This window comes from Mesorhizobium ciceri biovar biserrulae (genome assembly GCF_001618845.1).
Lineage (GTDB): Bacteria > Pseudomonadota > Alphaproteobacteria > Rhizobiales > Rhizobiaceae > Mesorhizobium > Mesorhizobium ciceri.
Map to the genome: position 1 here is coordinate 4,470,616 of NZ_CP015064.1, position 453,500 is coordinate 4,924,115.

The following is a 453,500-nucleotide window of genomic DNA, read 5'->3' on the forward strand; positions in this document are numbered from 1 at the left end:
GTCCGCAGGGGCGGCGGCGCCATCGTCAACGTCGCTTCGGTGCAGGGCTTTGCCTGCCAGCAAAACGTCGCCGCCTATGCCACCACCAAGGGCGCCATCCACACGCTGACGCGTGCCCTGGCCCTCGACCATGCGCGCTCCGGCATCCGCGTCAATTCCGTCAGCCCCGGCTCGATCCGCACTCCGATCCTGGAGAAGGCCGCCCGCGGCGAGAACGGCACGGACGCCGATGTCGAGGCCGCCTACAAGCACTTCGGCGAAGCGCACCCCATCGGGCGCATCGGCGAGCCGGAGGAGGTGGCCGAACTTATCGCTTTCCTGTGTTCGTCGAAGGCCGGCTTCTGCACTGGCGCGGATTACAAGATCGATGGCGGCCTGACCGCCGGCATCGGCGTGAAGTAGATCGCGAATGGGGCTTGGCCTTTAGCGGGAGCGGCCGGCATCCGACAATTGGTTTGCCGAATTCTTGCAGATCAATGCTCAAGCAAATCGAACACCGCACGGGCCACGCCGAACACGAAAGGGGGCGGTGCGATCGATGAAATAATAGGCATTCTTGCCGATTGACAAAAACATCAACAGGCGACCAAGATCATATGACCATCAACGATATTGGTCCCGAGGTTGCCCCTCGGCATTGGCGTAAAGGAGAGCCAGATGCCCCTTCAGCAGAGAGTGACCCATCGTCCGAAACAACGTCCCGCCGCTCCCATCCTTGCCGCCGCACTGCTAGGCCTCGGCCTGATTACAGTGCCCGGCATCGGCCACGCCGAAGGGATCACGCTCAAGATTTTCGGCGGCTCGGCGCTCGACGAACTCGCGCCGCGTCAGCCGCCGGACGAGCAGAAGAAAATCCAGCAGCAGGTTATCGACGGCTTCCTCAAGGCCAACCCCGACGTCGCCGCGATCGAGTGGGATGCCCAGGGGCCACAAACCGATTCCATTCAGCGCGTGATGACCGCAAAACTTGCAAATCAGGAAATGGATCTGATCGCCTGCCCGGCCTTCTACACCAATGGTGCCTATGTCAGGCGCAAACTGGTGATGCCGATTACCGACAAGATCAAGTCGTTCCAGGACAGGATCGACGCCGCTGCACTTGGCGCCTTCACGGTCAACGGGCAAGTCTATGGCGTGCCGATCTCGACGCTGTCGACATCGACGATCTTCTACAATGTCGATCTCTTTCAGAAGCTCGCCATTCCTGTCCCGCCAACCTATGACGACCTGAAGGCAGCCGTGCCGAAGTTCAAGACCGCGGGCGTGATCCCTCTGCTGCATCAGGGCTCGAACACCGTGATGTGGCCGATGTGGTACTTCGAGACCTTTTCGCAGGCATCGGGCGACCCGGTCGGCAAGACGCAGAAGAACCTCGAGGGCACGGCGAAGTTCACCGACGCGCCCGATGTCGAGGGGTTCAAGCTGATCAAGCAATGGGTCGATGATGGCATCCTTTCCAAGGATTCGCTTTCCGTCGACCAGGACGGCATGCGTGCGGCCTTCGCCGCCGGCAAGAGCGCCATGTATTATGGCGGCACCTGGGAAATCCCGTCGCTCCAGTCGAGCGTCAAGGACTTCAAATGGGGCGTCTTCGCCTTTCCGAAAATGGACGGGACGCCGGGCGCGCCTGGCCATGGCGGCGGTGCCGACAACGGCATGTGCGTCGCCTCCTCGATCCCGCCCGAGAAGCTCGATGCCGCGGTCAAATTCATCGAATATCTGACACGGCCTGAAGTCGCGACGCTCTACCTCGCACCGGAACAGCCGATCGCGGCCTCGATCAAGGGCGTGCCGCAGGTCGACGATGCCTATGCCGTCGAACTGCGCAAGCAGGCCTTCCCGAACACGATCAAGTTCCTCGACTGGATCTGGCCATCGGAGGTCGCGAGCGCCACGGCTTCGGCAATCGCCGGCATCGTCGGCGGCACCACGACGCCCGAAGACGCCGCCGCATCGATCCAGACCATCTTCGACGACCTCAAGGCCCAGGGCAGTTGGCCGCCCAAATGAGCCCTTGCAAGTGAGCGCCCGCAAGCGAGCGCGCATCCAGCCGGGCTGATGCGCTAGGCAAGAAAAACAGAGGCTGCCTGCTTCGGGCAGCCTCGCCCATCGGAGAGAACACATGACGACACATCGCGCCGAACGGCAGCGCTTCTCGATCGGTTATCATCTGAACAGCTGGGACCTGACCGGCCTTCCGCTCAGGCCAGCCATCAAGTTTCTCGCCGACCAGGGCTTCGGCTGGTTCGAGATCCTCGCCTTCACCAGCCTGTCGGACCAGTACGCCCGCAAATACATGCAGCTCGGCAATCAGGCGCCGATGGGGGTGACCACCGACACCGACATCTTGCGGCGCTATGCGCTGCTGTCGGAAGGCCAGAGCGAATATGGTATCAAGCTCTCCTCCTTCTACGTCAATGCGATCTTCACCAACCCCGTCGCCTGGCCTTATGAACGTGACGTGCTCGTCGGGCTGACCAGGATGTTGAAGGGCTTTGGCTCACCGGTGCTGGTTCTCGGCGGCGGTCCCTCGGAAGCCGCTGCCGGGGCGCACACGGCCGACGACTACCGCGCCTTCTGCCGGGCGCTCGAGGATATCGGCAGGCGGACGAAGGACCTTGGCATCGAGACGGTCTATCACCCGCACCTCGACACCTTCATCGAGCGCCGCGACCAGCTCGATCGCATGATGGATGAATTGGATACCAACCTCGCCGGCCTGTGCATCGATCCGGCGCATCTCGCCCACACCAATTCCGATCCGGTCGACGCGGTCAAGACCTACATTTCGGCCGTGCGCTATATGCATTTCAAGGACACCAGGGTCGATCCGGCGCTGAAGGGCTATGACCGCTATGGCGCCTTTTGCGAGCTCGGCGCCGGGGTCGTCGATCTTGCCGGCATCGCCGACGCCCTGCTGGAGGCAAACTACGATGGCCTCGCCATCATCGAGCTGGATGCGTCCAAGAAGACAGCAGAGCAAAGCACGCTCGAGAGCATCGCCTATATCAGGGACACGCTCGGGCTGGTGCTGACCCCGCAAGGCGCGAAGGCCACATGAGCACGCGACCGCAAGAGGCGGCTCCTGTTTCGAGCCGATCCGGCACCTGGCGCTTCGACGCCGGGGACGGGGCTACGGCCTTCGTCATGATCCTGCCCGCCGCGATCCTCTTCGGTCTTTTCTACCTCTGGCCGTTCGTCAACGGCTTCTGGCTCAGCCTGCACAATTGGGACGGGTTTTCCGACCCGACATGGGCGGGCTTTTCCAACTACATGCGGCTGGCGCATGATCGCACCTTCCTCGGCGCGCTGCGCAACAATTTGATTTTCGTCGTTGCCGTCGTGGTCCTGAAAAACGCGCTCGGCCTCGGGCTGGCGCTGCTTCTGAACCGGGCGCTGCTTGGCCGCGCCTTCTTTCGCGCCGCCGCCTTCGTCCCGGTGACGATGTCCTTCGTCGCCGTCGGCCTGCTCTGGTCCTGGATCTACAATCCCGTCTTCGGCCTGCTCAACAGCGGGCTCGATCTCATCGGCCTCGCCGGGCTGAAACGATCATGGCTCGGCGACGCCGACATCGCGCTCTACTCGATCATCGTCGTCGATGTTTGGAAATGGCTCGGCTTCCATGCCGTCATCTATCTGGCCGGGCTGCAGACGATCCCCTCGGAGCTTTATGAATCGGCGAAGATGGACGGCGCCGGCCCCTTGCAGCGCTTCCGGCACGTCACCGTTCCGATGATGATGCCGATCATCTTCATCAACACCATCCTCGGCCTTTCCGGCGCCTTCGTGCGCAATTTCGACATCGTCTATGTCTTGACCAAGGGCGGCCCGAACCACGCCACCGAAGTGGTGCTCACCTACATGATGAGCAAGGCCTTCCAGGACGGCGCCATGAGCTACGCCGCTGCGATCGGCTATGTTCTCTTCATGATCGTCGGGCTGGCCAGCGTCGGCCTGCTGGCCCTGATGCGGCGGCAAAGGCTCGACGTCTGATGAGAGCCGCCAACCTTTCGCTGAACGATGGCGCCGCCGGCTCTCGCCGTCGCGGGCTCATGCAGCGCCTCGGCATGCGCGGCATCCTCGAACTTGGCGGCATCTATGCCGCGCTCATTCTCGTGCTCTTCGAGACCCTTTATCCGCTGCTTTGGGTGCTGTTCGGTTCGCTCAAGACCAAGCAGGAAATGCTCAGCAATGTCTGGGGTCCGCCATCGAGCCTGGTGCTGCAGAACTATGCCGATGCCTGGCGGATCGCCGGCATGGGATCGCGCATCGTCAACAGCATCTTCGTCACCGGCTCGGCATTGATCATCCTGGTGGCCGTCGCGACGCCGTGCGCCTATGCGGTGGCGCGTCTTCGTTTCCCCGGACGCGGTCTTGTGGTCGCAGTCGCGGTTGCGGCCATGCTGGTGCCGCCGCAGGTGATGGCCATTCCGCTGTTCCTGGTGGCGCGCGATCTCGGCCTGATAAACAGCCGGCTCGGCATTGCCTTCATCTATGCCGCGACCTCGCTGCCGCTTTCGGTCTTCATTCTGCGCAGCTTCTTCATCACGTTGCCGGCCGACCTCGAAGATGCCGCGCGCATCGATGGCGCCAGCCGGCTCGAGATCCTGATCCACATCATGCTGCCCCTGGTGCGGCCGGGCGTGGCGCTGATCCTCATCTTCGGCTTCATCGAGATCTGGAACGATTTCTTCCTGGCCTTCCTGCTGTTGCGCGACCCTTTGGTGCAGACCATCCCGCTTGGGCTGGTCAGCTTCTTCCAGCAATACGACTCGCTCTGGACGCTCTATTTCGCCGCGTTGACGATCACGACACTGCCGGTGATCGTCGTCTTCGTCGCCATGCAACGGCAGTTCATCGCCGGCCTGACGGCCGGCGCCGTGAAGGGTTGACATGCAGGATCGCGTTATTGGCGTCGGCGTCATCGGCTGCGGCGAGATCGCCCAGCTGATGCACTTGCCTTATCTCATGGAGTTGCCGGCGTTTCGCATCGCCGCCTTATGCGACATCTCTCCCGGCACGGTCGACAAGGTCGCGGAACATTATGGCGTCACTGCCAGATATACGGACCATCGCGCGCTGCTTGCCGATCCGAATGTCGATGCGGTCGTGATCTGCACCTACGATCATGGCGAGATGGTTGCCGATGCAATCCGCGCCGGCAAGCACCTGATCGTCGAGAAGCCGCTTGCCTTCACGCCCGAGGAGGCGCGCCCGCTGGTCGAGCAGGCCGAGCGGAGCGGCCTCGTCGCCCTTGTCGGCTACATGAAATTCTATGATCCCGGCTATGAGATCGGGCTGGAGCGCATCGCCGCCATCGGCCGGCCGAAATCGATCCATGTCCACGATTTCGCGGGCCGCTTCGACCGTTATGGCCAACTCTACACGCAGACCAGGGTCACCGACGTGCCGGCCGATGTGTTGGCGGCGGGACGCGAAACGGTCGCTCGGCGCATCGAGGCGGCGCTCGGTGTGGACCATGCCGGCTATCGCGATCTCTATCTTGTACTGCTCAGCCTCGCCAGCCACGACCTTGCCGTCATGCGCGGCGCTTTCGGCACGCCGGACTGCGTCGTGCATGCACAGCAGACCGGTCCCAACCAGCTGCTGGCCGTGCTCGATTATGGCGGCGTCCCTTGCCTCTTCGACATGGCACTTGCCCAGTATGAATGGTGGGACGAGTGGATCCACGTGCATGGCGAGCGCGACGAGGTGCGGATCGAATTCCAGAACCCCTATTTCCGCAATGCCTCGGCGACTGTCCGGCTACGTGAAACGACAGGCGAGGCTGCATCCGAACGCGTTCTGCCTGGCGTTCCGGATACGTCGTTCCGCCGCGAATGGCTGCATTTCGCTGATTGCATTCTTGCCGGCGTTAAGCCGCGCACGCCGCTTTCGGGCGGGCTCGCCGATCTCGATCTTGCCGTTCGGATCATCCAGGCAATGCCGCCGAAAAGACTTTAGCGAAATTTCGGAAACGCACCGCCATCAGGGGCGTTGGCCCAGCTCTGCAAGGTCTGGCCGCCGTCGATCAGCCAATCCACGCCTGTGACGTGCTTCGCCTCGTCCGAGGCCAGGAAAGCCACGGCGGCCGCGACATCGTCCGGCTGGCCGATGCGGCGCAATGGAATGCGGTCGGCGAAATGCTGGACGCTGCTCTTGAATTCGCCGTCACCGGAAGCCGGCACGCCAAGCGTCGTCTCGATCACGCCGGGGCAAATGGCATTGACGCGTATGCCGTAGGGCGCGGCATCGAGCGCCGCAACCCGCGTCAGGCCGACCACGCCGTGTTTGGAAGCGACATAGCCGGCACCGCCCGAAAGGACGTCCCAACCGGCCATGGATGAGCCCATGTTGACGATCGAGCCACCGGTCCCCGCCTTGATCATCGCCCGAAGCGATGCCTGCAGGACGAGGAAGATACCGCGCAGATTGATACGGATGATCGTATCCCAGTCCTCGACCGGCAGGTCGTGAACGGGAGCGACGACGCCGGAAATGCCGGCATTGTTGAACACCACGTCGAGGCCGCCGAACGTCTCGACGGTCGCCTCGACGGCGCGCCGCACATCCGCTTCATCGCTGACGTCGGCTTCGATGGCAATGGCGTTTTCACCCAGTGAGCGAGCCAGTTGCTGCGCCGCCGCGCCATTGCGATCGACAATGGCGACGCGCGCGCCTTCGTCAAGGAAACGCCGCACCGCCGCGCCGCCGATCGCGCCGGCGCCGCCAGTGACAAGGATCTTCTTCTGGTCGAATCGTTTCATCCCCCGGTCTCCGGCTTTGGATAGGAACGCCATGAATATTGTGGTTCGAAGCCGATCGTTTCGCGCGCATGGACCGTGTCGAGCACGGCGCCAAAGCCGGCGATCGGCCGCGATAGAGCGACATCGGGATAGACCCGGCGCACGAGCGCTTCGGTTTCCTCTTCCATGAAGGTGTCGGCGGCGCTGAGCAGGACGCGCAGATGGCCGTCGCCTTGCCATTCAAGCGCCCGCAGGAAGCCCTGCCCGGCGTCGCGCGCGTCGAGATAGGCCCACAGGTCGCGGGCACTGTCGGCCGTGGCGCGGCGCGGCCCGACGCCCTCGAAAAATGAACCCGGCGTCTGGATCCACGGCATGCGGATACTGACCGCCGAAAAGGCGCCGCGGCGCACCGCCGCGTCGACGATTTCCTCGCCCAGCCATTTCGACAGGCCGTACGGGTCCTGCGCGCCGACCGGGTGGTCCAGGTCGACCGGCAGATAGGGCGGCCGCACAGGTTTTTCGAAAAAGGGATAGCCGAAAACGCTGAAGGATGAGGCATAGATGAAGCGCCTAGCGCCGGCCATGGCGGCTGCCTCGACCACATTGTAGGCGGTCGCGATGTTGGTCTTGAACACCTCGCCGCCGGCCCGGCCGGTCGGCCGCGGAATGGCCGCGACATGCACAACGGCATCGCAATCGCGCACCAGCTGCAGTGTCGATCCCAGATCGGTCAAATCGGCGGTTGCGTGGCGCCATGCGACCTCACCCGGCACCACGGCATCGACACCAAGCACATCGTGGCCGGCCGCAACCAGAGCCTCGGCCACATGGCGGCCAAGCAGGCCGCTGGCTCCGGTGACGATGGTTTTCATATCTCGGCCTCGGCTCCGCAATTCAGCGGCTTGAATATCATTGATGGTCATACAAATCGAGCACATGCCTGACAAGCGTTGTCAAGGCCATTTCGCGATGGGCAAATAGCGCATACGCTTGTCGGAGCGCGGTGCGCAAGGCCGACCAGCACGCTTTGCGTCGAACGGGATTGACTTGGCATCCACTAGGGTTTTTTGTATGAGCATCAACGATCGGTCAAAGGAGCTCGCCATGTCCGTGGACAGTTTTTCCTCACATCGGCACGATGATGCGGTGCGCCTCGATCCACGCCGTGCAGCCGTTATCGTCATCGATATGGTCAATGAGTTCTGCAAGCCCGGCGGGGCCATGGTCCTGCCTGGGTACGAGACGCTGGTCGCGCCGCAACTGGCCGTGATCGAGGCCGCGCGCGCCGCCGGCGTGCCGGTGATCTGGGTCCATGACAGCCACCGGCCGGGCATGCGACGCGAGCGCGAATGGCTGAAGCGCACACCGCATTGCCTGGATGGAAGCTGGGGGCCGGAGATCATCGAGGATCTCGGCGCCCGCGATGATGAGATCCATGTCATCAAGCGGCGCTACTCGGCCTTCTTTCAAACCGACCTGGACCTGACGCTGAAAGACATGCAGGTCGATCAGTTGGTCATTTTCGGCGTGGTCACCAACATCTGCGTGCGCTCGACCGTCCATGATGCCTTTTTCCAGGGCTATGAGGTGGTGGTGCCAAGCGATTGCTGCGCGGCAACGGGACCACGCGAGCAGGAAAGCTCGCTCTACGACATAGCGACCCATTTCGGCGTGGTCAGCGATTCGGCTGATGTCGTCGCAGCCCTCCGCGACGGGACGTCGCTTCAACCAGCGGAGGTCGCGGCTTGAGCTTTTCCAAACCGGCGACATCCGAGACAGCGGCGATAGGAGTCCGGTGTGACGACTGAAAAGAAACCGCAATCCGAAAAAGGCGCGACCTCGAAAACGCCGAGCGGCGATGCACCCCCGAGCCGCGAGCAAGTGCTGCAGCAATACGCCGAGACCGGCTATGAACTGGACCGTCACCCGGCGCACGTCATCCGCCGGGCGCATCAGCGCGCGACACTGCGCTTCCAGCAGGTCATGGCCGGCGAAGACCTTTCGCCAACGCAATTCGCGGCGCTCGCCACGATCCTCAAGCATGGCGAAGTCTCGCAGAACCATCTCGGCCGGCTGACGGCGATGGACCCGTCGACCATCAGCATCGTCATGCGTAAACTGCTCAAACACGGGCTGATCACGCGCAGCGCCTCCGAAACCGACCAACGCCTGACGATGATCGCGCTGACCAGCAAAGGGACCGACTATACGCTGGAACGGCTCGAACGCAGCGTCGAGGTCGGGCGGCGGTTCCTGTCGCCGCTCTCCCCGGCTGAGCAGGCGACGCTGCTTCGCCTGCTCCAGCGCATCAATGACGACGACCCATCGAATGGCGACGGCGGCAAATAAGCCGCGTCCAGTCCTTTTTTCCATAACAGCAAAAGTGAGAACCGATGTCGTCCGACCTCCAGTCGTCTGCCAACACGCTCGTCGTCCGCAATATCGGTCTCATGCTGAGCGGCGATCTCGCACAACCGATCATCGACGCCGACACCATCGTCGTGAGCGATGGACGCATATCAGGCATTGGCAAGGCAGGCGACATTGATGGTGGCAGCGCGGCGACGATCATCGATGCGATGGGCTGTGCGGTCGCGCCGGGTCTTATCGACAACCACGCCCATCCGGTGGCCGGCGACTGGACGCCCCGGCAGAACCAGATCGGCTGGATGGATTCGACCGTGCATGGCGGCGTCACCACCATGATCTCGGCGGGGGAAGTCCACACGCCGGGCCGACCGCGCGATCTTGTCGGGCTGAAGGCGCTGGCGATCGCTGCCCAACGCACCTTCTCCAACTTCCGTCCTAACGGCATGAAGATCCTGGCCGGGGCACCGATCCTGGAACCCGGCCTTACCGAGGAAGACTTCCGCAGTCTCGCCGAGGCCGGCGTGACGCTTGTCGGCGAGGTCGGGCTTGGCGGCGTCAAGGATGGGCCGACCGGCCGGAAGATGATCGCCTGGGCGCGCAAATACGGCATGACTTCGATGACCCACACGGGCGGTCCGTCGCTGCCCGGCTCCGGCCGCATCGGCGCGGATGTCGTGCTGGAGGTCGACGCCGACATCGTCGCCCACGTCAATGGCGGGCCAACCGCCCTGCCCGACGCGGAAATACGGCAGATCTGCGAGAAGGGTTCGAGGGCGCTTGAGATCGTCCACAACGGCAATCTGCGCACCGGACTGTTCGTGCTCGACCTGGCAAGGCAGCGCGGCGAACTTTCGCGCGTCATCCTCGGCACGGACAGCCCGGCCGGATCCGGCGTGCAGCCGCTCGGTATCCTGCGGACCCTGACCATGCTGGCTTCGCTTGGTGGTATCGCGCCGGAAGTGGCGTTCTGTTTTGCCAGCGGCAACACGGTGCGCGTGCGCGGACTGGATGATCGCGGCATCATCGAGGTCGGGCGCGCCGCCGACCTGATCTTCATGGATCAAGCGATCGGCGGTGCCGGCGACGGGCTGCTCGACAGCGTGGCGCTCGGCAATCTTCCAGGCATTGGCATGGTCGTGATCGACGGCGAGGTGCGGACAGGCCGCAGCCGCAACACCCCGCCGGCGATACGGGTGCCGGAAATCGTCCCCAGTTGACGACGTTCAGGGTATGTTGAGGTTCAGGTCGCGACGAGCCGTTATATGCGCGAAGTTTTTGCTGCCTCGGCCAGCTCGGCCATCAGCTTGCTAGCGGAACGCAGTTTTTCTTTGCCCAAGCGACTGGACAGTTCCGCTTTAGCCAAGTTCCACAACGGGAGCGCATCGACGACAAGCTTGCGCCCAGATATCGTTAGGCCAATCTGCTTTCCCAAGCGGCCGCGTCCGCCCTTTGAATGAACCAAAAGTTGCCCTTCCAAGTTCTGAAGATTTCGGCTCAGGGTCGTCGGGTCGACTCCCGCGCTGTTCGCAAGATCGACGAGTGTCGTTCCCTCAACCGCTCCGATGCCCACGAGGAGGCTGAACTGCTCGGCCGTCAGCCCGAGCGGTTTGAAGCAGGCGTTGTAATAGCGCGTGACCGCACGCGCCGTCGCACGAGCCTGAAAGCCCGGACACTCCGCCGCGACGCCTTTCAACGTTTCCGGATCAAAACCGCTCACGTCCGCCCTCTAGACAATTTCATCCTCGGATAATAGTGTATATGCATTATTAGGAGAATTCCATGCCAGCGTACGTGCATATCAATCTGCGCATCATCGACGCCGCCAAACAGGCGGCTGTCGCTCCGCGCTTTCAAGCGGCTCTGCAAGAGGCCGGCGGGCGCATCTTACATTTCGGCCCTGTTGCGCAGGTTCTTGAGGGCGAGGACGCGCCGCTCCCGATGGCCGGCGTATTTGAATTTGCAACCCTCGCCCAAGCGCTGGCGTTCTACAATTCCGAGAGATACGCGCCGATCAAGGCCGAGCGTCGGGAAGCCCAAGAGGCACGGATGTTCATAGTCGAAACCGGCTAAGAACGCCCTCGTCGAGTTGCATCATTTCGGACGCCAAACAGAACTCATCCGACGGCTGGAAACTGAACTCCGGTTCTATTTCTTCGACTTTTTTGTGTGTCGCAAATATCTTTATTTCTCAGAACCGGAGCGCAGCGTACTTTCGGGTACGCGAGCACGGGAAGCGCAGGAAATCAACGTTTGCAGGCCGGCATCGCCTGAATGTCGGTTATCCTAGCTGACGCCGTCCTTGCCGACGACCTTGTCTTTGGTCAGTCCGCCGATGCGCGGGTGCGGTCTGCCGGAATCGGTGACGGCGATAGCGACGACGATCTCGTCGGCACGCGGTGCGTCGGGAATACGAACTTCCATACCGTCGAAATGGCTGCGCACCCGCGCCGCATCCTTGTGACCGAGCGGAATATCGAGCGGCACGCCGAGGCCGCCGCGCTTCTTCGATGAAGGAATGAGCGCGGCGCCCTTGCCGAGCACATCGCGGAACGGGGCGCCGAGCTTTGGATGAAGGATGGCGGCGGCATGTTCGAGCTCGCCATCGGCGCCGACGGCGGCCGCCTTGCCGAAGCTCTCGACCCGGTCGCCGGCAATGCCCAGAGCAGCGACGGCGCGCCTGGGCAAGATATCTCCCAACGCTTCGCCGATGGCGCTGAGTGCCGACAGATCCTCAACGTAGGTACCCGCATAGGGGTTGCGGATGACCGCAATGGCTGCGGCACGCCGCGTCGGCGGATCGACAGGCCGCCCGCCTTCGATCCGGGTTTCCTCGACGATGGTGATGATACGGCGGATTTCCGGGCTCATCGCAATCCGTCCTCGCCCTTGATGTCGGCGGCGGCAAGGCCGCCGACCCGTGCATGGACGCGTGCGCCGGTGGTCATCGCCAGGATGACCGCCATTTCGTCGCTGCGCGGTGCATCGGCAATGCCGATCTCGATCGCATCGAAATGGCTGCGCACATAGGAGGCGTTTATGTGCGTGATCGGGATGTCTATGCGCGTTCCGGGGCCGCCGACTTTCTTGGTCGAAGGCACGATCGCCTTGGCATTGCCGAGCAGTTCGCGCATCGCGTAGCCGCCCGGATTGTGCCAGAGCGCGCCATGTTCAAGCTCGCCGGCGGCGCCGACTATGGCACCCTTGCCATAACCTTCGATGGCCTGGCCGCCCTCACCAATGGAGTCGATCAGGCGCCGAGCCATATCGAGACCGAGCGGCTTCAGGTCTTCCATGAAGCCGGTGATCTCTTCGACATAGCGTCCGGCAAAAGGGTTGGCGATGACCGCGACGATCGCGCCTCGCTTGAGCGGGCGTGCCGCGTGGGGTCCGCCCTCATGGAATATCTCTTCGATCTGAACCAGAAATTTCCTGACCACCACAGCCGGCATTGTTCTCTTCCTTCATCCCGTCGTTCATAAAACTCGTTAGAGTATCAACAATTATGCCTATCGACATTTGTCAAGCACAGACGTCGAGCAAGCGGGCGAAGGGCCAAGAAAACTGCATCGGATGACGATTGACAGCCTGTTAAGCCGCTCCTAAACTCATATGACCATCAACGAACTCGCCGTTGTCCCGGCGATGTGTGGGGGATGGTCAAAGCGTGGCTTCAAAAGCTGAAAAAAGCTGAAGGGGAATGACATGAAAAGGGCGCTCAAGAGTTTATTCCTGGCCGGCACGATGCTTGCCATTTCGTTCGGACCGGCCGCCGCACAGGCCAAGGTTTCCGTGGCCGCGATCTCGGGATACTTTGCACAGGGTTTTGGCGTTTCGATCGTCAACGGCCTCAACAAGGCCAAGACCGATTTCGGCATCGATCTCAAGCTGGTCGACACCGGCAATCGCGCGCTCGACTACCAGCAGCAGTTCGAGAATCTTGCCAAGGGCAAACAGTACGACCTGATCTTCGTGATGGGCTGGGAGCTGGTGGACTCGCTGCAAAAGGTCAGCGCCGAATATCCTGACCAGCGCTTCGTGTTCATCGATGGCGTCCTCGACAACCCCAAGATGATCTACGCCAATTTCGCCGAGGAGCAGGGATCCTTCGTCGCCGGCGCGCTTGCCGGCATGATCGAAGCCAAGGGCACCGCCTTCGACAAGATCGGCGACGGCAAGGCCATCGGCTTTGTCGGCGGCCGCGATATCCCGGTGATCCGCAACTTCCTGGGCGGCTACGAGCAAGGCGCCAAATATGCCGCGCCCGACGTCAAGGTGAACTCCGTCTTCGCCGGAACCTTCGACGACCCGGCCAAGGGAAGCGAACTTGCCCAGGCGCTTTACGGCCAAGGCTCCGACATTGTCTACAACGTCGCCGGCCCGACGGGTGAAGGCGTGATGCAGGCAAGTGCCGCGGTCGACAAATATTCGATCGGCGTCGACATCGACATGTGCGGCTCGGCCCCCGGAAATGTGCTCGCCAGCATGCTGAAGCGCGGCGACATCGCCGTCTATACGCTGATCAAGGACGAGGTCGAGGGCCGCAAGATCACCGCCGGCACCCGCACTTTCGACCTCGCCTCGGGCGGTGTCGAAGTCAAGGTCTGCGATGACATCGCCGTCAAGATCCCGGCAGAGATGACCGCCAAGCTCGACGAGATCAAAAAGGGCATCGTCGACGGCAAGATCGTGATCGCCAAGGCGAAATAAGCCAACACCAGCGCCTCCCTCCCAAGAAAGCGCTAGACTGATCCGCCGCGGCTTGCCGCGGCGGATCAGTGTCCAATCTGCGAGAGCCATGTTGTCGAACACGCCGGGGTCGCCGACCCTCCACAGCAATGCCGCGATGGCCGTCGAGTTGACTGGCATCACCAAGCGTTTTGGCGCATTCGTCGCCAATGACGGCATCGACCTTGCGGTCCGCCGCGGCGAGATCCACGCCATCATCGGCGAGAACGGTGCCGGCAAGACGACGCTGATGAACATCCTGTTCGGCCTCTTGCAGCCGGACGAAGGCTCGATCCGGCTGAACGGTGAAGAGATCGTGATCGCCGATCCGTCCGTCGCGATAAAGGCCGGCCTCGGCATGGTTCACCAGCATTTCAAGCTGGTTCCCTCGCTTTCGGTTGCCGACAACGTCTTTCTCGGCATGGAAATCCGTCGCCATGGACTGATCGACCACGCCGCGCAGGTGGCGCGAACGCGCGACCTGTCGAAGCGCTTCGGCCTGCAGGTCGATCCGACCGAGCGCGTCGGGCTGCTCTCGGTCGGCATAGAGCAACGCATCGAAATCCTGAAGGTCCTGGTGCGCGGCGCGCGCACCATCATCCTCGACGAACCGACCGCGGTGCTGACGCCGCAGGAGAGCCGTGAACTGTTCCAGACGCTGCGCAGCTTCGTGGCCGAGGGCATGACGGTGATCTTCATTTCGCACCACCTGGAAGAGGTGATGGAAGTGTCCGACACGGTGACGGTGCTGCGCAACGGCAGGAAGGTGGCGACCCGGCCGACGGCCGAGCTCAGCAAGGACGAGTTGGTGCACATGATGGTCGGCCGCGAAGTGAGCTTCGACCGCCGGCCGCGCGCTTCGCTGCACGGCGACGTAGTGCTCGAAGTGAAGGATCTGTGGGCGCGCGACGATCGCCTGCTGCCGGCTCTTCGCGATGCCAGTTTCACGGTCCGCTCCGGCGAGGTGGTGGGAATCGCGGGTGTGGCCGGCAATGGACAGACGGAGCTGGCGGAAGTGCTTTCGGGCCTGCGGCCGGCAAGCCATGGCGGGGCCTGGCTGAAGGGCCAGAATCTCACCGATCTCTCGCCCGCCGCGATCCGCCAGGCAGGCCTCGCCCATGTTCCAGGCGACCGCATGGTACGCGGGGTCGATCGCAACGCTTCGATAGCGGCCAACACCCTGATGGGCCGCCAGCATCGCGCACCATGGAGTCGTGGCGGCATGCTCAACTGGAATGCCATAAATCAAAACGCCGAAACGCTGATCAAGAGCTTCGATATTCGCGCGCGCGGACCGAGCGATGCGGTCAAGCGGCTTTCGGGCGGAAACATTCAGAAGGTCGTTCTGGCACGCGAATTCACCAATGGCGCCGATTTCCTGCTGATCGACCAGCCGACGCGCGGCGTCGACATCGGCGCCCAGGAGGCCATTCATGACGAGATCATGCGCCAGCGCGCCGCCGGCCGCGCGATCCTGCTGATTTCCGTGCAACTCGACGAACTGGCCGCCCTTGCCGACCGCATCCTGGTGATGTTCAACGGGCGGATCATGGGCGAGCTCTCTGGCGATGACGCCGACGAGGAGCGCATCGGCATGATGATGGCAGGCGTGGCCGCGCCGGAATTCGCCGCGGAGACCGCATCATGAAAGACCATTTGCATGCCGTTTCCGGCCAGGTCATCGCCATCGGCGTGGCACTGCTGATGGGCGCGATCATCATCCTCATGGTCGGCGAAAGCCCGGTGCGTGTGTTCATGACACTGTTGCGCGGCGCCTTCGGCGATCAGGAGAAGATTGCCGGGACCTTGCTGCAGACGACGCCGATCCTGATCTGCGGTGTCGCTGCCTGCATCGGCTTGCGCGGCGGCATGTTCAACGTCGGCATCGAGGGCCAGCTGTTCCTCGGCGGCTTCGCCGCCGCCTGGGTCGGCTTTGCCATGCCCCTGCCCGCGGGCATTCACACGCTGGCAGCACTGGCGCTGGCGGTCGTGGCGGGCGCGGCCTGGGTCGCCATCCCCGCCTATTTCCGCGCCCGCTACAACACCAACGAGGTCGTCTCGACGATCCTGTCGAACTACGTGGCGGTGCTGCTCACATCCTATTTCACCATCTTCCTGTTCAAGCGGCCGGGCGGCTGGTCGGAGACGCCGCCGATCCTGGCGACATCCTATCTGCCGGAGATCTTCGCCTTCTCGCGGTTGAACTGGGGCCTGGTCATTGGCCTGGTGCTGGCGGTCGGCGCGGCCCTTGTCTTCCGCTACACCAAATGGGGTTACGGCGTCACGATGGTCGGCTCGGCGCCGAAATTCGCCGAATATGGCGGCGTCAACGTGAAACGGCAGGGCTTCCTGGTCCTGCTGCTTTCGGGGGCCGTCGGCGGGCTGGCCGGCGGCGTCGAGACGCTCGGCGTCCACCACCGCTTCATGGAAGGATTTGCTCCCGGTTTCGGCTTCGACGGGCTGATCGCCGCCCTGCTCGCCAATGGCTCGCCGGTCGCCACCATCTTCACCGCACTGTTCTTCGGCGCCCTGCGCAACGGATCGCTGCTGCTTGAGGTCGATACCAGCGCGTCGCGCGAAATCATCACCGTGATCCAGGCGCTGATCATCCTCAGCGTGTCGGCCCAGGTGCTGGTGAGAAAGCGCGGCGACAGCCAGGCAGGGGAGCGGCGATGGAAATTCTAGACAAGCTCATCAACGTCGCGCTGATCGCGGCGACGCTTCGCACCACCGCGCCCATCCTTCTGGTCGCGCTTGGCGGCTCGTTCACCACCAAGGCCGGCATCTTCAACATCGGCCTCGAGGGGCAGATGCTGGTCGGCGCCTTCTTCGCCGTCCTTGGTTCGATCTGGACCGGTTCCGCACTGGCGGGCGTCGCCTGCGGCGTTGCGGCGGCGCTCGTCTTCGCCCTGGTTTTTGCTGTCCTGGTGGTGAGCTTCAAGGCCAATGAAGTTGTCGTCGGGCTGGCGCTCAACATCCTGGCCGGCGGCATGACGATCTCGCTGATGAAAGCGATCTTCGGCACGCGCGGTTCGATCGTCGGTCATGGCATCGTCGGCCTGCCGAAAGTCCAGCTGCCCGGCGCCCGCGACCTTCTCGGCTCCTGGGCGCCGCTGATCTCCGGCTTCACGCCGCTCGTCTATGCCGCCTTCATCGCCGTGCCGCTGCTGGTCGTCTGCTACAACAGGACGCGGCTCGGCCTCTATATCCGCGTCGTCGGCGAAAAGCCGGAAGCCGCCGAGGCGCTTGGCATCTCGATCACCCGCGTCCGCTACATCGCATCCCTGCTGTGCGGATTGCTGGCGGGCCTCGCCGGCGCGCATCTGTCCCTCGGCTACATCACCATGTTCACCGAAAACATGTCGTCGGGCCGTGGTTTCATGGCGGTGGCGATCCTGATCTTTTCCAACGGCGATCCGCTGAAGGTGCTGGCCGGCTGCCTGCTGTTCGGCTTCGCCGATGCCTTTTCGTTGCGCCTGCAGACGTTTGGCTATCCGTCCTACCTGGTTCTCACCGTCCCCTATGTCGTTGCGCTGATCGCATTGTTCGCGCTGTCCTACCGGGCGCGTCCAAGGATCATCGCGGAGACGCTGGAATCGATGCGGAAACTGCTGTCGGTAGACAGGAACACCGAACCCGGCGGCAAAAATCCCCAGTGAAGGAAGCCTTTATGGAACGCATAATCCTCGACGTGGATTCAGCCGGCGACGATATTCTCGCCGTGCTGTTTGCAGCGGTCAATCCCAAACTCCGGCTCGAGGGCGTGACCACCGTGACCGGTGCGGCCGGCCCGATCGAACAGGTCACCAACGTCGTCCTCAACACGCTGACGCTCGCCGGGCGTGACGATATCCCGGTTCACGCCGGCGCGTGGCGGCCGATCGTCGGCAACGCCAAGGCCGACATGGAGGCGCCGGTGCATTTCGAAAAACGGCTTGTCGCCCGCTTCGGCGATCGCCTGAAGAAGTTCAACCCGCCGGCGCCGACGCCGGTGCGGCAGGCCACGTCGGGACATGCGGTCGATTTCATCATCGAGACGGTCATGGCCAATCCGGGCGAGATCACGCTGGTGACGACCGGCCCGCTGACCAACGCGGCGATGGCGCTGTTGCAGGAGCCGCGATTGACCGGTGCACTCAAGCGGCTGATCGTGCTCGGTGGCAATTTCCAGACGCCGGGCAACATCACACCCCTGTCGGAATACAACATCTGGGCCGATCCGGAGGCTTCGCGCATCGTGCTCAACGCCGATGTCGAGAAGATCCTCGTCCCCCTCGACATCTGCGAGGACAACCGCGTCGCCGACTCGATGCTGACGCGCGACGACATCGCCGACATGCAGGCCGTCGCCAAGGACAATCCCGTCCTTGAGATGATCGCCGACAGCTTCCCGATCTACATCGACATCTGGCGCGAATTCTTCGACCTCGTCGGGTTCCCGATGGATGACGTGATCACCGTGGCGCTGGCTTTCGATCCCGGCCTGGCGACGATGACCGAGCCGCTGTTCGCCGACGTCGTGCTCGACGGCAGGCTGGCGCGCGGCCAGACCGTCGCCTATCGCGGCCGGCAATTGCTGCCCGGCGGCGGGCCCAAGACCACCCGCATCTGCACCGGCCTGGACGGCCGGCGTTTCCTCGACGGCTTCAAGAAAACCATAGCGCGCTACGAGCGGGCGGCGTGAAAGACGACATGATGACCAAGCCAACTCCTATCCTGTTCGACTGCGACCCCGGCCACGACGACGCCATCGCGCTGGTCATGGCGCATCGCTCGCCGGCCATCGAACTCATCGGCGTCACCACGACCTGCGGCAATGCGGAAGTCGAGAAGACGACCGCCAATGCCTTGCGCATCCTGGAGTATATCGGCGCCGGCGACGTGCCTGTCGCGCAGGGCTGTCACCGCCCGCTGGCGCGCCCGCTGGTGCTCGGCACCGCCGATGGCCCGAGCGGGCTCGAGGGCTCGCCCTACCTGCCGCAGGCGACGATCAAGCCGGTTGACCAGCATGCCGTCGATTTCCTGGCCGACAGGCTGCGCGCCGCGCCCGAACCGATCCTGGTCGTTGCCACCGGCCCGCTCAGCAATATCGGCCTGATGATCCTCAAGCATCGCGACGTGCTGCCCAAGATCAAGGAACTGATCTGGATGGGCGGCGTGTTCTACCGCAAGAGCGAGATCATCACGCCGACCGAATTCAACGCGTTCTGCGATCCCGAAGCGCTGAAGATCGTGCTGGACAGCGGCGTGCCGATCCTGATGGTCGGCCTCGACGTCACCATGCAGGTGCTGATCGAGGCGCCGCAATATGCCGAACTCGCGACCATCGACACACCGCTCGGACGGCTCGTCAACGACTGGCTGCTGTTCTACGAGAAGCTGCACCGCAACTCGATGGGCGTCGGCGGCGCCATGCACGATCCGCTGGCGCTGGCGCTGGCCATCGACCCGACCTTGGTGCGCACGCGCCCTGCCCATATCGGCGTCGATCTGTCCGGCACCTACGCCTTCGGCGCGACGATCGCCGACTACTGGGGCGAGCGCGGTGAGAAGGACAATGCCCGCATCGCCCATGAGGTCGACGCGGACCGCTTCTTCAAGCTGATGTTCGATCTGCTGCGGGACTGACATCCAACAGACAAAGGGTTACGTGGCTAGCGGAACAGATATTTCGAGACTTCCGGGTTGCCGCGACGCCACATCACATTGTCCAGGAAGTAGTGGTGCACGTTGATGAATATCCACGCGATGAAGAGGAAAAGAGACGAGCCGAGCACCTGTTTGTCGTAGGGAACCAGGGCAGTCAGCGCCATCGGCACGAGCCAGAAACCGAGAGCGCCGAGAATTGTGCCGGCGACGATGAATATCAGCACCCGCACCCTGTACATCGGCCCAAGAATTGACAACACCTTGAATTCCGGATCCTTGGCGGCATCCGCGCGGTCGCGCTCGACATTGGTTTGATAACGCCAGACGACCGCCAGGTACTGCAGGGAATGGAGCGCCGGCACCACGAGCAGCCAAAGCGGATTTAGAGTCACGAACAGAATCCAAGCATAGAGCGACACGACGTAAGCGACGACGCCGTTATACGGCAGCGCGCCTCCATGTTTGCGCCAGCGATTGACGAACATCACGGCAGTGGCCGCCGAGGAGGCAGCCGCGACCGAGAGCGCGATGTTGAGGAGCCAGGGCGGGACGGCGAATGTGTAGTAATCCAGGCCCCAGAACTGCCTTTCGGTGATCACCGCGTTTGTCTGAAGCCAGGCGAACAGCCACACGGCATAACCGTTGAACAACAGCACTTTCTTGTCCTGATCGCTGAAGAATTTGCGCTTCAGCACAGCGTCCACCATAAGCATGCCGTAGCCTTGCTTGACGTAGTGCCAGCCGACGAAAAAGCCCATCGCGTTGGTGGCATAGCCCAGCAGGCGGGCGTTGCCAGTTACCGAGCCATAGGTAAAGAAAGCGACCATGATCAGCGGGACGGCAATGCCCGCGATAATGTAGCGGATCTGGAGATTCCTGTCATATCCGTCACCGCGCACCTTGTGTCCGAAGTCGCGATAGAAAATCTGGTAAGAATGGGCGAAATGTGGGTGATTTATCAGATTGGAGAGCAAAATCGTAGCCGCCGCGACAACACCTTCGTATTTGAGGGGCACGAGAAACAGGATCGGTAGGAGCAGGAAAGCGCTGCCACCAAGCATAAGAAAATCGATGAACGGACCAAACAGATATTTCTGTGGAGGCGCCGCGACTGCAACCGGGGCATTCGCCGGAAGGTGAAGTGTCATGCTGCCTTCTCCCGTGATCGTTTATTACCCATCAACCTGATTTCTCGACAAGTTCTTTGGTTACCGAACCCAGGCTCCGAACTTAGCTTCACAAATAGCTTGGCGGCAGCAAGTTCGGCGGCTGCGGCGGGCAGTACGATAGGAATTTTTTCTTGACTCCCTGCCCTCAGCTATGGTACATATTTGGCCATGGTGCTGATTTGCGCCAGTGACCCGCCGCACAGGCGATTTTTCGTTTGCTCCATCAACCAACGCGCCGGCGAAGCTCCGAACGGTGTCGATCGCAGCGCGTTCAGCCGCTCCAACTGTCGAGGTCAGTTGAGCTGATTGAGGATCCCGGAACTGCTCGCCAGGACCAAACTTTTGTAGATCAGGAACGCTAGCGTACAGATCGCGGCCAGCGAGATCGGCACGCCGAACGGCACCACGCCCTTGCGGTCCAGGTGCTGGACGATGAGCCGAAAAGCACCCGCGGGCAGCAGGAAGGGGTTCTTCACGATCGCCACGGTGGCCAAGGCGAAAACCAGGAGCAGCACCGAAAACATCGCGAAATCGCGTCCGCCAATCAGGAATGGCACCACCGCCAGCAGCTTGACATCACCTGCGCCGATCTTGCGCAAGACCCAGAAGGGCAAGAGCGCGACGAACAACAAAAGCCCTGCACCGGCGCTCAGTCCCATGTCCCACCACGAGCCGGACTGGAGCGACAGCAGCAACAAGCCCCCGGCGCCCAGGCAGAGCAGCAGCAGCACGTCGCGATTGGAAATCTTCTGGGTGGTAAAATCGACCCAGGCAATCCTTGCCAGCAAAGGGATGGCGAGCGCCTTCAGCAGCAGAGCTTCGACGAGCAGCATGCTAGCGCTCGACGTTCTGCACGCTTGACGACAAAAGCTTCAGATTGTTGGCGACGGTCGGGTCGTTGGGCGCCAGTTCGTAAGCCTTGAGGAAGTTCGAGCGCGCATCCTGCAGCTTGCCGCGCAGCAGGTAGGAATAGCCGACATTGTTGTAATATTCGGGCGTAGCGCCGACCAGCTTGAAGGCCCTGGCATAGGCCCGGTCGGACAGGTCGAAGCGGTGGATCCGGTCGGTGCAGGCGGCCAGCCCCATCCACGCGTTGCCATCATTGGGCGCCAGTTGCGTCGCCTTGAAGAACAGCGCGCCGGCATTGCCGTAATTTTCGGCGCGGAACTGGTTCTTGGCTTCGGCGACGGCCTGGTCCGAGGCGTAATACTCGACGTCGCTGACCGTTTTCAGCCCGTCGAAAGCATCGCCAAAAGACGTCACGTCGCCTTTCGACGGCTCGTTGGTGCGCACGACACCGTCGGTGGCGTCCGTCTGGCAGCCGGCAAGCACTGCCACGAGCAGACAGGCTGCGACCGCGATTACCCTCTTCATAGATGTGTCCCCTGGGGTCCCGACTCACATTAGGGCTAAATGATATATCAAACTAGAAGAAAATGCCCTTCATCCTGATGATAACGGGCAGCATCACGATCATCAGCACCACCGGAAAGATGCAGAGCCCCAACGGAATCATCATTTTTACCGGAAGTGCGTTGGCTTTTTCCTCTGCGGCCAGAATCCTCTGTCCGCGCATCTCGTCGCTGTAGACACGCAAGGCATCGGTGAGACTTGTGCCCAATTCTTCCGACTGGCGAAACAGGACAGCTAGTGCCCGCGCCTCGTCAAGGCCAATGCGATCAGCGAGTTCTCGCAACGCCTCACGCAACGGTTTCCCCGCGCGTAGTTGTAGTGTCATGATCGAGAGCTGGATGCCCAACCATTTATGGGTACCGGCCAACTCGGCGCCGACCCGCTCGACCGCTGCCTCCAAGCTCATTCCTGCGTCGGCGCATGTTATCATCATATCCATAAAATCGGGAAAGCTTCGACGATAGATTTGTTTTTGGGCGCTCTCGAAGCGATCCAGCATGATGCTCGGAATAACGATGCAGGCGAGGCCGAACAGGGCGGAGCCAGCAAAGGTTATAAAGCCGGGCAGTTGTGGCGGCAGGACCCGCGACAGCAGTGCATAAATGGCTAGGAAGCCAACGCAGACCGCGACCAGGCGCGAGAGCGTATAAATCAGCGGTGCGCTTGATTGATAGAAGCCGGCGCGAAACAGCTTCGCCTCTAGAGCGTTTGGCTCATCCCGTTCTTTCTCGATCGACTTAAAGTAGGCGTCGACAGGCCGCTGCGCCGAAATCTTTGCAATCTGATCTTGCCCAAGTATTGACCGGCGTCCGACGGCTCCTTCGCCCATCAAACTCTGCGCTACAAGCTTTCGCGTCTGCAGCGCCGGCAAGAAAATCAGGGCACCGAATAGAAAAAGCGCCATAGCTGCTATAAACACCGCAACCGACGCCATTAGACCAAGATATTGTACAGATAATAGCAATTCCAGCACTCACCTTTTAGAAGTCGAATGTTACCATCTTGTATATAATGAAATCACCAATCAAACCCCAAATACCAAAGGTTATAAACACCGGAGCCAGAAGCGGATTATCCCAAACCCCCCCGTAATACGTAGGAGAGACTATAAGCAGTATACAAAACATAACCACAGGAAATAGTGATATAATCCACGCCGACATCCTACCCTCTGCCGATAGAGACTTTATCTTCAAACGAAGCTTTTGCCTTTCACGCAATACTGAAGAAAGGTTGGATAGTATTCCGGTCAGATTACCGCCGGTCTTGGCCTGAATGGACAGAGACACCGAAAGCAGATGAAGGCCCTCGAATCCGACACGTTGAGAGAGCTTCCTGACGGCCTGTTCAAGGCTGAGGCCAAAGGTGATTTCATCGGAAACAATGCCGAATTCGGTGCCGAGCGGGTCTGCCATTTCGCGCGAGACCAGGCCAATTGCCACGGTAGTGGGATGACCAGCACGCAAAGAGCGCACGATCATATCGAGCGCATCCGGCAGTTGCTTAGCGAACTTTAGAATTCGCTTGTTACGAGCACGCCGAAGTATCAAAACCGGCAATACGAGCCCAATGGTCAGCGCGACAATGAAAGATGCCAAGATCGAAACATTTACAATGATGGTCAACAACAGGGCCATCGTAGATCCGGCGAGCAGGAATATAGAAGCAAAAGTGAGCGGATTCCCAGTAACGCCTGATTGCGTATAGAGCCTGTTTAGGGCGATCAATCCAAAGGCGAAATCGCCTGAGTTGGTGAGCCCTCGCTCGCGAAGTAAGCCCTGCAAGGTTTGTTCGGCGGGAACTTCATCGGCGAGCAACTTCAGTCGTCGATTGACGGCGCCGCGACGAGAGCGCCGACCGCTATACGTGACGTAGAAAGCCTCACCCGCGAGAATGAGCGAGGCCGCCGCCAGCACGTAAACGAAGTAAAGAGCAGTCTGACCGGTCAACATTAGAGAGGGGCCTGCGGGTTGAAAGCGTCCTTCGCAAAATGATGCCCTAATGTTGCCGCTTCCTGAGCAAACCGCGGACGGACCCCGGTCGCTCGAAAGTCGCCGACGATCTGGCCCTCGGGAGTCACGTCACGACGAACGAAATGATATATTTCCTGAAGTTGAACGACGTTGCCTTCCATGCCGGTGATTTCTGCAATGGAGGTGACACGACGCCCACCATCAGAGAGACGCTGCGTCTGCACGATGATGTCGATGGCCGAGGCGATCTGCGCCCGGATGGAATCGTTGCTCATCGGCATGCCGGCCATGCCGACCATCTGTTCCAGCCGCGAGATCGCATCGCGCGGCGTGTTGGCATGGATGGTCGTCATCGAGCCTTCATGGCCGGTGTTCATGGCCTGCAGCATGTCGAAGGCTTCCTCGCCGCGCACCTCGCCGACGATGATACGGTCCGGCCGCATGCGCAACGCGTTCTTCAATAATTCGCGCTGGCGCACTTCGCCCTTGCCCTCGACATTGGGCGGACGCGTCTCCAGACGGCCGACATGCGGCTGCTGCAATTGCAGTTCGGCCGCATCCTCGATGGTGATCAGCCGCTCCCTGGAGGGAATGTAGCTCGACAGCGCGTTGAGCAAGGTGGTCTTGCCGCTGCCGGTGCCGCCGGAAACCAGGATCGATTTGCGCGCCTGCACGGCGATCCGCAGCAGTTCGATCATCGGCGGCCGGATCGAATTGAATGCCATCAAGCGTTCGAGCGAATAGGGATTCTTGGAGAATTTGCGGATCGACACCAGCGGGCCGTCTACGGAGACCGGCCGCACCGCAATGTTGACGCGAGAACCGTCCGCCAGCCGTGCATCGACCATGGGCGAGGATTCATCGACACGCCTGCCTATTGCCGAGACGATCTTGTTGATGACGCGCAACAGATGCGCCTCGTCGCGAAATCGTATCGCCGTCTCCTCAATCACGCCACGCCGCTCGATAAAAACGCGCCTGTGAGTGTTGATCATTATGTCGGCGATCGAATCATCCTTGAGCAGGGGCTCGATTGGCCCCAATCCCAGCATCTCGTCGGCGGTGTCGCCGGTCAGTTGATCAAGCTCGCGTGCATTCAGTGGCACTGCACGAGCGCGAACGAACTCGCGCACGATTGGGCGGATTTCATTCAGGATCTCATCCTTGGAAGCGCTTTCAAGTGCGGTCAGATTGAACCGGTCAATCAAGTGGCGATGCAGGTCGACCTTGATCGTCAGGAAATCGTCACCATGCGCTTCGATCTCGACTGACGGAGATAATGCGGGAACAACAGCCAGCGCTGTGAACGGCTCGGCCTTTGCCTCGACCTTCGACTCGCTTGGCCCCTTGATGAACCGCCCCAGCATAATCGCCTATACTCCCCTTAGCCCCTCATTAGCGGAAACTAACTGTTAACCACGGGAGGCACAAGCGGCCAGTTGGTCGGCGTAGCCTCAATACTTTCTACATAGTTAAGATCAGGAGGTTGTAATAGCGTGCTTATTTGACATGGCTGCCGGTTCGCGGCCGCAGGGCCGATATCGCTTTCCGGGATCATCCAATTTCCCCGCGATGAACACCCGGCATTGGCAGCTAAACCCTTAGATATAAAGGAATATGCATTATTGCTAATGCCTTCTCATTCTGGCCACATCCGGGGCCAAATTGTGAACGAATGGTTAAGAAGCTTGAAAAATGAAAAGAATCAAGCTGTTGAGAAAATTCATGGCTGTAATATTCTTGCCGAATCATGTACATGAAAGTTAAGGAACCCTTAATCTCGTTTGACTCTGCGTTTTCTCGGGACCTAGGATCGAGATGACGGGGGATGCTTGGGTATGGATTTCATCCTTTGCTCTGTCTCGTCGGGTTCCAACCTCCAAAGGGAGAAATTGACATGAAGAAGCTCATGACGATGACCCGGCAGTTCCGCGACGATGAAAACGGCGCTGCCATGGTCGAGTATTCTATCCTGATCGGCATTATTACTGCGGCAGTGATCACGCTGATCGTTGCGGTCGGCGCGTGGGTCACCGGCGCGTGGACTGTCTTGAGCACGAACCTGGGCCCCGTGCCAACTTGATGTGATCCAGGGATGCTCCGGGCCAAGAGCCCGGAGCATCCTACCCTTAAACCCAACGGCAAAGTTGTAAGGCTATGCGCGCTAACACCGTCATCATGATCATCCTCGCTGGAGTGTTCGGCGTGCTGGCAGTGGTGCTTGCCAATATCTGGTTAGCCAATCAGCGCAGCGCCATGGCCCAAACGGGCGTCGTACAAGGCAGCACTGTCGTCGTAGCGGCAATGCCGCTGAAATTCGGCGATACGCTGAGTGCAGACAAATTGCGCGAAGTCGTATGGCCGGCGGGCGCGGTCCCAACGGGCGCCTTTAAGACAACGAAAGAGGCTCTGGCCGGAGAAGGCACCAGGCAGGCTCTTCAAACCATTAGCGCCAACGAACCTGTCCTCGCCAGCAAGATCACCGGGCCAGGCCAACGCGCCACACTTTCGGCGGTGCTTGGCGAAGGCATGAAAGCTGTTTCCATCAGGGTGAACGACGTGCTCGGCGTCGCCGGCTTCGTCTTCCCCGGTGACCGGGTCGATGTCTTGCTGACCCGAACGGTTCGCGGCGACGATGGTGCCGACAAGAGTTTTGTCGATGTGCTGCTGCAGAGCATGAAGGTGCTCGCCATCGACCAGGTGGCCGATGTGAGCAAGGAAAGCCCAACCGTGGTGAAGTCCGTGACTCTCGAGGCCAGCACCAGGGATGCGCAGAAGCTGACACTGGCTGCAGGCGCCGGCCAATTGTCGCTGGCGCTGCGTCAGGCAGCTGCCAACAAGGGCGAGACGACGGAACGGGTAACGCTTTCCGACCTGACCGGTGAAACGCCGGCCGATGTCGCCGCCAGGCAGGCGGAGCTCGACAAGAAGGCAGCGGCGGAAGCGGCAGCAGCAGCCGAGCGCAAGCGCGCCGAGGACAAGATTGCCGGGTTGACCCAGGCCGTGGAAAAAGTGGGAAGCCGTCTCGACGAGCTTGGCCGGGCCAAACCGGTTCCTGTCGCGGCACCGGCGACCAAGGAAGTGGTCAAATACGTGCAGCCTGAGCCGCCGGCACGGGCGACGGTCGGCGTATTCCGAGGTGTGAAGCTCGAAACATATGACGTGCCGCGACAACAATAAAGTGCGGCGAAACGGATGCCGCCAGTGGCAGCGAGTGGGGAGGCGGAGATGCGGGGATATTGGCTGGGGATAGCGACGGTTGCGTTGTCGTGTCTGACAGCGCTGTTGCCGTCGGGGGCCAATGCGGCCGACCGTTTCATCGACGTGTCGACCCCTGCCGTCCATCGTATTTTCCTGCCGATGTCGCAATCGGTAACGATCCAGGTGAGCGCCAATCTGGGCGATATCGTTGTCGGCGACGAGAAGATCGCCGATGCCCAGCCGATGACCGACCGCACGCTTTACGTCATTGGCAAGGGCGCGGGCACCACCACGGTCAATCTGTTTTCGACGGACAAGCGCTCGCTCGGCGCCCTCCAGATCGAGGTCGGCGTCGATGTCAGCGACATGGCGCAGGCAATCCGCCAGGTGGCGCCGAGGTCGCGCATCGAAATCGGCTCGGTCAATGGCAAGGTCAGGCTTGGCGGCCATGTGAAAGACGGCGCCACGCTGGCCTCGATCCTGGAGGTGGCGCAGCAATATGGTCCGGACGCTGTCATCAACTCCGTCATCGTCGACGACAGCCAGCAGGTCAATCTCGAAGTGCGCGTGCTGGAAGCGAAGCGCAACGCCGGGCGCGACCTTGGCGTGTCGATCAGAAGCACGAACGGCGATGGCACGACCAAAACCGGAACCGGCATTGCCGCTGTCGACAAGGACAAAGTCGTCCTAGGACCGGGAGCACTGCTTAGCAATCTGCTCACTAACTCCAGTCCTTTCGGAGCGCTGCTCACTCGCGTCATCGACAGCAACATCAAGGTGGATCTGTATATCGAGGCGCTCGAGGCCAAGGGGGTTGTGCGCACGCTCGCCAATCCAAATCTCACCACGCTGTCCGGCGAGCCAGCCAGCTTCAACGCCGGAGGCGAAGTCCCGATCCGCAGCATCGACAAGGATGGGCTGATCCAGATCGACTATAAGCAGTTCGGCGTCAATCTCGTGTTCACGCCGGTCGTGCTCGTTGACGATAAGATCCATATCAAGCTGGCGCCGGAGGTCAGCGACCTGACCGGCTTCACCACCGCCGGCGATCCTATCTTCACCAACCGCAAGTTGACGACCGTCGTCGAATTGCGCGACGGCCAGAGCTTCGCTGTCGGCGGGCTTCTATCCAGCAAGACCACCAAGCAGCAGGAGCAGGTGCCATGGCTCGGTCAGGTGCCTGTCATCGGCACGCTGTTCCGCAATTCGAGCAGCCAGAAGGAAGAGACCGAACTGGTGGTGATCGTAACGCCGCACATCGTGCGGCCGGTGAAACCCGGTGAGCAGCTGGCGACGCCGTTCGACAAGACGCGGCCCGCCAACGATCCCGAATTCTTCGTGCTCGGCCAGCTTGAAGTGACCAAGGACATGGTCCGCAAATATGAACTGGGCGAAGGCGTCACCGGCCCCTATGGCCACATGCTCGACTTCAAATCGAAGGACAAGATGCTCTATGTCAAGAAATAGCACCTTGATCCTCATCCTGTGCGCCAGCGCGCTGTCAGGCTGCGCTGCGGACTATCTGAACCACTACGATTCGGTGACCTTGGCCGCGGGCGACACGCAGAAATACAATTCGCTGCTGCAGACGGTCGATCCGCTCAATCCGAACTCAAGGAATACGAAGATCGAAGGCGACGGCGCGCGCGCTGCCGCTGTTGCCCAGGGCTACAAATATCCACCGCCACCGCCACCGCCGCCGGCCATCACGGTCAACGTTGGTGGGTCGGGCGCGACAACGCAGTGAACTGAACGGAAGGACGCGGAGGGCGCCGGGCATGCGAGGGGCTCTGGCGCAGGAAAGCAGAGAGTAAGGTCATGTTGGGGACCATTCGGGCCTTCTGGAACGATCAGCGCGGCATAGCGATGATCCTTGTTGCCATCATGCTGCCGGTGATTATCGGTTTTTCGCTGCTGGTCATCGATATGTCCCGTGCCAACAGCCTGCACAACGATCTTCAGAAAGGCGCCGATGCGTTTGCGCTCGCCGCGGCGGCTGAACTCGATGGCGGGACCGATGCGATAATTCGGGCGAATAGCGCTCTTGCCACTCTTGTCAACAATACATACCGCTTCTCCGATCAGGGCAACCAGCAAACATTGGCATCGAGCGGCACTACCTGGCGCTACCTAAGCAGCCTGCCGGCCAACGACAGCGACCCTATCACCAGCGCAAACGTGACCACGGATGCGACCCTCGCTCGCTTTATCGAAGTGACTGTAACGCCAACCGGTTTCGCGGCGATATTTCCTGCTTCGTTTCTTTCCGGGAATAGCGCCAGCAACAGCTTCACTGTCGGAGCCAGGGCCGTCGCCGGGTTCAACAGCGCTGTGTGTGATCTGACGCCCGTCTTCATGTGCAATCCGTATGAAATGGTCAATGGCACCAACGCTGCCGGGGGCATCACACTGCAGCAGGCGGTGACTGAGAGGCGATACCGGCGGCGGCTCATCCAATTGCGAACCGTGGGCGGAGGAGCTGCCTATTTCCCCGGCAATTTTGGCTTCCTGAGCACCGACGGGAACGGCGCGAAAGATCTGGCGACCGCACTTGCCTCGTCGAAACCGCAGGCTTGCTTCAGCAAACGTGGCGTAACCACGGAGACTGGTCAAAAGGCAGGCAAGGTCAAGGCTGCCATAAATCTGCGCTTCGGCATGGAGGAGCCGGGTACACCCAATGCCTTCAAGACTCCGGAATTTGGACCTGCATCAAATGTCCGCAAAGGTGGCTACCGAAATAACAGCGGCAACACTTGCCCGGGCTTGAGTGACTTCGATTTTGACGTAGCGGGCAAGACGCAAAGCCTCGGATTGGACAACTGCTTCGCTACAGGAAACTGTCCATATCTGGGTGGACGTATGGGAGATGGGACCTGGAATTTCACGACCTATTGGAACATCAATCACCGCATTGGAAACAGTGCCAATCCGAAGCCAATCCCTTCAGATATTGCGGGCACGGGAACCAATCTGCCTACCCGCTACGAGGTTTACCGTTCCGAAATCAGTCATAGTCTGATCGCCGACCCGTCTCCCAATCCTGCGAAAGAGACTGGTGTGCCCGAGAATAAATGCCAGCCTGCAGTGACAACAGTTGATCGCCGGCTCCTCTACGGAGCGATAATCAACTGCCAGGCATTGCAGGCGGATCCCAACGTCAACCTTAGCGGCAAGACGCCAAATCTTCCGGTTGAGGCGTTTGCCAGCTTCTTCCTCACACAGCCCATAAGAACCGATCGCTGCACCGGCAAAGGAACGACCTGTTTCGACTACGACGCGGACATATTCGTCGAATTGGTTGACGTCACCGGCCACGCCGGCCAAGGCACGCTAAACAATTTTCTCCGCGACGAACCGCAGCTCTACAGGTGATGTGATGCTGTCGGTATTGAGGTCATTGTTCCATAAGTTTGGTCGCGAGGAGCGCGGCGCGGTGCTTGTCGAAATGACGTTGATTACGCCCTTGATGATCAGTCTTTCGGCGGGCGTTTTCGAATTCGGAAATCTTCTCCACCAGAAGCTGCTGATCGAAGCTGGCCTCAACGATGGGGCACGCTATGCAGCACGTTGCAACCAGACGTTCAACACCGCGCTCAACTGCGTCACCTATGCAAAAAACATCGCTGCCACAGGATCATACAACTGCGGTGGAAATTGCGCGGTTGCAAGCCGGGTCGAGGGTTGGCTGCCGGCGGCCGTCACGGTCGATCTCAACCATCTCGTCATCGCGGTTACTGTCGACCCAAATACTGGCCTAGCGAACTACCACAGCGCGACCGCCAGCGTTCGTGTGGTCCGGCTCCAAACGTCTTTCACATACACCGGCGCGTCTTTGCTCAACTATCTCGGCCTAGGGCCGATCACCTTCTCTGCCGGCCACGAAGAACGATACACCGGGTGGTGAGATGCACAAACTAGCCCGGTTCAAGAAAGAGGAAGACGGCGCGGCTATGGTGGAAGCCGCCATCAGCATAACACTGCTGCTGATACTGACCCTTGGCTTCGTGGATTTTGGCTACGCCTGGTATCAATGGGGTGCCGCGACCAAAGCCGTGGAAATCGGGGCGCGTATGGCTTCGATCTCAGACCCAATCGCACCCCAAATCGCGGCGGCTGGACTGACGACAGTACCAGGCGATCCGATCCCTGTAGGCAGCTACGACTTTACCTGCAATGGCGCCACCAGCACTTGCAGTTGTGTCGGCACGGGATGCGCGGCAACATTCACCGCCGCCAATTTCAACAAGATCTTTCGCGGAGACGCGACGGGCACCGGCACCTGCCCGCCGCTCGCCGCAGGACAACGGCCGGGCATGTGCCATTTCTTTCCCATGCTCCAGCCCGCCAATGTGGTCGTCCGATATGTGGCCACGGGATTGGGTTATCAAACCCGTCCGGGCGGGGCGGTGCCAACAATTACCGTCAATTTGCAGGGCGTGACATTCCAGTTCTTCTTTCTCGGCGCCTTGCTCGATTTCAACAACCTCACAATGCCCTCCATGCTGAGCACGGTCACGGGCGAAGACCTGAAGAGCACCGCGCCATGAACGCCATCAACACCAAGGTTACGCCGACCAAGCGCAAGCAGGTGGCGCTGTTCTCGTCGGATCCGAATTTCAAGCGCGATGTGGCGACGCGGCTCGATGCGCTGGCGATCTATGATGTCAAGGTTTCCGAGACGAGCGACTTCCTCAAGGGTCCGCCGGCCGATACGCGCCCTGGCATCGTCATCCTCGATCTCGGCAATGGAGAGCTGCTCGGCAGGCCCGGCATCGTCGAGGCGCGCGCGCTGTGGGCCAGCGTGCCGCTGATCGCGGTTTCCGACGAGCTGAGCTCGGAGCAGACGCGCGTTTTGGTGCGCATGAACGCCTCGGACTGGCTGCACAAGCCGCTCGACGGCAAGGAGCTGCTCAATGCGGTGACCTTCCACGACACCGGCAACCAGGGAACCAAGAGCCGGATCATCACCTTCATCAGCGCCAGCGGCGGCGCCGGCGCCACGACGCTGGCGCTGTCGGCGGCCGAATTCCTGGCGTCGAAATCGGCTGAGCGCGCGGCGTCCACCTGTCTCGTCGACCTCGATTTCCAGAGCGCCAATTGCGGCGCCTATCTCAATTTGTTCAACCAGTTCGACCTTGCCGGCATCATCGGCCAGCCGGAGCGGCTCGATGTCGAGCTGATGGATGTCATCAAGCTGTCGCGCCCGTCCGGCCTCACCCTCTACGCGTTCGAGCGGCCGCAACTGCCGTTCGAGCCGCATGGCAGCGATTTCGTCTTCCGGCTGCTCGACCTCGTCGCCTACCGCTTCGACGACATCGTCATCGACCTGCCCAATCTGGAAACGCCCTGGCACAATTCCGTGCTGTCGACGAGCGACGAGATCTTCATCGTCTTCGAACTCAATGTCGCGTCGCTGCGGCAGGGCAAGCGGCTCTACAAGAAGATCCGCGAGCTGCGCGGCAATGCGGTCAGCATCACGCTGGTCGCCAACAAGCACAAGCGCAAATGGTTCGGGAACCATTTTTCGCGCAGCGAGCTCGAAAAGATCTTCAAGGCGCCGCACATCAAGTCGGTGGCGCTCGACAACGCGCTTCTGACCGACGCGCTGAACAGGGCCATCCCGCCTTCCGAAGTAGACGGGCGGGCGCGCTTCAACAAGGATCTGAAGCGGATGTTCAAAGAGCGGCTCGATGACGCTGCCCGATAGATACCGGATCGCCCCAAAGCGCGCCGGCGCCTGCGTGCTCGGCATGGCGCTGGCGCTGTTCGTCCACGACTTCGCCGAGGCGCGATCCGCACTTTCGGAGCGGCCGCCGCTGCCGGCGATGGGACCCAGCCTGCGCAAGGCCGTTGCCTTCGCAACCGCCGAGCAGCCGGGAACGATCATCATCCGCAAGGACGAGAAGGCGCTTTACCTGGTGACCCGCCAGGGCCAGGCGCTGCGCTACCAGATCAGCGTCGGGCGCGACGGGTTCGGCTGGACCGGCATCGTCAAGGTCGGGGCGAAGACCGAATGGCCGGAGTGGCGCCCGCCGCAGGAAATGCGCGCCCGCCAGCCCGAGCTGCCGAAAATGGTGCCCGCCGGCCCCTACAATCCGCTCGGCGCAAGGGCGCTTTACCTGTCGCGGGACGGGCGCGACACGCTCTACCGCATACACGGCACCAACGACCCGTCGGGTGTCGGCTTCGACGGGACATCGGGCTGTTTTCGTCTCACCAACACGGATGTGATCGATCTTTTCAAACGCGTCGCGGTCGGCGCAAAGGTGGTGGTCCAATGACGATGATCAGCGAACCGGACATGCCGGCGATCGATGTCGGAAACCAGGAACAGCGCGAACCGGCTGCCGCCGGGAAACCCAGCAAGGCAAAGACGATCGGCGTCATCGTCGCCGGTGGCGCGCTTCTGATCACCGCAGTCAACATGGCGGCCGCGGTTTATCTCTATCGGGGCATGAGCGACCTGCGTTTCGTCGAGGCGCGGCTGGAGCAACTCGGCGCGTTCGAGCAGCGGATCGCGGCCCGGCTCGACACGGTCAACAACGGTTTTCAGAGCCGGTTCGAGAAACTGGACAGCCAGTTGCAAGGCAGCTTCAACGAGATCGATGCCAGCATTGCCCGGCTGGGGCAGACTATGCCGGTCGCCGGCGGCGAGGCCATGCCGGGTGCGGAAGAGCCATCCGAGATCGCCACCAGCACGCTGGCGCAAGCGCCCGAAGCCCTCGACGGCGAGAGCGCGAGCGAGCCCGGCGTCATCGAAGCGCCCGCACCCAGGAGGAGAATCGCATCGGCGTCGCCCCCTGCCCCAAGCTCCAACTACCAGCGCATCCAGCAGCCCGACGGCAAGGTCTATTACCGCCGGATCAACTAGACCCAGCAGAGCCCGGATCGTGCAAGGTGTAAGTGGCGAATGATCTAGAGATCGCGCTGCAGCGCCAGGATGCGGATGGCCCGGACGGACCGCTCCCGCGCCTCGGTGAGAAAGGCGATGTGGCAGTAGGCACAGGCCACGAAGCCCGAAAGCAGCACCAGGCTGTTCTTGAAGGTGAAGTCGACGGCCAGCGAATAGGGAAGACCCTTGGGCGACGTGAATTCGGCAATCGTGCTCGCCGTTTCCGAATGGCTGCCGACCGCGATCATCAGCCCGGCGAAAATCAGGGCGATATGGTTGGCGAGGAAGAAGAAAGCCGACCGCTTGGCGTGGCACGCCATCCAGCAGACGATCGATGCGGCGGCAAGGATAGCGGCTTCGAAAGCCATGGAACCGCCCAGCCAGACATCCACCTGCTGCCAAAGCACCGTCGACAAGGGGCGCAGTTCAAGCCATAGCCACCATGCGGTGGGGCTGGCTGGATAGATGCCCAGCAACAAGGTCGCCATGCGCTCCCCTGCCAGGACCGCCAGAATGAGAAACGGAAAGGCGAAAAGCAGGAGCGGCTTGCGTTTCATGTTCCCTCGACAATCTGCAGGCCAGGATAGACCACATAGATTGCTCAAGGCTTAACAACCCTACTTCCGGCCCTCTCCCGATTGCGAGCGTTCCAGGACGGCGAAGAAGATCACGGTGAGCAGAAGCACGATCAGCAGCAGCACGAACGCGGCTGCCGCGCCTTCGTTGAGCGAAAGGCCGAGAAAGGCACGGCGATAGGCAAAGAAGCTCAGCACTTCGGTCGCGTTGCCCGGCCCGCCCTTGGTCAGGACATAGGGCAGATCGTAGGTCCGGAATTCGTTGATCAGCTGGATGATGATGGTGATCGCCGCGACCGGCCGAAGCATCGGAAGCGTGATGTAGAGGAATTGCTGCCAGCCGCGCGCGCCGTCCACTTCAGCCGCCTCATAGGGATCGCGCGGCAAAGCGGCGAGTCCCGCGGCGAGGATCAGCACGACGAAGGACATTTGCTGCCAGATGTCGATCGCCGCCATCGTCCAGAGCGCCATGCCTGGCGTGCCTAGCCAGTCGAGGCGCGGCAGGCCTGATATCTCCATGAGATGATTGGCGATGCCGAGATTGGGCTGGAGCAGCATGCGCCAGATCAGGGCGACGCTGATCGGCGACATCGCCATGGGAATGGTCAGAACCGCGAAATAGACCGGCTTCATCCGGACCGTCCGGTTGAGCATCAGGGCGATGCCGAGCCCGATCACGAATTCACCGACCACGGTCACCGCCGAATAGCGCACGGTGAGCCAGAGCGCGTTCCAGAACAGCTCATCGCCGATCATCGAAGCGAAATTCTTGAACCCGACAAGCGGCAGGAGCTGCGGCTTGATCAAGGTCATCGAGGAGATCGAGAGGATGCAGGCATAGGCCAGGGGAAAGCCCATCACGATCGCCAGCAGCAGCAGGCCGGGCAAGGCGAAGGCCCAGCCGGTCCGCCACTCGCGGCCACGGGCAGCCCATCCTTTTTTGATCGCATTGTGCATCGTGGCCGAGCCTTGGTGGGGGTGGCGTTGCTGATCTCGTCAAGATCCGGGGTCTGGAAAATCCGGCGCGGCTGACATCGCCGCGCCGGGTCTCCTTGCCGAGCCGGACCGCTATTTGTCGAGGAGCCCCTGCAGGCCGTCGGAAGCTGCCTTCAGCGCCGCGTCCGATGTCGCCTGGCCACCAGCCGCCAGCGAAAGCTGGGTACCGAGCAGATCCTCGTATTGCGCCGAATAGGTGAAGATCGGGAACGACTTGCCGGTCGCCACCACATCCTGGGCGGTCTTGTAGAAGGGATATTTCGCCAGCACCGCCGCATCGGCATAGACATCGCTGCGCACGGGCGCGTGGCCCTCGAGCGCGCGCTTCACCGAAACATCCTTGCTCTGCACCCACTGGATGAAGGTCCAGGCGGCTTCCTGCTCTTCCGGCGACGTGTTCTTGGGAATGCCCCAGCCCCAGCCGCCGCTCTCGCCATGGCCGCCCGGCATCACCGACAGGCCGACCTTGCCGGCGACCGTCGGACACTTCACGGCATCGTCCATCTGCGGCAGCATCCACCAATAGGTGACCATGCTGAAGGCGGAACCGCTGCACATCAGACGCATGGTGTCGTCGAGCGTCGCCGACACGGCACCTTGCTGGGCGCCGTGCTGGATATTGTCGACATAGAGATCGAGCGCCTTCTTGGCCTCTGCCGTGTCGAGGCTCGCCTTGCCGTCGGCATTGAGATAGCTGCCGCCGGCGGAGAACAGGTAGTTGGAGAATTCCATGCTGTTGGGATCGCCGCGCTGGCCCTGCATCGCGGCCCCGGCGACACCGGCATTGGCCTTCATGAATTTGGAAATCGCCACATAATCTTCGAGCGTCGTCGGCAAAGCGAGCTCCTTGCCGGTTGCCGTCTTGTAGGCGGCCTTGAGCTTCTCGTCGCCGATCAGGTCCTTCCGGTAGAGGAGGCCCATCGAGTAGTTGTACATGGGCACCAGGAACAGCTGGTCCTCGGTTCGGCCGAGCAGGTCAAGCGTCGAGGGAATGAAGGGGCTCAGATCGTATTTGGATTTCTCGACGAAGGGTTTCAGGTCGGCCAGCCAGCCGGCCGCCGGAAATTCGCCGGCCCACAGGAAGTCGACCTCGAGCACATTGTAGTAGCTCTGCGGCGCGGTCAGCTGCGACACCAGCTTGTCGTGCATGTCAGGATAGCCGATCTTCTCAAACTCGACCTTGATGCCGGTCTGCTTCTCGAATTCGGGCAACAGCGCTTCAATGATCTTGGTTTCCGGCACGTCCTCCATCAAGGCGTGCAAGGTGATGGGCTCAGCCGCCCTGGCCGGAAGCGATGCGCTGACAACAGCTGCCCCGCTCACGGCCGTCATCAGCATTTTGATCAAGGTCTGCTTGTTCCAAGTCATAACTCTCTACTCCTCTTTCCCTCTGGACGCGGCGGTGATCCCGCCACGATTTCATAACCGGCTAGCGAGCCATGTCGGCTCTCGGAGCGGCCGGCCTATTTCACGCTGCCGAACGTCAAGCCCTGGACGATGAAACGCTGGATGAAGCGGGAAGCCACGACCAGCGGCAGGATGGCAAGGACGACGCCGGCAGAAACCTTGGCGATCTGGACGCCGTTCGAGGTCTGCAACGCCGCAAGCGCAACCGGTATGGTTGCCGTCTTCGGCCCGCTCAAAACCAGGGCAAACAAAAACTCATTCCACGCCAGGATAAAGCCAAGCACGCCGGCGGCCGCGATACCGGGCATCGACACCGGCAGGACAATACGCCAGAAGGCGCCCCAGGCGGTCGCGCCGTCGGTCATCGCCGCCCATTCCAGATCCACTGGAATGCCCTCGAAGAAGCCCATCAGTATCCAGGTCAGGAAAGGCAGGTTGAGCGCGGCATAGACGATGATCAGCCCCGTCAGCGAATTGCTGAGCTCCAGGCTTCGGAACAGCGTGAAGGTCGGCAGCACCAGCGCCACGGGCGGCAACATCTGCGTCGCCAGAACGGCAAAACGCGCCCAACGACCGCCCGTGCGGAAGCGGGCGAAGGCATAGCCGGTCGTGGCGGCAAAAGGCAATGCGAGCAGAACCGAGCCGAGCGCGACGATCAGGCTGTTGAGGTAGGATTGACCGAAGCGGCTCGACAGCAGCGCCGAATAATTGTCCGTCGTAAAGGCCGGCATCAGCTCGTTGCTGTAGGACAACTGCTCGGGGACGAAGCTTGTCCGCAGCACCCAGAGCGGCGGCAGCAGCACGATGGCGCAGACGACAATCAGCCCGAAATGCAAGCCGAAGCGGCGACGAAAGGCCGGCCGTTCGTTTCTGTCCATGCTGGTCATCGCGTGGCCCCCATGAGGCTCGGCCGCGCGATGACCAGTTCGGTTTCGGGATCAAAGAGGTGCATCGGCAGCGGGTCGATGTAGAGTTCGACCATCGAGCCGACGGGCGCCGTGAAATAACGGCTGAGGCGGGCGGCGATCTCCAACGGCTTGTCGCCCCCCGCGGGGTGAGCATCATCCCTGCCGGTGGCGTGACCGGCAATCTGGCCGATCAGGACGTTCTCGGCGCCGAGAGCCTCGACGGCCACAACCCGTACGGCAATCTTCTGCCAGTCCGGCTTGTCGGGGCTTTCGTGGAAATCCTCGGCCCGCACGCCCAGAATGACGCGGCGCCCGGCACGCTCGCCATAAGCGTTGCGGTGGCGGGCGGGGACGGCAAGCACGGCACCGCTGTCGGTCAGGACGGAGAGCCCTTCGCCAGGTGCGGCCTGAAGCGTGGCCGGAATGAGGTTCATCGGCGGCGTCGCCAGGAAGCGTGCGACGAAGGTGTTGACCGGGTCGGCATAGACTTCAAGCGGCCGGCCGGCCTGAATCAGGCGACCATCGCGCATGATGCATATGCGGTCGCCCATGGTCATCGCCTCGACCTGGTCGTGGGTGACATGGACGATGGTGCGGCCGAGGCGCCGGTGCAGCTTCACGAGTTCGAGCCGCATCTCGGCACGCAGTTGCGCATCGAGATTGGACAGCGGTTCGTCAAGCAGGAAGGCCGCCGGTTCGCGAACGATCGCCCGGCCGAGCGCGACACGCTGCCGCTGGCCACCCGAAAGCGCTGCCGGCTTGCGGCCGAGAAGATTCTGCAGACCGAGCAGGTTAGCGGCGTCTGCAATCTTGGCATCGATGACCGCCGCGTCGGTGCCGCGCATCTTCAGCCCGAAGGCCATATTCTGCCGCACCGACATGTGCGGATAGAGCGCGTAGCTCTGGAACACCACGGCGACGTTTCGGTCGCGCGGCGCGACATTGGCGACGCTCTTGCCACCGATGCGAAGATCGCCGGAGGAGATACTCTCCAGACCGGCAATCATCCGCAGCGTCGTCGACTTGCCGCATCCCGACGGACCGAGAAAGATCACGAATTCACCATCGGGAATGGTGAGATCGACCTCATGCACCCCGTAATTGCCATTGCCGTAGAGCTTGGAAACGCGATCGAGCTCGATAGACGCCATAGACTTTCCTCATGAACCCGTCTGACCCGGCTGACGCCGAAGGCCGAAGTCGAGCGAACGGTCATCTTCTAGAACAAAATATAACATTAAAAGCCTAACTTCTGATCATATGTGTTCACTTTTTTGGATAGGCGCGTGCCCGCATCAGTATCCGGCTACAGCCGCCGAAAGCCGTCAGGTCATGTAGACGCCGCCGGTCACGTTGACGCCCTGGCCGGTCATGAAGCGGGCTTGATCCGAGCAGAGGAACACGACGACGTCGGCGACATCCTCCGGCAGCTCGAGCCGGCCGAGCGGCGTCTGCGCAATATAGTCGGCGACCACCCGTTCGGGCGTGACTTGCCGCAGATGCGCCTCCCATTCGACTTCGCGCGACTGCATGCCGGTCTTGACGAACCCCGGACAGACGGCATTGACGCGTATCCCCTTGGGCGCGAGCTCGCGGGCAAAGGCCTGCGTCCAGCCGAGCACGGCGAACTTGGATGCCGAATAATGCGCCAGGAGCGGCGCACCGACCTTCGCGGCAAGCGAGGCGGTGTTGACGATGCAGCCCGTGCCCTGCTTGACAAAATGCCGTCCAGCGATCTGATTTGCCAGGAATACACCGCGGGCATTGACCGAAAAGTTGAAGTCCCACTCTTCGTCGGTCAGATCGAGCGCGTGCTGCATGGTGGACACGCCGGCATTGGCGATCAGGATGTCGCAGCCGCCAAGCGCTTCCAGTACGGTGGAGAAGGCCGCCTCGACGGAATCGCGGCGGCGGACATCGACCGTGACGGCGGCGGCACCGCCACCAATTTCCTCAGCCGCCTGACGTGCCGCCTTGGGATCCAGATCGCCGATCGCCACGGCGACGCCCTGCCGCGTCAGGGCGGTCGCGATCGCCCGGCCGATCCCCGCGCCACCGCCCGTCACGAAGGCTCGCTTGCCCGCGAGTTCGGCAAGCACGGGAGGCGTGACGGAGACAGCCGGCATGGTCGTATTCTCTCTGCTTGATGGCGGAACGCATTTTGTTGATATCGAGATGCATACCAATAAAATCGAACACTGCAAACATATTTTTGTTTGAAAATGTTTGATCATGCGGTAGTGTGAAGATCAGCAGACCGCTTCGTCGGCGGCTTACCCACCGGATACATCGATGGCAGACGACACCACCCTTCCTGAGACATCGCCGCATGGCGCACCGCGCGACGCCGATCGTCAGCGCCTTCTCGCGCACGACCGGCAGGCACGCATCCTGGCTTTGCTGCGCCGGACGGGGTCGCTCACCGTCGCCGCGGCAGCGGCCGAACTTGCCGTTTCCGACATGACGATCCGCCGCGATCTCGTCGAACTGGAACGCGAGGGTAGGCTGGTCCGAATCCATGGCGGCGCGATCGAGGCCGACAACCCGCCGCTGGTCGCCATGGACAGCGAAGAGCCGAGTTTCGATTCGCGCTTGCGCCAGCGCCGCGACCCGAAGGCCGCGATTGCCGCGGCCGCGGCCGCGCTGGTTTCGGGATACCGCACGATCGCTTTGGATGTCGGCACCACCACCTATCTGATGGCCGAGCACCTCAGGGACCTTCCGCACGCCAAGGTGTTCACCAACAGCCTCAGGATCGCGGCGGCGCTGAATGGCGGTGTGCCCGAAGTCTATGTTGCCGGCGGCCGCGTACGGGCCGACGAGATGTCGACCGGCGGGCCTGCGGCCATCGCCCAGTTCGAGGCGCTGTGGTTCGATGTCGCCGTGATCGGCGTCTCCGGTATCACAGCGGACGGCCTCTTCGATTATTCCTTCGATGATACCGATATGAAGCGCGCCTATCTGAGGCGGTCAGGCACCAAGATCGTCCTGTGCGATTCCGCCAAATTCCTGCGCATGTCGCTGGTGCGGATAGCGCCACTGTCGGACATCGACATCCTCATCACCGATGCCGAGCCGCCGGCCAAGATCGTCGCGGCGCTCGCCGCGGCCAAGGTCGACCTGCGCATCGCGCCGCCACTGACGCGCGACTGAGGCGCGCCATTTTCACTTTATCCCCAAGGAGAAGACTCGATGGTATTTGAATTTTTCGGCGACAAGAAGAAGGCTGTCATCTCGATGGCACATATCGGTGCCCTGCCGGGAACGCCCCTCTATGATGCCGATGGCGGCCTCGACAAGCTGATCGATGGCGTACTCTCCGACATCCGCAAGCTGCAGAACGGCGGCGTCGATGCCATCATGTTCGGCAACGAGAACGACCGCCCCTATGTCTTCAAGGCGCCGCCCGAGGGCATTGCCGCCATGACTGCCATCGTCCAGGCGGTGAAGCCCGAGCTGAGAGTGCCGTTTGGCGTCAACTATCTCTGGGATCCGACTGCCAGCGTCGCGATCGGAGCTGCCACCGGAGCCCGTTTCGTGCGCGAGATCTTCACCGGCCTGTTCGCTTCCGATATGGGCTTGTGGGAGCCCGATTGCGCCGCCGCCTCGCGCCTGCGGCACAACCTTGGTCGCGACGACATGAAGCTTCTCTTCAACATCAATGCCGAGTTCGCACACTCGCTCGACCAGCGCCCGATTGAATTGCGTGCCAAGAGCGCGGTGTTCTCGTCGATGGCAGACGCGATCCTCGTCTCCGGTCCGATCACCGGCCAGCCGGCCGACCAGTCCCACCTGCGCAGCGTCTGCGAGACGATCAAGGACGTGCCGGTCTTCGCCAACACCGGCGTGAACATCGACAATGTCCGCGACGTCCTTTCGCTGGCGAGCGGCGTCGTGATCGGGACCCATTTCAAGATCGGTGGCAATACCTGGAACGCCGTCGACGGCGATCGGGTCAAGCGCTTCATGGATGTTGTCGCCACTTTGCGCTGAGGACGGCTTCCACGGCGATGCCGGCCATCGCGCCGGCTCGCGGTGATCATATCGATCGTTGCAGGCCGGCGTCCGGAATGATCGACTGGTATCGAGCAGTGCGACACAACGAGGCAGACAGGTTTCGCCTGCCTGCCCTTCCCAGCATTTCAATGGATTCGACATGGCGTTCGTTCTCGGTCTCGATATCGGCACCACCTCGACGATCGGCATCCTGATCCGGCTTCCCGATCAGGTGCTGGGCCTCGCCTCGCGCCCCGTCACGCTGCATTCCGAGCATGCGGGCTGGGCCGAGGAAGATCCCGCGCAATGGTGGACCAATGTCCGCGGCATCGTGCAGGAGTTGCTCAGGACCAGCGGCATCAAGGCCGAGGAAATCGTGGCGGTCGGCACCACCGGCATGCTGCCGGCGGTCGTTCTTCTGAACGAGAAGGGCGAAGTGCTGCGGCCGAGCATCCAGCAGAGCGACGGCCGCTGTGGCGCCGAAGTGGCCGAACTGCGGACCGAATGCGATGAGACGGCTTTCATCGCCAAGGCCGGCAACGGCATCAACCAACAGCTCGTCACCGCAAAGCTGCGCTGGATTGAGCGTCACGAGCCGGAGGTGTTCAGCCGCATCGCCACCGTTTTCGGCTCCTACGATTATATCAACTGGCGCCTCACCGGCGAACGTGCGGTCGAGCAGAACTGGGCGCTGGAGGCCGGCTTCGTCGATGTTTCGACGCACCGGATCGACGATGATCTGGTGGCGCTCGCGCACATACCGCGCTCGGCCGTGCCACGAAAGATCGCCTCGCATGAGATCCTCGGTTCCGTCTCGGCGAAGGCCGCCAATGAGACCGGCCTGATGGCGGGGACACCGGTCGTCGGCGGTGCAGCCGACATGATCGCCTCCGCGCTTGGCGCCGGCGTCGCCAAGCCGGGCGATGTCCTCCTGAAATTCGGCGGCTCGGTCGATATCCTGATCGCTACCGATCAGATCAAGCCCGATCCGCGCATGTATCTCGATTATCACCTGGTGCCGAGCCTGTTCATGCCCAATGGCTGCATGTCGACAGGCGGCTCCGCCCTCAACTGGTTCGTACGCAATTTCGCCGGCGGCGAGATGGCCGCGGCACAGGCCGAGGGTATTTCCGTACACCAGCGGCTCGATGCGCTGGCGGCAGAGCGTCCCGCCGGTGCCGACGGCCTCATCATCCTGCCCTATTTCCTTGGCGAGAAGACACCGATCCATGATCCAGCGGCCCGTGGCGTGATCGACGGTCTGACGCTGTCGCACGATATCGGCCATGTCTGGCGCGCTTTGCTCGAGGCCTATGCCTTTGCCATCGCGCATCATGTCGAGGTGCTCAACGACATGGGCCATCGGACCGAGCGCTATCTCGCCTCCGACGGCGGCTCAAGCAGCAAGGTCTGGATGCAGATTGTCGCGGATGTCTTGCAAAAGCCGGTCCAACGCCTGACCGGGCACCCCGGCTCCTGCATCGGCGCTGCCTGGACGGCGGCGATCGGCACCGGCCTGACCGACGACTGGTCGGGCGTTTCCGGTTTCGTCAGCTTCGCCGACCGGCTCGATCCCGACCCGCGCAAGGCCGACATCTACCGCGAGGGTTATCGCCGCTATCGCGATCTCTATGCACGCCTATCGGCTCCTGGCGCGACCAAAGCGGGATCGCCATCGTGATGTATCGCGCCGTCGCCTGGGACATCGACGGAACGCTGATCGACAGCGAGCCGTTGCATCATCAATCTCTCCTCGCCGGCTGCCGCAACTGGAACGTCGATCTTGACGACCTGCCCGACCAGGCCTTTCGCGGCATCCATATGGGCGACGTCTGGACAATGCTGCGTCCGCGCCTCCCAGTCGGGCTTGACCAGGCGGAGTGGCTCGCCGCCATCAATGCCCACTACGTCGCCAACCGGGCGGACGCCATCCCGATCCCCGAGGCGGTCGAGACGATCCGGACCCTGGCTGACCGCGGCGTCCCGCAGGTCTGCGTGTCAAATTCCGGCCGGCAAGTCGTCAATGCCAATCTCGATGCGCTCGGCGTGCTCGACCATATGAGGCTCACAATCAGCCTCGACGACGTTTCGGTCGGCAAACCCGACCCAACGCCCTATCGCGAGGCCTGCCGGCAGCTCGCCATAGCTCCGGGATCCGTCGTCGCTGTGGAAGACAGCCGCACCGGCACCAAGGCCGCACGGGCCGCCGGTCTGTTCGTGGTTGGCTATCTCCCCAGCGGCGGCCCGCTCAGCGACATCGATCTCAGTGCCAACCGTCTGTCGTCGATCCTGGACCTGTTTCCCGGCTGAGGGTTTGCGCGTCGCCGCGTCCGGGTGCGCGCTTGGGCAAGCCGGAGGATCGGGCGTCCGCCGGCTGGTCCCAAGCGAATGCCTTGGCAGGAACTGACGAACGTTGGACCGGGTTCCGCTCGTTCCGCATTCGCCTTGCGTCTCGCCGAGCGAGCGGTCCATGCCGCTCAGTCTGCGCAAGTGACGGGATATTTGTTGTCAAAAGCTGCATATCCCATTTCTCGCATGGGTCAGAGAAAATTTTTTCCCATCTCCATGATGCCTCTCAACTGTTTGTTTTCCAACTTTTTTTAATCCGGCATGATTGGCTCGCGCCGACCAATGCCAGAATTCCTCTTGCGCCGAAGCTGAATTTTAGGCATTCAGGATCAAGTTTGTATCTTTAACATGCAAACTTAATCATCGGAGGATCTGAATGCGGCGTCTTGGTATCCATTCATTTGTCTGGACAAACGGCCTGACCCAGGAGGGCCTGGAAATGGCACTCGCCAAGTCGGCGGATCATGGTTACCGGCTGATCGAGTTCGCTTATCTGCGGCCCGAGAAATTCGACCTCGACCGCCTGGCGAAGCAAGCCAAGGAACTGGACATCGAGATCGTGGTCACCATGGGCCTGTCGGCGGATGCGGACGTCTCGAGCGAGGACAAGGCCGTGGTCACCAAGGGAAAGGCGCTCTTGTCCGACGCGGTCAAGGCGGTCCGCGACATCGGCGGCATCCGATTGGGCGGCATTCTCTATTCGATGCACGGCAAGTATGACGGGCTGCCCACGCGAACCGGCTGGATGAACAGCGCCGACGCCATCGCCGCGACAGCCGAGGTGGCCAGGGATAGCGGCGTGCAGATCGTTCTGGAAGTGGTGAACCGCTTCGAGTCCAACCTCTTGAACACGACCGCGCAAGGCCTGAAGTTCATCAAGGACACCGGCCGTGACGACGTCTTCCTGCATCTCGACACGTTCCACATGAACATCGAAGAGGCGAGCCAGGCCGAGGCGATCCGTCTGGCTGGGGACAAGCTCGGTTATTTCCACTTCAACGAGAACTACCGCGGCTATCTCGGCACCGGTACGATCGATTTCGCGAGCATCTTTTCCGCGCTGGTGGACATTGGCTTCCACAATCGCGACGTCACCTTCGAGAGCTTCTCCAGCGCCATCGTCGATGAAGCCCTGTCGCGTGTGTGCGGCATCTGGCGCGACACCTGGACCGACAACAATCCGCTCGCCGCGCATGCCAAGGCTTTCATCGAAAGCCGTTGGGAAGAAGCCGTGCGCCGGGCCGAGATCAACAAGGCTGCCTGAAGACGAAAGGGCTGCGGGCCGACAAGCGCCCGCGCCATCTCATCCCGAGGAGGACGGGAAGATGACGCAGAACGAAGCTATCACCAACGAGAACGGCGCCACCGCGCCGCTTCTCCTCAGCGCCGAAAATGTCGCGAAGAGCTTTGCAGGCGTTCCCGCCCTGGTCGACGGGCGGATTCGGTTGCGCGCCGGGACGGTCAATGCCTTGTGCGGTGGCAACGGTGCCGGCAAGTCCACCTTCCTCGGCGTGTTGATGGGGATGCTGCGGCGCGACGCCGGATCCGTCACGGTGAAAGGCCGGGAGGTGAATTTCTCCTCCCCCGCCGAGGCGCTCGATGCCGGTATCGCCATCATCACCCAGGAGCTTAGCCCGTTCCTGGACATGACCGTCGCCGAGAACCTCTATCTCGGCCGCGAACAGCGGCGCGGCCGCTTCTTCGTCGACGACAAGTGCATGCTAAGCGACGCGGAGGCGATCCTGGCGCGGTTGAAATTCAACATCCCCGCTGGTGCGCGGTTGCGCGATCTTTCGATCGCGCAGGCCCAACTCGTCGAGATCACCAAGGCAATCAGCCGCCGCAGCGACATCCTGATCATGGACGAACCCACCTCGGCCATTGGCGAGCGCGAGGCGCAGATGCTGTTCGACGCGATCCGCACTCTGACCGCGGAGGGCGTAGGCATCATTTATGTCTCGCACCGCCTGACCGAGATCTTCGAGATCGCCGACGATTATACGGTCTTCCGCGACGGCCGTTTCGTAGGCGGCGGATCGATTTCCGAAATCGACCGCAAGGGCCTGATCCGGTCGATCGTCGGCCGCGACCTGTTGGACCATCATCGCGAACCGAAGGATACCGGCCCGCAGAAACCCTTGCTCGAAGCCCGCGGCTTTGCATCGAAGGGAAAGTTCGCCGACATCGACATGACCGTTCATGCGGGAGAGATCGTCGGTATATACGGGCTTCTTGGCTCCGGTCGCAGCGAGTTCGTGAATGCGCTCTACGGAAACGAGCCGCGGGATTCCGGCCAGGTGCTGATCGAGGGCAAGCCCATCGATCTCAAGACGCCCGCCGATTCCATCGGCGCCGGCATTTCGCTGGTCACGGAGGACCGCAAGCAGACGGGCCTGTCACTGACCGCGTCGGTCGCCCACAACATCACCGTGGCCAACCTGCCGCATTATGCGCGCAAGGGCTTCATGAACGGATCGGCGGAAGCCAGGAGCGTGGTCGAGCACATCAAGCGCTTCTCCATCAAGACGGCGTCGCCGGATCTCCCGGTGCAATCCCTTAGCGGCGGCAACCAGCAGAAGGTTGTCCTTGCGCGCTGTGTCGACACCAACCCCAGGATCCTGATCTGCGACGAGCCGACACGCGGCGTCGACGAAGGCGCCAAGCGCGAGATCTATGCCTTCCTCGGCAATTTCGTGAAGGCGGGAAACGCCGTGCTGATGATCTCGTCCGAGGTGCCCGAAATCCTCGCCAATGCGGATCGCATCGTTGTTTTTCGCCGGGGCCGCATCGCAGGCGAGGTCGCCGGACCCGAGGCCACCCAGGAAACCCTCGTTCATCTGGCTTCCTAGCCAGACGATCCATTTCGTGGAGAAGAATCCAATGGTATCCGCCAGTCAAAGCATGAGCGGCATGAGCCTGGGAAAGTTCATCGCCCGTTATGGCATCGTCATCTCGTTTATCCTGCTGTTCGTCATGTTGTCGCTGGCGTCGCCGAACTTCCTGTCCACCAACAATCTGCTGAACGTTCTGCGGCAGGTCTCCATGAACGGTGTGCTGGCTGTCGGCATGACCTTCGTGATCCTGACGGCCGGCATCGATCTCTCCATCGGTTCGCTCCTGGCGCTGGCCGGCGCCGTGGCGGCCAGCCTGGTCACCGGCGCGGATGCGTTCAATCCGCTCCTAGCAGTCGCGGCCGGCGTCGCCGTGGGCGCGCTTTGCGGCGCCGTCAATGGCGGGCTGATCGCCTACTTCAAGGTGCCGGCCTTCGTCGCCACGCTCGGAATGCTGAGCGTGGCGCGCGGCGCGACGCTGCTTTACAGCGGCGGCCGCCCGATTCCCAATCTCAGCCTCGAATTCCGCTGGCTCGGCCAGGGTCTCGTGCTCGGCATACCGGTACCGGTGATCATTTTCGCCGTCGTCTTCGCTGTCGCGGCGATCGTCCTGCGCTACTCCATTTACGGAAGACGGGTCTATGCGGTGGGCGGAAACCCGCGCAGCGCGAAGACGAGCGGCATCAACACCACCGGCATCATCTTTTCGGTTTACGTCATCATGGGCGCGCTGGCCGGTCTCGCGGGTGTCATGCTGACGGCCCGCACCACGTCCGCCCTGCCACAGGCGGGCATCGGCTATGAACTCGATGCCATCGCGGCGGTGGTCATCGGCGGAACAAGCCTCACCGGAGGTATCGGCCGCATCGGCTATACGCTGGTGGGCGTGCTGATCATCGGCATGATCAGCAACGGTCTCGATCTGATGGGGGTGTCCTCATACTACCAGCAGATCATCAAGGGTTCGATCATCGTCCTCGCGGTGCTGATCGACCGCTCCCGAGCCGGGAGAGAGTAACAGGCGCAAGCGGCGCGGCCGCACGCAACATGGAGGAAATGCACATGAAGACGACAAGACGCTTCCTGATGGGAGCAGCGGCCGGCCTTGCCCTTGCAGGCATGGTGTTCGGGGGGAGTTCGGCCGACGCCAAGACGTTGAAGATCGCGGCGATCGTCCAGAGCCTCAACACCGAGTACAATGTTCTGTGGGCCGATGCCGCCAAGGCGCACCCCGCGCTTGCGGACGGTACCGCCACGCTGACAGTTCTCGACGGTCGCCAGGACGTGCTGACGCAGTCGAACCTGTTCGACACAGCCATCACCGAAAAATACGACGCGATCATCTTCATCCCGGTCGACATCGACGCCGGCAACGAACCGATCGAGCGCGCGAAGGCAGCCGGCATCCCGGTGTTCGGCTCCAACACGATGGTTTCCAACACCGCGCTCTACGACGCCTACATCAATTCCAACGATGTCGAGGCCGGCGAAATGCTGGCCAAGGCGGTGATCGACAAGGCCGGCCCGCAGGCCAAGGTCGTGATCCTGGAAGGGATGCTGGGCCAGTCGGCCCAGGTACAGCGGCTTGAAGGGATCCAGAAGGTGCTGAAGGAAAATCCCGGAGTGACCATCCTGGAGCAGAACACCGCCAACTGGTCACGCGCCGAGGCCATCACGCTGATGGAGAATTTCCTGACCTCGCATGGCGATGCGATCCAGGGCGTCCTGGCCGAAAACGACGAGATGGCCGTCGGCGCCATCGAGGGCATCCGCAACCACGGCCTGGATCCCAAGACGGTTCCGGTCGCCGGCGTGGACGGCATCAAGGACGCGCTTGAAGCCGTCAAGCGTGGCGAACAGTCGATGTCCATCCTCCAGGATGCCAACGGACAGGCGCAAGGGGCGATCGACCTCGCGCTGCACAAGATCGTCGGCGACAGCTACAAGCCGCGCGCGGCTGTCTGGGACGTAAACGGCGGCAAGCTCGCCTGGAACGACGGCAAGGACCAGCATTACTACGTGCCGTGGCTGGCGGTGACCTCCGAGAATGTCGACAAGGTGCTTGTCGGCAATTGACGCTCCAACAGGAGGATGCCGCTCGCTCGCGGCATTCTCCTTCGCGTCCGGCGCAACGGGAATTGCTTGCTTCCGACATCAGGCGGTTCATTCTTTTGAGGACTTTGCGTTGCCGGAGGAAAAACAAGCTCGGGTGAAGTATAGGCTGGGAACGAACATGCGGAGTCCGCCATGAACCATGTAACCTTCGCCAGCAGCTCGCCTCGCAGGATCCGCCAGAGCAATTCGGTAGCGACGCTGAACGCGCTCCACCGCTTCGGCCCTTTGAGCCGGGCCGATCTCGCCAGGCATATGGGGGTCAACCGCTCGTCCGCCGGCAATATCGTCCTGGAGTTGGTCGAGGCCGGACTCGTTCGCGAAGTAGCGGAGAACGATATCGCGAATCCGGCGGGCCAGCCCAGGGCCGGAAGACCGGGTATCCTCGTGGAAATCGTGCCTGAAGCCGTTTTCTTCGCCGGCATAGAGATCGGTGTCGAACATATGACATGCGTCGAGATCGATCTCGCGGGCAAGATCGTTCGCAGCGCCATGACGCGCTTCGAAGGACACGACAGCGATCCGGAGGCCGCGGTCCACATGGCGATCGAACAGGTGTTTCTCGAGATGCGGAAGGATAGCCTGGCGCGATGTCAGGGCATCGGCATCGCGGTGCCCGGACAAATGAACCAGGATGGTTTCATCCACGTCGCACCGATCCTGGGGTGGCGCAATGTCGATCTCACAGGCCTTGCCCGCAGCCTTCTTCCGGCCGAGATCCCGGTATCCGCGGAAAATGACGGCAACGCATTCGGCATCGGCATCACATACAGCCAGCCGGAAGCGGCGAGCGGCGTCACCTTCTTCATGGTCATCGAGAACGGTGTCGGTGGCGGAATTGTGATCGACGGCAAGTTGTTCCGCGGCGGCAATGGCCTGGCCGGAGAAGTCGGCCACCTCAAGACACGGAACCCGACATACCGGAATCTGGAGCAGGCCTTCGGGCGCGACCGCATCCTGTCATCCTATCGCCAGTACAGGCCGGACGCCGACTTGGACTTGTTCCTGCGTGACGTCCGCGATCGTGTTCCTCAAGCGGTGCAGCTCGCCGAAGAATGGGCTGTCTTGTTCGCATTTGCAGTCGTGCAGATCTCGCGGCTGATCGACCCGAACCGCATCGTGCTGGGCGGGTCCGTCGCGGAATTGTATCCATTGGTCGCCGCACGGGTCGACGCGCATATCCGCGAGCTCCAGGCCGCGACCTTTCCTATCCCCGAGATCGTTTTCAACGAGAGCGCCATCTATGGAGCTGCCTTCGGAGCCGCTTGCATGATGCATCAACGCTTCATGTCGCTCGACAACCAGATGCTCAACAAGGACGCGGTTTCCGGTCCAGACGCCTCGGCGTCGTGAAACCGCAAACGACACCACACCCAGGATCGGACGCTTGATGAACGACCTCCCCCAAACGCTTGCACCGGACTCGCTCGGGCCAACCGTGACGATTGGAGAAATCCTGGTAGAGATCGTCGCGAGGCAGACAGGCACCGGTTTCCGGGAACCGATCGACCTCATTGGTCCCTTTCCGAGCGGCGCGCCCGCCATCTTCATCGATCAATGCGCGCGTATGGGCGGAGCGGCGGCAATGGTGGGCGTGGTGGGCGACGACGATTTCGGCGCGGTCAACATGGAGCGCCTGAAGCGAGACGGCGTAGACACTTCCGCCATCGCTGTTTCCGCGGATTATCCGACGGGCAGCGCCTTTGTCCGCTACCGCACGGACGGAAGCCGCGATTTCGTCTACAACATCGCCAAATCCGCCGCCGCTCGACTGGAATGGACCCCGCAGGTCGAGGCGCTGATCGCGCGTTGCGGGCATATCCACGTCATGGGAACGGTGTTCGCAAGCCCCGCGGCCTGGGCGATCACCGAACGCGCGATCCCGCTGATCAAGGCACGCGGCGGCACCATGTCGCTCGATCCGAACCTGCGCAAAGAATTGCTGGCGCACGGCCAGACCGAGGAGAAATTCGCGAGCCTGGTGGACAAAGCGGACCTGCTGCTGCCGTCGGGCAATGAATTGTTCCTGGCCGCCGGCATGGATGGCGAGGAACGCGCAATCGAGGCGCTGTTCAAACGAGGGGTCAAGGAGATCGCCGTGAAGCGTGGCGAACATGGCGCGTCAGCCCGTCAAAGCACGGGCGCCAGTGCCGATTGTCCCGGCCTCATCGTCGAGGAAACGGACCCCACCGGCGCCGGCGACTGTTTCGGCGGAGCCTATGTCGCATGCCGGCGGTTGGGGATGCCGCTGCGGACTTCGCTCGAATTCGCCAATGCGGCAGGGGCGCGCAACGTCACACGCCTCGGCCCCATGGAGGGAGCCGGCACGCGGGCCGAACTGGAAGATTTCATGGCAAGAACGGCGAGAAGAAGCTGATGCGTGTGGCGATCGAAGATGTGCCGGGCCTGCACAGGGAAGGAAAGAAAATCGGGGTGACCTCGGTGTGCTCGGCGCACCCCCTGGTGCTGAAAGCCGCACTGCGGCACGGCCGGGACACGGGCACCACCGTCCTGATCGAAGCGACGTGCAACCAGGTCAATCATCTGGGCGGCTATACGGGCATGACGCCGTCCGATTTCGCGGCGATGGTGAAAGCGCTCGCGGCAGTCGAGCAGTGCCCGACAGAGCTGATCGTGCTTGGCGGGGATCATCTCGGTCCCAATCCCTGGAAAGACCGGCCCGCCGAGGAGGCGATGGCGCAGGCCGGGACAATGGTCGATGCTTATGTCCGCGCCGGCTTCCGCAAGATCCATCTCGATGCATCGATGGGCTGCGCGGGTGATGAACCGGCGACGCTAGACGACCATACGGTGGCCGAGCGCGCAGCCAGAATGGCGGGCGTCGCGGAACAGGCGGCCGCGCAGAGCGGCGGGGCAAGCCCGGTCTACATCATCGGGACGGAGGTGCCGCCTCCCGGTGGCGCCGATCACGCTTTGGATGCGATCACCCCGACCAGTCCGGAGGCGGCTCGCCAGACACATGCCATTCACGCCAAAGCATTCCAGGCCGCCGGGCTTGAAAGCGCGTTTTCCCGCGTCATCGGGCTTGTCGTGCAGCCGGGCGTGGAGTTCGGCAACCAGAATGTGATTTTTTACGATCGGACCAAGGCCAGCGATCTGGCGGCAACTCTGAACACATTGCCGTCGCTCATTTTCGAAGCGCATTCGACGGACTACCAGGGTGAGAGGCCGCTGCGTGAACTCGTCGAGGACGGCTTCGCTATCCTCAAGGTCGGCCCCGAGCTGACCTTCAAACTGCGCGAGGCGCTTTACGCGCTCGATCTGATCGCTTCCGATCTGGTGCCTTTCTATGGCCAGCGGCCGCTTTACCACGCCATGGAAGAGCTGATGCAAGCCGCGCCCAAGAACTGGGCAAGCCACTATCATGGCAGCGACGCCGACAAGCGGACGCTGCGCCACTACTCCTATTCCGATCGCATCCGATATTATTGGGCGACCCCGCAAGCCCGTGCCGCCTGCGACCGGCTCTTCGACGCGTTGAAGGGCCGCAAGGTGCCGGTGACGCTGTTTCTCCAGCACCTGCCTTCGGCGCTCGCTTGGGCCGACCGAGCCTGCGACGTCGAAGAGATCGCGATCGATCACGTCCAGCGAAGCATCGAGATCTACGCCCGGGCATGCGGCACCTGAGCCCTCGTCCGGTTCTTCAAGGCCAGAGCGGATGGGCTGGCGGGCCGCAGAAATACTTACAGCGATGGTCCCAATCGGATCGGGCTGCCGTCGCTGAAACGGGATTGACGGAACCTGTGGAGATTGTGCCCGGTCTCGTTGCCCTGGATCAAATCGGACAGGATGCGGCCCATTCCGGGTCCTATGCCGAAGCCGTGGCCGCTCATCCCGGTCGCGACAACGAGGCCTGGGAACGCAGCGGCGCGATCGACGATGGGCACGACATCAGGCATCGCATCGATCATGCCCGCCCAGCTCGCCTTGAGCGGTACGGTCGTGAACTGAGGGAAAAGCTCCCTGAACCCGCCGTCGATGGCGCGGAGCGCCGACGTCTCGGGAGCCGGATTGAGGACGCGCATCCGTTCGAAAGGGCTTTCTTCATCCGCGTTCCATCTGCGCGGGGTCGACCAGCCGTCCGGGTAGCCTCGCGGCGCGGCCGGCAGGTAGCGTGTGCCGAACGGATTGGCCATCAGGGCGCTGACATATTTGCCTGCATGGCGAAATGCGTCCGGCCCTATGTAGAGTTGGCTGCTGCCTCCCGATGCGAGCGTGTACCCGCCATCCTGCCTGCGCCGGAAAGCGATGCGTTCGTCCGCGGCGGCACCGGCGTGGATTTCCGCCATCGGCGCTGTCGCAGCGACGGTCGCCCTGACGCTGAGCTGCGGAATCGAGATGCCGTGGGCGCGCAGGAACAGCGACGTCCACGCGCCGCTGGCGACGAGGACGCTCGAGGCCGCGATGAGCCCCTTCTCGGTCCAGACGCCACTGATGCGTCCCGCGGAGATGTCGAGCATACGTGCCGCGCAATTCTCGATGATCGTCGCGCCTTCGCGGGCCGCCAGGCGAGCAAGCGCGGGCACGGCGACCCAAGGTTCTGCCCGCATGTCCGATGGAGTGATCATTGCGCCTTTGAACAGTCGCGACATGGCCGGGATCAGGCTTGCCAGCTCACTCTGGTCGAGGAGACGCGTGTCGACGCCATGAGCCTGGGCGATCTTCAGGAATTTCGCGAAACCGGCCATCTCCTTGTCTGTTCGCGCAAGATAGGTAACGCCCGTCTGCTTCAGTCCTATGTCCTCGCCACATTCCTGCGCCAGTTGCCGCCAGAGGCGCTGCGCTTCGATGACGATCGGCAGTTCGTCGGCATCGCGGCCCTGCTGCCGGATCCAGCCCCAGTTGCGCGAGGATTGCTCGGCGGCGATGCGTCCCTTTTCCAGCAGCGTCACCGAGACGTTCCGCCGCGCCAGGAACAGTGCCGTGGTCACGCCAATGACCCCGCCGCCGATGATCACGACGTCCGAGGTCCTCGGCAGGGGCTGCTGGAACTGGATCGGGGTGGCTTCGGTGAAGGGCAAGATTGTCAAAGAGCACTATCCTTTGGTATTCCGCAGCGGCGTCCGGTCTACGCACTTGATATCAGGGCAGCGATATCTGGCCGCCGTGAGATGTCGATACCACGCGAGGAGATTGATCGTCAGCTGCTGCTTGCCGGGAACGACGAGGCCAGATCGCGGGTCTGGCAAATCCACGCTTCTGAAATCAATTTCCGGGCTCATGGCGCCGACCGGGGGGCACGCTTGCCTTCAACAGCGAGTCGATCGCCGGCCAGGCGCCGGAAAAGCTATGCCGGAAGGGCCTGGCACTGGTGCCGGAAGGCCGCAGTATCTTCCGGACACTGACGGTGCGGGAAAACCTGCTGCTCGGCGGCATGATCCGCAAGGACAAGGCCGAAGCGGCCGCCGATCTGGAACGGGTTCTGGAAATCTTCCGATCCTCAGGACCCGCTACCGCGGCGTTGCCGGCCACCTTTCCGGCGGCGAGCAGCAGCAGCTTGCCATCGCCCGCGCCATCCTGCAGCGCCCGTCGCTGATGATGGTCGATGAACCGTCGCTTGGCCTTGCGCCGCTGGTGATCGACCAGGTCTACGAAAGCCTCCGCCAGCTTAACGCCAGCGGGCTGACCCTGCTCGTCGTCGAACGGTCCACCGCTCGCATTCTCGACCTCGCTTCCCGCGTCTACGTGCCGCGCAACGGCCATAACGCGCTGGAGGGTTCGGCAAGCGAGCTTGCCGACGGGCATGCGCTGGAAGAGGCCTATTTCGGCTATGGCGATCGTCAGACGGCGCACGCATAATCGGGCAGGCAAGGGCTACAACAATGATTTTCGACTACTGCGTCATCGGCGGCGGCATCGTCGGCCTGGCGACGGCCATGCGGCTGCTGGAAACATATCCCGGCTGCAGCCTGATCCTGTTGGAAAAAGAGGAGGCTCTCGGCAAGCACCAGACCGGCCACAACAGTGGTGTCATCCATGCCGGCATCTACTATCCGCCAGGCAGCCTGAAGGCCGAGCTCTGCCGCAAGGGCGCGGATGCCACCAAGGCCTTCTGCCAGGAGAACGGCATCCGCTTCGATGTCTGCGGCAAACTGCTCGTCGCCACCTCCGCACTCGAAGTGCAGCGCATGGAGGCGCTCCACGAACGCTCGAAGCAGAACACGATCGAAGTCCGGCGCGTCAGCGAGGGTGAATTGAAGGAGCGGGAACCGAACATCCGCGGTCTCGGCGCGCTTTTCGTGGCCTCGACCGGCATCGTCAGCTATGCCGATGTCTGCCAAGCCATGGGGCGGCGCATCAGGGCGCTTGGCGGCGAGATCCGCCTGTCGACGCGCGTCACCGGCATTCGCGAAGTCATCGATTCCGTCGATATCGCGTCGGCCGGCGAAAACTGGCAGGCGAAAAAACTGGTGGTCTGCGGCGGTCTCCAATCAGACCGGCTGGCCGTGCTCGCCGGGCTTTCGATCGAGCATCGCATCGTTCCCTTCCGCGGCGAATACTATCGCCTTCCCGCATCGAAGAACGACATTGTCCGCCATCTGATCTATCCCGTCCCGGATCCAGCCCTGCCCTTCCTTGGCGTGCACCTGACGCGGATGATCGACGGCAGCGTCACGGTCGGGCCGAATGCCGTTATCGGTTTTGCCCGCGAAGGCTATCCACGGCTTTCGTTCAATGTTTCGGACATGGCCGACTACGCGCTGTTTCCCGGCTTCTGGAAAACCGTGTTCGCCAACCGCGGATCTGCGGTAACGGAACTCCGCAACTCGCTCTGGAAGCCAGGCTATCTGGAGGAGTGCCGGAAATACTGTCCGAGCCTCGAGCTCGCCGACCTGCTCCCGCACGAAGCAGGCATCCGCGCACAAGCCGTGCGCAAGGACGGTGCCCTCATCCATGATTTCCTGTTCGCACAAACGGACCGCATGCTGCACGTCTGCAACGCGCCTTCCCCCGCCGCCACCTCGGCGATCCCGATTGCAGAGATGATTCGAGATCGCCTCATACAGGGCTGCTGAAAATGAGGCGGTACGCACTGGAGCCCAACTGAACGCTGGAGTATCTGTCTTGGCCAAGAAGGGAATTAGGGCACCGGCCGCGGCCAACGCAGCTTTTGCGTCGGAACCAGATCGGCGCACCACCAGGCCCGCAATGCCGCTCCCGGCGAGAGGGTAGCAACTTGGCCTGCGGTTTCCGCAAGCAAAGGTTCCGTGTGGACGACGGCTTTTTTGGCTGCGCAAAGATCTCAGGCGAAACGACGGCTGACGTCATTGGCAGGGTTCGCTCCGGGCTAACCGCCATTTTGTTGACCGTCATAGCTGGACGACCTCCCTATGGCACCAGAATGGTACACGTCCATAGGACGCACCGACACCCAAGCCAGCCCAGCTAACCAGAAGCCTTTAAGTCTTTGAAATTATGTCGCTATTTATGGTACCGTTGGCTGGGATCGAACCAGCGACCTCCGGATCCACAATCCGGCGCTCTAACCATCTGAGCTACAACGGCACGTTGCCTGAGCGGATCGAAACAGAAACTCATCCGCCGCTCTGTCGTTCGGCGATGCGTCCTTACGGGCTTATGGATTCTAATTCAAGGCTTTTGGAAAGCAAAGGTCACTTACCAACATCGGCGCGGCATTCGCCCGGCAAGAAGGCGCAGGCAAGGGCCAGGCGACGGACAAAGAAAAAGGCCGGCGGGAGGAGGTGCCGGCCTTTTCCTGTTACGAGCCAGCGGGAGGAGGTGCTGGCTGGTCACCCCGGGGAGCAGAGGGAGGAGGTTCCACTCACCGGGTATTCCTTGATGGCTGCCATCATACACCTGATCGTTTTTAAGAAAATGCGACCTTTTGTTGCATCTTCAGATCATGCGCAAATGTTAGGCAACCTTGATTTCCTTCATCGCCTTCTCGAAGGCGGTCTTGATCGGCTTGGAGACGTCCTCGGCGGCCTTGGAGGCAACGGCCTGGAAGTCCTTGGCCTGCTCGACGGTCGATTCGACGCGCTTGCGCAGGAAGGCGGTCTGCAGCTCGACGACTTCCGACAGCGACTTGGCGCCGATCAGGGCTTCGAGGTGGGAAAAACCGGCCTCGGCATTGGCACGCAAAGCGGAGATGGTCTTGAGCGACAGGTCGTTGGAAACGGTCTTGGCGGTCTCGTAGGTCGACTCCAGAGCCTTCTGGGTCTCCTCGGCGCCGGTCTTCAGCTTGGCATAAGCCTCTTTCGACTGCTCAACGCCCTTTTCGGCGAAAGCGCGAATCTGGTCAGTCGCCTTGGAAGCGTCGAAGCTCGGGAATTCAACGTTTTCGATCGTCTCGGCGGTCTTGGTCCTGGACATTTTCCATCCTTTTCAGCGGCAGCGGCTTTGACAGAAAGCCGTCTCGTTCATGTATGATGGCAATATAAAGGCAAATTTTGTGCATTGCAATATCTTTGTTGCAGTGCACCATAAATTTCTTTTGGGCCGTTAACCAAGAGCCCAGATTCCAGCCTTTGCACGTTCTGGCTTGTGGACCTTCGCGCCTCCGGCTTTTATTAACAAAGCGTTAACTGCAAAATCGCCGCTCCGTGAGGTCCGCCAAGCGCATGCCGTCCGAATATTCCTTCCTCGATGTCGCCGTGCTCGACGCGGTCCGCCAGCGCTTTGCCGCAGGCGACGCGATCGCGATCCTGTCGGCGGATCTGGAGCAGGTGATCTGGGCCAATGGGCCAGGAGCCGCGATGTTCGGTTATCCCAACATCGAGGCGATCATAGGCGCCTCGGCGCAGTTGCCCGTGATCGCCAGGCGCCAGATCATGGCGACCAGCGGATTTCCCGAGATTGGCAGTGACCGCGCCATCATGGTGCGGCTGGCGACCGGCATGACCAGCCGCGCCGTCGGCTTCCTGGCCAGTGCGGTGACCATGCCGGACGCCGAGAAGGCGATCATGCTGGCAGTGCCGGCGGCTCAGACAGGGTCACGCAGTGCCGGCGAAATCGCCGCGCGCGCCATTAGCGGCTTCACCGAGGATGGTCATTTCATCGCCTTTGTCGATGCCAGGGGCAACGTCGAGGCGGCCTCGGAAGGATTTTCGGCACTGGGCATCCTGCCGGAGACGCTGGCAGCACTGGTTGCCGACGTCGCAGCCGAGAGCGACCGCATTGTCAAGCGCCTTGTCCCGGGCGGCACGGCCTCCTACCCGGCAGGTCTGGCAAGATTGACCGAGGAGCGGCATCTGCTGGTGGTGATCGACGAGGACCAGCTCGACGACACAGCCCCTGCGGGCGAACACCTCACGCAAACCATTGCCGAGGCGGCACCAGCTGGCGATGCGGCTTCGCAGCCGGAACAGGGTGGCGAGACACCGACCGAGGAACCAGGCGCCGCACTGCCGACCGAGGACGTCGCCGCATCGCAGCCGCATGCGATCGCCGACGCGATCGGGCAGGCGCCGACGGCTGCCAACAGCGATCAGGCGGCAGCAGAGCCCACACCGGCGCAACACGACCATTGGTACTTCAACGCCGGCGAGGACGGAGGGGAACAGGCGCCGCGACCAGCTGCGTCCGGACCTGAAGCGCCTCAAGAGCCGGCGGCCCTGGAAGTCCAGTCCACCTCCGCGGCCACGCCGACGACCGTCTCGGCGATAGACCGCGCAGCGGCGCCGGTGCGCTTCGTCTGGCGCACGGATGCCGAAGGCAAGTTCAGCGCGCTGTCGCCGGAATTCGCCGACATCGTCGGCAAGCCGGCGGCCGACGTGATTGGCCGACGCTTCAGGGATGTCGCCGCCACATTCGGCCTCGACCCCTCGGGCGAGATATCGGGGCTCCTCGAACGGCGCGATACCTGGTCCGGACGCTCCGTGCTGTGGCCGGTCGTCGGCACCGATCTGAAGATACCCGTCGACCTGGCGGCGCTGCCTGTCTATGGGCGCAGCCGCGCCTTCGAGGGTTTCCGCGGCTTCGGCGTCGCCCGCGCCAGCGACGCGGTCGTCGATCCGGAGGCCATCGGCATGGCGCTGGTGCCCAATGGCCGGGCGCCGGCAACGCCGGAACCGCAAGTCATCCAACCCGCGCCCGAACAGCCTAACACTGAGGAGCCCAGGGCCGAGGACGCTCAGGCATCGGATCCGTTCAAGGGCGAGGTGCCGGCGCTGACCATCGTGCCGAAACAGGAGCGGCGCTTTGCCGACAAGGTGATCCGGCTCGCCGAACATCGCCAGCCAGCCAACGACAAGGGCCTCTCGACCCTGGAACGCAGCGCCTTCCGCGAAATCGGCGAGCGGCTGAAGAAGGAGAGTGCTCCGGTCGAGCCACCAGAGACTGAGACTGCTGAGGCGTCGGCAGCGGAGACCGAGGCTCCGGTCAAGGCGTCCGACGACCCGATGCGCACCGGCGGCACCCCTGCGTCAGGGCCAGAGAACGAACCGGTCGAGCCATCCGAGACCGATGTCGATGCCGAAGACGAGCAGGATCTGGCACGGCTTGACGGTCACCCGGACGAAGCGGCTCGTGAAGCCCCCCCTGGGATGAATGTGACGGGCTCGTTGCTGGACTATGCCGGCCAAGATGACGAACGTGGCCCCGTGGCGGCGGAACCAGAGAACACCGCTGCGGTTTCGCCCGGCGAAGAGCCTGAAGCCACTGACGCGACACATGATGTCCTCGATGACGACAGCATGACGTCAGCAGATTTTCGCGATGCCGAAGACAGCGAGGATTGGGCGCAGCCCGACGAGGAAGCCGCATCGCCTGACGAGCAGGCGGTTGCCGCGCAGGCCGTCAATGCAGGCGACGCTGCGGAAATACGCGTCGAGCGCCCTCGCCTGCAGGTTCCGCCGCTCAAGGCCGAAGGGTTCGTGCCGTCGGCGTTTTCCGCGGGAGATGAACACAAGGCCCCGGACACGTCGCTGCTCGGTAAGCTGCCCGTGCCGCTGCTCATCCATTCCGGAGACCAGTTGCACTATGCGAACGAGGAATTCCTCAGCCTGACCGGGTACGAGGCGCTCGACGATCTGGCGGATGCCGGCGGCCTCGGCGCGTTGTTTGCCGACCCCTATGCCGACGACGGCGTTTCCGACGGCACCGATCGCGCGCTGCGGCTGAAGACGCGTGATGGACAGGAATTCCCGATCGAGGCCATTTTGCGCTCTGTCCCCTGGCGCGACGGCAAGGCGCTGATGCTGGTCGTGCGACGCTCCGGCGAGGATGATGCGCCGGCGAGCCTGCATGTGGTTGGCGACGAGCAGACGCAGCCGGATATTTCCGAGCTCAAGGCGCGCATCGCCGAGATGCGCACCATTATCGACACCGCCACCGACGGCGTCGTGCTGATCGGCCGTGACGGCACCATCCGATCGATCAGCCGGCCGGCCGAAGCACTGTTCGGCTTCGACAGCGACGATGTGACCGGCAAGCCGTTCGCCTCGCTGTTTGCCATCGAAAGTCAGCGCGCGGCACGCGACTATCTCAACGGACTGTCCGAGCCCGGCGTGGCGAGTGTCATGAACGACGGCCGCGAGGTTATCGGGCGCGAATCGCAAGGCCGCTTCATTCCGCTGTTCATGACCATCGGCCGGCTGCCCAACGACAGCGGCTTCTGCGCCGTCGTTCGCGATATCACGCAGTGGAAGCGGGCCGAAGAGGACTTGACGCAGGCACGTGCGGTGGCCGAGCGCGCGTCCTCGCAGAAGACCGATTTCCTCGCCCGCATCAGCCACGAGATCCGCACCCCGCTCAACGCCATCATCGGCTTTTCCGAACTGATGGTCGACGAGAAGTTCGGACCTGTCGCCAACGACCGCTACCGCGACTATCTGCGCGATATCAACCGCTCGGGCAATCATGTGCTCGACCTGGTCAACGACCTGCTCGACATCTCCAAGATCGAGGCTGGCCAGCAGGAGATGGCCTATGAGGCGGTGTCGCTCAACGACACGCTGGCCGAGACGGTGGCGATGATGCAGCCGCAGGCCAACCGCGAACGGGTCATCATCCGCTCCAGCTTCGCTTCGCGGCTGCCGGAAGTGGTGGCGGACCTGCGCAGCGTGCGCCAGATCGCGCTCAACATCCTGTCGAATGCCATCCGCTACACCCAGGCCGGCGGCCAGGTGATCGTCTCGACCGCCTATGAGACGTCGGGCGACGTCGTCATGCGGGTGCGCGACACCGGCATCGGCATGAGCCATGCCGAGATCGAGCAGGCGCTGAAGCCGTTCAAGCAGATCAACGCGCTGAAGCGCGGACGCGGCGACGGCACCGGGCTTGGACTGCCTTTGACCAAAGCGATGGTGGAAGCCAACCGTGCCCGGTTCACCATCAATTCGACACCGGGCGAAGGCACCTTGGTCGAGGTCGCTTTTCCATCGACCCGTGTGCTCGCGGAATAGATCAGCCCTCCACGCTTCGATCCCGATAAAAAGAAAAAGGCGCCCAAAGGCGCCTTAAGAGATGGGATTGCTGTCACAACGGGGGCTTGAGCGAATTCGGATCCTCGGGGCTGAGGAACGGGATTTCTCCCTCAAGTTACCTGCGACTATCGACGCCGGACCTTAACAACTCCTTACCGGGGCGCCGGAAAATTTACGAATGTGTACCACTCATGAAATCTAGGTAAATTCTAGCGAGATATTTCGTTAACCATGCCGGAACGTCTTTTTTCATGCATGTCGTTGCCTCAAAACCGGGGCCACTTTTGAGCGACATGCATTAGCAGCTACTCGGCCAATTGCGGCAGGTTCTTGAACAGCTCAAGCGCCTCTGGATTGGCGAGCGCCTCCTTGTTCTTGATGGCGCGGCCATGCACCACGTCGCGCACCGCAAGCTCGGTGATCTTGCCCGATTTGGTGCGAGGGATGTCGGTGACGGCGACGATCCTTGCCGGCACGTGACGCGGGCTCGCGCCGCTACGGATTTTTGCCCGTATGCGTTTTTCCAGATCCTCGTCGAGCTGCACGCCGGCGGCCAGGCGCACGAACAGGATGACGCGCACGTCGTTGTCGAAGTCCTGTCCGATGCACAATGCTTCCAGGATCTCAGGCATCTGCTCGACCTGATTGTAGATCTCCGCCGTGCCGATCCTCACCCCGCCCGGGTTGAGCGTGGCGTCGGAGCGGCCATGGATGATGAGGCCGCCATGCTCGGTCCATTCGGCGAAATCGCCATGACACCAGACATTGTCGAAGCGCTCGAAATAGGCCGCCCGGTACTTCTTGCCATCGGGGTCATTCCAGAAGCCGATCGGCATCGCCGGAAAGGCTTTTGCGCAGACCAGCTCACCCTTCTCCTGTCGGACCGGCCTGCCGTCGTCGTCCCAGACATCGACGGCCAGGCCGAGGCCGGGTCCCTGGATCTCGCCGGTCCAGACCGGCTGCGTCGGCACGCCGAGCACGAAGCAGGAGACGATGTCGGTGCCGCCGGAGACCGAGGCCAGATGTACGTCCTTCTTGATGCCGTCATAGACGAAGCGGAAATCTTCCGGCGACAGCGGCGAGCCGGTGGAGGAGATTGCCCGCACAGTGGACAGATCATGCGTGCGGATCGGCTTGAGGCCGGCCTTGCGCACGGAATCGATGAACTTGGCCGAGGTGCCGAGGAAAGTCATCTTCTCGGCATCGGCGAAATCGAACAGCACATTGCCGTCGGGGTAGAAGGGCGAACCGTCATAGAGCAGCAGCGTCGCACCCGAAGCGAGCCCCGACACCAGCCAGTTCCACATCATCCAGCCGCAGGTGGTGAAGTAGAAAAAGCGGTCGCCGTCGGTGAGACCGGCATGCAGCCGGTGTTCCTTGACATGCTGGATCAGCGTGCCGCCGGCCGAATGGACGATGCATTTGGGAATGCCGGTCGTTCCCGACGAAAACAGGATGTAAAGCGGATGCGAAAACGGCAGCGGCTCGAAGGCGACGGGCTTGTCGGCGAAGGGCGACAGCGCCTCTTCCAGCGCTACCGCCTTGTCGATGATCCCGGCGACATCGCTCGATGTGCCGAGATAGTCGACGACCAGGATCTTGCGGACAGTGCCGAGCTTGGCCGCGACCGCGGCAATCTTGTCGGCGACTTCGATCGCCTTGCCATTGTACCAATAGCCATCCGGCGCGATGAAGACGACGGGCTCGATCTGGCCGAACCTGTCGAGCACGCCCTGCTCGCCGAAATCGGGAGAGCAGGACGACCAGACGGCGCCGATCGAGGCGGCTGCCAGCATGGCGGCGACGGTCTCCGGCATGTTGGGCATCATGGCGGCAATGCGGTCGCCCTTCTTCACCTTGAGCGACAGGAAAAGCTGCTGCAGCCGCGAGGTCAGCGCGTGCAACTCGTTCCAGGACAGCCGGCGCTCGACCTTGTCTTCGCCGCGAAACACGATTGCGTCGCCTGAGCCGGTCTTCTTCAGCAGATTCCCGGCGAAATTCAGTGTCGCATCGGGAAAGAAAGAAGCGCCGGGCATCTTGTCGCCGTCGACGAGCAGCTTGTCGCCCTTGTCGCCGACGATGCCGCAGAAATCCCAGACCAGGCTCCAGAACCCTTCACGGTCCTCGACCGACCAGGCGTGAAGCTGCGAATACGAGGAAAACGCTACGCCGGCTTTGACTCCGGCGGCCTTGGTGAAGGCGGTCAAGGGTGCTGCGTCAATCTGGTCTTGCGTCGGGGTCCAGAGCGGTTGTTCGGCAGCCATGATCGTTCCTCCACGGTCGCCATCGCTTATGCATATCGCAGCGCAGCAGAGCAAGATTTTGTTCGGCTGATGCGACCAGATGTGCGCAAATGCCATCGCCGGGCCATAAAGACTTGAAATGCCTCAGCCCTAAGTCGTAGTGACAACTTGAAGTCGTAGTGACGGCCGGAAGTCCTGGTGACGACCGGGGTCGTGGTGACACCTGGGGTTACACCCGTCGGGCGATTGTCGGAATGGAAGCATACGGGGCCATATGCCATCATCTATGATCCGGCGCGGAATATGGGCGATCGGCGCTGCCGTGATCGTCGTCGCGCTGGTCGTTGCCGCCCTGCCGCTGATTGCCTCCACCCGTATCGTGCGCGACCGCATCGCCTGGGAAATGAGTGCGTGGAGCGGCTTCCGTGTCGCCATCGACGGTTCGCCGCGTATCGAGGTCTGGCCGACATTCCGGGCAATCCTGACCGATGTGACGCTGTCACAATGGACCGACACCGAGGCGCCGCCGGTGGTCGAGGCAGAACGGGTCGAGGTCGACCTTTCCGCCATGGCGGCCTTGCGCGGCGACGTGGTGTTTTCGACGGCGCGGCTGGTGCGGCCGACGATCCGGGTCCAGCGCACGCCTGCCGGCCTTTTCCTGCCCGCTGTCCCGACCGGCGGGCGCATCACGCGCTCCATCGACACGGCGCGCGGCCTGGTCAACGCCGACCCCGCCAAACCGGACCTCGACAAGCTGCCTACCGACACCTTCGGCACGGTCGAGTTTCGCGACGGCCGCATGGTAGCCTCCATCGGCGGCAAGGACGTCGAGATCCTGAGCAGTTTGAACGGTCAGGCAAATTGGGCGGCGATGAACAGCAATGCGACGCTGTCGGCAACCGGCATCTGGCGGGGCGAAAGCGTCGCGCTGGACGTCGCCTCGGCCAAACCGCTTGTGCTGTTTGCCGGCGGCACGGCGCCGCTGACACTGTCCTTCAAGGCGGCGCCCGCCACCTTCTCGTTCGACGGCACGGCCAGCATGTCTGAAAATACCTATTTCGACGGTCAAGCGAAGTTCTCGGCACCCTCGCTGCGGCGTGTCCTGGAATGGTCGCAGGCCGGCATCGCTCCGGGTGCGGCGATCGGCTCGGTCAGCATTTCGAGCAAGATCACCGCGACCGGCGGGCGCGTCAAGTTCGACAATACGGCGATTGCACTCGACAACAATCCGGGGATGGGTGCGCTGGACCTCTCGCTTGGTGAAACACAACCGGTGATCTCCGGCACGCTCGCCTTCGACACGCTCGACCTCAGATCGTTTCTGTCGGCCTTCACCCCGCTGGTGCCGACCGGAGGAGCGGGGCCTGGCGAAATCGACACAAGTTTCGCCGACAAGATCAATCTCGATCTCAGGCTGTCGGCGGCGCACGCCACGGCGGGGCCGATCCAGCTCGCCGACGTCGCCGCCACCGCACAGGTCAAGGATGGTCTGTCCGTCTTCGACATCTCCGATGCCTCGGCCTTCGGCGGCAACATCCAGACCAGCCTTCGCTTCGATCGCAAGCCGGAAGGCTCGCAGGTCGAAATCCGCCTTCTGGCGTCCGACATCGACGGCGGTGCTTTCGGTACGGCCGCAGGGATGACGCGGCTGGTGCCGGTCGGCACGGGCACCGTCTCGGTGATCCTCAAGGGGCCGGGCAGAACCTGGGATTCCATCTTCGACAATGCCGACGGCTCGGTCTCGGCGACCTTCGGGCCGGGTGCGTTGAGCAAGCTCAACCTGCCGGCCTTCCTCAAACATACCGAACAGGGCGGCTTCTTCGCGCTCGACGATGTCTCCGACGCAACATTGCCGATCGACGGTGCCGAGATCAAGGCCACCATTTCGAAGGGCGTGGCGCGAATCGACAAGGCCGAGGCCAATTCAGCGAAGTACAAGATCTGGCTGTCCGGCATCGCGTCCTACGCCGGGCGCGGACTGGCCTTGTCCGGCGGCGTCATTCAGCCGGATCAGGCGGCAACGCAGGCCAGCGGCCAGCAAGGCCCCAACCAGTCGTCGTTCTTCGTCGGCGGAACCTGGAGCACGCCGTTCATTTCCCCGATCAGCCGCGGCGTTTCCGGGGAATAGGCCGCCACCGCGCCTCCTATCTTTCACCCGCGCTGCGCGGCCTGCTCGTCGAGCTGGCGCTGCACCTCACGCCGCTTGTTGGCAAGCGAGGCGATGATGACGCCGATCGCCACGACGGCGATCAGGATGGTGCAGGCGGCGTTGATTTCCGGCGTCACGCCGAGGCGAACCTGGCTGTAGATCTTCATCGGCAGCGTCGTCGCGCCCGGCCCCGAGGTGAAGCTGGCAATGACCAGATCGTCGAGCGAAAGGGTGAAAGCCAGCATCCAGCCGGAGACGATCGCCGGCATGATGACCGGCAATGTGATCTGGAAGAAGGTCTTCACCGGCGTTGCGCCAAGATCCATCGCGGCTTCTTCCAGCGAGCGGTCGAAAGTCATGAGCCGCGACTGCACGACCACGGCGACGAAGCACATGGTCAGCGTGATGTGGGCGAGCGTCACGGTGAGGAAGCCGCGGTCGAGCCCGACGGCGACGAAGAGCAGCAGCAGCGACAGGCCGGTGATGACTTCCGGCATGACCAGCGGCGCAAAGACCATGCCGGAAAACAGCACCCTGCCCTTGAAGCGCGTGTAGCGGGTCAAGGTGAGTGCCGCCAGCGTGCCCAGCACCGTCGCAACCGTGGCCGAGATCAGGCCAACACGCGCCGTCACCCAGGTCGCGTCCATGAGACCCTGGTTGTGGAACAGCGAGACGTACCATTTGGTCGAGAAACCGCCCCAGACCGTGACCAGTTTCGATTCGTTGAACGAGAAGACGATGAGCAGCACGATCGGCAGGTAGAGAAAGGCAAAGCCAAGCACGATCGAGGTGATGTTGAAGCGGCTCCAGGTGGCGTTCATGAGGTCACCTGTCCATTTCCTGAGCGCGCGCCTGAGCCCGCTGGAAGAGCATGATCGGCACGATCAGCAGCAACAGCAGGATGACGGCCACGGCCGACGATACCGGCCAGTCGCGATTGGCGAAGAACTCGTTCCACAACGTCTTGCCGATCATCAGCGTCTGCGATCCGCCGAGCAGATCGGGAATGACGAATTCGCCGACGGCCGGAATGAACACCAGCAGACAACCGGCGATGACGCCGGGCAGCGACAGCGGGAAGGTGATTTTCCAGAACGCACTGGTCGGCGGGCAACCGAGATCCTTGGCCGCCTCGATCAGCGAATAGTCCATCTTCTCGAGAGCGGAATAGAGCGGCAGCACCATGAACGGCAGGTAGGAATAGACGATGCCGATGAAGATCGCCGTATAGGTGTTGAGGATGATCAGCGGCTGGTGGATGACGCCGGTGGCGAGCAGCAGCTGATTGAGCAGCCCTTCGGGCTTGAGAATGCCGATCCAGGCGTAGACGCGGATCAGGAACGAGGTCCAGAACGGCAGGATCACCAGCATCAGCAAGGTCGGGCGGATCGTCGCCGGCGCGCGCGCCATGCCGTAGGCGATGGGGTAGCCGACGAGCAATGTCAGGACCGTCGAGACCGCGGCGATGATGACGCTGGTCACATAGGCGTTGAAGTAGAGCGCGTCCTGCGTCAGCCAGGTGTAATTGTCGAGGCTGAGCTGTTTCAGCTGAGCCAGGAACCCGGAAATGCCGCCGCTGAAATCGAGCGCCGGCGTATAGGGCGGGATGGCGATCGCCGTCTGCGACAGCGAAATCTTGAAGACGATGACGAACGGAATGAGGAAGAAGAACAGCAGCCAGACATACGGGATGATGATGACCAGTCGGCCAACGAAGGCAGCACCCAGCCTGGCAAGGATGGATTTGCCGGCATTGGATGCCGGCGAGGCTGATGAGGTGGTGACGGCGGCGCTCGACATGGTCGCCCCCTACCGCGTCAGCACGACGCCGGCGTCGGGCCGGAAGGAAACCCAGGCGCGGTCGTTCCAGCTCAACGGATCCTCGGTGATGCGGGCCGCGTTCATGGTGCTGGCGCGCACCACCTGGCCGTCGTCCAGCCTGACATGATAGACGGTCATGTCGCCGAGATAGGCGATATCGTAGACCTCGCCCTCGATGGCGTTGACGGCCTCGGCCGGCTTCTTCGACGACACCTTGATCTTTTCGGGCCTGATGGCGAAGGTGACGGCCGTCCCGGCCCCGGCGGTGCCGGCATTGTCGGTGCGGATGGTGATGCCGTTGCCGGCGTCTATGCTGGCGCTGCCCGCCTCGCCACGCGCGATCTTGCCCTCGAACATATTCACGTTGCCGACGAAGCCAGCGACGAAACGCGATCCCGGCGCCTCGTAAACTTCGGCCGGCGTTGCCACCTGCATCACCTCGCCCTTGTCGATGATGGCGATGCGATCGGCCATGGTCATCGCCTCTTCCTGGTCGTGGGTGACGACGACGAAGGTCAGGCCGAGATTCTGCTGCAGGTCCATCAGTTCGAACTGCGTCTCTTCGCGCAGCTTCTTGTCCAACGCGCCGAGCGGCTCGTCGAGCAGCAGCACCTTGGGCCGCTTGGCGACCGAGCGGGCGAGCGCGACGCGCTGGCGCTGGCCGCCGGACAGTTGATGCGGCTTGCGCTTGGCGAACTGCTCGAGCTTGACCAGCTTCAGCATCTCGGCAACGCGCGATGCGATTTCGGGCTTCGGCATGCCGTCCTGCTTGAGGCCGAAGGCGATGTTGTTCTCGACCGTCATATGCGGGAACAGCGCATAGGACTGGAACATCATGTTGACAGGCCGCCGGTAGGGCGGGATGCCGCGCAGATCCTGGCCATCGAGCAGAATGCGGCCGGCTGTCGGCTCCTCGAAGCCGGCGAGCATCCTGAGCAGCGTCGACTTTCCACAACCGGAAGCACCGAGCAGCGCGAAGAACTCGCGCTCGAAGATGGTCAGAGACAGATTGTTGACGGCGGTGAAGTCACCGAACTTCTTGGTGACGTTGTCGAACTGGATGTACGGCTTGGCGTTCGGGTCGTTCCACGGTGCAAAATCCCTGCGGATGCTGCCAAGCGATTTCATGTCCCACTCCGTCCTGATTTTCTTGCTTCTTGCCCCAGGTAAAAACGGTCCCGGCAGGTGGCTGCCGGGACCGTGTCGGATTGCTTACTGGCCGGTGACGATCTTGGTCCAGGTGCGCGTGATGACGCGCTGGGTCTTGGGATCGTATGGCGAGACGGTGTAGAGCTTCTTTATGGTCTCGGCATCGGGATAAACCGAAGGATCCTCCAACAGTGCCTTGTCGACGAATTGCTGCGAAGCCTTGTTGCCGTTTGCGTAGAGCACGTAGTTCGACGACTTGGCGATAACTTCCGGCTTCATCATGTAGTTGATGAACTCGAGCGCCTCCGCGACATGCGGCGCGTCGGCAGGGATCGCCATCTGGTCGAACCACATCTGCGCACCCTCCTTCGGCACGGAATAGCCGATCTCGACGCCCTGCTTGGCCTCGACCGCGCGATTGCGGGCCTGGAACACGTCACCCGACCAGCCGACGGCCAGGCAGATATCGCCGTTGGCGAGCGCGTTGATGTATTCGGAGGAATGGAACTTCCTGATATAAGGTCGGACCTTGAGCAAGGTCTCCTCGGCCTTGGCGATATCGTCGGGCGATGTGCTGTTCGGGTCGAGGCCGAGATATTTCAGTGCAGCCGGAATGATGTCGGCCGGCGAGTCCAGCACGTAGACGCCGCAGTCCTTCAATTTGGCCAGGCTGTCGGGATTGAAGAAGACATCCCAGCTGTCGATCTTGTCGGTGCCGAGCGCCGCCTGCACCTTCTTGATGTTGTAGCCGATGCCAACCGTGCCCCACATGTAGTTGACCGAGTATTCGTTGCCGGGGTCGTACTTGGCCGTGCGTTCCGAAACCGTATCCCACATGTTGGAAATGTTGGGCAGCTTCGACTTGTCGAGCTTCTGGAACACGCCGGCCTGGATCTGGCGCGCAAGGAAATTGCCGCTGGGCACGACGACGTCATAGCCGCTGCCGCCGGCAAGCAGCTTGGTCTCGAGGATTTCGTTGGAATCGAAGGTATCATAGACGACCTTGATGCCGGTTTCCTTGGTGAAATCGTCGATGATCGAACTGTCGATGTAGTCCGACCAGTTGAAGACGTTGACGACACGATCTTCGGCGTGACCGCCGACGGTGAAAAATGTCAGGAATGCCGACGTTGCCGAAAGCCAGAGCGCTTTGCGGATCATGCTATTCTCCTTTGATGAGTGTTCCTTCACCGGCTCGTCGCGACATCAGCGCGACCGGCATTTTCTTCAGACTATTGAGCTTTCCAAGGGGCGACAAGCGCGAACTGCCGAGACCATGCAGGCGGTTCGATGAGATGGTTGGATGCCCCTGAGGCGGCCTGGGAGGCGTGCCAATACCGTCAGAGGCTTTCGCCATGGCGCGGGCAGAGATACGACGATATGGTCCGGTCCCGATCGGACCGGCTGGGAGACTTGGCAAGATACGCCTGTCTTGTTGTTGCCGTATTCCCAGCCTGCCCGTGCCGCAGCGACGTTGTCAATGGCAAAGCTGCAGGCCGCTTCAATTAGGTGACGGCACCCCGGTGACCCCTGCGCGTTCGGGCCTTGCCTGGCGCTTGAATTCGAGCCCGATATGGACGAGCAGCGCCGTGACCACAACCGCGCCGCCGATGATGGTGCGCCCCGACGGCACCTCGGAATGAATGAGCCAGACCCATATCGGGCCGAGGATCGGCTCGAACGTGCCGAGCAGCGCCGCGATGGCCGCCGGGATCAGTCGCGCGCCGGTGGCGAAGAAGGCCAGGCCGAGGCCGAGATTGACCACGCCGAAGGCAAACAGAAAGCCCATGTCACTGACAGATACGGTGAGGGTCGATGCCTGCGAGACGGCAAAGCCGGCCGCGAGCATGGTGCCGAGGCACGTCGCCGGCGTCATGCGCACGCCGGAGAACCGCCGGGTGATGACGGTGGCGACTGAAAACATGACCGCGATCAACAGCGCCAGCCCATCGCCTATGGGCGAGACGGCGCCATCGAGCGATTCCGACACCATGATGGCGACGCCGGTGATGACGGCGGCGATTGCCACCCAGGTCGCGACACCAACCCTTTCGCGAAACAATGCCCAAGCAAACAGCGCCGCCAGCAACGGCACGCCTGCCTGCATCAAAAGGATGTTAGCGACGGTGGTGTAGGCGAGCGCCACGACGAAGGCGGTCGATGCCGTGGCAAAGCAGATCCCGACGGCAAGGCCGGGCAACCCCATGTCGCGGAACAGCTTCAGCATGCCACGCCAGCCGTCACGCCAAACCATGAAGCAGACCAGGAAGGCGGCTGCCCACACGGATCGCCAGAAAATGACCGTCCAGCTGTCACCGACAGTGATGAAGCGGGCGATGGCGCCGCCGAAACTCCACATCAGCGCCGACAGGAAGACCAAAAGCATGCCGACGCGCTCCTCGCGCGGCGAGACGGCTGGCGATGCGACGATCGGCGATGCGGTATCGATCATGGCTGCCACTGTCGGGCTCTTGTGGACGGGACGATGCGCAAGGGACGACAAAAAGATGCTCTGTTGGCGTAACGCAAAGGCGCAGGCCGGAACTGAGCCAGCGGCCGCCGACAATTGTGGCACCTTCCTCCATTTCAGAAGAACACGGCGTCACTGAAAATCGAAAGCACTCAGGCCCGTCACCATCTCGTCGAGGCCGAGCGGGCGCGTCACCGGCGGTTCTGCCCGCGCCAGGCAGCCGACGCGTTCGCAAAGCCGGCAAGCAGGCCCGACCGGCGTCGCCGCGACGGTGCCGGCCTTTGCGGTGATTGCCGCACCGGGCAATGCCGCGCCATAGACGATATCGTCACGAAAGCCGATGTCGCAACCGAGCAGCAGCGCGGTGCGGCGCGGGCGTTCCGAGAATGCGCCTTGCGGCCCTTCCAGCGTGCGGGCGATGCACAGGAACTCGGCGCCGTCGGGCATTTCCACTGCCTCGACGAAGACCTGGCCGGGCTGGGTGAAGGCGACATGCACGGGCAGCTTGGGACAGCCGCCGCCAAAGCGGCTTTGAGGAAAGCCCTGGCTGCCGGCCTTGCGGAAGCGGTTGCCGGCATTGTCGACCTCCAGCATGAAAAACGGCACGCCCGAGGCACCCTGCCGCTGCAGCATGGTCAGCCGGTTGGCCGCCTGTTCGAAGGAGACCCCGAAGCGCGAACGCAGGACATCGATGTCATAGCGGGCGCGCACGGCAGCCGCGTGAAAGGCCTGATAGGGCATCATCAGCGCATGCGCCGCATAACGGCCAAGTTCGAAGCGGGCCAGGCGGCGCGCCTCGTCGGTGCTCAGCTTGAGCGCCTGGATCTCGCCGGCGACGGCGACCGTCATGCGGATCAGGCAGGCCTCCATCGCGACTTCGCGCAACTGGTCGAACGGCGACAGGCGTTCGGACAGGAACAGGCGCTGCGAATGACGATCGTAACGGCGGCGCCAGTTCGGCATGGTCGCGACCGGCAGCACCTTGACCACGATGCCATATTCGCGCTTCAGCCAGGCCTTCAGCGCGCCGAACAGATCGTCGCCGGGATCGAGCACCGAGGTGAACGCCGCGGCCTCCTCCTCGAGGGCAGCGAAATGGTTCGGCCGGCGCTCGAAAATCTCGTGCACCTCGTCGATCGGCAGGCGGGCGCCGGAGAGCGCCGTCGCCCGACCCTCGCGTGCCAGCAATTCGTTGAGGTCGGACAGGCGCTCGGCCTGCTCGCGATAGGCGCGGAACAGCTTTATCACGGCCGCGGACGCATTGGGCGCCGCCTCGGCAAGCTCGATCAGTTCCTGATCACCCGGCAACTCGCCGACCAGCAGGGGATCGGTGAACACTTCCTTCAAGGCAGCGACAGATCCCCTCGCCTCGCCCTGCAGCTCGTGTGGATCGACCTTGTAGACGGAGGCCAGCCTGAGGATCAGCTGCACCGTCAGCGGCCGCTGGTTGCGCTCGATCAGATTGAGGTAGGACGGCGAAATGCCGAGACCCTCGGCCATCGCCGTCTGGGTCAGGCCCTTGGCGTTACGAATGCGGCGGATGCGCGGCCCGGCGAAGATCTTCTGGTCAGCCACGGACTGTCCTTTACAGCAATTTACACGAATTTCCTGGGCACGGGCCTTTTACAATAATGACAAATTTACAACGCACTTCTGTCAAACGCAACACAGGTTTTCTCTTATATCCTCTCAGTTTATCTGTTTTTTGTGGCTGATTTCACGCAAAAATGTAAATCCAGTCATACCCAACTACCCCCAAATGATTGACGCCTTGACACAGATCAGCAATTCCTCGGAGTGACCAATGACTGATTTTTACAACCTCGTCCCATCGGCGCCGGAAGGTCGCTTCGACGGTATCGAACGACCCTACTCGGCGGCGGATGTGAAGCGTCTGCGCGGTTCGGTGCAGATCCGCCAGAGCCTTGCCGAAATGGGCGCCAATCGGCTGTGGAAGCTCATCCACGAGGAGGACTTCGTCAACGCGCTCGGCGCCATGTCCGGCAATCAGGCGATGCAGCAGGTGCGCGCCGGGCTGAAAGCGATCTACCTGTCGGGCTGGCAGGTTGCCGCCGACGCCAACACGGCTGGCGCGATGTATCCGGATCAGTCGCTCTACCCGGCCAATGCGGCGCCTGAACTGGTCAAGCGCATCAACCGGACGCTGCAGCGCGCCGACCAGATCGAGACCTCCGAAGGCAATGGGCTTTCGGTCGAAACCTGGTTCGCGCCGATCGTTGCCGACGCCGAAGCCGGCTTCGGCGGGCCGCTCAACGCCTTCGAAATCATGAAAGCCTTCATCGAGGCGGGCGCCGCCGGCGTCCACTATGAGGACCAGTTGGCGTCGGAAAAGAAATGCGGCCATCTCGGCGGCAAGGTGCTGATCCCAACTGCGGCGCACATCCGCAACCTCAACGCCGCGCGCCTGGCGGCGGACGTGATGGGCACGCCGACCCTGGTCGTCGCGCGCACCGATGCGGAAGCCGCCAAGCTGCTCACCTCCGACATCGACGAGCGCGACCAGCCTTTCGTCGACCACGACGCCGGGCGCACGATTGAGGGTTTCTATCATGTCAGGAACGGCATCGAGCCCTGCATTGCCCGCGCCATCGCCTATGCGCCTTACGCGGATCTGATCTGGTGCGAGACCTCGAAGCCGGACCTGGCACAGGCCAGGAAATTCGCCGACGGCGTGCGCAAGCATCACCCCAACAAGCTGCTCGCCTACAATTGCTCGCCGTCGTTCAACTGGAAGAAGAACCTCGACGACGCGACGATTGCCAAGTTCCAGAAGGAGCTCGGCGCCATGGGCTACAAGTTCCAGTTCATCACGCTCGCCGGCTTTCACCAGCTCAACTACGGCATGTTCGAATTGGCGCGCGGCTACAAGGCGCGGCAGATGGCGGCCTATTCCGAGTTGCAGGAAGCGGAGTTCGCGGCCGAGGCCGATGGCTACACCGCGACCAAGCATCAGCGCGAGGTCGGCACCGGCTATTTCGACGCCGTGTCGATGGCGATCACCGGCGGCCAGTCGTCGACCACCGCCATGCATGAATCGACGGAGCACGCGCAGTTCAAACCGGCCGCCGAATAGCGAACAGAAAAACTCAGAGGAAACGCCCGACAGGGCTTGGGACACAAGGAGAAAACCAATGGCATCGATAAGCCGCGTCAAGGAACGCGCCGAGGAACAGTCGACGACGATGAGCGTCGACCAGCAGGCGACGATCCGCATGCTGGCCAACGACCTGCACCGCCTCAACCAGTCGGTTATGAAGGCGGTCGAGGCGGGCGTCTCGGTGGAACTCGTGCGCTCGGCACGACATCACGGCGGCGACGGCAACTGGGGCGATCTGCTGATCCCGGTGATCGTCACGCAGCAGAGCCACGGCTGACTGAAATTCATGCAACCGACCCTTCACCTGCGCAGCCCCTGCGCAGGTGAATTTTCTTTTTATGAAATGCACGTATGGACAGTCGAGTACAGTAGCGTTGCTTGAAATTCACTGTCCCGGCGATGATTTCGGGCACTTTTATTTCAACTTGACATAGGCTGCGATCTCACGCCAATTGCGCTCCGGATTCAACTCTGCATTGAAATAGGGGCGAGCTTCTTGGCTGACTTGTGTGCCCGGTGAATCGCGAAGGCGAGACTCCAAGACATCCGAATCTGGTGACCCGCGGCTCAACCGCCGAGGCGATCCGTGATCCGTCGCAGGTGCTTGTCGTCGGCAGGTCGCCAATCAATCGCGTGGTGATTTCAAAAATCGTCGAGCGATCCGGGCTCAAGCCGATTTCGGAATCTCCCGACACGGCGGCAAGGATCTTGCGGTCGCTCATTCCCGGCGCGGTTGTCCTTGACGGCGGCGCCGACAACAAGGACTGCGACAATCTGATGTCCAGCATCGACGCGTTGCGCCGCGCCTCGGGCAAATCGCTGCCACCGGTAATCCTGCTGTCAACCAAGAATGGCACCACGGAAAGCCTGGGCCTGTCTGGTGTCATCGACGTGGTGATCGCCAAGCCGATCACGCCCGAACGGTTGCAACCGGTGATCGATCGCCTGATCGGCCGCTGAGGCAATTGCGGGAAAGTGTGTAGCGGTTTTTCCGTCCGGAATCGAAACCAGGTAAGGCCGGGCGACCACGGATCGCCCGGCGATCAGGGATCGATGATGCTTTCGATCAGTCCGGGCAGTTGTCCGAGATCGGATATCTGGCGGAACCTCGATTCGGTTACCGGCGCTTCGACATGCTCCAGCACCCAGGTCAGTTCATGCGGCACATGAACACCCCAGCCGCCGGCCTCGATGGCCGGCACCACATCCGACTTCAGCGAGTTGCCGACCATCATGCTTTTCGCCGGACCATCGCCGTGGCGCTTGAAGAGCCTGCTATAGGTGGCAGCATTCTTGTCGCTGACGATCTCGACCGCGTCGAACAGATCGCCAAGGCCTGAGCCAGCCAGCTTGCGCTCCTGGTCGAAGAGGTCGCCCTTGGTGATCAGCACGAGGCGGAATGCGCCGGCAAGCTTTTCGACCGTCTCGCGGGCGTGCGGCAAGGCCTCGATCGGATGGCTCAGCATCTCGCGGCCGGCATCGAGAATCTCCGCTATGACCGAGCCCGGCACGCGGCCTTGCGTGACCTCGATCGCCGTCTCGATCATCGACAGGGTAAATCCCTTGATGCCGAAGCCATAGACAGCGAGGTTGCGCCTTTCGGCCTCCAGCAATCGTGCCGAGATGTGCTCCGCTTCGCCATGGTCGACGAGCATGGCGGCAAAGCGCTTTTCCGTCAGCCGGAAGAACTGCTCGTTCTGCCACAACGTGTCGTCGGCGTCGAAGCCGATCGTCGTCAGTTTGTCATTGCGCCGCATTGAACGCCTCGATTGGAATTGGGACGGCCGAAACTAAGCCGATTGGCGTGTTTTTCAACCGCACCGGGCAATGCCCGACGCGGCTCCCCTTCCCTTCCATAGGAGGGCACGGCTATACTCCACAATCCGCAACCCAATCTGGTGAATGATGCCGCCTGCAAAAAAGGAAGTCCGTCCGTCGAGCCGCGGAGGACGCGCCCGCACGCCTGCCTTCGTGAAAAACCAACGAGGCGTCAAGAACTGGAAGGAAGTCAGCGCCTGGCTGGAATGGCGCGGCATCGAGGACATCGAGTGCATCACGCCCGATCAGGCAGGCGTCGCGCGTGGCAAGATGATGCCATCGAAGAAATTCACCTCCAACACCTCGCTGGCGCTGCCGTCGGCAGTCTTCATGACGACGATATCCGGCGGCTACCCCGAGGATGGCAACGGCTTCCACTACCCCGAAGACGACGGCGACCTCAAACTGATGCCCGACCTGTCGACGCTGACGGTGGTGCCCTGGGAAGAAGACCCGACGGCAGCGGTCATCTGCGACCTCGTCCACCAGGACGGACGCTCGGTCGAGTTCACGCCGCGCAACGTGTTGAAGCGTGTGGTGGCCGCCTATGACAAGCTCGGCCTGAAGCCTGTGGTGGCGCCCGAGATCGAGTTCTACCTGGTGCGCAAGAATCCCGACCCGGACTATCCGCTGACCCCGCCGGTTGGCCGGTCGGGACGCGCGATCGGCGGCGGCGCCGGCTATTCGATCGCCGGCGTCAACGAATTCGACGAACTGATCGACGACATCTACCATTTCTCCGAAAGCCAGGGCCTGGAGATCGATACGCTGATCCACGAGGAAGGTGCCGGCCAGTTGGAGATCAATCTGCGCCATGGCGACCCGATCGAACTGGCCGACCAGGTGTTCATGTTCAAGCGCACCATTCGCGAGGCGGCGCTGAAGCACGAGATCTACGCCACCTTCATGGCCAAGCCGATCCAGGGGCAACCCGGCTCCGCCATGCACATCCATCAGTCGATCATCGACAAGAAGACCGGACAGAACATCTTTTCGGCCGCTGACGGCTCGGAAACCGACGATTTTTTCCACTTTATCGGCGGCATGCAGAAGCATGTGCCGAACGCGCTGGTGATGTTCGCGCCCTATGTCAATTCCTACCGCCGGCTGACACAGGCGGCGTCGGCGCCGGTCAACAACAAATGGGGCTATGACAACCGCACCACGGCGTTTCGCGTGCCGCGCTCGGATCCGGCGGCACGGCGCGTCGAAAACCGCATCCCGTCCTCCGATGCCAATCCCTATCTGGCGCTGGCGGCATCGCTTGCCTGCGGGCTGATCGGCATCACCAACAAGATCAAGGCCGAGCCCCCGGTCCTGACAACGGCCAATGCCGACGAGATCGACCTGCCGCGCGGCCTGCTCGAAGCCGTCGACCTGTTCGAGGGCGACGAGGAACTCTGCGCGCATCTGGGCAAGTCGTTCGCCGCGACCTATGCGGCGATCAAGCGCGCGGAATTCGAGACCTTCATGGAAGTGATCAGTCCGTGGGAGCGGGAGTATTTGTTGCTGAATGTGTAGGGGAGTAGGGGAGTAGGGCAGTAGGGCAGTAGGGCAGTAGGGCAGTAGGGCAAGGATGACGGCCAAGATTGAATCGTACAGGGATTTAATTGTCTGGCAGCAAGCTATGGATCTGGCGGTATCGATCTACGAAACAACCAGAGCTTGGCCAAGGGATGAGCTCTACGGCCTGACGACTCAGGTACGCCGTGCAGCCACCTCCGTTCCCGCCAACATTGCCGAAGGTTACGGGCGAGAAAGCCGAGCTTCCTATCAGCAATTTCTCAGGATCGCCCAGGGATCACTCAAGGAACTGGAGACCCATCTGCTGATCGCGCAACGCGTCGGAATCGCCTCGCACGAGACGATCAAATCATTGATGGCCCGCAGTGAGAGCGTCGGAACGCTCTTGCGGCTTCTGATCCGAAAACTGTCACCGGAATAGTCCTGCCCTACTGCCCTACTGCCCTACTGCCCTACTGCCCTACTGCCCTACTGCCCTACTGCCCTACTGCCCTACTGCCCTACTGCCCTATTCCCCTACTCCCCTACTCCCCTACTCCCCTACTCCCCTACTCCCCTGCGAGCATCATGCCCTACCAATCCCCGATCTCCCCCGGCCGTTCCTGGTATGAGGACACGGCCGGTCCGCGGCCTGAATACCCGGCGCTGGATGGCGACCGGACATGCGACGTCGTTGTCATCGGCGGCGGCTTTACCGGCCTGTCGGCGGCAGCGCATCTGGCCAAGGCGGGCGCCAATGTCGTTTTGATCGAGGCGTATCGCTTCGGTGATGGCGCCTCCGGGCGCAATGGTGGCCAACTTGGCACCGGCCAGCGCGCCTGGGCCGAAGACCTGGAGGCCGAGTACGGCTTGTCCCGCGCCAAGGCGCTGTTTGATCTTGCCGAAGAGGCGAAGGCGCATCTCCTCGAATTCACTGCCGCCAACCAGATCGATATCGACTATATGCCGGGCCAGCTCTCGGTGGCGCACAAGCCGCGCTATGTCGATGACTACAAGGCGCATGCCGAGATCATGGCGAGCCGTTTTTCCTACCCGCATATCTCGTTCATGGATGCCAGGGAGACGGCGGAGCGGCTGGGCTCGACCGCCTATTTCGGCGGCACGCGCGACACCGGCACAGGGCACATCCATCCGATGAAGCTGGTGATCGGCACGGCGCGGGTGGCAGCGCTTGCAGGCGCGCAGCTGTTCGAGGGGACTCAATCAACCGGCATCATGTCCAGTGGCGGCAAGGTCAAGGTTTCGACACCGAGAGGCACGGTGACGGCGCAGAAATGCCTGATCGCGGTCAACGCCTATGGCGGCACGCTCGAGCCGGTGAGTGCCGCGCACATCATGCCGATCGGTTCGTTCATCGGCGCGACGGTGCCTCTGGATACGCACTCGGACGTGCTGCCGGGCGGCGAGGCGGTCGACGATTCCCGCTTCGTCGTGCGCTATTTCCGCAAATCGAAGGACGGGCGGCTGCTGTTTGGCGGACGCGAGGTCTATGGCGTCAACGATCCCCGGGATATCCACATCCACATCCGCCGCCAGATCGCGGAACTCTATCCGGCGCTCGGGGATGTCGAGATCACGCATGGCTGGGGCGGCTATGTCGGCATCACCGTGCCGAGAAAGCCGTTCGTGCGCGAAGTGATGCCCAATGTCATCTCGGCCGGCGGCTATTCCGGCCACGGCGTCATGCTGTCGAACTACTTCGGTAAACTCTATGCCGAAACCGTTGCCGGCAACCGCGACCGGCTGAAGCTGATCGAGGATCTGAAAATCCCGCCTTTCCCTGGCGGCCGGCGTTTCCGTACGCCGCTGCTGTTCCTGGCGCTCAACTGGTTTGCGCTGCGCGACAGGATCTAGCCGGCCGGCCTGATGTAATATTGTAATATTTGTTGTAACATTTGTTGCCCGTGCGACGCATTGCGCAATTTCCCGCAAAGGCGCAGAATCCTCTATGTTGGCGTACTGATGCCACAATCGCAGGCGAAAGCTGCCGGTTCTGGGCGATTGTTCGGGGATTGTTGCGGGCCTGCCCGCGTTGTTTTTGGGACCGATGCGGATCAGACGCCGGACTTCCGGCACCGATCGAAAGAACGTCGGCCCGCTTATGGAGGTGGCAAGAGTGAGAGAGCCCTTCAGTTTCGGTACGCCGGAACGTCGGCGCTTTGCCATGCAGTTCGGATACGACATGCGGCCGTCCTTCTGGCAGGAAGTCCGTTCGAACTCGCATCTGGTGATCGCCGCGATCGGCACCGCCGCACTGCTTGGCGTCGCCGCCGTGGCGCTGTGGCTGGCGCTGCCGGCCAGCGACAGGCAAGCGGCAGCGAGCCCCGAACAGACCATTCCAACGGTTCCGGTGAAGACGACGAAAATAACCCCGGTTGGGGCCGCGGTCGCTGCGGCAGCCGTGCCGCAGGCGCGCAAGTCCGACGCAATTCCAACAACTGTGGCGGCCGCGCAAGACAACATTCCCGCACTCGCCGCCAATGACCCACGCTGGACCGGTTCCCAGCTGAAGGCCGCATCCGCGTCCGATTCGACTGCTCCCAGCCAGGTGGCGGACAAGGCACCCGACAAGCAAACGGCGGCATTCGCGCAGCCGGCAGCCGATACCAATGCCGCCACCGAACTTGCCAAGGTAGCCGCGCCCGGCGCAACCGCGGGCAACCATCCCGACGGCGCACAAACCGCCGCCATTCCCGAGGTGCAACCGCAAGTGCCGGCTCAAGAGCCAGCGGCAGAAGGTGATGACAGCCAGGCCAAGGCGAAGCCAAGGAAAGCCGCAGCCGCCGGAACAGGACGCATCCTGAGGGCCGTGACCATGCGAAGCGGCCCGAAGAAAAATGCCGCCGCCATCGGTACGGTGCCAGCCAAAACCTCGGTGCAGGTGATGAGCTGCAAGAAATGGTGCCAGATCACCTACAACGGCAAGACCGGCTGGATCTACAAGAGCTACATCAAGACCGGCGCCTGACGCCCGCCGCTCAACGACAGGTCCGTCTCCCTTTCCGATGCATGCCGTCGCTCCAAGATCGCTGTGCGCTTTTGGACGACATGCACCAGGCGTTCAGATGCAGCGGCCGCCGTCGACCTCCAGCGCCACGCCGGTGATGAAGGCGGCTTCGTCCGAAGCCAGCCAGAGTGCGGCGTTGGCGATGTCTAGCGGTGTCGAAAGCCGGCCGAGCGGGATCGATGCGCGGAACTTCTCGCGGATCTCGGGTGTGTCGGCGCCCATGAATTTCTCCAGCATGCCGGTCTCGCCGGCAACCGGGCAGAGGCAGTTGACGCGGATGTTCTTCGGCGCCAGTTCCACCGCCATCGATTTGGTGGCGGTGATCGCCCAGCCTTTCGACGCATTGTACCAGGTGAGGCCGGGGCGCGGCCGCAGACCCGCGGTGGAGGCCGTGGTCAGGATGACGCCGCCGCCCTGCCGCTCCATGATCGGCACCACGGCGAGTGCCGCGTGATAGATCGCCTTCATGTTGACGGCGGTTATCAGGTCGAAGGTCTCCTCGTCGACATTGAGCATGTCGCCGTTGCGATGGGTGTAGCCGGCATTGTTGACCATGATGTCGATGCGACCGAATGCGCTTTTGGCGGCATAGATCATCTCGTCGAATTCGGAGCGCAGCGAGACATCGGTCTGGGTCCAGATCGCCGCTTCGCCGATCTCGCCGGCGACGCGCTCAGCGCCCCTGGCGTTGAGATCGGCGACAACGACCCTGGCACCCTCCTGCGCAAAGCGCCTGGCGATGCCCTCGCCAAAACCGGACGCAGCACCGGTGATGACGGCAACCTTGTTTTCCAGACGCATGTTTTTCCCGCTCATGATTGATGACGATCAACCGGCGCGCCGATAGCGCACATCCGCGCGAACCCGTGGCTTCTGGCCGGATTGCTCGAAAGATGTGCGGCCATCGCCGATTTCTCCTTTGGCTTTCGCGTCGATCCCGCTCTATGCTGCAACTGCGAAGGCTTCCGGTGCCGCGCCTGTCGACAAGCCTCCGGGTCATCGGACTGTCAAGGGGCAGGCGCATACACCCAGATGTGACACCATGGCACTGGAAAATTTAAATCGATTAGATTATATCAGCCGCGTCACAGCGACCGGCGTCAGAGCGGACAGACCATGACCAGCCAGATCATCCCCGTCGATCCTTTCGACTTCATCATTTTCGGCGGCACCGGCGATCTGTCGGAGCGCAAGCTTCTGCCGTCGCTCTATTATCGCCAGCGCGACCATCAGTTTTCGGAGCCGACACGCATCATCGGCACCTCGCGCTCGAAGATGAGCGACGAAGAATTCCAGGCCTTCGCCAAGCAGGCGATCTCGGACCACGTCAAACCGGCCGACATCGACGCCAAGGAACTGAAGACCTTTCTGGCGCGGCTGTCCTACGTCTCCGCCGATGCGACGAGCGGCGCCGGCTTCGACAAGCTCAAGAAGGCGATCGGCGACAGCGACCGCATCCGCGCCTTCTACCTGGCGGTGGCGCCGGCGCTGTTCGGCGACATCTCGCACAAGCTGAAAGAGCACAATCTGATCACGCCGAACTCGCGCATCGTGCTGGAAAAGCCGATCGGCCGCGATCTCGATTCGGCACGCAAGCTCAACGACCTGGTCGGCGACGACTTCCACGAAAGCCAGATCTTCCGCATCGACCATTATCTCGGCAAGGAGACGGTGCAGAACCTGATGGCGCTGCGCTTTGCCAACGCGCTCTACGAACCGTTGTGGAATTCAGCCCATATCGACCATGTCCAGATCACCGTGGCCGAGACCGTCGGCCTGGAGGACCGCGTCACCTATTACGACAAGGCCGGCGCGTTGCGCGACATGGTGCAGAACCATATGCTGCAGCTCTTGTGCCTCGTCGCCATGGAAGCGCCGTCGTCGATGGATGCCGACGCCGTGCGCGACGAAAAGCTGAAGGTGCTGCGGGCACTGAAGCGCATCAACGGCAACGAAGCGCCGAAGCACACCGTGCGCGGGCAGTATCGCGCCGGGGCTTCGGCCGGCGGACCGGTGAAAGGCTATGTCGAGGAACTCGGCAAGGACAGCAACACCGAGACCTTCGTCGCCATCAAGGCCGAGATCGGCAATTGGCGCTGGTCGGGCGTTCCGTTTTATCTGCGTACCGGCAAACGGCTGGCGACGCGGGTTTCGGAAATCGTCATCGAATTCAAGCCGATCCCGCATTCGATCTTCGGCGACAGCGCCGGACCGATCTTCGCCAACCAGCTTGTCATCCGGCTGCAGCCGGACGAAGGCGTCAAGCAGTTCATCATGATCAAGGATCCGGGCCCGGGCGGCATGCGGCTGCGCCAGATTTCGCTCGACATGAGTTTCGCGCAGTCCTTCGACGGCCGCGCACCGGACGCCTATGAGCGGCTGATCATGGACGTCATCCGTGGCAACCAGACCCTGTTCATGCGCCGTGACGAAGTCGAGGCGGCGTGGAAATGGATCGACCCGATCCAGAATGCCTGGGAAAGTGCCAGGCAGGAGGCGCAGGGCTACACGGCGGGCACCTGGGGTCCATCGGCCTCGATAGCGCTGATCGAACGTGACGGGCGGACATGGCACGAGAGCAATTGAACAGCGCCGCCTACAGCTGGAACGGCTTCACCGGGCGCCAGGAACTGGCGGCGGCCCTGGCCGGCCATGTTGCAGGCAGACTGACCAAGGCGATCGCCGAGCGCGGCACGGGGTTGCTCGCCGTCTCCGGCGGCACCACGCCGGCAAAATTCTTCGCCGCCCTTTCAGCGATACCCATCGCCTGGGACAAGGTGATCGTGACGCTGGTCGACGAGCGTTTCGTGCCGGCCTCCTCGCCACGCTCCAATGCCGGGCTGGTGGCCGCCAATCTGTTGCAGAACGCGGCCAAGGCGGCTCGTTTCGTGCCGCTCTATCACGAAGCCACCAGCATCGAGGATGCGGCCTCGTCCGACGATGCAGCGCTCCGATCCTTGCCCTGGCCGCTCGATGTCGTCGTGCTCGGCATGGGGCCGGACGGCCACACCGCCTCGTTCTTTCCCGATGCCGCCGACCTGGCAACACTGCTCGACCCGTCTTCCGACAGGATCGTGCTGCCGGTTCATGCGGCAAGTGCGGGCGAGCCGCGGCTGACCCTGTCGCTGGCCCGCATCGTCGAAGCCGGCTTCATCGCGCTGCACATCGAGGGTGAGGACAAGCGTATCGCCTTCGACGGCGCGGTGGCGCCCGGGCCGCGAAAGCCAATCCGCGCCGTGCTCGACGCAGCGCAAAAGCCCGTAGAGGTTTTCTGGGCACCCTGATTCTCGATTTACACCGGTCCCGGCAAACGGCGGGAGGATGTTTCCGGGACCTCGCCTGAAAGGACCGACACCATGACCGCCAGACGCGACATCGAAGCCATTACCGAACGCATCCGCCAGCGCTCTAAGCCCGGCCGCGAGCGTTATCTCGGCCGCATCGCCGAGGCGTCGAACCGCACCGCCAACCGGGCCGTTTTGTCGTGCGGCAATCTCGCTCACGGCTTTGCGGTGTGCAGCCCCTCGGAAAAGCTCGCGCTGGGCGCCGACAAGGTGCCGAACCTCGGCATCATCACCTCCTATAACGACATGCTGTCGGCGCATCAGCCGTTCGAGAGCTTCCCCGCGCTGATCAAGGATGCAGCCCGCGAAGCCGGCGGCATCGCCCAGGTGGCAGGCGGCGTGCCGGCGATGTGCGACGGCGTCACCCAGGGCCAGCCCGGCATGGAGCTGTCGCTGTTTTCGCGCGATGTCATCGCCATGGCCGCCGCGATCGGCCTGTCGCACAACATGTTCGACGCCGCCGTCTATCTCGGCGTCTGTGACAAGATCGTGCCGGGGCTGGTGATCGCCGCCCTCACCTTCGGCCATCTGCCGGCGGTGTTCATTCCGGCCGGACCGATGACATCAGGCCTGCCCAATGACGAAAAGGCCAAGGTCCGCCAGCTCTACGCCGAGGGCAAGGCCGGACGCGCCGAACTGCTGGAGGCCGAGTCCAAATCTTACCATGGACCGGGCACCTGCACCTTCTACGGCACGGCGAATTCCAACCAGATGCTGATGGAGATCATGGGCCTGCACACGCCGGGCGCGTCCTTCGTCAATCCAGGCACGCCGCTGCGCGAGGCTTTGACCCGCGAGGCGACCAAGCGGGCGCTGGCGATTACCGCGCTTGGCAACGCCTATACGCCCGTCGGGCGGATGATCGACGAGCGCTCGATCGTCAACGGCGTCGTCGGCCTGCATGCCACCGGCGGCTCGACCAATCACACCATCCACCTGATCGCCATGGCGGCGGCGGCCGGCATCGCCATCACATGGCAGGATATTTCCGACCTGTCGGAAGCGGTGCCGCTGCTGGCGCGGGTCTATCCGAACGGCCTCGCCGACGTGAACCATTTCCACGCCGCCGGCGGGCTCGGCTTCCTGATCCGCGAACTGCTCGACGAAGGCATCCTGCATGAGGATGTGCAGACGGTGTGGGGCGAAGGCCTGCGGCCTTATGCGGTCGAGGCAAAGCTCGGCGCCGACGGAGGCGTGGTGCGCGAAGCCTCGCCGCGGACAAGCGGCGACGAGAAGGTGCTGGCGCCTTTCAACAAGGCGTTCCAGGCGACCGGCGGCCTAAAGGTGCTGTCAGGCAATCTCGGCCACGCCGTCATCAAGACTTCCGCGGTGAAGCCGGAGCGGCGTGTCATCGAGGCGCCGGCCAGGGTCTTCGACAGCCAGCAAGGGCTGAACGATGCGTTCAAGGCAGGCACGCTGACCGGCGATTTCATCGCCGTCATCCGCTTCCAGGGGCCGAAGGCCAACGGCATGCCGGAACTGCACAAGCTGACCACCGTGCTCGGCATCCTGCAGGATCGCGGCCAGCGCGTGGCGCTGGTCACCGACGGGCGCATGTCGGGCGCCTCCGGCAAGGTGCCGGCGGCGATCCATGTCACACCGGAAGCGGTCGAGGAGGGTCCTATCGCCAGGATCCACGAAGGCGACATCATCCGGCTCGACGCCGATGCCGGCACGCTGGAAGTGCTGGTGCCGGCCGGCGATTTCGCGCTGCGCCGGACGGCGGATGCCGACCTCATCGGCAACGAGTTCGGTTTCGGCCGCGAGCTGTTTGCCGGCTTCCGGCAATTGGTCGGCCGCGCCGATCATGGCGCCAGCGCCTTCGGCACGGCCTGACGGCAGTTCTGCGCAACCCATGAAAAGGGGCGGCACTTGGCCGCCCTCTTGCGGTTGTGCATACGATTCTATTGCACGGTTAGCTCGGCTCGCTCGCCGGCCTTGACCGTCACGTTGCCTTCTTTCGAACTGTTGTCGGATTTCTCCGAGACGACGGCATAGTCGCCCGCCGGGATCGCTGCCTGGTACTTCTGGTCGAATGCATAGCCAAGCGACTTGCGGTTGCCGTTGATGTCCTTTTTGGCCTCGAAAATCTCGATCTTCGAGGCTCCCGGCGCGGTGATCGCCAGCACGCCGGCATTCATTGCGATTTTCAGATCCTGAAATTCGCCGACCTTGACGGTGAACGGCTGCTCGACAACGGCGAGATCAACCGTCGCAATCAAGACATAGTCATCGGCCGGCAGATCGAATTTGCTGTCGGGTCCGTAGGCATAGGTCACCTCGTCCCTGGTTCCATCGATCTTCTTTTTTGCCTTGAGCACCTTGAAGCCGATGCCTGAACCGTCCGCCTTGTCGCCGCCGGCAGCATAATAAGCATTGGCAACGACATGGCCGACACCGACAATCATGTCCTTTTCCACGGTCTTGCCGGCAGCCAGCGGAATCGTTTCGGTAGCCACGCCCTGGCCGATCGTGACCGTCACTTTCTCGTCGCCGGCCGGCAACACGGCTTTCGTGGTCCCATAGAAGGTGGCGGGCATGTCAGCACCCGGATAATCGATGACGATAGCCGCGCCATCGACGACATCTGCCCCCTCGCTCGGTCGCGGATGGATGATGAGCGTGCCGGCATTCAAGTTGAAGAGAGGCGCGTAGACTTGGCCCGCCTCGATCTTGACTTTCTGCTCGGTCTTGGCCTGGCCGTCGCTGGCCACGACGATATAGTCGCCCGGTTCCAGATTGGCCTTGTAGGCGCCGTATTCGGTACTGACGTAGTCGCCGCGCGTGCCGTCGGGTTTCGCCTTGTAGATCTCCCAGGCATTGCCGTCAGTGACGGGATCGCCGCCCTCGGCAAGCACCGCTATCGGCAGGAAATTGAAGTCCGGTTTGGCCGGCTCGGGCGCGGGTGCCGGCGCAGGTGCCGGAGCCGGTTCAGGAGCAGGTGCCGGCGCCGCCACGGTCTCGGCAAGCGCCTCCTGCAGCGCCTTCTCGTCGGAGGCCTGGATGTATTTGCCGCCGGTGTTGTCGGCGAGGCAGGCGATCTGCTTGCCCTCGTCGGCGGTCAGGCCGAAGCCGACGACATCGGCGGTGAAGTCGACGCCGGATGCCTCGAGCTCCTTGCCAAGCGCGCAGGGGTCGCCGCCGCATGTTTCGAGCCCGTCGGTGATAAGCACGACGGTCGCCTTGTCCTCGGTGTATTTCAGCGCCTCGGCCGCCTGTTTGACCGCCGCCGTCAGCGGCGTCTTGCCGAGGAATTTCAGGCTGTCGGCGGCGGCCGAAATGGCGCTGCCCGAACCTGCCTGCGGCGGCACGATCAGCTGGATGTCGTCGCAGCTGCCCTTCTCGCGATGGCCGTAGGCCATGAAGCCGATCTCGTCGTCGGTGGGGACCGATTGAAGCACGGTTCGAAGCGACTCGCGGGCGATTTCGAGCTTGGGCTTGCCGTCGATCTGCGCCCACATCGAGCCGGACGCATCGAGAATGATGATGACCTTGTTTGCGGCGAAGCCGAACGTCGTCATCGACAAAAGGAGGATCGCCGCAGCGACGCCCCGTGCAAGTCCCGCCATCGAAATCTCCTAAATCCGCCCCTGATCCGGGCGGCAAGCTATTTGACGCGGCGCCGGGACACAAGTCCGGGCGCCGGTGCGCAGGGCTGCGGACCCAGCTTAACAAAAGTCCTGACGACAGCCAGTTCGGCGGCGGCGGCAGCCTTTTCCCCGGTAATAGGAATTTTTTCTTGACACCATGACCTCAGCTAAGGTACATATTTGGCTATGGTGCTGATTTGCGCCGGTGACCCGCCGCAATAGGCGGGGTTTTTCGTTTGTTGCACCCGTCAGCCTACGCGCGGCGAAGGCTCCGAAAGAACCCATTAACCCGAATTCATGGCCTTGGCCCGATGCGCCGGGCCGAATGCCGAACTCTCAACGAAAACGAAAACCAGCTTAGTAAGTCGTGCGGCGTTCTTCCGAAGGCGGCCTGCCGAATTGCAGCCGGTAGCTCTGGGCGAAGTAGGAATGCGAGGTGAAGCCCGTCGCGATCGCCACGTCGAGGATCGGCATGTTGGTCTGGCGCAGCAGTTCGCGCGCCCGCTCCAGCCGCAATCGCATATAGTAACGGCCGGGCGTGACGCTGAGATGGCGCAGGAACAGGCGCTCGACCTGGCGCACCGAAAGGCCGGCGGATTTGGCCAGCTGTACCGCCGAAAGCGGCTCGTCGAGGTGGTCGGCCATCAGTTCGACGATGCGCCTGAGCTTCTCCGACTTGCCGGTCAGGTCGCGTTCGGGTCCGACGCGCTGACGGTCGCCGGCCGAGCGGATGCGTTCGTGCTGGAACTGGTTGGCGACGCCATTGGCCAGGTTCGAGCCGAAATCGCCGCGCACGATCTCCAGCATCAGGTCGATCGAAGTGGTGCCGCCGGCACAGGTGTAGCGCTTGCGATCGATCTCGAAGACGTTGCCGGTGCAGTTGATGTCGGGGAATCGCTCGACGAAGCCGGCACGGTTTTCCCAATGGATGGTGCAGCGATAGCCTTCGAGCTGGCCGGCCTCGGCCAGCAGGTAGGACCCGACCGACAGGGCACCCAGCGCATTGCCGCGCCGGCCCCAGCTTCGCAAAGCCGCCAGCACCTTGCTCTTGCCGGGGAATTCGGTCGTCAGCCCGACCGAGACGAAAAGGATATCGACCGGCGGCAGGTCGGCAACGGCGTAGTCGATCTTGAGCGGCAGGCCATTGGAAGCCATCACCGGATCGCCATCGGCCGACACCGTGGTCCAACCGTAGAAGTCGCGGCCAAGCAACCGGTTCGCCGACCGGAACGTATCGATCGCGGCAGCCAGCGAGAACATGGAGAACTTGTCTACCAGCAGGAATGCGAACTGCCGGCCGCCTTGAACGGGGTCAGTCATGACCGGCCGTTCTGAGGGAACACTGGGGTTCGGCAAAGCTGCAGCTTTCTGGCGGGTCAGAAGGACGGCCGTTTCAATCCGGCCGCAAGGTAGGCGGAGGCTAACGTATTGGCCATCAGCATGGCAATGGTCATGGGGCCGACACCGCCGGGCACCGGTGTGATGGCGCTGGCGGCCCTGGCCGCTTCGGCATAGGCGACATCGCCGACGAGGCGGGACTTGCCCTCGCCCTTTTCCGGCGCCGGGATGCGGTTGATGCCGACATCGATGACGGTGGCGCCTGGCTTCACCCAATCACCCCTGATCATCTCCGGCCTGCCGACGGCCGCGACAAGGATATCGGCGGTGCGGGCCAAGGCCGGCAGATCCCTGGTGCGGCTGTGGGCGATGGTGACGGTGCAGTTGGCGGCAAGCAGCAGGTTGGCCATCGGCTTGCCGACGATGTTGGAGCGGCCGACGACGACGGCGTTGAGGCCGGACAGGTCCTTGCCGCGCACCCGCTCGATCAGAAGCATCGAGCCGGCCGGCGTGCAAGGCACGAACGCTGTTTCGAGTTCACCGGTGCCGAGCTTGCCGACATTGATGAAGTGGAAGCCGTCGACATCCTTTTCCGGCGCGATGGTCTGGATGATCTTGCCGGCGTCAATGTGGGCCGGCAGAGGAAGCTGCACGAGGATGCCATTGATGGCCGGATCGGCGTTGAGGTCGCCGATGATCTTCAGCAATGCCTCTTCGGAGGTTTCGGCCGGCAGCGTATGCTGGACGGAATGAAAGCCGCATTCCTTGGCGGTGCGCGACTTGGACGCGACATAGACCTGGCTGGCCGGATCCTCGCCGACGATGACCACGGCAAGACCGGGCTTGGCCTTGCCCTTGGCGACAAGTTCAGCCGTCAGGGTCTTGACCGTCCCCACAACGTCCCCGGCAACGCTCTTGCCATCAATCACTTCAGCCATGGACCACCCTCAACACCAGAATGCCCAAGCGCGTCGCTTCCGGAAGCGACGCGCTTTTCGATCTTTCACAGCGTGGCATCTTCACGAAAAATCCAACATGCAATCCCGCCAAAGCGCCGTCCCATGCCGTTTACGCGAAACCGGCATGTTTTTGTACGGCACCGCGCAGATTTTTGTGGCTCAGAAGTAGCGGCGGCGCGTGCGGCTCTCGGTCAGTTCGCGAACCGCTTCGCGGAATTCGCGCAGGCTGGCGCGGATTTCCTCGATTGGCGCTTGCTGCTCGGCATCCTCCACGGCCCGCGACGGCTCCGCCGATCGCTGATGAGGCTGAGGCGCCTGCTGCTGCGCGACGGGCGGCTGTGGATAAGACTCGGAAGCGGGCTGAGCCGGATCGGACTGCTGCCCGGCATTGGCGGCCGGCATCGATTGCGGATAGGGATAGCCCGGCTGCTGCGCGTAGCCCAATGGCTGCGCGTAGGGATAGAGCAGCGGCCCGGAATATGGCCGCTGCGTCATCATGGGAGGCGGCAGTGGCGGCTGCGCCGTCTGCTGCGGATGGCCGCCGGGCTGGAAAGGTGGTGCCGGGTATGCTGTCGCGACCGCCTGCCGCGGCTCGAAGGCCGGCGCCGGCCGGGGATAGGCGCGGTATTGCGGATCCTGCGTTGGCTCCTCGTTTTCGGCAGAGGCCCATTCGACGGTATCGAACGGCTCCTCCCGGGATGGCCTGCGCGAGACGGACTTGTGCAGCCTCGACAGCAAGGCACCGATCCGGCCGGGACTTTCTGCCGGCGAGACCTCGGCTTGCTGGACAGGCGGTGGCGCGGCCGGCGGTGGTGATGCAGGCGGGGGTGTCGATGGCTGCGGCGCTGGTGGTAATGGCGGCGCCGGCGGCGGCGCTGCCCGATATGCCTTGTCTTCGTAAGGCGTCCGGCGTTCGTCCGCGCCATGGTCGCGACGCGAGCGCGAATTGGCGGTGTCACGCAGGCTCTCATAGGCGCCACGCATGGCTCCGAGGCCAATGCCGGAGGCGAAACCCAGCAACAGGCCGGCGAGCGCGACCACGACCCGCGACGGCCCGTTCGGCTCGAGCGGCGCGAAGGCCTTCGAGATCACATTGATGTTGGCGGTGTTGATGTCCTTCTGCTCGCCGGTCTCCTTGGCGCGCAGCAGGTACTGTTCGTAGACGGAACGCTTGGCGGTCGCCTCGCGCTCCAGTTCGCGCATCGACACGAGGTCGCTGTTGACGTCGCCGCTGCGGACCTTCAGCTGCGCCAGGCGAGAGGCAAGATCCTGTTCGAGTTGGACGGCGCGCTTGAGGTCGACCTGCAGCGACGAGCCGATGCGGCGCAGCTCCGAGGCGATGCGGTCGCGTGCGCCGGCAATCTGGGCATTGATCGCCTGGAGTTCGGGGTGACGCGGCCCGAGCCGGATGGCGGCGCGGTCAGCTTCCTGCTTGAGCGACGCATATTGCGAACGCAGATCGCTCATCGTGTTGGAGTTGATCTCCTCCGGCAAGGTACCGGTGAGAACCGAATTGACGTCGACCGAACGCGCCGAGGCCGCCCGGGCGTTGAGTTCCAGGGTCCGGGCGCGCGCGACCGACAGCTGCTCGTTGAGTTTCAGCATCTCATCGTCGCTGATGAGATGGCCCTGCGCGTCAACGAGATCGTGCGTGGCCCTGAAATCCTCGACCTTGCGCTCGGCTGCCTCGACGCCCTTGCGCAACTCGTCGAGCCTGGCCGTCAGTTCGTCGGTGGCGCGGCCTGCGGTGTCCGACTGTATCTGGCCGAAAGTCTGCAGGAAGACATCCGTCATCGTGTTGGCGATGAGGGCCGATTTCTCGCCATTCTGCGTGGTGGCGCTGACGGTGATGACGAAGGTCTTGCCGCCGCGCTCGACCGAAAGGCTCTCAGCCAGGTTGCCGACAGCAAGCGCGCGGCGACGGCTGTCGTCGACACCCCCCGGCCCATCATTGCGGGACAGGACGGAGCGAATGAGCGACATGACGCTGAGGCCGCCGCCGCCTTGCCCATTGAATTCCGGATCGTTGACCAGATTGAGCTTGTCGACGACCTTGTTGAGAACAGTGCCTGATGTCAGCACCCGAACCTGGTTCTCGACGATGGCCAGCGTGGCGTCGGAAGCGACGACCGACTGGGTGAGATCGCGGTCGGTGAGCTTCAGGTCGCGCGGGTCGACGATCAGTTCGGTGGTGGCCTCATATTTCTTCGGCGTCGACAGCGCAACGGTGATGCCGAGCGCGGCGCCCAGCAGTGTCGTCGTCACGATCAGCAGCTTCGACTTGCCGACACCGCGCACCACCTGCATCGGATCGATCAGCGGCTTCCACTGCTGGCTGTCCGTGCCGTCGTTTCGGGATAACGACGCGTCGCCTGCAGCGTAAGGTTCCGATGTATGATCGGCGCGACGTGCGCCAGCGGTTTCGGCGGCACCGGGCTGTGTCCGTGGCGTGGTTTGCGCGCGGTAAGCTTGCTCATGATCCCCGTCGGCCGCGACCGGATCCCCCGACAGTTTCGGGTTGCGCGCCTCGCGCTGCGAGCGGGCGAGGCGATGACGCGTGGCGGCGTCCTCGCGCCATGACGGGTCTGCCCGGTCGCCGATCGAGACCAGCGACGCGTCGGGTTCGTCGCCACGCACAGCCTGGCCCAGCGCCAGCAATGAGCGCTCGCGCTTCCAGTCTTCGCGGTTTTCCCTGTCGACCATCGTCTGGAACTTTACCCTTGGCGACCTGCGAACGGAGATTGGCCAGTCGTTAAGCCACGCTAAACAGGCATGGAAAACAAAAGGTTAATTTTCCCGCGCCGAAGCGTCGGTTTCTCGTTTCGGTTGCATCTATTTTCGACACAAGCCCAGCCGCCAGAACGGCACGTTAAGTTTTCCGGCCTAGGCTCTCCTTGAGACATGACGCAGGCCAGTGACATACCGCAAAGGCGGCCCCTCGCCCGGATCGGCAGCTTTTTGGCCGAACGACGGGGGCTGCTTCGCGACTATTTCTCAGCGATCAGCGGTGCCGGTGGGCGACTGGTGTTTTCGCTGGCCTATTTCATCGCGCTGGCCAACACGCTGTCGATATCCGAATTCGGCATGTTCGCCACCGCGTCGGCGGCCGGCGTCATGCTGTCGCGCATCCTCGCTTTCGGGTTCATCTCGGCGCTTTACCGCACCGCCACCATCCGCCCCAATCTGATCGGCACCTTTTCCGCCGGCTTCCTGCTGCTCGGCGTGCTGTCGCTGCCGCTGCTGGCCGTGGCCTCGTTCGGCGTCTATCTGCTTTTCTTCGCCGACACCGTGCCGCTGTCGGTGTTTGCCGCAATCGTCTTTGCCGAGGCGCTGTTGTGGCGGCCGGTGGAGGCGGCGCTGATCGTCAACAACGGCCTGGGCAAGTTCGGCCGTGCCGCGCTGCTGGCCATCCTGGCGACCGCGCTGCGGGCGCTCGGCGCGGTGCTGTTCATGTTCTCAGCGCAACACAGCGTCTGGATATGGTCCTGGTTCTATATCGGCGCCAATGCCGCCTCGCTGCTGATCGCCTTCGGCTTCTTCTACCCGCGCCAGAGGCTGCGGCTGCGCGTCGAGCTGTATCTTCGGCGATTGGCCGATTCCATCTATGTGGCCGGCGCCGAAGTGCTGTTCTACCTGCAGATGGAGTTCGACAAGCTGCTGGTGCTGGCGATCGGCGGCCCGCATCTGGCCGGCATCTACGCCATCATCATGCGGCTGGTAGACCTGACGGCGATTCCGATCCGCACCTTCTCGATGATGCTGGTGCAGCGCATGATGCGCGCGCCGGAACTGTTGTCGCGTCTGGCGGTCAAGAGCGGCATCGAAGGCGGTGTGTTCGCGGTTTCGACGCTGGCGCTGCTGACACTTGGCATCGTGCTGCATTTCTTCCCCAATGCACTCGGCAAGAATGTCGCCGAGGCTGCCCCGCTGGTGGTGCTGGCAATCTGCGTGCCGGGATTGCGCAATCTGGTCGAATACCAAGCCGAGCTTTTGTTCGCACGCGGCCAGACGCTGGTGCGGGCGCTCAATCTCGGCCTGCTCGCCGGATTGAAGGCGCTGTTGCTGACCTATGTGCTGACGACCATCCTCGACACGCCGAAGCTGGTGCTGTCGCTCAATGTCGTCTTCCTGCTTCTGTATCTCGCCTCGACGCTGCTCACCTATTCGGCGATGCGCAAGCCGGCAAAGCCCGTCTAGGGCTTTCTCATTTGTGCATGACTTCTGGACAAACGGAAATCGTTTGTCCGAGAAAACCGGTTTCCGCTTTTCGGGATGATCTAATCCAGCCCAATCAGGCGGCGGATGCGGCCGATATCGGTGCCGATGAAGGATTGCATGCCGATCGCCACCTGCTCCGGCGCCATGGCGGCAACGAAGCGGCGGAACTCGTCATCCGAAAGCGCTTCGCCGGTCCAGTGCACGCGGCAGAACTCTTCGGAACCGTGGAAGTGGCCGGCTCCGTCCAGCAGATCGTCGACATAGCGGCCGTAGATCATGCATTCGGAGAATTTGCGCGCCGAACCGACGACCTCGACCCAGTTGCGGCCATGGACCTTCTCGATCTCGCCGCACATGGCCAGCACGGTGTCGCGCCGCCAGGCGATCAGCGTCGAGATGTAGTCATGGATCGACGTCCGGGACGGGTCGATGCCGAGTGCCGATCCCGCATTGCGCGACCAGATGCGATGCTCCTCATGACCTTCGTCCGCCAGCACAGCGTCGCGGCGGAACAGGCGCACCTTGCCGTCGCGCCAGAAGGCGCCGCAGTCGAAAGGTTTCAGGAACGTAACATCGGAATCACAGAAGATGAGCACGTCTTGAGATGCATGCGCCGAGATGGCGATGCGGCGCAACTGCTGCACATGCCAGCCGCGCAGCGGCTGCGTCTTCAGGCTGAGCCAGACGCGCCGGCGAAACAGGCTGAGCGGATCGTCGAAGGCGTGCAGCCAGCGCGGCAGCAATTCCCGCTCGTCGACCACCGTGCGGCGGCCGGTCTCCAATTGGCGAAACAGACTGACATCGCGATGCTCGACCAGGATGTAATGGTGCGCCGCGCCAGAAACGTGGCGATCAAGTGTCTCGCACAGCAGGCGACAGCGCTCGAAATCGGGCGCATAGCTTGCCGTCACGATGGCCGCCGTCGGTGTCTGCCGGAGCGGGCTTGGCTCGACAGCGGCACCTGGCACGAACCTGCTGTTCATTTGGTATCTCCCGCGGCTTCGGGCGCAAGCGAGAATTTCTGCCTGACGACGCGCAGCAGGAACAGCGGGTTGCCGACCACATAGCGGCGCCACAGGCGGCCCGGCTCGACAGCCAACCGGAACAGCCATTCGAGCCGCAGCCGGCGCATCCACAAGGGCGCGCGGGGCACCGCGCCGCTCAGGAAATCAAGCAACGCGCCGACGGCGATCGGCAGCGTGCAATGGCGCGCGTCGATATGGCGTTCGATCCACAATTCCTGGCGCGGCACGCCCATGGCCACGAGCAGCACGTCGGGCCGAAGCGCGGCAATCCGGTCGACGATTTCCTGCTCCTGCGAAGGGGGGAAATAGCCGTCATGGATCACCACGAACCGGTGCTGCACGGCCAGTGCCGCCAGCTTGACCGACGCCGCTTCTGCGTTGACGCGCGTCGCGCCGAGCAGCCCGACGGTCAGCGGCGTCGTCGAGGCCTGCAGGAAGGCCGGGACGAAATCGGTACCATTGAGATTGTCGGGAAACGGCGCCCCGTAGAGGAGCCTCGCCGCCAGATCGATGCCGATGCCGTCGGGCAGGATGAGGAAATCATCGAGTGCTTCGGCGAACACCGGGTCGGTATAGGCGATGTTGGCATTGTGGGCGTTGAGGAAACTGACCTTGGTGAAGCGCCGCTCGGCAATCAGCCGGTTCAGCAGGGCGATGGCATCGTTCCAGCGGACCGCAACCACCGGGATGCCAAGGATCGTCTTCAGCGTGTCGAGCCCGAACGCGGCGCGGGCGGAATGCATGTTCATGCAAACGCCTCCTGCCTGAGAGGTGCGAGCTTTTCGAGGCCGAGCCGGATGGCAGCGTCGAGCGCCTTGACCTGCGAGCCCCGGAACGCGCTGCCGTCAACGTCGCGGATGTCGGCCGCCGCAGCCTCGAGCGCCCTGGCGAAGGCAACGGGATCGTCGGTGACGACGCAATTGGAAGGACGGTGGTCGATGCCGCGCAACGAACGGCTGGTGGCGACCGAAGGCAGGCCGAGCTCGAAGGTTTCGATGGTCTTCAACTGGACACCGCTGCCGGCGGTGCTGATCAGCGGGATGACGGCACCACCGCGCACGAAAGCTTGCGCGTCGGGCACGCGGCCGACAAATTCGACACCCGGGTGCTTCGACGCGACGCCCGAAGGCATGTGGCCCGCAATGCGGATGCGGAAATCGGGCCGCAGATGCGGCACGACCTTGCCCAGGAACCAGTCGAGGCCGATGCGGTTCGGCTGCCAGGTCCAGGTGCCGATCAGGGCGGCGTCGCAGTCGATGCGGCGCGGGCTTTTCAGGGTTGGCGCCTGGGCACCGGTCACCAGCGGCAGCACCGCCGAGCGGTTGTCGGAGGCGACACCGAGCGCGGCGCGGTCTTCGTCGGCCAGGGTGAAGACGAAGCGCGCCCGGCGGCAGAGACGCTCTTCCATAGTCTTGAGCAGCCTCGCCTCGCGGCGAAACAGCAGGCGCTGGAAGAGGCTGCCGGCGGCAGCGGCATTCTCCCGCGCCGAAAGATGCTCGACATTGTGGGCAACGAAGATCGAAGGCCGCTCAGCGAACAGCTTTTCGAAGGCGCCAGCGAACTGCACGGAATTCAAGACATAGCCGTCAAACGGTCCGGCACGCTCAATGGCAGCGAGAACATCGCTGTCGGACACGGCGCGCAGCTTGACCGACGCGAAGGTGAGGCCCGAAAGCAGCGCCTTGCCGACCCAGGCCAGCTTTTGCCGCGCGGAGGCATTGTCCGTGCGCACGTCGATCGCACCCAGCACCACGGTGTTTTCGGGGTCGGCCGCGGGCTTCCCCGGCCAGGTGAAGCCGATGACGGTGACGCGCGCGCCAGCGCGCCGCAAGGCAGCGATGATCGCAGCGTTGGCGATCTCGTAGCCCGAGGCGAGAGCGCCGTCGGGCACGATCGATGTGGCGAACAGCAGATGCATCTTACCTATCCAGTGGTGTAGCCGGTAGCAAAGTGCGGTGAACCCTTGATTAAGCCTGCACATTCGACGGCCGAAAGCCGCTGCCTGGCGGGCTTCTCCGTACAAGGTGATTAACGAAACCTTATCAACCGTGGTGCTACCAGAGCCCAACTCACCATGTGGCTGGACACGGATGATCCCTTTGCCATCGGACGGTTCGGTATCGGTCGCGGGACGCACGCCGCGGCTTGACGTCGAGGCCGTCGAAGCCGTCGTCACCTTGCCGACCTTCAAGCGTCCGGAGCAGGTGCTGGAAACGCTGGCGTCGCTGCGCGCGCAGCAAACCGGCAGGCGCTTTGCCGTGATCGTCATGGAGAACGAAGCCGAGGCGCGGGCCGGCGCCAAGGCGGTGCTGCCGCTGTTCGAGCGGGGCGAAATGCCGGGCCTGGTGATCATCGCGCATGAGCGCGGCAATTGCAGCGCCTACAATGCCGGCTGGCAGACAGCCATCCTGCAATTCCCGAACTTCAGGCATCTGCTGGTCATCGACGACGACGAGATCGCCGATCCGCAGTGGCTGGAACGGATGTGCCTGGCTGCCGAAACGCTCGGCGCCGACATTGTCGGCGGCCCGCAGGTGCCCGTGTTTGCCGACCCCGCCCATGCGCGATGGGCAGACCATCCGGTGTTCGCGCCGCCTTACCGGGAAACCGGACGCGTGCCGGCGCTCTATTCGTCGGGCAATCTTCTGGTCGGGCGCAACGTGCTGATCGCCATGGGTCCGCCCTTTCTCGATCTCAGATTCAATTTCATGGGCGGCGGCGATTCCGACTTTCTCAGCCGGTCGGTGCAAAAGGGCTTTGTGCTGGGCTGGTGCGCCGAGGCCAAGGTGCTGGAAACCGTTCCGGCGCGGCGTATCGAAGCCGACTGGATCCGCGCCCGCAGCCTGCGCAACGGCGTCATCTCGACACTGGTCGAAAAGAAGAAGCGCGCCGGCACGCCAATGGCCGGCGCCAAAGTGTTGCTGAAGAGCCTGGCACTGCTTGCCGCCTCGCCGTTTCGCGGCATGATCCGGCTGGCGCGGACCCGATCGCCGGCGATCGCCATCTACCCCGTCCATGTGGCGCTGGGCCGCGTGCTGGCCGAATTCGGATATGCCAATGAGCAGTACCGCCAGCCTGAGAAAAACTGAGCGCGCGCCGCTCGGCGACGCGTTCACGCGCGAAGGCGTGGCCACCGCCATTGCCGCGCTGCTGTTCACCGTCATCATGGTGTCGTTCCGGCCGTTCCAGCCAGGCGGCGCCGAACTCACCGGTCAAGGCGGCGACATCGTCAACCAGCTTGGCTTCGGTTCGCTCGGCGCCATGTCGATCTTCTCGCTGATGGCCTTTGCCGATCCGCGCGTGGTGCGCTCGCTGCTGAGCCCATCCTGGGTGTTGATGCTGGGCTTCTTTTTCCTCTCGGTGATCCTGTCGACCGATCCGCCTTCGGCGATGCGCGCCGCCTCCTTCACCCTGATCGGCATCCTGACGATGGCGACGATCCTAGTGCTGCCGCGCGACGCCGAAGCCTTCTCGAAGGTGATCATCTTCACCGCCGTCGTGGTCATGGGCCTTTCCTATCTCGGCCTCATCGTCTTTCCGCACGAGGCGATGCACACAGCCGACTCGCAGGAGCCCGAACATGCCGGACTGTGGCGCGGCGTGTTCACCCACAAGAACATTGCCGGGCCGGTCATGGCCTGCCTCAGCTTCGCAGGCCTCTATCTCTACCGGCGCGGGCAGCGCTACTGGGGCGCCGGGATCTTCTTCGCGGCGATGATCTTCATGCTGCACACCGGCTCCAAGACGACAGCCGGCCTGGTGCCGTTCTCGATCCTGATCGTCATGTTCCCGAGCCTGATAGGCATGCGGCTCGGCACGCCGATCCTGTTTGCGCTGGCCATCATCGCCACGGCTGTCGGCACGCTGGGCATCGTCTTCCTGCCGCCTGTAAAACATCTGGCGGCGATCTATTTCCCCGGCATGACCTATACCGGCCGCACGACGCTGTGGGAGTTCGCCGGCAGCATGCTGGCGAAGAAGCCATGGACCGGCTACGGCTATGAGAGCTTCTGGGGCACGCCGCTCTTGCTCAACCAGGACCAGCCCTTCGACCGGCCCTGGGACATCAGGACCATCGTGCACGGCCATGACGGCTATCTCGACATCGCCGTGCTGATGGGCATTCCGGCACTATGCGTGGCGGTCTACACCTTCCTCATCGCGCCGCTGCGCGACTACATGCGCATTCCGTTGCGCAGGGAAAACATCTTTCTCGGCGACTTCTTCATGATGGTGGTGCTGTTCACGGCGCTTAACGCTTTCCTCGAAAGCTTCTTCTTCCATCGCGGCGACCCGGTCTGGCTGTTCTTCGTGCTCGGCGTGCTCGGCCTCAGGCAAGTGTCGCTGCGGCCAATCGCGGTGCGCGATCCCGATCGTGGCTCGCGATCCTGATGGGGCTTCCCCAGGGAAGCGCCAGCGTCTATGTGAAGGCCTTCCTCTGGAGGGCTTTCGATGACGATCAGGCTTGTTCTCGCCGGCTGCGGCAATATGGGCTACGCCATGCTCTCGGGCTGGCTGAAATCCGGCAAGCTCGCGCCGTCGGCGGTTTTCGTGGTCGAGCCCAATGCCGATCTGCGCAATCGCGCGGCAACGCTGGGCTGCGCGACATCAGCCGATGCCGGTAGCATACCGGCCGATGCCCTGCCCGATCTCGTCGTCATCGCGGTGAAGCCGCAGGTGATCCGCGACGTCACGGCCGCCTACAAGCGCTTCGGCGACGGCCGCACCACCTTCGTCAGCATCGCCGCCGGCACGCCTGCCGCCACCTTCGAGGAAATCCTCGGCAACCGCGCGCCGATCGTGCGCTGCATGCCCAACACGCCCGCGGCGATCGGCAAGGGCATGATGGTGGTGTTCTCCAACAAGCTCGTGTCCGATGACACCAAGCGTTTCGTCGCCGACCTTTTGTCGGCGAGCGGCGAAGTGGCCACCATCGACGATGAGGGCCTGATGGATGCGGTGACCGCCGTGTCCGGATCGGGGCCGGCCTATATCTTCCATTTCATCGAAGCGCTGACGGTTGCCGCCGAGAAGGCCGGTCTGCCGACGGCGACCGCCAAGCTGCTCGCCATGCAGACCGTCTATGGCGCCGCCTCGCTCGCCGCCGAAAGCGGCGAGGAACCGGGCGTGCTGCGCCGGCAGGTCACCAGCCCCAACGGCACGACGGCCGCGGCGCTGGCCGTTCTGATGGGCGAGGACCGGCTGACCAATCTGCTGACGCAAGCGGTGGAGGCTGCGCGGCTGCGGTCGGTCGAACTGGGGAGATAAATCCTCAGTTTGTCCCGTACAGCATCTCATCCTGCAGCCGGCGCAAGGCGAACAGCCTCGTCGTCTGGTCGGGCGACGCATTATCCGCCGTCAGCAATTCGCCTTTCGTGACCGGTTTCAGCACCTTGCCGCCCTCGAGCAGGCCGACCGGCACGGCGCGCTGGGCGCGGGCTTCGCCGACGGTCATCGTCCAGGAGCGGTAACAAGTCTCGCCGATCGCATCGAAGGTCTCGCCGGGGGCAAGGTCGCGCTTGGCAACGGCGCACACTTCGGCAACCGGCCGCGGCAGCGGCACCATGTCGGGCTTGCCGAAAAGCACGATGCGGGCGGCGGTCAGCGGCACTTCCAGCGAGGTCAAATGGTATGGCCGGAACAGGCTGTAATAGGGGCCGTGGCCGATATGAAGATCGTCCATGCGCTCGATGATGCGCGGATGCGTCGCTTCGACGATGACGAAGACACCGGGCGCGACGCCCTTGCCGACCGTGTAGTCGACGACGCCCTTCTTCAACAGCAGCCCGCCATCCTCGCGCGGGATCAGCACCTTGGCGAGGTCGTCGCGATCGGCCTTGGGGCCGTGCATGCCGGGGACGTCCGGCACCAGCCCGGTGGCGTTGGCGATGGCGCACATCTCGACCATGGTCTTGGAGCCGTCGACGAACTCGACCAGCATGCGCGGGTTCATGTTGCGGCGGATCGCTTCGGCGCGATAGTCGTCCGGCACGGCATCGTGGTTGAGCGGGTTGTTCTTGCCCTTGCCGGCCGACACGATGGTCAGCCCGAGCGCCGACGCAAACTCGATCAGTTCCATGCAGCTCGACGGCTCGTCGCCCGCACCCACCGAATAGACGACGCCAAGCCGGTCGGCCTGCTGCTTGAGATAGCAGCCGATGGTGACGTCAGCCTCGACGTTCATCATCACCAGATGCTTGCCGTGCTCCATCGCCATGAGGTCGAAATCGGCGGCGACGCCCGGCTTGCCGGTGGCGTCGATGACGACGTCGATCAGCGGATTGGTGACCAGCATCTCGTTGGATGTGACGGCGATTTTTCCCGCCTCGATTGCCGCGGTGACTTTCGAGGCGGTGTCGGCTTCGACCGCCATGGCTTCGTCGCCATAGGCGATACGGATAGTGTCGCGCGCGGTGTGCGGGCGGCGCGTCGAGACGGCGCAGACCGAAATGCCCGGCATCAGCATGCCCTGCGTGACCAGATCGGTGCCCATTTCGCCCGAACCGATGACACCGATGCGCACCGGGCGGTTCTCGGCGGCACGCTTGGCGAGATCACGGGCAAGCCCGGTCAGGGCGACGTTGGTCATGCAGGAATGTCCACAGCTTCGTGATTTGGGGTCGGATAGCAGGGAATGGGTTCTATTTGCCAACGAAACCCGGTCGCGACCGGCAATTTCCCACGAAATCGTCTCGGAAGGCACGTCCGCCGGGGCTCGATTCGCCGAAGCCCAACCAATTGACATTGCAGCGGACAACCCCAATAAAACATTCGTTTGTCAACAAAGGCAAATGTTCACCGACGCGACAGTCGGGAAGCATTCGCCTCTGGGCAAATTGGGGAGTGTCTTTGCGCCACGGCGTCAAAGGCTGGATGGAGCATCATTGCGAGGCGTCGAGCGAAGGCTCGCGGCTCCAGGGGAGGAAAAATGGATACTGTTCTCGCGGGCCTAAAAGGGGCCATCGATACGCTTGGCCCGACGATCCTGCTGCCAATTGTCATTTTCGTCATCGCCGTGGTTCTGGGCGCCAAGGTCAGCAAGGCTTTTCGCGCCGCCGTCACCATCGGCGTCGCCTTCATCGGCATCAATCTGGTGCTTGGCCTCATGTTCACGTCGATTGGCGACGTCGCCAAGGCCATCGTGACCAACACCGGCATCCATCGCGACATCATCGATGTCGGCTGGCCCTCCGCGGCCGCGATCGCCTTCGGCTCATCGGTCGGCCTTTGGGTCATTCCGGTCGGCATCCTCGTCAACATCGTGCTGTTGCTGACACGCATGACGCGCACGCTCAATGTCGACGTCTGGAACTTCTGGCACTTCGCCTTTGTCGGCTCGCTGGTGGTCGCCGCAACCGACAACCTGGCCTATGGCATCGCGGTCGCAGCACTTGTCGCAGCACTCTCGCTGTTGTTCGCCGACTGGTCGGCGCGCGCGGTACAGCAGTTCTACGGGGTACCCGGCATTTCCGTGCCGCATCTCGCCTCGGCGCAGATCCTGCCGATCGCCATTGTGCTCAACTGGATCATGGACCGCATTCCCGGGATCAACCGCATCAACATCAACACCGATACGATCGAGCGCAGGTTCGGCGTGTTCGGCGAACCTGTCGTGATGGGCCTCATTATCGGCCTCGTGCTTGGTGCGATCGCCTTCTACAATGCGGGTGATCTCAGCGTGGTGCTGGCCAAGGTTCTGGGCACCGGCATGACGCTGGCCGCGGTCATGCTGCTGCTGCCGCGCATGGTCAAGATCCTGATGGAAGGCCTGCTGCCGGTTTCCGACGCAGCCCAGGCATTCGTGCGCAAGCGCACGGGCGATCGCGAGCTTCTTGTTGGCCTCGATTCCGCGATCCTGATCGGCCATCCGGCCGCGATCTCGTCGTCGCTGATCCTGGTGCCGATCGCGATCATCCTGTCCATCATCCTGCCGGGCAACCGCGTCATCCTGTTCGCCGACCTTGCGGTCATTCCCTTCATCGTCGCCATGACCGCGCCGCTGGTCAAAGGCAACGTGTTCCGCATGGTGGTGATCGGCACGGTGACGCTGGCCATCGGCTTCTACGTCGCCAACGCGCTGGCGCCGCTGTTCACAAGTGCTGCCGTCGCATCGGGCTTCAAGCTGCCGGCGGATGCGCTGCAGATCACCTCGGTGGTCGACGGCTTCCTGTGGGTGCCTTACGTGGTCATCGAGGCGATCCAGGGGCTTGGACTTGTCGGCATCATCGTGATCGCGGTGGTCATCGCGGCATTGTTTGTCCTCTACCGCCGCAATCCGCTCGGCTGGGAGCGGGCCGCGGGCGCCGAAGACGAGCCGGCCGAAGAGACGGCCTGAACCTGATAGGGTCCACCCTTCAAACCGATCGTACGCCCTCCTCGGGGCGCCCGATTTCATCGACGGAGCCCGATCGTGCGCCCTCCTCGGGGCGCACGATTTCATCGACGGAGCAAAGAATGTCCGACGGCCTCATGCAGCTTCTGGATTCCGACGCGATCGTGCTCGGATCCGATGCCTCGACCAATGAGGAGATCATCCGCATCCTGGCGGGCCGGCTGGAGAGACTTGGCTATGTCAAAAGCTCCTATGCCGACGCGGTCGTGCGCCGCGAATTGACCATCCCGACCGGACTGCCGCTGGAACGCTCCGACAATGTCGCGGTGCCGCACACCGATCCGGAACATGTGCTGAAGCCTGGCATCGCGATGGCCACATTGAAGCAACCGGTGATCTTCGCCAACATGGAGGATCCCGACGAGATGCTGCCGGTCGGCTTCGTCTTCCTGCTTGCCATCAACGACAAGGACAAGCAGATTGAGGCGCTGCAGGCCGTCATGGCCACCATCCAGAACCCGCAAGCCTTGGATGATTTGAGGTCGGCCAGAACCCTCGAAGACGTGCGAGCCGTACTCGGCTGATAACCAAGGAGAAGCAGAGATGTCCAGACAGAAAACCATTCTCTTCGCCTGCGGCACGGGCATCGCCACCTCGACCGCGGTCAACGTCGCCGTCACCGAGGAAATGAAGAAACGCGGCCTCACCTTCAATGCCCAGCAGGCAAAGGCCACCGAAGTGCCCGGACTGGCCGACAATGTCGACTTCATCGTCGCAACCACCCCGATCTCCGCTTCGGTGACCAAGCCGGTCATCAAGGGCCTCGCCTTCCTCACCGGCATCGGCAAGGACAAAGTGCTCGACGAGATCGAGGCTCAATTGCGCAAGTGACGGTCCAGATGCCACCCCCAGGCTGACGCGGCTTCACACCACCCTGACGTAGCTCGTCATTCCCGATTTCTGGTGCTCGATGATGTGGCAGTGCAGCAGCCAGTCGCCGGGATTGTCGGCGACGAAACCGAGCTGAACCTTCTCGTTGGGCTGGATGAGATAGGTGTCGGAAATCACGGGCTGAACCTGGCGCGTCGAGGACGACAGCACCTTGAAGCTCATGCCGTGCAGATGCATCGGATGGGATTGCGGCGTCAGGTTCTCCATGTCGATGACGTAGCTTTGGCCAAGCTTCAGTTCGGCCAGAGGCGCGGTCGGATCCTTGGTGTCGCCGGGCCACGGCACTTTGTTGATGGCCCAGAAACTGTAGCCCAGCGAGCCGCAGATGCCATCGCTCGGGACATTTTCCGCCGTGGCGCTGAGCGCCAGGGAAATATGCCTGGCACTGGCGAGATCCACTTCCGCCACCGGATTGAGCTCCAGTGGAGCAACATCGCGAATGTCCCGTTTGAGGGAGTTTCCTGTCGCGCGCAGGGTTGCCAGGATTTTTGGCTTGGTGCCTCTGACGTCCCTCAAGCTGACGATCGCGCCTTCCTCGTCGGGCATGCGTATGGCCAGCTCCATGCGCTGGCCGGGTCCAAGCAGCAAGGCATCGGGGGAAAAACGCTCAGGCACCGGATTGCCGTCGAGCGCCATGACAGTCGCCTGTGCACCGTCGACGTGAAAAGCGTAGATTCGCGTCACGTCGGTGATGGCGACGCGCAGCCGCGCCAGTCCGCCGGCCGGCGCATCATATTGCGGCTGGTCGAGCCAATTGGCGGTGCGCACCGTGCCGTAAGTGCCGGTTCTCGCGGCATCGCGCGGCCGGAACTGGTCGATGAACTGACCGTCGTCGCCGAGGCGCCAGTCGCGCAAATTGAGGACGATTTCGGCGTCGAATTTCGGGTCGCTTGGGTTTTCGACCACGATCACGCCCGTCAGGCCATGGCCCATCTGCTCCAGCGTGTTGCAATGCGGGTGGTACCAGAAGGTGCCGGCATCGGGCGGCGTGAAGGCGTAGTCGAAATGATCGCCGGTGTAGACGTAGGGCTGGACCAGGAACGGCACGCCGTCCATCTTGTTTGGAACGCGAATACCGTGCCAGTGGATCGTCGTCGGATCGTCGATCGCGTTGACAAGGCGTGCAGCGAAGGGCTGGCCTTTTTTCATTCTGAGCACGGGCGGCATTCCGGCGTTGCCATAGGTCAGCACATCCCTGGTCTGGCCGATATCCATCAGCTTCGCCTGGATCTTTGCCGTCTGCAAAACCACCGGCTCAGGCGTGGCAGCGGCCCAGCCACCAAGCCGGCCCATGGCCGAAAGCCCGACCCCGCCTGCGCCGGCAATCGCTGCCGTTTTCAAAAGCCGGCGTCGGGTGAGTACGGTCATTTGACGCTCCAGCTGCAAAGACGGCTGCCCTGGGTTTATCGCAGCCTTGGATCGTAAGCGAGCATCCTGTGCCTAAACCGACTCCGCCACCGGCCTTAAGCAAAAGACGCTGGCGTGGACGGACAATCGACCACAATAAGCATCGCTGGCGGAGCGGCGCGCGACTATTTCGGCCGCGCCCCATAGGCGGCAAGGAATGCTTCGACCGAAGCATCGGCGTGCCGCTCGAGATCCGCCTTCGAACGCGGGTTGCTTCCGGTGAACATGGCTTCGTTCATTGGGATCCAGAGAAGCATTCCGAAGAGATGGCTGGCCGCCAGACGGGGATCGCTGGTCTGCAACAGGCCTCGACTGGTAAGCTTTTGAAAGCATGATGCCACCGAGGCAAGCATGCGTTCAAAACCTTTTTCATACCAGCTCCGGCCAAGCTGCGGCATCCGATCCGCGTTGGCGATAATCAGACGCCGCAGCTTCAGCAGCTCTTCGTCCATCAGCGTCGTTGTCATGCGTCGGGCAAGCTGCTGTAGCCCACCCTCCATGAATTTCGCCTCGGAAAGCAGCATCGTCACGGACTCGACGACATCGTTGGTCTGGCTGGCGGTGGACTCGACGACTTCGCCGAAAAGCGTCTCCTTGTCCGTGAAATGCTTGTAGACAGTCTGCTTGGATGCGCCTGCTTTGGTGGCGATCTCTTCCATGCTGGTTCCATCATAGCCCTTGGCGATGAAGGCGGCCGTAGCCGCTTCAATGATTTCACGATCCTTGCGAGCCGACCTGGTCTCACCATCAATTTTCATAGCGCCTCTCAACCAGTACTAGACGGTACCGTTCCCGCATGGTAGCCATAGTTACAGTACTAGACTGGCTAGTACCCATCAACGGCAGCAAGGCTTAGACCGATGACCAAAATGATCTTCCTCAATCTACCGGTACGCGATCTGCAGGCGGCGACCAAGTTCTATCTCGCGATCGGGGGCACGCTGAACCCGCAGTTCTCGAGCGACCAATCCAGCTCGATCATGTTCTCAGACTCGATCGGGGTCATGTTGCTGACGCACCAGCATTACAGCCAGTTCACAGCGCGCCCGATCGGCGACCCCAAGCGGGACAGCCAGATGTTGATCGCACTCACCGTCGACAGCAAGGACGAGGTCAATGTCGTAATCGAGAAGGGCGTGGCGGCAGGCGGTCGCGCCGATCCCAACCCGGCGCAGGATCTTGGTTTCATGTTCAACCGCCACATCGAAGATCCGGACGGCAACGTCTGGGAGCTGCTGTGGATGAACCCGTCGGCCATGCAATAGCCCACAGGAATCGAAGCGGGCCAGGATGACACTGGAGAAGCGATCGGCATTCGCCTGTCGCTTCCGTCAGGCGCGCCGGCATCGGCTATTCAGCCGCCTCGGCATAGTGTGCCGGCACGTAGTTGAGGATGGGGCCAAGCCAGCGCTCGACCTCGGTCAACGGCATCGCCTTGCGGCGTGCATAATCCTCGACCTGGTCGCGCTCGACCTTGGCGACGCCGAAATAATAGCTTTCGGGATGCGACAGATAGATCCCCGAGACGGATGAACCCGGCCACATCGCATAGCTTTCGGTCAGTCTCACGCCGGCATTGCCTTCGCCGTCGAGCAGCCGGAACAAAGTCGCCTTCTCCGTATGGTCTGGCTGAGCCGGATAGCCGGGCGCCGGTCGGATGCCGCGATAGGGTTCGCCGATCAGCTCGTCCGGCGCCAGCGATTCGTCTGGCACGTAGCCCCAGAATTCCTTGCGCACCTTCTCATGCATGCGCTCGGCAAAGGCTTCGGCGAAGCGGTCGGCCAGCGCCTTGACCATGATCGAGGAATAGTCGTCATTCGCCCGCTCGAACCGTTCGGCGATAGCCACCTCCTCGATGCCGGCGGTGACGATGAAGCCGCCGATGTAATCGGCTTTGCCGCACTCCGCCGGCGCGACGAAATCCGACAGGGCAACATTGGCCTTGCCGTCGCGCTTGGTCAGTTGCTGGCGCAAGGTGAAGAACGTCGCCAGTTCCTGCGACCGCTTCTCGTCCGTAAACAGCCTGATGTCGTCGCCGACGGCGTTGGCCGGCCAGAAGCCGATGACGCCGCGCGGCGCGAACCACTTTTCGGCAATGATCTTGTTCAGCATCGCCTGCGCATCCTCGAACAACTGGCGTGCGGCGGCACCTTGCGCCTCATCCTCCAATATCTTGGGATAGCGGCCCTTCAGCTCCCAGGTCTGGAAGAACGGCGTCCAATCGATGTAGCGCGCGAGCTCGGTCAGGTCCCAGTTCTCGAACACCTTGACGCCTGCGAAGGACGGCTTCGGCGGCTCATATTCAGACCAGTCTATCCGATGCGCATTGGCCCTCGCCTTGGCCAGCGGCAAACGCTGCTTGTCGGCTTCCGAGCGGGCATGCGCATCGGCGACCTTCTTGTATTCGGCGCGCACCGTATCGACAAAGCCATCCTTGCTCTCGTTGGACAGCAAGGATGAGACCACGCCGACCGCGCGGCTGGCGTCGGTGACATAGACCGTCTGCCCCTTGCTGTAGCGCGGGTGGATCTTCACCGCCGTGTGCACGCGGCTGGTCGTCGCGCCGCCGATCAGCAGCGGAATGTCGAAGCCTTCACGCTCCATCTCGGCGGCCATGTGCGCCATCTCGTCCAGCGACGGCGTAATCAGGCCGGACAGGCCGATGATATCGACATTTTGCTCGCGCGCCGTCTGCAGGATCCTGGCCGCCGGCACCATGACGCCGAGATCGATGATCTCGTAATTGTTGCAGGCGAGAACCACGCCGACGATGTTCTTGCCGATGTCATGGACATCGCCCTTGACCGTCGCCATCAGGATTTTTCCGGCCGTTTTGCGTTCGCCATTGTCGATGCCGTTGGCGGCGTTTGCCAGCTTCTCGGCTTCCATGTGCGGCAGCAGTCCAGCCACCGCCTGCTTCATCACCCGCGCCGACTTCACCACTTGCGGCAGGAACATCTTTCCCGCACCGAACAGATCGCCGACGACGTTCATGCCGGCCATCAGCGGACCTTCGATGACATGCAGCGGCCGCTCGGCGGCAAGCCGTGCTTCCTCGGTGTCGGCGTCGATGAATTCGGTGATGCCGTTGACCAGCGCATGGCTGATCCGCTGTTCGACAGTCCATTCGCGCCAGACGAGATCGCGCTCCTGCGCTTCCTTGCCGGCCGTGCCCTTGAAGCGTTCGGCGATCTCCAGCATGCGTTCGGTGGCGGTGCCGCCGGCCTTGGGCGCGCGGTTGAGCACGACATCCTCGCAGGCCTCGCGCAGATCAGGCTCGATCGTATCGTAGACGGCGAGCTGGCCGGCATTGACGATGCCCATGTCCATGCCGCGCTGGATGGCATGGTAAAGGAATACGGCATGCATGGCCTCGCGCACCGGCTCGTTGCCACGGAACGAGAAAGACAGGTTCGACACGCCGCCGGAAATGTGGACATGCGGCAGCGTGGCGGTGATCTCGCCGGCCGCCTCGATGAAGTCGACGCCGTAATTGTCGTGCTCCTCGATGCCCGTGGCGATGGCGAACACGTTGGGATCGAAGACGATGTCCTCGGGCGGGAAGCCGGCCTGCTCGGTGAGGAGCTTGTAGGCGCGGGTGCAGATCTCGACCTTGCGCGCCTTGGTGTCGGCCTGGCCGTCCTCGTCGAAGGCCATAACGACGACGGCGGCGCCATAGGCGCGGACCAGCCTGACATGATGCAGGAAGGCTTCTTCGCCCTCCTTCATCGAGATGGAGTTGACCAGCGGCTTGCCCTGCACGCATTTCAAGCCGGCTTCGATGATCTCCCATTTCGAACTGTCGACCATGACAGGAACGCGGGCGATGTCCGGCTCGGCGGCGATCAGGTTGAGGTATTCGACCATGGCCTTCTTCGAATCGATCAGACCCTCGTCCATGTTGATGTCGATGATCTGCGCGCCGTTGGCGACCTGGTCGCGGGCGACGTCGAGCGCGGCGACATAGTCGCCCGCCGTGATCAGTTTCCGGAACTTGGCCGAGCCGGTGACATTGGTTCGCTCGCCGACATTGACGAAGGGGATCTCGTCGGTGAGCGTGAATGGCTCCAGCCCGGACAGGCGCATCCTGGGCTCAATGTCCGGAATGGCGCGCGGCGGATACTTCCGCACCGCCTCGGCGATGGCGCGGATGTGCTCCGGCGTCGAGCCGCAGCAGCCGCCGACGACATTGACCAGTCCCTCACGCGCGAAATCCTCGATCTGGGCGGCCATGAAGTCCGGGCTTTCGTCATACCGGCCGAATTCGTTGGGCAGGCCGGCATTCGGATAAGCGCAGACAAAGGTGTCGGCGACACCGGATATTTCGGCCAGATGCGCTCGCATGGCGTTGGCGCCGAGCGCGCAGTTGAGGCCGATGGTGAAGGGGTTGGCATGGCGCACCGAATGCCAGAAGGCCGTCGGCGTCTGGCCCGACAGCGTGCGGCCGGAGAGGTCCGTGATGGTGCCCGAAATCATCACGGGCAGGCGCACGCCCTTCTCGATGAAGATCTCTTCCGCCGCGAAGATCGCCGCCTTGGCGTTCAGCGTGTCGAAGATGGTCTCGATCAGGATGATGTCGGCGCCGCCATCGATCAACCCGCGCAGCTGCTCGCCATAGGCGAGGCGCAAATCGTCGAAGGTCACGGCGCGATAGCCGGGATTGTTGACGTCGGGCGACATCGAGGCGGTGCGGTTGGTCGGCCCGAGCGCTCCGGCGACAAACCTTCGCTTGCCGTCCTGCTGCTCGGCCCGAACAGCGGCGCGCCTGACCAGCCGCGCGCCATCGCGGTTCAGCGCATAGACGGCATCTTCCATGCCGTAGTCGGCCTGGGCGATCGAGGTCGAGGAGAAAGTATTGGTCTCCAGGATGTCGGCGCCTGCGATGGCGTACTGGTAATGGATCTCCTCGATCGCCCCGGGCTGGGTCAGGATCAAAAGGTCGTTGTTGCCCTGCTGATGGCAGGCGCAGCCGGCGAAAGCCTCGCCGCGGAATTGGTCCTCGTTAAACCCGAGGCCCTGGATCTGCGTGCCCATGGCGCCGTCGAGGATGAGAATGCGCTCGCGTGCCGCCGCTGTCAGCGCGGCAAGCACTTCCGAGCCGTCCGGTTTTGCCGCGACGGGGCCGAACAATGCGTCCAACGAGGCAGAATTCTGCGACATTTTTTATCCCTTTGGCGACAGGCCTTTTCATGTCACATAAGGATATCTTTATGTCAATATACGACAGATGCGCGTGATTGTCACCCACCCAACGCGAAGGCGGGTCCGTGGCGCCGGTTTCCGACGGACCTACGCTATGTCGACGCTTGCCAGGAAGCGGGCGAGGACCGGATTGAAGCGATCCGGCGAATCCCAGAACGGCGCGTGGCCGGATTTGTCGAGCAGATGGGTCTTGCCTTCCCATAGATTGGAGAATTTCACAGCGGAGACGAAATCGGTGTTGACGAATGGCTCGTCGATGCCGTTCAGAACGGCGATCGGCGGCGTCTTGCCGGCCACGATCTCGCGCTGGTTCCGGCCAGTGCCGGCCGCGAACTTTTCGAACATCAGGCGCCGCGCCCGTCCATCGGTGCGCGCCACCGTGTCGATGAGAAACGGCTCGAACGGCTCGCCGCAAGTGCTGCGCGCATAGGCCTCCACGTCGGCGCCGGTGAAGGTCTCCTGCCCGGCGAGATGCATATGCGGGCTCGGCTTGAATCCGCTGCCGACCTCCTCGGGCGAGACAGGCGGCGTGCCGGTGATCATCAAGCCAAGCAGGCCGGGAAAGCGGTCGATCATCTCAAGCCCGATATGGCCGCCGAGCGACCAGCCGAAGACGATGGCCTTGTCGATGCCGAGCAGCCCGAGCACTTCGGTCATGGCATCGGCATAGCCTTCCATGCTGTAGGAACGCTCTGGATCGATCGCATCGCCGGACGCTCCATGGCCGGGCAGGTCGGGAGCGATGAGGTGATATCGCTCACCCAACGGGCCGTCCAACTGGTTGCGGAAAACGGCACTGGAAGATGAATTGCCGTGGATCAGCATGACAGCGGTTCCCTGGCCGCTGGTCTCACGCACCGCGATCTTGCCATGGCTGGTTTCAAGGGTCTTCTGCGAGATCGTCATTGTCCGCTCCGTCGGGACTTGCCCTGTTTTAATGCAGTTGCGCAGCAAAGCGCCACGGCTTCCATACCTTTGCGGGAACCTTGTTCCCGGCCAGGTTGCGTTGAAAAATCCTTTTCAAATAAGAACAATTATGCGTAGATTGTCAATTATCCAACTCCCGATGAACGGGAGGAAAACAGGGAACAGCACGATGAAGCCCAAATCCGCCGCAAGTCGAATCCGCCATATGCTGATGAGCACGACGTTGATCGGCATGTTTGCCGCATCAGCCGCCCCCGCCTTTGCCGACGTCGTCAAGATCGGCCTGCTTGCGCCGCTCACCGGCCCTGCCGCGGCGGACGGCCAGGAATTCCAGCGCGGCGTGCAGATGGCCATCGACGAAGCGAACGCAGCCGGCGGCGTTGCCGGAGATACGTTCGAACTGGTGGTCGGCGACGTCAAGGATCAGTCCGCCGGCAACGTCACCAGCGCCGTCGAACGCCTGCTTGGCGATCCGGGCGTGCACTTCATGCTGACCGGCTATGCCAGCCTGACCAATTTCGAGATCGACAACATGGCCGAGGCGGAAATGCCCTACATGCTGGCGGCCACCTCGCAGCAGACCAGGGACATCATCGCGCCGAGCCCCGACAAATACATGTGCTGCTGGTCGCTGACGCCTTCCTTCGACGCCTACAACACCGACGTCACCCTGTTCGTCGAGAAGCTCGCGGCCGACGGCAAGATCACCCTGCCGACCAAGAAGGTCGCCATCATCTCGTCCGACAACGCCTATTCGAAGACCATCTCCGAAGGCATGAAGAAGACCTTCAAGGACAAGGGCTGGACCATCACCGTCGACGAGATCGTACCCTTCGGCGAAGTGACCGACTGGCGTTCGATCCTCGCCAAGGTGCGCGAGAACGTTCCCGATGTCGTCATCAACACCGACTATCTGCCGGGCAATTCGGCGTCGTTCCTCAACCAGTTCCTCGAGCAGCCGACCAAGAGCCTCGTCTTCCTGCAATACGCGCCGAGCGTTCCGGAATTCGTCGAGCTGACCGGCAAGAAATCGGATGGCGTCATCTACAACCTGCTCGGCGGCGCGCTGACGACGCCGAAGAACCCGCGCGCCGATGAGGTGGCAGCCAAGTTCAAGGCAAAATACGGCGTCGAGAGCGGCACCTACGGCGTCGGCCTCTACGAAATGACCAATGTCTATTTCGATGCGGTCAAGAAGGTCGGGGGCGCATCCGACCATGCGGCGATCATGAAGGCGCTGTCGGAGACGGACAAGCAGGTCGCGGAAGGGCGGCTGAAATTCGATCCCGCCACCCACCTTGCCACGCAGGGCGACGACTATATTCCGATCACCTTCTTCCAGATCTGGGATGGCCAGCGCACGCTGATCTCGCCGGAGAAATATGCCACCGGCGCCTTCAAGCTCCAGCCCTGGATGAAGTAGGGAATGGCCCTGCTTGAACTGGACGACGTGTCGAAGGCCTTCGGTTCGCTGAAGGCCGTCGATGGCGTGTCGTTCAAGGTCGAGGCCGGCGAGATCTTCGGCATCGCCGGCCCGAACGGCAGCGGCAAGAGCACCCTGTTCAACATCATCACCGGCATCCCGTTCGGGCCCGACCGGGGCAACATCCGCTTTGACGGCATTGCCATAAACGGCAAATCGGGACACGCCATCGCGCGCCTCGGCCTTGCCCGGACCTTTCAGCGCGAGACCAGCTTCGACGGGCTGACCGTGTTCGAGAACGCGCTGATCGGCGCCAGCTACGGCAAGCAGGAAAAGACAGCGGCCACGGCCCGCAATGCCGCCGCCGAGGCGCTGGAGTTCGTCGGCCTGGGATCCCAGTCGTTCGGCCGGCTTGCCGGCGAATTGTCCGTGTTCGAGCGCAAATGCCTGATGCTTGCCACGGCGATCGCCATGCAGCCACGCATGCTCTTGCTCGACGAGCCGGCATCGAGCCTGACCAAACCCGAGATCGAGACGTCGATCGGCCTGATCCGCCGCACCGCCGAACGCGGCATCACCATCCTGTTGATCGAGCACGTGCTGACTTTCCTGATGAGCCTTTCGCAGCATCTGCTGGTGCTCAACAATGGCCGCGTCCTGGCCGCCGGCGATCCGGCAGGCGTGATCGCCGATCCGCACGTCATCGAGGCCTATCTCGGCACGAGGAGGTCGGCGGCGTGAATCCCCTCCTCAGCGTCGAAGGCGTCACCGCCGGCTATGGCCGCGTCACCGTGCTGCACGACATCTCGCTGGAGGCCGGCCGCTTCGGCAATGTCGGCCTGTTCGGCCCCAACGGCCATGGCAAGACGACGCTGCTGCGTGCGATCTCCGGGCTTCTGCAGCCGAAGAGCGGCCGCATCCTGTTCGACGGGCAAGACATTGTCGGCCACAGCGCACGCGCCATCGTCGGCGCCGGCCTGATCCATGTGCCGCAAGGCAACCGGCTGTTTCCCGATCTCTCGATCGCCGACTGCATGGCGCTCGGCGCCTATTCGCCGCGGGCCCGGCCGCATGAGGCGGAAAACCGCGAAAAGGTGGTCAAGCTGTTCCCGAAACTGGCGGAACGCTGGCGCCAGCGCGTGCGCACGCTGTCGGGCGGCGAGCGCCAGATGGTGTCGATCGGCACGGCGCTGATGAGCCATCCGCGCCTGCTGATCCTCGACGAGCCGACGCTGGGGCTGGCGCCCAAGATCAAGGACGAGCTCTGCGCCTCCGTGATGGACATTTCGCACGGCGGCGTACCGCTCATCGTCGTCGAGCAGGACATCGAATTCCTGCTGGAGCTGACGCAGCAACTCTACCTCGTCAACCATGGCGCCGTTGCGACCGAGATCAAGCCGGGCGAAAGCCTCGACCACGGCGAGATCATGTCGATGTATTTTGGCCATTAGGAAAATCCGAAGATGAGCGCATTGGCGGAAATCCTGTTCGGCGGCCTGTTCCAGGGCTCGCTCTACGCCATGATGGCGGTCGGGCTGGCTCTGGTCTGGACGACGATCGGCGTGTTCAATTTCAGCCATGGCGTGTTCATGATGCTGGGCGCCTACATCGCCTGGCAGCTGGTCGAACTCGGCCTGCCGGCGGCGGTCGCCTTTCCCATCGCCGTCGTCGTCATGGCCGGCGTCGGCTGGATCCTGCAGGCGAGTGTCGTGCGGCCGCTGATCGGCCGACCCAACATCGTGCTGGTCGTCGTCATCACCACGCTGGCAGCCGGGTCGCTGATCGAGAACGGCGCGCTGACCATCTGGGGACCGCGCTCGAAGCAGATCCCGGCGCTGATCACCGGCAACACCACCGTCGGCGCCGTCGGCGTCTCCCTGCACCAGATCGCCATCATCGTCATCACGCCGCTGATCCTGGCCGCACTTTGGATGTTCCTCAACCGCACGCGGCTCGGGCTGGCGCTGCGCGCCGTGGCGCAGAACGAAGATGCCAGCCATCTGGTCGGGCTGAACGTCACCGCGCTCTATGGGCTGGCCTTCGCCATTGCCGCGTCGCTTGCAGGCCTCGCCGGCATCTTCATGGGCGGCTATCGTTTCATGTCGCCGGTGATGGGCAGCGACCCGCTGCTCAAGGCGCTGATCGTCGTCGTATTCGGCGGAATATCGAGCATCTCGGGACCGATCTTCGCCGCCTATCTGATCGGCTTCTTCGAGGCCGCCTGCAGCTATTATTTCGGCCTGTACTGGACGCCGGCGCTGCTGTTCGGCGTGCTGATCCTGACCCTGATGGTGCGCCCCGAGGGCATCTTTGCCAGCCGCTCCCGAGGCCTAGCATGACCGACACGACATCGCCGATCACCCTTAGCCACACAGAGGCGGCAACCCCGATCGCTCCCGGCCGCACGCCGTGGAAGCAGGAGGCCATCGGCTTCGTGCTCGGCTTCGCCTTTCTGGCACTGCTGCCGCTGATCTTCGGCGACACCTATGCCCGCCACATCCTGATCATGGCCTTCATCTATGCGATCGTCGCCTCGAACTGGGACCTCAGCCTCGGCTATGGCGGCGTCTTCAATTTCGGCCATCTGGCGCTGTTCGGCATCGGCGTCTATGCCTACAGCCTGCTGACCAAGCTGGCCGAATTCGATCCGTGGATCGCGCTGTTTGCCAGCGGTGTCATCGCCACCCTGGCGGCGATCCTGGTGACCATCCCGATCCTGCGGCTGAAGGGCATCTACATCATCCTGGTCACTTTCGGCTTCGCGCAGCTGGTGATGCAGGTGATCATCAGCCAGTCCGCCATCACCGGCGGCACGCAAGGGTTGGTGCGCATTCCCGGGCTATACGTGTTCGACCACAACATGGTCCGTGACGGCAAATCAGCCTATTTCTACATCGCGCTGGCGCTGCTGGTGGCGAGCACCCTGTTCCTGCGCGTGTTCGTGCGCTCACGCACCGGGGCCAGCATCGTCGCCTTGCGCGACAATGAGGAATACGCCATCAGCCGCGGCGTCTCGATCGTGCGCCAGCGCATGCTGACGCTTGCCGCGAGCGCCTTCTTCACCGGCATCGCCGGCGCCTTCTACGCCGCCTACCAGCGCAATGCCTCGATCGACGTCTTCGGCATGAGCCTTGCGACCATCATCCTGTCGATGGTGCTGCTTGGCGGCACCAGCACTATTTACGGCGCCATCATCGCCTCTTTCGTGCTGACGATCTTCGCCGAATGGATGGCCGATTTCGGCGCGTGGCGGCCGATGATCACGGCGGTGCTGATCATCGGCGTGATGCTGGCCTACCCGAGCGGCCTGGTCGGTATGATCAAGGCTTCATGGGGCGCCGTCGCCGAACGCCTGAAGCCCCCGGCCTGACCGTTTCGGACTGGCGGCTCCGCCTCAGCGGATGCCGCACCAGTCGATGACCGAAGCGGCGATCACCTTGGCGGTCTCGACCACCGATTCGACCTCGACATATTCGTCGGAACCGTGAAAGCCGTCGCCTGACGGGCCGAAGATGACACCGTCGACGCCGGCGCCGGCATAGTGCGCGGCATCGCACACGGCGACGAAGCCACGCGCCTGCGGCGCCTTGCCGACTACCGCCTTGCGCTTCATCAGCGATGTCACCAGCGGATGGTCGACCGGCGTGTTCATCGGCGGAAAATGCAGCCCGCCGAGCTCCCATTGGATCGCAGGCGGGTTGTCGCGCAGCCACGCATCGGTCTGCGCGAAATGGTGGACGAACGCCTCGAAATCGCGGCGATAGTCGGCCGAATTCTCGTCGGGCAGGAATTTCATGTCGAGATCGAGCACCGCGACATCGGGAATGATGGCCGGGTTGGTCATCACGGTCGGCAGGCCGTGCTCGCCAAGGCCGGTGCCGCCATGCATGACGCCGATGTTGATGGTGTTCATGCCGAGCGGCAGCAGCGGATGCGATTTTGCTCGCGTCCGGTCCAGCTCATACTGGCGCACGGCGGCAATGAAGCGGGCGGCGATCTCGATCGCATTGACGCCCGGCTCCAGCCGGTCCTTGTCGTGGCGCTGCGGATAGATCTCGTTGTAGCGCAGCGCCGAATGGGCGTTGCGGCCACGGATCGTCACCCGCGCCCATTCCAGCCCGCCTTCGACCGGCAGGACATCGCCCCAGGTCGGTTCGGCGACCAGCACCGCCTTGGCGAGCTTGCCCTTCTTCACCGCGTCCATGGCGCCGAAGCCGCCGGCTTCCTCGTCGACGACCGAGTGGATGGCGAGCCGGCCCTGCAGCGTGATGCCCGCCTTGCGGATCGCGCGCGCGGCGGCGATGCAAGCGGCGACGCCGCCCTTCATGTCGACGGCGCCGCGGCCATAGAGCCGGCCATTGGTGATTTCGCCGCCGAACGGATCGACCGACCAGTCCTTCATCGCGCCGACCGGCACGACGTCGATATGGCCGCACAGGATCAGGCTGCGGCTCTCGTCTCCCGCCCATTCGCCGACCAGATTGGGCCGCCCGGGCAAGGCATCCCATTGCTCTGTCCTGAACCCGTCCTGCTTGAGGATCGGTTCGAGCAGCGCCTGGACATCCGCCTCGCGGTTGATCGCCGGATTGGGCTCGAATTTGGGGTTGACCGAAGGGATGCGGACCATGTCGCGGGTCAGGCCGATCAACCAGTCGCGATCGGTCTCGATCTCAGCCTGCACGGCATCGATGATGGTCTGGTTGTCGGGCATTGTCGCTTCCTTTTCTGCGTCGCGGCGCTTTGCATCGCTGCACTGGGCGCAACGACACTATTTCCTTGTGGCTTTGGATTTGGCGGCGTCGTCGGCCGAGGACGATAGGACGGTATCGAGCGTGACCGCGTTGGCGCTGCGGATCTTCTCGATGTCCTCGATGCGCTTGCGCACCCCGGCGCCATGGCCCTCCAGCGCGTGGGCAAAGACGGTTTCCATCTGGGCAACGGCCGTCGCCAGCGTGTCGAACGGCGAGTTGGCGTCGATCGCCGCGACCATGGTCAGGTCCGCGATGTCAGATATCGGCGACAGCCAGACATCGGTGAACAGCAGGATGGAGACGCCGCGCTCCTTGGCCTGCTGGGCAAAGCTCACCACGTCCGACTGGTAGCGCCGGTAATCGAACACGACGAGGAGGTCGCGCTTGCCAAGGTCGATCAACAGGTCGAAATCGGCGGGACTCAACGAACCGATGTCGCGCACGCCGGAGCGGAACTGCAGGAGATAGCCGGCCAGCATGGAGGCGATATGCCGGCTGAACCGGCCGCCCAGCAGCACGACCTGGCCCTTGCTCTCGAGCAGCATGTTGACAGCGCGCGTGTAGGCCTGCACCGGCACAGCCGTGCGCGTACGCTCCAGGCTGTCGGAAACCGAATGGAAATAGGCAAGTGCGGTGCCTTCGCTGGAGCCGCCCGGACGCTTGGCCTCCATCATCAAAAGCGGCGAATGCAGCCTGGATTCGACTTCGGTTAGCAGGCGTGCCTGGAAATCGGCAAAGCCGACATAGCCAAGCTTGGTCATCAGCCGCGTCACGCTCGGGTCGCTGACGCCGGCGCGCCGTGCCAGCCGGGTTGCGGTGCCCAGCCCCGACATTGGGTAATCGGCGAGCAGGACCTGGACGATCTTCTCTTCCGCGGAGGTGAACGCCACGGTCATGTTGGCCAGTTCTTCGCGGATCGACATGGTCATCGCCTATCGCTGACGGAAGATGATTATCTTACAATTTTGTGAAATGGTGTCAAATCTGGAAAAAGTTTTACAGGATTGAATCTAGCCGCGCAGATCGCCCGCATGCGCCAGAATCCAATCCTTGCTCACTGCCATATGCACTTTCGATCTCGCTTGAGTATCTTGGCGGCGAGCCTGGTTCTCACGGACCCCGTTCCGGGGCCGGTTGTTACGGACGTGAAGTGAGGGTCATAACCTCAATCCAAAACCCCATCAAAGCGTCATTGGTGAACTGGTGCCCGCCGAACACGGATCGTGACGAAGCTGAACTGGCATTCGAACTTTTTCGCCAGTTGATGCATCTTAAGTCCATGGGCTACGAAACTCATATCGTGCCGAGTGATGCCGAACTGGCCCTTGCCGCTCGGGGCGGCGATTGTGGTTGCCTCGGCCTGCTGCTGGAACGTCATCGCGCACGGCTCTATGCGATAGCGCTGAACATGCTCGGCTATGGGGCGGACGCCGAAGATGCTGTGCATGAGACTTTCCTGATCGCGCTGAGGCGCATCGGCGAACTCAAGGATCCGCAAGCCGTCGGTGGCTGGCTTCGCACTGTGTTGCACCGCTGTTGCCTGCAACAATTGCGTCGAAGACGACGCGAGATCTTGACCGCCGACATTCCAGACCGCCCAGACGAACGCGCAAGCATTGAGGAGCGGCTGGAGAAAGTCGCGCTTCGCGAATGGGTTTGGGACGCCCTACGCAAGCTTCCCGAGCCGCTGCAGGCGACCGCCATGTTGCGCTATTTCGGAAGCTATCAGTCTTACGAGGAACTGGCCGCCATTCTGGGTGTCCCGATTGGGACGGTTCGCAGTCGTTTGTCGCAAGCCAAACGCAAGCTTGCCGAGATGCTGCTGGAAACGGCGGGCCTTGCCGACACAGAGGCTCGCTCGCAGTCTCGCGAGCGCCAGCGATTCTACTCCGAAATTTTCAATGGGCTCAACCAGCATGGCGAGCGTGACCGCTTCCTTGGGCACTTTGCAGAGGACCTGCATCTTGTCCGCGGGACGAGCAAACCAGTGCTGGGTCGCTCATTCCTTGCCTGGGAAGTCGACGCCGACACGGAAGCCGGCGTCCGCCTGGAACCGCAGCGCATTCTCAGCGCCAGCCAGGTCACTGTGATCGAGGGACTATTCGTCAATCCGCCGGAAGACCCTTTCCACTGCCCGCCGGGTGTCGTCCTGGTGATCTTTCAGCGAGACGGCAAGGCCCGACGCTTGCATCTTCATCTTTCGCCGCGTCCGCCTAGAATCGACGACGACTGATCGAACTTTTTCTCCCGTCCGTGACTCCTTACAGCACGCGGGCATCATCTGGCCCGGACGCAAATGGTTCCAAAGAGGAGAGAGATCATGTTCGCCTTCGCAGTTTCCCATGTTGCTTCCATCGCACACCACGGCGAGCTCGGGCCCAGCCGCTCGCGCCGCCTCCTTCACACGGCGTTCGCATCGACTGTCGTCTGCGCCACATTGTTGTCATCAGGCTTAGGCTGGGCCGGTCAGGCTGAGGTCGACGCCACCTATAAGGACGTCGAGCGGACGCTCGGCTCGGTGCCGACCTTTCTCCATCAGGTTTCAAAAGCAGCGCTGCCGGGCGCCTGGGCAGAGGTGAAGGCTCTGCAGTTCTCCAGCGAAACCGCCCTGCCGCCGAAGGTCAAGGCTCTGATCTCGCTCGCCGTCTCCGCACAAATTCCCTGCCAGTATTGCATCTGGGAAGACACCGAGAGCGCAAAACAGGCGGGCGCAACGGAGGACGAGATCGAAGAGGCCGTCGCTATCGCCGCTCTGTCACGGCACTGGAGCACAATCTTCAACGGCATGCAGGTCGACTTTGAGACCTTCAAGAAGGATCTCGGCGGCGACGCTCAGGCTGCCGCGCCTGCCAAGTAGCGCGAGCCTTGTCGGCACATTGTCGGGATTGGGGCCAGGCCGCGGCAACCGTCGTCGGCATCCGCGGACCGGAATAGGGAGTGGAATTCTCATTTTATAGGGAGGTAAAGATGCCAGTAGTCTTCGGAGAAACCGTCAGCACAGTCAAAGATATCGTGTCCGTGCTAAAGAAACACGGTGACGCGGTGCGTGGCACCTATCGTGCCCGCTACCGCTTCGACCCGCAATCAGGCGATCCTTACACAACACCGCTACTGGAGCGACCGGCGAGCCTCAAGGACAATTCGCCGACCGCCGTCTTTCCCTGGGAGCAGATCTTTGCCGCGGCGGCTGTGTGCGCCGGCTCGGATTATCCGATGCTGGCAGCGCATGCGGGGGTCGATCTTCGTTCGGTCGATTTCATCGCGGAAGGCGTGTTCGACCCGCGTGGCGAGTTCGACGGACTTGATGGGCTCACGGCGCCCGTGGACGCCCGGCATTGCTACGTGTCCCTGCACCTCAGCGCAACCGTGTGTTCTTCGGCGCCCCGCGCCGATCTGGAGAAAATTCATGAACGCGCGATCTCGCACAACATGGTGCTTGGCGCCCTTAGAGGAATTCCCATGACCAGCGAATTGGTGATTCACCAGGCGTGATCCTTGTCGCAGAACTCGCCCGCTGGGCGGCCTGTGGCTTAGTCCCGCCGGTTGCGGCCGGCGGGGCCAAATATGCCTCGTGCACGTTTGCGCCGCCACCACGATCCTGGCAAGTTCGCGGGGCGATCTGCTCGAAAGGCAACGGATGGCGGCCGACAGCAACGAGCCGACTGCCCGCTGCAGTAGCGCGCTGCTCGCCAAGTGTTATATCGCGGAAGGGTTCGGCACGGGTTGCGAATCCCGTAACGGCCCCGGCCATCGATATGGCGCAACACATTTCGATACTGGATCGAACGGTGCTTTCGCCCCTATTTGAAACTGGCGATGGGCAGGAATTTCACCGCGGAGCCGGTGAAGCGGCGGTGATCGGACGTCCGTCCCCGCGGTTGGAATCCATCGAGATAGACATGCTCCGGCGCCGTGCGGATGAAATTGGCGGCAATCATGGGCGCCCCTGTTGATGCGGCCCCACCGGCAACAGCGCGATCTGCCTCGGAATCGGGGCGCCGCTGGACACGGTCGGCCTTGGGGTTCGCCCTGACGCGATCTTCTGGCTTTGACGCAGGCGCCGCGATCCGCTCGCCGGCCAGCCCGTCGTCGGGGTGATGCATGGCCAGCAAGACACCGATGGCATCGCCAGATTTGGCTGCTTCCAACTGGCGCGTCGGGCTTGACTGGCTTTCCGGCCGCCATGTCGGCAATGGGACGTTGAGCGCCATCATCTCCGGCGCGACGCTCGTGGCAGCGGCATCGGCATTCGCGGCGTCCGGCTTGGCAACGGCCAGCTCGGCCTGCGCCGTGGACGCGCCGGCGATTGCCAACGGTGCGGTTTCCGGGGTGGGAACGGGTGCCGTGAACTCGGCGCGCGGTGCGAAGGCCGGCAGCGGCACTGAGCCCGGTGCCATCGCCATGACGATCGCTTCAGGCGTCTTCCCCTTCTGCCCGGCAAGCGGTTCTTCGCCTGGATCGCTGGCAGCAATCTGGATGTCCGCCCGCTGGGCATCCTGCGGCGGCACGATAGCGATACCCTGTCCGGCCGGTCTGGGTTCGACGGACCTCGCCGGTTTGCGTGGCGCCGGCACCGCTTCGGCGACATCGTCGGACTCGTCTGCGCCGCCCCCGCCCAAGAGCGTCGCCAGCAGGCCACGCGGCCTGCGTTGGCCGCCGTCGACGCTTGCCAGCTCGATGTTGGGCGTGCCGGCGCCCTTGCGCGATTTGTAGGCGGCAAACGCCTGCTCATAGCCGGGCAGCGGTTTGCCGTCGCTCGGCACATGCAGTGTGTTGCCGTTCGGAAATACCCTGGCGAGTTCCTGGCGGCTGATGCCCGGCCAATGCCGCACATTGCCGACATCCATGTGTATGAAAGGCGAACCGGAGATGGGGTAATAACCCACGCCGCCGCCCTGCATTTTGAGGCCGATGTCGCGCAGCTTCTTCAGCGGCACATCCGGCAGGAAGAAATCCATCGCGCGGCCAACCATGTGTTGGCTCTCCCGGGCCACGCCCTTCGAGCGGCTGCGCAGCATTGCGTTCGTCGCCGGCGAACGATAGGCGCTGACCACATGGATATAGGCTGTCGAGCCGCTGGCGCGATAGGCCTGCCAGACAAGATCGAGCAGGCGCGGATCCATCTTCGTCGGTTCGTTGCGACGCCAATCGCGCAGCATGAGATTGATCTTCTTCAATCCCGCCGGATCATAGCGCCCATTGCGCTTGAAGACGATTTCAGCCTTCTCGCCCGTATGGAGATGTTGAATCCTCAAAGCACGCGTCTCCGCGAACGCGCCGGTAGCGCACAGGCAAAGGAACGCTGCGATGATGGCAGGCAGGGTCCAAAGACGGGAAGCACCGGGGGCGTTTTGCACGTTTTCGCTCACGTTCATGCCTTGCACGTTCTTTTGTTTCGGGCGATTTAGATTTCCGCCCAGATCAGGAGCCTTTCGGCCCTCTTCCTGACAAGCATGGATCTGACCGGCGAAGACGGGCATCCATGCCACAATACGTCATGTCGATGAATAGCATCTTGGTTAATGAATCGTGTCTTGCCGGAATGCGCTTCGGCTGGATTTGCCTGTGGCAGCCATTTTCTGAAGCAATGCACCGCTGATCGGGTCCGCCAGCACGAGGGCCGCGCCATCCCATGTACCCGCCTCGCCCTCGCAAATGCAGAGGACGATCGTGCGGCAACAGGGATGTTGGAAACTGGTGCTGCGAGAGAGGATTGAACTCTCGACCTCTCCCTTACCAAGGGAGTGCTCTACCACTGAGCTACCGCAGCCGCTGATGGCGGGGCTTCTGCCATATCGAACCGGCAAGCGCAAGGCCAAGTGCAACGCTTCTGTGAAAGGCTTTGCCGGATGGCTTTTAATGACATGGCAGTGCCACAATGTTGGCTATCCCTGAACAGCAAGCTGGTGGGTCGCCGGCGGGGATGGGGCGATGGACGACAAGACAATTCCAGTGAAAAAGGATGGTCCACCGAAAAGCAGCGCAACAATCCGCAAGGATCGGCTCGCCGAGCAATTGCGCGCCAATCTGCAGAAGCGCAAGGCGCAGTCGCGCTCGCGGCGGACCGGCGAGGCCGACCTGCGCCCGGACGGGCTCGCTGCATCGAAGAAAATACAAAAAGATTAACTCAAATAGGTCACTCTTGGCCTGGGGTGGGCGAAATCCTATTTCTTGAACCAGATTGGCCAATGGTCTAGACGGGCCGCTACTCAAACGATTGAACCGGCCCTTTTTTGGCCGAGAGGGACGTTCTTCCATGGATCGCATCAGAATTGTCGGAGGCAACAAGCTCTCCGGAAGCATTCCGATCTCGGGCGCGAAAAACGCGGCGCTGCCTTTGATGATCGCCTCGCTTTTGACCGACGACACGCTGACGCTGGAAAACGTGCCGCATCTGGCCGATGTCGAGCAGCTGATCCGCATCCTGGGCAACCACGGCGTCGATTATTCGGTCAATGGCCGCCGCGAGAAGCAGAATGAGGGCTATTCGCGCACCATCAACTTCTCCGCCCGCAACATCGTCGACACCACAGCGCCCTACGAGCTGGTGTCGAAGATGCGCGCCTCGTTCTGGGTGATCGGCCCGCTGCTGGCGCGCATGGGCGAAGCAAAAGTGTCGCTGCCGGGCGGTTGCGCCATCGGCACGCGGCCGGTCGATCTGTTCCTCGAGGGCCTCCAGGCGCTGGGCGCTGATATCGACGTCGACACCGGCTATGTCATCGCCAAGACCCGGAATGGCCGCCTTGTCGGCAACCGCTATATCTTCCCGAAGGTCTCGGTCGGCGCCACCCATGTGCTGATGATGGCCGCGGCACTCGCCAAGGGCGAGACGGTGCTGGAAAATGCCGCCTGCGAGCCCGAGATCGTCAATCTGGCCGAGTGCCTCAACGCCATGGGCGCGAAGATTTCCGGCGCCGGCACGCCAACCATTGCCATCGACGGCGTCGAATCGCTCTCCGGTGCGCGCGTGCGCGTCATTCCCGACCGCATCGAGACCGGCACCTATGCGATGGCCGTCGCCATGACCGGCGGCGACGTCGTGCTCGAAGGCGCGCGTGCGGACCTGCTGCAGACCGCACTGGACGTGATCGCCCAGACGGGTGCGGAGATCACGCCGACCAATTCCGGCATCCGGGTGAGGCGCAACGGCGCCGGCATTTCGCCGGTCGACGTGACGACAGCACCCTTCCCGGCCTTCCCGACCGATTTGCAGGCGCAGTTCATGGGCCTGATGACCATGGCCAAGGGTAAGTCGCGCATCACCGAGACGATCTTCGAGAACCGCTTCATGCATGTGCAGGAACTGGCGCGGCTCGGCGCTCACATCACGCTTTCGGGCCAGACGGCGATCGTCGACGGCGTGCCGAAGCTGAAGGGCGCGCCGGTCATGGCGACCGATCTTCGCGCCTCTGTCTCGCTGGTCATCGCCGGCCTGGCGGCGGAAGGCGAGACCACGGTCAACCGCGTCTACCACCTCGATCGCGGCTTCGAGCGGCTGGAAGAAAAGCTGTCCAACTGCGGCGCGGTGATCGAACGGATTTCGGCGTAGCCCGCGACCTCGGCTCCTCTCTAGCAACGCAGGAGATTGGCGAAATCCTTCGCGGCAGCGTCCTTCTCCCCGTCACTATCCGGGGAGAAGTGCCCGGCAGGGCGATGAGGGGCAGCGCAGAGCTGCAGCTGTTGGTGCGGTTGCACCGATCGCCAAGACCGCCTAACAGAAGGCTGAACAATCAACCTTCAGGTGCGAAATCCGTATGACCGCCCTTAAGCTTATCGCGCTCGACGACCAGGATCTGAGCATCGTTTCGGCTCATGTCCAGGATGCCGTGCTGAAAGTCAGCGACCTCGAATTCCTCCCCGCGGCCAAGCGTTTCCTGCTGACCATGAACCGTTTCGTCTGGGAGGCAAAATCCGGCCTGTTTCGCCAGCATAATGAGCGACGGCAGGCCGTGCTGCATTTCGACCGCGTGCTCGGGGCCAAGACCAGCGGTATTGACCGCGACAAGCCTGCCGAAGTCCTGTCGCTGCTGGCGATCAGCTTCATCGAGATCAGCAAGCCGGCCGGCATCGTCGAGCTGATCTTCTCGGGCGGCGGTGCGATCATGCTCGACGTCGAGTGCATCGAGGCCCGTCTTGCCGACATCGGCGGGGCGTGGGAAGCCACCTCGCGCCCCATCCACAAGGCCTGAGCGTCCGATGGCCATCACGCTTCGTCAGTCCGATGCCGATTTCGAGCAACGTTTCGCCGCCTTCCTCACGACCAAGCGGGAGGTCTCCGCCGATGTCGATGCCGCGGTGCGCGACATCATCGCGCGCGTGCGCGCCGAGGGCGACGCGGCACTGATCGACTATACGCGGAAATTCGATCGCGCCGATTTGACCGGCCTCGGCATTGCCGTGTCTAAGGAAGACATCGCAACCGCCTACGAAACGGCCGACCCAAAGACGATCGAGGCGCTGGAGTTCGCGCGCGACCGCATCCGCTCGCATCATGAACGGCAGCGGCCGAAGGACGATCGCTATACGGATGCCGCCGGCGTCGAGCTCGGCTGGCGTTGGACGGCGATCGAGGCCGTCGGGCTCTATGTGCCGGGCGGTACGGCGAGCTATCCGAGCTCGGTGCTGATGAACGCCGTGCCGGCCAGAGTGGCCGGCGTCGAGCGCATCGTCATGGTCGTGCCTGCGCCGGGCGGCATCATCAATCCGCTGGTGCTGGTGGCAGCGGACATATCAGGCGTGTCCGAAATCTACCGCGTCGGCGGCGCGCAGGCGATCGCCGCCCTCGCCTATGGCACCGAGACAATCCGGCCGGTCGCCAAGATCGTCGGCCCGGGCAATGCCTATGTCGCGGCAGCCAAGCGCCAGGTTTTCGGCACCGTCGGCATCGACATGATCGCCGGGCCATCGGAAGTGCTTGTCGTGGCCGACGGCAGCAACGATCCGAACTGGATCGCTGCCGACCTGCTGGCCCAGGCCGAACACGACGCTTCGGCGCAGTCGATCCTGATCACCGACGATCCGGCTTTCGGCATCGCGGTCGAACAGGCGGTCGAGCGCCAGTTGCAGAGCCTGCCACGCGCTGAAACGGCAGCGGCGAGCTGGCGCGATTTTGGTGCCGTGATCCAGGTGTCGGCCATCGACGCCGCGCTGCCGCTGGTCGATCGCATCGCCGCCGAACATGTCGAACTGGCCATCGACGACGCCGAGGGCTTCCTGTCGCGGATGCGCAATGCCGGTGCGGTCTTTCTCGGCCGCCACACGCCGGAAGCCATCGGCGACTATGTCGGCGGCTCCAACCATGTGCTGCCGACGGCGCGCTCGGCGCGTTTCTCGTCCGGCCTGTCCGTGCTCGATTTCGTCAAGCGCACGTCGATCCTCAAGCTTGGACCGGAGCAGTTGCGTATCTTGGCGCCGGCGGCGATTGCGCTGGCCAAGGCGGAGGGTCTTGACGCGCATGGACGCTCCGTCGCCATACGGTTGAACATGTAGGCGGCGATGTCTGGCCCCGATCAAACCCGCGCCAGGCTGATCGATGTCGAACTCGATGAATCGATCGGCCGGTCAACGCCGGATGTCGAGCATGAACGCGCGGTGGCGATCTTCGACCTGATCGAGGAGAACAGTTTCCAGCCCGTCAATGACAGCGGCGACGGCCCTTACCGGCTGAAACTGTCGCTGGCCGAGCAGCGCCTGGTGTTTGCCGTGGCGCGCGAGGATGGCACCGCCGTCGTCACCCATATCCTGTCGCTGACGCCGCTCCGGCGCATCGTCAAGGATTACTACATGATCTGCGAAAGCTACTACGACGCCATCCGCTCCTCGACGCCGAGCCATATCGAGGCGATCGACATGGGCCGCCGCGGCCTGCACAATGAAGGTTCGCAGACGCTGATGGACCGGCTGTCCGGCAAGATCGACATCGACTTCGATACGGCGCGCCGGCTGTTCACGCTGGTCTGCGTGCTGCACTGGCGGGGCTAGCCCTGTCGCCCGGCGCCCTGCCCCGTTCGATCCTGTTCCTGTGCGGCATGAATGCCGTGCGCTCGCCAATGGCGGAGCAGCTGGCGCGCCGGATGCTGCCCGCCACCGTCTTTGTCGCTTCGGCCGGCGTTCGCGCCGGCGAGCGCGATCCGTTCGTCGATGCGGTGCTGGCCGAAGAAGATCTCACGCTGGGCGAGCGCCACCCAAGGACGATGGACGATCTCGAGGACGACTATTTCGACCTCATCGTCACGCTGGCACCCGAAGCGCACCACGCCGCACTCGAACTCACCCGCTCGCTCGCCGTCGAGGTCGAATATTGGCCGACGCCGGACCCGACCGACGCCGGTGGCACGCGCGAACAGATCATGGCAGCGTACCGGGACGTCCGCGAGCGGCTGAAGGTGCGCATAGGCCGACGTTTCTTGCTTCCAGAGGCAAAAAACGCGACGGATTAAGCGTGTTCACAAGCGGACGATTATCATATAGGTTCCGCCGAAATTCCGGCCAGGGTGCTGGAACTACCATCCAAGCAAAGGTATCGAATGCCGAAGGAAGAAGTCCTCGAGTTTCCGGGTGTCGTGACGGAATTGTTGCCGAACGCGATGTTCCGGGTAAAGCTCGAAAACGAACACGAAATCATCGCCCATACGGCCGGCCGCATGCGCAAGAACCGCATCCGCGTGCTGACCGGCGACAAGGTTCTGGTCGAGATGACGCCATACGACCTGACCAAGGGCCGCATCACCTATCGTTTCAAGTAAGCAAAGCCCGACTGGTCCGCGATGAGCATTTTGCAGAAGCTGGTGCTTGCCTCGGGTTCGCCGCGCCGAATCGAGCTCTTGCAGCAGGCCGGCATCGAGCCGGACCGCGTGCTGCCGGCCGATATCGACGAAACGCCGCTGCGTGCCGAGCATCCGCGCTCGCTGGCCAAGCGGCTGTCGAAGGAAAAGGCCGAAAGGGCGTTTGCGTCACTGAAGACCGAAGCCGACTATGCGCCGGGTTTCGTGCTGGCCGCCGACACGGTGGTTGCCGTCGGGCGGCGCATCCTGCCCAAGGCAGAAACCCTCGACGACGCTGCCAACTGTCTGGGGCTGTTGTCGGGCCGTTCGCATCGGGTCTATTCCGGCATCTGCCTTATCACCCCGGGTGGCAAGCTGCGCCAGCGCCTGGTCGAGACGCGGGTGCGTTTCAAGCGGCTGCCGCGCGAAGAGATCGACGCCTATATCGCCTCGGGCGAATGGCGCGGCAAGGCGGGCGGCTACGCCGTCCAGGGCCTCGCCGGCGCCTTCGTCGTCAAGCTGGTCGGCTCCTACACCAACATCGTCGGGCTGCCGCTCTATGAGACCATCGCGCTGCTGAGCGGCGAAGGCTTCAAGGTGCATGGCAGCTGGCTGGCGGGAACCCGGCTGTGAATTCCGATCCCAAAGTCACGCCCTTGCGCCCAAAGCGCCCCTGCCCCGAATGCGGCAAGCCCTCGGCGCGCGACAGCTTTCCGTTCTGCTCGACGCGCTGCAAGGACATCGACCTCAATCGCTGGCTGAAGGGCGCCTATGTCATCAAGGCCCGCGATGACGAGGAAGAGACGGATCCCGACGCTCCGAAATGAGGTCGTCAGGCGGCCTCGGTCTTGCGCGCCACCCGCGCCCAGCCCGGCAGCCAGTCGCCGTGAGCGGCCAAGAGATCATCGACCAGTGACCAGATCTGGTCGAGATCGAGTTCGGCCGCGGTGTGCGGATCCATCATCGCCGCGTGGTAGATGTGCTCGCGGTTCTCGGTCATCAGAGCCCGCACCGTCAGTTCCTGCACGTTGATGTTGGTGCGGATCAGCGCGGTCAATTGCGGCGGCAGGTCGCCTATATAGGTCGGCTGGATGCCGGAGGCATCGACCAGGCACGGCACTTCGGCGGCGCAATCCCGAGGCAGCGAGGTGATGCAGCCATTGTTGCGGACATTGCCGTAGATCACCGACGGCTCGCCGGTCCAGACCGAATTCATGATCGAGGAGGCATATTCCCGGGACTGCTCTACCTCGATGCGATCGGCCGAGCGATAGGCTTCAGCCTGCCCCTTCCAGCGCTCGATCTGTTCGATGCAGCGCTTGGGATATTCATCCAGCGGGATGCCGTATTTCTCGATCAGGTCGGGGCGGCCGTCCTTGATGAAATAGGGCGTATATTCGGCAAAATGCTCCGAGCTCTCGGTGACGAAATAGCCGAGCCTGGTCAGCATCTCGTAGCGCACCTTGTTGGGACAGCGCGGGTTCCAGCCGGGCTTGGGCGCGCGGCCTTCGCGATAGGCGCGCACGAGATCTGGGTAGAGGTCGCGGTAGGAACCGTCCGGCTGGCGATGCTCGAACTTCAGATAGAACGCCATGTGGTTGATGCCGGCCGAGCGATAGCGGATCTCTTCGTAGGGAAGGTCGAGGTCTTCAGCCAGCTCCATTGCCGTGCCCTGCACCGAATGGCAGAGGCCGACCTGCCTGATCGCAGGGTATTTTTCTGCTATCGCCCAGGTGTTGATCGCCATCGGGTTGACATATTGTAGCATGATCGCATCGGGGCAGACGGCGAGCATGTCTTCGCACACCTTCCACAGATGCGGCACGGTCCTCAGACCCCGCATGATGCCGCCGACGCCGAGCGTGTCGGCGATCGTCTGGCGCAGGCCGTATTTCTTCGGCACCTCGAAGTCAGTGACGGTGCAGGGCGCGTAGCCCCCGATCTGGAAGGCGACGACGACGAAATCCGCGCCGGCCAGCGCCTTGCGCTGATCCGAATGGGTCTCGGTCTTCGCCTTGACGCCAAGCGTCGCGATCAGCTTGTTGACGACAATGGCGCTCTCTTCCAGCCGCTGCGGATTGATGTCCATCAGCGCGATCGTCGCGCCGGACAGCGACGGGCGCTGCAGCACGTCGCCGACAATGTTCTTCATGAACACCGTCGAGCCGGCGCCGATGAACGTGATCTTGGGATTTCTTGCCATGCTAACCTCCGGCATATGTTCAGGCCACATCGAAAGCGGCCCTGACGAGCCGTTCGGTGTAAGCGGTCTTGGGATTGGACAGGATGTCGTCGACGGGGCCCTGCTCGACGATCTTGCCGTTCTGCATGACGATCACGCGATGGCACAGCGCACGCACCACCTTGAGGTCGTGCGAGATGAAGAGGTAGCTGAGGCCGCGCTCGTCCTGCAGCTTGCGCAGGAGGTCGATGATCTGCGCCTGGACGGAGAGGTCCAGCGCCGATGTCGGCTCGTCGAGCAGGATGAATTCTGGTTCGAGCGCTATGGCGCGGGCGATCGCGATCCGTTGTCGCTGGCCGCCGGAGAATTCGTGCGGAAACCGCGACAGAATATCGCCCGGCATGCCGGCGCTGACCAGCGCGTCGCGCACCCGTTCGACCCGCTCGCGCCGCGTCGCCCCTATGCTGTTGACGATCAGCCCTTCCTCGATGATCTGGCCGATCGTCATGCGCGGGTTGAGCGAGGAGAACGGATCCTGGAAGACGATCTGCATGCGCGAGCGCAACGGCCGCATCTCGGCCCGCGACAGGCCGTGGATCGGCTTGCCGTCGAAACGGATCTCGCCGCGCTTGGCGTCGATCAACCGGAGCAGGGCCTGGCCGAAGGTGGTCTTGCCGGAGCCGGACTCGCCGACCAGCCCCAGCGTCTCATGACGACAGAGTTTCAGGCTGAGATCGTCGACGGCGACCAATTCGCGCCAGTCGGGTTTCAGAAAGGTGCCGTGGCGCAGCATGAATGAGACGCGCACGCCGCTGGCCTCGAGAATGGTGCCACAGCCCTCCGGCAGCGGTTTCGGCTGCCCGTGCGGCTCTGAAGCCAGCAGCCGCCTCGTATAGGGATGCCGCGGATCGCCGAACAGCCGTTCGGTGACGTTGTGCTCGCACATTTCACCATGCTGCATGACATAGACGTAGTCGGAGAACTGGCGCACCACGGTGAGGTCGTGGGTGATCAGGATCACCGCCATGCGCAGCTCTTTCTGCAGGCTGCGGATCAGGTTCAGGATCTGCGCCTGGACGGTGACATCGAGCGCCGTGGTCGGCTCATCGGCGATCAGCACGTCGGGATTGTTGGCCAGCGCCATGGCGATCATCACCCGCTGGCGTTGCCCGCCCGAGAGCTGATGCGGGTATTGTCTGAGCCGCGCGGCAGGATCGGGAATCTGCACGTGCTGCAGAAGTTCGAGCGCTCGCGCCCAAGCCTGTTTGCGGCTGACCTTACGATGCACCCGGATCGCCTCGACGATCTGGCTGCCGACCGTATAGATCGGGTTGAGCGAACTCATCGGCTCCTGGAAGATCATCGAGATGCGGTTGCCGCGCAGCTTGCGCCGGGCGCTCTCGGGAAATTTCAGGATGTTTTGCCCGTCATAACAGACGCTCGAGCCGGGCGACACGGTGGCGCGCCGCGACAGCAGGCCCATGACGGTGCGCGCCGTCACCGACTTGCCCGAACCGGATTCGCCGACGATGGCGATCGTCTCGCCGCGATAGAGCTGGAACGAGATATCCTTGACCGCTTCGACGACGCCATGCTCGACCTTGAAGGCCACGGCGACGTTGCGGGCATCGATGATCGGCTGGTCCTGGCGTCCGTCATGGTCGTGACGGACGATCGGTGCGAAGGATTCGGCGAGCGCGACGGACATCTGTGCCACCTCAATAAGGGTCGACGGCGTCACGCAGGCCGTCGCCCAGCGCGTTGAAGGCAAAGACGGTGACCAGCACGAAACCGACCGGCGACAGGATCCAGGGATAGGTGCCGATGACGGAATAGGTCGCGGTGTCCTGCAGCATCAGGCCCCACGAGATCAGCGGCGGCTTGACGGCGAAGCCGAGGAAACCGAGGAAGGATTCGAGCAGCACCACGGTCGGGATCGCCAGCGTCACGGCGACGATCACATGGCTCATCACATTGGGGAAGATGTGCTGCATGATGATGCGCCGGTCGGTGGCGCCGACCGCCATGGCGGCGCGCACATACTCGATCCGCGCCAGCGCCAGCGTCTTGCCGCGCACTTCGCGCGACATCTGCGCCCAGCCCAAGGCCGACATGACGATGATGACGAAAGCGAGGAAGACGTTGGTGGGAGCGGTGACCGGGATCAGCGTCGTCAGCGCCAGATAGAGCGGCAGTTGCGGGAAGGCGAGCACCAGTTCGACGAAGCGCTGCATCCAGACATCGAACCTGCCGCCGAAATAGCCGGAAACCATGCCGACGGTGGTGCCGATGACGGTGATGATGAAGACGACCGTCAGGGCGATCATCAGCGAGACGCGCGAGCCGTGGATGGCGCGCGACAGCACGTCACGGCCGAACTTGTCGGTGCCCAGGAAATGCACCGGCTGGCCGTCCAGCGAGCCGAACAGATGCCGGTCCGCCGGCAGCAGCCCAAACAGCTTGTAGGGCGCGCCATGCACGAAGAAACCGAGCAGCCTAGGATGATCATAGTCGGGGCCGACGACGGGCTGGAAAGTGACCGGATCGAGGTCCGCCGAATCGGCCAGCGCATAGACCCTCGGCCGTGCGGTGAAACCGCCGTCTCTGTCATGGAAGCTTGGCACCTGCGGCGGAGCGAAGCCGACATCCGTGACCTTCGGGTCCATTGGCGCGATGAATTCGGCGAATACGGCCATCACCAGCAGCAGCACGACGAGCCAGAGCCCGGCCATGCCGGTCCAGGAGCGCTTCAGCCGGCGCCAGACAAGCGCGATGTAGCTTTCGTTGCCATGCGCCGGTTTGGCGACGATGGGCCCTTCGGCAGGCAGCGGTGGAGGGGATGGATCGCGCGCCAGCATCTCAACGCTCCCCGAACTGGCGCACGCGCGGATCGAGCAGCACGAGCAGCATGTCGGCGATGATGTTGCCGACGATGAGCGTCGCCGACAGGACCATCATGAAGGTGGCGGTGACATAGACGTCGCCGACAGCCATGGAGCCGACGATCGCCGGGCCGACGGTCGGCAGTGCGAAGATGATCGCCGTCTCGATCTCGCCGGTCAGCATATAGGGCAGCACCACGCCCTGATACATGATGAGCGGATGCAGCGCGTTGGGCACGGCGTGGCGCATGACGACAGCAGCACCCGTCAGCCCCTTGGCCCTTGCCGTCTCGACATATTGCGCGTTCAGCGTATCGAGCAGATTGCCGCGCATGACGCGCATATTGTAGGCGAGGCCGCCGAAAGTGGCGATCGCCACCACCGGCCAGACATGTTTGACGAGGTCGACGAATTTGGCCCACGACCACGGCGCACCACCATATTGCGGCGAGAAGAATGAGCCGATCTCAGACACGTTGAACTGGAAGACCAGGAGATAGACGATGATCAGCGCCATCAGGAAGCGCGGCACCGTCATGCCGAGGAAGGAGATGGCCGACAGTGTCGAGTCGATCCAGGTGTATTGCCTTGTCGCCGCCCATATGCCGAATGTGATGCCCAGCACCGAGGCCAGCAGATGGCAGACCAGCGCCAGAAGGAGCGTGCGCGGCAGGCGCTCTCCGACCACATCGGCGACCGGTTTGTTGTAGTACAGGCTGTAGCCGAAATCGCCTCGAGCGACGATGCCGACGATCCAGTTGAGATACTGCACGGGCAGCGGCTTATCGAGGCCATGCTCGATGCGATAGGCCTTTGCCTGCGCGTCGGCCTCGGCAAAGGAAGCTCCACCCTGGTTGATCGCCTGCGAGCGGATGTAGTCGGCATAGTCACCCGGCGGCGCCTGGATGATGGCAAAGGTGGCCAGGCTCAAGATGGCGAGGACCGGGATTGCCGACGCTATGCGCGTGAGCAGGAATCGCAGCATGGACGGTTCATTTCCTTGTCTCGCCGATCGCGCCCTTGGTTGCGTCCGGAGGTTGGTTTGTCCGGCCGCGCCAGCGGCGCGGCCGGAGGTCTCTCAGTCAGGGAGGTAAACCTAATTCATCAGCCCCTTCTCTCCGGGTTTGCCGGGCAGCTCATCGGGGAACAATTCATATTTCGCCTGCTTGTCTGCGGCGACAAATACCCGTTCGCGGATGATCGAATCCTCGGCCCAGTTGAACATGAAGATCGGCGTGCCCTGCGGAATGTTCGAGAAGCGCTTGTTGACGATCAGCGCGCCGGGATATTCCGTCAGGCCGACATTGTAGACGTGCTCCGTCGAGATCTTCTGGAATTGTTTCATCAAGCTGGCGCGCTGGTCATTGTCCTGCGTGGAGACGAACTTGTTGACGATGTCGACGAGGTCCTTTTCGAACGGCATCACATCGACCTCGCCATTTTCCGGCGCACGATGGTCCCAGCTGGTGCGCGGGCCGACAGGGGCAAGCTGCACGGTGTTCTGCACCACCGAGGTCAGTTCCTGTTCGTTGCGCCGGACCAGCCAATCGAAGCGGCCGGAGTATTGCGAAGCGTCCCGCTGGGTGCCGTTGAGGCCGTTGAGCACGACCCGCAGCCCGAGCTTTTCCATCTGGGCGACGACGCCTTCGGCAAGGCTTTTGTCGGTCGTGTAGTCGTTGTTGACCAGCATCACGATCTCGACATTCTTGCCGCCGGCAGTGCCGGAAGGGAAATTCACGAAGCCGTCGCCGTCCGTATCCTTGAGGCCGGCCTTGGCGAGTTCAGCCTTGGCGCCATCGAGGTCGAAGGGGTAGTAGACCGTCGAATTGCGGTCGTAGAAGCTGGTTCCTGACGACAAGCCGCCGGGATAGATGGCGGTGAACGGCCCCTTGACCAGCGAGTCGCCGAGCGCCTTGCGGTCGAGCGCCATGGTGACGGCCTTGCGGAAATCCTCGTTGCGGTTCAGCTCGCGGATCGCCTGGCCGCGTTCGTCCGGATTGCCCCAGCCATTGGCGGAAAAATTAAAGCGCAGATTGTAGCCGATGAGCCGCGGGCCGAAAGCAAGACGGGCAGGCGCGTTCGCCTCCGCCGCACGCTTCAGCGAGGCGACGAAGTTTTCCGGCTGCTCCAGATTGGAAAAATCAGCCGCGCCGGCCACCGCCTGGACGTCGCGATCGGCCCAGGTCGACAGCTTGTAGTGCAGTTCGTTGAGATAGGGCAGTTGATTGCCCTTTTCGTCGACCTTCCAGTAATAGGGATTGCGGCGCATGACGATGATGTCGTCCGGCCGGTATTCGACCGGGACCCAGCCGCCCATCACCGGCATGTTCATGAATTCCGGCGGGAAGGCATTCTTGAACTGGTCATAGGTGTTCTTCGAATATTTCGGATGCTGCGGCTTCAGGATGTGCGCGGGACCAGGACAGAAGGTGCCGTAGGCCATGGCATACAGGTACTGCTTCGGGAAGGCGTCCTTGAAGGTCCATTCGACGGTGTAGTCGTCGATCTTCTTCAACGTCGTGCCGACGCCGAAGGTTTCCGGCGTGGCGCCGTTCAGCGGCGAGACGTTGGGATCGACGACCTCGTCGTCCCAGTAGAACATGACGTCGTCGGCATTGAACGGCACGCCGTCCGACCACTTCGCGCCTTCGATGAGGTGCATGGTCAGCTTGTGGCCATCGCTCGACCAATCCCAGCTCCTGGCCAGGTTCGGCAGCGGCTCGGTGTCCTTGGCCTCGACCTGGAACAGCGGTGCGGTACGCGTCAGGCATTCGGAGAGGCCGATGTCGATGCCGCCCCAGCCTTGCGTCTGACCGGCGCCGTAGTTCCAGCCTTCCGGCCGCCCGCCGATGACGTGGCGCATCGTATCGCCATAGACGCCGATGCCGTCTTGCATATTGCCCGTCTTGAAGACCAGCGGCTCCTTCGGCAGCCTGTCTTTCACCGGCGGCAGCTTGCCGGTCTTGACGTATTTCTCGGTGACCCAGTCGGGCTCGTGATATTCGGGAAGCGCCTTGAACTCCAGAATGGAGTCGCGCGCGACATAATTGATCTTGCCTTCGGCGGGAAACGGTGTCGGCGCCGGCGGAACCGTCGGCTCGGAAGCGTATGCACTGAGTGCCGAGACCGAGACGCTCAGCGCCAGTCCGGCAGCAAGGCCGATATTGCGTAAATTCCTCACTGTCTCTCTCCCTCTTGTTGGTCCGGAGCGTTTGCACCCGCTCCGCCTCTCCTCGAATTCAAACGGCTTCGTGGCAGTGGATCCGCCTCCCATGGATCCACCATCACCGCATGAATTTCCAGCCGGCCCGTTTCAGCCGGCCCGTTTCAGCCGGCTTGCTTCAGCGCGGCTTTTTCGGCGCGCAATTCCTCGATCGAGCGAACGCTGCGCCGTGCGGCGCCCGCCCACTCGCGGGTCTTCACCTTGGATGTCGACAGCCGCTCCCTGGCGGCCGGAACCGCATGGGCGTATTGCGGCAGCCAGGCTGCCTGGGCGACGACCATTTCGTCGACCATCTGCCAAACCTCCTCCGGCGTCGAAACCGCGCCGACCAACGGGTCATGCAGCACGGCGAGCTTCAGAAGATCGATGTCGCCCGATATCGCGGCATGCACCGACATGCGCTGGACGTTGATCGAAGCGATGCAGGTGGCGGCGCAAGCCTCCGGCAACGTGATGCCGGCGGCCATGTTGATGCCGAAACGGTCGACGAAGCCCGGCGACTCGATGATGGCATCGTGCGGCAGGTTGGTGATCACCCCATTGTTCTTGACGTTGAAGTGGCCGCGATAGACGCGGTTGGTCTCCAGCGCCTCCAATATGTGGCTGGCATGCTCGTTGGAGCGTTTCTCGCGGTCGATCGGCTTGGACGCCGCTTCGAGGAACTGCGGATATTCCGTCTCGAACCAGTTGCGGGTTTCGGTGGAGTAGCGGAGATAGCCGCCGGTCTCGCCGTGAATCCAGTCGGACATATCGATCCAGCGCGTGATCTCGTCGGGACGTTTGCGGTACCAGGGCAGATATTCGGAAAGATGGCCGTTGCTTTCGGTCGAATAGACGCCGAAGCGCTTCAGGACGTCGATGCGCAGCTTCTCCTGCCTGGAATAGACCGGATGCGCCTCGAAAGCGGCCACCAGTTCATCCTTGCCAATGGGGCGGCCGTTGAGGCGCAGGTCGATGAACCAGGTCTGGTGGTTGATGCCGGAACAGACATAGTCGAGCTCCTGCGTGGACTTCGCGCCAAGCACCTCGGCGATCTGCTCGGCGCCGTGCTGGACGCCGTGACAGAGCCCGACAGTGTCGACCTTGCCGTATTCGATCGCCGCCCAGGTGTTCATCGCCATCGGGTTGGCGTAGTTCAGGAATTTGACGTTCGTCTCGGCGACCTCGCGTATGTCCTTGCAGAAATCCAGGATCACCGGAATGTTGCGCTGGCCATAGAGAATGCCGCCGGCACAGATCGTATCGCCGACGCACTGGTCGATGCCGTATTTCAAGGGAATGCGGATATCGTCGGCATAGGCTTCGAGGCCGCCGACCCGCACGCAGCTGATGACGTAGCGAGCGCCTTCGAGCGCCTTGCGGCGGTCGGTGGTCGCCGTCACCCTGGTCGGCAACCTGTTTGCCTGGACGATCCTGTCGAGGATCGCCTTGATCATCTGAAGATTGTGCTCGCTGACGTCGGTCAGCGCGAATTCGATGTCCTTGAATTCGGGCACGCACAGGATGTCGGTGAACAATTTCTTGGTGAAGCCGACGCTGCCGGCACCGATGATAGCGATTTTGAAACTCATCAGCCGCACCTCATTCCATTTTAAATTGCAGGCAAGGAATGACAATGGGAGGCTCTAGCCACATGCCGCGACATGTATGCAGGACAAGCCGGAATCCGGCTCGCCAACCTCCCTGTCCGCTCCTTGACTGCGGATCTCTCTCGCTTTTCGATGGGGATTATGCGCTTATTCGCGAGCGCGACCAGAGAAGGATTATGCTTTCAGGGGTAATTTTGTGCTGCATAATTTGATAGAACACGGACAGTCCATGCGCACGATCTCGCTGCCGCGCGGCCGCCAGCGCCTGCACGCCATGCCGACGAGCACGGGCTACGAAGTGCGCGAGGACGAAATCTACGACTGGGACGGCCGCAAGCGCGGTCAGACACCGTTCACCGTGCTCCAGCACACGATCAGCGGGACTGGCCGGCTGCGCTACGAAAACCGCAACTACCGCTTGCAGAAGAACGACACATTGCTGGTGCTGGTGCCGCACAACCACCGCTACTGGCTGGCTGGAGATGAGCGCTGGGAATATTTCTGGATTTCGATGAACGGCGAGGAAGCGCTGCGCATCCACAAGTCGATCCTCAGCGTCTCGGGTCCTGTATTTCGGCTGCAGCCGGCGACAATCGATCATCTTGCCGATTGCAGCCTGCGCCTGATCAAAGGCGCCGCTTCGCCGGGTGCTGCTTCCGCGATAGCCTACGAGGCTGCGATGGCGCTCTATGACGATGTCTTCGGTTCCCATGCCTTCGCCGAAAAACTAAGCGCCATGCAGCCGATCATCGATCACATCAACGCCAATCTCGACAAGCCGCTGCCGGTGGCGGACCTGGTCCAGATCAGCGGCCTCAGCCGAGCCCATTTCTCACGCTGTTTCGCCGAGAGCGAAGGCCTGCCTCCGGCCGAGTTCGTGCTGCAGCAGCGCCTGCAACGCGCGGCGAAGCTGCTGACCAAAGCGGATTTTTTGCCGGTGAAGGAAGTCGCCATCCTATGCGGCTTCGAGGAAGCGAACTATTTTTCAAAGGTCTTCCGCCGCTGCTACGGCATCACACCGAGCCAGTTCCGCACCACAGGCATGTACGCGAATTTGCGGACTCCGGCCAGGCGCGGCGTCAGGGCGTTCGATGACGAGACCTGACGCCGCCACGGTTAAACAGGCAGCCAACTAGGCAGCGCGCAGGCTGCCGCCGTCCAGCCATTCGAGATCGGCTTGCGAAAGCGTGATGTCGAGAGCGCGCAGGCTGTCGTCCAGTTCATCCAGCGTGCGTGGCCCGATCAGCGGGATGGAGGGGAAGGGCTGAGCGAGCACATAGGCCAGCGCAATATGGATCGGGCTCTTGCCCAGTCTCGCGGCAAGTTCGATCGCCCGGTCGCGGCGGCCGAAATTCCGCTCGGAGTACCAGACTCGCACCAGCTCCTCATTGTCTTGCTTGTCGCGACCCGCCCGATCGGTGAAGAAGCCGCGCCCCTGGCTCGACCAGGCGAAATTCGGCATCTGCCTGGATGTCAGCCAGGCCTTCCAGACATCCGTGGAGGACGTGACGCAGCCAGCCCAGATCGGCTCCAGCATTTCGGCCAGCGAGAAATTGTTGGACAGCGCACCGGGCTTTTGCTTGCCGGTGCGTTCGGCGTAGGCAATTGCCTCATCCAGGCGTTCCATCGTCCAGTTCGAACCGCCGAACGGGCCGCGGATGCGGCCGGCCTTGACCTCGCGATCCATCGCATCGACGAATTCGCCGACCGGCACATCCGGATTGTCGCGGTGCATGAAGTAGACATCGACATGATCGGTCTGCAGGCGTTCGAGCGTCTGGTCGAGCTGCTTGCCGATCACATCAGGATAGCACAGCGGCGAGTGCGCGCCCTTGGCGATGACCACCGATTGCGCGCGCACGCCACGGTTTTTCAACCATTCGCCAAGCAGCTTCTCGGTATAGCCGCCGCCATAGACATAGCCGGTATCGAAGAGATTGCCGCCGGCCTCGAAAAAGGCATCGAGCAGGATCGAACCTGAGGAAAACGTACGGAAATCCTCGAAGCCGAGCGCCACCACCGATGCCGGTTTCGACAGGCCAGGAATGGTGCGCTTGGCGATCGCCGTGCCGCCGGACCGCAAAGGCCGGCCGGAGATGGTGTTGGTGCGTTGCTCGGCCTTCTCGATACCGTATTCGAGGCCGGCTGCCGCCCGCCATTTGTCCAGCACACGCAAGGTGCCGAGGCTTTCCGCCCACGCCATGCCCGGCCAGGCGAATTCTTGGCCGCCGGCGCGGATCGCCTCGCCGGCTGCGTCGACCTCGAAGGAATAGACATGGCGCTTCTCGTCGACGCTGATGGTCTGGCGCGTACCATCGGAGGCGATGACGTCTATCCGGCCGAGACCGACATCGCGGTTGCCGCCGGCGAACCAGAAGTCCGGCACTTCGATGCGGCCCCTTGTGCCCAGGATGCGCAGCACATTGTCCTGGTTGAGCGAGATGCTGCAGGAGACTTCGGCGACAATGCCGCCGGGGAAATGCAGCAGCGCGGAGGCCCATTCGTCGACGCCGGACTGGCCCAGATGGGCGGTGCCGACCACCTTGTCTGGCTCGCTGAAGGGCTTTCCGACGGCCGCACCGGCAATCAGCCGGACCATCGAGACGGGATAGCCGCCGACATCGAGAATACCGCCGCCGGCGAGATCGTTGGCATAGAGCCGGTGCTGCGGCATGAAGCCCGGCATGGCGAAACCGAAGCTCGACTTGATCATCCTGATCTCGCCGATGACGCCGGACCTGATCAGCTCCACCAGCTTCTTGGTCTGCGGGTGCAACCGGTACATGAAGGCTTCGCCGAGGAATGTGCCGGCCTTGCGCGCGGCATGCATCATGGCGTCGGCCTCGAAGGCGGTCAGCGCCAGCGGCTTTTCGCACAGCACATGCTTTCCGGCCTCGGCCGCCTTGATCGCCCATTGCGCATGGCCTGGATGCGGTATCGAAATGTAGACGGCGTCGATGTCGGGGTCGGCGAGCAGGGCGTCGTAGCCGTCGAGGATACGGGCACCGGGAAAACGCTCGGCAAGCCCCGGCTTGGCGGGATTGCGTGCGCCGATGGCGACCAGCTTGCCGGTGTCCGAAGCGGCCACGCCACCGGCAAAGGACTGGGCGATGCTGCCCGGGCCGAGAATGCCCCAGCGAATGGGCGTGGTTGCGGTCATTGTCATTCTCCTTGAAGGCTGGAAAGGGCTGGCGGTCAGCGCAGCCGCAGTCCTTTTTCGTCGAACAGGTAGGATTTGCGGATGGAAACGGTGATCGCGGACGTGTCAGGGACCTTTGCCGCGTCGCGCTGGATCACCACGTCGTCCCCGTTGGCCGTTCTGGCATAGAGGAAACTTGTGCCGCCCAGGTGCTCGATCACGTCGATGGCAACCACAAGGTCGGCGTCGCCTTCTCCGGCATTGCCGAAATGTTCAGGCCGCACACCGACAATGACCTTGCTGCCGATTTTTGGGCTGCCGATTTCGGGCGCAGTGCCAGTCAGCGGTTGCGTGATGCGGGTCTTCTCCTGGCCCGCCAGTTCGACCACGACGCCAGGTGCATCGTGCCCGACAACCCGGCCTTTGATGAAATTCATCTTCGGCGAGCCGACAAAGCCGGCGACGAACTGATTGTCGGGGTTGTCGTAGAGATCGAGTGGCCGGCCGATCTGCTCGATATGGCCGGCGCGCATCACGACGATCCTGTCGGCGAGCGTCATCGCCTCGGTCTGGTCGTGGGTGACATAGATCATTGTCGTGCCCAGTTCCTTGTGGAGCCGGGAGATCTCGACGCGCATCTGGACGCGCAATTCGGCGTCGAGATTGGAGAGCGGCTCATCGAACAGGAACACCTGCGGTTCGCGCACGATGGCGCGGCCGATGGCGACGCGCTGGCGCTGACCGCCTGAGAGTTTTTTCGGGCGTCTGTCCATCAGTTCGCTGATGCGCAGGATCTCGGCCGCCCGTTTCACCCGCCGTTCGGTGTCGGCTTTTGGATTGCCGGTCATGCGCAGGCCGAAAGAGAGGTTCTGTTCGACGCTCATATGCGGATACAGCGCGTAGGACTGGAACACCATGGCGATGCCGCGGTCGGCCGCCTCGACATCATTGACCACCTTGCCGCCGATGGCGATTTCGCCGCCGCTGATGTCCTCGAGCCCGGCGATCATCCTGAGCAGCGTCGATTTTCCGCAGCCGGAGGGGCCGACGAAGACGACGAACTCGCCGTCCTTGATGTCCATGCTGGCGCCATGGACGACCTCGAAGACGCCGAAGCGCTTGACGACATTGGTGAGCGTGACCGTTGCCATGCTGCCCCTTACTTGACCGCGCCGGCGGCAATGCCGGCGATGAAATGGCGCTGCAGCAGCACGAAGACGACCAGCATCGGCACCGTCAGCATTACAGCGCCCGCCATGATGCCGCCCCATGACACCTTGGTGAGGCCGATCAGCGTACCGAGCGCCACCGGCGCCGTCATCGAACCAGGCTGGCTGTTGATCAAAAGCGGCCACAGATAATTGTTCCAGGAGGCGAGGAACAGGATGATGGCGAGTGCGGCCAGCATCGGCCGCGCCAAAGGCAGCGCGACAAAGAGGAAGATGCGCCACTCCTTCACGCCCTCGACGCGCGCCGCATCGAAGAGGTCGTCCGGCATCATCGAAAAACTCTGCCGCATGAACAGCACGCCGAGCGAATTGAACAGCGGCGGAACGATCAGCGCCACCCAGGTGTTGGCGAGCTTGAAGTCGCGCGCCACCATGATGAACTGCGGGATCAGCACGACCGCATAGGGCAGCGTTATGGTGCCCAGTATGATGGCGACAACCGCGCCCTTGCCGAAGAACTGGTATCGGGCCAGCGCCCAGCCGGCCATCGACGTCAGCAGCACCGACAGGATGGTGTAGGTCACCGCCACCGAGACCGAAATGCCGATGGCGCCGACGAAGTTCGTGTCACGCTGCAGATTGTTGAAATTGTCGATGAAATTGCCGTGCGGCAAAAGCTCGATGCCGGGGCTGAAGATGCCGTTGTCGGGCATGGTCGAGAACACCACCATCATCCACAGCGGAAACAGCCAGATCAGCGCCAGCGGCGTCAGGAACAGATGCAGAGCGATGCTGCGTCCCAGCCTGGCGGAGGAGCGCGAACTCATTTCGGTTCCCTCGTCAGCCACAGCTGCGCCAGCGTGATGGCGATCGCCAGCCCGGCCATGGTGTAGGCGACGGCCGAGGCGTAGCCGAAGTTGAGCGACCGAAAGCCCTGGCGGTAAAGCAGCAGGCCAAGCGTCTCCGTGCCGCCGCCCGGCCCGCCGCGCTCGGTGATCAGGAAGGGCTCGGTGAACAGCTGCATGGTGCCGATGATCGACAGCACGAGACAGAACACGATGACCGGCTTCAGCAGCGGCAGGGTGATGTAGAAGAACTGCTTGAGCTTGCTGACGCGGTCGAGCGTCGCCGCCTCGTAGACGTCTTCGGGAATGGACTGCATGCCGGCGAGCAGGATGATGGCGTTGTAACCGGCCCAGCGCCAGGTCACCGCGATCATGATCAGCGCCATCGCCGGCGCGACGTTGGAGAACCAGTCGATCTTGGGCAGGCCGACGCTGTTCAGGAGCTTGTTGATGATGCCGAAATCGAGGTTGAACATCAGCCGGAACACCGCCGAATAGGCAACCTCGCCGACCACGACCGGGGCGAAGAAGGCGAAGCGGTAGAGGCCACGCGCCTTCAAGAGCGGCGAGTTCAAAAGCACCGCCATGACGAGCGCCAGCGAGATCATCACCGGCACCTGGATGACCAGGATGAGCAGCGTGTTCTTCAGGGCGTTGAAGAAGGCCGGATCGCCGATCAACCGGCCCCAGTTGAAGCTCGGAGCGAACCGCCACGGCACGGTGCGCGTCGCCTGGAAGGAGATCATGAAGGAGCTGATGATCGGCCACACCCAGAAGATCGCGAAGATCAGCAGATAGGGCGTGAGGAAGCGATAGGCCGTGGCGTTACGATTGCGCATCTTGCTCCTCCTTCTACCGCTTGTTGTTTCGCGCCGTCGCCTGGGTCTTCCCTTCTCCCCTTGTGGGAGAAGGTGTCGCCGAAGGCGACGGATCAGGGGTGTTCCAGGGAACGCAAACGTCTCACTCCGCTGGAGCACCCGTCATCCGTCTCGGCGCTATCGCGCCGATCCACCTTCTCCCACAAGGGGAGAAGGAGAAGCGGTGATCAAGATTTGACGGGCAGTCCGGTCGCCGCCGCGATCTGGCTTGCGGCATCGTCGAGCGCCGCCTTGGCGTCAGGATAGCCGCCGGCCAGATACTTGGTCTGCACGGCGCGGACGATGATTTCGGCGTCGCTCTGGAACTGCGTGCCGCGGCTCGGAACAACCTTTGGCAAGGTGCCGAGAATGTCCTTCCATACCGCCTGGCCGCCCCAGTAAGACAGGCCTTGCGCGACATAGGGATCGTCGAGCGCCGAGACCAGGGACGGTACCAGGCCGAACTCCTTCAGCATCGTGATCTGGCCTTCATTGGTTCCGAGCGTGTATTTCAGATAGGCGTAGGCAGCCTCCTTGTTCTTGGAAGCCGAGGTGATGGCCAGCGAGGACCCGCCAAGATTGGCGGCGCGCGGCCCGTCGGCGGTGAGGCTCGGCATCAGATAGACGCCCCATTTGCCGTTTTCGCCGGCAGATTCGGTGCGAATGGTGCCCTCATACCAGCCGCCATAGATCTGGGTGGCGACGGTGCCGGCGGTGTTGTTGGTGATCTTGGTGCCCCAGTCGGCCGACGAGATGATGCCGGCGTCCTTCATCTCCTTGACCTTGGTCATGGCATCGACGCATTTGGGCTGGTTGACCGTGATCGATTGTCCGTCCTCGGAGAAATAGGCGCAGCCCTGTTCGTTGGAGATCATGCGGAAGAATTCCGAGTCGCCATTGAAATCGGCATTTGTCATCGAGACGCCAGGATTGGCGGCCTGGATTTTCTTGCCGGCGGCGATGAAATCGTCCCAGGTCTTGATCGAAGCCGGATCGACGCCGGCCTTTTCGTAGAAGTCGCGGCGATAAAAGGCGGCCACCGGGCCGGAATCCCACGGCATCGCGTAGGCCTTGTCGCCCACTTCCAACTCGGTGCGCTTGAAATCAGGGAATTTTTTCTGGTCGTCGGCTGTGTAACCGAGCGTATGCAGGTCGACGAAGCAGTCGGGGAACTGGCTCCAGTAATTCTCGGCCTCGCCGTTCTCGATGGTGACGACATCAGGCAGCCCGACGCCGCCGGCGGCGCAGCCGGCGATCGACTTGTCGTAAGTCGGCTGGTTGCCGAGATCCTGGACCGTGACCTTGACGTCGGGAAATTGCTTGTTGAAGCCGGCAATGGTCGCTTTCAGCGATGAAGCCGCGACATTCCAGCTCCAGATGGTGATTTCGCCGGATTGCGCGAAGGCCGGGGCTGAGCCCAGGGCAAGCGCGAGCGCGGCGCAGGTCATTGTGATGCGCATTGAAATCCTCCCATTTCATTTGCTCTCTCACTGTGAGCGTGGCTAGACTATGCACCGGGCAAGGCCTGTCGCCGTCAAAGGGAATATGAAATTGGCGGAAAGTAAGATGCCTGAACGGCCGTTCTACCAGCCTGGGGCCAGCAGCGTGGAAGGCCTGCCGCTGCTCCTGCAGATGTTTCACACCAATCCGTTGGTGATGCTCAAGCCGCATTGGCACGCCCAGGTCGAGGTCAATTTCATCGTGCGCGGCAGCGTGCATTACCGCATGAACGACCATGAGATTTCGCTTTCGGCCGGTGAGATGTGCCTGTTCTGGGGTGGCCTGCCGCACCAGATGGACGATTTGTCCGACGACGCCATCTATGCCGGGGCGCATCTGCCGCTGGTGCATTTCTTCCGGCTGCACCTGCCCACGGATATAAGGCACCGGCTGATGACGGGCGCGACACTGGTGACATCAGCCACCGACCAGTCCGACAACCATAATTTCGAGCGCTGGAACCGCTACGCCCGGTCCGGCGACCAGGCCAAGGCCGAACATGCCGTCAACGAATTGCTGCTGCGGCTGGAGCGGGTGCGGTTCGAGCCCTACCGGCTGGTATCCGCAACTCCGACCGACCAGGAAACAGGCAGCCCCTTCGACCAGCAATCGTCGCGCAATGTCGGACGCATGTGCGATTTCATCGCCGAAAACTTCCTCTATGACATCGATTGCGTGAACATCGCCGCGGCCGCCGACATCCATCCCAAATACGCCATGAGCCTGTTCAAGAAATCCACCGGCATGACGCTCAATGAGTATGTGAACCTGTTGCGGCTGAGCTATGCGCAGGCGCTTTTGATGCATCAGGACGCCAATGTGCTGCGTGTCGCCATGGATTCGGGTTTCGGCTCGCTCAGCGCCTTCAACAAGTCGTTCCGCAAGCTCGCCGGCATGTCGCCTTCCGATTTTCGCCGCGGCGTGACCGGCGCCAGATAGGCGATGGCGACTTGCGGGCGCCCAGTGCCGCGAGCATTGCTGCGCCTCGACCGCCGGCTAAAAGACATGTCACGGCGTTTCAGCCTGCAATAGCGGCACGGACAAGAATGGCGAAGGCCGGATCGTGCCATGCCGTGCGCGATTCCGGCCCGCAAGCGGCATGGAAACCCGGGCGCCGCACGGCATCGCTTTTCCTGCCTGAAATCGCCACCTAGGCGCTGGACAGGCCGAATTCCCGTGCTATAACCCACGCGCTTTCAAGGGGCGCCCACGGCGCCTCGATGAATTCCGGCCTGCGAGTTTTCGTTTGCCGGAACAGGCCCAGATAGCTCAGTTGGTAGAGCAGCGGACTGAAAATCCGCGTGTCGGTGGTTCGAATCCGCCTCTGGGCACCATCCCCTCTTTTCCCGACACTCCCTTTCGCCGAAGCTTCTACGCTTCTGTTTCGGCAATTGCATGAAATTGTTGAGGATTTTGGCGCGCAAGGCGCGGTTGGTCGGGTTTTGTGGAATTTCGGCGTAGTTGGTCCAACGAGGCAGAGGGCTGGTATTTTCGCTGGTATTGGAGATCCTGATGGTATCGATGAGCCAAATGGAGGTCCCGAAAATGGCCCTTTCCGACGTAAAATGCCGAAATGCCCGACCCGTTTCCAAGCTCGTGAAATTGACCGATGGTGGCGGGCTCCAGCTTTGGGTGCAGCCTACCGGATCTCGCCTATGGCGCCTCGCCTATCGTTTTGGCGGCAAGCAGAAGCTTCTGGCGTTGGGCAGCTATCCCCTCATCTCCCTCGCTGAGGCACGCGAGGCGCGCGATACCGCCAAACGTCTCCTCCTACGTGGCATCGACCCCGCACTGGAGCGTAAGTTGCAAAAGGCTTCGGCAGAGGACACCTTTCGATCAATCGCGGAGGATTATGTCGACAAGCTGAAGAAGGAGGGACGTGCCGACCGGACCATCACCAAGGTCAAATGGTTGCTCGACTTTGCCTATCCAACGTTTGGGGACAAATGCGTTCGGGAGATCGATCCGGTTACAATTCTTGCCGCTCTCCGCAGCGTGGAGGATCGCGGTCGATACGAGTCGGCCAGGCGACTGCGCTCCACGATTGGCAGCGTGTTTCGATATGCAATCGCAACCGCACGCGCCGATCTAGATCCGACGGTCGCCCTCAGGGGCGCACTCGTCGGTCCGACGGTCAAGCCGCGTGCCGCGGTTACCGATCCTATGGCCTTGGGAGGCTTGCTGAGGGCGATCAATGCCTTTGACGGACAGCCTACAACCCGAGCCGCCCTGAAGCTGATGGCCCTGCTGTTTCCCCGCCCCGGCGAGTTGCGTGCAGCCGGATGGGACGAGTTCGATTTCGAAAGCTCGGTGTGGAGCATCCCTGAAGGGCGCATGAAGATGAGACGGCCGCACCGCGTACCACTTTCCAGGCAGGCCGTCGGGGTCCTAACCTCACTTAGACGAATCTCTGGTGGTGGATCGCTGTTGTTTCCTAGTGTTCGATCGGGCTTGCGTCCGATTTCCGACAACACGCTTAACGCGGCCCTTCGCCGTATGGGGTACGGCAAGGAAGAAGCTACCGCGCACGGTTTTCGAGCAACCGCATCAACTCTGCTGAACGAATGCGGAAAGTGGCATCCGGACGCCATAGAGCGGCAGTTGGCCCATGTTGAGAACAACGACGTTCGTCGCGCCTACGCCCGGGCAGAGCACTGGGAAGAGCGCGTAAAGATGATGCAATGGTGGGCCGATTATCTGGAAGAACTTGCGAGCAAAAACGCGCGGGTGCAAATTGCCGGCGATCGGAGACCGCTAAAACTGGCCGACCTATGGTCTGGCGACCCATTGACCAGGGCGAAGAGTGATTGAAGCGCCATACCACTGCACTGAACCCTTGAGAGGGTGATTCCTCCCACCTTCGGGCGCATCAACACTGCCCAATTTCCGGTGGCGCCCAAGCATTCTGACCCGAATTCAGCCCGCATGGCGGGAGGTAAAAGTGAGCTTTGCGCCCTCTTACCGGTCATTTCGGACGGTCGGAACCTTCACCTGAAAGCGGACATACTCGCCACCTCCGCACAGGCTGAGTTGGACAGAAAGTACCAGATTCCTGCCGGTTCCGGACGGGACGAGATTTATTCAACCGAGCAAGAATCTCCAGATCTTCCTTCTCAATACCCGAGAAGGCGAAATCAGCGATTGAATCGTTTAAATTGATATCGATCTTAGCTCCAAATCCTATCGTTAGTACATTGAAATAGCGATTGGCAGCTGCTAGGTGTCGGCGTAATTACTTGGAGCGTGTTTTCTCGAATCCTGTTGGTAGGCCATGAGCGGAAGGTCGCGCGTCGATACGACTAGTGCGGAAGATAAATCAATTGGTTTCGACTACCAGTACTATTATTTTCTAAATGAGCTGCTGAACCTAAAAATTGGCCAAGTTGTGGGCTTGGAGGTTTTAGATGATGTTCATATCGAGCGTCCAGACGGCACTAATCTACTTGTCCAGCTGAAGCACACAGTTCAGACGAGTGCACATGGCGCTCCTATCAACCTTACGACGTTGGACAGCGATCTTTGGAAATCGATTTCGAACTGGTGCAAATTGATCATCGACCCGGCGGATGAACGGGCGTCGGTGGATTCTCAGCTTGCATTTCTTAAGAAGACTAGCTTCCTGCTCGCATCCAACAAGTCAGAAAATGACAAAAATGCCCTTCTGATATCCATTGAAACCTTCAAGGCTAGCACCAAAAGTCATGCTGAGCTTGTCGCTGAGATCACGTTGCTCAAGGCGAAAAGCAAAGACCAGGTGATTCAAGGTTACATCGATGACGTGCTCTCACTCGACGCCGCCGTGTCAGAGAGCTTTTTTGAGCACCTGTCGTTCGCTTTGGGGAAGGACAAAATCATCAACCTATGCAGAGCGTCCATCGCCGAGAAGCAGATACACCAATCACGTATTGACGACGTTTTTCACGCCATCGACTCAGAGGTACGGCAAAATTCCTATGCCACCGTCAAGGCAGGGCAGAAAATCACGATCAGCTTTGACGAATTCACCCAGAAATACCGACGATATTTCGATAAAGCTCGGAGCGGCGGTCTGCTTTTCAGAAGATTTCCGACTGTTTTGCCGGACAGTCTACTCGACCAGACGTTCATCAAGCAATTGGTGGATATCAATGACATCTCAGAGGATAACGTTGAGTTCCATACGAAGTTCACCACCAGGCGGTTGCACTTTCGCGATAATATGGAACGACTGATCCAAGACGGGGATATCACCCAATCCGATATTGACGATTTGGAGGAAGAGGCTTCCGTCATTTGGGAAGGCAAGTTCCTTCAGGCCTACTCAGCCCAACAGTCAACTGGTGATGAGGGCGCATCTGCCCGTGCGATTGTCGGAGATTTGCGGCAGAGAAAACTGACGCTTGCTTCGCAGGAGCTTCCGATACCCATGAGTCATGGCGGGTTCTACGATCTCTCTGATCGACCGGTGATTGGCTGGTTGAGCGACTGGAAAGACCGCTACAAGTGAAGTTCAGTTCATATTACAATAATCTCGGGATCAATGCGTTCGCGATCTCCTCTGTGCTGAAAGAGGCGGGATTTCTAACGATCCCCCAAATTGCGTTGATCTTGCCAGTTGTGGCGCATCGTCAGATGGTAACAAAGCTTGCCAACGGCCGATTCAGATTTGCAAGTTTTGAGCAGTATCTGATCGATAACATCGAATTCTTCTACAATTTTAATGAGCGATACCTTGCGTCGCTTACTCCGACCGTCAATGCCCTGCAATTTTTGTATGAGATGGGCGTGCTTCAATTGAAGGACCACGGTGCGGTGGTAGCGTCTGACTTACCCTTCGACGCATCAATGGGCAAACGCGCCGAGCGCGTTAAGCGCGCGTCATCAAACATAGCTGCCCTGATTTCTGGCAATGCTGAAATTTTCTACCTCAATGCGAGGATCGAGCTATGAAATTCTACATCGAAAGCCTGTACCTGTGGCTCAATACCGAACAAAGAAGGTCCGTTAGGTTCTTGCCGAACAAGGTGAATGTGATCACCGGAGACAGCCACACTGGTAAAACCGCCATCCTGGATATCGTAGATTATTGCATGTTCGCGAGCAAGCATCGTATTTCTGAGAGCATTATCAACGAAAATGTCGCCTGGTACGGACTGCGTATTCATGTGAACGATAAGGTCTATACGCTGGCGAGACGCGCACCGGCAGGAAAGACCACATCGTCTGATTACTACTTCTCGTCAATAGGGGAGGTGCCGGACTCCGTGCCCATACCGAATATCAGCGAAAGCGTCTTGAAGAAGCAATTGAGCGCTGACTTCGGCATCGACCAAGACGTCAAAATTCCTTTTGGCGGGAGAACGTTGCAAACCGGCTCTAGGGTGTCGCTGCGATACTTCCTGCTCTTCAACACGATCTCTCAAGATATAATCACGCATAGCGATCAGTTTTTCGACAAGCAGAACGAGCCTCGTTACCAAGAGGCCTTACCGCGCATATTCGACATTGCTGTGGGGATCGACACGGTCGAGAACATACTGAAGCGAGAGAAGCGGACGGAGTTGGAGCGAAGCCTCGCCCGCCTTGAAAAACTGACCGCGAAAACGCAGGAAAAGCGCGATCAGTTTAACGCCCAATTGGCTGAAACCGTCGCGCGGGCGAAGGGGTATGGACTAGTCGCCGACAATACAGACGCGGATGCTTCAGTCACCGCGTTGAAGCGAATGGTGACGGAGCGGGAGAGTGGCCCCGATCTGTATGTGTCCGCGCAGTATGAGGAAATTTCTTCGCAGCTATACCGAGTTTCTCGAAAGATCAGGGGGCTTCGCAAATTCGCTTCGGAGTATGGAAATCATAAGGTGACCCTCAAGGAGACAGCGGATAGCCTCCAGCCCGTTGAATATCTGATGAGGAACTACGAGGAGACGGTTCGGACATCCGTATTCGAGGACATCCTCAGGAACCTTTCCGAGGGTCTACAGCAGATTAAAGACGCTACTGCGAGAAAGACGCCGTTGGACAGCAACATCTCCGAAATTATCAAGGCATTGGAATCTCAGCGCGAGAAGCTCGAAAAAGACCTTCAAGCCCTTCCCGCCGAGATGGAGAGCTTCGAGACCGATAAAGATAAGTATATCTTCATCGGCGAAACGAAGGCCAAGCTTGAGTTGTACGGCGATCTAGAGTCAGAAAAGGTTACAGACAACAGCGAGTTGATCGCAAACCTGACAGCTGAAATCGAAGATCTCGCTGTGTCACCTGTCAACGATCGGCAAGAGCTGTTCAACAGCGCCCTTGATGAAGCAATCCAGGATTATATTTCTCTAACGAAGGCAGCGCTGGGGAACTATGGCGAATATCGTTCCGCCTTCAATTATTCGGAAAAGAAGCTTCATCTGCGCAAGCCCAGAACAGCATCGACCGAGAACGTGGGCAGCAGTTCCAACCACATGTTCCTTCACCTGTTTCTGTTCCTTGGCCTGCATGAACTAGTTATGCGGAACGACGGCATTCACGTGGCACCGTTCCTGATTATTGATCAGTTCTCGAGGCCTTACTGGGGCGAGGATGATCGGAAGGATGGGGAGGGCGAGAAGGACGTCGACCAAAGCGATGTCGCAAAGGTCAAGTTGGCACTGGAGCTTTTGGACCAGTTCATCTCCACCGCAAATGAAATGGGAAAAGAGTTCCAGATGATCGTCTTCGAGCACATAAATCCGCGATATTGGGACGGGCTCAAGAACGTGCACCTAGTTGAAATTTTCCGAGATGGAAACGCCCTGATCCCGGTTTCCAGGGCGGACTAGGGCGTATCGGGCGCGAACGTCTGCAAATGTCCGCAATTGATCTGAAATATCAGCAAGCCTATTCTGGTGGCCGTTTTTGGTGAGACCAGCGCAGCCGTCGACCGTAGGGAGGTCGGGAGCGGTATGGCTGCTAGCCCATGATCGCTCGCCAGAACCAATCAGTCCGCTCCCGGCCCCGAACGCGACGTCCAGAGTAGTGGGTCGTTGATCGCCAGCTCAGCGAAAACCCCTCCGCCGACTTGCCTATGGATTGCGCTCCTGCCGGAATGCACCCCGTTCACACGTTGCTGCCAATTTACGCCGAACGAACTAGTCAGGCCGGTTCCGCTTGACGAGGGTTTTCTTATTTTAGCCCAACACGATCTCCTCGCTACGAATTGGCAACTAGGATGTGGCTTTTGCGCTTCGATACCAACTCGCCTGGATTGCCAGGACCGAGGCAGCGTCCATGAAGAGTGACGCAATCTCGTATGCCCCACGAGGGCTATCTCGTGAGGAAGCGGCTCGTTACATCGGTGTCGGATCGACGCTTTTTGACGAGATGGTCGCCGATGGTCGGATGCCCCAGCCCAAGCGCATCAACAGCCGCGCTGTCTGGGATCGTGTCGCACTGGATATTGCTTTCACCTCGTTGCCGGACAAAGATACCGGCCTTCAAGAGCTGTTGGAACGAAGCAAACGGGACGTTGAAAAACGATAATACGCTTGTTGCGTATACGCTGTAGACGTAGTACGCTGATAGCTCGTGCGGAAGGGATGACGTGAACGAGAATGAGAAACTTGCGCAAGAAGTCAAAGCCTGGCGGGCAAAGGGGGGGGTCACTGCCGAAGCCGCGGCCAGGGCGCTGGGAATACCAAAGCGCACCTTTGAAGGCATAGAGCAAGGCAGAGGGTTCCCCTACCCTCTGCTCCTGCGCGTTGCAATCGAAAGCAAAACCCTTTCGCTGCAAGCGATGCTGGAGAACTCCCCGCGAGCTGATCACCGGCGGAGAAAGTCTGGAAGGAACGTTGATGGCTAGGCCCTTTAAGGATGCGCGCTATCCTGGGATCTCTTCGCGTATCAAGAATGGCAAGCTAACTTACCGCTACCGTGCAAAAGGCATGCCTGAAATCCAACTTCCCGGTAAGCCAGGAGATCCCGAGTTCGAGGTGGCTTACGAGAATGCCACGCAGGGCCAACATAAGAATGCTGTTATTATCGATTTGCCCGGTCGGGCACTGCCAAAAACATTTGGCCATGCCGCGCGTCGACTTGAGACCACGATGGAGTGGCTGGATTTTGATGAAGCAACGCAGCGGAAGAATGCGCGACTGATCGAGCGCTTTCTCAGCCTGAAGGTCGATCCTGCCTATCCGCTGACGTGGCGCGAAACGCCAGTCGAACACCTCGACGCGGATCGGCTTCGCGCCATAATTGAAGGCATCTTCAGAACAAACCGTTCGGTCGCCAAACACATGTTGGTGGCCATAAAGAAGCTTGTATGGGTCGCGACCGACATCGAAAAATGGATAAAGCCGCAGGACGATCCCTCGTTGTCCATCCGCGTGCGAGTGCCCAAATCGACCAAGAACCCGGCCTGGCCGATCGCGATGCGCGAAAGGTTCGAGGAGCGACACCCCGTCGGGACAGCCGCACGCACCTGCTACGCACTCGGCTTCTGGCTTGGAAATCGTCGCGGCGATATCGCTGCGCTTGCGTGGGATGATCTTCTAACCGAAGAGATTGAACTGTTCGATGGCTCGCTGGTGCTAATCGAGGCCTTTGATTTCCGACAGAAGAAGAACCGCAACCGCCACGGCGGGCGCGAGATGTTCATCCCAGTCGTAGACAAGCTGGCGGCAGCGCTGGATCCGCTTGACCGCTCGAAGGGGGGAACCGTCTTGAAGAACGGCTATGGCAACCCGTTTTCAGAAAAGAGCCTGTCGGGCATGATGCAGCACTGGACGCGGCAGGCGGGAATTCCTAGCGGCTACACGCTCCATGGCCTGCGCCGCACCTTCGGCACTTACCTCGCTGAATGCAACATCCAAGCGCGGGCCATAATGGAGGCTATGGGCCATTCCTCCATGGCGGTAACGGATGACTACGTGCGCGAGGCCAACAAGAAGCGGATCGCAGTTGATATTGCCCGTGCCATCAACGAGCGCGAGGCCAAACGCGACGCGATGAAGCGGCGAGCAAACCTGCGCATCGTCAGATAATCAAATCGAGTCGGAACAAACCGGGACCGTGGTCTTTGCTTTGGGCCCATAATGGGCCCAAAACGTTTTGGGCCCAGGGCGATTTTTGGCAACAAAATCAAAGGTTATGGTGGGCCCGGAGGGACTCGAACCCCCAACCAAGCGGTTATGAGCCGCCGGCTCTAACCATTGAGCTACAGGCCCCACGCGGGCTGGATTAATGTTTTTCGCATCGCGGCACAAGGCTTTCCCGACGGGCTTCCCCAGATCGCCCAAATCAACCCATAATCGCGCTCTACGCGACGTCTGCGACTTGATCGCAGACCAAGGAGATTTTCATGACCAGACATCTTTTGCCTCTCGCGCTCGCCGCTGCAATCGCTTTTCCGGCGATGGCTGGAGCCACCGATCTGCCGACGCCGCCCCGCATCATCGTGTCGGGCGAAGGCGAAGCAACCGTGGCCCCCGATCTGGCGGTCCTGACGCTGAGCGTCATGCGCGAGGCCAAGACCGCGCGCGCCGCGCTCGACGCCAACAATGACGCCATGGCCGCCGTGATCGCGGCGATGAAGTCCGCCGGCATCAAGGACCGGGACCTGCAGACCGCCGGCATCCAGATCAACCCGCGCTACAACTACACCAACAAGCCGGACGGCAGCCAGGAAGCCGAACTCGTCGCCTATCAGGTGACCAACACGCTTTCGGTGCGGGTGCGCGATGTCGACAAGACCGGCGAGATCCTCGACAAGGCGGTGTCGCTCGGCGTCAACCAGGGTGGCGGCATCGCCTTCACCAATGACAACCCGGCAGCCACGGTCACCGAGGCGCGCAAGAAGGCGGTCGCCAACGCCATGGCCAAGGCCAAGACGCTGGCCGAGGCCGCAGGCGCCAGCCTCGGCCGGGTGCTCGAGATATCAGATCAGAACATTGCGCCGGCGCCGATGCCGATCAACGCCAAGGCCTTCGATGCCGCGGCGGGTGGCGCGGCTCCCGTGCAGGCCGGCGAGAATTCCTACAATGTCCAGGTGACCGTCACCTTCGAACTGAAGTAAGCGGCTCTGAGGATCCGTGGCTGGTCTTGCCCAGCCACCGATGCATCACCAGCCAATAGCACGCATGAAAAACCCCGCGGGATTGCTCCCGCGGGGTTTTTCGAGCCACACCCTTCAACCGGAAAGGGGCTCCGCTAGTCCCAGCTGATCTTGCTAAAGATCATGCTGCCAGGCTGACCCTCAAAGAGGGTCGGCCTTAATTGTCGAACCTCAGCCATAGATAACCGGGCAGCCGCGCTCATTGGCGAACACCACCACGACACGGTCGCCGTCCTGGCGGCCCGCCACCTTCACCGTACGACGGTTGACGTCGACGATGCGGACACGGTGGAGACCCATGCGTTCGGCCTTGTCGAGGGCGCGGTCCGGCGAGCAGCCACGGCGCCAGTCGCCGCGGCGTTCATCACGGCGATGGCGATAACCGTCGTCACCGGTATAGACGCCGAAACGCGGGTCGTTGTTGTTGCCGAAGCCGAGATAGAGGCTGTCGGCGTGGGCGGGAACGGCCGCCAGCGTGCCGAGACCGACCAGGGCCGAAAGGGCTGCCGTCTTGATCGTGTTGAACATCGTCGTCTCTCCTTTTTGCGGGCCTTCGCCCGTCCTCGTGAACCGATGGGGGGAGAATGCGCTTGCCTGTCTGAACTCTTTACGAACCTGCCGTTCATCTCCGGTTCATATGGCGGGAAGAAGGAAGTTCCGGCCATTCGCCATCCTCCCCAGCCCTTGGTGAAGGCCGGAATGCCTGACTCGGCGCCCGATTCCGACCCCCCGCGGATTGGCCAAATGCCTTCGAACGTAGGGCTGTTGCTCGCCGCGGCTGGTCCTACGGCTCCTCGTCCAGCACATAGTCAAAATAGTCTTCCGGCTCGGCAAGATCGGTTTCACTCGCCTTGACCCGGCCGCGCATCGAGATGCCGGCTTCATGCACGGTCTCGGCGCTGCCAGACACCAGCCGGTGCCACCAGTAGAGGTCGCGGCCCTCGGCAACCAGCCGATAGGCACAGGTACTGGGCAGCCAACTGATGGTTCGCACATTCTGCGGCGTCAGCCCGACGCAGTCGGGAACGCGCGCCAGCCGGTTGGCGTAGTCCGAACAGCGGCAGGTCTCGGCGTCGAACAGCCGACAGCCGACGCTGGTCCAGTAGATCTCGCCGGTGTCCTCGTCCTCAAGCTTTGACAGGCAGCATTTACCGCAGCCGTCGCACAGCGATTCCCACTCGGCCGGGCTCATCGCCTCCAGCGCCTTGGTTTTCCAGAATGGCGTTTCCATTTCCCGGATGTGGCCCCAGCCGCGGGCAAGGTCAAGCGCGGCAATGGTCGCAATTGCGGCTATCGCCAGGTGAATGACATGAAGTTGCCTTCAAAAGGTCGGTCAATCGCCCCGTACGGCCTCTATCCGTGCCAGACTGGAACCAATCGGCACAAGATCGGTTTCGGCAAGGATGGGACCCCACAAGGAGAATTTCGATGAAACGCCAACCACGGATTCTGGCAGGCACCGCACTTGGCCTGTTGATGGCATCCGCGCCGTTGGGCGCGTTCCCGCTTCAGGGAAGTGTCGCGTCCGGTCTTGCCCAGCGCACGGCAACCCCATTCATCCTGGCGCAAGCAGCATGCGCCGAGGGCGAATCGGCCGAGGCCTGCGCGCAGAAGCAGCAGGCGGAACCCGAACAGAAACACGAGCGCAAGAAGGCCGAGCCTGAACAGCAGGCCGCGCCTGCCCAGAGCGAGCAGCCCGCCGAGGAGCAGCAGCCACGCCGGAAGAAGCGCGACCAGCAGCAGCAGGCCGAGCAGGCGCCCGCCGAACAGGCCGCTCCCGCCGAGGAACAGCAGCCGCGCAGGAAGAAGCGTGATCAGCAGCAGCAGGCCGAGCAGGCGCCGGCCGAACAGGCAGCACCCGCAGAGGAACAGCAGCCGCGCAGGAAGAAGCGTGATCAGCAGCAGCAGACCGAGCAGGCGCCGGCCGAACAGGCAGCACCCGCAGAGGAACAGCAGCCGCGCAGAAAGAAGCGTGACCAGCAGCAGCAGACCGAGCAGGCGCCGGCCGAACAGGCAGCACCCGCAGGGGAACAGCAGCCGCGCAGAAAGAAGCGTGACCAGCAGCAGCAGACCGAGCAGGCGCCGGCCGAACAGGCAGCACCCGCAGGGGAACAGCAGCCGCGCAGGAAGAAGCGTGATCAGCAGCAGCAGACCGAGCAGACGCCGGCCGAACAGGTCGCGCCGGCCAACGACAATCAGCCCGGCGAACAGGCCCAGCCGCGCAAGAAGAACAGGCAGGATCAGCAAGCCCAACCTGAAGTCGCCCCGGCGCCGAAGGAAGCTCCCGCTGGAGAGGCGACGGCCCCTGCCGGCGAGCAGCCGGCGGCCCAAGGCGAGCAGCCCCAGGACACGACGAAGAAGCACGGCAGGAAACCTGTTGGCGAGCAGCCGGCGACGGCCGAACAACCCGCCACCGGCGAACAACCGGCCAATGGTCAGACGGCAGCACCGGCACAGGGCGAAAACCCGGTGCAGGGCGAAGCACCGGCTGATCCAAACGCCGCCCCCATCCTGGACAGCCAGAAGGACGCCGAGCGCAGAGGCGGACGCAAGCAGGGCGACAAGATCGTCCCGCAGGATGGCGAGCAGCAGAATGGCGGGCAAAATGCCCAGCAAGGTGGCGATCAGGGCCGCAAGCCGGTGGCTGCTCCCGTCGACCAGGGTCCGCCGCCCACCGACGACAGGGCCGCACAGCAGGAGATCAAGCCCGAGAAGATCGTCCCGGTGACCGAGGAGAAGGGCACGCGCGTAGAGCGTGCGCCCGATGAGATCGCCCGCGATCGTCGGCGTCCGAAAGGCGTCGACGTCGTCAGGAAACTCGGCGATCGCGTCATCCTGCAGTTCAACAACCAGACATTTGTCCAGAGCAATGACGCCCCGCGCGTCACCCGCGGTGCCAAAGAAGTCTACTATGAGGATCTGTCGGGCGATCGCACCCGGGAAATCGTCGAGCGTGACAACGGTGTCCGGATCGTCACCATCCGCAACCGCTATGGCGACGTTATCCAGCGTTCGCGCATCGCGCCGGATGGACGCGAATATGTGCTGAGCTATGTCGACGAGCGGCACTATCAAGATGACAGCGACTGGCGTGATCCCGGCGACGACCTGCCGCCGATGCGGCTGACCATCCCGCGCCGGGAATACATTCTCGATTCCGAGGACGTCGAGAGCCCCGATGACTACTACGAGTTCCTCGAACAGCCCCCGGTCGAGAAGGTCCAGCGCCTCTATTCGATCGACGAGGTCAAGCGTTCGGCCCGCGTGCGCGACATCGCACGTCGCGTCGATCTCGACACGCTCAACTTCGAATTCGGTTCGGCCTCCATCTCCGACACCGAGGTGCAGAAGCTCGAGGGCGTAGCGACGGCCATGGAGAAGCTGTTGAAGAAGAACCCGGCCGAGACCTTCCTGATCGAAGGTCACACCGACGCGGTCGGCACACCGGAGGCTAACCTCGCTCTTTCCGATCGCCGTGCGGAAGCGGTGGCGGAGGCTCTGACCAATGCCTTCGGCATCCCGCCGGAAAACCTGACGACACAGGGCTATGGCGAGGAGTATCTGAAGGTCAACACGGCGGCGCCCAACCGCGAGAACCGCCGCGTCGCCATCCGCCGCATCACCTCGCTGGTGGCACCGGTCGCCAGCAACAATTAGGTCATGATTTCAAAATCATGACCCGGTTTGTGGAATCGGCAAGAGAAGCATCCACCCCCGGCACAGCCGGGGGTGGATGGATGTGCGGGGTTCAACAAGAATTGTACGGGCGTTAGACACGGCTCATTGAATCGCGAGCGCAGCCACCCCAGATTCGGTGCTGGGCGTTCCCTGCCCCGTCCCGACTCCAGCGGGACGCATTGAGCCCCGCCGGACCTTGTTCGGCGGGGTTTTTTGTCTTGCAAACGGTGGCGGCCTCGTCGAATACGGCCATTGCTGAGAGATCAACCCGCCGGAATCATCCCATGAAGCGTCTCGAACTCGCCATCGAATCGATCATTCTCGCTTCACGCTGGCTGCTCGTCGTTTTCTATATAGGCCTGGCCCTGGCATTGGCCGTCTATGCGCTGTCCTTCGGCAAGAAGCTCTATGAGTTCATTAGCCTGGCGTTCACGCTCGGTGACACCGACACCATCCTGAAGATGCTCGGCCTGATCGATGCCGCGCTGGTTGCCTCGCTGGTGGTGATGGTCATCATCTCGGGCTACGAGAATTTCGTCAGCCGCTTCGACGACCAGGACGGCGGTGTGCACTGGCTGGGCACCATCGATGTCGGTTCGCTGAAGGTCAAGGTTGCCTCGACCATCGTCGCCATCTCGTCGATCCACCTCTTGCAGGTGTTCTTGAACTCATCGTCCTACACGACCGACCAGTTGATGTGGCTGACCATCATCCATCTCGCCTTCGTCGTCTCGGCGCTCATGCTCGCCTATATCGACCGGCTGATGGGCCTGAGCAAAGGCAAGAAGGACGAGGCGTGAGCCTGCGCCTGCCGGACGTTGAATCAATCCCGCAGGAACGATGCCCTGCCGCCTTGTTCGAGCAGGGCTTTCCCACGACTCTGCTGGTGGCGAAGGTCTTGGCTCGACGCCCGTCGCGTCAAAACGAACAGCTCTAGTAAATATTCCTGATCTTGCTGTCCGTGCGGGCAAACACCTCGTCGGGGACAAAAAAGTCGCCGGCCAGCGGCCCGGTCGCATCAGGCGCATAGATCGAGAAATCGCTGACGCCCTCGGCGCGCAGCACCTCTTCGTCGATGTAGAAGTTGCCGGTCGCTTCGCGCGCTGGCCGCATGAAGATGGCATGCGCAGCATCGGCCATGATGTCGGGCAAACGGCTCATTGCCGCCACCGTCGCGCCGCCCAGCAGATTGCGCACGGCTGCCGTGTCGATGGTCGAAATCGGCCACAGTGAATTGACGGCGATGCCGTCCTTGGCGAACTCGGCGCTCATGCCCAGCGTGCACATCGACATGCCGAACTTGGCCATCGTGTAGGCGACATGGTTCTTGAACCACTTGGCCTTCATGTCGAGCGGCGGTGCCAGATTCAGGATGTGAGGATTGCTGGCCAACTTCAGGTGCGGAATGCACATTTTGGACACCAGGAAGGTGCCGCGCGTGTTGATCTGATGCATCAGGTCGTAGCGCTTCATGTCGGTTTCCAGCGTGCCGGTGAGCTGGATGGCGCTGGCATTGTTGACGCAGATATCGATGCCACCGAACTTTTCCACGGTCCTGGCGACCGCCTCGGCCACCTGTGCCTCTTCACGGATGTCGCACAGCACGGGCAGCGCCTTGCCGCCGGCCTGCTCGATCTCTTCTGCCGCGTTATAGATTGTGCCGGGCAGCTTCGGATGCGGTTCGGCGGTTTTGGCCGCGATCGTCACATTGGCGCCGTCGCGCGCCGCGCGCAGCGCGATCGCCAGCCCGATGCCGCGCGATCCGCCGGAGATGAACAGCGTCTTTCCCTTGAGCGACATTTCCTTGCGCCTCCCTTGCAACACGTCAGGCGCGAAGCTTTGCGCGGCGGGCGACCACAGCGCAAGACCCGACACGCCGGACACCGCGTTACGCAGCGTAGGGTTTATGACTAAACCAGCACCAGGCCCTGCCGCATCGCAGTGGCAATCGCGTCGGTGCGGTTGGCGGCACCGAGCTTGATCAGGATTGCGGCGACATGGAACTTCGCAGTGTGCACGGAAATGTTCAGCCGCCGCGCGATCACCTTGTTGGGTGCGCCCTCGGCCAGCAGCGCCAGCACTTCCGCCTCGCGCGGCGACAGCGAAGGACGGACGGCATGCTCGTCGGAGGCTTCATCTTCGAACGGCTCGCCATCGCCAGTATGGAAATCCTCATGGCGTCCGGTTCTGCGCTCGCCCGATACCCGATAGCCGGCCGCCGCCAGCCGCGCCGCCGCAGCGATCAACAAATCGTCCGCGCCCGTTTCGAGGACGGCCAACACCTCGCCCGCGGGCCGTTCGCCATTGGCGCCTCCCGATAGAAGAACCCGGGGAATGGCGGCCGGCACAGCACCGCCGCTGCTGTCGTCAACGATGGCGACGTCAGCCCTGCCGGCCACCACCGGCAGCAGGTCATCGCTCGCGGCCAGCGAGGCCGCCAGGCGCTCGGCGCGCGACGCATCGCCAAGCGCAATCAGCACCACCAGCCGCCGCGAGACGGCACCGTCATGCATGATCCGGTCGCTGGTGAGCGTGTCCATGGATGCCCTCAGCTCAGCGGCTTTTCGCCGATGGTCAGCCCGACATCGCGCTGTTCGCCGCCGCGCACCACGCCGAGCGTCACCGAAGCGCCCGCACTGTCTGGTCCGAGCCTGCGGATCAGGTCGCGCGGGCCATGCACCGCCTCACCGTTCCACGCCACGATGATATCGCCGAGAGAGAGACTGGCGGCCTTGGCGGGACCATCGTCATCGAGGCTCATCACCATCGCGCCATGCGCGTCGCGGTCGCGTACCGGATGCAGGCCGGCGCCGAGATAACCGCGCGCGACATGGCCCTTTTCGCGCAGCGTCGCAACCGCCCGCTCGATCGTCTCGTAAGGCATGACCAGCGCCCGGTGGCGCGGCCCGAACAGCAGCATGCCGATCAGCGCACCCTTGGCGTCGAGAACCGGGCCGCCCTCGAAACGGCCGCCGGCACCGACGGCCAGATTGATGCGCCGGTCGATGGTGCCGCCGCGCATCGAGCGCCAGGCCGGACCGACTTCGCCGACCGAGCCCGAAACGGCCAGAGCCGACCCGTTGCTATTGCCGATGGCGATGGCAATGTTGCCTGGCCGCACCGCGTCAGCCCTGGCCAACGGCACGGCGTTGATGGCCGTAGCCGGCTTCAGCAGGGCAACGCCAGTCGACGGATCGCGGCCGACCAGTTCTGCCTTCACCGCCTCACCCGAGGCCAGCGTCAGTTCGATCTCCTCGCCGGCCTCGACAGCCTCCTCGGCGGTGACGAAATAACCGTCACGCCAGTGGAAGGCGCTTGCCGTGCGGTGATGATGCGTGGCGCAGCCAGCCGTTGCCGGTGCCGCCTGGGCGGCGAGATCGGCGATGGCTTGCGAAAACGCACTCAGATTGAAATCGCTCATATTGGTCTCCTGGGTTCATCCATGCCCCAGATATCGCTCGACAGCGCGTTCAGAGGTACTCGCCTGAAGGCTAGTTGCCGGTTTGACTGGCCATCTGGTCAGGTCGCGGCGGTTCCAGCCGCTCCGCACATATAGTGCGTGTCGCCCAAAAGTGCTCAGCGGTTTTGGGACAACGACGCGCACAGGAAAAAAATCATCCTTTCGCCCGAAAATACGGAGCCCTTCCATGGCCCTCGCCGCAGCCAAATTCGAACCTGACGATACATTGCTCGACGCATATTCGACGACCGTTGCGGACGCCGTCGACCGCATCGGCCCGGCCGTCTGCCGCATCGAACGCGTCGGCGGCCAGGGCGGCCACGGCTCCGGCTTCGTCATCGCGCCGGACGGACTGGTCGTCACCAATTTCCACGTCGTCGGCGATGCCAGGACAGTGCGCGTCTCGATGCCGGACGGCGCCTCCCGCGAAGGCCGCGTGCTCGGCCGCGATCCCGACACCGACATCGCGCTGGTGCGCGCCGACGGCAGCTTTGCCGATGTCGCACCGCTCGCCGATTCCAAGCGGCTGCGGCGCGGCCAGATCGCCATCGCCATCGGCAATCCGCTCGGCTTTGAATGGACCGTCACCTCCGGCGTCGTCTCGGCGCTCGGCCGCTCCATGCGCGCCTCGACCGGCCGGCTGATTGACGACGTCATCCAGACCGACGCAGCGCTCAACCCCGGCAATTCCGGCGGGCCGCTGGTTTCGTCGGCCGGCGAGGTGATCGGCGTCAACACCGCCATGATCCATGGCGCGCAGGGCATCGCCTTCGCGGTCGCCTCCAATACCGCCAATTTCGTCATTTCGGAGATCATCCGCTTCGGCCGTGTCCGCCGCGCCTTCATCGGCGTCTCGGCCGACACTGCCAGTTTGCCGCGCCGCGCCGCCCTGTTGTCGCAAGTCTCGACCAGCACGGCGGTTCGCCTGCGCAGCGTCGAGAAGGACGGCCCGGCGGCCAAGGCCGGCCTGAAAGAAGGCGACATCATCGCCGCCATCGACGGCCGTCCTGTCACCGGCGTCGACGACCTGGTGCGCATGCTCGACGCCGAACGCATTGGCCGCGAGACGCTGTGCACCGTCGTGCGCCGCACCGGTGTCAGCCAGGTGACGGTGACGCCGGTGGCAAGGGCCAGTTGAGGCGGGCGCTCAGGCTCCCGCCACCCCTTCCGCATACTGCGCCAGAAACGCCTCGCTCGGCGGGATCGGCTTGATGACGTCGATCAGCACGCCATTGGGGTCCTTGGTGATGAAATGGCGCTGGCCGAAGGGCTCGTCGCGCAGCGAGCGCAGGATCGGCAGGCCGGCGGCGACGACGCGCTCATAGACAGCGTCCGGGTCGCGAACCTCGAAATTGATCAGCAGGCCCGAAGCGCGGCCCCGCCCCTCTTCCGGGATGGTCTCATGGTCGCCCTGGACGATGCCGAGATTGACTCTTCTGTCCTCCCCCGATTGCAGATGCACATACCAGTCGCTTTCGAACAGGGGCTGGAAGCGGAAATGCTTCACATAAAAGGCCGCCGTGCCGGCGACGTCGCCGGTCATCAGCACCGGGTAATAGCTCGTGGTCTTCATCTTTCCTTCTCCCGTCAATTAACATACAATCTGCATGTAAACCGAATTAACATACAGGCTGCATGTATGCAACACGATTTCGCGCGTCGTTCCAACCGCGACCGCACCGAAGCGACGCGCGCCCACCTGATTGCCGCGGCGCGAAAGCTGTTCACGGAGAAATCCTATTCCGAGACCGGCACGCCGGAGATCGTCGCCGCCGCCGGCGTGACGCGCGGCGCGCTCTACCATCATTTTGCTGACAAGCAGGCACTGTTTGCTGCCGTGGTCGAGCAGGAGGCGGCAGCGGTCGCCGAGGAGATCGAGCGCGCCTCGCCGCCATCGCTGTTTGCCCATGACGCGCTGATTGCCGGCTCCGACGCCTATCTCGCCGCCATGCGCGCGCCCGGACGCACGCGGCTGCTGCTGCTCGACGGCCCGGCCGTGCTTGGCCGCGCCGCCATGGACGCGATCGACAATCGCCACGGCAACCGCTCTCTGCGCGAAGGGCTGGTCGCGGCGATGCGGGCGCAGACGATGACGAGATTGCCGGCCGACGCGCTGACCGCACTGCTCGGCTCCGCCTTCGACCGTGCCGCCCTGGCCATCGAGGCCGGCGCCTCAGCGCAAGATTACCGCGCCGTGCTCATGGCGCTGATCGATGGGCTGTCTCGTGCTCCTCATCCGGCACCTCGCCCGGCTCGAACTCGTTGAAGCAGCCGAGCTGGCGCTTGAACTGGTCGATCAGCCAGGCCGCCGCCGGCTTCGGGCTGCGATCGCTGCGATGCATGGCAAACAGCGGCGAACTCACCTCCCTGAAGGATTCGAGGTCGATCTCGACCAGCCGGCCGCTCGCCAGGTCGTCTGATATCAGCCAGCGCGGCAGCCCGCCCCAGCCCAGCCCCTCGCGCATCAGCATATGCTTGGTGCGCACATCCGTCAGCCGCCAGGTACGGTAGGCATAGACGCCGAAGTCGCGCCCCTTGGTGCGCTCCGACTGGTCGGTGACGACAAGTTGGGTGTGTTCGCGTGCATCCTCGATCGCCACCGGTTTCGGCAGCAAGGCCAGCGGGTGGGTGGGCGCGGCGGCCAGCACGATCGACATGAAGCCGATGCGCACAAGGTTCACGTCGACATCGCCCAGCAGGCCGCCAATGCCAAGGTCGGCCTGCCCGCTGACGACATGGTCGGGAATCAGGCCGAGCGTGCCGATGTGCAGCCGCAGCATCACGGTCGGAAACTGCGCCTCGAATGCCTTCAGCACCCGAACCAGCACCGGTGACGGCAGCGTCGCGTCGACCGACAGCGCGACCTCGGCCTCGAGCCCCTGGTGGTGGCCGTCGACGCGCGAGCGGATGCGCTGCAGCACGCCGATCATGCGCCGTGCGTCCTCCAGCATCGCCCGGCCGATCTCCGTCAATTGCGGCTCGCGCGTGCCCTCGCGCTCGAACAGTTTCAGCCCAAGCTGCGCCTCGAGATTGGCGATGCCGTAGCTGATGACGGACTGTGCCCGGTTGAGCTTGCGGCCGGCGGCCGAGAAGCTGCCGGCTTCGGCGACTGTCACAAAGATCTGAAGTTGATCGAGCGTCGGGTTGGGTTGCATCGTTATATCCAATTTATGGATGGATCGTATAGAAAATATACCAGTTTATTGAATGGATCGAAAGCCCCATATCTGGCGGGACAAATCATTCCAACCGCTGGAGAGAGCCCAAAATGTCCATTCTTCTTGTCACTTCGAGCCCGCGCGGCGCTGCCTCGCATTCGACCCGCATCGCCACCGAATTCGCCGAAAAGCTCGTCGCCGCCGATCCGTCGAACACGCTCGTCGTGCGCGACCTCGTCGCCAATCCGTTGCCGCACATCGATGCCGACTATGCGACGGGCATCTATACCCCGGCCGAAGCGCGCACCCCGCGCCAGGCTGAAGTCGTCGGCGTCTCCGATGTCGTGCTCGACGAGCTGTTCGCCGCCGACACGGTGATACTGGCCACCGGCTTCATCAACTTCAACATCTCCTCGACCCTGAAGTCATGGGTCGACCACATCTCCCGCTCCGGCAAGAGCTTTGCCTATGGCGAGAACGGCCCCAAGGGTCTGGTCACCGGCAAGAAGGTCTATATCGTGCTGGCTTCCGGCGGCATCTATTCGGAAGGTGCGGCCGTGCAGTTCGATCACGCCATTCCCTACCTGCGTGGCGTGCTCGGCTTCCTCGGCATGACCGATGTCGATGTCATCCGCATCGAAGGCGTTGGCATGGGTCCTGACGCGGTGACAGCAGCGCTCGCCAAGGCGACCGCCAAGGTCGACGCCGTTGTGGCCGCCAGCCGGGACGTCGCGGCTGCCGCATAAGGCGCTGCGGCCACCCACCCGAAATTGAAAAAGGCAGGCGCGTACGCGCCTGCCTTTTTCTTGGCGGCGCGACAAAGTTACGTGTGGAAAATGGATGTATTGCGTTGGATAAATTGCAGCGCAACGCCATTGGTTATTCTGCTGTTCTGCGTTATCGGTCGCCGATGTTCCTTTCCGTCGCTACAACGCAACGTCCGGCCACAGATCTCGGCTTCTTGCTGCACAAGCACCCCGAACGTCTGCACGAGACTGACCTATCCTTCGGCAAGGCTTGGCTGTTCTATCCGGAAGCGACCGACGAGCGTTGCGAGGCCGTACTTCTGCTAGACGTCGAACCTATAGGGCTAGTGCGAGGCAAGGGGCAGGCAGAAGGCTTGTTGGACCAGTATGTGAACGACCGCCCGTATGCGGCATCGTCCTTCCTGTCAGTGGCATTGAATAAGGCGCTGCGAACCGCGATGACCGGCATATCAAAGGAACGCCAGCAACTGGCCGACAGCGACCTGCCGCTCGAAACCGTGGTGACCCCGCTGCCGATGCGCGGCGGCGAGGCTCTCGTGCGGGGTCTGTTCGAACCCTTGGGATGGTCCGTTGACCTGACGCCGATCGAAACTATTGGATCCAACACAGGCGGCCCCCGATACGGTCATCTTAGGCTGACCGGCACCGGCCGGCTAAGCAGCCTGCTCAATCACCTCTATGTCCTGATCCCGGTGATGGACGACGCCAAGCACTACTGGGTTGGCGAGGCCGAGATCGACAAGCTGCTGTCCAAAGGCGAAGGCTGGCTGGAAAACCACCCAGCCAAAGACCTAATCGTGCGCCGTTATCTGCGCAACCGGGGTGCGTTGGCCCGCATCGCCCTAGAGCGACTGGCTCCCGAGACGGCTGGTGAGGCCCTGCCTCCCGAAGCCCGGATTGCGCCCGAGGAAGCGCTCGAGGCGCCCATCCGACTGAATGACCTGCGCATGGACGCAGTGGTCCGAGCCATCCGCGCGACCGGCGCGACCAGTATTGCAGATCTGGGATGCGGCGAAGGCAAGCTTCTCTATCGGCTCGTGCGCGAACGATGGGTCCACAAGATGTTCGGACTCGACCCTGCCGTTCGTGAGCTGGAACGGGCTGCCAAGCGTCTCAAGCTGAACGAGTTCGGCGGACCGCCCGAAGGCCGTGTCACGCTGATGCATGGATCGCTGACATATCGCGACAGCCGCTGGGCAGAAGCTGATGTTGCCGTGTTGGTGGAGGTCATCGAGCATCTCGACGAAGACAGATTGCCCCTAATCGAACGTGTTGTCTTCGGCGAGACGGCGCCCAAAACCGTGATCGTGACCACGCCCAACGCCGATTATAACGCCTTGTTTCCCAATCTGGCTCCCGGCGCCTTTCGCCATCCGGATCACCGTTTCGAATGGAGCCGCGTTCGGTTTGAAGCCTGGGCGGCCCGGATCGGCAAGGCCTATGGCTACAGCGCCGCATTCAGCGACATCGGAGCCGTGCACCCAGTCCTGGGGGCGCCGACACAGATGGCGGTGTTCACCCGATGAGAGAGCCCGACAAGACCGATCTCGCCATCCCTGACTTCGCCCTGGTCGTGCTGATCGGATCGACGGGATCAGGCAAGTCGACCTTCGCCGCCAGGCACTTCCTGCCGACAGAAATCATCTCCTCGGATCGCTGCCGCGCGCTAGTCAGCGACAACGAGACTGATCAGGATGTCTCGGCAGATGCCTTCGATTTGGCGCGCGAGATTGCCAGCAAACGGCTCAAGTATCGCAAGCTGGCCGTCATCGATGCCACCAACGTGCGAGCCGCTGACCGCAAGGCCTGGATCGAACTTGCGCGCAAGTGGCACACCTTGCCGGTCGCCGTGGTCATCGATCCAGGTGTCGACGTCTGCGTCGCTCGCAACGCGTTGCGACCCGACCGGCCGTTCGGCGCCGGCGTGGTCCAGCGCATGACCACCGAAATTCGCAAGGGCCTCGGCGGGCTGCAACGCGAAGGTTTCCGCCAGGTCTGGAAGCTTACCAGCGAGGCCAGTATCGACACCGCCAGGGTCACGCGCCAGCCATTGTGGACCGACAAGCGCGACCACCACGGTCCGTTCGATATCATAGGCGACATCCACGGCTGCGCCGATGAACTTCAGGCCTTGCTCGCTCAACTCGGTTACAGCGTCGCCTGGTCCGAGGATCATGGCGAACGAATCGTCGCTGTGACACCGCCGGAAGGCCGCAAGATCGTCTTTGTCGGCGACCTCGTCGATCGCGGTCCCAACGTGCCCGACACCTTGCGCATCGCCATGAGCATGGTCGCGGCCGGAGCCGCCTACTGTGTCCAGGGCAATCACGAACGCAAGCTCAGCCGCTGGCTGGAGGGCCGCAAGGTGACGATTGCCCACGGCCTGCAACAAACCATCGATCAGCTGGACGCTCAGGATCGCGGCCTGCGAGAGGCTTTGCCGGCCTTCCTCGACAGCCTGCGCAGCCACGTCTGGCTGGATGACGGACGCCTCGCCGTCGCCCATGCCGGCCTCAAGGAAGAGATGATCGGACGTGGCTCCGGCGCTGTGCGCGAGTTCGCCCTCTATGGCGAAACCACTGGCGAAATCGACGAATTCGGCCTGCCCGTCCGTGCCGATTGGACTGCCGCCTATCGCGGCAAGACCGCCGTGGTCTACGGGCACACGCCGGTGCTGTCGGCCGAATGGGTCAACAACACGCTGTGTATCGACACCGGTTGCGTGTTCGGCGGCAAACTGACGGCCTTGCGCTGGCCGGAACGCGAACTGGTCGAGGTGCCGGCAATCCAGACTTGGTCCGAACCGGTGCGCCCACTAGGTGGATCCTCCGGTCTGGGCAGATCGGCACAGGCCGACGCCGACGGGGTGCTCGACTATGAGGATGTCTCTGGTCGACGTTGGATCGAGACCGAACTGAGGGGCCGGGTCGTTGTGGCCGAGGAGAACGCGTCGGCAGCACTTGAGGTGATGAGCCGTTTCGCATTGTCGCCGCAGTGGTTGATGTATCTGCCACCGACGATGTCGCCATCGGAGACCAGCAGCCAAAGCGGCTGGCTGGAGCGCCCCGAGGAGGCCTTCGCCCATTTCCGCGAGCGTGGCGTCACCCAAATCGTTTGCGAGGAGAAGCACATGGGTTCGCGGGCAGTCATCGCGCTGTGCCGAGACGCACAGGCGGCGCGCGACCGGTTCGGGGTCCCTGGCGACGAGACCGGCGCGATCTGGACCCGGACCGGACGCTCCTTTTTCAACGGCACTGGCATGACGGAGGGCCTGCTCGCCCGCCTCCGCGCCAGAGTCGAGGCTGTGGACCTATGGAAGGAATTGAACAGCGATTGGCTGCTGCTGGACGCCGAGATCATGCCCTGGTCGGCCAAGGCCAGCAGCCTGATTGAAAGCCAGTATGCACCAGTAGCGACGTCTGCGGCCGCAGGCCTCCAAGCCAGTCGCGAGGCGCTGGCCCGTGCGATGGCGCGTGGCATCGATGCGGCCTCGCTGGACGCTCGCCTTGAGGACCGGGCCGCGCGCGCGGCCAGATACGCTACCGCTTGGGCGCCTTACGTGTGGCCTGTCTCGGGCATCGAGGACCTGAAGGTCGCACCATTCCACCTGCTCGCCAGCGAGGGACGTGTCTGGTTCGATCATGACCACGTTTGGCACATGACACTTGCAGAGCGCCTGGCTGCCGGCGTGGTAACGCGAACACAATGGCGGGTGGTAGATCTGGCCGACGCCGGCGCTTGTGCCGAGGCTGTTGCCTGGTGGGAGACGCTGACCGGCTCGGGCGGCGAAGGCATGGTGGTGAAGCCGCGCGACTTCGTCAGCCGGAACAAGAAGGGGGTTATCCAGCCGGCGCTGAAGGTGCGCGGCCGGGAGTATCTGCGCATCATATATGGCCCTGAATACGACGCACCGGACAATCTCGTGCGCCTGCGGGAACGAGGCTTAGGTGGCAAGCGTAGTCTGGCGCTCCGGGAGTTCGCGCTCGGTCACGAGGCGCTGAAGCGGTTTGTCGCCAGGCAGCCCCTACGGCGTGTCCACGAGTGTGTTTTCGGCGTCCTGGCGCTGGAGAGCGAGCCAATAGATCCAAGGCTGTAGTCTAGACTACCCAATGAAATGCCTGAGCAACCCCGCCGAAGCGACCCCGATCAGCACGGTCGGCAGCATGGAAAACCGCGTGGCGGCTGCCAGAGTAACAGCCAGCGCCAGAAGATCCGCCGGGGACTTCGATACGAAGGCCGGTGCGATGACAGAGATCAGCACGCAGCCGGGCGCAGCTTCCATCACAGCCGTGGCACGGGCGCCCAGCGTGCGGTTGCGCAGGACGACATAGCCGCCGATGCGCGTCAGGTAAGTGACGCCGGCCATCAGCACGATGGTGAAAGGGGTCGTTGCATCGATCATGCATCACCCGCCATCAGCCAGGCCGCGACCAGACCCGACATGGCGCCGGCGGCGACATACCAGGCACCGGGAACGAAGAGATAGACCAGTGCTGCAACGACCAGGCTGACCAGCCAGGGCCGCGCCGCCGCCATACCCGTCCACATGCCGCGCATCAGCACCAGGAAGACAGCCGGGAACGCCATGTCAAAACCATAGGTCTCGACATGGCCAAGCATCGGACCGAGCAAGGCACCCAGCGTGGTGAAGGCCACCCAGGTGAGATACATCGCCAGCGCCGCGCCCATATAGTAGCGCGGGCTGAAGGCCGGCGTGATGCCGGCTGCAGCACGCAGTTTGGCATCGGCCAAGCCCAGCGCCCAGCTTTCATCGCACATAAGGAAAAGCGCCGGAAACACCTTGCGCCGTGGCAGGTCGCGCAGGAACGGCGCCAGTGCCGCCCCCATCAGCAGGTGACGGCTGTTGACCAGGAAGGTGATGGCGACGATGAGCACGATGTGCGGCGGCGACGTCCACAACTGGATCGCCGCGAACTCCGAACCGCCGGCGAAGTTCAGCCCTGTCATGGCAGACAGTTCGACCGTGCTCAAGCCTTTCTGCGTGGCCTGGGCGCCAAGCACCAGCGCATAGGGGATGGTGCCGAACAGCACCGGCGCGCAGGACGCCACGCCACGGCGGAATTCGGATTTCGAACCATCTGCCACCGTCTCGACTGCCTGTGAAATGCTCATGTGTCTTCATCGGCTGACCTCGCGGCCGCCGCTTCCCTGCGTTTGAAATCAACTGATGTCGGCAGCAAACATACCGAAATCGGTCCGCAATTTGGTTGCGGAGATTGTTGTATTTCGCCGAATTCTGGCATTTTATGTTACAAATTTTCGAATAGATGGAATCTGTAGCCATGAAGCTGGATGAGATCGACAAGCGGATTCTGCGGGCGCTGCAGCGCGACGGCCGCATGGCCAACAATGATCTGGCCAATGAGGTCGGGCTGTCGCCATCGCCTTGCCTGCGTCGCGTGAAGCTGCTGGAGGAAGCCGGTGTCATCGACCGCTACGTCGCCGTGCTCAACCCGGCCAGCATCGGCAAGGGTCTGACCTTCTTCACCCGCATCTGGCTGAAGACGCAGGACGAGGACACGATCGAGCATTTCGCCACCGAAGTCGCCAAGCTGCCGCAGGTGATGGAGTGCTACCTGATGCTCGGCGATTGCGACGCCATGGTGCGCGTGGTGGCGGCCGGCATCGACGACTACCGCCGCTTCCAGTCGGAGCATCTGAGCCGCATCAAGGGCGTGCAGAACGTCAAGACCGACGTCCCCAGCCAGACGATCAAATACACGTCGGAACTGCCGATCTGATCTGCTGAAAACGGCGTCGGGCCAGACTGGATAAAAAATGCAACCGGATTGTAGGATCAGCCTCGCTGCCGGCGTCCTTCGGATGCAAGCAGCGCTGAGCGCTGCCCTCTGGCATGGGAGATTTGAATGAGCTTTTCCTATCGTTGGGTCATCGTCGCGGCTGGCGCGCTGATGTCCTGTGTCGCCATCGGGACGATGTTTTCGCTGGCGATCTTTCTCGAGCCGATGGCGATCGACACCAACTGGTCGCGCGCCGGCATTTCGAGCGCCATGACGCTCAACTTCCTGGTGATGGGCCTCGGCGGCTTCGCCTGGGGCGCGATATCGGACCGTTTTGGCGCCCGCATCGTCGTGATGACCGGCGCGGTTCTGCTCGGGCTGGCGCTGGTGCTGGCCAGCCGGGCCGGTTCGCTGCTGAGCTTCCAGATTACCTATGGCGTGCTGGTCGGCCTCGCGGCAAGCGCCTTTTTCGCGCCGATGATCGCGCTGACCACAGGCTGGTTCGACACCAACCGTAGCCTCGCCGTCTCGCTGGTCTCGGCCGGCATGGGCGTGGCGCCGATGACGATTTCGCCCTTCGCCCGCTGGCTGATCTCCGCCTATGACTGGCGCACCGCCATGTTCGACATCGGCATTACCGCCTGGGTATTGCTGTTGCCGGCGGTGCTGCTGGTGCGCCAACCACCGAAGCCCGTCATGGCCGATACCGGCTCCGCGCCGGTTGCCGAAGGCGCCGGCCTGACGGTCGGCAAGGCGCTGCGCTCACCGCAGTTCATCGTGCTGGGGCTGACCTTCTTTGCCTGCTGTGCGGCGCATTCCGGCCCGATCTTCCATATGGTCAGCTATGCCATGCTGTGTGGCGTCGCCCCCATGGCAGCGGTCTCGATCTACAGTGTCGAAGGCCTGGCAGGCCTCGGCGGCCGGCTCTTCTACGGCGTGCTGGCCGACCGGCTGGGCGTCAAGCCGGTGCTGATCGCGGGCCTGGCGATCCAGGCGATCGTCATTGCCGCCTATCTCTCGATCAGCCGGCTTGAGCAGTTCTACATGCTGGCCGTTATCTTCGGTGCCACCTATGGCGGCGTCATGCCGCTCTATGCGGTGCTGGCGCGCGAATATTTCGGCCAGCGCATCCTCGGCACCGTGTTCGGCGCCGCCACCATGCTGTCCAGCCTCGGCATGGCGCTGGGCCCGCTTGCCGGCGGCATGGTGTTCGACGCCTACGCCAACTATTCCTGGCTGTTCATCGGCTCGGCTCTTATCGGGCTCGGGGCGGTCGGCATCGCCATCGCGTTCCCGCCACTGCCGCGCAGGGAGTTGCAGCCGGCTTAGTCCGCGTCGATTTCCCAAACCTTGCTGGCCAGGCGCGCAATCAGCCTGGCCCGTTCGGTTCACTGCGGATCCTGTCCCCTGTTTCACCTGTTCCCCCTTTGCGCGAGGCAGCTTACGGCCAACGTTTGCACCAAGCGATCTCGACTGAGCTCGCGCATCCAGTCCACGCCAGAGAGGACATCCTGATGGTCGAACATCCGAGTGGAAGCGAAAGCAACAGAATTGCCGCAAGCGCTGTTACCGACGACGATCCGCGTCTTGCATTCATTTATCAGGAAGCAGTGAGAGGTCTCACGCAACAGCAAACCCTTGTGGAGAACATGAGCAGCCGCGCCGGCAGCCTTGTCTTCGCCACCGCCTTCGCAAACTCGTTGCTTGGCGGTGCGGCCCTTTCCAACGGGCTTGGGCCTTGGGACTGGATTGCGGTGGCCCTGCTGTTCGGCATTGGCGGGCTGATCGTCTTCATGCTTTGGCCCTACCACCAATACACATTCCGCTTCGATCCCGAAGAGTTGCTTGATCAATATGTCGACGGCGACAGGCCGACGACGATGTCGGCCATGCGCCGCGCGCTTGCGCTTCGCATCAAGGCGGACATGGCCGGCAACTGGCGAATTATCCAGCGGCTGCGGGTGGCGCTGCAGATTGCGCTGCTGTTTCTGCTGCTCGATATCCTGGCCTGGCTTTTGGCGATTGCAGGCGTTTGAGCCGGAGGGCACACGGGTCCGCCACGGCCCGGCGCTTGCAGGACAGGCAACCCACGATGGATCGAAAAGCTTTCTTGAGCATTTAAGCTTTGGCTAATAGTAGCCCAGGAGAGAACCAATGAAAAAGACGCTGCTCATTTTGAGCCTGCTCATTCCGCTCTCGGCGTGCTCCCGTACAGAACAAGGCGCTGCCGTCGGCGGCTTGGGTGGCGCAGCGGTAGGCGCCGCGGTGGCCGGCGATCCTGTGCAAGGGGCGGTTGTTGGCGGTGCGGTTGGCGCGATAGCCGGGGCCGTCATCGGGCACGCCAGCGAAGCCGGCCAGTGCAGATATCGCGATCAGTATGGCCGGGTTTACGTTGCACGATGCCCGGAGGGTTACTGACCTGGAGGCGCGTGATCTCTTTCGATCACGCGCCTGCTCCGGAGGTGGGATAAGCGATGGGCTATCGGATCAAAGTACTGCTGGGTTGCTGGTTCGCCGTTGCCAGCGCTGCCGCGATGTATGCGGCATCCACCGCCGCGATCTCCGCCGCGCCTGTTGATGCCAAGACGATTGCCGATCACCTCTCATCGGTAAAGTCCATGTCCGGGGACTTCGTCCAGTCGGGTCCAAATGCGGAAAGGACCCGTGGCAGGTTTTTTCTACAACGCCCCGGCAAGATCCGATTCAACTATGCAGGCCAATCAGGAATCAGCGTGATTGCAGATGGCAAATCCCTGGTGGTTTATAACAGAAAGCTGAAGACATCGCGGCTTTATGCTCTCTCGAAGACGCCGCTTAAGCTGCTGCTCGACAATAAGGTCGACTTCTCCGGCAATCGCGTGAAAAGCGTCAGGAACGATGGCGCCCAAATTACCGTCAAGCTGGCCGACAGATCGACCTTCGGCAATTCGAGCATCTCCATGGTGTTCGACAGTAAATCTCTCGATCTGCGCAGATGGAGCCTCACCGACGAGAAGGGACTTACCACAACGGTGACTATATCAAATGTGAAGCAGGGCGTTCGCGCTCCCGAGGGCACCTTCGTGATCGATTACACGGCAAACCGTGAATTCAACACGACAACGAAATAGCCGAAGCCGCGGGCATATTCCCTGGGCCGGAACCAATGCGATCATCAGCGGTTTAGTCCATGAAGGGACCGGAACCGCAAAGGACGCGGCGCAATGATTGAAATTCACAGCATGGAAGCGGCCAAAGCCAGACTGCGTATAAGGAGAGCTGAGCACTCTTTGAAGTGCGCGAACGACTTGCTGGATGAGGAAGGTGGCGTCGCCCTCAATCTGGCATTGTGCAGCCGGATAAGAGCCGCGCAAAGGCACCTGATCGAGGCAAGGGCACGCCTGATGACGATCGATCCCGCCAGGACGAATTGACCCGCTGGCGGTCGCGATCTGCGACCTCCAGCGGAGAGGTGGTCCTGCCTACCCAAAAATCCGATCGCCCTGCTCGTCGACCAACTGGATGCCCTCCTTGATCGAGATGTCGACGGCGTCGTCGAGCGGAGAGTTAAAGAAGGTTGTATCAGACAGACCTAAGGCGATAGTAGTTATTCGTCGGTAAGTGGGGCTTTTCATCGTGACAACTCGCCTGGGTCCGCTGGTAACCTTTTGCTTGATCGCCTTTGTCGCCTTGACTGCAACTGCATCGGCCGTCGCAAAGCAGAAAGCGCCCGAAGAATGGCCGATGAACTTCATTCTGGTTCGGAACGGCGATTGCAACGTCAACTGCGTCCAATGGATATCTGCCGAGGGCATAATAAAACCTGATACCGCCAGGCAATTTGAGAAATTTCTGCGGAAACTGAAGGGAGAAAGGCTTCCTGTCGTGTTTCAGTCTGGCGGCGGGAACGTGGATGCGGCGCTCGAAATGGGACACATGATCCGCGCCGCCGGCCTCGAAACTGCGATAGGCAGGACGCAGTTGAACGGCTGCCCGATGCTGGTGCCACGCTGTCCGCAAAAGATGGTCAGGAACGGCTGGTCGGAAGGGGAAGTTCATTCTGGTGGGGCGTACTGTTTCTCGGCCTGCCCATGGGCCTTGGCTGGGGGCCAGGTCCGCGCCGCAGCTGCCAATGCCCGGATCGCCGTCCATCAGATAACGAACGGCCGGAAGACACCCCGAATGCACAACGGCAGAAGAAGCCTTGATGAGATTTCGACGGTGCCTGATCCGGCGCTGAAGCAGTTGCTGTCCGACTATTTCGACGAAATGGGCGTCAACAGCGCCGATGTGTTCGCCATGATGGGGCTGGCAACGCCGCAGGGCCTTTATAACGTCTGGGACGCTGAAGCGCTCAAATCAGGCATCATAACGAAAGTCTACTCGTATTCGGAAGAACCGGGCTACGTCATCGGTGGAACGAATGTTGCCGATCCGGCCGATCCCACGCCGGCGGCTACTCCAGTGCCGGCGGTTACCACAATGCCGGCGGTTACCACAATGCCGGACGAACTCATGCATTTACTGCCATAGCAAGGCGGCCTGTAGAGTGAGCCGGCTTTGATGGCATTGCGGAGACCAGGCCTTGTTTGGCGTTCCTAACACGCTTGACAGCATCTTCACGCTGATCGGTTGGGCTCATTGCGAGATGCCGAAGATTTTCGCCTCGACCGGTCCTGCCTATCCAAAAACCCGATCGCCCTGCTCGTCGACCAGTTGGATGCCCTTCTTGATCGAGATGTCGACGGCGTCGTCGAGCCCGGCAAAGCGGTCGGCGCGGATGAATTTGTGTTCCTTCACCACGCCGTCGATCTCCTTGGAGACGACGCCGCAGGTCTGGTACTGGCCATCGGCCTTGTAGGGCGTGGCGCTGATCAGAAAGCCCTTGTGCTCGACCTGCTTGGCTGGCGCTGCACTCGTCGGCTCAGCCGTCTGGGTTCCGCCGCCGCCACCGCCGAAAAGACGCTTCAGAAAAGACATCGGACTTCCTCCAACAGCATTCATCCCGCACCATGTAGAGTGACGCGGGATGAATTTCACTATCGGTCCTTGGCCCAGCGGGCAAGGGCGGCGTCCCATCGGCGGACGAGCTTACTTGTGCGACAGCGCTTCCAGCGCCTCGGCGGCGGCTTCGAGGATGGCGATGGCCTCGGCCTGCTTGTCGGCCGGGGCGTCGACGAAGTCGCCCAGAGCCGCGCGCAGCCGGTGACGGACTGCGCGGAATTCGTCGCGCGCTTCCGAACGATCCCCGCGGCCACCGCGGCCGCCACGACGCCCGCCCTCTTCGCTCTCGTCGTTCCAGCCGAACCAGTCGCGCGCCTTGGCCATTTTGCGGCCGAAGCGCTCGAGATGGTCGAGCACGCCGTCGATCATCTCGCGGTTGTCGGCGAGATGCGCCTGGCCCGCCTCGGTGATCGAAAACACCTTCTTGTTGCCGTCGGCGGCGGAGGCGGCATAGCCGGCCTCTTCCAGGAAGGTCAGCGTCGGGTAGACCACGCCCGGGCTCGGGCTGTAGATGCCGCTGGTGCGCTCTTCCAGGGCCTTGATGATGTCGTAGCCGTGACGCGGCGCTTCGGCCAGCAGCGACAGCGTGATCAGCTTGAGGTCGCCGTCGGCCAGCATGCGTCCGGCGCGGAACATGTCGCCCGGACCGCCGCGCCCGCCACCACGGCCACCGTGGCCGAACGGGCCAAAGCCGCCGCCCCCTCTGCCACCGAATTTGCCGGCCATGTGCATGAACATGCGCTCGCCGAAATGACCGCGCCCGAAATGATTGTGTTTGTGCATTGATTGCTCCTTGAGTTGTATCTTACGATATATCTTAATTAGGCAAGCCAATCGATGGAGTCAAGATATATCTTACGATGTATCTGAATGCAGGACCAGCGGGCTCGATTTCCAGTCTCGGCCGCTTCGTTGCGAACGGCGGCCACCGATAAATTCGGCTACCAGCGCCCCATGCGCCGGTTCCAGGCATAGAGAAGATCGGCAAAGCGATCGTAGGCAAAGCGTGTCAGCGGCAAGGCAACCGGATTGCCGAACAGCGTCGCCAACCAGCCCTCGCCCGGCGTGACCTTCCATACCGCGATGGCGACATCGGCGCCGACCAGCAGTCGGCCCTCGGCATCGGTGGCGTGCAGCCGGCGGCGGATATCCTCAAGCGACGCGCCAAATCCGGCTAGCGCTGCCGGTTCAAAATTGATGTCTCGGAACTCGATCCGCCCAGCCTTGACCGCTTCGATCAGCCGCCGCTTCTGCCTGCTGATCCCGGCATCGCAGACCGGGCAGCGCGTATTGTACCAGACGGTCAGCATAGTTCCGGCATTTGGTTGGTAGCGCAAACTTGAAGGACCACGAACGATCGGGCGCCGTCAAGACGTCGCTCGGTCGCTCGCGAAGGAGAATGTATCGGGCCAGCCGGTCCGGCCCTTCCGCTACGGGCCTATCCGAGCGAGGTGACGATCTCGCGGTAGGCCAATTCGGGAAAGGCCTTCAGCGTCCGCGTCCTGACATTGCCGGCCGCCGCCAGCATCAGCGAGAAGCGCGCCAGCACCGCGTCGTCGGGCGCTTCGACCACCGCCACCATGTCGTATTCGCCCATGGTCAGGTAAAACGCCTTGAACGATCCGCCCATGTCTCCCAGTTGCCTCCTGGCGGCGTCGAGCCGCTTCGGTGACTCGCGCACGTTTCTGGCACCCTGCTCCGTCCAGTTCATCAGCACGATGTAGCTTGTCATGGCACACCTCCCTCCGGGGCCACGGAGCACGGCGGCTTCGCCGGGGCGGGCATCCGGCTTATCGCCCAGAAATGCATCCGACAGCGAAATTATCCTCCCGAAGGGCCTGGCCCGCAAGAGTGCGCCCCACAAACAAAAAAGGGCGCCATCGGCGCCCTTGAACTCTTTGCATCGGTAAGTCTCAGCTATCCAGGAAACTGCGCAGCTTGCGCGACCTGCTCGGGTGCTTGAGCTTGCGCAGCGCCTTGGCTTCGATCTGGCGGATACGCTCGCGGGTAACCGAGAACTGCTGGCCGACTTCTTCCAGCGTGTGGTCGGTGTTCATGCCGATGCCGAAGCGCATTCTGAGCACGCGCTCCTCGCGCGGCGTCAGCGAGGCCAGCACGCGCGTGGTGGTCTCGCGCAAATTGGCCTGGATCGCCGCGTCGATCGGCAGGATCGCCATCTTGTCCTCGATGAAATCGCCCAGATGCGAATCCTCCTCGTCGCCGACCGGCGTTTCGAGCGAGATCGGCTCCTTGGCGATCTTCAAGACCTTGCGCACCTTTTCGAGCGGCATGGCAAGCTTTTCGGCCAGTTCTTCCGGCGTCGGCTCGCGGCCGATCTCGTGCAGCATCTGGCGCGAGGTGCGCACGATCTTGTTGATCGTTTCGATCATGTGCACCGGAATGCGGATGGTGCGCGCCTGATCGGCGATCGAACGCGTGATCGCCTGCCGGATCCACCACGTCGCGTAGGTCGAGAACTTGTAACCACGGCGGTATTCGAATTTGTCGACCGCCTTCATCAGGCCGATATTGCCTTCCTGGATCAGGTCGAGGAACTGCAGGCCGCGATTGGTGTATTTCTTGGCGATTGAGATGACGAGGCGCAGATTGGCCTCGACCATTTCCTTCTTCGCGATCGCCGCTTCGCGCTCGCCCTTCTGCACCTGGTTGACGATCTTGCGGAATTCCAGGATCGAGATCGCCGTTTCGGTGGCGAGGTTCTGGATCTCGGCGCGCAGGTCCTTGATCGCATCCTTCTCGTTCTTGGTGAATTCCTTCCAGCCGCGCGAGGTCAGGTTGCCGATCGAGCGCGTCCAGTTCGGGTCGAGCTCGGAACCCTGATATTCCTTCAGGAACTCTTCGCGACGCACGCCGTAGCTTTCGGCGAGCCTGAGCAGCTTGCCTTCGTTCTGCACCAGGCGCTTGTTGATGTCGTAGAGCTGCTCGACCAGCGCCTCGATGCGCGCCGTGTTGAGCGACAGCGACTTCACCGCCTTGATCAGCTGGTCCTTCAGCTCCTTCAGCCGGCGATCCTGGCTGGGCGACAGCGTGCCGGCCGCGGCCAGACGGTTCTCGACCTGCTGGTCCTGCAGCTTGCGCAGCTTTTTGTAGGTGTCGGCGATAACGTCGAGCGTCTCCATCACCTGCGGGCGGAGTTCCGCTTCCATCGCGGCCAGCGACAGGCTCGCTTCGTCCTCGTCTTCGTCGTCGTCATCCGTCAGCCCACGCGTATCGGCGCCGACATTGGTGATGTCGTCTTCGTCGTCGCGCGAACGGCGCGGCTTGTCCTCGACCTTGGCTTCCTCGACGCGCTCGACCACCGGCGCCTGCTTGGCCTCGGGGCCGGCATAGGTGGCTTCGAGATCGATGATCTCACGCAGCAGGATCTTGGATTCGTTGAGTTCGTCGCGCCAGATGATGATGGCCTGGAAGGTCAGCGGGCTTTCGCACAGACCCGCGATCATCGTCTCGCGGCCGGCCTCGATGCGTTTGGCGATGGCAATTTCGCCCTCGCGCGACAAAAGCTCCACCGAGCCCATCTCGCGCAGATACATGCGCACCGGATCGTCGGTGCGATCGGTCGGTTCTTTCTTGGTGGTGGTGGCGGCAACCGCGGTGCCGGTCTGCTCAGCCAGCTCGTTGGCGTCTTCCTCGGCATCGGCCGCGGTGTCGGCGGCCTCGGGCTCCTCGCCCTGCTCGTCGTCCTCGACCACGTTGATGCCCATGTCGGACAGCATCGCCATCGTGTCCTCGATCTGCTCGGAGGTCACTTCCTCTGAGGGCAGCACCGAATTCAGCTCGTCCATGGTGACATAGCCGCGCTTCTTGGCGGCCTTGATCATCTTCTTGACAGCATCATCGGAAAGGTCGAGCAGAGGGCCATCGGTGGCGCCTTCGCGTTCGGTTTCGACCTCTTCCTTTTCCTTTGTCGCCATAGTCTTTATCTTCTCCTAGCGGCCGAACTTCAAAGCCGCGTAAGCTGTCGGACCAGTCAAATCGGATGCGCTCGCTTATGAAACGCGCTTCACCGGGCCAGTAACTGCATCAACTCGTTTCGTTTGGTGTATGTCGTTGCCCCAAAACCGGGTTTCCCCTTTTTGGGCGACATCCATTAAGTCCAGATTAACCCTGATATCTGTGGCAGGCGGGCTGCCTGTCCAGTGACCAGTACCTCACATCGCTTATTTCCCGTCGACGCGGGTTCGGGTTAACGTTTCGAATCGTCCTGATTCCGCCAATCTGCCAGAAGGTCAAGCGCCTCTCGCATGATTCGCATGAAAAAAGCGAATCAATTACCCGACTTAGCCCGTTACGCGCCATTTGGACGCGCAACGACGCTTTCTCAATTCACTCGCTTCCAACTAAGCTCGCCCTGCCCTGCCCGAGGAGACGCCAAACCCTTCGATCAGCGCTTCCGTGGCTTGCACATCCTGGAATTGCGCCTGAATTTCGATCAGGTGCCGGTAGTTTTCGTCTGTGGGATCGGTGGCGAGCGCCGCTTCCGCCTGTTTCAGTTCCTTATGTAAGGTGCGCGCGCTGCGCTGCAAGTGCAGCGCCTGGCTGAAAGCATCGCGGGCATCTTCGAGGGCGGCGGTCTCCAGCGCCGGCCATTGCCGCATTCGCCGGATCAACCCGACGGCCCGCTCCCAGATCTCGGCGCAGCCGGCGCGTTCGATCGTCGCAATCACCGCCTGCCGGTCATTGGCCATGTCATGCGCCATTGCATCGAGGATTGCCGCATGCAGCCGCCTCAGATCGGAGTTGGCAAGATCGAGAAACTCGATATGGGCGAAATTCTCGTCGATCAGTGCCGGATGGTTGACCAATGCGACGATGATCGTCGCCTCGCGCACCGACATCCCCTCGCCGCCGCGTTTGACCAAAGCCGACTGGCCGAGACTTTCGGTGATCGCAATGCGGCCGCCACCGCTCTTGGCGAACTGCCCGCCGGGAGCGGCTGCCTTGCCCTGGCCCGGGCGCCCATCCTGGCGGCCGCTTTGCCTGGTGCCGCGCTGCGAGCCGAAGAAGCTCAACACGCGCTCGCGCATCTCCTGTTGATAATGGTAGCGGAGACTTTCATCGCGGATGCGGCTGGTCAGTTCGCGCAGCGTCTTCTCAAGCTCGGCCCGCCGCTCCGGCGTGTCGAAGACGCCGCCCGCCGTCTCACGCATCCATAAAAGATCGACCAGCGGCCGCGCCTCGGCCAGAACGCTACGAAACGCATCCGGTCCTTCGGCCTTGACCAGATCGTCGGGATCCTTGCCTTCCGGCAGCAGCACGAAACGCGCCGAGCGGCCGGCCTGCACCGACGGCAGCGCCATGTCGGCGGCCCGCCACGCGGCCTTCAACCCGGCCTTGTCGCCGTCGAAGCACAACATCGGCTCCGGCGCCATGCGCCACAGCAGCTCGAGCTGGTTCTCGGTAAGCGCGGTGCCGAGCGGCGCCACGACATTCTCGAAGCCGGCCTGTGCCAGCGCGATGACATCCATATAGCCTTCGACGGCGATGACCGTGCCGCCCTTGGCCAAGGCCTTGCGGGCGCGGGCGAAATTATAAAGCACGTTGCCCTTGTGGAAGAGCTCGGTGTCGGGCGAGTTCATGTATTTGGCCAGCGCATCGGGCTGCAGCGCGCGGCCGCCAAAGGCGATGATCTTCCCCCTGGAATCCGGGATCGGAAACATGATGCGGTCGCGGAACCAGTCATAGGAAACCGGGATGTCGTCGCCGTGGCGCACCAGTCCGCAGGCCTCGATATCGGCTTTCGGCACGCCCCTGGCGGCGAGATGCTCCTTCAGCGCATTGCGGCTGTCGGGCGCAAAACCAAGCCGGAACGATTGCTGCGTCGCCGGCGTCAGGCCGCGGTCGCGCAGATAGGCACGCGCCTTGGCGCCTTCCGGTCCCTGCAGCCGTTCCTGGAAGAAGGCGGTCGCCATCTCCATGACGTCGGTCAGGCTGGCGCGTTCCTTTTCGCGCCGCTCCTCCTGCGCATCGCGGACCGGCATCGGCACCCCGGCCATGTCGGCGATCTTTTCCACAGCTTCGGGAAAGCTCATCCCGTCCAGTTCGGTGAGGAACTTGAAATGATCGCCCGAGACCGAACAGCCGAAACAATGGTAGCGGCCCTTCTTGTCCTCGCAGTGGAAGGAAGGGCTCTTCTCGCCATGGAACGGGCAGCAGGCCCAATAGTCGCCGCGCGGTGCGTTGGTCTTCTTGCGGTCCCACGCGACGCGCTGGCCGATCACCGATGAAATCGGCACGCGGTCGCGTATCTCGTCGAGGAAGGCGGGTGGAAAGCGCATCGGGGAACTCGTTTCCCGATTATATAATCACGCCCGCGAAATCCGACGACCCTTAATGCGGGCCATACCCGGTTTCCACAGGCAAAAAGAAAGGCGGCCGTAGCGGGCCGCCTCCCTTTTCAATGTCCGGCAAGGTGCCGATTAATGCGCGGCAAGCGCGCCGAAGATGACGCCGGAGAGGATGCCGACCAGCACATAGTCGTTGCCGACGCGGATCCATTCCTGGCCGCGGCCGGGGCGATGCAGGCCGTAGCGGCCATAGTCGCGGATCGGCTGATGGCGCTTCCAGCCGGAATATTTCTGGCCATGCCGCCAGTTGTTGCGCTTCACGACGACGACCTTCTTCTTGTAAACGCGCTTCCTCACATCGCTGTGGTGGCCGGGCTTCTGCCAGTCGACCTGGCTGTAGTTCGACTGCGGCGCGTTCGGCGCATTCAGCGGTGCGGCCTGGCCGGTGAGCGACGTGGCGGCCAGCATCGAGAAAGCGAGTGCGGAAAGGACGATGCGTTTCATGAGAAGTCTCCTTGGTTGTCGATATCGAAGCAGTAGCTGCCCATCGATGAACCGAAACTGAACGCACGCATTACAATTATGTAATGGATTCCTTGATTTACCCAAGGAAGCTGAACATGATCGCAAAGGCAGGAGCCAGTCGCACCGCAAACTCGGCCTATCCGCCGCTTCGCGCCCGCCCAGCAATGCAACCATTTGCGCGTCCGTCCATTTTCCGACACCGCCCGTCGCGCGGCAACGGCCCTTGAAATCGACAAGATTTTATTATCCGGCTAAAATATTCGCGTTATTATAAGTCACCGCCATGAACATGATTCGTTCCCTCGTTTTTCCTTCTGATCGCCACGCAAAACAGGGCGGGCGCCCTGTTTGCATGCGGGGGACGAAATGAGCGGGTCCGTCGTCCTTCTGCATCTGGCCGGCGCCGTGGCGCTGATGCTGTTTGCCACCCGCATGGTGAAGACCGGCGTTGAACGCGCCTATGGCGACGTGCTGCGCCATCGCCTCCGCGCCACCATGCGCAATCCGATCATGGCGGTGCTGGCCGGCACCGGCCTTGCCATCGCCCTGCAGAGCTCCACCGCCGTCACGCTGCTGGTCGGCTCCTTCGCCGGCTCTGGCATCGTCTCGGGCGCCGCGGGTCAATTGGCGGTGCGCGGCGCCGAGATCGGATCGGCGCTGGTGGTCAAGCTGCTGACCTTCGACCTGACCTTGCTGGTGCCGCTGTGCCTGATCACCGGCACGGTCATGTTCATGGCCACCGAGCGGCGCGACTGGCGCCAGTCCGGCCGCATCCTGGTCGGCATCGGCCTTCTGATCCTGTCGCTGGAGATGATCGGCCAGGCATCGGAGCCCCTGCGCAACAGCCAGCTCATGCCGGTCATCATCAACTACTTCTCGACCGATTCCATCACCGCCTATCTGCTGGCGGCACTGATCACCTGGCTGTTCCAGTCGAGCATCGCGGCGGTGCTGTTGATGGCGACGCTGGCAGGCCGTGGCCTGATCACGCCCGAACTTGGCGTCGTTCTCATCCTTGGCGTCAACCTCGGCTCCTCGATCATCGCGCCGATGCTGACCCGCTCGTCGAGCCCCGAAGTGCGCGTCGTGCCGATCGGCAATCTCCTGATGCGCGGGCTTGGCTCGCTGGTCATGCTGATCCTGGTCATGATCTTCAGGCCGCACTTCGCCTTTCTCGGTTCGACGGCGGCGGACCAGATCGTCAATGCCCACATCCTGTTCAATGTGCTGATCCTGCTCGCCGGTCTGCCGCTGGCAGGCTTCGTCTACCGCGCTTCGGAGAAGATCGTCGCACTTGGCACCAAGCCCGTGCCGGCCGCCTCGCTTGACGTCGTCGAGCTGTCCGCACTCAACGAAAGCGCGCTCGACGTGCCGAGCCAGGCGCTGGCCAATGCCACCCGCGAGGTGGTGCGGGTCTGCGAGACGATCGAGATCATGCTCAAGCGTATCATCGAACTCTATGAAAGTGCCGACGCCGACAAGATCAAGGCGCTGGCCGCACTCGACGACCGCGTCGACCGCAAGCACGCCGCGATCAAGCTCTACCTCGCCAAACTGACCAGGAACCCGCTGACCGAGGACGAGGCGCTGCGCTGCCAGGAACTGATCGGCGCCTGCGTCAAGCTCGAGCAGGTCGGCGACATCATCGTGCGCAACATGCTGGTGCATGTGAAGAAGAAGTTCGAGCGCGGACTGGAATTCACCGACGAGGGCTGGGCCGAGCTGTGCGCCTTCCATGGCTCGGTTCTGGCCAATGCGCGGCTTGCCTTCAACGTTCTGGTCTCGCGCGATCCCGAGACCGCCCGTCAGCTGGTGCTGGAAAAGGACCGGCTGCGCGACCGCGAAAAGGAAACCAGCGCCAGCCATTTCGTGCGGCTGCGCGACGGCACCGCCAAGAGCGTCGAAACCAGCTCGATCCATCTCGACACCATCCGCGACCTGAAGCAGATCAATTCGCTGCTGGCCTCGATGGCCTATCCGGTGCTTGAAGAGCGCGGCCTGCTGACGGGGTCGCGGTTGAAAGCGAGCTGAAGAATAGCAATCCCCCACGAGGCCTCCGGAGAGAGAGGAAGGGCGCGAGTTGAAATAAGATCGCGCCCTTCCTCTACCCCGTCGATCGGGGGAGAGGAAGGGAGCGCGCTTGGATAGGTTCGCGCGCTTCCTTTACCCCGGCCATCTCCCCCACAAGGGGGGAGATTGGCGCTTCACCGCCTCGCCCCCACTGAAGAAAACCTAAACTCGCGACAAAAATTTCTGGATTGCCCGCAAAGCCCATCCGTGGTTTGAGGCACTTCCAGCTAAGGCTTCCCCATGTCGCTTCCGCTCATCGCCCTGTTCATCGCCGCCTTTGCCTTCGGCACCACCGAATTCGTCATTGCCGGCGTGCTGCCGCAGGTGGCGCAAGGCCTGGGCGTCTCGGTTCCCTCCGCCGGCTATCTCGTCTCCGGCTATGCCGGCGGCATCGCCATCGGCGGTCCGCTGCTGGCGCTCGCCACCAAGTCATTGTCGCGCAAGACCTTGCTGCTCGGCCTCGCCATCGCCTTCACCATTGGCCAGGCGGCTTGCGCGCTGGCGCCCGATTTCACCTCGATGCTTCTATTGCGCATTGCCGTGGCGGTCGCGCATGGCGCCTATTTCGGCGTCGCCATGGTCGTCGCCGTCGGTCTCGTGCGCGAGGACCAGCGCGGCATGGCTGTCGCCGTCATCCTGTCCGGCCTCACCGTCTCCAACGTCATCGGCGTGCCGGCCGGCACCGCAATCGGCAACATCTGGGGCTGGCGTGCGACTTTCTGGGTGATGTGCGCGCTGGGTGTCGCGGCAACGCTTGCCATGGCAGCCCTTTTGCCGCGCACCACCGGCTCATCGGCCAAGCCCGCCGGCTTCGCCCGCGAGGTCCGCGTGCTGGCCCGCCAGCAGGTCTGGACATCGCTGATCCTGATGCTGATGCTGATGATCGGCCAGTTCGGCCTGTTCACCTACATCACCCCGACACTGCTCGAAGTCACCGGTCTCGACGAGAACCTGGTGCCGTGGGTGCTGCTGCTCAACGGCGTCGGCGCGACCCTTGGAGTCTTCCTCGGCGGCAAGCTCTCCGACTGGAAGCTGATGCCGTCATTGATCACCATGCTGGCCCTGCAGGCGGTGACGCTTGGCGTCATCTATGCCGTCAGCCCCTATCCCCTGCCGATGGTTGTGGCGATCGTCATCTGGGGCGGTCTCAACTTCGCCATCGGCACGCCGATCCAGACCCGCATCCTGGCCTGGACCGCGGACGCCTCGAACCTTGCCTCGTCGCTCATTCCCTCCGGCTTCAATGTCGGCATCGGGCTGGCCGCTTCGTTGGGCGCCGCGATGCTGAACAGCGGCTATGGCTACCGCAGCCTGCCGCTGCTGGGCGCCATCGCCATGCTGGTTGCCGTGGCAGTGGCGCTCGCCTCTTATGTCTGGGAAGGGCGCAGCAACGCCACGCCGCCGCTGACAGCCCCAGCCGAGTAGATCACGATCCGGAAAAGTGGACGCCGGTTTTCCGAAAAGATCGCGATCAACCAAAAACACTTCACCCGCGCCAGCGCAGCAGGCGCATGGCGTTGGCGGTGACCAGCACGGTCGCGCCGGTATCGGCCAGGATCGCCGGCCACAGGCCGGTGATGCCCAAAATGGTGGTGACCAGGAACACCGCCTTCAGCCCCAGCGCCACGGTGATGTTCTGGCCGATATTGGCCATCACCGCCCGCGACAGTTTCACCATACGCGCGACGTCCATGACGCGGCCGTGCAGGATCGCCGCGTCCGCGGTCTCCAGCGCCACGTCGGTGCCGCCGCCCATGGCAATGCCGATATCGGCGGCCGCGAGCGCCGGCGCGTCGTTGATGCCGTCGCCGACCTTGGCGACCTTGAAACCCTCGCGCTGCAATTCGCCGACGATGCGCTGCTTGTCCTGGGGCAACAGCTCCGCCCGCGCCTCGATGCCGAGCGAAGCGGCGATGGCTTGCGCCGTGCGGCGGTTGTCGCCGGTCAGCATCACCGCGCGGATGCTCTCGGCCTTCAGCGCCGCGATCCCGGCCGCAGCATCCGGCCGCGGCTCGTCGCGCATGGCAATCAGCCCGGCCACCACGCCATCGGCGACCAGCACTGACACCGTCTTGCCCTGGCCGTTGAGGCTGTCGACGGCGAGGCGCTGCGCTTGCGTCATGTCGGCGCGTTCGCCCGCCGCCTGGCCGGAGCCGAGGAAGACGGCGACGCCGCCAACGCTGCCCTCGACACCCTTGCCCGAGATTGCCTTCGCCGCGAGAGCCGGCGGCACCGGCGCCTTGTCGGCCTTGGCCCGGTCCAGGATCGCCATCGCCAACGGATGGCTGGAGCCCTGCTCCAGTGCTGCCGCCAGCGCCAGCACGGTGCGTTCATCCCTTCCATACGCCACGATGTCGGTGACGACAGGCTTGCCTGCGGTCAGCGTACCGGTCTTGTCGAAGGCGACCGCCGTGATCCGGCGAAAGCCTTCCAGCACCGCACCGCCTTTCATCAACAGGCCACGCCGCGCACCGGTCGCCAGGCCCGCGGCGATCGCCGCCGGGGTCGATATGACCAGCGCGCAGGGGCAGCCGATCAGCAGGATCGCAAGGCCCTTGTAGATCCATTCGTTCCAGTCGCCGCCGGCAAGCAGCGGCGGCAACAATGCCACCAGCGCACCGACCGCCAGCACCGCCGGCGTGTAGGTGCGCGAGAAGCGATCGATGAAGCGCTCTGTCGGCGCCTTGGCCTCCTGCGCCTCCTCCACCAGCCGCACGATTCGGGCGATGGTGTTGTCGGAAGCGGCCGCCGTCACCCGCACCTTGAGCACGCCATCGGTGCTGATCGTGCCGGCAAAGACGGCGTCCGCAACGCCCTTGCGCTTCGGCGTGCTCTCGCCGGTCACCGGCGCCTCGTCGATTTCGCTCGCGCCCTCGATGATCTCGCCATCGGCCGGGATGCGGTCGCCCGGCCGCACCAGGATGATGTCGCCGACCGCAAGGTCTTCGGCGGGACACTCCGATGTGCCGCCTGCGCGCTCGACCAAGGCCGTCTTCGGCACCAGATCGGCAAGTCCCTGGATGCTCGCCCGCGCCCGGCCGGCGGCGACACCCTCCAGAAGCTCGCCGATCAGGAAGAGCACCACCACGGCGGCGGCCTCTTCAGTGGCACCGATCATCACGGCGCCTATCGCCGCGATGGTCATCAGCATCTCGATCGAAAACGGCGTGCCGGCCAATGCCGCCATCAGCGCGCGCCGTGCGATCGGCACCAGGCCGACCAACAGCGCGGCCAGGAACACCCCGCGTTCCGCCACCGGGAACAGATGGCCGATGCCGTATGCGGCGAGAAGCGCTGCCGCGCAGGCGAGCGTCAGCACCGCCCGGCGGGAACGCCACCACGCCTGCCCCGTCTCGGAATGGCCATGATCGGGATCGGGATCGTGGCTCGCATGATCGTGGCCTTCATGGTCATTGTGGACGTGATCGGCGTGCGCCTTGTCTGACATCGGCGATACATGTGCCTCGGCCCTGACGATGCCGTAGCCGAGCCGAGCAACCTGCTGCAGCACCCTGCCTTCCGGCAACGCGCCGCCATGGCTGACCGTCATGCTGGCACCGGTCACCGAAACCGAGACATCGGCGACGCCGTCTAGGCGACGCACCGCCGTATCGATCTTGGTTGCGCAAGAGGCGCAATTCATGCCGCCGATCTTGAACCGCGTCTGCCTGATTTTTACCTGGTCGAGGGGCGCCGTCATCACATCACCTGTCTGTCTTGCCCGCGCGGCGTCGCCGCATGGGTCTTGAACGCTGATGTCAGGCACTGTAATTGCTCTAGTCACTAGAGCTTCAAGAGGCAATTCATGTTTTCGATCGGTGATCTCTCGCGCCGCACCGGGGTCAAGGTGCCGACCATCCGCTACTACGAGCAGATGGGCCTTGTTGCCGCACCCGAGCGCTCGGAAGGCAACCAGCGCCGCTATTCCAGGCAGGAGCTGGAGCGGCTGGCCTTCATCCGCCACGCCCGCGATCTCGGTTTCGCCGTCGAGGACATCCGCTCTCTGATCGATTTGAGCGGCCACCCCGAGCAACCCTGCGGCCACGCCGACAAGATCGCCGAGGAGCAACTGATCTCGGTGCGGGAAAAGATTGCCCAGTTGAAGCGGCTCGAGGCCGAGCTCGAACGCATCGCCACGTGCTGCAATGGCCAGACGGTCGGCGACTGCTACGTCATCCGCGCGCTGTCGGATCATGCGCTGTGCGCCGATGAGCATGGTTGAGATACATCCTACAGCTCGATCCGGAACCGCAAGCTTTCTGCCCCGCCATAGGCGGCGTCCTCGAAAAAGCGTTCGACGAGCTTGCCGCCATTGGCCGGGATCACCTTGTGCGAGGCCGGATTGCCCGGTTTGGCGGTGATCTCGACGTGAGCCAGGCCGACCGCCCTCGCCTCCTCCAGCATCAGGCGCAGCGCCTGTGTAGCGTAGCCGCGCCGCCGCTTCCACGGCACCACCGCATAGCCGATATGGCCGAGCACATGCGGCGGCAGGTCCGACGTGCCCTTCTGCCAGCGAAAGCCGATCGAGCCCGACGCCTCGCCGGCCCAGATCCAGCGGCGGAAGCCTGGCAGGCGCGGCACCTTTTTGCCGTCGGGCAAGGTGATCGGACCGCCCCTGGCCTGGGGATCATCGAGGTCGGCGAGAAAAGCCACGGGATCCCTTTCGATTGCCGCAAGCTGCTCGCGCGTCGCTTCCAGCAATCGCACATTGTCCGGCGACCAGCCGCGTTCGAGTGCCGCCTTGTAGGACGGCAGATGTTCGAACGCGGGTTTGACGATTTCGATCATGGTGCACCGGTGCAGACGCGATACCCACAAAATAGCACGCTTGACCAGGGAGGCACGGTCCACCAAAGCGCGGCCCCATACGACAGAGGCCGCGCTCCCATCACTGGAAACGCGGCCCTGGCGTTGTGTCCTTGGGAGGACCGGCGATCCGGCGCGGCCGCGCCGGAGCACCTTTAGCGATCTCAGGCGATGTCGAAGCGGTCGGCGTTCATCACCTTGGTCCATGCCGCAACGAAATCCCTGGTGAATTTCGCCTTGGCGTCCGCCGACCCGTAGACCTCGGCAAGCGCGCGCAATTGGGCGTGCGAGCCGAAGATCAGGTCGGCACGGGTGCCGGTCCACTTGACCGCCTTGGTCTTGCGGTCACGCGCCTCGTAGACTTCGTCGGAGCCGGCGGCCGGATCCCAGACCGTGTTCATGCTGAGCAGGTTGACGAAGAAGTCGTTGGTCAACGTACCCGGCCGGTCGGTGAACACGCCGTGCTTCGAGTTGGCCGTGTTGGCGCCGAGCACACGAAGACCGCCGACCAGCACCGTCATTTCGGGTGCGGTCAGCGACAGCAATTGCGCCCGGTCGACCAGCATGGCTTCGACCGACATCGGCTGCTTGCCCCTGACATAGTTGCGGAAGCCATCGACTTTCGGCTCGAGCGCGGCAAAGGAATGGACATCCGTCTGTTCCTGTGAAGCATCCATGCGACCCGGCGTGAACGGCACCTTGGCCTCGTGGCCGCCATCCTTCGCCGCCTTCTCGACAGCGGCGACACCGCCGAGAACGATGAGGTCGGCCAGCGAGATCTTTTTCCCGCCGGTCTGTGCCGCGTTGAACTCCTTCTGGATGGCTTCCAGCCTGGCCAGCACCTTCGACAGTTCCGCCGGCTGGTTGACCTCCCAATCCTTCTGCGGCGCCAGCCGGATGCGTGCACCATTGGCACCACCGCGCTTGTCGGAATTGCGGAACGTCGAGGCCGAGGCCCACGCCGTCGAGACCAATTCGGAAACCGACAGGCCCGATGCCAGGATCTTCGCCTTCAGCGACGCAATGTCCTGCTCGCCGACCAGTTCGTGGTCGACCGCGGGGATCGGATCCTGCCAGATCAGCTCTTCCTTCGGCACGAGCGGGCCAAGATAGCGAACGACCGGCCCCATGTCGCGATGGGTCAGCTTGAACCAGGCGCGGGCAAAAGCGTCGGCGAACTGGTCCGGATGCTCATGGAAGCGCCGCGAGATCTTCTCGTAGGCCGGATCGACCCGCAGCGCGAGATCGGTCGTCAGCATGGCAGGCGCGCGGCGCTTGGACGGATCGTGGGCATCCGGCACGGTTCCGGCGCCGGCGCCGCCCTTCGGCGTCCACTGATGCGCGCCCGCCGGGCTCGTGGTCAGCTCCCATTCGAAGTTGAACAGATTGTCGAAGAAGTTGTTGCTCCACTTGGTCGGCGTCGTGGTCCAGGTCACCTCGAGGCCCGAGGTGATGGCATCGCCGGCGATGCCCGTGGCATGCTTGCTCGACCAGCCGAGGCCCTGCGCCTCGATGCCGGCGCCTTCCGGCTCCGCACCCACAAGCGAGGCATCGCCGGCGCCGTGGGTTTTGCCGAAGGTGTGGCCGCCGGCGATCAGCGCCACGGTCTCCTCGTCGTTCATGGCCATGCGGCCGAACGTCTCGCGAATATCGCGTGCCGAGGCCAGCGGATCCGGCTTGCCGTTCGGCCCTTCCGGATTGACATAGATCAGACCCATCTGGACGGCGCCGAGATGGCCCTGGAGTTCGCGGTCGCCGGAGTAGCGCTTGTCGTCGAGCCACTTGGTTTCCGAACCCCAATCGACGTCCTGTTCGGGTTCCCAGACGTCGGCGCGGCCGCCAGCGAAACCGAAGGTCTTGAAGCCCATCGATTCCAGCGCGACGTTGCCGGTGAGGATCAGCAGGTCGGCCCAGGAGATCTTGCGCCCATATTTCTGCTTGACCGGCCACAGCAGCCGGCGCGCCTTGTCGAGATTGGCATTGTCCGGCCAGCTGTTGAGCGGAGCAAAACGCTGCTGGCCGGCCCCGGCGCCGCCACGGCCGTCGCCGATGCGGTAGGTGCCGGCACTGTGCCAGGCCATGCGGATGAACAGCGGCCCGTAATGGCCGAAGTCGGCCGGCCACCAATCCTGCGAATCCGTCATCACCTGGTGCAGGTCCTTGATCACCGCATCGAGATCGAGCGACTTGAATTCCTCGGCATAGTCGAACTCTTCGCCCATCGGGTCCGAAAGGTTCGACTGCTGATGCAGAACGCCAAGGTCCAGTTGGTTCGGCCACCAGTCACGGTTCGTCCTGCTGGAGGATCCGTGCGCAACGGGGCATTTGCCGGCACTGGGATCATCGGTCTGTGCGTCCATGTTCTTCTCTCCGATCGTGGCTGTGTTGAGCTGTTCAACTGCTGCGTGAACAGGGACACAAAAATGTCCCTGTAGGCGGTCCGTTTCATGGCTGGCGCGATGACCTGAGCCCGATACGCGACCGAATATGTTGGATGTCCTGTTGCTGCGGGCATGCGCCTCACCAGGCGGTCCCGGCTGCTCCTCATCTTCGTTACGACTCCTATAGCAAAGCCGCTTGATTAATTTAAGTTGGATTTCCTGATTGCAGCGATAAGATGACATTATGACAAACCTGACGCTGAAGCAGCTGCGTTATTTCGAGGCGCTGGCCCGGCACAATCATTTCGGCCGCGCCGCCGATGCCTGCTCGATCTCGCAGCCCGCCATCTCGGTGCAGATCCGGGAGTTGGAGGAAACGCTGGGCACGGAGCTTTTCCAAAGAGGCCCACGCCAGGTCCGGCTGACCAATTTCGGCGAGGAATTCGCCTTGCGCGTCCGCGACATCCTGCGCTCGGTGGATGAGCTGACGGATCTGGCCCGCGCCTCGCGCGACCGGCTGGTGGGACGGTTGCGCATCGGCGTGATCCCGACGATCGCACCCTACCTCCTGCCTGCCATCATCGGCAACCTCGCCCGCATGCATGACGGGCTCGATATCCACGTGCGCGAAACGCAAACGCAGAAGCTGATCCAGGAACTGGCCGACGGCCGGCTTGACGCGGCCATCGTCGCCTTGCCGGTGTCGGAACCCTCGCTGACGGAAATCGAGCTGTTTGCCGAGAACTTCGTGCTGGTCCGGCCCGGCGAGGATGAGGGAAAGCCGGTCCCCAACCGCGAAATGCTGCGCGAGATGCGGCTGCTCCTGCTGGAGGAAGGCCATTGTTTTCGCGACCAGGCGCTGTCGTTCTGCAACATGCATTCGGCGCGGCCAAGGGAGTTGCTGGACGGCAGCTCGCTGTCGACCCTGGTGCAGATGGTCGGCGCCGGTGTCGGCGTCACCTTGATTCCCGAAATGGCCGTGCCGGTGGAGACGCGCTCGGCGGCGGTGTCTGTCGCCCACTTTGCCAACCCCCAACCGTCGCGGACGATCGGCATGATCTGGCGCAAGACAAGCCCGATCGCCAAACAGCTGATGCTTATATCCGAAGTGGTTCGCCAGGCGGCCGAAACGTTGCGCGCGCAGCACAATCCGGCATCGGTTGAGCTGAACCTGGTAGCAGCCGCCCAATGAAGGCTTGGCTGACCCGATCGTCAGCCTGCCGCGTGGAACCGGATCTCGCCCTTGTTCAGGAAGCAGGTCTTGTTGAACAGCGACAGATCCAGAGGGTTCGGCAACCGCACATCGCCGATATCGGGAACCGGCTTCTGCGCCGGGTCGTAGGACCGGTCGATCTGCGAGATGAAGACGAGGATCAATCCCCTGTCGCCGGCAAACGCTTTCAGCGTGCGAACCTGCGCCATCAGCTCCGGATTTTGCCGCTTTTGGTCGAGCAGTTGCAGGTAGTCGATCACCACCAGCGTGCCGCGCGGCGCCGAGCCCAATGCCTTGACGATGTAGTCGGCGCTGATGGCGTCGGAATTGTCGAACACGAACCGGTCGTTGAACTGCACCGGGTCTGCCCCGATGGCTCGAAACCGGTCGAGCACATCCCGCTGCGTATACTCCAGCGTGAAGAACACGCCCCGACTGCCGGACTTCATGGCTTCGATTGCCAGTTCGAGACTCATCAGCGTCTTGCCGTGGCCGGGTCGTGCACCCACCAGGACCAGATCGCCGGGCGCAAGTTGCGCAAACAGTGTGCCGGCAGGCGCCGCCCCGGCTGCCTTGGCCGCAAGCAGGCTCCAACTGGCGAAGCCTTCCCGTACTGCAACACGGTCAAGCGCTTCGTGGAGCGGAATTTTGGCCTCGCGGGACAACAGCCTGGCTTGACGCTTCAGATGATAGATGGGCGCGGACAGCTTCATGACAAACCTCCTGGTGCGAGCCATTTTCGCAACCCCTCCTTATGCCAAGCGCTCGAACAGTTGGTTCGGTGATGAGAGAGCCCTGCATGGATGATGCTTTCCCGGCGGAGGGAGGAGGCGTGAGCCACGCCAGAATCAGATGATAGCTCAATCCCTGCGTATCGAAAATCGCGGAACTCGAGAGATCAGGTTCCGAACTCGCGGCTTTTCGCGATAGGAATTTTTTCTTGACTCCCTGCACTCAGCTATGGTACATATTTGTCCATGGTGCTGATTTGCGCCAATGGCCCGCCGCACAGGCGGGTTTTTCGTTTGATGCTCCGTCAGCCAACGCGCCGACGAGCTCGAAGGAACCCGCCAACCCGAGTTTGTTGCCCTGCTTCAAGGATGCGAAGACGTCCGCCGCAAGCCTGGAGCCAGCATGTCGGCGTAGGCGTTTGCATGCATCGACCTGCTTTACGGATCTTCATGCGGGTACGCTAAACAAGATGTGTTTCGCCTGATAATGCGAGGCCATCTATGATCGATTCTCGCGGCAATACCGCAAGGAATCGCCATTCGCTTCGACAGGAGAATTGATCCGTGCGGTTGAGATCTGTTTGTCTGGGCGTCGTCGCCAGCTTTTTCGTCGCCGTCATCGCCGTGACGGTGTCGGCTCGATCCTTTGCCGCATCATCTGACGTTCCGGCCTGGCTGCAGGCTCATGTCGGCAACAGCGACGGCCAGATCTCACAAATTGTCCTCGAACGTGCCCGCGCGCTTTATCGGAAGAAGGTCGCCCAAGGGGCCGTCAAGAACCCCTGCTACTTCGCCATGGATGCGACACGCCCCAGCGATCTGGGCAATGGCGTGCTCGGCCGCCGCTACTACGTCATCTGCGAGGCCAGCGAGTCCTTCCGCGCGATTTCGTCGGGTCATGGCAGCGGGCGGAATCTGAAGGGCGTCGTCGATTTTTCGAACGGCAAGCGGTGCGCTAGGAACTTCGGCAATGCGATGGATTCATCGTTGACGGCCGGCGGCGCCTATATGACCCGCGAGGCGAAAACCTCGTTCAAGGGTTATTACCGGACCGGTGCGAAACGGGACGTGGCTTTCCAGCGCACCTTCATCCAGTTCGACGGCGAAGGCGAAGCCGCGAACGCCAGGCAGCGGGTGATCGGCGGCCACGCAGCCCAGGTGCTGCACGGCCTGTGCCTGCGCAAAAATCCGAACAGCTCGCATGCCGACCATGACGGCTTCGTACCGTTCGGCAAGCTGGTGGATTATGCCGGCGGTCGCAGCAATGGCTGCACCAGTTGGTCGCCGGCGGATGCGCAGCAGATTATCCCGATGGTCAAGGACAATCCGACGACGCTCTACATCTACCCGGAATCGCGCGACATCGCCGCGGTCGCAGCCAACCATTCACAGCCGGGCGCCTATTGGAACGCGTCCTGCCTGAAGGAAATCGGCACACCGAAATTCTGGCCGCGAAAGACCCTCGAGCCGATCATCGCCCAATACAGGAAGGATCATCCGGCACCGCCGCCGCAGCCAGTGCCGATTTGCACGCAGCCGTGACGTCCGCTTCGGCATGCGAACCATGCGCATTGATCAGCCGTCGTGAACCGGTATCGATCCCGATCTCCGAGGTTTGGCAGCGTCTGACTCCCCGCGCGTCGTCGATGTCGGTAGCCAAAGGCTGGGATAGGTTCATTTGTAACCTCGGCGCGATGGTCCCCAGAGACAACGCGCGCCCATGGCGCGGGCGGCCGCCGCCGGACCAAGGGTACCCGCGGCAGGAAGGAAGCGGCACAGAAGGCTGCCAGAACGCGAACACATCACGCTTACATTGAACGTCTTCTTCGAGGACTGGCGCTCCGGGTGACGACTATGATCGAGAGGCGATCACATGGGTAATCGACTGCGCCTCGCACCTTCCCGCCGCGTTGTATGTCGCGAACGGATCGGGAGTGGCTGAATGCTCCCGGCGAGGAGAGTTCCCGGTGCCGTGCCAGGCCGATTGGTTGGAACCAACGGCCTGCTCTCCAGTTAGAAAGCCAGCAAGTCTGGTTGTAGCCTTGCCGCCATGTGACCGACGGTTTCAAGGCCGCCGATTGAGCTTCGGAAGCGTGGAGAGCACGCTTGATGGAGAAAATCATGAACCAATGGTCAAACGCCAAGCTCTGTGACGTAGCAAATCTGGTCCTCGGAGCAATTCTCTTCTTCTCTCCATGGATATTCGCCTTCGCGGCGGGGACACAGTCCCAGAATGCCATGGGCAGCGGCATCGTGATTGTCGTGCTTTCGGTTGCCGCCCTCTTCGCCTTTGCTGTCTGGGAGGAATGGCTGAACCTCGTTGTGGGTCTTTGGGTAGTTGTGTCTCCCTGGGTGCTTGGATTCCAGGCAACCACAGCCATGGGCGTGCATGTTGTAATCGGCGTTCTGGTCGCGGTTCTGGCTGCGATCGAGCTGTGGATGATGAACCAGAACCCGCCGACGCAGTCTACGGCCTAGCAGGACTGGGCGTCCTTGCGGCGGCCTGATCGTGACGGATTGGCCGCCGACAAATTGGCATCCCGCTGGGTCGCCGATGATGGTGGAAAATCATCTGACGGTGGCCCCCGGGAGGCCAGCGTGCCTGCCGCCGCAACCTCGGCTGCACAGCCGCTGACGACAGCCCTGCAGACAGCGTCGCCGAAAGCCAGACAACAGGAGGTATGCCGACATGAAAGCAATCCGCATCCACGCTTTTGGCGGACCTGAGGTCCTTTCGATCGATCAGGTCCCCTCGCCTCAGCCGCTTGACGACGAGGTTGTGCTCAGGGTCCGCGCCGCAAGCGTCAATCCGATCGACTACAAGACCCGCGAAGGGTCGGTGAGCGAGACCCTGCCGGTCACGCTCGGGCGCGACGTATCCGGCACGGTGGAAATATGCGGTACGCGGGCGCATACGTTGAAGAAGGGCGACCCGTTGTTTGCGATGCTTGGTCATGACCGGGGCGGCAATGCCGAATATGTCGTGGTCAAGGCGACGGAGGCGGCTGCCAAACCGGATCGTCTAAGCCATGTCGAAGCCGCGGCGGTGCCGCTTGCCGGCATCACCGCATGGCAAGGCCTTTTCGATCATGGCGGCCTCAAATCCGGACAACGGGTTCTCATCCATGGCGGCGCCGGCGGCGTCGGTCATCTGGCGATCCAGCTGGCCAAGGCCGCGGGCGCGTTCGTCGCGACAACCGTTTCCGCCGAGGACGTCGTTTTCGTGCGTGAGCTTGGCGCCGATCAGACGGTCGACTACAAGAATCAGCGTTTCGAAGAGGTGGTCGATGCGGTCGACCTGGTGTTCGATCTTGTCGCGGGCGACACGCAGGAGCGCTCCTGGGAGGTGCTCAGGCCTGGCGGGACACTCGTTTCCACGCTTTCCCAACCGTCGCAGGAAAAGGCAAACTTGCGTCGGGCGCGTGGCGTCTCCTACCTGGCCGAGCCGAATGCGGCGCATCTTGCCGAGATCGGCCGCCTCATCGAGGCCGGCAAGGTCACCCCCTTCGTGCAAGCCACCTACCCTCTTGGAGAGGTCGCCAAAGCGGAAGAACGGCTGGAAAATGAGCATGTGCGTGGCAAGATCGTGCTTGAGGTTTCCGCCTAGCGCGAGTTGATGCTCCTGCCCTCTCGAACGGGTTATCCGATCCGCGCCTTGCCGTCGCTGTCCGGCACGTTTGGAAACAGCACCTTCAGCTTGTGTTCCGCGCTTGCCCAACTGCGCCTGTGATGTTGCCACAGGCACCAGTTGCTCACCGCAAAAGCTAGAATGCCGACAGTCACGGCGAGACTGACCGTCGAGCCAACGACAACCTTGAGCATCACGCCGGCAAAGACACCGGCGATGGCACCGTTGACGACATTCACCATCCCTGCGGTTCCGGCGAACGCTTGCCAGGGCCTTGGCTTGAGGCCGACATCGGCCAGCAGAGCCGTTTGGTTGTCATGGGTGGAGTGAACCAGATAGCGCGCCATCGAAGGGGCGAACTCGGTGTAGCAATGCCTGATGCGTGCCATGCCGCGGGCGTGGACCATGTCTTCGATGGCCACCTGCACAGCCCTGACGAATGTCACCAGCCCAATGAAGTAGAGGCACGGCAACAGGATCAGGCTGAACAGCATGAAAGGAAGCCCCATCCTCGTCACCTGGGCCACGAAAGCAAGGGCGATCGTGGCGCTGGATACCGAAGTCAGGAACAAATTTGCGCGCTGATTCGCCTCCTGAATAGTCGCCGCCCTGGCGGTCCCCAGCACCAAATGCTCCGTCGTCATCATCTGCAGGAGTTGCTGTCGGTTCTCGCCTTCATTGGTTTTTGTCTTCCTTGCAGGCATCGCAAAAAATCCGTTCAGGACGCGCTCCCCCAACCAGCTCCTCAAAGCCGCCCACCCAGGAACGAACTGCTTCGGAAGGGGTTCCGGCGCAACCAAGACCGCTACCGTGGATCCCGGGGCAGAGCCGGATCACAGGCCGAGCCAATTTTGTCGACAGATAGCGAAACGATTGTCCCTGAGCATCGTTTCGAAACCAGACATGAATTTGATGAGGAGGCGATGATGAGCGCTACCGGTTTGGATGTCTTTGACAGGACGCTGCAGACAACCAACATCTGGCTCGACGAGATCATGGACGACCATGGTCCGGATCGGCGAATTGCATGGCACATATTGGGCGCGGTCCTGCGGACCGTAAGGGACAGGCTGCAGATCGGGCTTGCGGCCAAACTTGGGGCGGAACTGCCGCTCCTGGTGCGCGGCGCCTATTACGACCACTACCGGCCCGCAGCCGAGCCGGACAAAACGCGCTCCCTGGAAAACTTCTCGCAGCACATCGGCGAGGAATTGAAATCGATCCGCCCCGTCGATCCCGAGGATGCAGCACGCTCGGTATTCCGAGTTCTTGCACGGCATATTGATCTTGGCCAATCGGCTAAGGTGCGCGATGCGCTGCCGAAGGAAATCCAGGCGCTCTGGCCCGAAAGCCTCGGTGTCAAATAGAGATGGCACGAATCTGACGGCTCCCCGGACAGCCAGGCCGAGGCTGGCGCCCCTGTCGGGCGTCAGTCCCGCAAACGGTTGGCGGCATGATCCTGATGCTGCTCGGTCGCGACCTGCCTGGAGTCCAAACCGCGTTCTTTGGAATGCTGTGCCTTGTCGCGATTGGACAGAACCTTGTTTTCTTCGAGCTTGTCTTTTGGCGTCACGGTCATGGCGCCTGTGCCGGAACCCTTTCCCTGTGAACCTGCTCCGATGTGCTTCTTGCTGCCGCGTGCCATGGGCTGCCTCCAATCTATGACGAATGTTCCAGGAGCGTTGCTGGTCCGTGACGCGCTTTAGTCGTCGGCACGGTTCTTGTGATGGGCGCTTTCCTGATTCTTGCCGCGAAGCATGTTGCGGTCGTCTGGATCGACGAGGTCCGGTGTATCGGTCCTCATGTCCGATCCCTTGCGCAGTGCTTCGCGTTCCGCCGCTGATCGTTTCAGATCCGCCTCGGCATCAAAATCCTTGCCGGCGTTCTTTGTGTTTTCCCGCTCTTCAATGATGCGAATTTGTTGATCGTGGGTTTTGCGTCCAGTCATCGCTTTCCTCCGGCGTGTTCGTGTCGGCGCCCGAAAGTGGTGCGTCACCGACCGTCTCTAAGGTCGGTTACGGCGTTTGCCTGGCCGAGCCTGCCTTCGTGCTGATAATGGCAAGGTGACGGGATCGTTCCGAAAGGCGTTGAAAAGCTTCTCGCCAGATGGCTCGGCTCGGCCCGGCGCTCACATTGACGCAGGCTCCGGCTGGCGCCCGCCCTTGTGAACCGCAGCGTCCTTTGAACGCTCGGCAACCGCCGGGCTGGTGCCGGATGCCTTTGCCGTCGCGGCACTCGGCTCCGCGCAGAAATCGATGACAGCCTGGATGAACTCCGCCGGATATTCGATGTTCGACAGATGGACCGCAGGCAGCACAACCAGCTTCGCGCCGGGCACCGTCGCGGCGATCAGCTCGCTGTGGCTGGCTGCCGTCACCGTGTCGTGCCGACCGGCGATCACCAGCGTCGGCCGGGGTATCAGTGCCACGGTGCGGCGAAGGTCCGCGTCGCGAACCGCCGCGAACAGACCCGCCAGGCCCTGCCGGTCGATAGCCAGCAGCATGGCGCGAAAGTCTTCGACCACAGGCTCGTTGGCGGCAACCAGCGACGCCGGGAACCAGTTGCTCAGGAACGTCTCAGCGGTTTCCGACATGTCCGGCGCCTGGCGCACCGCAGCGATCCGCTCGTCGAAATAGCTTGCCGGCGCCAGATGGGACGAGGTGTTGCTCAGGATCAGCCGGTCGATCCGCTCGGGCGCGTGGATGCCGATCCACTGCGCGACGAACCCGCCGAGCGACAGGCCAAGGAAATGTACGCGTTGCAGGTCGAGCGCATCGAGCAACTCGATGACGTCGCGGCCAAGCCGGTCCAGCGAATAGGCGCCGACCGGAACGCTCGATCCGCCATGGCCGCGAAAGTCGTAGCGCAGGACACGAAAATGCTTCGACAATTCGCCGACCTGCCCATCCCACATGTGCAGCGTGGTGCCGATGGAATTCGACAGCACCCGCACCGGCTTGCTTGCCTCGCCGTCGAAGCGGTAGGCGATGCGCGTGCCGTCGCCCGTTGTGACGAAATTCAGCTCATTCATGATGAAGATTCCTTCTGGAACGTTGAACGAGACAGAGCCTAGCTGTGGAGCGATTTTGTTGATATTACAAAGATAAGACAAGCTCTGTAACAAAAACTGACATGGCCGAATTCACCCTGCACGATCTGCAATGCTTCGATGCGGTGGTCCGCACCGGCGGTTTTCAGCCTGCGGCGGCCATGCTGTATCGCTCGCACCCCGCGGTGTTCGCCGCCGTCGCCAAGCTGGAGCGACAGCTCGGCCTCGTCCTTTTGGATCGCAGCGGCTATCGCGTGCGTCCGACCGAGGCCGGGCTGTCGTTCCACCGCCGAGCGCTATCGCTGCTGCGCGAGATGGACGGTTTGCGCGTCCATGCCGCCCAGTTGGCGATGGGTGAGGAAAGCGAGATCCATGTGGTGATCGGCGACCTGTGCCCGCGCCCGCAGGTGCTGGGCATGCTCGGGCGATTCTTCGCACAGTTGCCCGGCACGCGCCTGCATCTGCATTTCGAAGCGGTGGGCGGCCCATGGGAGCGTCTCTTCGACGACGAAGCCGACCTGATCCTGCACTGGGTCGACAAGGGCGATGCGCGGGTGGAATGGGTCGATTTGTGCAAGGTGTCCTTCATTCCCGTGGTGGCGCCGGGCTTTCTGCCTCAGCGTATCGAGCAGCCGATCACCCCGGACCAGATGCAGGCACTCACCCAATGCGTCATGCGCGACAGCGCCCGCCATTCGCCACAACAAAACTATTCGCTGATCGAAGGCGCGCCGCAATGCCTCGTCGCCGACCAGGGCATGAAGAAGGAGATCATCCTGCAGGGCCTTGGCTGGGGCCACCTGCCCCGCTTCCTGATCGAGGAAGAACTGCAGGACGGACGCCTGCACTCCATTGCCGGCCGTCATCTGCCGGGCCGCACCGACGAACTGGTGGTGGCGCGCCGCCGCGACCGGCCGCATGGGCCGATCGCGAACCGGCTGTGGGATCATATCCAGCAGGAAGCGCCGGCATTGCGCCGTGTGCTCGAAGCGCCGAAATCCGCCGAGGAAGTCAGCGGCCAACCAGCCAGCGAAAAGCGCGACGGATGAACGTTTGAGCGTCCTCCGTCACTGGTTCGCCGTGCGCCATCAGCACTCTTTCGGCCGGCCATGCCAGTATGCGTTGAAGAGCGGCACGCGCGGCGCGCCGGTCGGTAAAGCCGGCGCGGAATTTTCGCGGCACTGAGGGCTCTGCGGCCACCATCAGATCCAGCCGGGCTACGAGCGCCCGCCAGCCCTTGAACCATCCGGCGTGGAAATGCTGGATCAGATCGGTGAACAACACTGTCCTGCTTGCGCGGTGGAAGAAGACAATCTCGGTGGTGATCCTGTTGCCGCGCACGACGACCTGGTCGAGATCGTCCGCCCAGTCGGCGGCAGGCGTATCGCCGAGCTCGCCGCAGAAGAGGATATCTCGGCGCTTTTCCCGCAGGCCGGGTGGCGCATAGACCTTGGCATCGGGATAGCCGCGCTGCCAGTCAGCGAGAAACACGTGGTGAAGCGAATTGGGCGGGATCAGGAAGCGCACCACGCCCAGAGCGTCCACATCGGCGCGCAGCTCGTTCGTGAGCTCTACCGGTGACCAGATGAACAAACCGCCCCCGGACAATCCGATAACGGCCATACGCGTGGGATAGTGAAAGCCGGCGGCCGCCGTGACGATCGGACCATCCGCAATCCAGATCCCAAGGCCGAATTCCTTGAGACTACCAGCCATTTGCACATTGCTTCCCATAGAGCCGCTTGAATTCCGATGCGCCACAGTCGACCCTTCGCGGGATTGGCGGCTGCCGCAATGCGGCGGTCACGCAGCAAAAGTTTACATACGTGTAAATTTACACTAGGGTATAAAAATGACAACCCCAAAGCGGACCGAACGGTCGCGAAGCCTCATCCTCGATGCCGCCGACCTGGCGTTTCGGGAGATGGGGTTTGCCAACACCTCGGTCGAGGAGATCGCGACGCGCGCCGGCTTGACCCGCAAAACGGTCTACAATCTGTTCAGTTCGAAAGAAGAAATCGCGTTGCGGCTCATCGCTCGCGTGGAGGCGGGCGATGCCGCCTACCGCGCCCGCATGGCGGCGAACGAAGATGTATTCGTCATGCTCGAGACAGTCTTTCTCGACAGCGCCGGCTGGTGCCTGGCCAATCCCTCGCTTGCCAGGCTGGCTCTTGCCCCCGCCGAGCGTCCGTCCCTGCAGCCGCCGCCCGACCGGCCCTCATTCCAGCGCCTGGTCCGGGACCTTCTGGTGCTCGGCCAACGGCAAGGTGTCATTCGCAGGGATGACGATGCCAATTTCATGGCGCTGGTCCTGCTTGGAATATACGGCCAGGCGATGCTTTCGGTGCTTTCGGCCGGGTCATTCAGCGAGGACGAGATCAGGCACCTCATCCGCATCGTCGTTGAAGGGATCGGCAAACGCTAACTACGCGAACCACTTGTCCGCCGATCTCCAAAGCGCCGCAGGAGTGCTCCCGGCCTTCGCTTCATTGGCTGCTCTTCGGAGCCTTGGCGTCCTTTGAACGCTCCGCGATAGCGGGGCCGGCCCCGGACGTCTTTTCGGTTGCGGCGCTCGGCGTGACTTGTCTTGGCGGGTTTTGTCCCTCCGACTGGCGGGTGCGGTCTTCCACTTCGCCCATCCGGCGGGTGAGCCCTATTCCGCCGGCAGGCTTCTCGTTGGCGGCCGCATCCTGGGAGAATTCATCGGAAGCGTCGGCACCGGTCTTTGCCGGATATTTCGTCGCACCGGTTTCATAGCGGGTTTCGTTCTCAGTCATGGCATCTCTCCAGTTGCATGACGGATAAACATCTCGGCGCTATCCGGGTTCCAATTCCTGGACTTGGATTCCGGACGGATCTGGATTCCGCCCGGTCGGCCACCCAAGCGACGAGATGAGCAGCACCCTACTGCAGCAGACCCTTGACGATGCCGCTCGCCTTGCCGAAATCCATCTGGCCGGCATATTTCTGTTTCAGCGCGGCAATCACCTTGCCCATGTCCTTCTGGCTGGCCGCACCGGTCGCGGCGATCGCCTCGCGCGCCGCCGCGGTTACCGCCGCATCGTCCAGTTGCGTCGGCAGGAAGGTGCGGATGATCTCCATCTCGCCGCGCTCCTGCGCGGCCAGTTCCGGCCGCTTGCCGTCATCGAAGGCTTTGGCCGATTCCTCGCGCTGCTTCACCATCTTGGCCAGGATCTGCAGGATCTCCTCGTCGCTGGCCGGCTCCTTGCCTGACCCGCGATTGGCAATGTCGCGGTCGTGAATGGCGGCCTGGATCAGCCGCAATGTCGGCAGCCGGTGCTTGTCCTGCGCCTTCATCGCGCTCTTCAGGGATTCGGCGATTTTGCCGCGCATGGTGCATTCTCCTTCGATCGGCGCGGACAATAGCGCCGCGGGCGAGCCAAGGCAAACTCTGATGTGCCGAGGCAAGCCACTGATTTTGCTAGGCGAAATAAAATATGGCGGCATTTCGCATGATCATTGACCGCCCTGCCCCCTTCCCCTATGTACTGGGCCTTGCATGAACGGAAATTTGACTGCGTGGAAGCCGCGAAATCGCCGCTTCGCGCCGTTTGCCGCGCAGATGGCCCGCCGGGCCGGTTGCAGCGCGCGGCCTGACAGGAGTGCCGCATGGCCGAGATGACGCCCGCCTTGACCCCCGCTTGGGCCACGGAAAAGCCGACCGCCCTTCTGGTGCTGGCCGACGGCACCGTCATCGAAGGTCGCGGTCTCGGCGCCACCGGCTCCGCTGTCGCCGAAGTCTGCTTCAACACGGCGCTGACCGGCTATCAGGAAATCCTCACCGATCCGTCCTATGCCGGCCAGATCGTCACCTTCACCTTCCCGCATATCGGCAACATCGGCACCAATGACGAGGACATCGAGGATCTCAATCCGGTCGCCCGCGCCGGCGCCGTCGGCGCCGTGTTCAAGGCCGATGTCACCAACCCGTCCAACTACCGTGCCGGCACTGGTCTCGACCAGTGGCTGAAGAAGCGCGGCATCGTCGCTTTGTCGGGCATCGACACCCGCGCGCTCACCGCGCTGATCCGTGAAAAGGGCATGCCCAACGCCGTCATCGCGCATGCGCCCGATGGCGTGTTCGACATCGACGATCTGAAGCGCCGCGCCGCCGCATGGTCGGGCCTGATCGGGCTGGATCTCGCCAAGGAGGTCACCTCGGGCCAGTCCTCGGTCTGGCGCGAGACGCCCTGGGTGTGGAACGAAGGCTTTGGCGAACAGATCGAACCGACAATGCACGTCGTCGCCATCGACTACGGCGTCAAACGCAACATCTTGCGCCTGCTCGCCGGCCTCGGCGCCAAGGTCACCGTGGTGCCGGCCAAGTCCGGCGCCGAGGAAATCCTCGCCATGCAGCCGGACGGCATTTTTCTCTCCAACGGCCCCGGCGACCCGGAAGCCACCGGCGACTATGCCGTTCCGGTCATCCGGGATCTGCTGAAGACCGACATCCCGGTGTTCGGCATCTGCCTTGGCCACCAGATGCTGGCGCTGGCGCTGGGCGGCAAGACCGCCAAGATGCACCAGGGCCATCACGGCGCCAACCATCCGGTCAAGGACCACACCACCGGCAAGGTCGAGATCGTCTCGATGAACCACGGCTTTGCCGTGGATGCCGACTCGCTGCCATCAGGCGTCGAGGAAACCCACGTCTCGCTGTTCGACGGTTCGAATTGCGGCATCACGCTGACCGGCCGGCCGGTGTTCTCGGTCCAGCATCACCCCGAGGCTTCGCCCGGCCCGCAGGATTCGCACTACCTGTTCCGCCGCTTCGTCAATTTGATCCGCGAAAAGCGCGGTGAGGAATTGCTGGCCGAACGGGCTTAGCGGACCGCCGCGACGGCGCGGCGCAGTTTTGGGGGCAAAGACATGCGTAAGAATACGGACCTGCATGCCGCTGAAGAAGCCCTTGAAGACGCCGCAGATGTGGCGATCTACGACGAACGCAAGGCTCAGCTGAAAACCGAAAAAGCACTGCCCGCTGACGCGACCATGGAGATTTTGCGGGGCCGGCTCACGCACGCCGAACTGGCGCAGATCAATATTCGGCATTCCGAGTGAAATGGATTGAATTGAGCATTAAATCCTCGACGAGGAAGCTTTGATCATTCGAAGGCAAATCGCGTGACTTCGACATTTGGCTGAGACCTGCCTCCCGTCGTCATTCACGGCGGACTCCGCAAAGCGAATGGTCGATAGCGCCGCAGGCAGATCTCCAAGCGGCACAAGCCTCGCCCTCACGCCACCGGCCGACCTTCGCTGGCCTCCAAGATGGCGAACCATTGCTGGCGGTCGAGCACGATGTCCAGCGCCCTGACCATGGCCGCCAGCCTTTCCGGCTTCATCGAACCCAGCACCGGCACCAATCGGGCCGGATGGCGCAGTAGCCAGGCGATCGCGACGGCAGCCAGATCGCCGGCACCGATTTCCGCTGCCACCTCGGCAAGCGCTGTCCGCACCCGCGCCTCGCGCCCCTCCTTGCAGGTGAACAGCGAGCCGCCCCCGAGCGGCGACCAGATCATCGGCGCATAGGCAAGGCGCTGCGCGTGGTCGAGGCTGCCATCGGTCAGCGCTGATGTCTTCAGCACCGACATCTCGATCTGGTTAGTGGCGAGCGCGAACGGCATCCGCGAGGCCAGCAAATCGAACTGCGACGGCGTGAAATTGGAGACGCCGATCGTCCGCACTCTGCCCGATGTGACCAGCCCGGCAAGGGCTGCCGCCGTCTCGTCGCCATCCATCAGCGGGTCTGGCCGGTGCAGCAGCAACAGGTCGAGATAGTCGGTGCCGAGATTGGCGAGCGAGCGGTCGACGGAGGCTGCGATATGGGTGGCACTGGTATCGTAATGCTTCAGCCGGTTGTCCGGCCGGCTTGGCGCTTTCTTCATGATATCGCACTTCGAGATCAACTCGATGCCGTCGCGCTTGCCTTTCCAGCGCGCCAGCCCGGCGCCGAAGGCCGCTTCAACCTCATAGTGCCCATAGATGTCGGCATGGTCAAAGCTGGTCAGTCCGAGATCGACGGCGGTGCCGATCAGCCGTGCGACATGATCGGCATCCGGGCGGGCGGCGCTGCCGAGCAGCCGCGAGGCGCCGAAGACCAGTCGCGACAGCGATGGTCCATCCCTGGTGAGCGCAATGCGGCTGTGACTCACACCTGTGCTCCATCCTCAGCGACATCGGTGGCGACATTCGTGCGCGCTGCCGGCCTCGCAACTTTCGTCACAAAGACGATGACCGCCAGCGTCAGGAAGCACGCTCCCAGCAGATAGGGCGCGCCGCCGAAGGTCACCGGCGCGCTTGGCCCGGTGAACCAGGAAAAGATCGCCGTGTAGAGCAGCGGCGTGATGATCGAGGTGATCGAGAAGATCGAGGTCATCGCGCCCTGCAGTTCGCCTTGCGCCGAAGGCGGCACCTTGGCGGCGGCGAGGCTCCTCAGCGGCGGGTCGGCCAGCGCTTCCAGGCAGCCGACGACGATCACCGCATAGATCATCCAGCCTTGCGACGCGAAGGCGTAGCCGAAGGCGCTGGCTGCCGTGAATGTCAGGCCGATGACTGCGGTCTTCCACTCGCCAAGCCTAGGGATGACGCGCGGCAGCACCGTCGCCATGACGATCGCGCCGCACAGGCCAAAGGCGCCGAGCGAGAAGCCGATCTGCTGCTCGCTCCAGCCATAGCGGTAGCTGGAGACGAACGACCAGACCGCCGGATACATCATATGCCCGAGCGTCATCAGGAAGAAGACAAGCCCGATCCAGCCGATGCCTTGATATTGGCGCATCTGCAGAAGCGTGCCGACCGGGTTGGCGCGTTTCCACTCGAAACGGCGGCGGTGCTTGTCATCGAGCGTTTCCGGCAGGAAAAACAACGCGATGAGGAAATTAACGAAGGCGAGCCCGGCGGCGAAATAGAACGGCACGCGCGGCCCGAACGTGCCGAGCAGCCCGCCCAGAACCGGCCCGATGACGAAGCCGACGCCAAATGCGATGCCGAGCAGGCCGAAATTCTTAGCCCGATTGTCATCGTTCGAGATGTCGGCGATGAAGGCCGATGTCGTCGAATAGCTGGCGCCCGAAATGCCGGCCAGCACGCGCCCGATGAACAGCATCGGGTAGGACCAGGCGACGGCGCAGATCAGATTGTCGATGGAGAAGGTCAGCACCGATGCGAGCAGGATCGGCCGCCGCCCGAACCGGTCGCTCAAGCCGCCCATGATCGGCGCGAAGAAGAACTGCATCGCCGCATAGACGAAGAACAGCCAGCCGCCTTCGATCGCCGCGCCGCTGATGCTGACCCCGGTCAATTCCCGGAGATAGGCCGGCAGCACCGGCATGATCATGCCGAAGCCGATAATGTCGAGCAGCAGCGTGGTGAAGACGAGCGCAAGGCCCCGTCTGGCGGTTTTGGGGTCGATCATGCAGGATCAAGCTCCTCTGCTCGCCCTCAGGCGCAGGCGGACGCACCTTATAGGCGAGCTCGCGGAAAGGAACAATGCAGGAACAGGCCGAATCTATTCATCCTGACACCACCTGACGGCAGCATCGCCGGCAGGTGAAGCTCGACAACGGTCTGGTCAGATCGGCCCACTCAGCGTGTTGCAATCCGACAGCTTGCCGCTCTTGTAACCACGCGCCAGCCAGGTCTGCCGCTGCTGCGAGGTGCCGTGGTTGAAGCTTTCCGGCACGACATAGCCCTGCATCTTCTTCTGCAGCGTGTCGTCGCCGATCTGCTTGGCGGCGTTCAGCGCGCTTTCGATGTCGCCCTGCTCCAATATGCCTTTCTGTCCGGTGTAGTGGGCCCACACACCGGCAAAGCAGTCGGCCTGAAGCTCGATTCGCACCGACATCTGGTTGGCCTCGACCTCGCCCATGCTCTGCCGCATCTGGTTGAACTTGGACATGATGCCGGTCAGGTTCTGCACATGATGGCCGATCTCATGCGCGATCACATAGGCGCGGGCAAATTCGCCCGAAGCGCCGAACTGCTGGTCGAGTTGCTGGAAGAAGGTCATGTCCAGATAGACCTTGTGGTCGCCGGGACAATAGAACGGTCCGGCCGCCGCGGAGGCAAAGCCGCAGGCCGAACGGACCTGGCCGGAAAACAGCACCAGCTTGGGATCCTCGTAGGTCAATCCCTGCGACTTGAAGATGCCGGTCCAGGTGTCCTCGGTCTCGGCCAGCACGGTCGCCACGAACTGCTTCATCTCGTCATTGGCGGGGGCGGTGCCGCTGTCCTGGCCGCTGTTGTCGGTGATCTGGCCGCCGCCGCCCGGCAGCAGGCCGCCGTCGCCGCCACCCAGGATCGTCGAAGGATCGAAGCCGAAATACCATCCGGCCAGCACCACCAGGATGACGAGGAAGATGCTGCCGCCGCCACCGGTACGGCCGCCGATCGGAATGCGGAACTGGCCACCGCCGCCGCCGAGTCCGCCACCGCCGCTGTCGCTGCGGTCGTCCTCGATATTGTCACTCTGACGACGGCCCTTCCAGAGCATGGCAACTCCTCGTGCAGCAAACCTCCCCGTTGCTCCGGGGCACAAGACAATTATCCCAATGGTTGCGCCAAGTCACAGCATTTTTCGATGGCCTTTTTGGCCACACGGGTCGCCTTGCGGCCAAGTTCGTTGTGGCGAGCGGCTCGGCGTTGCAATCGTCCCCATGGCCGAGACAGGTCCAGTGGATATTTCAAAGGGCTTGAACGCCCGGAGCCAAAATGGAGGGCCAAGCGATACTGTCGCCAGAAGGCGCCGAGCCACGTCCCAACAGGCGGCCGTGGCCTACAGCCGATCACGTAAGCCCGACAGAGAGCTAATCTTCCTGCTTGGCGCCGGCGCTCTTGCCGTCGGAGCTCTTCGAACGCTCCTCGAAACGCGCCGCGCCCTTTTTCAGCGGATGGCCGGTTTCGGCTTCGGTCTTGCGCTCATCCCTGGCCGCCGCCTGTTTCAGTCCCTCGGCTGCCTGCTTGCCCTTTGCCGCCGGCGTTTGTTCGATGCCCATCGTTTCCTCCCTTTCGCGCGCCAATCGCACGGATCTGGTGCAAACGTGTCTGGCGTGCGACGGTTCCGGCGACGCGGGAACTCTGGCGCTCAGCGCGCCGTCATCGCCTTGCGGAAGGCTTCCAGCGTCTCGGCGCTGACATGGTGCTCGATGCCCTCGGCATCGATGCGCGCTGTCTCCGCACTGACACCGAGCGAGCGCAAGAAAGCTTCCACCGTCTGGTGGCGGATGCGGCTTTCCTCCGCGACTTTGCGGCCGGCTTCGGTCAGGAACACGCCACGATAGGGTTTTCTCGACACCAGACCGTCGGCGCACAGCCTGGTCAGCATCTTGGCCACTGTCGGCTGCGCGACACCGAGCCGTGCGGCGATGTCGACCTGACGCGCCTCGTTGCCGTCTTCGATCAGGTCGGCGATCAGTTCGACATAATCCTCGACCAACGCACTGCGGCGCGCTTCGCGCTGCTGCCGGAAGCCCTCCGAATGAATTTCGGCGTCGAGCAGCGGCTCGCGCGGAACTGGTCTGTTCTTCAGCACCAATACGCGCTCCTCCCAGGACTATTTGCCATCCATGCTTTCATAGCACGGGCTCTGATTCTTCAGGCCGTTTATTTGCATTCCGCAACAGGTGCAACCGGGGCTTCCGATCGCCGTTTCACCCGATGGCCGCCAGCCGGATAAAAAGCAACGACAATGAAATATAGCATATTGCATAATGTTGAGCCATGGCATAGCTTAAGGCAACATCGTCCAGTCTCGCGGAAAGCCCTCCTTCATGTCCGAAGCCGAAGCCACAGCCTCCCGTTCCTCATGGCGGTTCGCCAGGCCCGACGAGGACGAGCAGCCCAGCCTGCGCGAAGTCAATTCCTCTATCGCCGTGCCGAACTCGGGCGTCTGGTTCCGTCGCCTGTTCGCCTTCATGGGTCCCGGCTACATGGTCTCGGTCGGCTATATGGACCCCGGCAACTGGGCGACCGACCTCGCCGGCGGCGCCCAGTTCGGTTACACGCTGCTGTTCATCATCATGCTGTCCAACCTGATGGCGATCCTTTTGCAGGCGCTGGCGGCACGGCTCGGCATCGCCACCGGCCGCGACCTCGCCCAGGCCTGCCGGGCCTATTATCCCCGGCCGGTGAACTTCGTGCTGTGGATCGCCTGCGAGCTGGCCATCATCGCCTGCGACCTGGCCGAAGTCATCGGCACCGCGATCGCATTGCAGCTTCTGTTCGGCATTCCGCTGATCGGCGGCGCCATGCTGACGGCGCTCGACGCCTTCCTCGTGCTGCTCCTGATGAACAAGGGGTTTCGCTATCTCGAAGCCTTCGTCATCGCGCTTTTGATCATCATCTTCAGCTGCTTCGCCATCCAGATCTTCGTCGCCGCCCCGCCGGCCGGTTCGATCCTGCATGCCATGTTCGTGCCGTCGTCGGAAATCGTCACCAATCCGGCGATGCTCTACATCGCCATCGGCATCATCGGCGCCACCGTCATGCCGCATAATCTCTATCTGCACTCCTCGATCGTGCAGACCCGCGCCTATGAACGCACCGACAAGGGCAAGCGCGACGCCATCAAATGGGCAACGACGGACTCGACCATCGCCCTGATGCTGGCTTTGTTCGTCAACGCCTCGATCCTGATCGTGTCCGCGGTCGCCTTTCACAACACCGGCCACCAGGACGTCGCAGAGATCGGCCAGGCCTTCGAGCTGCTGTCGCCGCTGCTCGGCCTCGGCATCGCCTCGATCCTGTTCGCGGTGGCGCTGCTGGCTTCCGGCCTGAACTCGACGGTGACGGCCACGCTCGCCGGCCAGATTGTTATGGAAGGCTTCCTGCGCCTGCGCATCCCCAACTGGGCACGCCGGCTGCTGACGCGCGGCCTCGCCATTATCCCGGTGGTGGTCGTCACCGCGCTCTATGGCGAAAAGGGCACCGGCCAGTTGCTGGTGTTCAGCCAGGTCATCCTGTCGATGCAACTGCCCTTCGCGGTCGTCCCGCTGGTGCAGTTCGTCTCCGACAAGAAGAAGATGGGCAATCTCGCCATTCCGCGCGGCGTCGCAGCCCTTGCCTGGGTGGTCGCCGCGATCATCCTGGTGCTCAACTTCAAGCTGCTCTACGACACCATGTTCGGGGTCGGCTGAGTTCCGCTTCGCCTGGAAACCGGCTGCCCTCTGCGCAGGGGGCAGCCTCGCGACAAATCGGCAATCCGCGCTATGTTTTCCGGCATCATGACCCGGATCGAAGACATCAGGAAATTCTACGCGCGGCTGCTGGCCGCCAATGCCGGCTCGCCCGACCCACGTCTGGAAGCGGCTTTCGCCGACGTGCCGCGCGAAGCGTTTCTCGGTCCCGGGCCGTGGACGGTCGTCGCTGGCAACGGCAAGATCAGAACACCAAGCGCCGATCCGGCTCATATCTATCAGAACGTGCTGGTGGCGCTCGACGACGACAAGGGCATCAACAATGGCGAGCCATTCCTGCACGCCATGTGGATTGGAAAGCTTGAACCGAAACCCGGTGAGGCGGTTTGCCATATCGGCGCCGGCACCGGCTACTACACCGCCGTGCTGGCCCGGCTGGTTTCGCCAGGCGGCATCGTCACCGCTTTCGAACTCGACGAGAAGCTGGCCTATCTGGCGCGGCAAAATCTCGAAGCCTATGGCAATGCGACGGTGGTCCATGGCGATGCCGTGACGACGCCCCTGCCGCCATCCGACATCATCTATGTCAATGCCGGGGTCGCAGCGCCCCCGGCCGGATGGCTGAAGGCGCTGCGGCCAGGCGGCCGCATGATCTTTCCCTGGCGGCCGGCCGAGCGCGTCCCGCTGGCGGTGATGGTGACACGCACGCAAAAAGGCTTTGCCTGCGATCCGTTCATGCGGTCGTGGTTCATTCCCTGTGTCGGCGCCTCGGTCGCGGACCCCGCGGCGATGATCCCCACCGGCGAGCAGGCCGCGCGCAGCCGCTCGATCTGGCTGGCGCAGGACAGGGCGCCGGACGACACCGCCACCGCCATATCAGGCGATGTCTGGTTCTCGTCGGAAAATCTCCACACCGAGCCTCGCAAGCAACGGTGATTTTCCAAAATTTCGTCCTGTCCTGTCGGACCGGTGGCTCGTCGCCCGTCCTTGGGCTGAAGTCCGCCACGACGGCGTGGACCGAAGAACGGGAGCATTGGAATGAGAAAGATCATCTCTGCGACATTCGTCAGCCTCGACGGCGTCATGCAGGCGCCCGGCGGCCCGCAAGAGGATCCGGTCGGCGGCTTCAAGTTCGGCGGCTGGACCTTCCATTACTTCGACGAGGCGGGGGGCGCGGCGATGGATGAACTGTTCTCCAAGCCTTTCGCCCTGCTGCTCGGCCGCAGGACCTACGACATCTTCGCCGCCTACTGGCCGTATCAGAAAGATCCGATCGCGGATGCCTTCAACCCCGCGACCAAATATGTCGCGACGCATCGGCCCGATACCCTCACCTGGCAGAACACGCAATCGCTCGGGCCTGATATCGTTGCGGAGTTGCGCCGCCTCAAGCAGGAGGATGGACCCGACCTGCTCATCCAGGGATCGGGCAACCTGATCCGAACGCTGCTCGCCAACGGGCTGATCGACGAGATCCGGCTGATGGTCTTCCCGCTGTTGCTGGGTAACGGCAAGCGGCTGTTCGGCGACAGCGCGATCCCGGCCGCCTTCAAGCTCATTAAGTCGCAGGCAACCGGCACCGGCGTCATCATGGCGACCTACGAACGCGCGGGCGAGGTCAAGGTCGGGTCGTTTGTCACGGGAGAGCCGTCGGACGCCGAGATCGAGCGGCGGAAGAACTGGAAGTAGCAGGACCTGGGTTCCTCGCCCCACGATGAAAGATCGACCCCCACTCCGTCGAGCTTCGCTCGACACCTCTCCCCGATCGACGGGGGAGAGGAACCCAAGTTCTGAGAAGCTTCAAGCAGCGACTGGTCGCCGCGCCAGCCCTTCCCGTATATGCCGTGCGAATTCCTGCGCCGCGGGACCTACCCCATGCCTCGGCAGATGCAGGTTGATGGCAAAATTCGGCAGCGGCGGCAGGCCGGACTCCGATGGCAATATGTCGAGATCGGCTGGCACCGTGGAGGCCAGCCAGGTGGTGACGGCGAGGTCGGAGCGCACCGTCGCGGTCGTCGCGTCGATGTTGCCGTTCTCGAACACGGTGCGCCACTCCAGCCCATGCTCACCGAGCGCCGCCAGCACAGCCGGCCGGAAAGCGCAGGTGTCGGCGACGATCGACACCGGCAGCGGCCGCTTGGCGCGGGCAACGCCGCCCTTGGCACCGACCCAGACCAGCCGGTCAACGACGAGGCATTCGCCGGCCGACGGGCCGGCGCATTCCTCGATCACGGCAAGGTCGATGGTCCCGGCCGCAAGGGCAGCAGTCAATTCTGGCGACGAGGCGCAGACCAGCGATATCTCGACCTGCGGATAGGTCTCGGCATAGGTCTTCAGCACCGGCGCCAGCAAGGTGCCGACAAGGTCGTAGGGCACGCCGAGCCGCACCTGGCCGGCCACCGGGCTCCCAGCCATTTCGGCCCAGATCTCGTCATTCAAGGCCAGCAGCCGCTTGCCCCTGCCGAACAGCTGTTCACCGGCGCGCGTCAGCCGCAAGCCGCGCCGGTCGCGCTCGAAGAGGCTCGAGCCGAACGCCTCCTCCAGCCGTTTGACCTGCTGGCTGACAGCACCTTGCGTCAGGTGCAGTGCATTGGCCGCCGCTGTCATGCTGGCCTTGTCGGCAACGGTGGTAAAGGTGCGGATCAGCGCCATGTCGAGATTTCGGATCATGGTTGGCATTATGCTTGCTAATGTCAACCATAGCAAACATTGCATTTACTGAAGTTCGCGCGCGGCTACGATGGCAGCCCTCCCACCGAGGACGCCGCATGCTCGAGCCCATTTTCCCGCTCATCCTGTTTGCCATCGTCGCCACCACCACGCCCGGCATCGCCACGACCCTGTCAACGGCATCGGGCGCGCAGTTCGGCTTTCGCCGTTCGGTACCCCTGCTGATCGGCAGCGCCGCCGGCCTCGCCACGGTGACGAGCGCCGCCGCCGCCGGGCTCGCCGGCCTGCTGCTCGCCGTGCCCTCGCTGCAACTGGCGATGAAGGTCACCGGCTCACTTTATCTCGTCTGGCTGGCGATCAAGATCGGCCGCAGCGGACCGCCTAATCTGGATGTGAACATGACCAGGCCGAACAGCTTTCTCGGCGGCGCCGGCATTCAATGGATGAACCCGAAGGGATGGGCGATGGGACTGGGCGCCGCGGCGTCGTTCGCGGCATTGGCCAGCGGACCGATGCAGCTCGCGCTGCTGCTCGGCGCCACTTTCGGCCTCGCGGCCGCCGCCTCGCTTTCACTGTGGTGCGTGGCCGGCATGGTGCTGGCGCGGCTGCTCAAGACCGAATGGCAATGGCGCGCGCTCAACGTCGTGATGGCGCTGGTGCTGGCCGCCTCGATCATTCCGATGTGGCGGTCGGTGTAAAGCGCTCAAGCCAAAACCCGCGCCAGCCCCCCACCCTGACCTTCGGTCCGACCTCCCCACAAGGGGGAGGTGGGGAGTCCAGCTTTTCGCACCCCACAAGACCATTGTCGCATGGGCGGACAAGCCGCGTCCCCAACCTTCCCCCTTATGGGGGTCCGAAGGACGGGCGAGACCCGTGGCTCGCCCCGGCAAGTCGCTGCGAAGCAGCGGGGTGGGGGTCCTGGTTCGCAAAGCGAACCAGCCTCTCAAACGTCAAACCCCGTAACGCGCCGCCGGCTTGTCGGCGTGCAGGCTGCCGTAGAAGGCTTGCCGGGCGCCGAGGAATGTGTCGAGCTTGGCCGCATCGGCAAGCGCGGGCACGGTGACCGCCTCGCCTTTGGCCAAGCCGACAAGTGCGGCATCGACCATGTCGTCGGCGGTCATGATGATCTCCTTCGGAACGTTTGCGATATCGGTGCCGGCAAGTTCCCAGAAATCGGTCCGGGTCGCGCCCGGCAGCACCACCTGCACCTTCACATTGGTGCCCTCGACCTCACGGTGCAGGGCTTCGGTGAAGTTGACCACATAAGCTTTGGTGCCGCTGTAGATGCCGCCGAAGGAGGTGTCGAAGGCGAGCACCGAGGCGATGTTGACGATGCCGCCGCGGTTGCGTGCCAAAAGCCCCGGCAGCACGGCGCGGGTTAGACGCGTCAAGGCGATGGTGTTGACCTTGATCATGCGCTCGGCCGCGTCGACATCGGCGGTGGCCACGACGGCCTGGCCGCCGATGCCGGCATTGTTGACCAGCAGTGTGATGCTCTCGTCGGCTGTTACAGCTTGCTCGACGCGGCGCACATCATCGTCGTTTGCAAGATCGGCGCTGATCACGCCGACCTTGCGGCTATAGGTCTGGCGCAGCTTCCCGGCCAGTTCCTCCAGCCGGTCGGCGCGCCGCGCCACCAGCACCAGATCGTAGCCCTGCCCCGCCAGCCGGTCGGCATAGACCGCGCCGATGCCCGACGAAGCACCGGTGACGACCGCCGTGCCCTTGTTGCCCTGTCCACTCATTGTCCTGTTCCTTCTTCAACTGATCTTGTTCGTTTCGAATGACCCCGGCGCCGTGGCATCTGCCGCGCTGCCGAAAGCCGCTTGATCTGATTTAGTGGCATATACCACTAATCGTGAAGTAGGCATATGCCACTATCTTGTCAATGAGACGGGCGGGGATTATTTGAGGGGAGCAGCCGGGCCTCATTCCCCGGCGCCAGGGACCATCATGTCAAAGGACAGCCTGCCCGGCCTCACGCTCTGCAACAACGCCGCGCTGCGCCGCGCGGCGCGCAAGCTCGGCAAGTTTTATGATGATGTGGTGGAGCCGTCAGGCCTCAAGGCGACGCAGCAGGGCCTGCTTTACCAGATCCATATGGGCGATGAGCCGGCGATGGGCGCCATCGCCACGTCGCTGATCATGGACCTGTCGGCGCTCGGCCATACGCTGAAACCGCTGATCCGCGACGGCTATGTCGAGACCTTCGCCGACCCGGAGGACCGCCGCGTCAAGCGTGTACGACTGACGCCAAAGGGCCTGGACAAGATCGAGGAAGCGATGAAACTGTGGCAAATCGCCCAGCAGCGTTTCGAGGATGTCGTCGGCAAGGACAAGGCCGAAGATTTGCGCGCGGCTCTGGATGAGATCGCCGCGCTGGATTTTGATCTGCCGCCGGCCACGCCCTAAGGCCAGCGTTTGCCAAAGACTCTACTCGGCAGGCATTTCTACAGGCCGAGCCGCCCAGCGGCCGGCGACCACGACGCCAAGCCCGACGATCGGGAAGATCGCGGCGACCAGGCCGAGATCGGCCGGCGCGCCGTAGCGCAGCACGGCACCACCGACCACGGCACCCAACGCCACGCCGAGATAGAGCGCCGAGGCGTTGAGCGACAGCACGATCGGGGCGGCATCGGGCGCCAGCTTGATGATGCGGCTCGCCTGTGCCGGCGGGAACGCCCAGCCGACGATGCCCCACGGCACCATCATCGCCATCAGCGCCGGCCCGGCAATATGGTGCGGCAGGAAGGTCGGGATGACCGACAATAAAACCAGCATGCCGGCACTCAGCGCCAGCGACCAGCCGACGGTGCGGGTCGCACCGAACCGGTCGGCGGCCTGGCCGCCGCCAATGTTGCCGATGACGGCGCCGACGCCGAAGGCGAGCAGCATGCCGGGCAGCGCGATCTGGCTGAGACCGCCGCCCTCGATGGCAAGCGGCGCGACATAGGCAAAGACGGTGAAGGCGCCGATCAGCGCCAGCACTGTCGTCAACAGGATCGGCATCACGCCTGGACGCAGCGCTGCCGCCAGCCTGCGCTTCAAGGGCAGCCTGGTGCCGACGATGCCCTGCGGCAGCCGGTACCACAGGATCGCGCCTGCAAGCGCGCCAAGGCCGGCGATGGCAAAGAAGGTGCCGCGCCAGCCGGCGACGGTGGCAACGAGCGCGCCGAGCGGCGCACCGAGCGCAACGGCCACAGTGGTGCCGCCGACGACGACGGCGATGGCACGCGCCCGGTGATGATCATCGACCAGCGCCACCGCCGTGCCTTGCGCAGTTGCGGCGAACAGGCCCGACGACAGCGCCATGACGATGCGCGCGACCAGCAGCAGTTCGAAGGAGGAACTCAAGGCGGCGGCGATGTTGCCGATGACGAAGAACACCAGCGTCCACAGGATGACGCGGCGCCGGTCCCATTCGCCGGTCAGCGTCGCCAGGATCGGCGTGCCGACCGCATAGGCGAGCGCGAAGGCGGTAATCAGCGTGCCGGCCAGCGGAATGGAGATGCCGGCATCCGCCGCGATGTCGGGCAGAAGGCTGGAGATGACGAAGCCTTCGGTCGAGATCGTGAACGATCCGAGCGCGAGCCAGAAGAGGCGCTTGTCCATGGCGGGATGTCCTTAGTTCAAAAGTTATTGAACAATTGGACATAACAGGGCATCATGTCAATGAAGCCAGGGAAAAATAGCTGAACCTTCCTGACAGCCCTGTGCAGCACAGGTCGGGCGGGGTTCGCGCGAGACGGAGAAAGGCCATGTGGAGCCAACAATGATGGATGCGTTGAAATCGGACCCGACTGTGCTTAGTTTCGAGCCATGACCTTGCCACACCCCAATACGGACCAGATCAGCCTGCCGATCGTGCTTGGCGTGCTCGGCGACCCGACGCGGCTTGCCATCGTGCGCTATCTCGCCAGCAAGCAGGGCGTGCCGCTGAACTGCAGCCAGTTCCTCGATTTCGGCTCGAAGACCAATCTGAGCTACCACCTCGCCAAATTGCGCGAGGCCGGCGTCACCCGCGCCGAGGTGGTCGGCACCAACCGCATGATCACACTGCGCCGCGCCGATCTCGACGCCCGCTTCCCCGGCCTGCTCGACAGCGTCATCGCCGCCGCCGGCGACGATCCCGCACTGCCGGCGGTTGGCGGCCACGATATCGAAGTGCACGCCCGACCCTGAAGGATTTGGGTTCCTCGCCCACGAACGTGGGGAACAGGAAAAGCGGCGTCACACAGGAGCTTCCCGAAATGCGCATCGCCGTCCTCGCCGATATCCACGGCAATGCGCTGGCGCTCGACGCCGTGCTTGACGACCTGCACCGGCGCGGCGGCGCCGAGCTGACCGTCAATCTCGGCGACAGCGTTTCCGGCCCGCTATGGCCGCGCGAAACGATGGAACGGCTGCAGGCGCTGAACCTGCCGACGGTGCGCGGCAACCACGACCGCCGTGTTGCCGCCGACCCCGCTGATGACACCATGTGGCCCTCCGACGTCTATGCGCAGGAGCGGCTGACCGAGGCACAGCGCCAGGTGCTGTTCGCCCAGCCGTTGACGCTGGAGATCGCACCCGGAATCATCGCTTTCCACGCCCGTCCCGACCATGACGAGAAATATCTCACTGATACGATCGCCAATGGCCAGCTGGTGCGCGCGCCGCTGACGGCGATCCGGCGGCGGCTGAAGGCGCTCGACCCGGCTTGCCGCATCGCGCTGTGCGGCCACAGCCACCGCGCGGAACTGATCCGCGTCCCCGACGGCCCCGTCATCTTCAATCCGGGCAGCATCGGCTGCCCTGCCTATGACGATTCCACGCCGCCGGCGCATGTCTCCGAGCAGGGCTCGCCGCATGCGCGCTACGGCATTGTCACCCTGGGCAGCAACGGCCAGCCCGACGGCTTCGAGGCCATCGCCGTCGACTACGACCACGAGGCGGCCGCCAGGCAGGCCGAACAAGCGGACCGGCCGGAATGGGCTCACGCGCTCAGAACCGGGTTCATGCCCCTGCCCGGCTGAATGCTGGCGAAACGGCGGCCCGAATTTTCGGGCTTACATGGCGCCGCGTCGTCCCTTATAAAACCGGCCGGGCTTGCAGCGGGCTCGATCCGCCGCGGCACGGTATCAGCGCACGGCCAAACGATGAGGCGCACAGTTACGCTCCGAACAATCCTCCATGCGCTGATTGCTGCTCCGCTGTTGATGACGGCGTGGCCGGTGATTGCCCCCGCTATGGCTGAAGAGATGGCCCAAGAGGCGCCGGAGCTCGTCATCTCCGTCGTCACCGGCCTGGCGCCGGACGACCTTCTCAAGGTCCGCACCACCGCATCGCCGGTCGCCACGGTCGAGGCGCGGCTGAGCAGCGGCGACATGGTCACCAATCTCGGCTGCAACGACATCAACGGCTACAAATGGTGCAAGGTCGAAAGCACGGGCAAGGAGAAGCTGAGCGGCTGGGCGCCGGCGCGCTATCTCATCCCCCTCAATCCGAACCCCTATGTCGAAGGTGAGCCAAGACCGGCCGGTGCGCCGGTGGTTGCCTCCACCGGCAGTGGGGCCGAGCAGGCCTCGGCACCGGACCAATCGCAGGCCACCGGCTCAGCCGACAGCGCGCCGGTCGCACCGCCCGACCTGACGGCGCGGCTTGGCGGCGCCGGTCCGGCAGCCGAAAGCACGCCGAAATCGCCAGAGGAAATCGGCCACGCCGCCATGCAGGATGCGTACCTACTGGCGCTGGCGGCGCCTGACGTCCCGCTTGATTCCGCTCCGACGCTGGCTTCTGGCCCCGAGATTCCCTGCGCCCGCTATGTCGGCCAGCCGATGGAGCGCTGCAAGGTCAGCGTGGTGCACAGCGCCGACAAGGCGAACATCACTGTGACCTGGCCCGATGGCGGCACGCGCATCATCTCCTTCCGTGCCGGCCAGCCGGCCGGTTCCGACGCGCCCGGCGACTTCCGCTTCACCAGGGAAGGCAGCCTCAACATGATCCGTGTCGGCGTCTCGGAGCGGTTTGAGATCACGGATCAGTTGGCGCTGGGGAACTAGAATTCAGGGGAGTAAGGGAGCAGGGGAATAAGGGAGTATGTTTGGAATTCTCTCGAACCCACCCTATTCCCCTATTCCCCTATTCCCCTATTCCCCTATTCCCCTATTCCCCTATTCCCCTACCTCGCATTTTCGGGGTTACATCAGTCAAAACTCTTCCCTATAAGGCCCTCCTAGCCTGATACCAGAATCGCGAGCACAACCGGCCGGGTCTTCCCGTCCCGGTTTTTTGTGCAAGCCGCCCGCCGAACGGACCTTTGACATGCCAAGACGCACTGACATCAAGTCGATCCTGATCATCGGGGCCGGCCCCATCGTCATCGGCCAGGCCTGCGAATTCGACTATTCCGGCACGCAGGCCTGCAAGGCGCTGAAGGAGGAAGGCTTCCGCGTCATCCTGGTCAATTCCAACCCGGCCACCATCATGACCGACCCGGAACTGGCCGACGCCACCTATATCGAGCCGATTACGCCGGAAGTCGTGGCCAAGATCATCGCCAAGGAGCGGCCCGACGCACTGCTGCCGACCATGGGCGGCCAGACTGCGCTCAACACCGCTCTGTCGCTGCGCCGCATGGGCGTGCTCGAGCGCTACAATGTCGAGATGATCGGCGCCGATGCTACCGCCATCGACAAGGCCGAGGACCGCGCGCTGTTTCGCGAGGCGATGAAGAAGATCGGCCTGGAAACGCCGAAGTCGATGCTGGCCAACGCCACCGACGTCAAGAACACCGACCGCAAGACGCATGAGGCCGAGCGCGCGGCGCTCAAGGCCGAGCAGCCGGCCGATCTCGACGCCGCGCTCGATGCGCTGGAAACCCGCTGGAACCTCGGCGAAGGCGACCGCAAGCAGCGCTATATCAGCCATGGCATGGCGATCGCCGCCCAGGCGCTCGACCATGTCGGCCTGCCGGCCATCATCCGCCCGTCCTTCACCATGGGCGGCACCGGCGGCGGCATCGCCTACAACCGCGCCGAATTCTACGAGATCGTCCAGTCCGGCCTCGACGCCTCGCCGACCACCGAAGTGCTGATCGAGGAGAGCGTGCTCGGCTGGAAGGAGTATGAGATGGAGGTCGTCCGCGACAGAGCGGACAATTGCATCATCGTCTGCTCGATCGAGAACATCGACCCGATGGGCGTGCATACGGGCGATTCGATCACCGTCGCCCCGGCGCTGACGCTGACCGACAAAGAATACCAGATGATGCGCAACGCCTCGATCGCCGTGCTGCGCGAGATCGGCGTCGAGACCGGCGGTTCCAACGTGCAGTTCGCCGTCAACCCGGCCGATGGCCGCCTGGTGGTGATCGAGATGAACCCGCGCGTCTCGCGCTCGTCAGCACTTGCCTCCAAGGCGACCGGCTTCCCGATCGCCAAGATCGCGGCAAAACTCGCCGTCGGCTACACGCTGGACGAGCTGGAGAACGACATCACCGGCGGCGCGACGCCAGCCTCGTTCGAACCGAGCATCGATTACGTCGTCACGAAGATCCCGCGTTTCGCCTTCGAGAAATTCCCCGGCGCCGAGCCGGTGCTGACCACCGCCATGAAGTCGGTGGGCGAAGTCATGGCCATCGGCCGCACCTTCCAGGAATCGCTGCAGAAGGCGCTGCGTGGATTGGAAACCGGCCTGACTGGTCTGGACGAGATCGAGATTCCCGGTCTCAGCCATGGGGGCCTCGGTTCCGCCAACCATGCCGACGACCGCAACGCCATTCGTGCGGCGCTCGGCACGCCGACGCCCGACCGGCTGCGCATGGTGGCGCAGGCGATCCGCATGGGCACCTCGCTGGAAGACGTGCACGCCATGTGCAAGATCGACCCGTGGTTCCTCGAACAGATCGCCGGCATCGTCGCCATGGAAGCCCGCATCCGCGAGCACGGCATTCCCGAGGACGCCGTCAATCTGCGCATGCTGAAGGCCATGGGTTTCTCCGATGCCCGCCTCGCGTCGCTGACGAAGACCGACGCCGAAGTGATTCAGAAAGCTCGCGAAAAGCTCGACGTTCATCCTGTTTATAAACGCATCGACACTTGTGCGGCCGAGTTCGCCTCGCCCACCGCCTACATGTACTCGACTTATGAAGTGCCGTTCGCCGGCGCGCTGGCCAACGAGGCGCAGGTGTCGTCGCGCAAGAAGATCGTCATCCTCGGCGGCGGCCCCAACCGCATCGGCCAGGGCATCGAGTTCGACTATTGCTGCTGCCACGCCGCCTTCGCGCTGCGCGACGCCGGCTACGAAGCGATCATGATCAACTGCAACCCGGAGACCGTGTCGACCGACTACGACACTTCGGACCGGCTCTATTTCGAGCCGCTGACGGCGGAAGACGTGCTGGAGATCCTGCGCGCCGAACAGGCCTCGGGCGAACTGGTCGGCGTCATCGTCCAGTTCGGCGGCCAGACGCCGCTGAAGCTGGCGGATGCGCTGGAGAAGGCCGGCATCCCCATCCTCGGCACCTCGCCCGACATGATCGATCTGGCCGAAGACCGCGACCGCTTCCAGAAGCTGCTGCACAAGCTCGGCCTCAGCCAGCCGAAGAACGGCATCGCCTATTCGGTCGAGCAGGCCCGCCTCGTTGCCGGCGAGCTTGGCTTCCCGCTGGTGGTGCGCCCGTCCTATGTGCTGGGCGGCCGCGCCATGCAGATCATCCATGACGAGGGCATGCTGCAGACCTATCTGCTCGACACCGTGCCCGGCCTGGTGCCGGAGGACATCAAGCAGAAATACCCCAACGACAAGACCGGTCAGATCAACACGCTGCTGGGCAAGAACCCGCTGCTGTTCGACACCTATCTCAGTGGTGCCATCGAGGTCGATGTCGACTGCCTCTGCGACGGCAAGGCGACCTTCGTCTCCGGCATTCTGGAACACATCGAGGAAGCCGGCATCCATTCGGGCGACAGCGCCTGCTCGCTGCCGGTGCATTCGCTGCCTTCCGAACTGGTCGACGAGCTGGAGCGCCAGACGGCAGCCCTTGCGCGCGCGCTCAATGTCGGCGGGCTGATGAACGTGCAGTACGCGATCAAGGACGGCACGGTCTATGTGCTGGAGGTCAATCCGCGCGCATCGCGCACCGTGCCCTTCGTCGCCAAGACCATCGGCCGGCCAATTGCCAAGATTGCCGCCCGCATCATGGCCGGCGAGAAGTTGGAAGACGCCTTCGCCCATTACGGCGCCATGCCCGACCCCAGGAACCCCGGTCACATCGCGGTCAAGGAAGCCGTGTTCCCCTTCGCCCGCTTCCCCGGCGTCGACATCCTGCTCGGCCCGGAAATGCGCTCGACCGGCGAGGTCATGGGCCTCGACCGCGATTTTGCGCTGGCCTTCGCCAAGAGCCAGTTGGGCGCCGGCGTCGACCTGCCCCGCTCCGGCACGCTGTTCGTCTCGGTGCGCGACGAGGACAAGAAAGGCATCCTGCCGGCGGTCAAGCGCCTGGCCGGCCTCGGCTTCAAGGTGCTGGCCACCTCGGGCACCGCCCGCTTCCTCGCCGAAAACGGCGTCGACGCCCAGAAGATCAACAAGGTGCTGGAAGGCCGCCCCCACATCGAAGACGCCATCCGCAACCGCCAGGTGCAGATCGTCTTCAACACCACGGATGGCCAGAAGGCGGTGTCGGATTCGAAGTCGCTGCGCCGCGCGACGCTGATGCAGAAGGTGCCGTATTACACGACGCTGTCGGGTGCGGCCGCGGTGGCGGAGGCGATCGCGGCTTTGAAGGCGGGGAGTTTGGAGGTCAGGCCGCTGCAGGAGTATTTTGCTTGAGGCGATTAGCCGATCTCCCCCCTCGTGGGGGAGATGGCCGGCAGGCCAGAGGGGGGCGCTGTCCCGCCGAAGCAGAGAGTGTCGAGCATCAGCAGGCTACTTGAGCGCTAATTTGGAGCTTTTGATGCCTTCAAAAGCCGATCGAGTTCGATGTCGATTAACTCTAAAGAGTCAACAATCTTCTGAAGTGTAGTGTATTCGTCTTTCGGGTCGACCGCCTTCTGAACGTGACCCTTTCCACTCGTATGTGCCACCGCTCCCCGCGCCTCGCCGAAATTACTCATAGTTTGCAGAAAAATCGCATCGCATTTTCCCATATCAAAGCCGATTGGGATGAACATTTCCATGATATTCTTTTCTTTGACACCGTGGTTTTCCAATCGAATTCGCTTTTGAAATTCCGACACAGATTTTGAAAAGCGATAATCGATAAGCGTCTTTCCTGGCCATTCCTTGACCTTGTTTTGCTCAGTCGTATGTAACGTTTCGGGCGGAAGATCTGTTGCTCTTCCGCTGAACCCGATCAGATGAAATGTCACAACGGAAACGAACTTGTTAGTCTCCCACGCATCAAGAGCAGTCGTGGCTACTTCAAGGACACGATCCTCAAGATACGTTTCCACTTCCGCGTGAGCCAGAACGCGAAAAGAAAGCGCCCGGGTCGTAACACGCAACGGATCTTTGTAAGTGCCAGTTGGATCGAACTTGAATGGCAAAAGCATGCGCTTCAGTTCCCTGACGCGCGCCTGAAGATCCTTAAAGCGGCTCGACGCCATTTAGTGGAAGCCGTCGAACGTTATACGCGAGCTCCCGTCTTTCCTAACTTCAAGGGCCGGCACCTTGAAGTCTTGCTTAAGAACGTCGCGAAGTCCGTTTCCCCAAATTGATAGTCGGTCAAATGTATGCGGAATACCAGCCGTGTCACTTTCGACAGCCTCCGAGAACGTTACATCAGCGAGACATGAGGCATATAGCTGTTGCACTTTCTTGGCGTTAGCAGCCATGGCGGTCCGAATTTCATAATCAGCAGCGTAAAAAACAAGAGCGTCGAAAATCGCTCTGTTGAAAGATCGCGATCCGGGCTTCCGAGCCAGGGCCTCATCGCCAAATATGTCTATAAGGACGTCAACAGCCTCGTTAAACTGTTCAATATCGCGCCCGACAGAAATCTGCGCCTTCTCCCATGTCTCATTAAGCTCCATACAAGTGTTATCAAGAAACTCCTTCATCCTGCCCGAATACGTTGCGAGAAAACGCCGATAAGCAAGGTAACGAACAATAAGTTCCACGTCACGCATACGAGGATCGGGCGTTGCCCTGCCCATTAGTCGCTGCACATGAGCTGATGCAATCGCGGTATCATCAATAAAATCTGAAAACGGACCCGGCACCATAGCTTGGCGTAATTCTTGAGGAGAAAGCTTGACGCTGCCAGTATTTAATCTGAGAAACACGGTATGAAGAAAATTCGTATTGGGCCAGTTTCGAATTACAACCGTCCGAATCGTATTATTGAAAAAGGCATTCAGGTCGTCTCTCCTCGCAGGGTCCTTTTCCAACTGCAAAAAGCTCTTTCGGGCCAGATCTGTTCGGACTTCTAATCCGGAGAGGCGGAAGGCGTTCTTCGCCCCTTCAGCGTTCCCAGTAAATTGTAGAAGAGAAAGCAACCTTTGCTTCCCGTCTAGGACGATGAACTGGCCTCTCTGATTTTTCTTTTCCGCTAGAACTATCTGCGGTATCGGAAAACCAAGTATAACACTTTCGATAAATCTGCCTTTCCCTCCGATTGACCAAGCATCTCGCCTCTGGAAACGAGGATTCATGTCGATATTTTTATTCATCAACTGGGAGATAACAGTCTGAACTGTCCAATCTGATGAATATAGAACTGCTTCTGAAAAGGCAGCAGTATCCTTAGGGTCTAAAACCGCATCGTCCTCATCGACAAATTCAAGGTCTGCTTCAGCCATCGCGTCTCTCATCTTTTTCCGATCTTAGCCGACAACTAGCTCGTTTTCGTAAGATCGACAACATTGGTAGCACCGTTTCAAGCCACCAGGCAGAGGATCAAAGTCGAACGCCGTCGACAAGGGAGAGCCGGTGCTATGCGAAAAGAACCGCCCCCTCACGCCACCGCCACACACTCAATCTCGATATCAAACTCCATCGGCCATGACGCCACCGGCACGAAACTCCGCGCCGGCGGGTTGACGCTGAAGTACCTGGCATAGACCCGGTTGATGGCGTTGTAGAAGCCGGAATTGACGGCGTAGATGCGCACCATCACCACATTGTCGAGCGAGGTGCCGGCCGCTTCCAGGCAATGTTTCAGCGCCTTCAGCGACGCCTCGGTCTGCACCTCGATGTCGCCGCGCACCATCTCGCCGGTCACCATATCCACCGGCGGCGTCGCCGAGATGAACACGAAGCCGTTGGCCTTGACCGCTGTCGAGCAGGGAAGGCCGAGCGCCCGCACCTTGTCCGACATGACGGGGACTTCGATGATTTCTTTCTTCATGGCAAATCTCCCTTGTTTGCAGGGAGCTTATCCCCGCACTGGCGGAACGCCAGCGCCGTTCTTCCCTTCTCCCCTTGTGGGAGAAGGTGGATCGGCGCGATAGCGCCGAGACGGATGAGGGGTGTTCCAGCGGAATGAGGCGGCGGCGTTCCCTGGAACACCCCTCATCCGACCTCGCTTCGCGAGGCCACCTTCTCCCACAGGGGGAGAAGGAAGATGCGGCGCTAAAGAAAACCGATGAACCGTCCGGCGAAAAGCACTGATGTCCACAGCAGTATCGAGAGCACAGCCAGGATGGTGCTGCCGGCCAGCTCGTCACCGCCTCTGGCGAAGCGCAGGAAGGTGAAAAAATTGACGCCGGCGAGAAGGATGAGTGCCATCTTGGCGAGGAAAACCGGCATCGCCGCATAGGTGCTCGCCTTGACCGAAAACAGCAGCGAGCCTGTGACGAGCGCACCCGCGAACGCACTTAATGCAATGCGGCGCAGCAGCGCGACGAATGCGGCTTGCGGCAGCGAACGGAAGGCGCCGCAGATCCTGAGGTCCATGAGAACGACGCTGGTCAGCAGCGCACCGATCGACATGATGTGGAGCGCATTGACTATGGGATAGGCGACGAAGGAAGCCTTCAGCCACCGCGCCAACGCCAGATGCTCGATGCCGGCGAGGAACTCGGCCATTTACGCCGGCGGCACTCGGTCGGGATAGACATCATAGGTTTTCCCGCCGACGATGACGCGCACCGCTTTCATGCGCTTTTCGGTCGCCTCGAGCGAGCGGTTGCCGATCGCGGTCACCTCGTCGCCGACCTTGGCCACCTCCTCCGTGAAGCCGGCGGCGATCGTGCGTGATGGCGGCGCCATCTCCACCCGCCAGGCCTCACCCTCCGCGTCGACATCCAGCGTGGCGTGCGGATTGCCGATATAGATGGCCGTGATCTTGCCCTTGAGTTCGAAAAACCCATCCTGTGTCCACGACCAGCCGTGATGGGCATAGGCCGCGGTGCCGGCGGCAAGCATCACGGCCGCCGTCAGCGCGACGCTGCGAATTGCCTTGAACTGCATCGCTCGTCTCCTCGGTTCATCCCGCAGGCACTTGAGAGTAGGACACGGCGCGGCAACGTCAAACCATATCGAGCGAAAGACTGGACCGCCAAGCGCCCGCCCAATCGCCGGCATGACGCCTTGTTAATGACACCCATGCACACCACTCTCTCTTTCCTGGCCGTTCTTCCCCTGGGCTGAAGATCGGACTCCCATCGGAAACGAGGCGAACCATGAGCAGCATGAGAGACCGTCAGGAAGGCTTCGAAAAGAAGTTTGCGATGGACGAGGAAACGAAGTTCAGGGCCATGGCGCGCCGCAACAAGCTGCTCGGCCTGTGGGCCGCCGAAAAGCTCGGCAAATCCGGTGCTGACGCCGACGCCTATGCCAAGGAGGTCGTGCACGCGGATTTCGAAGAGGCAGGCGACAACGATGTGTTCCGCAAGGTCCGCGCCGACTTCGACGCGGCGGGCATCGCCCAGTCGGATGGCCAGATACGCACCGCCATGGAAGAGCTGCTGGTGACCGCGGTCGAGCAGATCAGGTCGACCTGAGCGCCGCTCAACCTTGATCGGTATAGGGCGTGCCGTGCTTAAGGCACAGGGCCATATTGTGGTGTTGGTTGGCCAAGCGGGCTGGCTTCCATCGTAGCGCTCTACGGCGCCCCCCTCTGTCCTGCCGGGCAGGACAGAGGGGGGCGCCATAGTGAACGCCCTCACCCCTGATGCGCGGCGGCCAGTTCCTTCACGTGTTTTTCGTGCATCTGCAGCGTCGGCAGGGTTTTCTTGGCGAATTCCTTCATTGCCGGGTCGTCGCCGGATTTCGCATAGCCGCTGAACAGCGCGACGGCTTCCTTGTGGGCGTTGGTCTGCATCTCGATGTATTTGGCCTGGAATTGATCGCCGCTGGCACTCTTCAGCTCATCGAGCATCTTCTGCTCCTTGGGCTGCAGGGCCGGACCGGACGGTGCGGTGGCCGAGGTTGTCTGGCCCTGGGCAAGCGCCGCCTTGAATTCCTCGCCGGCCTTGGTGTGATCGGCGATCATCTGTTTGGCGAACGCCTTGACGTCGGCGTCGGTTGCCTGTTGCTCGGCGAGCTTGCTGGACTCGATCTCGAACTCATTGGCGCTCGGCACCGTCTTGATGAAGGTCGAAGTGTCGACCTTCGTCGTGGCGGCGAGCGGCGTGGTCGTGGCGGTCGTGTTCGACTGGGCAAAGGCCGGCGCGCCGGCAAGCAATGCTGCTGCGGTCAGAATGGTAAGCGTCTTCATGGCATGTCTCCGGTTGGAATTGTCCCTCGGACAATCCAACGTCGCTTGGGCACTCCGGTTGCAGGTCATGAGGAAGAAGCCTGCGCATGTCGCCTCGATCGGCCCGAACCGCGGCGGCTGACCAGAGCTGCCTTTCAGTGGCAACACGCCTCGCCATATTGCAGCTGCTCGTTCCAGTTTGGACGCCCCTCAGGCGTGAAATCCATCAGGTTCCAAAGCGTTTCGCAGGTGCCGAGGCCACGCGGATCCTGACCGGGCTCCGTCGGTGCGAAATCCAGTTCCGAACTCCAGAAATGGCGTATGCCGTCGGGGTCGCGGTGAAACACCGACAGCAGCGGGATCTGTGAGCCGTCGGCCGCCTCCGCATTGTAGTCGCGCTTGAAGCTGTTGGAAGCCGAAGATACCAGCCGCATGTTGCGCCAGCCCCGATCTCGACCGAGCGTGACCAGGTTTTCGAGCGCGGTCTTGCCCACCACCGCGAAATTGAAGCCGGCCGCCTGGAGATGGCCGACGGCGCCGTCGAACTGGTCGAGTAGCGCCGTACAGGACGGACATGGCTGGTCCTGCCGGGCAAGCCTGGCCGTGCCGCCGCTGGTCGCGACGTCGCGCTTCTCCTGCGGGTGACGCGGAAACATCATGTTGTAGAGGATCAGGCTGTTCTTGCCGGGCGAAAACAGCTCCGACAGTTTTATTGTCGCGGGCCTGCCCTGGGCATCCAGCCCGTCGAACTCATAATCCTGGCGGATCAACCCGCCCGGCGGCAGCGCGCGCCGGGCCTCGGCGACCTCTTCCATGGCGCGGCGCAGCTCGATTTCCTTCTTCAGCAATTTTTCGCGCGCGGTGCGGTATTTCGCGGATTCGTTGGGAAAGGTGATCATGATCGGCTCCTTCAAGTCGCGGCGCCGGCGTCCCGGCGCGGTTGCTCTGCGACCCAAGGACGTTTGGCGGTGATCGGCTCCGACATTTATTGCCCATGGTGATATGTCGTAATCCCTGTTCGGGCAGCGTGATCCGGGGACGAAATGCACGACGACGAGACCGATCTGCGCTGCCCGCAAGTGGTGGCCGACAATGCCGCCAAGGGCCTCAGGCTGCGCGGAGAATTCGGCCGCGGCGGCACCGAGATCGGCGTCGCCCGCGCCACCGAACTGAAAAACCGGGAAAAGCTCGCGCCCTCCACCATTCGCCGCATGGTCAGCTATTTCGCCCGCCACGAGGTCGACAAGCGCGGCAGGAACTACGGCAATGAGCAGAACCCTTCGGCCGGCTACATCGCCTGGCTGCTGTGGGGCGGCGACGAAGGCCGCGCCTGGGCGCTTGATCTCAAGCAGAAGATCGGCAACGCGCCGGACATCTGACAACGGTCCGCACTACGCCGACCGCTCCTCACCCCTTCACACCGCCGGCGGTCAGGCCGGAGACGATCTTGCGCTGGAAGATCAGCACCAGCACCACCAGCGGCACCGTGACGATCACCGAGGCGGCCATGATGTTGCCCCACGGGATCTCGAACTGCGAGTTGCCGGAGAGCAGCGCGATCGCCACCGGCACGGTCCGCTGTGCGTTGTTGGAGGTGAAGGTCAGGGCAAACAGGAACTCGTTCCACGCACCGATGAAGGCCAGCAGGCCGGTGGTCGCCAGCGCCGGCCACATCAGCGGCAGGAAGACCCGGGTGACGATGATCCACGGCGTCGCGCCATCGAGGATCGCCGCCTCCTCGACCTCGACCGGCAGGTCGCGGACGAAGGTGGTGAGCACCCAGACGGTGAACGGCAAGGTGAAGATCATGTAGGAGAAGATCAGCGCGAACAGCGAATTGTAGAGGCCGAACATGCGGACCAGTTCGAACAGCCCGGCCAGCAGCGCCACCTGCGGGAACATCGACACCGACAGGATGATGAACAGCAGGGCCGAGCGGCCGCGGAATCGAATGCGCGCCAGCGCGTAGGCTGATGTGACGCCGAGCAACAGCGACAGCGCGACGACTGCGCCGGAGACGAAGAGCGAGTTCGCGAGGTTGCGCACGAAGGCGCCCTCGGTCAGCACATTCCGGTAATTGGCGAAACTGATCGTCGTTGGCCACAGATCAGCCCGGAACAGATCGGTCCCGGATTTCAGGCTGGTGACGATCGCGTAATAGAACGGGAACACCGCGACGAAGACGATTGCCCCGACCAGCAGGTAAAAGGCCGTGCGCTTCACGATCCACATCTCAGCGGTCCCCGTCCAGGCTGATCCGGCCGATCCGGATGGTGACGATGGTAAGCAGAGCGAGAATGAGGAAGAGCAGGGTCGAGGCGGCGGAGCCATAGGCGAACTTGTCGAACTCGAACAGGTTCTCGCGGGCGAACACCGACATCGACTTGGTGTGCACATTGTTGGGCGTCAGCACATAGATCAGGTCGAAGATGCGCAGTGCATCGAGCGCGCGGAAGATCACCGCCACCAACAGCGCGGGGCGGATCAGCGGCAAGGTCACCCGCCAGAAGATCTGCCAGGGGTTGGCGCCGTCGAGCCTGGCGACCTCGATGATCTCCCTCGGCAGCATCTGCAGCGCGGCCAGGATGAGCAGCGTCATGAATGGCGTCGCCTTCCAGATATCGACGATGAGGACCGCCGCCATCGCGGTGTCGGCGTTGGCCGTCCAGGCGATCTTGGTGCTGATCAGGCCAAGATTGAGCAGCACCACATTGATGATGCCGAACTGGTCGTTGAGCATCCATTGCCACATCTTCGCCGAGACGATCGTCGGGATCGCCCAGGGGATCAGGATCGCCGCCCTGACGATGCCGCGGCCTCTGAATTCGGCGTTGAGAACCAGGGCAACGATGGTGCCGAGGATGGTCTCACAGGTCACCGAAATGAGGGTGAACCGCACCGTGTTCCAGACGGCACGCCACCAGACAGGGTCGACCAGCAACCCGTCATAGAGGGTCCGGCCGCTTGGCATGTGAAGTACCGAAAAGTAATTGGCGAAGCCGACCCATTGGCGCGCGTCGAGATCGGCCAGCGAGGCGTCGGTGAAGCTGAAATAGACCGTGCGGGCAAGCGGCCAGCCGGCCGCCGCGGCGAGCACCAGAAGCATTGGCGCCAGGAAAAGCCACGCCGAGCGAACGCGCTGTGCCCTCAACGGCGCGTGCGCGGCCTTGGCTGTTTCCGGTTTCATCCCTGTCATCTCGCTCCGCTCGCTGCGGTCCCGCCGGCCGGCTGTCCCGGTATCGTCACCAGCCTCGGCCCTTCAGCTTGGTCAGCGTCGCTTCGAGGTCGGCCAGATTGTCGGCGGCAGTGCCGTCGCCCGAGAGAGTGTTGTGAACGGCGTTCCAGAACTGGCTCGACGCCTCGTTGTATTTGATCCTGGTGGCGGCCGACGGGCGCGGCACCGCATTGAGAAAGATCTGCTTCCAGCGCGGAATAATCGGGTGTTGCCTGGCGATGTCGGCATCGTCATACAGCGCCTGGATGGTCGGCAGATTGGACGTCTTCAGCGCGCGGTATTTCTGCATCGCGGGCGAGGCAATGAACTTGACCAGCTCGATCGCGGCATCCGGATGCTTCGAATATTTGGAGACCGCGAGGTTCCAGCCACCCAACGTCGCGACCGGTCGGGCGCCTTCGCCGGTGCCGGCCGGCAGCGGCGCCACGTCGAACTTGCCCTTGATCGGCGAGCCCTCGCCGTTGCCGAGCGCATAGGCATAGGGCCAGTTGCGCATGAACACCGCGTTGCCGGTCTGCCAGACGCCGCGCGATTCCTCTTCCTGGTAGGCGAGCACGCCGGGCGGCGCGATGGTCCCAACCCAGCCCTTGACCATATCGAGCACCGCCGCCGCTTTTGGATTGCTGATGGAGATGGAGCCGTCCGGCTCGATGATCTGGCCGCCGCCATTCGACATCACCCATTCGAGCGCGTCGCAGGTCAGCCCCTCATAGGCGTTGCCCTGAAAGACGAAGCCCCAGATATCCCGATTGCCGGCTGCACGTTCCTTATCCATGACCAGCCTGGCGGTGTCCGCCAGTTCCTTCCAGGTGGCCGGCACCTTGGCGCCATATTTGTCGAGGAGATCCTTGCGGTAGTAGAGCGCCGGCGCATCGGTGAAGATCGGCAAGGCGACGAGCTTGCCATTGACGGTCTGCGACCGGATGATCGACGGGAAATGCTCGGCCACGATGTCCCTGGTCGCTGCGGTCAAATCGACGAGCTGGCTGGCGAGCTGCGGCGCCCAGATCACGTCCGTCTGGTAGACGTCGATGTCGCTGTTTCCGGCGGCAAGCCACAGCCGGTACTGGCCGAACTGGTCGGTCCCGGACGTCGGCATGACGACGATGTTGACCTTGTTGCCGCTGTCTTTCTCGTAACGGTCGAGGATCTCGCGCAGCACCTTGATGCCGTCGCCGGTATCGCCCGACACCATCGACAGCTCGACGGCCCGCGCCGGCGTACCAACCAGCATGGCGGCGACGCCGAGCGCCAGGAATGCGTGAGAAAACTTCATGGTGATGGACGTCCCTCCGCGGCCGGCCACGGAAAATCCTCCCACGCGCCGGCAGCTTGTCAGGCCCTCACCTCCCATTGAATGCGAAGCGGCGCTTTGGGTTCCCAAATCGCGCCGTTCCTGCGTGAGGCGACACCCATCAGGGGGTGTTGAGATTCAGGTCAGGCCGAGTCGAAAATGGTGGTTTCCGAGAACCGGAGCGGAGCGTACTTTTGGGTACGTGAGCACCGGAAGCGCAGGAAGCCATCATTTGCAGGCCGGCATCACCTGAATATCAGCACACCCTAGCCTTCCCAGGCGACAGGCATCATATCCAGCCGCTCATAGAGCCGGACGGCGGCGGGATTCTCGACCGTGTTGGTCTTGAGGTCGACATGGTCGGCGCCGCGTTCGCGAAAAACGGCGAAGGCGTGCCACATCAGCGCTTCGGCAACACCCTTGCCGCGCGCCTCGGGATGAACGGCAAGATCCTTGACGAAGGCGCGGGTCCAGCACAGCGCCGCCGCCGCCAGCCGGCCCTTGGCGTCGATGACGAGGAAGCACAGCGCCGGGTCGAATTCGGGATCGTCCGCGATACGCGGCCACCACTCGTCGAACGGACCATCGGCGCCGTCATCGAACACTTCCGTCAAAAGCGCATGCAGGGCGGGCGCGTCACCAGGCTCGAAACTGCGCATGACAAAGCCGTCGGGCCAGTGCGGCGGAACCAGCGTCTCGTCGAGGATCTTGCGCAGCCGGATGTCGTTCAGGGCCGGCGGGCGCGGTTCAGGCATCGCGCTCAGGCGTCGGGTTGCAGGCGACGGCGCTGGCGGTCGCGGCCAAGGCCGGTCGCCTCGAGCAGGCCCTTGCGCTTGGCGTCGTAATAATAGCCGGTCTGATAGAGCCAGTCGGCCTTCTTGGCGTTGCCGCCGGCCACCAGCCAGGCGCCGCGCAGATATTTGACCGCGTATTTTAGATTGGTTTCGGCGTCGAACAGGCCCTTGGCCGGTCCGTCATAGCCCATGCCGCGTGCCGTCGCGTGCTTGATCTGCATCAGTCCCCAATGGCCGTTGTTGTAGGCTTTCGGGTTGAAGGTGCTCTCGCGGTTGACGACATGGCGCACCAGGTCCACCGGCACCTGGTAGATCGCCGCATATTTCTCGATCAGCCGCTCGACATCGCCACGCACGCCCGTCGCGTGTTCTTCTTGCACGGGCCCTGCCGGAAACTGGACCAGGGCCGCCGGGTTCTGCGGCACGACATAGGCGACCTGCTGGACGCCGGGCATGCGGTCGCCCTTGGCGGTTGCCGGCACGATCAGCCCCGCGGTCGTATAAGTCTCGGCCGCCTTGACCGGTTCGTTCGCATTTGCCGGCGGCGGCGCCTGCCAGGCATTGGCGGTCATAACCGCAGGCACGGCTGGTGCCGCCGGTGTCGATCCGGCAAAAGCGGCGGTCGCCGCAGCCGGCTGTGCGGCGGAATCGGGCGGCAGCTCGGCCGTCTGAACGGGGGCGATCCCCGATGATTCCGGCAGCACCGAAACCGTCTCCGGCAGAGGCACGGTGAAGCCGGCATCAGCGCCGGCGGCGGTCGCTGTTTCGGTGAGAGCAGGCGCGGACTTCATCTGCGAGGTCGACGTGCAGCCGCTGATGCCGGCGGCGGCCAGGATCACGCCGATCGCGATAAGGTTGAGTTTTGCTGGCAAGCCGCGCTCGGGTCCGGTTTGTCGGGTTGTTAAGAAATCCCTTACACCAGCGATTCAGGCCGGGCAATCGGGGCGATCAGGTGGTTTTCGGGTGGCGAGACGCGGGCGGCGATGCCATATTGTTCCGGATATGTACTGGGACGAATCCCGGATTTCGCCACTTTGCGGGAAGGAACGCATCATGGTCACGACAGCTTCGATCACGGCCGGCCACGCAGTGTTAGAAACAGTGATCGGTTTCATGGGCATTGCCTGGAGCGAAAAGGGCCTGATCCGGCTCTGCCTGCCCGAACGCAGCCGCGAAGCGGTGGAACGGCGCCTGCTGCGTCACGGTGGCGTTTCCGCTTCCACGGCGCAGCCGCCATGGGTGGTCGAGCTGATCGCAGCGATCAAGGCCTATGCGGCGGGCGAGGATGTCGATTTCTCCGCCGTACCGGTCGATCTCGACGGCGTCGACGATTTCCGCCTCGCCATTTACGACGCGGCGCGAAAACTCTCCTTCGGCGAAACCACCACCTATGGCGAGCTGGCCAAGACCGCCGGCCATGCCGGGCTCGCCCGCGAAACCGGGGCCGCCCTTGGCGCCAATCCGGTGCCGCTGGTCATCCCTTGCCATCGCATCCTTGCCGCCGGCGGCAAGATCGGCGGCTTCTCGGCGCCGGGCGGCTCGGTCACCAAGGAGAAGATGCTGGCCATGGAAGGCGTGCGCGTCGGCCCGCCGCCCCCGGCGCAGGTATCGTTCGGGTTTTGAGCGGCGGCCGGCGTTGGCAGAAGGCCTGGATCAGTACATCGGTCGCTTATTGACCGGGTTGGCGGGCACCGGCTGCATCACGTCCCAATGCTCGGCGATCTTGCCGTTTTCAACGCGAAAAATGTCCACGATGACGGTCTCCGGCATGTTGCCTGCCTTCGGTTGAACGACCTGGGTCATGACGAGGTCGCCTTCGGCGATCACCCGCTTGAAGTCGACTTTTTGTTTTGGCCAATTGGCGACACCCATGCTTTCGAGAAGCTTTTTGACCGAGTCTCGGCCATCCGTCATCGTCGGGTTATGCTGAATGTAAGCCTCGGCCCAATAGCGGTCCAGCGCGGCAAGGTCATGGTCGCCGAACAGCGCCTGATAGGCTTTCAGGACAAGCGTCCTGTTTTTTTGAGTCAATTCATGCTGTTGCAGCACCTGCTTGACCGGCTTGGTGTTTCCCGCATGCGCCGCGGCGGTGAGCGCCGCGACCGCGAAAGCGGCCGCCGCGAAGGATTTAAGTTGCAGCACGGATGTCTCCCTCGGTTGCTTCGGTGTCAGGCCAGTGCGCGCGCAACGAGCACCGTATCGACATACTGCCGCATGCGGATGATCTTGCCGTCCCGCAGTTCGTAGAGATGAGCGAAGGGGGCCGTCATGGATTTTCCCGTCGCCTTGTATGTACCGGAATACACGCCGAAGGCCGCCACCCGGTCGCCATCGGCAATGAAGCTGTGCACGTCGGCGTGGTATCCGATCCACTCCGAGCCGAGCCGCTTGAAGACCCCCTGCATCAGGGCCTCGATGCCGACATAGGTGCCGGCATAGGGGAATCCTTCCGCCTCGGTCCATTCGATGTCGGCGGAAAGAACGGCCAGCAGATTGCGGCCGTTCTCCTCGGAAGTTCCCTCGTAGGTTCCACGGATCAAATCGAGGTTCGTCGCCATGTCAGCCCCACTTCATCTCGCCCTTGGCGACCTTGGATCCGACATCGAGGGCGACGCCCATACCGAGGCCGGGGAAGCGGGTCTCCATGGCGGCCTTCAACGCGGCGCTGTCTGCCGCCTTGTCCAGTTCTTCCTCGAAGGTGAGGAGATAGGACTTGGTGAACTCCACCGCCGAAGGACCGATCGCGGCATCGGGGGCCATGTGGCCGGGCACCACGACAGCGGGCTTGCGGGCGGCAATCGCGTCCAGCGTCTTGATCCAGGCGGCGCGGCTTTCCCTGGTCTGCGTGTCGGCGGTCCAGACGTGAACGCCCGAGAAGATCATCACCCCGCCGAAAACGGCATTGAGCGACGGCACGAACAGATAGCGGCGGTTGGCCAATCCTTCCTCCGCATTGACGATCTCTACGGTCTGGCCATCGACGGTCAGCGTTGCGCCGTCGAATGCCTCGGGGAGAACGATGTCGGACAGCGCCTGCGGACCATTTTCCTTCAGTTGCGGACCCCAGACGGCGAGCTTCTTCTCCACATTGCCCTTGATGGCTTCCAGCGTGGCGGAGGCAGCGATGACTTTTGCCTCAGGGAAGGCGTCCCGCACCGGCTTCAGGCCGAAGTAGTAATCGGGATCGGACTGAGTGACATAGATGGAGGTCAGCTTCTTGCCGGTGGCCTTGATGGCATCGGCGAGCGCCTTGCCGTCCGGATAGGTGAAGCCGCCGTCGATCAACAGGGCTTCGCTCGGCCCCGACAGCAGCACCGGCGCACGGAAGAAACCGTTTGGACCCGCCGGGAAGTGTTTCCAGCCAAGCTTGGCGCCGGCGGCCTGGCCGCTGTCGATGGGCGCGAAAACGGCGGTTGCGCCGAGGGCCAATGAGGTCTTCATGATCTGTCTCCTCGTGAACATGGAATATCTCCGTTGAATGAAAGGGGATCGGGTGCGGCTACGGGCCCGCAGGGCGGACGGTAGACGGCACGGTAAGCCCTCTGGATTAATCAATAAATTGGCCGTAATAATACAAACTGTATGTTGAAAGCTTACAATGAGCCTTCGTGGTGGAATCGATAAACCTCAATCGCCTCGCCTATTTTGCCACCGTGGTCGACGCAGGTTCCTTTACCCGCGCGGCCGAGCGGCTTGGCATCACGAAAACAGTCGTCAGCCAACAAGTCGCTCGCCTCGAGGCTGAGCTGCGGACCACGCTTCTCGTGCGCACGACGCGAAGGGTCGAGCCGACGGAAGCAGGCCGTCTTCTGCATGCACGCTGCGTTCTGATCCTGCGGGATGTCGAAGAAGCGGTCGCCGAGGTTGGCGAGGCCAACGCCGAGGTGGCCGGTGTGCTGCGTGTTTCCGCGTCCAATGACTATGGCGCGATCGTGCTGGCCCCGATCGCCGCCCGCTTTCGCCAGAGATTTCCGGCCTGCGGCGTCGAACTGGTCATTTCCGATGCCATAATTGACTTGATCGGCAACAAGATCGACCTGTCCATCCGGGTTGGCTGGCTGGATGACTCCAGCCAGCAGGCGCGACGCATCGGCACCTTCCGGCAAATCCTGGTCGCGTCGCGGGATTTCGCGGCCGGGATCAGGGTGGACAAGCCGGAAGATCTTTCTTCCTTGCCGCTCGTTGCCAATGCCGTGCTTCGCAAGCCGTTCACCTGGAACTTCACCCGAGGCGATTCCGAGCCGCGCACCATCACCCTGCGCGAGGCGTTCTCCATCAACTCGACGCCCGCCGTACTGGAAGCGACGCTCGCCGGCGGCGGACTGGCAGTTCTGCCGGACTATCTGGTCGTCGACTATCTATCGCAAGGCCGCCTCGTCCACGTGCTCCCCGACTGGGCGCTGCCCTCCGGCGGCATTCACGTGGTCTATCCGGCGGCGCGCTTTCGCCCGCAAAAGGTGACGCAATTCGTGTCCATGCTCACGGAACATATCCGGGATTGAGAGCAATGGCTGCCGGTCGACAAGCGCTAGTTGTTATGGAAGAACCGCCGGCGGAAATGCCGGTCGTTGTCCGGCCGCTTGCAGTTGTAGACCGGGCAGGACTTTGTGTCGGCGCTCGGCACGTAGGCTCGTGTCCTCACCTCGCCCATGCTGCAGAATCGCTGGCTCTGCACATAGCGGTCGTAGAGCGGCAGTCCCGGCACCCGCTTCGACTGGTAGCGCAGGATGACCGCCCCCTGCCGGGCGATCGTCGCCTGAACCTTGCCGCAGCTCATACGCGTCGGGTCGTAGCGCGAGATCGCCTGAGCCTGAGCGGCGACAAGCGTCAGGCAGGCGGCAAGCAGAATGGTTTTCATGGTCCTCTCCCTGATCCGCCGCCCAGGGACGTCGCGATCCGTCGTGACGCTCTCACGCGATTGGGGCGGCCATTGGGCAGCGCCCTGATCACGGCTTTCTCACACAGTCTTGTTTTTTGTGCGAAAGCAGCCTATATGCCTTCCATTGATATTTCGGCCGATCGATCCGGGCCTCGCGATAATCGCGTTTGCTGACGTCTATCTCCAAAATCTCGATGCACACCGGCTGGACCTCGGTCCGGTCAATCTAAAGCAAATGTGAAGGACTATCTAAATGGCAACTGGAACGGTCAAGTGGTTCAACGCCACCAAGGGCTTCGGCTTCATTCAGCCTGACGCGGGCGGCGCGGACGTATTCGTCCACATCTCCGCTGTCGAGCGTGCTGGACTGTCGACCCTGGTCGAAGGCCAGAAGATCAACTTCGAGATCGAGCAGGACCGCCGCACTGGCAAGTCGTCCGCTGGATCTCTGAGCAAGGCAGCCTGATTTTGCGATAGCGCGCGCCGGGCGAGAGTTCGGGGCGCGCGGCAAGTCACGGATGTACTGACAGTCGCGCGAGAAGCGCGCTGGAGCGGAAAGACCCGACAAGCTGGATCAGCAGATAGCTGCCAGCCCGGACCGGACGCTCCCGATCAGGCTACCAAGCATGGGAAGGCGGGATTTATCCCGCCTTTTTTGCTGTCTGGGTTAGGTGGCGCAGCCCGCACTATGGTTTCCAACTTGTGGTACTTTTAGCCCAGTAGTGGTACCATTCGGCCATGACCAAACTTGAGCAGATCGAAAAATCCGTCGCCGAACTGAGCCCCGAGGAACTGAAGGCGTTTGCCGCCTGGTTCGAGGCGCTCCAGGCGGATATGTGGGACCGGCAGATGGAAGCCGACGCGAAGGCGGGCCGTTTGGACAGGCTTGCCGAACAGGCGCTGGCTGACCATCGCGCTGGTCGGACGCGGCCTCTGTGAACCACGTCGCCTCTCCATCGTTCTGGGAGGCTTATGAAAAACTGCCATCGTCAATCAGAGCAAAGGCGGACAGGCGTTTTGCCCGACTGCGTTCGATCCTTTTCATCCCTCACTGCATTTCAAACAGGTCGGTCGCTATTGGTCGGCGCGAGTTGACGAAAACTATCGGGCTGTTGCCATACGCAACAATGAAGATGTGATCTGGTTCTGGGTCGGCACCCACGCCGACTACGATCCTTTGTTGAAATAGCCCCTCCTTCAGGAGGAGAAGGCTACCCCACCCACTCGATCGGCACATGCCCCGGATCCGCTTCCACGCGGCCAAGCCATGCCGACACCGCCGGATAGGCGTCGAGTTGGAAACCGCCCTGCTCCGCCGTATGCGTATAGGCATAGAGCGCGATGTCGGCGACGCTGAGCGCGCTGCCGGCGAAGAAGGCATTGTTTTCCAGATGCCTGTTCATCACGCCGAGCGCCTTGTTGCCGCGCTCCAGCGTCACCGCCAGCCGCTCCGGGGTCGCATCCCCAGCACGTTCGGGAAAGGTCAGCAGCGCCTTGCGCACGGCGATGTAGGGCTCGTGGCTGTATTGTTCGAAGAAAAGCCATTGATACGCGAGCCCACGCTCATACCTGTCCGCCGGCAGGAAGCGTGTGCCTTCGGCGAGATAGAGCAGGATGGCGTTGGATTCGGCCAGCCGCCGGCCATCGTCGAACTCGAGCAGCGGCACCATGGCGTTCGGGTTCTTGGCGACAAAGTCGGCTTTGCGTGTGTCGCCTGTGTGCGAACTCACCTCGACGTTGGTGAAGGCTAGGCCAAGCTTCGCCATCAGCAGGCGCGGCTTGTAACAATTGCCGCTGTCGATCATGCCGTAAAGTATCATGGCTGTTCCCCCGAGCACTCTCTCCGCGCGATTATCGCAGCGGCGGCGGACTCAACCAATAATTTGTTTTGTCGCGACGATCAGCGCCGCTGATGTGTGAATAGTGGCGCCCCTAGCCGAACAGCGGGACGACATTGCCGCCGGTACCCAGCAGCGTGTCGATGTTGAGTGGCTCTTCCTCGAAAACGGTCCCCGCCAAGGCTGGGCGGGCGAGGAGAAAACCCTGCAGCAGGTCGACGCCGCCCTCGAGCGCGACGCGCAGATGGGTGGGCTGCTCGATGCCTTCGACCAGCACCTTGGCGCCGCGGTCATGCAAGCTGGAAACCAGCGGGCGGAAGAACCGTTCAGCGGCAGCGTGGCGACAGAACTCCGCGAACCAGGTGCCATCGATCTTGACGATGTCGGGCTTGAGCAGGCTCACCCGCTCCTCGGTCGAGTGCCCGGTGCCGAAATCATCGATGGCGATGCGGATGCCGTCGCGCCGCATTTCGCGCACCAGCCGCGCGAGAAGCGCGTCGTCCGCCGCCTGTTCGGTGATTTCGCAGACCAGCATGGCCGGCGCCAGGCCGAACTCGCCGAGATGCCTGGTCATCAGGCGAATCTCGGCCAGTGCCCGCCCGGCATGGTCGTTGATCAACGGATTGTAGTTGAAGAACAGGTCGAGCCCGTCGACGCCGATATTGCGAAAATTCCTGAGATGCAGCGCCCGGCACATGGTTTCCACAAACAGCCGGTCCGAGACGGCAACGCTTTCGAAGAATATCTTTGGCGCGCCGGGGCGGCCCGCACGGTGCGGCTCGATCAGGGCTTCGGCCGCGACCGCGTGAAGGAACCGGCCGCGCGGCGCGAAAATCGGCTGATAGGCGCTGCGCAGCCGGAACTCGCCATACATGCCGTATTCGATGCCGACTTCGTCGACCCGGATCGCATCGCCGACATTGCGCCGCCGATCACCTCTCATGTCGCCACGCGGCGCCCGAAGGCCTTGACCGGCCGCGCCGAAGGCGTTGCCACGGCAGCAGCAGACGTGTCGACGGCAGCAGCGACAGGCGCCTGCCCGGCCTTGTCGAAGACGCCAAAGCTGGTCGGCGCCAATTCGGGTCGCGCCAGCACGAAACCCTGCACCATCGACGCACCCGATTTCTCGGCGAGCTCCAGTTGCCAGCCCTCCTCGATGCCTTCGAACACCGTATGGATGCCTTGCTCCTCGAAGTTCTTCACCATGGTGGTCAGCAACGCGAAGCCGGCGCCGGACTCCATCAGCTGCGTGATCCAGTAGGCATCGAACTTGACGATATCCGGCTTCAACTCCTTGACCCGGTTGATGTCGGAATCGTCGGCGCCATAGTCGTCGACGGCGATGCGAAAACCGTTGGCTCTCAGTGCCGCGACGAAACCGTGCAAGGCTTCCTGCGACGCCGATCGCTGCTCGGTCACCTCGCAGACGACGCGGCGCGGGTCGATGCCGGCTTCGTGCAGCACAAGCCGCATTTCGCGCAAGGCAGCGTCGGCAACAGTGCGTTCGGTGAACACCGACGGGTCGAAATTGACAAAGATCGACGCTTCCCGCGGCAGGCAGGCACCGGCGTTGAGAAGATGCAGCGTCCTGGTCAGCGCCTCGATATGCAGCCGGTCGGCGGCCGGACAGGTCGAGAAGAAATTCATCGGCGATTGTGGCTCGCCGTCGCGGAACGGTCGGATCAGCCCTTCGAACGCGACCACCGACAGCTTGCCTTCCTTGAAGGCGAAGATCGGCTGGAAAGCGCTTTGCAACGTGTAGATGCCCCAGACACCGGTGGAGGTGCCGTCGTCCTGACGGATGATGTGGGCAAGCCCGACGCTGCGCGACACGGTTCCTCGCTCCGCAATTGGTCTGCGATCCTGCCACTCAAGCCTCTACCGCTCGTTAATGAATTTATTGTTGCCGACTCCGGGTCCGATCACAGCTCCTTGAGACCTGGATCAGCCGACAATGCTTGCGTTGCGCGAAATCATGCGACATGAGAAGCGCCGCGGTCGCTCCTGGCCGCGCCGATCTTCCATGGAGACGTCAAGCTCATGGCCTTTCTTGCCGACACCCTTTCGCGCGTGAAGCCTTCCGCCACCATCGCGGTCACGCAGAAAGCGCGCGAGCTGAAAAATGCCGGCCGTGACATTATTGGCCTCGGCGCCGGCGAACCGGATTTCGACACGCCCGACAACATCAAGAATGCGGCAATCGAGGCGATCCGCCGCGGCGAAACCAAGTATCCGCCGGTTTCGGGCATCGTGCCGCTGCGTGAGGCGATCGCAAAAAAGTTCAAGCGCGAGAACAATCTTGACTACAAGCCCGAGCAGACCATCGTCGGTACGGGCGGCAAGCAGATCCTGTTCAACGCCTTCATGGCGACGCTGAACCCCGGCGACGAGGTCATCATTCCTCGCCCCTACTGGGTCAGCTACCCCGAGATGGTGGCGATCTGCGGCGGCACCTCCGTGTTTGCCGACACCTCGATCGACAACGGCTTCAAACTGACCGCTTCCGTGCTGGAAAAGGCGATCACGCCGAAGACCAAATGGCTGCTGATGAACTCGCCGTCGAACCCGTCGGGTGCCGCCTATACCGAGGCCGAACTGCGCGCTCTGGCCGACGTGCTGTTGAAGCATCCGCATGTCTGGACGCTGACCGACGACATGTACGAGCACCTGACCTATGGCGATTTCGTCTTCAGGACCATCGCCGAGGTCGAGCCTAAGCTCTACGAGCGCACGCTGACCATGAACGGCGTGTCGAAAGCCTATGCAATGACCGGCTGGCGCATCGGTTATGCGGCGGGCCCGGTCCAACTGATCAAGGCGATGGACATGATCCAGGGCCAGCAGACATCGGGCGCCTGCACCATCGCGCAATGGGCATCCGTCGAGGCGCTGAATGGCCCGCAGGATTTCATCGCCAAAAACAAGGCGATCTTTCAAGGCCGTCGCGACCTCGTCGTCTCGATGCTCAACCAGGCGCGCGGCATCACCTGTCCGTCGCCGGAAGGGGCCTTCTATGTCTATCCCTCCTGCGCCCAGTTGATCGGCAAGAAGACCAAGGCCGGCAAGCCGATCGACACCGACGAAACCTTCTGCTCGGAATTGCTCGAAGCCGAGGGCGTCGCGGTGGTGTTCGGCTCGGCCTTCGGCCTCGGCCCCAACTTCCGCATCTCCTACGCCACCTCGGAGACGCTTCTGGAGGAAGCCTGCACGCGCATCCAGCGCTTTACGGCTTCGCTGACCTGAGCGGCGCACTTTGAACGCAGAACCCGGCTTCACTGCCGGGTTTTCAATGGGCCGTCAGCCTCACGCCTCGTGCTTGGTCTCTTTGGCCAAGCGCGCCTCGGCCGGCGCCAGCACTGCAACCAGCAGTGCGGCGGTGAGGAACGCGCCGATCGCTGCCGTCAGCATGGCGGCATGGAAGCCGCCGGCATAGGCGGCAGCATAGAGTTCATGCACGCCGCTTTCGCCCATCGCCGCATCGGTTGCGAAATCATGCCGCGAAATTGCAGCACGAGCGACCGCTTCCGCGTTGGCGACACCGGCATCGCCGAGATACCCGGTCAAAAGGTTGGTTGCCCGCATGCTCATCAAGGCGCCGAGCAAGGCGATGCCGATGGCAAGACCGCTCTGGCGGGTGGCATTGATGACCGCCGACACCATGCCCGAGCGTTCGCGCGGCGCATAGGACATGGCGGCAGCGCTGCCGGTCGGGATTGCAAGCGCATTGCCGAGGCCGCCGATGGCAAACAGAAGGCACAGCGTCGCGTAGGACGTCGAAGGACCGGCCCAGCACATGCCGAGCATGGACAGGCCGATAGCAACATAGCCGATGGTCATCAGCGCGGAGTGACCATAGCGCGCGCTCAGCCTGCCGATCCACGGCGACACCACGATTTGGACGATGAAGGTCGGCGCCATGCGCAGGCCGGTCTGCGTCGGCGACCAGCCCTGCACCTGCTGTAGGAACATCGAGAAGAAGAAGACGCTGGAATAGGAGGTGAAGCCGAGCGCGAACGAAGCGACATTGGCGACGGCAAAGCGGACGTCACGGAAGAGGCCAAGCGGCAGCATCGGCCGTGCCGTGCGCGCCTCGAAGCCGAGGAAAGCACCCAGGCCGACGACACCTGCGATGAGCGCCGTGACCGTCCTTGGCTCGCCCCAACCATTCTCGCCGGCCGAGATCAGGCCAAAGGTCAGCGCCCCCAGCCACAGGATGCTGAGAGCCAGGCCGACGAGATCGAGATGGGCATGTTCGGGATGCGCCGTCTCGTTGATCGAAGCAGCACCGAGCGCGATCGTGATCAGACCAAGCGGCAGGTTGATCAGGAAGATGCTTTGCCAGCCGACGGTCTCGACCAGGATGCCACCGAGGACGGGACCAACGAGCAGAGAGGTGGCGGCGAACGACGCCCAGCCGCCAATGACGCCGGCGCGCTGGCGCGCATCGGGAAAGGCTTGCGTCAGGATCGACAGCGCGCCTGGAATGAGCAGCGAGCCGGCGATGCCCTGTACGACCCGGCCAGCCAGCAGCACCGGCAAATTGGGCGCGACGGCGCAGATCAGCGAGCCGGCCACGAAGATGCCGACGCCGGCCAGCCATGAGCGCTTGCGGCCATAGCGGTCGCCGATCAGGCCGGACGACAGCATGAAGGCCGACAGGCACAGCGTGTAGGCGTCGACCACCCATTGCAGGCCGCCGAAATCGGTTTGCAACGCCTGCTGGATGGTCGGCAGCGCGACATTGACGATGCTGACGTCGAGCAGAGCCACGAACGAACCAAGATAGACAGCGGCGACCAGGGGCAAACGGTGCTTTGACATGGCTAGTCCGGACGTGAGTTTCGCAAATTGCTGACCGACGGTCAGTTGAACGGGCGGCATGGCGCTGTCGATCCGGCGATTGAGTATGGCCTGCGCCATGGTACGGGACTCGCCGCGAGTCGCCCTCTTCTAATAATATCGCGGCTGAATAGAAGCCGGGTTCCTGCGGACTGAGCATTCAGCCGTCATATTGTTCCGATGTCACCGCTTCCAGCCAGTCGGCATGGACGCCGTCGAGCGCCTCCTGCATGGCGATATGCGTCATCGCCGATTTCGGCGCCGCGCCATGCCAGTGTTTTTCGCCAGGCGCGAACGAGATGACGTCGCCCGCCCTGATCTGCTGGATCGGGCCGCCCCACGTCTGGGCAAGCCCGGCGCCCACCGTCACGTAGAGCGTCTGGCCAAGCGGATGCGTATGCCAGTGGGTGCGCGCGCCCGGCTCGAAGCTGACCAGCGTGGCTCGCAGCCGCGCCGGCGCCTCTTTCTCGATGATCGGCGTCTGCAGCACCCGGCCGGTGAAGTATTTTTCCGGCGCGATGACGGTCGGCACGCTGCCGCAGGCAATGATCTTCATGGGTCGATGGTCCTTCAAAACAGCGGGCGACGGGTCGCCTGCTTCAGTTTCCGCCGATATCGGCCGACGTGCAACAGTTTCCGGCTGCCAGCCCCCTATATGGCCAGCACGGGTCCACGGCCGAGCAAAGGATTTCTATTTTCCTTGCCCTGCCGGCAAACAAGTGGGACGATGGCTTTGGGCAGGTGGACTTGAAAAGAACCCCGCCCGCGACGGTCGAACAGGCCGGCCGCCGCTCAGGACCGATTGACCACGCCTGAACCATGCATGCCAGTCGGTCCTACGGGAAACGCCTGAGTGGAGGTCAGTCATGGGTACTCGCGCCGGAGGACGACGCACGGGACCGAAATGCATTGCCATAGTCGGTCCCTTCGCAAGCGGTAAGACGACACTTCTCGAAGCCATATTGGCCCGTACGGGCTCAATTCCCCGACAAAATCCCGTTTCATCAGGCAACACCGTTTCAGATCATTCGCCCGAGGCGCGCGCCCACGCCATGAGCGTCGAGGCGACGATCGCCACCACCGAATTCATGGGCGAGCAGATCACCTTCGTCGACTGTCCCGGCTCCATCGAATTCTCTTTCGAAGCCGAACCGGTGCTGGCCGCCTGCGACCTCGCGGTGGTCGTGGCCGAGGCCGATGAAAAGAAGATCCCTGCCCTGCAACTGATCATGCGCAAGCTCGACGATCTTGGCGTGCCGCGCATCCTGTTTCTCAACAAGGTCGACAAGGCAATCACCGGCGTGCGAGACACGCTGAAGATGCTGCAGCCGGCCAGTGCCGTGCCATTGCTGCTGCGCCAGATTCCGCTGCGCAAGGACGGCGTCGTCATTGGTTCGATCGACCTGGCGCTGGAGCGCGCCTACATCTATCGCGAATATGCCGAAAGCGAGGTGGCGCAGATTCCCGGCGACGAGAAGGCGCGCGAGCTCGAAGCGCGTTTCTCGATGCTGGAGACGCTGGCCGACCATGATGACCAGTTGATGGAACAGCTGCTCGAGGAGATCGAACCGCCAAAGGACGCGATCTTCGACGATCTCGCCGCCGACCTGCGCGACGGCGCGGTGACCCCGGTGCTGATCGGCACCGCCGAGAAAGGCAACGGCGTGCTGCGTCTCCTGAAGGCGATCCGCCACGACGCGCCCGACATCGAGGCGACCCGCAAGCGGCTCGGTGCACCCGACGGCGCGGCTACCCTGGTCCAGGTGATGAAGACCATCCACACCTCGCATGGCGGCAAGCTGTCGGTGTCGCGCATCCTCTCCGGCCAGGTCGTCGACGGTTCCGAACTCTGGCTGCCCGGCGGCGACACGGCCAAGGTTTCCGGCATCTACCGGATGCTCGGCAAGGACCAGTCCAAGCTCTCCATCGCCAAGGCCGGCGATACGGTCGCGCTGGGCAAGCTGGACGAGGTCAAGACCGGCCAGACGTTGAGTTCGGCCAAGGGCGGCATCAAGCCGCTCGTCCAGTTCGAGCCGCCGCAGCCGGTCTTCGCCTTCGCGCTCCGTCCCAAGGAGCGCAAGGACGAAGTGAAGATGTCGGCTGCCATCCAGCGGCTGGCCGAGGAGGACCCCTCGCTCAGCCTGCGCCACAACCAGGACTCGGCTGAAACCGTGCTGTCGGGCCATGGCGAGATGCATCTGCGCGTGGTGCGCGAGCGGCTGGAAGGCAAGAACCAGATACCGGTCGAAGGCCATCCGCCGGCGGTGCCCTATCGCGAGACGATCCGCAAATCGGCGCAACAGCGCGGCCGTCACAAGAAACAGTCCGGCGGACATGGCCAGTTCGGTGACGTGGTGATCGAGATCAAGCCGCTGCCGCGCGGCTCCGGCTTCCAGTTCACCGACACAATCACCGGCGGCGTCGTGCCCAAGACCTACATCCAGTCGGTCGAGACCGGGGTGCGCGACTATCTGAAATCCGGGCCGCTGGGCTTTCCGGTCGTGGATGTCGCAGTCAACCTGTCGGACGGCTCCTACCATGCGGTCGATTCCTCCGACATGGCCTTCCAGATGGCGGCCAGGCTGGCAATGAAGGAAGGCATGGCCGCGTGCTTGCCGGTGCTCCTGGAGCCTGTGATGAAGGTCGAGATCGTCACACCCTCCGACGCCACCTCGAAGATCATCGCTCTCATCCCGCAACGGCGCGGCCAGATACTCGGCTACGACGCGCGGCCTGGCTGGCCAGGATGGGATGTCGTCGAGGCAACCATGCCGCAAGCCGAGATCGGCGACCTGATCATCGAGTTGCGCTCGGCGACCGCGGGCGTCGCCAGCTACCGTGCCGTCTTCGACCACATGGCCGAACTCACCGGCCGTCTGGCCGACGAGGCGATGAACACCAACGGCAAGGCTGCCTGATGGCGTGGCGTTCCTCTCGAACCTGATTCGAGGGGCACAAAAGAAAACGACGTCCGGCGGGGACCGGACGTCGTTTTGTTCGCGGACCGTTTCCTTGGGAGGTAAAACGGCAGGTCCGCCGCATTTGGTGCCGCCGAGTTCGGCGGAAAAACGGTTCGGACGCGGTAGCCGCCTGAGCCCGGGCCGTACGAGTGATGCCCCCATCTCCCGTCCGAACCACACCGCGTCCTATGATCCACATAGCAGGTCGCGGGCGCCCGGGCTATGTTACCAGAGGTTACATGTCACCGTTACGTGGCAATTGTGATGGAATTTTTTGCCGGCCCAGCAGAGCACAGGCAACAAAAAAGCCGGATCAATGAAGATCCGGCTGAGTTTGATTGGAGTGCCTGTTAAGGCTAACCTCCAGAGGGGAACACTCGAGGGCGCTAATGGGAGGAGAACGCGCCCAGGAGATGATCTATATATGTGCTCATCATGCCCAAGAAACAAGCATCTATTTTGCAACACACGCATGCAAAAAGACGCAGGCTGTGGTCTAACCCATTCCAGAAGCCAATAGGACCAGCAGAATCGTCGAAATGGGCCGCCGAATCGGGCAATTGCAACTACAGAATCGCCGATCTCGGCTGGCTTTCGGCTCAAAATGCCAAAACCGGGCAATGATGTGGAAGCAGGCAGCAGGCGTGCATTTCTAAGGCAATCGGGAGGAAGCAGCCAATGCGGACGTTTTCGGCGATCGCCGGCAGTGCGGCCTTCTTCATCGCGGCGCCCTGCGTGGTTGCCGGGCTGGTGCCTTGGCTGTTGACCGATCGCTGGGGCTTGCCGTGGTCTGGTCTGCCGGGCTTTGTCCCTGCCGGCGGGCTTCTGATCGCCGTCGCGATCGCAGCACTGCTGCATGCCTTCGGTCGATTCGCGCTTGAGGGCCTCGGCACGCCCGCTCCGGTCGCGCCAACCGAGAGGCTGGTGATCGGCGGCATCTACCGTCATGTCCGCAACCCGATGTATGTCGCCGTGCTGTCGATCATCCTCGGCCAGGCATTGCTGTTCTCGAGCTGGACGCTGGCCGCTTATGCGGTCATCGGCGCGATCGCCATGGGCTCTTTCGTGCGGTTCTACGAGGAGCCGACTTTGGCTCACCGGTACGGCGCCGAATACGACGCCTACCGCCGCAACGTGCCGGGCTGGCTGCCTCGACTGTCGCCCTGGCGGGGGTAGGTGAAACCGGCAGCGCCGTCTCAGGGCATGTTGAGGCTCAGGTCGGGCCAGGCAATCGACATGTCCTTAAAATGACCAGCTTCTCGCCTTGGCGATGATAAAGTCCCGGAACACGTGCAGCTTGGCCTGGTTCTTCATCGCGTCCGGATAGGCAAAATAGGTGTCGAAAGACGGCACCTCGGTCTCCGGCAGCAGCTGCACGAGGTCGGAGTCCTTGCTGATCACATAGTCGGGCAGCATGGCGATACCGGCACCGCCCTGCACCGCCCGCTTGATCGACAATATGTCGTTGATCTGCAGCGTCGGCACCCTTTGCCCGCCTTCGAAATCACCGACCGTTTCCAGCCAGTTCAGCTCCGACAGATGCGACGGCACCGGCACGCCGAAGGTGACGATGCGATGGGCCTTCAGCTCGGCGACGGAAGACGGCCTTCCATGCTTGGCGACATAGGATGGGGCCGCGTAGAGGTGGAAATGCACGGTGAACAGGCGGCGCTGGATCAGGTCCGGCTGCTGCGGCTGGCGCAGCCGAATGGCGCAATCGGCCTGGCGCATGGTGAGATCGAGCTCCTCGTTGGCGAGGATCAACTGCAGGCTGATTTCAGGATAGAGTTCGATGAATTCCTGCACCCGCTCGGTTAGCCAGCCGGCGCCCAGCCCCACCGTCGTCGTTACCCGCAGCACGCCCGACGGGCGATCCTTGGTCTCGGTCAGCCGGGACTTGATGGTCTCCAGCTTCATCAGCACGTCATGCGCCGTGCGAAACAGCATCTCACCCTGCTCGGTCAACACCAGCCCGCGGGCGTGGCGGTTGAACAGCGGCACGCCGACATCATGCTCGAGCGCGCTGACCTGCCGCGAGATCGCCGATTGTGACAGATGCAATGTCTCGGCCGCATGGGTAAACGACCCCGCCTCCGCCGCAGCGTGAAACACGCGTAGCTTGTCCCAGTCCAACGCCATGATTCCCCTCGTTCTGTTTTGGCGTCTGAATGAAAAATCAGGCTTTTACACGGCGTTTCTAAGCCGCTCTCTGAACTCTCTACTCGGCCGCTTCGCGATGCACTTCGATGCCGGCCAGATACTTCTCCGCCTCGAGTGCGGCCATGCAGCCAAGCCCCGCTGCCGTCACCGCCTGGCGGTAGATATCGTCGGTCACATCGCCGGCCGCGAACACGCCCGGCACATCGGTGCGGGTCGAATCCGGCGCCGTCCACAGATAGCCGTTCGGCTTCTGCTTGAGCTTGCCGGCGAACAGTTCAACCGCCGGCGCATGGCCGATGGCCACGAACACGCCGTCGATCTTGAGGTGCGACACCTCGCCGGTCACCGCATGCTTGAGCTTCAGCCCCTCGACCGAGGGCGGCAGCGGCGTCTTGCCGGGCCGACCGGTGATCTCGTCGACGATCGTGTCCCAGATGACGCGGACATTGTCCTTCTTCAGAAGCCGCTCGCGCAGGATACGTTCGGCGCGAAAATCGCTGCGCCTGTGGATGACCGTCACGCTCTTGGCGAGATTGGACAGATAGAGCGCCTCTTCCACCGCCGAATTGCCGCCGCCGATCACCGCGACATCCTTACCCCGGTAGAAGAAGCCGTCGCAGGTGGCGCAGGCCGAGACTCCAAAACCCATAAAGTCCTGCTCGGTCGGGATGCCCAGCCATTTCGCTTGCGCGCCGGTGGCGATGATCAGCGCGTCGGCGGTGTAGGTGGTGCCGGAATCGCCCTTGGCACGGAACGGTCGCACGTTGAGGTCGACCTCGGTGATGATGTCGTTGATGATGTCGGTGCCGACATGCTCGGCCTGTTTCAGCATCTGCTCCATCAGCCACGGACCCTGGATCGGGTCGGCGAAGCCGGGATAGTTCTCGACATCGGTGGTGATCATCAACTGCCCGCCCTGCTGCAGGCCGGCGACCAGCATCGGCTTCAGCATGGCGCGGGCGGCGTAGACCGCCGCCGTATAGCCGGCCGGGCCGGAACCGATGATGAGAACGGGCGCGTGCTTGGTGGTCATCTAAAGCCTCTGCGGAGGGCTGCCGGCAATTGCGGCATGGAAAACTCGATCATTGTCGCGCGTAATGTAAGTGTTGCCCACGACGCCAGCAAGGCAAGTTGGAGTTCGTCCCCGGAAAGCTTTGTCACACCCTGTCGCCCGCGGATCCCGCGAAATATTCCGGGCGAAGGATGGAATGGACAGCGAAGTCGTTTAATTACAAAATCGCGCAAGATTCTTGCGTGTTGCCCCTCATGATCGAGAGCCCTCATGCCGCTCAAGGCCGACCTCGACGCCATCGACTGGAAGATCCTGCGCGAATTGCAGGGCGACGGCCGCATGACCAATGTCGAACTGTCGAACCGCGTCGGCATTTCGGCACCGCCATGCCTGCGCCGCGTCAAGCGCCTGGAGGAAGCCGGCATCATCCGTGGCTACCGCGCTCTGCTCAACGCACCAGCGCTCGGCCTTGATGTCGTTGCCTTCTGCCTGGTCGGCCTGCATCATCAAGCCGATGCCGAGCTGCGCATCTTTGCCGAGCGCACCCGCGGCTGGCCGATCGTACGCGACGCCTGGATGGTGTCGGGCGAATCCGATTTCCTCCTGCATTGCGTGGCGAGCGACCTCGGCGCCTTCCAGACCTTCGTCATCGAGGAACTGACCTCGACCCCGAATGTCGACACGGTGCGCACAGCGCTCACCATCCGCCGGGTCAAGGACGAAGGCTTGGTCTCGTTCGCACAGCCTTGAGCCGGTTGAACCGCAACCGGCTTTCGCCGATGCGGCTTGAACGCCTCGCCATATCAGCGCCGCTTTAGCGTTCGATAGGCACTTCTGTGAAGCCGGATGTCCTGCCGTAGCCGCCTTGCTGGTTTCCTAGAGCAATTGCAGAAAAAGTGTGTAACGGTTTTCCTGGGAAAAGCGCATAGCGCTTTCGGGATTGCATAATACAGGTGGCGCAGGGCAGCCCAATTCCGAGAACAGTGTGCCGTGGGGTGGGACGATGACTCGATTTTCTAGCCCGGTTTCGGCGCTGGTCATCTGTATGAACGAGGCCGACATGATTGGCGAATGCCTGGAGAGCGTCGACTTCTGCGCCGAGATCATCGTCGTCGATTCAGGCTCGACGGACAGCACTCTGGACGTCGTCAATGCGTTCATCGCCAAGGGCTACCCGATAAGGCTGTTTCACAATGATTGGCCGGGCTTTCCTCGTCAGCGGCAATTCGCGCTCGATCAGGCCACGCAACCGTGGTGCCTTTCGATTGAAGCCGACGAGGCCATCGATGACGTTCTCAGGCAGTCGATCATGAGTGTGACGCAGCTTGGGAATGACGCTTTCGACGGATGGTATATCAGGCGCCGCGACAAGCTGAAGGGTTACGGCTATGCGCACCGCTGGGTGCTTCACAACAGGCTGCTGCGTCTTTTCCGGCGCGACAAGGCGACCATGGACCTCAATCTGCGGGTCCATGAGTCGTTCGAGGTGCCGGGCGAAACCGGCACCATAGAAAATGGCGTGCTGCTGCATCGCCGCGAAATGACTATTGCCGAGGATCTGGCGAGAGCCAACACCTACTCCAGCCTCAAGGTCGCCACGCTGGTCGAACGAGCCAAGAAGCCTGGCCTGATAAGACTGGTGCTGTCGCCGCTTGGCAACTTCCTGAAGTTTTACCTGGCCAAGCGCTACTTCCTGTGCGGCCGGCACGGGTTCGTCTATTCGATGCTGGTGATGGTGTATTCGTTCGCCACCGAGGCCAAGCTCTATGAAGCCTGGCGGGACAACGATCGGGTATAAACCGTTAGGGCGCGCCCGAGGCGGCCCCAAGTGCAGCTATTGCGGCGAGCAGGCCGTCGAAGTCCGCGCGGTCGCACCAAGGCCGAATTGTGAAGCCCCGTCGGACAGCCGCTTGCCCGTCTACCAGCCAGCCCTGTGAGAGGCCGGCGCGTTGTCCCGCCTCCATGTCGGCCTCCTTGTCGCCGACGATCAGCGAACGCCGCAGATCGAGCCCGAGGCGCCTGGCCGCCTCCAGCAGCATGCCCGGATTGGGCTTGCGCATCGGATGATCTGCGGCCGCGAGCGGGCCGGAGCCCGCCTCGTGATAGGCGCAGGCAAGGACCATGTCGACGAACGCATTGTCGGCGCGTAGCAGTTCGAGCACGCGGCCATTGACGGCGGCGAAATCGCTCCAGCCGAAATAGTCGCGCGCGATGCCGGACTGGTTGGTGACGACGATGACGGGAATGCCGGCCCCGTTGGCGGCGGCTATCACCGCGGCTATATCCGCGCGCAGCACCATTTCGGCAGGATCATCCGGATAGCCCGTATCGATATTGATGGTGCCGTCGCGATCGAGGAACAGCGCCGGCGAGCCGGCGGCGAACACCTTTGAGCCGACCTGCTCGACCCACAGGCCCGGCTCAGCCAGCGGATAGCGGCCAGAGGTCGTGGGATCAGCCATTGCTGAGGCGCGCTTCGACCACCTCGCACAGATGATGATAAAGGCACAGATGCCCCTGCTGGATGATCGGCGTCGAGGTCGACGGAACGTTGAGCAGGATATCGGACAGAGGCTTCAGCTTGCCGCCGGTATCGCCGGTCATGCCGATCACCGTCATGTCCATCCTCCGTGCCTGTTCGGCGGCGGCGAGGATGCTCGGCGAATTGCCGCTGGTCGAGATTGCCAGAAGCACGCCGCCGGCCGCGCCATGCGCCTCGACCTGGCGCGAAAACACCGTGTCGAAGCCATAGTCGTTGCCCCAGGCGGTCAGCACCGCCGCATTGGCCGGCAGCGCGATGACATTGTAGGCCTTGCGCTCCTTGAGAAAGCGGCCGACCAGTTCGCCGGCAATGTGGATGGCGTCGCTGGCCGAGCCGCCATTGCCGGCGATGAGCAAGGCCTTCCCCGACGAAAGCGCCGTCACCACCGCGCTCGCCGCCCGCTCCATCTCACCGGTCAGGTCCCGTTCGACCATGGCTGATATGGCAGCCGCCGAGCGGACAAGGTAATCGTTCAAGTCGGACATGAAACCCTCAGTTTATGGTGCCGCCGGCGCGCAATTTGCCAATGGTGTTGGTGGTGCTTTTTCCAGCGACGAGATCGACCAGCACGACGCGTCCGCCGGCCTTCTGCACCACATCGGCGCCGACCACGGTATCGACCGTGTAATCGGCGCCCTTGACCAGTATGTCGGGCAGCAGCGCTTCGATCAGCGCCAGCGGCGTATCTTCCTCGAACACCACGACCGCGTCGACCGAGGCGAGCGCTGCCAGCACGCAGGCGCGGTCGTGCTGGTCGTTGACCGGCCGGCCGGCGCCCTTCAGGCGCCGCACCGAGGCATCGCTGTTGAGGCCGAGCACCAGCCGGTCGCACTGGCTTCGCGCCGCGTGCAGCAAGCTGACATGGCCGGCATGCAGGATGTCGAAGCAACCATTGGTGAAGCCGACGCTCAGGCCCTCTTCCTTCCACGCCGCCACCATGCGGGCGGCCGATGTGGCGTCGAGGATGGCGTCCTTGTGGGCGGTCGGCCCATGTGAACGGAACAGCGCGCCGGTGAGTTCCTCGACCGTCAGCCGCGCTGTGCCGCGTTTTCCCACAACGACGCCACCAGCGGCATTGGCGATCGAAGCGGCCATGACCGTATCGGCGCCTACGGCCAGCGCCAGCGCGAAGCTCGCGATCACCGTATCGCCGGCGCCCGAAACGTCGAACACTTCGCGCGCCTGGGTGGCGATGTGGCGCGCCTCGTCGGGGCCGACCACGCTCATGCCCTTTTCGCTGCGCGTCGCAACGACGAAATCGAAACCATGTGCCGAAATCAGCTGGCGCGCGGCAGCCACGATCTCGTCATCGGCGAACACCGCATGGCCGACGGCCTCGCCGAGTTCCTTGCGGTTGGGGGTGATGGCGGTCGCCCCGGCATAGCGCGCGTAATCGCGGCCCTTCGGGTCGACCAGCACCGGCTTTCCAGCCTCGCGGCAGATGGCGATCAAGTCGCCGGCGACGCCGTCGAGCAGGATGCCCTTGCCGTAATCGGACAGGATGACGATGTCGGCGTGCGCCAGCGCGGCGCGGAAATGGCGGATCAGGCCGGCTCGCTCCGCGGCGCCGAGCGGCTTGATCTCCTCTTCATCGAAACGCAGCACCTGCTGGTTGAGCGCGCTGAAGCGGCTTTTGGACGATGTCATGCGACCAGGCTCCTGCGCGAGGCCCGCCGTATCGGCGCCAAGTTCCCGCAGCATCCGCACCAGACTGTCGCCCGCCAGATCGGCGCCGATTACGGAAACGGGGACAGCGGCAGCGCCGAGCGAAACGATGTTGGCCACGACATTGCCGGCGCCGCCCATGGTCGAGGTCTCGCCGCGCCCATGCAGCACCGGGATCGGCGCTTCCGGCGAGATCCGCTCGATGACGCCGTTGACGAAACGATCGAGGATGAAGTCGCCGACCACCAGCACGGTGGCCTGGCCGAACCGCGCAATGGCGCGGTGCAATGGTTCTGGAGAAGGCGGATTGTGCTTGATCATGTCACTGGCAACGCGAGGGTAAGGCAAATCTCAATCGTGATGAAAATTGTCAATTTACGGGCCGGATCGTTCATGCCTGCCGATATACCGCAAATCCACGCAGCGCAACGTCAGGACATGACCCGCGAGTGTCCGATGCGTCAGCTCTTCTGCAGGGCAACATGGATGCCCAGCCCGACCAGCACCGCCCCTCCCGCCCGCTGCATCAGCCGCTGGGCGCGGCTCGAACGCCGCAGGCGGCCGATCACGGCGCCCGCCAGGAACACGCAGACGATATCGGCCGAGGAGAACATCAGATTGACTATCGTGCCGAGCACGACGAACTGCAGCCAGACCGGAAACGCCGCCGAGGCGTCGATGAATTGCGGCAGGAACGCCATGAAGAAGATCGCTGTCTTCGGATTGAGCACCTCGACGGTGATGCTCTCGAAAAAGGCGCGCCGCGCCGATTTGCGCTCGATCGCGGGCAGCGCCGCATCGCCGTCCGCGCGCTTGCGAAACAGCGAGATGCCAAGCCAGATCAGATAGAGCGCACCGACCAGCTTGACCGCCAGGTAGAGCGTCGGCACGGCATGAAACAGCACCGACAGCCCGGCGGCCGCGGCGAAAACATGCACGTAGCCGCCCAGATGAATGCCCAGCGCCGCCGTCAGGCCGGACCAGCGGCCGCGCGCCATCGTCTGCGCGGCGGCATAGAGCATGGCCGGGCCTGGAATGTAGGCGAAGATCGCCGTGGTGGCGAAAAACGCGATGAGCAGTTCGGTCGATGGCATTTTTGGTCCCTCACGATCGTGCTCTGCCCTGTCGATTCAGTCCGCGCGGGATTGCTTTGGACTGACCCGTGCGGACAACCGCAGTAAAAGCGAACATAATTTTCTTGTGAAATGACGGGCTGAACGCGCCAATTCGCGCACCCGGCTCGAAATAGGCCGACGCTTCCAGGATATCATGATTGTACTCATCGACCATGACCCAAAGGGGCATAGGATCGAGGCCCGCACGGTGGCGTTCAATTTCCGGGATGCTGACTGCAACGCGATCACGACCCGGCTGTGTGGAAGTGATTGCAAGTATGAAGAGGTTGGTACCCCCGGCTTTCCCAGGAAGGACAGCCACAAAGGCCACAGGCCGTGACTTCCGGCCTTCGGTCTCGCCGTCTCCGTGTTGGCGATGCCAAAGATATGGATATCGCCAGACGTCCGCAGCAGCGGGTTTAATCACGGTCCAATTCCGCGGCGTACTCCTCGAGCATCTCGACATGTTCGGTCGGGGCGTCCTTCGCAGCGTAGACGCGGCGGCTGTCGTTGCCGAAGCGCGCTTCGTAGGCCTCGATGCTCATCAGGACGTATCTCGGCTTGTTGTGGCGAGTGATGGAGACCGGCTGCTGGCTGGCAGCTGCAAGCACATCTCCAAGATTCTGTTTCAGATCGGTCGACGGATAGTTTTTCATGGGATACCCTGTTTTGTCCATAATAGACAAAATGGACAAAACAGACAAGCGCATAAAATGGCAGGACAGGCGCATGCACCTGGCTTTGTCGACAGCCCGGCTAGCCTCCCCTATAAGGACCGGAATCGCAAGCAACCAGAGGTCCTTCATGATCATCGTCACGGGCGGCGCCGGCATGATCGGCTCCAACATCGTCGCCGCGCTGAATGCCGAAGGGCATGACGACATCCTCGTCGTCGACGACCTTACCGACGGTCACAAGATCGTCAATCTTGCCGATCTCAAGATCGCCGACTATCTCGACAAGGACGATTTCCTGCCCCGCATGGAGGCCGGCTCGCTCGGCCGCATCGAGGCCGTGTTCCACCAGGGCGCCTGCTCGACCACCACCGAGTGGAATGGCAAATTCATGATGGAGGTGAATTACGCCTTCTCGAAACGGTTGCTGCATGCAAGCCAGGCGTTGCGCGTGCCTTTCCTTTATGCCTCCTCGGCTTCCGTCTATGGCGGCGGCTCGGAGTTCCTCGAGGATCCCGCGCTGGAACGGCCGCTCAACGTATACGCCTATTCCAAGAAGCTGTTCGACGACTATGTCAGGCGAACCGTGTTCGCCGGGCAGGCCGACCATTCACAGGTCGTGGGCTTGCGCTACTTCAACGTCTATGGCCCGCGCGAAGCGCACAAGGGCGCCATGGCTTCCGTCGCCTTCCATCTGTTCAACCAGGTCGAGCGAGGCGAGAACCCGAAACTGTTCGGCGCCTATGACGGATTCGGACCCGGCGAACAAAGCCGTGACTTCATCCATGTCGGCGATGTCGCCGAGGTCAATCTGTGGCTGTGGAAACGGGGCTCAAGCGGCATCTTCAATTGCGGCACCGGCCGTGCCCAGCCCTTCCGCGCCATCGCCGAAACGGTGATCGACACGTTGGGTAAAGGGGAGATTGAATTCATCCCCTTTCCCGACCATCTCAAGGGCAGCTACCAGAGCTTTACGCAAGCTGATATGTCCCGTTTGCGCGCGGCCGGTTACAATGGCCAATTCCGGACAGTGGAAACCGGTGTCAGAGACTATGTCGAATGGCTGAAAGCCCAACGATCCTCGTGATCGGCCCACGTTGGGTGGGCGACATGGTGATGGCGCAGTGCCTGTTTTCGGCGCTGAAGGAGTTGTATCCCAACGCCGCCATCGATGTGCTGGCGCCTGCCTGGGCAGCACCCCTGGTCAAGCGCATGCCCGAAATCCGCCAGCAGATCGACTTTCCGCTCAAACCCGGCGCGCTCGAATTCACCCATCGCCGCCGCTTCGGCCGCCTGCTGCGCGGTCGCTACGACATGGCCTATATCCTGCCGGGCAGTTGGAAGTCGGCGCTGATTCCGTTCTTTGCCCGCATCCCGCACCGTGTCGGCAATCTGCGCGAGATGCGCTATGGCTTGTTGACCGACGTCGTGCCATTGCCCGACAGCATCAAACGACGCACCGCGCAGGCCTATTTCGGCCTTGCCCAAGGCGGTAGTTTCCGGGCGCCACGGCTTAGCGTGGACACGAAAAACCAGGTCGACCTGCTCGGCCGTTTCGGGCTGGCGCCGCAGAAATTCGTGGCCCTGATGCCCGGTGCGGAATTCGGCCCAGCCAAGCGCTGGCCCAGCGAAAGCTATGCCGGGCTTGCCAGCGGCTTCATGGGCAAAGGCTTGAAGGTTGCGCTGTTCGGCTCGAAGAACGACCGCGACGTGACGGCGGAGATCGCAGCCCTGGCCCCCGGCGTCGTCGACCTCGCCGGACAGACGCGGCTGGAGGACGCCATCGACCTGATATCCGCCGCCAGGCTGGCTGTGTCCAATGACAGCGGACTGATGCATGTCGCGGCCGCCGTCGGCACGCCGATCGTCGCCGTCTACGGCTCGACCTCGCCCGAAAACACGCCACCGCTGGCGGAGCGCCGCGAGCTGGTCTGGCTCGGCCTGTCGTGCTCGCCCTGCCACCAGAAGGTCTGTCCGCTCGGCCACCTCAACTGCCTGAAGACGCTGGAAGTCGGCCAGGTCGCGGCAGCGGCGGACCGGCTGCTGGAAATTCCGGCCGCGGCATGAAGGTGCTGATCGTCAAGACGTCGTCGATGGGCGATGTCATCCACACCTTTCCGGCGGTCGAGGATGCCCGTCGCCACCGCCCGGACCTGACCTTCGACTGGTGCGTCGAAGAGGCATTCGCCGGAATCGTCGCGCTTCACCCGGCGATCGACAAGATTCATACGGTGGCGATCCGGCGCTGGCGCAAGGCGCTGCTTGACGGCGCCACCTGGCGCGAGGCGGCCGCCCTGCGCCGCACCTTGCGCAATTGCCGCTACGATCTGGTCATCGACGCGCAAGGCCTGCTGAAATCGGCCCTGGTGGCAAGACAGGCGGGCTCACCCATTGCCGGCTTCGACCGTTCGAGCGCGCGCGAACCCTCGGCGACGCTGTTCTACGATGCCACGTATGCCATCCCGCGCGATCTCCACGCCATCGAACGGACGCGGCGGTTGTTTGGCCTGGCGCTCGCCTATCAGCCCGATCTTTCGACGCTGGACTCCGGCATCGTGCCGCCCGCCGGCACCCTGGCGGGCACTTCTGGAAAAACCGCCTTCCTGCTGCACGGAACCAGCCGCGAAGACAAGAAATGGCCGGCCGAAGACTGGATCGGAACCGCCCGCCTCCTGATTGAGCGGGGGATGACGCCGGTCACGACCTGGTCGAACGAGCGCGAGAAAATCGTGGCCGAGGCAATCGCAGGTGCCGTGCCGTCAACGATCGTGGTGCCGAAATCGCCGCTGTCCGACATCGCCGCGACTATCGGCGGCTCGACACTGGTTGTCGGCGCCGACACCGGGCTCACTCACCTCGCCAGTGCCTTCGGCCTGCCAACGGTTGCGGTGTTCCTGGCAACAGAGCCGGGTCTGACCGGCCCGCGCGGACGCTACGCATCGACACTGCTGGCCTCGCATGGGGGGCGTGTTGTGCCGGTGGAGGTAGTGGCGGAAGCAGAAAAGCTATTGGCACTTAAACTACAAGCGCCGGCATAGGACCTTTCAGAATTCGCTCTGGCGAGTCGAATAGCGTGGTTCTTCGAGAGCCGGAGCGGCGCGTACTTAAAGTACGTGAGCACCGGAAGCGCAGAAAACCGCCCGCGCATGACCCCGAAAATCGTAATTGATTTTCGGAAAGGGATCATGCGCTAACTGAAAATCCTACAGCGTCCTTTGCGCGTCCGAGAGGACGCGCGGCGCTGTAGTCGGCCGCCAGAGTAGAATTATCAAAGGTCCTAGATGAACTGCACCTGGACGATCTCATACCCCCTGGCGCCGCCAGGCGCGTTGACCTCGATGGCATCGCCGACTTCCTTGCCGATGAGCGCACGCGCGATCGGCGAGGAGATCGAGATGCGGCCGGACTTCACGTCCGCCTCCTGGTCGCCGACGATCCGGTAGGTCTTCTTTTCCTCGGTGTCCTCGTCGACCAGCACCACGGTGGCGCCGAACTTGATCTTGTCGCCGCTGAGCTTGCTGACGTCGATCACCTCGGCGCGCGCAATATAATCTTCAAGCTCGTTGACGCGGCCCTCGTTGAGGCTCTGGGCCTCTTTGGCGGCATGATATTCGGCATTTTCGGACAGGTCGCCATGCGAGCGCGCTTCGGAGATCGCCTCGATGATGCGCGGCCGCTCTTCCTGCTGGCGCCAGCGCAGTTCTTCCTTCAATGACGCGAACCCCTCGCCTGTCATCGGGACCTTGTTCATGATGCCTGCCTTTCCTGCTGCCACCCCCGCGTATCGGGGAAAGCCTTGTCGATGGGTACAAAAAGAAAACGGGTCCGGCAGCCTCGAGCTTACGGAACCGTTTCACCGCAATTTCCCTGAATATAGCAATGTCAGCGGGTTTTTCACGCCCAAAAATCGGTTTTGCTAAAATCATCCCCGTTTTCATCAGTCGGGGGCGATGAATGGGACCGGGGGCAACAAAAAACGGCCGCGATCGCTCGCGGCCGCTTGGAAGAGCCCTGGGATCTTTTCAGCTTCTCATGAAATGGTCGATCTGCTCGGCCAGCATGCCATATTCACGAGAACCCTTGCCGGTCCGCTTCTCGATCTCCATCAACTGCTGCTGGGCGCCGGCCAGATCGCCGATCTGCAGATGCGCTTCGCCGAGATATTCGCGCACCAGCGTGTAGTTGGGGTCGATGCGCAGCGCTTCCTCGTAATAGCCGAGGCCGACGGTGACGCGGCCGGAATGGCGGTGCGAATAGCCGAGATAGTTGAGGATGCGCGGATCCTGCTTGTTGGCGGCGAGGCTGAGCACGGCAATCGCCTCGTCATAGCGCCCGGCCATCGCCAGCGCGTGGCCTGCATCATAGATGCTGTCGTCGTCGAGCATGCCTTCCTGGGGCGCGACGCACTTTTTCTTCTTCTTGTCCCAGACCTGGCCCTTCTTGCACTGGGTGACGGTTTCGTCACTGCCGCCGCTGCCGGCGGCGTACACGGGAACAGCGAGGAACTGCAGCGCGAGAAGCGCGGTCGCAGCCTGGATCAGCATTCTTTTATGCATCGAAACCTCCTGGAGGGGTGAGAATGCAATACTAACGCCGGTCGGCTTGCGTTTCATCCCGGAAAATTGCGGGCGGGAGAACATCAGGTGACGGATGCCGCAAATCCGCTATCATCCGGCAAACGACCTGAGGGAGACGGCCCTTGCAGCGGCGGCTTGAAAAGGACTGGGAGCTTTCGATCGGCCCCGACACGGTGCGCCTGTTCATCCTCAAGGCCAAGGCACTGAGTGCGGCCGTCAATGAAGACTATGCCGATGGCGCCGAGCACGAGGTCGAACTCGACGGCGAGTCCCATGTCAACCATCACCATGACGGCCTTGCCGAGGAAAGCTCCGAGAACCTGACCGAAGAAGAGCTGCGCGAGCTGATCAACGACCTCAATGTCGACGAAGCAGCCGAGCTGATCGCGTTGGCCTGGGTCGGTCGCGGCGACTACGACGCCACCGAATGGGCGGACGCGCTGGCCGCCGCGCGCGAACGCGCCAACAAGCGCACCGCGAAATACCTGCTTGGCATGCCGCTGCTCGCCGACTGGCTGGAGGAAGGGCTGGAAGCGATCGGTGCGTAACGGAGCGGTTACCGTTCGTGATGCGGCCAAGGCAACCACCTTGCGTCGGCGCCGTTGAGGGCGATGGGGTCGATCGTCTTTTCCCGAATATGCAGGATTGCGTTGACCGTGGCCGTCACGGCCTTGCTGGTGATGCCGGTCGAGGCGAGACATCGCCATCGGCATCATAAGCCCCCGACGCCGCGGGTCGAGCAGCCGCTGACACCACGAGCCGACCAGCCCCTGAAACCAAGGGGCGGAAAGCGTTTGAAACCACGGCGCCACCGGCAGGTCACGCCAAAGCAGACACAGCAGAAAACGCAGGCATCGCTGCCCTCGCCTGCCGATGTTCCCGTGCCCGAACCCGGCACTCCGATAACCCAACCCGGCATTCCGGTGCCCGAACCACGCCCGGCGGACGCACCAAAGGCTGAAGCTGCAAAGATCGAGGAGCAAAAGCGCGTAGGGCCGAAGGCCGCGGAAGCGCCCGACCGTTTCACGGAAGAAAAATCCCACCAGGAAAAGCAGGCACGTCCCGAGCCATTGGCTCCGGAGCCATCAACCGGGGAAAACGAGCCGGAGCCGCCGGACGTCGCGCCAACGCCGACACGAAAGCCTGACATTGCAGAACCCGAGGCCCAGCCGCCAACCGTCGCCCCGCAGCCACCGCAAAAGCCGGCGGACGCGGACGAGGAGAAGATGCTGCCCGATCCGCGCTCGGCCGACGTGCCAGATGAAAAAATGCCGGCCGAGGAAGTCGCATGCCGCGAACGGCTAAAGACGCTCGGCGTCGAATTCGAAGAGCACAAGGCGGAAAGCCAGCCCGAAATCGGCTGTTCGATTCCCTACCCCATCGTGCTGAAGACCCTTGGAAAGTCGATCGCGATTGCCCCCGGAACCGAGCTCAACTGCAAGATGGCCGAGGCAACGGCGCATTTTGCCGCCGATGTCATCCAGCCGGCGGCGAAAGCCGAATTCGGTGCGGACCTGAAATCGATCGGCCAGGCATCGGCTTTTGTCTGCCGGCCACGCAACGGCACACGAAAACTGTCGGAACACGCGTTCGGCAACGCGCTCGACATCGCCAGCTTCACGCTGTCGGACGGCAAGAAGATCGAGGTCGGCCCGGCGCCGCCGGAGAAAGACGCCAAATTCCTCAACAATGTTCGCAAGGCCGCCTGCGGACCCTTCAAGACGGTGCTCGGCCCAGGCGCCGACGCCGATCATTCCCTGCATTTCCATCTCGATCTCGAACCGCGCCGTCATGGCGGAACGTTCTGCCAGTGATCATGGCTGATCCAGGCCGCGTGCCGCAATTCGGCCGCAGGCATGAACGCGGACGCTGAGTTTTCCTTTACCCTTGATCGTTAAAATGCCGGATATCCATCAACGGGATTCCGCCAATGGCCGGCAAATTTCGGGCCGTGTTTTTCGCCACCGCGCGCCAGTCAAGATATGCAGCAATGCTGACCGCCGGTCTGGCGCTGGCGGCGCTTTCCGCCTGCAACACCGGCAGTGTGCTGTCGCTGCAGCCGGCCGTCGACGTCGGCGCGCAGACGGCTGCCGTGCCGCAATATGCCGGCATGCAGAAGCTTGTCCCTTCCAATCCGTACATGACGCAGGCCGCTTATCCGCGCATGGACGAGCCGATGTCGCCCGTCGAGCAGATGCCGGCCAGCGAAACCGACTGCCGTCAGCAATTGAAGCGCCTCGATGTCGCCTACACCGATCTGGCGCCGATCCATGAAGGCCAGTGCGGCATCGATTATCCGGTCAAGGTCTCGGCCATCGGCAACATCCAGATGAAACCCGCCGCAACCCTGACCTGCGACATGGCAGCTACCTTTGCCGGCTGGACGAAGAACGAACTCGTTCCCTCCGCCCGCTGGCGTTATTTCTCCGGCGTCAAGACCATACACCAGGGCTCCAGCTATTCCTGCCGCCGGATTGCCGGCGAAGGCGTCCTGTCCGAACACGGCAAGGGCAATGCGCTCGACGTCATGAGCATCGAGCTCAACAATGGCGACGACATCGACGTGCGCAAGCCCGGCCTGTTCGCCTTCCGCACCCGTGGCTTCCTCAACAATGTGCGCGCCGACGGCTGCCAGTACTTCACCACCGTGCTCGGCCCCGGCTACAATTACGACCACCGCAACCATTTTCATTTCGACATCAAGAACCGCAAGAACGGTTATCGCGCCTGCCGTTAGATCGGTGCCGGGTATCCTTTGCCTGAATGCCATGACAACGCCTAATGTGATGCCGGAACATTTGAGCGGCATTCATGAGTCAACGAAGCGTTCGGCGACGCATTATGATCTGGGCGGCGACCTTGTTGGCCGCGTATCTGGCGCTCGCCTATTTCGCCGCACCGGAATTCTGGACGTTCCGCGATCGAGGTTTTCGCACGCATCGCTTCGAGATGCTGACGCACACGCCGCAAGGCATTCCGGGCGACCCGATCAATGTCGGCCTTGTCGGCACGCAGAAGGAGGTGGTCCACGCCTTTGCCGTCGCCGGCTGGGACACCGCCGACGCCGTCACCCTGAAGACCGCGATCGAGATCGGTGAAAGCGTGCTGTTCGACCACCCCTATCCCGATGCGCCGGTCAGCAGGCTGCTGTTCGATGGCCGTGCCCAGGATCTCGCCTTCGAAAAGCCGGAGGGCATCAGCGCCGACCGACGGCATCATGTCCGCTTCTGGCAGACCGATGCAAGCGGCGACGATGGCCGGCCGCTGTGGCTGGGCTCGGCCAGCTTCGATCGCGGCGTCGGCTTCAGCCACGACACCGGCGCCGTCACCCACCATATCGGCCCCGACATCGACGCCGAGCGCGATTTCCTGATGCGCGACCTGGCCACTGCCGGCATGCTGCTCTCGACCAGCGACATATCGGGCGTCGGCGCCACCAAGGCGGGACGCAATGGCGGCGGCGATCCCTATTTTACGGACGGCGAGGCAATTGTCGGCGTGTTGAAGCAGTTGCCATGACATCGCAAAAGTCAGGTCGTGGTGATCACGATCTTGCCGAACGGCCCTTTCTCCAGATGTTGCAAGGCCTGCGGCACCTCATCGAAGCCAAAGACCTTGTCGATGACCGGCTTGATCGCCAGCGCCTCGATCGCCTGATTCATACGCTCGAAAGCACGGCGATGGCCGATCGACAGGCCCTGCACGGTGATGCGGTTGCGCATGAAGGGCAGGATGGGAAAGCTGAGCTCCATCGCGCCCAGCAGGCCGATGATCGACAGCCGGCCGTCGGCGGCCAGCGCGTTCAGAGATCGCCGTGCATTGTCGCCGCCGACCATTTCCAGCACGTGGTTCACGCCCAGCCCGTTCGTCAGTTCACGCGCGGCATCGTCCCAGGCCGGTTGCGTGCGGTAGTTGATCCCTTGCCAGGCGCCAAGCTTTCTCGCCCGCTCAAGCTTTTCATCGCTGCTTGAGGTGACGATGGCGCGCAGGCCGAACGCAGTGGCGAACTGCAGCGCAAACAGCGACACGCCGCCGGTGCCCTGGATCAGAATGGTCTGACCCGGCACCGGTTTGGTCGCCTCGGCCATGGCGAACCAGGCCGTCAGCGCCGCGATCGGCAATGTCGCGGCCTCAATGTCGCCGAGCGACGGCGGCGCCAGCACCGCGGCGTCCTCGCCGAAGATGACATGATCGGAAAGCATGCCCGACAGCGACGACCCCAGCGTGTGCTTATGCAGCACCGGCGGTGCGTCGCCATCCGGCCAATCGGCGATCACCTGGCCAAGCACGCGCTGGCCGACCTGAAAGCGGCTGACCGCACTGCCGACGGCCACCACTTCGCCCACCGCGTCGGATGTCGGCACGAAGGGAAAGGCAAGGTCGGGGATCAGCACGCCGTCCACGATCATCTTGTCCTTGTAGTTGAGCGATACGGCCTTGGTCCGGACCAGCAAATCGTGCGGCCCTGGCTCGGGCACCTTGCCTTCCACCTGGCTTAGCCTCGACAGGCCAAAACCGCTCATCTGCCAGGATCTGTTGATTGGGGTGCTCATGTCGTCTCGCGCTCCGTGCATTGATGCCAGGCGAGACATTTATGCCTTTCGACTATAGAAAATAGTGCTTCCGTGCGGTATAATTTGACACTGATTGCGGACTAAAAGTCGACAATAGGAAATTGCCATGGAAACGGCCGACCTGCAAGGCACCGTTGCGTTTGTTCAGGCGGTGGAGGCCGGCAGCTTCACTAGCGCCGGCGAGCGGCTGCATGTGACGAAGTCGGCGATCGGCAAATCGATCGCGCAGCTGGAGCAGAGGCTCGGCGTTCGCTTGCTGAACCGCACCACCCGCAGTCTCAGCCCGACCAGCGAAGGCATCGGCTACTATGAAGCCTGCGTCCGGGCCCTGGCCGAGATCGAAGCCGCACAGTCGCTGCTCGCCTCGCGTCGGCAGGTCCCGTCTGGCCGGCTTCGGGTCGACGTGCCGCTGGCCTTCGGCCGACGCTGCGTCGCTCCCGTGCTGTTCGAGATTTCGAGGAAATTTCCGGACCTGACGGTTGAAGTCTCCTTCAATGACCGCCGCGTCGACCTGATCGAGGAGGGCATCGACCTGGCGATCCGCATGGGCGAACTCGACGACAGCCTGTCGCTAGCGGCCAGGCGCCTCTACGCTCAGCGCTCGGCCATATGCGCGGCTCGCGACTATCTCGACAGGCATGGCCGGCCGCAATCGGTCGAGGATCTCGCCGACCACAGCGTCATTGGCTACGGTCGCGAGGGCATCGTCCGCCCCTGGGTGATCAGACATTCCGACGGCCATCTCGCAACCTTCGTGCCCAAGGCGCGGCTCGTTCTCGGCCATGGCGAACCGATGCTGGATGCGGCGCTCGCCGGCTGCGGCATCGCCTTCCTGCCGACATGGCTGGCCGCCGACAGCCTCAAAAGCGGCGATCTCGAAATGGTGCTGTCGGAATGCCTGGTCGAGAACATCGTCGTGCATGCCGTCTGGCCGGTGACGCGCGCGCTCACGCCAAAGGTGCGGGTTGTCGTCGACGCCCTCGTCGAACATTTTTCGGCGCCGCCCTGGGATGCCGCGTGAGCGAAATACCGGTCATTTCTCAAAAATCACGCCGGACTATTTTCGAAGACCGCGCCACAATGCTATTGACCGCTCATGTTATACGTCGAAATCGCTATCGTGGTCGTCCTCATCTGCGTGAACGGCCTTTTGTCGATGTCCGAGCTCGCCATCGTCTCGTCGCGCCCGGCCAGGCTGAAAGCGATGATCGACCGCGGCACCAATGGCGCCGGCCGCGCCCTTGATCTTGGCTCAAATCCCGGCAAGTTCCTGTCCTCGGTGCAGATCGGCATCACCTTGGTCGGCGTCCTCTCCGGCGCCTTTTCCGGCGCCACGCTCGGCGAACGGCTGGCGCAGTTCCTGGCTTCGACCGGCATCCGCGAGACTGTCGCCGACCCGCTCGGCGTCGGCATCGTCGTTGCTATCATCACCTATTTCTCGCTGATCGTCGGCGAGCTGGTGCCCAAGCAGATCGCGTTGCGTGATCCCGAGCGGGTCGCAGCCAGGGTCGCTCCGGCGATGACCATCCTCGCCACGGTCTCGGCGCCGCTGGTCTTCCTGCTCGACTTCTCCGGCCGCACCATATTGTGGCTGCTCGGCCAGCGCGGCGAAAGCGAGGAAAAGGTCACCGACGAGGAGATCAAGATGCTGGTCGCCGAGGCCGAGCATCACGGCACCATCGAATCCGACGAGCGGCGCATGATCGCCGGCGTCATGCGGCTTGGCGACCGCGCCGTGCGCGCGGTGATGACGCCGCGCACCGAAGTCGACTGGATCAATCTGCAATCCGACGAGGCGGCCATCCGCAAGCTGCTCATGGAAACCCAGCATTCGCGCCTGCCGGCAGGCGACGGCGGCGTCGACGTCATGGTCGGCGTCGTCCAGACGCGTGATGTGCTGGCCGCACTGCTTGCCGGCCGCGTGCTCGATCCGCGCAGGCATGTGCGCGCAGCCCCCATCGTCTACGACCAGGCCGACGCGCTCGATGTGCTGCAGAAGCTAAAGGAATCCGACGTGCCGATGGCGCTGGTGCATGACGAATACGGCCATTTCGAAGGCATCGTCACCCCGGCCGACATTCTGGAAGCCATCACCGGCGTGTTCCGCGCCGACACCGACGCCGGCGACGAGGAAAACGCGGTCAAGCGCGAGGACGGCTCGTGGCTGCTCGCCGGCTACATGCAGGCCGACGAGATGGCCGACATTCTCGGCATCGACCTGCCGGAAAACCGCGATTACGAAACCGTTGCCGGCTATGTGCTGTCGCATATGCACCATCTGCCGGCGACTGGCGAATGCGTCGACGCGCAGGGCTGGCGCTTCGAGGTGGTCGATCTCGACGGCCGCCGCATCGACAAGCTGATCGCCACCCGCCTGGCCGGCGCCCCGGTGCGCTGACGGTCGACGCAATTGCGGCATTTCGCTCTATCGTTCCCAGAAGGACTTGGCGATCTCTCCCTCGACCTGCTGTATCGTCAGGCCGATGTCGTCGATCAGATGCGGATTGTCCTTCGACATTTGCCTGAGCTGCCAGCGAAAGCGTATGCGCTCGCGCCAGGTCCGATCGTGCCAGCTCGCGATGATGCTTCGCAGGGTCTTCAGGAGCCGGCGCGATGCCGGCCGCACGGGCGTTCCCGGCCGCGCTGCACAAGTGAGGGTATTGGTCATGGCAACCTCCATATGGTTTGAGGGCCTGGGGCTCTCGATGAGGTTGAATTCTGCGCGATACGGACGGCGCCGTAATTAAGCCCTCCCAAATAGTTCCCAAAACTTCCAAACGAGCTAGAGCGGCCCTATAGATGCGCCTATGCAGGGATCGCGTTTTGCCTTTGGTCCGTTCGTGCTTGATCCGCGTGCGGGAACGCTGCTTCGGAACGATGTCCCCGTTGCCGTCGGCTATCGCGGGCTGAGCCTGCTTGCGGCACTCGTCGGGCGGCCCGGCGAAATCCTCGGAAAAGCCGAACTGATGGACGCCGCGTGGCCGGGCACGGCCGTCGAGGAAGGCAATCTCACCGTCCAGATCGCGCAGCTGCGCAAGCTGCTTGGCCCCGTCGGCGACAACGGCGAATGGATATCCACCGTTCCGCGCGTCGGCTACCGTTTCACGGGGGCCGTCGAACAGCTGGGCGAGGCCAGGCGAAAACCCTTGCCGCTGCCCGACAAACCGTCGATAGCCGTGCTGCCCTTCGTCAATTTCAGCAACGATCCCGAGCAGGATCCCTTCGTGGATGGGTTGACGGAAGACCTGATCACCGACCTGTCCAGAATCTCCGGCCTGTTCGTCATCGCCCGCAACTCGACCTTTGCCTACAAGGGAAAAGCGATGGACGTGCGCGAGATCGCCGGGGATCTTGGCGTGCGCTACCTGTTGGAAGGCAGTGCAAGACGCGCCGCGGGGCGCGTGCGCATCAACGCACAGCTGGTCGACGCGATGAGTGGCGATCATCTGTGGGCGGAACGCTTCGATCGCGGCCTGGAGGATATCTTTGCCGTTCAAGACGAGGTGACGGCCAAGATCGTGGAAGCGCTGCTTGGCCAGCTGCGCGCGCCGCCGCCGCGCAATCGGCCGCGAAATCTGGAGGCCTACGACCTCTGCGTGCGGGCGCGAAAGCTGATCGACGACTCGCCGCAGATGGCGCAGGAAGCGCATCTGATGCTGACGCGCGCGGTGTCGCTCGATCCTGATTATGCCGAGCCCTATCGTTGGCTTGCCATGAACCACTGGATGGGACAGGTGCATTGGGGCGGACCAACCGAGGCTGCCCGCAGCGTTGCCCTGGAGCTGGCGCGCAAGGCGGTGGCGATCGATCCCAACGACGCCGGCTGTCGCTGGATCCTGGCTTATCTGCTTGCTTATGAGCGCAGCTTCACTGAAGCGGATGCGGAATTCGCCAAAGCGATCGAGCTCGACCCGAACGAGGCCGACACCTGGGCGGCATTGTCCGACATCGCGGTCCTGGCCGGACGGGTCGAAGAGGGCCTCGAGCACATCGGCAAGGCGTTCCGGCTGAACCCGTTTCCGGCGAGCTGGTACTATCTGACGCTCGGCCAGGCGCAATATGCGGCGCGCGACTACCAAGCCGCTATCGAGACGTTGCGCCGTGACGAGACCTATCGCACAAGCTCACGCCGTTTCCTGGCGGCAAGCATGGCCCAACTCGGCCGGCTCGACGAGGCGCGCGCAGAGGCTGAACTGTTCCTCGTCGGCAACCCGCATTTCACAACCCATCACTGGGCGACGACCGAGCCATTCCGCGACGCCGCTACGCACGAGCATTTCGTCGATGGTTTTCGCAAGGCCGGTCTTCCGGAGTGACGCGCCGGCATCCGGCCGCCCGCAGCAAAGGCGACGTGGTGCGTCTAGACGTCGGCATGATCTCGGTGGCGCGACACCTTCTCGCGGTTGCCGCAGGTGCGCATGCTGCACCAGCGCCGCTTGCCACCTCGCGACGTATCGAGGAAAAGCCAGCCACAGCGAGGGCAGGAATGCAGCCTGTCGCGCGGCAGGGTGAAGAACGCTTGGATGGACAGCATGGCCAGCAACGCGGTGACGGCGTCCGGATCGCGCCACCGGCCAAGGGCAAGCTCCGGCCTGGTGCCATCCAGCTCGATAGACCCGGCGGCAAGCGAGCTTGCCGTGCGCGAGAACAACACGCCGAGCGGTTCGACCGCAGACGGTTTGCCCGCGGCGATTGGCTCGAAAACCTGAAATGACGCCTCCCGCATTTCGCGGACCCCTTCCACGAACCGCCCATCCGCTATCTCGGCAACGGCCTGCGCCTGGCGATCGTCGGCAAGCCCTGAGGCGCTGAACCAGTTCGCAACATCCCGGACGGACTTGAAGAGTTCATTGTCTGTTGCCGGCGCCCGCCGGTCGAACACGGCGTTCGACAGGTCCAAAGCGGGATGCCCGCCTATGAAGTGATCCGGTACCCATTCGGTGTATTCATCGCCCATGGAACATAACCTCATTAACCGGATTATACGGTTACATGATGTAACCACTATCATACGGATACGTGGTGTCAAAGCCAGCGCGTCGCCAGATCGGCGCGGAACCCCTGGGAGGGAGAGGATGTGCAGCAATCGTTACAAGACCCGCCACGAAACCATCAATGTCGACGGCCTCGACATCTTCTACCGTCATGCCGGCGATCCCGGCAGACCGGCAATCCTGCTGCTGCACGGATATCCGACTTCGTCGCACGTCTATCGCAATGTCATCGAACCGCTGGCGGAGACAGCCTATGTGGTGGCGCCGGATCTGCCCGGTTTCGGCTTTTCGTCCGCCCCTTCCATCGATGCCTATGACTACACGTTCGACAACCTGGCCAGCACGATCGAAGCCTTCATCGAGGCCCTCGGCCTCCAGCGATTCTTCCTCCACATCACTGACTTCGGCACGCCCGTCGGCTATCATCTCGCCACACGGCGTCCGGATCGCATCCTCGGCCTGATCGCCCAGGACAGCAACGCTCATGACGAGGGGCTGGGACCGGAATGGGACGCGCCGAAGGCGTTCTTCGCCGAACCGACTGAAGAAAACCGCGCCAAACTGCCGGACTGGATGAATTTCGAGGGGACCCGAAACCAATATATCGGCGGTCTCCCCGAGCGTCTGAAAGTGTTGTTTCCGCCCGAGGGTTGGTATCTCGATACGGAGCGCCTGGCGAGGCCCGGCAACACCGACATTCAGTTCGAACTCTTCACCGATTATGGCTCGCACATCGCGCGCTTCCCGGCCATCCAGGCCTATCTCCGCGACCAACAGCCAGCATGCCTGGTGCTGTGGGGGCGCCACGACGCCTTCTTCGCGCTGGACGAGATCATGGCCTACAGCCGCGATCTCGACGCCGTCGAAATCCATGTCTTTGAGAGCGGGCACATGCTTCTCGAAACGCATCATCGCCAATGCGCGGCTCTCATCGCTCACTTCATGCACGAGGTGGAGACTGGGGTATTTCGCGATCCTGCGGGGCGTTGAACGTCGACGTTCAAACCGCCACTTCGATGGGCTCGGCAAGCCTGGGATTGGCCCGCGCGGCGATCAGGCAGCCGGCGACGATCAGGCACGCTCCCGTCAGCGTGGTCCAGGTCGCCTCCTCGCCGAAGAAGAACCAGCCAAGCGCGACCGCCCAGATGAAGGCCGAGTATTCCGTCGGGATCAGATATTGCGCTTCGGCGCGGGCGTAGGACCAGCTCATCAGGAATTGCCCGGCGAGCGACAGCACCGTCACCCCGGCCAAAGGAAGCCAAAGATCGCTCGGCAGGGCGACGGCGAGCCAGGGTGCCGCGAGGCCGAGCAGGATGGCAACGCAAAGGTTCTGGAACAGCATGATCTCGATCGGCTTGGCCAACTGCGCCTGTTGCCGGGCGAGGATCAGATTGTATCCGTAGAACACGGTCGATACGAGCACCGCTGCCGTGCCGAGCATGGCGTCCTGCGAATAGTCTGCCTGCCCGAACTGGCCGGCCATGATGATGGCGACGCCGGCGATGCCGGCCAACGATGCCCAGACAGCCTGGCGTCGGATCCGTTCGCCCAGCAGCAGCGCGGCGAGAAACAGCGCAAACAAGGGCGCCACGAAGCTGAGCCCGATCGCCTCCGCGAGCGGCAGCCTGGCCAAGCCCCAGAAGAAGGATATCAGCACGACGCCGACAATTGCGGCACGCAGCGCATGCAGCCTCAGCACCGGAATGGTCGGCTTTAAGCGTGGTCCCGCCAACCAGGCTGCGCCCGCGACCACGGCCGCGACCATGCTGCGCCACAGCAAGGTGTTGTAGACCCCGACCGCGATGACCAGGATCTTCATCGCCGCATCCATCCCGGACAGCAGGAAGATCGCAAGCGCGCATACGAGCACCGGGATCATCGGGGAAACGGCGCCGGTCAGGCTGGATGTCTTCACGGCTTCACTCATGTGACGGATCGCAGCCGGATATATCAGGGCAAAGGGCGCGACCAGATGGCAGCCCGGTCGATGTAGCAGTCCAACCCCGATTGGGCCGAGGCTATCGTGACATCAGGGTATCAGCACCATGCCGGCGAGTTGAACGAAACGGACCGCCTCGCCGACTGCATCATCCGGCCACGGCAGGCGACGCACGCACCCATGGCACAGATCGAATTGACGGGGCGGGTTGCCGACGCAGCTGGCCCGTCGCATGTTGCCGGTTGTCTGCAGAACGGATCGGAAAAAATGCACCGCATGGCTTCGGGCGACCTTTATCAGACCTACGATCTTGGTGACTTGCGCATCACCTCCTTGCGCGATGGCTATGTCGACATGCCGATCGGACGGCTTCGGCAACCCGGCGACAAGCCATTTGGCGATGAATTGCCGCAACAAGTCGCATTGGTTGGTGGTCAACTCAGACTGTCCGTCAATGCCTTCGCGATTGACGATGGATACGGAATCATCCTGATCGATACCGGTGCCTCGAACGCCTGGCATCCCACCATGGGCCGACTTCCCGAGGCGCTGGACGAAGCTGGCATCGATGCCGGACGAGTCCGTGCCGTCTGTTTCACCCACACCCATCTCGACCACATCCATGGTCTTGTGCTTGCCGACGGCCGCGACGCTTTCCCGCGCCTGGCGCGTTTGCTCGTTCCCGGGGAAGAACTCGGCTTTTTTCGCGCCGAAGCGCGGCTCGAACGATTTCACGGCATGGCGGAACCCTTCGAGGCCGGAGACCGTATCGGGACACATGTCGACATTGTCGAAGCCCATGGCCATGAAGCGGGACACAGCTGCTTTCGTGTTTCGAGCGGTGGCGAACGCATTCTGATTTGGGGCGACACCGTTCACGTCCCATCGCTTCAGTTCGATCGACCTGAGGTGACGTGGGAATTCGATGCCGATCAGGACCAGGCGCGCGAAAGCCGGTTGCGGTTGCTGGCGCTTGCTGCCGACGATCATTGTTTCGTTGCCGGCGCGCATCTGGATTCGCCCGGTGTCGGCCGTGTCGTCCGATCCGGTGCCAGCTTTCGATTTGAGCCGCTATAATTGAAAAAGGGCGGCGCAAGCGCCGCCCCGGATCCTTGGGAGGATAATTCGAACCGGCGGTCAGGCCGCCTTGACTTCCTCGGCGACGGCGTCGGCCTGACGCGCTGCCTTGAGCACCTTGGCCCACCAGGCAACGTCGTTGACCAGAGCTGTGGCGGCCTGGTTCAGATGCTCGAGGTCTTCCAGCTTCTTCTCGCCCTGGCGGACGGCGAGGAAATCGCCCCAGGCGATATGGACGGCCGACTTGACCGGCGCCATCTGCAATTCGACGGCATGAAGGCGGAGCTGTTCGACGGCGCGAGCGCCACCGACGCTGCCATAGCCGACGAAGCCGGCCGGCTTCTTGTTCCATTCGTTGGCGGCGTAGTCGATGGCATTCTTCAGCACCGCCGTCGGGCCGTGATTGTATTCGGCGGCGGTGAAGATGAAGCCGTCGAATTCGGCGACCTTCTTCTGCCAGCGCTGTGCCACTTCGTTCTGCGACGGCGCCCATGCGGAGGATGCGACCTCGTCGAAGAACGGCAGCGGGAAGTCGCGAAGGTCGACGATCTCGACATCGATGTCGGCATGCGACTTGGCGATCTTGGCGATCCACTGGGTTGGCACATCGGCGAAACGAGCGGCGCGCGTCGATCCGACGACGATGGCAATTTTGGGTTTGGACATAAGGGCTCTCCTTGCACGAAGTACTGGTATCATTTGGATACCTGCGCTATATGAGATACTGCAAACGCGATGCACAAGAAGGCACTTTTTTGTTACCGAGGCACCCACACCGCTCCGAAGACTGCCGCGCCATCTCGGAAATCCTGCAGCGCGTCGGCGACAAATGGACCGTTCTGGTCGTCGGCAAGCTGGGCGACGGACCGCTGCGTTTCAACGAATTGCGCGCAGCCGTCGGCGGCATCTCGCAGAAGATGCTGACCACCACCTTGCGCGGGCTGGAGCGTGACGGCTTCGTCACCCGCACCGTGTTTCCAACCATTCCGCCGCGCGTCGATTATGAGCTGACCGAGCTCGGCCACGAGCTGCTGATCCCCGTCAGCGCACTGAGCGAATGGGCGCGCGCCAACACCATGCGCGTCAAGGCGGCGCGCGAAAAATTCGACGGCGCCCGCGTCTGAAATCCTTGCGCGGCAAGGGATTCAGCCCCGCACGCAACATCCGGCTTGTCTGATCGGAAATTCTATCTCGGCTGCGCGGATCGTGCCCGGATGCACGCGCCGGTTTGGCTGGCGGATTGCCGCTCATGCGGTCCCCTGACGGCTGCCGCTCAGGCTCCTGATGCGCGCACATCGCATCGCGCGGCGGCACAGGTATCACACCGTGCGCCCCGCTCGCCAGGAGCCTGTCCTCCACGCGTGCAGGCGACGCGCGAGATGTCTTCCTTCACCTCCGCGTAAGCGGTCACGCCGAGCAGGCAGGTCGTCGCGACCAGGGCCGCCACGAGCCAACCGTTCAGCAGATGTTGACGCATTGTCTCTCCTCCGATTGCAGCAGGATCGGGCATGGAGGCAACCGTTGGATGTCGCGAAAAGCGCCTCCCGCACGGGCGCTGTTACAAATGACCAAGCCTGGGAGAAACGGCTTGCGTCAGCCTTCGGCGGGAACCGCTTTCGGTTTGCCCTCGCCATCCAGCGCCACCATGACGAAATCGGCATGGGTGACCTTCTCCATCAGGTCGGAGAGGTAGCGCTGCGCCCAGGCCTCGACCTTGAGCGTCATCGAGGTGCGGCCGACGCGCTCGACATGGGTGTAGATGCACAGCGTGTCGCCGATCTTCATCGCCTTGGCGAACGACATCTCCTTCACCGCCGCCGTCACCACGCGGCCCTTGGCGCGCTCGGCGGCGCGGATGCCGCAGGCCAGGTCCATCTGCGCCATCACCCAGCCGCCGAAAATGTCGCCGGCCGCATTGGCGTCCGAAGGCATGGCCAGGGTGCGCAGCGTCAGATCGCCAAGCGGCCGTCCTTCAGCGTAGTGCACCATGCGAGAAATCCTTCGAGACCGGCTGCCCTCGATCCCGTATCGTCACGCCGCCCGAAGGTCAACGCGCCACGGCATGGCCACGAGGCCCCGGAGCTTCTCCCGATAGGAATTTTTTCTTGACTCGGTGACCTCAGCTATGGTACATTTTTGCCTATGGTGCTGATTTGCGCCAGTGACCCGCCGCACAGGCGGGTTTTTCGTTTGATGCACCGTCAGCCAACGCCCGGCAAAGGTTGATCAGAAATAGCGCCTGAGATTCGTGCGAATGCGATCGAGCACGCTGTCTCCGGAAAGATCCGGCGAGAATTCCTTGCCCGTGATCGCCTCATAGGCCTGCGCGTAAACCCGCGAGGCCTGTTCGACGATCTCGTCGGGTATTTTGGGGATCGGGTCGCTATAGGGATCGCAGCGCGCCGAGACCCACGAGCGGATGAAATCCTTGTCAAAACTCTCCGGCCGGCTGCCGTCGGCGAGCGCCTGTTCGTAGCTCGATGCGATCCAGTACCGGCTGCTGTCCGGGGTGTGGATTTCATCGGCAAGAATGATGGTCCCGTTCCTGTCGGTGCCGAATTCGTACTTCGTGTCGGCCAGGATCAGGCCGCGCTCGGTGGCGCGCTGCTGGCCGCGGGCGAACAGCCGCAAAGCGTAGCCGGACACGGTATCCCACTGCGCCTGCGTGAGAAGACCCTGTTCGAGGATCTCGGCTTTCGACAGCGGCTCGTCATGGCCGCCATGCGCGGCCTTGCTGGTCGGCGTGATGATCGGCTCGGCCAGTCTTTCATTGTCGCGCAGGCCGTCCGGCAGGCGGATACCGTACATGTCGCGGTCGCCGCGCTTGTAGCGCGTCAGGATCGAGGTGCTGGTGGTTCCCGCCAGATAGCCGCGCACGACGATCTCGACCGGCAGGATGTCGAGCCTCGTGCCGACGACGACGTTCGGGTCGGGGTATTCGAGAACATGGTTCGGACAGATATCGGCGGTTTCCTCGAACCAGTAGCGCGCCGTCTGGGTCAGTATCTCTCCCTTGTAGGGGATCGAGGTCAGGATGATGTCGAAGGCACTGAGCCGGTCGGTGGCGATGATGATGCGCCGGCCATCCGCCAGATCGTAGTTTTCGCGGACCTTGCCGCTGTAGTGGCCCGGCAGTTCGGGAATGAACGCGTCAGGGAGGGTCCGCATATGATTTCCTGCCTTCCGCAGAGTGGCCAGAGCATAATTCCGAAAAGTTATGCGCCAAGATAGTGCCACCGCATAGGCTGTCGGGACGATAGATATCAAGCGCGATTGTCGGGAATCCCCGCAAACCTGATCGGTTCGACGGTCGCTTTTTTCACAACTGATGCCGGATGGCGCGGCGACTTCGGAATGCCGTCGCGTCTAGGCTGCAGCCAATTTTTCGGAGCCTCCCATTTCCATCATGCAGACCTATGATTTCATCATCGTCGGCTCCGGCTCGGCCGGCTCGGTCCTGGCTGAAAAACTGTCGGCCTCGGGGCGCTTCTCGGTGCTGGTGCTGGAGGCCGGCGGCAGCGACCGCCGCTTCTACGTGCAGATGCCGCTCGGCTACGGCAAGACCTTCTTCGATCCCGACGTCAACTGGAACTACAAGGCCGAGCCGGACCCGGGGCTCGCCGGCAATGCCGACCACTGGCCGCGCGGCAAGCTGCTCGGCGGTTCGAGCTCGATCAACGCCATGGTCTGGATCAGGGGCGCGCGCGAGGATTTCGATGCCTGGGCCGCCGCCGGCAATCCCGGCTGGGGCTATGACGATCTGCTGCCCGCCTTCAAGGCGCTCGAGGACAACCAGGCCGGCGCAGACCAATGGCGCGGCGTCGGCGGCCCGCTGCATGTCACAGACTGTTCGGGCGCCGTCCACCCGCTGACCAAACGCTATCTCGCCGCCGGCCAGCAGGCCGGCTTGCCCTTCAACCCGGATTTCAACGGCGCTGCCCAGGAAGGCGTCGGCGTCTATCAGATCTCGACCCGCAACGGCCGCCGCATGTCGGCGGCGCGCGCTTTCCTGCGCCCGGCGATGAAGCGCGCCAACGTCCGCGTCGAGATGAAGGCGCTGGCGACCAGGGTGCTGTTCGAGGGCAAGCGCGCCGTGGGCGTCGAATACCAGCAGAACGGCGAGACGAAGACGGCGCGTGCCGGTCGCGAAGTCATCCTGTCGGGCGGCTCGGTCAACTCGCCGCAATTGCTGCAGCTGTCCGGCGTCGGGCCCTCCGCGCTGCTGAAAGGCCTGGGCATCCGGATGGTCCAGGCCAACGAGAATGTCGGCGCGCATCTGCAGGATCATGTCGGCATCAACTACACCTTCAAGGGCAAGCTGCCGACGCTCAACCAGACGCTGCGTCCCTGGTGGGGCAAGCTGCTGGTCGGCATGCAATATATCCTGACCCGTTCGGGCCCGCTGTCGCTGTCGATGAACAATGCCGGCGGCTTCTTCCGCACCGACTCGGCGGCGACGCGGCCCAACATGCAGCTCTATTTCCAGGCGTTCTCGACCGTCATTCCCAAGAGCGGCGAGCGCCCGATCCTGACGCCGGACCCATGGCCGGGCTTTTCCATCGGCCTGTCCAACTGCCGCCCGTCGAGCCGTGGCGAGATCATGATCCGCTCGGCCAACCCGCGCGAGTACCCCAGGATAACGGCCAATGCCTACTCCACCAATGCTGATGTCGAGGAGATGCTGGCGGCGGTGAAATTCGTCCGCAAGATCGCCTCGATGCCTGCCATGGCCGAGATCATCGAGGAAGAGGTTTTGCCAGGCCCGTCAATCACTTCCGATGCAGACCTGATTCAGGATTTCAGGAAGCGCTCGGGCACCGTCTATCATCCGGTCTCGACCTGCCGCATGGGGCCCGATCCGGCGCGCGCCGTCGTCGACCCGCGTCTCAAGGTGCACGGCATCGACGGCCTGCGCGTCATCGACGCCTCGATCTTCCCCGACAACATCACCGGCAACACCAACGCCGCCTCGATCATGACCGGTTGGAAGGGCGCCGAACTGGTTCTGGAGGACCAAAAATGAAGATCACCGACGTCAAGACCTGGGTTGTCGACAATCCGCCGCCCGGCATCGGCGGCAAGTATTTCATCTTCGTCAAGTTGACCACCGATGGCGGCGTGGTCGGCTATGGCGAGGCCTACAACGCCACCTTCTCCGCCCATGTTACCGCCCGGATGGTCGAGGACATGGCCGAGCGCTATCTCGTCGGCCGCGATCCGCACGACATCGAGAACTTCTTCCGCCGCGCCTATTCGTCCGGCTTCACCCAGCGGCCCGACGTGTCAGGCATGGGCTGCTTCTCGGCGCTGGAAATGGCCTGCTGGGACATCATCGGCAAGGAGGCCGACAAGCCGGTCTACAAACTGCTCGGCGGCCAGGTGCACGAAACGCTGCGTTCCTACACCTATCTTTATCCGCACACCGGCAGCGTCCACTCCGAGGATGCGCACGGCAAGAACGTCTACAACGACCCCGATCTCGCCGCCGCCTGCGCGCTCGAATATGTCGAACAGGGGTTCAACGCCGTCAAACTGGACCCGGCCGGCCCCTACACCGCCTTCGACGGCCACCAGCCGCGTCTTGTCGATATCGACCTGTCCACCCGCATGATCAAGGCGATCCGCGAAGCGGTCGGCACCCGCGCCGACATCCTGTTTGGCACGCACGGCCAGTTCACAGCGTCCGGCGCGCTGCGCATGGCGCGCGCCATCGAGCCCTACGATCCCTTGTGGTTCGAGGAGCCGGTGCCGCCTGACATGCCTGAGGTCATGGCGCAAGTGGCCCGCGCGACCTCGATCCCGATCGCCACCGGCGAACGGCTGACCACCAAATTCGAGTTCGCCCGCGTCATCGAGAACCGCGCCGCGACCATCCTGCAGCCGGACCTCGGCCGCTCCGGCGGCATTCTCGAAACCAAGAAGATCGCGGCGATGGCCGAGGCCTACCACATCCAGATCGCCCCTCACTGCTATTGCGGGCCGATCGTCGGTGCGGCCAACATCCAGCTGGCGGTGACACTGCCCAACTTCCTCATCCTGGAATCGCTGAAGCAGTGGGACGGTTTCCATGCCACGCTCTTGAAGAAGAAGATCGAGTGGCAGGACGGCAATGTCATCCCCTCGAAGGAGCCCGGCCTCGGCGTCGAGTTGAACGAAGCGGTCTGCGACGCGCATCCTTATACGGGCAAGGACCTGCATCTGCAGATGACGCAGACGCCGCTGATGCCGTGAGCGAAAGCTACGCCTTCATCGGGCTTGGCCATCTCGGCGGCAACCTTGCCGCCAGCCTGATCCGCAACGGCTTTGCCGTCACCGTCTTCGACCGCGATCCGGCCGCCGCCGAGCGCCTGGTGGCGCTCGGCGCCACTACCGCGAGCAGCCCGGCCGAGGCCGCCGCCCGGGCCGGCAATGCCATCACGTGCCTGCCTTCGCCCAAGGTCAGCGAAGCGGTGCTGGCCGGACCCGGCGGATTGCTGGAGGGCCTTCCCAAGGGCGGTACCTGGATCGAGATGTCCACCAACGGCCGCGACGAGATTCTTCGCCTTGCGGCCCTCGCCTCGGCCAGGGGCGTCGAGACGCTGGAATGCCCGGTCACCGGTGGCGTGCATCTGGCGGCGGCTGGCAAGATCACCGCGCTGGTCGGCGGCGATCCAGCGCTCTACGAACGTCATCGGCCGGCCATCGAGGCGATGTGCGCAAAGTCGTTCCTGATGGGTCCGGTCGGCTCGGCGGCGGTGATCAAGGTGATCACCAACATGCTCGCCTTCATCCATCTCGTCGCCGCCGGCGAGGCGCTGATGCTGGCGAAACAGGGCGGGCTCGACCTCGCCCAGTCCTACCATGCCATCTCAGCCTCCTCCGGCAACAGCTTCGTCCATGAGACCGAAAGCCAGCTCATCTTGAACGGCTCCTACGACATCGGCTTCACCATGGACCTGGCGCTGAAGGACCTCGGCTTCGCGCTGGCGATGGGCAGGGAATTCAGACTGCCGCTCCAACTGGCGCCGCTTGTGAGTGAGATTTTCCAGATGGGCAAACAGGAATATGGCGGCAGCGCCTGGTCCACCCAGATCGTCAAATTGCTCGAGGATGCCGTCGATACCGACCTGCGCGCGCCCGGTTTTCCGGCCAAGCTGGAACTCTGACATCAGCCAGTTATCAAGCGATTTCAGGACGTTGGATTGATGGGCGGATTCATCTGAATCAATCTGTCAACGGCTTGATTCAGTATCTGAGCGTCAATGCACCCGGCAGGATCTCGAAGGTCGCGGGTATGCGTCCCGGCGACTCGCCGTCTATATCGACCAGCGCGCCATTCTCTGACGCATCGCCGAGCGGCTCGACCACCACTTTCCTGCCGCGCAGGATGGTGATCGCCGGATGGTTGCGGTGCCGGCCGCCATAGAGCAGGCGGATGTCCCAGATCAGCTTTAGCTTGCCGGCCGCGCGCAGAATGACGATGTCGAACTGCCCGTCGGTCAGGTCGGCATCCGGCGCGATCATCATGCCGCCGCCGAAGAACTTTCCATTGGCGACCGCCACCAGCGCCATGCGCGCTTCGACGGGTGCGCCGCCGTCGACCGTGATCCTGACGTCCTGAAAACGGTAACGGATGAACTCCACCACGGTGCGCCACAGGAACAGTGCCTTGGCCGACATCCTGCCCTTGCGCTTGTCGGCATTGACGGCGCGGTCGGTGGCGCCGGAAAGTCCCAGACTGGCGATGTTGATGAAGTGCCGGCTGGCCAGCGCGCCGTGATCGTCGATGTAGCCGATGCGCCCAGCATCGACCTTGCGACCCTTGGCTTCGGCCAACCGCTTCAGCACGGCATCCACCTCTTTCGGCAGGCCGAGCCCGCGCGCGAAATCGATGCCGGTGCCGCACGGCAACAGGCCAAGTTCAGTGATCCGGCCGCTCTCCTGGGCCGCCTGCAGAAGCCCGTCGGCCACTTCGCTGGCGGTGCCGTCACCGCCGGCCGCAATCACCAGATCGAAGCCAATCATTGCGAGATCGATTGCCAGCCTTTCGGCATCGCCTTCGGCCTGCGTTTCGCGCAGCTCGAATTCGCCGAAATGCTTTTTCAGCGACACGGCGACATCAGGCCAATGCCGTTTCAGCCGGCCGCCACCGGCAATCGGGTTGAGAACCACTCCGACTTTCAAAATACCCGCCCTCCCCGGCGCCGGACATGCAGGTCCGATCCTTTGCCGGCATTGAAGCCCGCGACCACCGGCGGAGCAAGGGGCGCTGTCGGCTTGTACGCAAAAAAGCGGGCGGGCTGTCTAAAGCAGCCGGCGCTCGAATTCCCCGGTTTGTGGCTAACGATCCCCGGTAATCCCGCTATCCACAGGGCAGCGGCCATTCCCCAGGACCCTTACTCGGCGTACATTAAACCCATCTCAGGCGGCTACCGATCATCAAGCCGAAAGGCGAAGTGAAAGGCGGATTTCCTGAGGCCCGTACGGCCCGAAGCGAGAGCAGGCTTGCCTGTTTCGAGGGACGGAGCCGAGACCTACGGGGCCGCGGAAAGCGTGCCAACGCCGACGGCGGACCGATGCTGCCATGAAGGACGGCAAAAACCTTCGATGGTGCGCAGGGCAAAGCTCGCAAGGGTGGAGACCGGCGTGGTCCCGAACGGACGCTGCTCTCGGGCGGCGGACTGGCAGGACCGTCAAAATCAAGGCCGGCAAGGCGCGACGACTTTACGGAAGTTGCTGCCGCGACCGTGTCCTGATCTGACAGGGAGGCGCTGGGAGAAATCCCGGCGCCGACTGTCTTTTTGGCCCCCCGATGCCCTTTGGCGGCGATCTTGCGAGCGCCGCTTCTCCACGCGCTAAAATCGGTTAGTATCGCCTGGTCAGAGCCCGTTTGAAAACGCGCTCTGCCGAGTCGGATGGCGTGGTTTTCGAGAACCGAAGCGTAGCGGACCTTTGAGTCCGTGAGCATCGGAAGCGCAGAAAACCGCGTCAGGCGGCCGGCAGAGTAGCGTTTACAAATGGGCTCGTAGAAGGGGGATACTTCATGACGCTCATCCAGAAGCTTGCCGTTGCCTATGCTTTCCTGTTCTTCGGCGTCGTCGCCATCGGCTACATACCGGCGTTCAACGATGCCAACGGCAATCTGTTCGGCCTTTTCTCGCTGCAATGGTACGACGACCTGCTGCACGCCTTCTCCGGCGTCTGGGCGCTGGCCGCCGCCTTCATCTCCCACCGCCAGGCAGTGTTCTATTTCAAGCTGTTCGGCTCGGTCTACCTGTTCGACGGCGTGCTCGGGCTGGTCACCGGTTCCGGCTGCCTCGACGCCGGTATCTTCATCAACGGCTTCCGCTCTCTCAACGATATCGAATTCCCGGCCCGCTTCTTCGCCAACCTGCCGCACATCGTCATTGGCGGCTTCGCCGTCTATGTCGGCTTCCGGCTGGCCAGGCGCGTACACGACCACTTCGCCACGGCCTGACCAGGCATGTTCCTGTTCCGCTGGCTGAAGCGCATCATCAAGACGATCCTCTGGCTGATCGTCGTCGTCATCCTCATCCCGATCGCCGGGCTGAGCTACGGCTTCCTGACGACGTCGTCGCTCGACAAGACGCCGCTGCCCGGCATTGCCGACGGCGCCCCGCCCAAGGCGCTGGCCGACAAGGTCCGCGCCGAGATCCCCGGCTACCAGCGGCCGGAGGAATCGACCTTCCTGACCTATCCGGAATGGGCGATCGTCTACGCCGCGCGCGAATATGCCGGCTTCGTCGACAAGGAGCAACCGAGCGGCTTCCCCTACTGGTCCTATATCGGCCGCTTCTGGCAGGACTACGCCATGGTCATCCGCGCCAGCGCTCCCTACAAGTTCAACTACGCCAACCACCAGATGCTGGTCATCATCGGCACCAGCCACTCGATCGAGCATATATTGCAGTGGGCCTATGAGAACACGGTCGGCCGCATCACCGAGGCGACGACGGCCAAGCGCACCGCCGCCGACATTTATCAGGCCAAGGTCGCGGCGGACTATGCCGCGTTTCTCGACCAGGTGCCCTGGTATCAGTTCCCGTATGCCGACAAGCGTGCCGGCCTGTTTGCCGTGCAGCCGGCGCCGGGCGACAGCTCGATCCGCACCAGCGAACGCAAGCTGGCGTTCGGCCTCGCCGACACCATCAAGCAGGGCTATGCCGACCTGATAAAAAAAGCCCTCGCCGCCACAATGGACCCCGCCTTGCTCGACATCCATGTCTGGGCCAAGGGACCCGTCGGCGAAGCCACGCGCAACGAGCCCGACACCTTGCTCGAACGCGACATGGGCGCTGACGGCACCGTCTTCGTCACCAGGCGCTATCAGGTCTTCACCGAAATGATCCCGCGCCTGATCGACAAGGGCGTCTCCTTCGTCGAGATCGGCGGCAATGACGAGATCATGGTCACGGTGCTCTCCACCGATACGATCGCCGTTCCCGAAGGCATGCGCATCCTGTTCAGCTATCCGCTGCCGGCCGATCAATCCACGCGCCGCACCGGCATGATCGTTGCCGTGCGCAAGCTGCATCTCGTGCTGCCGGCGCTGATCAAGTCCGGCGCCAGGCTCGAACACGTCTACGATTACTGAGGCCTTTCGGTCACGCCCGGCCAAGATTAGGCATTTCCTGGCCTCCGCCACGCCCATTCCACAATCGCGGCCAAATCCCGCCTTGTTCGCGCGCGAAGGAATGGGAAGAAATGGAAGGGCTGCCGGGGGGGCATCTCGAAGGGACAAGACCGTGATCAAGACCGCCCTTGTCGCCATGACCATTGTCGGCTGCGACTGCGACGCCAAGCTTTGCGAATATATCGGCGAGACGCCGGCCAAATGGTCGACCGTCGCCGAATGCGAAGCCGCGATGAAGAGCCAGATGCTGCACGAGCGCAATTTCAACTATCCGCTCGTCTCCGGCATTTGCCGCACGAAGGGTTCGTCGTCCTCCTCGCAGCTGGCCGCGACCGCATCGCGCCCGGAACTGAAGCCCGCCAGCCGCGTCGTCAGAACCGAAAGCCCGCTGCCGCCGGAACTCAGCCACCGGCCGAGCGTCTCGGTCGGTTCGCCGACGACCGCCATGGAAGCCGACGCCGCCCGGCCCGTTGCCTATGAACAGGTGGTCGATGGCGGAACCGGTGTGCTCTATCGCACCAAGAACGGCTACGCCGTGGTCAAGACCGATCTCGGCCGCGCCGCCTCGGCAACCGCCGACGCCGCGAAGCGCTCTGTGAACTGGCTGGCTGGCCTGATGCCGAAGGGGCTGTAGGCCCGCTGGCGTCTCGGTTCGATGACCGCGTGATCAGGCAGGCACATAGGTCAACCTGATCACGTCGTCGCCAATCAAATCGCTGGCCACAAAGCGAAGCGGCGGCCGGGGGCCGGCGAAGAATGGCTTGCCATGACCAAGCACGAACGGATGGAGGTAGAGTTGGTACGCATCGACAAGACCAAGGTCGGTCAGGCTTCGTGCCAGGCCTGGTCCAGAAACTGAAATCTCCCCGACGAGCTCAGCCTTAAGCCCGCGTATCACCGCCTCGACGTCATCCGCGACAAGTGTTGCGTTGGGGCCGACCGACTTCAGCGAGCGCGACACAACCCACTTCGGTTGGCTCCGCCACGCCGCCGCGAATTCGTGCGCCTCCGCGCTCCACTCAGGACTATCTTCGTCCCAATAGCGCATGACCTCGTACATGCCGCGACCGTACACACTGCCGCTCAAATTGCGCACTTGCTCTATCCAGTGACGAAAGATTGTCGGGCCCGACGGCATTTTCTGGTGGTCGACATAGCCGTCGAGTGACTGGTTCATTCTGAAAATGAGCTTCGCCATGCTGCAGGATCTCCAACCCCGGGGTCATCAGAATAACTTGAGCCGCCGATACGCAAAACCCCAGCCGAAATCCACACTGAGACACGATCCTAGTCCGGCCTGAACCTGACTTTCAGGCTCTGCCAGAACTTGTCGACAAGCGGCTTTTCGGTCGCCGCGTCCTCGCCGGCAATGCGGGTGATGAACAGCAGCCCCCGATCGGCCAGGCCGAAGCCGACGATCTCGAAATCGGCGGTGTCGGTGCGTGTCTTCACCTCGGCCCGGATCCCGGTCAATTCCTTGCCGTCGGCGAGTTTGCGCGTGGTCGGCCCCTGCGTCAGCTTGGCGCCGGCCTGCACCGATTGCCTGGTCATCTCCTGCAGCATCAATTGGTTGAGCGACACCGGGTTCATGGCGCCATACTCCTGCACGACGACGATCGTGCCCAGCGCCGAGGCCATCAGATACTGCGTGATGTCATCGCCGAGATCGGTCTTGGTCACCGAAATGCCGCTGGGGTGGACGAAGGAAAAATCGCTGCCTGAAAAGGTGGCGAAGTCGTTGCGCGCGAGCGTCACCTTGCTTTGCTTGCCGCCGGGCAGCGTCACATCGGCGCTCTCGCCGGGATCGATATCGACCGTCACGCCGTCGATGGTCAGCTTGAAGGCCTTGAGATCCTCGCCTCCGGCAGGGCCAGCGCACAGCGCGATGAGGATGAGTGCCGCCGCCGATACCATCCGCATGCCTGTTCTCCTGCTTCTTACGACACCCCGCTCAGCGCCTTGATGGCACGGTAGAAGGTCGAGGAAAACAGTTCCGTCGGGTCATACTGCCGCTTCGCCGCCAGGAAGGCCGGCAGTTCGGGATAGGAGGCCAGCAATTCCCTGGCCGTATAATGCAGCTGGTAAGGCAGGAAGAAGCGCCCGCCATGCTTGATCGTCACGTCGATCAGCGCCCGCGTCAGCGCCCGCATCCTGGCATTGCCGTCGGCATCGGTCGGCTGGTTGACGTAGAGCACCAGCGAATAGGCCGGCTCCGGCGCGTAGGTCAGCGCCACATCTTCTTTGTGGACGATGCGCACCGAAGCATTGAGCACCGGCAGCGTCTGCTTGCGCAGGATCTCGCGCGCTTCCGCGATGAATTCGACATAGGCGGCACGCGGAATAAAATATTCGTGCAGGATGTCGGTCTCTTCCATCTGATCGTTGAACAGATAGGGCACCGAATCGTGCATCGGGTTGTTGCGGGTGACGAGACAGGCCTCGCCCTCGGCCATGGCCGAGGTGCGCGCCACCGTGCAGCTTTCGAATTTCGGCTCCAGCGTCTTTTCGGTGAACCACTTCAATTCCTGGAACAGGCTGCCCCATTTCGCCAGGTTGATGATCACCCGCTTCAACCCGACCGATCCCGGCTCGCCGATCTCGGGCTGATCGGCCGGCGGCCGCTCGGCCACCTTGTCGTAACGGTAGACGATCATGTCCTCGAGGAAATTGCCGGGCGCCGTCGACAGATGGCCGTAGAACAGGCCGATATCCTTGTTCGGCTCCAGCACCTTGGCGAAGAATTCCGGAAAATCGTCCGATTTGATGATTTCGCGCGAGGTGCGGTAGACGGCGTTGTCGACGATATCGAGCGTCGCCTCCAGCACCACGCCGAACAGGCCGTAACCGCCGACGACGTGGCGGAACAGATCGGTGTTCTCGGTCGGCGAGCAGGTCGTCACCGAACCGTCGGCCAGCATCACCCGCATCGAGCGGATCGAGCCCGCCACCGAACCCGCCTGGTGGTCCATGCCATGCGCATTGACCGACAGCGAACCGCCGACCGAGAAGATGTCGGTCGACTGCATCGCCTTCACCGCGAAGTGCGGATGCAGAAGGTTCTGGATGTCATGCCAGCGCGCGCCCGGCTGCAAGGTCATGGTCTTGGCCGCCGCATCGACGGTGACCCTGTTGAACTTTCTGAGGTCGAGCACCAGCGCGTTGTCGTCGAAGGCATGCCCGCCCATGGAATGGCGGATGGCGGCCAGCGATATTTTCAGCCCATTGGCACGCGCGAAGGCCAGGGCCTTGACGATGTGCTCGTCCCCGCTGACCTCGACCACGCCGTAGACCGGCGTCATCGACAGGCCGCTGGCATCGTTGATGTCACCACCCTTTGCCGACCAGGGCAGTGACGCATCGAAGGCCGGCGCATTGTCCAGCGGCTTCAGAGGCAGCGCGAAGCCGTCTATATCGGCTATCCGTCCTGCGTTCTTCGGCCCCGAAGGTCCGCGTGCCAGCCGCGCCACCGTGTTGCCGCCCCACAGCACCGCGCCGCCGACGACAGCCGCACCCAGCAGCAATCGCCGCGACAGGCGAAACCCTTTTTGCTCGTCGGCCATGACTATCCCCCGCTGGCCAAGGGATAGCGCGGCTCTTTGGCAAAAACCATAGCGGCGCCGCCGGGACGGCGGTTTGCCTGGCGTCGAGGGTGAAGGGCACGAAATGGCCGGTCCCCGGAGGACCGGCCAGAATGGAACAGGGTCTGAAATTGCGTCAGCAGGTCTGCCGACGCACGATGCCCTCGCCTTACGAGGCCTTCTTGATCGACGTCACGATGCCGGTCTTGTCATCGACGGTCACCGCCACCTTGGCGCCGACCTTCAGTTTCCCGATCGTCGCTTCGGGCGACAGCTGGTAGATCTTGCCGTCGTCGAGGGTGATCGACTTGGTCGTCGGGTCGACGGCCTGGATGGTGCCCTGAACGGTCGCGGCATAGGCGGTGCCGAGGAAGGCGAGCAGAGCAGCGGTGGTTGCGAGGGTCTTCTTCATTGGTAAGCACTCCGTGCTGTTTCACTTTTCCGGACCGCCGCCTTGGGAAACGACAGCACCGGACGGCCTGAAACTGGACGGAAAGCGCACCCTCCGCAAATCACATTGGGTGAATTTTCACAAACAATATCATAGGCTTAATTCCGACACATTATCTGCGACCTAGATCATTTCAGGCCGCTTCGGCTCCCCCAATGAACGCACTTCTGTCCGCGAAAAGAGTCACTTGGCCGATTGTGACGGGCGGCTTTCGATCACCACGCAGCCGCCGCAATCCATCTCGGGCGGCATCACGAAACAGAGCGCTGACCGATCGTCGATACACATTTTGTTTCGAGGATCAGTTCAAAAACCGCCACGCCAACGCTGATCAAACTCGCGCTACGGTTGCAAACCGACGTCGAATGCGGGATGGTGTCGACCGTTGACATGAAGGGGGGCCTTCCATGAAGCTTGCAGTCCGGACTGCGATGTCCCTGATGCTGGCGCTTGCTCCAGGATTGGCCGGCGCACAAGCCACGGATCCGGGCGACGACAAAACAATTATCTTCACTCCCGGCGACCCAGAGATGGCAGCGGCGACCGCGCAGGCGCTCGCCAGCCTGGACGACTTCCTGGCACTGTCCGAGGCGCCTCCCGCCGACACAGAGAGGTTCAAATTGAAGGTCAAGGTACGGGACGGCAACGTCACCGAACACTTCTGGGTCATACCGTTCCGCCGCACCGAAACCGGATTTGTCGGCATATTGGCAAACCAGCCGGAGGAAGTGCACAACGTCGTCCTCGGCCAGAACATAGAATTCACCAGGGACGATATTTCCGACTGGGGATACACACGCGGCGGACGTCAGGTCGGCAGCTTCACCGTGTGCGTCATGTTCAACAAAATGTCGAAAGAAGAGGCGGACTACATGCGTGACAAATACGGCTTCGAGTGCTGAAAGCGCAGCCCAATCAACCCGCTTCGTCCTTCGCGCCAATCTTGCGCACAAGTGCCGCCGTCGCCAGCATCGCGCCCATGTCTGATATCATCGGCGCGACATGCCTGCTGTAGTCCAGCGGCACCGAAATATCCGGCAGCTCGAAGAAGTTCTTCGTCTGCGGCAACAGCAGGAAACCATCGCTGCCGTTGAGCGCGACGCGGGCTGCGTCGTCCGGCCAGGTTTCGCCAAGCCATTTCAGCGCCTGCGCCAGCCGGCCGCTCACCAATGGCTGTGCCGCCCCGAGATTGTCGGTGCGGAACTCGTAGGCGGCGTCGAGCAAAGCGTCGCCGCTGGACAGCTCTTGCAGCTTGCTGGCAAATATGCCTCGAAAGAAGCTGATCACCGCGTTGGTCCGCCGCGTCGCCACCAATATGCCGGGAAACGGCGCGATGGTCTCGAAAGCGACGATGACGCCCTGGAAGGCGGTCGAGGAGCCCTTGCCCGACCCTTCCCGCAGATGCGCCTCGTACAGCTCGAACGGAAACCCCTCATAGCGGCCCGCCACGATGTCGTCGAACGCCTGCCGGTTGAACGGACCAACCGCCGTGCGCGGCAACCGGTCGAAGGAATTCGGCGTCACGCCATGCTGGTAGCGCATGTCGGCGATGAAGCCGAATATGATCGGCAGCAGCGTCTCGCGGAACGATTGCTGCAGCCGCGTCGCCGGTTTCCTGGCCTGGAAATAGAGCAGGATCGAAGCCGCGAAGCCGATCACATAGAGAAATACATGCGGCGTCGAGACCCATTGCTCGTTGGGGTCGGCGACCTTGTTGAACAGCCAGGCGACCAGCACCACGGCCACCAGCACCAGCCCCACGAACACCGGCACCCGCCAGCGCACCTGCCGGACCGCCGAAGCCCTCGCCGCTTCATAGGCCTCGATGTCTTTTCGGATGCCGGCGATGACCGTTTCGCTCGGCATGAAATCCGCTGATTCCACCGCTACCCCCGCAATCCTGCCTCTGCGGGAGCATGATAGTTGGTTTTGCAAGGGCCGCCAGATGGTTAAGCGGGAACGCCTTCATCGGTTGGTGGAGAAGGGAAGACCGCTTTCAGTCGCTCCGCGACCCTGTCACGCATTCGGCCCTCCAAAGCCTCCACCAACACCAGCCGCTCGTGGTCGCCAGCGCGCAGGCGCATGAAGGGATGCATCCGGTAAGACGCGATCCTGCCGCGCGTCCCGGCATCGGCACTGACATCGACAACGAGGATAGAGCCGATGCGGCCCGGCCATGGCTGCCGGGCAAAGGCGGTACCGAGGAAATCGCCGAGCCCATAGGCGACGATCGTCCCGTCAATCTTTTCCACCGGCTGCACGACATGGGCATGATGGCCCGCGATCAGCCCGGCGCCCTGCCCGGCCAGCCGCCTGGCCAGCGCTCGCGTCCCGTCGCGCGGAAAATGTCGGAACTCCCAGTCCCAATGCGGCACGGCGCAGAGAAGGTCCAAGCCAGCGGGTGGCCAGCTCGCCGGATCGCTGTCCATCGAAACGCGCCCGGCAAACAGTTTTTCATCGGCGTTCCGCCACAGCGTGAAGGCGGCGAAGCCGATATCAAGCGATCCAACCTGAATCGGCACAACCGGACCGTCGGCCAGGCCGATCGTGCGGATGCCGAGCCGCAGCAACGCCGCGATTGTCTCGTCGAAACCGGCGATGCCCTGATCCAGCACATGGTTGTTGGCCAGCGACAGCACGAGTTTTTCGCGCGCAACACCAACCGCCGTCAGCGCCTCGGCCAGGAACGGCTCGCTCATCGCATGATGCGTGCCGAGCCTTGTGCCCAGCACCGCGCTTGGCCTGTCCACAACAGGGCTTTCGCAATTGCCGATCACCAGATCGGCAGCGCCGAGCAGCGCCTTGATCGCCGGATCGCAATCCGGCGCGCTGCGGTTGGCCACCGCCGAGATGTCGCCGACAAAGGCAAGCCGCACCGCTTGCTTCGGCGGTGGATCCATCAGCGTCCCGGCCATCGGCGCAAAGTCTTGAGCGTCGCCGGCCAGTGACGGCTTCAGGAAACGCGGCAGCCAGGACAGCTTGTAGGAAAACGGATAATTCGACACGCGATGCCCAATTGTTTGCCCTGTGTAGACCGTCCGCCGGGCGGGTTGAAGCGCGGCGCTGCAAATGGTGTATGTTTGCACTGCGCGACAAACATTGGGGGGAAAAGATGACACGACTGGCAGGCCTGCTGACATCCGCTTTCATTCTGCTTCTGCCGCTGTCTTCCGCGTCGGCGGCAATGCCAGAAGCGGCAACCACATTGTTTGAGGCGAAGACCGTGGCCGCGCGCGACACCGCTCTCTCGACGCTGGAGGCTGCCGCGCCAAAAGACCCGGCATCCGCCTATGCGGCCGGGGCGGGCGAGTTCTTTACCGCACTGGAGGTCCTGGCCACCGGCCTGCACCGTCATGGTTTCGAAAGCCCGCAATCCTTCATGCTGCCGCTGATGCGGTTGCCAGTGCCCGACAATCCCAATCCCGAGCCGCTCACTTACGAGCAGTTCCGCGCCATCCTGGTCGGCTTCCGTGACCGGCTGGAGAAATCCGCAGCCACGTTTGCCTCGGTGCCGCCCAATGCCGATATCGGCATGGTCATCGATCTCACCCATGCCGGCATCGACCTCAACGAGGACGGCACCATCGCGCCGGACGAGAGCATGGCGGCGATCATCGCCTCACTCTCGCGCGGCGGTATCTCGTCGGACGCCGCCGCCCCCACGCTCACCTTCCGCTTCGACCGCGCCGACGGCTACTGGCTGCAGGGCTATGCCGAGTTCCTGATGGCGCAGGCCGATTTCTGGCTGGCGCATGATTTCAGGAGCACCTTCGACGGCTCGTTTCACATGCTGTTCCCGCGCGCCAAATTGCCGCTGCAGGATATTCTGGTGCCGCCGGCCGGCGACATGGGCTCGAGCATCTTCTCCTCGGAATGGCGCATCGCCGATTTCATCTCGATGGTGCATCTCGTCAACTGGCCGGTGATCGAACCGGAGCGCCGGCAAGCGGCGCGCCGCCACCTGCTGGAAATGATCCGGCTGTCGCGCGAGGACTGGAAGGCGATCCGCGCCGAGACCGACAATGACCGCGAATGGCTGCCTGGACCGCAGCAGAAGGGCGAGAACCCGCTCACCGGCCTCGAAGTCGGCGAGGAGCAGGTCCAGGCCTGGCTCGCCGCCTTGACCATGGCCGAGGATCTCCTGGAAGGCCGCAAGCTGCTGCCGCATTTCCGCGTCACCGCCAGTACTGGGCTTGGCATCAACATGAAGCGCTTCTTCGACGAGCCAAAAAACTTCGATCTCGTGCTGTCGATCACCGGCCCGGCCATCGCGCCCTACCTCGAAAGCGGCGAGCTCGCGACCAGCGACGATTTCGACCAGATCCAGCGCCAGTTCGGCGGCGGCGGGTTTTTGACGTTTGCGCTTTGGTTCAACTGAGGGTGGGCCGTTTGAGGCCGCCTTCCCGCGAGAAATCTAGCATGGCAGGCAACGGTTTTACCGGAAATACGCGCGCCTTTTGTAGGCAGGTCTGCCGGCAGTCGGTTCGCTGCATACACCGCGCGGAGGCGCTGCGTAAAAATTAGCAGTGGCTGTTTTGCTTGACTCGGCCGCCAAAAACAGGCAGCAAAACCAGGTCGGAAGGGCGACAACACCACTTTCCTGGCCGTGGACGAAGGCTGATTTGGCCAAAATCCACATCTCGTCGTTGGTTTTGAGAGGAATTGATTAACCAACTTTGTCCATATTTTGAAGCAATCGGCAACCAACTACAGACGCGGTAAACGCGTCGGGGACCACCTGGGATCACTCACAGAATGGTCGTCGCGGCTCTCAAGGCCACGTACGGGGAAACCGATTGAAGCGAGATTGGTTGCATGGCGTTGTTGAGTACACACAAAAAAAACCGGGGACAGCGTGAGGGCGGCGAGTTCGTCGATGCTCCACGTTCCCCTTCCTTCAACGCTGGCCGGGTGGCCCGCTGGGTCGCGCTGCCTTGCGTCAGCACCGCCATCGGCCTTTGGTTGATCGGCACCATGGCTGGCCTCAGTTCCGTCGGCGCCTCTCTATCGGCAACTTCGGTTGGCCTGCCCCAGACACTGTCGACACCGGGATCGCTCGCACTTGCCGATCCGCTGAAGCAGCACTTTTTGAAAGCACCCTTCGTGCTGGCCAACGCCAATGGCGGCACTCAGGCCCTGCATGATCATTCGGTGCAGTGCGGCGCCAGCTGTTTCAAGCTGGCCAGGGTAAGCGCGCGGGCGGAAAAATCCGAACGTCTTGTAGCGCAGGCAAAGCCGATGCCCGCCGCCGTGAAGTCGAAGGCGCAGGAGCGCTTCGAACGCATGGAAGCGTCGCTTTCGCCGATGAAGCTGGCCGCTGCCTTTGCCGACGCCGGAAAGCCTGCCGCCAGTGCCAACACCCGCCCGGTGATCTCCACAGTCGCACCGCGAATTGCCGAGGCGTCGTTGGTGCCCTCCGTCCAGGTCACAGCCAGCCTGTCCGATAGCATGCCAGTTCCGGCGGCCGAACGTTTCGCCCGGCTGGATACCGACTCGGTGGTCGTTCAGACCGCACCGCCTCCGATGGGCTTTGCCCAATCCGGTACGCCGGACAATTCGCAGTTGGCGCTTGCTCTGGTGCAGTCCCTGCCGGCCGATGACGAGGCGTTCGCCTCACCGCTGCCGATCGAGGAATCGTCAGCCGATGTCGTGGTTTCACCCGTCGAAACCCAGCAGGATCAACCCGGCGATGCCGCCTCCCTGCCGGACGCTCTGACCGACGACGTGCCGTTGCCGACCCGGCGTCCGCAATTCGACGCGCCGCAGCCCAAAGTGGTCCAGCAGGAGCCTAAGTCCGTCCAGCAGCCGAAATCCGTTCAGCAGCCGAAGCCGGCACGCGAGACGGTCCAGCAGGCCCAGCCGGCAAAACCGACGCGGCAAGGCCGGCCGGCCGATGGCGGCGATGTGCTGGCCTATGCCAAGCCCGACACGCCCTCGGGCGGCCTTGGCAAGGCGTTCAGGAACCTCTTCAACTCGCCAGCCGCCAGGAGCGGAGCCGGCAATGGCGTCGCCGTGTACGACATCAGCAGCGCGACCGTCTACATGCCTGACGGCTCGAGGCTCGAGGCGCATTCAGGCATCGGCGCCATGGCGGACCAGCCGCGTTATGCCGACCAGAAGAATCGCGGACCGACGCCGCCCAACACCTACAATCTGTCGATGCGCGAGTCGCGCTTCCACGGAGTGGAGGCCTTGCGCCTGACACCGGTCGATGGCCGCAACAAATACAATCGCAACGGCCTGCTGGCCCATACCTACCTGCTCCGGGGCCGCTACGCCCAGTCGAGCGGCTGCGTCGCCTTCAAGGACTATGCGCGCTTCCTCGCCGCTTTCAAGAAGGGCAAAATCAAACGCCTCGTCGTGGTGCCGCGCCTGAACGGGTCGGCGACGCAGGTCGCATCAGCCGCCAGGGGCGTGTAACGACAAGAGGCTTTCGGGCGCCTTCCCGCTGCTGCTGACAGCCTGCTGTCAGGAGCAGCGCTGTCCGGCACGCCTCTCCCCACCGCGCTCTTTCCATTTTGGCCAGGAAATCCCATATTCGGGACATGGCCAAATCTCCCGATCAGAAAACGCCGCCGACGGCGAACGACGACCGCGCCGCGCCGAAGCGGCGCAGCCCGCTGACCGATTTCCTCGACGCCTCCGAGCCGCTGCACAAAGGCGGCTTCGCCGAGATGCCGCAGCCGGAACTCTCTGGCACGCCGCTGACCGGTTCGATCGCGGATTGGGCCGAGCAGATCGAGCAGGAAGCCGAAAACGAAGGACGTCTTGTCGCCAAGGGTGACGGCGGCAAATCGCCGAAGCCGTCGAAGAAGATACCCGAGCGCTCAAGCTCGCCGGGGCGCAGTTCGCGCGGCACCTCGATGGGTGGCGCGGCGTCAGCCAGGGAGCGCACGGCAGCCGGGCTCAATCCGGTCGCCGGCCTCGACATTTCGCTGGAGGACGCCGAGACCATGGCCTCGGGCAGCGTCACCGCGACGGTGGCGGCATTGTCGGCGCTAATCGAATCCGGCAATCCGCTGCACAAGGACGGCGTGCTGTGGACGCCGCACCGCCCTGCCCGCCCCGAAAAATCCGAAGGCGGCATCGCCATCAAGATGGTGTCGGAGTTCGAGCCGGCCGGCGACCAGCCGACCGCGATCAAGGATCTGGTCGAAGGCGTCGATAACCACGACCGCACCCAGGTGCTGCTCGGCGTCACCGGCTCAGGAAAAACCTTCACCATGGCCAAGGTGATCGAGGAGACGCAGCGGCCTGCCTTGATCTTGGCGCCGAACAAGACGCTTGCCGCGCAGCTCTATTCCGAGTTCAAGAAATTCTTCCCGGAAAACGCCGTCGAGTATTTCGTCTCCTACTACGATTATTACCAGCCGGAAGCCTACGTCCCGCGCACCGACACTTTCATCGAGAAGGAATCCTCGATCAACGAGCAGATCGACCGCATGCGCCACTCGGCGACGCGTTCGCTGCTTGAGCGCGACGACGTCATCATCGTCGCCTCTGTGTCCTGCATCTACGGTATAGGCTCGGTCGAAACCTATACGGCGATGACCTTCCAGATGCAGATCGGCGACCGGCTCGACCAGCGCGCGCTGCTCGCCGATCTCGTCGCCCAGCAGTACAAGCGGCAGGACATCAACTTTGTCCGCGGCTCGTTCCGCGTGCGCGGCGACACCATCGAAATCTTCCCGGCCCACCTGGAAGACCGCGCCTGGCGCATCTCGATGTTCGGCGACGAGATCGAGCAGATCACCGAATTCGACCCGCTGACCGGCCAGAAGACCGGCGAGCTGAAAAGCGTCAAGATCTACGCCAATTCGCACTATGTGACGCCGCGCCCGACGCTGAACCAGGCGATCAAGTCGATCAAGGAAGAGCTCAAGCACCGGCTGGTCGAACTGGAGCGGGCCGGCCGCCTGCTTGAGGCACAGCGGCTGGAACAGCGCTGCCGCTTCGACCTCGAAATGCTGGAAGCCACCGGCTCGTGCGCCGGCATCGAGAACTATTCGCGCTATCTCACCGGCCGCCAGCCGGGCGATCCGCCGCCGACGCTGTTTGAGTACATCCCCGACAACGCGCTGGTCTTCATCGACGAAAGCCATGTCACCGTGCCGCAGATCGGCGGCATGTATCGCGGCGACTTTCGCCGCAAGGCGACGCTGGCCGAATACGGCTTCCGTCTGCCGTCCTGCATGGACAACCGGCCGCTGCGCTTCGAGGAGTGGGATGCCATGCGTCCGCTTTCGGTCGCGGTCTCGGCGACCCCTGGCGCCTGGGAGATGGAACAGGCCGGCGGCGTCTTCGCCGAGCAGGTCATCCGTCCGACCGGCCTGATCGATCCGCCGGTCGAGGTCCGCCCGGCCAAGAGCCAGGTCGACGATGTCGTCGGCGAGATTCGCGATACCACCAAGGCCGGCTACCGCACCTTGGTCACCGTGCTGACCAAGCGCATGGCCGAGGATTTGACCGAGTATCTGCATGAACAGGGCATCCGCGTCCGCTACATGCACTCCGACATCGATACGCTGGAGCGCATCGAGATCCTGCGCGATCTGCGCCTCGGCGCCTTCGACGTGCTGGTCGGGATCAATCTTCTGCGCGAAGGCCTCGACATTCCCGAATGCGGCTTCGTCGCCATTCTCGACGCCGACAAGGAAGGTTTCCTGCGATCGGAAACCTCGCTGATCCAGACCATCGGGCGCGCCGCCAGAAACGTCGACGGCAAGGTCATCCTCTATGCCGACCAGGTGACCGGCTCGATGGAACGGGCGATGGCCGAAACCAACCGTCGCCGCGAAAAGCAGATGGAGTGGAACGCGGCCAACGGCATCACACCGGAATCGGTCAAGTCGCGCATCTCCGACATTCTCGATTCGGTCTACGAGAAGGACCACGTCCGCGCCGATATCTCGCAGTTCACCGACGGTGCCGGCGCCATGATGGGCAACAACCTCAAGGCCCATCTCGACGCGATGGAAAAGCAGATGCGCGATGCCGCGGCCAATCTCGACTTCGAGAAGGCGGCCCGCATCCGCGACGAAATCAAGCGCCTGCGTGAGATGGAACTGTCCATCTCCGAAGACCCGCTGGCCAAATACGCCGACATGGAAAGCCCGGCCTCCGGCCGCGAAAAGGGCAAGCACAACAAGGGCGTGGCCAAACATCGTACAGCAGAGGAACAGGAGCGTTTTCGCAAGCTCGACGCAGCGCGTGCCGCCGAAGAGGCAGCCAAGGCTGCCCGGCCCAACCTCTTCCGCAAGCCTGATCTCGACGAGATGGGCGCCGATGGCACTGTGCCGGTGAAAAAGCCGCTGTTTTCGAAACCCTCGATCGACGACATGGGTCCAGGTACCGACATGCCGACGCCGGCCGGCGCGGTGTCACGCTCGCTGTTCAAGAAACAGTCGGCCGAAGAGGCGCACGGCTCCGACTTCGGCATTCCCGGCGACGTCACCAAGCCACTGTTCAAGAAGAACTCGCTCGATGAAATGACTGTACGGCGGACGGAAAAGCCGGTCGAAGGAAAAGTGCCGGCCAAGCCGCAGTCAATCTCCCCCCAAGTGGGGGAGATGCCCGGCAGGACAGGCGCGAAGGAACGCGACGATTCCGCTAAGCCAATCGTTCGCCAGCGCGCCGGCATCGGCTCATACGAGGATCCAGGCGACGCCCGCCGCGACAAACGCCGGCCGGGGAAGACGGGACGGCCGGGACGGTAGGAAGCTGCAGCATCGAGCCTGCGATCGGTTGCGGATTTCAGATGCCGCCGCTTAGAATGAGTGATGGTCGTCGTTCGCAGACTTGATGAAGAGGAGTTCAAGGCTTGCTTTGCCGAGCCGATGACGAATATCACCGCGACGGCGAATGCTGTCGTAGACATATGGTCCTATGTCGACGCGCTAAATCTGGACGAAGTCGGCGTGCCCTATTTGAACGACGTCCATTATGTTTACCGGGACGTTCAAAACCGGTTTGATCAAGTTTTGATTGGCACCGGCAGGTTCAACGCCCTGCTTGTGATCGTTGTCGATCTCGGCAGAAGCGCGGTGTTCGGGCATTTCCTACTCGATCTCAACAAAGAATATGGACTAAGCGGCGGCTACTTGAGACCTGTCTGATCCGGCCCCTTGACCTGTGAAGCTCAATTAATCCGCTGGGCCCAATCAGCTGGGTAGCACAATGGTCAGGGCAGGCGGAATATGCTCCCGCGACGGGATATCCAGCCAACCAAGGTTTGATCGATGCGACAGCGAGGCAAACTCCATATCCTCCCCCTAATCTTAGGCAGCAAGGACACGCCTTTGCGGGCCGGAGCTGATCTCGGTCGGGTCCAGAAACATCTTGGCTTTCCTAAATGGCTATATGTCTATCAGGATCAGCCGTGCGGCTTTCTTCTAGGTTATGGCGATCTGGAAATCGACATTTTGACCAGGCGCAATCGAGCACGCGTCCATCGCATCAGCATCAAACTTTGGCACATGCCTGATGTCCCCAAGCCTTTGCCTTTGAAATGGAGCGGCAACAGCCAAATCGATCTCGATGGCTTTGGCCCGGCAATGACGATTTCGGCCGCCAGGACGCTCCTCGCAGGTCTAGGACTGCAAGCCGAGGAATATAAGGTGGAAAGCGTATCTGAAACTGTCCGCCGGCTCGTGCTCCCCCACGCCGAGCTTCATTTCTTCAAGGGACCGGAAGAACCGATCCTGATGGAGTTTCACTTCCTGACACCGCAGGAAATCCAGCGAACTAAGGGTGACTGGGTAATCCGCCCGCGAGATTAAGGCCTGCCCGCAGAGCATCTACTTGCCATCCGCCCCGCCTTTGGTGTAATCGCTCCCCACACTCGAACGTCTCGAAAGGAGGGCTCACGTGTTTACGTTTCATCGTCACCATCGTCAGCGTGGCCCGATTTCTGCCCTGCGAGCTTGCTTGCAGGGCTGACCAGGGACGGTCCGGGTTTTTCCCGCTTCGATTTTTTGGTCTGCCCTTCGTGGTGCGTAATGCCGAGCCTGATGGCCGGAAAGCGCACCGTCAAAGTGGACCGGAGTAGCTCCGGCAAGACCAGAGAAATCAAAATGGCCCTGATCAGCCTCAAATCCCTCGGCGTCACCATGAGTGCGCCGCTGTTTGCCAATCTCGACCTCACCATCGGCACCGGCGACCGGCTCGGCATTGTCGCCGCCAATGGCCGCGGCAAGTCGACTTTGCTGAAATGCCTGACCGGCGAGATTGAGCCGACCTCCGGTGACATCACCCGCACGCGCGGCCTGCGCGTCGGTCATGTCGAACAGTCGGTTGCCCAGGCCCTTCTCACCCGTACGTTCCGGCAGGTGGTGGCGGATGCCTTGCCGTCCGAGCAGGCCGAAAGCGAGATGTGGCGTGTCGACGTGGTTCTGGATTCACTCGACGTGCCCGAGCCGATGCGCGAGCGGCCAATGCAGGCGCTAAGTGGCGGCTGGCAGAGGCTTGCGCTAATCGCACGCGTCTGGGTCACCGATCCGGACGTGCTGTTACTCGACGAGCCGACCAACCATCTCGACCTTGTCCGCATCAGCCAGCTCGAAACCTGGCTGAACACGCTGCCGCGCGAGGTGCCCGTCGTCATCGCCAGCCACGACCGCGCCTTCCTCGACGCCACCACCAACCGGACCCTATTCCTGCGCCCGGAACAGTCGCCGGTGTTTGCCCTGCCCTACTCCCGCGCCAGGCAGGCGCTCGACGAGGTCGATGCTTCGACCGAGCGCAAGTTCCAGCGCGACATGAAGGTGGCGCAGCAATTGCGCCGGCAGGCGGCCAAGCTCAACAACATCGGCATCAATTCGGGCAGCGACCTTTTGACGGTGAAGACCAAGCAGCTCAACCTGCGGGCCGAAAAACTGGAAGAAGCGGCCGCACCGGCGCACCGCGAAAAGTCGGCGGGTGCCATAAAACTGGCCAATCGCGGCACCCACGCCAAGGTGCTGATCACGCTCGACGACGCGGCTGTGGAAACACCCGACGGCACCCCGCTGTTTCGAACCGGCAAGCGCCATATCTGCCAGGGCGACCGCATCGTGCTGCTCGGCCGCAACGGCGTCGGCAAGTCGCGCTTCGTCACCCTGATCCGCAATGCCATTGTCGAACCGGACACGGTGCCGAATGTGAAGGTGACGCCGTCGACGGTGCTAGGCTACAGCGACCAGGCGCTGTCGGGCATCAGCGGCGACGACACGCCGCTGATGCTGGTCTCGCGCCGCTACGATGTCGGCGAGCAGCGTGCCCGCTCGCTGCTGGCAGGCGCCGGCGTGGTCATCGAGATGCAGGAGAAAAAGATCGGTGCGCTGTCCGGCGGCCAGAAGGCGCGGCTGATGATGCTGGCGCTGAGGCTCGCCAATCCCAACTTCTATCTGCTGGACGAGCCGACCAACCATCTCGACATCGACGGCCAGGAAGCCCTGGAAGCGGAACTGCTGGCACATCAGGCAAGCTGTGTGCTCGCCTCGCACGACCGCTCCTTCATCCGCGCCATCGGCAACCGCTTCTGGCTGATCGAGAAACGGCGGCTGACCGAAGTCGAAGACCCAGAGGATTTCTTCCGCTCGGTGGCGGAGGGCGCTGGCTAATCAGTGAACAAAACTGCCGATGAAGTTCCGGCCTGTCGAGCGCAGGCCGGAGTTTCGTATCATGTTACGAGACGTCTTCTTGACTTCCGAAGCGTATCATGCCATGGTACGCCACTCGGGTCGGCAAGATGATACGCTCCTTCAAAGACAAGACCAGCGAAGCCGTTTCGAACGGCAAGGCTCCGAAGGGCTTCCCATCGGACCTTGTCCGCTCAGCCCAGCGGAAGCTGTTCATGATCGACAACGCCGCCGAACTGTCGGATCTGAAGACCTCCCGGCAACAGGCTTGAGCCGCTGAAAGGTAACCGTGCGGGCCAGCATTCGATCCGCATCAACGATCAATTCCGCGTCTGCTTTCGGTGGGTGGAAGGGCAAGCGGAGGATGTTGAAATCACCGACTATCATTGAAGAGGGTTCAAAATGCTGAACATCAACCCACCTATCCATCCCGGAGAAGTTCTCCGTGAGGAATATCTCGTGCCGCTCAATCTGAAGCCTTACACGCTGGCCAAGAAGCTGCATGTGCCCCGCACACGCATCGAGCGCCTGGCCAGCGAGACGACACCGGTAACGCCCGACACCGCTTTGCGCCTTGCGAAGTTCTTCGGAACCACGCCGCAGTTCTGGATGAATATGCAGGCGAGCTACGACCTCGCCGTAGAGGGAGAGGCGAAGAAGGCCGATCTTGAAACAATCGAACGTCTACAACCGCGGCCTGAAGTAATCGCGTTAGCAACAACCCGCTTCAAGCAGGCTGCGGAGCTAGCGATAAAAAAATCTCGGCGGTCTGTCGGATAGCCTCAGCCCGTCGCGTCCTTGGGATGCCGACACGATGATGCCGGCCCAACCCAGGGAGAATTATCATGTCGGTTCTTTCGTCCATCGGTCGCATCGCAACCCGGTATGCGGCAGCGCGCGCTCGTCACCGCAGCGAACGCGTCCTGCGTTCACTGCCTGCCTCGCTGCGCAAGGATATCGGGTTTCCGGACGTCTTCGATGCGCAAAACGGCCGCCGCCCCTGACCTCGCGGGGCGCCAGTCAGTCATGCGTATCGCCCGAAAGCGGCGTCGCCTGCATCGATACGCGTTTTTCGAAAGCCTCGAACCAGCGCGTCAGCAGTGCCCGTGAGCGAAAAGGCGGAAGGTGACGGAACGCCATCCAGGACAGCGTGGTGGCCAAGGCGATGTGGCCGATATGGAGCGGCGCCTCGTCGTCCAGCGTGCTCTCGATCCAGTCGTAGCTCGCCTCGATCTTTTCCCGGTATCCGTCGGCGAGAGCACCATAGCGCAACTTTTCGGGTCTCCTTTCCGTCTCCCAGCGCAAGGCTATACCCGTCTGCGCCAGGCCCTGGGCGACCGCCTGCAACCGCAATGCCTGCCAGCGCGCCTCGCCGTCCTGCGGCAGCAGCTTGCGACCGTCATGCAGCGTGTCGAGATAGGCGCAGATGACATCGGAATCGAAGATCGGCGACGCGTCGGGCCGCAACAGCACCGGCACTTTGCCGAGCGGGTTTTCGGCGTAGACGCGGGCATTGCGCAAGGTCGGACTGGTCTCGTGATGAATGACCTCCAGCCGATCGGCAATGCCAACCTCGTGGGCGAAGACGAGCGCCTTGCGCGCGAAGGGTGAGTGGGTCTGATAGTAGAGGATCATTGTCGTCCCGGGATTTGAAGAGGCGTTCGCCTGATCCATCTGTTCTAGCCTGCGAGCCGAGAGAATTGGGCTCTGATTGGGCGCGGTCGACGCAAGTTCGTTTCACGCCTCTCGTCCAACTGCGGCTGCGTGGACTGTCCAGGGCCGGTCGGCCAAAAAAATCTGCCGGCCATGTAGGAACGCCGGCACCTCATCCGTCCTTTGGCTCGCAAGGCCAAACGCAAAGAGGAACAACAGATGACCGATCAGACCCCCGTTCAGCCCGCGGCCAAAGTGCTCGGCGGATTGACCCCCTATCTGCAGCTGGATGGCGCCTTCAAGGCTGCCGAATTCTACAAGAAGGCCTTTGGTGCCGAGCAGGTCTTTGCCTATCCGGCGGACGAAAAAGGCCGCACCATGCACATCCACCTCCACATCAACGGCTCGACGCTGATGCTCTCCGACTTCTATCCCGAAAACGGCATGCCTGCCGTCAAGCCGCAGGGTTACACCATGCAGCTTCACCTCGGCAGCGACGACATCGAAGCCTGGTGGAAGCGCGCCGTCGATGCCGGCTGCGAAGTCGCCGTGCCGCTCCAGATCATGTTCTGGGGTGACCAGTGGGGCAATATGCGCGACCCGTTCGGCGTCGAATGGGCGATGAACGCGCCGGTCAAGAAAGCCTGATCTATCGCCAATGGCGAAGTCCCTCACCGGCTGGCGTCGGTGAGGGATTGTGAACTTCCAGGAGGAGACCCACAATGTCCTATGTCGATGGCTTCGTGCTTGCCGTGCCCAAGGCAAATCTCGATGACTACAAGAGGCTGGCCAACCTCGCAGGCCCTATATGGATGGAACACGGCGCGCTCGGCTATGTCGAATGCATCGGCGACGACGTGCCCTATGGCGAGGTCACTTCGTTCCCGCGCGCCGTGCAGGCCAAGGACGACGAGATCGTCGTCTTCGCCTGGGCCGTCTATGAGTCGCGGGAGAGCCGCGATGCCGTCATGGCCAAAGTGATGGCAGATCCGCGCCTGAAGGCCGATTGGGCGGACATGCCGTTCGACGGGAAGCGCATGATCTTCGGTGGCTTCAAGCCATTCATAGAGCTTTGAGCAGCCGGTAGCAGATTGGCAGAAGCCCCTCAGCTTCGTCATCCTAGGACGAAGCAGGAGCGTTGCGCTAATCCAGCCTGTCCAGAAGCGGCTTCAGCCGGTCACCATAGCGCTTCCATAGATCGACCGACCCCTGATACATCGGCTGGCGCACCTGTGCGGCTGAAGCCGTGCGCACCGGTCGGTCGGTCTCGTGGAACGATAGTGCCGCGTCGTCCCAGGGCAGGCCGAGATGGGCGATTAATGCCCGCGTCTGGCCTTCCTGGTCGGCGACAAAATCCTCGTAGCGTACATCGTGCACGACGCCTGGCAGCACCGTGTGCCAATGCTTCATGATGTCGGTGTAGAGATTGTGGAAGTCGGCGAGCTCGCCGAGATCGTAGCCATAGCGATGGCTGTCACCGCGGAAATGCACCTTGTAGATCGACAGGCAGGTGGCCGCCGCATCGCGCGCGCAGTGGATGATCCTGGCCTTCGGCATCATCATGTGGATGAAGCCGACAAGCAGGAAGTTGCCCGGCATTTTGTCGGTGACGTGGCGCATGTTCGGATAGCGGGCATGGAGCATGTCGAGATAGGCTTGGCCTGCCTCGGCAAAATCCGAATCGCCCGTATCCGATACGCCCCATGGGAAGCCACCCGGCATAGTCGCCGGGAACTGCCTGCCGACCGCCTTCTTCAAAATGCTGAGCTCGCCTGCGCCATAGACCTGCGGATGGCTGGCAATGATCTGCTCGACCAGCGTCGTGCCCGAACGCGGCATGCCGACAATGAAGATCGGCGTGTCGTCGCTGATTGAGCTGGGCCTGTGCTTCTCGAAGAAGCCGGCATCGAAGGTGGCCTTCATCGCCTCGAACTCGGCCCGCGTCCTGGCCTGGTCGTAGTCGATGCCTTTGCGGCGGATCGCATTGCCCTCGGCGAAATAGTCGAAGGCCCGGCCATAATCCTTGAGATCGTCATTCGCCTTGCCGAGTCCGAAGGACAGCTGCATGCGCGCCAGGCTGTCCTGCGGCGCCTTGGCATGCTGGGCTTCCATGCCCCCAAGCTCGCTGTCGCGCTCCTTCTGGCGCTTGACCTGCGTCAGCATCAGCCAGGCTGTGGCCATGGCGGGGTTGATCGCCAACGCCTGCCGGAACAGGTCGGCCGCCTCGTCGAGCTTGCCCTTTTCCATCAACCCGACGCCGAGCCCGTGCAGCAGGTCGGCATCCTTGGGTCGGATCGCCAGCGCTTCGCGGAAGGCAGCCAGCGCCTCATCCAGCCGCCCGGCTTCCTGCAGGGTTTCGGCAAGCCCGATGCGGGCGCGCACATGAAATGGGTTGCGTGCAACCGTGCTGCGATAAATCTCTTCGGCCTCTTCGAACTGGCCGACCTGTTTCAGCGATGAGCCGAGATTGTCGCGCGCCGCGAGTTGGTCCGGCCGCAGATCCACTGCGCCGCGGAAGAAATCGATGGCCGCAGCAGGGCGGCCGAGGTCGCGCATCACCGTACCGAAATTGTTGAGGAAATCGGGATTCGTCGGCTGCAGGCTCACCGACCGTTCGATGAGATCCAGCCCTTCTTCGCTGCGCCCGGTCTGGTGAAGCAGCAGTCCCAGGAAATGCGCCGCGGCCGCGTGCTTGGGCTGACGCGCCAGCACCTGCCGGTAGATCATCTCAGCCTCTTGCCGGCGCCCGGCCTGATGCAGTTGCAACGCCTGCTGCACATACTGGTCGAGGCCCAGCGGCGGCTGTCCGCCTGCGCCAGACCTGGCTCCCGCACCCGCCGCTCGTCTTTGATCTCTGTTGATGGGAAACCTACCGTGTTTTATCCGCCTGTGGCGATCTAGGCCATCGGCGCCGCAGGTTCAAGGCTTCGCTTGCTGTCTCGTCCTTTCGTCGGTGCGGAAAGATCAAATCAGCACACCGCGATCCGGCCCCAGCAAATCTGGCTCGAGGCCACGGAGCGCGCGTTCATCGATATCAACTCGGCCCGCTCAACGCTCGTTCGTGCCCGCGAACTTGGCCACGCAGTGGCAATCGACGACTTCGGCACCGGCTACTCCAGCCTGTCCTATCTCGAGGGGCTGCCGCTCGATGCGCTCCTAATCGACAAATCGTTCATCGATACGATCAGCACGAATTCCGCCACCAATTCCGTCACCGCGCATATCATCGACATGGCCAAGACACTAAAGCTGAAGATCGTTGCCGAAGGCGGGGAAACGCAGGCGCAGGCCGACTACCTCGCGGCGCGCGACGTCGACTACGGCCAGGGCCGGCTGTTTGCCAGACCCATGCCCGCGTCCGAGTTCATCGCCGACTGTCGCCAGGTGAAGCCGACGGCTTGATGATTGTCTTCCTCAACGAGGCGCAGCGTTCTCAGCACGGCCCGTCGCCAACGACGCGATAGTCCGCGGCACGGGCTTCGCAGGAATTGGGAAAGGTGCGCATCTCGCCATGCCGGCGCGCGCACACCGGCGCATATTCGCGGGTGCAGAACGTCTGCTCTTCACCACCGCCGCCACCGCCACCGCCGCCACCGTCGCGGCACGGACCGTCGCGCACGATGCGGTAGCCGGCCCGGTCGGCAAGACAGGCATTGGCGAAGGTCTGGCGATCGCCGCCGCGCCGGGCACAGACCGGCTCGTACTGCTTGCTGCAATATTGCGGTTCCGGCCGGGGCGGACGCGGACGCGGCCCTGGTCCGTCATCGACGACGACGGTGCAGGCGGCAAGAAGTGCCGACAGCAACAGGATGACAAAACCCTGCCGCGAAAAGATTGCCGCCAGATATTTCATGATGATCTCCCACGATCGCGTCCCCGGTTGCCGATCCTCGCCATTCCCTTGCCAAATGCAATCCCCGTTTGCAGCCCTTTCAGTCGGAAACGCGCTGGGGCTGTAGGCGGCGTCGACTTCCTCGGCCACCTCGACATCTGGCCCATTCGTGGCCCGGTTCTGGCCGATGACCCGGCCGGCAAGCAAGCCTATGCCGAGCCCATCGATGCTCAGGTCAGTCGATTGATGCGTCGGGACGCGCCAGTACGGCGGCCCGCGGCGGTATCTTGCAACCATCACGTTTCCGTGCGATAAATTCCGTGTTCGGGCATTTGCGACCCGGAGAGCGGAACGTTTTGGACGACCTTTCCCCGATACTGTGAATCTCTGACGGCCCCGTTTTCGGCGGGGGGTTTGACCATGCGCCAATGCATGACTGCCGAAGCAACCACCGGGAACTGCCCTTTGCGCCAGGCGGCGGGCGGGACCACCAAAGACTGAACGGGTGAAGGAGTTTCCCCAATGGCCCAGACCGGCACCGTTAAATTCTTCAACGCGACCAAAGGCTTCGGTTTCATCACGCCCGATGGTGGCGCCAAGGATGTGTTCGTCCATATCTCCGCGATCGAAGCCTCGGGCTTGCGCACGCTCGTTGACGGCCAGAAGGTCACCTTCGACGTCGAGCCGGACCGCATGGGCAAGGGCCCCAAGGCCGTCAACCTCCGCGCAGCCTGAGCCATCGGCGCGCCGCATGTCACTTAGACGTGCGACGGAGGCTCCATGCCTGCACCTGGCCTGGAGAGGGATCTGAATTTTGAAAGGCGCGGCGATCTTCGTCGCGCCTTTTCCTTATCGAAGGCGCGGGCCAGTGATGTCGCCCAAGCGGCCGGGTTCTGGGCAACGACTTGCATAAAAACAAAGACCCGAAGCATGCCGCAACGTGCTTTAGACGCCCGCAAAACTTTCTCTTGCCGATGACGCTAAAATAAAGGACAAATTTCCACTCGGGCATTTGCCGGCCCGAGACTGGAGTTTATGGGACAAAGGAGCTTCCCATGCCGCAGACCGGCACCGTCAAATTCTTCAATCATGCCAAGGGCTTCGGCTTCATCACGCCCGATGATGGCGCGAAGGATGTTTTCGTCCATATTTCAGCTGTGCAGGCGTCCGGTCTTCCCGGCCTCGAGGATGGGCAGAAAGTGTCGTTCGATACCGAGCCGGATAAGCGCGGCAAGGGTCCCAAGGCCGTCAACCTGTCGGTCGGCTGAGCCGGCTTCGAACCGGCGCTCCCGGGCAGATCGCTCCCTTGAGAGCCTGTGATTTTTGACGTCCGTTTTGAATAAACACGTTAAAATCCGTTCAGCCCCCGTTCAGCCACGGTCGCATATTAGTCTTCGGTAAAGCCGGACCGCATCCCCGAAACTGCACGGGCCGGAACGAAGGAGACCGACATGAACCGAATTTTCAAAACCGCCGTCCTGGCCGCTGCCGTGGCCGCCACCACGCTCACGGCCTTGCCCGCCGCCAATGCGCGCGACTGGCGCCGTCATCATGGCCATCATGGCAATGGCGATGCCATTGCCGCCGGCGTGCTCGGCCTCGCGGCCGGGGCGCTGATCGGTGGCGCATTGGCCAATGACCGCCCGCCGCCCGACGCTGACCGCTACTACGATGACGGTTACTACGATCGTGACGTCGTGGTGCGCCCGGCCCCGGTCCGCCGCTATTATGCGGAGCCGCGGGTGGTCTACGCCAATCGTTATGCCGAACCGTGGACGCGTGACTGGTACGAATATTGCTCGGACCGCTACCGCAGCTTCAATTCCCGTACCGGCACGTTCACCGGCAATGACGGCGAACAGCATTTCTGCACTGCCAACTAACCAAGGGCTTCCCTGCCCCAAAACAGAAAAGCGCTGACCGCAAGGCCAGCGCTTTTTTGTTGTGGTCTCTACAATGTCAACGGTCTGCTTGAGGCTGATGAAAAACAGCTACGGTTCCGAGCCTGGTTCAAGTCAAAAAAGGATTGGTCCGCCTCTCCTCGCCAAAACGTCCGCCGGGACCGTGGCCACAGATGAAGCCGATGTCGTCGCCGAGCGGCAGGAGCTTGTCCTTGATCGAAGCGATCAGCGCCGCGTGGTCGCCGCCCGGCAGGTCGGTGCGGCCGACCGAGCCGCGGAACAGCACGTCGCCGACATGGGCGAACTTGGCTGCGCGGTTGTAGTAGACGACGTGACCGGGCGCATGGCCGGGGCAGTGCAGCACCTCGAACACATGGCCGCCGAACGACACCGTCTCGCCTTCGGCCAGGAACCGGTCGGGCACGCAGTTGCGCGCTCCGGCGATGCCGTAGCGCTTGCCCTGGTTTTCCAGATTGTCGAGCAGCGACTTGTCGGCCTCATGCGGACCGATGATCTCGACGCCGAGCGCCTCCTTCAACTCCATTGCACCGCCGGCATGGTCGATGTGGCCATGCGTTATCCAGATAGCTCCGGCTGAGATCGCATTGTCCTTCAGCACCGCCAGTACCTTGTCGATATCGCCGCCCGGATCGACGACGACGCCATGCTTGTCATCCATGTCGAACAGGATGGTGCAATTCTGCTGGAACGGTGTGACCGGCACGATGCCGGCATTGAGCTGACCCATGATCGTCCTTTCGATGTTCACGGGTGATGTAGAGGTGCCGACAAAGGGCGTCCACCCTCGAAAGACGAACAGTCAGTAGCCCCAAAACGGAAATGGGCGGCCGAAGCCGCCCATTTGAAAAGACCGAAACGGCCTGCTTACTTCTTCATGGCGCCCATGACCGCACCGAGAATGGCGGTCAGGATCGCGCCGCCGCCGGCGCCGCCGACGATGTTCTGCAGGTTCAGCGCGCTGCCGAGACCGCTCGTTGCTGCTGCCGCAGCCGCCGGATCGACCGCACCGCCACCCAGCAGGCTGCCGAGGATCGCCGCACCACCGACGCCGCCAATGGCTCCGCCCAGGATTTTGGGAAGCTGACCCATCGCCGCCGTCTTGAGCGCCGCACCGACCGCCTGACCACCGATGATGCCAGTAATCACCTGTATGATGATCGGAAGAAGCGTGTTCATGTCCATATGATTAGTCCCTCCATAGCTGTCAGCCTCCCGGGCCGACACCATCATGAGACGCCGAATTGGACGAAAGTCAAATGCAGAAACGCTGAAATAAAAGGGGCGGCCCGAAAACCGCCCCTACTTCTTAAAAAAGCTGTGACTTTCGTTATTCTGCGGCGATCGCGTGCTTGGGCTGAACGGCCGCAGAATAGTCATTCATAAGATTCTTGGCTATTTCGCCGACCACGAATCGGTAAGGCCCGATCTCCGAAACCGGCGTCACTTCCGCTGCCGTCCCGGTCAGGAAACATTGTTCGAAGCCCTCGAGCTCTTCCGGCAGGATGGCGCGTTCAATCACCTCAAGGCCGCGATCCTTGGCCAGCCCGATGACCGTGCGGCGGGTGATGCCGTCGAGGAAGCAGTCGGGCTTGGGTGTGTGGATCTTGCCGTCCTTGACGAAGAAGATGTTGGCTCCGGTCGCTTCGGCGACCTGGCCACGCCAGTCGAGCATCATGGCATCGGCATAGCCCTTGGCCTCGGCGGCGTGCTTGGACATGGTGCAGATCATGTAGAGCCCGGCGGCCTTCGACTTGGAAGGCGCGGTGCGCGGGTCGGGCCGGCGCCATTCCGCCACATCGAGACGGATGCCTTTCAGCTTCTGCGCAGGATCGAAATAGCTCGGCCATTGCCAGATGGCGATGGCGCAGTTGATGCGGTTGTTCTGCGCCGAGACGCCCATCTGCTCACTGCCGCGCCAGGCGATCGGCCGGACATAGGCGTCCTGGAAACCCTGCTTCTTGAGAAGCGTGGAAGAGGCGTCGTTGAGCTCGGCCACCGAATAGGGGATCTTGAAACCGAGCAGGCGTGCCGATTCATGCAGGCGCTCGGTGTGTTCGTTGAGCTTGAAGATCTCGCCGCCATAGGCGCGCTCTCCCTCGAAAACAGCGCTGGCGTAATGCAGCCCGTGCGTCAGCACATGGATCTTGGCGTCACCCCATTGGACGAATTCGCCGTTCATCCAGATGAAGCCATCGAGTTGATCGAAGGGAACGGATGCCATGGTAACCTCCCACGGGCGGCAGCCCGGATAGTTGTATCGTTGTGTGTTTCGTGTCGGCCGCCCAAAGCGGCTTTTATGGTGGAGCGTAGGCGGATAATTGCGCTCTGGCAAACTTAGGAAATTCCGGAAAAACCGGCTTCCCTTGCCTTTTCGTTCGCAATCCGCCCAAAAGCTTGTCAAAAATTACCATTGCAGGGAAATTACGTCAATAGTACTGACATAATCTCTCTTTCCCACGGAGAAATAATGACGGATCGAAGCCCAGCCGCCGGAAAACCGATCAGGACCGCAATGTCGGTCGAGGACGGCATCGACTTCGCCATCATCGAGCTGCTCTTCTTTGCCTATCGCGACTTCACCTCCGATCCGGACCAGATCCTGGCCGATTACGGCTTCGGCCGGGCCCACCACCGGGTGCTGCATTTCGTCAACCGCAGGCCGGGCCTGACGGTCGCCGAACTGCTCGACGTGCTGAAGATCACCAAGCAGAGCCTGGCCCGTGTGCTCAAGCAACTGATCGACACCGACCATATCGTGCAGTTGCAAGGTCCGCGCGACCGCCGCCAGCGCGAACTTTATCCGACAGCCAAAGGCCGTGCGCTGGCGCTGGCGCTGGCGCGGCCACAGTCGCGCCGCATCCATGCTGCATTGGGGGATTCCGGAGTAACCGAACGGACCTTGGTGGAACGGTTCCTCGAAGCGATGGTCAATCCGGAACTGAGGGCGCAGATCGACGTTGGGTCCGCAAAAATGTCAGGGAAAAGCCATGGAGAGCACTGAACGGGTCGATCACGCGGCCGCGCCGGACGACGACGCGCCGCATCTGCTTGTCGTCGACGACGACACCCGCATCCGCAATCTTCTCAAGCAGTATCTGACCGAAAATGGCTTTCGCGTCACCGTTGCCGGCAATGCCGGCGAAGCCAGGCGCAAGCTTGCCGGCCTCGACTTCGACCTTCTGGTGCTGGACGTCATGATGCCCGGCGAGACGGGCGTCGACCTGACCAAGTCGCTGCGGGCCGAAAAGAACGTACCGATCCTGATGCTCACAGCGCTGTCGGAGACCGACAGCCGCATCTCAGGGCTGGAGGCTGGCGCCGACGACTATCTGCCAAAGCCGTTCGATCCGCGCGAGCTGATCCTGCGCATCAACAACATCCTGCGCCGCGGTGGCCCGGCGACCACGCCCAAGGTCGAGCAGTTGGTCTTCGGCCCCTACACGTTCCAGATCGCCCGGCGCGAATTGAAGCGTGGCGGCGAGGCGTTGAAGCTGACCGATCGCGAGCAGGAGATCCTGGCGATCTTCGCCGCGCGGGCGGGCGAGACGATACCCCGCCACGAGCTTGTCGGCGACGATTCGGAAGTCGGCGAGCGCACCATCGACGTCCAGATCAACCGGCTGCGCCGCAAGATCGAGCGCGATCCGTCCAATCCGGTCTGGCTGCAGACCGTACGCGGTATTGGGTATCGGCTCAGCGTGGAATAGAATGCCGCCTGCGGCCGGCTGAACGGCTGCGGGCAAGCGAAAAGAGCGAATGGCAACCACGGAACTGGAACAGCCGGGCAATGGCGGCTTGAGCGCACGCGCCGCGCGGACGCTGAAGGCGGTGCCGCGCGCCTGGAACCGCTTCTGGCGCCTCGTCTCGCTCTATATGCCCAAGCGGCTCTATGCCCGCTCGCTGATCATCGTCATCGCGCCGATGATCCTGCTGCAATCGGTCGTCGCCTTCGTCTTCATGGAACGTCACTGGGCAACCGTGACGCAGCGCCTGTCGCAGGCCACCGTGCGCGACATCGCCGCCATCATCGACCTGATCGAGACCTATCCGCGCGATGCCGACTACACCAACATCATCCGCATCGCCCAGGACCGCATGCAGCTGAAGGTCGACCTCTTGCCGCCCGACCCACTCCCCGCGCCCGGTCCAAAGCCGTTTTTCTCGATTTTGGATGATGTTCTCTCGTCCGAGATCACCCGCCAGATCAACCGCCCGTTCTGGATCGACACGGTCGGCAACTCCAACATCGTCGAGGTACGCGTGCAGCTCGAGGGCAAGGTGCTGCGCGTCTTCGTGCGCCGCAGCCAGGCCTATGCCTCTAACACCCACATCTTCCTGATCTGGATGGTCGGCACCTCGCTGGTGCTGTTGATGATCGCCATTCCCTTCCTGCGCAACCAGATCCGGCCGATCCTGATGCTTGCCGAAGCCGCCGAAAGCTTTGGCAAGGGCCGGCCGATGCCGCGCGATTTCCGGCCGCGCGGCGCCGAGGAGGTTCGCCGCGCCGGCTTTGCCTTCATGCAGATGCGCGAGCGCATCGAACGCCAGATCGAACAGCGCACCGCCATGCTGACCGGCGTCAGCCATGACCTCAGAACCATCCTCACTCGCTTCAAACTGCAGCTGGCGCTTTCCGGCGGCAAGGCCGAGACCAAGGCAGCGCTCGACCAGGACATCGACGACATGCAGTCGATGCTCGAAGGCTATCTGTCCTTTGCCCGCGGCGAAGCTTCGGAAGACGCCGGACGGTTCGATCTCGAGGCCTATTTCGAAAAGCTCGACGAGGAAGCCAGGCTGCGCAAGCGTAAGCTGTCGACGACGCTTGCCGGCGATCACGATGTGCATGTGCGGCCCAATGCCTTTGCCCGGCTGATGTCCAACGTCATCGGCAACGCCTTCCGCTATGCTAAGACGGTGGAGGTCAACGCCACCCATGGCCGCGGCTCGCTGCTGGTCACCATCGACGACGATGGTCCGGGCATTCCCGCCGATCGACGCGAAGACGTGTTCAAGCCTTTCGTGCGGCTCGACGAGGCCCGCAACCTCGATGCCAGCGGCACCGGGCTCGGCCTGTCGATCGCCCGCGACATCGCCCGCTCCCATGGCGGCGACATCACTCTTGAAGACAGCCCGCTCGGCGGACTGCGCGCCATCATCAAGGTTCCGGCATAACCGGGCACGATTGCGAAAAGTGGAAACGGCTTCATCCGCCCGTCATGAAACCATGATCAAGAGCGCGCATGAAGCGCGCGACCTCAATTGATTCGGCCTTGCCGCCTCACTTCGACCCCGTACCTGTCCGGGTGCGCTGGAGCGAAGCGAGAGCAGCAGGCTGGTCGCCGTTCCGGCATCGTCTCAAGGCAACCGTCGACCTTTCAAGCAAAGGGCCGCCATGCGCATACTGATGGTCACCGATGCCTGGCGCCCGCAGGTCAACGGCGTCGTCCACACGCTGGAGCGGCTCACCGAGACGCTGAAGTCCTTCGACGTCGCGGTGGATTTCCTGACGCCCAATATCTTTCGCACCCTGCCCTTGCCGACCTATCCCGACATCAGGCTGGCGCTGACCACGCCCGGCCATGTCGCGCGCCTGATCGACGCCGGCAAGGCCGACCACATCCACATCGTCACCGAAGGACCGCTGGGCATCATGGCGCGGCGCTATTGCCGCAATGCCGGCCGTCCATTCACCACCAGCTATCACACGCGCTTTCCCGAATATCTCAGCGCCCGCCTGCCGCTGCCGGAAAGCTGGGCCTATCGCTGGCTGCGCGATTTCCATAATTCCGGCCAGGGCACGCTGGTCGCCACCCAGTCGCTCGCCGACGACCTTTCCGCGCGCGGCTTCACCAAGCTGCGGCCATGGACGCGCGGCGTCGACACCGACCATTTCCGCCCGGACAGGAAGAAGGACCTCGGCTTCCCCGGCCCGATCTTCCTCTGCGTCGGCCGCGTCGCCATCGAAAAGAACCTGGGTGCTTTCCTCGACCTCGACCTGCCCGGCAGCAAGGTGATCGTCGGCGAAGGCCCCGAGCTTGCCAGGCTGAAGGCGAAATATCCGCAAGCGCATTTCCTCGGCCATCGCCCCAACGACGAACTGGCCGAGATCTATGCCTCGGCCGACGTCTTCGTCTTCCCGAGCCGCACCGACACGTTCGGCAACGTCATCATCGAGGCACTGGCCAGCGGCACGCCGGTTGCCGCCTATCCGGTGACCGGGCCGATCGACATTGTCGGCGATGGTTTTGGCGGCGCGGTCTCCAACGATTTGCGCGAGGCCTCACTCGCCGCGCTCAACGTCGACCGTGCCGAAGCCCGCGAACGCGCCATGCGCTACAGCTGGAAGGCCTGTGCGGAAATGTTCCTCGATACGGTCGAGGAAGCACTGGGCACACCGCGAAAGCTGGCGGCCTGATCGTGCTTTTCGTTATCCAAGGGCGAAGCTGACACACCGCCACGGATGACAAAGCGCGGCGACGCACAATCAACCGTTAGTCTGCCACGGCACCTTGTTTCAAAGGGATGTTCGGCATGACGTATTGTGCGACTTCGAAGCCATGACCAAGTCAGATTGACAACGCAGTTCAGGGCTGCGTAGTCATCCATACTTGAGCCGCGCCGTCATCTCGCCCTCCCAAAGACATGGAGAATCCTTGGCAATTGTCGGCGACTCAAAATTTACCATTTCTACCTACATTGCGGCATGCTCGAAGCAACAGTCAGCAACAAAATCAACAGTTACACGAGCCATTTCATCAGGCCCGAAGGTACCTTGCTGATAGTTCTGCTGGTGGTGGCTTTCTTGCCCGTACTGCTCGTCGACATACCCGCTATGGCAGACTATCCAAATCATCTCGCAAGAATGTCGATCCTGATGCGCGCCGGTACGCCCGAAGCCCATCCCTACTATGAAGCCGCGTGGGCACCCTACCCTAATCTAGCCATGGATCTCGTCGTCCCGTTCGCTGGGCGCTTGATCGGGATCGAGCTGGCATCAAAGCTTTTCTATCTAGTCTCGCAAATGCTGGTCGTCAGCGGGGCAATGGCCGTCGGAGCGGCCGCACAGGGGCGTGTGATCCTCAGCGGCTTCGTCGCTTCGCTCTTCCTCTACGCCATGCCTTTCGCTTTCGGATTCGTGAATTTTGAATTTGGACTGGGGATCGTTCTTTGGTCCATCGCGGTTTGGATTTGGCTTGCGGAAAGACCTTTGCCGCTGCGCCTTGCGATCCACGCCGTCTTCGTCGTGGTTCTGTATATCTCTCACCTATTTGCCCTCGGCCTGTATGGCATTGTGGTGGGGCTGTACGAACTCTCCCGCTGGCCAGACCATATTGAGAATTGGAAACGCACGATCTTGCTGGTTGCCGGAATGGCTGCTCCGGTCGTCGCAGTTGGCGCCCTGGCGCTCGCCTACGGCGGCAAAGTGGGTGGCGAAGGAACCGAATGGGCCCTGTCGGCGAAATTGTTGGCGCTGGTTCAAGTCAACGGCTTCAGCAGATACACTTCCTCAGCCGTGACCGTGGTGCTGGTCATTCTCAGTTACCTTGCGGTGAAGCACAGGATGGTGGCGGTCTCTCGCGTCGGCTGCTGGATGGGCTTTGGGCTCTTGTGCCTGTTCATTGTCATGCCGTTTCGCGTTGCGGACACGGCCTTTGTCGACGGGCGCGTCCTTCTGGCGCTTATTCTGATCCTGCCAGCCTTCGTCACGATCAAGCGTCCGCAAGACTCGCGTGGAACACTTCTCGTCGCGCTGGCGTTTGGCGCCGGGCTTGCAAACAGTGGCATCGCGATCTGGGCCCAATTGTCGTGCCGCAGCGAATATCGTGCCCTTATGACCGCGTTCGACGCCATTCCAATGGGTTCGCGAATCCTTACCGGCCAGAATGGCCTTCCAGACGACCCGCCAACGAATCTGCTCCTTTATCCAATGTACAATGCTGCCGCGTTGGCCGTAGTCACACGCAATGCACTGATGCCAACGCTGTTCACCTATCCGGGAAAACAGCCGGTGAGGCCCCGGCCGGAAGTGGCAAACCTGACCGTACCGCAAGGCGGGCCTATCCCGATGTCTGAGCTGGAGGCCTACGCCGCCGGTGCTTTACCACCGGTCGAGGCAGCGTATGCAGCGCATTGGACCCGTGACTTTGACTATCTGCTGGTAATCGCGCCGGAGCGCAGCCCGCCACGACACGGCAATCTTGAATTAATCGCCGAAGGCAAACAGTTCAAATTTTACAGAATAAGGAAATTGGTCGACGCGGACAGGAAAAGCGGATGATGTCCACGCGCGACACTCCTGTCACGACATGGCATGAAATTCATGCTGAAGCATCTGCCGAAAGGATTATCAATCCATCCCGGTTCGCGGGGATTCCGATCCCCAGTTGAGACCCTAAAACAACCGCCCGCCATCCGGCACCTTACGCTCGATCGCGCCGAGCACCACGGCGCCCTCTTCGTCGGGAAAGCCGAGAGTGAGCACTTCCGACATGAATGGACCGATCTGGCGCGGCGGGAAATTGACCACCGCGAACACCTGCCGGCCGATCAGCGTCTCCGGTGTATAGTATTTGGTGATCTGCGCCGACGATTTCTTGATACCGATGCCGGCGCCGAAATCGATCTTCAGCTTGAACGCGGGCTTGCGCGCTTCGGGAAACGGCTCGGCCTCGACGATCGTGCCGGCGCGGATGTCGACACGATCGAAATCGGCAAAACTGATCTCGGGCTTGCGCTCGGTGTTCGAACTCATCTTGGTCTTGTCTGCCTTAACGGGGACTCAGGCGTTGCCGTAGGTCTCGAACAGCACGCCGGCCAGGGCATCCTTGGCCGAGGTTCCCGACCAGACGACGAACTGGAACGCCTGGAAATAGCATTCGCAGGCTTCCAGCGCCGACGACAGCAACACTTCGACCTGCTGGCTCGACGGCTCGACCCCGCCGGCCAGCAGCAGCGACTGGCGGAACATGATCGCGCCCTCCTGCTCCCAGAGGTCGAAATGGCCAAACAGCATCTGCTCGTTGATCAGCGACAAGAGCCGCATCACTTCCAGCGTGCGGGTCTCCGGCACCTTGATATCGAAGGCGCAGGCCAGGTGCAGCGCCTCGAAATCTTCCATCCACGAAAAGGAGACGTGATAGTCGGTCCAGCTTCCGGCAACCGAGATCGAAATCTCGTCGTCGCCGGCCCGCTCGAAAGACCAGTCGTTGTTGTGGGCCACCTGCTCGATAACATCCACCGGATGGATTTCGCGGGAGAATTCGAGTTCGAGAAGTTCCATGGAATGCTTCCTGTCGTTCTGTACGAGCGCCGCCACACGCTCCGCGGGAGGGCACACACAACGAACAATCTTGTCTAGAACTCGGACGGCCAGGACTTTCTTCGCGCAAAGACGACTTCTCGACGCAAAGACCCCAGACCGGACCCCACCGCCCGGTCGCATGACCCTGCTCCGAATCATGCAACAAATTCAGTCTATTGATCGGGAGTCGCGTGAACAGCCCAATTTTTCGCACTGCGTCATTCGCATGTGGAAAGCCGCTGTCACAAAGATTCATGCAATGCCGTTAAGCGATTCACGGCAAAGCGCTTTTCAGGATCGGGCTATGTGGAAAAGTTTAACGATTATTTTTTTGTGCGCGGCTTGGCGGCCGTCGCTGGTGTGGCGTCACCGGCCAGTTCGGCAAGCTTCGCCTCGAGCGCCTCGATGCGGGCGGCAAGGCGGGTGTTTTCTTCCCGCGCCTTGGCGGCCATCTCGCGCGCGGCTTCGAACTCTTCGCGCTGCACCACGTCCATCGTGTTGAGAATGCGCTCGGCCTGACCCTTGAAGGCGGTCTCCACCTCACGGCGCACGCCCTGGGCGGCCCCGGCGGCGTCGGTCATCAGCTTGGCGAATTCATCGAGAATGCGGTTCGGTCCGGTCGACATGGCAAATCCTCGCGCTTGCACAAAATTGACGTAGTGGCGCCGCGCGTCGAATGCAAGCTTGTTGCACCTTGCTGCGGCATCAAGTCGAGTGCGCCCACCTTGCCTTGACCCTGCCAAAACCCTGCCGCATGGTCCGCGCCCAAACACGTTCGCAATCGAGAGTTCCCCGTTGAACGAATATTTCCTGCTGCCGCTGGCCTCCCTGCCCTTCCCCAACATCAACCCGATCCTCATCCAGATCGGGCCGCTGGCGGTGCACTGGTATGGCGTCGGCTATATCGTCGGCATCCTGTTCGCCTGGTGGTATGCCAAGCGGCTCGCCGCCAATGCCAGGCTGTGGCCGAACGGCGTCCTGCCGATGAAGCCGGAGGATCTCGACGATTTCATCGTCTGGGCGGCCATCGGCGTCGTGCTCGGAGGCCGCACCGGCTATGTGCTCTTCTATGATCTGGCGCGCTACATCGCGCACCCGCTCGATATCTTCGCCGTGTGGCAGGGCGGCATGTCGTTCCATGGCGGCCTGCTCGGCGTCATCCTCGCCATGACGCTGTTTTCCATCAAGCGCGGCATCCGCACCTGGTCGCTGTTCGATGTCGTGGCGGCCGGCGTGCCGGTCGGCCTTGGCCTGGTGCGCGTCGCCAACTTCATCAATTCCGAACTGTGGGGCCGACCAACCGACGTGCCCTGGGCGTTCGAGTTTCCCAATGGCGGGCCGTTTGCCCGTCATCCGAGCCAGCTTTACGAGGCGCTGCTCGAGGGTGTCGTGCTGTTCCTCGTGCTGCGCATTCTCACCCATTCGCGCCTCAGGCTGAAGACGCCGCGCTTCGTCGGCGGCGCCTTCATCTGCGGCTATGGCCTGTCGCGCATCTTCGTCGAGTTCTTCCGCGAGCCTGACCAGCAGCTCGGCTATCTCCTCGGCACCAACTGGCTGACCATGGGCATGATCCTTTCTACCCCGATGGTGCTGGCCGGCATCTGGGCGATGCTGACCGCCAAGCCGGTGGCACAGCCGCAGCCGGCATGACACGGCTGAAGACCCGCATCGTCGACCTGATCGAGGCCCTTGGGCCGCTTCCCGTCAACGAGTACATGGCGCTGTGCCTGTTCGACCCGGCGGACGGCTACTACACGACGCGCGAGCCCTTTGGTGCGGGCGGCGACTTCATCACCGCGCCGGAGATCAGCCAGATGTTCGGCGAACTGGTCGCCGTGTGGCTTTATCAAGCCTGGCTGGCGGGCGGCCGGCCGCGGTCGGCCACCATCGCCGAGATCGGACCCGGCCGCGGCACGCTGATGAAGGACATGCTGCGCACGCTGTCGCGGCTCGATCCTGACCTGGCCAACGGCGCCACCTTCGCCATGATCGAGACAAGCCCGCGCCTGACCGAGGTGCAAAAAAAGACGCTTGGCGTCACACCCTTCGCGGTTGGCTGGCACGAAACCATCGAGACCTTGCCGCAACAATCGCTGTTCATCGTCGGCAACGAACTGTTCGACGCAGTGCCCATCCGCCAGTTCATCCGCGCCGGCGCCGGCTGGCGCGAGCGCATGGTCGGCCTCGGCGAGACCAACGACCTTTGCTTCTTCGCCGGCGCCGGCTCGGTCGACCCGACGCTGCTGCCCGCCGATGCCGCTGACGCGCCGCAAGGCGCGATCGCCGAAGTGGCGCCTGCCCGCACCGCGCTGATGGCAACAATCGCCGAGCGCATATCCAGGCATGGTGGCGCCGGCCTGTTTCTCGACTACGGCCATTTCCAGCCGGGTGTCGGGGACACGCTGCAGGCCTTGCGCAGCCATGATCACGAAGATGTGCTGGCCAATCCCGGTGAGGCCGACCTCACCTCCCACGTCGATTTCGCCGCCCTTGCCGCGATCGCGCGTGCACATGGCCTCGAAGCCCATCTGACGACACAGGGCGATTTCCTGCTCGGCATGGGCATCCTCGAGCGCGCCGGCCGCCTTGGCGCCGATGCCGGCCAGGCGGCGCGCGAAAGGATCGCCGGCGACGTCGAGCGCCTCGCAGGGCCGCAAGCCATGGGCGAGCTGTTCAAGGTGCTTGCGGTGCTGCCTCGCGGCGTGGCGGTTCGGCCCTTTGCCGAGGCGGATTGACTTTTTACCGCCGCCCCTCCCAATCTCCCGTCCGCGCTTTGCAGCCTGTTCTCGACCAAGCACCTTCTTCTTGACGAAACCGCCCACACGGACAACAACGCCCGCATGCTGAATCAGACCAAACCGGATCCCGTTCGGTCGCCGCTGCTGGACAAGGCGCAGGCACAAGGCATCCGCCACGGCTATTTCACCCGCGTCGGCGGTGTTTCCGGCGGCATCTATCAGGGCCTCAACATCGGCACCGGATCGGATGACGACCAGGCGCTGGTGGCTGAGAACCGCGCCCGTGTCGCTGCCTGGATGGGCGTGCCGGCAAGCCATCTGTTGACCGCCTGGCAAATCCATTCGCCCGATGTCGTCATTGCCAGGGAGCCCTTTGCCGGCGAGCGCCCCAAGGCGGACGCCATCGTCACCGACCGGCCGGGCATCGCCATCGGCGCCTCGACCGCCGATTGCGGTCCCGTGCTGTTCGCTGATGCGCAGGCGCGCATCATCGGCGCTGCGCATGCCGGCTGGAAAGGCGCGTTCACCGGCGTGCTCGAAAACACCATCCTGGCGATGGAAAGCCTCGGCGCCCGGCGCCAAAACATCGTCGCCGTGCTAGGCCCCTCCATCGGCCCGCGAAACTACGAGGTCGGCCCGGAATTCGTCGCCCGCTTTGTCGAAGCCGACGCCGAAAACATCCTCTATTTCGCTCCGTCCGCCAATGCCGGCCATGCGATGTTCGACCTCAACCGCTACACGGTTGACCGGCTGGCCAAGGCAGGCGTGACGGCTGAGGGCCTAGACCGCTGCACTTACGCTGAGGAAGGCCTGTTCTACTCCTATCGGCGCACCACGCATCGCAAGGAGCCCGATTACGGCCGGCAGGTTTCGGCAATTGTCTTGGAGAGGGAATAATGGCGCTGCATTTTGAACGATCTGAATTTGACGCGCGGCGCGACCGGCTGATCATCGAGATGGCCGAAAAGAAGCTCGACGCCATCCTGCTGTTCGCGCAGGAAAGCATGTATTGGCTGACCGGCTACGACACGTTCGGCTTCTGCTTCTTCCAGTGCCTGGTGGTCAAGGCCGACGGTTCGATGGTGCTTCTGACCCGCTCGGCCGACCTGCGCCAGGCGCGTCAGACCTCGATTATCGACAACATCGTCTTGTGGACCGACCGCAACGGCGCCAATCCTGCGGTCGACCTGCGCAATCTGCTCAACGAACTCGACCTGCTCGGCGCCCGCATCGGCGTCGAATACGACACCCACGGCCTGACCGCCTTCAACGGCCGCCGCCTGGACGAGCAGTTGCAGACCTTCGGCCAGATCGCCGATGCGTCCGGCATTGTCGGCCGGCTGCGCCTGTTCAAGAGCCCGGCCGAGATCGCCAAGGCCGAGAAGGCCGCCAATCTCTCCGACGATGCGCTCGACGCGGCACTGCCGCTGATCAAGCAAGGCGGCGACGAAGCTCTGATCCTGGCCGCCATGCAGGGCGCGATCTTCGCCGGCGGCGGCGACTATCCGGCCAACGAGTTCATCATCGGCTCCGGCGTCGATGCGCTGCTGTGCCGCTACAAGGCCGGCCGCCGCAAGCTCACCAAGAACGACCAGCTGACGCTCGAATGGGCCGGCGTCTTCAACCACTACCATGCGCCGATGATGCGCACGGTGCTGACCGGCAAGGTGTCGAAGCGCCATCAGGAACTGTTCGACGCCGCCCGCGCAGCACTCCTGGCTGTCGAGAAGGCGATGATGCCGGGCAACAGCTTCGGCGACGTCTTCGATGCGCATGCCCGCACCATGGAGGCACACGGCCTGACCAAGCACCGGCTGAACGCCTGCGGCTATTCGGTCGGCGCCCGCTTCACCCCGTCCTGGATGGACATGCCGATGTTCTACCAGGGCAATCCCGAACCGATCGCGCCCAACATGACGCTGTTCGCCCATATGATCATCATGGACTCCGACACCGAGACGGCGATGACGCTTGGCCGCACCTACCTGACCACCGAATCCCAGCCCAGGCCGCTGTCCCGCCATGATCTCGACTTGATCGTAAAGTGAATCCACAGTGGGAGGCGTTCTTCGCCAAGGAGTTAGAAGGCAAATGAGACGATCGCATGTGACGACCGTGTCATTGCTTGTGGCATTGGCTCTTGCCGCCTGCACCAACGCAAAGGACGTGCTCGAACCGTCGGCGATCACCCCGCCGGCGACGTCGACCCAGACGCTGCCCGCAACGTCAGGCAACACGGCGGCAACGGTTCCGGCCGGGCCCGCCACCAGCACGTCTGGCGCTCCCGCAACCGCCGCCGCACCGGTCACATCAGCCCAAAGCGCTGCCATCCTGTCGAAGACCCGCTTGCAGATCGCGCCGATCGTCGGCGCTTCGGTGGAAGCTGCGACACCTCTGACGGCGGAGTTGCAGACCCGTGCCAGGCAGCGCGGCATCACTCTCGCCGGCAGCGCCGACCAGACCGTGACACATGTGCTGAAAGGCTATTTCTCGACGATGTCGGAAGGCGCCGACACCACCGTCATCTATGTCTGGGACGTCTATGACCCCGCTGGCAACCGGCTGCACCGCATCAATGGCCAGCAGAAGGCTCCGTCGGTCAATTCCGGCGCCAGCGCGGGCGGCGACAGCTGGAAGGGGATCTCGCCGGCCACCATGCAGGCGATCGCCGACCAGACCATCGACCAGTTCGCCGCCTGGCTCGGCGGCAAGGCGGGCTAGAGGCATCGGACCCCAAAGTGGAGACGGTTTTGGGAAAATCCGATGCCCAATGAGAAGAAGAACCAGCACAAGTCCCCTGCTCCCTGTTGCAGTCCGGCGATGGCGCGGAGCTTTCTTGAGTTTAGCCGGCGGATTCCCGATCTCGGCGCTTGCAATACCAGCGCGGGCCGCTAAAAGCCCGGTTAAAGGGCGCAAGCGAGTCCGTCAGGCCTCATCATCCTCCACCAGGAACCGTGCATGAAACTCTTCGCGGGCAATTCCAACAGGGTGCTGGCCGAAGCAGTCGCCCGGTACCTCAACGTCCCGCTGGGCAAAGCCACGGTCAGGCGCTTCGCCGACCAGGAAATCTTCGTCGAAATCCAGGAAAACGTGCGCGGCGAGGATGTCTTCATCTTGCAGTCGACCTCGTTCCCGACCAACGATCATTTGATGGAATTGCTTATCATGATCGATGCCTTCATGCGCTCCTCGGCCAAGCGCATCACGGCGGTCATCCCTTATTTCGGCTACGCCAGGCAGGACCGCCGCGCCTCCGGCCGCACGCCGATCTCGGCCAAGCTGGTTGCCAACATGATCACCCGCGCCGGCGTCGACCGCGTTCTGACGCTCGACCTGCATGCCGGCCAGATCCAGGGCTTCTTCGACATCCCGACCGACAATCTGTTTTCCGTGCCGGTGATGGCCCGCGACGTGAAGGCCAAATACAAGCAACTCGGCAACGTCGTGGTGGTTTCGCCCGACATCGGCGGCGTGGTCCGCGCCCGTGCGCTGGCCAAGCGCTTCGATGCGCAACTGGCCATCGTCGACAAGCGCCGCGAACGGCCGGGCGAATCGGAAGTCATGAACATCATCGGCGCGGTCGCCGGCAAGGATTGCCTGCTGATCGACGACATCGTCGATTCCGGCGGCACGCTGTGCAACGCCGCCGATGCGCTGCTGGCCAACGGCGCCACCAGCGTCACCGCCTATATCACCCACGGCGTGCTGTCGGGCGGTGCCGTTGCCCGCATCAGCGGCTCGAAGCTGCAGGAACTGGTGATCACCGATTCCATCCAGCCGACCCAGGGCGTGCTCGACGCGCCCAACATCCGCGTCATCTCGATCGCCGACCTGATGGGCGAAGCCATCTCGCGCACGGCGACTGAGGAATCGGTGTCCAGCCTGTTCGACTAAACCCGCCTGCCCTTAAGGCGCGGAGCTTTCCAACCGAACCGGGCCGATCAGGCGACGAGCGACCTCGACGTTCTCGCGTGCGCCGCGCATATAGCCGCGCGGCGAGGTCCCCAGCATGCGCTTGAACATGGTGATGAAGGCCGGCACGCTGTCATAGCCGAGATCAAGCGCCACCCTGGTGATCGGCTCGCCGTCCGCCAGCCTGGGCAGCGCCGCGAACAGGCAGGCCTGCTGGCGCCATGTCGACAGCGACAGGCCGGTCTGGCGCTGGAAGGCGCGCGTGAAGGAACGGCGGCTCATGCCGGCTGCATCGGCCCACTCGTCGATGGTCGCATGCGGCGACGGTGCTGCGACGAAGCGTCGGCACAGCGCCGACAATCTTGGATCGGACGGAAATGGCAGCCCGAGAGGCCGTTCCGGCAAGGTCGGGATTTCGTGCAGCAAAAGGTTCATGATCAGCCCACCGCGTCCTTCCAGAACGCCGCCTTGCGGGAGCTTCTCCGATTCCACGATCAGGCTGTGCATCAGGTCGGTGACGCCCACAACGCGCAAGCCTTCGGGCAGCCCGGGGATCGCCTGTGGCATGACATAAACCGAACGCATCGAGACGTCGCCCAGCATCTCGACGGAATGCTCGGTGCCGGCTGGAATCCACATCGCGTGGTCGGGCGGCACCATCCAGCGCCCGTAGCGTGTCGTCACCAGCACCACACCGACAAGCGCATGCAAGAGCTGGCTGCGGCTGTGGCGGTGCTGTGGCACGCGGTAGCCGTCAGGATATTCGGTCGGCAATGCCACCGCCGGCCCGGCCACTTGCTCAAGCCACTGCCAGCGGCTCTCGTGCAACTGGCCGAGATTGGCATTGCCAGCGTGAAAGACTTCTTTGCCGTGCGGCATCTAGTTATGGCCCACTTGCGAAACTATTGGACCAAACCACGAAAGAAGTCGTCTCGCAAGCGGCTTATAAGGCACCGTCCCTAGGGTGGCCGCAAGGAGCGTCCGCCAGTTGCCTGCGGGCGTGCCCGCCAAAAAGACCACGGAGCCTACCTTGACCGATACGACAGCAGCCAGCGTCGCCCCACCGGCGAGCGCCAGTCACGCCTCAGCCCAGGCGACGGCCTTCACCGTCATCCTGGCGGTGAGCTTCTGCCACTGCATCAACGACATCATGCAGTCGCTGCTATCGGCCATTTACCCGCTCCTGAAAGAGAATTATGGCCTCGATTTCTGGCAGATCGGCTTGTTGACCTTCACTTTCCAGGTGACCGCATCCTTGCTGCAGCCGCTGATCGGCATGATCACCGACAAGCGGCCGATGCCCTATTCGCTGCCCTACGGCATGGCGTCGTCGCTGATCGGCCTGATCGTGCTCGCCTATGCCGGGCATTATTCGCTGCTGCTGATCGGCGCCTCGCTGATCGGCATCGGCTCGGCGATCTTCCACCCGGAATCCTCGCGCATCGCCCGCTTCGCTTCCGGCGGCCGCTTCGGCCTGGCGCAGTCGCTGTTCCAGGTGGGCGGCAATTTCGGCCAGTCCATGGGGCCGCTGCTGGCGGCCTTCATCGTCGTGCCGTTCGGCCAGACCAGCATTTCCTGGTTCGCCGTCGGCTCGCTGATCGGCATCATCGTTTTGTGGCAGGTCGGCGGCTGGTACAGCCGGCTGCGTGCCGCGCAGGGCACCCGCAAGGCGGCGAGCTTCGTTTCGCCCTTCCCGCGCCGCAAGGTGATGAATGCATTGATCGTGCTGACACTGCTGGTGCTGAGCAAGAATGCCTACATCGCCAGCCTCGCCAGCTACTACACCTTCTATTCCATGCATAAGTTCGGCGTTTCTGTGCAGATGAGCCAGGTCATGCTGTTCCTGTTCCTCGGTGCCTCGGCGCTGGGCATCCTGCTCGGCGGCCCGTTCGGCGACCGCTATGGGCAAAAGGCGATGATCTGGTTCTCCATTGTCGGCGTGCTGCCCTTCACGCTCGCCCTGCCCTACGCCAATCTGGAATGGACGATGGTGCTGACGGTGCTGATCGGCCTGATCCTCTCCTCGGCGTTCTCCAACATTGTCGTCTTTGCGCAGGAGCTCGTGCCGGGTCGCGTCGGCATGATCGCCGGCATCTTCTTCGGCTTCGCCTTCGGCATGGGCGGCATCGCGGCGGCCGTGCTCGGCGTCGTCGCCGACATGAAGGGCATCGATTTCGTCTTCCAGATCTGCTCCTATTTGCCGTTCCTTGGATTGCTGACCGTGTTCCTGCCCAACATGAAGGAAGCGCGCAAGGCGCAGGCGGCCGCCTAGATCAGGCCTGAAACCCACGCAAGGAAAAGCACCCGCCGGACGGCGGGTGCTTTTTTCGTTCCAACGGCCTATGCTTTGAAGAAGGCCAGCAGGTCGGCATTGACGATGTCTGCATGGGTCGTGGCCATGCCGTGCGGGAAGCCCTTGTAGACCTTGAGCTCGCCCTTCTTGAGCAGCTTGATCGTCAGCAGCGCCGAGTCCGCGATGGGAACGATCTGGTCGTCGTCGCCGTGCATGACCAGCACAGGCACGTCGATCGCCTTCAGATCCTCGGTGAAGTCGGTTTCCGAAAAGGCCTTGATGCAATCATAATGCGCCTTGGTGCCGCCCATCATGCCCTGGCGCCACCAATTGTCGATGACGCCCTGCGATACCTCTGCGCCCGGGCGGTTGAAGCCGTAGAACGGACCTGATGGAACGTCGCGGAAGAACTGGGCGCGATTGGCTGCCTGCGCGGAGCGGAAGCCGTCGAACACTTCGATCGGCAGGCCGCCGGGATTGGCGGCAGTCTTGAGCATGATTGGCGGCACCGCGCCGATCAGCACCGCCTTGGCGACACGGCCGCCGGCGCCATACTTGGCGACATAACGCGCCACTTCGCCGCCGCCGGTCGAATGGCCGACATGGATGGCGTTCTTGAGGTCCAGATGGGCTGCGAGTTCCGCGACGTCGGCGGCATAGGTGTCCATCTCGTTGCCGATATCCGTCTGGGTCGAGCGGCCATGGCCTCGGCGATCATGGGCAATGACACGGTAGCCCTGTGACACGAAGAACAGCATCTGGGCGTCCCAATCGTCGCTGCTCAACGGCCAGCCGTGATGAAAGACGACAGGCTGCCCGGTCCCCCAGTCCTTGTAGTAAATCTGCGTTCCGTCCCTGGTGGTGATCGTACCGCTGCCGGAGCCGGGTTTGGTTTGCGAGGTCATCTCAATCTCCTTCTGGTTATTTTCGCGATAAACAATATCGCGATATCGATATAGCTAACGCGGCCTAAAACCCTTGTCCACAAAATATGTATCGCGATATCATTTTTCGTGGTATCGATTTGATGCCCACATTGGCAAAAGGAATGCGCCGTGCCTCTCCCGTTGGACAATCAGCTCTGTTTCACGCTCTATGCCACCAGCATGGCCATCAACCGCACCTACAAGCCGATGCTGGACGAGATGGGCATCACCTATCCCCAGTACCTGGTGTTGAACGCGCTTGGAGAGGCCGACGGCATGTCGGTCGGCACCATCGCCCATCGGCTCGCTTTGGAATCGAGCACCGTCACGCCGCTGGTGAAGCGAATGGAGCAGGCCGGGCTGGTGACCCGCCAGCGCAGCCAGACCGACGAACGCCAGGTTCAGGTCGATCTGACATCAGCCGGGCGCGCACTGCTTGTCCAATGCAACTGCCTGAACGAAGCCTTGGTCGAACGCTCGGGCATGACGCTGACTGAGCTCGATGCGCTGAACCGGCAGATCCAGGCGTTACGCGCCGCGTTGACCGGCGACCGCTAGCACGGCTTGACGACGGCTAAGCCAAACGTCGGAAGAGGCCACCATCATGCGGACTTAAGCACGGCAAATGGCCGTTTGCGCATGGCTCGCTTTGCTTGGAAACTGACGGCGGGAGCGGGACGGCCGACATGGAAGCCCTGGATCTTGTCTATGCCGAATTCGCGCATAAGGGCCATCTGCTCGTCTGTCTCCACCCCTTCGACCAGGATTTTGTGGCCGCGATTTCGAACCAGGGTGATAATGTCCTGCAGCATCGCCTTGCCGCTCGGGGAGCTGCAGTCATGCAGAAACGAGCGATCGATCTTCACCGTATCGAAATCGATCAGGCGAAGCCACGAAAGGCCCGCAAAGCCGGTCCCGAAATCATCAAGCCAGATCTTGATCCCGAGCAGCTTCAGGTCGCTGATGCAGCGCAGGATGTCGGAGTGCATCTCCATCTCCAGCCCTTCGGTGATCTCGAAGGCCAGCCTGCTGCCTGCGACACCCGTCTCGCCCAGAATGGTCGCGACCGACGTCGCGAAGCCCGGTGTCTTGAGCTGGATCGGGGAGACGTTGACACTGACGACACGGACGTGGTCGTCCGCCAGCAGTTCGGCGCACACTGTCCTTATCGCCCAGCGCCCGAGTTCCAGGATCGCACCGGTCCGTTCGGCGACCGGAATGAACAGGCTCGGCGGAACCGATGTGCCGTCGAGCATCTTGAGGCGCATCAGAGCCTCCACCGCTTCAACCCGGTCCGATTTGACATCCTGGATAGGCTGGTAAACGAGTGAAACGAGATTCTGGCCGATCGCGATCTTCAGCAAAGCCGCAATGTTCTCGCTCTCGTCACTGCTTTGCGGGTCGGTTGGATCGAACAGCCGGGCACAATTTCGGCCGCCGGCTTTTGCCAGATAGAGAGCGCGATCGGCCTCGTGAATGATTTTCTCCAGCTTGGCCCCGGTCTGCGTCCGGGTGAATGCGGCGCCAACGCTTACCGTTACGATCGAGACGCCGTCGCGCCGCAGTTCGTGCGTCAGAGCCAGGTTCTCCACCGTGCTGCAAATGGCTTCCGCAATGTCCAGGATCTGCTCCTTTTTCTCCATGCGAGCCAGGACGATGAACTCTTCGCCGCCATAGCGGCCGATGGAGCCATTATACTGTTTGATCATATCGCTAAGGGCATTGGCGACATGGATCAGGCAGCGGTCGCCTTCCTGATGGCCGTAGCAGTCATTGAACTTCTTGAAGAAGTCCACGTCGATGAGGATCGCCCCAAAGCTGGTGCCGACCTTTTGCCAATCGTTCCAGTAGTCTCGCAGCTTCTCGTCGATCGCGCGCCGGTTCTCCAGACCCGTGAGCGGATCGGTCCGCGACAACCTCAGCAGGGCCTTGCCGCGTTCGGTCGCCTCATTGTGCTGGATCTTGGCTTCCAGGGCGTTCAGGAAGACGTTGTAGCGTTCCTCATTCAGTTTCCAGTTCACATATGAGGTGAACGTGAAACAAGAAACATAGAAAGCCCCAAATACCATTTTGTATATGAGGGTTGAGGGAACAAAGTAATTTACGATATAAAGTATACATAAGATTATTGTCGAGGTTACGATAGAAAGCTTGAAATTGAATGTAAAGAAAAGATTGGCGCTCATCATGAATATGGTCCCAAAGACCATATAGTAAGAGACGCTTTCCTTGTCCGCGCCCATAATCGCCGGACACAGCCAACCAACATAGCCAAAGATGATGGCCCCGGCGCAGGTCACGTCGAGCCATTCCGTCCCGACGCCGTGGCGAAGCTGCGCTTCCAGGATCAAAAGCGCGCTCAAGCCGACCGCGAAGCGCGCCGTGATCGTATAGGCGGCCACATCCGGGATCAGCAGCAGATCCGTTGCCGAAAACAAGAGATAGATCGCAACTGCGATCCAAAGCCCTGGCCTGGCTTCCCCTCTTCGCGTCGCCCGGGCTTCGGTGCGGTAGAGGGCGCGAAGTTCGTCGGCTCCCAGTTCGTAGCGCGGCTCGTACGGCTCCGCATCAACCGTATCGGCCAATGCGGATGACACGTGTTCGTTCATCACAATCGACCCCTTTTGAAAGGGATTTTGTTTTCCGAACTCATTTCCAGCTTCTGCCCCCACGCGGGCCGGCTCCTTGGGACGCGACGGCGATTGCGAACGCCGGGCAAACAAATGCAATCGCGCAAGACAAGTTTCCGTTAACTCGAACCCGGAATCCGGCTCGGAAGCTGATTAACCAACGAACATGGTTGGCGGGAAATTAATCATAAACCTAAAATGCCGTCGGCCCGACATTGGCAAAGGGAGCATTCTACGCAATAAGTTAACCGACTGTTAACTATGGAGTGATGGCGTGCAGACCGTTCTGGATGGCAAAAGCTTGATTACTGCCGAGATGCTCGCCGGCACGCTGCCTCGGGGAAAGATCGAGCATCATGGCGAGGCGTTCGAAACCGCGCGCGCGGAGCTTGCCCTCATTCTCCACGCGACACAGCAGCAGGTCGAACAGGACAAGAACCCGGCCGAGATCGTCGGCCGCTTGCTGTCCTTCCTCAATGGCCTGCATTCCAAGGTTCATCCCGACGTCTGGCATGCGTTGATACCGGTCGCGCAGAACCATCCGATCCTGAAGTATTTTCTCGAGGATCCACTGACGCACTGGTCCTTCACCAAACCCAGGGGCTATTCCGGCGACGCGCAGTTGCTCGACTACATCTATTGTGATCCGCACGTGGCAGAGAGCGTGGCGAACGCCTCGGAGGTCGGCAAAGCACTCTATAGCCATACCCAGAACGTACCGTCATGCGTCGCGGCCCGGGAACGACGCGACCTCCTGACCCGATATGTCGACGAGATCGCGGCCAAGAACGGACCGGAAACCGAGGTTCTGGCGATCGCGGCCGGCCATTTGCGGGAAGCCAATCGTTCGGTCGCCCTGACGGAGGGCCGTCTCAAGCGCTGGGTTGCGCTCGACCAGGATCCCCAGAGCGTTGGGCTGATCTCGCGCGACTTCCAGGGCACCGCCGTCGAAGCCATCGACGGCTCGGTGCGAACCGTGCTCACGCGGGGCCACAAGCTCGGCAAATTCGACTTCATCTACGCCTCCGGCCTTTACGACTACCTCGCCCACAACGTCGCGGTGAAACTCACGAAGACCTGCCTGCAGATGTTGAAGCCGAACGGAACATTCCTGTTCGCCAACTACGCCGAGGGCACCCCCGACGCGGGGTATCGGGAGACGTTCATGGACTGGGTGTTGCTGCTGCGATCGGAGGTCGATATGTGGAACATCGTCAATGCCAGCGTCGACCGCAACACCGTCGAGGCGCAGGTATTCTTCGGCGAGAACCGCAACGTGCTCTATGCCGTCATCGAAAAGCGCGGATAGCGGCCGTCTGGGCTGCACCAGGCCGGTCGTGCCTTTGGCTTGCACCTCCGGCCGCCTTCCGCTATAGAGCCGCCACCCGCGTAGACACCCTTGGAGGCAACGCGGCGGAAGGCCGCCTTCCCGCATGATCCCGAAAAGTGGATTCCGGTTTTCGGACCAGATCATGCATGGGTATGTCGGCTTTCGACGTTTACGGTCTAGGCACTCTGCCCACCGTGAGCGCTCCAGAACAAACCGAAAGGAAATGCCATGAGCCACGACACTTACGAGCTCAAGGCCGAAGCACGCGAACAGGTCGGTAAGGGGTCCGCCCGTGCAGTTCGCCGCAACGGTAAAGTGCCTGCAGTAATTTATGGTGACAAGCAGCCTCCCCTGGCTATCGCGCTCACCTACAAGGACATCTACTACAAGATCCATGGCGGCGGGTTCCTGACCACGATCGCCACGATCGATGTCGACGGCAAGAAGATCCAGGTCCTGCCGAAGGACTTCCAGCTCGACCCGGTCAAGGATTTCCCTGTCCATGTCGACTTCCTGCGCATCGGCAAGGACACCGAAGTCAATGTCGACGTGCCTGTCCACTTCATCAACGAGGACAAGTCGCCCGGCATCAAGCGCGGCGGCGTGCTCAACATCGTGCGTCACGAAGTCGAGTTCCACTGCCCGGCCAATGCGATCCCGGAATTCATCACCGTCGATCTCACCGGCGCCAACATTGGCGATTCGATCCACATCTCGGCGGTCAAGCTGCCGGCTGGGGTCAAGCCTGTGATCTCCGACCGCGACTTCACCATCGCGACCATTGCCGGTTCGTCGGCGATGAAGCCGGAGACGGAAGAGACGGCTGAAGCGGCTGCACCTGAAGCGGCTCCTGCCGCCGAAGAGAAGTAACTCTTTCACGCCCGGAGCAGGCGATGCTGCTGTTTGCAGGTCTCGGCAATCCGGGCGCGAAATACGCCGGCAATCGGCACAATGTCGGTTTCATGGCGGCGGACGCAATCGCCCGCCGCCATTCCTTTTCGCCCTGGTCGAAGAAATTTCAGGGCCTGATCGCCGAGGGCTCGCTCGGCGGCGAAAAAGTCGTCCTGATCAAGCCGCAGACCTTCATGAACCTGTCCGGCCAGTCGGTCGGCGAAGCGCTGCGCTTCTACAAGCTCGAGCTTTCCGCGCTCACCGTCTTCTATGACGAGATCGATCTTGCCGAAGGCAAGCTGCGCATAAAGACCGGCGGCGGCGCCGGCGGCCATAACGGCATCCGTTCGATCGATGGCCATGTCGGCAACGCCTATCGCCGCGTACGCATCGGCGTCGGCCATCCAGGCGTCAAGGAAATGGTCCAGCACCATGTGCTCGGCGATTTCGACAAGGCGGACCGCGAATGGCTTGACCCGCTGCTCGACGCGATCGCCGACAACGCCGCCATGATCGCCAAAGGCGACGAATCCGGCTTCATGAACAAAGCCAGTCTCGCCGTCCAGGGCAAGGCCGGGCCGGAGCCCGAAAAATCGGCACCTAAGCAGCCGGCGCAGAAGCAGCAAAGTCACGTCCGCCAGGCACGGCCCCAACAGCCCCTGGCCAAGCTGCCGGAAAGCGGTCCGATGGCCGCCATGCTGAAGAAGCTGCTCGGCGGCAAGGACTGAGCATCAAGGGGACCGAAGGGCTTGACGTTGATCACCCCTATCGCCCATAGCCCTGATCAAATTTCTATTTCCCGATAGGACCGGACAAAATGGGTTTCAAATGCGGCATCGTTGGCTTGCCCAACGTCGGCAAGTCGACGCTTTTCAACGCGTTGACCAGAACGGCTGCGGCGCAAGCCGCCAACTATCCGTTCTGCACCATCGAACCGAATACCGGCGAGGTCGCGGTGCCCGATCCGCGCCTGCAGAAGATCGCGGCGATTGGCAAGTCAAAGGAGATCATCCCGACCCGCATCTCCTTCGTCGACATTGCCGGTCTGGTGCGCGGCGCCTCGAAGGGCGAAGGGCTGGGCAACCAGTTCCTCGCCAACATCCGCGAGGTCGACGCCATCGTGCATGTGCTGCGCTGCTTCGAGGATGACGACATTACCCATGTCGAGGGCCGCATCGACCCGGTGGCCGATGCCGAGACGGTCGAAACCGAGCTGATGCTCGCCGACCTCGACAGCCTCGAGCGCCGCATCGTGCAATTCCGCAAGCGCGCCGGCAGCAAGGACAAGGAAGCGACGTCAGTGCTGCCGATGATGGAGGCAGCGCTAGAACTGCTGCAGGCCGGCAAGCCGACCCGCATCCTGCTCAAGGATATTTCGGCCGAAGATTTGCGCATCCTGCAGGGCCTGAACCTTCTGACCTCGCATCCCGTGCTCTATGTCTGCAACGTCGCCGAGGCCGACGCAGCCACCGGCAACGAGCACACCAGGGCCGTGGAAAAGATGGCGACCGCCCAGGGCGCCGGCACCGTGGTGATCTCGGCCGCCATCGAAGCCGAGGTCGCACAGCTCTCCGATGAGGAAGAGATGGAATTCCTGTCCTCGCTCGGCCTCGACGAGCCCGGCCTCAACAAGGTCATCCGCGCCGGCTACGATCTGTTGCACCTCATCACCTACTTCACCGTCGGGCCGAAGGAGACGCGCGCCTGGACCATCCATAAGGGCGACAAGGCCCCCCAAGCCGCCGGCGTCATCCACACCGATTTCGAGCGCGGCTTCATCCGCGCCCAGACCATCGCCTACAATGACTTCGTCACACTGGGCGGCGAAGTGGCGGCCAAGGAAGCCGGCAAGGCCCGCGACGAAGGCAAGGAATATGTCGTCCAGGACGGCGACATCCTGCTGTTCAAGTTCAACACGTGATTTGATGGAAGTCCTTCGAGACTGTCCGCGGGCCGGCTGAGCCGACCACCAGATATCAGGCCCAAAGTGTCGCCTATAAAGCTGATAATATTTGATTGTGACGGCGTCCTCGTGAACAGCGAGGAGATATACCAGGCAACCGAGCTTGAATATCTGGCGGCGGCCGGCATCACGTTCGAACCAAGCGCCTATACGCAAGCCTTCATGGGATTGTCTCCCGCTATGTGGCAGGCGAAGCTCGAAGCGATCGGCCAAGAGCGAGCCAAGCCGCTCTCTCCGCTCTTTTTTGAACAGCTTGCCGACCACACCAACGAACGCTTGCGTAAGAATCTGGCGGCCTTACCCGATGCACGGAATGTGATTGGCCGGCTCGCCGCATGGAGATGTGTGGCGTCAAGCACGCCGCTGGCCCGATTGCGTTGGAAACTCGAACACACGGGCCTTGTCGACCTTTTCGATCCTAATATTTTTTCATCGGACATGGTCGTCAATGGAAAGCCGGAACCAGACCTGTTCTTGCATGCGGCGGACACGATCGGTGTTCATGCAAAGGAGTGCATCGTGGTCGAGGACAGCGTGAATGGCGTCCTGGCGGGCAAGGCAGCAGGTATGCGCGTGATCGGATTTACCGCTGGCAGTCATTGCACCGGCACTCATGGCGATGCTCTGTTGCGACATGGCGCGGATGCCCTCGTCGGCGCATACGAGGACTTGGAGGTCACTCTAGCCAGTCTTTAGATCGATCCGCTGACGCGGCTTCCGAGCCGCGAGGGCCGTCCCCCGGCCCGATTCGGGCTTGTCTTGATTTTGTCACGTCACAGGTCTAAGCGGCAGACGCACGGTCGGCGCTGGCGCCGGGAACCGTGCAATCCAACACGACGCGTCAATCCGAACACACCCTTTGGCCCCAGCAAGGGATATCAGGCGATGATCAAGGCCTTCGTCGTGGACAATGATCGCCTGCGCCTCGTCGACGATCTCCTGGCAAACAGCGAGACCATCGTCTGGGCGGACCTGTTCAACCCGACAAAGGAAGAGGAAGCGACGATCGAGAGCTGGCTCGGCGTGGCCATTCCGACACGCGAGGAGATGGAGGAGATCGAGATTTCGAGCCGCCTCTATGTCGAGGACGGCGCCTACTTCATGACCGCAACCCTGCCCGCCCAGACCGAGGTCGACGATCCCTTGATGTCGCCGGTCACCTTCGTGCTCGCCGGCACAAGGTTGATCACTGTGCGCTACCACGAGCCGAAGGCCTTCAAGACCTTTCCGCAGCGCGCCGAGAAGGTGGCGACCGGCTGCACCAGCGGCGACACCATCCTGATCGGCTTGCTGGAGGCGATCGTCGACCGTCTCGCCGACATTCTGGAGCGTGCCGGCCGTGACATCGAGGCGATCTCGCGCGATATCTTCGAGGCGCGATCGACTAAGGTTTCCAAGCGCAATCGCGACTTCCAGGAATTGTTGAAAGCCATCGGCCGCAAGGAGGACATCGCGTCTTCGATCCGCGACAGCCTGATCTCGCTGCAGCGCCTGGCGGGCTTTTTCGCCCATGCCTCGACCCGCACCAAGATGAGCAAGGACACCAAGGCGCGCATCAAGACGCTGTCTCGCGACGTGCTGTCACTCGCCGACCACGCCACCTTCCTGTCGCAGAAGATCTCCTTCCTGCTCGACGCGACGCTCGGCATGATCTCGATCGAGCAGAACGCCATCATCAAGATCTTTTCGGTCGCCGCCGTCATCTTCCTGCCGCCGACTTTGGTCGCCTCGATCTACGGCATGAATTTCGACGTCATCCCCGAGTTGAAATGGGAACTTGGCTATCCCTTCGCCATCGCCATGATGGTGCTGTCGGCGATCCTGCCCTTCTGGTATTTCCGCCGCCGCGGCTGGCTCTGAGTGGGCCTGTCGATCGGCTGCCACAGGCTGGCGCAGTAGAAATCGCTTGACCAAATGAACGCCGGCCTGCATCCGGAAACCCCGATCCTGAGGATCGTGGGTCGACAAGCCGGATTCCAGACCATGACCGCAGAGATAAAAACATGGGCCTATGAGGACTTCATCGAGGGTGCATCGATCGACCTCGGCTCGAAGCTCGTGAGTGCCGCCGAGATCGTCGAATTCGCCGGAGAATTCGACCCGCAGCCGATGCATCTCGACGAGGAAGCCGGCAAGGCCAGCATCCTCGGTGGGCTGGCGGCGTCGGGCTGGCACACCTGCGCCATGTTCATGCGCATGCTGTGCGATGCCTTCCTGTTGGACTCGACCTGCCAGGGCGCGCCCGGCGTCGATCAGGTCAAATGGAAGAAGCCGGTCCTGGCCGGCGATCAACTGACCGGCACCCTGGTGGTCGTTGCCAAGCGCCTGTCCAAATCGAAGCCGCAACTCGGCTTCGTTACAATGCGCAGCGAACTGTTCAACCAGCGCGGCGAAAGCGTCTTCGAGCTCGAGAACTCCGCCATGTTCCTCACGCGCGATGCCGCGGGGAGCCAAGCATGACACTGGACGAGTTCTTTCGTATCGGCACCACGGTGACGCTCGGCTCGCACACATTCGAGCCCGAGGCGATCAAGGCCTTCGCCCGCAAATACGACCCGCAGATCTTCCATACCGACGAGGAGGCCGCGAAGAAAAGCGTGCTCGGCGGGCTCTGCGCATCCGGCTGGCACACCGCCGCCACCTGGATGAAACTCAATCTCGAAAACCGCATGGACGCCGAGATCGCTGCGTGGAGCGGCCCCGGTCCGGTGCCGGAATTCGGCCCCTCGCCTGGCTTCAAGAACCTGAAATGGCTGAAGCCGGTCTATGCCGGGCAAACCATCACCTTTACGCGCACCGCGCTGTCGCACCGCCCGATTGCCTCACGCCCCGGCTGGCGGCTGCTGGCGCTGCGTTCGGAAGCTTTCGATTCGACCGGCGACAAAGTGCTCGAGTTCGAAAGCGCCGTGCTGGTGAAGACCGAGTAGAGGCGGCGCTTCTTTCTTCTCCCATGTGGGAGAAGGGAAGAACACTCAATGCCCCTCGAACCCAATCAGCGTCCGCACCGGCACGCCAAGCGCCTCCAGCTTGGCACGGCCGCCGAGGTCCGGCAGGTCGATGACGAAACAGGCGGCGAGGATGTCGGCACCTATCTGGCGCAGCAGCTTGACCGCCGCTTCAGCCGTGCCGCCGGTGGCGATCAGATCGTCGACCAGGATCACTTTCTCGCCCGGAGCAACACCGTCCTTGTGCATCTCCATTTCGTCCAGCCCGTATTCCAGGCTGTAGGCGACGCGCACCGTCTCGTAGGGCAGCTTGCCCTTCTTGCGGATCGGCACGAAACCGGCCGAGAGCTGATGGGCGACGGCGCCGCCAAGGATAAAGCCGCGCGCCTCGATGCCGGCGATCTTGTCGATCTTCTGGCCGGCATAGGGATGCACCAGTTCGTCGATGGCGCGGCGGAAGGCGCGCGCATTGCCAAGCAGCGTGGTGATGTCGCGAAACAGGATGCCGGGCTTGGGATAGTCCGGAATGGTGCGGATCGCGGCAAGCAGCGTGTCTTCGAGCGAGGATTTCATGGGTCGAGATTACCTGAAACGGAGATTGTTGCGCGACAATTGTTCGATAGAGCTGCAGCCCATCAGCTTCATGCCGCGTTCGATCTCGACCCGCATCTGTTCGAGCGCCCGTTCCACGCCGGGCTGGCCGGCCGCCGCGAGCGGAAACAGATAGTAGCGTCCGACGCCGACGGCCTTGGCGCCGAGCGACAGCGCTTTCAGCACGTGTGTGCCGCGCTGCACGCCGCCATCCATGATGACGTCGATCCTGTCGCCAACGGCATCGACGATCTCGGCAAGCTGGTCGAACGCCGCCCGTGAGCCATCCAACTGCCGCCCGCCATGGTTCGACAGCACGATGCCGCTGCAGCCGATGTCGACAGCGCGTTTGGCATCCTCCACCGACATGACGCCCTTGAGGCAGAACGGACCCGACCAGAGCTTGACCATATCGGCGACGTCGTCCCATGTCATCGACGGATCGAGCATCTCGGTGAAGTAACGGCTGATCGACATCGTGCCGCCGCCCATGTCGACATGCTCGTCGAGCTGCGGCAGCTTGAAGTCCTCATGGATGAAATAGTTGATCGCCCAGGCCGGCTTGAGCGCGAACTGCGCCATTCCGGTAAGGTTGAGCTTGAAGGGAATGGCAAAGCCGGTTCGTTTGTCGCGCTCGCGGTTTCCCCCGGTGATGCTGTCGACGGTCAGCATCATCACCTCGACCCCGACCGCCTTTGCCCGCTGCATCATCGCCCGGTTAAGACCGCGATCCCGGTGGAAATAGAACTGGTAGACCTGCGGGCCGCTGCTGATGCTGCGCGCCTCCTCGAGGCTGACGGTGCCCAGCGACGACACGCCGAACATCGTGCCGTATTTGGCGGCGGCCTTGGCGACCGCGCGCTCGCCCTGGTGATGGAACAGGCGCTGCAAGGCGGTCGGCGAGCAATAGAACGGCATCGCCAGCTTCTGGCCCATGACCGTCACCGACATGTCGACCTCGCTCACCCCGCGCAGCACGTTGGGAACCAGATCGCAGGTCTCGAAGCTTTCGGTGTTGCGGCGATAGGTGACCTCGTCGTCGGCCGCGCCGTCGATGTAGTTGAAGATCGGCCCCGGCAGCCGCTGCTGCGCCATGCGGCGGTAATCGGAAAAGTTGTGACAGTCGCTGAGCCGCATCATCGAATTCCAAAGGCCATGGCGGGACAAGTTTCTCGCCACCGTTCGATGCATCGAATATCAACCTGTTGTCGGCGTGCCAACGGACTATTTTTCGAGCTGCCCTCCGGACATGGCCATGAGCAAAAAAAGGGACGCCGAAGCGCCCCTTTCTGGTCTAATCCGATTGACGAAGATTACATGCCGAGATCCGAACGAAGCTCGGCCCTGGCCACTTCATACTCGGCCTTGAAGTCGTCCCGGTTGAGCAGGACCGCGGCGATGACGCTGCCGGAAATCCTGCCCATCTCGACGTCGGACGCATAGTGGATGCCGCCGACCTCGCGGTTGTGGGCGTATTCGGCCGCACGCGCCATGATCTCTGCGCGCTTTTCAGGAACCATATCGGACAGGATAATGCCCATCATGGTGCCGACGGTGGCGTGGCCGGACGGCCAGGAACCGGAGCTCGACAACTTGACCGCCGGCTTGATGAGGTCGCTGAGCTGGTGCGGACGCGGGCGCTTCCAGATATCCTTGGCCGGATCGACGACGGCGCCTTCGGTGGCCACGACGCGGTCGAAGAAGGCGCTGAATTTGGGCAGCGTTTCCTTGTTGAATTTCGGCCCCATGACATTGGCGAAGCGCCAGACATTCTCGTCGGCATCGGCGACGGCGCTGGCCACCATCTCGGGCGTGCGTGTCACCTGCAGCATCAGCACCTCGCCGAGTTCGGCCTTGGTCTGCGCGGAATCGTTTGCCGGCGGCGGCGGCAGGATCATCGTCAGGTCGACATCCTTGTTGGTGACGAAAGGCTGGGCGTCCTCCGCTTGCGCGGCCGAGCCGACGATGAGCAGCAACAGGCCTGCCGCGAGCGATGCGTATCTTTTCATGGGTGCGATCCTTTGATGAGAGCAGCACAGGATCGCCGGATGCGGTGACGGCCATGTGACATGGCCGGCTTCTGGAAATGCAAAAGGGCGCCTCTCGGCGCCCTTCGTGATCACTTGATCGTGTGGCTTAATGCGCCACGCCTTCCCACACCTTGCGCTTGGTGAGATAGACCAGCGCGCCGAACAAAAGCAAGAACACCAGAACGCGAAAACCGGTCTTCTTGCGGTCTTCCATATGCGGCTCGGCCGCCCATGCCAGGAAGGCGGAGACGTCGCGGGAATACTGGTCGATGGTCTGCGGCGCACCGTCATCATAGGTCACCTGGCCGTCGGAGAGCGGCTTGGGCATCTTCAGCGACACGCCGGACATGAAGTACGGATTGTAGTGGGTGCCTTCCGGGATGACCATGCCGGCCGGCGGCGTCTGGTCGTAGCCGGTCAGCAGCGAGTGGATATAGTCGGGGCCGCCCGCGTCGTACTGGGTAAAGATATCGAAGACGAACTGCGGAAAACCGCGTTCGACACCGCGAGCCTTGGCCAGCAGGGACATGTCTGGCGGAGCAGCACCGCCATTGGAGGCAGCGGCGGCTTCCTCATTGGCGAAGGGCGGCGGGAAGTGGTCGGACGGCTTGCCCGGACGGTCGAACATGTCGCCGGCATCGTTGGGACCGTCGTGGATGGTGTACTCGGCCGACAGCGTCTTGATCTGCGCATCGGAATAGCCGAGGTCCGACAGCGTGCGGAACGCCACCAGGTTCATCGAATGGCAGGCCGAGCAGACTTCCTTGTAGACCTTGAGGCCGCGCTGCAGCTGCGCCTTGTCATAGGTGCCGAATGGGCCGGTGAAACTCCAGTCCATTTCCTTCGGCTCGTCGATCGGGAAATGCGTCGGATTGGCCACATTGTGTGCCTCTTCGGCGGCGATCGCCCGAGTGCCCGCGGCCCCAGCGGCGACGGCCACAAGGCCGATCAGCGCCAGCGAGGTGAGAATCTTTTTCATGCCAAATCCCCTTAGATTCTCTACCCGCTCAGCCTTTGGTTTCCGGAGCCGCCGTAGCGCCCGCCGGATGTCCGCTGCCGCCCTTGTTCTTCTCAAGCACCGCCTCGGTGATCGAGTTCGGCAGCCGTCGCGGCGTCTCAATCAGGCCGAGCACCGGCAGCGCGATCAGGAAGAAGGCGAAGTAGAACAATGTCGCCATCTGCGCCATGAACACATAGCTGCCTTCCGCCGGCTGCGAGCCCAGCCAGCCAAGCAGGATGGCATCGGCCACGAACAGCCAGAAGAACAGCTTGTACCAGGGCCGGTAAACAGCCGAGCGCACCTTCGAAGTGTCGAGCCAAGGCACCAGGAACAACATGACGATGGCGCCGAACATGCATAGCACGCCGCCGAGCTTGGAGTTGATCGGCCCGACATTGAAGGTGATGGCGCGCAGGATCGCGTAGAACGGCAGGAAGTACCATTCGGGCACGATGTGGGCCGGCGTCTTCAGCGGGTTGGCGACGATGTAGTTGTCGGGATGACCGAGATAGTTCGGCAGGTAGAAGACGAAATAGGCGAAGAAGAACAGGAACACGATCATGCCGAACGCGTCCTTGATGGTCGCGTAGGGGGTGAAGGCCACGGTGTCGGTCTTCGACTTGACCTCGATGCCCGTCGGGTTCGACTGGCCGACGACATGCAGCGCCCAGATGTGCAAAACGACGACGCCTGCGATCATGAACGGCAACAGATAGTGCAGCGCAAAGAAACGGTTCAGCGTCGGGTTGTCGACGGCAAAGCCGCCGAGCAGCAGCTGCTGGATCCAGTCGCCGACCAGCGGAATGGCGCTGAAGAAGCCGGTGATGACGGTGGCGCCCCAGAAGCTCATCTGGCCCCACGGCAGCACGTAGCCCATGAAGCCGGTCGCCATCATCAGGAGATAGATGATGCAGCCGAGGATCCACAGCAGTTCGCGCGGCGCCTTGTAGGAGCCGTAATAGAGGCCACGGAAGATGTGGATGTAGACGGCGACGAAGAAGAACGAGGCGCCGTTCGAATGCATGTAGCGCAGCAGCCAGCCCGAATTCACGTCGCGCATGATCTTCTCGACCGAGCCGAAGGCCAGATTGGTGTCGGCCGTGTAATGCATGGCCAGCACGATGCCGGTCAGGATCTGCGCCACCAGCATGATCGACAGGATGCCGCCAAAGGTCCATGCATAGTTGAGGTTGCGCGGCACCGGATAGGCAACGAAGCTGTCATAGACCAGCCGCGGCAGCGGCATGCGGGCGTCGAACCAGCGTCCGAGACCGGTTTTGGGCGTATAGGTCGAGTGTCCCTCGCTCATCGAAATATCCCCCTGCCTCAACCGATAAGGATCTTGGTATCGGAAATGAACTTGAATACCGGAACCGCCATGTTCTCCGGCGCCGGGCCTTTGCGGATGCGGCCGGCGGTGTCGTATTGCGAACCGTGGCACGGGCAGAACCAGCCGCCGAAATCGCCTTCCTGGCCAAGCGGAATGCAGCCGAGATGCGTGCAGACCTGAACCATCACCATCCAGGCTTCCTTGCCGGGCGTGGTGCGATTGGCGTCGGTCGCCGGTGCGTCGGCCGGGAGATTGGCGTTGCGGGCGATCGGATCCTTGAGATCGGCCAGCTTGACCGCCTCGCCGTCCTTCATTTCCTGTTCGGTGCGGTTGCGGACCACGACCGGCTTGCCGCGCCATTTGACGATCAGCGACATGCCCGGCGTCAGCGAGGCGACGTCGACTTCGACCGAGGCGAGCGCCAGCGTCGAGGCGTCAGGGCGCATCTGGTCGATGAACGGCCACGCGAAAGCACCCGCGCCGACCACTGCGGCCATGCCGGTGGCGACGTAGAGAAAATCACGACGGTTGGGATCCTGGGTGTCGGTTGCGCTCACGGGTGCCTGATCCTTTCGCCTCTTCCGTGCCGGTGGTTGAGCCTTGTTCCCCGCTCAATTACGCCAACCCGACAGCGCATGGCGAACAGGCTTGCGAATTCCTCCGGCATTTGGACTTCGGTTTATGCGTGAAGCCCGTTTTTGTCCAGACGGGTGAAGGCACAAGGGCAGATTGTCGCGGGGACAAAATCCGCCGCCGGTCAACACGACGCCGGATAGCCGCCAACCATCACTAAACAACCGGGAAACACCCGCAAATCCGACGCCCTTGTTCGGCTCGACACAAGGCCCCAGCCGGGCCTATCCTTGTCATCATGGCACACGTCATAGACCGCGACACCTGGGCCGTTCGCTCCGACCATTGGAAGGGCGAGTTGCAATGTGGCGCCTACGGCTCCAACTCCTGCCTGATCTTCAACTATCTACCTGATGTCGGCGGCGGCCCGCGCCTGCACACACATCCCTACGCGGAGATCTTCATCATCCGCCAGGGCACCGGCCTGTTCACTGTCGGCGACCAGGAAATCGAGGCATCCGCCGGCCAGATCCTGATCGTGCCACCCAATACGCCGCACAAATTCACCAATCTCGGCCCAGGCCCACTGGAAACGACCGACATCCACGAGAATGGCAGCTTCATCACCGAATGGCTGGAGTGATCCCTATTTCGCGCCGAGCCTGGCCAGCACCGCTTTCGGGATGTTGTATTCACGAATGACGGCATCGTGCTTGCGCAAGCCGCACAGCTCGCGCTGGATGAAATAGCCATGCACCGCCTCGGCGGCATCCTTGAGCAGAAGGGGGCGCAGTTGCTCGTCGGCATTGTCGCGCAGCCTGGCCAGCGTTTCCTCTACCCGCTGGCCGGCGCGGCCGAGTGCTGCCGCCTTTTCCGCCAATATTTCATGGCCGAGCGCGTCGAAGGCGGCTTCGGCGGCCGAGGCGCCGGCAAGATGAGATGGCGGACGCAAGGACATTTCAGCCTCCTTTCCCGAAAACCATGCGGTGTGTGACGAACTCTTCGCCTGCTACGCGCTGAAAGCCAAGCCGTTCATAGAAACCGAAGGCTTCTTGCGGCGCGCGGGTGTTCAGCATGGCGAAATGGTGACGTGCCCTGTCGACAACGGTTTCGGCCAGAATCCGGCCAAGGCCGGCGCGACGGTGGCGCGCGCTCACAAACAGGTGCCGGACCCGGCCGTGGCCCCTGCCCTCGAAATAGGGATCGATGTTCAACCCGCACACGCCGGCGAGTTCCCTTCCACACCATGCTCCGTACAGCGCCTCCCCCCGTTTCAGGAACTTGTTGCGGCCACTTGCCCAGCCATCCGCAAGGCGTACCAGCATCCAGTAGCCTTCCAGCCGGCTCTCTTCCTTCAGCGTGTCGAAGGCCGGCATGGTCGGCCGGAGCCGGTTGAGCACGTAGCCGACCTCTGGGATGGCGCCTGTCGATCCACCCATGGAGCTACTCCGCCGGGCGCGTCTCTTCGAGCACGCTGTCCTCGTGATAGAGAAAACCGCCGGACTGCCGCTTCCACAGCCGCGCATAGAGCCCGTCGAGCGCCACCAATTGGTCATGCGTGCCTTGCTCGACAATGCGGCCGCCGTCGAGCACCACCAGACGATCGAGTGCTGCGATCGTCGACAGCCGGTGGGCGATGGCGATGACCGTCTTGTTTTCCATCAGCCGTGTCAGATTCTCCTGGATCGCCGCCTCGATGTCGGAATCGAGTGCCGAGGTCGCCTCATCGAGAATCAGGATCGGCGCATCCTTGAGGAAGACGCGGGCGATCGCCACGCGCTGGCGCTGGCCTCCCGACAGCTTGACGCCGCGCTCGCCGACAAACGCCTCGTAGCCGGCGCGGTCCCTGTTGTCGCGCAAGGTCAGGATGAACTCGTGCGCCTCAGCCTTTTTCGCCGCCGCGATCACCTCCGCATCGGTCGCGTCAGGCATGCCGAGCTTGATGTTGTCGCGCAGCGAACGGTGGAACAGCGCCGTGTCCTGGCTGACGACGCCGATATTGGCGCGCAGCGAATTCTGCGTAACTTTGGCGACATCCTGGCCATCGATGGTGATCGACCCGCTCTCGAGATCGTAGAGGCGCAGGATCAGATTGGCGAGGGTCGTCTTGCCGGCGCCGGACGGTCCGACCAGCCCTACCTTCTCGCCTGGCCTGACGACAAGGTCGATGCCGTTCAGCACGCCGAAACCTTTGCCGTAGTGGAACTCGACGTTCTTCACCGCGATACGGCCACCCGCAACGACGAGTTCCTTGGCGTCGGGCGCATCGGTGAGGCCGAGCGGCTGCGAGATCAGCGCCTTGGAATTCTCCAGCACGCCGAGGTTTCGCAAGATGCTGTTGAGCTGCATCATCAGCCGGCCGAGCAGCATGTTGAGCCGCAGCACCAGCGACAGGGTGAAGGCGACCGCGCCGACGGTGATCGAGCCCTCGACCCAGAGATAGACGGCAAAGCAGCCGATCGCCGTGATCATGATGCCCGACAGCGTGGTCAGCGCCATGCGCACGCCGGTCAGCCGGCGGGTGAACGGGCGCAATGCGTCGAGATAGATGTCGAAACCGTTCCTGATGTAGCGGTCGTCGCCATCGGCCGAGAACAGTTTCAGCGTCTGCACGTTGGAATAGGAATCGACGATGCGGCCGGTGATCATCGAGCCGGCCTCGGCTGTTTCCTCGGCATGCTTGCGGATTGCCGGCAAATAGAGCTTGGCCAGCCAGCCGAAGGCGGAAATCCAGATCACCACCAGAACCGCCAGCCTGAGATCGAGGCCTGCGACCAGCGCCAGCGTCGTCACCGTGTAGACGATCATAAACCAGACGACCTCTATGAAGCTTTCCATCAAGTCGCCGGTCGCCTGGCCCGCCTGCCAGACCTTCGTCGCGATGCGGCCGGCGAAATCGTTCTGGAAAAAGGCGTAGGACTGGCGCGAGACATGCCGGTGCGCCTGCCAGCGCACCAGATTGTAGAAGCCCGGCGTGATCGTCTGTTCGTCGACCAGCGCCGACAAGCCGACGACGACGGTGCGGATGACCAGCACCACCACGGCCATGAAAACCAGTTCAGGGCCGGCGGCGGCCCACAGTGCGTGCCAGCTGCGCTCGGCGGGAAGCTGGTCGAGAATATCGACCAGCCGCCCGACGAAGTAGAACAGGCCGGCCTCGACCAGCGGCGCGATGCCGCCGATGACCAGCATGGCGAAGAAGGCGAACTTCGCCTGGCCGACATAGTGCCAGAGAAAGCCGCCGACACTGATCGGTGGCCGAAGATTCGCCGGCTCCCTGAACGGATAGACCCAGTTCTCGAACCAGCGATAGACGGCTGTCATCATGCGGCGGCCATCATTCTGCGGCTTGCCTCTTTGCAAGTGCGTCGTTGGCGGCGTCGGCGGGACCGTCCTCAAGCAGGAACCCGCCCGACTGGCGCTGCCAGAGCTGCGCGTAGAGCCCGCCCTTGGCGACGAGTTCTTCGTGCGAACCTTCCTCGATGACACGGCCCTTGTCCATCACCACCAGCCTGTCCATCGCCGCGATGGTCGACAGCCGGTGCGCGATGGCGATGACGGTCTTGCCTTGCATGAGCTTGTAGAGATTCTCCTGGATCGCCGCCTCGGCTTCGGAATCAAGCGCCGAGGTCGCTTCGTCAAGGATAAGTATAGGTGCGTCCTTCAACATAACGCGAGCAATGGCGACGCGTTGCCGCTGGCCACCGGACAATTTGACGCCGCGGTCACCGACATGGGCGTCGAAGCCCTTGCGGCCGCTGGCATCCGAAAGCCCTGATATGAAGTCCAGCGCCTCGGCGCGCCGCGCCGCCTCGACAAGCATCTCGTCGGTTGCATCTGGCCGGCCATAAAGGATGTTCTCGCGCACCGAACGATGCAGCAGCGAGGTGTCCTGCGTGACCATGCCGATCTGCGCACGAAGCGAATCCTGCTTCACAGCGGCGATTTCCTGGCCATCGACCAATATCTGCCCGGCTTCGAGGTCGTAGAAGCGCAGCAACAGGTTGACCAGCGTCGACTTGCCGGCGCCGGAACGGCCGACGATGCCGACCTTCTCGCCCGGCTTCACCGCCAGCGACAGGCCCTCGATCACACCCTTCTGCTTGCCGTAGTGGAAGCGGATGTCCTCGAAGCGGATCTCACCCCTGGAGACGCTGATCTCCCTCGCGTCCGGCCTGTCCTCGACAAGGCGCGGCAGCGAGATCGAGGCGATACCGTCCTGCACCGTGCCGATGTTCTCGAACAGGCCCGACATTTCCCACATGATCCATTGCGACATGCCCCACAACCTGAGCACAAGGCCGATGACCACGGCGACCGCGCCGATCGTCACTGCTTGCCCCAGCCACAGCCACAGCGCCATCGCGGTCACCGAGAACAAGAGCAGCGCGTTCAGTATGTAGAGCGAGCCGAAAAGCACTGTCACCAGGCGCATCGACCGGTAGACCGTTTCTAGAAAGCCGGACATACCGTCTTTGGCGAATGACGCTTCGCGGCGTGCATGGCTGAACAGCTTGACCGTCTGGATGTTTGAGTAGCTGTCGACGACCCGGCCCGTCATGATCGAGCGCGCATTGGCCTGTTCCTCGCCGACCTTGCCCAGCCGGGGAATGAAAAACCGCAGCAAAAGGATATAGCCGACCAGCCAGACGCCGAGCGGCGCGGCCAGCCGCCAGTCAGCCGAGCCGACGATGAGCAGCATGCCGAGGAAGTAGACGATAACGTAATTAAGGACGTCGATCACCTTGATGACGCATTCGCGCACGGCGAGAGCCGTCTGCATCAGCTTGGTCGCGATGCGGCCGGCGAACTCGTCCTGGTAGAAACTCATCGACTGCTTGAGCAGATAGCGGTGCACCTGCCAGCGGATGCGCATGGGATAGTTGCCCATCAGCGTTTGCTGGTTGAGGAGCGAATGCAGCCATACGGTGCCCGGCAGTGCGAACAGCACGATGAAGGCCATGCCGGCAAGTTTCCAGGCTTCCGTCTGCAGGAAGGTTTCGCGATTCTGCCCCGACAGCCAGTCGACGATGCGGCCGAGGAAGCCGAACATCCACACTTCCGCGATCGCGATGGCCGTCACCAGCACTGCGTCGAAAAGGATATAGGGCCAGGCGCCGCGCGTATAATGCACGCAGAAGGCAACCAGCGTCTTGGGCGGCTCGACCGGTTCCGCCGCGGGGAACGGATCGAGCCTTTTTTCAAACCAGCTAAACAACACCATAGGTCATGCCTGTGAAATGTGTTTGCCGCTTACGCGGCACGTGAGAGTACGAAGTCCCCGGAACCCATGGCGTCGAGTGCCGACGGTCCGGAATCACCCGGACCGTCGGCAATGCTTCGCGCAATATAGGGGCTCGCGGGCTTTTCGCCGACAGCTGCGCCAGACGATCCTGACGACACGATGCCGCCAGCCCGGTTTTTCGCGCCAGGCCGGATCAGCCGGATGATCCGGCGCACCAGCGACGGCCGCCCGGGATCGGGAACCGCGCGCGAAAAATCGACATCCGGCAGCATGCCGCGATGCGGCCGGCGGCGAACCTCGGCGTGAACCGCCGACGAATAGGTGTCGCCGATCAGCAGCGCCCAGGTCGGCAGTCGGTGGATATGCAGGCTCCTCGAGCCCGGTATTCTGTAGGGATCGAACATCGGTCCGTCCTCCGTGTGAAAATCGAGATAAAAAGGCGAAGCAATATCGTCCGCCGGCATTCGCCCGGAGACACGCATTACATCGGTCCGGACATGACGAGTGTCGGTCCGGACAGCTTCAGTCGGGGCGTTCAGCCCTTTTGACTTTTTGAAAAACATCGCAGGATTCCTTCGAGAGCCGAAAAATCGTTTCGGCGGGAATCGGTGCGATCAAGTCTTAGAGAGTCAGGAGAATCGTCGTACCGAAACCGCCGGCAGCCAGGTAAGCCCACGAGAGGGGCGCTGGATGTGCATGGTCATCATGAATTACCCCTCCATCGGTTCGGGTTGACAATGCTGGTTGTATACCCGACTTCGCAGAAAATGGCCACCCGCAGGTCCAGCAATTTCCAAAACCGCCAAGCCGCTGTGGCCGATCCGCCACTTATTAAAAGGACGCGGAAATGAACCGTCGTCTCCGCATCGCGCTCTACCAGCCTGACATTGCCGGCAACACCGGAACAATCCTGCGCTTCGCCGCGTGCCTTGGACTTGGCGTCGACATCATCGAACCGGCCGGATTTCCGCTCTCCGACAAAGCGCTCAAGCGAGCCGGCATGGACTACCTCGAAATGGCTGCCCTGACCCGGCATGTCGACTGGCACGCCTTCGAGGAATGGCGCAAGGCTGATTCGCACCGGCTGGTGCTGCTGTCGACCAAAGCCACGACGGCCTACACCAGCTTCAGCTTCGCGGACGGTGACGTCCTCCTGTTCGGCCGCGAATCCGCAGGCGTGCCGGATCCTGTCCATCAGGCGGCGGATGCGCGCCTGACCATCCCCATGCAGGGTACGGCGCGCAGCATCAACGTGGCGCTCTCCGTCGCCATGGTGGTGGGCGAAGCCATCCGGCAACTCGGATAACGGCACTCCGTCTCCCGACATCTTGACCCAGGCGCACATCGCCTTCTCCTTCGTTTGCACATCCAGGGTTTCTTCGCTACAAGCTCAACTTACCTTGAGGTCAAGCAGAAAAATCGGGGCGGAAAATCAGACATGGCGCCTGTAACGGAATTAACGGTTGGCCAGGTGGCCATGCGCAGCGGGGTGGCGGTGTCGGCGCTGCATTTCTACGAGGCCCGCGGCTTGATCCGCAGCCACCGCACGTCGGGCAACCAGCGCCGCTACGGCCGCGACGTGCTGCGGCGCGTGGCGATCATCAAGGTTGCACAGGAGGTCGGCATCTCGCTGGCCGAAATCGGTGCCGCACTTGAATCACTGCCCGAAAGCCGCACGCCGACGCGCGACGACTGGAACCTTTTGTCGACCGCCTGGCGCGACGGGCTCGATCACAAGATCGCCCAGTTGAAGAAACTGCGCGACGGGCTGACCGACTGCATCGGCTGCGGCTGCATGTCGATCGACAAATGCCCGCTGCGCAACAAGGGTGACCGGCTGGCACGCGAGGGAACGGGGGCAAGGAGGCTGGTCGCTCTTCCTTCTCCCCGTTCACGGGGAGAAGGTGCCTGAACGCAGTGAAGGCAGATGAGGGGCGGCGCCAGCATTGAGAGATTCGTGCCGCTCCTCAACCTGCCTGCCGGCATCAACCTGCCTGCCGGCACCCTCTCCCCGTAAACGGGGCGAGGAAATCCTAGTCGGCCGCAGGCAACCGCCTGATGGTGAACTCGATCAGGTCGCCCGGCCGCTCGAACCAGCTTTCGATCTCGGTCCAGTAGGCCTGCTTGGGAAAGCGCTCGAACCATTCCTTGGCCTTGAGCCGGGCATCGGAGCGTGGCAGCACGAAGGTCTCGCGCAGGAAACCGTCGCGCGGCATACGCACGCGCTCGGCACGGCTTTGGTCGAGCCTTTTCTTTAGGCCATCCAGCGGCGGTCTTGCCGGGGTGCGCACGAAACAACTCCTTGCACCGTAATGACACTTGACCCTGTCCCCTAAGAGATTAGGGATCGCGCCGGCAAAAGACGAGTCATTTGTGGGACTCGCCGCCCCAACCGGAGACGGCATTTGGAACGACCAGAAATACCGGCGGGCCTGCCCGCCGACATCGAACAGAAGAAGATGAAGGCGCGCCTCTGGTTCGAGGCGCTGCGCGAACGCATCTGCGCCACCTTCGAGCAGATCGAGCAGGATCTTGGCGGGCCGCTGGCCTCGTGGTCGCCCGGCCGCTTCGAAAAGACGCCATGGGAACGTGACGAGGGGCGCGGCGGCGGCGGCACCATGTCGATGATGCACGGTCGCGTCTTCGAAAAGGTCGGCGTCCACACATCGACCGTCCATGGCGAGTTCTCACCCGAATTCAGGAAGCAGATGCCCGGTGCCGAGGAAGACCCGCGCTTCTGGGCATCCGGCATTTCGCTGATCGCGCACCCATGGAATCCCAACGTTCCGGCCGTGCACATGAACACGCGCATGGTGGTCACATCCAGCCAATGGTTCGGCGGCGGTGCCGATCTGACACCGGTGCTCGATCGCCGCCGCACCCAGGACGACCCCGACACGGTCGCCTTCCACCGCGCCATGCAATTCGCTTGCGAGAAGAATGTCGCGGTGGCCGATTACCCAAAATTCAAGGCCTGGTGCGACGAGTACTTCTATCTGTCGCACCGCAACGAGCCGCGCGGCACCGGCGGCATCTTCTTCGACTGGCTGCATTCGGGTGAGGACAAGGGCGGCTGGAATGCCGATTTCAACTTCGTCCAGGATGTCGGCCGCGCTTTTCTCGTCGTCTACGGCCACCTTGTGCGCGCCAACTTCAACGAGAACTGGACCGATGGCGACCGTGACGAACAGCTCATCCGCCGCGGCCGCTACGTCGAATTCAATCTGCTTCACGATCGCGGCACCATATTCGGACTGAAGACCGGCGGCAATGTCGCCGCCATCCTCTCCAGCCTGCCGCCCGAGGTCCGCTGGCCGTAACAAAATGGTGAGCCCGGCGTGAGCCGCATTGATGTCCCATTCGCTCGAAATGGGCATGGAATGTGGCACACGGTGCGGCGAAAAATTTCTTTTTCGTCTAATAGGCTCTTGAAAAGACTGGTCTATTTGTGGCGCGGGGTCGGGAAGCGCCGGCGGTTCGCCTGCGCGCAATTTCAGGAAAGTGCGAAACGGCTTTCCGACCGGAATTGCGTCAAGACAAAGCGAGCCGCGACCCGACGCGACCGGACGGCCCAAGACGACGCGGGACATCTTCGTCAAAAAGATACCCGCCTTTCCAGGAGTACTTCGCAATGCGCAAGATCATTGTTTCAGCGACCGCCGCTGCCCTTCTCGCTTCCGGTTCGGTGGCGTTCGCCGCCGTCAAGCACACCACCGGGACGATCAAGACCTTTGACACCACGGCCATGAGCCTGGTCCTCGACGATGGATCGTCTTTTACGCTTCCCAAGACCTTCAAGGATCCTGGCCTGCAGGTCGGTGAAAAGGTCCGTGTCTCATGGGACATGAGCGGCAAGAAAAAGATTGCCGAGGCTGTCAAGATCGCCAAGTGAAGGCCTGCCCGCCAAAACGGGACGAGACGATGTCTGGCCCTGTTTCGGGGTAGTGTTTAGAGGGCGGAGCGATGCTGCTCCGCCCTTTTGCCGTTGACGGCAACCAATACCACCCCATCTGTGTTATGCTTCTCACCCGTTCGCGGTCCGCGGTTTCAACCCTGGAACCGGACATGAGCCAAAAAAAGTGCCGGAGCCTCGACCAGGCTCCACGGAGGAAAAGGAGAAATCTCATGAAGGAATTTCACTGCGGGTCGCTCGTGCCCGGCTGTGACTGGCACACACGTGCCGACGAGGAAGCCGAGGTCATGCGCCGTGCCGTCGAGCACATGCGCGAGACACATGGCGAGACGGTCATCCGCGAGACGATGATCGAGGCGATCCGTTCGCGCATCGAAAAGACCCGCGACGCGGCCTGATCTACCCGGCCTGCAAGGCTTCGGCGGCGCGCTTGAGGAGCGCGTCGCGATCAGGGGCAAACCCGGCTTCGACCCATTCCGCTTCGAGATTCCTCAGGATTTCGCCGAGTTTCGGGCCTGGAGTTGCGCCGAGCGCCGTCAGATCGGCACCTTTCAGCGGAAACAACGGCTTTTCCCATTTGGTGGCGAAGCCAAGCAGGCGCGAAAAGCCACCGGCTTCGAGCAGCGCCTCATTGTCCTCGACGGCGCGCATCCTGGCTGCCGCAAGCGACAGCCGCAGACGGTCGACAAACCCCTGCCGGTCGCCGCGATAGAGCCTTTTTGCCAGTTCGCCCTCGGTCGTCTTCGGCTCGACGGCGGTGGCGAGCGCCCAGTGGCGCAGGCGATCCGCTTCGGCGGTCGAGAGTTTGAGCCGCTCGGCGAGCGTCTTCATGCGAGCGGCATCGGGCGGCACGATCGCTTCCAGTCTGAGCAGCGGGTCGGGTGCCCAGCCCAGATCCTTGCCGGCCTTGGCCAACCCATGGATGGCATCGATACCCCATTTCTCGCTTTCCGGCAGCGCCGCGGTCAAGACACCTGCCTGCCGCATCCAAAGCAGCGCCCGTGACGGATCGGGCGCCGACAAAAGTTTCTTCAGTTCCGACCAGATGCGCTCGGACGAAAGCTGGGCCAGCCCTTCCTTCAGACGGGCGCAGGCTTTCAGCCCCTCGGCGTCCGGCCGTCCGTCGCCGTACCAGGCGAAGAAGCGGAAGAAGCGCAGGATGCGCAGGTAGTCTTCGCGAATGCGCGCTTCCGGGTCGCCGATGAATCGCAGCCGGCGCGCCTCGATGTCGGCAATGCCGCCGACCAGGTCGACCACCTTGCCATCGGCCTCGGCATAGAGCGCGTTGATGGTGAAGTCGCGCCGCTCGGCATCGAGCTTCCAGTCGCGCCCGAACGACACTTTCGCGCGCCGCCCGTCGGTTTCGATATCGGCGCGCAAGGTGGTGATTTCATAGGGCTTTCCACCGGCAACCACGGTGATTGTCCCATGCTCGATACCGGTTGGCACCGCCTTGAACCCTTCCGCTTCGGCGCGGCGGAGGGTTTCCTGCGGCAAGCAGGTGGTGGCGATGTCGATGTCGGCGACCGGCTGGCCCATCAGTGTGTTGCGCACCGCGCCGCCGGCGACTCGCGCCTCTTCACCGCCTTCGGCCAGTGCGAACAGCAGGCGCTGCAGATGCTTGTCGGTGAGCCAATCGGCCCTGCCCGCGATCGAGACACTCACGCATAGAGCCTTTCATAGAGAGTACGAAGGATGCCGGCGGTGACGCCCCAGATGCGCCGGTCGCCGTAAGGCATGTCGTAGAAGAACCATTCGAGATCGTTCCACATACGGCTGTCGCGCTTGTGGTTGGCCGGGTCCATCAGGAAGCGCAGCGGCACTTCGAAAGCGGCATCGACCTCGTCTGCGTTGAGCGTCAGTTGGAAACCGGGCCGCACGATGCCAAGCACCGGGGCGATGCGGTAGCCGCTGCCGGCGACATAGTCGGGCATGCGGCCGATGATCTCGATGCGATCTCGGCCAAGCCCGATCTCCTCGAAGGTCTCGCGCAGCGCCGCCGCCTCAGGGCTCGGATCGGTCGGATCGATAGTGCCGCCGGGAAAGGCCACCTGCCCCGAATGGCTGCGCAGCTTTTCGGCCCGTTTGGTCAGAAGAACCGTCGCATCGCCCTCATGATCGACCACCGGGATCAGCACCGCGGCATTGCGCAGCGCCTTGCCCTGATTGAGGCGCGGATGGCCGGGGTTGAAGCGATGGTCGCCATAGTCGTCGTCGCCTGCATGCGCATCGGGCTGCACGGCAAAGCGCGCGCGAAAATCCGCGGATGAAAACGGCGCCGGCGTCGCCTGGTCCATCACGCGCTCAGCCGCTTCAACTGGTCCGCCGGCATGATCGGGAACACGGCGCCCTTGGAGCGCACCGCGAACATCGTCTCGCCGTCGATTTCGATCTCCTCGCCATGCCCGACCAGTTCATACATCACCGGCCGCGCCACCAGCGCCTCCAGACGGCCACGCACCAGCACATAGGGCTTCAACCCGCCGGTCTCGTTCTCATCGACAAACCGCAGCGGCCGTTCCGGCCCGGCTTCGACGACGTCGCCGACATTGGTGCGGAAGGTGATTGTCTGCGCCTCGCCGCTGCCCGAAACGTCCATTTCGACGGCGATGAACGGCGCATCGGCGACGCGGATGCCGACCTTTTCTACCGGTGTCACCAGATAGGTCCTGCCATCGGCGTCCTTGCGCAGCACCGAGGAGAAAAGCTGCACCAGCGGCATGCGCCCGATCGGCGTGCCCAGATAGAACCAGGTGCCGTCGGCCTTGATCTCCATGTCCAGATCGCCGCAGAAGTCGGGATTCCAGCGTTCGACAGGTGCCGCGCCCTTGCCGGCACGGGCGGCGCGCGAGATCAGCGCCTCGAGACCACGCGCCTCGGTGGCATCAGTCAGGCTTTCTCCACGATGTCCCAAGGGTCCCGTCATGGTCACGAAATAGTCACTGTTGTTCCGCTTGTCAGCCTAGGTCTGTGATTTAAGTTTCGATGTAGGCGCCACGCGAGGCCGAATCGCGGCAACTTATGGTATGGTGCAGCCGTTGTTCCAGCCATGGTATTCCAACCACAAGGATCGATGCGGCATGAGCGTGATGGTCAAGGAAAGCCCGATCAGCGAAAAGGACATGATCGCCGAGGCCGAAAAGGCGCTTGCCGACATCTCCCGGATCCGCGACGGGGTCGGCCGGGTCATCTTCGGACAGGAAAGCGTCGTCGAGCGCACGCTGGTGGCGCTGCTGGCCGGTGGCCATGCGCTTTTGGTCGGCGTGCCGGGTCTCGCCAAGACCAAGCTGGTTGAAACACTTGGCATCGTGCTCGGCCTCGATTCGCGTCGCATCCAGTTCACGCCGGATCTGATGCCGTCCGATATCCTCGGCTCCGAAGTGATGGAGCAGGACGAGACCGGAAAACGCTCCTTCCGCTTCATCTCCGGGCCGATCTTCGCCCAGCTGCTGATGGCCGACGAGATCAACCGCGCGTCGCCGCGCACTCAGTCGGCGCTGCTGCAGGCCATGCAGGAATACCACGTCACCATTGCCGGCGCCCGCCATGACCTGCCGGCGCCCTTCCACGTGCTGGCAACCCAGAACCCGCTGGAGCAGGAGGGCACCTATCCGCTGCCCGAGGCACAGCTTGACCGCTTCCTGATGCAGGTGGACATCCTCTATCCCGAAATCGAGGCGGAGCGCCGCATCCTTCTGGAAACCACCGGCATCGAGGACGCGAAAGCGCAAAACGTGCTGCAGCCGGTGCGGCTGAAGGAGATCCAGACGCTGATCCGCCGCATGCCGGTGCCTGAAAGCGTCGTCGAGGCGATCCTGACGCTGGTGCGCTCGGCGCGTCCCGGCCAAGGCAATGCCGAGACCGATAAGAACGTCGCCTGGGGTCCCGGCCCGCGCGCCAGTCAGGCGCTGATGCTGTGCACAAGGGCGCGCGCGCTTTACGACGGACGGCTGGCGCCCTCGGTCGACGACGTCCGTGCGCTGGCCGAGCCGGTGCTGCAGCATCGCATGGCGCTGACCTTCGCCGCCCGCGCCGAAGGCACCAGCGTGCGTGACGTGGTGGCGAAACTCGTGAAAGGGATTTGATGCCGCGCATCGGCGAGGTCCAGGCTCCGGCAGCGACGCGCGACGCGCTCGCCCGTGGCCGGTTGCGGGCCTCGCTTGTGCCAGACCTGCTGGTCGAGGCGCGGCGCATCGTCAACACCGTGATCGCCGGCTGGCACGGCCGCCGCAAGCGCGGCATCGGCGAGAATTTCTGGCAGTTCCGGCCCTATGTCGAGGGCGATTCCTCGCGCATCGACTGGCGCCGCTCGGCCCGCGACGACCACACCTATGTGCGCGACCGCGAATGGGAAGCCGCCCATACCGTCTGGCTGTGGGCCGACCCCTCGCCGTCGATGCTCTACAAATCGACAGGCGCCAGCGTTTCCAAGCAATCGCGCGCGCTGGTGCTGGCGCTGGCCATGGCCGAGCTGTTGTCGCGCAGCGGCGAACGCATCGCCTGGCCGGGCCTCACCGACCCGTTCACCGCCCGCAACGGCGCCGAACGCATTGCCGCCCAGTTGATGCATGCCGGCGAGCTGCCGGCAAAACCCGACCTGTCCGACATCAGGCGCTTCTGCGACATCGTCATCGTCAGCGACTTCCTCGATCCCGTCGAGGAGACGATGGCCTGGCTCGACGTGCTGGCCCGCCACGGCGTGCGCGCCCACCTGATCGAGGTCGCCGACCCGGCCGAGGAGACCTTCCCCTATGCCGGCCGCACCGAATTCACCGATCCCGAGACCGGCGACAAGCTGACCGCCGGCCGCGCCGAAATGCTGGGTGATGAGTATCGCCTGCTCTACACCGCCCGCCGCCACGAACTGGCCGCCTGGTGCAAGCGGCTTGGCTGGAGCTTTACCGTCAACCACACCGATCGGCTCGCCTCCGACGCGCTGGTGCGACTGCACATGGCGATGACCACTGATGGCCCCTCGGTCAGGCCGACCGCTGGCGGTCGTGCAGGCATCGCTGGTGGCGATCGGCCAGGAAAGGCTGTCGCATGAGTTGGCTGCCGCTCTCCTTTGGCGCCCCCATGGTGCTGTGGGGCCTGCTGGCACTGCCGGTGATCTGGTGGCTGCTCAGGCTGACGCCGCCCAAGCCGCAGACCGAGATCTTCCCGCCGCTGAAGATCCTGGCGCGCGTACTGAAGCGCGAGGAGACGCCGCAGCAGAGTCCGTGGTGGCTGACGCTGCTCAGGCTCTTGATGGCGGCCCTCATCGTCGCGGCATTGGCCGACCCGGTCTTCAATCCGCGTGAAAAGCTGCCGGCCGAGGGAGCCGCCCTTGCCTTGGTCATCGACAATGACTGGGCAAGTGCCGCCGACTGGGGCAAACGCGTCGCCACCGCCGAGCGGCTGATCAACGACGCCGGCTCCAACGGCGTGCCGGTCGTCATCGCCTTCACCGCCGAAAAAGCCAATGCCGAGATCGGCCCGTTCGATGCCGCCACCGCCCTTGACCGGCTGCGCGCCGCCAAGCCGCGGCCGATCCCGACCGACCGGCCCGCCGTCTATGCCCGCGTCGCCGGCGTGCTGGAGACCTTGCCCGGGGCCAGTGTCGCCGTGCTTGCCGACGGCCTGGCGGCAAAAGGCGATGAAGCCGCCTTCAACACGCTTTTGTCGAAAAATGCCGCCCGTGTCGTCTGGGCAACCGCCGACAGGCTGTCGCTGACGGGCCTGACCGCCGCCGACAACCAGGTCGACGGCTTTGCGCTGACCGCCATCCGCGCGCCGGGCGACCCTGCCCCGGCGCAGGTCACCGCCGGCGCCTTCGACGACAAGGGCCGCCGCATCGCCGATGCGACGCTGACCTTTTCGCCTGGCGAAACCACCGCCACCGGCACCATGGCGGTGCCGTTCGAATTGCGCAACGACTTCGCTTCGATCGCGCTCGACGGCGAGCGGCAGGCCGGTGCGGTGCGCGTCCTCGACGAAAGCTCCAAGCGCCGCCGCGTCGGGCTGCTGTCGCAGGCCGAGGCCGACCAGGCGCAGCCGCTTTTGTCGCCACTCTACTACATCAGGCGGGCGCTGCAGCCCTTCGCCGATCTGGTCGAACCCTCCAGCGCCGACCTCGCCGACGCCATCCCGCAGATCCTCGACCAGAAGCCCGCGATGATTGTCATGGCCGATATCGGCACCATTCCCGGACAGGTCCGGCAGAGACTTGTCGATTGGGTCGACAATGGCGGCACGCTGGTGCGTTTCGCCGGTTCGCGGCTGGCCACGGCGGGCGATGACGACGATTTGCTGCCGGTCCGCCTGCGCACCGGCGAGCGTTCGCTCGGCGGCGCGCTGTCATGGACGTCGCCGCAGCCTGTCACCGAATTCCCCAAGGCCGGCCCGTTCGCCGATCTGGCGCCGCCGACCGAGGTCACTGTCAGCAGACAGGTGCTGGCCGAGCCGACACCCGATATCGTCGAGCGCACCTGGGCGGCCCTTGCCGACGGCACGCCGCTGGTCACCGGACTGAAGAAAGGCAAGGGCACGCTGGTGCTGTTCCACGTCACCCCTGAGGCAACCTGGTCGAACCTGCCGATCTCCGGCAGCTTCGTCGAGATGCTGCGCCGCATCGTGCAGCTGTCGCGCAACCAGGGCGCGGCCATCGCCAATGCCGAAGCCGCCGCGGCGTCGCTGGCGCCCTATCGCATGATTGCAGCCGACGGCTCGCTGGTGCCGCCGACACCGGATGCACGGCCGCTTGTACCGGGCGCCGGCGCGCTGCCGGTGACTTTTGAAAACCCGCCCGGCCTCTATGGTTCCGAGACGGGTGTGTTTGCCCATAATCTGCTTGAAGCCGACAGCACGCTGGCCCCGCTGGCGCGCCCGCAAATCACTGTTCCCGTCACCTCGATCCAGTATGCCTTTGACGAATCGCGCAATTTGAAGGGCGCGCTGGTCGCGGCCGCCCTGGTGCTGATGCTGCTCGATACGCTGGCAGTGTTCTGGATGGGCGGCCTGTTCTCACGCCGACCGCGCCGCGCCGGTGCCATGGCAACCACCGCCGCGGTCCTGATTGCGCTGGGTAGCTTGTTCGGTCATGCCGACCTTGCCCGCGCCGACGACGCCAAGCCGGATGACGAAATTGCCATCGAGGCGATTTCGAAGACCCGCATCGCCTATGTGCTGACCGGCGTGCCGGGCGACGATTCGATCAGCCGTGCCGGGCTCGAGGGCCTGACCCGTTTCCTGGTCGAAAAGACGGCCCTTGAACCGGGCGCGCCAGCCGGCGTCGACATCTCGAAGGACGAGCTGTCGTTCTATCCGCTGATCTACTGGCCGATCGATCCGGCCGCCCCGATGCCGAGCCAGGCCGCCATCGCCCGCATCGACGCCTATATGCAGCAGGGCGGCACGGTGCTGTTCGACACCCGCGACCAGTTCGCCAACGGCATCGGCGCCGATTCGACCAGCCCGGCGACGGAGCGGCTGCGCGACATCCTCGGCAACCTCAACGTGCCGCCGCTGGAGCCGGTGCCGTCCGACCACGTGCTGACCAAATCCTTCTTCATCCTGCCCGAATTCCCCGGCCGCTTCGCCGGCAGCCCACTGTGGGTCGAGGCGTCGCTCGACGCCAGCAATGCCGAGAACCGGCCGGTGCGCACCGGCGACGGCGTCTCGCCTATCATGATCACCGCCAATGATTTTGCCGGCGCCTGGGCGGTCGATGAGAATGGCGATCCGCTGCTGCCGACCGTACCGGCGGACCCGATGCAGCGCGTCTACGCGCTGCGCGCCGGCGTCAACATCATGATGTACATGCTGACCGGCAACTACAAATCCGACCAGGTGCACGTGCCCATACTGCTCGAACGGCTGGGGCAGTAAGATGAGTTTGTTTGGTTCCCTCCGGTCGCGGATAAACCCTCCCCAAAAAGAGGAGGGTAAGGGATGAACTGGTCGGTTTCCTTCGAACCGCTGATCTCCTGGCCCCTGTTGGCCTTGGCGCTGGTGCCGCTGGCGCTGCTGGCGCTTGTCGGCCTGTGGTTTCGCCAGCGCGGCTCGGTCTTCCGCTTCATCGCCCTTTTGGCGCTCGCCGCCGCTTTGTTCAACCCGGTGTTCCTCAACGAGGAGCGCGAGCCGCTGAAAAGCGTTGTCGCCCTCGTCGTCGACCGCAGCCAGAGCCAGGATATCGGCGATCGCACCAAGCAGACCGACGAGGCGCTGGCCGGGCTGCAGCAGCGGCTTGGCCGCTTCAAGCAGTTCGACGTGCGGGTCGTCGAGGCCGGCAAATCCGAGGCCGCCGAAGAGCGCACCGAGACACGGCTGTTCGGCGCGCTTGAAGGCGCCTTCCGCGACGTGCCGCCGTCACGCATCGGCGGCGCGATCATGATCACCGATGGCGAGGTCCATGACGCGCCGCCGGGCGCGCCCGATTTCAACGCCCCGCTGCATGCGCTGATCACCGGCAACGACCACGAAAAGGACCGCCGCATCCGCTTCGAGAACGCGCCGCGCTTCGGCCTTGTTGGCAAGCCGCTCGACATGACCTACCGCGTCATCTCGACCGAAAACGAGACTGGCCCGGTCGATGTGCGCGTCTCGGTCAATGGCGAGCAGGTCGCCGTCGAGCACGCCACCGTTGGCCAGGCCATGCCGCTGCAGGTCACCATTCCGGGTGCCGGCCGCAACATCGTCGAACTCGCCATCGATCGCGAGCCGGGCGAACTGACCGACACCAACAACCGCGCCATCGCACTGATCGACGGCATTCGCGAGAACCTGCGTGTGCTGCTCGTCTCCGGCGAGCCGCATGCCGGCGAGCGCACCTGGCGCAACCTGCTGAAATCCGACGCCTCGGTCGATCTTGTCCATTTCACCATCCTGCGGCCGCCGGAAAAGCAGGATGGCACGCCGATCAACGAATTGTCGCTTATCGCCTTCCCGACCCGCGAACTGTTCGTCGAGAAGATCAAGGATTTCGACCTCATCATCTTCGACCGCTACCAGCACCGCGACGTGCTGCCGATCCTCTATTACGACTACATCTCCGAATATGTCGAAAAGGGCGGCGCGCTGCTGATCGCGGCCGGCCCCGAATATGCCGGCGAAAGCTCGATCGCGCGCACGCCGCTGATGGCCGCCCTGCCGGCGATGCCGACCGGCGAAGTTGTCGACAAGGCCTTCTATCCGCGCCTCACCGAACTCGGCCAGCGCCATCCGGTGACGCGTGGGCTCGATGGCTCGGCCACCGAGCCGCCGCACTGGAGCCGCTGGTTCCGCACCATAGGCGTGCAGAACCCGGAAGGCGAAGTGGTCATGAAGGGCGCCGACAACCGGCCGCTGCTGCTGCTCGACCGCAAGGGAGAAGGCCGCGTCGGCATGCTGCTGTCCGATCAGGGCTGGCTGTGGGCGCGCGGCTTCGAGGGCGGCGGCCCGCATGTCCAGCTTTATCGGCGCATCGCGCACTGGCTGATGAAGGAGCCGGAGCTCGAGGAGGAGCGGCTGACCGCCGATGGTCGTGGCATGGTGCTGGAAATCCGCCGCCAGACGATGGCCGACGATCCCGGCGCCGCGCAGATCATCACCCCGTCCGGCAAAACCTTGACCGTCAAGCTCGACAAAGCCGAGCCCGGGGTCTTCCTCGGCAGCGTCGAGACCAGCGAGATCGGGCTCTACCAGGTCGCCAATGGCGACCTCACCGCGCTCGCCCATGTCGGGCCGGTCAACGCACCGGAATTCGCCGACGTCATTTCCACCGAAAACCGGCTGAAGGCGCCGGCGGAAGCCACCGGCGGCAGCGTGCGCCGGCTGGCGTCTTCCACAGCCCTTGGCAGCGACGTGACGCTGCCTTCCATCGTGCCGGTGCGCTCGGCTGGTGCCGCATCCGGCAGCGACTGGATCGGCCTGCGCACGACAGACGACAGCGTGCTCAAAGCCGTCTCGCGCGTGCCGCTGTTCGGCGGCTTCCTCGGCCTCGGCCTGCTGCTTCTGGCAATGGGTTCGATGTGGTACCGCGAGGGACGGTAGCGCGGCGCTCTTTTTCCTTCTCCCTTGTTGTGGGAGAAGGGAAAGCCCCCTGCTCTACTCCTCCGGCTCCGTCGTGAACATCAGCGGATAGCCCTTGGCCTTGCCGGCATCGGTGGCGCGCGTCGCCTTGGTCTCGGCGACATCCTTGGTGAACACGGCGACGACGCAGACGCCACGCCGATGCGCAGTGATCATCACCCGGTGCGCCTGGTCCTCGCTGAGTTTGAACTCGCCCTTCAGCACCGTCACCACGAATTCGCGCGGCGTGAAATCGTCGTTGATGAGGATGACCTTGTAGAGTTTTGGCCGTTCGACTTGCGGTTTGATCTGGGTACGCGGTTTTGTGGTGATTTCGGGCATCGGAACCGACAGTTTTGCGTAAGCGACGTGACCGCCATTCTGGCACCGGTGAAAACGGTCGTCCATTTTGATCGACGCGCGAAACCGGTGTCCGCCGACGCGGCCATTCACAATCATGTGGGAAGGTGTCGATTGCCGTTCAACGGCCTTGGCGGCCGAACATGCGACGGCCGGGAATCTGCCGCACGGCCGCAGCGGGCGGTATATCGGACCGAAAACGGTTTCCGCCGGCGTCCGCCCGGCGTTCCAGCCAGGTCGCGATCGGCCACGCGGCGACGCAGATCAACGTCGCGCCGGTCAGCACGACCAGCAGCCAGGTCTGTGCCGGCGTTATGTAGTCCCAGTTGGTGGAAATCGCCGGCGCGAACAGCGAAGGCTCGGTGCGTCCGCTGGCCGGATCGGGGACCGGGCTGGCGGTGAACAGGATAAGCACCCTGGCGAGGCCGGTGGCAACCAGACCGCCGATCACCATCGAGCGCAAAATGGACGAAAGCCGCTTCTTCATGCGGATTGTCCTACACGGCCGGCGTTGCAAACGGGTTAAGTGTCAGTCGAGGCGGAAGCTGCCGGTGCCAGACTTCGCCAAAGATCAGTTGAACCCATCGACCGCTTCATCGCCAATGTCAGGGCTTCAGCGGCTCGGACAGGAAGAAGGCCGCTCCAACCGAAACCAGCTGGAGCGGCCTTGGTCAACAGGCCGGCATTTTATGCCGGACCTTATCAGGTCTTCGGGGCGTCCTTCTTGACGGCCTTCTCAGCAGCCTTCTTGTGCTTCTTGACGGTCTTCGTGACGACCTTCTTCGGAGCAGCCTTGGCCGGAGCGGCAGTCGCCGGAGCGGTGGTCGTCGAAGCAGCCGGAGCAGCGGTCGTGGTGGCGGCGGCGTTGCCGAGAGCCGGCATCGCGAAAGCGAGAGCGACGGCGAGACCGGTTGCGGAGAGGATGGACTTTTTCATGGCTTCGTTTCCTTTTTATGCGGGTCAAGTTTCGGAGCGTTACTGAACCGGGTCGTTCGGCGTCACTCCAAGCAGCTTCAAAGCATTGGCGAGCATCCGGATGCCCTGTGCCTGTTTCTTGGCGGCGCAGTACCGGTTGCCCTTTCTCTGAAGTGCCTTTGCCGCGGTGACCTGCGTTGCCGTGGCATGGGTTTCGAGGGCTTCATCAAATTGGTGGCTGAGATTGGCGCACCGTTCGCTCCGGGTTGTGAGCGTCGCCTTTGCGTCTGATTGTCCGACAGCGGCAGTGACCAGGCAGAAGCCCAGCAACGCACCCAACAAACTGATCGACAACCTTGGCATCGGTTTATCCGTAAACCCGGAGACTAGCGTCGCAGCCGATGACCTGACCGCCACGAGATCAGTTATGCCTTTGAAATTTTTCAGGAGTTTTTCTGAACTGTAGAATTTTGTTTCTGGAGTGTGTCTGAGAAAGCCGGTGTGAACTCCATCATAGCCACTGGCCAACATATGGCCTGAATTCTATCGTGTGGGTTGCGACCGAAGGGCTTGGCAATCAAAGACAGAAGGGCTTGGCAACAATGACAGGGCGGCTGTGAAATCCGATGCACACATACTGATCGTCGACGACGACAAGGGCATCCGCGACCTGCTGCAGGAATTCTTCCAGAAGCGGGGCCTGCACACCTCGGTTGCCGCCGACGGCATCGAGATGGAGACCATCCTGCGGCGCGTCCAGGTGGACCTCATCGTCCTCGACGTGATGCTGCCCGGCAAGAGCGGGCTGGAGCTGTGCCGCGACCTGCGCGCCCAGTATTCGACGCCGATCATCATGCTGACCGCCGTCACCGAGACGACCGACCGCGTCGTCGGCCTGGAAATGGGCGCCGACGACTATGTGCCCAAGCCCTTCGACCCGCGCGAGCTTTTGGCGCGCATCCGGGCCGTGCTCAGGCGCAATGGCGCCGCCGAGCCGAAGCGCGCCACCACCAAGCAGATCTACCGCTTCGCTGGCTGGACGATGGACTGTGCCCGGCGCCGGCTGATCGCACCCGACGATGTCAGGGTCGAGCTGACCATGGCCGAATTCAACCTGCTGCAGACCTTCGTCAAGAGTGCGCAGCGTGTGCTGACCCGCGACCAGCTCATCGAATTGTCCGGCGGCGACAGCGACTATTCCTTCGACCGCAGCATCGACATCCTGGTCAGCCGGTTGCGGCGCAAGATGGAGGACGACCCGAAGACGCCCAAGCTGATCCTGACCGTACGCAGCGGCGGCTACCAGTTCCTGCCCGAGACGACCTCCGAATGAGACGTTTCCTGCCGCAGACCTTGCCTGTCTGGGTGCTGCTGATCGTCATTGCCGGCCTGCTGATCAGCCAGGTCGCGACCCTCTACATCGTCTCGCGCGACCGCGCTGCCGCCAACGACGTCGTCGACCTCTACCGGCTCAACGACCGTGCCTTCTCGCTGGTGCAGCTCATGCATGACGCCAGTCCGGACGAGCGCAAGGCGACGGCGACCGGCCTGTTCAACTCCACCTACGCGCTCACCGTTTCGGACACGCCGGCGGTCACTTCGTCGATCGCCGGCGATGACGAACTGGCCGAACTCGAAGACATCCTCGTCGGCCGGCTGTCCAAATTCGGCATCACCGATGCACGCGTACGCCGCGATCCGGCGACGCGCGAGGCCGACGACGCGGACGGCACGACGCCAGGACCCGACATCGGCCAGGTCGAGCGCGACCTTCTGGTGCTGGCCGCCGACTTCGCCCAGAGCGACAAGCTGACGGCATCGCTGCGCTTCGCCGACGGCCAATGGCTGAATTTCACCGAACCGATCACGCCCGTCGGCCCGATCCTGAGCTTCGACAGCCTGCCGCTCTATTCGCTGATCGCAGGGCTGGTGGTGATCATGTCGATCTGGTCACTGCGCCGGCTGACGGCGCCCTACCGGATGATGGAAACCGCCGTGAACCGGATCGGCAAGGATCTGAAGAGCCCGCCGATCGCCGAGAGCGGCAGCCGCGAGGTGCGTGCCGCCGCCAAGGCGATCAATGCCATGCAGGCGAGATTGCGCGAATATGTCGAGGACCGCGAACATCTGGCGGCGGCACTGGCGCATGATCTGCGCACGCCGATGACCAGAATGCGCCTGCGCCTGGAGCTGTTGCGCAAATCGGCGGTCCGCGAGGCGCTGGCGCACGACCTCGCCGATGTCGAGAGCATCGCCAGCTCGGTGATCGACTTCGCCACCTTCGAAGTGACCGAGGAAAAGAACGAACGCATCGACTTCTGGTCGCTCGTGGAATCGATCGCCGACGGCTATGACGACGTATCGTTCGACGACGAGACCCGTTCGCGCGGGCTGATCTGCATGGCGCGGCCGGTCGCGCTCAAGCGCTGCGTCACCAATCTGGTGCAGAACGCGGTCACCTACGGCAAGAAGGCGCATCTTTCGCTGCGCCGGTCGGAGGACATGATCCTGCTCACCATCCGCGATGAAGGGCCTGGCATACCGCAGGCGCAGATCGACGCCGTGTTCGGCTCGTTCGTGCGCCTCGAACAATCGCGCAACCGCCAGACCGGCGGTCTGGGCCTCGGCCTGACCATTGCCCGCAACATCGCGCGCGCCGCAGGTGGCGAGATCCGCCTGTCCAACAATCCCGGCGGCGGCCTGCTGACGCAACTGCGCCTGCCGCTGGCGGCATAAAAACAAGGCGCGCCCGGTCGCCGCGCCTCGCCGCCGTTGGGTTTCGAAGAAACTACCGCCGCAACACCGCGCTCAGCACGTCGCGAATGCCGATGGCGCCGACGAAGCGCGACTGGTCGTCAAACAGCGCTACCGGAGCGGTCTGCGAACGGTGCATGGCCAGCATGACGGTTTTCAGCGAGGTGCCGGGATTGGCCCAGAACACTTGCGCGGCTTCCTCGGATTGGCCTTCGACGTCGGCGCACGACACCCAGACCGCCGGCTTGCCGTCGCGTTCAGCCGCCGCCACCAGCCCGTGATCGTCGATCTTGAAGCGCGTCGTCTTGCGGCGGTCGAGCCAGACCCAGCCGTCCTTGCCGTGCTCCAGATCGCGACGGTCGCGCATCACGTTCCAGGCGGTCAGCACCGACAGCGGGTTCACATTGGCGATGAAGTCTCGGACATAGTCGTTGGCGGGCCGCAGCACGATGTCTTCGGGCGCGCCGGTTTGCACGATGCGCCCACCCTCCATGATGGTGATGTGGGAGCCGATCTTCAGCGCCTCCTCGAGGTCGTGGCTGACGAAGATGATGGTCTTCTTCAATTCAGCCTGCAGCTGCAGCAATTCGTCCTGCAGCTTGGTGCGGATGAGCGGGTCGAGCGCCGAGAACGGCTCATCCATCAACAGGATCGGCGCCTCGGTGGCGAAGGCCCGCGCCAGGCCGACGCGCTGCTGCATGCCGCCCGAAAGCTCATGCGCATATTTCTTCGACCACTGGTCGAGATTGACCAGCTTGAGCTGGCGTTGGACGCGCTCCTTGCGCTCGGCTTCCGGGACGCCGGCCAGTTCGAGGCCGAGACCGACATTCTCCTCCACCGTGCGCCAGGGCAAAAGGCCGAACTGCTGGAACACCATCGCCACCTGTTTCTGGCGCAGGCGCCGCAAGGTCGCCTCGTCGCAGGTGACGACATCGACGGTCTTGTCGCCATCCTTGACCAGCACCTGGCCGCGCGACACCACGTTGAGCCGGTTGACCGCCCGCAGCAATGTCGACTTGCCCGAACCGGAGAGGCCCATCAGAACGGAGATCTCGCCCTCGTTCACGGTCAGGCTGGCGCCGGCGCAGCCCAGTACATTGCCGGTCTTTTCGAGGATCTCGGCGCGGCTGGCGCCGGCGTCGATCATCTTCAGCGATCCGGCCTGGTCGGCGCCGAAGACGATATCGACGTTCCTGAAATCGACGGCGACGGTCATTTCTTGCCTCCAACGGCGATGCGGGTCATCCGGTCGAGCACGATGGCCAAAACGACGATGGCAAGCCCCGCCTCAAGCCCGAGGTCGATGCGGCGCGAGCCGAGCGCCCGGTTGATCTCGGTGCCGAGCCCGCCGGCGCCGATCAGTGCGGCAAACACCACCATCGACAGCGACAGCATGATCGATTGCGTCAGGCCGGCCATGATGGTGGGCAGCGCCGACGGCAGTTCCACCTTCCACAGCAGCTGGCTCTTGGTGGCGCCGAAAGCCTCGCCGGCCTCGACGATCGACTTCGGCACCGAGACGACGCCCAGATGCGTGAGCCGGACCGCGGTCGGGATGACGAAGATGATGGTGACGATGAGGCCGGGCGCGTTGCCGAGGCCGAACAGCGTCAGCACCGGGATCAGGTAGACGAAGGTCGGCAGCGTCTGCATCAGGTCGAGCACCGGCAGCATGACGCGGTAGACCTTCGGCTTGTGCGCTGCCCAGATGCCGAGCGGCACGCCGATGGCCATGGCCATGGCAGCGGCCGCGACGACCAGCACCAGCGTCTGCACCGTCTGCTTCCAAAGGTTCTGGTTGATGATGAAGATCAGGCCGAGAAAGACGCCGATGGCAAGCGGTCGCGAGCGTTGCAGCAGCCAGGCGACAACGGCGATGACCAGCGCCAGCAGCACCGGCGGCACCATCAAGAGGATGCCGACCAGCCCGTCGAGCAGGAAATTGAGGCCATTCGAAAAGGCCCTGAACACAGTGTCGAAATTGTCGGTGAGGAAACCGAAGAAGGCCTTTCCCCAGGCGCCGATCGGAATCTTGTGATCGACCATGAATTTCGAAATCGGATCCATATCGCCCCTCTCGTGCAGGAGACCGCCCTGCCCCTCGGCCTCGGCCGTCGTCATCTTGTCACAGGATATGAAAAAGGGCAGCCTTTTCTAAGATGGCTGCCCTTCCTGGTTCGGCTTTGCCGAATTCAGTCGGCTCAGCTTCCGAGCGCGGTCTTGATGGCGGCGGCAGCGTCACCGCCGTCGAAGGTGGTCACGCCGGCTATCCACGGGGCAACGGCATCCGGGTGCTTCTTCAGCCAGTCGGTTGCAACCGTATTGGCATCGCCGCCCTTGAGGATCGCGTCCATCATCTCGCCTTCCATGTCCAGGTTGAACTTCAGGTTGGCGATGAACTTGCCGGCGTTCGGGCATTCGGTGGTGTAGCCCTTGCGCACATTGGTGTAGACGGTGGCGGCGCCGAAGCCGCTGTCGCCCATGCCGTCGAGATAGGTGATCTTCATGGCGCCCATCACCGGATGCGGCGTCCAGCCGAGGAAGGCGATCCATTCATTGTTCTTCATCGACTGCTCGGCCTGCGTCAGCATGCCGGCTTCCGAGGATTCGACCAGCTCGAAGCCTTCGAGATTGTCCTTCGGGTTCTTGATCATGTCGAGGATGATGCGGTTGCCGTCATTGCCGGCCTCGATGCCATAGATCTTGCCGTTGAACTTGTCCTTGAACTTGCCGATATCGGTCAGCGATTTGACGCCGGCGTCGGCGACATAGGTCGGCACGACGATGCCGTAGCCGGCGCCGGTCAGGTTGGTGCTGATCGTCTCGACCGAACCGTCGGCTGTATAGTCCTTGATGTCGTTGGTCATCGACGGCATCCAGTTGCCGAGGAACACGTCGAGATCCTTGTTCTTCAGCGACGCCATGGTCACCGGCACCGACAGCTGGATCGTTTGCGGCTCATAGCCGAGCGCGGTCAGCAGCACGGAGGCGACGCCGGTCGTCGCCTGGATGTCGGTCCAGCCGACGTCGGAAAGGCGCACCGCCTTGCAGCTTGCCGGATCACCGGCGTAGGCAGCGCTGGTGGACAAAAAAGCCGCCAGGCCGAGGCCGGCGACGAAAGAGTTCATACGCGACATAGACAGTCTCCCATTGTGATTCTTTGGCGAAGCGTAGCTACGGTTTCTGTGCCCGCCTTGTTTCGTCAGCCAAACACCATTCTGGTGTGGTTTCAAGCATTAAGACAATCACGATCAACGGCGCGGGCTGGCCAATCAGCGACACATCAGGCGCTTTTGTCTGGCCAGCCGGCTTTTTCAGGGGAATGCCGCTCTGGCCCCTCCCCGTGTCAGGCCAAGTCGGCTTAAAAGAGCGGCATGGCCAAGCTTTACTTCCACTACGCGACGATGAACGCCGGCAAGACGACGATGCTCTTGCAGGCCTCTTACAATTACCGCGAGCGCGGCATGGGCACGATGCTGTTCGTCGCCGGCCACTACCGCAAGGGCGATACAGGCCTGATCTCGTCGCGCATAGGCCTGGAGACGGAAGCCGAGATGTTTCGCGACGGCGACGATCTGTTCGCCCGCGTCGCCGCTCATCACGCGCATACGTCGGTGCATTGCGTCTTCGTCGACGAGGCGCAGTTCCTCGAGGAAGAGCAGGTCTGGCAGCTCGCCCGCATCGCCGACCGGCTGAACATCCCGGTCATGTGCTACGGCCTGCGCACCGATTTCCAGGGCAAGCTGTTTTCCGGCTCGCGCGCGCTGCTGGCCATCGCCGACGATTTGCGCGAAGTGCGCACCATCTGCCGATGCGGCCGCAAGGCGACGATGGTCGTGCGCCTCGGCCCCGATGGCAAGGTGGCGCGCCAGGGCGAGCAGGTGGCGATCGGCAAGGATGTCTATGTCTCGCTCTGCCGCCGCCACTGGGAGGAAGAGATGGGCCGCGCCGCGCCAGACGACTTCATCGGCTTTATCAAGGGCTGACGGTCGGCGGCCTTGACCCCGGCCCTATGCAGCGTTTCTTAAGGCCTCGGTACTATAACGCAGCCAGCCAGAGCTCCCCGGGGTCAGCCATGCTTCGAGCCGCTTCGTTCGCCAGTATCCTTCTCCTTGCCAGCTCGCTCGTAGCCCATGCCGGCGGTGATCCTGCCCTGGGCAAGAAGGTCTTCAACCGATGCATGGCCTGCCATGACGCAGCCACCGACCGCGACAAGGTCGGTCCGCATCTGTTGGGCGTCGTTGGCCGCACCGCCGGCAGCGCCGAGAGCTTTCTTGGCCACTATTCCGAGGCGATGAAGAGTGCCGGCGCCGCCGGCCTGGTCTGGGATGAAGCCAATCTCGCCGAGTATCTCAAGGCCCCAAAGCTGAAGGTGCCGGGCAACAAGATGGCCTTCGGCGGCCTGACCAATGACGACGACATCGCCAATGTCATCGCCTATCTGAAGGCCGATCCCAAGCCCTGATCCGCTGTTCGTCAGCTCTGTAAAACCGGCTTTCCCCTCGCATATCGCGGCCGCGATTGCTTCAGTGATTTGCCGAATACAAAGGCATCCGTGCGCCATCGGCTTGCCGCATGAAAGTTCAATGACAGCTGAACTACGGCTGGCAGGCAAGCTAATCACGCCAGGCCCCCGCCTTCACTGGTTTTCAAGACCCTGATGGATTCTTTTGTTTTCACGCCGCCCTTGTCTTCACGTCTTTCAATCCCCCGATGCCCCACATATATTCGCCGCTGTTCGCGACCAGCGACGTCATGCCGAAGCGGGAGGCCCCAATGGCGACATTGCAGAATTTCGACGCCGAAATTGCCAAGACCAAGCAGGTCGTGCAGGACATGCGCTCCAAGATCGAGCAGTCCGGCACCATGCTAGATACGCTCGCCACATCGGACAAGAAGATCGGCGACGCCAATTTCGACCTCGAGAACGCCCGCATCGAGGATGTGCTGAAGCAGCAAAAGGTGATGGAAGGCAACATTGCCGACCTGATCATCGGCCTGGAGGACGCCACCAACGTCTTCGGCTCCGAGTTCGAGAGCATGAAGAACTACACCGGCTGGGAAAAATTCATCGGTATCTTCTCCAGCCAGAGCAAGCAGCGCATGCGCACCGACCGCGTCCGCAACATGTCGCTGGCGGGCAATCTGCAGGAATTGCTGGTCAAATCCGACACCATCGTCGGCATATTGAAGGCGCAGAAAGAGGTCCTCGACCAGCGCTACAAGACCTCGGAAACCAGCCTGTCGCAGGTGATCGAGCGCCGCAAGACCACCATGACCAACCTCGAAGCCGTGCAGAAGCGCATCGAGGAGCTCAACCCGATGCTGCTCGACATCGAAAACAAGATCGCCGCTTCGACCAGCCAGAAGGACCGCACGCAGCTCGAAGGCGAACGCTCCAAGCTGGCGACGGAATACAACGAAAAGCAGGCCAAGGAGCAGGAGCTGCTGGCCGAGAGCCAGACGCTCGAGCGCTACACCTCGATGTTCCAGACCTTCGTCGATTCGCTCAACAACCAGATCGCCGCGCAATCGACGCTGATCAACAAGCTGACCATCGATACCGAGCAGCGCATCGTGCTCTACAAGGCGCTGGAAGATTCGCTGAAGACCGCCGCCCAGCAGGACGTCGCCCACAAGATCAACACGCTGGGCAGCCAGGTCGACAACACCGCCGAGGAAACCATGGCCGGCATCGGTGCTGCTTCGCAAAAACACATCGGCGACCTACTCGAGATGCACGAGAAGAACATGGTCGCCACCGCCGACATCCAGCGCCGCAAGAAGCTGGCCGACGATGCCTTTGCCCGCCGCTTCGACGAGGTGCTGAAGAAGCACAATTCGGCAAACTACGTGCAGTCTTAGGGGTGACAGGACTGCCCGCGAGCGCACAGGCATGACCCCCGAAAACGAAGCGGCGGCACGATATTTCTCCGCCATCACGGCCGCGCTGAGCGGCCTTGAAGTGTTCATGCGCGACGATCGCTCGCCGCTTTACCGGCACGGCATCGTCGCCAAGATCGTCGCCGAATACATCGCCCGGCTCGACAAGTCGTTTTCCTGCTGGCGCAACCGGCTGGGCTTCATGGACACGTTCCGCATTTCGCGGGCCGAAAGCGGATTCCCGGTGTTCCAGAACCTGCTCGAACTGGAAAACGACCGCCGCCAGGCCGACGCGCGGCTTGCCAACATCCCGCTCGCCGGCGAATTGCGCGAGGAAATGGCCGACTTCATCCTGCGCCACAAGGAATTCCCCGAGGCGCTGCAGAAGTCGGTGGCCGAGCGGCTCTATCTCGAGGACGTGAAAAGCGAGAACACGTTCGGTTCCTTCACGCTGGCGCAAACCGCCAAGGTCTCGGTCAATCCGAAGACGGGACGGCCCTATTATCTCGTCCATTGGGCGACGTTCGACGGCAGCGCCAACCTGCCTCTGGTCTACATGGTGACGGTGGAGGATTCTTCCGACGCGATGATCCGCCAGCTTGTCGACAGGAACGGCAAACTCAACGAGACGGTCGACATTCCGCTGCCGGTCGATGGCCTACTCAATCCCGAGCTTGCCCATCGTTTCGACGATTTCACCGAGAAGAACTCCGCCTATACGCTGTCGCCGGCAACCATCGCGGTCAACCTCGACAAGGATTTCGAACCGCTGCACCCCAAGCAGCTGCGCCGCGTCGTGCTCGGCCCGTTCTATTCGGTGGGGATTACCGACAACAATTCGACGGTGACCGAGGTTCTGGCCAAGGTGCGCAAGCCGGAAAATGCCTGGCTTTTGACCTGGACGATCCAGGAGGTCTATTCCAAGAGCGAGAAACCCGGCCGCAAGGGCCTGTTTTCGAGTGAGAAGACAACGCAGGAATTCTTCATCAACACTGATGATCTGGAAGCCGCGCGTCAGGGCGTGTCGAGCTATGAAAACCATGCGCTGATTCCGCACGAGGCCTATCAGGCACTCTACGCCGCCGGCGAAGCACAGAAGATTTTTGCCGGCTACAAGGTTCATATCCTGTCCAACGGACAGGTCATCTCAGACGTCTGACCGTCACACCACGGAGCACCCTTCATGGATACCGGCCTGACCACCATTCCGGAAGCCGCCATCGAGAAGCACCGCGCCACCGCGCAGAGCTTCATCACCCGCATCGTCGTGCTGGAGGACCCGTCACGGGAGTCCGGCACCGCGCTTGCCGGCACCAACCGCCGCTTCGTCTCGACCGTCTCGGTCGGCTCGGTGCGTCGCACGCGCGAGGTCGAGCTGGCCAAGACCGTCGGCGCCGTTCATGCCGACGACCAGCTGCTGACCATCCCGCAGCACACGCTCCTGTTTCGCGCCCGGCGCGGCACGGCGATCGCGCTGGCCATATCGGACGTCTTTGCCGAAGGCTCCGACCTCGAAAGCCTGCAGGCCAGGAATACCCGCGCGCCGCTCGAAGGCGACGAAGCGGCCACCTTCAAGAAGCTTCTGTCGGCCTCGGCTTACATCTCCGCCTTCAGCCTCGCCTCCTACCTGTTCCAGCTGATCGACAGCGACGGCGAGGCACCCAACGACATCCCCGAGCCGGACTTCCTGTTCGACACGCCGCAGGATGCGGTGAAGTCGATCCTCGCTGGCCTCGACAAGGCGATCTCGGGATCGTCCGATGATGCCGATTTGATGACAAGGGCACGCGCCTTCGCCCGCGTCGCCATCGACGGGCTTCTGGCCCGCAAGGGCCGCTTCGACGGCATCGGCCCGTTCGAGAACGCCCATATCCGCATCGATGCCGACGATTTCACTCTCGATGGTTTCGACGTCGCGCCGGGCAAGCGCTCAAAACCGCTGGTGATGACCTTCAAGAAGCCGGAAGAGGTCGTCGGCAACCACATCGCCAAATACCAGTCGGTCAAGCTCGCCAAGATGCTGATGGCCTATGATTTCGAGCGCGAACTCAATCCGTTCGTCGAGCTCGGCGGCTTCCTGTTCACCTTCATCGGCGACGGCGCCCCCGGCACCGGCAAGACGACGCTGATCCAGATGATCGCCGGCCTCGTCAACGGCTATTGCCAGGTCGCCGGCTATCCCTTCGCCTACGAGAATTTCGGCGTCGACCAGATCTCGTCCTACCAGGGCAAGTCGGGCCAGAACTGCCGCCAGTTCATCAACAATGTCTTGAACCCGCGCGTCATCGGCTTCGGCACCATCGACGACATCGACCAGGTGGCGGCGCGCCGCTCCGACGACCGCGCCTCGGCCGGCCAGCAGGAAATAACAGGCGTCTTGATGGACGCCTTCGCCGGCGCCGCCACCGTGGTGCGCGGCAACTGCTCATTCGGCATGTTCTCCAACTACCCCGAAAATGTCGACGACGCGCTGCGCCAGCGCGCCGGCGCCCGCTGGCTGGTCGACGGGCCGCAGAGCCGCGACGACTACATCGATATTTTTGTCCTGCTGGCGGGGAAAAACCACAAGATCCCGCTCGGCGAACACGACCTCTACGCCGCGCAGGAAATCCAGCGCGCCGTGACCGAAGCCTATGAGGAGCACGAGAAGCCGCAGGAAGATGGGCTGATGAAGGTCTACGAGCGCTACATGAAGGAGAACGGCGCGCCGAAATCGATGGCCGATATCGGCACCTATCTGCACCTGATCAAGGATGCCGAGCCCCGCTTCACCGGTCGCGCCATCAAGAATGTCACCGACGCCATCAAGATGCGCGCCATGGACATCGAGCTTCCCGACGATTGGTTCGAGAAGCCGGAAGTCTTCATGCACAAGGGCTACGACGAGAAGAAAGCGATGATCGAGGAACTGCGCGGGCCGTTCTCGATGGACATGGTCATGCAGGAGATCAACCGCTACGCCGACTCGGAGTTCCGTTATTCCGACAAGTCCGACGACTCCGCCGTGGAAAAACTGCTGCGCGACGCCCGCCTGCGCGAACGGGCTGCGCGCGAGATGGAGGAGATGAAGAAGAAGGGGCTATGGAATGCGTGAGCTGCGCCGGCCTTCCCTTCACCCCTTGTGGGAGAAGGCAAGATGAGCCCCGCCAAAAAACCCGATCTCCTGCGCGACAATGAGCTGATCTATGGCCGGCTGCTGACGGTCGACGAGCCGCATCTGATCCAGCGCTACAACAAGGCGCTCGCCGCATTCGGCTTGAAGCCGACCAAGCTGAAGACCTTCCAGATCGATCGCACCGGCTTTTCGCCCGAAGTGGCCGAGGAATGCGACGACTACGACTATCTCGATCCCAACGAGGTCAACCGCCGTTTCATCATCCTGACGCCGTCGCAGATCGACCTGCCGGTGGTGCACACCGCCTTCTCCAACACCTCGCAGCTGATGTTCGAGTTCATGTCCAAGAACCAGCGCGCCATCGATGCGCTGACGATCAAGGATGTCATCTACGGCGAGATCGAGGATTCCGTTCCCAAGGTCAACGATATCGAGGACCTGCTGTCGATCAGCCAGGTCGAGTTCAAGGTGCTGTCGGCTGAGGATGTGCTGGGCAAGGCCGCCGAGCTCGGCAAGCTCGTCGACCGGTTGAAGCAGGAGCCCGACGCCTGGCGCGACAGCGCCATGCTGAACCGCATGGTCGAGCTCGCCAAGATCTGCGGCGACATCCGCGAGAACGCGCTGGTGCCCGACCAGGTGATCTTCCGCCACAACGCCTACTGGACCAGCCATTTCGGTGGCCTTTACGTCTTCGTCGACCCGGATGTGACGACGGTGATCAGCGATCCTGCGGCGCCAGGCTTCCGCCGTTCGCGGCCGTGGCAGGTCAGCTATCTCTCCATTAACGACGCCGACAAGGTGTTCAAGTTCCTCGCCACCACCGGCCGCATCGAGTTGCCGCGCGCCTCCTGGGTCGAGGCCTCGGGCTATCTCGAGCACCGCGCCGAGATGGTGGTGCGCGCGCTGATCCGCGATGCCGAGCCGAACCGCAACTTGACCAATGTCGACAAGGTCTGGCTGCAGACCTGGATCCAGAGCCATGCCGACCTGATCACCAGGGACGGCAATTTCCCTTTCCTCAACGCCGCCAAGCGCGAGATCTCCCAGCTCGGCCACCTGAAGATCGAGGATGTCTTCCCGCAGCAGCGCTTCCTGGTGATCCGCGCCAAGCCTGACCATCCTGACGCCTGGCTGACCAACCGGCTGATCTCGGATTTCGTGCCGTCGGACTTCGTCTCGCGCTACATCTTCAACAAGGACGGCTTCTACAAGGACTATGGCGGCTTCAGCGACGCCTGGCGATCGCATGTTGTGGACGTTCTCAAAACCACATATTTGAAGGACAAGGTGGCGTTTCGCACGCGCCTCTACGGCCTGACTGACTAGAACGAAATGAACCGTTTATTTCGTTCTGACTTCTTGTTTTGGCGCATAATGTTATCCAAAAAGTCTGCAACTTTTTGGCATCATGCTTTGAGGGGGTGACACAGCCGTGCTCGATCCGATCGTGAACTTCTTCACCCGCATTTTCCAGTGGATCGGCCGCGGTATCGGGCTTTTGATCGGCGTCATCCTGTGGCCGTTCCTGTGGGCCGGACGCTGGTACACGCAACGCGGCTGGATCCTCAAGGCGGCGGTCGGCCTTGCTCTGCTGGTGCTGATCGGCCTCTATGCCAATTTCTTCTACGCCACCCAGTGGTGGAACAATTTCAACCCGAACTATCCAGACACCTACACGTTCGAGAAACGCAATGTCTCCGCTGGCGAACAGGTCTCCGCCGGCGCCGGCACCGACACGGCCAAGACCTGCGGCAACTCCGGCATTGCCCAGATCGCCGCCGACCTGACCGACTTCAACGTCAACCAGAATGCCTGGATCTCGTCGATGATCCTCTACAAGCTCGGCCTGTTCGGCATCGACTGGGACAACACGCCGTGGATGGACAACAAGGCCTCCTTCCAGCGCGGCATCAACCAGGCGGTGCGGCGCACGGCGACCGAACTCGCCGACAATCTCGGCCGCGTCCGCACCACCTCGCAGATCGACAGCGATCTGCAGAATGCCCGCGGCAACCTGCAGTTCGACGAGGAGACCTGGTATTTCGGCCTGAACCCGTTCGGCCCCAAGACACCGACGCCGAGCTACTATCGCGACGCCGTGCGCATGCTGCGTTCCTTCAACGCTCGCCTTGCCACCTGCCAGGCGACATTCGACGCCCGCGCCGACAATCTGAAACAGTATATCGACCGCATCTCGTCCGACATCGGCTCGACCTCGGCGATCCTCAAGGAACGCGCCGAGAACCACAACAATGGCTGGTTCGACTTCCGCGCCGACGACCGCTACTGGTTCGCCTATGGCCAGCTCTATGGCTATTACGGCCTGATGAAGGGCGCCCAGGCCGACTTCGAGGACGTCATCAAGGAAAAGCATCTGCAGAACCTCTGGGACACGATGGACTCGCAGTTCGTTTCGGCACTGAAGATCCAGCCTTTCATCATCGCCAATGGCCGCGAGGATGGCTGGCTGTTGCCGACGCATCTGACGACGATGGGCTTCTATGTGCTCAGGGTGCGCTCCAACATGGTCGAAATCAGCAACGTTCTGACGCAGTAGCGCTGTTCCATTAGGGACCAGGCGATGGTGAATTTGCGCCGTCGCCTCTGTCGCATTCCGTGCATTGTGCGGCTGTTTTGAGACGGCGGAACGACGCGTCCTCTGGCTTCTATACGGCGCGGCAACGGAGCCAGGAAGAACCGACGACAGGTCGGCCGGTCCGCAGAAGAATTTTCTCAAGAGGAAACATAGTTGCATACAAGTTGACGCCGCGGCAGCGACAGGGTTAGAACATGCCCGCGCCCGGTTCCAACCTGCTTGCCAGTAAGACCAAACCCGTCCCCTCCACCGTCCAATCCAGAGGAAAGCCGTCATGGCCGAAGTGAAGTCCGACATCGAGATCGCGCGCGGCGCCAGGAAAAGGCAGATCCAGGAGATCGGCCAGAAGATCGGCATCCCGACCGAACACCTGCTGCCCTACGGCCACGACAAGGCCAAGATATCAGCCGAATTCATCAAATCGGTGAAGGGCAACAAGGACGGCAAGCTGATCCTCGTAACCGCCATCAACCCGACGCCGGCCGGCGAAGGCAAGACCACGACCACAGTTGGTCTCGGCGACGGCCTGAACCGCATCGGCAAGAAGGCGATCGTCTGCATCCGCGAGGCTTCGCTCGGCCCGAACTTCGGCGTCAAGGGCGGTGCCGCCGGCGGCGGCTATGCGCAGGTCGTGCCGATGGAGGACATGAACCTCCACTTCACCGGCGACTTCCACGCCATCACCACCGCGCACAACCTGCTTTCGGCGCTGATCGACAACCACATCTACTGGGGCAATGAGCTCGGCATCGACACCCGCCGGGTCGTCTGGCGCCGCGTCATGGACATGAACGACCGCGCGCTGCGCGAGATCATCTGCTCGCTCGGCGGCGTCGCCAACGGCTTCCCGCGCGAGGGCGGTTTCGACATCACCGTCGCCTCGGAAGTCATGGCGATCCTCTGCCTGTCGACCGACCTGAAGGACCTGGAAAAGCGCCTCGGCGACATCATCGTCGCCTATCGCCGCGACAAGTCAGCCGTCTATGCCCGCGACCTCAAGGCCGACGGCGCCATGGCTGTGCTGCTGAAGGACGCCATGCAGCCGAACCTGGTGCAGACGCTGGAGAACAACCCGGCCTTCGTGCATGGCGGGCCGTTCGCCAACATCGCGCATGGCTGCAACTCGGTCGTCGCCACCACGACGGCGCTCAAGCTCGCCGACTACGTCGTCACCGAAGCCGGCTTCGGCGCCGATTTGGGTGCTGAAAAGTTCTTCGACATCAAGTGCCGCAAGGCGGGCTTGAAGCCGGCAGCGGCGGTCATCGTCGCCACCGTGCGCGCCATGAAGATGAATGGCGGCGTCAAGAAGGAAGACCTCGGCAAGGAAAACGTCGAGGCGGTGAAGAAGGGCTGCGCCAACCTTGGCCGCCACATCGAGAACATCAGGCAGTTCGGCGTGCCGGCGGTGGTTGCCATCAACCATTTCTATTCCGACACCGACGCCGAGATCCAGGCGATGAAGGACTATGTCGCCTCGATGGGCGAAGAAGCGATCCTGTGCAAGCACTGGGCACACGGCTCGGCCGGGATCGAGGATCTCGCCAACAAGGTGGTGGCACTGGCCGAATCCGGCGCCTCGCAGTTCGCGCCGCTCTATCCCGATGCCATGCCGCTGTTCGAGAAGATCAACACCATCGTCCAGCGCATCTATCGCGGCTCGGAAGCGATCGCCGACAAGTCGGTGCGCGACCAGCTCAAGGCGTGGGAAGACGCCGGCTACGGCCATTTGCCGGTGTGCATGGCCAAGACCCAGTATTCCTTCTCGACCGACCCGAACCTGCGCGGCGCGCCGACCGGCCACACCGTGCCGGTGCGCGAGGTCAGGCTTTCGGCCGGTGCCGGCTTCGTCGTCATCATCTGCGGCGAGGTCATGACCATGCCGGGCCTGCCGAGGGCGCCGTCCTCGGAAAAGATCTTCCTCAATGAGGCCGGCAATATCGAAGGCCTGTTCTAAAATCCTTCAATTCAAACAGAAAGGGCGCCGCAGCGATGCGGCGCCCTTTCTGTTTTTTCGGATAGCCCTAAGCAGCGCTGCGCGACAGCGCCCGCTGGTTGGAGCCGAAGATCGTGTCGCGCTCCGGCAGCGCGCCGGTCTGCAGGCACTCCACCCATTCGGCGGTCTTGAGCACGGCGGCGAAGCGCGACTGCAGGATGATCGTGACCACGCGATGGATCTCCTCGGCCGAGGCGTAGCCGGCGCTGTTGGCGTAAGGCACCGAGCCGGTCGCATCCGACAGGAACTCGACGGCAAAGCCCATATGCACGGCGTGGATAATGGTCGACAGGTCACAATTATGCGTCATGTAGCCGACCACCGTAATCGTATCGATGGCATTGGCGCGCAGCCAGTCTTCCAGATCAGTGCCGGTGAAGGCGGAGGGCAGGTTCTTTTCGACATAATGGTCGCGCTTGCGCCTGGCGATTTCGGGATGCAGTTCGCCGCCGTGACTGCCCTTGGCAAAGATCGGCGAGGTCTCGGGCGCCATCTGCTTGACGACCACCACCTTGATACCGGCAGCAGTCGCTGCATCCATGGCGCGTGCCACATTGACGACGCTGTCGCGGAACGGCGGATGCTGGATGGCGAGATTGCCGCCGTCGTAATCGTTCTGCACATCGACGACGATCAGCGCCCGGCGCGGCGTGGTGTTGGCTGGGTCAGACATAGTGTTTCCTTTCCGGCTTGAATTCGATGGATGGAAGATAGGCGGGCTGCCAGACAGCCGAAAGTGGCCCGATTGACATCATTCGAAAGAATTGGGACAATCCGCATTCAACCGCTGGAAGCACCCATGACCGACCCGATCATTGCCGTCCTCGCCTTCGACGGCATCAGCCCGTTCCATCTTTCCGTACCGTGCCTGGTCTTCGGCGAGGACAGGACGGCGCTTGGCCTGCCGCGCTTCGACTTCCGTATCTGCGCGGTCAAGGCCGGACCGATCCATACCGAAGCCGGGCTGACAATTGCCGCGCCGCATGGGCTCGAAGGGCTCGACGGCGCCGATATCGTCATCATCCCGAGCTGGCATCATCTGAGCGAACCGGTATCGCCGCTGCTGATGGAAGCGCTGCGCCATGCGCACCAACGCGGCGCCTTGATTGTCGGCCTGTGCCTCGGCACCTTCGCCATTGCAGCGGCCGGGCTGCTTTCGGGCCGACGTGCCGCGACGCACTGGGCCTATTGCGAACAATTGCAAACACTCCATCCCGACATCGCTGTCGATGCCGCGGTGCTCTACGTCGACAATGGCGATGTCGTGACCTCGGCCGGCGTCGCCGCCGGCCTCGACTGCTGTCTCCACATCGTGCGCGCCCGCTACGGTGCGGAAGCAGCACTGCGGCTCGCTCGCCAGATCGTGCTTTCCCCGCATCGCCAGGGCGGCCAGGCGCAATTCATCGAGCATCCGGTGGCAAGAAGCGCGGACGCCGACCGCTTTACCCAGGCCCTCGACGCGGTTCGCGCGACGCTTGGCGAAGCGCATAGCCTGGACCGCGTGGCCGAGGCCGCCGGCCTGACCCGCCGCACCTTTACCCGTCGCTTTCAGAAATCGATCGGTGTCAGCTTTGGCGATTGGCTGACCAGCCAGCGGATCGAACTGGCGCAGCGTTTGCTGGAAGCGACGGAGAAATCCATGGACATGATCGCCTTCGAAGCCGGCTTCGGCAGCGCCACCTCGCTGCGCCAGCATTTTTCGGCACGGCTCAAGACATCGCCGGCGCAATACCGGCGCGAGTTTTCCAGGCGAGGCGATCAGGAAGAGCGCATGACGTATGTCCTGTCGTCCTGACCTGTTCAGCCCCGCTTGACCGGCCGCGCCGGATTGCCGATCACCGTGGCGTTCGCCGCCACGTCGCGCGTCACCACCGCACCGGCGCCGACGATGGCGCCTTCACCGATGCTGACGCCGCCAAGGATGACGGCTGAGCCGCCGATCCAGGCATTGGCGCCGATCTCGATCGGTCGGGCGACCTCCAGTCCGGCCTGCCGCCCACTGGCCTCCTTGTGGTGCTCGGCGCAGTAGATCTGCACGTTCGGGCCGAGCAGCGTTGCCTTGCCGATGCGCACGCTCGCCGTGTCGAGGATGGTGCAGCCGAGGCGGCAGCAAGTTGTGCTCGAACACCGCATCGCGCGCTATCATCCGCAACGACTCCAGTTCGTCATCGAGGCAGGTATACCATTCGCCGGCCACCATTTTCACGCGCTCGCTCTCAGCCATGATGCGGTCTCCAGTTCACGTCCTTGCAAAGCACAAGTGCAGCCAAAAGCGCCGATGCCAGTACTGGTCAAATATTGGACCTATGGTAGCCTGTGACTCAAGGCCGTCTTGGCCCGTGATCGAGGGGGGATCGACCATGCTCTACATTCTCGCACTTCTGATCGGCGTCATTGCCGGTCTTCGCGCCATGACGGCGCCGGCCGCCATTGCCTGGGGCGCTTATCTCGGCTGGCTGACGGTTGCCGGCACCTGGGCGAGCTTCATGAGCCACTGGGCGGCTGTCGGCATCTTCACCATCCTGGCCATTGTCGAGTTGGTCACCGACCAGTTGCCGTCGACGCCGAGCCGTAAAGTACCCCAGCAATTCGGCGCCCGCATCGTCATGGGCGCCTTCACAGGCGCGGTGATCGGCGCGACAGGCGGCGCCACCATCGGCGGCCTGATCGCGGGCGCCATCGGCGCTGTCATCGGCACGCTGGGCGGCGCCGAAGCTCGCGGCCGGCTCGCGGCCGCCTTCGGCAAGGATCCGCCCGCCGCCTTTATCGAGGACGCGGTGGCGATCATCGGCGGCCTGCTGATCGTAGCGGCGGTGGCATGACGACGAAAACCTTCGACGCCATCATCATCGGTGCCGGACAGGCTGGCCCTCCGCTGGCCGGGCGGCTGACGGCCGCCGGCATGAGCGTCGCACTGATCGAGCGCAAGCTGGTCGGCGGCACCTGCGTCAACACCGGCTGCATGCCGACCAAGACCATGGTCGCCAGCGCCTATGCCGCGCATCTGGCGCGCCGCGCCGCCGACTACGGCGTGACGCTCAGTGGCCCCGTCGGCGTCGACTATGCCAGGATCAAGGCGCGCAAGGACAAGGTGACGATCGACGCCCGCACCAATCTTGAGACCTGGATTGCCGGCATGGACAAGTGCACCCTCTATCGCGGCCATGCGCGTTTCGAATCCGCCAACACGGTGCGCGTCGGCGACGATCTTTTGACCGCCGAAAAGATCTTCCTCAACACCGGCGGCCGCGCCTCGGTGCCCGACCTTCCCGGCATCCACGACATCGACTATCTGACCAACTCGTCGATGATGGATCTCGATGTGCTGCCGCGCCATCTCGTCGTCGTCGGCGGCAGCTACATCTCGCTCGAATTCGCTCAGATGTTCCGCCGCTTCGGCGCGGAAGTCACCGTCGTCGAGAAGAGCCCGCGCCTGACCGGCCGCGAGGACGAGGATGTCTCCGCCGCCATCCTGTCGATCCTCGAAAACGAAGGCATCGCGGTCCATGTCGGCGCCGACGACATTGCCTTCGCCAGACAGGGTGACGACATCGCCGTGACCTTCTCCGCCGGCAAGCCACCGGCGGTCGGCTCGCATGTGCTGCTGGCGCTGGGGCGCACGCCCAACACCGACGATCTCGGCCTGGAAAGGGCCGGCGTCGAGGTCGACAAGCGCGGTTTTGTCACCGTCGACGACCAGCTGCGCACCAGCGTGCCCGGCATCTGGGCGATGGGCGACTGCAACGGCAGGGGCGCCTTCACCCACACCTCCTACAACGACTACGAGATCGTCGCCGCCAATTTGCTCGACAACGATCCGCGGAGGGTCAGCGACCGGATCGAAGCCTATGCGCTCTACATCGACCCGCCGCTTGGCCGCTGCGGCATGACCGAGGCCGCCGTGAAGAAATCCGGCCGTCGCGCGCTGGTCGGCCAGCGGCCGATGACCCGCGTCGGCCGCGCTATCGAAAAGGGCGAGACGCAGGGTTTCATGAAAATCCTGGTCGATGCCGACACCAGGGAGATCCTCGGCTGCTCGGTGCTCGGCCCCGGCGGCGACGAGGCTATCCATTGTGTGCTCGACCTGATGTACGCCAAGGCGCCCGTCGACACGCTGGCGCGTGCCGTGCACATCCATCCCAATGTTTCGGAGTTGCTGCCCACCATTGCCCAGGAGCTGAAGCCGCTGGCGTGACAGCCCGTTGAAGACCCATTTTAAAGCTCTTCCTTTTCTGCATCGCTGCAATGCAGCAATGCAGCTTGCGCACGGTGGCGTGCTTCGCGCAGTCTGGAATTGAACCGATTCAGTCTGGACGCACCATGCCCTTGCCGATCCTTGCGCTTGCCATTGCGTCCTTCTGCATCGGCACCACCGAATTCGTCATCATGGGCTTGCTGCCTGAGGTCGCCGCCGACCTCGGCGTGTCGATCCCCGCGGCGGGCCTGCTGGTTACCGGATATGCGCTGGGCGTCGTCTTCGGCGCCCCGATCGTCGCCATGGCCACTGCGCATTTGCCGCGCAAGCCGGTGTTGGTCGGGCTGGCCGTGCTGTTCGTCGTCGGCAATCTGTTTTGCGCCATCTCGCCCAACTACTGGACGCTGATGGCCGCGCGTGTCTTCACCGCTTTCGGCCACGGCGCCTTCTTCGGCATCGGCTCGGTCGTTGCCGCCAGCCTGGTGCCGCGCAACAAGCGCGCCAGCGCTATCGCGCTGATGTTCGCCGGGCTGACGCTGTCCAACATCCTGGGTGTTCCCGCCGGAACCGCACTTGGCGAAGCGTTCGGCTGGCGCTCCACCTTCGTTGCCGTGGTCGGTATCGGCCTGATCTCGGTGGCAGCGATCGCCTGGTTGGTGCCGTCCGATGTCGCCGAGCCAAGCGGTGGCGGCCTGCGCGGCGAGCTGCGCGTGCTGGGCAAGCTGCAGGTCTGGCTGGCCATGCTGATCGCGGCGCTGACCTCCGCAAGCCTGTTCACCGTCTTCACCTACATCAAACCCTACCTCACCGAGGTATCGGGCTTGTCGACCTCGGCAGTCACGTGGGTTCTGCTGCTGTTCGGCGCGGGCATGACCATCGGCAACATCATCGGCGGCAGACTGGCCGACTGGAAACTGATGCCGACAGTGATCGGCACCCTGCTGCTGATGGCCCTGCTTTTCGTTGGATTCAGGCAGTTCGGCGCAATCGCCAGCGTTGCCATCGGCATCGTCTTCCTGTGGGGCCTGCTCATCTTCGTCGTCGTGCCGCCGTTGCAGATCCGGGTCGTCGAGGCGGCCTCCGAGGGACCGAACCTTGCCGCCACGCTGAACCAGGGCGCCTTCAATATCGGCAATGCCAGCGGCGCCTGGATAGGCGGCGTGGCCCTGTCCGCCGGTGTTTCCTATGCCAATTTGCCGCTGGTCGGCGCAGCACTCGCTGTTTTGGCGGTCACCGTCGCTGTGCTGTCGCAGGCGCTGGACCGGCGCGCGCCGGTCATCCCGCTTCCGGCTGAATAGTCTCTTGCGCCCATAGCGCGGCAGGCTGGACCAATCGACATCGGCGCCTTCAAATCGCATGTCTCTCGCTCCTGATGGAGGAAGTCATGCAGAAATCGATCGAACGCATCGCCGGCGAAAGCGAAGGGGTTTCCTACGAATTCCCGCTGTTCCGCTTCACTGGTTCTGACAAGGCTGCTCCTTCGGCCTATCTGCAGGCGGCACTCCATGCCGGCGAGTTGCCGGGTGTCGTCGCCATCGACGCGCTGATGCCGATGCTTGCCAGGGCGGAGGCCGAAGGCCGCATCAAGGGCAACCTCACCATCGTGCCCTGGGCCAACCCGATCGGCCGGGCGCAATATCATTTCGGCGAGCATCAGGGCCGCTTCCATCTCGGCACGCGCACCAATTTCAACCGCGGCTTTCCGCTGCTAACGGCGCCCGACACAGCGCTCTTGCCCGACACCACCCTTGGCAGCGTCGACCAGCGGCTGAAGACGCGGCTGGTGCAGCTGTCGCTCGGCCACGACATCATGCTCGACCTGCACTGCGATGACGAGGGCCTCGCCTATCTCTACGTCCACACCAGCCTGTGGCCTGGTATGGCCGATTGCGCCGCGGCCATGGGCGTCGACGCGGTCGTGCTGTGGAGCGAAGACACTGACGGCACCTTCGAGGGCGCCTCGATCATGCCCTATCAGAACGTCCCCGCCGATGTGGCCAAGCTCGACCGTCGCGTCGCCACCACCGTCGAATATCGCGGCATCCTCGATGTCGACGGTGCCTTGGCCGCCGGCGACGCCGACGGCCTCTACCGGCTGCTGGTGGCGCGCGGCGTGATCGCCGACAGCGCCCTGCCCGCGCCGGGTCCTTTCACCGGCTTCGTGGCGCCATTGGAAAACATCGACATGATGCCGGCGCCACGGGCCGGTGCCGTGCTCTACGACGTGAAGCCCGGCGACCGCGTCGCCAAGGGCGCGCGCCTCGCCACCATCGTCCATGCACCGGGTGAAACCGATGGCCGCACCGAAGTGTTCGCGCCGCAGGACGGCATCATCCTGACCCGCCGCTCGCGCCGCATCATCCGCGCCGGCGAAGATCTTCTGAAGCTGGTCGGGGACAGGAAGAGCACTGATGCCCGGTCGGGAACGCTGGAGGACTGACTTAGCCCGAAATAGCCAGTCGCGCTTTCGCCTCCAGCCATTCGGACATCTGCCGGTAAGGCATCGGGCCGTGACTGATGCGGGCGACACCCAGTTCCGCCAGCCGCTGGCGCGGCGGCACATGCGCCAGCGCAATGATGTTGACCGGCAACGCAATTGCCTTGCAGAGCGTCTCGATCAGGCCTTCGTCGCCAAGGCCCGGCGCAAAGAAGCCGTGCGCGCCGGCTTTTTCGAAGGCCTGTGCGCGCTCGATGGCCTGGTCGAGCAGAACGTCATCATGCGCATCCGGTTTCGCCTTGAGGAAGATGTCGGTTCGAGCGTTGATGAATGCCGGTATGCCGGAAGCCTTGACGGCCGCCGCCGCGGCTTCGATGCGCTTTGCCTGCACGGAAATGTCATGCAGGCCGCTGCCACCGACAATCTGATCCTCGGAATTGAAACCGATAGCGCCGGCCCGCAGCGCCAACGTCACCGTGCGAGCGACGATTTCCGGGTCAACGCCGTAGCCGCCCTCGAGGTCCATGGTCACCGGCAGGTCGACCGACCCGACGATGCGCTTGATGTTGTCGAGCGCCAGTTCCAGCGGGATTTTCTCGCCATCGGCGTAGCCGAACGCGGCCGCGACCGGCCAGCTTCCGGTGGCGATCGCCTTGGCACCCGCTTTCTCGATGATCTTGGCCGAACCCGGATCCCAGGCATTGTAAAGGACGACCGGGTTGCCCTTGACGTGGAGGGAATGAAACGTCCGCGCACGCTCGATCTGCTCGGTCATGGTTATTTTCCCGTCTTCCTGCTGTTGGATGAGCACTCTAAGCGGCACTGTCGGCTCTGGCGATGTGCCATGAGCCTGAGAAGCGGCGGCCAACGAACAGACTTTCAAACCTGTTGCGCATCCTTCTTTTCGCAGCTATGGATTTCGCCATGAATATGCGTTCGATCAAGACCATTTGGTGGTGGGCCTGCTGACAGCGGCCTGTTCGAACACGTGCGCGTGAATAGAGAGGGTGGCCGCAACGGAAAGTCCGGGCGGCCATTTGTTTTTTCCAAGCCATTCCCGGGTCCGTTGCCCCAAGAAGCTGATGGAGACGGCAATGACGATGAAGGTTCTGGAAAACGGCGCGGAAAGTTTCGTGACCGCGGGTGGCATCACCATCACCCGCGCGCGCCACGACCGGCCGTATGCGGGCGCGATCGACGCTTACGTCGACGGCCTGAATTCGCGCCGCGGCGCAGTATTTTCCTCCAACTATGAATATCCCGGCCGCTACACGCGCTGGGACACCGCCATCATCGACCCGCCTCTGGTTATCTCCGCGCGCGGCCGCGCCATGCGTGTCGAGGCGCTCAACGGCCGTGGCGAGGTGTTGTTGCCGGTCATCGGCAAGGCGCTGGATAGCCTGGCCGATATCACCATCGCCGAGACATCGAAAAGGCTCATCCGTCTCGACGTCGCCAAGCCCGGCCGTGTCTTCACGGAAGAAGAGCGCAGCCGTGTTCCTTCGGTGTTCACCGTGCTGCGCGCCATCACCGCTCTGTTCAAGACCGAGGAAGACGCCAATCTAGGTCTCTACGGCGCTTTCGGCTACGATCTCGCCTTCCAGTTCGACCCGGTAGACTACAAGCTCGAACGCAAGCCAAGCCAGCGCGACCTGGTGCTGTTCCTGCCTGACGAGATCCTGGTCGTCGACCATTATTCGGCCAAGGCATGGACCGACCGCTACGACTATGCCGGCGAGGGTTTTTCGACCGAAGGGCTGCCGCGCGACGAAATCTCCGAGCCGTTCAAGAGCCCCGACCGCATCCCGCCGCGCGGCGACCATGAACCCGGCGAATACGCCGACCTGGTGCGCAAGGCGATGGATTCGTTCAAGCGCGGCGACCTGTTCGAGGTCGTGCCGGGCCAGATGTTCTACGAGCGCTGCGAGACGCAGCCGTCCGAGATTTCGCGCAAGCTGAAGGCCATCAATCCGTCGCCCTATTCCTTCTTCATCAATCTGGGCGAAGGTGAATATCTGATCGGCGCCTCGCCCGAAATGTTCGTGCGCGTCAACGGCCGCCGCGTCGAGACCTGCCCGATCTCGGGCACCATCAAGCGCGGCGACGACGCAATTTCCGACTCAGAGCAGATCCTGAAACTGCTCAACTCGAAGAAAGACGAATCCGAGCTGACCATGTGCTCGGACGTCGACCGCAACGACAAGTCGCGGGTCTGCGAGCCGGGTTCGGTGCGCGTTATCGGCCGGCGCCAGATCGAGATGTATTCGCGCCTGATCCATACGGTCGACCACATCGAAGGCAGGCTGCGCGAAGGCATGGATGCCTTCGATGCCTTCCTGTCGCATGCCTGGGCGGTCACCGTCACCGGCGCGCCGAAGCTATGGGCCATGCGCTTTATCGAGCAGAACGAGAAGAGCCCGCGCGCCTGGTATGGCGGCGCGATCGGCATGGTCAATTTCAACGGCGACATGAACACCGGCCTGACGCTCCGCACCATCCGTATCAAGGACGGCATTGCCGAAGTGCGCGCCGGCGCCACATTGCTGTTCGACAGCATTCCCGAGGAAGAAGAAGCCGAAACCGAACTGAAGGCATCCGCCATGCTCTCCGCCATCCGCGACGCCAAGACAGGCAATTCCGCCAGCACCGAGCGCACCACCGCGCGCGTCGGCGACGGCGTCAACATCCTGCTGGTCGACCACGAGGACAGTTTCGTCCACACGCTGGCCAATTATTTTCGCCAGACCGGCGCCAACGTCTCGACCGTTCGCTCGCCGGTGCCTGAGGAAGTCTTCGACCGGCTGAAACCCGACCTCGTCGTGCTGTCGCCCGGCCCCGGCACGCCGAAGGACTTCGATTGCGCCGCAACCATCAAGAAGGCGCGCGCCCGCGGACTGCCGATCTTCGGCGTCTGCCTTGGCCTGCAGGCATTGGCCGAGGCCTATGGCGGCGAACTGCGGCAGCTGCACATACCGATGCACGGCAAGCCGTCGCGCATCCGCGTCTCCAAGCCCGGCATCATCTTCTCCGGCCTGCCCAAGGAAGTCACCGTCGGCCGCTACCACTCGATCTTTGCCGATCCGGTGCGGCTGCCCGACGATTTCATCGTCACGGCCGAGACCGAGGACGGCGTCATCATGGCCTTCGAGCACCGCAAGGAGCCGATCGCCGCAGTGCAATTCCACCCGGAATCGATCATGACGCTCGGGCACAATGCCGGCATGCGCATCATCGAGAACATCGTCGCCCACCTGCCGCGCAAGGCCAAGGAAAAGGCCGCCTGACGATCATGGCCGAAGCCGAGAACACGATGGCGATCGCGGCCAAGGCGGCCGCGAAGCGCAAGGTCGCGAACCTCGCCTTCTGGTCGATTATCGTCGCCTTTGTCGTGCTCGCGCTGAAAGCTGCCGCCTGGTACGTCACCGGCTCAGTCGCACTCTATTCGGACGCACTGGAATCGATCGTCAACGTCATCGCCTCGGTCGCCGCCTTCTGGGCGATCCAGATCAGCCACAAGCCGGCCGACCAGGATCATCCCTTCGGCCATCACAAGGCCGAGTATTTCTCGGCAGTGCTGGAAGGCGTGTTGATCGTGCTTGCCGCGCTATTGATCCTCAACGAGGTCTGGCGCTCCTGGCAGACTCCGTCACCCTTGGAACAGCCTTGGGAAGGTCTTGCGGTCAACGGCGTTGCCACGATTATCAACGCCTTCTGGGCCTGGACGCTGATCCGCGCCGGCAGGGCGGAGAAATCACCGGCACTGGTCGCCGACGGCAACCACATCATGACCGACGTGGTGACCTCGATCGGGGTCTTCGGCGGCCTGGTCGGGGCGATCCTGACCGGCTGGCAGATCCTCGACCCCGCACTTGCCGTCCTCGTGGCGCTGAACATCTTGTGGCAGGGCTGGCATGTCATCGGCTCGTCGATGAACGGGCTGATGGACCGCGCCGTCGACACCCAGGAGCACATGCGCATCCGCGACGTCATCTCGGCTAACTGCAAGGGCGCGCTTGAAGTGCACGACCTCAAGACGCGCATCGCCGGCCGCGCCACCTTCATCGAGTTTCATCTGGTCGTCGACGCAGACATGTCGGTCGGCGCCAGCCATGTCATCTGCGACCGCATCGAGGACGCGCTGAAGGCCGAAATCCCCTCGGTGCGCGTCACCATCCACGTCGAGCCCGACGACGAGGCCAAGCTGCCGAAGGGCACAACCGCCGTGCCGTTTGCCTGAGGCGATTTCCTGTAGCGACTTGGGAAAATTAACCGAAGCTTCTCGACTTCGTCATCCACGGGCGAAGCAGGAGCGAAGCTCCGTCGCGGAGACCCGAAGATCCATGCCGCGACCTTGTCCGTAGAGTGCAGCGGAACAGAATTCTGCACCGCAGCAGCGCTCAGATGTCACGCATGGATCCTATGGTCTGCGCCGCCAGTCTCTATCGGCCTTCCAAAGCTGCCTCAACAAAATCGTCGTCAAGTGGCCCGGTCAAACTGTCGAGCCAGACCCAATCCTGCGCAAGCGGTTCGAGAACGACCGCTCGGCCCTCGCGAAGGATTGAAATCTCGCCGGTATCGAAACGGTATTTCTTCGGCATGCGTACTGCTTGCGATCCGCCAGACCAAAAGACTTTTGCCTTATCCATTCGCGCCCTCCATTGAAGCTCAAGGCGAGCAGGCCGATTGCGGCATCGGCTGCAGCCGATAGACCTTGTCGTCGGATTTCGTCTTTCCGGCGTCCGCCTTCGAACACAGGTCGACGATTGCAAGCGCGCTGTTTGGGTTGGCCAGCATCATCGTGCCGTTGGCGCCACGCTTGAGGAAAATCTCCTTCTGCGCGATGTCGCAGGAGAAATTGCTCATCTTCGTGCTGGCCGCGCAGCGCCACTGGTCGGCTTCGCCCTGGCAGGAATAGGTCTGCGTCACCTTGGCCGATTTCTGCCGTGTGGTGACGGTAACGGCAATGTCGGCGCCGTCTGGCCAATTGGCGGTGTCACCGCCCGAGGCGAAGGACGCCAGTTCTACCTTGCCGCGGAAAACCCGGATCGACTGGGTGAGTTGATCGGGGTGCGAGCCGAGATGCGCTGCATCGTAGTCGCGCCCATAGCAGAACGCCTGGTCCGGCTTCAGCCGCTCGCGTAGCGGAGCTCCGAGCGCAGCGGCGACTGGGTCGATGCGCGCGAACTCCGCCTGGCAGGTCGCTGCCGGCATCGGGTCGAGGCGGAAATTGTCATCCTCCGAGCCGAGCGCCCGCCTGTCATATTCCGCTGCGCCAAGCTCCTCTTCTGATCCGGCATCGAGATAGATGTCGGGCTGCAGATCCGAGAGGAACAGCCGACCCTTGTCATCGACCTTCAGCGACGCAAGCGTCCGGTCGCATTCCATGCCGCAATGGACCGGGCCCGTCTTGCCGTCCTCGGAAGCATGATTGCACCAGCCGCCGGCCCATTCAGGCGACTTGGCGCCGCGCACGGTGGTGGCGATGAAGGCATTGTAGGACGTGTCGGAATTCCCGGTCGGTTCCTCGTTCGGCCGGCTGACCGGATCATGGCCGTAGTAGAAGAAGATCCGCGCCACCTTCTGCTTCGGGTGCGCCTTGAGATGCGCCCCATCATAGACGCGGCCGAAACAGGCGTCAGCGCCGTTCGGACTGAGTTCGGTGAGCTTCAGCGCATCGTCGGCGGAGGCCGATCCGGCAAGCGCGCCGAGCAGCACGGCGCCAAACCCGGCGCCGGCAACCGTCTTCCATTCCCCCAACCCAAACGCCCATTCCTTCAACGCCATGTGACCTCTCCTCCGCATCGAAAGGACGCAACGGCAATTTATGCTAGTATTGCGGCTGGAGTCACGCAATTCGCGGTCAGCCGCCAAGCGGAGGAGGATGCCATGCGCCGGCGCGATATGTTCCGCACGGTTCTTGCCGGAACCGGAACGCTTCTCGGTCTGCGAGCAGCACAGGCAGCCGCCACCGAGCCCACAAGGCAAAAAGTCGCCTACCACTTGAGCGACACCGACAAGGTCAATTTCGTGCTCGGCAACATCAAGAACCATTATGAAGGCACCGGCGGCAAGGTCGACATCGTGCTGGTCGTGCATGGTCCCGCGCTCGCGGCCTTCAAGTCGAAAGGCATATCGGCCGCGATTTCCGGGCGCTTCGCCGGCCTGGTGCAGCAGGGATTGGAACCCCACGCCTGCGCCAACACCATGCACGGCATGGACATCACACTCCCCGACCTGCTCGCCGGATTTCATGCCGCCGACAAGGGCGGCGTCGTCAAACTCGCCGAACTGCAAGGCCAGGGTTACGCCTATCTGCGTCCGTAGAGCGGTTTGTTTGACGCAAATCCCCCGGGGAAAGCGCTCACACTTTTCCTTGAATTGCTCCAAGGCTTGAACACCGGGGTGGCAAGGGCCTACGAAGGGCAGGCAGACATCCCGGAGGAAGAACCGTGCCAGCCACCACACTCAGCATACCCGATCTTGCCGGCAAGGCAGTGCTGGTTACCGGTGCATCGACCGGCATCGGGGCGGCGCTCGCGCTGGCCTATGCAGCGCAGAAATGCAAGGTGGCGCTGCATTATAACTCGAGCCGCGACGCCGCCGAGAAGCTCGGTCTGACGATTGCCGACAAGGGCGGCGAGGTGTTTCTCGTCCAGGGCGATTTCTCCGTTGCCGCCGATGTCGAGCGCGTCGTCGAGGACAGTGCGCAATATTTCGGCCGCCTCGACGGGCTGGTCAACAATGCCGGCGGCATGCTCGGCCGCATCCCCTATGCCGAGCAGACCGAGGCGCACTACGATGCGGTGATGGACCTCAACGCCCGTTCGGTGCTGACTGCTTCGCGCAAGGCGATCCCGTGGCTGAAGAAACAGGGCGGCTTCATCGTCAACACCTCCTCGATCGCCGCCCGCAATGGTGCGGGCGGCGGCGCCGGGCTTTACGGCTCGGCCAAGGCCTTCGTCTCCAATGTGACGCGTGGCATGGCCAAGGAGCTGATCGGCTTCGGCATCCGCGTCAACGCGGTGGCGCCCGGCACAATTCTCACCCCGTTCCACGAGCGCTATTCGACCGACGAGCAGATCAAGGGCATGGTCGCCACCATTCCGCAGGGACGCGCGGGCACGGCGCAGGATTGCGTCGGCGCCTATCTGTTCCTCTCTTCCGACCTTCTCAGCGGCTACATCACCGGCCAGGTGATCGAGGTGAATGGCGGCCAGTTGATGCCTTGAACGGCTATCGGCATACTGGCGATCTGCACGCTCTTGTCGAAAACCTCAAAGGGAGACAACGGAATGTACGGACTGATCGGCAAGATGCGGGCGTCGCGCGGCCAGCGCGACGCGGTCATGGACCTCCTGCGCGCCAGCACCGGCGCCCTGCCGGGCTGCCTGAGCTATATCATCGCCCGCGATCCCGCGGACGCCGACGCGATCTGGGTCACCGAAGTGTGGACCGACGCCGAAAGCCACAAGGCCTCGCTGCAGCTTCCCGAAGTCCAGGCGGCGATCGCCAAGGCGCGGCCGTTCATCGCCGGCTTCGAATTCCAGGTCGAGACCCACCCCGTCGGCGGCTTCGGCCTAGCCGACAGCAAGACGGGGTGAGTTCGATGCCAATTTTGAGGAGCAATCTTTGACGCAGACAGTAAACATTCGCGATGCGAAAGCTCATCTGTCGCGCCTTGTGAGACGTGCAGCCCAAGGCGAGTCGTTTGTTATTGCCAAAGCCGGCAAGCCGTTGGCCAGAATCGTGCCGATCGAACAGCCGACGCTGCAGGCGCGACGGGTCGGTTTTATGGCCGGCCAGTTTTCCGTCCCCGACGATTTCGACCGCATGGGTCGCAATGAGATCGAGCAACGGTTCAACGCCGGCTTGTGAGACCTGTTACTCGACACCTGGGCGGGTGAAACAATCATTTTTCTGTGAATCGCGGTTCGCATTTTTCGCCCTGCGGGTCTAAGAGCGAAACATGGATTCCTCGGCCGAGCAGCCCTCCCCGGACCTGCCCACACTCGAACGCATGGCGCGGATGCGCAAGCTCTGGCAGTGGCTTGCCCTGCTGGTTGTTTCCTTGCTGTTTGCCGGCGCGCTGGAACTCGCCGCCCTGCCGGCGGCGCTGCTGATCGGGCCGATGCTGGCGGCCATCGTCGCCGGCACCAATGGCGCCACGGTACGCGTGCCGCGTCTTCTGTTCGGCGCCGCCCAGGCGATCGTCGGCTGCCTCGTCGCGGCGTCGATCTCGGCCGACATCTTTCCGGTCTTCACCCAGGAATGGCCGCTGTTTCTCGGCGTCGTGGTGGCCACCGTCACAGCCTCCAGCCTGCTCGGCTGGCTGATCAGCCGCTGGCGCATCCTGCCCGGCACCACCGCCGTCTGGGGCTCGTCGCCGGGTGCGGCCACCGCCATGGTGCTGATGGCGGGTGCCTTCGGCGCCGACCAGCGCCTCGTCGCTTTCATGCAATATCTGCGCGTCATCTTCGTCTCGATGACGGCGGCACTCGTTGCCAAGATGTGGGTCGACACGTCTGATGTCGAGATCCCCGCCATCGTCTGGTTTCCGCCGATCGATGCCCAAGCCTTCGCCGCCACCATCGGCATCGCGGTCGTAGGCGGCCTGGGGGGAAAGTTGTGCCGACTGCCCTCGCCCTTCTTCCTCGGCACCTTCATCTTCGGCACCGTCGTCCATCTCGGCTTGGGCGTGGAAATGCAATTGCCGCAATGGCTGCTAGCCGTCAGCTACGCCATGGTCGGCTGGTCGATCGGCCTGAACTTCACAAGGGCGATCCTGCGCCATGCGGCGCGCGCCTTGCCGCAGATCATCGCCTCGATCGTGGCCTTGATCGCCTTTTGCGGCGGCCTTGCCTTCATGATCAGCCATCTCCTGGGCATCGATCCGCTGACCGCCTATCTGGCGACCAGCCCCGGCGGCATGGACAGCATCGCCATCATCGCTGCAGCAGCGCAGAACGTCGACATCTCTTTCGTCATGGCCCTGCAATCAGCACGCTTCCTGATCGTGCTGCTGATCGGCCCGAGCGTCGCGCGGCTGGTGGCGAGAAGCGTCAGGCAATAGGCAGCGACTAGTCCTCGCCGCCCTCGCCCACGCTGTGCGCGTCCCGGCGCCAGTAGGCCGTAACCAGGTGGCGGTCGCGCGGCAGGCCCCACTGTTTACGCACGATCTTGCGGATCTCCCGGAAATCGCCAAATTCGCAACCGGCCCAGACGTACAGGCCGTCGGCAAGCGCCATGTGCTTGCGCTCGCGCAAGGCGGCGGACAACAGGCCCGCGGTGCCGGCCTTGAGACCGCGCCGGTAAAACCAGGTAATGTCGATATTATCCCCTTGCGCCAGCGCCATCCGGTCATCCGGCCCATCGATCTCGATCAGCGCCTCAGCGCGTGTTGACGGCGGCAGATCTTCCAGAATCCTGCCTATGGCGGGAAGTGCTGTGTCGTCGCCGAGCAGAAGCAAGGTCTGCGCCACCGGAGCGTCGCCGCCACCGGGTCCGATCATGCCGATGACATCTCCCGCCTGTGCATTTTGCGCGAAGCTGGCGGCGGGCGTCTCCTGGCCGGGGTGCAGCACGAAATCGACATCGAGCCAGCCGCTTGCGGCATCCAGCGCCCGGATCGTGTAGACCCGCACGGCAAGCGCATCGTCGCCCGAAGGCCAGACAATCAAGCCATCGGCACCCATCGACGGCCAGAGCGGCTGGCGGCCAGCCGGCGGCAGCAGCAGCCGTATGTGCAGGCCGCCATGGCTGAACCGGCCGAGATCCTTACCGGCGAAGCGCAGACGCTGCATATGCGCCGAGATCCGCGTCGACGACATCACCGTGATCTCGCGGAAGAAGACCGGCATGCCGGCGTCAATGCCGTCGCCTTGCCAATGGATGCCCCTAGTCGTGCCGAGATGTTCGGCGACATGGCCGGCAACCGTCATCTTCATGTAGGACAGGCAGGTTTCGTCGGACGCCGCGACGCGGATCAGTACGCTTTCATCATCGAGCGTGGCGCTCAACGAACCATAATAGAGGCGAAGCTCCCATTGGTCGGCGACGCCGGTGTCGATCTCGAATTCGCTGTGCTCGGCGCGCAGCCGGTCCATCACCGACCTGATCGCCGCGTCGCTGATCCGGGTTTGCGCGCTCAATTGGTCCATCATTCAAGTCCTTTGCAACAGTTCGGGGCAAGCGCCGCAGCGCCACCGCGGTCAGCGGCATGCCACAGCCGCTCAAGCGCTTCCACACAAACATGACTATCACAGTCATATTATGCGATGAACGCCTAGCGCGCCGCAAGGCGATCGGGAAGGAAATCGACGAACACGCGCACCTTCGGCGACAAATGGCGGTTGGAAGGCCACAGCATCCGGAACTGGCCACGGCCGTCGACATGACCGTCGAGAACGGTACGCAGCCTGTCTTCGTACAGCGCCTCACGCACCAGGAAATCCGGCATGCAGGCGATGCCGAGGCCGGCGATCGTGGCACCCTTCAATGCTTCCATGTTGTTGCAGGTCAGCATCGACCGGATCTGCGGTTCAGCGCTTCCGGTTATGAACGGCCACTCCAGCAGCCTGCCGCTGTTGAGGAAGCGGAAGTTTATGCCGAAATGCCTGATGAGATCCGCCGGCTCGCCGGGTATGCCATGGCGCTCGAGGTAGGAGGGCGCCGCGCACAGCAGCATGCGGAAGGGCACAACGGGTCTCGACACGAGGCGCGAATCAGGCAGCTCGCCGCTGCGGATCGCGACATCGATGCCCTCGTCGATGACGTCGACGATCCGGTCGTTGAAATCGATGTCGAGTTCGATCTCGGGATAGCGGGCCATGAACTCCGACAACACCGGCAGCAACAGATGATAGGTGACGATCGGGGTGGATATGCGCAGCCGCCCACGCGGTGTTTCCCGTGTCCGCGACAGCATCGCCTCGGCATCGTCGATGTCGTCGAGGATGCGGCGCACCCGCTCGTTGAACAGCTTGCCCTCTTCCGTCAGGCCAATGCGCCGCGTGCTGCGCTGCAGGAGCCGCACGCCGAGTTCCTGCTCGAGCCGGGCGACACTTTTGCCGACAGCGGAAGCCGAGATGCCAAGCGCCCGTCCGGCAGCGACGAAATTGCCGAATTCGGCGGTGCGGGCAAAGGCCAGGAGCCCGTTGAGACGATCCATCGTGTCATTCCATTCGAGCGTTTCAGTCCGATATACCAGGAGATATAACACTATTCTTCCTGAAATGCCGACGACCTATCTTGTCATCACGACCGGCTCCGCAATCGCGCGGCCCACCGGCGAGTGCTGTTTCAGATAGGAAAATCCATGACTTCCAGGACCACAACCGGCTCTGCCGAGAGATGGCTCGTGCTCTTGTCCGTGTGCCTTGCCGCCATGACGATGCCATTGACCTTCACCGGTCCGGCCGTCGCTCTGTCGCGCATCGCGGCCGATCTCGGCGGCAGTCCCATCGAGCTCAACTGGGTGACCAACGCCTTCATGCTGACCTTCGGCGCCACCCTGATGGCGTCGGGCGCCCTGGCCGACAACCACGGCCGCAAGCGCCTCTTCCTCGTCGGCCTCTCCCTCTATATCCTGGCATCACTGGGCGCGATGCTGGCGCCGGACATCATCTGGTTCGACATCTTCCGGGCCGTGCAGGGGATCGGCAGTGCGGCCGCCTTCGCTGGCGGCGCCTCGGCACTCGCCCAGGAATTCGAAGGGCCATTGCGGCTGCGCGCCTTCAGCTTCCTCGGCACCAGTTTCGGCATCGGCCTCGCCTTCGGCCCGATCGCGTCGGGCCTGCTTATCTCCGCATTCGGCTGGCGGTCGATCTTTCTTCTGGTTGCGGCACTCGCGATTGCCGCCGCCATGCTCGGCCTGCGCACCATCAGAGAATCGCGCGACCCGGATGCGACGGGCCTCGACTGGGCGGGAGCCGGCACCTTCACGATCGCGCTGGCGTCGCTGACCTATGGCGTGCTCCAGGCGCCGCAGAGCGGCTGGGCTGATCCCCTCGTCGTCACGCTTCTGGCCGCTTCTATCATCTGTTTTGTCGCCTTCGTCGTTGTCGAGCGGCAAGCACAACGGCCGATGCTCGATCTCACGCTGTTTGCCTACCCCCGCTTCGTCGGCGTCCAGTTCCTGGCTGCGGCACCCGCTTACGCCTTCGTCGTCCTGCTCGTCCTGTTGCCGATCCGTTTCATCGGCATCGAAGGGATGAACGAGATCAAGGCCGGGCAATTGATGATCTGCCTCTCAGGTCCGCTGCTGATCCTGCCGATGCTCGCCGGCCAGCTGGCGCGCTGGATCGCACCGGCCACCATCTGCGGCGTCGGCCTGCTCGTCGCTGCCGCCGGGCTTGTCTGGCTGAGCCTGACACCACCGGTCGATAGTGCGCTGATGGCGCCGCTGATGCTGATCGGCGTCGGCGTCGCTCTGCCCTGGGGATTGATGGACGGGCTTGCGGTCAGCGTCGTGCCAAGGGAGCGCGCCGGCATGGCGGTCGGCATCTTCAACACCACCCGCGTCGCCTGCGAGGGTGTGGCGCTGGCGATCGTCATGGCGACGCTTTCCGGCTTTGCCGCCGCGCAGCTCGCCGCACAAGGAATGGCATCTTCGACGGACGCAGCGGCGGCAGCCCAGTTGCTGGTGACCGGCAATCTCGGCGAAGCAGCACAACATTTGCCCCAAGCCGGAGCCATTGTTCTGGTCCAGGCCTACGAGACGGCGTTCGACAGGCTGCTGATCGTGTTGGCGGCGATCACCGTCGTCACCGCCCTTGTCGTCTTCCTTGGCCTGCGTCGCGTATCGGCTTCGGAGCGAGAAACCGCCGCCCTGCCGGCATGCCAGGAAGGGTAGCCGTCAGCGAACGGGCCTCGCTATCAATCCAGCCTGTGCATCAGGTCCTCATCCAGCCAACGGCCGAAGAAATAGACCAGTTGCTTGTGCCACCACGGCCAGTCGTGGCTGACATCGCCGCCCCAGTAATCGACCCAGGCGGGAATGGATTTGTCGCGCAGGATCTGTTCCAACCTGCGCGTCTCGACCAGCATCCGCTCTTCCCACGCGCCCTGCCCGCAGCAGAAGATCAGCCTGAGCGTCTTCAGCCGGGCCAGCAGTTTGGGATCGACGATGCCGGGCAGATAGTCGAGCGGCGAGTTGTAGAAAATGTCGCCCTCGAGCGCCCTGCCGAAAAAATCGCGGGCCGAATAGACGCCCGACAGCGCGATGACGCCGCTGGCGAGTTCGGGAAAGCGGAAGACGAAGTTCGAGGAGTGATAGCCGCCCATCGAACAGCCCGAGAACAGCGGCTTCAGCTTGCGCCCGCCATTGGCCTGCTCGGCCGTGGTCAGGAAGTCCGGCAGCGCTTCCTCGCGCACATAGCGGAAATAGGCCTCGTGGCGGGCAATGCGATGGGCCGCGTCGGCATGCTTGTCGAAGAAGGATTCCGAATCGACGCCGTCGACCGTGAACAGCTGGATGCGGCCGGTGTCGATGAATTCGGCCAGTGCGCCCACCCCGCCGGAATCCTCGAACTGGTAGAACCGGCCCTGCGAGGTCGGAAACACCACCACCGGCCGGCCGGCATGGCCGTAGCGCTTGTATTCCATGTCGCGGCCGAGCTGGCTCGAGAAATTTTTGTGATAGGAAATGTCCATCGCCTCACGCCTTTTCCGCGTGGATATACGCGACCGCTTCGCGCAGCGCTGCTTCGTCTTTCGAGCGCATCTGGTAGGCGTAATTTCCCATGGCGCGGCTGAAAACCTCTTCGATGGCCTGATGATGGACGATCTTGTCGCGGTGCGCGGCTAGCACGTCCTCATGGCTGTGCAAATAGTGGAGGCGTCGCTTGCGGCTGGCATAGGCGGTGAAATATTTGCCCTCGTAAGGGCCGCCGGCGGCATCCCTGACCACCATGTCGGCCCACGCCGCATAGACATCGATGTCGAACGTATAGTTGATCGCATCGGTCATCCAGGCGCCGGGCGGGCGCATGTTGACCTCCAGCGCGATGACACGGTCGTCCTTGGTCTCGAACAGCTCGATGTGGAAGAAGCGTTCACGCACGTCGAATGCTTTCAGGATCTTTCGACCGGCCTCCTCGACCGCCGGGTTGATCCTGGGAAAGCAGGTATAGCTCATGTGGCGGTCCTTGTTGACCACCTCCATGACGCTCTGGTCGTAGCGGTGGCTGGCCGCCAGCACCACCTCGCCGTCGCGGTTGACCAGCCCGTCATAGGTCACCACCAGCCCCTCGATGAACTGCTCCATGACGAAGGTCACGTCCTCGGGCTTGTCCCGGAAGAACTGGTCGAGCTCCTTGGCGTTGGAGATCTTGAAGGTGTTCGATGCGCCGGAACCGCTGTCGGGCTTGACCACCACCGGATAGCCAACGCGCCGGATGAAGGTCATGGCCCCGGCGCGGTCGGAACATTTGCGCTGCGCGATGGTGTCGACGCCGCTCTTGCGGAAGAAGGCACGCATGCGGCTCTTGCGCTTCAGGTTCTTCACGAAATCGAGCTTGGTGCCGTAGATGTTGAAATCGGTGCGGATGTTGGCTTCCAGCTCCAGCCAGTGTTCGTTGAGCGATTCAAAGCGGTCGATGCGGCCCCACTTGTGGATGAAATGCCCCATTGCCCGGAACACCGGATCATAGTCCTCCATGTCGGCGACACGGTAGTACTCGCTGAGCGCCGCCTTCAGCTTGGCGTCGAGCGCGTCATAGGGCGCGTCGCCGATACCGAGCACCCTGGCCCCGGCCTTCTTCAAACGGTCGCAGAAATCCGCGCCATTGGCGGGAAAATGCGGCGAGAAGAACACGAAATTCATGGACGACCCCTCCCGGCGACTGGACATCGCAACCCGTCGCCCAAGTCTGGCCCATTTGCCGCGCCTGGGGAAGAGCACGCGCGTCGGGGTGCCGTCCGTCTCATCCAGCCTCCATAAGCCGGCAGACAAATCGGACAACTCATCTGCTGCCTAATCCGGACGACTGCTTACGACACGGCCTGCCGAACTCAGCTGAACAAAGGCCTGGCGGCGGCAGTCAGTTCGGCGGTGTTGGCAGCCTTTGTGCCGAAAGTTTTTTAATGATAGGAATTTTTTCTTGACTCCCTGCCCTCAGCTAAGGTACATTTTCATCCATGGTGCTGATTTGCGCCAGTGACCCGCCGCACAGGCGGGTTTTTCGTTTGACGCTTCGTCGGCCAACGCGCCGGCAAAGGCTCCGAAGCCCGTTAACCCGGATTCATTGTCCTGCACGGCCTGCGGCCCGCTTCATCCCCAGCCTCCATTCGCTGGCGATAAAACCGGACAACTCACGTGCTACCTAATCCGGACAACTGATGTGCTTACGACACGGCCCGCGGCCCACTTGCCTCCCACAAGCCGCTCCTGTAAGAGAACCGCCATGAACACGCGCGCCAGCAACGCTTCCCGTCCGACCGGTTTTTCCGGCGAGACCGTGCGCGCGCTGGCTTCGACCCTGCTTCTTCTCGGCCTTATCGGCGATCGCCGGGTTCGCTGAAGGAGCGCCCGGCGGTCGAACCGCCGCGCAAGCGCATGCTCCTTGGCAATCACATCAAGCGAACGAAATTCTGGTAAAGGCGCCGCTCGCCATCAATCCACCTGAAGGTGGATCCATGAGCCGCCGGGAGAAACGACGATGAACGCACGAGAAGAGATCCGCTCCGATGCCGCGGTAGCCGACACGGATTCGGCCAAAGGCATGCCCGACGCGGCTCGCAAATATCAGCCCTATCCGACCGTCGGTCTCACCGATCGCACCTGGCCCTCGAAGGTTATCGACAAGGCGCCGATCTGGTGCTCGGTCGACCTGCGCGACGGAAACCAGGCGCTGATCGATCCTATGGGCCATGAGCGCAAGGCACGCATGTTCGGCCTGCTGCTCGACATGGGCTTCAAGGAGATCGAGATCGGCTTCCCGTCGGCCTCCCAGACCGATTTCGACTTTGCCCGCTGGTGCATCGAGGAAGGCAACGTACCCGCCGATGTCTCGCTGCAGGTGCTGGTGCAGTGCCGGCCGGAGCTGATCACCCGCACCTTCGAGGCGCTGAAGGGCGCCACCAACCCGATCGTCCATTTCTACAATTCGACCAGCGAATTGCAGCGTCGCGTCGTCTTCGAGAAGGACGTCGGCGGCATCAAGCGGATCGCCACCGACGCGGCCAAGATGATCACCGACATGGCGGCCAAGGCCGGCGGAGGCTTTCGTTTCGAGTATTCGCCGGAAAGCTTTACCGGCACGGAGCTGGAAGTGGCGCTGGAGATCTGCAACGCCGTCACCGAGATCGTCAGGCCGACCGCTGACAACAAGCTGATCATCAACCTGCCCTCGACGGTCGAGATGTCGACACCCAACATCTATGCCGATCGCATCGAGTGGATGTGCCGCAACCTCGACAACCGGGAGAACCTGCTGGTCTCGCTGCATCCGCACAATGACCGCGGCACCGGCATCGCCACCACCGAGCTCGGCCTGATGGCCGGCGCCGACCGTGTCGAAGGCACGCTGTTCGGCAATGGCGAGCGCACCGGCAATGTCGACATCGTCACGCTGGCGCTGAACATGTACACGCAAGGTGTCGATCCGTTGATCGACTGCTCTGACATCAACCGGATGAAGGACGTCTATGAATATTCGAACCAGTTGAAGATCCCCGAGCGCCACCCCTATGTCGGCGAACTCGTCTACACCGCCTTTTCCGGTTCGCACCAGGATGCCATCAACAAGGGCATGAAGGCGCTGAAGAAGGCCAATACGAGCCTGTGGGAAGTGCCCTATCTGCCGATCGACCCGGCCGATGTCGGACGCAGCTACGAAGCCATCATCCGCATCAATTCGCAGTCCGGCAAGGGCGGCATCGCCTATGTGCTGCAGGCCGATTACGGCCTCAATTTGCCGCGCAACCTGCAGATCGAGTTCAGCCAGGAAATCCAGGCGATCACCGATGCCGAGGGCAAGGAAGTGCCGGCCAGGCGCATCTACGAGCGCTTTCTCGAGACCTATGTCGACCAGCCCGGCGCGCGGCTGAAATTCCTCGATCACCACACCTATCCCAGCACCGAGATCAAGGGCCGGCGCGTCGTCGAGGCGGTCATCCTCGACAACGGCAAGGAACTGACGATATCGGGCACAGGCACCGGCCCGATCGACGGCTTCGTCGATGCGCTGTCGCGTCATCTCGGTGTCGAGATGTCGGTGCTCGACTATTCCGAGCACTCGATGCAGCGCGGCTCGAACGCGTCGGCCATTTCCTATGTCGAGATGGAATATCCCGGCGGCAAGCTGTTCGGCGCCGGCATCAACACCAACATCGTCGCCGCCTCGCTGGAAGCAGTGATGTCCGCCGCCAACCGTATCGTCGGCAAAAAAGCCGGCTGACGCCCGACGGGAACAAAGATCGGAACCGTCCCAATCTGGTGATCGGTTCCGACCTTTCGGGCCGTTAACCACCGCGGAATTATCCGGTGGGTACGTGATCGCATAATGGGGTGTATACTTGTGTGGTGGTGCGGGACCTATATGATCGCGCCTCAACCTGTGCCGACTTCGAGAGGATCGACACTTGCAGCATGCCACGCCTGCCGCCCCCGCAGTGCGCGAGACACTGGAGCGACTGCTTGCCAGCCAAACGTTCGGCCGATCCGAACGCGCGCGCAAGCTGCTACGTTATCTTGTCGAACGTGAACAGGCCGGCGAAGCCGACAGGCTCAAGGGCTTTTCCATTGCCATGGATGTTTTCGGCAAGGACGGCGATTTCGACCCGTCCACCGATGCCGTGGTGCGGGTGCAGGCAGGCAGGCTGCGCGAGCTTCTGCAGCACTATTTCGCCAATGAGGGAATTGCCGAACCGGTCCGCATCGCCATTCCGCGCGGCGGCTATGTTCCTGCCTATGAATCGAATGCGATCCGCCTGCCGGATATTGCCGAGGCTGTTCCCGAACTCAGGCTGGACGGCGCATCCGCCGATCGGTCAAACGAAGCCGGCACGGGCACGCCGGAGGCGATGTCTCTGACTTCCGTACCGACTTCGCCTGCCCCCTCGGTGGCGCGCCATCTCCGCTTTTTCTGGATGGCGATCGCGCTGGTCATCGCCATGCTGGGCGTACTGATTCTTCGCCAGGGCAGCACTGCCTTGCTGGCAGGCGGCGACATCTCGGCAACGCCGGAGACCGCTGGCGCAACCGCAAGCATCACATCGTCGGCAAGGGCTGACGCCCTGCCGCAAGTCTATATCGGACTCAAGGCTGACGGCTCCGACGCCAGCCGTGTCGCCGCATCGCTGCGCGCCGGCCTGAGTGGCTTCGATACGATCGACTTCATCGGCCGCGACACCGTCAACGATCCAGCCGACGACGCTGCGAGCTTCATATTCGACATCCTGCCCGGACCGGACGCGGGCGATATCACGATAGAACTGCAAAGCATGGCGTCCGGACGGGTGCTTCTATCGCGCAATCTCACCCCTGCCGACCGCGCACCTGCGGCGGTCGAAGACCGTATTGCCGACATGCTGAGCTCGGCACTCCCCGCCTCCGGCACCATCTACAACTATATCGAGCAGACCGGCACGCCAAACGGTCTGACGCAGTGCCTGCTGCTCAACGGCAAATATTACCTCGACCAGAACGCCAGGACCCATGAGGCGGCCTATCGTTGCCTCGAGAAGCTGGCCAATGGTGGAACCAAGTCCTCGCTCGTCTATTCGGAACTTGCTTCCCTGCATCTCGAGGCGGTGTCCGATCATTACGCCTATCCGCCCAACGCGACGATTGAAACAGCCGTCGAGTTTGCCCATCGCGGCGTGCAGATGGGTCCGACCAGCCCTTATGCGCATCGCGCCTACGGCTATGTCAGTTCGCGCCTCGGCAATACGGACGAATCAATCCGCTGGATGCGCAAGGCCTATGAACTCAACCCCTACGATCTCGGCATGGCCGCCGCTTACGGCTACGGGCTGATCTTCGCCGGACGATACGCCGAGGGAACGCCGATCCTCGATCATGCGGCGGAGACCTTCAGCGGACACCCGACATGGTGGGACTATGGGCTGTTCGTCGGTGAGCTCATGCTCGGCGACACGAACAAGGCAGTCGCGGCCAGCATGGCACTGAGAACGACGGCAACGAAATCACACTATCTGGCGGCACGGCTGATCGGCGCCAAGGCTGCCGGACAGGACCATCTGGTGAGCACGCTGCTGAAACAGTTGACCACCGAGTTCCCCAAATTTGCCGCCGATCCGCGGGCGACTTTCGTCGAGCGGAAATATCCGGCCGACCTGACCGACCGGCTGGTTCAGGCACTGCGCGCTGCCGGGCTCGGCAGCCCGAGCTGACACCATCGACGTCCGCGGACTGGCTGCGCCGTGTCCCGATGGATTTACTGCGCTCCGATCGCCGAATGTCGATTGATCCCCAAGTTCTGTACACAACCGTACAAATCGCGAAAATTTTACTGGTCATCATGTCGGACTAGGAGCAATTCAGCCACGATTGGTGTCGCGCATTCTGCAATAACAAAAAATCAGCTTTCATGACCGCATCACTTTTTGCCGCCGAAGAGGGTGTTGGCTCGAAGGCCATCGTCCTGCTGCACGGTTTCGGCGGCTGCCACGATGTGTGGCGCGAGGTGATTTCCGCCCTGACGCCTTCCACGCATACGCTGGCCTATGATCTGCCTGGGCATGGGATGTCGCTCGACTTTCCCGCCGCCGGTCCGGCCAGGGTGGCGGCCAAGGCCGTGCTGACCGACCTCTCGGAGCGTCGCCTGAAGCGCGTTCATCTCGTGGGCCACTCGATGGGTGGTGCCGTGGCGGCGCTGATGGCGCTGGCCGAGCCCGAAAAGATAGCCTCGCTGACGCTTCTGGCGCCGGGCGGCCTTGGCCCCGAAATCAATGGACCGCTGTTGCGCCGCTATGCCGAAGCCGCGGATCGGTCCGAGATCCGCTCCTGCCTCTCCGTGATGTCGGGACCTTCTGCCCTGCCGCTCGAACATACGGTGGACATCCTTTGGGAAATGCGCAGGCGACCCGGCCAACTCGAAAAGCTGGTCGGGATCGCGGCCGCCATGACCGTGGACGATCGGCAAGGCGTCATCCCGCACGATCGCCTCGATCGGCTGAACATGCCGGTAATGGTGGCATGGGGAACCAGCGATGCGGTGCTACCCTTTACCCAGGCGGATGACCTGCCGGCGCATTTTCACGTGCACCACGTGCTGGAGGCGGGCCATATGCTGGCCGAGGAAGCACCCGACCTCGTTGCCGAGATCATTCGCCGCAACACCAGCCGCCGCGCCAGGCCGCACCGCCAGAAATTCGCCGCAGCAGCAAGCTGACCTTTTCGCGCACGACGACCCTCCTGAGCATCCCGACGCCGTCGATCTCGCCAGTGCATTTTGCCGGCGGCTGTGTTAACCCAGTGTTAACCAAACCCACGAGGCAGACGCCGATGAAGGAAGCAGGCGAGAAGACCATCGACCAGTCGAAGAAACTGTCCGATGCCATCCGTGATGTCAAAAATGCCTTCGCCGACCGCGACGATGTCGTCGTCGACATGCGCGAGGCGCATCGCATGCGCCTCGATCTGCTTGCCGCCGAGCTGGCGCCGGTTTTTGCCGATGTTCCGGCCGACATGGACAATTTCGACTTTGTCGTCTCGTCGGGCTTGCAGCCGCGCCTGTGGATCGACGCCATCAGCCATGTCGCCATGGGGCGCGACCGCCGCACCTATCGCTTCCTCAAGGACACCCGCATCGGCCGGGTGGTGCTTGCCGAATCCACTGAGATGAAATCGGTTGCCGATTCCGTGACACGCTATGTCGCCGAGCGCATCGTCGAGCGTCAGAGGATGCTGGAAGGCGGCGTCGAACCCGCCGTCGCCGGCCTGAAACGTGCGTATGTGCCAGAAGCCGAACCGCCGCTGCGCGCGACGGAGCGCGGCAAACGCTGGTCGGCCCTTCTGTCCGGGCTTGGCCTGGTCGCTGCCGGCGCATTGGTCGGCCTTGTGGTGTCGGTCGTCCTGTTCTGGGACCGCATCGTGGCCATGGTTGTCAATTTGCGGCCATAGCGGCCTCGGCGCCAAGCTCCACCGTCTGCAGATCGGATGGCGGTATGGACGGCCCGGTCAGGCCGCGCCGTGTCAGCCGGATCCGCCAGTTTCCCTTTTCACCGTCGATGTCGAACAGATTATACTGCGCCGCCGGGTGCTTGCCACCCGGCGCCTGGCCGGCGGCAGCGACGCCGACCGCCGGGATCCTGACGCCTCGACCGCCGATGAAGAACAGCGACGGCAGATGCGAATGGCCGTGCAGCACAAGGTCGGCGCCATGGCGGCGAATGATCTTGTTGAAGCGGGCGATGCCGAACAGCCGCTTGTGCTGCGGGACCGCGCCGCGCACCGGCGGATGATGGATCATGATGACGCGGAACAGCCCCTGTCCGGCAGTGTCCTGGAGGATTTTGCCGAGCCTATCCCCCTGGCCTTCCATGAAAAACCCATTGGCCATGAAGGGTGCCGTGGCGCGCGCCGTCGAGACGCCGATCAGCGCGACATTGCCGCGTACACGCAGATAGGGGAAGGCGTTGCGGTCGACCGGCGTGTTGACGCCGTCGCCGCTCATCCACGCCGCCCAGGACCGGCAGACCTTGTCGAAGGCGCCTGGCACATAGGCGTCGTGATTGCCCGGAACGACCGAAACATCATGCGGCGGCCCCAGCGTCTCCAGCCAGTGCCTGGCCATCTCGATCTCGCCGTCGAGCGCCAGATTGACCAGGTCGCCGGTGACGGCGAGGTGATCAGGCGTGTTCGCCTTGATGTCGGCGACGATCGTGTCAATGACCGCATCATGCATATGGCGGCGGCGGTTGCGCTGCCAGTTGACATAGCCGAGCACGCGCTTGGAGGCGAGATCGCGATAGGATACATCGGGGAGCGGCCCCAGATGGACATCGGAAATATGCGCGAGCCTGAACATACAACCTTCATAGGCGACCCGCGCGCGGCTTTCCACCCACGGTTTCGCTATCAATGACGAGCCCTGAAGATGCCTTCCGCCAGACCGGCTGGCCAGGGTTGAGGGCCAGGCTGTTCCATCTCTATTTCGTGCTGCGGAGGCCGATGACGCTTGGCGTGCGCGGCCTGATCCACGACACAGCGTCCAGATCCGTCTTCCTTATTCGCCATACCTATGTACCGGGCTGGCAGCTTCCCGGCGGCGGCGTCGAAGTCGGCGAGACGATGAACGAGGCGCTGGCCCGTGAACTGGCCGAGGAAGGCAACATCGCTCTGACCGCCCCGCCGGTGCTCAAATCGATGCATTTCAACCGCCGCTCCAGCCACCGCGACCATGTCGGCTTTTATCTGCTCGAGCATTTCAGCCAGACGGCGCCGAAGCTGCCGGACCACGAGATCGCCGAAGCCGGCTTCTTCCCGCTCGACCGCTTGCCGCAGGGCACGACGCCGGCGACGCTGCGCCGGATCGCCGAGGTTTTTGACGGCGAGCAGCCCTCGCCCTACTGGTAGATCAGGCCGCCGCTTTCTCGAAGCGCGCCCGGTCATGCCGTGCGCCATAATCGAGATCCGGTCCGACAGGCACGATCCGCGTCGGATTGATCGTCTGGTGGCTGCCGTAATAATGCGCCTTGATGTGATGCATGTTCACCGTCCCGGCCACGCCAGGGACCTGATAGAGATCGCGCAGATAGTTGGACAGGTTCGGGTAGTCGGCGATGCGGCGCAGATTGCATTTGAAATGGCCGACATAAACCGGATCGAAGCGCACCAGCGTGGTGAACAGCCGCCAGTCGGCCTCGGTCATACGACCGCCGACGAGATAGCGCTGTTTTGCCAGCCGCTCCTCCAACGTATCCAGCGCCGAGAACAGCTCGCCGAAAGCCTCTTCATATGCGCGTTGCGTGGTGGCGAAGCCGGCGCGATAGACGCCGTTGTTGATGGCTGGATAGACCAGCGCATTGATGCGGTCGACTTCGCCGCGCAACGCCTTCGGATAGAAATCCAAGCTGGCGTCGCCCCATTCATCGAAGGCTGAATTCAGCATGCGGATGATTTCGGAAGACTCGTTGGAGACGATGGTCTGCTCCTTTTTGTCCCACAGCACCGGCACAGTCACCCTGCCCGAATAGGCGGGATCGGCCTTGGCATAGATCTGGTGCAGGAAGTCGAGGCCGTAGAGCGTGTCGCCCGTGGCGCCGTCCTCAGCTACGAACGTCCAGCCGTTGGCGCCCATGAAATGATGCACCACGGACACCGATATGATGCCCTCCAGCTTCTTCAGCGCGCGAAAGATCAACGTCCGGTGGGCCCACGGACAGGCAAGCGAGACATAGAGGTGATAGCGGCCGGGCTCGGCCTTGAAACCGCGCGTCCGGCCTTCGGCGGGCGCCCCGTCAACGGTGATCCAGTCGCGCCATTGCGACTGCGCCCGCACGAACCTGCCACCATTGTCCGCCGTATCGTACCAGCGGTCCTGCCATCTTCCTTCGACCAGCAATCCCATGCGAATCTCCTTGCGTCCTGTTGGTTGATGTAGGCGCAAGGCTGCCCTGTCGAAGACGTCAGGTGCTGAACAGACCGTCACTTGGCAGAAATGACGGACAGAAACGGCCGATTGCAGCGGCGGGAAATTGATGCTAGCGGACAATCCGCATGTTCGACTTTGCTTTGATCCGGTTTGACCGACGACGAAAGGGCGCCCGCGCTTGATGAAGCGCTGACTGGCGAATGCTGCCGTTTGCAGCAACCTTTCCTCCTTGTACCGGACCGCAAAGACCATGAGCCTTGCCGACGTGAAATACCTGCCGGAAACCCCGGCGCACGACCCCGAGATCGAAGCCATCAACGACGAAGCCTTCGGGCCCGGCCGCTTTGTGCTGGCCGCCTACAAGATTCGTGAGGCCGGAGGGCACGAGCGCTCGCTGTCCTTTGTCGCCGTCAATGGCGACATCGTCGTCGCCTCGGTGCGCATGACCCGCATCGCCGCCGGTGCCGGCCGCGCATTGATGCTCGGGCCGCTCGCCGTGCGGCCGGCCTTCAAGAATCTCGGCATCGGCCGCCGGCTGGTGGCGATCGCGCTCGAGGCCGCTGCCCGGGCCGGCGCACCTGCCGTCATGCTGGTCGGTGACGAGCCCTATTACGGGCCGCTCGGTTTCAAGCGGATTCCGCGCGGCCAGATTTCGATGCCGCGCCCCGTCGACCTCGACCGGCTGCTGTCGCACGAGATCGCGCCGGGCGCGGTCGCCAGGCTCTTGGGCGAGGTCTGCCACGCCGATCAGGCCAGGGTGACCGATCCTACCGCGGCGATGGCTTGACCTTTCCCATCGATCTGGCGCCTGATCCGTCCACTGTTCCTGAGATCAAAGGATGACGTCATGAACCCGAACGGCCAGATCGCGATCGTCACCGGCGGCGGCTCCGGCCTTGGCGAGGCAACGGCGCGCGCGCTGGCCACCAAGGGAGCCCGCGTCGCCATCTTCGATGTCGGTATTGACCGCGCGGCCAAGGTCGCGGCCGAGATCGGCGGTATTGCCGTCCAATGCGACGTCAGCAGCGCCGACAGTGGGACTGCTGCCCTCGCCGACGTCGCCGCCAAGCTTGGCGAGCCGCGTATCCTGATCAATTGCGCCGGCATCGCCATCGGCGTGAAGACGATCGGCAAGGATGGTCCCCATCCGCTTGATCAGTACCGCAAGGTGATCGAGGTCAATCTGATCGGCACGTTCAACATGATCCGCCTCGTCGCCGAACGCGCGTCGAAGCTCGAGCCGCTGCCGGGCGGCGAGCGCGGCGTCATTGTCAACACCGCTTCGGTTGCCGCCTATGATGGCCAGATCGGCCAGGCCGCCTATGCGGCGTCCAAGGGCGGCGTCGTCGGCATGACGCTGCCGGTGGCGCGCGACCTTGCCCGTTCCGGCATCCGCGTCTGCACCATCGCTCCCGGCATCTTCAAGACGCCGATGATGGCCGGCATGCCGCAAGAGGTGCAGGATTCACTGGGCGCCGCCGTGCCCTTCCCGTCGCGCCTGGGCGAACCGTCCGAATATGCCGCTCTCGCCCTGCACATCATCGAGAACCAGATGCTGAACGGCGAGACCATTCGCCTCGACGGCGCCATTCGCATGGCGCCGAAATAAACCGGTCATGAGCGCCGGCCTGTCCGCTGCCGCTAAAACCGGTCCGCTGACCGGGCTGAAGGTGATCGAGATGGCCGGGCTCGGCGCCGTGCCGCTGGCCGGCCTGATGCTGTCAGAGATGGGCGCGCAACTGTTGCGTATCGAACGGGCGGGGACGAGCCAGCTCCTGCCGCTGCCGGATGAGTATAACATCGACCGCCATGGCCGCGCCGTGCTGCGCCTCGACCTGAAGCGCCGTGAAGGCACCGATCTGTTGCTGCGCCTTGCCGAAAAGGCGGACATGTTGCTCGAAGGCTTTCGTCCGGGCGTCATGGAGCGGCTCGGCCTCGGCCCGGAAACGGTGCTGGCGCGTAACCCGGCGCTGATCTACGGCCGTATGACCGGCTTCGGCCAGGACGGCCCGCTCGCCGGCCGCGCCGGCCACGACATAACCTACCTCGCCTATAGCGGCGTGCTGCACGCCATCGGCCATGCCGGCGGCCGTCCCGTCACGCCGCTCAACCTCGTTGCAGACTATGGCGGTGGCGCCATGATGCTGGTTGCCGGTGTGCTGGCCGCCCTGTTCCAACGTTCGCGCACAGGCAAGGGTGAAGTTATCGACGCCGCGATGGTCGATGGCGCTTCGATGCTGGCGGTGCCCCTGCACGCCTTGATGGCGGCCGGCTTGTGGAGCGATAAGCGTGGCGCGAACCTGCTCGATTCCGGCGCCCCGTTCTACGACACCTATGAGACGTCGGACGGACGCCATATCGCCATCGGCTGTCTCGAGCCGCAATTCTTCGCCGAATTCGCCAGGCTGCTGCCGCTGGACGAGCGCTTTGCATCCGGCCAGTACGACAAGGCCCTGTGGCCGCCGATGCGCGCCGCCATTGCCGATCGGATCCGGCAGAAACCACGCGACGACTGGGACCGGTTGTTCGCGCAAACCGATGCCTGCGTTGCACCCGTTCTGTCGCTGCAAGAGGCAAAGCACCACCCGCACAATCGGGCACGCAACGCCTCTGTGACGGCAGGTGCATTTGAGCGCCCGGCCCCGGCCCCGCGTTTCTCGAGTTCGCAACCGACATTGGCCACTATGCCCGGCGATGAGGATCTGTTGCCGTCGACAACGCTGGCACGTTTCGGCTTTGCGAAAGCCGAGATCGACGACCTTGTCAAATCCGGCTTGCTGACCGATAACTAGAGAACAAAGATCAACTTACTGCGGTGCTGCCTTGGACGAGCCGAAGAAGGACGTGATCCGTGAGACGGACGCCGAAGCGATCCGGCTGGCGAAGACGCTTCTGCGCAGCGCCCGCTTTGGCGCCCTGGCGGTGATCGAACCGCAAACCGGCTCGCCGCTGGCCAGCAGGGTTGGCGTGGCCACCGACATCGACGGCGCGCCGCTGATCCTGGTGTCGATGCTTTCGGCGCACACCGGCGCGCTGCTTGCCGAACCGCGCTGTTCCCTGTTGCTCGGCGAACCAGGCAGGGGCGACCCGCTGGCGCACCCGCGCCTGACACTGGTCTGCCAGGCGGCACGGATCGAGCGCGGATCAGCCGAACACGCCCGCACCGAGCGCCGTTACCTCAATCACAATGCCAGGGCGAAACTTTACGCCGGTCTCGGTGACTTTTCGATCTTTCGCCTCGATCCGCAACGCGCCAGCCTCAACGGCGGCTTCGGCAAGGCCTATCAGCTCGATCGATCGGATCTGCTCGCCAGCGGACCGGTCGTCGAGGAACTCGCGGCGCGCGAACAATCGGCCATCGACCACATGAACGCCGACCATCTCGACGCGATCGCCGTTTACGCACAGCATTTCGCCAAAGTATCCGGCAACGGCTGGCGTATTGCCGGACTCGATGCCGATGGCATGGATCTGGTGTCGGGCGACGATGCTTGCCGGGTCTTTTACCCGCAACCTCTGGGCGCAGCAGGTGAATTGCGGCACGTTCTGGTCGATATGGCGAGGGCGGGCCGAGCCATTGTCGACGCCGGGACTGAGACTTAATTATTCTGGATCAAAAGCAACACTTGAGATTTAGGTGAAATGCTCTACCTTTTAGTGACGCTGAATCGCCAGCGCCGATCGATAAGTGAATTTATGGAATCAGACGCCATTGCCCCCATGGCGTCGGGATGAACAGGAAGTATGGGGGATCGATGGTCTCGACAAAGCTAATCGTGAACGCCGAATCGGCGGCAGAGTTTCTCATGCTGATGGGCAATGAGAAGCGACTGTTGATCATGAGCTACCTCGCCGAAGGTGAAATGTCGGTGGGAGCCATAGCCGAGAAGGTGATGCTCAGCCAATCCGCCCTGTCCCAGCATCTCGCCAAGTTGCGGGCGCTCGACCTTGTCGACACCCGCCGCGACCGGCAGATGATTTACTACTCCTGCAAATCCGACGCCGTGCGAGAACTGCTTGTCATGCTGGACGGCATTTTCGGCAGCGGCAAGGATGACCTGTCCCAGATGGCGCACCGCTTGCGCCGTGCTGGAACCTGACCACACAGCCGCCGATCTCGCCGGTGATTCAGAGCGACATGCGCCGATTTGGGGCGCACAAAGCTGGCTGATTGTCCCGAATTGTCGCATCGTGCTTTCCAAACAAGGTGAGCGCCGGGAAGCGGTCCGGATTTTCGGGCCGATGCGACGGTCGCGAGGAATGCATGGATCCCATTCGCATCGACGACCCGCAAGATCCGCGCGTCGCTGCCTATCTCGACATTCGCGAGCGTGACCTCGCCGGCCGGCAAGGCCGCTTCGTCGCCGAAGGCAAGGTGGTGCTCGACCTGCTGCTCACAACTGGACGCTTTGCCGCCGAATCGGCCCTCGTCCTGGAAAACCGGCTGGCGGGTCTCGACAAGATCCTGAGCAAGGCGCCCGCCGACCTCCCGGTCTATGTGGCCACCAGCGCTGTGATGGACGCAATCGCCGGATTTCACATGCATCGCGGCATCCTGGCCATGGGCCGCAAGGGAGCGCCGCAGCCGGCCGAAGCCCTGCTCGATGGCTTGCCGCCTCGTGCGCTGGTCGTGGTGCTCGTCGGCATCGCCAACCATGACAATGTGGGCTCGATCTTCCGCAACGCCGCCGCCTTTGGCGCTGACGCGGTTTTGCTGGATGCGACGTGCTGCGACCCGCTCTATCGCAAGGCGATCCGCGTTTCGGTCGGCGCCGCGCTCAAGATCCCGTTCGCATCGTTCACCGACACCGCCGGCTTCACAACGATGCTCGCCCGACGTGGCTTCGAACAATTCGCGCTCTCGCCACGCGGGAAGACCGACATCCGCGATGCGCAGCGCAGCGAGCGCCTGGCGCTCTATCTCGGCACCGAGGGCGAAGGCTTGCCGGACGAGCTGCTCGCAAGCCTGCACGACGTGCGGATCACCATGGCGGAAGGCTTCGACAGCCTGAATGTCGCCGCGGCTTCAGCCATCGCGCTGCATCATTTTTCGGCTAGAGCAATTCTAGGAAAAGTGTGAAGCGGTTTTCCGTCCAGAATTGCGTCAAAGCAAAGAGTCAGGGCATTTCGCCGTTTCCGTGAAACGGTGAAATGCTCTAAGGAGACCTGATCTCAGCTTGTCGCGTCAGCCTTCTGCAGCGCGCGCACGCGGTCGGCAAGACTGCGGTCACCGTTGCCGGAGCGTGCGTCCGACGGTACCGCCAATGCCATGGCGATCGGCGAACCAGGCCCCTCGAGCTTGGCCGTCAGATGGACGACCTCCGCCGCCAGCTCGTTCATCTGCTCGCGCAAGGCGGAGCTGCTGTCAGTGGCCTTGGAGGCGGCCAGTGCGGTGAGATCCGCCTTCAGCCGTTTGTTCTCGCGCGCCAGCGCCGTCAGCCTCGCCTCGAGCTGCTCACGGTCGCTGTCGAGCTTGGCGATTGCCTTGTCGAAATCATCGCTCCTCGCGACATCGCCGCCCTTGCCGACCAGCCGCAAGGCTGGCGCGCTGTCCTCGGATTTCGATCTTTCGCGCATGCGTGCCAGTTCCTTTTCGCGGCGGTCGAGTTTGTCTTCTCGATCGGCAAGTGTGGCCAGCAGCCGTTCGACCTTCTTGTCGAGCTCGGCGGTCTTTTTCTTCTCGGCTTTCAGGGCGTCCCGCGCGGCCTTGCTTTCGGCCGCGATTTCCTGGCCGCGCCTGTCGGCTTCCTTGCGCTGGCCGCGCAGCATCGCAATGTCACTGGCGAGTTTCTGCATTTCGGACTCTCGCGCCACGAGCTCGATCTGCCGGCTGCTCGAGGAAAAACTGGCGTCGTCATACATGCGCTCCAGCTTTTCCAGCTCAAGTGCGCGCTTTTCCAGCTTGCGTTCGGTTTCCTTCAGACGCTCCGAAAGCTGCTGCAACTCGCCCTCTCGCTGACGCAGCGCTTCGTTCTTCGCGCCCAGCTCGGTCAGCGCCTGGTTCTTGTCCGTCCGCTCGACCGCCAGGCCCTTCATGGCCTCGCGACCGCGATTGATCTCGACCAGTTGTTCGGCCGCCTTCTCACGCAACGCCTTGACGCTGATTTCCAGGCGGCGCGTCGTCATGGCGTATTCGGCGCGGATGCGATCCTTGTCCGCCTGGATTTCGGTCTGCGTCAGAGGGATCGAGGATTCGATGCGTTTGCGTGTAAGCGCGACCGCACGACGCCATATGGCCGGAGCCACCATGAGCGCCAGAAAGCCAGCGCAGAGAAAGCCGAGGACGAAGAACAGGACCGACTGGACCAAGTGACTACCCGTTGTGGCCGGCAAGCATCAAAAGCGCATAGATCGCTTTGACTGTGCCACGTTGACATGGCGGAAATCCAGCGTTGCGGCAAGGGTTTGCCGCAACGGTACGAGTTTAATGCATGTCGACCCAAAAGCGGTCCCGGATTGGACAACGACAGCCAAGGACTTCAGCCTAGAACGGATTCCACGTGGCCCGCTCGGTAAGCTTCAGATAGCCGAGATTGACGCCGAGCCGAGCACCGACGCCGGTGCGGATCGGCACCAGGAGAACATTGTTGTTCTTCAGCACGTTGAAGCCGACGCCCGCCACCACATAGGCTGAACCGGCAACGCCGCCATAGCGGTTGTAGAGGCTGCCCACATCATCGAGATTGTAGACCAGCATCATCACCCGCGACCCCTCGCCGCCGAAATCCCAGCCGAGCGACGGGCCTTGCCAGAACACTTTGTGGTCGCCGGCATTCTTGGTGTAGAGCGTGCCTTCGCCATAGGTCAGGCCACCGATCAGCGCACCAGAGCCCTCTTCGCCCAGCAGATAGCCGTTGGGCAGGCCGTAGGAGGCAAAAATCTTCTCGATCACCGTGGCGAGTCCGCCCGATGTGGCGCCAAAAAATTTGTGACCGGAATCGACAATCTCCTGAGCGGTGTATTCCTGGGCCCGCAGGGCTGAAGTCGAGAAGACGAGAACGCCCAGGAGCGTGACCGCCATTGAGAAGACACGGAGAAAGCTCCGGTCGTAGTATCGGGAAAACATGCTTCCAATCTCCGTCAGGGAGCACCTTCGCCGACGCCTCGCACCCCGTACGGCTCTTTTAGCCGGCCGTTAAGGGTAACTGTTAGGGGCAAATTATGCCGTAATCCTTTTTCAACCATTAAGCTCCCACATGAACATGGCGGTTCGAAGGCTGTTTGGGTTCGCTCAATTGGGGTCGGCAGCCTGCGTGAACACGCCATTTGCCACAACCACAATTTGGATTTGTTGCTGCACGCACGGGCGCTGTGTATTCAGAAAGCCTGAGGAGAGAGTGCGTGATTCGTGTGGCAGGCGACGATCGATCGCCCGGCCATGAGTTGTGAGATTTTGCAGGGATTTTTCGCCGATGGCCGATCTGTTCACCCTTTCCGCACCCGATCTGGCAGCGCTTTTGTGCAGCCGGGTCTGCCACGATATCATCTCGCCGGTCGGCGCGATCAACAACGGGCTCGAATTGCTTGATGAAGGCGGCGCCGATGAGGACGCCATGAAGCTGATCCGCCAGAGCGCCCGCAACGCTTCGGCCCGCCTTCAGTTCGCCCGCATTGCCTTCGGTGCCGCCGGTTCGGCCGGCATGTTGATCGATACCGGCGATGCCGAAGCGGTCGCCATCGCCTTCCTCAAGAACGAAAAGCCGGAACTGACCTGGAACGGGCCCCGCGCGTTGCTGCCCAAGAACAAGGTCAAGCTGCTGCTCAACCTGATCCTCGTCGCCAATGCCGCCATTCCGCGCGGCGGCAAGCTTTCCGTGACGCTGGAAAACCTTGAGACCGAGCCGCGATTCGCGCTTGCGTCGGCTGGCCCGATGCTGCGTGTGCCGCCGAAATTCCTCGAACTGCATTCCGGCCACAAGCCGGAGGAGCCGATCGACGCGCATTCCGTGCAGCCCTATTACACGCTGCTTCTGGCGCGCGAGGCCGGCATGACGATATCGATCCACGCGACGCCGGAAGAAATCGTGCTTTCGGCGGCCTGATGCGCAGCCGATAAAGCGAAGTATTTTTTCATTTAAAGCTGTAATTCCAGCTCATCGACTTGAGATGCGTCTGGTCGTTCAGGCGGTGCCAAAGCATTCGTGAATAAAAGTAGGCACCTGCCCATCTTTGTAAAAATTTTACCTAACGCCTTTTCGGCTTCTTTACCAGATTGGCCTATGGTGCGTCCTGGATGCCCCGACGCTACCGGACTGCCAGAAGGCAAAGAGGACCCGGAAATGAAACGCTGCATGTTCGTCGACGATTCAAGCGTTATCAGGAAGGTTGCAAAACGCATCCTGGGCGGCTCCGAAATGATTGTCATCGAGGCCGCCAGCGGACTTGACGCGCTGGAGATGTGCGCCGCCGACATGCCCGACATCATCGTCGTCGATGGCGCCTTGCCCGACGTACCGGCAGTCGATCTCATCCGTCGCGTCCGCGCCATGGAGAGCCCGATAAGGCCGCAGATCCTGATTTCCCTGGTCGAGCTCGATATTGCTTCGATCATGCGGGCCAAGCGAGCCGGCGCCCAGGGCTATCTCTTGAAGCCGTTCAACCGCCCGCAGCTGCTCGAGCGCTTTCGCACCTTGAAGAGCGCACCTGATTCGGCATCCTTGAGCAACTCCAGAAAAAGTGCGTGACGGTCTTCTGCTCGGAAGCCCAAAAGCAGACCGTTACCAGCCCATCATGCAAAAACCCGGCCGAAGCCGGGTTTTTTATTGAAAAGATTCGAACGATTCGTCGCTCAGGCGCTGACGCGAATGTCTTCCGGTTCGCGCAGCACATAGCCGCGACCCCAGACCGTTTCGATGTAGTTCTGACCGCCCGATGCCGCGTCGAGCTTTTTGCGCAGCTTGCAGATGAAGACGTCGATGATTTTCAGCTCAGGCTCGTCCATGCCGCCATAGAGGTGGTTGAGGAACATTTCCTTGGTCAACGTGGTGCCCTTGCGTAGCGAGAGCAACTCCAGCATCTGGTATTCCTTGCCGGTCAGGTGCACGCGCTGGCCGCCCACTTCGACTGTCTTGGCATCGAGGTTGACCACCAGGTCGCCCGTGGTGATGACCGACTGGGCGTGGCCCTTGGAACGCCGCACGATGGCATGAATGCGGGCAACCAGCTCGTCCTTGTGGAATGGCTTGGTCATGTAGTCGTCTGCGCCGAAGCCGAGGCCGCGCACCTTGTCCTCGATGCCGGCCATGCCGGAGAGGATGAGAATAGGTGTTTTGACCTTGGAAAGGCGAAGCGTTCTCAAGACCTCGTAGCCTGACATGTCAGGCAGGTTGAGGTCGAGAAGAATGATATCGTAGTCGTAGAGCTTGCCTAGATCGACACCCTCTTCACCGAGATCGGTCGTGTAGACGTTGAAACTTTCTGATTTCAGCATCAGTTCGATGCTTTGTGCGGTTGCACTGTCATCTTCTATCAGCAGAACACGCATTTTATTCCCCTTTTCTGCTGCCGGACCATTTCACGACCCGTCCGGACCCGGAGCAGTGGTTGCCTTGTGCAGAGGCTGCCATTGAATGGTTAACAAATCCTAATTTCCCGTCCATGACGGTACCAGATTTTTTAACCTCTTTCTACACCCTCTTGAATCTAATAACGAATCTCAGAACCAAATTCCTAATGCAACACATTAACAACCTGGACTAAGCGACTCCAGGGACTCATCGACGTCGCTTCCGCATCGGTGGCCGGAATTTTTACCCGGCCTTAAGTCCTGACCCGTATGATTAACAATGCCCGTAAACGAATGGTTACCGCCGGCAAAAAACTTTAGGGTTTTGTTTCCCATAGTTGGGGGAAAGCCGGTGGACACGGGTGCGGCCTGGGCGTTTCCAGGTGGTTTGGACGATAAGTGCGGGTGTGCGTTTCCGGGAGTACCGAATCATGAAGTCACGTGAAAACCTCGTTCGGCTGAAACAGTTTCAGGTGAATGAGAAGCGGCGGCAGCTGCTGCAGCTCGACATGATGATCGCCGAGTTCGAACGCATGGCCGTCGAGCTGGAGCTTCAGATTACCGCCGAGGAGAAGAAGGCCGGCATCACCGACATCAACCATTTCGCCTATCCGACCTTCGCCAAGGCGGCTCGCCTGCGCCGCGACAATCTCAGGAATTCCCAAAGCGACCTCGCCCAGCAGCGAAGCGCCGCCGAATCATTACTCGGCGAAGCTGAAGCGGAGCTTTCCAAAGCGGAAATGCTGGAATCGCGCGACACGAAGATCCGCGAAGCCGAAGTCGGTGGCCGCAGCGCCATGATCGGCTAAAACCCTGCCCCTGGCGACGTCAACGCTCGCCATCGGGCTGGCGCATTGTCGCGGCTTGCGGCCCGGCGGGAATACGCCCAGAAAAATTGAAAACCGCCCTACGCGGCCCAATCCCCTTCATTCTCAGCAATTGCCCTTGCACGGGCATCCTTGATATCCGGCGCATGCTGCTCCGCCCATGACCTGATCTGGGTAAGCAGTCCCGCCAGGTTCTGACCGAGCTCGGTCAATTCATATTCGACGCGCGGCGGAATGACCGGAAAGATCTCGCGCCGTACCAATCCGTCGCGCTCAAGCACGCGCAGCGTCTGCGTCAGCATCTTCGGCGTGATGCCGTCAAGCTTCCGGGCAAGCTCGCCATTGCGCAGCCGGCCTTTGCGCAGCGCGCAAACCACCAGATAGACCCATTTGCTGGCCAGCATCTCCAGCACCGTGTGCGAAGGACACGTTCGCCGGAACGCGTCATAGCCGAAACCGCAATCATCTTCACTATCCATGAGGTGCGTATGTATCAGGAAGGTACATACTGGACAAGGGACTATTACTATCCAAATGATAGTGGCATCAACCGAGCAGGAGACATCTCAATGCGTGCCGCTATCCAGAATTCCGTCGGCGGACCCGACGTCCTTGTCATCGCCGATCAGCCGGATCCCACGCCAGAGGCCTGCGAAGTGCTGGTCGGTGTCAAGGCCGCGGGCATCAATCCGGTCGATGGCGCCGTCCGTGCCGGCTACTACCCCTTGCTCGGCGCGCCGCCCTTCATCCTGGGTTGGGATATCTCGGGAACTGTCGAAGCACTCGGCGCCGGCGTCACCGGCTTCAAGATCGGCGACGAGGTGTTCGGGATGCCGCGCTTTCCCAAGCAGGCCGCCGCCTATGCCGAGTTGGTTGCCGTACCTGCCGATCAAATCACACTGAAGCCGAAGGGCGCGGGCCACCTCGAGGCAGGCGCCTTGCCGCTGGCCGGCCTCACCGCCTGGCAAGGGCTTGTTCGCCACGGCGGGCTGAAATCGGGGCAGCGCGTATTGGTGCATGCGGGAGCCGGCGGCGTCGGTCATCTGGCGGTGCAGATCGCCAAGGCGCACGGGGCCCACGTCGTCGCCACGGCCAGTCCGGCCAAGCTCGATTTCGTCCGCAACCTCGGCGCCGACGAGGTCATCGACTACACCAAGGGCGATTTCACCGACCAGGTTCGCGACATCGATCTGGTGCTGGATCCAATGGGCGGCGACCACGCCCAACGCTCACTGAAGGTGCTCAAACGTGGCGGCGTGCTGGTATCATTGCTCGATGTCAGCAACGACACCAGGGCGCAGGCCAGTGCGCGCAATATTCGGGTCGAGCGTATGTCGGTCGTGCCCGACAGGGAGGGCCTGCTGGAACTGGCTCGGTTGATCGATGCCCACAAGCTCACCGTCCATGTGGCGAAGAGCTTCCCACTGGACCAGGCGGGGGCCGCTCACGCCTTCCTTGCCACCAAGCCGATCGGCAAGGTTGTGCTGTCGCTCTGAGCGGAACGGTGACCGTGAAAAACAGAAGGGCGCGGGGTTAGCCGCGCCCTTCATCTAAATTCGCAATGGTCAGTGCCGGTATTGCTGGATGCGTGTCGTGCGCAGCCCGGCAAGGCCGTATTCGTCGATCGACGCCTGCCAGGACAGGAATTCCTCGGTGGTGAGCTTGTAGCGTTGGCATGCCTCGTCCAGGCTCAAAAGCCCGCCGCGCACGGCCGCAACCACTTCCGCCTTACGCCGGATAACCCAGCGACGTGTATTGGTCGGCGGCAGATCGGCAATCGTAAGAGGGCTGCCGTCAGGCCCGATAACATATTTGACTCTCGGTCTAACCAGATCGGTCATCGTACTCTCTACAAAAAACTCAAAGACCCAATCCCCGCCACGTTACCGCCACAGCTTTAAAAATTGCCTAAGCAGACCCTAATGACTAGGTAAGGATCATGAACGCCGCGTTAGTCTTTTCGCCGGCATTTGAAACATCTGCCCGCAAACCCTGATTTGCCGGGGGAAAATGCATCCCTTGGCGAAGATCGGCCACAAACGGTGAATCGCCCTGCACGCTGGCGCGCCGGTAAAGCTTGACCTATATTCTCGACATTGGCATTGAGGCGCCGCGCAGAACGAAAGCATCATGAACAGTCTCGATCTTCCCGGACGTCCCGAAAACACCCGCATCGTCGTCGCCATGTCGGGCGGTGTCGATTCATCGGTCGTCGCCGGCCTGCTGAAACGCGAGGGCTACGACGTCGTCGGCGTCACCCTGCAGCTCTACGACCACGGCGCGGCGACGCACCGGGCCGGCTCATGCTGCGCCGGGCAGGACATCGACGATGCCCGCCGTGTCTCCGAGACGCTCGGCATCCCCCATTATGTGCTCGACTACGAGGAACGCTTCCGCAAGGCGGTCATCGATCCCTTCGCCGAAAGCTACGTCGCCGGCGAGACGCCGATCCCGTGCGTTTCCTGCAACCAGACGGTGAAGTTCGCCGACCTCCTGGCCACCGCCAAGGAGCTCGGCGCCGACGCGCTGGCCACCGGCCACTACATCCGTTCCGGCGCCAATGGCGCCCAGCGCGCGCTCTACCGTCCGGTCGACGCCGACCGTGACCAGAGCTACTTCCTGTTCGCCACCACGCAGGCGCAGATCGATTATCTGCGCTTTCCCCTCGGCGGCCTGTCGAAGCCTCAGGTTCGCGCCATCGCCGAGGAGATGGGGCTGGCGGTTGCCGCCAAGCAGGACAGCCAGGACATCTGCTTCGTGCCGCAGGGCAAGTATTCCGACATCATCGCCAAGCTGAAGCCAACTGCGGCCAATCCGGGCGACATCGTCCACATCGACGGCCGCGTGCTCGGCCGCCATGAGGGCATCCTGCGCTACACGATCGGCCAGCGCCGTGGCATCGGCATCGCTTCCGGCGAGCCGCTTTACGTCGTCCATCTCGATGCCGACCGGGCTCGCGTCGTGGTTGGCCCGCGCGAGGCGCTGGAGACGCACAAGATCTATCTGCGCAATATGAACTGGCTGGGCGACGGACCGCTCACAGACGTCCCTGCCGGCGGCCTGGAACTGTTCGCCAAGGTCCGCTCGACGCGGCCGCCGCGCCCGGCCGTGCTGCATCATCGTGCCGGTGCCACATGGGTGGAGCTGGTAGACGGCGAGTCCGGCATCGCGCCGGGCCAGGCCTGCGTGCTCTACTCCGATGACGGCAACGAGGCCCGCGTGTTCGGCGGCGGCTTCATCGAGCGTTCGGAGCGTGGCGCCGAGGCCGAGGCCATGCTGACCCGGCTTGCCGCCCGGCCGGCCCAGATTCCCGCGGAATAAGATTCCCGCGGAATAAGTTTCCTGCCGAATAATCCGCGCTTCAGGAATTCGACTTGGTGTGGGTGACCGTGCCGGCGGTCAGGATGCGCAGCACCCTGATCGCTTCCTCGCCGCTGGTACGCGGTTCGGCACGCGTCTCGATGCAGTGGATGAAATGCTCCAGCTCGCGCGTCAGCGGCATGCCCTGGGCAACCGCGACATAGGACGGCTCATTGGTGGTGAAGGCCCATTGGCCGCTGTCCTGCCACACCGCGTGGCGGTAGACGGCCAGCTTGCGTTCCCATGGCTCGACGTCGTCGAACACCGCCATTGCCTTGGTGCCGACCACGGTCAGCCGCCGCTCGCGATAGGGATTGAGACGCGAGGTGAAAAGATGGCTGCGCAGGCCGTTGGGGAAGCGCATGTGCAGATGCGCGAAGTCGCTGAGATTGTCGAGCAGGGCGGCCCCCTCGCCGCGCACCTCGATCGGCTCTGTGCCGGTGATCGCCAGGATCATCGACAGATCGTGCGGCGCCAGGTCCCACAGCGCGTCGTTCTCTGTGTGGAACTTGCCGAGGCCGAGCCGGTGAGAGTGGATGTAGCGGACTTCGCCAAGCTCGCCCTTGTCGATCAGCCCTTTCAGCGTCTCGAAGGCGGGGTGGAACCGCAGGACATGGCCGACCATGAAGACGCGGCCATTATCCTTGGCCGCCTGCACCGCACGCTCGGCATCCGCCACCGTCAGCGCGATCGGCTTTTCCACCAGCACGTCCTTGCCGTTCTCGACGGCACGTACCGCAAGGTCGGCATGGAATTGCGGCGGCAGCGCCATGACGATGGCGTCGATATCGTCACGGACGAACAGCTGGTCCGGCTCGATCGCCAGGCAGTCCTGCTCGCTGGCAAAGCCTTCCGCGCGGGCCCGGTTGGTATCGGAGACCGCGTGCAGCGCGCCGAGCGCCTTGAGAGTGCGGATGTGGTTGCTGCCCCAGTATCCGCAACCGAGGACTGCTATGCGCGGCTTCATCTGTTTCAAACTCTAAAAACTCGTGGCCGAGACATAGCGACGTGCCCCTTCGAACTCAACCCCGGCGGCGACAACCAAATGTCGCCGCGGCAAAGCTTTTCGATAATGACGATAAGCCGGCAAGCCGGTTGCTTCGAAGCTTGACAGGCTCGCCCTCCCAACCTTATATCCGCGCGACCTTGGCGAACGCCCCCGACATGCCTTTCGATTTGAGGCGGATTTCGGGTCTTTCGCCGCCCTGGCGGGGTAGCTCAGTTGGTTAGAGCACGGGAATCATAATCCTGGGGTCGGGGGTTCAAGTCCCTCTCCCGCTACCAAAATCCAGTTAAACCGTTGAAATGGCTAAAAAATTTGTACGCGTTGGTAGCGCCTCCGGTTGAAATTGTTCAATAATTTCAATGCGGCGCCATCGTGTTCCTCGCCCTGGTAGAGACGAAAAAGAGTAACGCGGTCCTCGCTTGGACGAGGATTAATCCGATTGCATCGCTCGGACCTCGACCTATGCAAGCCGTTCCGCATGCCATCTCAAATGGTCGTCCATGAATGTCGAAATGAAGAAATACGAATGGTCGTATCCGTCCTGCATGCGCAACGTCAGCGGAATGCCGGCTTTGGCGCAGGCCGCCTCCAAAAGCCAGGGTCTCAGCCCGTCATTCAGGAACCCGTCCGATGTTCCCTGATCGACGAGAAATTCTGGGAAGCGGCGCCCGTCTTCAACAAGCGAAGTAGCGTCGTAGGCCCGCCACGAGGCCTCATCCGTGCCGAGATATTTTTCGAAAGCCGGCCTTGACCAGCCGGCAGCGCTTGGCTGCACGATCGGCGCAAATGCCGAGCAACTCCTGAACCGCTGCGGGTTTTTCAAAGCAATCGTCAGCGCGCCGTGTCCGCCCATCGAATGGCCCGTTATGGCTTGGCGCGACATGTCTGCCGGAAAATTAGCGGCGATCAGCGTGGGTAGTTCCTCGACGAGGTAGGAATACATCCGGTAGTTCTTCGCATAAGGCTCCTGCGTTGCATCAAGATAAAAGCCGGCGCCGCCGCCAAACTGCCAATTGTCCTTGTCATCAGGGATGTCGGCGCCGCGCGGACTGGTGTCTGGACAGACGACGATCAGGCCAAGTTCGGCGGCCATGCGCCTGTATTCGCCTTTGTCCATGACATTTTGATGGGTGCAGGTCAGTCCCGACAAATACCACACCACGGGGCAAGGCGTTTCCCGGGCCTGTGGAGGCACGAAAACGGCAAACGTCATGTCGCAGCAGCAACTCGTCGACAGGTGCGAATAGATGCCCTGCACTCCGCCATGGGATTTTGCCTGGGAGATGGTCTTCATGGGTTCCGGCATATTCCCTCTCCACGGATTTCAAACGCCAATGGGCCGGTGTCTACGGCATCGACCATGATCGCGGCAACCCGGGCGGATCAGGTGGGGTCGAACCGACCGGCGGCGCGGACATCCGGAATGTCAGTCGCGCCGCCGGCCTAACGCCCGATGTCGGGGAGGCACGGTATTTTGGGAACACAGAGCCTTCGACGCGAGCGTGTCGTGTGAGCCGGTCAGTAAACCACGACGCTGCGAATGCTCTCCCCGGCATGCATGAGATCGAAACCCTTGTTGATGTCCTCGAGCTTGAGCGTGTGGGTGATCATAGGGTCGATTTGGATCTTGCCGTCCATGTACCAGTCGACGATCTTCGGCACATCGGTGCGGCCGCGCGCGCCGCCGAAGGCGGTGCCCATCCAGGTGCGGCCGGTGACCAGCTGGAACGGCCTGGTCGAGATCTCCTGGCCGGCGCCGGCAACGCCGATGACCACCGATTTGCCCCAGCCGCGATGCGAGGCTTCGAGCGCCTGACGCATCACCTTGGTGCTGCCGGTGCAGTCGAATGTGTAGTCGGCGCCGCCGATCTGGTCGGCGCCACGCTTGGTCATGTTGACGAGGTAGGGCACGACATCGCCGTCGATCTCCTTCGGATTGACGAAATGCGTCATGCCGAAGCGCTCGCCCCACTCCTTCTTGTCGTTGTTCAAATCGACGCCGATGATCATGTCGGCGCCGGCAAGTTTCAGGCCCTGGATGACATTGAGGCCGATGCCGCCGAGGCCGAAGACGACCGCGGTGGCGCCGATCTCGACCTTGGCGGTGTTGATCACGGCACCGATGCCGGTGGTGACGCCGCAGCCGATGTAGCAGATCTTGTCGAAGGGCGCGTCGGGATTGACCTTGGCCAGTGCGATCTCGGGCAGCACGGTGAAGTTGGAGAAGGTCGAGCAGCCCATATAGTGAAAGATCTTGTCCTTGCCGATCGAGAAGCGCGACGAACCATCGGGCATCAGGCCCTGGCCCTGCGTGGCGCGGATCGCCGTGCAGAGGTTCGTCTTTCTCGACAGGCAGGACGGGCACTGGCGGCATTCGGGCGTATAGAGCGGGATGACGTGGTCGCCCTTCTTGAGCGAGGTGACACCCTTGCCGACATCGACCACCACGCCGGCGCCTTCATGGCCGAGGATGGCCGGAAACAGACCTTCCGGATCGGCGCCCGACAGTGTGAATTCGTCGGTGTGGCAAATGCCTGTCGCCTTGATCTCGACCAGCACTTCGCCCTCGCGCGGACCCTCGAGGTCGACCTCCATGATCTCCAGCGGCTTTCCGGCGGCAACAGCGACAGCGGCGCGGCTTTTCATACTTTCTTCTCTCCCAAAATTTTCTTTGGCCGAAGCCGTGGCTGCTGCCCTGCGTAGTCAGACTAAGCAGCGATCTTGCCAGGACCTGCAGGGAACACGCCCGACATCACCGTAAACCCCTTGATGCGCTTGACACGGTCGCACCAGCGCCGAATTGCCGGATAGTCCTGGCGCGGAATACCGCCTTCCTCCGACAGGATGATGTAAGGAAAACAGGCGATGTCGGCGATGGTCGGGTGACTGGCCGAACAGATCCAGTTGCGGCCCTGCTGTTCGCCGAACCACAGATGCTCGTCGAGGATACGGAAAAGGCGATGCGCGCCGGCACGCGCGGCGTCGATATCAAAGTCATAAAACAGCGCATCGTGCAGGCGGGCGGCCGATGCCGTCGAAGTGATACCGTCTGCAAAGGCCAGCCACTGGCTGATCTCGCCCAGCAGAGCGGGATTGTCCCGCGGATACCAGGTGCCCGTCGGATCGTATTTCGAGGCGAGATAGACAAGGATCGCTTGGGCGTCGCGCAAGATCAGCCCTTCATCCTCGATGACCGGCAACTGGCCAAGCGGATTGAGTTTCAGGAACCATTCCGACTTGTGTTCGCGGCCGGGGTAGAAGTCGACCGGCACGGTCTTGTAGTCGATGCCGAGAAAACTCATCAGCAGCCGCAGCTTGTAGCAATTGCCCGACAGTTCGTAGTCGTAAAGCGTGATCATCGGCGGCTCCTAAAGCAATTCCAGGAAAAGTGTGTAATGGTTTTCCGTCCGGAATTGCGTAAAACAAACAGTTAGATGTCCAGCACGAGGCGTGCCGATTTGGCGCGCGAAACGCAGGTCATGATCTTGGTTCCGGCCTTCCTCTCGGCATCGTTGAGGTAGACGTCCTGATGGTCCGGTTCGCCCTCGATCACCGTCGCCACGCAAGTGCCGCAGGCGCCTTGCTCGCAAGACGACGGAACATCGATGCCGCTTTCGCGCATGACCTGCATGATCGTCTTGCCCGCCGGCACCTGAAGCGTGACGCAGGAGCGCGCCAGCGCGACCTCGAAGCTCGAACTGTCGTCGATCTTGTTGGTGTTCTTGAAGTACTCGAAATGGACGGCGCTATCCGGCCAGCCCTGCTCGGCCGCGATCTTGCGCGCGGCTTCCAGCATCGGTCCCGGGCCGCAGATGTAGAGATGCATGCCATTGCGATGACCGGCGAGGAGTTGTCGAAGCTCGGCGCCGGTCGCGTCGGGCGAGAGGCCGAGATGCGGCTTCAGCGCATCGCCGAGATGCTTCAGCCGATCGGCAAAGGCGAGGTGTTCCTCGCCTTGCGCGAAATAATGCAGCTCGTGCGCAAGCTCCTGGTTCTTCAGCGCCTGCGCCATGGCGAGCAGCGGCGTGATGCCGATGCCGCCGGCGACGAACAGCGTCTTGATCGCATCGCGGCGCAGCGGGAAGTTGTTGCGTGGCTCGGAAATCGCCAACACGTCGCCCTCTCGCACCGTCTCATGCATGCATTTCGAGCCACCCTTGGAGTCCCGTTCCAGCTTGACGCCGATGGTGAAGCTGTCGGTTTCACCGGGACCGTTGGTGATCGAATACTGCCTGATCTCGCCATTGGGCATGTGGACGTCGATATGGGCTCCAGGCTGGAACGTCGGCAGGATGCCCTTGATCGGACGAAGCTCGAAGCCTGCGATCCCGTCAGCGGTCTGCCATTTTCTGGCCACGCTGACACGCAGCGCAGCCTTGCGGCCATGCGTGGTCACCTCAGGCATTTCGGCGAGTTCGGCCGAGACCCGTTCGTAGACCGGCTCGAGCGGCGCCGGCGCCGGCGCGTTCGCCACGTCGCGCTCGACCTCGTCGCGCAGCTTGGAAAGCCGCTCATTGTGGTGACGCAGAATGGCAATGCGCGCGGCGCCCTCGGCCTCCTGATCGAGCACGCCGCGGATCACCGAACGGTTGGAATCGACCGGCTGCACGAAGAAAACGCCCTGCGTCTCGGCACCGCTGGCTCGCGAGCGAAGCGCCACAGCGAAATCCTGGGCGGCTTCGACGAGAATGTCGGCGCCCTCGCCATCGATCGCTCCGTTGGGTTGAAAGCGATAGGCTCTCAGCCTCTCGACGACCTTGTCGGCCGGCGCGTTGACCGCGATGCCGCGCAAGGCGACGAGCTTGCCTTCGGCGAGGCCGGCAATCTCAGGCACCTCCCCGCGCGGCTCTTCCGAGGACCAGACCAAGCCATAACGTTCGACCGCCGGAAAAGTGCGGTTGGTGATGGTGCGGGCGGGTGCATCGGCCGGATGAGCCGGGATATAGGTGCAGCCAGCGGTGCGGTTCGAATAACGCCAGCCGTGATACTGGCATTTCAGTTCGCGCCCGTCATTGATGCCGATCGACAGCCTGACGCCGCGATGCAGGCAGCGGTTCTCCCAGATGTTGACGTAACCGTCATCGGCCCGCCACACGGCGAATTCCCGGCCGAGCAACTGGCCGTGGAAAACGTGGCGAAACGGCAAATCATGGGCAGCGGCGATCGGATGCCACCGGCTTCTGGCTTCTTCCAACATCAATCGTCTCCAAAATGTCTGTCAGGCTGCAGCCGGGATGACCCCGTAGGTCACGCCCTTCTGGCTGAGCCAGCGCCGGTAGGCGATGGCCGACTTGTCAGCGCGGATCGGCGTCTCGGCGCGCGGATCGAGCGGCAGGCGCTTCGGCACCTGGTTTTCCAGGATCGGCTTGTCCTGGCCGAAGATCGTCTGCTGGAAACGCTTGATCACCTTGTCTTCATTGTCTTCGTCGAGCACGCAAAGCAGCATGTGGGCGCGCACATGCTCCTGGTCGACCGGCTGCAGGAAGACGGCGATGACATCGCGCCGGGTCTCGTCGACCGGGCTCGATTTATAGAGCACCGAGCAATAGGGATGCGGCACGCGATAGACGTAGTCGACGTCGGCGCCGCCATCGGACGCCGTCGACGCCATCGGCTGGAAGAAGCGGCAGCGCGTGGCCAGGATCTCGTCGCGATCGACGGAGATCTCGACGTCGTATTCCTTGACTTCGGTATGCGGCTCGACGCCGAGTATGTCGGTATGCACATAGGGGAAGTGGCCCATGTCGAGAAAGTTCTCGATGGCGCGCGGCGCCGAGACGTTGACGCCGAACGTTGCCGCATTGAGCTTGCGGCGGTCCGGCTCTTGATATTCGGGGATCGGGAACAGCTCGGCCGGCGGCGACCCGAGCGAAGTCCAGACATAGCCATAGGCGCTTATTGCAGGCAGCCTGTCGGCGGGTGGAATATGGTCAGCCCTTTGCACATCGGAACGCGAGCGCCAGACGACGGGCTCGCCATCCACGTCCACCGCAAAGCTGAGGCGCTCCTCGAGCAGAACGGTCTCCTGGACGGCGCCGGGAGCAGCTTCCGCGATGGCGCCCACGGGATGCCAGAGATTGAGGATCACGGGATCAGCGCATTTCGTCATCATGTTATCCCTTCAAATACCCTCGGACGTCATCAGATCTGTGCCGGTATCGCACCATAGGTGACCGCCCTGTCACGCAGCCAGCGCCGATAGGAAACCGAGACGGCATCGGCGCGGATCGGCGTCTCGGCGCGCGGATCGAGCGGCAGGCGCTTGGGGACCTGGTTTTCCAGGATCGGCTTGTCCTGCGCGAAGATCAATTGCATGAAACTGCGCACCGTCGCCGCGTCCATGCCCTCCTTGAGGTAGCAGAGATAGGGATGCGCGACGCAGTTCTCCTCGTCGACCGGCTGCACGAACAGCGTGATGACATCCAGCCTCCCCTTCTGGATCGGATTGCTCTTGTAGAGCGCCACCGTATAGGGCCGGATCACCTTGTAGATGTACTCGACGACGAACCCTTCCTTCGCGGTCGGCGACGCGATGGGCTGGTAGAATTTGCATTCGGTCGCCAGCACCTCGTCCTGGGGCGTGATTTCCACCTTGTAAGGCACGACCTCGGTATGCGGCTCCTCGCCGAGCCAGCCGGTGTGGATGAAGGGGAAATGCCCCATGTCGAGAAAATTCTCGACGGCGCGAAGGCCCGACACCTTGACCGCGATCGAGCCGCCGCTGACCAGATGTCGATCCGCCTCGTTGGCCTCGGGGATGTAGATGATGTCGCGCCAGGGTTTGTCCAGACAGGTCCAGACGAAGCCATAGCGCTCGGCGCTCTTCAACACGTCGCCGGTATCGTTGCGAACGACTTCGATCTTGTTTGAATGTTTTCGAACGACGAGATCGACCCCAAGCAGGCGGGTCGAAAAGGGCACATCCTGGCTGAGCGATTCCTGGTCAGCGACGATATGCCAGTCGTTCAGAAGCTCGCGGTCGACGCAATGGGTTGCCATCGGCATCCCTCCCAACTCGGCTAGCCCTTCACCACGAACCTAGCCTGACGTTTCGCAATGACGAAATCACAAGATTGGATACCAATCAATGATTTTTTGTCAGCCAAAATCATTTTTTGTGTTGACAGACTATGATGATTGAATTCCGATATGGAAAACCTGAACCTGGGATATGGCACATCCTGAAGCGTCATGTCTTCATCATGGAAAGCCTGCTGATCATGTCGTCGCAAAGGCGGAGAACCGTGCCTTGAGCAGCCGCTCCCAGACGATCGCGGACACGCTGACCCGCGCCATCATCGACCATCGGCTGGTGCCCGGCTGCAAGCTCGGCGAGCGCGAGCTTGCCGAGATATTCGATGTCAGCCGCATCGTGGTGCGTCAGGCCCTGATACGGCTCGCCGATGACGGGCTGGCGCAGATCGAGCGCAACCGCGGCGCCTTCGTCGCCAGGCCAAGCATGCAGGAGGCAATGGAGATTTACGACGCGCTGACCCTTGTCGAACAGGGGGTGGCGGCCCAGCTCAGCGATCGCCTTGGCCCCGCCGGATGGGCCGAGCTGCGCCAGCATGTCGAACGCCAGCGCCAGGCAGTCGCCGCCGGCAACGATGCGCTGGCCGACGTGCTCGGCCAGGAATTCCACACGGTGTTCGTGCGCCTTAGCCGCAACAAGGTGATGCAGGAAATCCATGCCCAGCTCGTGCGCCGCACGACGTTGCTGCGCTCGCTCATTTCAGCCGATTTCGACTATTGCAATCTGCTCGACGATCATTCGAGGGTCGTCGACCTTCTGGAAAAGGGCCGCCTGAAACAGGCCATGGACCTGATCGACACGCATCACCGCACCGTGGTGCGCGGCTATATCATGGATCGCGAGGTGTTTCCGGAGATGACGCCTGCCGAAGCGCTCGCACCCTATCTCGACGGCAAGGCCGACGGAGCGACGATATCGGCTGGATTGAGGCAGGCAAAACCATCCGGGAATGGCGACGGCGCGGCGCACGCGCACGTCCATCTCCCTAACAAAGACCGGGCATCGACAAGCCGGGCATCAACCAAAAAAACCAACAGAGGGTTACCGACATGAACGACCTGACAAGACGCGGATTCCTGAAATACAGCGGTGCGCTGGGTGCTGCGCTCGGTGCCGGAGGGCTGAGCACGGTCGCCAAGGCTCAAGAGGTGCTCAAGATCGGCGTCGTCTACGTCTCGCCGATCGCCGAAATCGGCTGGACCAAGCAGCACAGCCTTGGCGTCGAGGCGATCAAAGCCGCGTTCGGCGACAAGGCCGAACTCACCGTCATCGACAACATCTTCATGCCGCAGGATGCGGAGCGCATTTTCCGCGAGCTGGCCAGCGCCGGCAACAAACTGATCTTCGGCACCAGCTTTTCGCACGGAACGCCCATGCAGAAAGTGGCGCCGCGGTTCCCCAAGGTGGCTTTCGAACATTGCTCCGGCATCGTCCACCTTGCCAATCTGGGTACCTTTGAAGCCAAATATTACGAGGGCACTTTCGTCGCCGGCGCGGCCGGCGGCTACATGTCGAAATCGGGCAAGATTGGTTTCATCGGCGGCTTTCCGATTCCGGATATCGTCGGCCCGGCCAACGCGCTGCTGCTCGGTGCGCAAAGCGTCAATCCGAACGCCACCTGCAACGCCATCTTCCTCAATTCCTGGTTCGATCCGGGCAAGGAGAAGGAGGCCGCCAAGACGCTGCTTTCGCAAGGCTGCGATGTCATCTGCTCGATGACCGACACGGCGACGGGCGTCCAGGTCGCGGGTGAAGGCGGCGCCTGGTCGATCGGCTACGCCAGCGACATGGCCAAGTTCGCTTCGGGCAAACAGCTGACGTCCTTTGTCCTCGACTGGACCAGCGACTATGTCGGCGCCGCCAAGGCCGTCGCCGCCGGCACCTGGAAGCCGGAAGTGCGCTGGGATGGACTGGCAGCGGGCGTCGTGAAGATGGCGCCCTACAATGACGGCATACCGGCCGACACCAAGGCCAAGCTGAAGCAGCTCGAGGCCGACATCGGCAGCGGCAAGGTGCACCCCTATGGCGGCGAGTTGAAGGACCAGGCCGGCAACCTCAAGGTCGCTGCAGGCTCCGTCCTGGCCGATGACGATGTTCGCGGCATGAACTGGTTCGTCAAAGGCATGATCGGCAAGCTGAGCTGAACGCCATCAAAGAACCAGGGAGGCGCCGAGACCGACCTTCGGCGTCTCCCTGCCTGGTTCCCGTCCAACCTCGCTTCACGCCACGGCAGGACCCGCCATGCATCCGCGTCTAGAACTGCGCAACATCTGCAAGCGCTATCCCGGCGTCGTCGCCAATGACGACGTCTCGCTGTCTATCCAGCCCGGCGAAATCCACGCCGTGCTGGGCGAAAACGGCGCCGGCAAATCGACCCTGATGAAGATCATCTATGGCGCGGCACAGGCCGATTCCGGCGAGATCTTCTGCGACGGCAATCCGATCGCGGCGCACAACCCGGCGACGTCGCGCGCGCTCGGCATCGAGATGGTCTACCAGCACTTCGCGCTGTTCGAATCCGTTTCAGTGGTCGAGAACATTGCGCTCTCGGCAAGCAGCGCCTTCGATCTGCCCTCGCTTGCCGCCAAGATCCGCGAGCTTTCGCTTCGCTACGGTATGCCGATCGATCCGCATCGCCAGGTGCATGACCTCTCTGTCGGCGAGCGGCAGCGCGTCGAGATCGTGCGCTGCCTGCTGCAGGCGCCCAAGCTTCTTATCCTCGACGAGCCGACTTCCGTGCTGACGCCACAGGCGGTGGTCAAGCTGTTCGAGACGCTTCGACAACTCGCCGCTGAAGGCTGCAGCATCGTCTACATCAGCCACAAGCTCGACGAGGTGCAGGAGCTCTGTGACACCGCAACCGTGCTGCGCAACGGCAAGGTCACCGGCACCGCTCGGCCGAAAGAGACGACCTCGCTCGAGCTCGCCCGCATGATGGTCGGCTCGAAGCTGCCGGAAATGCATGTCAGCCCGCCGACCCCGAGCGAGAAGCCAGTGCTCGAGGTCAACAACCTTTCGGTCAAGGCAAGAGACCATTTCGGCGTGGATCTGAAGGACGTCTCCTTCAACGTTCATGGCGGGGAAATCGTCGGCCTGGCGGGAGTGTCCGGAAACGGCCAGGCGGAGCTTATCGCCTTGCTCAGCGGCGAACGCACGCATCACAACAACGACGCGATCAGGATTTGCGGTACCGCTGCCGCTCGCCTTCGTGCCGACGAGCGCCGTAAGCTCGGTCTCGCCTTCGTTCCCGAGGAACGGCTGGGCCGTGGCGCGGTACCGTCGCATACGCTGTGGGAGAACGCGGTTCTGACCGCCCATCGCTTCGGCACCGTCCGCAACGGCCTGGTCGACCGGCGCAAAGCCAGCGCCTTCGCAGCTGGCATCATCGACAGGTTCAAGGTCAAGGCCAACGGTCCGGCTTCGACGGCGCAAAGCCTGTCGGGCGGCAATCTGCAGAAATTCATCGTCGGCCGTGAGATCGCGCTCGAGCCGAAGCTTCTGCTTGTCTCCCAGCCGACCTGGGGCGTCGATGTCGGCGCCAGCGCCTTCATCCGCCAGACCATCGTCGACCTCAGCCGCGCCGGCGCGGCGGTGCTCGTCGTCTCCGAAGAACTCGACGAGCTGTTCGAGATTTGTGACCGGCTTCTGGTGATCTGCCAGGGGCGCGTGTCACCGCCGCTGGTTCGCAAGACGACCGACCGCGAAGAGGTCGGGCTGCTGATGACCGGTCGAACGATGAGCACGGATCAAATGGCAATTGGGAGTGGCGACGTTGCGCTTCAGGATTGAACAAAGGCCGGAGCCTTCGGCAACAATGCGCGTCGCGGCGCCGGTGCTGGCGTCGGTTTTGACGCTGGTCGTCGGCTCGATCTTTTTTGCCTCGCTCGGACACGATCCGCTGCCGACGCTCTACGCCTTCTTTGTCGAGCCGTTGAATTCCCTCAACGGTTTGTCGGAATGGCTGCTCAAGGCTTCGCCGCTGATCCTCATTGCGTGTGGGCTGGCTATCGGCTTCCGCGCCAATGTCTGGAACATCGGCGCCGAGGGCCAGTTCACCATGGGCGCGATTGCGGCGAGCGGCGTCGGTCTTTTCTGGCCGAACCCGGACAGCGTGCTGCTGTTGCCGTTGATGTTCGTTGCCGGCATGGGCGCCGGCATGGCATGGGCGGCGATCCCTGCCTTCCTGCGCGCCCGCATGAACACCAACGAGATCCTGGTCACGCTGATGATGACCTACATCGCGACGCTGTTCCTGTCCTATCTCGTGCATGGACCGTGGCGCGATCCGGCCGGTTTCAACTACCCGCAGACGGCACTTCTGCCGACAGCCGCCCTGTTCGAATCCTTCGACCCGGCCTATCGGCTCAACCCTTCGATCTTCATCACCGTCGTCGCCGTGTTCGTGATGTGGCTATTCACTGACCGCAGCTTCCTTGGCTACAAGATGTCGGTGAGCGGAGCGGCACCGCTAGCCGCCCGCTATGCCGGCTTTCGCGAATCTGCCGCCGTCTGGATCGGGCTGATGGCGGGTGGTGCGGCCGCCGGCATCGCCGGCATGGCGGAAGCCGCCGGGCCGCTCGGCCAGCTCTCGCCGCAGATTTCGCCCGGCTACGGTTTCGCGGCCATCATCGTCGCCTTCATCGGCCGGCTGAACGCCTTCGGCATCGTGCTTGGCGGGCTGTTGATGTCGCTGCTTTTCCTCGGCGGCGAAGGCGTGCAGATGACGCTGGGCCTGCCCTCGGCGCTGACGCGCATCTTCCAGGGCATTCTTCTGTTCTTCCTGCTCGCCGCCGACTTCTTCATTTTTTATCGCATCCGCCTGATACGGCCGGCCCGAGACACGCACGCGCTGGAGACAGCCTGATGGACTTGATCATCGCCATCTTCACCGGCACCGTCATCGCCGCCACGCCGCTGATATTCGCGGCACTCGGCGAACTGGTGGTCGAGAAGTCCGGCGTGCTTAACCTTGGCATCGAAGGCATGATGCTGATGGGCGCGGCATTGGCTTTCTGGGCCGTAACCGCAGGCTATCCAATGCCGGTTGCGATCCTGGCCGGCGCCCTGGCAGGCGCCGCCGCCTCGCTGCTGTTCGGCGTTCTGGCACTGACCTTCCTCACCAATCAATATGCGGCCGGACTGGCGCTGGCCATCTTCGGTTCCGGCGTGTCGGCCTTCCTTGGCCGCGGCTTCGGCAGCGAGCCTATCGAGGCGCTGCACGGCATCAACGTCCCTGTTCTGTCCGATCTGCCGCTGATCGGTCCGTTGCTCTTCCGCTTCGATCCGATGGTCTACCTGGCTCTGGTGATGTTCGCTGCCATCAGCTGGTTTCTCTACCGCACGAAGGCCGGGCTGATCCTGCGAACGATCGGCGAGTCACCGCAGACATCGCATGCGATCGGCTATCCCGTGATCAGGATCCGCTACATGGCCGTGTTGTTTGGCGGGGCGATGGCTGGCCTGGCGGGCGCCTATCTGTCCGTCGCCTACACACCGCTCTGGGTCGAGAACATGACTGCCGGCAAAGGCTGGATCGCACTGGCGCTGGTGGTTTTCGCCACATGGCGCCCGCTGCGCATCCTGCTTGGCGCCTGGCTGTTCGGCGGCATGACGATCCTCCAGCTGCAGGGACAGGCGCTCGGACTGGAAGTGCCGTCCGAACTGCTCTCGGCCCTGCCCTATCTCGCGACAATCATCGTTCTGGTGCTGATCTCGCGAAACCGGCAAATGCTGGCGCTGCACTTTCCGGCTTCGCTAGCAAAGCCTTTCCGTCCGGCGGGTTGAGCAGCAGGGTCTATTCCCTGTTGTAGGGAATGCCGAGCGCCACGGGCTGATGGGTGCGCGACCGCAAGCCCGCAAGCAGCACAAGTGACGCCACATAGGGCAAGACGAGGAACAGCTGGTGGGGGACAGGAATCCCCACCACTTGCGCATGGATGCCCAACGCCTCCAGAAACGCGAAGATGAAGATCGCTCCAACGATCCGGAACGGCATCCAGTTGCCGGCGATGATCGCGACCACGACCAGCCAGCCGCGGCCGGCAATGAGATCGGGAACGAACTTGTCCGAATAGCCAAGCATCAGGAAGGCGCCGCCGAAGCCGGACATCATGCTGCCGAACATGATCGCGAGGCACTGCCTGAGGCCGACGTGCAGGCCCTTGACGTCAAGCGCCTTCGGATTTTCGCCGACACAGCGCACCTCAAGGCCGTATTTCGTTCGGTAGAGAAAGAACCAGACGAGGATGGGCACCAGGAAGCTGACATAGGTCAGCAGGCGTTGGGAAAACAGCACCGGCCCCAGGATCGGAATATCCGACAGATAGGGGATCGGAACCTGGTCGAAGCCGATGAAGGTCGGCGCCTCGCGACCGCCAATATAGGCCTGGAACCAGAACAGCGTCACGCCCGATGCCAGGAGATTAAGGGCAAGGCCGGCTACGAATTGCTCGGCCTTCAAAACAATCGTGACGAACGACATGATCAGGCTGCTCGCGGCGCAGGCCAGGATGGCTATCGCCAGAGCCAGCCAAGGCGATCCGGTTGTTGAGGCAACCATGTAGGCGACAATGGCGCCAATCAGCATGGTGCCTTCGACAGCGATGTTCCAGATGCCCGCGCGCTGCGTGACAAGTTCGCCCATTGCCGAAAAAAGCAATGGCGTGGCAATGCGGACCATCGCCGCCAGGAGGCTTATCAGAAGCGGGCCCTGCAGCAGCTCAAGCATGGACTTCCCTCCTCACGATCTGAAGGCGCGTTGCGACGGCGGCACTGAGAAAGAACAAAAGCACCAGCCCTTCCATCGCCGACACCAGGCCTGCCGGCGTGCCACTCTTCAGCCGCATGTAGATCGTGCCGCTTTCCAGCGCGCCGAAGAACAGGGCGGCGATCATCACGCCGCTCGGGCGCAGTCCTCCCACCATGGCAACGACGATCCCCGAACTGCCGATGCCAAGCAGCGTCTCGGCACGCAGCCGGTGCGAGACACCGAAAAGCTCGCCGGCGCCAGCCAGTCCCGCCAGGGCCCCCGACATCAGCATGACGGTCAGCAGAAGCCGGCGCACATTGGTGCCGCGAAACGTCAGCGCGGTCGGGTTTGAGCCGAACGCGCGGATTTCGTAGCCCAGCGACGTCTTGTCGAGCAGCACCGCTGCGAATGCCGAGGCGGCGAGAGCGAACAGGAAGCCGACATGCAGCTTTCCCGCCCCAACGGACAAGAGGATCGGCCACTCCAGACTTGGATCGATGGGCGGCGACTGGTGATAGGATACGGTCACGCCTGTCGCCATCCAGGGGCCGCCATCGAGAAGGTAGGCGAGCAGGTACATGACGACGTAATTCAGCATCACCGTCGAAATGATCTCGCTGGTGCCGAACCTGGTTTTCAGTGCGCCGGCCAACAGGCCGAGCACGCCGCCGCCCGCCATTCCGGCCAGCGCGAGTGTGCAGACGGCCAGCCAGCCTGGCAATGGCGCTATCCAGAAACTCACCCAATAGGCGGCCATCGCGCCGGCGAACACCTGCCCCTCCTGGCCGATGTTCCAGATCTTGGCCCTGAATGCGAACACCGTGCCCAGCCCGACAAGCAACAGCGGGGTCGCCTTCGCCAGCGAACCGAGCAATGCGCCTTGGCTGCCGAATGCGCCGACGATCAGGGCCGTGAAGGCCCTTGCAGGATCGCCGCCGGAAAGCCTCAGCAAAACAGCGGAAGCCAGGAGAGCACCTGATATCGCCGCCGAATAGCAGACGACGTTCCATCCCAGGCTGCTGCCCGAGCGTCGTTGAAATGAAATCATTGAATTCCCTGCGTAAGCTGGCTGGCATCGCCTGCCATCATCATTCCAAGTTCGAGGAGGCTGGTCTCCTCGGGTCGCACGATGCCCATGATCCGGCCCTTGAACATGACCGCTATGCGATCGCAAAGGCGCAGCAGGTCTTCGAGTTCCTCTGAGGCAAGCAGGATCGCAAAGCCCGCGGCCCGCTTTTCCAGGATTTTCTCGTAGACGAATTCGGAGGCCGCAACGTCGAGCCCTCGCGTCGGCTGGTTGGCCAGCAACAGCCGCCGCGCATGCTGGAACTCGCGGGCAAGAATGACACGCTGCGCGTTGCCCCCCGACAGTCGCTCCACCGGGAGGTCCGCCGAGGCGGTCGCGACCTTGTATTCGTCGATCTTGCGCCTCGCCAACTCAGCCAGTTTGCGGCGATCGAGGAACGGACCACGACAATATTCCGGCGATCGCTGCCAGCCAAGGACAAGGTTTTCGGCGGTTCCGAACTCGGGGATCAACCCTTCGAGGAAACGATCGTCCGGAATGAAACCCACGCCGCTGTCGAGAATCTGGCGAGACGTCGGCGCGGTGACCGGGCTTCCTTCCAGCGAGAAACCGCCCGATTGAAGCGCGCGGACTCCCATCAGTACCTCGAACAGTTCCTTCTGGCCGTTGCCGGCAACGCCAGCCAGCCCGAGAACCTCGTTGGCGGCGACGGTAAACGTCACGTCCTTGAGGACATCCTCGCCCCATTCGCCAACCGCCGACACCTTTTCGACCGAGAGGATTTCTCCCGCCGGCGTGACGGAATTGTCCCTGACGTTTTTCGTCACCTTGTGCCCGACCATGAGGGCGGTAATCGCCTCGGCTGTCGTATTGGCGGTGTCCACCGTAGCGACGACCTTGCCTTTGCGCAGGATGGTGACCCTGTCGGATTGCATCACCTCGCGCAGCTTGTGACTGATCAGGACAATCGACAATCCACGCTTGCGCATCCCATCAAGGATGACGAAGAGCTGGTCGGATTGCTGCGGCGTCAGGACCGCCGTCGGTTCGTCCAGGATCAGCAGCTCGGCACCGAAATAGAGCGCTTTGAGGATTTCCACCCATTGCTGTTCACCGACCGACAATTGCCAGATTTCGCGATCGAGGTCGATGTCGATGCCGCAGTCCCTGCAGAGGCCGAGAACCCTGCGGCGGGCATCGGCCTTCCTCAGCAGCAACCCGACATCGGCACTGCCGACGATGATGTTTTCGAGCACGGTGAAGTTCGACACCAGCACGAAATGCTGGTGAACCATGCCGATGCCTAACCGTAAGGCATCGGCGGGAGAGCTCAATTCTACCACCTCGCCCTTGAAGCGTATCTCGCCGCTATCGGCTTTGTAGTAGCCGTAGAGGCAGGACGACAGCGTCGACTTGCCTGCCCCGTTTTCACCGAAAAGGCAGTGGATCTCACCCTTGCGGATATCGAGATTGACCCCGTCATTGGCAATGACGCTGCCAAATCGCTTGGTAAGGTTCTGAACGTTCAGCAGGTCTTCCATTGGGTCGCACCGGGCTGCCTGGTTGATGTGTCTTACTTCACCTCGGCGGTGTTGAGCGGAACGACAAACTTGCCGGAAAGAATCTCCTGCCGCTTGGCAGATATTTCGCCCTTCACCGCCTGCGGGATCTTGCCGTCGAAATCATGATAGGGTGCGATGTCGGTGCCGCCTTCGGCCATCGAAAACCATTTCGGTTCGGCGTTGCCATTGAATTGCGCACCGGCCTTGTGTTTCAGCCATTCGCCGATGATCCAGTTGAGATCGGGCTTCCAGCTGATGATGGCGCTGGACGCAATGGCGTCGGGCGCGACCTTGCTCTGGTCGTTGATGTTGGCGAAGCACATGATCTTGTGCTCCTGGCAGGGCTTGAAATTGTCGGTCAGCATGAAAACGACGTCGGCGCCGGCCGCGATCTGCACATTGGCATGCTCAGCCGCCAGCGCATTGTCGGACCACGAGCCGATGAACGAAAGCCGATGCTGGATGTCCGGCCTGATCGACTTTGCACCCTCGAAGAACGCATTGATCTGGTCGTTGACGTCATTGGCTGGAAAGGTGCCGACGATGCCAACCATGCCTGTCTTGGTGGTATGGCCAGCCAGCATCCCAAGCAGATAGGAAGGCTCATGCAGCCGCTTGTAGATCCAGTATTGATTTGGCCCGGCTGGGTGATTGCCGGAGCCGGTGACAACAAACATCAGGTCGGGGAACTCGACACTCAGCTTCTGGACCTGGTCCGAATAGGTGCCATGGCCCCAGATGATGTCGTATTCACCACTCTCTGCGTAGAAACGCATGGCGTTCTCAGCATCGTCTCCGTACAGCGGATCGGTATGTTCCCATGCAATCTCCAGCCCCTCGGGCCTTTCCTGTTTCAGTTGCTCAAGCGCGTCGAGCAGCGTCCGGTCCCAGCCGACGTCAGGCAGGTCCTGCAGGATAACAGCCAGTTTCAGCGTCTTTGGGACATCCGCGAATGAGCGTACAAGCCCCGACAGAAGCAGGGCGCCCGCCGTGCCCAGGATTGCCGTGCGTCGCGTAATGGTATTCGTCATCGCTTGATCCTCTCATTCCAGTCCGAGAACTGTCCAATGCCGCCCTGTCGTCATCCGGATGTTCTTGTCTTTTCCGGTTGCCTACTTGGAGGCGGCGATCGCCTGGACAACGTCCCCATGGCGTTGTTGGCAGCCGGTCTTCCGGCTTAGGTCCGAAACTTCCACGGCGAAGGTCGGCTAACAATGGCTGCGATTTCTTTCGCGCATATCCACAATTAATCATGTCCGAAAATGCGCCCATGACTAGAGCATAGTGCCGAAAAGTGTGAAGCGGTTTTCACGGACAAACGGAAACCGTTTGTCCAGACATCATGCTCTATCTCTTTGATCTAGAGGCGGATTCCGATTTCAGGTCGATTCGACCTGAAATCATCCGGCTCTAGTGTGCGCCGATACCGTTGCCGGCCACGACGCCATAACGCAGGCCCCTTTCGCGCAGCCAGCGGCGGTAGGCGGCCGACGCGGCGTCGGCGCGGATCGGCACCTCGGAACGGGAATCCAGCGGCAGCCTCTTCGGAACCTGATTCTCCAGGATCGGCTTGTCCTGACCCAGGATGGTCTGATGAAATCGCCTCAGCGTCGCGAGGTCGCGGATCTCATCCAGCAAGCAGATGACGATATGGACGAGCACCCAGTCCTCTTCGACCGGCTGTCCGAACAGCGCGATGACGTCGCGTCGGTCGCGTTGCCGAGACCCCGTCTTGTAAAGGACGGCGCAGAACGGGTGCGGCACCCGGTAGATGTATTCCGTATCGGCCCCTGTCGTCGAATCCGCATTCGCCTGCGGCTGGTAGAACTCGCAATCGGTGACCATTATTTCGGGTGGCTCGGCCGAAACCTGCACTTTGTAAGGCTTGACCTCGGTGTGCGGCTCCTCGCCGAGAATGCCGGTGTGGACGAATGGGAAATGCCCCATGTCGAGAAAGTTCTCGACGGCCCTGGGCGCCGATACGTTTACCCTTACGACGCCCTGGATGATGTGGCGGCGATCGGCTTCGGAAAATTCCGGAATCTCGAACAGGTCGCGCTCCGGCGTGCCGAGCGTCGTCCAGACATAGCCGAACCGCTCGATGACAGGTAGCTCTGTTTGGGCAGCTTCGACGGTAGCGTGGCCTTGCCAGACGGCGGCCTTGCCCTCGCGCCGGCCAACGGCAATCGGCTCACCGAGCAGGACCGTCCTCACCGCCCGATCGATCGGCAAGTCCTCGACACAGGCGACGACATGCCAGTCGTTGAGCGCAACGGGATCGAGATGAGAGAAATTGCTCATGGTGCTGTCCAGCCTGGAATGTCTGTTGTCGGTGAACGGATCTGGCCAAGGCGCGACCGGCAACCAGGTTGCAAGACATCGGTCCGTTGCCTGACGCCGGATCAACCCTGATTGCCCGACAATTCATTTGTGCCTGGAAAACCGCCATGTCCGCTCTTGAGGAAAGCATATCGCCAGTTCACCCGCCGGTTCTGGAGGCAATGCTTGCCTCGTCACCCGGAGGCACGTGGGCAACCATCAGGCGTTGCGCTTCTGCTCTCTGAGCTCGGTCGGTGAACAGTCGAACGCCAGCTTGACCTGCCGCGAGAAATGATAGGGGTTCTTGTAGCCGACCTGGTAGGCGATCTCGCTGATCGACAGTCCTGTCCGCTGCAGCAGATGCGTGCCGTAATCGAGGCGGCAACGCCACAGATATTTGGCCGGCGTCATGCCGAGATGTTTCTTGAACGCCGAGACCAGATATTGCGGGCTGACGCGCACCTGCTGCGCCACCCGCTCGATCGACAGATCGGCGGCAAAGTTCTCTTCGAGGAAACGGCGTGCCTGCAGGATCGTCTGCGGGATCGGCCGCTCCGCCTCGATCACCTCGGCCTCGTAGATGAAGGCGTGGAGCAAGGCGTTGGTCAGCGACTCGCGAACACCACTGCGGCCGCCACGCTCGCCGAGGCCAAGATCAACACCCAACTGCATGAGGGTGTGGACCATCGGCGAGGCGACGATGAACGGCGCGAACTTCTCGCGCTCCTTGTACAGCCACGCCGCGTTCTGCGGCCGGCCATCGCACCAGCTGACATGGGTCAGCGTTTCCGGCGCCACCGACGTCATGTAGCGATCACGCGTGAGCGACAGAGCACATTGTCCTGCCTCCAGTTGCAGGACGCTGTCATCCGCCTCGAGCGTCAGGGATCCGACGTGGACAAGCATGAAGGCCAGATAGTCGCCACCGATCGGCCCGTAGTCGCCGCCATTCTCATAGGTTAGTTCGCCGAAGGTGTTCTCGCGGCTAAGGTCGATCGGTGGCAGGCGCATATCGGCTTCCCCCTGTCAGACTGCCGGTGCCATGCAAATGAAGTCGATCCGCGTTCCGGCTGCGTCTCCAATTGTCGAAGCTATGGCCTCGTGACGCAAGATACCGCCAATCAACCTGCTCATGGCGGCAGACCGATGCTTCCACGCGCACAGGCCCAGGCTAGCCGAGGCGATCCGCCAGGCGATCTCCAGAGAGGCCGCCCTTGAACGCTCGCTGGTCAACGGCTTGTCGAGATCGACGTCGAGCCGCGCTGGCCAGTCGTCGTCACTCGGGTGGGATCACACTGGTGGACATAGCCGAAATGAAGGGCGCCTTGGTCAAAGGCGCCCTTCGCATCGGCGGCGCGCTTCGGTCCTGGAGGTACGGACTCAAGCATTTTGAGAGGAGCCACCCGATGAGCTCACTGGGCCGGCTTGCCCAGCGAGCATTCGTATATTTCGGCGAAGTGCTACAACAATCCGCTAGAAATCGCGCTGGAAGCGGAGGAGGCCGCCGACACTATTCTCTTTCGTAGCGCCGACCCAGTTACGGTTGTCAATCTGGCCAAACTTGCCATCGTGGTTATAGTCAACTTCGGCCGTGACCGTGAAGCCGGGGACGACATCGTAGGCAACGTTTGCCGCGACACCGTAATTCTTGTCATCGTCAGCGGAAACCTGGAGATTGAACGAGGTCTTCTCGTTGAACTTGTAGGTGCCGCCTCCCCAGACTGCCCAGTTGCCGCCCCACTGCTTATAGAAGTTGCGGTCGATGTTCTTGTCGGTGCCGTAGCCGGCCATCAAGAACAGAGACAGAGCGCTCGAAGCGTTCACGTCCAAGCGAACCTTGCCGGCATATTCTTCGAAGGTGCTGTCATAAGCAGCGACGCCCGTGATCGCGCCCCAGCCCTGCGTGTACTTCACGCCGCCGACGACATGCGGGACATAGCTGTCGATCGTGTCGTAACCCGAACTGATGTACGCGAAAGGCGGGACGCCGGTCGGGCCAGCGCTGCCGCTACCTTCTTCGAGGGAAACCACGCCCGACAAACCGTTGCCGAGGTCGAAGTAGTACTGGACGACGTTGCTGTCGAAGCCGCCATAGGGGACGATCGTGTCGTTGATGACGTTGCCGGCGTAACCGATGAAGGTGTCGAAGGCCGGGTCGTCCTTACCGACGCGCAGACCACCGATCTGGATCCAGGCGAAGTTCAGCGTAATGCCCGTGTTGCGGGCCTGCCAGTTGTTGCGGCTGTCGTTGGTCGTGGCCTGGTTGGCATAGTCGCCGAAGCTGTTGCCGAAGTTGAAGCGGGTCTCGGTGTAGGTCTTCAACGTGCCGAGTTCGGTTTCCTGGCCGGTCCAGGTCTTCAGGTTGAAGCGGGCATTCTTCCAGTAGGTCGAGTGGTCGTCTTCGCCCATGCTGTCAGGAACGTGATTGACGCCATCGAACGAACCGGCATCACCCACGCCGACGTCGTAGCGGACATAGCCGCCGATGCGCAGGCAGGTTTCGGTGCCGGGGATGTAGAAGTAACCAGCGCCGTAGACGTCGCAGATCTTGACGTATTCAGCGGGTTCCGGCTCGGCAACAACGACGGCGTCGGCGGCGCGCGCACCGGAAACTGCGATCAGAGCCGCAGCTGAGCCGAAAAGAAGGCTCTTGATGTTCATTTTCCTCTCCATTCAAAAGATCAAAAAAAGCCAGGGTATCTTTCGAGGCTGGCAACCCGCTCCCCGGAAAACGCCGCACCCATGGATCCAAGCTCCTCCTGCCGTCCGCAGCCGAAGGCGCCACTTCCGTCAATCGACGGAAATTGCTTGCAAAATGGCTCGGACGACAAACTTGGCGGTGGATGTATGCGGTGATTTCGCGATGACGTTAGGACAGGCGCAACTCGTCACGAATGGCGCTGCTACGCAAAACCATATCTGTGGCTAATGCCCTGTCCGCGGCAGCCATGTATCTGCCTGTGGCGCGCTCCCCGGACGGTCAACCGGGTCTGGGCTCGTAGATCGGGAATGCCTCGCAAAGCTCCTCGACCGACCGCCGAGCCGCCTTCTCCTGTTCGGCGCCCCATTGCGTTCCGACCGCATCCAGCACGTCGGCTATGAGATTGCCGACACGGGCAAACTCGCCCTCGCCGAAACCGCGCGTGGTGGCGGCCGGTGTGCCCAGCCGTATACCGGAGGTGACGGCAGGCGGCGCCGGATCGAAAGGAATGCCGTTCTTGTTGCAGGTCAGCCCTGCCCTGCCCAACGCCTCCTCCGCGTCCTTGCCGGACAGGCCCTTGCCGCGCAGGTCGACCAGCAGCAGATGCGTATCGGTTCCGCCGGAGACAATGTCGAATCCGCGCTCGCCAAGCGTCGCGGCCAGCTTTCTGGCATTCGCCACCATCTGCCGGGCATAGGTCTTGAACCCGTCCTCCAAGGCTTCACCCAGGGCAACGGCCTTGGCAGCAATGACATGCATCAGCGGGCCTCCCTGCAGGCCAGGGAACACCGCCGAATTCAGCTTCTTGGCGATGTCCTGGTTGTTGGTCAGGATCATGCCGCCGCGCGGGCCGCGCAGCGTCTTGTGCGTCGTGGTGGTGACGATATCGGCGACCTCCACCGGGTTGGGATGCACGCCGCCGGCGACCAGGCCGGCGAAATGCGCCATGTCGACCATCATCAGCGCGGCGACGGCATCGGCGATCGCCCGGATGCGCTTGAAGTCGATGATGCGCGGATAGGCCGATCCACCCGCGATAATCAGCTTTGGCCGTGTTTCCCGCGCCTTGGCCTCCAGCTCCTCATAGTCGATAAGGCAGTCGCTCTGGCGCACGCCGTATTGCACGGCGTTGAACCATTTTCCCGACAGTGTCGGCCGGGCACCGTGCGTCAGATGCCCGCCGGCGGCGAGCGACAGACCCATGAAGGTGTCGCCCGGCTTCAGCATGGCGAGCATCACCGCGCCATTGGCCTGGGCGCCGGAATGCGGCTGCACATTGGCGTGCGCCGCGCCAAACAGCCGGCAGGCCCTGTCGATGGCAGCCGCTTCGGCCAGATCGACATATTGGCAGCCGCCGTAGTAGCGGTGCCCCGGATAGCCCTCGGCATATTTGTTGGTCATCACCGAGCCTTGTGCCTCCAGCACAGCCGGCGAAACGATATTTTCGGATGCGATCAGCTCGATTTCGGACCGCTGCCGGCCCATCTCGCGTGCAATCGCATCGGCGACCACCGCATCCTGGAGCTTGAGGTTCCTCTGGAAAAAGCCGGTCATTCTGCTCGTCTCCTGGCGGCAAAAGGCGGACACGGTTTTCGGCGTCGCCATTCCCTGGTGTTGGAATTGAAATGGGAGCTAGTTCACCGCGTCAGGCGGGGTGCGGCCTTCGAAGAAGGCCGACAGATTGTCGATCACCCGCATGCCCAATGCGATGCGCGTTTCGCTGGTGGCGCTACCCAGATGGGGCAGCAGCACGACATCTTCACGCTCCGTCAAGGCGCGCGGCACAGACGGCTCCGTCTCGAACACGTCGAGCCCGGCACCAGTAATCCGACGCTCACGCAGCGCCTGGACCAGTGCGTCCTCATCCACCACATCGCCGCGCGCGGTGTTGATCAGGAAGGCTGATTTCTTCATGCGGGCAAGACGACGTTCGTTGATGAGGCGGGTGTTTTCGCCACCGCCCGGACAATGCAGCGACACGAAATCCGAGGCCGCCAGCACCTCGTCCACAGTCGCCAGCTGCCGCGCCGGCATGCCGGGGTGGGGAACCGGCTGGCTGTCGAAGAAGACGACCTCCATGCCGAAGCCGAAGTGACAGCGCCTGGCCATGGCCTGGCCGATCCTTCCCATGCCGATGATGCCGACGGTCTTGCCGCTGACCTGGGTGCCGCAGAGATGCGTCGGCCGCCAGCCGGTCCATTTGCCGGAGCGCAGCTCGCGCTCGCCCTCTCCGGCACGGCGCGCGCACATCAAAAGCAGCGTCATGGCGAGATCGGCGGTGGCATCGGTCAACACGGCGGGCGTGTTGGTGACGATCAGCCCTGCTGCGCTGGCGGCGGCAATGTCGATGTGGTTGAAGCCGACACCGAAATTGCCAAGTATTCTTGCCCTGACTCCGCCTGCAAAGAGATCCGCGCCAAGCCGATCGGTTACGGTCGGCAGCACGGCATCGGCAAGCAGCAGGGCCTGGCGAAGCTCTTGTTGCTCATAGGGCCGATCGGCTTCATTCAGCGTGACATCGAAATGGTCGCCAAGGCGCTGTTCGACCTCATGCGGCCAGCGCCGGGTAACGATTACCTTCGGTTTGCTCATGGCTACGATCCTCTCAAGCCGCGCGTTCGTGCCGCGGCTGCAAGGTCCGGCCGATCTCGGCGCGGTACCATTCCTGCGCAGCGGCAACACCGGAGCCGGCCTCGATTCGGGCTCCGGCGTCGCGTAACGACATTTCCGCCGAGGCCAGGGCGGCGAGGCACATGACCTCGTTGAGGTCGCCGAGATGGCCGATGCGGAACACGCGGCCAGCCACCTTGCTGAGGCCCGCGCCGAAGGATGTGCGATATCTGGAATATCCGTTGGCGATGACCTGTCTGGCATCGACGTCCTCGGGGACGACGATCGCCGAAACCGTATCCGACCACCATTTTTCCTCGTTGGCGCAGAGCTTTAGTCCCCACGCATGCACGCCGCGGCGCACACCTTCGGCGAGCCGGTGGTGCCGGGCAAAAATCTGCTCCAGTCCCTCGGCAAAGATAAGGTCGAGGCTGGCTCTCAGGCCAAGCAGCAACTGCGTTGGCGGCGTATAGGGGAAGAAGCCGGTCTTGGACGAAGCCTGCATATCCTCGAAGCTGAAATAGCAACGCTCCATGCGCGACTGCTTGTGCGCTTCCAGACCCTTGGCGCTCACCGCCAGGATGCCGAGACCGGCAGGCAGCATCAGCCCTTTCTGCGAACCGGTGATGGCAAGGTCGACGCCCCATTCGTCCATCCGGAAATCGATCGAGCCGATCGAGCTGACGCCGTCGACGAACAGCAGCGCATCGTGAGCCGTTTCGTCGAGCGCGGCACGCACGCCGGCGACGTCGGACGTCACGCCGGTCGCGGTCTCGTTGTGGGTGGCGAATACCGCCTTGATCTTGCTGCCCTTGTCGTCGCCCAGCCGTTGCCGATAGGCGTCGAGCG

Annotated in this window: 441 protein-coding genes, 5 tRNA genes and 5 pseudogenes (2 of these 451 only partly in view); 246 read left to right on the top strand and 205 right to left on the bottom strand. The window is 62.6% G+C overall.

What is annotated here, in order from left to right:
• The 6 genes from A4R29_RS20990 to A4R29_RS21015 all read left to right on the top strand — a co-directional run.
• On the top strand, positions 1-402 hold the 3' portion of the coding sequence (locus tag A4R29_RS20990; protein ID WP_063172794.1) for an SDR family NAD(P)-dependent oxidoreductase. The gene continues 384 nt to the left of window position 1, outside the view; only the last 402 of its 786 coding nucleotides appear in the window; its start codon lies off the left edge, out of view; its stop codon occupies positions 400-402.
• Between the two features lie 255 nt (positions 403-657).
• A complete protein-coding gene (locus A4R29_RS20995) occupies positions 658-2,010 on the top strand; it encodes an ABC transporter substrate-binding protein (RefSeq protein ID WP_063172795.1) in 1,353 nt (450 codons plus the stop codon).
• 112 nt (positions 2,011-2,122) lie between these two features.
• Positions 2,123-3,061, top strand: coding sequence for a sugar phosphate isomerase/epimerase family protein (locus A4R29_RS21000; RefSeq protein ID WP_013530309.1), 939 nt, complete (start codon positions 2,123-2,125; stop codon positions 3,059-3,061).
• Entirely contained in the window at positions 3,058-3,993 is a 936-nt protein-coding gene (locus A4R29_RS21005) for a carbohydrate ABC transporter permease (protein ID WP_024502296.1), read from the top strand. Before A4R29_RS21000 ends, A4R29_RS21005 begins: the two co-directional genes overlap by 4 nt.
• Positions 3,993-4,892 carry a carbohydrate ABC transporter permease gene (locus tag A4R29_RS21010; protein ID WP_013530307.1) on the top strand — a complete coding sequence of 300 codons (900 nt, stop codon included), beginning with the start codon at positions 3,993-3,995 and terminating at the stop codon, positions 4,890-4,892. Before A4R29_RS21005 ends, A4R29_RS21010 begins: the two co-directional genes overlap by 1 nt.
• A 1-nt stretch (position 4,893) precedes the next feature.
• Positions 4,894-5,964, top strand: a complete 1,071-nt coding sequence (locus A4R29_RS21015) for a Gfo/Idh/MocA family oxidoreductase (RefSeq protein WP_013530306.1) — start codon at positions 4,894-4,896, stop codon at positions 5,962-5,964.
• On the opposite strand, the gene A4R29_RS21020 is transcribed toward A4R29_RS21015, so the two are convergent.
• Positions 5,961-6,767 (bottom strand): SDR family NAD(P)-dependent oxidoreductase, encoded by an 807-nt coding sequence (locus A4R29_RS21020; protein ID WP_063172796.1) that lies wholly within the window; start codon positions 6,765-6,767, stop codon positions 5,961-5,963. The genes A4R29_RS21015 and A4R29_RS21020 overlap by 4 nt on opposite strands.
• Positions 6,764-7,618: an NAD-dependent epimerase/dehydratase family protein gene (locus tag A4R29_RS21025; RefSeq protein WP_024502293.1), complete on the bottom strand. Its 855-nt coding sequence runs from the start codon at positions 7,616-7,618 to the stop codon at positions 6,764-6,766. Before A4R29_RS21025 ends, A4R29_RS21020 begins: the two co-directional genes overlap by 4 nt.
• A 232-nt stretch (positions 7,619-7,850) precedes the next feature.
• Between A4R29_RS21025 and A4R29_RS21030 the strand changes: the two genes are divergently transcribed.
• Genes A4R29_RS21030 through A4R29_RS21040 form a run of 3 tightly spaced genes read left to right on the top strand, consistent with a single transcriptional unit; the run spans position 7,851 to position 10,333 of the window.
• Positions 7,851-8,495, top strand: a complete 645-nt coding sequence (locus A4R29_RS21030) for a cysteine hydrolase family protein (RefSeq protein WP_063173769.1) — start codon at positions 7,851-7,853, stop codon at positions 8,493-8,495.
• Positions 8,496-8,543: 48 nt separating this feature from the next.
• Positions 8,544-9,095 carry a MarR family winged helix-turn-helix transcriptional regulator gene (locus tag A4R29_RS21035; RefSeq protein ID WP_027162239.1) on the top strand — a complete coding sequence of 184 codons (552 nt, stop codon included), beginning with the start codon at positions 8,544-8,546 and terminating at the stop codon, positions 9,093-9,095.
• 44 nt (positions 9,096-9,139) lie between these two features.
• Positions 9,140-10,333 carry an amidohydrolase family protein gene (locus A4R29_RS21040; RefSeq protein WP_063172797.1) on the top strand — a complete coding sequence of 398 codons (1,194 nt, stop codon included), beginning with the start codon at positions 9,140-9,142 and terminating at the stop codon, positions 10,331-10,333.
• A gap of 41 nt (positions 10,334-10,374) precedes the next feature.
• On the opposite strand, the gene A4R29_RS21045 is transcribed toward A4R29_RS21040, so the two are convergent.
• Positions 10,375-10,833, bottom strand: a complete 459-nt coding sequence (locus tag A4R29_RS21045) for a MarR family winged helix-turn-helix transcriptional regulator (protein WP_027162241.1) — start codon at positions 10,831-10,833, stop codon at positions 10,375-10,377.
• Between the two features lie 74 nt (positions 10,834-10,907).
• Here A4R29_RS21045 and A4R29_RS21050 point away from each other — a divergent pair, with 74 nt between their 5' ends.
• Positions 10,908-11,186 carry a DUF1330 domain-containing protein gene (locus tag A4R29_RS21050; protein WP_198032104.1) on the top strand — a complete coding sequence of 93 codons (279 nt, stop codon included), beginning with the start codon at positions 10,908-10,910 and terminating at the stop codon, positions 11,184-11,186.
• Positions 11,187-11,399: 213 nt separating this feature from the next.
• Here the strand turns inward: A4R29_RS21050 and A4R29_RS21055 are convergent, their stop codons facing one another.
• Both A4R29_RS21055 and A4R29_RS21060 read right to left on the bottom strand, forming a co-directional pair.
• On the bottom strand, positions 11,400-11,984 hold the full coding sequence (locus A4R29_RS21055; RefSeq protein WP_063172798.1) for an amino acid synthesis family protein: 585 nt from the start codon (positions 11,982-11,984) through the stop codon (positions 11,400-11,402).
• Entirely contained in the window at positions 11,981-12,565 is a 585-nt protein-coding gene (locus A4R29_RS21060; RefSeq protein ID WP_063172799.1) for an amino acid synthesis family protein, read from the bottom strand. The genes A4R29_RS21055 and A4R29_RS21060 overlap by 4 nt, the downstream gene beginning before the upstream one ends.
• Before the next feature lie 253 nt (positions 12,566-12,818).
• Here A4R29_RS21060 and A4R29_RS21065 point away from each other — a divergent pair, with 253 nt between their 5' ends.
• From A4R29_RS21065 to A4R29_RS21090, 6 genes are all read left to right on the top strand, one after another.
• Positions 12,819-13,823 carry a BMP family lipoprotein gene (locus A4R29_RS21065; RefSeq protein WP_063172800.1) on the top strand — a complete coding sequence of 335 codons (1,005 nt, stop codon included), beginning with the start codon at positions 12,819-12,821 and terminating at the stop codon, positions 13,821-13,823.
• 88 nt (positions 13,824-13,911) lie between these two features.
• The gene (locus tag A4R29_RS21070; RefSeq protein WP_063172801.1) at positions 13,912-15,489 is read left to right on the top strand and encodes an ABC transporter ATP-binding protein; all 1,578 of its coding nucleotides are present in this window, start codon (positions 13,912-13,914) and stop codon (positions 15,487-15,489) included.
• Positions 15,486-16,526: an ABC transporter permease gene (locus A4R29_RS21075; RefSeq protein WP_027162245.1), complete on the top strand. Its 1,041-nt coding sequence runs from the start codon at positions 15,486-15,488 to the stop codon at positions 16,524-16,526. The genes A4R29_RS21070 and A4R29_RS21075 overlap by 4 nt, the downstream gene beginning before the upstream one ends.
• On the top strand, positions 16,514-17,500 hold the full coding sequence (locus A4R29_RS21080; RefSeq protein WP_013530293.1) for an ABC transporter permease: 987 nt from the start codon (positions 16,514-16,516) through the stop codon (positions 17,498-17,500). Before A4R29_RS21075 ends, A4R29_RS21080 begins: the two co-directional genes overlap by 13 nt.
• A gap of 11 nt (positions 17,501-17,511) precedes the next feature.
• Positions 17,512-18,525: a nucleoside hydrolase gene (locus A4R29_RS21085; protein WP_082826727.1), complete on the top strand. Its 1,014-nt coding sequence runs from the start codon at positions 17,512-17,514 to the stop codon at positions 18,523-18,525.
• Positions 18,522-19,469, top strand: coding sequence for a nucleoside hydrolase (locus tag A4R29_RS21090; RefSeq protein ID WP_024502284.1), 948 nt, complete (start codon positions 18,522-18,524; stop codon positions 19,467-19,469). The genes A4R29_RS21085 and A4R29_RS21090 overlap by 4 nt, the downstream gene beginning before the upstream one ends.
• 26 nt (positions 19,470-19,495) lie before the next feature.
• On the opposite strand, the gene A4R29_RS21095 is transcribed toward A4R29_RS21090, so the two are convergent.
• From A4R29_RS21095 to A4R29_RS21120, 6 genes are all read right to left on the bottom strand, one after another.
• Complete coding sequence (locus A4R29_RS21095) at positions 19,496-20,638, bottom strand: hypothetical protein (RefSeq protein ID WP_063172802.1); 1,143 nt, start codon at positions 20,636-20,638, stop codon at positions 19,496-19,498.
• Between the two features lie 314 nt (positions 20,639-20,952).
• Positions 20,953-21,492, bottom strand: coding sequence for a prepilin peptidase (locus A4R29_RS21100; RefSeq protein ID WP_063172803.1), 540 nt, complete (start codon positions 21,490-21,492; stop codon positions 20,953-20,955).
• A gap of 1 nt (position 21,493) precedes the next feature.
• Positions 21,494-22,033 (bottom strand): tetratricopeptide repeat protein, encoded by a 540-nt coding sequence (locus A4R29_RS21105; RefSeq protein ID WP_063172804.1) that lies wholly within the window; start codon positions 22,031-22,033, stop codon positions 21,494-21,496.
• Between the two features lie 52 nt (positions 22,034-22,085).
• Positions 22,086-23,006, bottom strand: a complete 921-nt coding sequence (locus tag A4R29_RS21110) for a type II secretion system F family protein (protein WP_063172805.1) — start codon at positions 23,004-23,006, stop codon at positions 22,086-22,088.
• Between the two features lie 46 nt (positions 23,007-23,052).
• Positions 23,053-24,024, bottom strand: coding sequence for a type II secretion system F family protein (locus A4R29_RS21115; protein WP_063172806.1), 972 nt, complete (start codon positions 24,022-24,024; stop codon positions 23,053-23,055).
• Entirely contained in the window at positions 24,024-25,412 is a 1,389-nt protein-coding gene (locus tag A4R29_RS21120) for a TadA family conjugal transfer-associated ATPase (protein WP_063172807.1), read from the bottom strand. The genes A4R29_RS21115 and A4R29_RS21120 overlap by 1 nt, the downstream gene beginning before the upstream one ends.
• 530 nt (positions 25,413-25,942) lie before the next feature.
• Between A4R29_RS21120 and A4R29_RS21125 the strand changes: the two genes are divergently transcribed.
• From A4R29_RS21125 to A4R29_RS21170, 10 genes are all read left to right on the top strand, one after another.
• Complete coding sequence (locus A4R29_RS21125) at positions 25,943-26,128, top strand: Flp family type IVb pilin (protein WP_063172808.1); 186 nt, start codon at positions 25,943-25,945, stop codon at positions 26,126-26,128.
• A 74-nt stretch (positions 26,129-26,202) separates the two neighbouring features.
• Entirely contained in the window at positions 26,203-27,225 is a 1,023-nt protein-coding gene (gene cpaB, locus A4R29_RS21130) for a Flp pilus assembly protein CpaB (RefSeq protein WP_063172809.1), read from the top strand.
• Between the two features lie 48 nt (positions 27,226-27,273).
• The gene (locus A4R29_RS21135; protein WP_063172810.1) at positions 27,274-28,713 is read left to right on the top strand and encodes a type II and III secretion system protein family protein; all 1,440 of its coding nucleotides are present in this window, start codon (positions 27,274-27,276) and stop codon (positions 28,711-28,713) included.
• Positions 28,700-28,993: a hypothetical protein gene (locus A4R29_RS21140; protein WP_063172811.1), complete on the top strand. Its 294-nt coding sequence runs from the start codon at positions 28,700-28,702 to the stop codon at positions 28,991-28,993. Before A4R29_RS21135 ends, A4R29_RS21140 begins: the two co-directional genes overlap by 14 nt.
• A 71-nt stretch (positions 28,994-29,064) precedes the next feature.
• Entirely contained in the window at positions 29,065-30,618 is a 1,554-nt protein-coding gene (locus A4R29_RS21145; protein ID WP_063172812.1) for a TadE/TadG family type IV pilus assembly protein, read from the top strand.
• Positions 30,619-30,622: 4 nt separating this feature from the next.
• Positions 30,623-31,150 carry a TadE/TadG family type IV pilus assembly protein gene (locus A4R29_RS21150; protein WP_082827582.1) on the top strand — a complete coding sequence of 176 codons (528 nt, stop codon included), beginning with the start codon at positions 30,623-30,625 and terminating at the stop codon, positions 31,148-31,150.
• A gap of 1 nt (position 31,151) precedes the next feature.
• Entirely contained in the window at positions 31,152-31,793 is a 642-nt protein-coding gene (locus A4R29_RS21155) for a TadE/TadG family type IV pilus assembly protein (protein ID WP_063172814.1), read from the top strand.
• Positions 31,790-32,953 carry a CpaE/TadZ family protein gene (locus A4R29_RS21160; protein ID WP_063172815.1) on the top strand — a complete coding sequence of 388 codons (1,164 nt, stop codon included), beginning with the start codon at positions 31,790-31,792 and terminating at the stop codon, positions 32,951-32,953. Before A4R29_RS21155 ends, A4R29_RS21160 begins: the two co-directional genes overlap by 4 nt.
• The gene (locus tag A4R29_RS21165) at positions 32,937-33,527 is read left to right on the top strand and encodes a L,D-transpeptidase (RefSeq protein ID WP_063172816.1); all 591 of its coding nucleotides are present in this window, start codon (positions 32,937-32,939) and stop codon (positions 33,525-33,527) included. Before A4R29_RS21160 ends, A4R29_RS21165 begins: the two co-directional genes overlap by 17 nt.
• Positions 33,528-33,547: 20 nt before the next feature.
• Positions 33,548-34,117: a hypothetical protein gene (locus A4R29_RS21170; protein ID WP_244506850.1), complete on the top strand. Its 570-nt coding sequence runs from the start codon at positions 33,548-33,550 to the stop codon at positions 34,115-34,117.
• 44 nt (positions 34,118-34,161) lie between these two features.
• Here the strand turns inward: A4R29_RS21170 and A4R29_RS21175 are convergent, their stop codons facing one another.
• The 6 genes from A4R29_RS21175 to A4R29_RS21200 form a co-directional block, all read right to left on the bottom strand.
• Positions 34,162-34,695, bottom strand: coding sequence for a hypothetical protein (locus tag A4R29_RS21175; protein ID WP_063172818.1), 534 nt, complete (start codon positions 34,693-34,695; stop codon positions 34,162-34,164).
• A gap of 60 nt (positions 34,696-34,755) precedes the next feature.
• Positions 34,756-35,670: a carbohydrate ABC transporter permease gene (locus tag A4R29_RS21180; protein WP_013530273.1), complete on the bottom strand. Its 915-nt coding sequence runs from the start codon at positions 35,668-35,670 to the stop codon at positions 34,756-34,758.
• A 111-nt stretch (positions 35,671-35,781) separates the two neighbouring features.
• Entirely contained in the window at positions 35,782-37,077 is a 1,296-nt protein-coding gene (locus A4R29_RS21185) for an ABC transporter substrate-binding protein (protein WP_082827473.1), read from the bottom strand.
• Positions 37,078-37,172: 95 nt separating this feature from the next.
• Positions 37,173-38,003: a carbohydrate ABC transporter permease gene (locus tag A4R29_RS21190; protein ID WP_013530271.1), complete on the bottom strand. Its 831-nt coding sequence runs from the start codon at positions 38,001-38,003 to the stop codon at positions 37,173-37,175.
• Complete coding sequence (locus A4R29_RS21195) at positions 38,000-39,175, bottom strand: ABC transporter ATP-binding protein (protein ID WP_013530270.1); 1,176 nt, start codon at positions 39,173-39,175, stop codon at positions 38,000-38,002. Before A4R29_RS21195 ends, A4R29_RS21190 begins: the two co-directional genes overlap by 4 nt.
• 174 nt (positions 39,176-39,349) lie before the next feature.
• A complete protein-coding gene (locus tag A4R29_RS21200; RefSeq protein WP_024502263.1) occupies positions 39,350-40,150 on the bottom strand; it encodes an SDR family NAD(P)-dependent oxidoreductase in 801 nt (266 codons plus the stop codon).
• A gap of 166 nt (positions 40,151-40,316) precedes the next feature.
• On the opposite strand from A4R29_RS21200, the gene A4R29_RS21205 reads away from it, so the two are divergent.
• The 11 genes from A4R29_RS21205 to A4R29_RS21255 all read left to right on the top strand — a co-directional run bounded on the left by A4R29_RS21205 (position 40,317) and on the right by A4R29_RS21255 (position 52,960).
• Positions 40,317-41,177 carry a DeoR/GlpR family DNA-binding transcription regulator gene (locus A4R29_RS21205; RefSeq protein ID WP_013530268.1) on the top strand — a complete coding sequence of 287 codons (861 nt, stop codon included), beginning with the start codon at positions 40,317-40,319 and terminating at the stop codon, positions 41,175-41,177.
• A 39-nt stretch (positions 41,178-41,216) separates the two neighbouring features.
• Positions 41,217-42,017 (top strand): BtpA family protein, encoded by an 801-nt coding sequence (locus A4R29_RS21210; protein ID WP_024502261.1) that lies wholly within the window; start codon positions 41,217-41,219, stop codon positions 42,015-42,017.
• 163 nt (positions 42,018-42,180) lie between these two features.
• A complete protein-coding gene (locus A4R29_RS21215) occupies positions 42,181-43,701 on the top strand; it encodes an FGGY-family carbohydrate kinase (RefSeq protein WP_063172819.1) in 1,521 nt (506 codons plus the stop codon).
• Positions 43,701-44,330 carry an HAD family hydrolase gene (locus A4R29_RS21220; RefSeq protein WP_032898848.1) on the top strand — a complete coding sequence of 210 codons (630 nt, stop codon included), beginning with the start codon at positions 43,701-43,703 and terminating at the stop codon, positions 44,328-44,330. Before A4R29_RS21215 ends, A4R29_RS21220 begins: the two co-directional genes overlap by 1 nt.
• Positions 44,331-44,745: 415 nt before the next feature.
• Complete coding sequence (locus A4R29_RS21225; RefSeq protein WP_013530264.1) at positions 44,746-45,633, top strand: sugar phosphate isomerase/epimerase family protein; 888 nt, start codon at positions 44,746-44,748, stop codon at positions 45,631-45,633.
• A gap of 61 nt (positions 45,634-45,694) precedes the next feature.
• Positions 45,695-47,218, top strand: coding sequence for a sugar ABC transporter ATP-binding protein (locus tag A4R29_RS21230; protein ID WP_024502257.1), 1,524 nt, complete (start codon positions 45,695-45,697; stop codon positions 47,216-47,218).
• 31 nt (positions 47,219-47,249) lie between these two features.
• On the top strand, positions 47,250-48,218 hold the full coding sequence (locus tag A4R29_RS21235) for an ABC transporter permease (protein WP_063172820.1): 969 nt from the start codon (positions 47,250-47,252) through the stop codon (positions 48,216-48,218).
• 44 nt (positions 48,219-48,262) lie between these two features.
• Entirely contained in the window at positions 48,263-49,276 is a 1,014-nt protein-coding gene (locus A4R29_RS21240; protein WP_013530261.1) for a substrate-binding domain-containing protein, read from the top strand.
• 171 nt (positions 49,277-49,447) lie between these two features.
• Complete coding sequence (locus tag A4R29_RS21245; protein ID WP_063172821.1) at positions 49,448-50,665, top strand: ROK family transcriptional regulator; 1,218 nt, start codon at positions 49,448-49,450, stop codon at positions 50,663-50,665.
• Between the two features lie 37 nt (positions 50,666-50,702).
• Positions 50,703-51,689 carry a tagatose kinase gene (locus tag A4R29_RS21250; protein WP_063170080.1) on the top strand — a complete coding sequence of 329 codons (987 nt, stop codon included), beginning with the start codon at positions 50,703-50,705 and terminating at the stop codon, positions 51,687-51,689.
• A complete protein-coding gene (locus A4R29_RS21255) occupies positions 51,689-52,960 on the top strand; it encodes a D-tagatose-bisphosphate aldolase, class II, non-catalytic subunit (protein WP_032808685.1) in 1,272 nt (423 codons plus the stop codon). Before A4R29_RS21250 ends, A4R29_RS21255 begins: the two co-directional genes overlap by 1 nt.
• Before the next feature lie 56 nt (positions 52,961-53,016).
• Here A4R29_RS21255 and A4R29_RS21260 read toward each other — a convergent pair whose 3' ends face one another.
• Complete coding sequence (locus tag A4R29_RS21260; protein WP_063172822.1) at positions 53,017-54,363, bottom strand: NAD(P)/FAD-dependent oxidoreductase; 1,347 nt, start codon at positions 54,361-54,363, stop codon at positions 53,017-53,019.
• Between the two features lie 190 nt (positions 54,364-54,553).
• On the opposite strand from A4R29_RS21260, the pseudogene A4R29_RS35090 reads away from it, so the two are divergent.
• The 3 genes and pseudogenes from A4R29_RS35090 to lhgO form a co-directional block, all read left to right on the top strand.
• A pseudogene (locus A4R29_RS35090) lies at positions 54,554-54,829 on the top strand (hypothetical protein); the annotation flags it as partial.
• A 39-nt stretch (positions 54,830-54,868) separates the two neighbouring features.
• Positions 54,869-55,132, top strand: a complete 264-nt coding sequence (locus tag A4R29_RS35095) for an ATP-binding cassette domain-containing protein (RefSeq protein ID WP_063172824.1) — start codon at positions 54,869-54,871, stop codon at positions 55,130-55,132.
• 26 nt (positions 55,133-55,158) lie between these two features.
• Entirely contained in the window at positions 55,159-56,349 is a 1,191-nt protein-coding gene (lhgO, locus tag A4R29_RS21275; RefSeq protein WP_198032110.1) for an L-2-hydroxyglutarate oxidase, read from the top strand.
• A gap of 413 nt (positions 56,350-56,762) precedes the next feature.
• On the opposite strand, the gene A4R29_RS21280 is transcribed toward lhgO, so the two are convergent.
• Positions 56,763-56,839 (bottom strand) — tRNA-His (locus A4R29_RS21280).
• Between the two features lie 369 nt (positions 56,840-57,208).
• A complete protein-coding gene (locus A4R29_RS21285) occupies positions 57,209-57,667 on the bottom strand; it encodes a phasin (RefSeq protein WP_013530255.1) in 459 nt (152 codons plus the stop codon).
• Between the two features lie 248 nt (positions 57,668-57,915).
• Between A4R29_RS21285 and A4R29_RS21290 the strand changes: the two genes are divergently transcribed.
• Positions 57,916-61,698: a PAS domain S-box protein gene (locus A4R29_RS21290; protein ID WP_063172825.1), complete on the top strand. Its 3,783-nt coding sequence runs from the start codon at positions 57,916-57,918 to the stop codon at positions 61,696-61,698.
• A gap of 326 nt (positions 61,699-62,024) precedes the next feature.
• Here the strand turns inward: A4R29_RS21290 and A4R29_RS21295 are convergent, their stop codons facing one another.
• Positions 62,025-63,983, bottom strand: a complete 1,959-nt coding sequence (locus A4R29_RS21295; protein WP_063173771.1) for an acetoacetate--CoA ligase — start codon at positions 63,981-63,983, stop codon at positions 62,025-62,027.
• A 253-nt stretch (positions 63,984-64,236) separates the two neighbouring features.
• On the opposite strand from A4R29_RS21295, the gene A4R29_RS21300 reads away from it, so the two are divergent.
• The gene (locus A4R29_RS21300) at positions 64,237-66,090 is read left to right on the top strand and encodes an AsmA family protein (RefSeq protein WP_063172826.1); all 1,854 of its coding nucleotides are present in this window, start codon (positions 64,237-64,239) and stop codon (positions 66,088-66,090) included.
• Positions 66,091-66,113: 23 nt separating this feature from the next.
• Here the strand turns inward: A4R29_RS21300 and A4R29_RS21305 are convergent, their stop codons facing one another.
• From A4R29_RS21305 to A4R29_RS21330, 6 genes are all read right to left on the bottom strand, one after another.
• Positions 66,114-66,932 carry an ABC transporter permease gene (locus A4R29_RS21305; protein WP_013530251.1) on the bottom strand — a complete coding sequence of 273 codons (819 nt, stop codon included), beginning with the start codon at positions 66,930-66,932 and terminating at the stop codon, positions 66,114-66,116.
• A 4-nt stretch (positions 66,933-66,936) separates the two neighbouring features.
• Positions 66,937-67,911 (bottom strand): ABC transporter permease subunit, encoded by a 975-nt coding sequence (locus A4R29_RS21310; protein WP_063172827.1) that lies wholly within the window; start codon positions 67,909-67,911, stop codon positions 66,937-66,939.
• 9 nt (positions 67,912-67,920) lie between these two features.
• A complete protein-coding gene (locus A4R29_RS21315) occupies positions 67,921-69,060 on the bottom strand; it encodes an ABC transporter ATP-binding protein (protein WP_013530249.1) in 1,140 nt (379 codons plus the stop codon).
• 84 nt (positions 69,061-69,144) lie between these two features.
• Positions 69,145-70,242: a polyamine ABC transporter substrate-binding protein gene (locus A4R29_RS21320; protein ID WP_013530248.1), complete on the bottom strand. Its 1,098-nt coding sequence runs from the start codon at positions 70,240-70,242 to the stop codon at positions 69,145-69,147.
• Positions 70,243-70,582: 340 nt separating this feature from the next.
• A complete protein-coding gene (locus A4R29_RS21325) occupies positions 70,583-71,533 on the bottom strand; it encodes a DMT family transporter (protein ID WP_063170073.1) in 951 nt (316 codons plus the stop codon).
• Positions 71,534-71,683: 150 nt separating this feature from the next.
• A complete protein-coding gene (locus A4R29_RS21330) occupies positions 71,684-73,126 on the bottom strand; it encodes a helix-turn-helix domain-containing protein (protein ID WP_013530246.1) in 1,443 nt (480 codons plus the stop codon).
• A gap of 229 nt (positions 73,127-73,355) precedes the next feature.
• Between A4R29_RS21330 and aceA the strand changes: the two genes are divergently transcribed.
• The 3 genes from aceA to A4R29_RS21345 all read left to right on the top strand — a co-directional run bounded on the left by aceA (position 73,356) and on the right by A4R29_RS21345 (position 75,629).
• On the top strand, positions 73,356-74,645 hold the full coding sequence (aceA, locus tag A4R29_RS21335) for an isocitrate lyase (protein ID WP_027162283.1): 1,290 nt from the start codon (positions 73,356-73,358) through the stop codon (positions 74,643-74,645).
• Positions 74,646-74,703: 58 nt separating this feature from the next.
• Complete coding sequence (locus tag A4R29_RS21340; protein WP_006202762.1) at positions 74,704-74,946, top strand: SMc00767 family acetate metabolism repressor; 243 nt, start codon at positions 74,704-74,706, stop codon at positions 74,944-74,946.
• 278 nt (positions 74,947-75,224) lie between these two features.
• Positions 75,225-75,629, top strand: coding sequence for an ANTAR domain-containing protein (locus A4R29_RS21345; RefSeq protein ID WP_244506851.1), 405 nt, complete (start codon positions 75,225-75,227; stop codon positions 75,627-75,629).
• An 83-nt stretch (positions 75,630-75,712) separates the two neighbouring features.
• Here A4R29_RS21345 and A4R29_RS21350 read toward each other — a convergent pair whose 3' ends face one another.
• Entirely contained in the window at positions 75,713-76,426 is a 714-nt protein-coding gene (locus A4R29_RS21350; protein ID WP_013530243.1) for an HAD family hydrolase, read from the bottom strand.
• Positions 76,427-76,571: 145 nt separating this feature from the next.
• Between A4R29_RS21350 and A4R29_RS21355 the strand changes: the two genes are divergently transcribed.
• The 4 genes from A4R29_RS21355 (at position 76,572) to A4R29_RS21370 (ending at position 80,979) form a co-directional block, all read left to right on the top strand.
• Positions 76,572-78,008, top strand: a complete 1,437-nt coding sequence (locus A4R29_RS21355; RefSeq protein WP_027035719.1) for a glutamine synthetase family protein — start codon at positions 76,572-76,574, stop codon at positions 78,006-78,008.
• A gap of 55 nt (positions 78,009-78,063) precedes the next feature.
• Positions 78,064-78,432, top strand: a complete 369-nt coding sequence (locus tag A4R29_RS21360) for a four helix bundle protein (protein WP_063172828.1) — start codon at positions 78,064-78,066, stop codon at positions 78,430-78,432.
• A 146-nt stretch (positions 78,433-78,578) separates the two neighbouring features.
• Complete coding sequence (locus tag A4R29_RS21365; RefSeq protein WP_063172829.1) at positions 78,579-79,865, top strand: NAD(P)/FAD-dependent oxidoreductase; 1,287 nt, start codon at positions 78,579-78,581, stop codon at positions 79,863-79,865.
• A gap of 262 nt (positions 79,866-80,127) precedes the next feature.
• The gene (locus A4R29_RS21370) at positions 80,128-80,979 is read left to right on the top strand and encodes an SH3 domain-containing protein (protein ID WP_063173772.1); all 852 of its coding nucleotides are present in this window, start codon (positions 80,128-80,130) and stop codon (positions 80,977-80,979) included.
• 93 nt (positions 80,980-81,072) lie between these two features.
• Here the strand turns inward: A4R29_RS21370 and A4R29_RS21375 are convergent, their stop codons facing one another.
• A complete protein-coding gene (locus A4R29_RS21375) occupies positions 81,073-81,819 on the bottom strand; it encodes an SDR family oxidoreductase (RefSeq protein ID WP_027162287.1) in 747 nt (248 codons plus the stop codon).
• Positions 81,820-82,134: 315 nt separating this feature from the next.
• Here A4R29_RS21375 and zwf point away from each other — a divergent pair, with 315 nt between their 5' ends.
• From zwf to edd, 3 genes are all read left to right on the top strand, one after another.
• The gene (zwf, locus tag A4R29_RS21380) at positions 82,135-83,604 is read left to right on the top strand and encodes a glucose-6-phosphate dehydrogenase (RefSeq protein ID WP_013530236.1); all 1,470 of its coding nucleotides are present in this window, start codon (positions 82,135-82,137) and stop codon (positions 83,602-83,604) included.
• A complete protein-coding gene (pgl, locus tag A4R29_RS21385; protein ID WP_013530235.1) occupies positions 83,586-84,302 on the top strand; it encodes a 6-phosphogluconolactonase in 717 nt (238 codons plus the stop codon). Before zwf ends, pgl begins: the two co-directional genes overlap by 19 nt.
• 72 nt (positions 84,303-84,374) lie before the next feature.
• The gene (edd, locus tag A4R29_RS21390; protein ID WP_013530234.1) at positions 84,375-86,198 is read left to right on the top strand and encodes a phosphogluconate dehydratase; all 1,824 of its coding nucleotides are present in this window, start codon (positions 84,375-84,377) and stop codon (positions 86,196-86,198) included.
• Between the two features lie 68 nt (positions 86,199-86,266).
• On the opposite strand, the gene A4R29_RS21395 is transcribed toward edd, so the two are convergent.
• The 4 genes from A4R29_RS21395 to A4R29_RS21410 all read right to left on the bottom strand — a co-directional run bounded on the left by A4R29_RS21395 (position 86,267) and on the right by A4R29_RS21410 (position 92,952).
• Entirely contained in the window at positions 86,267-87,931 is a 1,665-nt protein-coding gene (locus tag A4R29_RS21395; protein ID WP_063172830.1) for a vWA domain-containing protein, read from the bottom strand.
• Positions 87,932-88,309: 378 nt separating this feature from the next.
• Positions 88,310-89,272, bottom strand: a complete 963-nt coding sequence (locus tag A4R29_RS21400; RefSeq protein WP_013530232.1) for a GlxA family transcriptional regulator — start codon at positions 89,270-89,272, stop codon at positions 88,310-88,312.
• 56 nt (positions 89,273-89,328) lie between these two features.
• A complete protein-coding gene (gene folD, locus A4R29_RS21405) occupies positions 89,329-90,228 on the bottom strand; it encodes a bifunctional methylenetetrahydrofolate dehydrogenase/methenyltetrahydrofolate cyclohydrolase FolD (RefSeq protein WP_013530231.1) in 900 nt (299 codons plus the stop codon).
• 180 nt (positions 90,229-90,408) lie between these two features.
• A complete protein-coding gene (locus tag A4R29_RS21410; protein ID WP_063172831.1) occupies positions 90,409-92,952 on the bottom strand; it encodes a GumC family protein in 2,544 nt (847 codons plus the stop codon).
• Positions 92,953-93,150: 198 nt separating this feature from the next.
• On the opposite strand from A4R29_RS21410, the gene A4R29_RS21415 reads away from it, so the two are divergent.
• Complete coding sequence (locus tag A4R29_RS21415) at positions 93,151-94,446, top strand: lipopolysaccharide biosynthesis protein (RefSeq protein WP_063172832.1); 1,296 nt, start codon at positions 93,151-93,153, stop codon at positions 94,444-94,446.
• 80 nt (positions 94,447-94,526) lie between these two features.
• On the opposite strand, the gene A4R29_RS21420 is transcribed toward A4R29_RS21415, so the two are convergent.
• From A4R29_RS21420 to A4R29_RS21430, 3 genes are read right to left on the bottom strand one after another with little or no spacing between them, the layout of a single operon-like run.
• Entirely contained in the window at positions 94,527-95,450 is a 924-nt protein-coding gene (locus A4R29_RS21420; protein ID WP_063172833.1) for a DUF6492 family protein, read from the bottom strand.
• Positions 95,447-96,241, bottom strand: coding sequence for a WecB/TagA/CpsF family glycosyltransferase (locus A4R29_RS21425; RefSeq protein ID WP_063170060.1), 795 nt, complete (start codon positions 96,239-96,241; stop codon positions 95,447-95,449). Before A4R29_RS21425 ends, A4R29_RS21420 begins: the two co-directional genes overlap by 4 nt.
• Positions 96,238-97,410 (bottom strand): glycosyltransferase family 4 protein, encoded by a 1,173-nt coding sequence (locus A4R29_RS21430; RefSeq protein WP_063172834.1) that lies wholly within the window; start codon positions 97,408-97,410, stop codon positions 96,238-96,240. Before A4R29_RS21430 ends, A4R29_RS21425 begins: the two co-directional genes overlap by 4 nt.
• Before the next feature lie 172 nt (positions 97,411-97,582).
• On the opposite strand from A4R29_RS21430, the gene A4R29_RS21435 reads away from it, so the two are divergent.
• Genes A4R29_RS21435 through proC form a run of 3 tightly spaced genes read left to right on the top strand, consistent with a single transcriptional unit; the run spans position 97,583 to position 100,760 of the window.
• Entirely contained in the window at positions 97,583-98,581 is a 999-nt protein-coding gene (locus tag A4R29_RS21435) for a glycosyltransferase family 2 protein (RefSeq protein ID WP_027162295.1), read from the top strand.
• The gene (locus A4R29_RS21440) at positions 98,550-99,884 is read left to right on the top strand and encodes an O-antigen ligase family protein (protein WP_027162296.1); all 1,335 of its coding nucleotides are present in this window, start codon (positions 98,550-98,552) and stop codon (positions 99,882-99,884) included. The genes A4R29_RS21435 and A4R29_RS21440 overlap by 32 nt, the downstream gene beginning before the upstream one ends.
• Positions 99,885-99,944: 60 nt before the next feature.
• Positions 99,945-100,760 carry a pyrroline-5-carboxylate reductase gene (gene proC / locus A4R29_RS21445; protein WP_063172835.1) on the top strand — a complete coding sequence of 272 codons (816 nt, stop codon included), beginning with the start codon at positions 99,945-99,947 and terminating at the stop codon, positions 100,758-100,760.
• Between the two features lie 4 nt (positions 100,761-100,764).
• On the opposite strand, the gene A4R29_RS21450 is transcribed toward proC, so the two are convergent.
• Positions 100,765-102,081, bottom strand: a complete 1,317-nt coding sequence (locus tag A4R29_RS21450) for an NAD(P)H-dependent oxidoreductase (RefSeq protein ID WP_063172836.1) — start codon at positions 102,079-102,081, stop codon at positions 100,765-100,767.
• Between the two features lie 339 nt (positions 102,082-102,420).
• On the opposite strand from A4R29_RS21450, the gene A4R29_RS21455 reads away from it, so the two are divergent.
• The 3 genes from A4R29_RS21455 to A4R29_RS21465 all read left to right on the top strand — a co-directional run bounded on the left by A4R29_RS21455 (position 102,421) and on the right by A4R29_RS21465 (position 104,715).
• The gene (locus A4R29_RS21455; protein ID WP_013530221.1) at positions 102,421-103,827 is read left to right on the top strand and encodes a PTS galactitol transporter subunit IIC; all 1,407 of its coding nucleotides are present in this window, start codon (positions 102,421-102,423) and stop codon (positions 103,825-103,827) included.
• 119 nt (positions 103,828-103,946) lie between these two features.
• Positions 103,947-104,408: a PTS sugar transporter subunit IIA gene (locus A4R29_RS21460; protein ID WP_063172837.1), complete on the top strand. Its 462-nt coding sequence runs from the start codon at positions 103,947-103,949 to the stop codon at positions 104,406-104,408.
• 19 nt (positions 104,409-104,427) lie between these two features.
• Positions 104,428-104,715 (top strand): PTS sugar transporter subunit IIB, encoded by a 288-nt coding sequence (locus A4R29_RS21465; RefSeq protein ID WP_023809203.1) that lies wholly within the window; start codon positions 104,428-104,430, stop codon positions 104,713-104,715.
• Between the two features lie 33 nt (positions 104,716-104,748).
• Here the strand turns inward: A4R29_RS21465 and A4R29_RS21470 are convergent, their stop codons facing one another.
• Both A4R29_RS21470 and A4R29_RS21475 read right to left on the bottom strand, forming a co-directional pair.
• The gene (locus tag A4R29_RS21470) at positions 104,749-106,143 is read right to left on the bottom strand and encodes a multicopper oxidase family protein (protein WP_063172838.1); all 1,395 of its coding nucleotides are present in this window, start codon (positions 106,141-106,143) and stop codon (positions 104,749-104,751) included.
• 164 nt (positions 106,144-106,307) lie between these two features.
• Entirely contained in the window at positions 106,308-106,940 is a 633-nt protein-coding gene (locus tag A4R29_RS21475) for a TetR/AcrR family transcriptional regulator (protein ID WP_024504795.1), read from the bottom strand.
• Between the two features lie 102 nt (positions 106,941-107,042).
• Between A4R29_RS21475 and A4R29_RS21480 the strand changes: the two genes are divergently transcribed.
• Positions 107,043-107,447, top strand: a complete 405-nt coding sequence (locus A4R29_RS21480) for a VOC family protein (protein WP_013530216.1) — start codon at positions 107,043-107,045, stop codon at positions 107,445-107,447.
• Positions 107,448-107,532: 85 nt separating this feature from the next.
• Here the strand turns inward: A4R29_RS21480 and metH are convergent, their stop codons facing one another.
• Together metH and A4R29_RS21490 are read right to left on the bottom strand one after the other, a co-directional pair.
• Positions 107,533-111,342: a methionine synthase gene (metH, locus tag A4R29_RS21485; RefSeq protein WP_063172839.1), complete on the bottom strand. Its 3,810-nt coding sequence runs from the start codon at positions 111,340-111,342 to the stop codon at positions 107,533-107,535.
• 129 nt (positions 111,343-111,471) lie between these two features.
• Positions 111,472-112,290: an alpha/beta fold hydrolase gene (locus A4R29_RS21490; protein ID WP_063170051.1), complete on the bottom strand. Its 819-nt coding sequence runs from the start codon at positions 112,288-112,290 to the stop codon at positions 111,472-111,474.
• A gap of 190 nt (positions 112,291-112,480) precedes the next feature.
• On the opposite strand from A4R29_RS21490, the gene A4R29_RS21495 reads away from it, so the two are divergent.
• The 5 genes from A4R29_RS21495 to A4R29_RS21515 are packed head-to-tail and all read left to right on the top strand — an operon-like array spanning position 112,481 to position 117,104.
• Positions 112,481-113,734 carry an ABC transporter substrate-binding protein gene (locus A4R29_RS21495; RefSeq protein WP_063172840.1) on the top strand — a complete coding sequence of 418 codons (1,254 nt, stop codon included), beginning with the start codon at positions 112,481-112,483 and terminating at the stop codon, positions 113,732-113,734.
• Between the two features lie 3 nt (positions 113,735-113,737).
• Entirely contained in the window at positions 113,738-114,475 is a 738-nt protein-coding gene (locus A4R29_RS21500) for an ABC transporter ATP-binding protein (RefSeq protein WP_024504790.1), read from the top strand.
• Positions 114,472-115,185 (top strand): ABC transporter ATP-binding protein, encoded by a 714-nt coding sequence (locus tag A4R29_RS21505; protein ID WP_063172841.1) that lies wholly within the window; start codon positions 114,472-114,474, stop codon positions 115,183-115,185. Before A4R29_RS21500 ends, A4R29_RS21505 begins: the two co-directional genes overlap by 4 nt.
• Positions 115,186-115,197: 12 nt before the next feature.
• Positions 115,198-116,073, top strand: a complete 876-nt coding sequence (locus A4R29_RS21510; RefSeq protein WP_063172842.1) for a branched-chain amino acid ABC transporter permease — start codon at positions 115,198-115,200, stop codon at positions 116,071-116,073.
• Positions 116,070-117,104 carry a branched-chain amino acid ABC transporter permease gene (locus tag A4R29_RS21515; RefSeq protein ID WP_063172843.1) on the top strand — a complete coding sequence of 345 codons (1,035 nt, stop codon included), beginning with the start codon at positions 116,070-116,072 and terminating at the stop codon, positions 117,102-117,104. Before A4R29_RS21510 ends, A4R29_RS21515 begins: the two co-directional genes overlap by 4 nt.
• A 24-nt stretch (positions 117,105-117,128) precedes the next feature.
• Here A4R29_RS21515 and A4R29_RS21520 read toward each other — a convergent pair whose 3' ends face one another.
• Positions 117,129-118,445 (bottom strand): M20 family metallopeptidase, encoded by a 1,317-nt coding sequence (locus A4R29_RS21520; RefSeq protein ID WP_063172844.1) that lies wholly within the window; start codon positions 118,443-118,445, stop codon positions 117,129-117,131.
• Positions 118,446-118,502: 57 nt separating this feature from the next.
• Complete coding sequence (locus A4R29_RS21525; RefSeq protein WP_063173773.1) at positions 118,503-119,408, bottom strand: MurR/RpiR family transcriptional regulator; 906 nt, start codon at positions 119,406-119,408, stop codon at positions 118,503-118,505.
• Between the two features lie 227 nt (positions 119,409-119,635).
• On the opposite strand from A4R29_RS21525, the gene A4R29_RS21530 reads away from it, so the two are divergent.
• The 3 genes from A4R29_RS21530 to A4R29_RS21540 all read left to right on the top strand — a co-directional run bounded on the left by A4R29_RS21530 (position 119,636) and on the right by A4R29_RS21540 (position 121,977).
• Positions 119,636-120,718, top strand: a complete 1,083-nt coding sequence (locus A4R29_RS21530) for an RNA polymerase sigma factor (RefSeq protein ID WP_167355185.1) — start codon at positions 119,636-119,638, stop codon at positions 120,716-120,718.
• 87 nt (positions 120,719-120,805) lie between these two features.
• Positions 120,806-121,342, top strand: a complete 537-nt coding sequence (locus A4R29_RS21535) for a carboxymuconolactone decarboxylase family protein (protein ID WP_024504783.1) — start codon at positions 120,806-120,808, stop codon at positions 121,340-121,342.
• 110 nt (positions 121,343-121,452) lie between these two features.
• Positions 121,453-121,977: an OsmC family protein gene (locus tag A4R29_RS21540; RefSeq protein WP_013530204.1), complete on the top strand. Its 525-nt coding sequence runs from the start codon at positions 121,453-121,455 to the stop codon at positions 121,975-121,977.
• A 308-nt stretch (positions 121,978-122,285) separates the two neighbouring features.
• Here the strand turns inward: A4R29_RS21540 and A4R29_RS21545 are convergent, their stop codons facing one another.
• Together A4R29_RS21545 and A4R29_RS21550 are read right to left on the bottom strand one after the other, a co-directional pair.
• The gene (locus A4R29_RS21545) at positions 122,286-123,860 is read right to left on the bottom strand and encodes a peptidoglycan L,D-endopeptidase MepK (RefSeq protein ID WP_063172846.1); all 1,575 of its coding nucleotides are present in this window, start codon (positions 123,858-123,860) and stop codon (positions 122,286-122,288) included.
• Positions 123,861-124,180: 320 nt separating this feature from the next.
• Positions 124,181-124,255, bottom strand: a tRNA-Thr gene (locus tag A4R29_RS21550).
• A gap of 161 nt (positions 124,256-124,416) precedes the next feature.
• On the opposite strand from A4R29_RS21550, the gene A4R29_RS21555 reads away from it, so the two are divergent.
• The 9 genes from A4R29_RS21555 to yacG all read left to right on the top strand — a co-directional run bounded on the left by A4R29_RS21555 (position 124,417) and on the right by yacG (position 130,075).
• Complete coding sequence (locus A4R29_RS21555; RefSeq protein WP_013530202.1) at positions 124,417-124,611, top strand: hypothetical protein; 195 nt, start codon at positions 124,417-124,419, stop codon at positions 124,609-124,611.
• Positions 124,612-124,741: 130 nt separating this feature from the next.
• Positions 124,742-126,034, top strand: a complete 1,293-nt coding sequence (gene murA, locus A4R29_RS21560) for a UDP-N-acetylglucosamine 1-carboxyvinyltransferase (RefSeq protein WP_013530201.1) — start codon at positions 124,742-124,744, stop codon at positions 126,032-126,034.
• A 205-nt stretch (positions 126,035-126,239) separates the two neighbouring features.
• Positions 126,240-126,674: a DUF2948 family protein gene (locus A4R29_RS21565; protein ID WP_013530200.1), complete on the top strand. Its 435-nt coding sequence runs from the start codon at positions 126,240-126,242 to the stop codon at positions 126,672-126,674.
• 7 nt (positions 126,675-126,681) lie between these two features.
• Complete coding sequence (hisD, locus tag A4R29_RS21570; RefSeq protein ID WP_063172847.1) at positions 126,682-127,974, top strand: histidinol dehydrogenase; 1,293 nt, start codon at positions 126,682-126,684, stop codon at positions 127,972-127,974.
• Between the two features lie 6 nt (positions 127,975-127,980).
• Positions 127,981-128,466, top strand: coding sequence for a UPF0262 family protein (locus tag A4R29_RS21575; protein WP_013530198.1), 486 nt, complete (start codon positions 127,981-127,983; stop codon positions 128,464-128,466).
• Entirely contained in the window at positions 128,454-128,924 is a 471-nt protein-coding gene (locus A4R29_RS21580) for an arsenate-mycothiol transferase ArsC (protein ID WP_013530197.1), read from the top strand. The genes A4R29_RS21575 and A4R29_RS21580 overlap by 13 nt, the downstream gene beginning before the upstream one ends.
• Positions 128,925-129,011: 87 nt before the next feature.
• Positions 129,012-129,230: a translation initiation factor IF-1 gene (infA, locus tag A4R29_RS21585; RefSeq protein ID WP_006200926.1), complete on the top strand. Its 219-nt coding sequence runs from the start codon at positions 129,012-129,014 to the stop codon at positions 129,228-129,230.
• 21 nt (positions 129,231-129,251) lie between these two features.
• Positions 129,252-129,881 carry a Maf-like protein gene (locus A4R29_RS21590; protein WP_063172848.1) on the top strand — a complete coding sequence of 210 codons (630 nt, stop codon included), beginning with the start codon at positions 129,252-129,254 and terminating at the stop codon, positions 129,879-129,881.
• Positions 129,878-130,075 carry a DNA gyrase inhibitor YacG gene (yacG, locus tag A4R29_RS21595; protein WP_013530195.1) on the top strand — a complete coding sequence of 66 codons (198 nt, stop codon included), beginning with the start codon at positions 129,878-129,880 and terminating at the stop codon, positions 130,073-130,075. The genes A4R29_RS21590 and yacG overlap by 4 nt, the downstream gene beginning before the upstream one ends.
• Before the next feature lie 5 nt (positions 130,076-130,080).
• On the opposite strand, the gene melA (A4R29_RS21600) is transcribed toward yacG, so the two are convergent.
• The 6 genes from melA (A4R29_RS21600) to melA (A4R29_RS21625) all read right to left on the bottom strand — a co-directional run bounded on the left by melA (A4R29_RS21600) (position 130,081) and on the right by melA (A4R29_RS21625) (position 139,106).
• Positions 130,081-131,451: an alpha-glucosidase/alpha-galactosidase gene (melA, locus tag A4R29_RS21600; protein ID WP_063172849.1), complete on the bottom strand. Its 1,371-nt coding sequence runs from the start codon at positions 131,449-131,451 to the stop codon at positions 130,081-130,083.
• 19 nt (positions 131,452-131,470) lie between these two features.
• Entirely contained in the window at positions 131,471-133,138 is a 1,668-nt protein-coding gene (locus A4R29_RS21605) for an ABC transporter ATP-binding protein (RefSeq protein ID WP_063173774.1), read from the bottom strand.
• A 10-nt stretch (positions 133,139-133,148) separates the two neighbouring features.
• Positions 133,149-134,288 (bottom strand): ABC transporter permease, encoded by a 1,140-nt coding sequence (locus A4R29_RS21610; RefSeq protein WP_013530192.1) that lies wholly within the window; start codon positions 134,286-134,288, stop codon positions 133,149-133,151.
• Between the two features lies 1 nt (position 134,289).
• A complete protein-coding gene (locus tag A4R29_RS21615) occupies positions 134,290-135,297 on the bottom strand; it encodes an ABC transporter permease (RefSeq protein WP_063172850.1) in 1,008 nt (335 codons plus the stop codon).
• Between the two features lie 111 nt (positions 135,298-135,408).
• Positions 135,409-137,493 (bottom strand): ABC transporter substrate-binding protein, encoded by a 2,085-nt coding sequence (locus A4R29_RS21620; protein WP_013530190.1) that lies wholly within the window; start codon positions 137,491-137,493, stop codon positions 135,409-135,411.
• Between the two features lie 146 nt (positions 137,494-137,639).
• Entirely contained in the window at positions 137,640-139,106 is a 1,467-nt protein-coding gene (gene melA / locus A4R29_RS21625) for an alpha-glucosidase/alpha-galactosidase (protein WP_063172851.1), read from the bottom strand.
• 247 nt (positions 139,107-139,353) lie between these two features.
• Here melA (A4R29_RS21625) and A4R29_RS21630 point away from each other — a divergent pair, with 247 nt between their 5' ends.
• Entirely contained in the window at positions 139,354-140,229 is an 876-nt protein-coding gene (locus A4R29_RS21630) for an AraC family transcriptional regulator (RefSeq protein WP_082827476.1), read from the top strand.
• Between the two features lie 27 nt (positions 140,230-140,256).
• Here A4R29_RS21630 and A4R29_RS21635 read toward each other — a convergent pair whose 3' ends face one another.
• The 5 genes from A4R29_RS21635 to A4R29_RS21655 all read right to left on the bottom strand — a co-directional run bounded on the left by A4R29_RS21635 (position 140,257) and on the right by A4R29_RS21655 (position 146,594).
• Entirely contained in the window at positions 140,257-142,284 is a 2,028-nt protein-coding gene (locus A4R29_RS21635; RefSeq protein ID WP_063172853.1) for an aldo/keto reductase, read from the bottom strand.
• Between the two features lie 35 nt (positions 142,285-142,319).
• Complete coding sequence (locus tag A4R29_RS21640; protein ID WP_063172854.1) at positions 142,320-143,414, bottom strand: ABC transporter ATP-binding protein; 1,095 nt, start codon at positions 143,412-143,414, stop codon at positions 142,320-142,322.
• 8 nt (positions 143,415-143,422) lie between these two features.
• Entirely contained in the window at positions 143,423-144,259 is an 837-nt protein-coding gene (locus A4R29_RS21645) for a carbohydrate ABC transporter permease (RefSeq protein ID WP_013530185.1), read from the bottom strand.
• Complete coding sequence (locus tag A4R29_RS21650) at positions 144,256-145,116, bottom strand: carbohydrate ABC transporter permease (protein WP_027163430.1); 861 nt, start codon at positions 145,114-145,116, stop codon at positions 144,256-144,258. Before A4R29_RS21650 ends, A4R29_RS21645 begins: the two co-directional genes overlap by 4 nt.
• 206 nt (positions 145,117-145,322) lie before the next feature.
• Complete coding sequence (locus A4R29_RS21655; protein ID WP_063172855.1) at positions 145,323-146,594, bottom strand: extracellular solute-binding protein; 1,272 nt, start codon at positions 146,592-146,594, stop codon at positions 145,323-145,325.
• An 85-nt stretch (positions 146,595-146,679) separates the two neighbouring features.
• Here A4R29_RS21655 and A4R29_RS21660 point away from each other — a divergent pair, with 85 nt between their 5' ends.
• From A4R29_RS21660 to A4R29_RS21700, 9 genes are all read left to right on the top strand, one after another.
• Positions 146,680-147,573 carry a helix-turn-helix domain-containing protein gene (locus A4R29_RS21660; RefSeq protein WP_024504770.1) on the top strand — a complete coding sequence of 298 codons (894 nt, stop codon included), beginning with the start codon at positions 146,680-146,682 and terminating at the stop codon, positions 147,571-147,573.
• Between the two features lie 319 nt (positions 147,574-147,892).
• Positions 147,893-147,968: transfer RNA gene (locus tag A4R29_RS21665), tRNA-Phe, on the top strand.
• Positions 147,969-148,179: 211 nt separating this feature from the next.
• Complete coding sequence (locus A4R29_RS21670; RefSeq protein WP_063173775.1) at positions 148,180-149,445, top strand: tyrosine-type recombinase/integrase; 1,266 nt, start codon at positions 148,180-148,182, stop codon at positions 149,443-149,445.
• A gap of 460 nt (positions 149,446-149,905) precedes the next feature.
• Positions 149,906-151,120, top strand: coding sequence for a hypothetical protein (locus A4R29_RS21675; RefSeq protein WP_063172856.1), 1,215 nt, complete (start codon positions 149,906-149,908; stop codon positions 151,118-151,120).
• A complete protein-coding gene (locus A4R29_RS21680) occupies positions 151,117-151,563 on the top strand; it encodes a three component ABC system middle component (protein ID WP_063172857.1) in 447 nt (148 codons plus the stop codon). The genes A4R29_RS21675 and A4R29_RS21680 overlap by 4 nt, the downstream gene beginning before the upstream one ends.
• Positions 151,560-153,419, top strand: a complete 1,860-nt coding sequence (locus tag A4R29_RS21685; RefSeq protein WP_063172858.1) for a DUF3732 domain-containing protein — start codon at positions 151,560-151,562, stop codon at positions 153,417-153,419. The genes A4R29_RS21680 and A4R29_RS21685 overlap by 4 nt, the downstream gene beginning before the upstream one ends.
• Before the next feature lie 448 nt (positions 153,420-153,867).
• The gene (locus A4R29_RS21690) at positions 153,868-154,119 is read left to right on the top strand and encodes a helix-turn-helix transcriptional regulator (protein ID WP_013530177.1); all 252 of its coding nucleotides are present in this window, start codon (positions 153,868-153,870) and stop codon (positions 154,117-154,119) included.
• A 61-nt stretch (positions 154,120-154,180) separates the two neighbouring features.
• On the top strand, positions 154,181-154,438 hold the full coding sequence (locus tag A4R29_RS21695) for a helix-turn-helix domain-containing protein (protein ID WP_063172859.1): 258 nt from the start codon (positions 154,181-154,183) through the stop codon (positions 154,436-154,438).
• Entirely contained in the window at positions 154,431-155,621 is a 1,191-nt protein-coding gene (locus A4R29_RS21700; RefSeq protein WP_063172860.1) for a site-specific integrase, read from the top strand. The genes A4R29_RS21695 and A4R29_RS21700 overlap by 8 nt, the downstream gene beginning before the upstream one ends.
• A 107-nt stretch (positions 155,622-155,728) precedes the next feature.
• Here A4R29_RS21700 and A4R29_RS21705 read toward each other — a convergent pair.
• A tRNA-Ile gene (locus tag A4R29_RS21705) sits at positions 155,729-155,804 on the bottom strand.
• A gap of 134 nt (positions 155,805-155,938) precedes the next feature.
• Here A4R29_RS21705 and A4R29_RS21710 point away from each other — a divergent pair.
• Complete coding sequence (locus tag A4R29_RS21710; protein ID WP_013530175.1) at positions 155,939-156,652, top strand: SIMPL domain-containing protein; 714 nt, start codon at positions 155,939-155,941, stop codon at positions 156,650-156,652.
• A 210-nt stretch (positions 156,653-156,862) separates the two neighbouring features.
• On the opposite strand, the gene A4R29_RS21715 is transcribed toward A4R29_RS21710, so the two are convergent.
• Together A4R29_RS21715 and A4R29_RS21720 are read right to left on the bottom strand one after the other, a co-directional pair.
• Positions 156,863-157,219, bottom strand: coding sequence for a hypothetical protein (locus A4R29_RS21715; protein ID WP_063172861.1), 357 nt, complete (start codon positions 157,217-157,219; stop codon positions 156,863-156,865).
• 256 nt (positions 157,220-157,475) lie between these two features.
• Positions 157,476-157,922, bottom strand: a complete 447-nt coding sequence (locus A4R29_RS21720; RefSeq protein WP_013530173.1) for a YcgN family cysteine cluster protein — start codon at positions 157,920-157,922, stop codon at positions 157,476-157,478.
• Between the two features lie 197 nt (positions 157,923-158,119).
• On the opposite strand from A4R29_RS21720, the gene A4R29_RS21725 reads away from it, so the two are divergent.
• Both A4R29_RS21725 and A4R29_RS21730 read left to right on the top strand, forming a co-directional pair.
• Positions 158,120-160,348 (top strand): OmpA family protein, encoded by a 2,229-nt coding sequence (locus A4R29_RS21725; protein ID WP_063172862.1) that lies wholly within the window; start codon positions 158,120-158,122, stop codon positions 160,346-160,348.
• Positions 160,349-160,653: 305 nt separating this feature from the next.
• Positions 160,654-161,169, top strand: coding sequence for a TIGR00645 family protein (locus A4R29_RS21730; RefSeq protein ID WP_013530171.1), 516 nt, complete (start codon positions 160,654-160,656; stop codon positions 161,167-161,169).
• Positions 161,170-161,302: 133 nt separating this feature from the next.
• On the opposite strand, the gene A4R29_RS21735 is transcribed toward A4R29_RS21730, so the two are convergent.
• The 3 genes from A4R29_RS21735 to A4R29_RS21745 all read right to left on the bottom strand — a co-directional run bounded on the left by A4R29_RS21735 (position 161,303) and on the right by A4R29_RS21745 (position 163,790).
• Complete coding sequence (locus A4R29_RS21735; RefSeq protein WP_063172863.1) at positions 161,303-162,169, bottom strand: SDR family oxidoreductase; 867 nt, start codon at positions 162,167-162,169, stop codon at positions 161,303-161,305.
• A 110-nt stretch (positions 162,170-162,279) separates the two neighbouring features.
• Positions 162,280-162,909, bottom strand: a complete 630-nt coding sequence (locus tag A4R29_RS21740; RefSeq protein WP_024505497.1) for a helix-turn-helix transcriptional regulator — start codon at positions 162,907-162,909, stop codon at positions 162,280-162,282.
• A gap of 8 nt (positions 162,910-162,917) precedes the next feature.
• Positions 162,918-163,790 carry a S1C family serine protease gene (locus tag A4R29_RS21745; RefSeq protein ID WP_063172864.1) on the bottom strand — a complete coding sequence of 291 codons (873 nt, stop codon included), beginning with the start codon at positions 163,788-163,790 and terminating at the stop codon, positions 162,918-162,920.
• A 226-nt stretch (positions 163,791-164,016) separates the two neighbouring features.
• On the opposite strand from A4R29_RS21745, the gene A4R29_RS21750 reads away from it, so the two are divergent.
• On the top strand, positions 164,017-164,967 hold the full coding sequence (locus A4R29_RS21750) for a S1C family serine protease (protein ID WP_013530167.1): 951 nt from the start codon (positions 164,017-164,019) through the stop codon (positions 164,965-164,967).
• A 9-nt stretch (positions 164,968-164,976) separates the two neighbouring features.
• Here A4R29_RS21750 and A4R29_RS21755 read toward each other — a convergent pair whose 3' ends face one another.
• Complete coding sequence (locus A4R29_RS21755; RefSeq protein WP_013530166.1) at positions 164,977-165,402, bottom strand: VOC family protein; 426 nt, start codon at positions 165,400-165,402, stop codon at positions 164,977-164,979.
• A gap of 66 nt (positions 165,403-165,468) precedes the next feature.
• Here A4R29_RS21755 and A4R29_RS21760 point away from each other — a divergent pair, with 66 nt between their 5' ends.
• Complete coding sequence (locus A4R29_RS21760) at positions 165,469-166,095, top strand: TetR/AcrR family transcriptional regulator (RefSeq protein WP_024505494.1); 627 nt, start codon at positions 165,469-165,471, stop codon at positions 166,093-166,095.
• Here A4R29_RS21760 and A4R29_RS21765 read toward each other — a convergent pair.
• Positions 166,028-166,984, bottom strand: a complete 957-nt coding sequence (locus tag A4R29_RS21765) for a LysR family transcriptional regulator (RefSeq protein ID WP_024505493.1) — start codon at positions 166,982-166,984, stop codon at positions 166,028-166,030. The two genes, A4R29_RS21760 and A4R29_RS21765, sit on opposite strands and share 68 nt — an antisense overlap.
• Before the next feature lie 113 nt (positions 166,985-167,097).
• Between A4R29_RS21765 and A4R29_RS21770 the strand changes: the two genes are divergently transcribed.
• The 3 genes from A4R29_RS21770 (at position 167,098) to A4R29_RS21780 (ending at position 171,850) form a co-directional block, all read left to right on the top strand.
• On the top strand, positions 167,098-167,733 hold the full coding sequence (locus A4R29_RS21770) for an FMN-dependent NADH-azoreductase (RefSeq protein WP_024505492.1): 636 nt from the start codon (positions 167,098-167,100) through the stop codon (positions 167,731-167,733).
• A gap of 104 nt (positions 167,734-167,837) precedes the next feature.
• On the top strand, positions 167,838-169,280 hold the full coding sequence (locus A4R29_RS21775; RefSeq protein WP_244506853.1) for a 3' terminal RNA ribose 2'-O-methyltransferase Hen1: 1,443 nt from the start codon (positions 167,838-167,840) through the stop codon (positions 169,278-169,280).
• Entirely contained in the window at positions 169,277-171,850 is a 2,574-nt protein-coding gene (locus tag A4R29_RS21780; RefSeq protein ID WP_063168770.1) for a polynucleotide kinase-phosphatase, read from the top strand. The genes A4R29_RS21775 and A4R29_RS21780 overlap by 4 nt, the downstream gene beginning before the upstream one ends.
• Positions 171,851-171,856: 6 nt before the next feature.
• On the opposite strand, the gene A4R29_RS21785 is transcribed toward A4R29_RS21780, so the two are convergent.
• Both A4R29_RS21785 and A4R29_RS21790 read right to left on the bottom strand, forming a co-directional pair.
• Complete coding sequence (locus tag A4R29_RS21785) at positions 171,857-172,156, bottom strand: AzlD family protein (protein ID WP_063172866.1); 300 nt, start codon at positions 172,154-172,156, stop codon at positions 171,857-171,859.
• Positions 172,153-172,887, bottom strand: a complete 735-nt coding sequence (locus A4R29_RS21790) for an AzlC family ABC transporter permease (RefSeq protein WP_013530159.1) — start codon at positions 172,885-172,887, stop codon at positions 172,153-172,155. The genes A4R29_RS21785 and A4R29_RS21790 overlap by 4 nt, the downstream gene beginning before the upstream one ends.
• Positions 172,888-173,057: 170 nt before the next feature.
• Here A4R29_RS21790 and A4R29_RS21795 point away from each other — a divergent pair, with 170 nt between their 5' ends.
• From A4R29_RS21795 to A4R29_RS21820, 6 genes are all read left to right on the top strand, one after another.
• Complete coding sequence (locus A4R29_RS21795; RefSeq protein WP_013530158.1) at positions 173,058-173,516, top strand: Lrp/AsnC family transcriptional regulator; 459 nt, start codon at positions 173,058-173,060, stop codon at positions 173,514-173,516.
• 126 nt (positions 173,517-173,642) lie between these two features.
• A complete protein-coding gene (locus A4R29_RS21800) occupies positions 173,643-174,845 on the top strand; it encodes an MFS transporter (protein WP_027162053.1) in 1,203 nt (400 codons plus the stop codon).
• A gap of 320 nt (positions 174,846-175,165) precedes the next feature.
• Positions 175,166-175,552 carry a hypothetical protein gene (locus A4R29_RS21805; RefSeq protein ID WP_082826532.1) on the top strand — a complete coding sequence of 129 codons (387 nt, stop codon included), beginning with the start codon at positions 175,166-175,168 and terminating at the stop codon, positions 175,550-175,552.
• 118 nt (positions 175,553-175,670) lie between these two features.
• The gene (locus A4R29_RS21810; RefSeq protein ID WP_013530156.1) at positions 175,671-175,934 is read left to right on the top strand and encodes a YMGG-like glycine zipper-containing protein; all 264 of its coding nucleotides are present in this window, start codon (positions 175,671-175,673) and stop codon (positions 175,932-175,934) included.
• A gap of 56 nt (positions 175,935-175,990) precedes the next feature.
• Positions 175,991-176,626, top strand: coding sequence for an outer-membrane lipoprotein carrier protein LolA (locus A4R29_RS21815; RefSeq protein WP_063172867.1), 636 nt, complete (start codon positions 175,991-175,993; stop codon positions 176,624-176,626).
• 93 nt (positions 176,627-176,719) lie between these two features.
• Positions 176,720-176,929 carry a hypothetical protein gene (locus A4R29_RS21820; RefSeq protein WP_013530154.1) on the top strand — a complete coding sequence of 70 codons (210 nt, stop codon included), beginning with the start codon at positions 176,720-176,722 and terminating at the stop codon, positions 176,927-176,929.
• Between the two features lie 48 nt (positions 176,930-176,977).
• Here A4R29_RS21820 and A4R29_RS21825 read toward each other — a convergent pair whose 3' ends face one another.
• Positions 176,978-177,250, bottom strand: coding sequence for a hypothetical protein (locus A4R29_RS21825; RefSeq protein ID WP_145923780.1), 273 nt, complete (start codon positions 177,248-177,250; stop codon positions 176,978-176,980).
• Here A4R29_RS21825 and A4R29_RS21830 point away from each other — a divergent pair.
• Complete coding sequence (locus tag A4R29_RS21830) at positions 177,240-178,028, top strand: COG3904 family protein (protein WP_145923781.1); 789 nt, start codon at positions 177,240-177,242, stop codon at positions 178,026-178,028. The genes A4R29_RS21825 and A4R29_RS21830 overlap by 11 nt on opposite strands.
• A 147-nt stretch (positions 178,029-178,175) precedes the next feature.
• Here A4R29_RS21830 and A4R29_RS21835 read toward each other — a convergent pair whose 3' ends face one another.
• From A4R29_RS21835 to A4R29_RS21865, 7 genes are all read right to left on the bottom strand, one after another.
• Complete coding sequence (locus A4R29_RS21835) at positions 178,176-178,475, bottom strand: HlyU family transcriptional regulator (RefSeq protein WP_024505488.1); 300 nt, start codon at positions 178,473-178,475, stop codon at positions 178,176-178,178.
• Positions 178,476-178,586: 111 nt separating this feature from the next.
• Positions 178,587-179,282, bottom strand: a complete 696-nt coding sequence (locus A4R29_RS21840) for a PadR family transcriptional regulator (protein WP_013530152.1) — start codon at positions 179,280-179,282, stop codon at positions 178,587-178,589.
• A 158-nt stretch (positions 179,283-179,440) separates the two neighbouring features.
• Positions 179,441-179,809, bottom strand: coding sequence for a thiol-disulfide oxidoreductase DCC family protein (locus A4R29_RS21845; RefSeq protein ID WP_063172870.1), 369 nt, complete (start codon positions 179,807-179,809; stop codon positions 179,441-179,443).
• 128 nt (positions 179,810-179,937) lie between these two features.
• Positions 179,938-180,231 (bottom strand): GYD domain-containing protein, encoded by a 294-nt coding sequence (locus A4R29_RS21850; protein ID WP_027162061.1) that lies wholly within the window; start codon positions 180,229-180,231, stop codon positions 179,938-179,940.
• A 181-nt stretch (positions 180,232-180,412) separates the two neighbouring features.
• A complete protein-coding gene (gene rpoD, locus A4R29_RS21855) occupies positions 180,413-182,434 on the bottom strand; it encodes an RNA polymerase sigma factor RpoD (RefSeq protein WP_013530149.1) in 2,022 nt (673 codons plus the stop codon).
• A 426-nt stretch (positions 182,435-182,860) separates the two neighbouring features.
• On the bottom strand, positions 182,861-184,798 hold the full coding sequence (gene dnaG, locus A4R29_RS21860) for a DNA primase (protein ID WP_063172871.1): 1,938 nt from the start codon (positions 184,796-184,798) through the stop codon (positions 182,861-182,863).
• Positions 184,799-184,939: 141 nt separating this feature from the next.
• The gene (locus A4R29_RS21865) at positions 184,940-185,311 is read right to left on the bottom strand and encodes an RcnB family protein (protein ID WP_013530147.1); all 372 of its coding nucleotides are present in this window, start codon (positions 185,309-185,311) and stop codon (positions 184,940-184,942) included.
• A 387-nt stretch (positions 185,312-185,698) separates the two neighbouring features.
• Here A4R29_RS21865 and A4R29_RS21870 point away from each other — a divergent pair, with 387 nt between their 5' ends.
• Entirely contained in the window at positions 185,699-187,363 is a 1,665-nt protein-coding gene (locus tag A4R29_RS21870; RefSeq protein WP_013530146.1) for a Na/Pi cotransporter family protein, read from the top strand.
• 279 nt (positions 187,364-187,642) lie between these two features.
• A complete protein-coding gene (locus tag A4R29_RS21875) occupies positions 187,643-188,827 on the top strand; it encodes an MFS transporter (RefSeq protein WP_063172872.1) in 1,185 nt (394 codons plus the stop codon).
• Positions 188,828-188,888: 61 nt separating this feature from the next.
• On the opposite strand, the gene A4R29_RS21880 is transcribed toward A4R29_RS21875, so the two are convergent.
• Entirely contained in the window at positions 188,889-191,102 is a 2,214-nt protein-coding gene (locus A4R29_RS21880; protein WP_063172873.1) for a heavy metal translocating P-type ATPase, read from the bottom strand.
• Between the two features lie 105 nt (positions 191,103-191,207).
• Here A4R29_RS21880 and A4R29_RS21885 point away from each other — a divergent pair, with 105 nt between their 5' ends.
• Positions 191,208-191,624, top strand: coding sequence for a MerR family transcriptional regulator (locus tag A4R29_RS21885; protein WP_013530143.1), 417 nt, complete (start codon positions 191,208-191,210; stop codon positions 191,622-191,624).
• Positions 191,625-191,632: 8 nt separating this feature from the next.
• Here A4R29_RS21885 and A4R29_RS21890 read toward each other — a convergent pair whose 3' ends face one another.
• Together A4R29_RS21890 and katG are read right to left on the bottom strand one after the other, a co-directional pair.
• On the bottom strand, positions 191,633-192,190 hold the full coding sequence (locus A4R29_RS21890) for a GNAT family N-acetyltransferase (RefSeq protein ID WP_063172874.1): 558 nt from the start codon (positions 192,188-192,190) through the stop codon (positions 191,633-191,635).
• Between the two features lie 182 nt (positions 192,191-192,372).
• Complete coding sequence (katG, locus tag A4R29_RS21895; RefSeq protein WP_063168780.1) at positions 192,373-194,568, bottom strand: catalase/peroxidase HPI; 2,196 nt, start codon at positions 194,566-194,568, stop codon at positions 192,373-192,375.
• A 265-nt stretch (positions 194,569-194,833) separates the two neighbouring features.
• On the opposite strand from katG, the gene A4R29_RS21900 reads away from it, so the two are divergent.
• Positions 194,834-195,781 carry a hydrogen peroxide-inducible genes activator gene (locus tag A4R29_RS21900; protein ID WP_063172875.1) on the top strand — a complete coding sequence of 316 codons (948 nt, stop codon included), beginning with the start codon at positions 194,834-194,836 and terminating at the stop codon, positions 195,779-195,781.
• A gap of 20 nt (positions 195,782-195,801) precedes the next feature.
• Here A4R29_RS21900 and A4R29_RS21905 read toward each other — a convergent pair whose 3' ends face one another.
• Complete coding sequence (locus tag A4R29_RS21905; protein WP_013530139.1) at positions 195,802-196,515, bottom strand: DNA helicase; 714 nt, start codon at positions 196,513-196,515, stop codon at positions 195,802-195,804.
• Positions 196,516-197,097: 582 nt separating this feature from the next.
• On the opposite strand from A4R29_RS21905, the gene A4R29_RS21910 reads away from it, so the two are divergent.
• The 3 genes from A4R29_RS21910 to A4R29_RS21920 all read left to right on the top strand — a co-directional run bounded on the left by A4R29_RS21910 (position 197,098) and on the right by A4R29_RS21920 (position 200,140).
• Positions 197,098-198,075 carry a hypothetical protein gene (locus A4R29_RS21910; protein WP_063172876.1) on the top strand — a complete coding sequence of 326 codons (978 nt, stop codon included), beginning with the start codon at positions 197,098-197,100 and terminating at the stop codon, positions 198,073-198,075.
• A gap of 579 nt (positions 198,076-198,654) precedes the next feature.
• Positions 198,655-199,011, top strand: coding sequence for an SPW repeat protein (locus tag A4R29_RS21915; protein ID WP_027162069.1), 357 nt, complete (start codon positions 198,655-198,657; stop codon positions 199,009-199,011).
• A gap of 211 nt (positions 199,012-199,222) precedes the next feature.
• Positions 199,223-200,140 (top strand): NADP-dependent oxidoreductase, encoded by a 918-nt coding sequence (locus A4R29_RS21920; protein WP_063172877.1) that lies wholly within the window; start codon positions 199,223-199,225, stop codon positions 200,138-200,140.
• A gap of 32 nt (positions 200,141-200,172) precedes the next feature.
• Here A4R29_RS21920 and A4R29_RS21925 read toward each other — a convergent pair whose 3' ends face one another.
• Positions 200,173-200,898, bottom strand: a complete 726-nt coding sequence (locus tag A4R29_RS21925) for a hypothetical protein (protein WP_244506854.1) — start codon at positions 200,896-200,898, stop codon at positions 200,173-200,175.
• 189 nt (positions 200,899-201,087) lie between these two features.
• On the opposite strand from A4R29_RS21925, the gene A4R29_RS21930 reads away from it, so the two are divergent.
• Positions 201,088-201,528 (top strand): DUF2267 domain-containing protein, encoded by a 441-nt coding sequence (locus A4R29_RS21930; RefSeq protein WP_013530134.1) that lies wholly within the window; start codon positions 201,088-201,090, stop codon positions 201,526-201,528.
• 62 nt (positions 201,529-201,590) lie between these two features.
• Here the strand turns inward: A4R29_RS21930 and A4R29_RS21935 are convergent, their stop codons facing one another.
• The 3 genes from A4R29_RS21935 to A4R29_RS21945 form a co-directional block, all read right to left on the bottom strand.
• Positions 201,591-201,806, bottom strand: a complete 216-nt coding sequence (locus tag A4R29_RS21935) for a hypothetical protein (protein WP_013530133.1) — start codon at positions 201,804-201,806, stop codon at positions 201,591-201,593.
• A gap of 57 nt (positions 201,807-201,863) precedes the next feature.
• The gene (locus A4R29_RS21940; protein WP_027162073.1) at positions 201,864-202,109 is read right to left on the bottom strand and encodes a hypothetical protein; all 246 of its coding nucleotides are present in this window, start codon (positions 202,107-202,109) and stop codon (positions 201,864-201,866) included.
• Between the two features lie 180 nt (positions 202,110-202,289).
• Positions 202,290-203,192 (bottom strand): alpha/beta fold hydrolase, encoded by a 903-nt coding sequence (locus A4R29_RS21945; protein ID WP_063172879.1) that lies wholly within the window; start codon positions 203,190-203,192, stop codon positions 202,290-202,292.
• Positions 203,193-203,293: 101 nt separating this feature from the next.
• Here A4R29_RS21945 and A4R29_RS21950 point away from each other — a divergent pair, with 101 nt between their 5' ends.
• Positions 203,294-204,259 (top strand): LysR family transcriptional regulator, encoded by a 966-nt coding sequence (locus A4R29_RS21950; protein ID WP_013530130.1) that lies wholly within the window; start codon positions 203,294-203,296, stop codon positions 204,257-204,259.
• Here A4R29_RS21950 and A4R29_RS21955 read toward each other — a convergent pair.
• Positions 204,222-204,944 (bottom strand): DUF4336 domain-containing protein, encoded by a 723-nt coding sequence (locus tag A4R29_RS21955; RefSeq protein WP_224620599.1) that lies wholly within the window; start codon positions 204,942-204,944, stop codon positions 204,222-204,224. The genes A4R29_RS21950 and A4R29_RS21955 overlap by 38 nt on opposite strands.
• Before the next feature lie 118 nt (positions 204,945-205,062).
• On the opposite strand from A4R29_RS21955, the gene A4R29_RS21960 reads away from it, so the two are divergent.
• Entirely contained in the window at positions 205,063-205,635 is a 573-nt protein-coding gene (locus A4R29_RS21960; protein ID WP_063172880.1) for a TetR/AcrR family transcriptional regulator, read from the top strand.
• A gap of 61 nt (positions 205,636-205,696) precedes the next feature.
• Here the strand turns inward: A4R29_RS21960 and A4R29_RS21965 are convergent, their stop codons facing one another.
• Together A4R29_RS21965 and A4R29_RS21970 are read right to left on the bottom strand one after the other, a co-directional pair.
• Positions 205,697-205,987, bottom strand: coding sequence for a hypothetical protein (locus tag A4R29_RS21965; RefSeq protein WP_063172881.1), 291 nt, complete (start codon positions 205,985-205,987; stop codon positions 205,697-205,699).
• A gap of 127 nt (positions 205,988-206,114) precedes the next feature.
• Positions 206,115-206,564 (bottom strand): GatB/YqeY domain-containing protein, encoded by a 450-nt coding sequence (locus A4R29_RS21970; protein WP_013530126.1) that lies wholly within the window; start codon positions 206,562-206,564, stop codon positions 206,115-206,117.
• A gap of 276 nt (positions 206,565-206,840) precedes the next feature.
• On the opposite strand from A4R29_RS21970, the gene carA reads away from it, so the two are divergent.
• A complete protein-coding gene (gene carA / locus A4R29_RS21975; protein WP_013530125.1) occupies positions 206,841-208,058 on the top strand; it encodes a glutamine-hydrolyzing carbamoyl-phosphate synthase small subunit in 1,218 nt (405 codons plus the stop codon).
• Between the two features lie 42 nt (positions 208,059-208,100).
• On the top strand, positions 208,101-208,292 hold the full coding sequence (locus A4R29_RS21980; RefSeq protein ID WP_063172882.1) for a hypothetical protein: 192 nt from the start codon (positions 208,101-208,103) through the stop codon (positions 208,290-208,292).
• A gap of 176 nt (positions 208,293-208,468) precedes the next feature.
• Here A4R29_RS21980 and A4R29_RS21985 read toward each other — a convergent pair whose 3' ends face one another.
• The 5 genes from A4R29_RS21985 to mntR form a co-directional block, all read right to left on the bottom strand.
• Positions 208,469-209,386 carry an aldo/keto reductase gene (locus A4R29_RS21985; protein ID WP_063172883.1) on the bottom strand — a complete coding sequence of 306 codons (918 nt, stop codon included), beginning with the start codon at positions 209,384-209,386 and terminating at the stop codon, positions 208,469-208,471.
• Positions 209,383-210,648, bottom strand: coding sequence for a TCR/Tet family MFS transporter (locus A4R29_RS21990; protein WP_027162079.1), 1,266 nt, complete (start codon positions 210,646-210,648; stop codon positions 209,383-209,385). Before A4R29_RS21990 ends, A4R29_RS21985 begins: the two co-directional genes overlap by 4 nt.
• 156 nt (positions 210,649-210,804) lie before the next feature.
• Positions 210,805-211,725 (bottom strand): KPN_02809 family neutral zinc metallopeptidase, encoded by a 921-nt coding sequence (gene ypfJ / locus A4R29_RS21995; RefSeq protein WP_027162080.1) that lies wholly within the window; start codon positions 211,723-211,725, stop codon positions 210,805-210,807.
• Positions 211,726-212,038: 313 nt separating this feature from the next.
• Positions 212,039-212,227, bottom strand: a complete 189-nt coding sequence (locus tag A4R29_RS22000) for a hypothetical protein (protein ID WP_013530122.1) — start codon at positions 212,225-212,227, stop codon at positions 212,039-212,041.
• Between the two features lie 89 nt (positions 212,228-212,316).
• The gene (gene mntR / locus A4R29_RS22005) at positions 212,317-212,766 is read right to left on the bottom strand and encodes a manganese-binding transcriptional regulator MntR (RefSeq protein WP_024504117.1); all 450 of its coding nucleotides are present in this window, start codon (positions 212,764-212,766) and stop codon (positions 212,317-212,319) included.
• A 235-nt stretch (positions 212,767-213,001) separates the two neighbouring features.
• On the opposite strand from mntR, the gene A4R29_RS22010 reads away from it, so the two are divergent.
• The 3 genes from A4R29_RS22010 (at position 213,002) to A4R29_RS22020 (ending at position 216,055) form a co-directional block, all read left to right on the top strand.
• Positions 213,002-214,366: an Nramp family divalent metal transporter gene (locus tag A4R29_RS22010; protein WP_013530120.1), complete on the top strand. Its 1,365-nt coding sequence runs from the start codon at positions 213,002-213,004 to the stop codon at positions 214,364-214,366.
• Between the two features lie 87 nt (positions 214,367-214,453).
• Entirely contained in the window at positions 214,454-215,302 is an 849-nt protein-coding gene (locus tag A4R29_RS22015) for a protein-L-isoaspartate O-methyltransferase family protein (protein ID WP_063173776.1), read from the top strand.
• Positions 215,303-215,404: 102 nt separating this feature from the next.
• Positions 215,405-216,055, top strand: a complete 651-nt coding sequence (locus tag A4R29_RS22020) for a dihydrofolate reductase family protein (RefSeq protein WP_063172884.1) — start codon at positions 215,405-215,407, stop codon at positions 216,053-216,055.
• Positions 216,056-216,166: 111 nt separating this feature from the next.
• Here the strand turns inward: A4R29_RS22020 and A4R29_RS22025 are convergent, their stop codons facing one another.
• On the bottom strand, positions 216,167-217,036 hold the full coding sequence (locus tag A4R29_RS22025) for a LysR family transcriptional regulator (RefSeq protein WP_082827478.1): 870 nt from the start codon (positions 217,034-217,036) through the stop codon (positions 216,167-216,169).
• Between the two features lie 98 nt (positions 217,037-217,134).
• Between A4R29_RS22025 and A4R29_RS22030 the strand changes: the two genes are divergently transcribed.
• Complete coding sequence (locus tag A4R29_RS22030; protein ID WP_063172886.1) at positions 217,135-217,734, top strand: LysE family translocator; 600 nt, start codon at positions 217,135-217,137, stop codon at positions 217,732-217,734.
• A gap of 252 nt (positions 217,735-217,986) precedes the next feature.
• Here A4R29_RS22030 and A4R29_RS22035 read toward each other — a convergent pair whose 3' ends face one another.
• Positions 217,987-218,781, bottom strand: a complete 795-nt coding sequence (locus tag A4R29_RS22035) for an SDR family NAD(P)-dependent oxidoreductase (RefSeq protein WP_013530115.1) — start codon at positions 218,779-218,781, stop codon at positions 217,987-217,989.
• 208 nt (positions 218,782-218,989) lie between these two features.
• On the opposite strand from A4R29_RS22035, the gene A4R29_RS22040 reads away from it, so the two are divergent.
• A complete protein-coding gene (locus A4R29_RS22040; protein ID WP_024504123.1) occupies positions 218,990-219,448 on the top strand; it encodes a MarR family winged helix-turn-helix transcriptional regulator in 459 nt (152 codons plus the stop codon).
• Positions 219,449-219,469: 21 nt separating this feature from the next.
• Here A4R29_RS22040 and A4R29_RS22045 read toward each other — a convergent pair whose 3' ends face one another.
• On the bottom strand, positions 219,470-220,648 hold the full coding sequence (locus A4R29_RS22045) for an MFS transporter (protein ID WP_027162085.1): 1,179 nt from the start codon (positions 220,646-220,648) through the stop codon (positions 219,470-219,472).
• Between the two features lie 207 nt (positions 220,649-220,855).
• Here A4R29_RS22045 and A4R29_RS22050 point away from each other — a divergent pair, with 207 nt between their 5' ends.
• The 4 genes from A4R29_RS22050 (at position 220,856) to carB (ending at position 226,846) form a co-directional block, all read left to right on the top strand.
• Complete coding sequence (locus A4R29_RS22050) at positions 220,856-221,218, top strand: ArsR/SmtB family transcription factor (protein WP_013530112.1); 363 nt, start codon at positions 220,856-220,858, stop codon at positions 221,216-221,218.
• A gap of 68 nt (positions 221,219-221,286) precedes the next feature.
• Complete coding sequence (locus A4R29_RS22055) at positions 221,287-222,051, top strand: metallophosphoesterase family protein (protein WP_063172887.1); 765 nt, start codon at positions 221,287-221,289, stop codon at positions 222,049-222,051.
• Between the two features lie 213 nt (positions 222,052-222,264).
• On the top strand, positions 222,265-223,077 hold the full coding sequence (locus A4R29_RS22060) for an SH3 domain-containing protein (protein WP_338039716.1): 813 nt from the start codon (positions 222,265-222,267) through the stop codon (positions 223,075-223,077).
• A gap of 262 nt (positions 223,078-223,339) precedes the next feature.
• Positions 223,340-226,846, top strand: coding sequence for a carbamoyl-phosphate synthase large subunit (gene carB / locus A4R29_RS22065; RefSeq protein ID WP_063172888.1), 3,507 nt, complete (start codon positions 223,340-223,342; stop codon positions 226,844-226,846).
• 107 nt (positions 226,847-226,953) lie between these two features.
• Here carB and A4R29_RS22070 read toward each other — a convergent pair whose 3' ends face one another.
• The 5 genes from A4R29_RS22070 to A4R29_RS22090 form a co-directional block, all read right to left on the bottom strand.
• Positions 226,954-227,622 (bottom strand): HEPN domain-containing protein, encoded by a 669-nt coding sequence (locus A4R29_RS22070; protein ID WP_063172889.1) that lies wholly within the window; start codon positions 227,620-227,622, stop codon positions 226,954-226,956.
• Positions 227,623-228,816 (bottom strand): DUF262 domain-containing protein, encoded by a 1,194-nt coding sequence (locus A4R29_RS22075; RefSeq protein WP_161491086.1) that lies wholly within the window; start codon positions 228,814-228,816, stop codon positions 227,623-227,625.
• A gap of 155 nt (positions 228,817-228,971) precedes the next feature.
• Complete coding sequence (locus A4R29_RS22080) at positions 228,972-229,364, bottom strand: Rid family hydrolase (protein WP_063172891.1); 393 nt, start codon at positions 229,362-229,364, stop codon at positions 228,972-228,974.
• A 224-nt stretch (positions 229,365-229,588) separates the two neighbouring features.
• Complete coding sequence (locus tag A4R29_RS22085; RefSeq protein WP_063172892.1) at positions 229,589-230,044, bottom strand: hypothetical protein; 456 nt, start codon at positions 230,042-230,044, stop codon at positions 229,589-229,591.
• Positions 230,045-230,428 (bottom strand): DUF6152 family protein, encoded by a 384-nt coding sequence (locus A4R29_RS22090; RefSeq protein WP_063172893.1) that lies wholly within the window; start codon positions 230,426-230,428, stop codon positions 230,045-230,047. It abuts the gene before it with no gap.
• 212 nt (positions 230,429-230,640) lie between these two features.
• On the opposite strand from A4R29_RS22090, the gene A4R29_RS22095 reads away from it, so the two are divergent.
• Complete coding sequence (locus A4R29_RS22095) at positions 230,641-230,961, top strand: DUF1476 domain-containing protein (protein ID WP_063168796.1); 321 nt, start codon at positions 230,641-230,643, stop codon at positions 230,959-230,961.
• A 161-nt stretch (positions 230,962-231,122) separates the two neighbouring features.
• On the opposite strand, the gene A4R29_RS22100 is transcribed toward A4R29_RS22095, so the two are convergent.
• Complete coding sequence (locus tag A4R29_RS22100) at positions 231,123-231,677, bottom strand: DUF4142 domain-containing protein (RefSeq protein WP_013530103.1); 555 nt, start codon at positions 231,675-231,677, stop codon at positions 231,123-231,125.
• Positions 231,678-231,811: 134 nt separating this feature from the next.
• Complete coding sequence (locus A4R29_RS22105; RefSeq protein WP_063172894.1) at positions 231,812-232,555, bottom strand: DUF899 family protein; 744 nt, start codon at positions 232,553-232,555, stop codon at positions 231,812-231,814.
• 144 nt (positions 232,556-232,699) lie between these two features.
• Here A4R29_RS22105 and A4R29_RS22110 point away from each other — a divergent pair, with 144 nt between their 5' ends.
• Positions 232,700-233,035 (top strand): hypothetical protein, encoded by a 336-nt coding sequence (locus A4R29_RS22110; RefSeq protein ID WP_063172895.1) that lies wholly within the window; start codon positions 232,700-232,702, stop codon positions 233,033-233,035.
• A 28-nt stretch (positions 233,036-233,063) separates the two neighbouring features.
• Here the strand turns inward: A4R29_RS22110 and A4R29_RS22115 are convergent, their stop codons facing one another.
• The 5 genes from A4R29_RS22115 to A4R29_RS22135 all read right to left on the bottom strand — a co-directional run bounded on the left by A4R29_RS22115 (position 233,064) and on the right by A4R29_RS22135 (position 237,851).
• Positions 233,064-233,888 (bottom strand): carbohydrate ABC transporter permease, encoded by an 825-nt coding sequence (locus A4R29_RS22115; RefSeq protein ID WP_063172896.1) that lies wholly within the window; start codon positions 233,886-233,888, stop codon positions 233,064-233,066.
• A 1-nt stretch (position 233,889) separates the two neighbouring features.
• Positions 233,890-234,843, bottom strand: a complete 954-nt coding sequence (locus A4R29_RS22120) for a carbohydrate ABC transporter permease (RefSeq protein ID WP_395316729.1) — start codon at positions 234,841-234,843, stop codon at positions 233,890-233,892.
• Positions 234,844-234,898: 55 nt separating this feature from the next.
• The gene (locus tag A4R29_RS22125; protein ID WP_063172898.1) at positions 234,899-236,167 is read right to left on the bottom strand and encodes an ABC transporter substrate-binding protein; all 1,269 of its coding nucleotides are present in this window, start codon (positions 236,165-236,167) and stop codon (positions 234,899-234,901) included.
• Positions 236,168-236,451: 284 nt separating this feature from the next.
• A complete protein-coding gene (locus tag A4R29_RS22130) occupies positions 236,452-236,940 on the bottom strand; it encodes a GNAT family N-acetyltransferase (protein WP_063172899.1) in 489 nt (162 codons plus the stop codon).
• 5 nt (positions 236,941-236,945) lie between these two features.
• Positions 236,946-237,851 carry a lytic transglycosylase domain-containing protein gene (locus A4R29_RS22135; RefSeq protein ID WP_027162099.1) on the bottom strand — a complete coding sequence of 302 codons (906 nt, stop codon included), beginning with the start codon at positions 237,849-237,851 and terminating at the stop codon, positions 236,946-236,948.
• Positions 237,852-238,032: 181 nt separating this feature from the next.
• Between A4R29_RS22135 and A4R29_RS22140 the strand changes: the two genes are divergently transcribed.
• On the top strand, positions 238,033-238,602 hold the full coding sequence (locus A4R29_RS22140) for a methylated-DNA--[protein]-cysteine S-methyltransferase (RefSeq protein WP_013530095.1): 570 nt from the start codon (positions 238,033-238,035) through the stop codon (positions 238,600-238,602).
• Between the two features lie 30 nt (positions 238,603-238,632).
• Here A4R29_RS22140 and A4R29_RS22145 read toward each other — a convergent pair whose 3' ends face one another.
• From A4R29_RS22145 to A4R29_RS22155, 3 genes are read right to left on the bottom strand one after another with little or no spacing between them, the layout of a single operon-like run.
• A complete protein-coding gene (locus tag A4R29_RS22145; protein ID WP_013530094.1) occupies positions 238,633-239,121 on the bottom strand; it encodes a nuclear transport factor 2 family protein in 489 nt (162 codons plus the stop codon).
• A gap of 26 nt (positions 239,122-239,147) precedes the next feature.
• Complete coding sequence (locus A4R29_RS22150; protein ID WP_013530093.1) at positions 239,148-239,537, bottom strand: nuclear transport factor 2 family protein; 390 nt, start codon at positions 239,535-239,537, stop codon at positions 239,148-239,150.
• A gap of 1 nt (position 239,538) precedes the next feature.
• Positions 239,539-240,441, bottom strand: a complete 903-nt coding sequence (locus tag A4R29_RS22155) for an MBL fold metallo-hydrolase (protein ID WP_063172900.1) — start codon at positions 240,439-240,441, stop codon at positions 239,539-239,541.
• Between the two features lie 149 nt (positions 240,442-240,590).
• On the opposite strand from A4R29_RS22155, the gene A4R29_RS22160 reads away from it, so the two are divergent.
• Positions 240,591-241,481 carry a LysR family transcriptional regulator gene (locus tag A4R29_RS22160; protein WP_024504141.1) on the top strand — a complete coding sequence of 297 codons (891 nt, stop codon included), beginning with the start codon at positions 240,591-240,593 and terminating at the stop codon, positions 241,479-241,481.
• A gap of 26 nt (positions 241,482-241,507) precedes the next feature.
• Here the strand turns inward: A4R29_RS22160 and A4R29_RS22165 are convergent, their stop codons facing one another.
• On the bottom strand, positions 241,508-241,837 hold the full coding sequence (locus tag A4R29_RS22165) for a hypothetical protein (protein ID WP_027162103.1): 330 nt from the start codon (positions 241,835-241,837) through the stop codon (positions 241,508-241,510).
• A gap of 274 nt (positions 241,838-242,111) precedes the next feature.
• Here A4R29_RS22165 and A4R29_RS22170 point away from each other — a divergent pair, with 274 nt between their 5' ends.
• From A4R29_RS22170 to A4R29_RS35100, 3 genes and pseudogenes are all read left to right on the top strand, one after another.
• Complete coding sequence (locus A4R29_RS22170; protein WP_010910991.1) at positions 242,112-242,324, top strand: cold-shock protein; 213 nt, start codon at positions 242,112-242,114, stop codon at positions 242,322-242,324.
• A gap of 272 nt (positions 242,325-242,596) precedes the next feature.
• The gene (locus A4R29_RS22175; RefSeq protein WP_013530089.1) at positions 242,597-242,797 is read left to right on the top strand and encodes a hypothetical protein; all 201 of its coding nucleotides are present in this window, start codon (positions 242,597-242,599) and stop codon (positions 242,795-242,797) included.
• Positions 242,794-243,047: pseudogene (locus A4R29_RS35100) on the top strand (type II toxin-antitoxin system RelE family toxin). Before A4R29_RS22175 ends, A4R29_RS35100 begins: the two are co-directional and overlap by 4 nt.
• 22 nt (positions 243,048-243,069) lie before the next feature.
• Here the strand turns inward: A4R29_RS35100 and A4R29_RS22180 are convergent.
• The 3 genes from A4R29_RS22180 to A4R29_RS22190 form a co-directional block, all read right to left on the bottom strand.
• Positions 243,070-243,678 carry a glutathione S-transferase family protein gene (locus tag A4R29_RS22180; RefSeq protein ID WP_013530087.1) on the bottom strand — a complete coding sequence of 203 codons (609 nt, stop codon included), beginning with the start codon at positions 243,676-243,678 and terminating at the stop codon, positions 243,070-243,072.
• A 112-nt stretch (positions 243,679-243,790) separates the two neighbouring features.
• On the bottom strand, positions 243,791-244,639 hold the full coding sequence (locus tag A4R29_RS22185) for an EAL domain-containing protein (protein WP_063172901.1): 849 nt from the start codon (positions 244,637-244,639) through the stop codon (positions 243,791-243,793).
• A complete protein-coding gene (locus A4R29_RS22190; RefSeq protein WP_013530085.1) occupies positions 244,636-245,529 on the bottom strand; it encodes an EAL domain-containing protein in 894 nt (297 codons plus the stop codon). Before A4R29_RS22190 ends, A4R29_RS22185 begins: the two co-directional genes overlap by 4 nt.
• 207 nt (positions 245,530-245,736) lie before the next feature.
• Between A4R29_RS22190 and A4R29_RS22195 the strand changes: the two genes are divergently transcribed.
• Positions 245,737-246,939, top strand: coding sequence for a pyridoxal phosphate-dependent aminotransferase (locus tag A4R29_RS22195; RefSeq protein ID WP_027162106.1), 1,203 nt, complete (start codon positions 245,737-245,739; stop codon positions 246,937-246,939).
• Between the two features lie 60 nt (positions 246,940-246,999).
• Here A4R29_RS22195 and A4R29_RS22200 read toward each other — a convergent pair whose 3' ends face one another.
• Both A4R29_RS22200 and A4R29_RS22205 read right to left on the bottom strand, forming a co-directional pair.
• Positions 247,000-248,517, bottom strand: coding sequence for an MFS transporter (locus A4R29_RS22200; protein WP_082827584.1), 1,518 nt, complete (start codon positions 248,515-248,517; stop codon positions 247,000-247,002).
• Between the two features lie 178 nt (positions 248,518-248,695).
• Positions 248,696-249,091 carry a (R)-mandelonitrile lyase gene (locus A4R29_RS22205; RefSeq protein ID WP_063172902.1) on the bottom strand — a complete coding sequence of 132 codons (396 nt, stop codon included), beginning with the start codon at positions 249,089-249,091 and terminating at the stop codon, positions 248,696-248,698.
• A gap of 310 nt (positions 249,092-249,401) precedes the next feature.
• Between A4R29_RS22205 and A4R29_RS22210 the strand changes: the two genes are divergently transcribed.
• Together A4R29_RS22210 and A4R29_RS22215 are read left to right on the top strand one after the other, a co-directional pair.
• On the top strand, positions 249,402-251,453 hold the full coding sequence (locus tag A4R29_RS22210) for an elongation factor G (RefSeq protein ID WP_013530081.1): 2,052 nt from the start codon (positions 249,402-249,404) through the stop codon (positions 251,451-251,453).
• A 720-nt stretch (positions 251,454-252,173) separates the two neighbouring features.
• Complete coding sequence (locus tag A4R29_RS22215) at positions 252,174-252,671, top strand: methyltransferase family protein (protein WP_013530080.1); 498 nt, start codon at positions 252,174-252,176, stop codon at positions 252,669-252,671.
• Positions 252,672-252,737: 66 nt separating this feature from the next.
• Here the strand turns inward: A4R29_RS22215 and A4R29_RS22220 are convergent, their stop codons facing one another.
• Positions 252,738-253,634 carry a LysR family transcriptional regulator gene (locus A4R29_RS22220; RefSeq protein WP_013530079.1) on the bottom strand — a complete coding sequence of 299 codons (897 nt, stop codon included), beginning with the start codon at positions 253,632-253,634 and terminating at the stop codon, positions 252,738-252,740.
• Between the two features lie 79 nt (positions 253,635-253,713).
• On the bottom strand, positions 253,714-254,688 hold the full coding sequence (gene trxB / locus A4R29_RS22225; protein WP_013530078.1) for a thioredoxin-disulfide reductase: 975 nt from the start codon (positions 254,686-254,688) through the stop codon (positions 253,714-253,716).
• A 249-nt stretch (positions 254,689-254,937) separates the two neighbouring features.
• Here trxB and A4R29_RS22230 point away from each other — a divergent pair, with 249 nt between their 5' ends.
• Both A4R29_RS22230 and A4R29_RS22235 read left to right on the top strand, forming a co-directional pair.
• Positions 254,938-255,417 carry an Lrp/AsnC family transcriptional regulator gene (locus tag A4R29_RS22230; RefSeq protein WP_023809735.1) on the top strand — a complete coding sequence of 160 codons (480 nt, stop codon included), beginning with the start codon at positions 254,938-254,940 and terminating at the stop codon, positions 255,415-255,417.
• 253 nt (positions 255,418-255,670) lie between these two features.
• Positions 255,671-256,465 carry a glycosyltransferase family 2 protein gene (locus A4R29_RS22235; RefSeq protein ID WP_063172903.1) on the top strand — a complete coding sequence of 265 codons (795 nt, stop codon included), beginning with the start codon at positions 255,671-255,673 and terminating at the stop codon, positions 256,463-256,465.
• Between the two features lie 4 nt (positions 256,466-256,469).
• On the opposite strand, the gene A4R29_RS22240 is transcribed toward A4R29_RS22235, so the two are convergent.
• The 5 genes from A4R29_RS22240 to A4R29_RS35105 all read right to left on the bottom strand — a co-directional run bounded on the left by A4R29_RS22240 (position 256,470) and on the right by A4R29_RS35105 (position 260,822).
• Complete coding sequence (locus A4R29_RS22240; protein WP_063172904.1) at positions 256,470-257,129, bottom strand: HAD-IIIA family hydrolase; 660 nt, start codon at positions 257,127-257,129, stop codon at positions 256,470-256,472.
• Entirely contained in the window at positions 257,122-257,694 is a 573-nt protein-coding gene (locus A4R29_RS22245; RefSeq protein WP_024504153.1) for a D-sedoheptulose-7-phosphate isomerase, read from the bottom strand. The genes A4R29_RS22240 and A4R29_RS22245 overlap by 8 nt, the downstream gene beginning before the upstream one ends.
• A gap of 7 nt (positions 257,695-257,701) precedes the next feature.
• On the bottom strand, positions 257,702-259,195 hold the full coding sequence (gene rfaE1, locus A4R29_RS22250; protein WP_063172905.1) for a D-glycero-beta-D-manno-heptose-7-phosphate kinase: 1,494 nt from the start codon (positions 259,193-259,195) through the stop codon (positions 257,702-257,704).
• A gap of 140 nt (positions 259,196-259,335) precedes the next feature.
• A complete protein-coding gene (locus A4R29_RS22255) occupies positions 259,336-259,968 on the bottom strand; it encodes a LysE family translocator (protein WP_027162112.1) in 633 nt (210 codons plus the stop codon).
• 440 nt (positions 259,969-260,408) lie between these two features.
• The gene (locus A4R29_RS35105) at positions 260,409-260,822 is read right to left on the bottom strand and encodes a type II toxin-antitoxin system Phd/YefM family antitoxin (RefSeq protein ID WP_224675156.1); all 414 of its coding nucleotides are present in this window, start codon (positions 260,820-260,822) and stop codon (positions 260,409-260,411) included.
• On the opposite strand from A4R29_RS35105, the gene rfaD reads away from it, so the two are divergent.
• The 3 genes from rfaD to waaC are packed head-to-tail and all read left to right on the top strand — an operon-like array spanning position 260,794 to position 263,701.
• The gene (gene rfaD / locus A4R29_RS22270; RefSeq protein ID WP_063173778.1) at positions 260,794-261,750 is read left to right on the top strand and encodes an ADP-glyceromanno-heptose 6-epimerase; all 957 of its coding nucleotides are present in this window, start codon (positions 260,794-260,796) and stop codon (positions 261,748-261,750) included. The two genes, A4R29_RS35105 and rfaD, sit on opposite strands and share 29 nt — an antisense overlap.
• Positions 261,723-262,730, top strand: coding sequence for a lipopolysaccharide heptosyltransferase II (waaF, locus tag A4R29_RS22275; protein ID WP_063172906.1), 1,008 nt, complete (start codon positions 261,723-261,725; stop codon positions 262,728-262,730). The genes rfaD and waaF overlap by 28 nt, the downstream gene beginning before the upstream one ends.
• The gene (waaC, locus tag A4R29_RS22280; protein ID WP_063172907.1) at positions 262,727-263,701 is read left to right on the top strand and encodes a lipopolysaccharide heptosyltransferase I; all 975 of its coding nucleotides are present in this window, start codon (positions 262,727-262,729) and stop codon (positions 263,699-263,701) included. Before waaF ends, waaC begins: the two co-directional genes overlap by 4 nt.
• Positions 263,702-263,940: 239 nt before the next feature.
• Here the strand turns inward: waaC and greA are convergent, their stop codons facing one another.
• Positions 263,941-264,414, bottom strand: coding sequence for a transcription elongation factor GreA (gene greA / locus A4R29_RS22285; RefSeq protein ID WP_013530066.1), 474 nt, complete (start codon positions 264,412-264,414; stop codon positions 263,941-263,943).
• A gap of 271 nt (positions 264,415-264,685) precedes the next feature.
• Positions 264,686-265,219 (bottom strand): tetratricopeptide repeat protein, encoded by a 534-nt coding sequence (locus tag A4R29_RS22290; protein WP_024504159.1) that lies wholly within the window; start codon positions 265,217-265,219, stop codon positions 264,686-264,688.
• Between the two features lie 143 nt (positions 265,220-265,362).
• On the opposite strand from A4R29_RS22290, the gene A4R29_RS22295 reads away from it, so the two are divergent.
• From A4R29_RS22295 to A4R29_RS22310, 4 genes are all read left to right on the top strand, one after another.
• Positions 265,363-265,788 carry a DUF3775 domain-containing protein gene (locus A4R29_RS22295; RefSeq protein ID WP_013530064.1) on the top strand — a complete coding sequence of 142 codons (426 nt, stop codon included), beginning with the start codon at positions 265,363-265,365 and terminating at the stop codon, positions 265,786-265,788.
• Positions 265,789-265,920: 132 nt separating this feature from the next.
• Positions 265,921-267,054 carry an extensin family protein gene (locus A4R29_RS22300; protein ID WP_063173779.1) on the top strand — a complete coding sequence of 378 codons (1,134 nt, stop codon included), beginning with the start codon at positions 265,921-265,923 and terminating at the stop codon, positions 267,052-267,054.
• Between the two features lie 116 nt (positions 267,055-267,170).
• Complete coding sequence (locus tag A4R29_RS22305) at positions 267,171-267,977, top strand: extensin-like domain-containing protein (RefSeq protein ID WP_063172908.1); 807 nt, start codon at positions 267,171-267,173, stop codon at positions 267,975-267,977.
• Positions 267,978-268,051: 74 nt separating this feature from the next.
• Entirely contained in the window at positions 268,052-268,759 is a 708-nt protein-coding gene (locus A4R29_RS22310) for an LssY C-terminal domain-containing protein (RefSeq protein ID WP_063172909.1), read from the top strand.
• A gap of 11 nt (positions 268,760-268,770) precedes the next feature.
• Here the strand turns inward: A4R29_RS22310 and A4R29_RS22315 are convergent, their stop codons facing one another.
• Positions 268,771-269,793, bottom strand: coding sequence for a zinc-dependent alcohol dehydrogenase family protein (locus A4R29_RS22315; RefSeq protein WP_063172910.1), 1,023 nt, complete (start codon positions 269,791-269,793; stop codon positions 268,771-268,773).
• A 127-nt stretch (positions 269,794-269,920) separates the two neighbouring features.
• On the opposite strand from A4R29_RS22315, the gene A4R29_RS22320 reads away from it, so the two are divergent.
• Complete coding sequence (locus tag A4R29_RS22320; protein WP_063172911.1) at positions 269,921-270,835, top strand: LysR family transcriptional regulator; 915 nt, start codon at positions 269,921-269,923, stop codon at positions 270,833-270,835.
• A 75-nt stretch (positions 270,836-270,910) separates the two neighbouring features.
• Complete coding sequence (locus A4R29_RS22325; protein ID WP_013530058.1) at positions 270,911-272,212, top strand: hemolysin family protein; 1,302 nt, start codon at positions 270,911-270,913, stop codon at positions 272,210-272,212.
• 27 nt (positions 272,213-272,239) lie between these two features.
• Here the strand turns inward: A4R29_RS22325 and A4R29_RS22330 are convergent, their stop codons facing one another.
• The gene (locus A4R29_RS22330) at positions 272,240-272,482 is read right to left on the bottom strand and encodes a DUF1127 domain-containing protein (RefSeq protein ID WP_013530057.1); all 243 of its coding nucleotides are present in this window, start codon (positions 272,480-272,482) and stop codon (positions 272,240-272,242) included.
• Between the two features lie 139 nt (positions 272,483-272,621).
• On the opposite strand from A4R29_RS22330, the gene A4R29_RS22335 reads away from it, so the two are divergent.
• Positions 272,622-274,130, top strand: a complete 1,509-nt coding sequence (locus tag A4R29_RS22335) for a winged helix-turn-helix domain-containing tetratricopeptide repeat protein (protein ID WP_063172912.1) — start codon at positions 272,622-272,624, stop codon at positions 274,128-274,130.
• A gap of 44 nt (positions 274,131-274,174) precedes the next feature.
• Here the strand turns inward: A4R29_RS22335 and A4R29_RS22340 are convergent, their stop codons facing one another.
• Complete coding sequence (locus A4R29_RS22340) at positions 274,175-274,771, bottom strand: CGNR zinc finger domain-containing protein (protein WP_063172913.1); 597 nt, start codon at positions 274,769-274,771, stop codon at positions 274,175-274,177.
• On the opposite strand from A4R29_RS22340, the gene A4R29_RS22345 reads away from it, so the two are divergent.
• Positions 274,770-275,798, top strand: coding sequence for an alpha/beta fold hydrolase (locus tag A4R29_RS22345; RefSeq protein WP_244506855.1), 1,029 nt, complete (start codon positions 274,770-274,772; stop codon positions 275,796-275,798). The genes A4R29_RS22340 and A4R29_RS22345 overlap by 2 nt on opposite strands.
• 10 nt (positions 275,799-275,808) lie before the next feature.
• Here A4R29_RS22345 and A4R29_RS22350 read toward each other — a convergent pair whose 3' ends face one another.
• On the bottom strand, positions 275,809-276,735 hold the full coding sequence (locus tag A4R29_RS22350) for a DMT family transporter (RefSeq protein WP_013530053.1): 927 nt from the start codon (positions 276,733-276,735) through the stop codon (positions 275,809-275,811).
• 366 nt (positions 276,736-277,101) lie between these two features.
• Between A4R29_RS22350 and A4R29_RS33340 the strand changes: the two genes are divergently transcribed.
• Positions 277,102-277,824, top strand: a complete 723-nt coding sequence (locus tag A4R29_RS33340; protein ID WP_244506977.1) for an MBL fold metallo-hydrolase — start codon at positions 277,102-277,104, stop codon at positions 277,822-277,824.
• Positions 277,825-277,884: 60 nt separating this feature from the next.
• On the opposite strand, the gene A4R29_RS22360 is transcribed toward A4R29_RS33340, so the two are convergent.
• The gene (locus A4R29_RS22360) at positions 277,885-278,490 is read right to left on the bottom strand and encodes an NADPH-dependent FMN reductase (protein WP_013530052.1); all 606 of its coding nucleotides are present in this window, start codon (positions 278,488-278,490) and stop codon (positions 277,885-277,887) included.
• A gap of 89 nt (positions 278,491-278,579) precedes the next feature.
• Between A4R29_RS22360 and A4R29_RS22365 the strand changes: the two genes are divergently transcribed.
• Positions 278,580-278,948 (top strand): winged helix-turn-helix transcriptional regulator, encoded by a 369-nt coding sequence (locus tag A4R29_RS22365; RefSeq protein WP_024504168.1) that lies wholly within the window; start codon positions 278,580-278,582, stop codon positions 278,946-278,948.
• Positions 278,949-279,097: 149 nt separating this feature from the next.
• Here the strand turns inward: A4R29_RS22365 and A4R29_RS33345 are convergent, their stop codons facing one another.
• The 3 genes from A4R29_RS33345 to A4R29_RS22375 all read right to left on the bottom strand — a co-directional run bounded on the left by A4R29_RS33345 (position 279,098) and on the right by A4R29_RS22375 (position 280,992).
• Positions 279,098-279,301 carry a hypothetical protein gene (locus tag A4R29_RS33345; protein WP_081714341.1) on the bottom strand — a complete coding sequence of 68 codons (204 nt, stop codon included), beginning with the start codon at positions 279,299-279,301 and terminating at the stop codon, positions 279,098-279,100.
• A gap of 116 nt (positions 279,302-279,417) precedes the next feature.
• Positions 279,418-279,813 carry an acyl-CoA thioesterase gene (locus tag A4R29_RS22370; RefSeq protein ID WP_024504171.1) on the bottom strand — a complete coding sequence of 132 codons (396 nt, stop codon included), beginning with the start codon at positions 279,811-279,813 and terminating at the stop codon, positions 279,418-279,420.
• Positions 279,814-280,050: 237 nt separating this feature from the next.
• Positions 280,051-280,992 carry a phosphoribosylaminoimidazolesuccinocarboxamide synthase gene (locus A4R29_RS22375; protein WP_063172916.1) on the bottom strand — a complete coding sequence of 314 codons (942 nt, stop codon included), beginning with the start codon at positions 280,990-280,992 and terminating at the stop codon, positions 280,051-280,053.
• A gap of 238 nt (positions 280,993-281,230) precedes the next feature.
• Here A4R29_RS22375 and A4R29_RS22380 point away from each other — a divergent pair, with 238 nt between their 5' ends.
• Genes A4R29_RS22380 through A4R29_RS22390 form a run of 3 tightly spaced genes read left to right on the top strand, consistent with a single transcriptional unit; the run spans position 281,231 to position 284,969 of the window.
• Positions 281,231-282,847, top strand: coding sequence for a GMC family oxidoreductase (locus A4R29_RS22380; protein WP_063172917.1), 1,617 nt, complete (start codon positions 281,231-281,233; stop codon positions 282,845-282,847).
• Complete coding sequence (locus A4R29_RS22385) at positions 282,844-284,055, top strand: mandelate racemase/muconate lactonizing enzyme family protein (protein ID WP_063172918.1); 1,212 nt, start codon at positions 282,844-282,846, stop codon at positions 284,053-284,055. The genes A4R29_RS22380 and A4R29_RS22385 overlap by 4 nt, the downstream gene beginning before the upstream one ends.
• Positions 284,052-284,969, top strand: coding sequence for an NAD(P)-dependent oxidoreductase (locus A4R29_RS22390; RefSeq protein ID WP_063172919.1), 918 nt, complete (start codon positions 284,052-284,054; stop codon positions 284,967-284,969). The genes A4R29_RS22385 and A4R29_RS22390 overlap by 4 nt, the downstream gene beginning before the upstream one ends.
• A 79-nt stretch (positions 284,970-285,048) precedes the next feature.
• Here the strand turns inward: A4R29_RS22390 and A4R29_RS22395 are convergent, their stop codons facing one another.
• Positions 285,049-285,987 carry a diacylglycerol/lipid kinase family protein gene (locus A4R29_RS22395; protein ID WP_063172920.1) on the bottom strand — a complete coding sequence of 313 codons (939 nt, stop codon included), beginning with the start codon at positions 285,985-285,987 and terminating at the stop codon, positions 285,049-285,051.
• Between the two features lie 859 nt (positions 285,988-286,846).
• Here A4R29_RS22395 and A4R29_RS22400 point away from each other — a divergent pair.
• The 3 genes from A4R29_RS22400 to A4R29_RS22410 all read left to right on the top strand — a co-directional run bounded on the left by A4R29_RS22400 (position 286,847) and on the right by A4R29_RS22410 (position 289,091).
• Positions 286,847-287,281 carry a hypothetical protein gene (locus A4R29_RS22400; RefSeq protein ID WP_063172921.1) on the top strand — a complete coding sequence of 145 codons (435 nt, stop codon included), beginning with the start codon at positions 286,847-286,849 and terminating at the stop codon, positions 287,279-287,281.
• 6 nt (positions 287,282-287,287) lie between these two features.
• Positions 287,288-288,418 carry a hypothetical protein gene (locus A4R29_RS22405; RefSeq protein ID WP_063172922.1) on the top strand — a complete coding sequence of 377 codons (1,131 nt, stop codon included), beginning with the start codon at positions 287,288-287,290 and terminating at the stop codon, positions 288,416-288,418.
• A 151-nt stretch (positions 288,419-288,569) separates the two neighbouring features.
• Entirely contained in the window at positions 288,570-289,091 is a 522-nt protein-coding gene (locus A4R29_RS22410) for a hypothetical protein (RefSeq protein WP_013530041.1), read from the top strand.
• 33 nt (positions 289,092-289,124) lie between these two features.
• Here A4R29_RS22410 and A4R29_RS22415 read toward each other — a convergent pair whose 3' ends face one another.
• The 4 genes from A4R29_RS22415 to A4R29_RS22430 all read right to left on the bottom strand — a co-directional run bounded on the left by A4R29_RS22415 (position 289,125) and on the right by A4R29_RS22430 (position 292,447).
• Entirely contained in the window at positions 289,125-289,655 is a 531-nt protein-coding gene (locus A4R29_RS22415) for a dihydrofolate reductase family protein (RefSeq protein WP_063172923.1), read from the bottom strand.
• A gap of 89 nt (positions 289,656-289,744) precedes the next feature.
• A complete protein-coding gene (locus tag A4R29_RS22420) occupies positions 289,745-290,377 on the bottom strand; it encodes a hypothetical protein (RefSeq protein ID WP_063172924.1) in 633 nt (210 codons plus the stop codon).
• Positions 290,378-290,394: 17 nt separating this feature from the next.
• Positions 290,395-292,017 carry an FAD-binding oxidoreductase gene (locus tag A4R29_RS22425; protein WP_063172925.1) on the bottom strand — a complete coding sequence of 541 codons (1,623 nt, stop codon included), beginning with the start codon at positions 292,015-292,017 and terminating at the stop codon, positions 290,395-290,397.
• A 187-nt stretch (positions 292,018-292,204) separates the two neighbouring features.
• On the bottom strand, positions 292,205-292,447 hold the full coding sequence (locus tag A4R29_RS22430; protein WP_013530037.1) for a DUF1344 domain-containing protein: 243 nt from the start codon (positions 292,445-292,447) through the stop codon (positions 292,205-292,207).
• 446 nt (positions 292,448-292,893) lie between these two features.
• Between A4R29_RS22430 and A4R29_RS22435 the strand changes: the two genes are divergently transcribed.
• A complete protein-coding gene (locus A4R29_RS22435) occupies positions 292,894-293,388 on the top strand; it encodes a YegJ family protein (protein WP_013530036.1) in 495 nt (164 codons plus the stop codon).
• 13 nt (positions 293,389-293,401) lie between these two features.
• Here the strand turns inward: A4R29_RS22435 and A4R29_RS22440 are convergent, their stop codons facing one another.
• Positions 293,402-294,352: a hypothetical protein gene (locus tag A4R29_RS22440; protein WP_244506856.1), complete on the bottom strand. Its 951-nt coding sequence runs from the start codon at positions 294,350-294,352 to the stop codon at positions 293,402-293,404.
• 83 nt (positions 294,353-294,435) lie between these two features.
• Positions 294,436-295,491 carry a CapA family protein gene (locus tag A4R29_RS22445; protein ID WP_063172927.1) on the bottom strand — a complete coding sequence of 352 codons (1,056 nt, stop codon included), beginning with the start codon at positions 295,489-295,491 and terminating at the stop codon, positions 294,436-294,438.
• 107 nt (positions 295,492-295,598) lie between these two features.
• Between A4R29_RS22445 and A4R29_RS22450 the strand changes: the two genes are divergently transcribed.
• The 9 genes and pseudogenes from A4R29_RS22450 to A4R29_RS33350 all read left to right on the top strand — a co-directional run bounded on the left by A4R29_RS22450 (position 295,599) and on the right by A4R29_RS33350 (position 306,107).
• Complete coding sequence (locus A4R29_RS22450) at positions 295,599-296,864, top strand: hypothetical protein (protein WP_063173780.1); 1,266 nt, start codon at positions 295,599-295,601, stop codon at positions 296,862-296,864.
• Between the two features lie 437 nt (positions 296,865-297,301).
• Positions 297,302-298,906, top strand: coding sequence for a DUF2778 domain-containing protein (locus A4R29_RS22455; RefSeq protein ID WP_027162142.1), 1,605 nt, complete (start codon positions 297,302-297,304; stop codon positions 298,904-298,906).
• A gap of 125 nt (positions 298,907-299,031) precedes the next feature.
• Complete coding sequence (gene uvrB / locus A4R29_RS22460; RefSeq protein ID WP_027162143.1) at positions 299,032-302,202, top strand: excinuclease ABC subunit UvrB; 3,171 nt, start codon at positions 299,032-299,034, stop codon at positions 302,200-302,202.
• Between the two features lie 63 nt (positions 302,203-302,265).
• Positions 302,266-302,601: a hypothetical protein gene (locus A4R29_RS22465; protein WP_013530030.1), complete on the top strand. Its 336-nt coding sequence runs from the start codon at positions 302,266-302,268 to the stop codon at positions 302,599-302,601.
• 183 nt (positions 302,602-302,784) lie between these two features.
• Positions 302,785-303,264, top strand: a complete 480-nt coding sequence (locus tag A4R29_RS22470) for a hypothetical protein (RefSeq protein ID WP_164919876.1) — start codon at positions 302,785-302,787, stop codon at positions 303,262-303,264.
• Positions 303,265-303,558: 294 nt separating this feature from the next.
• Positions 303,559-305,085 carry an ABC-F family ATP-binding cassette domain-containing protein gene (locus tag A4R29_RS22480; protein ID WP_063172929.1) on the top strand — a complete coding sequence of 509 codons (1,527 nt, stop codon included), beginning with the start codon at positions 303,559-303,561 and terminating at the stop codon, positions 305,083-305,085.
• Positions 305,086-305,213: 128 nt separating this feature from the next.
• A pseudogene (locus tag A4R29_RS22485) lies at positions 305,214-305,493 on the top strand (type II toxin-antitoxin system RelE/ParE family toxin).
• A 12-nt stretch (positions 305,494-305,505) separates the two neighbouring features.
• Entirely contained in the window at positions 305,506-305,883 is a 378-nt protein-coding gene (locus tag A4R29_RS35645; protein WP_063172930.1) for a HigA family addiction module antitoxin, read from the top strand.
• Between the two features lie 65 nt (positions 305,884-305,948).
• Positions 305,949-306,107, top strand: a complete 159-nt coding sequence (locus A4R29_RS33350) for a hypothetical protein (RefSeq protein WP_013530026.1) — start codon at positions 305,949-305,951, stop codon at positions 306,105-306,107.
• A 16-nt stretch (positions 306,108-306,123) separates the two neighbouring features.
• Here A4R29_RS33350 and A4R29_RS22495 read toward each other — a convergent pair whose 3' ends face one another.
• Positions 306,124-306,738 carry a glutathione S-transferase family protein gene (locus A4R29_RS22495; protein ID WP_024504188.1) on the bottom strand — a complete coding sequence of 205 codons (615 nt, stop codon included), beginning with the start codon at positions 306,736-306,738 and terminating at the stop codon, positions 306,124-306,126.
• A 237-nt stretch (positions 306,739-306,975) separates the two neighbouring features.
• Here A4R29_RS22495 and A4R29_RS22500 point away from each other — a divergent pair, with 237 nt between their 5' ends.
• Both A4R29_RS22500 and A4R29_RS22505 read left to right on the top strand, forming a co-directional pair.
• Positions 306,976-307,404 carry a VOC family protein gene (locus tag A4R29_RS22500; protein ID WP_013530024.1) on the top strand — a complete coding sequence of 143 codons (429 nt, stop codon included), beginning with the start codon at positions 306,976-306,978 and terminating at the stop codon, positions 307,402-307,404.
• 74 nt (positions 307,405-307,478) lie between these two features.
• Positions 307,479-307,832, top strand: a complete 354-nt coding sequence (locus A4R29_RS22505; RefSeq protein ID WP_024504189.1) for a DUF1428 domain-containing protein — start codon at positions 307,479-307,481, stop codon at positions 307,830-307,832.
• A 67-nt stretch (positions 307,833-307,899) separates the two neighbouring features.
• Here the strand turns inward: A4R29_RS22505 and A4R29_RS22510 are convergent, their stop codons facing one another.
• On the bottom strand, positions 307,900-309,483 hold the full coding sequence (locus A4R29_RS22510) for a tetratricopeptide repeat-containing sulfotransferase family protein (RefSeq protein ID WP_244506857.1): 1,584 nt from the start codon (positions 309,481-309,483) through the stop codon (positions 307,900-307,902).
• A 234-nt stretch (positions 309,484-309,717) separates the two neighbouring features.
• On the opposite strand from A4R29_RS22510, the pseudogene A4R29_RS22515 reads away from it, so the two are divergent.
• A pseudogene (locus A4R29_RS22515) lies at positions 309,718-310,158 on the top strand (EAL domain-containing protein); the annotation flags it as partial.
• A gap of 31 nt (positions 310,159-310,189) precedes the next feature.
• Here the strand turns inward: A4R29_RS22515 and A4R29_RS22520 are convergent.
• Positions 310,190-310,609 (bottom strand): Kazal-type serine protease inhibitor domain-containing protein, encoded by a 420-nt coding sequence (locus A4R29_RS22520; protein WP_013530021.1) that lies wholly within the window; start codon positions 310,607-310,609, stop codon positions 310,190-310,192.
• Between the two features lie 501 nt (positions 310,610-311,110).
• On the opposite strand from A4R29_RS22520, the gene A4R29_RS22525 reads away from it, so the two are divergent.
• The 3 genes from A4R29_RS22525 to A4R29_RS22535 all read left to right on the top strand — a co-directional run bounded on the left by A4R29_RS22525 (position 311,111) and on the right by A4R29_RS22535 (position 312,471).
• Complete coding sequence (locus tag A4R29_RS22525; protein WP_006202520.1) at positions 311,111-311,323, top strand: cold-shock protein; 213 nt, start codon at positions 311,111-311,113, stop codon at positions 311,321-311,323.
• 320 nt (positions 311,324-311,643) lie between these two features.
• Complete coding sequence (locus tag A4R29_RS22530) at positions 311,644-311,856, top strand: cold-shock protein (RefSeq protein ID WP_013530020.1); 213 nt, start codon at positions 311,644-311,646, stop codon at positions 311,854-311,856.
• Positions 311,857-312,039: 183 nt separating this feature from the next.
• Positions 312,040-312,471 (top strand): BA14K family protein, encoded by a 432-nt coding sequence (locus tag A4R29_RS22535; RefSeq protein WP_013530019.1) that lies wholly within the window; start codon positions 312,040-312,042, stop codon positions 312,469-312,471.
• A 127-nt stretch (positions 312,472-312,598) separates the two neighbouring features.
• On the opposite strand, the gene A4R29_RS22540 is transcribed toward A4R29_RS22535, so the two are convergent.
• The 3 genes from A4R29_RS22540 to A4R29_RS22550 form a co-directional block, all read right to left on the bottom strand.
• On the bottom strand, positions 312,599-313,237 hold the full coding sequence (locus A4R29_RS22540) for an MBL fold metallo-hydrolase (protein ID WP_024505622.1): 639 nt from the start codon (positions 313,235-313,237) through the stop codon (positions 312,599-312,601).
• Positions 313,238-313,374: 137 nt separating this feature from the next.
• Positions 313,375-313,692, bottom strand: a complete 318-nt coding sequence (locus tag A4R29_RS22545; RefSeq protein WP_013530017.1) for a hypothetical protein — start codon at positions 313,690-313,692, stop codon at positions 313,375-313,377.
• Positions 313,693-313,837: 145 nt separating this feature from the next.
• Entirely contained in the window at positions 313,838-314,731 is an 894-nt protein-coding gene (locus tag A4R29_RS22550) for a branched-chain amino acid aminotransferase (RefSeq protein WP_063172933.1), read from the bottom strand.
• Positions 314,732-314,977: 246 nt separating this feature from the next.
• Here A4R29_RS22550 and A4R29_RS22555 point away from each other — a divergent pair, with 246 nt between their 5' ends.
• The 5 genes from A4R29_RS22555 to A4R29_RS22575 all read left to right on the top strand — a co-directional run bounded on the left by A4R29_RS22555 (position 314,978) and on the right by A4R29_RS22575 (position 320,788).
• Entirely contained in the window at positions 314,978-315,511 is a 534-nt protein-coding gene (locus tag A4R29_RS22555; protein ID WP_024505623.1) for a MarR family winged helix-turn-helix transcriptional regulator, read from the top strand.
• Positions 315,498-316,217: a response regulator gene (locus tag A4R29_RS22560; protein WP_013530014.1), complete on the top strand. Its 720-nt coding sequence runs from the start codon at positions 315,498-315,500 to the stop codon at positions 316,215-316,217. Before A4R29_RS22555 ends, A4R29_RS22560 begins: the two co-directional genes overlap by 14 nt.
• Before the next feature lie 49 nt (positions 316,218-316,266).
• The gene (locus tag A4R29_RS22565) at positions 316,267-317,682 is read left to right on the top strand and encodes an ATP-binding protein (RefSeq protein ID WP_013530013.1); all 1,416 of its coding nucleotides are present in this window, start codon (positions 316,267-316,269) and stop codon (positions 317,680-317,682) included.
• Between the two features lie 220 nt (positions 317,683-317,902).
• Positions 317,903-318,925: a glycosyltransferase family 4 protein gene (locus tag A4R29_RS22570; RefSeq protein ID WP_063172934.1), complete on the top strand. Its 1,023-nt coding sequence runs from the start codon at positions 317,903-317,905 to the stop codon at positions 318,923-318,925.
• Between the two features lie 288 nt (positions 318,926-319,213).
• Positions 319,214-320,788, top strand: coding sequence for a hypothetical protein (locus A4R29_RS22575; RefSeq protein ID WP_063172935.1), 1,575 nt, complete (start codon positions 319,214-319,216; stop codon positions 320,786-320,788).
• A gap of 114 nt (positions 320,789-320,902) precedes the next feature.
• Here A4R29_RS22575 and A4R29_RS22580 read toward each other — a convergent pair whose 3' ends face one another.
• From A4R29_RS22580 to A4R29_RS22590, 3 genes are all read right to left on the bottom strand, one after another.
• Positions 320,903-321,262, bottom strand: a complete 360-nt coding sequence (locus A4R29_RS22580) for a tRNA-binding protein (protein ID WP_013530010.1) — start codon at positions 321,260-321,262, stop codon at positions 320,903-320,905.
• A gap of 27 nt (positions 321,263-321,289) precedes the next feature.
• The gene (locus A4R29_RS22585; RefSeq protein WP_013530009.1) at positions 321,290-321,790 is read right to left on the bottom strand and encodes a type III secretion system chaperone family protein; all 501 of its coding nucleotides are present in this window, start codon (positions 321,788-321,790) and stop codon (positions 321,290-321,292) included.
• A 344-nt stretch (positions 321,791-322,134) separates the two neighbouring features.
• On the bottom strand, positions 322,135-322,437 hold the full coding sequence (locus A4R29_RS22590) for an accessory factor UbiK family protein (RefSeq protein ID WP_013530008.1): 303 nt from the start codon (positions 322,435-322,437) through the stop codon (positions 322,135-322,137).
• A gap of 169 nt (positions 322,438-322,606) precedes the next feature.
• Between A4R29_RS22590 and lgt the strand changes: the two genes are divergently transcribed.
• From lgt to A4R29_RS22620, 6 genes are all read left to right on the top strand, one after another.
• Positions 322,607-323,461: a prolipoprotein diacylglyceryl transferase gene (gene lgt, locus A4R29_RS22595; protein WP_082827483.1), complete on the top strand. Its 855-nt coding sequence runs from the start codon at positions 322,607-322,609 to the stop codon at positions 323,459-323,461.
• Entirely contained in the window at positions 323,458-324,546 is a 1,089-nt protein-coding gene (locus A4R29_RS22600) for a class I SAM-dependent methyltransferase (protein WP_063172936.1), read from the top strand. The genes lgt and A4R29_RS22600 overlap by 4 nt, the downstream gene beginning before the upstream one ends.
• A 105-nt stretch (positions 324,547-324,651) precedes the next feature.
• Entirely contained in the window at positions 324,652-325,446 is a 795-nt protein-coding gene (pgeF, locus tag A4R29_RS22605; protein ID WP_063172937.1) for a peptidoglycan editing factor PgeF, read from the top strand.
• Positions 325,446-326,597, top strand: coding sequence for a M24 family metallopeptidase (locus A4R29_RS22610; protein ID WP_013530004.1), 1,152 nt, complete (start codon positions 325,446-325,448; stop codon positions 326,595-326,597). Before pgeF ends, A4R29_RS22610 begins: the two co-directional genes overlap by 1 nt.
• 43 nt (positions 326,598-326,640) lie before the next feature.
• On the top strand, positions 326,641-327,270 hold the full coding sequence (locus tag A4R29_RS22615) for a hypothetical protein (protein WP_063168841.1): 630 nt from the start codon (positions 326,641-326,643) through the stop codon (positions 327,268-327,270).
• 237 nt (positions 327,271-327,507) lie between these two features.
• Entirely contained in the window at positions 327,508-328,443 is a 936-nt protein-coding gene (locus tag A4R29_RS22620) for a ribose-phosphate pyrophosphokinase (protein WP_013530002.1), read from the top strand.
• Between the two features lie 12 nt (positions 328,444-328,455).
• On the opposite strand, the gene A4R29_RS22625 is transcribed toward A4R29_RS22620, so the two are convergent.
• Positions 328,456-329,340: an AraC family transcriptional regulator gene (locus tag A4R29_RS22625; RefSeq protein ID WP_013530001.1), complete on the bottom strand. Its 885-nt coding sequence runs from the start codon at positions 329,338-329,340 to the stop codon at positions 328,456-328,458.
• Positions 329,341-329,491: 151 nt separating this feature from the next.
• Here A4R29_RS22625 and A4R29_RS22630 point away from each other — a divergent pair, with 151 nt between their 5' ends.
• Positions 329,492-330,733, top strand: coding sequence for an MFS transporter (locus tag A4R29_RS22630; protein WP_063170320.1), 1,242 nt, complete (start codon positions 329,492-329,494; stop codon positions 330,731-330,733).
• Between the two features lie 68 nt (positions 330,734-330,801).
• On the opposite strand, the gene A4R29_RS22635 is transcribed toward A4R29_RS22630, so the two are convergent.
• Positions 330,802-331,659 (bottom strand): alpha/beta fold hydrolase, encoded by an 858-nt coding sequence (locus A4R29_RS22635; RefSeq protein ID WP_063172938.1) that lies wholly within the window; start codon positions 331,657-331,659, stop codon positions 330,802-330,804.
• Positions 331,660-331,809: 150 nt separating this feature from the next.
• On the opposite strand from A4R29_RS22635, the gene A4R29_RS22640 reads away from it, so the two are divergent.
• Positions 331,810-332,238, top strand: coding sequence for a MarR family winged helix-turn-helix transcriptional regulator (locus A4R29_RS22640; protein ID WP_013529998.1), 429 nt, complete (start codon positions 331,810-331,812; stop codon positions 332,236-332,238).
• Positions 332,239-332,282: 44 nt separating this feature from the next.
• Here the strand turns inward: A4R29_RS22640 and A4R29_RS22645 are convergent, their stop codons facing one another.
• Positions 332,283-334,289, bottom strand: coding sequence for a putative bifunctional diguanylate cyclase/phosphodiesterase (locus A4R29_RS22645; protein ID WP_032808605.1), 2,007 nt, complete (start codon positions 334,287-334,289; stop codon positions 332,283-332,285).
• 295 nt (positions 334,290-334,584) lie between these two features.
• Here A4R29_RS22645 and A4R29_RS22650 point away from each other — a divergent pair, with 295 nt between their 5' ends.
• The 8 genes from A4R29_RS22650 to A4R29_RS22685 all read left to right on the top strand — a co-directional run bounded on the left by A4R29_RS22650 (position 334,585) and on the right by A4R29_RS22685 (position 341,421).
• Complete coding sequence (locus A4R29_RS22650) at positions 334,585-335,619, top strand: methyltransferase (protein WP_013529996.1); 1,035 nt, start codon at positions 334,585-334,587, stop codon at positions 335,617-335,619.
• A 249-nt stretch (positions 335,620-335,868) separates the two neighbouring features.
• A complete protein-coding gene (locus A4R29_RS22655) occupies positions 335,869-336,510 on the top strand; it encodes a 50S ribosomal protein L25/general stress protein Ctc (RefSeq protein WP_013529995.1) in 642 nt (213 codons plus the stop codon).
• Between the two features lie 23 nt (positions 336,511-336,533).
• Positions 336,534-337,259 carry an aminoacyl-tRNA hydrolase gene (gene pth, locus A4R29_RS22660; RefSeq protein ID WP_063172939.1) on the top strand — a complete coding sequence of 242 codons (726 nt, stop codon included), beginning with the start codon at positions 336,534-336,536 and terminating at the stop codon, positions 337,257-337,259.
• 89 nt (positions 337,260-337,348) lie between these two features.
• Positions 337,349-338,452: a redox-regulated ATPase YchF gene (gene ychF / locus A4R29_RS22665; RefSeq protein WP_024505635.1), complete on the top strand. Its 1,104-nt coding sequence runs from the start codon at positions 337,349-337,351 to the stop codon at positions 338,450-338,452.
• Between the two features lie 66 nt (positions 338,453-338,518).
• Positions 338,519-339,190: an HAD family hydrolase gene (locus A4R29_RS22670; RefSeq protein ID WP_032808607.1), complete on the top strand. Its 672-nt coding sequence runs from the start codon at positions 338,519-338,521 to the stop codon at positions 339,188-339,190.
• 189 nt (positions 339,191-339,379) lie between these two features.
• The gene (gene corA / locus A4R29_RS22675) at positions 339,380-340,354 is read left to right on the top strand and encodes a magnesium/cobalt transporter CorA (RefSeq protein WP_013529992.1); all 975 of its coding nucleotides are present in this window, start codon (positions 339,380-339,382) and stop codon (positions 340,352-340,354) included.
• Positions 340,355-340,477: 123 nt separating this feature from the next.
• Positions 340,478-340,954 carry a MaoC family dehydratase gene (locus tag A4R29_RS22680; protein ID WP_013529991.1) on the top strand — a complete coding sequence of 159 codons (477 nt, stop codon included), beginning with the start codon at positions 340,478-340,480 and terminating at the stop codon, positions 340,952-340,954.
• The gene (locus A4R29_RS22685) at positions 340,951-341,421 is read left to right on the top strand and encodes a MaoC family dehydratase (protein ID WP_063172940.1); all 471 of its coding nucleotides are present in this window, start codon (positions 340,951-340,953) and stop codon (positions 341,419-341,421) included. Before A4R29_RS22680 ends, A4R29_RS22685 begins: the two co-directional genes overlap by 4 nt.
• Before the next feature lie 45 nt (positions 341,422-341,466).
• On the opposite strand, the gene A4R29_RS22690 is transcribed toward A4R29_RS22685, so the two are convergent.
• The 6 genes from A4R29_RS22690 to petA form a co-directional block, all read right to left on the bottom strand.
• Complete coding sequence (locus A4R29_RS22690) at positions 341,467-342,012, bottom strand: adenine phosphoribosyltransferase (RefSeq protein ID WP_013529989.1); 546 nt, start codon at positions 342,010-342,012, stop codon at positions 341,467-341,469.
• 9 nt (positions 342,013-342,021) lie between these two features.
• The gene (locus tag A4R29_RS22695; protein WP_063173782.1) at positions 342,022-343,167 is read right to left on the bottom strand and encodes an alpha-hydroxy acid oxidase; all 1,146 of its coding nucleotides are present in this window, start codon (positions 343,165-343,167) and stop codon (positions 342,022-342,024) included.
• A 176-nt stretch (positions 343,168-343,343) separates the two neighbouring features.
• Entirely contained in the window at positions 343,344-344,039 is a 696-nt protein-coding gene (locus A4R29_RS22700) for an acid phosphatase (RefSeq protein ID WP_063172941.1), read from the bottom strand.
• Between the two features lie 127 nt (positions 344,040-344,166).
• Positions 344,167-345,039, bottom strand: coding sequence for a cytochrome c1 (locus tag A4R29_RS22705; RefSeq protein WP_013529986.1), 873 nt, complete (start codon positions 345,037-345,039; stop codon positions 344,167-344,169).
• A 28-nt stretch (positions 345,040-345,067) separates the two neighbouring features.
• Positions 345,068-346,369, bottom strand: a complete 1,302-nt coding sequence (locus A4R29_RS22710) for a cytochrome b (RefSeq protein WP_013529985.1) — start codon at positions 346,367-346,369, stop codon at positions 345,068-345,070.
• Between the two features lie 17 nt (positions 346,370-346,386).
• A complete protein-coding gene (petA, locus tag A4R29_RS22715; RefSeq protein WP_013529984.1) occupies positions 346,387-346,947 on the bottom strand; it encodes a ubiquinol-cytochrome c reductase iron-sulfur subunit in 561 nt (186 codons plus the stop codon).
• A 314-nt stretch (positions 346,948-347,261) separates the two neighbouring features.
• Between petA and A4R29_RS22720 the strand changes: the two genes are divergently transcribed.
• Complete coding sequence (locus A4R29_RS22720) at positions 347,262-347,606, top strand: cupin domain-containing protein (protein WP_013529983.1); 345 nt, start codon at positions 347,262-347,264, stop codon at positions 347,604-347,606.
• 3 nt (positions 347,607-347,609) lie between these two features.
• On the opposite strand, the gene A4R29_RS22725 is transcribed toward A4R29_RS22720, so the two are convergent.
• Genes A4R29_RS22725 through A4R29_RS22745 form a run of 5 tightly spaced genes read right to left on the bottom strand, consistent with a single transcriptional unit; the run spans position 347,610 to position 352,612 of the window.
• Entirely contained in the window at positions 347,610-347,921 is a 312-nt protein-coding gene (locus A4R29_RS22725; protein WP_013529982.1) for a DUF6665 family protein, read from the bottom strand.
• A gap of 1 nt (position 347,922) precedes the next feature.
• On the bottom strand, positions 347,923-348,402 hold the full coding sequence (locus A4R29_RS22730) for a GNAT family N-acetyltransferase (protein ID WP_063172942.1): 480 nt from the start codon (positions 348,400-348,402) through the stop codon (positions 347,923-347,925).
• Positions 348,403-348,406: 4 nt separating this feature from the next.
• A complete protein-coding gene (locus A4R29_RS22735) occupies positions 348,407-350,290 on the bottom strand; it encodes an ABC transporter ATP-binding protein (protein WP_032808649.1) in 1,884 nt (627 codons plus the stop codon).
• Positions 350,291-350,300: 10 nt separating this feature from the next.
• The gene (locus tag A4R29_RS22740) at positions 350,301-352,187 is read right to left on the bottom strand and encodes an ABC transporter ATP-binding protein (RefSeq protein WP_063172943.1); all 1,887 of its coding nucleotides are present in this window, start codon (positions 352,185-352,187) and stop codon (positions 350,301-350,303) included.
• A gap of 29 nt (positions 352,188-352,216) precedes the next feature.
• A complete protein-coding gene (locus A4R29_RS22745) occupies positions 352,217-352,612 on the bottom strand; it encodes a hypothetical protein (protein WP_082827586.1) in 396 nt (131 codons plus the stop codon).
• 443 nt (positions 352,613-353,055) lie between these two features.
• Here A4R29_RS22745 and A4R29_RS22750 point away from each other — a divergent pair, with 443 nt between their 5' ends.
• Together A4R29_RS22750 and soxR are read left to right on the top strand one after the other, a co-directional pair.
• On the top strand, positions 353,056-353,514 hold the full coding sequence (locus A4R29_RS22750) for a tRNA (cytidine(34)-2'-O)-methyltransferase (protein WP_013529977.1): 459 nt from the start codon (positions 353,056-353,058) through the stop codon (positions 353,512-353,514).
• 132 nt (positions 353,515-353,646) lie between these two features.
• Positions 353,647-354,120 (top strand): redox-sensitive transcriptional activator SoxR, encoded by a 474-nt coding sequence (gene soxR / locus A4R29_RS22755; RefSeq protein ID WP_013529976.1) that lies wholly within the window; start codon positions 353,647-353,649, stop codon positions 354,118-354,120.
• A 121-nt stretch (positions 354,121-354,241) separates the two neighbouring features.
• On the opposite strand, the gene A4R29_RS22760 is transcribed toward soxR, so the two are convergent.
• A complete protein-coding gene (locus A4R29_RS22760; RefSeq protein ID WP_013529975.1) occupies positions 354,242-354,499 on the bottom strand; it encodes a hypothetical protein in 258 nt (85 codons plus the stop codon).
• A 114-nt stretch (positions 354,500-354,613) separates the two neighbouring features.
• On the opposite strand from A4R29_RS22760, the gene hemF reads away from it, so the two are divergent.
• The 3 genes from hemF to A4R29_RS22775 all read left to right on the top strand — a co-directional run bounded on the left by hemF (position 354,614) and on the right by A4R29_RS22775 (position 356,519).
• Positions 354,614-355,528: an oxygen-dependent coproporphyrinogen oxidase gene (hemF, locus tag A4R29_RS22765; RefSeq protein ID WP_024504549.1), complete on the top strand. Its 915-nt coding sequence runs from the start codon at positions 354,614-354,616 to the stop codon at positions 355,526-355,528.
• A gap of 311 nt (positions 355,529-355,839) precedes the next feature.
• Positions 355,840-356,100, top strand: coding sequence for a DUF1344 domain-containing protein (locus tag A4R29_RS22770; RefSeq protein WP_063172945.1), 261 nt, complete (start codon positions 355,840-355,842; stop codon positions 356,098-356,100).
• A gap of 233 nt (positions 356,101-356,333) precedes the next feature.
• Positions 356,334-356,519, top strand: a complete 186-nt coding sequence (locus tag A4R29_RS22775) for a DUF1059 domain-containing protein (protein ID WP_013529972.1) — start codon at positions 356,334-356,336, stop codon at positions 356,517-356,519.
• Position 356,520: 1 nt separating this feature from the next.
• Here A4R29_RS22775 and A4R29_RS22780 read toward each other — a convergent pair whose 3' ends face one another.
• Genes A4R29_RS22780 through A4R29_RS22790 form a run of 3 tightly spaced genes read right to left on the bottom strand, consistent with a single transcriptional unit; the run spans position 356,521 to position 359,047 of the window.
• Positions 356,521-357,786 (bottom strand): CCA tRNA nucleotidyltransferase, encoded by a 1,266-nt coding sequence (locus A4R29_RS22780; RefSeq protein WP_063172946.1) that lies wholly within the window; start codon positions 357,784-357,786, stop codon positions 356,521-356,523.
• Positions 357,783-358,418, bottom strand: coding sequence for a CoA pyrophosphatase (locus A4R29_RS22785; protein WP_063172947.1), 636 nt, complete (start codon positions 358,416-358,418; stop codon positions 357,783-357,785). The genes A4R29_RS22780 and A4R29_RS22785 overlap by 4 nt, the downstream gene beginning before the upstream one ends.
• Entirely contained in the window at positions 358,418-359,047 is a 630-nt protein-coding gene (locus A4R29_RS22790; protein ID WP_063172948.1) for a DUF1285 domain-containing protein, read from the bottom strand. Before A4R29_RS22790 ends, A4R29_RS22785 begins: the two co-directional genes overlap by 1 nt.
• 154 nt (positions 359,048-359,201) lie before the next feature.
• Between A4R29_RS22790 and A4R29_RS22795 the strand changes: the two genes are divergently transcribed.
• From A4R29_RS22795 to A4R29_RS22810, 4 genes are all read left to right on the top strand, one after another.
• Positions 359,202-360,206 (top strand): AAA family ATPase, encoded by a 1,005-nt coding sequence (locus A4R29_RS22795; RefSeq protein WP_013529968.1) that lies wholly within the window; start codon positions 359,202-359,204, stop codon positions 360,204-360,206.
• Positions 360,206-361,168 (top strand): DUF58 domain-containing protein, encoded by a 963-nt coding sequence (locus A4R29_RS22800; protein WP_013529967.1) that lies wholly within the window; start codon positions 360,206-360,208, stop codon positions 361,166-361,168. The genes A4R29_RS22795 and A4R29_RS22800 overlap by 1 nt, the downstream gene beginning before the upstream one ends.
• On the top strand, positions 361,165-363,987 hold the full coding sequence (locus A4R29_RS22805; protein ID WP_063172949.1) for a DUF4159 domain-containing protein: 2,823 nt from the start codon (positions 361,165-361,167) through the stop codon (positions 363,985-363,987). Before A4R29_RS22800 ends, A4R29_RS22805 begins: the two co-directional genes overlap by 4 nt.
• A 63-nt stretch (positions 363,988-364,050) precedes the next feature.
• Positions 364,051-366,129, top strand: coding sequence for a hypothetical protein (locus tag A4R29_RS22810; protein ID WP_063172950.1), 2,079 nt, complete (start codon positions 364,051-364,053; stop codon positions 366,127-366,129).
• A gap of 54 nt (positions 366,130-366,183) precedes the next feature.
• Here A4R29_RS22810 and clpS read toward each other — a convergent pair whose 3' ends face one another.
• The 4 genes from clpS to A4R29_RS34680 all read right to left on the bottom strand — a co-directional run bounded on the left by clpS (position 366,184) and on the right by A4R29_RS34680 (position 367,785).
• Positions 366,184-366,489, bottom strand: a complete 306-nt coding sequence (gene clpS, locus A4R29_RS22815; protein ID WP_013529964.1) for an ATP-dependent Clp protease adapter ClpS — start codon at positions 366,487-366,489, stop codon at positions 366,184-366,186.
• A 139-nt stretch (positions 366,490-366,628) separates the two neighbouring features.
• Positions 366,629-366,994: a hypothetical protein gene (locus tag A4R29_RS22820; protein WP_013529963.1), complete on the bottom strand. Its 366-nt coding sequence runs from the start codon at positions 366,992-366,994 to the stop codon at positions 366,629-366,631.
• 215 nt (positions 366,995-367,209) lie between these two features.
• On the bottom strand, positions 367,210-367,443 hold the full coding sequence (locus tag A4R29_RS22825; RefSeq protein ID WP_063172951.1) for a hypothetical protein: 234 nt from the start codon (positions 367,441-367,443) through the stop codon (positions 367,210-367,212).
• 39 nt (positions 367,444-367,482) lie between these two features.
• Entirely contained in the window at positions 367,483-367,785 is a 303-nt protein-coding gene (locus A4R29_RS34680) for a hypothetical protein (RefSeq protein WP_024504541.1), read from the bottom strand.
• Between the two features lie 253 nt (positions 367,786-368,038).
• Between A4R29_RS34680 and A4R29_RS22835 the strand changes: the two genes are divergently transcribed.
• Positions 368,039-368,755 carry a response regulator gene (locus tag A4R29_RS22835; protein WP_013529960.1) on the top strand — a complete coding sequence of 239 codons (717 nt, stop codon included), beginning with the start codon at positions 368,039-368,041 and terminating at the stop codon, positions 368,753-368,755.
• Entirely contained in the window at positions 368,752-370,158 is a 1,407-nt protein-coding gene (locus tag A4R29_RS22840; RefSeq protein ID WP_024504540.1) for an ATP-binding protein, read from the top strand. The genes A4R29_RS22835 and A4R29_RS22840 overlap by 4 nt, the downstream gene beginning before the upstream one ends.
• Positions 370,159-370,210: 52 nt before the next feature.
• Here A4R29_RS22840 and choV read toward each other — a convergent pair whose 3' ends face one another.
• The 3 genes from choV to A4R29_RS22855 form a co-directional block, all read right to left on the bottom strand.
• Positions 370,211-371,392: a choline ABC transporter ATP-binding protein gene (choV, locus tag A4R29_RS22845; RefSeq protein WP_024504539.1), complete on the bottom strand. Its 1,182-nt coding sequence runs from the start codon at positions 371,390-371,392 to the stop codon at positions 370,211-370,213.
• Positions 371,389-372,243, bottom strand: a complete 855-nt coding sequence (choW, locus tag A4R29_RS22850) for a choline ABC transporter permease subunit (protein WP_024504538.1) — start codon at positions 372,241-372,243, stop codon at positions 371,389-371,391. Before choW ends, choV begins: the two co-directional genes overlap by 4 nt.
• Before the next feature lie 134 nt (positions 372,244-372,377).
• Positions 372,378-373,313 carry a choline ABC transporter substrate-binding protein gene (locus A4R29_RS22855; protein ID WP_013529956.1) on the bottom strand — a complete coding sequence of 312 codons (936 nt, stop codon included), beginning with the start codon at positions 373,311-373,313 and terminating at the stop codon, positions 372,378-372,380.
• Positions 373,314-373,550: 237 nt separating this feature from the next.
• Here A4R29_RS22855 and A4R29_RS22860 point away from each other — a divergent pair, with 237 nt between their 5' ends.
• The 8 genes from A4R29_RS22860 (at position 373,551) to A4R29_RS22895 (ending at position 383,724) form a co-directional block, all read left to right on the top strand.
• Entirely contained in the window at positions 373,551-374,162 is a 612-nt protein-coding gene (locus A4R29_RS22860) for a thymidine kinase (protein WP_013529955.1), read from the top strand.
• A gap of 89 nt (positions 374,163-374,251) precedes the next feature.
• A complete protein-coding gene (locus A4R29_RS22865; RefSeq protein ID WP_027162174.1) occupies positions 374,252-374,641 on the top strand; it encodes a c-type cytochrome in 390 nt (129 codons plus the stop codon).
• Positions 374,642-374,952: 311 nt separating this feature from the next.
• Positions 374,953-376,041, top strand: coding sequence for a hypothetical protein (locus A4R29_RS22870; RefSeq protein WP_024504535.1), 1,089 nt, complete (start codon positions 374,953-374,955; stop codon positions 376,039-376,041).
• Between the two features lie 31 nt (positions 376,042-376,072).
• Positions 376,073-377,218, top strand: a complete 1,146-nt coding sequence (locus tag A4R29_RS22875; RefSeq protein WP_063172952.1) for a hypothetical protein — start codon at positions 376,073-376,075, stop codon at positions 377,216-377,218.
• 24 nt (positions 377,219-377,242) lie between these two features.
• The gene (locus A4R29_RS22880; protein WP_063172953.1) at positions 377,243-379,153 is read left to right on the top strand and encodes an AAA family ATPase; all 1,911 of its coding nucleotides are present in this window, start codon (positions 377,243-377,245) and stop codon (positions 379,151-379,153) included.
• Between the two features lie 42 nt (positions 379,154-379,195).
• A complete protein-coding gene (locus A4R29_RS22885; protein WP_013529950.1) occupies positions 379,196-380,500 on the top strand; it encodes a DUF6638 family protein in 1,305 nt (434 codons plus the stop codon).
• Between the two features lie 106 nt (positions 380,501-380,606).
• A complete protein-coding gene (locus A4R29_RS22890; protein WP_013529949.1) occupies positions 380,607-381,731 on the top strand; it encodes a DUF2333 family protein in 1,125 nt (374 codons plus the stop codon).
• A 313-nt stretch (positions 381,732-382,044) separates the two neighbouring features.
• On the top strand, positions 382,045-383,724 hold the full coding sequence (locus A4R29_RS22895; protein WP_063172954.1) for a formate--tetrahydrofolate ligase: 1,680 nt from the start codon (positions 382,045-382,047) through the stop codon (positions 383,722-383,724).
• Between the two features lie 67 nt (positions 383,725-383,791).
• Here the strand turns inward: A4R29_RS22895 and A4R29_RS22900 are convergent, their stop codons facing one another.
• Positions 383,792-384,436 (bottom strand): cysteine hydrolase family protein, encoded by a 645-nt coding sequence (locus A4R29_RS22900; protein ID WP_013529947.1) that lies wholly within the window; start codon positions 384,434-384,436, stop codon positions 383,792-383,794.
• 126 nt (positions 384,437-384,562) lie between these two features.
• Here A4R29_RS22900 and A4R29_RS22905 point away from each other — a divergent pair, with 126 nt between their 5' ends.
• The gene (locus A4R29_RS22905) at positions 384,563-385,558 is read left to right on the top strand and encodes a GlxA family transcriptional regulator (protein ID WP_063172955.1); all 996 of its coding nucleotides are present in this window, start codon (positions 384,563-384,565) and stop codon (positions 385,556-385,558) included.
• A gap of 5 nt (positions 385,559-385,563) precedes the next feature.
• Here A4R29_RS22905 and A4R29_RS22910 read toward each other — a convergent pair.
• Positions 385,564-385,987 (bottom strand): annotated as a pseudogene (locus A4R29_RS22910) (DapH/DapD/GlmU-related protein).
• 136 nt (positions 385,988-386,123) lie between these two features.
• Here A4R29_RS22910 and A4R29_RS22915 point away from each other — a divergent pair.
• From A4R29_RS22915 to A4R29_RS22930, 4 genes are all read left to right on the top strand, one after another.
• Complete coding sequence (locus tag A4R29_RS22915; RefSeq protein ID WP_027162181.1) at positions 386,124-386,585, top strand: membrane protein; 462 nt, start codon at positions 386,124-386,126, stop codon at positions 386,583-386,585.
• Positions 386,582-387,958 (top strand): FAD-containing oxidoreductase, encoded by a 1,377-nt coding sequence (locus A4R29_RS22920; RefSeq protein WP_027162182.1) that lies wholly within the window; start codon positions 386,582-386,584, stop codon positions 387,956-387,958. Before A4R29_RS22915 ends, A4R29_RS22920 begins: the two co-directional genes overlap by 4 nt.
• A gap of 125 nt (positions 387,959-388,083) precedes the next feature.
• Entirely contained in the window at positions 388,084-389,256 is a 1,173-nt protein-coding gene (locus A4R29_RS22925) for an MFS transporter (RefSeq protein ID WP_024504527.1), read from the top strand.
• A gap of 86 nt (positions 389,257-389,342) precedes the next feature.
• Complete coding sequence (locus tag A4R29_RS22930; RefSeq protein ID WP_063173783.1) at positions 389,343-390,398, top strand: succinylglutamate desuccinylase/aspartoacylase family protein; 1,056 nt, start codon at positions 389,343-389,345, stop codon at positions 390,396-390,398.
• A gap of 1 nt (position 390,399) precedes the next feature.
• Here the strand turns inward: A4R29_RS22930 and A4R29_RS22935 are convergent, their stop codons facing one another.
• A complete protein-coding gene (locus A4R29_RS22935; RefSeq protein WP_063172956.1) occupies positions 390,400-391,170 on the bottom strand; it encodes an isocitrate lyase/PEP mutase family protein in 771 nt (256 codons plus the stop codon).
• A 319-nt stretch (positions 391,171-391,489) separates the two neighbouring features.
• Between A4R29_RS22935 and A4R29_RS22940 the strand changes: the two genes are divergently transcribed.
• The gene (locus A4R29_RS22940; RefSeq protein ID WP_063173784.1) at positions 391,490-393,679 is read left to right on the top strand and encodes an anthranilate synthase; all 2,190 of its coding nucleotides are present in this window, start codon (positions 391,490-391,492) and stop codon (positions 393,677-393,679) included.
• 5 nt (positions 393,680-393,684) lie between these two features.
• Positions 393,685-394,632 (top strand): cation diffusion facilitator family transporter, encoded by a 948-nt coding sequence (locus A4R29_RS22945; RefSeq protein WP_013529938.1) that lies wholly within the window; start codon positions 393,685-393,687, stop codon positions 394,630-394,632.
• Positions 394,633-394,834: 202 nt separating this feature from the next.
• On the opposite strand, the gene A4R29_RS22950 is transcribed toward A4R29_RS22945, so the two are convergent.
• A complete protein-coding gene (locus A4R29_RS22950; protein WP_013529937.1) occupies positions 394,835-395,041 on the bottom strand; it encodes an antitoxin in 207 nt (68 codons plus the stop codon).
• A gap of 19 nt (positions 395,042-395,060) precedes the next feature.
• Entirely contained in the window at positions 395,061-396,179 is a 1,119-nt protein-coding gene (locus tag A4R29_RS22955) for a hypothetical protein (RefSeq protein WP_063172957.1), read from the bottom strand.
• Between the two features lie 102 nt (positions 396,180-396,281).
• Here A4R29_RS22955 and A4R29_RS22960 point away from each other — a divergent pair, with 102 nt between their 5' ends.
• The 5 genes from A4R29_RS22960 to A4R29_RS22980 all read left to right on the top strand — a co-directional run bounded on the left by A4R29_RS22960 (position 396,282) and on the right by A4R29_RS22980 (position 399,465).
• Positions 396,282-396,719: a DsrE family protein gene (locus A4R29_RS22960; protein ID WP_013529935.1), complete on the top strand. Its 438-nt coding sequence runs from the start codon at positions 396,282-396,284 to the stop codon at positions 396,717-396,719.
• Between the two features lie 125 nt (positions 396,720-396,844).
• Positions 396,845-397,624: an SDR family NAD(P)-dependent oxidoreductase gene (locus A4R29_RS22965; protein ID WP_013529934.1), complete on the top strand. Its 780-nt coding sequence runs from the start codon at positions 396,845-396,847 to the stop codon at positions 397,622-397,624.
• A gap of 63 nt (positions 397,625-397,687) precedes the next feature.
• Positions 397,688-397,996: a putative quinol monooxygenase gene (locus A4R29_RS22970; protein ID WP_013529933.1), complete on the top strand. Its 309-nt coding sequence runs from the start codon at positions 397,688-397,690 to the stop codon at positions 397,994-397,996.
• A gap of 28 nt (positions 397,997-398,024) precedes the next feature.
• Positions 398,025-398,270, top strand: coding sequence for a type II toxin-antitoxin system Phd/YefM family antitoxin (locus A4R29_RS22975; RefSeq protein ID WP_013529932.1), 246 nt, complete (start codon positions 398,025-398,027; stop codon positions 398,268-398,270).
• 91 nt (positions 398,271-398,361) lie between these two features.
• Complete coding sequence (locus A4R29_RS22980; RefSeq protein WP_027162188.1) at positions 398,362-399,465, top strand: AbrB family transcriptional regulator; 1,104 nt, start codon at positions 398,362-398,364, stop codon at positions 399,463-399,465.
• A gap of 7 nt (positions 399,466-399,472) precedes the next feature.
• Here the strand turns inward: A4R29_RS22980 and A4R29_RS22985 are convergent, their stop codons facing one another.
• A complete protein-coding gene (locus tag A4R29_RS22985) occupies positions 399,473-400,552 on the bottom strand; it encodes a siderophore-interacting protein (protein ID WP_032808652.1) in 1,080 nt (359 codons plus the stop codon).
• 125 nt (positions 400,553-400,677) lie between these two features.
• Positions 400,678-401,562 carry a LysR family transcriptional regulator gene (locus A4R29_RS22990; RefSeq protein ID WP_027162190.1) on the bottom strand — a complete coding sequence of 295 codons (885 nt, stop codon included), beginning with the start codon at positions 401,560-401,562 and terminating at the stop codon, positions 400,678-400,680.
• Between the two features lie 147 nt (positions 401,563-401,709).
• On the opposite strand from A4R29_RS22990, the gene A4R29_RS22995 reads away from it, so the two are divergent.
• Positions 401,710-403,245: an MFS transporter gene (locus A4R29_RS22995; protein ID WP_024504516.1), complete on the top strand. Its 1,536-nt coding sequence runs from the start codon at positions 401,710-401,712 to the stop codon at positions 403,243-403,245.
• Positions 403,246-403,268: 23 nt separating this feature from the next.
• Here the strand turns inward: A4R29_RS22995 and A4R29_RS23000 are convergent, their stop codons facing one another.
• Both A4R29_RS23000 and A4R29_RS23005 read right to left on the bottom strand, forming a co-directional pair.
• The gene (locus A4R29_RS23000; RefSeq protein ID WP_024504515.1) at positions 403,269-404,045 is read right to left on the bottom strand and encodes an esterase family protein; all 777 of its coding nucleotides are present in this window, start codon (positions 404,043-404,045) and stop codon (positions 403,269-403,271) included.
• Between the two features lie 4 nt (positions 404,046-404,049).
• Entirely contained in the window at positions 404,050-405,216 is a 1,167-nt protein-coding gene (locus A4R29_RS23005; RefSeq protein ID WP_024504514.1) for an ATP-grasp domain-containing protein, read from the bottom strand.
• A gap of 835 nt (positions 405,217-406,051) precedes the next feature.
• Here A4R29_RS23005 and leuA point away from each other — a divergent pair.
• The 4 genes from leuA to A4R29_RS23025 all read left to right on the top strand — a co-directional run bounded on the left by leuA (position 406,052) and on the right by A4R29_RS23025 (position 411,480).
• Positions 406,052-407,791, top strand: a complete 1,740-nt coding sequence (gene leuA / locus A4R29_RS23010) for a 2-isopropylmalate synthase (protein WP_032899463.1) — start codon at positions 406,052-406,054, stop codon at positions 407,789-407,791.
• A 184-nt stretch (positions 407,792-407,975) separates the two neighbouring features.
• A complete protein-coding gene (locus tag A4R29_RS23015) occupies positions 407,976-409,748 on the top strand; it encodes a tetratricopeptide repeat protein (protein WP_063172958.1) in 1,773 nt (590 codons plus the stop codon).
• A 197-nt stretch (positions 409,749-409,945) separates the two neighbouring features.
• The gene (locus A4R29_RS23020) at positions 409,946-410,749 is read left to right on the top strand and encodes an alpha/beta fold hydrolase (protein ID WP_027162195.1); all 804 of its coding nucleotides are present in this window, start codon (positions 409,946-409,948) and stop codon (positions 410,747-410,749) included.
• A 113-nt stretch (positions 410,750-410,862) separates the two neighbouring features.
• Positions 410,863-411,480, top strand: coding sequence for a hypothetical protein (locus tag A4R29_RS23025; RefSeq protein ID WP_013529921.1), 618 nt, complete (start codon positions 410,863-410,865; stop codon positions 411,478-411,480).
• Here the strand turns inward: A4R29_RS23025 and A4R29_RS23030 are convergent.
• Complete coding sequence (locus A4R29_RS23030) at positions 411,464-412,387, bottom strand: metallophosphoesterase family protein (protein WP_013529920.1); 924 nt, start codon at positions 412,385-412,387, stop codon at positions 411,464-411,466. The two genes, A4R29_RS23025 and A4R29_RS23030, sit on opposite strands and share 17 nt — an antisense overlap.
• A 53-nt stretch (positions 412,388-412,440) precedes the next feature.
• On the opposite strand from A4R29_RS23030, the gene A4R29_RS23035 reads away from it, so the two are divergent.
• Positions 412,441-412,935 (top strand): NUDIX domain-containing protein, encoded by a 495-nt coding sequence (locus tag A4R29_RS23035; protein WP_013529919.1) that lies wholly within the window; start codon positions 412,441-412,443, stop codon positions 412,933-412,935.
• Position 412,936: 1 nt separating this feature from the next.
• Here the strand turns inward: A4R29_RS23035 and A4R29_RS23040 are convergent, their stop codons facing one another.
• Positions 412,937-413,929 (bottom strand): glutathione S-transferase family protein, encoded by a 993-nt coding sequence (locus tag A4R29_RS23040; RefSeq protein WP_063172959.1) that lies wholly within the window; start codon positions 413,927-413,929, stop codon positions 412,937-412,939.
• Between the two features lie 274 nt (positions 413,930-414,203).
• Here A4R29_RS23040 and A4R29_RS23045 point away from each other — a divergent pair, with 274 nt between their 5' ends.
• The 6 genes from A4R29_RS23045 to A4R29_RS23070 all read left to right on the top strand — a co-directional run bounded on the left by A4R29_RS23045 (position 414,204) and on the right by A4R29_RS23070 (position 419,033).
• On the top strand, positions 414,204-414,740 hold the full coding sequence (locus A4R29_RS23045) for a GNAT family N-acetyltransferase (protein WP_013529917.1): 537 nt from the start codon (positions 414,204-414,206) through the stop codon (positions 414,738-414,740).
• Positions 414,741-414,800: 60 nt separating this feature from the next.
• Positions 414,801-415,562 carry a 3-hydroxyacyl-CoA dehydrogenase gene (locus A4R29_RS23050; protein ID WP_013529916.1) on the top strand — a complete coding sequence of 254 codons (762 nt, stop codon included), beginning with the start codon at positions 414,801-414,803 and terminating at the stop codon, positions 415,560-415,562.
• A gap of 7 nt (positions 415,563-415,569) precedes the next feature.
• Complete coding sequence (locus A4R29_RS23055; protein WP_063172960.1) at positions 415,570-416,745, top strand: CaiB/BaiF CoA transferase family protein; 1,176 nt, start codon at positions 415,570-415,572, stop codon at positions 416,743-416,745.
• A gap of 31 nt (positions 416,746-416,776) precedes the next feature.
• Positions 416,777-417,556: a HugZ family pyridoxamine 5'-phosphate oxidase gene (locus A4R29_RS23060; RefSeq protein ID WP_063172961.1), complete on the top strand. Its 780-nt coding sequence runs from the start codon at positions 416,777-416,779 to the stop codon at positions 417,554-417,556.
• A gap of 152 nt (positions 417,557-417,708) precedes the next feature.
• Positions 417,709-418,053 (top strand): ArsR/SmtB family transcription factor, encoded by a 345-nt coding sequence (locus A4R29_RS23065; protein WP_013529913.1) that lies wholly within the window; start codon positions 417,709-417,711, stop codon positions 418,051-418,053.
• A 164-nt stretch (positions 418,054-418,217) separates the two neighbouring features.
• Positions 418,218-419,033 (top strand): TrmH family RNA methyltransferase, encoded by an 816-nt coding sequence (locus tag A4R29_RS23070; RefSeq protein ID WP_024504507.1) that lies wholly within the window; start codon positions 418,218-418,220, stop codon positions 419,031-419,033.
• A gap of 92 nt (positions 419,034-419,125) precedes the next feature.
• Here A4R29_RS23070 and A4R29_RS23075 read toward each other — a convergent pair whose 3' ends face one another.
• Entirely contained in the window at positions 419,126-420,262 is a 1,137-nt protein-coding gene (locus A4R29_RS23075) for a coiled-coil domain-containing protein (protein WP_024504506.1), read from the bottom strand.
• Between the two features lie 175 nt (positions 420,263-420,437).
• Positions 420,438-420,974, bottom strand: a complete 537-nt coding sequence (locus tag A4R29_RS23080; protein ID WP_224621527.1) for a DUF1134 domain-containing protein — start codon at positions 420,972-420,974, stop codon at positions 420,438-420,440.
• Positions 420,975-421,365: 391 nt separating this feature from the next.
• Between A4R29_RS23080 and chpT the strand changes: the two genes are divergently transcribed.
• Both chpT and A4R29_RS23090 read left to right on the top strand, forming a co-directional pair.
• Positions 421,366-421,995: a histidine phosphotransferase ChpT gene (chpT, locus tag A4R29_RS23085; protein WP_024504504.1), complete on the top strand. Its 630-nt coding sequence runs from the start codon at positions 421,366-421,368 to the stop codon at positions 421,993-421,995.
• Positions 421,996-422,232: 237 nt separating this feature from the next.
• Positions 422,233-422,637 (top strand): response regulator, encoded by a 405-nt coding sequence (locus A4R29_RS23090; protein WP_024504503.1) that lies wholly within the window; start codon positions 422,233-422,235, stop codon positions 422,635-422,637.
• Between the two features lie 104 nt (positions 422,638-422,741).
• On the opposite strand, the gene ctrA is transcribed toward A4R29_RS23090, so the two are convergent.
• Entirely contained in the window at positions 422,742-423,437 is a 696-nt protein-coding gene (gene ctrA / locus A4R29_RS23095) for a response regulator transcription factor CtrA (protein ID WP_006203583.1), read from the bottom strand.
• 452 nt (positions 423,438-423,889) lie between these two features.
• Here ctrA and A4R29_RS23100 point away from each other — a divergent pair, with 452 nt between their 5' ends.
• A complete protein-coding gene (locus A4R29_RS23100; protein ID WP_013529907.1) occupies positions 423,890-424,267 on the top strand; it encodes a flagellar export protein FliJ in 378 nt (125 codons plus the stop codon).
• A 98-nt stretch (positions 424,268-424,365) separates the two neighbouring features.
• Here the strand turns inward: A4R29_RS23100 and A4R29_RS23105 are convergent, their stop codons facing one another.
• The gene (locus tag A4R29_RS23105) at positions 424,366-424,764 is read right to left on the bottom strand and encodes a winged helix-turn-helix transcriptional regulator (protein ID WP_013529906.1); all 399 of its coding nucleotides are present in this window, start codon (positions 424,762-424,764) and stop codon (positions 424,366-424,368) included.
• Between the two features lie 90 nt (positions 424,765-424,854).
• Here A4R29_RS23105 and A4R29_RS23110 point away from each other — a divergent pair, with 90 nt between their 5' ends.
• Positions 424,855-425,781, top strand: coding sequence for an NADP-dependent oxidoreductase (locus A4R29_RS23110; protein WP_063172962.1), 927 nt, complete (start codon positions 424,855-424,857; stop codon positions 425,779-425,781).
• A gap of 69 nt (positions 425,782-425,850) precedes the next feature.
• On the opposite strand, the gene sciP is transcribed toward A4R29_RS23110, so the two are convergent.
• On the bottom strand, positions 425,851-426,126 hold the full coding sequence (gene sciP / locus A4R29_RS23115; protein WP_013529904.1) for a CtrA inhibitor SciP: 276 nt from the start codon (positions 426,124-426,126) through the stop codon (positions 425,851-425,853).
• 289 nt (positions 426,127-426,415) lie between these two features.
• Between sciP and mnmA the strand changes: the two genes are divergently transcribed.
• Positions 426,416-427,606, top strand: coding sequence for a tRNA 2-thiouridine(34) synthase MnmA (gene mnmA, locus A4R29_RS23120; protein ID WP_013529903.1), 1,191 nt, complete (start codon positions 426,416-426,418; stop codon positions 427,604-427,606).
• 40 nt (positions 427,607-427,646) lie between these two features.
• On the opposite strand, the gene A4R29_RS23125 is transcribed toward mnmA, so the two are convergent.
• The gene (locus A4R29_RS23125; RefSeq protein ID WP_063172963.1) at positions 427,647-428,612 is read right to left on the bottom strand and encodes a Gfo/Idh/MocA family protein; all 966 of its coding nucleotides are present in this window, start codon (positions 428,610-428,612) and stop codon (positions 427,647-427,649) included.
• A gap of 240 nt (positions 428,613-428,852) precedes the next feature.
• Here A4R29_RS23125 and A4R29_RS23130 point away from each other — a divergent pair.
• A tRNA-Met gene (locus tag A4R29_RS23130) sits at positions 428,853-428,929 on the top strand.
• Between the two features lie 182 nt (positions 428,930-429,111).
• Here A4R29_RS23130 and fghA read toward each other — a convergent pair.
• The 6 genes from fghA to A4R29_RS23160 form a co-directional block, all read right to left on the bottom strand.
• A complete protein-coding gene (gene fghA / locus A4R29_RS23135; protein WP_063172964.1) occupies positions 429,112-429,957 on the bottom strand; it encodes an S-formylglutathione hydrolase in 846 nt (281 codons plus the stop codon).
• 212 nt (positions 429,958-430,169) lie between these two features.
• The gene (locus A4R29_RS23140; protein ID WP_063172965.1) at positions 430,170-431,297 is read right to left on the bottom strand and encodes an S-(hydroxymethyl)glutathione dehydrogenase/class III alcohol dehydrogenase; all 1,128 of its coding nucleotides are present in this window, start codon (positions 431,295-431,297) and stop codon (positions 430,170-430,172) included.
• 62 nt (positions 431,298-431,359) lie between these two features.
• Positions 431,360-432,010, bottom strand: coding sequence for a glutathione S-transferase family protein (locus A4R29_RS23145; RefSeq protein WP_063172966.1), 651 nt, complete (start codon positions 432,008-432,010; stop codon positions 431,360-431,362).
• A 71-nt stretch (positions 432,011-432,081) separates the two neighbouring features.
• A complete protein-coding gene (locus A4R29_RS23150) occupies positions 432,082-433,848 on the bottom strand; it encodes a Rieske 2Fe-2S domain-containing protein (protein ID WP_063172967.1) in 1,767 nt (588 codons plus the stop codon).
• A gap of 21 nt (positions 433,849-433,869) precedes the next feature.
• Entirely contained in the window at positions 433,870-434,763 is an 894-nt protein-coding gene (locus tag A4R29_RS23155; protein ID WP_063172968.1) for an aromatic ring-hydroxylating oxygenase subunit alpha, read from the bottom strand.
• 29 nt (positions 434,764-434,792) lie between these two features.
• Positions 434,793-435,650 (bottom strand): aromatic ring-hydroxylating oxygenase subunit alpha, encoded by an 858-nt coding sequence (locus tag A4R29_RS23160; RefSeq protein WP_013529896.1) that lies wholly within the window; start codon positions 435,648-435,650, stop codon positions 434,793-434,795.
• A gap of 250 nt (positions 435,651-435,900) precedes the next feature.
• Between A4R29_RS23160 and A4R29_RS23165 the strand changes: the two genes are divergently transcribed.
• The 5 genes from A4R29_RS23165 (at position 435,901) to A4R29_RS23185 (ending at position 441,468) form a co-directional block, all read left to right on the top strand.
• Positions 435,901-436,737, top strand: a complete 837-nt coding sequence (locus A4R29_RS23165; RefSeq protein ID WP_063173785.1) for a GntR family transcriptional regulator — start codon at positions 435,901-435,903, stop codon at positions 436,735-436,737.
• A complete protein-coding gene (locus A4R29_RS23170) occupies positions 436,734-437,828 on the top strand; it encodes a BMP family ABC transporter substrate-binding protein (protein WP_013529894.1) in 1,095 nt (364 codons plus the stop codon). The genes A4R29_RS23165 and A4R29_RS23170 overlap by 4 nt, the downstream gene beginning before the upstream one ends.
• Positions 437,829-437,925: 97 nt before the next feature.
• The gene (locus A4R29_RS23175; RefSeq protein WP_063172969.1) at positions 437,926-439,473 is read left to right on the top strand and encodes an ABC transporter ATP-binding protein; all 1,548 of its coding nucleotides are present in this window, start codon (positions 437,926-437,928) and stop codon (positions 439,471-439,473) included.
• Positions 439,457-440,548, top strand: a complete 1,092-nt coding sequence (locus A4R29_RS23180; RefSeq protein WP_013529892.1) for an ABC transporter permease — start codon at positions 439,457-439,459, stop codon at positions 440,546-440,548. The genes A4R29_RS23175 and A4R29_RS23180 overlap by 17 nt, the downstream gene beginning before the upstream one ends.
• Positions 440,548-441,468 carry an ABC transporter permease gene (locus A4R29_RS23185; RefSeq protein ID WP_082826540.1) on the top strand — a complete coding sequence of 307 codons (921 nt, stop codon included), beginning with the start codon at positions 440,548-440,550 and terminating at the stop codon, positions 441,466-441,468. The genes A4R29_RS23180 and A4R29_RS23185 overlap by 1 nt, the downstream gene beginning before the upstream one ends.
• Positions 441,469-441,478: 10 nt before the next feature.
• Here A4R29_RS23185 and A4R29_RS23190 read toward each other — a convergent pair whose 3' ends face one another.
• The 10 genes from A4R29_RS23190 to A4R29_RS23235 all read right to left on the bottom strand — a co-directional run.
• The gene (locus A4R29_RS23190) at positions 441,479-442,411 is read right to left on the bottom strand and encodes an ABC transporter permease (protein ID WP_013529890.1); all 933 of its coding nucleotides are present in this window, start codon (positions 442,409-442,411) and stop codon (positions 441,479-441,481) included.
• On the bottom strand, positions 442,404-443,480 hold the full coding sequence (locus tag A4R29_RS23195; protein ID WP_063172970.1) for an ABC transporter permease: 1,077 nt from the start codon (positions 443,478-443,480) through the stop codon (positions 442,404-442,406). Before A4R29_RS23195 ends, A4R29_RS23190 begins: the two co-directional genes overlap by 8 nt.
• Positions 443,477-445,000 (bottom strand): ABC transporter ATP-binding protein, encoded by a 1,524-nt coding sequence (locus A4R29_RS23200; protein WP_013529888.1) that lies wholly within the window; start codon positions 444,998-445,000, stop codon positions 443,477-443,479. The genes A4R29_RS23195 and A4R29_RS23200 overlap by 4 nt, the downstream gene beginning before the upstream one ends.
• A gap of 32 nt (positions 445,001-445,032) precedes the next feature.
• On the bottom strand, positions 445,033-446,052 hold the full coding sequence (locus tag A4R29_RS23205) for a BMP family protein (protein ID WP_013529887.1): 1,020 nt from the start codon (positions 446,050-446,052) through the stop codon (positions 445,033-445,035).
• Positions 446,053-446,431: 379 nt separating this feature from the next.
• On the bottom strand, positions 446,432-447,322 hold the full coding sequence (locus A4R29_RS23210; protein WP_063172971.1) for an aromatic ring-hydroxylating oxygenase subunit alpha: 891 nt from the start codon (positions 447,320-447,322) through the stop codon (positions 446,432-446,434).
• Between the two features lie 237 nt (positions 447,323-447,559).
• Positions 447,560-448,351: a helix-turn-helix domain-containing protein gene (locus A4R29_RS23215; protein WP_013529886.1), complete on the bottom strand. Its 792-nt coding sequence runs from the start codon at positions 448,349-448,351 to the stop codon at positions 447,560-447,562.
• Positions 448,352-448,813: 462 nt separating this feature from the next.
• Entirely contained in the window at positions 448,814-450,001 is a 1,188-nt protein-coding gene (locus A4R29_RS23220; RefSeq protein WP_063172972.1) for a porin, read from the bottom strand.
• A gap of 319 nt (positions 450,002-450,320) precedes the next feature.
• Positions 450,321-451,595, bottom strand: a complete 1,275-nt coding sequence (gene glyA / locus A4R29_RS23225) for a serine hydroxymethyltransferase (RefSeq protein ID WP_063173786.1) — start codon at positions 451,593-451,595, stop codon at positions 450,321-450,323.
• Positions 451,596-451,673: 78 nt separating this feature from the next.
• Positions 451,674-452,633, bottom strand: coding sequence for a 2-hydroxyacid dehydrogenase (locus A4R29_RS23230; protein WP_063172973.1), 960 nt, complete (start codon positions 452,631-452,633; stop codon positions 451,674-451,676).
• 13 nt (positions 452,634-452,646) lie between these two features.
• Positions 452,647-453,500: the 3' portion of an aminotransferase class V-fold PLP-dependent enzyme gene (locus A4R29_RS23235; RefSeq protein ID WP_063172974.1), read on the bottom strand. It continues 352 nt past the right edge of the window; 854 of the gene's 1,206 nt are visible here — the last part of the coding sequence; the start codon falls outside the window, past its right edge; it ends in the stop codon at positions 452,647-452,649.

Bases quoted from the DNA above. Each gene is read 5' to 3' on its own strand.
- A4R29_RS20995 (WP_063172795.1), top strand. From the start codon at position 658: ATGCCCCTTCAGCAGAGAGTGACCCATCGTCCGAAACAACGTCCCGCC.
- A4R29_RS21000 (WP_013530309.1), top strand. From the start codon at position 2,123: ATGACGACACATCGCGCCGAACGGCAGCGCTTCTCGATCGGTTATCAT.
- A4R29_RS21005 (WP_024502296.1), top strand. From the start codon at position 3,058: ATGAGCACGCGACCGCAAGAGGCGGCTCCTGTTTCGAGCCGATCCGGC.
- A4R29_RS21010 (WP_013530307.1), top strand. From the start codon at position 3,993: ATGAGAGCCGCCAACCTTTCGCTGAACGATGGCGCCGCCGGCTCTCGC.
- A4R29_RS21015 (WP_013530306.1), top strand. From the start codon at position 4,894: ATGCAGGATCGCGTTATTGGCGTCGGCGTCATCGGCTGCGGCGAGATC.
- A4R29_RS21020 (WP_063172796.1), bottom strand. From the start codon at position 6,767: ATGAAACGATTCGACCAGAAGAAGATCCTTGTCACTGGCGGCGCCGGC.
- A4R29_RS21025 (WP_024502293.1), bottom strand. From the start codon at position 7,618: ATGAAAACCATCGTCACCGGAGCCAGCGGCCTGCTTGGCCGCCATGTG.
- A4R29_RS21030 (WP_063173769.1), top strand. From the start codon at position 7,851: ATGTCCGTGGACAGTTTTTCCTCACATCGGCACGATGATGCGGTGCGC.
- A4R29_RS21040 (WP_063172797.1), top strand. From the start codon at position 9,140: ATGTCGTCCGACCTCCAGTCGTCTGCCAACACGCTCGTCGTCCGCAAT.
- A4R29_RS21055 (WP_063172798.1), bottom strand. From the start codon at position 11,984: ATGAGCCCGGAAATCCGCCGTATCATCACCATCGTCGAGGAAACCCGG.
- A4R29_RS21060 (WP_063172799.1), bottom strand. From the start codon at position 12,565: ATGCCGGCTGTGGTGGTCAGGAAATTTCTGGTTCAGATCGAAGAGATA.
- A4R29_RS21065 (WP_063172800.1), top strand. From the start codon at position 12,819: ATGAAAAGGGCGCTCAAGAGTTTATTCCTGGCCGGCACGATGCTTGCC.
- A4R29_RS21070 (WP_063172801.1), top strand. From the start codon at position 13,912: ATGTTGTCGAACACGCCGGGGTCGCCGACCCTCCACAGCAATGCCGCG.
- A4R29_RS21075 (WP_027162245.1), top strand. From the start codon at position 15,486: ATGAAAGACCATTTGCATGCCGTTTCCGGCCAGGTCATCGCCATCGGC.
- A4R29_RS21080 (WP_013530293.1), top strand. From the start codon at position 16,514: ATGGAAATTCTAGACAAGCTCATCAACGTCGCGCTGATCGCGGCGACG.
- A4R29_RS21085 (WP_082826727.1), top strand. From the start codon at position 17,512: ATGGAACGCATAATCCTCGACGTGGATTCAGCCGGCGACGATATTCTC.
- A4R29_RS21095 (WP_063172802.1), bottom strand. From the start codon at position 20,638: ATGACACTTCACCTTCCGGCGAATGCCCCGGTTGCAGTCGCGGCGCCT.
- A4R29_RS21100 (WP_063172803.1), bottom strand. From the start codon at position 21,492: ATGCTGCTCGTCGAAGCTCTGCTGCTGAAGGCGCTCGCCATCCCTTTG.
- A4R29_RS21105 (WP_063172804.1), bottom strand. From the start codon at position 22,033: ATGAAGAGGGTAATCGCGGTCGCAGCCTGTCTGCTCGTGGCAGTGCTT.
- A4R29_RS21110 (WP_063172805.1), bottom strand. From the start codon at position 23,006: ATGGCGTCGGTTGCGGTGTTTATAGCAGCTATGGCGCTTTTTCTATTC.
- A4R29_RS21115 (WP_063172806.1), bottom strand. From the start codon at position 24,024: ATGTTGACCGGTCAGACTGCTCTTTACTTCGTTTACGTGCTGGCGGCG.
- A4R29_RS21120 (WP_063172807.1), bottom strand. From the start codon at position 25,412: ATGCTGGGGCGGTTCATCAAGGGGCCAAGCGAGTCGAAGGTCGAGGCA.
- A4R29_RS21125 (WP_063172808.1), top strand. From the start codon at position 25,943: ATGAAGAAGCTCATGACGATGACCCGGCAGTTCCGCGACGATGAAAAC.
- cpaB (WP_063172809.1), top strand. From the start codon at position 26,203: ATGCGCGCTAACACCGTCATCATGATCATCCTCGCTGGAGTGTTCGGC.
- A4R29_RS21135 (WP_063172810.1), top strand. From the start codon at position 27,274: ATGCGGGGATATTGGCTGGGGATAGCGACGGTTGCGTTGTCGTGTCTG.
- A4R29_RS21140 (WP_063172811.1), top strand. From the start codon at position 28,700: ATGTCAAGAAATAGCACCTTGATCCTCATCCTGTGCGCCAGCGCGCTG.
- A4R29_RS21145 (WP_063172812.1), top strand. From the start codon at position 29,065: ATGTTGGGGACCATTCGGGCCTTCTGGAACGATCAGCGCGGCATAGCG.
- A4R29_RS21150 (WP_082827582.1), top strand. From the start codon at position 30,623: ATGCTGTCGGTATTGAGGTCATTGTTCCATAAGTTTGGTCGCGAGGAG.
- A4R29_RS21155 (WP_063172814.1), top strand. From the start codon at position 31,152: ATGCACAAACTAGCCCGGTTCAAGAAAGAGGAAGACGGCGCGGCTATG.
- A4R29_RS21160 (WP_063172815.1), top strand. From the start codon at position 31,790: ATGAACGCCATCAACACCAAGGTTACGCCGACCAAGCGCAAGCAGGTG.
- A4R29_RS21165 (WP_063172816.1), top strand. From the start codon at position 32,937: ATGACGCTGCCCGATAGATACCGGATCGCCCCAAAGCGCGCCGGCGCC.
- A4R29_RS21170 (WP_244506850.1), top strand. From the start codon at position 33,548: ATGCCGGCGATCGATGTCGGAAACCAGGAACAGCGCGAACCGGCTGCC.
- A4R29_RS21175 (WP_063172818.1), bottom strand. From the start codon at position 34,695: ATGAAACGCAAGCCGCTCCTGCTTTTCGCCTTTCCGTTTCTCATTCTG.
- A4R29_RS21180 (WP_013530273.1), bottom strand. From the start codon at position 35,670: ATGCACAATGCGATCAAAAAAGGATGGGCTGCCCGTGGCCGCGAGTGG.
- A4R29_RS21185 (WP_082827473.1), bottom strand. From the start codon at position 37,077: ATGACTTGGAACAAGCAGACCTTGATCAAAATGCTGATGACGGCCGTG.
- A4R29_RS21190 (WP_013530271.1), bottom strand. From the start codon at position 38,003: ATGACCAGCATGGACAGAAACGAACGGCCGGCCTTTCGTCGCCGCTTC.
- A4R29_RS21195 (WP_013530270.1), bottom strand. From the start codon at position 39,175: ATGGCGTCTATCGAGCTCGATCGCGTTTCCAAGCTCTACGGCAATGGC.
- A4R29_RS21200 (WP_024502263.1), bottom strand. From the start codon at position 40,150: ATGCCGGCTGTCTCCGTCACGCCTCCCGTGCTTGCCGAACTCGCGGGC.
- A4R29_RS21205 (WP_013530268.1), top strand. From the start codon at position 40,317: ATGGCAGACGACACCACCCTTCCTGAGACATCGCCGCATGGCGCACCG.
- A4R29_RS21210 (WP_024502261.1), top strand. From the start codon at position 41,217: ATGGTATTTGAATTTTTCGGCGACAAGAAGAAGGCTGTCATCTCGATG.
- A4R29_RS21215 (WP_063172819.1), top strand. From the start codon at position 42,181: ATGGCGTTCGTTCTCGGTCTCGATATCGGCACCACCTCGACGATCGGC.
- A4R29_RS21220 (WP_032898848.1), top strand. From the start codon at position 43,701: ATGTATCGCGCCGTCGCCTGGGACATCGACGGAACGCTGATCGACAGC.
- A4R29_RS21225 (WP_013530264.1), top strand. From the start codon at position 44,746: ATGCGGCGTCTTGGTATCCATTCATTTGTCTGGACAAACGGCCTGACC.
- A4R29_RS21230 (WP_024502257.1), top strand. From the start codon at position 45,695: ATGACGCAGAACGAAGCTATCACCAACGAGAACGGCGCCACCGCGCCG.
- A4R29_RS21235 (WP_063172820.1), top strand. From the start codon at position 47,250: ATGGTATCCGCCAGTCAAAGCATGAGCGGCATGAGCCTGGGAAAGTTC.
- A4R29_RS21240 (WP_013530261.1), top strand. From the start codon at position 48,263: ATGAAGACGACAAGACGCTTCCTGATGGGAGCAGCGGCCGGCCTTGCC.
- A4R29_RS21245 (WP_063172821.1), top strand. From the start codon at position 49,448: ATGAACCATGTAACCTTCGCCAGCAGCTCGCCTCGCAGGATCCGCCAG.
- A4R29_RS21250 (WP_063170080.1), top strand. From the start codon at position 50,703: ATGAACGACCTCCCCCAAACGCTTGCACCGGACTCGCTCGGGCCAACC.
- A4R29_RS21255 (WP_032808685.1), top strand. From the start codon at position 51,689: ATGCGTGTGGCGATCGAAGATGTGCCGGGCCTGCACAGGGAAGGAAAG.
- A4R29_RS35095 (WP_063172824.1), top strand. From the start codon at position 54,869: ATGATGGTCGATGAACCGTCGCTTGGCCTTGCGCCGCTGGTGATCGAC.
- A4R29_RS21285 (WP_013530255.1), bottom strand. From the start codon at position 57,667: ATGTCCAGGACCAAGACCGCCGAGACGATCGAAAACGTTGAATTCCCG.
- A4R29_RS21290 (WP_063172825.1), top strand. From the start codon at position 57,916: ATGCCGTCCGAATATTCCTTCCTCGATGTCGCCGTGCTCGACGCGGTC.
- A4R29_RS21295 (WP_063173771.1), bottom strand. From the start codon at position 63,983: ATGGCTGCCGAACAACCGCTCTGGACCCCGACGCAAGACCAGATTGAC.
- A4R29_RS21300 (WP_063172826.1), top strand. From the start codon at position 64,237: ATGCCATCATCTATGATCCGGCGCGGAATATGGGCGATCGGCGCTGCC.
- A4R29_RS21305 (WP_013530251.1), bottom strand. From the start codon at position 66,932: ATGAACGCCACCTGGAGCCGCTTCAACATCACCTCGATCGTGCTTGGC.
- A4R29_RS21310 (WP_063172827.1), bottom strand. From the start codon at position 67,911: ATGTCGAGCGCCGCCGTCACCACCTCATCAGCCTCGCCGGCATCCAAT.
- A4R29_RS21315 (WP_013530249.1), bottom strand. From the start codon at position 69,060: ATGAAATCGCTTGGCAGCATCCGCAGGGATTTTGCACCGTGGAACGAC.
- A4R29_RS21320 (WP_013530248.1), bottom strand. From the start codon at position 70,242: ATGATCCGCAAAGCGCTCTGGCTTTCGGCAACGTCGGCATTCCTGACA.
- A4R29_RS21325 (WP_063170073.1), bottom strand. From the start codon at position 71,533: ATGATCGATACCGCATCGCCGATCGTCGCATCGCCAGCCGTCTCGCCG.
- aceA (WP_027162283.1), top strand. From the start codon at position 73,356: ATGACTGATTTTTACAACCTCGTCCCATCGGCGCCGGAAGGTCGCTTC.
- A4R29_RS21340 (WP_006202762.1), top strand. From the start codon at position 74,704: ATGGCATCGATAAGCCGCGTCAAGGAACGCGCCGAGGAACAGTCGACG.
- A4R29_RS21350 (WP_013530243.1), bottom strand. From the start codon at position 76,426: ATGCGGCGCAATGACAAACTGACGACGATCGGCTTCGACGCCGACGAC.
- A4R29_RS21355 (WP_027035719.1), top strand. From the start codon at position 76,572: ATGATGCCGCCTGCAAAAAAGGAAGTCCGTCCGTCGAGCCGCGGAGGA.
- A4R29_RS21360 (WP_063172828.1), top strand. From the start codon at position 78,064: ATGACGGCCAAGATTGAATCGTACAGGGATTTAATTGTCTGGCAGCAA.
- A4R29_RS21365 (WP_063172829.1), top strand. From the start codon at position 78,579: ATGCCCTACCAATCCCCGATCTCCCCCGGCCGTTCCTGGTATGAGGAC.
- A4R29_RS21375 (WP_027162287.1), bottom strand. From the start codon at position 81,819: ATGCGTCTGGAAAACAAGGTTGCCGTCATCACCGGTGCTGCGTCCGGT.
- zwf (WP_013530236.1), top strand. From the start codon at position 82,135: ATGACCAGCCAGATCATCCCCGTCGATCCTTTCGACTTCATCATTTTC.
- pgl (WP_013530235.1), top strand. From the start codon at position 83,586: ATGGCACGAGAGCAATTGAACAGCGCCGCCTACAGCTGGAACGGCTTC.
- edd (WP_013530234.1), top strand. From the start codon at position 84,375: ATGACCGCCAGACGCGACATCGAAGCCATTACCGAACGCATCCGCCAG.
- A4R29_RS21395 (WP_063172830.1), bottom strand. From the start codon at position 87,931: ATGGCGGGACTTGCACGGGGCGTCGCTGCGGCGATCCTCCTTTTGTCG.
- A4R29_RS21400 (WP_013530232.1), bottom strand. From the start codon at position 89,272: ATGACTGACCCCGTTCAAGGCGGCCGGCAGTTCGCATTCCTGCTGGTA.
- folD (WP_013530231.1), bottom strand. From the start codon at position 90,228: ATGGCTGAAGTGATTGATGGCAAGAGCGTTGCCGGGGACGTTGTGGGG.
- A4R29_RS21410 (WP_063172831.1), bottom strand. From the start codon at position 92,952: ATGGTCGACAGGGAAAACCGCGAAGACTGGAAGCGCGAGCGCTCATTG.
- A4R29_RS21415 (WP_063172832.1), top strand. From the start codon at position 93,151: ATGACGCAGGCCAGTGACATACCGCAAAGGCGGCCCCTCGCCCGGATC.
- A4R29_RS21420 (WP_063172833.1), bottom strand. From the start codon at position 95,450: ATGAACAGCAGGTTCGTGCCAGGTGCCGCTGTCGAGCCAAGCCCGCTC.
- A4R29_RS21425 (WP_063170060.1), bottom strand. From the start codon at position 96,241: ATGAACATGCATTCCGCCCGCGCCGCGTTCGGGCTCGACACGCTGAAG.
- A4R29_RS21430 (WP_063172834.1), bottom strand. From the start codon at position 97,410: ATGCATCTGCTGTTCGCCACATCGATCGTGCCCGACGGCGCTCTCGCC.
- A4R29_RS21435 (WP_027162295.1), top strand. From the start codon at position 97,583: ATGATCCCTTTGCCATCGGACGGTTCGGTATCGGTCGCGGGACGCACG.
- A4R29_RS21440 (WP_027162296.1), top strand. From the start codon at position 98,550: ATGAGCAGTACCGCCAGCCTGAGAAAAACTGAGCGCGCGCCGCTCGGC.
- proC (WP_063172835.1), top strand. From the start codon at position 99,945: ATGACGATCAGGCTTGTTCTCGCCGGCTGCGGCAATATGGGCTACGCC.
- A4R29_RS21450 (WP_063172836.1), bottom strand. From the start codon at position 102,081: ATGACCAACGTCGCCCTGACCGGGCTTGCCCGTGATCTCGCCAAGCGT.
- A4R29_RS21455 (WP_013530221.1), top strand. From the start codon at position 102,421: ATGGATACTGTTCTCGCGGGCCTAAAAGGGGCCATCGATACGCTTGGC.
- A4R29_RS21460 (WP_063172837.1), top strand. From the start codon at position 103,947: ATGTCCGACGGCCTCATGCAGCTTCTGGATTCCGACGCGATCGTGCTC.
- A4R29_RS21465 (WP_023809203.1), top strand. From the start codon at position 104,428: ATGTCCAGACAGAAAACCATTCTCTTCGCCTGCGGCACGGGCATCGCC.
- A4R29_RS21470 (WP_063172838.1), bottom strand. From the start codon at position 106,143: ATGACCGTACTCACCCGACGCCGGCTTTTGAAAACGGCAGCGATTGCC.
- A4R29_RS21475 (WP_024504795.1), bottom strand. From the start codon at position 106,940: ATGAAAATTGATGGTGAGACCAGGTCGGCTCGCAAGGATCGTGAAATC.
- A4R29_RS21480 (WP_013530216.1), top strand. From the start codon at position 107,043: ATGACCAAAATGATCTTCCTCAATCTACCGGTACGCGATCTGCAGGCG.
- metH (WP_063172839.1), bottom strand. From the start codon at position 111,342: ATGTCGCAGAATTCTGCCTCGTTGGACGCATTGTTCGGCCCCGTCGCG.
- A4R29_RS21490 (WP_063170051.1), bottom strand. From the start codon at position 112,290: ATGACGATCTCGCAGAAGACCCTTGAAACCAGCCATGGCAAGATCGCG.
- A4R29_RS21495 (WP_063172840.1), top strand. From the start codon at position 112,481: ATGAAGCCCAAATCCGCCGCAAGTCGAATCCGCCATATGCTGATGAGC.
- A4R29_RS21500 (WP_024504790.1), top strand. From the start codon at position 113,738: ATGGCCCTGCTTGAACTGGACGACGTGTCGAAGGCCTTCGGTTCGCTG.
- A4R29_RS21510 (WP_063172842.1), top strand. From the start codon at position 115,198: ATGAGCGCATTGGCGGAAATCCTGTTCGGCGGCCTGTTCCAGGGCTCG.
- A4R29_RS21515 (WP_063172843.1), top strand. From the start codon at position 116,070: ATGACCGACACGACATCGCCGATCACCCTTAGCCACACAGAGGCGGCA.
- A4R29_RS21520 (WP_063172844.1), bottom strand. From the start codon at position 118,445: ATGCCCGACAACCAGACCATCATCGATGCCGTGCAGGCTGAGATCGAG.
- A4R29_RS21525 (WP_063173773.1), bottom strand. From the start codon at position 119,408: ATGTCGATCCGCGAAGAACTGGCCAACATGACCGTGGCGTTCACCTCC.
- A4R29_RS21535 (WP_024504783.1), top strand. From the start codon at position 120,806: ATGTTCGCCTTCGCAGTTTCCCATGTTGCTTCCATCGCACACCACGGC.
- A4R29_RS21540 (WP_013530204.1), top strand. From the start codon at position 121,453: ATGCCAGTAGTCTTCGGAGAAACCGTCAGCACAGTCAAAGATATCGTG.
- A4R29_RS21545 (WP_063172846.1), bottom strand. From the start codon at position 123,860: ATGAACGTGAGCGAAAACGTGCAAAACGCCCCCGGTGCTTCCCGTCTT.
- A4R29_RS21555 (WP_013530202.1), top strand. From the start codon at position 124,417: ATGGACGACAAGACAATTCCAGTGAAAAAGGATGGTCCACCGAAAAGC.
- murA (WP_013530201.1), top strand. From the start codon at position 124,742: ATGGATCGCATCAGAATTGTCGGAGGCAACAAGCTCTCCGGAAGCATT.
- A4R29_RS21565 (WP_013530200.1), top strand. From the start codon at position 126,240: ATGACCGCCCTTAAGCTTATCGCGCTCGACGACCAGGATCTGAGCATC.
- hisD (WP_063172847.1), top strand. From the start codon at position 126,682: ATGGCCATCACGCTTCGTCAGTCCGATGCCGATTTCGAGCAACGTTTC.
- A4R29_RS21575 (WP_013530198.1), top strand. From the start codon at position 127,981: ATGTCTGGCCCCGATCAAACCCGCGCCAGGCTGATCGATGTCGAACTC.
- infA (WP_006200926.1), top strand. From the start codon at position 129,012: ATGCCGAAGGAAGAAGTCCTCGAGTTTCCGGGTGTCGTGACGGAATTG.
- A4R29_RS21590 (WP_063172848.1), top strand. From the start codon at position 129,252: ATGAGCATTTTGCAGAAGCTGGTGCTTGCCTCGGGTTCGCCGCGCCGA.
- melA (WP_063172849.1), bottom strand. From the start codon at position 131,451: ATGGCAAGAAATCCCAAGATCACGTTCATCGGCGCCGGCTCGACGGTG.
- A4R29_RS21605 (WP_063173774.1), bottom strand. From the start codon at position 133,138: ATGTCCGTCGCGCTCGCCGAATCCTTCGCACCGATCGTCCGTCACGAC.
- A4R29_RS21610 (WP_013530192.1), bottom strand. From the start codon at position 134,288: ATGCTGGCGCGCGATCCATCCCCTCCACCGCTGCCTGCCGAAGGGCCC.
- A4R29_RS21615 (WP_063172850.1), bottom strand. From the start codon at position 135,297: ATGCTGCGATTCCTGCTCACGCGCATAGCGTCGGCAATCCCGGTCCTC.
- melA (WP_063172851.1), bottom strand. From the start codon at position 139,106: ATGAGTTTCAAAATCGCTATCATCGGTGCCGGCAGCGTCGGCTTCACC.
- A4R29_RS21630 (WP_082827476.1), top strand. From the start codon at position 139,354: ATGCGCACGATCTCGCTGCCGCGCGGCCGCCAGCGCCTGCACGCCATG.
- A4R29_RS21635 (WP_063172853.1), bottom strand. From the start codon at position 142,284: ATGACCGCAACCACGCCCATTCGCTGGGGCATTCTCGGCCCGGGCAGC.
- A4R29_RS21640 (WP_063172854.1), bottom strand. From the start codon at position 143,414: ATGGCAACGGTCACGCTCACCAATGTCGTCAAGCGCTTCGGCGTCTTC.
- A4R29_RS21645 (WP_013530185.1), bottom strand. From the start codon at position 144,259: ATGAGTTCGCGCTCCTCCGCCAGGCTGGGACGCAGCATCGCTCTGCAT.
- A4R29_RS21650 (WP_027163430.1), bottom strand. From the start codon at position 145,116: ATGCGCAATCGTAACGCCACGGCCTATCGCTTCCTCACGCCCTATCTG.
- A4R29_RS21655 (WP_063172855.1), bottom strand. From the start codon at position 146,594: ATGCGCATCACAATGACCTGCGCCGCGCTCGCGCTTGCCCTGGGCTCA.
- A4R29_RS21660 (WP_024504770.1), top strand. From the start codon at position 146,680: ATGAAATTGGCGGAAAGTAAGATGCCTGAACGGCCGTTCTACCAGCCT.
- A4R29_RS21670 (WP_063173775.1), top strand. From the start codon at position 148,180: ATGGCCCTTTCCGACGTAAAATGCCGAAATGCCCGACCCGTTTCCAAG.
- A4R29_RS21675 (WP_063172856.1), top strand. From the start codon at position 149,906: ATGAGCGGAAGGTCGCGCGTCGATACGACTAGTGCGGAAGATAAATCA.
- A4R29_RS21685 (WP_063172858.1), top strand. From the start codon at position 151,560: ATGAAATTCTACATCGAAAGCCTGTACCTGTGGCTCAATACCGAACAA.
- A4R29_RS21690 (WP_013530177.1), top strand. From the start codon at position 153,868: ATGAAGAGTGACGCAATCTCGTATGCCCCACGAGGGCTATCTCGTGAG.
- A4R29_RS21700 (WP_063172860.1), top strand. From the start codon at position 154,431: ATGGCTAGGCCCTTTAAGGATGCGCGCTATCCTGGGATCTCTTCGCGT.
- A4R29_RS21710 (WP_013530175.1), top strand. From the start codon at position 155,939: ATGACCAGACATCTTTTGCCTCTCGCGCTCGCCGCTGCAATCGCTTTT.
- A4R29_RS21715 (WP_063172861.1), bottom strand. From the start codon at position 157,219: ATGTTCAACACGATCAAGACGGCAGCCCTTTCGGCCCTGGTCGGTCTC.
- A4R29_RS21720 (WP_013530173.1), bottom strand. From the start codon at position 157,922: ATGGAAACGCCATTCTGGAAAACCAAGGCGCTGGAGGCGATGAGCCCG.
- A4R29_RS21725 (WP_063172862.1), top strand. From the start codon at position 158,120: ATGAAACGCCAACCACGGATTCTGGCAGGCACCGCACTTGGCCTGTTG.
- A4R29_RS21730 (WP_013530171.1), top strand. From the start codon at position 160,654: ATGAAGCGTCTCGAACTCGCCATCGAATCGATCATTCTCGCTTCACGC.
- A4R29_RS21735 (WP_063172863.1), bottom strand. From the start codon at position 162,169: ATGTCGCTCAAGGGAAAGACGCTGTTCATCTCCGGCGGATCGCGCGGC.
- A4R29_RS21740 (WP_024505497.1), bottom strand. From the start codon at position 162,909: ATGGACACGCTCACCAGCGACCGGATCATGCATGACGGTGCCGTCTCG.
- A4R29_RS21745 (WP_063172864.1), bottom strand. From the start codon at position 163,790: ATGAGCGATTTCAATCTGAGTGCGTTTTCGCAAGCCATCGCCGATCTC.
- A4R29_RS21750 (WP_013530167.1), top strand. From the start codon at position 164,017: ATGGCCCTCGCCGCAGCCAAATTCGAACCTGACGATACATTGCTCGAC.
- A4R29_RS21755 (WP_013530166.1), bottom strand. From the start codon at position 165,402: ATGAAGACCACGAGCTATTACCCGGTGCTGATGACCGGCGACGTCGCC.
- A4R29_RS21760 (WP_024505494.1), top strand. From the start codon at position 165,469: ATGCAACACGATTTCGCGCGTCGTTCCAACCGCGACCGCACCGAAGCG.
- A4R29_RS21765 (WP_024505493.1), bottom strand. From the start codon at position 166,984: ATGCAACCCAACCCGACGCTCGATCAACTTCAGATCTTTGTGACAGTC.
- A4R29_RS21770 (WP_024505492.1), top strand. From the start codon at position 167,098: ATGTCCATTCTTCTTGTCACTTCGAGCCCGCGCGGCGCTGCCTCGCAT.
- A4R29_RS21780 (WP_063168770.1), top strand. From the start codon at position 169,277: ATGAGAGAGCCCGACAAGACCGATCTCGCCATCCCTGACTTCGCCCTG.
- A4R29_RS21785 (WP_063172866.1), bottom strand. From the start codon at position 172,156: ATGATCGATGCAACGACCCCTTTCACCATCGTGCTGATGGCCGGCGTC.
- A4R29_RS21790 (WP_013530159.1), bottom strand. From the start codon at position 172,887: ATGAGCATTTCACAGGCAGTCGAGACGGTGGCAGATGGTTCGAAATCC.
- A4R29_RS21795 (WP_013530158.1), top strand. From the start codon at position 173,058: ATGAAGCTGGATGAGATCGACAAGCGGATTCTGCGGGCGCTGCAGCGC.
- A4R29_RS21800 (WP_027162053.1), top strand. From the start codon at position 173,643: ATGAGCTTTTCCTATCGTTGGGTCATCGTCGCGGCTGGCGCGCTGATG.
- A4R29_RS21805 (WP_082826532.1), top strand. From the start codon at position 175,166: ATGAGCAGCCGCGCCGGCAGCCTTGTCTTCGCCACCGCCTTCGCAAAC.
- A4R29_RS21810 (WP_013530156.1), top strand. From the start codon at position 175,671: ATGAAAAAGACGCTGCTCATTTTGAGCCTGCTCATTCCGCTCTCGGCG.
- A4R29_RS21815 (WP_063172867.1), top strand. From the start codon at position 175,991: ATGGGCTATCGGATCAAAGTACTGCTGGGTTGCTGGTTCGCCGTTGCC.
- A4R29_RS21820 (WP_013530154.1), top strand. From the start codon at position 176,720: ATGATTGAAATTCACAGCATGGAAGCGGCCAAAGCCAGACTGCGTATA.
- A4R29_RS21830 (WP_145923781.1), top strand. From the start codon at position 177,240: ATGAACTTCATTCTGGTTCGGAACGGCGATTGCAACGTCAACTGCGTC.
- A4R29_RS21825 (WP_145923780.1), bottom strand. From the start codon at position 177,250: ATGAAGTTCATCGGCCATTCTTCGGGCGCTTTCTGCTTTGCGACGGCC.
- A4R29_RS21835 (WP_024505488.1), bottom strand. From the start codon at position 178,475: ATGTCTTTTCTGAAGCGTCTTTTCGGCGGTGGCGGCGGCGGAACCCAG.
- A4R29_RS21840 (WP_013530152.1), bottom strand. From the start codon at position 179,282: ATGCACAAACACAATCATTTCGGGCGCGGTCATTTCGGCGAGCGCATG.
- A4R29_RS21845 (WP_063172870.1), bottom strand. From the start codon at position 179,809: ATGCTGACCGTCTGGTACAATACGCGCTGCCCGGTCTGCGATGCCGGG.
- A4R29_RS21850 (WP_027162061.1), bottom strand. From the start codon at position 180,231: ATGACAAGCTACATCGTGCTGATGAACTGGACGGAGCAGGGTGCCAGA.
- rpoD (WP_013530149.1), bottom strand. From the start codon at position 182,434: ATGGCGACAAAGGAAAAGGAAGAGGTCGAAACCGAACGCGAAGGCGCC.
- dnaG (WP_063172871.1), bottom strand. From the start codon at position 184,798: ATGCGCTTTCCACCCGCCTTCCTCGACGAGATACGCGACCGCGTGCCG.
- A4R29_RS21865 (WP_013530147.1), bottom strand. From the start codon at position 185,311: ATGAAACGCATCGTCCTTTCCGCACTCGCTTTCTCGATGCTGGCCGCC.
- A4R29_RS21870 (WP_013530146.1), top strand. From the start codon at position 185,699: ATGAGCGGGTCCGTCGTCCTTCTGCATCTGGCCGGCGCCGTGGCGCTG.
- A4R29_RS21875 (WP_063172872.1), top strand. From the start codon at position 187,643: ATGTCGCTTCCGCTCATCGCCCTGTTCATCGCCGCCTTTGCCTTCGGC.
- A4R29_RS21880 (WP_063172873.1), bottom strand. From the start codon at position 191,102: ATGACGGCGCCCCTCGACCAGGTAAAAATCAGGCAGACGCGGTTCAAG.
- A4R29_RS21885 (WP_013530143.1), top strand. From the start codon at position 191,208: ATGTTTTCGATCGGTGATCTCTCGCGCCGCACCGGGGTCAAGGTGCCG.
- A4R29_RS21890 (WP_063172874.1), bottom strand. From the start codon at position 192,190: ATGATCGAAATCGTCAAACCCGCGTTCGAACATCTGCCGTCCTACAAG.
- katG (WP_063168780.1), bottom strand. From the start codon at position 194,568: ATGGACGCACAGACCGATGATCCCAGTGCCGGCAAATGCCCCGTTGCG.
- A4R29_RS21900 (WP_063172875.1), top strand. From the start codon at position 194,834: ATGACAAACCTGACGCTGAAGCAGCTGCGTTATTTCGAGGCGCTGGCC.
- A4R29_RS21905 (WP_013530139.1), bottom strand. From the start codon at position 196,515: ATGAAGCTGTCCGCGCCCATCTATCATCTGAAGCGTCAAGCCAGGCTG.
- A4R29_RS21915 (WP_027162069.1), top strand. From the start codon at position 198,655: ATGAACCAATGGTCAAACGCCAAGCTCTGTGACGTAGCAAATCTGGTC.
- A4R29_RS21920 (WP_063172877.1), top strand. From the start codon at position 199,223: ATGAAAGCAATCCGCATCCACGCTTTTGGCGGACCTGAGGTCCTTTCG.
- A4R29_RS21930 (WP_013530134.1), top strand. From the start codon at position 201,088: ATGAGCGCTACCGGTTTGGATGTCTTTGACAGGACGCTGCAGACAACC.
- A4R29_RS21935 (WP_013530133.1), bottom strand. From the start codon at position 201,806: ATGGCACGCGGCAGCAAGAAGCACATCGGAGCAGGTTCACAGGGAAAG.
- A4R29_RS21940 (WP_027162073.1), bottom strand. From the start codon at position 202,109: ATGACTGGACGCAAAACCCACGATCAACAAATTCGCATCATTGAAGAG.
- A4R29_RS21945 (WP_063172879.1), bottom strand. From the start codon at position 203,192: ATGAATGAGCTGAATTTCGTCACAACGGGCGACGGCACGCGCATCGCC.
- A4R29_RS21950 (WP_013530130.1), top strand. From the start codon at position 203,294: ATGGCCGAATTCACCCTGCACGATCTGCAATGCTTCGATGCGGTGGTC.
- A4R29_RS21955 (WP_224620599.1), bottom strand. From the start codon at position 204,944: ATGGGAAGCAATGTGCAAATGGCTGGTAGTCTCAAGGAATTCGGCCTT.
- A4R29_RS21960 (WP_063172880.1), top strand. From the start codon at position 205,063: ATGACAACCCCAAAGCGGACCGAACGGTCGCGAAGCCTCATCCTCGAT.
- A4R29_RS21965 (WP_063172881.1), bottom strand. From the start codon at position 205,987: ATGACTGAGAACGAAACCCGCTATGAAACCGGTGCGACGAAATATCCG.
- A4R29_RS21970 (WP_013530126.1), bottom strand. From the start codon at position 206,564: ATGCGCGGCAAAATCGCCGAATCCCTGAAGAGCGCGATGAAGGCGCAG.
- carA (WP_013530125.1), top strand. From the start codon at position 206,841: ATGGCCGAGATGACGCCCGCCTTGACCCCCGCTTGGGCCACGGAAAAG.
- A4R29_RS21980 (WP_063172882.1), top strand. From the start codon at position 208,101: ATGCGTAAGAATACGGACCTGCATGCCGCTGAAGAAGCCCTTGAAGAC.
- A4R29_RS21990 (WP_027162079.1), bottom strand. From the start codon at position 210,648: ATGATCGACCCCAAAACCGCCAGACGGGGCCTTGCGCTCGTCTTCACC.
- ypfJ (WP_027162080.1), bottom strand. From the start codon at position 211,725: ATGCTCTGGAAGGGCCGTCGTCAGAGTGACAATATCGAGGACGACCGC.
- A4R29_RS22000 (WP_013530122.1), bottom strand. From the start codon at position 212,227: ATGGGCATCGAACAAACGCCGGCGGCAAAGGGCAAGCAGGCAGCCGAG.
- A4R29_RS22010 (WP_013530120.1), top strand. From the start codon at position 213,002: ATGTCCGAAGCCGAAGCCACAGCCTCCCGTTCCTCATGGCGGTTCGCC.
- A4R29_RS22015 (WP_063173776.1), top strand. From the start codon at position 214,454: ATGACCCGGATCGAAGACATCAGGAAATTCTACGCGCGGCTGCTGGCC.
- A4R29_RS22020 (WP_063172884.1), top strand. From the start codon at position 215,405: ATGAGAAAGATCATCTCTGCGACATTCGTCAGCCTCGACGGCGTCATG.
- A4R29_RS22025 (WP_082827478.1), bottom strand. From the start codon at position 217,036: ATGATCCGAAATCTCGACATGGCGCTGATCCGCACCTTTACCACCGTT.
- A4R29_RS22030 (WP_063172886.1), top strand. From the start codon at position 217,135: ATGCTCGAGCCCATTTTCCCGCTCATCCTGTTTGCCATCGTCGCCACC.
- A4R29_RS22035 (WP_013530115.1), bottom strand. From the start codon at position 218,781: ATGAGTGGACAGGGCAACAAGGGCACGGCGGTCGTCACCGGTGCTTCG.
- A4R29_RS22040 (WP_024504123.1), top strand. From the start codon at position 218,990: ATGTCAAAGGACAGCCTGCCCGGCCTCACGCTCTGCAACAACGCCGCG.
- A4R29_RS22045 (WP_027162085.1), bottom strand. From the start codon at position 220,648: ATGGACAAGCGCCTCTTCTGGCTCGCGCTCGGATCGTTCACGATCTCG.
- A4R29_RS22050 (WP_013530112.1), top strand. From the start codon at position 220,856: ATGACCTTGCCACACCCCAATACGGACCAGATCAGCCTGCCGATCGTG.
- A4R29_RS22055 (WP_063172887.1), top strand. From the start codon at position 221,287: ATGCGCATCGCCGTCCTCGCCGATATCCACGGCAATGCGCTGGCGCTC.
- A4R29_RS22060 (WP_338039716.1), top strand. From the start codon at position 222,265: ATGGCTGAAGAGATGGCCCAAGAGGCGCCGGAGCTCGTCATCTCCGTC.
- carB (WP_063172888.1), top strand. From the start codon at position 223,340: ATGCCAAGACGCACTGACATCAAGTCGATCCTGATCATCGGGGCCGGC.
- A4R29_RS22070 (WP_063172889.1), bottom strand. From the start codon at position 227,622: ATGGCGTCGAGCCGCTTTAAGGATCTTCAGGCGCGCGTCAGGGAACTG.
- A4R29_RS22075 (WP_161491086.1), bottom strand. From the start codon at position 228,816: ATGGCTGAAGCAGACCTTGAATTTGTCGATGAGGACGATGCGGTTTTA.
- A4R29_RS22080 (WP_063172891.1), bottom strand. From the start codon at position 229,364: ATGAAGAAAGAAATCATCGAAGTCCCCGTCATGTCGGACAAGGTGCGG.
- A4R29_RS22085 (WP_063172892.1), bottom strand. From the start codon at position 230,044: ATGGCCGAGTTCCTCGCCGGCATCGAGCATCTGGCGTTGGCGCGGTGG.
- A4R29_RS22090 (WP_063172893.1), bottom strand. From the start codon at position 230,428: ATGCAGTTCAAGGCAATTCGCAGCGTCGCGCTGACGGCGGCCGTGATG.
- A4R29_RS22095 (WP_063168796.1), top strand. From the start codon at position 230,641: ATGAGCAGCATGAGAGACCGTCAGGAAGGCTTCGAAAAGAAGTTTGCG.
- A4R29_RS22100 (WP_013530103.1), bottom strand. From the start codon at position 231,677: ATGAAGACGCTTACCATTCTGACCGCAGCAGCATTGCTTGCCGGCGCG.
- A4R29_RS22105 (WP_063172894.1), bottom strand. From the start codon at position 232,555: ATGATCACCTTTCCCAACGAATCCGCGAAATACCGCACCGCGCGCGAA.
- A4R29_RS22110 (WP_063172895.1), top strand. From the start codon at position 232,700: ATGCACGACGACGAGACCGATCTGCGCTGCCCGCAAGTGGTGGCCGAC.
- A4R29_RS22115 (WP_063172896.1), bottom strand. From the start codon at position 233,888: ATGTGGATCGTGAAGCGCACGGCCTTTTACCTGCTGGTCGGGGCAATC.
- A4R29_RS22120 (WP_395316729.1), bottom strand. From the start codon at position 234,843: ATGAAACCGGAAACAGCCAAGGCCGCGCACGCGCCGTTGAGGGCACAG.
- A4R29_RS22125 (WP_063172898.1), bottom strand. From the start codon at position 236,167: ATGAAGTTTTCTCACGCATTCCTGGCGCTCGGCGTCGCCGCCATGCTG.
- A4R29_RS22130 (WP_063172899.1), bottom strand. From the start codon at position 236,940: ATGCCTGAACCGCGCCCGCCGGCCCTGAACGACATCCGGCTGCGCAAG.
- A4R29_RS22140 (WP_013530095.1), top strand. From the start codon at position 238,033: ATGGTCACGACAGCTTCGATCACGGCCGGCCACGCAGTGTTAGAAACA.
- A4R29_RS22150 (WP_013530093.1), bottom strand. From the start codon at position 239,537: ATGGCGACGAACCTCGATTTGATCCGTGGAACCTACGAGGGAACTTCC.
- A4R29_RS22155 (WP_063172900.1), bottom strand. From the start codon at position 240,441: ATGTTCACGAGGAGACAGATCATGAAGACCTCATTGGCCCTCGGCGCA.
- A4R29_RS22165 (WP_027162103.1), bottom strand. From the start codon at position 241,837: ATGAAAACCATTCTGCTTGCCGCCTGCCTGACGCTTGTCGCCGCTCAG.
- A4R29_RS22170 (WP_010910991.1), top strand. From the start codon at position 242,112: ATGGCAACTGGAACGGTCAAGTGGTTCAACGCCACCAAGGGCTTCGGC.
- A4R29_RS22175 (WP_013530089.1), top strand. From the start codon at position 242,597: ATGACCAAACTTGAGCAGATCGAAAAATCCGTCGCCGAACTGAGCCCC.
- A4R29_RS22180 (WP_013530087.1), bottom strand. From the start codon at position 243,678: ATGATACTTTACGGCATGATCGACAGCGGCAATTGTTACAAGCCGCGC.
- A4R29_RS22185 (WP_063172901.1), bottom strand. From the start codon at position 244,639: ATGAGAGGTGATCGGCGGCGCAATGTCGGCGATGCGATCCGGGTCGAC.
- A4R29_RS22195 (WP_027162106.1), top strand. From the start codon at position 245,737: ATGGCCTTTCTTGCCGACACCCTTTCGCGCGTGAAGCCTTCCGCCACC.
- A4R29_RS22200 (WP_082827584.1), bottom strand. From the start codon at position 248,517: ATGTCAAAGCACCGTTTGCCCCTGGTCGCCGCTGTCTATCTTGGTTCG.
- A4R29_RS22205 (WP_063172902.1), bottom strand. From the start codon at position 249,091: ATGAAGATCATTGCCTGCGGCAGCGTGCCGACCGTCATCGCGCCGGAA.
- A4R29_RS22210 (WP_013530081.1), top strand. From the start codon at position 249,402: ATGGGTACTCGCGCCGGAGGACGACGCACGGGACCGAAATGCATTGCC.
- A4R29_RS22215 (WP_013530080.1), top strand. From the start codon at position 252,174: ATGCGGACGTTTTCGGCGATCGCCGGCAGTGCGGCCTTCTTCATCGCG.
- A4R29_RS22220 (WP_013530079.1), bottom strand. From the start codon at position 253,634: ATGGCGTTGGACTGGGACAAGCTACGCGTGTTTCACGCTGCGGCGGAG.
- trxB (WP_013530078.1), bottom strand. From the start codon at position 254,688: ATGACCACCAAGCACGCGCCCGTTCTCATCATCGGTTCCGGCCCGGCC.
- A4R29_RS22230 (WP_023809735.1), top strand. From the start codon at position 254,938: ATGCCGCTCAAGGCCGACCTCGACGCCATCGACTGGAAGATCCTGCGC.
- A4R29_RS22235 (WP_063172903.1), top strand. From the start codon at position 255,671: ATGACTCGATTTTCTAGCCCGGTTTCGGCGCTGGTCATCTGTATGAAC.
- A4R29_RS22240 (WP_063172904.1), bottom strand. From the start codon at position 257,129: ATGGCTGATCCCACGACCTCTGGCCGCTATCCGCTGGCTGAGCCGGGC.
- A4R29_RS22245 (WP_024504153.1), bottom strand. From the start codon at position 257,694: ATGTCCGACTTGAACGATTACCTTGTCCGCTCGGCGGCTGCCATATCA.
- rfaE1 (WP_063172905.1), bottom strand. From the start codon at position 259,195: ATGATCAAGCACAATCCGCCTTCTCCAGAACCATTGCACCGCGCCATT.
- A4R29_RS22255 (WP_027162112.1), bottom strand. From the start codon at position 259,968: ATGCCATCGACCGAACTGCTCATCGCGTTTTTCGCCACCACGGCGATC.
- rfaD (WP_063173778.1), top strand. From the start codon at position 260,794: ATGATCATCGTCACGGGCGGCGCCGGCATGATCGGCTCCAACATCGTC.
- A4R29_RS35105 (WP_224675156.1), bottom strand. From the start codon at position 260,822: ATGCCGGCGCCGCCCGTGACGATGATCATGAAGGACCTCTGGTTGCTT.
- waaF (WP_063172906.1), top strand. From the start codon at position 261,723: ATGGCTGAAAGCCCAACGATCCTCGTGATCGGCCCACGTTGGGTGGGC.
- waaC (WP_063172907.1), top strand. From the start codon at position 262,727: ATGAAGGTGCTGATCGTCAAGACGTCGTCGATGGGCGATGTCATCCAC.
- greA (WP_013530066.1), bottom strand. From the start codon at position 264,414: ATGAACAAGGTCCCGATGACAGGCGAGGGGTTCGCGTCATTGAAGGAA.
- A4R29_RS22290 (WP_024504159.1), bottom strand. From the start codon at position 265,219: ATGCATAAAAGAATGCTGATCCAGGCTGCGACCGCGCTTCTCGCGCTG.
- A4R29_RS22300 (WP_063173779.1), top strand. From the start codon at position 265,921: ATGCCGGTCGAGGCGAGACATCGCCATCGGCATCATAAGCCCCCGACG.
- A4R29_RS22305 (WP_063172908.1), top strand. From the start codon at position 267,171: ATGGCCGGCAAATTTCGGGCCGTGTTTTTCGCCACCGCGCGCCAGTCA.
- A4R29_RS22310 (WP_063172909.1), top strand. From the start codon at position 268,052: ATGAGTCAACGAAGCGTTCGGCGACGCATTATGATCTGGGCGGCGACC.
- A4R29_RS22315 (WP_063172910.1), bottom strand. From the start codon at position 269,793: ATGAGCACCCCAATCAACAGATCCTGGCAGATGAGCGGTTTTGGCCTG.
- A4R29_RS22320 (WP_063172911.1), top strand. From the start codon at position 269,921: ATGGAAACGGCCGACCTGCAAGGCACCGTTGCGTTTGTTCAGGCGGTG.
- A4R29_RS22325 (WP_013530058.1), top strand. From the start codon at position 270,911: ATGTTATACGTCGAAATCGCTATCGTGGTCGTCCTCATCTGCGTGAAC.
- A4R29_RS22330 (WP_013530057.1), bottom strand. From the start codon at position 272,482: ATGACCAATACCCTCACTTGTGCAGCGCGGCCGGGAACGCCCGTGCGG.
- A4R29_RS22335 (WP_063172912.1), top strand. From the start codon at position 272,622: ATGCAGGGATCGCGTTTTGCCTTTGGTCCGTTCGTGCTTGATCCGCGT.
- A4R29_RS22345 (WP_244506855.1), top strand. From the start codon at position 274,770: ATGGAACATAACCTCATTAACCGGATTATACGGTTACATGATGTAACC.
- A4R29_RS22340 (WP_063172913.1), bottom strand. From the start codon at position 274,771: ATGGGCGATGAATACACCGAATGGGTACCGGATCACTTCATAGGCGGG.
- A4R29_RS22350 (WP_013530053.1), bottom strand. From the start codon at position 276,735: ATGAGTGAAGCCGTGAAGACATCCAGCCTGACCGGCGCCGTTTCCCCG.
- A4R29_RS33340 (WP_244506977.1), top strand. From the start codon at position 277,102: ATGCCGATCGGACGGCTTCGGCAACCCGGCGACAAGCCATTTGGCGAT.
- A4R29_RS22360 (WP_013530052.1), bottom strand. From the start codon at position 278,490: ATGTCCAAACCCAAAATTGCCATCGTCGTCGGATCGACGCGCGCCGCT.
- A4R29_RS33345 (WP_081714341.1), bottom strand. From the start codon at position 279,301: ATGCGTCAACATCTGCTGAACGGTTGGCTCGTGGCGGCCCTGGTCGCG.
- A4R29_RS22370 (WP_024504171.1), bottom strand. From the start codon at position 279,813: ATGGTGCACTACGCTGAAGGACGGCCGCTTGGCGATCTGACGCTGCGC.
- A4R29_RS22375 (WP_063172916.1), bottom strand. From the start codon at position 280,992: ATGCGGACCCTCCCTGACGCGTTCATTCCCGAACTGCCGGGCCACTAC.
- A4R29_RS22380 (WP_063172917.1), top strand. From the start codon at position 281,231: ATGCAGACCTATGATTTCATCATCGTCGGCTCCGGCTCGGCCGGCTCG.
- A4R29_RS22385 (WP_063172918.1), top strand. From the start codon at position 282,844: ATGAAGATCACCGACGTCAAGACCTGGGTTGTCGACAATCCGCCGCCC.
- A4R29_RS22400 (WP_063172921.1), top strand. From the start codon at position 286,847: ATGACGCTCATCCAGAAGCTTGCCGTTGCCTATGCTTTCCTGTTCTTC.
- A4R29_RS22405 (WP_063172922.1), top strand. From the start codon at position 287,288: ATGTTCCTGTTCCGCTGGCTGAAGCGCATCATCAAGACGATCCTCTGG.
- A4R29_RS22415 (WP_063172923.1), bottom strand. From the start codon at position 289,655: ATGGCGAAGCTCATTTTCAGAATGAACCAGTCACTCGACGGCTATGTC.
- A4R29_RS22420 (WP_063172924.1), bottom strand. From the start codon at position 290,377: ATGCGGATGGTATCGGCGGCGGCACTCATCCTCATCGCGCTGTGCGCT.
- A4R29_RS22425 (WP_063172925.1), bottom strand. From the start codon at position 292,017: ATGGCCGACGAGCAAAAAGGGTTTCGCCTGTCGCGGCGATTGCTGCTG.
- A4R29_RS22430 (WP_013530037.1), bottom strand. From the start codon at position 292,447: ATGAAGAAGACCCTCGCAACCACCGCTGCTCTGCTCGCCTTCCTCGGC.
- A4R29_RS22435 (WP_013530036.1), top strand. From the start codon at position 292,894: ATGAAGCTTGCAGTCCGGACTGCGATGTCCCTGATGCTGGCGCTTGCT.
- A4R29_RS22440 (WP_244506856.1), bottom strand. From the start codon at position 294,352: ATGCCGAGCGAAACGGTCATCGCCGGCATCCGAAAAGACATCGAGGCC.
- A4R29_RS22450 (WP_063173780.1), top strand. From the start codon at position 295,599: ATGACACGACTGGCAGGCCTGCTGACATCCGCTTTCATTCTGCTTCTG.
- A4R29_RS22455 (WP_027162142.1), top strand. From the start codon at position 297,302: ATGGCGTTGTTGAGTACACACAAAAAAAACCGGGGACAGCGTGAGGGC.
- uvrB (WP_027162143.1), top strand. From the start codon at position 299,032: ATGGCCAAATCTCCCGATCAGAAAACGCCGCCGACGGCGAACGACGAC.
- A4R29_RS22465 (WP_013530030.1), top strand. From the start codon at position 302,266: ATGGTCGTCGTTCGCAGACTTGATGAAGAGGAGTTCAAGGCTTGCTTT.
- A4R29_RS22480 (WP_063172929.1), top strand. From the start codon at position 303,559: ATGGCCCTGATCAGCCTCAAATCCCTCGGCGTCACCATGAGTGCGCCG.
- A4R29_RS35645 (WP_063172930.1), top strand. From the start codon at position 305,506: ATGCTGAACATCAACCCACCTATCCATCCCGGAGAAGTTCTCCGTGAG.
- A4R29_RS33350 (WP_013530026.1), top strand. From the start codon at position 305,949: ATGTCGGTTCTTTCGTCCATCGGTCGCATCGCAACCCGGTATGCGGCA.
- A4R29_RS22495 (WP_024504188.1), bottom strand. From the start codon at position 306,738: ATGATCCTCTACTATCAGACCCACTCACCCTTCGCGCGCAAGGCGCTC.
- A4R29_RS22500 (WP_013530024.1), top strand. From the start codon at position 306,976: ATGACCGATCAGACCCCCGTTCAGCCCGCGGCCAAAGTGCTCGGCGGA.
- A4R29_RS22505 (WP_024504189.1), top strand. From the start codon at position 307,479: ATGTCCTATGTCGATGGCTTCGTGCTTGCCGTGCCCAAGGCAAATCTC.
- A4R29_RS22510 (WP_244506857.1), bottom strand. From the start codon at position 309,483: ATGATCTACCGGCAGGTGCTGGCGCGTCAGCCCAAGCACGCGGCCGCG.
- A4R29_RS22520 (WP_013530021.1), bottom strand. From the start codon at position 310,609: ATGAAATATCTGGCGGCAATCTTTTCGCGGCAGGGTTTTGTCATCCTG.
- A4R29_RS22525 (WP_006202520.1), top strand. From the start codon at position 311,111: ATGGCCCAGACCGGCACCGTTAAATTCTTCAACGCGACCAAAGGCTTC.
- A4R29_RS22530 (WP_013530020.1), top strand. From the start codon at position 311,644: ATGCCGCAGACCGGCACCGTCAAATTCTTCAATCATGCCAAGGGCTTC.
- A4R29_RS22535 (WP_013530019.1), top strand. From the start codon at position 312,040: ATGAACCGAATTTTCAAAACCGCCGTCCTGGCCGCTGCCGTGGCCGCC.
- A4R29_RS22540 (WP_024505622.1), bottom strand. From the start codon at position 313,237: ATGGGTCAGCTCAATGCCGGCATCGTGCCGGTCACACCGTTCCAGCAG.
- A4R29_RS22545 (WP_013530017.1), bottom strand. From the start codon at position 313,692: ATGGACATGAACACGCTTCTTCCGATCATCATACAGGTGATTACTGGC.
- A4R29_RS22550 (WP_063172933.1), bottom strand. From the start codon at position 314,731: ATGGCATCCGTTCCCTTCGATCAACTCGATGGCTTCATCTGGATGAAC.
- A4R29_RS22555 (WP_024505623.1), top strand. From the start codon at position 314,978: ATGACGGATCGAAGCCCAGCCGCCGGAAAACCGATCAGGACCGCAATG.
- A4R29_RS22560 (WP_013530014.1), top strand. From the start codon at position 315,498: ATGGAGAGCACTGAACGGGTCGATCACGCGGCCGCGCCGGACGACGAC.
- A4R29_RS22565 (WP_013530013.1), top strand. From the start codon at position 316,267: ATGGCAACCACGGAACTGGAACAGCCGGGCAATGGCGGCTTGAGCGCA.
- A4R29_RS22570 (WP_063172934.1), top strand. From the start codon at position 317,903: ATGCGCATACTGATGGTCACCGATGCCTGGCGCCCGCAGGTCAACGGC.
- A4R29_RS22575 (WP_063172935.1), top strand. From the start codon at position 319,214: ATGCTCGAAGCAACAGTCAGCAACAAAATCAACAGTTACACGAGCCAT.
- A4R29_RS22580 (WP_013530010.1), bottom strand. From the start codon at position 321,262: ATGAGTTCGAACACCGAGCGCAAGCCCGAGATCAGTTTTGCCGATTTC.
- A4R29_RS22585 (WP_013530009.1), bottom strand. From the start codon at position 321,790: ATGGAACTTCTCGAACTCGAATTCTCCCGCGAAATCCATCCGGTGGAT.
- A4R29_RS22590 (WP_013530008.1), bottom strand. From the start codon at position 322,437: ATGTCGACCGGACCGAACCGCATTCTCGATGAATTCGCCAAGCTGATG.
- A4R29_RS22600 (WP_063172936.1), top strand. From the start codon at position 323,458: ATGACACGGCTGAAGACCCGCATCGTCGACCTGATCGAGGCCCTTGGG.
- pgeF (WP_063172937.1), top strand. From the start codon at position 324,652: ATGCTGAATCAGACCAAACCGGATCCCGTTCGGTCGCCGCTGCTGGAC.
- A4R29_RS22610 (WP_013530004.1), top strand. From the start codon at position 325,446: ATGGCGCTGCATTTTGAACGATCTGAATTTGACGCGCGGCGCGACCGG.
- A4R29_RS22615 (WP_063168841.1), top strand. From the start codon at position 326,641: ATGAGACGATCGCATGTGACGACCGTGTCATTGCTTGTGGCATTGGCT.
- A4R29_RS22620 (WP_013530002.1), top strand. From the start codon at position 327,508: ATGAAACTCTTCGCGGGCAATTCCAACAGGGTGCTGGCCGAAGCAGTC.
- A4R29_RS22625 (WP_013530001.1), bottom strand. From the start codon at position 329,340: ATGCCGCACGGCAAAGAAGTCTTTCACGCTGGCAATGCCAATCTCGGC.
- A4R29_RS22635 (WP_063172938.1), bottom strand. From the start codon at position 331,659: ATGACCTCGCAAACCAAACCCGGCTCCGGCAGCGGTACGATCACCACC.
- A4R29_RS22645 (WP_032808605.1), bottom strand. From the start codon at position 334,289: ATGAACGAACACGTGTCATCCGCATTGGCCGATACGGTTGATGCGGAG.
- A4R29_RS22655 (WP_013529995.1), top strand. From the start codon at position 335,869: ATGAGCCACGACACTTACGAGCTCAAGGCCGAAGCACGCGAACAGGTC.
- pth (WP_063172939.1), top strand. From the start codon at position 336,534: ATGCTGCTGTTTGCAGGTCTCGGCAATCCGGGCGCGAAATACGCCGGC.
- ychF (WP_024505635.1), top strand. From the start codon at position 337,349: ATGGGTTTCAAATGCGGCATCGTTGGCTTGCCCAACGTCGGCAAGTCG.
- corA (WP_013529992.1), top strand. From the start codon at position 339,380: ATGATCAAGGCCTTCGTCGTGGACAATGATCGCCTGCGCCTCGTCGAC.
- A4R29_RS22680 (WP_013529991.1), top strand. From the start codon at position 340,478: ATGACCGCAGAGATAAAAACATGGGCCTATGAGGACTTCATCGAGGGT.
- A4R29_RS22685 (WP_063172940.1), top strand. From the start codon at position 340,951: ATGACACTGGACGAGTTCTTTCGTATCGGCACCACGGTGACGCTCGGC.
- A4R29_RS22690 (WP_013529989.1), bottom strand. From the start codon at position 342,012: ATGAAATCCTCGCTCGAAGACACGCTGCTTGCCGCGATCCGCACCATT.
- A4R29_RS22695 (WP_063173782.1), bottom strand. From the start codon at position 343,167: ATGCGGCTCAGCGACTGTCACAACTTTTCCGATTACCGCCGCATGGCG.
- A4R29_RS22700 (WP_063172941.1), bottom strand. From the start codon at position 344,039: ATGAAAAGATACGCATCGCTCGCGGCAGGCCTGTTGCTGCTCATCGTC.
- A4R29_RS22705 (WP_013529986.1), bottom strand. From the start codon at position 345,039: ATGAAAAAGATTCTCACCTCGCTGGCGCTGATCGGCCTTGTGGCCGTC.
- A4R29_RS22710 (WP_013529985.1), bottom strand. From the start codon at position 346,369: ATGAGCGAGGGACACTCGACCTATACGCCCAAAACCGGTCTCGGACGC.
- A4R29_RS22720 (WP_013529983.1), top strand. From the start codon at position 347,262: ATGGCACACGTCATAGACCGCGACACCTGGGCCGTTCGCTCCGACCAT.
- A4R29_RS22725 (WP_013529982.1), bottom strand. From the start codon at position 347,921: ATGTCCTTGCGTCCGCCATCTCATCTTGCCGGCGCCTCGGCCGCCGAA.
- A4R29_RS22730 (WP_063172942.1), bottom strand. From the start codon at position 348,402: ATGGGTGGATCGACAGGCGCCATCCCAGAGGTCGGCTACGTGCTCAAC.
- A4R29_RS22735 (WP_032808649.1), bottom strand. From the start codon at position 350,290: ATGATGACAGCCGTCTATCGCTGGTTCGAGAACTGGGTCTATCCGTTC.
- A4R29_RS22740 (WP_063172943.1), bottom strand. From the start codon at position 352,187: ATGGTGTTGTTTAGCTGGTTTGAAAAAAGGCTCGATCCGTTCCCCGCG.
- A4R29_RS22745 (WP_082827586.1), bottom strand. From the start codon at position 352,612: ATGTTCGATCCCTACAGAATACCGGGCTCGAGGAGCCTGCATATCCAC.
- A4R29_RS22750 (WP_013529977.1), top strand. From the start codon at position 353,056: ATGAACCGTCGTCTCCGCATCGCGCTCTACCAGCCTGACATTGCCGGC.
- soxR (WP_013529976.1), top strand. From the start codon at position 353,647: ATGGCGCCTGTAACGGAATTAACGGTTGGCCAGGTGGCCATGCGCAGC.
- A4R29_RS22770 (WP_063172945.1), top strand. From the start codon at position 355,840: ATGCGCAAGATCATTGTTTCAGCGACCGCCGCTGCCCTTCTCGCTTCC.
- A4R29_RS22775 (WP_013529972.1), top strand. From the start codon at position 356,334: ATGAAGGAATTTCACTGCGGGTCGCTCGTGCCCGGCTGTGACTGGCAC.
- A4R29_RS22785 (WP_063172947.1), bottom strand. From the start codon at position 358,418: ATGGACCAGGCGACGCCGGCGCCGTTTTCATCCGCGGATTTTCGCGCG.
- A4R29_RS22790 (WP_063172948.1), bottom strand. From the start codon at position 359,047: ATGACGGGACCCTTGGGACATCGTGGAGAAAGCCTGACTGATGCCACC.
- A4R29_RS22795 (WP_013529968.1), top strand. From the start codon at position 359,202: ATGAGCGTGATGGTCAAGGAAAGCCCGATCAGCGAAAAGGACATGATC.
- A4R29_RS22800 (WP_013529967.1), top strand. From the start codon at position 360,206: ATGCCGCGCATCGGCGAGGTCCAGGCTCCGGCAGCGACGCGCGACGCG.
- A4R29_RS22805 (WP_063172949.1), top strand. From the start codon at position 361,165: ATGAGTTGGCTGCCGCTCTCCTTTGGCGCCCCCATGGTGCTGTGGGGC.
- A4R29_RS22810 (WP_063172950.1), top strand. From the start codon at position 364,051: ATGAACTGGTCGGTTTCCTTCGAACCGCTGATCTCCTGGCCCCTGTTG.
- clpS (WP_013529964.1), bottom strand. From the start codon at position 366,489: ATGCCCGAAATCACCACAAAACCGCGTACCCAGATCAAACCGCAAGTC.
- A4R29_RS22820 (WP_013529963.1), bottom strand. From the start codon at position 366,994: ATGAAGAAGCGGCTTTCGTCCATTTTGCGCTCGATGGTGATCGGCGGT.
- A4R29_RS22825 (WP_063172951.1), bottom strand. From the start codon at position 367,443: ATGAAAAAGTCCATCCTCTCCGCAACCGGTCTCGCCGTCGCTCTCGCT.
- A4R29_RS34680 (WP_024504541.1), bottom strand. From the start codon at position 367,785: ATGCCAAGGTTGTCGATCAGTTTGTTGGGTGCGTTGCTGGGCTTCTGC.
- A4R29_RS22840 (WP_024504540.1), top strand. From the start codon at position 368,752: ATGAGACGTTTCCTGCCGCAGACCTTGCCTGTCTGGGTGCTGCTGATC.
- choV (WP_024504539.1), bottom strand. From the start codon at position 371,392: ATGACCGTCGCCGTCGATTTCAGGAACGTCGATATCGTCTTCGGCGCC.
- choW (WP_024504538.1), bottom strand. From the start codon at position 372,243: ATGGATCCGATTTCGAAATTCATGGTCGATCACAAGATTCCGATCGGC.
- A4R29_RS22855 (WP_013529956.1), bottom strand. From the start codon at position 373,313: ATGTCGCGTATGAACTCTTTCGTCGCCGGCCTCGGCCTGGCGGCTTTT.
- A4R29_RS22860 (WP_013529955.1), top strand. From the start codon at position 373,551: ATGGCCAAGCTTTACTTCCACTACGCGACGATGAACGCCGGCAAGACG.
- A4R29_RS22865 (WP_027162174.1), top strand. From the start codon at position 374,252: ATGCTTCGAGCCGCTTCGTTCGCCAGTATCCTTCTCCTTGCCAGCTCG.
- A4R29_RS22870 (WP_024504535.1), top strand. From the start codon at position 374,953: ATGGCGACATTGCAGAATTTCGACGCCGAAATTGCCAAGACCAAGCAG.
- A4R29_RS22875 (WP_063172952.1), top strand. From the start codon at position 376,073: ATGACCCCCGAAAACGAAGCGGCGGCACGATATTTCTCCGCCATCACG.
- A4R29_RS22880 (WP_063172953.1), top strand. From the start codon at position 377,243: ATGGATACCGGCCTGACCACCATTCCGGAAGCCGCCATCGAGAAGCAC.
- A4R29_RS22885 (WP_013529950.1), top strand. From the start codon at position 379,196: ATGAGCCCCGCCAAAAAACCCGATCTCCTGCGCGACAATGAGCTGATC.
- A4R29_RS22895 (WP_063172954.1), top strand. From the start codon at position 382,045: ATGGCCGAAGTGAAGTCCGACATCGAGATCGCGCGCGGCGCCAGGAAA.
- A4R29_RS22900 (WP_013529947.1), bottom strand. From the start codon at position 384,436: ATGTCTGACCCAGCCAACACCACGCCGCGCCGGGCGCTGATCGTCGTC.
- A4R29_RS22905 (WP_063172955.1), top strand. From the start codon at position 384,563: ATGACCGACCCGATCATTGCCGTCCTCGCCTTCGACGGCATCAGCCCG.
- A4R29_RS22915 (WP_027162181.1), top strand. From the start codon at position 386,124: ATGCTCTACATTCTCGCACTTCTGATCGGCGTCATTGCCGGTCTTCGC.
- A4R29_RS22920 (WP_027162182.1), top strand. From the start codon at position 386,582: ATGACGACGAAAACCTTCGACGCCATCATCATCGGTGCCGGACAGGCT.
- A4R29_RS22925 (WP_024504527.1), top strand. From the start codon at position 388,084: ATGCCCTTGCCGATCCTTGCGCTTGCCATTGCGTCCTTCTGCATCGGC.
- A4R29_RS22930 (WP_063173783.1), top strand. From the start codon at position 389,343: ATGCAGAAATCGATCGAACGCATCGCCGGCGAAAGCGAAGGGGTTTCC.
- A4R29_RS22935 (WP_063172956.1), bottom strand. From the start codon at position 391,170: ATGACCGAGCAGATCGAGCGTGCGCGGACGTTTCATTCCCTCCACGTC.
- A4R29_RS22940 (WP_063173784.1), top strand. From the start codon at position 391,490: ATGACGATGAAGGTTCTGGAAAACGGCGCGGAAAGTTTCGTGACCGCG.
- A4R29_RS22945 (WP_013529938.1), top strand. From the start codon at position 393,685: ATGGCCGAAGCCGAGAACACGATGGCGATCGCGGCCAAGGCGGCCGCG.
- A4R29_RS22950 (WP_013529937.1), bottom strand. From the start codon at position 395,041: ATGGATAAGGCAAAAGTCTTTTGGTCTGGCGGATCGCAAGCAGTACGC.
- A4R29_RS22955 (WP_063172957.1), bottom strand. From the start codon at position 396,179: ATGGCGTTGAAGGAATGGGCGTTTGGGTTGGGGGAATGGAAGACGGTT.
- A4R29_RS22960 (WP_013529935.1), top strand. From the start codon at position 396,282: ATGCGCCGGCGCGATATGTTCCGCACGGTTCTTGCCGGAACCGGAACG.
- A4R29_RS22970 (WP_013529933.1), top strand. From the start codon at position 397,688: ATGTACGGACTGATCGGCAAGATGCGGGCGTCGCGCGGCCAGCGCGAC.
- A4R29_RS22980 (WP_027162188.1), top strand. From the start codon at position 398,362: ATGGATTCCTCGGCCGAGCAGCCCTCCCCGGACCTGCCCACACTCGAA.
- A4R29_RS22985 (WP_032808652.1), bottom strand. From the start codon at position 400,552: ATGGACCAATTGAGCGCGCAAACCCGGATCAGCGACGCGGCGATCAGG.
- A4R29_RS22990 (WP_027162190.1), bottom strand. From the start codon at position 401,562: ATGGATCGTCTCAACGGGCTCCTGGCCTTTGCCCGCACCGCCGAATTC.
- A4R29_RS22995 (WP_024504516.1), top strand. From the start codon at position 401,710: ATGACTTCCAGGACCACAACCGGCTCTGCCGAGAGATGGCTCGTGCTC.
- A4R29_RS23000 (WP_024504515.1), bottom strand. From the start codon at position 404,045: ATGGACATTTCCTATCACAAAAATTTCTCGAGCCAGCTCGGCCGCGAC.
- A4R29_RS23005 (WP_024504514.1), bottom strand. From the start codon at position 405,216: ATGAATTTCGTGTTCTTCTCGCCGCATTTTCCCGCCAATGGCGCGGAT.
- leuA (WP_032899463.1), top strand. From the start codon at position 406,052: ATGAACGCACGAGAAGAGATCCGCTCCGATGCCGCGGTAGCCGACACG.
- A4R29_RS23020 (WP_027162195.1), top strand. From the start codon at position 409,946: ATGACCGCATCACTTTTTGCCGCCGAAGAGGGTGTTGGCTCGAAGGCC.
- A4R29_RS23025 (WP_013529921.1), top strand. From the start codon at position 410,863: ATGAAGGAAGCAGGCGAGAAGACCATCGACCAGTCGAAGAAACTGTCC.
- A4R29_RS23030 (WP_013529920.1), bottom strand. From the start codon at position 412,387: ATGTTCAGGCTCGCGCATATTTCCGATGTCCATCTGGGGCCGCTCCCC.
- A4R29_RS23035 (WP_013529919.1), top strand. From the start codon at position 412,441: ATGACGAGCCCTGAAGATGCCTTCCGCCAGACCGGCTGGCCAGGGTTG.
- A4R29_RS23040 (WP_063172959.1), bottom strand. From the start codon at position 413,929: ATGGGATTGCTGGTCGAAGGAAGATGGCAGGACCGCTGGTACGATACG.
- A4R29_RS23045 (WP_013529917.1), top strand. From the start codon at position 414,204: ATGAGCCTTGCCGACGTGAAATACCTGCCGGAAACCCCGGCGCACGAC.
- A4R29_RS23050 (WP_013529916.1), top strand. From the start codon at position 414,801: ATGAACCCGAACGGCCAGATCGCGATCGTCACCGGCGGCGGCTCCGGC.
- A4R29_RS23055 (WP_063172960.1), top strand. From the start codon at position 415,570: ATGAGCGCCGGCCTGTCCGCTGCCGCTAAAACCGGTCCGCTGACCGGG.
- A4R29_RS23065 (WP_013529913.1), top strand. From the start codon at position 417,709: ATGGTCTCGACAAAGCTAATCGTGAACGCCGAATCGGCGGCAGAGTTT.
- A4R29_RS23070 (WP_024504507.1), top strand. From the start codon at position 418,218: ATGGATCCCATTCGCATCGACGACCCGCAAGATCCGCGCGTCGCTGCC.
- A4R29_RS23080 (WP_224621527.1), bottom strand. From the start codon at position 420,974: ATGGCGGTCACGCTCCTGGGCGTTCTCGTCTTCTCGACTTCAGCCCTG.
- chpT (WP_024504504.1), top strand. From the start codon at position 421,366: ATGGCCGATCTGTTCACCCTTTCCGCACCCGATCTGGCAGCGCTTTTG.
- A4R29_RS23090 (WP_024504503.1), top strand. From the start codon at position 422,233: ATGAAACGCTGCATGTTCGTCGACGATTCAAGCGTTATCAGGAAGGTT.
- ctrA (WP_006203583.1), bottom strand. From the start codon at position 423,437: ATGCGTGTTCTGCTGATAGAAGATGACAGTGCAACCGCACAAAGCATC.
- A4R29_RS23100 (WP_013529907.1), top strand. From the start codon at position 423,890: ATGAAGTCACGTGAAAACCTCGTTCGGCTGAAACAGTTTCAGGTGAAT.
- A4R29_RS23105 (WP_013529906.1), bottom strand. From the start codon at position 424,764: ATGGATAGTGAAGATGATTGCGGTTTCGGCTATGACGCGTTCCGGCGA.
- A4R29_RS23110 (WP_063172962.1), top strand. From the start codon at position 424,855: ATGCGTGCCGCTATCCAGAATTCCGTCGGCGGACCCGACGTCCTTGTC.
- sciP (WP_013529904.1), bottom strand. From the start codon at position 426,126: ATGACCGATCTGGTTAGACCGAGAGTCAAATATGTTATCGGGCCTGAC.
- mnmA (WP_013529903.1), top strand. From the start codon at position 426,416: ATGAACAGTCTCGATCTTCCCGGACGTCCCGAAAACACCCGCATCGTC.
- A4R29_RS23125 (WP_063172963.1), bottom strand. From the start codon at position 428,612: ATGAAGCCGCGCATAGCAGTCCTCGGTTGCGGATACTGGGGCAGCAAC.
- fghA (WP_063172964.1), bottom strand. From the start codon at position 429,957: ATGCCGGAACCCATGAAGACCATCTCCCAGGCAAAATCCCATGGCGGA.
- A4R29_RS23140 (WP_063172965.1), bottom strand. From the start codon at position 431,297: ATGAAAAGCCGCGCCGCTGTCGCTGTTGCCGCCGGAAAGCCGCTGGAG.
- A4R29_RS23145 (WP_063172966.1), bottom strand. From the start codon at position 432,010: ATGATCACGCTTTACGACTACGAACTGTCGGGCAATTGCTACAAGCTG.
- A4R29_RS23150 (WP_063172967.1), bottom strand. From the start codon at position 433,848: ATGTTGGAAGAAGCCAGAAGCCGGTGGCATCCGATCGCCGCTGCCCAT.
- A4R29_RS23155 (WP_063172968.1), bottom strand. From the start codon at position 434,763: ATGATGACGAAATGCGCTGATCCCGTGATCCTCAATCTCTGGCATCCC.
- A4R29_RS23160 (WP_013529896.1), bottom strand. From the start codon at position 435,650: ATGGCAACCCATTGCGTCGACCGCGAGCTTCTGAACGACTGGCATATC.
- A4R29_RS23170 (WP_013529894.1), top strand. From the start codon at position 436,734: ATGAACGACCTGACAAGACGCGGATTCCTGAAATACAGCGGTGCGCTG.
- A4R29_RS23175 (WP_063172969.1), top strand. From the start codon at position 437,926: ATGCATCCGCGTCTAGAACTGCGCAACATCTGCAAGCGCTATCCCGGC.
- A4R29_RS23185 (WP_082826540.1), top strand. From the start codon at position 440,548: ATGGACTTGATCATCGCCATCTTCACCGGCACCGTCATCGCCGCCACG.
- A4R29_RS23190 (WP_013529890.1), bottom strand. From the start codon at position 442,411: ATGCTTGAGCTGCTGCAGGGCCCGCTTCTGATAAGCCTCCTGGCGGCG.
- A4R29_RS23195 (WP_063172970.1), bottom strand. From the start codon at position 443,480: ATGATTTCATTTCAACGACGCTCGGGCAGCAGCCTGGGATGGAACGTC.
- A4R29_RS23200 (WP_013529888.1), bottom strand. From the start codon at position 445,000: ATGGAAGACCTGCTGAACGTTCAGAACCTTACCAAGCGATTTGGCAGC.
- A4R29_RS23205 (WP_013529887.1), bottom strand. From the start codon at position 446,052: ATGACGAATACCATTACGCGACGCACGGCAATCCTGGGCACGGCGGGC.
- A4R29_RS23210 (WP_063172971.1), bottom strand. From the start codon at position 447,322: ATGAGCAATTTCTCTCATCTCGATCCCGTTGCGCTCAACGACTGGCAT.
- A4R29_RS23215 (WP_013529886.1), bottom strand. From the start codon at position 448,351: ATGCGCCTGCCACCGATCGACCTTAGCCGCGAGAACACCTTCGGCGAA.
- A4R29_RS23220 (WP_063172972.1), bottom strand. From the start codon at position 450,001: ATGAACATCAAGAGCCTTCTTTTCGGCTCAGCTGCGGCTCTGATCGCA.
- glyA (WP_063173786.1), bottom strand. From the start codon at position 451,595: ATGACCGGCTTTTTCCAGAGGAACCTCAAGCTCCAGGATGCGGTGGTC.
- A4R29_RS23230 (WP_063172973.1), bottom strand. From the start codon at position 452,633: ATGAGCAAACCGAAGGTAATCGTTACCCGGCGCTGGCCGCATGAGGTC.